417 protein-coding genes, 14 tRNA genes and 4 pseudogenes (2 of these 435 running past the window's edge) are annotated in these 461373 nt (G+C 63.1%); 247 read left to right on the top strand and 188 right to left on the bottom strand.

Going from position 1 to position 461373, the window contains the following annotated elements; genetic code table 11:
* Positions 1-191, bottom strand: the beginning of a protein-coding gene (locus tag QYQ98_RS02440) for a M23 family metallopeptidase (RefSeq protein WP_302007186.1). Its footprint begins 289 nt before the window's first position; the window shows 191 of its 480 coding nt (coding positions 1-191); the start codon lies at positions 189-191; its stop codon lies beyond the left edge, outside the window.
* Between the two features lie 482 nt (positions 192-673).
* Here QYQ98_RS02440 and rpsB point away from each other — a divergent pair, with 482 nt between their 5' ends.
* The 4 genes from rpsB (at position 674) to QYQ98_RS02420 (ending at position 4688) form a co-directional block, all read left to right on the top strand.
* The gene (rpsB, locus tag QYQ98_RS02435) at positions 674-1594 is read left to right on the top strand and encodes a 30S ribosomal protein S2 (RefSeq protein WP_302007185.1); all 921 of its coding nucleotides are present in this window, start codon (positions 674-676) and stop codon (positions 1592-1594) included.
* A gap of 204 nt (positions 1595-1798) precedes the next feature.
* Entirely contained in the window at positions 1799-2617 is an 819-nt protein-coding gene (gene tsf / locus QYQ98_RS02430) for a translation elongation factor Ts (protein WP_302007184.1), read from the top strand.
* Between the two features lie 194 nt (positions 2618-2811).
* On the top strand, positions 2812-3495 hold the full coding sequence (gene pyrH, locus QYQ98_RS02425) for a UMP kinase (RefSeq protein WP_302007803.1): 684 nt from the start codon (positions 2812-2814) through the stop codon (positions 3493-3495).
* Positions 3496-3752: 257 nt separating this feature from the next.
* Entirely contained in the window at positions 3753-4688 is a 936-nt protein-coding gene (locus QYQ98_RS02420) for a DMT family transporter (protein ID WP_302007183.1), read from the top strand.
* A gap of 46 nt (positions 4689-4734) precedes the next feature.
* On the opposite strand, the gene QYQ98_RS02415 is transcribed toward QYQ98_RS02420, so the two are convergent.
* The gene (locus QYQ98_RS02415) at positions 4735-5847 is read right to left on the bottom strand and encodes an amidase (RefSeq protein ID WP_302007182.1); all 1113 of its coding nucleotides are present in this window, start codon (positions 5845-5847) and stop codon (positions 4735-4737) included.
* 95 nt (positions 5848-5942) lie between these two features.
* Here QYQ98_RS02415 and frr point away from each other — a divergent pair, with 95 nt between their 5' ends.
* From frr to rlmN, 3 genes are read left to right on the top strand one after another with little or no spacing between them, the layout of a single operon-like run.
* Positions 5943-6500 carry a ribosome recycling factor gene (gene frr, locus QYQ98_RS02410; RefSeq protein ID WP_302007181.1) on the top strand — a complete coding sequence of 186 codons (558 nt, stop codon included), beginning with the start codon at positions 5943-5945 and terminating at the stop codon, positions 6498-6500.
* Between the two features lie 54 nt (positions 6501-6554).
* Positions 6555-7400, top strand: coding sequence for a phosphatidate cytidylyltransferase (locus tag QYQ98_RS02405; RefSeq protein WP_302007802.1), 846 nt, complete (start codon positions 6555-6557; stop codon positions 7398-7400).
* Positions 7401-7450: 50 nt separating this feature from the next.
* On the top strand, positions 7451-8560 hold the full coding sequence (gene rlmN, locus QYQ98_RS02400; RefSeq protein ID WP_302007180.1) for a 23S rRNA (adenine(2503)-C(2))-methyltransferase RlmN: 1110 nt from the start codon (positions 7451-7453) through the stop codon (positions 8558-8560).
* A gap of 76 nt (positions 8561-8636) precedes the next feature.
* On the opposite strand, the gene QYQ98_RS02395 is transcribed toward rlmN, so the two are convergent.
* The gene (locus QYQ98_RS02395) at positions 8637-9197 is read right to left on the bottom strand and encodes a DUF2631 domain-containing protein (RefSeq protein WP_302007179.1); all 561 of its coding nucleotides are present in this window, start codon (positions 9195-9197) and stop codon (positions 8637-8639) included.
* Positions 9198-9553: 356 nt separating this feature from the next.
* On the opposite strand from QYQ98_RS02395, the gene dxr reads away from it, so the two are divergent.
* The 5 genes from dxr (at position 9554) to map (ending at position 16264) form a co-directional block, all read left to right on the top strand.
* The gene (dxr, locus tag QYQ98_RS02390; RefSeq protein ID WP_302007178.1) at positions 9554-10705 is read left to right on the top strand and encodes a 1-deoxy-D-xylulose-5-phosphate reductoisomerase; all 1152 of its coding nucleotides are present in this window, start codon (positions 9554-9556) and stop codon (positions 10703-10705) included.
* Positions 10706-10726: 21 nt separating this feature from the next.
* Positions 10727-11977 (top strand): RIP metalloprotease, encoded by a 1251-nt coding sequence (locus tag QYQ98_RS02385; RefSeq protein ID WP_302007177.1) that lies wholly within the window; start codon positions 10727-10729, stop codon positions 11975-11977.
* 145 nt (positions 11978-12122) lie between these two features.
* Positions 12123-13286: a flavodoxin-dependent (E)-4-hydroxy-3-methylbut-2-enyl-diphosphate synthase gene (gene ispG, locus QYQ98_RS02380; RefSeq protein ID WP_302007176.1), complete on the top strand. Its 1164-nt coding sequence runs from the start codon at positions 12123-12125 to the stop codon at positions 13284-13286.
* 62 nt (positions 13287-13348) lie between these two features.
* A complete protein-coding gene (locus QYQ98_RS02375) occupies positions 13349-15181 on the top strand; it encodes a penicillin-binding transpeptidase domain-containing protein (protein WP_302007175.1) in 1833 nt (610 codons plus the stop codon).
* 210 nt (positions 15182-15391) lie between these two features.
* Complete coding sequence (gene map, locus QYQ98_RS02370; protein ID WP_302007174.1) at positions 15392-16264, top strand: type I methionyl aminopeptidase; 873 nt, start codon at positions 15392-15394, stop codon at positions 16262-16264.
* Here the strand turns inward: map and QYQ98_RS02365 are convergent.
* From QYQ98_RS02365 to QYQ98_RS02355, 3 genes are all read right to left on the bottom strand, one after another.
* Entirely contained in the window at positions 16239-17390 is a 1152-nt protein-coding gene (locus QYQ98_RS02365; RefSeq protein WP_302007173.1) for an HNH endonuclease, read from the bottom strand. The two genes, map and QYQ98_RS02365, sit on opposite strands and share 26 nt — an antisense overlap.
* A gap of 143 nt (positions 17391-17533) precedes the next feature.
* Positions 17534-18946: a mycothione reductase gene (gene mtr / locus QYQ98_RS02360; RefSeq protein WP_302007172.1), complete on the bottom strand. Its 1413-nt coding sequence runs from the start codon at positions 18944-18946 to the stop codon at positions 17534-17536.
* A gap of 5 nt (positions 18947-18951) precedes the next feature.
* Positions 18952-20010, bottom strand: a complete 1059-nt coding sequence (locus QYQ98_RS02355) for an alpha/beta hydrolase (protein ID WP_302007171.1) — start codon at positions 20008-20010, stop codon at positions 18952-18954.
* A gap of 186 nt (positions 20011-20196) precedes the next feature.
* Between QYQ98_RS02355 and mqo the strand changes: the two genes are divergently transcribed.
* On the top strand, positions 20197-21708 hold the full coding sequence (gene mqo / locus QYQ98_RS02350; RefSeq protein WP_302007170.1) for a malate dehydrogenase (quinone): 1512 nt from the start codon (positions 20197-20199) through the stop codon (positions 21706-21708).
* A gap of 49 nt (positions 21709-21757) precedes the next feature.
* Here the strand turns inward: mqo and QYQ98_RS02345 are convergent, their stop codons facing one another.
* Positions 21758-22987 (bottom strand): protein adenylyltransferase SelO family protein, encoded by a 1230-nt coding sequence (locus QYQ98_RS02345; protein ID WP_302007169.1) that lies wholly within the window; start codon positions 22985-22987, stop codon positions 21758-21760.
* On the opposite strand from QYQ98_RS02345, the gene cobA reads away from it, so the two are divergent.
* Positions 22986-23723: a uroporphyrinogen-III C-methyltransferase gene (cobA, locus tag QYQ98_RS02340; protein WP_302007168.1), complete on the top strand. Its 738-nt coding sequence runs from the start codon at positions 22986-22988 to the stop codon at positions 23721-23723. The genes QYQ98_RS02345 and cobA overlap by 2 nt on opposite strands.
* The gene (locus QYQ98_RS02335; protein WP_302007167.1) at positions 23707-24657 is read left to right on the top strand and encodes a class I SAM-dependent methyltransferase; all 951 of its coding nucleotides are present in this window, start codon (positions 23707-23709) and stop codon (positions 24655-24657) included. Before cobA ends, QYQ98_RS02335 begins: the two co-directional genes overlap by 17 nt.
* Before the next feature lie 7 nt (positions 24658-24664).
* Here the strand turns inward: QYQ98_RS02335 and QYQ98_RS02330 are convergent, their stop codons facing one another.
* From QYQ98_RS02330 to yaaA, 5 genes are all read right to left on the bottom strand, one after another.
* Positions 24665-25390: an NAD-dependent deacylase gene (locus QYQ98_RS02330; protein WP_302007166.1), complete on the bottom strand. Its 726-nt coding sequence runs from the start codon at positions 25388-25390 to the stop codon at positions 24665-24667.
* A gap of 21 nt (positions 25391-25411) precedes the next feature.
* Positions 25412-26446: a thermonuclease family protein gene (locus tag QYQ98_RS02325; RefSeq protein WP_302007165.1), complete on the bottom strand. Its 1035-nt coding sequence runs from the start codon at positions 26444-26446 to the stop codon at positions 25412-25414.
* 35 nt (positions 26447-26481) lie between these two features.
* Positions 26482-26778: a hypothetical protein gene (locus tag QYQ98_RS02320; protein WP_302007164.1), complete on the bottom strand. Its 297-nt coding sequence runs from the start codon at positions 26776-26778 to the stop codon at positions 26482-26484.
* The gene (locus QYQ98_RS02315) at positions 26751-27203 is read right to left on the bottom strand and encodes a hypothetical protein (protein ID WP_302007163.1); all 453 of its coding nucleotides are present in this window, start codon (positions 27201-27203) and stop codon (positions 26751-26753) included. The genes QYQ98_RS02320 and QYQ98_RS02315 overlap by 28 nt, the downstream gene beginning before the upstream one ends.
* A gap of 222 nt (positions 27204-27425) precedes the next feature.
* A complete protein-coding gene (yaaA, locus tag QYQ98_RS02310; protein WP_302007162.1) occupies positions 27426-28208 on the bottom strand; it encodes a peroxide stress protein YaaA in 783 nt (260 codons plus the stop codon).
* 31 nt (positions 28209-28239) lie between these two features.
* Here yaaA and QYQ98_RS02305 point away from each other — a divergent pair, with 31 nt between their 5' ends.
* On the top strand, positions 28240-30018 hold the full coding sequence (locus QYQ98_RS02305; RefSeq protein WP_302007161.1) for a proline--tRNA ligase: 1779 nt from the start codon (positions 28240-28242) through the stop codon (positions 30016-30018).
* A gap of 27 nt (positions 30019-30045) precedes the next feature.
* Here QYQ98_RS02305 and QYQ98_RS02300 read toward each other — a convergent pair whose 3' ends face one another.
* Positions 30046-30891 carry a DUF4439 domain-containing protein gene (locus QYQ98_RS02300; RefSeq protein ID WP_302007160.1) on the bottom strand — a complete coding sequence of 282 codons (846 nt, stop codon included), beginning with the start codon at positions 30889-30891 and terminating at the stop codon, positions 30046-30048.
* Positions 30892-30941: 50 nt separating this feature from the next.
* On the opposite strand from QYQ98_RS02300, the gene rimP reads away from it, so the two are divergent.
* The 9 genes from rimP (at position 30942) to QYQ98_RS02255 (ending at position 40463) form a co-directional block, all read left to right on the top strand.
* Positions 30942-31496 (top strand): ribosome maturation factor RimP, encoded by a 555-nt coding sequence (gene rimP, locus QYQ98_RS02295; RefSeq protein ID WP_302007159.1) that lies wholly within the window; start codon positions 30942-30944, stop codon positions 31494-31496.
* Between the two features lie 43 nt (positions 31497-31539).
* On the top strand, positions 31540-32595 hold the full coding sequence (gene nusA / locus QYQ98_RS02290) for a transcription termination factor NusA (protein ID WP_302007158.1): 1056 nt from the start codon (positions 31540-31542) through the stop codon (positions 32593-32595).
* Between the two features lie 179 nt (positions 32596-32774).
* The gene (locus tag QYQ98_RS02285; protein WP_302007157.1) at positions 32775-33086 is read left to right on the top strand and encodes a YlxR family protein; all 312 of its coding nucleotides are present in this window, start codon (positions 32775-32777) and stop codon (positions 33084-33086) included.
* 125 nt (positions 33087-33211) lie between these two features.
* The gene (infB, locus tag QYQ98_RS02280; protein ID WP_302007156.1) at positions 33212-36052 is read left to right on the top strand and encodes a translation initiation factor IF-2; all 2841 of its coding nucleotides are present in this window, start codon (positions 33212-33214) and stop codon (positions 36050-36052) included.
* Between the two features lie 128 nt (positions 36053-36180).
* Positions 36181-36615 carry a 30S ribosome-binding factor RbfA gene (gene rbfA, locus QYQ98_RS02275; RefSeq protein ID WP_302007155.1) on the top strand — a complete coding sequence of 145 codons (435 nt, stop codon included), beginning with the start codon at positions 36181-36183 and terminating at the stop codon, positions 36613-36615.
* Positions 36616-37611, top strand: a complete 996-nt coding sequence (locus QYQ98_RS02270) for a bifunctional oligoribonuclease/PAP phosphatase NrnA (RefSeq protein ID WP_302007154.1) — start codon at positions 36616-36618, stop codon at positions 37609-37611. It abuts the gene before it with no gap.
* Between the two features lie 59 nt (positions 37612-37670).
* Positions 37671-38954, top strand: coding sequence for an MATE family efflux transporter (locus tag QYQ98_RS02265; protein ID WP_302007801.1), 1284 nt, complete (start codon positions 37671-37673; stop codon positions 38952-38954).
* A 46-nt stretch (positions 38955-39000) separates the two neighbouring features.
* The gene (locus QYQ98_RS02260) at positions 39001-39801 is read left to right on the top strand and encodes a metallophosphoesterase (protein WP_302007153.1); all 801 of its coding nucleotides are present in this window, start codon (positions 39001-39003) and stop codon (positions 39799-39801) included.
* The gene (locus QYQ98_RS02255; RefSeq protein ID WP_302007152.1) at positions 39798-40463 is read left to right on the top strand and encodes a 4'-phosphopantetheinyl transferase; all 666 of its coding nucleotides are present in this window, start codon (positions 39798-39800) and stop codon (positions 40461-40463) included. The genes QYQ98_RS02260 and QYQ98_RS02255 overlap by 4 nt, the downstream gene beginning before the upstream one ends.
* 114 nt (positions 40464-40577) lie before the next feature.
* On the opposite strand, the gene truB is transcribed toward QYQ98_RS02255, so the two are convergent.
* Positions 40578-41486, bottom strand: coding sequence for a tRNA pseudouridine(55) synthase TruB (truB, locus tag QYQ98_RS02250; protein ID WP_302007151.1), 909 nt, complete (start codon positions 41484-41486; stop codon positions 40578-40580).
* Between the two features lie 31 nt (positions 41487-41517).
* On the opposite strand from truB, the gene QYQ98_RS02245 reads away from it, so the two are divergent.
* The 8 genes from QYQ98_RS02245 to QYQ98_RS02210 all read left to right on the top strand — a co-directional run bounded on the left by QYQ98_RS02245 (position 41518) and on the right by QYQ98_RS02210 (position 50264).
* The gene (locus QYQ98_RS02245) at positions 41518-42555 is read left to right on the top strand and encodes a bifunctional riboflavin kinase/FAD synthetase (RefSeq protein ID WP_302007150.1); all 1038 of its coding nucleotides are present in this window, start codon (positions 41518-41520) and stop codon (positions 42553-42555) included.
* A 103-nt stretch (positions 42556-42658) separates the two neighbouring features.
* The gene (locus QYQ98_RS02240) at positions 42659-43615 is read left to right on the top strand and encodes a nucleoside hydrolase (RefSeq protein WP_302007149.1); all 957 of its coding nucleotides are present in this window, start codon (positions 42659-42661) and stop codon (positions 43613-43615) included.
* Positions 43616-43934: 319 nt separating this feature from the next.
* Positions 43935-44204, top strand: coding sequence for a 30S ribosomal protein S15 (gene rpsO / locus QYQ98_RS02235; protein WP_302007148.1), 270 nt, complete (start codon positions 43935-43937; stop codon positions 44202-44204).
* Positions 44205-44407: 203 nt separating this feature from the next.
* Positions 44408-45760 carry an inorganic phosphate transporter gene (locus QYQ98_RS02230; protein ID WP_302007147.1) on the top strand — a complete coding sequence of 451 codons (1353 nt, stop codon included), beginning with the start codon at positions 44408-44410 and terminating at the stop codon, positions 45758-45760.
* A gap of 36 nt (positions 45761-45796) precedes the next feature.
* Positions 45797-46063, top strand: a complete 267-nt coding sequence (locus QYQ98_RS02225) for a hypothetical protein (RefSeq protein WP_302007146.1) — start codon at positions 45797-45799, stop codon at positions 46061-46063.
* Positions 46064-46261: 198 nt separating this feature from the next.
* Complete coding sequence (locus QYQ98_RS02220) at positions 46262-46516, top strand: hypothetical protein (RefSeq protein ID WP_302007145.1); 255 nt, start codon at positions 46262-46264, stop codon at positions 46514-46516.
* Between the two features lie 174 nt (positions 46517-46690).
* Complete coding sequence (locus QYQ98_RS02215; RefSeq protein WP_302007144.1) at positions 46691-48982, top strand: polyribonucleotide nucleotidyltransferase; 2292 nt, start codon at positions 46691-46693, stop codon at positions 48980-48982.
* Positions 48983-49067: 85 nt separating this feature from the next.
* The gene (locus tag QYQ98_RS02210; RefSeq protein WP_302007143.1) at positions 49068-50264 is read left to right on the top strand and encodes a copper oxidase; all 1197 of its coding nucleotides are present in this window, start codon (positions 49068-49070) and stop codon (positions 50262-50264) included.
* Here QYQ98_RS02210 and QYQ98_RS02205 read toward each other — a convergent pair.
* Positions 50261-50668, bottom strand: coding sequence for a cupredoxin domain-containing protein (locus QYQ98_RS02205; RefSeq protein WP_302007142.1), 408 nt, complete (start codon positions 50666-50668; stop codon positions 50261-50263). The genes QYQ98_RS02210 and QYQ98_RS02205 overlap by 4 nt on opposite strands.
* 90 nt (positions 50669-50758) lie before the next feature.
* On the opposite strand from QYQ98_RS02205, the gene QYQ98_RS02200 reads away from it, so the two are divergent.
* A complete protein-coding gene (locus tag QYQ98_RS02200; RefSeq protein WP_302007141.1) occupies positions 50759-51088 on the top strand; it encodes an XRE family transcriptional regulator in 330 nt (109 codons plus the stop codon).
* Positions 51089-51098: 10 nt separating this feature from the next.
* Here the strand turns inward: QYQ98_RS02200 and QYQ98_RS02195 are convergent, their stop codons facing one another.
* Positions 51099-51746: a hypothetical protein gene (locus QYQ98_RS02195; protein ID WP_302007140.1), complete on the bottom strand. Its 648-nt coding sequence runs from the start codon at positions 51744-51746 to the stop codon at positions 51099-51101.
* A 179-nt stretch (positions 51747-51925) separates the two neighbouring features.
* On the opposite strand from QYQ98_RS02195, the gene dapB reads away from it, so the two are divergent.
* The 8 genes from dapB (at position 51926) to QYQ98_RS02155 (ending at position 62865) form a co-directional block, all read left to right on the top strand.
* The gene (gene dapB / locus QYQ98_RS02190; RefSeq protein WP_302007139.1) at positions 51926-52687 is read left to right on the top strand and encodes a 4-hydroxy-tetrahydrodipicolinate reductase; all 762 of its coding nucleotides are present in this window, start codon (positions 51926-51928) and stop codon (positions 52685-52687) included.
* The gene (thyX, locus tag QYQ98_RS02185) at positions 52688-53440 is read left to right on the top strand and encodes an FAD-dependent thymidylate synthase (RefSeq protein ID WP_302007138.1); all 753 of its coding nucleotides are present in this window, start codon (positions 52688-52690) and stop codon (positions 53438-53440) included.
* Between the two features lie 43 nt (positions 53441-53483).
* Positions 53484-54392: a 4-hydroxy-tetrahydrodipicolinate synthase gene (gene dapA, locus QYQ98_RS02180; RefSeq protein WP_302007137.1), complete on the top strand. Its 909-nt coding sequence runs from the start codon at positions 53484-53486 to the stop codon at positions 54390-54392.
* Between the two features lie 2 nt (positions 54393-54394).
* Positions 54395-56536, top strand: coding sequence for a ribonuclease J (locus tag QYQ98_RS02175; RefSeq protein WP_302007136.1), 2142 nt, complete (start codon positions 54395-54397; stop codon positions 56534-56536).
* A 77-nt stretch (positions 56537-56613) separates the two neighbouring features.
* Positions 56614-57240: a TIGR03085 family metal-binding protein gene (locus tag QYQ98_RS02170; protein ID WP_302007135.1), complete on the top strand. Its 627-nt coding sequence runs from the start codon at positions 56614-56616 to the stop codon at positions 57238-57240.
* 72 nt (positions 57241-57312) lie between these two features.
* Positions 57313-60669: a DNA translocase FtsK 4TM domain-containing protein gene (locus QYQ98_RS02165; RefSeq protein ID WP_302007134.1), complete on the top strand. Its 3357-nt coding sequence runs from the start codon at positions 57313-57315 to the stop codon at positions 60667-60669.
* Between the two features lie 25 nt (positions 60670-60694).
* Complete coding sequence (locus QYQ98_RS02160) at positions 60695-61273, top strand: DJ-1/PfpI family protein (RefSeq protein WP_302007133.1); 579 nt, start codon at positions 60695-60697, stop codon at positions 61271-61273.
* A 416-nt stretch (positions 61274-61689) separates the two neighbouring features.
* On the top strand, positions 61690-62865 hold the full coding sequence (locus QYQ98_RS02155) for a TerC family protein (protein ID WP_302007132.1): 1176 nt from the start codon (positions 61690-61692) through the stop codon (positions 62863-62865).
* Here the strand turns inward: QYQ98_RS02155 and QYQ98_RS02150 are convergent.
* Positions 62862-63146, bottom strand: coding sequence for a YciI family protein (locus tag QYQ98_RS02150; RefSeq protein WP_302007131.1), 285 nt, complete (start codon positions 63144-63146; stop codon positions 62862-62864). The two genes, QYQ98_RS02155 and QYQ98_RS02150, sit on opposite strands and share 4 nt — an antisense overlap.
* Positions 63147-63191: 45 nt before the next feature.
* Between QYQ98_RS02150 and pgsA (QYQ98_RS02145) the strand changes: the two genes are divergently transcribed.
* The 4 genes from pgsA (QYQ98_RS02145) (at position 63192) to QYQ98_RS02130 (ending at position 65730) form a co-directional block, all read left to right on the top strand.
* Positions 63192-63749, top strand: a complete 558-nt coding sequence (gene pgsA, locus QYQ98_RS02145) for a CDP-diacylglycerol--glycerol-3-phosphate 3-phosphatidyltransferase (RefSeq protein WP_302007130.1) — start codon at positions 63192-63194, stop codon at positions 63747-63749.
* Positions 63746-64363: a CinA family protein gene (locus QYQ98_RS02140; RefSeq protein ID WP_302007129.1), complete on the top strand. Its 618-nt coding sequence runs from the start codon at positions 63746-63748 to the stop codon at positions 64361-64363. The genes pgsA (QYQ98_RS02145) and QYQ98_RS02140 overlap by 4 nt, the downstream gene beginning before the upstream one ends.
* 8 nt (positions 64364-64371) lie before the next feature.
* On the top strand, positions 64372-64767 hold the full coding sequence (locus QYQ98_RS02135) for a helix-turn-helix domain-containing protein (RefSeq protein WP_302007128.1): 396 nt from the start codon (positions 64372-64374) through the stop codon (positions 64765-64767).
* Between the two features lie 105 nt (positions 64768-64872).
* Positions 64873-65730: a PspA/IM30 family protein gene (locus QYQ98_RS02130; RefSeq protein ID WP_302007127.1), complete on the top strand. Its 858-nt coding sequence runs from the start codon at positions 64873-64875 to the stop codon at positions 65728-65730.
* 33 nt (positions 65731-65763) lie between these two features.
* Here QYQ98_RS02130 and QYQ98_RS02125 read toward each other — a convergent pair whose 3' ends face one another.
* Genes QYQ98_RS02125 through QYQ98_RS02115 form a run of 3 tightly spaced genes read right to left on the bottom strand, consistent with a single transcriptional unit; the run spans position 65764 to position 67688 of the window.
* Complete coding sequence (locus tag QYQ98_RS02125; protein WP_302007126.1) at positions 65764-66360, bottom strand: energy-coupling factor transporter transmembrane protein EcfT; 597 nt, start codon at positions 66358-66360, stop codon at positions 65764-65766.
* Between the two features lie 23 nt (positions 66361-66383).
* Positions 66384-67094 carry an energy-coupling factor ABC transporter ATP-binding protein gene (locus QYQ98_RS02120; RefSeq protein WP_302007125.1) on the bottom strand — a complete coding sequence of 237 codons (711 nt, stop codon included), beginning with the start codon at positions 67092-67094 and terminating at the stop codon, positions 66384-66386.
* A 9-nt stretch (positions 67095-67103) separates the two neighbouring features.
* Positions 67104-67688: a biotin transporter BioY gene (locus tag QYQ98_RS02115; RefSeq protein ID WP_302007124.1), complete on the bottom strand. Its 585-nt coding sequence runs from the start codon at positions 67686-67688 to the stop codon at positions 67104-67106.
* A gap of 91 nt (positions 67689-67779) precedes the next feature.
* Between QYQ98_RS02115 and QYQ98_RS02110 the strand changes: the two genes are divergently transcribed.
* The 3 genes from QYQ98_RS02110 (at position 67780) to QYQ98_RS02100 (ending at position 69989) form a co-directional block, all read left to right on the top strand.
* The gene (locus QYQ98_RS02110; RefSeq protein WP_302007123.1) at positions 67780-67995 is read left to right on the top strand and encodes a DUF3046 domain-containing protein; all 216 of its coding nucleotides are present in this window, start codon (positions 67780-67782) and stop codon (positions 67993-67995) included.
* Between the two features lie 221 nt (positions 67996-68216).
* Positions 68217-69350, top strand: a complete 1134-nt coding sequence (gene recA / locus QYQ98_RS02105) for a recombinase RecA (protein ID WP_302007122.1) — start codon at positions 68217-68219, stop codon at positions 69348-69350.
* Positions 69351-69356: 6 nt separating this feature from the next.
* Positions 69357-69989, top strand: coding sequence for a regulatory protein RecX (locus tag QYQ98_RS02100; protein ID WP_302007121.1), 633 nt, complete (start codon positions 69357-69359; stop codon positions 69987-69989).
* Between the two features lie 120 nt (positions 69990-70109).
* Here QYQ98_RS02100 and QYQ98_RS02095 read toward each other — a convergent pair whose 3' ends face one another.
* Positions 70110-71006: a transporter substrate-binding domain-containing protein gene (locus QYQ98_RS02095; protein ID WP_302007120.1), complete on the bottom strand. Its 897-nt coding sequence runs from the start codon at positions 71004-71006 to the stop codon at positions 70110-70112.
* Positions 71007-71167: 161 nt separating this feature from the next.
* Between QYQ98_RS02095 and miaB the strand changes: the two genes are divergently transcribed.
* Together miaB and QYQ98_RS02085 are read left to right on the top strand one after the other, a co-directional pair.
* Complete coding sequence (gene miaB / locus QYQ98_RS02090) at positions 71168-72718, top strand: tRNA (N6-isopentenyl adenosine(37)-C2)-methylthiotransferase MiaB (RefSeq protein ID WP_302007800.1); 1551 nt, start codon at positions 71168-71170, stop codon at positions 72716-72718.
* Between the two features lie 9 nt (positions 72719-72727).
* Positions 72728-73360 (top strand): hypothetical protein, encoded by a 633-nt coding sequence (locus QYQ98_RS02085; protein ID WP_302007119.1) that lies wholly within the window; start codon positions 72728-72730, stop codon positions 73358-73360.
* A 180-nt stretch (positions 73361-73540) separates the two neighbouring features.
* On the opposite strand, the gene QYQ98_RS02080 is transcribed toward QYQ98_RS02085, so the two are convergent.
* The 3 genes from QYQ98_RS02080 to QYQ98_RS02070 form a co-directional block, all read right to left on the bottom strand.
* Positions 73541-75103, bottom strand: coding sequence for an FMN-binding glutamate synthase family protein (locus tag QYQ98_RS02080; protein WP_302007799.1), 1563 nt, complete (start codon positions 75101-75103; stop codon positions 73541-73543).
* Between the two features lie 116 nt (positions 75104-75219).
* Positions 75220-76467 (bottom strand): GNAT family N-acetyltransferase, encoded by a 1248-nt coding sequence (locus tag QYQ98_RS02075; protein ID WP_302007118.1) that lies wholly within the window; start codon positions 76465-76467, stop codon positions 75220-75222.
* Between the two features lies 1 nt (position 76468).
* Positions 76469-77857: a DUF349 domain-containing protein gene (locus tag QYQ98_RS02070; RefSeq protein WP_302007117.1), complete on the bottom strand. Its 1389-nt coding sequence runs from the start codon at positions 77855-77857 to the stop codon at positions 76469-76471.
* A gap of 137 nt (positions 77858-77994) precedes the next feature.
* Between QYQ98_RS02070 and QYQ98_RS02065 the strand changes: the two genes are divergently transcribed.
* The 3 genes from QYQ98_RS02065 to dapF are packed head-to-tail and all read left to right on the top strand — an operon-like array spanning position 77995 to position 80538.
* On the top strand, positions 77995-78591 hold the full coding sequence (locus QYQ98_RS02065) for a hypothetical protein (protein ID WP_302007116.1): 597 nt from the start codon (positions 77995-77997) through the stop codon (positions 78589-78591).
* Entirely contained in the window at positions 78584-79504 is a 921-nt protein-coding gene (miaA, locus tag QYQ98_RS02060; RefSeq protein WP_302007115.1) for a tRNA (adenosine(37)-N6)-dimethylallyltransferase MiaA, read from the top strand. Before QYQ98_RS02065 ends, miaA begins: the two co-directional genes overlap by 8 nt.
* On the top strand, positions 79501-80538 hold the full coding sequence (gene dapF, locus QYQ98_RS02055; RefSeq protein WP_302007114.1) for a diaminopimelate epimerase: 1038 nt from the start codon (positions 79501-79503) through the stop codon (positions 80536-80538). The genes miaA and dapF overlap by 4 nt, the downstream gene beginning before the upstream one ends.
* Positions 80539-80580: 42 nt before the next feature.
* On the opposite strand, the gene QYQ98_RS02050 is transcribed toward dapF, so the two are convergent.
* Complete coding sequence (locus QYQ98_RS02050; protein WP_302007113.1) at positions 80581-81096, bottom strand: hypothetical protein; 516 nt, start codon at positions 81094-81096, stop codon at positions 80581-80583.
* A 42-nt stretch (positions 81097-81138) separates the two neighbouring features.
* Complete coding sequence (locus QYQ98_RS02045; protein WP_302007798.1) at positions 81139-81903, bottom strand: hypothetical protein; 765 nt, start codon at positions 81901-81903, stop codon at positions 81139-81141.
* 128 nt (positions 81904-82031) lie between these two features.
* Between QYQ98_RS02045 and hflX the strand changes: the two genes are divergently transcribed.
* From hflX to QYQ98_RS02030, 3 genes are all read left to right on the top strand, one after another.
* Positions 82032-83624, top strand: a complete 1593-nt coding sequence (gene hflX / locus QYQ98_RS02040; RefSeq protein WP_302007112.1) for a GTPase HflX — start codon at positions 82032-82034, stop codon at positions 83622-83624.
* Positions 83625-83760: 136 nt separating this feature from the next.
* Complete coding sequence (locus QYQ98_RS02035) at positions 83761-85077, top strand: uracil-xanthine permease family protein (protein ID WP_302007111.1); 1317 nt, start codon at positions 83761-83763, stop codon at positions 85075-85077.
* Positions 85078-85361: 284 nt separating this feature from the next.
* Positions 85362-86468 (top strand): HNH endonuclease signature motif containing protein, encoded by a 1107-nt coding sequence (locus QYQ98_RS02030; protein WP_302007110.1) that lies wholly within the window; start codon positions 85362-85364, stop codon positions 86466-86468.
* Positions 86469-86544: 76 nt separating this feature from the next.
* Here QYQ98_RS02030 and QYQ98_RS02025 read toward each other — a convergent pair whose 3' ends face one another.
* The 5 genes from QYQ98_RS02025 to lexA all read right to left on the bottom strand — a co-directional run bounded on the left by QYQ98_RS02025 (position 86545) and on the right by lexA (position 92208).
* On the bottom strand, positions 86545-86814 hold the full coding sequence (locus QYQ98_RS02025; RefSeq protein ID WP_302007109.1) for an HPr family phosphocarrier protein: 270 nt from the start codon (positions 86812-86814) through the stop codon (positions 86545-86547).
* A gap of 69 nt (positions 86815-86883) precedes the next feature.
* A complete protein-coding gene (locus QYQ98_RS02020) occupies positions 86884-89037 on the bottom strand; it encodes a fructose-specific PTS transporter subunit EIIC (RefSeq protein WP_302007797.1) in 2154 nt (717 codons plus the stop codon).
* Between the two features lie 9 nt (positions 89038-89046).
* Positions 89047-90090, bottom strand: coding sequence for a 1-phosphofructokinase family hexose kinase (locus QYQ98_RS02015; protein ID WP_302007796.1), 1044 nt, complete (start codon positions 90088-90090; stop codon positions 89047-89049).
* Between the two features lie 530 nt (positions 90091-90620).
* The gene (locus QYQ98_RS02010) at positions 90621-91400 is read right to left on the bottom strand and encodes a DeoR/GlpR family DNA-binding transcription regulator (RefSeq protein ID WP_302007108.1); all 780 of its coding nucleotides are present in this window, start codon (positions 91398-91400) and stop codon (positions 90621-90623) included.
* 133 nt (positions 91401-91533) lie between these two features.
* A complete protein-coding gene (gene lexA, locus QYQ98_RS02005) occupies positions 91534-92208 on the bottom strand; it encodes a transcriptional repressor LexA (protein ID WP_302007107.1) in 675 nt (224 codons plus the stop codon).
* Positions 92209-92731: 523 nt separating this feature from the next.
* Here lexA and QYQ98_RS02000 point away from each other — a divergent pair.
* Both QYQ98_RS02000 and nrdR read left to right on the top strand, forming a co-directional pair.
* Positions 92732-92854 (top strand): hypothetical protein, encoded by a 123-nt coding sequence (locus tag QYQ98_RS02000; protein WP_302007106.1) that lies wholly within the window; start codon positions 92732-92734, stop codon positions 92852-92854.
* A gap of 106 nt (positions 92855-92960) precedes the next feature.
* Complete coding sequence (gene nrdR / locus QYQ98_RS01995; protein WP_302007105.1) at positions 92961-93425, top strand: transcriptional regulator NrdR; 465 nt, start codon at positions 92961-92963, stop codon at positions 93423-93425.
* A 251-nt stretch (positions 93426-93676) separates the two neighbouring features.
* Here nrdR and hrpA read toward each other — a convergent pair whose 3' ends face one another.
* From hrpA to QYQ98_RS01975, 4 genes are all read right to left on the bottom strand, one after another.
* On the bottom strand, positions 93677-97630 hold the full coding sequence (gene hrpA, locus QYQ98_RS01990) for an ATP-dependent RNA helicase HrpA (protein WP_302007104.1): 3954 nt from the start codon (positions 97628-97630) through the stop codon (positions 93677-93679).
* Between the two features lie 52 nt (positions 97631-97682).
* Positions 97683-98624: a hydrogen peroxide-inducible genes activator gene (locus tag QYQ98_RS01985; RefSeq protein ID WP_302007103.1), complete on the bottom strand. Its 942-nt coding sequence runs from the start codon at positions 98622-98624 to the stop codon at positions 97683-97685.
* Between the two features lie 110 nt (positions 98625-98734).
* A complete protein-coding gene (locus QYQ98_RS01980; protein ID WP_302007102.1) occupies positions 98735-101311 on the bottom strand; it encodes an RNA helicase in 2577 nt (858 codons plus the stop codon).
* Positions 101312-101330: 19 nt separating this feature from the next.
* Positions 101331-102359 (bottom strand): PAC2 family protein, encoded by a 1029-nt coding sequence (locus tag QYQ98_RS01975; protein ID WP_302007101.1) that lies wholly within the window; start codon positions 102357-102359, stop codon positions 101331-101333.
* Positions 102360-102601: 242 nt separating this feature from the next.
* Here QYQ98_RS01975 and QYQ98_RS01970 point away from each other — a divergent pair, with 242 nt between their 5' ends.
* Entirely contained in the window at positions 102602-103870 is a 1269-nt protein-coding gene (locus QYQ98_RS01970) for a DUF4192 domain-containing protein (RefSeq protein WP_302007100.1), read from the top strand.
* Here QYQ98_RS01970 and galE read toward each other — a convergent pair whose 3' ends face one another.
* The 6 genes from galE to QYQ98_RS01940 form a co-directional block, all read right to left on the bottom strand.
* Complete coding sequence (gene galE / locus QYQ98_RS01965; protein ID WP_302007099.1) at positions 103871-104830, bottom strand: UDP-glucose 4-epimerase GalE; 960 nt, start codon at positions 104828-104830, stop codon at positions 103871-103873.
* A 67-nt stretch (positions 104831-104897) separates the two neighbouring features.
* On the bottom strand, positions 104898-105590 hold the full coding sequence (locus tag QYQ98_RS01960; protein ID WP_302007098.1) for a metal-dependent transcriptional regulator: 693 nt from the start codon (positions 105588-105590) through the stop codon (positions 104898-104900).
* A 129-nt stretch (positions 105591-105719) separates the two neighbouring features.
* Complete coding sequence (locus tag QYQ98_RS01955) at positions 105720-106715, bottom strand: sigma-70 family RNA polymerase sigma factor (RefSeq protein WP_302007097.1); 996 nt, start codon at positions 106713-106715, stop codon at positions 105720-105722.
* Between the two features lie 170 nt (positions 106716-106885).
* Positions 106886-107320, bottom strand: coding sequence for a D-aminoacyl-tRNA deacylase (gene dtd / locus QYQ98_RS01950; protein WP_302007096.1), 435 nt, complete (start codon positions 107318-107320; stop codon positions 106886-106888).
* 22 nt (positions 107321-107342) lie between these two features.
* Positions 107343-108866: a class I SAM-dependent methyltransferase gene (locus QYQ98_RS01945; RefSeq protein WP_302007095.1), complete on the bottom strand. Its 1524-nt coding sequence runs from the start codon at positions 108864-108866 to the stop codon at positions 107343-107345.
* A gap of 24 nt (positions 108867-108890) precedes the next feature.
* Positions 108891-109349 carry a DUF3099 domain-containing protein gene (locus QYQ98_RS01940; protein ID WP_302007094.1) on the bottom strand — a complete coding sequence of 153 codons (459 nt, stop codon included), beginning with the start codon at positions 109347-109349 and terminating at the stop codon, positions 108891-108893.
* A 103-nt stretch (positions 109350-109452) separates the two neighbouring features.
* Here QYQ98_RS01940 and QYQ98_RS01935 point away from each other — a divergent pair, with 103 nt between their 5' ends.
* The 3 genes from QYQ98_RS01935 to QYQ98_RS01925 are packed head-to-tail and all read left to right on the top strand — an operon-like array spanning position 109453 to position 112047.
* Positions 109453-109704, top strand: a complete 252-nt coding sequence (locus tag QYQ98_RS01935; RefSeq protein ID WP_302007093.1) for a DUF3039 domain-containing protein — start codon at positions 109453-109455, stop codon at positions 109702-109704.
* Entirely contained in the window at positions 109701-111455 is a 1755-nt protein-coding gene (locus QYQ98_RS01930; protein WP_302007092.1) for a DEAD/DEAH box helicase, read from the top strand. Before QYQ98_RS01935 ends, QYQ98_RS01930 begins: the two co-directional genes overlap by 4 nt.
* Positions 111456-111468: 13 nt before the next feature.
* Complete coding sequence (locus tag QYQ98_RS01925; protein ID WP_302007091.1) at positions 111469-112047, top strand: DUF4190 domain-containing protein; 579 nt, start codon at positions 111469-111471, stop codon at positions 112045-112047.
* Positions 112048-112292: 245 nt separating this feature from the next.
* Here the strand turns inward: QYQ98_RS01925 and QYQ98_RS01920 are convergent, their stop codons facing one another.
* Positions 112293-113885, bottom strand: coding sequence for an RNA polymerase sigma factor (locus tag QYQ98_RS01920; protein ID WP_302007090.1), 1593 nt, complete (start codon positions 113883-113885; stop codon positions 112293-112295).
* Positions 113886-114158: 273 nt separating this feature from the next.
* Complete coding sequence (gene ppgK / locus QYQ98_RS01915; protein WP_302007089.1) at positions 114159-114980, bottom strand: polyphosphate--glucose phosphotransferase; 822 nt, start codon at positions 114978-114980, stop codon at positions 114159-114161.
* Positions 114981-115203: 223 nt separating this feature from the next.
* Between ppgK and QYQ98_RS01910 the strand changes: the two genes are divergently transcribed.
* Positions 115204-115497 (top strand): DUF4193 domain-containing protein, encoded by a 294-nt coding sequence (locus QYQ98_RS01910; RefSeq protein WP_302007088.1) that lies wholly within the window; start codon positions 115204-115206, stop codon positions 115495-115497.
* 11 nt (positions 115498-115508) lie between these two features.
* Here QYQ98_RS01910 and QYQ98_RS01905 read toward each other — a convergent pair whose 3' ends face one another.
* Positions 115509-116015 (bottom strand): DUF3093 domain-containing protein, encoded by a 507-nt coding sequence (locus QYQ98_RS01905; RefSeq protein ID WP_302007795.1) that lies wholly within the window; start codon positions 116013-116015, stop codon positions 115509-115511.
* A gap of 204 nt (positions 116016-116219) precedes the next feature.
* On the opposite strand from QYQ98_RS01905, the gene dut reads away from it, so the two are divergent.
* The 4 genes from dut to dxs all read left to right on the top strand — a co-directional run bounded on the left by dut (position 116220) and on the right by dxs (position 121136).
* On the top strand, positions 116220-116699 hold the full coding sequence (gene dut / locus QYQ98_RS01900; RefSeq protein ID WP_302007087.1) for a dUTP diphosphatase: 480 nt from the start codon (positions 116220-116222) through the stop codon (positions 116697-116699).
* Positions 116700-116800: 101 nt separating this feature from the next.
* Positions 116801-117691 carry a DUF3710 domain-containing protein gene (locus QYQ98_RS01895; protein WP_302007086.1) on the top strand — a complete coding sequence of 297 codons (891 nt, stop codon included), beginning with the start codon at positions 116801-116803 and terminating at the stop codon, positions 117689-117691.
* A 27-nt stretch (positions 117692-117718) separates the two neighbouring features.
* On the top strand, positions 117719-119068 hold the full coding sequence (locus QYQ98_RS01890; protein ID WP_302007085.1) for a class I SAM-dependent RNA methyltransferase: 1350 nt from the start codon (positions 117719-117721) through the stop codon (positions 119066-119068).
* Positions 119069-119198: 130 nt separating this feature from the next.
* Complete coding sequence (dxs, locus tag QYQ98_RS01885) at positions 119199-121136, top strand: 1-deoxy-D-xylulose-5-phosphate synthase (RefSeq protein WP_302007084.1); 1938 nt, start codon at positions 119199-119201, stop codon at positions 121134-121136.
* A gap of 5 nt (positions 121137-121141) precedes the next feature.
* Here dxs and QYQ98_RS01880 read toward each other — a convergent pair whose 3' ends face one another.
* Both QYQ98_RS01880 and QYQ98_RS01875 read right to left on the bottom strand, forming a co-directional pair.
* Positions 121142-122350 (bottom strand): HRDC domain-containing protein, encoded by a 1209-nt coding sequence (locus tag QYQ98_RS01880; protein ID WP_302007083.1) that lies wholly within the window; start codon positions 122348-122350, stop codon positions 121142-121144.
* A gap of 3 nt (positions 122351-122353) precedes the next feature.
* Entirely contained in the window at positions 122354-122920 is a 567-nt protein-coding gene (locus QYQ98_RS01875; RefSeq protein ID WP_302007794.1) for a DUF3000 domain-containing protein, read from the bottom strand.
* Positions 122921-123133: 213 nt separating this feature from the next.
* Between QYQ98_RS01875 and hemQ the strand changes: the two genes are divergently transcribed.
* A complete protein-coding gene (gene hemQ, locus QYQ98_RS01870; protein ID WP_302007082.1) occupies positions 123134-123835 on the top strand; it encodes a hydrogen peroxide-dependent heme synthase in 702 nt (233 codons plus the stop codon).
* 70 nt (positions 123836-123905) lie between these two features.
* On the opposite strand, the gene msrB is transcribed toward hemQ, so the two are convergent.
* The 9 genes from msrB to QYQ98_RS01825 form a co-directional block, all read right to left on the bottom strand.
* Positions 123906-124328 carry a peptide-methionine (R)-S-oxide reductase MsrB gene (gene msrB / locus QYQ98_RS01865; protein WP_302007081.1) on the bottom strand — a complete coding sequence of 141 codons (423 nt, stop codon included), beginning with the start codon at positions 124326-124328 and terminating at the stop codon, positions 123906-123908.
* A complete protein-coding gene (locus QYQ98_RS01860; protein WP_302007080.1) occupies positions 124303-125598 on the bottom strand; it encodes a glycosyltransferase family 87 protein in 1296 nt (431 codons plus the stop codon). Before QYQ98_RS01860 ends, msrB begins: the two co-directional genes overlap by 26 nt.
* A 25-nt stretch (positions 125599-125623) precedes the next feature.
* Positions 125624-126292: a dihydrofolate reductase family protein gene (locus QYQ98_RS01855; RefSeq protein ID WP_302007079.1), complete on the bottom strand. Its 669-nt coding sequence runs from the start codon at positions 126290-126292 to the stop codon at positions 125624-125626.
* 53 nt (positions 126293-126345) lie between these two features.
* A tRNA-Gly gene (locus QYQ98_RS01850) sits at positions 126346-126421 on the bottom strand.
* Positions 126422-126439: 18 nt separating this feature from the next.
* Positions 126440-126511: transfer RNA gene (locus tag QYQ98_RS01845), tRNA-Val, on the bottom strand.
* An 18-nt stretch (positions 126512-126529) separates the two neighbouring features.
* Positions 126530-126603, bottom strand: a tRNA-Cys gene (locus QYQ98_RS01840).
* A 55-nt stretch (positions 126604-126658) separates the two neighbouring features.
* A tRNA-Gly gene (locus QYQ98_RS01835) sits at positions 126659-126734 on the bottom strand.
* Positions 126735-126781: 47 nt separating this feature from the next.
* A tRNA-Val gene (locus QYQ98_RS01830) sits at positions 126782-126853 on the bottom strand.
* Between the two features lie 28 nt (positions 126854-126881).
* A tRNA-Gly gene (locus QYQ98_RS01825) sits at positions 126882-126957 on the bottom strand.
* Positions 126958-127245: 288 nt separating this feature from the next.
* Here QYQ98_RS01825 and QYQ98_RS01820 point away from each other — a divergent pair.
* Positions 127246-127317 (top strand) — tRNA-Val (locus QYQ98_RS01820).
* A 38-nt stretch (positions 127318-127355) separates the two neighbouring features.
* Here the strand turns inward: QYQ98_RS01820 and QYQ98_RS01815 are convergent.
* Positions 127356-128846 (bottom strand): MFS transporter, encoded by a 1491-nt coding sequence (locus QYQ98_RS01815; RefSeq protein ID WP_302007078.1) that lies wholly within the window; start codon positions 128844-128846, stop codon positions 127356-127358.
* A gap of 365 nt (positions 128847-129211) precedes the next feature.
* Between QYQ98_RS01815 and QYQ98_RS01810 the strand changes: the two genes are divergently transcribed.
* From QYQ98_RS01810 to QYQ98_RS01725, 18 genes are all read left to right on the top strand, one after another.
* The gene (locus tag QYQ98_RS01810) at positions 129212-129871 is read left to right on the top strand and encodes a copper resistance CopC family protein (RefSeq protein ID WP_302007077.1); all 660 of its coding nucleotides are present in this window, start codon (positions 129212-129214) and stop codon (positions 129869-129871) included.
* Between the two features lie 156 nt (positions 129872-130027).
* Positions 130028-132094, top strand: a complete 2067-nt coding sequence (gene thrS, locus QYQ98_RS01805; protein WP_302007076.1) for a threonine--tRNA ligase — start codon at positions 130028-130030, stop codon at positions 132092-132094.
* A 4-nt stretch (positions 132095-132098) separates the two neighbouring features.
* The gene (locus tag QYQ98_RS01800; protein WP_302007793.1) at positions 132099-132716 is read left to right on the top strand and encodes an HIT domain-containing protein; all 618 of its coding nucleotides are present in this window, start codon (positions 132099-132101) and stop codon (positions 132714-132716) included.
* Positions 132716-133372, top strand: a complete 657-nt coding sequence (pgsA, locus tag QYQ98_RS01795) for a phosphatidylinositol phosphate synthase (protein ID WP_302007075.1) — start codon at positions 132716-132718, stop codon at positions 133370-133372. Before QYQ98_RS01800 ends, pgsA (QYQ98_RS01795) begins: the two co-directional genes overlap by 1 nt.
* Complete coding sequence (locus QYQ98_RS01790) at positions 133372-134292, top strand: phosphatidylinositol mannoside acyltransferase (protein WP_302007074.1); 921 nt, start codon at positions 133372-133374, stop codon at positions 134290-134292. Before pgsA (QYQ98_RS01795) ends, QYQ98_RS01790 begins: the two co-directional genes overlap by 1 nt.
* A 6-nt stretch (positions 134293-134298) precedes the next feature.
* The gene (locus tag QYQ98_RS01785) at positions 134299-135462 is read left to right on the top strand and encodes a glycosyltransferase family 4 protein (protein WP_302007073.1); all 1164 of its coding nucleotides are present in this window, start codon (positions 134299-134301) and stop codon (positions 135460-135462) included.
* Positions 135459-135833, top strand: coding sequence for a hypothetical protein (locus QYQ98_RS01780; RefSeq protein ID WP_302007072.1), 375 nt, complete (start codon positions 135459-135461; stop codon positions 135831-135833). The genes QYQ98_RS01785 and QYQ98_RS01780 overlap by 4 nt, the downstream gene beginning before the upstream one ends.
* Positions 135834-135901: 68 nt before the next feature.
* Positions 135902-136750 (top strand): acyl-CoA thioesterase II, encoded by an 849-nt coding sequence (locus tag QYQ98_RS01775; protein WP_302007071.1) that lies wholly within the window; start codon positions 135902-135904, stop codon positions 136748-136750.
* A 77-nt stretch (positions 136751-136827) separates the two neighbouring features.
* Entirely contained in the window at positions 136828-137583 is a 756-nt protein-coding gene (locus QYQ98_RS01770) for a YebC/PmpR family DNA-binding transcriptional regulator (protein WP_302007070.1), read from the top strand.
* Between the two features lie 133 nt (positions 137584-137716).
* A complete protein-coding gene (gene ruvC, locus QYQ98_RS01765; protein WP_302007792.1) occupies positions 137717-138238 on the top strand; it encodes a crossover junction endodeoxyribonuclease RuvC in 522 nt (173 codons plus the stop codon).
* Positions 138235-138867, top strand: coding sequence for a Holliday junction branch migration protein RuvA (gene ruvA, locus QYQ98_RS01760; protein WP_302007069.1), 633 nt, complete (start codon positions 138235-138237; stop codon positions 138865-138867). Before ruvC ends, ruvA begins: the two co-directional genes overlap by 4 nt.
* Before the next feature lie 44 nt (positions 138868-138911).
* Positions 138912-139988, top strand: coding sequence for a Holliday junction branch migration DNA helicase RuvB (gene ruvB, locus QYQ98_RS01755; RefSeq protein WP_302007068.1), 1077 nt, complete (start codon positions 138912-138914; stop codon positions 139986-139988).
* Positions 139989-140040: 52 nt separating this feature from the next.
* The gene (gene yajC / locus QYQ98_RS01750; RefSeq protein ID WP_302007067.1) at positions 140041-140409 is read left to right on the top strand and encodes a preprotein translocase subunit YajC; all 369 of its coding nucleotides are present in this window, start codon (positions 140041-140043) and stop codon (positions 140407-140409) included.
* Between the two features lie 209 nt (positions 140410-140618).
* Positions 140619-142694: a protein translocase subunit SecD gene (gene secD, locus QYQ98_RS01745; RefSeq protein ID WP_302007066.1), complete on the top strand. Its 2076-nt coding sequence runs from the start codon at positions 140619-140621 to the stop codon at positions 142692-142694.
* A gap of 2 nt (positions 142695-142696) precedes the next feature.
* Positions 142697-143944, top strand: coding sequence for a protein translocase subunit SecF (gene secF / locus QYQ98_RS01740; protein WP_302007065.1), 1248 nt, complete (start codon positions 142697-142699; stop codon positions 143942-143944).
* Between the two features lie 47 nt (positions 143945-143991).
* Positions 143992-145752 carry an ABC transporter substrate-binding protein gene (locus tag QYQ98_RS01735; protein WP_302007064.1) on the top strand — a complete coding sequence of 587 codons (1761 nt, stop codon included), beginning with the start codon at positions 143992-143994 and terminating at the stop codon, positions 145750-145752.
* 3 nt (positions 145753-145755) lie between these two features.
* Positions 145756-146334 (top strand): adenine phosphoribosyltransferase, encoded by a 579-nt coding sequence (locus tag QYQ98_RS01730; RefSeq protein WP_302007063.1) that lies wholly within the window; start codon positions 145756-145758, stop codon positions 146332-146334.
* Positions 146335-146362: 28 nt separating this feature from the next.
* Positions 146363-148639, top strand: coding sequence for a bifunctional (p)ppGpp synthetase/guanosine-3',5'-bis(diphosphate) 3'-pyrophosphohydrolase (locus tag QYQ98_RS01725; RefSeq protein WP_302007062.1), 2277 nt, complete (start codon positions 146363-146365; stop codon positions 148637-148639).
* A gap of 206 nt (positions 148640-148845) precedes the next feature.
* Here the strand turns inward: QYQ98_RS01725 and QYQ98_RS01720 are convergent, their stop codons facing one another.
* Positions 148846-149730 carry a peptidylprolyl isomerase gene (locus QYQ98_RS01720; RefSeq protein ID WP_302007061.1) on the bottom strand — a complete coding sequence of 295 codons (885 nt, stop codon included), beginning with the start codon at positions 149728-149730 and terminating at the stop codon, positions 148846-148848.
* Between the two features lie 109 nt (positions 149731-149839).
* Between QYQ98_RS01720 and tpx the strand changes: the two genes are divergently transcribed.
* Genes tpx through hisS form a run of 3 tightly spaced genes read left to right on the top strand, consistent with a single transcriptional unit; the run spans position 149840 to position 152376 of the window.
* Entirely contained in the window at positions 149840-150340 is a 501-nt protein-coding gene (gene tpx / locus QYQ98_RS01715) for a thiol peroxidase (protein ID WP_302007060.1), read from the top strand.
* A 54-nt stretch (positions 150341-150394) separates the two neighbouring features.
* On the top strand, positions 150395-151066 hold the full coding sequence (locus QYQ98_RS01710; protein ID WP_302007059.1) for an MBL fold metallo-hydrolase: 672 nt from the start codon (positions 150395-150397) through the stop codon (positions 151064-151066).
* Positions 151067-151077: 11 nt separating this feature from the next.
* Positions 151078-152376: a histidine--tRNA ligase gene (gene hisS / locus QYQ98_RS01705; protein ID WP_302007058.1), complete on the top strand. Its 1299-nt coding sequence runs from the start codon at positions 151078-151080 to the stop codon at positions 152374-152376.
* Between the two features lie 289 nt (positions 152377-152665).
* On the opposite strand, the gene QYQ98_RS01700 is transcribed toward hisS, so the two are convergent.
* Entirely contained in the window at positions 152666-154093 is a 1428-nt protein-coding gene (locus QYQ98_RS01700; RefSeq protein ID WP_302007057.1) for an L-serine ammonia-lyase, read from the bottom strand.
* Between the two features lie 145 nt (positions 154094-154238).
* Between QYQ98_RS01700 and QYQ98_RS01695 the strand changes: the two genes are divergently transcribed.
* Entirely contained in the window at positions 154239-155357 is a 1119-nt protein-coding gene (locus tag QYQ98_RS01695) for an ABC transporter ATP-binding protein (protein ID WP_302007056.1), read from the top strand.
* A gap of 354 nt (positions 155358-155711) precedes the next feature.
* On the opposite strand, the gene QYQ98_RS01690 is transcribed toward QYQ98_RS01695, so the two are convergent.
* Complete coding sequence (locus QYQ98_RS01690; RefSeq protein ID WP_302007055.1) at positions 155712-156467, bottom strand: CBS domain-containing protein; 756 nt, start codon at positions 156465-156467, stop codon at positions 155712-155714.
* A 58-nt stretch (positions 156468-156525) separates the two neighbouring features.
* Positions 156526-157422: a neutral zinc metallopeptidase gene (locus QYQ98_RS01685; protein ID WP_302007054.1), complete on the bottom strand. Its 897-nt coding sequence runs from the start codon at positions 157420-157422 to the stop codon at positions 156526-156528.
* A 160-nt stretch (positions 157423-157582) separates the two neighbouring features.
* Here QYQ98_RS01685 and aspS point away from each other — a divergent pair, with 160 nt between their 5' ends.
* From aspS to QYQ98_RS01590, 19 genes are all read left to right on the top strand, one after another.
* Positions 157583-159406, top strand: a complete 1824-nt coding sequence (gene aspS, locus QYQ98_RS01680; RefSeq protein ID WP_302007791.1) for an aspartate--tRNA ligase — start codon at positions 157583-157585, stop codon at positions 159404-159406.
* A 55-nt stretch (positions 159407-159461) separates the two neighbouring features.
* The gene (locus QYQ98_RS01675) at positions 159462-160598 is read left to right on the top strand and encodes a phosphotransferase family protein (protein ID WP_302007053.1); all 1137 of its coding nucleotides are present in this window, start codon (positions 159462-159464) and stop codon (positions 160596-160598) included.
* Positions 160595-161971, top strand: a complete 1377-nt coding sequence (locus QYQ98_RS01670) for a replication-associated recombination protein A (RefSeq protein WP_302007052.1) — start codon at positions 160595-160597, stop codon at positions 161969-161971. The genes QYQ98_RS01675 and QYQ98_RS01670 overlap by 4 nt, the downstream gene beginning before the upstream one ends.
* 113 nt (positions 161972-162084) lie before the next feature.
* Complete coding sequence (gene alaS, locus QYQ98_RS01665) at positions 162085-164757, top strand: alanine--tRNA ligase (RefSeq protein ID WP_302007051.1); 2673 nt, start codon at positions 162085-162087, stop codon at positions 164755-164757.
* 124 nt (positions 164758-164881) lie between these two features.
* On the top strand, positions 164882-165421 hold the full coding sequence (gene ruvX, locus QYQ98_RS01660; protein WP_302007050.1) for a Holliday junction resolvase RuvX: 540 nt from the start codon (positions 164882-164884) through the stop codon (positions 165419-165421).
* A 3-nt stretch (positions 165422-165424) separates the two neighbouring features.
* Positions 165425-166579, top strand: coding sequence for an endolytic transglycosylase MltG (gene mltG / locus QYQ98_RS01655; protein WP_302007049.1), 1155 nt, complete (start codon positions 165425-165427; stop codon positions 166577-166579).
* 16 nt (positions 166580-166595) lie between these two features.
* Entirely contained in the window at positions 166596-167456 is an 861-nt protein-coding gene (locus tag QYQ98_RS01650) for a shikimate dehydrogenase (protein WP_302007048.1), read from the top strand.
* An 89-nt stretch (positions 167457-167545) separates the two neighbouring features.
* On the top strand, positions 167546-168001 hold the full coding sequence (locus QYQ98_RS01645) for a prepilin peptidase (protein ID WP_302007047.1): 456 nt from the start codon (positions 167546-167548) through the stop codon (positions 167999-168001).
* 12 nt (positions 168002-168013) lie between these two features.
* The gene (gene aroC / locus QYQ98_RS01640) at positions 168014-169234 is read left to right on the top strand and encodes a chorismate synthase (RefSeq protein WP_302007046.1); all 1221 of its coding nucleotides are present in this window, start codon (positions 168014-168016) and stop codon (positions 169232-169234) included.
* Positions 169227-169904, top strand: coding sequence for a shikimate kinase (locus tag QYQ98_RS01635; RefSeq protein ID WP_302007045.1), 678 nt, complete (start codon positions 169227-169229; stop codon positions 169902-169904). Before aroC ends, QYQ98_RS01635 begins: the two co-directional genes overlap by 8 nt.
* A 43-nt stretch (positions 169905-169947) precedes the next feature.
* Positions 169948-171009 carry a 3-dehydroquinate synthase gene (gene aroB / locus QYQ98_RS01630; protein ID WP_302007044.1) on the top strand — a complete coding sequence of 354 codons (1062 nt, stop codon included), beginning with the start codon at positions 169948-169950 and terminating at the stop codon, positions 171007-171009.
* 68 nt (positions 171010-171077) lie between these two features.
* On the top strand, positions 171078-171512 hold the full coding sequence (gene aroQ / locus QYQ98_RS01625; RefSeq protein WP_302007043.1) for a type II 3-dehydroquinate dehydratase: 435 nt from the start codon (positions 171078-171080) through the stop codon (positions 171510-171512).
* On the top strand, positions 171513-172604 hold the full coding sequence (locus QYQ98_RS01620; protein ID WP_302007042.1) for a Xaa-Pro peptidase family protein: 1092 nt from the start codon (positions 171513-171515) through the stop codon (positions 172602-172604).
* A 119-nt stretch (positions 172605-172723) separates the two neighbouring features.
* Positions 172724-173287: an elongation factor P gene (gene efp / locus QYQ98_RS01615; RefSeq protein WP_302007041.1), complete on the top strand. Its 564-nt coding sequence runs from the start codon at positions 172724-172726 to the stop codon at positions 173285-173287.
* 122 nt (positions 173288-173409) lie between these two features.
* A complete protein-coding gene (nusB, locus tag QYQ98_RS01610) occupies positions 173410-174060 on the top strand; it encodes a transcription antitermination factor NusB (protein WP_302007040.1) in 651 nt (216 codons plus the stop codon).
* 12 nt (positions 174061-174072) lie between these two features.
* A complete protein-coding gene (locus tag QYQ98_RS01605; RefSeq protein WP_302007039.1) occupies positions 174073-174921 on the top strand; it encodes a PPK2 family polyphosphate kinase in 849 nt (282 codons plus the stop codon).
* Between the two features lie 158 nt (positions 174922-175079).
* Positions 175080-176024 carry a substrate-binding domain-containing protein gene (locus tag QYQ98_RS01600; protein WP_302007790.1) on the top strand — a complete coding sequence of 315 codons (945 nt, stop codon included), beginning with the start codon at positions 175080-175082 and terminating at the stop codon, positions 176022-176024.
* Complete coding sequence (locus QYQ98_RS01595) at positions 176021-177049, top strand: ABC transporter permease (RefSeq protein ID WP_302007038.1); 1029 nt, start codon at positions 176021-176023, stop codon at positions 177047-177049. Before QYQ98_RS01600 ends, QYQ98_RS01595 begins: the two co-directional genes overlap by 4 nt.
* A gap of 5 nt (positions 177050-177054) precedes the next feature.
* Positions 177055-177819, top strand: coding sequence for an ATP-binding cassette domain-containing protein (locus QYQ98_RS01590; RefSeq protein ID WP_302007037.1), 765 nt, complete (start codon positions 177055-177057; stop codon positions 177817-177819).
* 18 nt (positions 177820-177837) lie between these two features.
* Here QYQ98_RS01590 and QYQ98_RS01585 read toward each other — a convergent pair whose 3' ends face one another.
* From QYQ98_RS01585 to QYQ98_RS01575, 3 genes are read right to left on the bottom strand one after another with little or no spacing between them, the layout of a single operon-like run.
* Complete coding sequence (locus tag QYQ98_RS01585) at positions 177838-178329, bottom strand: hypothetical protein (protein WP_302007036.1); 492 nt, start codon at positions 178327-178329, stop codon at positions 177838-177840.
* Positions 178329-178817 carry a YbjN domain-containing protein gene (locus QYQ98_RS01580; protein ID WP_302007035.1) on the bottom strand — a complete coding sequence of 163 codons (489 nt, stop codon included), beginning with the start codon at positions 178815-178817 and terminating at the stop codon, positions 178329-178331. The genes QYQ98_RS01585 and QYQ98_RS01580 overlap by 1 nt, the downstream gene beginning before the upstream one ends.
* 30 nt (positions 178818-178847) lie before the next feature.
* Positions 178848-180206, bottom strand: coding sequence for a TIGR01777 family oxidoreductase (locus tag QYQ98_RS01575; protein WP_302007034.1), 1359 nt, complete (start codon positions 180204-180206; stop codon positions 178848-178850).
* Positions 180207-180334: 128 nt separating this feature from the next.
* Here QYQ98_RS01575 and pyrR point away from each other — a divergent pair, with 128 nt between their 5' ends.
* The 13 genes from pyrR to metK all read left to right on the top strand — a co-directional run bounded on the left by pyrR (position 180335) and on the right by metK (position 195590).
* Positions 180335-180889 (top strand): bifunctional pyr operon transcriptional regulator/uracil phosphoribosyltransferase PyrR, encoded by a 555-nt coding sequence (gene pyrR, locus QYQ98_RS01570; RefSeq protein WP_302007033.1) that lies wholly within the window; start codon positions 180335-180337, stop codon positions 180887-180889.
* Positions 180886-181842, top strand: a complete 957-nt coding sequence (locus QYQ98_RS01565) for an aspartate carbamoyltransferase catalytic subunit (protein ID WP_302007032.1) — start codon at positions 180886-180888, stop codon at positions 181840-181842. The genes pyrR and QYQ98_RS01565 overlap by 4 nt, the downstream gene beginning before the upstream one ends.
* A gap of 4 nt (positions 181843-181846) precedes the next feature.
* A complete protein-coding gene (locus QYQ98_RS01560) occupies positions 181847-183139 on the top strand; it encodes a dihydroorotase (protein WP_302007031.1) in 1293 nt (430 codons plus the stop codon).
* Between the two features lie 77 nt (positions 183140-183216).
* Positions 183217-184410: a glutamine-hydrolyzing carbamoyl-phosphate synthase small subunit gene (carA, locus tag QYQ98_RS01555; protein WP_302007030.1), complete on the top strand. Its 1194-nt coding sequence runs from the start codon at positions 183217-183219 to the stop codon at positions 184408-184410.
* 15 nt (positions 184411-184425) lie between these two features.
* Positions 184426-187767, top strand: a complete 3342-nt coding sequence (gene carB / locus QYQ98_RS01550; RefSeq protein ID WP_302007029.1) for a carbamoyl-phosphate synthase large subunit — start codon at positions 184426-184428, stop codon at positions 187765-187767.
* Entirely contained in the window at positions 187768-188625 is an 858-nt protein-coding gene (gene pyrF / locus QYQ98_RS01545; protein WP_302007028.1) for an orotidine-5'-phosphate decarboxylase, read from the top strand.
* Positions 188626-188843: 218 nt separating this feature from the next.
* A complete protein-coding gene (gene mihF, locus QYQ98_RS01540; RefSeq protein ID WP_087117996.1) occupies positions 188844-189164 on the top strand; it encodes an integration host factor, actinobacterial type in 321 nt (106 codons plus the stop codon).
* A gap of 3 nt (positions 189165-189167) precedes the next feature.
* Complete coding sequence (gene gmk / locus QYQ98_RS01535) at positions 189168-189758, top strand: guanylate kinase (RefSeq protein ID WP_302007027.1); 591 nt, start codon at positions 189168-189170, stop codon at positions 189756-189758.
* Positions 189759-189764: 6 nt separating this feature from the next.
* Positions 189765-190076: a DNA-directed RNA polymerase subunit omega gene (rpoZ, locus tag QYQ98_RS01530; RefSeq protein WP_204211912.1), complete on the top strand. Its 312-nt coding sequence runs from the start codon at positions 189765-189767 to the stop codon at positions 190074-190076.
* A gap of 435 nt (positions 190077-190511) precedes the next feature.
* Positions 190512-191174: a DUF3558 domain-containing protein gene (locus QYQ98_RS01525; protein WP_302007026.1), complete on the top strand. Its 663-nt coding sequence runs from the start codon at positions 190512-190514 to the stop codon at positions 191172-191174.
* A gap of 125 nt (positions 191175-191299) precedes the next feature.
* The gene (locus QYQ98_RS01520; RefSeq protein WP_302007025.1) at positions 191300-192988 is read left to right on the top strand and encodes a hypothetical protein; all 1689 of its coding nucleotides are present in this window, start codon (positions 191300-191302) and stop codon (positions 192986-192988) included.
* A 24-nt stretch (positions 192989-193012) separates the two neighbouring features.
* The gene (gene coaBC, locus QYQ98_RS01515; RefSeq protein WP_302007024.1) at positions 193013-194263 is read left to right on the top strand and encodes a bifunctional phosphopantothenoylcysteine decarboxylase/phosphopantothenate--cysteine ligase CoaBC; all 1251 of its coding nucleotides are present in this window, start codon (positions 193013-193015) and stop codon (positions 194261-194263) included.
* A 112-nt stretch (positions 194264-194375) separates the two neighbouring features.
* On the top strand, positions 194376-195590 hold the full coding sequence (gene metK, locus QYQ98_RS01510; RefSeq protein WP_302007023.1) for a methionine adenosyltransferase: 1215 nt from the start codon (positions 194376-194378) through the stop codon (positions 195588-195590).
* On the opposite strand, the gene QYQ98_RS01505 is transcribed toward metK, so the two are convergent.
* The 3 genes from QYQ98_RS01505 to QYQ98_RS01495 form a co-directional block, all read right to left on the bottom strand.
* Positions 195587-196549, bottom strand: a complete 963-nt coding sequence (locus tag QYQ98_RS01505) for a hypothetical protein (protein ID WP_302007022.1) — start codon at positions 196547-196549, stop codon at positions 195587-195589. The genes metK and QYQ98_RS01505 overlap by 4 nt on opposite strands.
* A gap of 3 nt (positions 196550-196552) precedes the next feature.
* Entirely contained in the window at positions 196553-196939 is a 387-nt protein-coding gene (locus tag QYQ98_RS01500) for a hypothetical protein (protein WP_302007021.1), read from the bottom strand.
* Between the two features lie 61 nt (positions 196940-197000).
* Positions 197001-197939 (bottom strand): polysaccharide deacetylase family protein, encoded by a 939-nt coding sequence (locus tag QYQ98_RS01495; RefSeq protein WP_302007020.1) that lies wholly within the window; start codon positions 197937-197939, stop codon positions 197001-197003.
* Between the two features lie 160 nt (positions 197940-198099).
* Here QYQ98_RS01495 and QYQ98_RS01490 point away from each other — a divergent pair, with 160 nt between their 5' ends.
* From QYQ98_RS01490 to secG, 18 genes are all read left to right on the top strand, one after another.
* Positions 198100-200127, top strand: coding sequence for a primosomal protein N' (locus QYQ98_RS01490; RefSeq protein ID WP_302007019.1), 2028 nt, complete (start codon positions 198100-198102; stop codon positions 200125-200127).
* Positions 200128-200179: 52 nt separating this feature from the next.
* Positions 200180-200686 carry a peptide deformylase gene (gene def, locus QYQ98_RS01485; RefSeq protein ID WP_302007018.1) on the top strand — a complete coding sequence of 169 codons (507 nt, stop codon included), beginning with the start codon at positions 200180-200182 and terminating at the stop codon, positions 200684-200686.
* Between the two features lie 106 nt (positions 200687-200792).
* A complete protein-coding gene (gene fmt / locus QYQ98_RS01480; protein ID WP_302007017.1) occupies positions 200793-201746 on the top strand; it encodes a methionyl-tRNA formyltransferase in 954 nt (317 codons plus the stop codon).
* Positions 201747-201871: 125 nt separating this feature from the next.
* Entirely contained in the window at positions 201872-203194 is a 1323-nt protein-coding gene (locus QYQ98_RS01475; protein ID WP_302007789.1) for an RsmB/NOP family class I SAM-dependent RNA methyltransferase, read from the top strand.
* 10 nt (positions 203195-203204) lie between these two features.
* On the top strand, positions 203205-203867 hold the full coding sequence (gene rpe, locus QYQ98_RS01470) for a ribulose-phosphate 3-epimerase (RefSeq protein ID WP_302007014.1): 663 nt from the start codon (positions 203205-203207) through the stop codon (positions 203865-203867).
* Position 203868: 1 nt separating this feature from the next.
* Positions 203869-204912, top strand: coding sequence for a bifunctional diaminohydroxyphosphoribosylaminopyrimidine deaminase/5-amino-6-(5-phosphoribosylamino)uracil reductase RibD (gene ribD, locus QYQ98_RS01465; RefSeq protein WP_302007013.1), 1044 nt, complete (start codon positions 203869-203871; stop codon positions 204910-204912).
* Entirely contained in the window at positions 204912-205505 is a 594-nt protein-coding gene (locus tag QYQ98_RS01460; RefSeq protein WP_302007012.1) for a riboflavin synthase, read from the top strand. Before ribD ends, QYQ98_RS01460 begins: the two co-directional genes overlap by 1 nt.
* Positions 205506-205510: 5 nt before the next feature.
* Complete coding sequence (locus tag QYQ98_RS01455) at positions 205511-206758, top strand: bifunctional 3,4-dihydroxy-2-butanone-4-phosphate synthase/GTP cyclohydrolase II (RefSeq protein WP_302007011.1); 1248 nt, start codon at positions 205511-205513, stop codon at positions 206756-206758.
* 59 nt (positions 206759-206817) lie between these two features.
* A complete protein-coding gene (gene ribH / locus QYQ98_RS01450; RefSeq protein WP_302007010.1) occupies positions 206818-207336 on the top strand; it encodes a 6,7-dimethyl-8-ribityllumazine synthase in 519 nt (172 codons plus the stop codon).
* Between the two features lie 148 nt (positions 207337-207484).
* Positions 207485-208006 (top strand): PH domain-containing protein, encoded by a 522-nt coding sequence (locus QYQ98_RS01445; protein WP_302007788.1) that lies wholly within the window; start codon positions 207485-207487, stop codon positions 208004-208006.
* A gap of 13 nt (positions 208007-208019) precedes the next feature.
* Positions 208020-210104 carry an excinuclease ABC subunit UvrC gene (gene uvrC, locus QYQ98_RS01440; RefSeq protein WP_302007009.1) on the top strand — a complete coding sequence of 695 codons (2085 nt, stop codon included), beginning with the start codon at positions 208020-208022 and terminating at the stop codon, positions 210102-210104.
* 35 nt (positions 210105-210139) lie between these two features.
* A complete protein-coding gene (gene rapZ, locus QYQ98_RS01435) occupies positions 210140-211015 on the top strand; it encodes an RNase adapter RapZ (protein WP_302007008.1) in 876 nt (291 codons plus the stop codon).
* A gap of 14 nt (positions 211016-211029) precedes the next feature.
* Positions 211030-212028, top strand: a complete 999-nt coding sequence (gene yvcK / locus QYQ98_RS01430; RefSeq protein ID WP_302007007.1) for a uridine diphosphate-N-acetylglucosamine-binding protein YvcK — start codon at positions 211030-211032, stop codon at positions 212026-212028.
* Between the two features lie 78 nt (positions 212029-212106).
* On the top strand, positions 212107-213078 hold the full coding sequence (gene whiA, locus QYQ98_RS01425) for a DNA-binding protein WhiA (RefSeq protein ID WP_302007006.1): 972 nt from the start codon (positions 212107-212109) through the stop codon (positions 213076-213078).
* 233 nt (positions 213079-213311) lie between these two features.
* The gene (gene gap / locus QYQ98_RS01420; RefSeq protein ID WP_302007005.1) at positions 213312-214322 is read left to right on the top strand and encodes a type I glyceraldehyde-3-phosphate dehydrogenase; all 1011 of its coding nucleotides are present in this window, start codon (positions 213312-213314) and stop codon (positions 214320-214322) included.
* 99 nt (positions 214323-214421) lie between these two features.
* A complete protein-coding gene (pgk, locus tag QYQ98_RS01415; protein WP_302007004.1) occupies positions 214422-215642 on the top strand; it encodes a phosphoglycerate kinase in 1221 nt (406 codons plus the stop codon).
* Positions 215643-215807: 165 nt separating this feature from the next.
* Positions 215808-216593, top strand: coding sequence for a triose-phosphate isomerase (gene tpiA, locus QYQ98_RS01410; RefSeq protein WP_302007003.1), 786 nt, complete (start codon positions 215808-215810; stop codon positions 216591-216593).
* Positions 216594-216811: 218 nt separating this feature from the next.
* Positions 216812-217048: a preprotein translocase subunit SecG gene (gene secG / locus QYQ98_RS01405; protein ID WP_302007002.1), complete on the top strand. Its 237-nt coding sequence runs from the start codon at positions 216812-216814 to the stop codon at positions 217046-217048.
* 83 nt (positions 217049-217131) lie between these two features.
* Here secG and pgl read toward each other — a convergent pair whose 3' ends face one another.
* The 6 genes from pgl to QYQ98_RS01375 form a co-directional block, all read right to left on the bottom strand.
* Entirely contained in the window at positions 217132-217857 is a 726-nt protein-coding gene (pgl, locus tag QYQ98_RS01400) for a 6-phosphogluconolactonase (RefSeq protein WP_302007001.1), read from the bottom strand.
* 37 nt (positions 217858-217894) lie between these two features.
* Positions 217895-218830, bottom strand: a complete 936-nt coding sequence (locus QYQ98_RS01395) for a glucose-6-phosphate dehydrogenase assembly protein OpcA (RefSeq protein ID WP_302007000.1) — start codon at positions 218828-218830, stop codon at positions 217895-217897.
* Positions 218831-218964: 134 nt separating this feature from the next.
* Positions 218965-220503, bottom strand: coding sequence for a glucose-6-phosphate dehydrogenase (gene zwf, locus QYQ98_RS01390; RefSeq protein ID WP_302006998.1), 1539 nt, complete (start codon positions 220501-220503; stop codon positions 218965-218967).
* Positions 220504-220641: 138 nt separating this feature from the next.
* Positions 220642-221727, bottom strand: a complete 1086-nt coding sequence (tal, locus tag QYQ98_RS01385; RefSeq protein WP_302006997.1) for a transaldolase — start codon at positions 221725-221727, stop codon at positions 220642-220644.
* Between the two features lie 47 nt (positions 221728-221774).
* Entirely contained in the window at positions 221775-223907 is a 2133-nt protein-coding gene (gene tkt / locus QYQ98_RS01380; RefSeq protein WP_302007787.1) for a transketolase, read from the bottom strand.
* A gap of 275 nt (positions 223908-224182) precedes the next feature.
* Positions 224183-224545 carry a hypothetical protein gene (locus tag QYQ98_RS01375; RefSeq protein ID WP_302006996.1) on the bottom strand — a complete coding sequence of 121 codons (363 nt, stop codon included), beginning with the start codon at positions 224543-224545 and terminating at the stop codon, positions 224183-224185.
* A gap of 159 nt (positions 224546-224704) precedes the next feature.
* Here QYQ98_RS01375 and QYQ98_RS01370 point away from each other — a divergent pair, with 159 nt between their 5' ends.
* Entirely contained in the window at positions 224705-225640 is a 936-nt protein-coding gene (locus QYQ98_RS01370) for a heme o synthase (protein ID WP_302006994.1), read from the top strand.
* A gap of 63 nt (positions 225641-225703) precedes the next feature.
* Here the strand turns inward: QYQ98_RS01370 and QYQ98_RS01365 are convergent, their stop codons facing one another.
* The 5 genes from QYQ98_RS01365 to mptB form a co-directional block, all read right to left on the bottom strand.
* Positions 225704-226678: a quinone oxidoreductase gene (locus tag QYQ98_RS01365; protein WP_302006993.1), complete on the bottom strand. Its 975-nt coding sequence runs from the start codon at positions 226676-226678 to the stop codon at positions 225704-225706.
* Positions 226679-226790: 112 nt separating this feature from the next.
* A complete protein-coding gene (locus QYQ98_RS01360; RefSeq protein WP_302006992.1) occupies positions 226791-227780 on the bottom strand; it encodes a heme A synthase in 990 nt (329 codons plus the stop codon).
* Positions 227781-227856: 76 nt separating this feature from the next.
* A complete protein-coding gene (locus tag QYQ98_RS01355) occupies positions 227857-228561 on the bottom strand; it encodes an ABC transporter permease (RefSeq protein WP_302007786.1) in 705 nt (234 codons plus the stop codon).
* 174 nt (positions 228562-228735) lie between these two features.
* A complete protein-coding gene (locus QYQ98_RS01350; RefSeq protein ID WP_302006991.1) occupies positions 228736-229707 on the bottom strand; it encodes an ABC transporter ATP-binding protein in 972 nt (323 codons plus the stop codon).
* 5 nt (positions 229708-229712) lie between these two features.
* On the bottom strand, positions 229713-231392 hold the full coding sequence (gene mptB / locus QYQ98_RS01345) for a polyprenol phosphomannose-dependent alpha 1,6 mannosyltransferase MptB (RefSeq protein WP_367881635.1): 1680 nt from the start codon (positions 231390-231392) through the stop codon (positions 229713-229715).
* A gap of 184 nt (positions 231393-231576) precedes the next feature.
* Between mptB and QYQ98_RS01340 the strand changes: the two genes are divergently transcribed.
* The 8 genes from QYQ98_RS01340 (at position 231577) to QYQ98_RS01305 (ending at position 239767) form a co-directional block, all read left to right on the top strand.
* Positions 231577-232299 (top strand): metalloregulator ArsR/SmtB family transcription factor, encoded by a 723-nt coding sequence (locus tag QYQ98_RS01340; RefSeq protein WP_302006990.1) that lies wholly within the window; start codon positions 231577-231579, stop codon positions 232297-232299.
* The gene (gene sufB / locus QYQ98_RS01335; RefSeq protein ID WP_302006989.1) at positions 232292-233737 is read left to right on the top strand and encodes a Fe-S cluster assembly protein SufB; all 1446 of its coding nucleotides are present in this window, start codon (positions 232292-232294) and stop codon (positions 233735-233737) included. Before QYQ98_RS01340 ends, sufB begins: the two co-directional genes overlap by 8 nt.
* 2 nt (positions 233738-233739) lie before the next feature.
* A complete protein-coding gene (sufD, locus tag QYQ98_RS01330; RefSeq protein ID WP_302006988.1) occupies positions 233740-234921 on the top strand; it encodes a Fe-S cluster assembly protein SufD in 1182 nt (393 codons plus the stop codon).
* A 49-nt stretch (positions 234922-234970) separates the two neighbouring features.
* Positions 234971-235726 (top strand): Fe-S cluster assembly ATPase SufC, encoded by a 756-nt coding sequence (gene sufC / locus QYQ98_RS01325; protein WP_302006986.1) that lies wholly within the window; start codon positions 234971-234973, stop codon positions 235724-235726.
* Between the two features lie 87 nt (positions 235727-235813).
* Positions 235814-237076: a cysteine desulfurase gene (locus QYQ98_RS01320; protein ID WP_302006985.1), complete on the top strand. Its 1263-nt coding sequence runs from the start codon at positions 235814-235816 to the stop codon at positions 237074-237076.
* A gap of 68 nt (positions 237077-237144) precedes the next feature.
* Positions 237145-237603, top strand: coding sequence for a Fe-S cluster assembly sulfur transfer protein SufU (gene sufU / locus QYQ98_RS01315; RefSeq protein ID WP_302006984.1), 459 nt, complete (start codon positions 237145-237147; stop codon positions 237601-237603).
* 15 nt (positions 237604-237618) lie between these two features.
* On the top strand, positions 237619-238101 hold the full coding sequence (locus QYQ98_RS01310; protein ID WP_302006983.1) for a metal-sulfur cluster assembly factor: 483 nt from the start codon (positions 237619-237621) through the stop codon (positions 238099-238101).
* A 37-nt stretch (positions 238102-238138) separates the two neighbouring features.
* Positions 238139-239767, top strand: coding sequence for an ABC-F family ATP-binding cassette domain-containing protein (locus QYQ98_RS01305; protein ID WP_302006982.1), 1629 nt, complete (start codon positions 238139-238141; stop codon positions 239765-239767).
* A 103-nt stretch (positions 239768-239870) separates the two neighbouring features.
* Here the strand turns inward: QYQ98_RS01305 and QYQ98_RS01300 are convergent, their stop codons facing one another.
* Positions 239871-240605 carry a glutamine amidotransferase gene (locus QYQ98_RS01300; RefSeq protein ID WP_302006981.1) on the bottom strand — a complete coding sequence of 245 codons (735 nt, stop codon included), beginning with the start codon at positions 240603-240605 and terminating at the stop codon, positions 239871-239873.
* Positions 240606-240730: 125 nt separating this feature from the next.
* Between QYQ98_RS01300 and QYQ98_RS01295 the strand changes: the two genes are divergently transcribed.
* Positions 240731-240994, top strand: coding sequence for a hypothetical protein (locus QYQ98_RS01295; protein ID WP_302006980.1), 264 nt, complete (start codon positions 240731-240733; stop codon positions 240992-240994).
* Positions 240995-241009: 15 nt separating this feature from the next.
* Here the strand turns inward: QYQ98_RS01295 and QYQ98_RS01290 are convergent, their stop codons facing one another.
* Both QYQ98_RS01290 and QYQ98_RS01285 read right to left on the bottom strand, forming a co-directional pair.
* Positions 241010-242380 carry a PFL family protein gene (locus QYQ98_RS01290; protein WP_302006979.1) on the bottom strand — a complete coding sequence of 457 codons (1371 nt, stop codon included), beginning with the start codon at positions 242378-242380 and terminating at the stop codon, positions 241010-241012.
* A 5-nt stretch (positions 242381-242385) separates the two neighbouring features.
* A complete protein-coding gene (locus tag QYQ98_RS01285; protein ID WP_302006978.1) occupies positions 242386-242655 on the bottom strand; it encodes an ACT domain-containing protein in 270 nt (89 codons plus the stop codon).
* A 55-nt stretch (positions 242656-242710) separates the two neighbouring features.
* On the opposite strand from QYQ98_RS01285, the gene QYQ98_RS01280 reads away from it, so the two are divergent.
* Positions 242711-243388, top strand: a complete 678-nt coding sequence (locus QYQ98_RS01280) for an SDR family oxidoreductase (protein WP_302006977.1) — start codon at positions 242711-242713, stop codon at positions 243386-243388.
* Here the strand turns inward: QYQ98_RS01280 and QYQ98_RS01275 are convergent.
* The gene (locus tag QYQ98_RS01275; RefSeq protein WP_302006976.1) at positions 243385-244110 is read right to left on the bottom strand and encodes a glutamine amidotransferase; all 726 of its coding nucleotides are present in this window, start codon (positions 244108-244110) and stop codon (positions 243385-243387) included. The genes QYQ98_RS01280 and QYQ98_RS01275 overlap by 4 nt on opposite strands.
* 143 nt (positions 244111-244253) lie before the next feature.
* On the bottom strand, positions 244254-247034 hold the full coding sequence (gene acnA, locus QYQ98_RS01270) for an aconitate hydratase AcnA (protein WP_302006975.1): 2781 nt from the start codon (positions 247032-247034) through the stop codon (positions 244254-244256).
* Between the two features lie 202 nt (positions 247035-247236).
* Between acnA and QYQ98_RS01265 the strand changes: the two genes are divergently transcribed.
* From QYQ98_RS01265 to QYQ98_RS01255, 3 genes are all read left to right on the top strand, one after another.
* Positions 247237-247728, top strand: a complete 492-nt coding sequence (locus QYQ98_RS01265) for a DUF6676 family protein (RefSeq protein ID WP_302006974.1) — start codon at positions 247237-247239, stop codon at positions 247726-247728.
* A gap of 500 nt (positions 247729-248228) precedes the next feature.
* Positions 248229-250127, top strand: a complete 1899-nt coding sequence (locus tag QYQ98_RS01260) for a DIP1281 family NlpC/P60 protein (protein ID WP_302006973.1) — start codon at positions 248229-248231, stop codon at positions 250125-250127.
* A gap of 35 nt (positions 250128-250162) precedes the next feature.
* Positions 250163-251212, top strand: coding sequence for a ferrochelatase (locus QYQ98_RS01255; protein ID WP_302006972.1), 1050 nt, complete (start codon positions 250163-250165; stop codon positions 251210-251212).
* Positions 251213-251294: 82 nt separating this feature from the next.
* Here the strand turns inward: QYQ98_RS01255 and QYQ98_RS01250 are convergent, their stop codons facing one another.
* On the bottom strand, positions 251295-252065 hold the full coding sequence (locus QYQ98_RS01250; protein WP_302006971.1) for a hypothetical protein: 771 nt from the start codon (positions 252063-252065) through the stop codon (positions 251295-251297).
* A 35-nt stretch (positions 252066-252100) separates the two neighbouring features.
* Here QYQ98_RS01250 and QYQ98_RS01245 point away from each other — a divergent pair, with 35 nt between their 5' ends.
* Genes QYQ98_RS01245 through QYQ98_RS01235 form a run of 3 tightly spaced genes read left to right on the top strand, consistent with a single transcriptional unit; the run spans position 252101 to position 254669 of the window.
* Entirely contained in the window at positions 252101-252952 is an 852-nt protein-coding gene (locus QYQ98_RS01245; protein WP_302006970.1) for a DUF3097 domain-containing protein, read from the top strand.
* 38 nt (positions 252953-252990) lie between these two features.
* A complete protein-coding gene (locus tag QYQ98_RS01240; protein WP_302006969.1) occupies positions 252991-253416 on the top strand; it encodes an NfeD family protein in 426 nt (141 codons plus the stop codon).
* Positions 253417-253418: 2 nt separating this feature from the next.
* On the top strand, positions 253419-254669 hold the full coding sequence (locus QYQ98_RS01235; protein WP_302006968.1) for an SPFH domain-containing protein: 1251 nt from the start codon (positions 253419-253421) through the stop codon (positions 254667-254669).
* On the opposite strand, the gene QYQ98_RS01230 is transcribed toward QYQ98_RS01235, so the two are convergent.
* From QYQ98_RS01230 to QYQ98_RS01220, 3 genes are all read right to left on the bottom strand, one after another.
* Positions 254644-255201: a MarR family transcriptional regulator gene (locus tag QYQ98_RS01230; RefSeq protein WP_302006967.1), complete on the bottom strand. Its 558-nt coding sequence runs from the start codon at positions 255199-255201 to the stop codon at positions 254644-254646. The two genes, QYQ98_RS01235 and QYQ98_RS01230, sit on opposite strands and share 26 nt — an antisense overlap.
* Before the next feature lie 10 nt (positions 255202-255211).
* Entirely contained in the window at positions 255212-255877 is a 666-nt protein-coding gene (locus QYQ98_RS01225) for a TVP38/TMEM64 family protein (protein WP_302006966.1), read from the bottom strand.
* A gap of 50 nt (positions 255878-255927) precedes the next feature.
* Positions 255928-256013: transfer RNA gene (locus QYQ98_RS01220), tRNA-Leu, on the bottom strand.
* 106 nt (positions 256014-256119) lie between these two features.
* Between QYQ98_RS01220 and QYQ98_RS01215 the strand changes: the two genes are divergently transcribed.
* Positions 256120-256650: a YbhB/YbcL family Raf kinase inhibitor-like protein gene (locus QYQ98_RS01215; protein WP_302006965.1), complete on the top strand. Its 531-nt coding sequence runs from the start codon at positions 256120-256122 to the stop codon at positions 256648-256650.
* Here the strand turns inward: QYQ98_RS01215 and QYQ98_RS01210 are convergent.
* Together QYQ98_RS01210 and QYQ98_RS01205 are read right to left on the bottom strand one after the other, a co-directional pair.
* On the bottom strand, positions 256647-257723 hold the full coding sequence (locus QYQ98_RS01210) for a quinone-dependent dihydroorotate dehydrogenase (RefSeq protein WP_302006964.1): 1077 nt from the start codon (positions 257721-257723) through the stop codon (positions 256647-256649). The two genes, QYQ98_RS01215 and QYQ98_RS01210, sit on opposite strands and share 4 nt — an antisense overlap.
* A 43-nt stretch (positions 257724-257766) precedes the next feature.
* On the bottom strand, positions 257767-258777 hold the full coding sequence (locus QYQ98_RS01205; protein WP_302006962.1) for a YncE family protein: 1011 nt from the start codon (positions 258775-258777) through the stop codon (positions 257767-257769).
* Between the two features lie 104 nt (positions 258778-258881).
* Here QYQ98_RS01205 and QYQ98_RS01200 point away from each other — a divergent pair, with 104 nt between their 5' ends.
* From QYQ98_RS01200 to QYQ98_RS01160, 9 genes are all read left to right on the top strand, one after another.
* Positions 258882-259706 (top strand): undecaprenyl-diphosphate phosphatase, encoded by an 825-nt coding sequence (locus tag QYQ98_RS01200; RefSeq protein ID WP_302007784.1) that lies wholly within the window; start codon positions 258882-258884, stop codon positions 259704-259706.
* 101 nt (positions 259707-259807) lie between these two features.
* Positions 259808-261040, top strand: a complete 1233-nt coding sequence (gene mshC / locus QYQ98_RS01195) for a cysteine--1-D-myo-inosityl 2-amino-2-deoxy-alpha-D-glucopyranoside ligase (protein WP_302006961.1) — start codon at positions 259808-259810, stop codon at positions 261038-261040.
* Positions 261041-261061: 21 nt separating this feature from the next.
* Entirely contained in the window at positions 261062-261442 is a 381-nt protein-coding gene (locus QYQ98_RS01190) for a hypothetical protein (protein ID WP_302006960.1), read from the top strand.
* A gap of 79 nt (positions 261443-261521) precedes the next feature.
* Positions 261522-262217, top strand: coding sequence for an HAD family phosphatase (locus tag QYQ98_RS01185; protein WP_302007783.1), 696 nt, complete (start codon positions 261522-261524; stop codon positions 262215-262217).
* Positions 262218-262331: 114 nt separating this feature from the next.
* A complete protein-coding gene (locus QYQ98_RS01180) occupies positions 262332-262595 on the top strand; it encodes a phosphoribosyl-ATP diphosphatase (protein WP_302006959.1) in 264 nt (87 codons plus the stop codon).
* Positions 262596-262614: 19 nt separating this feature from the next.
* Positions 262615-263460 (top strand): ATP phosphoribosyltransferase, encoded by an 846-nt coding sequence (gene hisG, locus QYQ98_RS01175; protein WP_302006958.1) that lies wholly within the window; start codon positions 262615-262617, stop codon positions 263458-263460.
* 21 nt (positions 263461-263481) lie between these two features.
* Complete coding sequence (aspA, locus tag QYQ98_RS01170; RefSeq protein WP_302006957.1) at positions 263482-264900, top strand: aspartate ammonia-lyase; 1419 nt, start codon at positions 263482-263484, stop codon at positions 264898-264900.
* Positions 264901-265103: 203 nt separating this feature from the next.
* Positions 265104-266414, top strand: coding sequence for an anaerobic C4-dicarboxylate transporter (locus tag QYQ98_RS01165; RefSeq protein ID WP_302006956.1), 1311 nt, complete (start codon positions 265104-265106; stop codon positions 266412-266414).
* A 35-nt stretch (positions 266415-266449) separates the two neighbouring features.
* Positions 266450-268114 (top strand): formate--tetrahydrofolate ligase, encoded by a 1665-nt coding sequence (locus tag QYQ98_RS01160; protein WP_302006955.1) that lies wholly within the window; start codon positions 266450-266452, stop codon positions 268112-268114.
* Positions 268115-268211: 97 nt separating this feature from the next.
* On the opposite strand, the gene QYQ98_RS01155 is transcribed toward QYQ98_RS01160, so the two are convergent.
* Positions 268212-269123, bottom strand: a complete 912-nt coding sequence (locus QYQ98_RS01155; protein ID WP_302006953.1) for a RecB family exonuclease — start codon at positions 269121-269123, stop codon at positions 268212-268214.
* A 27-nt stretch (positions 269124-269150) separates the two neighbouring features.
* Between QYQ98_RS01155 and QYQ98_RS01150 the strand changes: the two genes are divergently transcribed.
* From QYQ98_RS01150 to arc, 3 genes are read left to right on the top strand one after another with little or no spacing between them, the layout of a single operon-like run.
* Positions 269151-270413 carry a M18 family aminopeptidase gene (locus tag QYQ98_RS01150; protein ID WP_302006951.1) on the top strand — a complete coding sequence of 421 codons (1263 nt, stop codon included), beginning with the start codon at positions 269151-269153 and terminating at the stop codon, positions 270411-270413.
* A gap of 36 nt (positions 270414-270449) precedes the next feature.
* Entirely contained in the window at positions 270450-271283 is an 834-nt protein-coding gene (locus QYQ98_RS01145) for a tRNA (adenine-N1)-methyltransferase (RefSeq protein WP_302006950.1), read from the top strand.
* 11 nt (positions 271284-271294) lie between these two features.
* Positions 271295-272908: a proteasome ATPase gene (gene arc, locus QYQ98_RS01140; protein WP_302006948.1), complete on the top strand. Its 1614-nt coding sequence runs from the start codon at positions 271295-271297 to the stop codon at positions 272906-272908.
* A gap of 50 nt (positions 272909-272958) precedes the next feature.
* Here the strand turns inward: arc and QYQ98_RS01135 are convergent, their stop codons facing one another.
* The gene (locus QYQ98_RS01135; RefSeq protein ID WP_302006947.1) at positions 272959-274482 is read right to left on the bottom strand and encodes a PLP-dependent aminotransferase family protein; all 1524 of its coding nucleotides are present in this window, start codon (positions 274480-274482) and stop codon (positions 272959-272961) included.
* Positions 274483-274554: 72 nt separating this feature from the next.
* Between QYQ98_RS01135 and pdxS the strand changes: the two genes are divergently transcribed.
* From pdxS to QYQ98_RS01080, 11 genes are all read left to right on the top strand, one after another.
* On the top strand, positions 274555-275448 hold the full coding sequence (pdxS, locus tag QYQ98_RS01130) for a pyridoxal 5'-phosphate synthase lyase subunit PdxS (RefSeq protein ID WP_302006946.1): 894 nt from the start codon (positions 274555-274557) through the stop codon (positions 275446-275448).
* Between the two features lie 106 nt (positions 275449-275554).
* Positions 275555-276865, top strand: a complete 1311-nt coding sequence (locus QYQ98_RS01125; RefSeq protein WP_302006944.1) for a TrkH family potassium uptake protein — start codon at positions 275555-275557, stop codon at positions 276863-276865.
* Positions 276858-277559: a TrkA family potassium uptake protein gene (locus QYQ98_RS01120; RefSeq protein WP_367881634.1), complete on the top strand. Its 702-nt coding sequence runs from the start codon at positions 276858-276860 to the stop codon at positions 277557-277559. Before QYQ98_RS01125 ends, QYQ98_RS01120 begins: the two co-directional genes overlap by 8 nt.
* Positions 277560-277590: 31 nt before the next feature.
* On the top strand, positions 277591-279102 hold the full coding sequence (gene dop, locus QYQ98_RS01115; protein WP_302006943.1) for a depupylase/deamidase Dop: 1512 nt from the start codon (positions 277591-277593) through the stop codon (positions 279100-279102).
* Between the two features lie 10 nt (positions 279103-279112).
* Entirely contained in the window at positions 279113-279298 is a 186-nt protein-coding gene (locus QYQ98_RS01110; RefSeq protein WP_302006942.1) for a ubiquitin-like protein Pup, read from the top strand.
* A gap of 65 nt (positions 279299-279363) precedes the next feature.
* Positions 279364-280758, top strand: a complete 1395-nt coding sequence (pafA, locus tag QYQ98_RS01105; RefSeq protein ID WP_302007781.1) for a Pup--protein ligase — start codon at positions 279364-279366, stop codon at positions 280756-280758.
* Positions 280751-281698: a YafY family protein gene (locus tag QYQ98_RS01100; protein WP_302006941.1), complete on the top strand. Its 948-nt coding sequence runs from the start codon at positions 280751-280753 to the stop codon at positions 281696-281698. Before pafA ends, QYQ98_RS01100 begins: the two co-directional genes overlap by 8 nt.
* A complete protein-coding gene (locus QYQ98_RS01095) occupies positions 281691-282638 on the top strand; it encodes a YafY family protein (protein WP_302006940.1) in 948 nt (315 codons plus the stop codon). The genes QYQ98_RS01100 and QYQ98_RS01095 overlap by 8 nt, the downstream gene beginning before the upstream one ends.
* A gap of 50 nt (positions 282639-282688) precedes the next feature.
* Complete coding sequence (gene tatA / locus QYQ98_RS01090; RefSeq protein ID WP_302006939.1) at positions 282689-283018, top strand: Sec-independent protein translocase subunit TatA; 330 nt, start codon at positions 282689-282691, stop codon at positions 283016-283018.
* A 95-nt stretch (positions 283019-283113) separates the two neighbouring features.
* Positions 283114-284100: a twin-arginine translocase subunit TatC gene (gene tatC, locus QYQ98_RS01085; RefSeq protein ID WP_302006938.1), complete on the top strand. Its 987-nt coding sequence runs from the start codon at positions 283114-283116 to the stop codon at positions 284098-284100.
* Positions 284101-284112: 12 nt separating this feature from the next.
* Positions 284113-286869, top strand: coding sequence for an RNA helicase (locus QYQ98_RS01080; protein WP_302006937.1), 2757 nt, complete (start codon positions 284113-284115; stop codon positions 286867-286869).
* Here the strand turns inward: QYQ98_RS01080 and QYQ98_RS01075 are convergent.
* The gene (locus QYQ98_RS01075) at positions 286866-287444 is read right to left on the bottom strand and encodes a serine protease (RefSeq protein ID WP_302006935.1); all 579 of its coding nucleotides are present in this window, start codon (positions 287442-287444) and stop codon (positions 286866-286868) included. The two genes, QYQ98_RS01080 and QYQ98_RS01075, sit on opposite strands and share 4 nt — an antisense overlap.
* 70 nt (positions 287445-287514) lie before the next feature.
* Here QYQ98_RS01075 and QYQ98_RS01070 point away from each other — a divergent pair, with 70 nt between their 5' ends.
* Genes QYQ98_RS01070 through QYQ98_RS01050 form a run of 5 tightly spaced genes read left to right on the top strand, consistent with a single transcriptional unit; the run spans position 287515 to position 292497 of the window.
* Positions 287515-288636 (top strand): Xaa-Pro peptidase family protein, encoded by a 1122-nt coding sequence (locus tag QYQ98_RS01070; RefSeq protein WP_302006934.1) that lies wholly within the window; start codon positions 287515-287517, stop codon positions 288634-288636.
* Positions 288637-288645: 9 nt separating this feature from the next.
* A complete protein-coding gene (locus QYQ98_RS01065) occupies positions 288646-289389 on the top strand; it encodes an SDR family oxidoreductase (protein ID WP_302006933.1) in 744 nt (247 codons plus the stop codon).
* A 27-nt stretch (positions 289390-289416) separates the two neighbouring features.
* Complete coding sequence (locus tag QYQ98_RS01060) at positions 289417-289926, top strand: FxsA family protein (protein ID WP_302006932.1); 510 nt, start codon at positions 289417-289419, stop codon at positions 289924-289926.
* Positions 289923-291545, top strand: a complete 1623-nt coding sequence (gene lnt / locus QYQ98_RS01055; RefSeq protein ID WP_302006931.1) for an apolipoprotein N-acyltransferase — start codon at positions 289923-289925, stop codon at positions 291543-291545. The genes QYQ98_RS01060 and lnt overlap by 4 nt, the downstream gene beginning before the upstream one ends.
* A gap of 34 nt (positions 291546-291579) precedes the next feature.
* Positions 291580-292497 carry a polyprenol monophosphomannose synthase gene (locus tag QYQ98_RS01050; protein WP_302006930.1) on the top strand — a complete coding sequence of 306 codons (918 nt, stop codon included), beginning with the start codon at positions 291580-291582 and terminating at the stop codon, positions 292495-292497.
* 134 nt (positions 292498-292631) lie between these two features.
* Here the strand turns inward: QYQ98_RS01050 and QYQ98_RS01045 are convergent, their stop codons facing one another.
* Positions 292632-293015, bottom strand: a complete 384-nt coding sequence (locus QYQ98_RS01045) for an RNA polymerase-binding protein RbpA (protein ID WP_302006929.1) — start codon at positions 293013-293015, stop codon at positions 292632-292634.
* A 206-nt stretch (positions 293016-293221) separates the two neighbouring features.
* On the opposite strand from QYQ98_RS01045, the gene QYQ98_RS01040 reads away from it, so the two are divergent.
* Positions 293222-293542: a hypothetical protein gene (locus tag QYQ98_RS01040; RefSeq protein ID WP_302006928.1), complete on the top strand. Its 321-nt coding sequence runs from the start codon at positions 293222-293224 to the stop codon at positions 293540-293542.
* A gap of 50 nt (positions 293543-293592) precedes the next feature.
* Positions 293593-294288: a YceI family protein gene (locus tag QYQ98_RS01035; RefSeq protein WP_302006927.1), complete on the top strand. Its 696-nt coding sequence runs from the start codon at positions 293593-293595 to the stop codon at positions 294286-294288.
* A 133-nt stretch (positions 294289-294421) separates the two neighbouring features.
* Here QYQ98_RS01035 and QYQ98_RS01030 read toward each other — a convergent pair whose 3' ends face one another.
* Positions 294422-295738 carry a class I SAM-dependent methyltransferase gene (locus QYQ98_RS01030; RefSeq protein ID WP_302006926.1) on the bottom strand — a complete coding sequence of 439 codons (1317 nt, stop codon included), beginning with the start codon at positions 295736-295738 and terminating at the stop codon, positions 294422-294424.
* 119 nt (positions 295739-295857) lie between these two features.
* Between QYQ98_RS01030 and QYQ98_RS01025 the strand changes: the two genes are divergently transcribed.
* Positions 295858-297258 carry an NAD(P)/FAD-dependent oxidoreductase gene (locus tag QYQ98_RS01025; protein ID WP_302006925.1) on the top strand — a complete coding sequence of 467 codons (1401 nt, stop codon included), beginning with the start codon at positions 295858-295860 and terminating at the stop codon, positions 297256-297258.
* Between the two features lie 253 nt (positions 297259-297511).
* Positions 297512-298591, top strand: a complete 1080-nt coding sequence (locus tag QYQ98_RS01020) for a magnesium and cobalt transport protein CorA (RefSeq protein WP_302006924.1) — start codon at positions 297512-297514, stop codon at positions 298589-298591.
* Positions 298592-298628: 37 nt separating this feature from the next.
* Here QYQ98_RS01020 and QYQ98_RS01015 read toward each other — a convergent pair whose 3' ends face one another.
* Entirely contained in the window at positions 298629-299063 is a 435-nt protein-coding gene (locus QYQ98_RS01015) for a PaaI family thioesterase (RefSeq protein WP_302006923.1), read from the bottom strand.
* 115 nt (positions 299064-299178) lie between these two features.
* On the opposite strand from QYQ98_RS01015, the gene gndA reads away from it, so the two are divergent.
* Genes gndA through QYQ98_RS00985 form a run of 6 tightly spaced genes read left to right on the top strand, consistent with a single transcriptional unit; the run spans position 299179 to position 306866 of the window.
* The gene (gndA, locus tag QYQ98_RS01010; protein WP_302006922.1) at positions 299179-300672 is read left to right on the top strand and encodes an NADP-dependent phosphogluconate dehydrogenase; all 1494 of its coding nucleotides are present in this window, start codon (positions 299179-299181) and stop codon (positions 300670-300672) included.
* Positions 300673-300718: 46 nt separating this feature from the next.
* A complete protein-coding gene (locus QYQ98_RS01005) occupies positions 300719-302035 on the top strand; it encodes a DEAD/DEAH box helicase (RefSeq protein WP_302006921.1) in 1317 nt (438 codons plus the stop codon).
* A gap of 18 nt (positions 302036-302053) precedes the next feature.
* The gene (locus QYQ98_RS01000; RefSeq protein ID WP_302006920.1) at positions 302054-303436 is read left to right on the top strand and encodes a hemolysin family protein; all 1383 of its coding nucleotides are present in this window, start codon (positions 302054-302056) and stop codon (positions 303434-303436) included.
* Entirely contained in the window at positions 303433-304485 is a 1053-nt protein-coding gene (locus QYQ98_RS00995; RefSeq protein WP_302006919.1) for a hemolysin family protein, read from the top strand. The genes QYQ98_RS01000 and QYQ98_RS00995 overlap by 4 nt, the downstream gene beginning before the upstream one ends.
* 8 nt (positions 304486-304493) lie before the next feature.
* Positions 304494-305372 carry a 3-methyladenine DNA glycosylase gene (locus QYQ98_RS00990; protein WP_302006918.1) on the top strand — a complete coding sequence of 293 codons (879 nt, stop codon included), beginning with the start codon at positions 304494-304496 and terminating at the stop codon, positions 305370-305372.
* Positions 305373-305411: 39 nt separating this feature from the next.
* Positions 305412-306866, top strand: a complete 1455-nt coding sequence (locus QYQ98_RS00985) for a vWA domain-containing protein (protein WP_302006917.1) — start codon at positions 305412-305414, stop codon at positions 306864-306866.
* Between the two features lie 100 nt (positions 306867-306966).
* Here the strand turns inward: QYQ98_RS00985 and QYQ98_RS00980 are convergent, their stop codons facing one another.
* The 5 genes from QYQ98_RS00980 to secA2 all read right to left on the bottom strand — a co-directional run bounded on the left by QYQ98_RS00980 (position 306967) and on the right by secA2 (position 311996).
* Positions 306967-307539: a MerR family transcriptional regulator gene (locus tag QYQ98_RS00980; protein ID WP_302007780.1), complete on the bottom strand. Its 573-nt coding sequence runs from the start codon at positions 307537-307539 to the stop codon at positions 306967-306969.
* A 129-nt stretch (positions 307540-307668) separates the two neighbouring features.
* Positions 307669-308277: a bifunctional nuclease family protein gene (locus QYQ98_RS00975; RefSeq protein ID WP_302006916.1), complete on the bottom strand. Its 609-nt coding sequence runs from the start codon at positions 308275-308277 to the stop codon at positions 307669-307671.
* Between the two features lie 5 nt (positions 308278-308282).
* On the bottom strand, positions 308283-308960 hold the full coding sequence (locus QYQ98_RS00970; RefSeq protein WP_302007779.1) for a MerR family transcriptional regulator: 678 nt from the start codon (positions 308958-308960) through the stop codon (positions 308283-308285).
* Positions 308961-309158: 198 nt separating this feature from the next.
* Entirely contained in the window at positions 309159-309590 is a 432-nt protein-coding gene (gene odhI / locus QYQ98_RS00965) for an oxoglutarate dehydrogenase inhibitor Odhl (RefSeq protein ID WP_302006915.1), read from the bottom strand.
* A 108-nt stretch (positions 309591-309698) separates the two neighbouring features.
* Positions 309699-311996 carry an accessory Sec system translocase SecA2 gene (secA2, locus tag QYQ98_RS00960; RefSeq protein WP_302006914.1) on the bottom strand — a complete coding sequence of 766 codons (2298 nt, stop codon included), beginning with the start codon at positions 311994-311996 and terminating at the stop codon, positions 309699-309701.
* 104 nt (positions 311997-312100) lie between these two features.
* Here secA2 and QYQ98_RS00955 point away from each other — a divergent pair.
* Positions 312101-312174 (top strand) — tRNA-Pro (locus QYQ98_RS00955).
* A 155-nt stretch (positions 312175-312329) separates the two neighbouring features.
* On the opposite strand, the pseudogene QYQ98_RS00950 reads toward QYQ98_RS00955, so the two are convergent.
* Positions 312330-313070: pseudogene (locus QYQ98_RS00950) on the bottom strand (zinc-binding dehydrogenase); the annotation flags it as partial.
* A gap of 132 nt (positions 313071-313202) precedes the next feature.
* Between QYQ98_RS00950 and QYQ98_RS00945 the strand changes: the two are divergent.
* Positions 313203-314549 (top strand): DUF418 domain-containing protein, encoded by a 1347-nt coding sequence (locus QYQ98_RS00945; RefSeq protein ID WP_302006913.1) that lies wholly within the window; start codon positions 313203-313205, stop codon positions 314547-314549.
* On the opposite strand, the gene QYQ98_RS00940 is transcribed toward QYQ98_RS00945, so the two are convergent.
* Positions 314546-315502, bottom strand: a complete 957-nt coding sequence (locus QYQ98_RS00940; RefSeq protein ID WP_302006912.1) for a PHB depolymerase family esterase — start codon at positions 315500-315502, stop codon at positions 314546-314548. The two genes, QYQ98_RS00945 and QYQ98_RS00940, sit on opposite strands and share 4 nt — an antisense overlap.
* Before the next feature lie 177 nt (positions 315503-315679).
* On the opposite strand from QYQ98_RS00940, the gene QYQ98_RS00935 reads away from it, so the two are divergent.
* A complete protein-coding gene (locus tag QYQ98_RS00935; protein ID WP_302006911.1) occupies positions 315680-316480 on the top strand; it encodes a class I SAM-dependent methyltransferase in 801 nt (266 codons plus the stop codon).
* 36 nt (positions 316481-316516) lie between these two features.
* On the opposite strand, the gene QYQ98_RS00930 is transcribed toward QYQ98_RS00935, so the two are convergent.
* The 31 genes from QYQ98_RS00930 to pheS form a co-directional block, all read right to left on the bottom strand.
* Entirely contained in the window at positions 316517-317251 is a 735-nt protein-coding gene (locus tag QYQ98_RS00930) for a PHB depolymerase family esterase (RefSeq protein ID WP_302006910.1), read from the bottom strand.
* 35 nt (positions 317252-317286) lie between these two features.
* Positions 317287-318933 carry a ribosome biogenesis GTPase Der gene (gene der, locus QYQ98_RS00925; RefSeq protein WP_302006909.1) on the bottom strand — a complete coding sequence of 549 codons (1647 nt, stop codon included), beginning with the start codon at positions 318931-318933 and terminating at the stop codon, positions 317287-317289.
* On the bottom strand, positions 318930-319679 hold the full coding sequence (cmk, locus tag QYQ98_RS00920; protein WP_302006908.1) for a (d)CMP kinase: 750 nt from the start codon (positions 319677-319679) through the stop codon (positions 318930-318932). The genes der and cmk overlap by 4 nt, the downstream gene beginning before the upstream one ends.
* Positions 319679-320701: a pseudouridine synthase gene (locus QYQ98_RS00915; protein WP_302006907.1), complete on the bottom strand. Its 1023-nt coding sequence runs from the start codon at positions 320699-320701 to the stop codon at positions 319679-319681. The genes cmk and QYQ98_RS00915 overlap by 1 nt, the downstream gene beginning before the upstream one ends.
* Positions 320702-320712: 11 nt before the next feature.
* On the bottom strand, positions 320713-321276 hold the full coding sequence (gene scpB / locus QYQ98_RS00910; protein WP_302006906.1) for an SMC-Scp complex subunit ScpB: 564 nt from the start codon (positions 321274-321276) through the stop codon (positions 320713-320715).
* Between the two features lie 30 nt (positions 321277-321306).
* Positions 321307-322155, bottom strand: a complete 849-nt coding sequence (locus tag QYQ98_RS00905) for a ScpA family protein (protein WP_302006905.1) — start codon at positions 322153-322155, stop codon at positions 321307-321309.
* Between the two features lie 27 nt (positions 322156-322182).
* Positions 322183-323052 carry a ParA family protein gene (locus QYQ98_RS00900; RefSeq protein WP_302006904.1) on the bottom strand — a complete coding sequence of 290 codons (870 nt, stop codon included), beginning with the start codon at positions 323050-323052 and terminating at the stop codon, positions 322183-322185.
* 101 nt (positions 323053-323153) lie between these two features.
* Positions 323154-324059 carry a site-specific tyrosine recombinase XerD gene (xerD, locus tag QYQ98_RS00895; RefSeq protein ID WP_302006903.1) on the bottom strand — a complete coding sequence of 302 codons (906 nt, stop codon included), beginning with the start codon at positions 324057-324059 and terminating at the stop codon, positions 323154-323156.
* Between the two features lie 5 nt (positions 324060-324064).
* Positions 324065-324757 carry an NUDIX hydrolase gene (locus QYQ98_RS00890; protein ID WP_302006902.1) on the bottom strand — a complete coding sequence of 231 codons (693 nt, stop codon included), beginning with the start codon at positions 324755-324757 and terminating at the stop codon, positions 324065-324067.
* 22 nt (positions 324758-324779) lie between these two features.
* Positions 324780-325781: a copper transporter gene (locus QYQ98_RS00885; RefSeq protein WP_302006901.1), complete on the bottom strand. Its 1002-nt coding sequence runs from the start codon at positions 325779-325781 to the stop codon at positions 324780-324782.
* Between the two features lie 18 nt (positions 325782-325799).
* Positions 325800-327044 (bottom strand): putative cytokinetic ring protein SteA, encoded by a 1245-nt coding sequence (gene steA / locus QYQ98_RS00880; RefSeq protein WP_302006900.1) that lies wholly within the window; start codon positions 327042-327044, stop codon positions 325800-325802.
* A gap of 94 nt (positions 327045-327138) precedes the next feature.
* Entirely contained in the window at positions 327139-328878 is a 1740-nt protein-coding gene (gene recN, locus QYQ98_RS00875) for a DNA repair protein RecN (protein ID WP_302006899.1), read from the bottom strand.
* A 71-nt stretch (positions 328879-328949) separates the two neighbouring features.
* Positions 328950-329954, bottom strand: a complete 1005-nt coding sequence (locus QYQ98_RS00870; RefSeq protein WP_302006898.1) for an NAD kinase — start codon at positions 329952-329954, stop codon at positions 328950-328952.
* Positions 329954-330781, bottom strand: coding sequence for a TlyA family RNA methyltransferase (locus QYQ98_RS00865; protein WP_302006897.1), 828 nt, complete (start codon positions 330779-330781; stop codon positions 329954-329956). The genes QYQ98_RS00870 and QYQ98_RS00865 overlap by 1 nt, the downstream gene beginning before the upstream one ends.
* 3 nt (positions 330782-330784) lie before the next feature.
* Positions 330785-330997, bottom strand: coding sequence for a hypothetical protein (locus QYQ98_RS00860; RefSeq protein ID WP_302006896.1), 213 nt, complete (start codon positions 330995-330997; stop codon positions 330785-330787).
* Positions 330994-332010: an HAD-IIA family hydrolase gene (locus QYQ98_RS00855; protein ID WP_302006895.1), complete on the bottom strand. Its 1017-nt coding sequence runs from the start codon at positions 332008-332010 to the stop codon at positions 330994-330996. Before QYQ98_RS00855 ends, QYQ98_RS00860 begins: the two co-directional genes overlap by 4 nt.
* A 29-nt stretch (positions 332011-332039) precedes the next feature.
* A complete protein-coding gene (locus tag QYQ98_RS00850; protein ID WP_302006894.1) occupies positions 332040-332966 on the bottom strand; it encodes a hypothetical protein in 927 nt (308 codons plus the stop codon).
* A 34-nt stretch (positions 332967-333000) separates the two neighbouring features.
* Entirely contained in the window at positions 333001-334275 is a 1275-nt protein-coding gene (tyrS, locus tag QYQ98_RS00845) for a tyrosine--tRNA ligase (protein ID WP_302006893.1), read from the bottom strand.
* A 77-nt stretch (positions 334276-334352) separates the two neighbouring features.
* A complete protein-coding gene (locus QYQ98_RS00840) occupies positions 334353-334544 on the bottom strand; it encodes a Trm112 family protein (protein WP_302006892.1) in 192 nt (63 codons plus the stop codon).
* A gap of 20 nt (positions 334545-334564) precedes the next feature.
* A complete protein-coding gene (locus QYQ98_RS00835) occupies positions 334565-335212 on the bottom strand; it encodes a hypothetical protein (RefSeq protein ID WP_302006891.1) in 648 nt (215 codons plus the stop codon).
* Positions 335199-336788, bottom strand: coding sequence for a VWA domain-containing protein (locus QYQ98_RS00830; RefSeq protein WP_302006890.1), 1590 nt, complete (start codon positions 336786-336788; stop codon positions 335199-335201). The genes QYQ98_RS00835 and QYQ98_RS00830 overlap by 14 nt, the downstream gene beginning before the upstream one ends.
* Positions 336785-337966 carry a hypothetical protein gene (locus QYQ98_RS00825; protein ID WP_302006889.1) on the bottom strand — a complete coding sequence of 394 codons (1182 nt, stop codon included), beginning with the start codon at positions 337964-337966 and terminating at the stop codon, positions 336785-336787. Before QYQ98_RS00825 ends, QYQ98_RS00830 begins: the two co-directional genes overlap by 4 nt.
* Positions 337967-338072: 106 nt before the next feature.
* Complete coding sequence (gene argH / locus QYQ98_RS00820; protein WP_302006888.1) at positions 338073-339509, bottom strand: argininosuccinate lyase; 1437 nt, start codon at positions 339507-339509, stop codon at positions 338073-338075.
* A 52-nt stretch (positions 339510-339561) separates the two neighbouring features.
* Positions 339562-340764, bottom strand: coding sequence for an argininosuccinate synthase (locus QYQ98_RS00815; protein WP_302006887.1), 1203 nt, complete (start codon positions 340762-340764; stop codon positions 339562-339564).
* A 61-nt stretch (positions 340765-340825) separates the two neighbouring features.
* The gene (locus tag QYQ98_RS00810; protein ID WP_302006886.1) at positions 340826-341332 is read right to left on the bottom strand and encodes an arginine repressor; all 507 of its coding nucleotides are present in this window, start codon (positions 341330-341332) and stop codon (positions 340826-340828) included.
* On the bottom strand, positions 341329-342558 hold the full coding sequence (locus tag QYQ98_RS00805; protein ID WP_302006885.1) for an acetylornithine transaminase: 1230 nt from the start codon (positions 342556-342558) through the stop codon (positions 341329-341331). Before QYQ98_RS00805 ends, QYQ98_RS00810 begins: the two co-directional genes overlap by 4 nt.
* On the bottom strand, positions 342555-343487 hold the full coding sequence (gene argB / locus QYQ98_RS00800) for an acetylglutamate kinase (protein ID WP_302006884.1): 933 nt from the start codon (positions 343485-343487) through the stop codon (positions 342555-342557). The genes QYQ98_RS00805 and argB overlap by 4 nt, the downstream gene beginning before the upstream one ends.
* A 28-nt stretch (positions 343488-343515) precedes the next feature.
* Positions 343516-344676 (bottom strand): bifunctional glutamate N-acetyltransferase/amino-acid acetyltransferase ArgJ, encoded by a 1161-nt coding sequence (gene argJ / locus QYQ98_RS00795; RefSeq protein WP_302006883.1) that lies wholly within the window; start codon positions 344674-344676, stop codon positions 343516-343518.
* A gap of 90 nt (positions 344677-344766) precedes the next feature.
* On the bottom strand, positions 344767-345810 hold the full coding sequence (argC, locus tag QYQ98_RS00790; RefSeq protein ID WP_302006882.1) for an N-acetyl-gamma-glutamyl-phosphate reductase: 1044 nt from the start codon (positions 345808-345810) through the stop codon (positions 344767-344769).
* A gap of 338 nt (positions 345811-346148) precedes the next feature.
* Positions 346149-348683 (bottom strand): phenylalanine--tRNA ligase subunit beta, encoded by a 2535-nt coding sequence (gene pheT, locus QYQ98_RS00785; RefSeq protein WP_302006881.1) that lies wholly within the window; start codon positions 348681-348683, stop codon positions 346149-346151.
* Positions 348684-348710: 27 nt separating this feature from the next.
* A complete protein-coding gene (gene pheS, locus QYQ98_RS00780) occupies positions 348711-349751 on the bottom strand; it encodes a phenylalanine--tRNA ligase subunit alpha (RefSeq protein WP_302006880.1) in 1041 nt (346 codons plus the stop codon).
* Positions 349752-350004: 253 nt separating this feature from the next.
* On the opposite strand from pheS, the gene QYQ98_RS00775 reads away from it, so the two are divergent.
* A complete protein-coding gene (locus QYQ98_RS00775) occupies positions 350005-351042 on the top strand; it encodes an intradiol ring-cleavage dioxygenase (protein ID WP_302006878.1) in 1038 nt (345 codons plus the stop codon).
* On the opposite strand, the gene QYQ98_RS00770 is transcribed toward QYQ98_RS00775, so the two are convergent.
* Positions 351039-351863 (bottom strand): RNA methyltransferase, encoded by an 825-nt coding sequence (locus tag QYQ98_RS00770; RefSeq protein WP_302006877.1) that lies wholly within the window; start codon positions 351861-351863, stop codon positions 351039-351041. The two genes, QYQ98_RS00775 and QYQ98_RS00770, sit on opposite strands and share 4 nt — an antisense overlap.
* A 207-nt stretch (positions 351864-352070) precedes the next feature.
* Between QYQ98_RS00770 and QYQ98_RS00765 the strand changes: the two genes are divergently transcribed.
* The 4 genes from QYQ98_RS00765 (at position 352071) to QYQ98_RS00750 (ending at position 355953) form a co-directional block, all read left to right on the top strand.
* On the top strand, positions 352071-353066 hold the full coding sequence (locus QYQ98_RS00765; RefSeq protein ID WP_302006876.1) for a sensor histidine kinase: 996 nt from the start codon (positions 352071-352073) through the stop codon (positions 353064-353066).
* Positions 353067-353277: 211 nt separating this feature from the next.
* The gene (locus tag QYQ98_RS00760; protein ID WP_302006875.1) at positions 353278-353529 is read left to right on the top strand and encodes a hypothetical protein; all 252 of its coding nucleotides are present in this window, start codon (positions 353278-353280) and stop codon (positions 353527-353529) included.
* A gap of 55 nt (positions 353530-353584) precedes the next feature.
* Positions 353585-354253 carry a response regulator transcription factor gene (locus tag QYQ98_RS00755; protein WP_302006874.1) on the top strand — a complete coding sequence of 223 codons (669 nt, stop codon included), beginning with the start codon at positions 353585-353587 and terminating at the stop codon, positions 354251-354253.
* Positions 354254-354531: 278 nt separating this feature from the next.
* Positions 354532-355953 carry a hypothetical protein gene (locus tag QYQ98_RS00750; RefSeq protein ID WP_302006873.1) on the top strand — a complete coding sequence of 474 codons (1422 nt, stop codon included), beginning with the start codon at positions 354532-354534 and terminating at the stop codon, positions 355951-355953.
* A gap of 206 nt (positions 355954-356159) precedes the next feature.
* Here QYQ98_RS00750 and rplT read toward each other — a convergent pair whose 3' ends face one another.
* The 3 genes from rplT to infC are packed head-to-tail and all read right to left on the bottom strand — an operon-like array spanning position 356160 to position 357426.
* On the bottom strand, positions 356160-356543 hold the full coding sequence (rplT, locus tag QYQ98_RS00745) for a 50S ribosomal protein L20 (RefSeq protein ID WP_302006872.1): 384 nt from the start codon (positions 356541-356543) through the stop codon (positions 356160-356162).
* A 59-nt stretch (positions 356544-356602) separates the two neighbouring features.
* On the bottom strand, positions 356603-356797 hold the full coding sequence (gene rpmI / locus QYQ98_RS00740; protein ID WP_302006871.1) for a 50S ribosomal protein L35: 195 nt from the start codon (positions 356795-356797) through the stop codon (positions 356603-356605).
* A 56-nt stretch (positions 356798-356853) separates the two neighbouring features.
* Positions 356854-357426, bottom strand: a complete 573-nt coding sequence (gene infC / locus QYQ98_RS00735; RefSeq protein WP_302006870.1) for a translation initiation factor IF-3 — start codon at positions 357424-357426, stop codon at positions 356854-356856.
* 596 nt (positions 357427-358022) lie between these two features.
* Here infC and QYQ98_RS00730 point away from each other — a divergent pair.
* Positions 358023-358193: a hypothetical protein gene (locus QYQ98_RS00730; RefSeq protein WP_302006869.1), complete on the top strand. Its 171-nt coding sequence runs from the start codon at positions 358023-358025 to the stop codon at positions 358191-358193.
* On the opposite strand, the gene uvrA is transcribed toward QYQ98_RS00730, so the two are convergent.
* Positions 358190-361045, bottom strand: a complete 2856-nt coding sequence (gene uvrA / locus QYQ98_RS00725) for an excinuclease ABC subunit UvrA (RefSeq protein WP_302006868.1) — start codon at positions 361043-361045, stop codon at positions 358190-358192. The two genes, QYQ98_RS00730 and uvrA, sit on opposite strands and share 4 nt — an antisense overlap.
* A 69-nt stretch (positions 361046-361114) precedes the next feature.
* On the opposite strand from uvrA, the gene QYQ98_RS00720 reads away from it, so the two are divergent.
* The 3 genes from QYQ98_RS00720 (at position 361115) to QYQ98_RS00710 (ending at position 365414) form a co-directional block, all read left to right on the top strand.
* A complete protein-coding gene (locus QYQ98_RS00720; RefSeq protein WP_302006867.1) occupies positions 361115-361714 on the top strand; it encodes an MBL fold metallo-hydrolase in 600 nt (199 codons plus the stop codon).
* Between the two features lie 98 nt (positions 361715-361812).
* On the top strand, positions 361813-362928 hold the full coding sequence (locus tag QYQ98_RS00715; protein WP_302006866.1) for a DoxX family protein: 1116 nt from the start codon (positions 361813-361815) through the stop codon (positions 362926-362928).
* Positions 362929-363248: 320 nt separating this feature from the next.
* A complete protein-coding gene (locus QYQ98_RS00710; protein WP_302007778.1) occupies positions 363249-365414 on the top strand; it encodes an AAA family ATPase in 2166 nt (721 codons plus the stop codon).
* 18 nt (positions 365415-365432) lie between these two features.
* On the opposite strand, the gene QYQ98_RS00705 is transcribed toward QYQ98_RS00710, so the two are convergent.
* A complete protein-coding gene (locus tag QYQ98_RS00705) occupies positions 365433-365876 on the bottom strand; it encodes a universal stress protein (protein ID WP_302006865.1) in 444 nt (147 codons plus the stop codon).
* Positions 365877-365932: 56 nt separating this feature from the next.
* A complete protein-coding gene (gene uvrB, locus QYQ98_RS00700; protein ID WP_302006864.1) occupies positions 365933-368032 on the bottom strand; it encodes an excinuclease ABC subunit UvrB in 2100 nt (699 codons plus the stop codon).
* Positions 368033-368236: 204 nt separating this feature from the next.
* Between uvrB and QYQ98_RS00695 the strand changes: the two genes are divergently transcribed.
* From QYQ98_RS00695 to QYQ98_RS00655, 9 genes are all read left to right on the top strand, one after another.
* Positions 368237-369208, top strand: coding sequence for a TetR/AcrR family transcriptional regulator (locus tag QYQ98_RS00695; RefSeq protein ID WP_302006863.1), 972 nt, complete (start codon positions 368237-368239; stop codon positions 369206-369208).
* Positions 369209-369210: 2 nt separating this feature from the next.
* A complete protein-coding gene (locus QYQ98_RS00690) occupies positions 369211-370767 on the top strand; it encodes an ABC transporter substrate-binding protein (RefSeq protein ID WP_302006862.1) in 1557 nt (518 codons plus the stop codon).
* Positions 370768-370770: 3 nt separating this feature from the next.
* Positions 370771-371718, top strand: a complete 948-nt coding sequence (locus tag QYQ98_RS00685) for an ABC transporter permease (RefSeq protein ID WP_302006861.1) — start codon at positions 370771-370773, stop codon at positions 371716-371718.
* Positions 371718-372839: an ABC transporter permease gene (locus QYQ98_RS00680; RefSeq protein WP_302006860.1), complete on the top strand. Its 1122-nt coding sequence runs from the start codon at positions 371718-371720 to the stop codon at positions 372837-372839. The genes QYQ98_RS00685 and QYQ98_RS00680 overlap by 1 nt, the downstream gene beginning before the upstream one ends.
* Entirely contained in the window at positions 372836-374590 is a 1755-nt protein-coding gene (locus tag QYQ98_RS00675) for an ABC transporter ATP-binding protein (protein WP_302006859.1), read from the top strand. Before QYQ98_RS00680 ends, QYQ98_RS00675 begins: the two co-directional genes overlap by 4 nt.
* 76 nt (positions 374591-374666) lie before the next feature.
* Positions 374667-376460: a choline/carnitine O-acyltransferase gene (locus QYQ98_RS00670; protein WP_302006858.1), complete on the top strand. Its 1794-nt coding sequence runs from the start codon at positions 374667-374669 to the stop codon at positions 376458-376460.
* A 3-nt stretch (positions 376461-376463) separates the two neighbouring features.
* Complete coding sequence (coaE, locus tag QYQ98_RS00665) at positions 376464-377057, top strand: dephospho-CoA kinase (protein WP_302006857.1); 594 nt, start codon at positions 376464-376466, stop codon at positions 377055-377057.
* A 76-nt stretch (positions 377058-377133) separates the two neighbouring features.
* Positions 377134-377487 (top strand): DUF4259 domain-containing protein, encoded by a 354-nt coding sequence (locus tag QYQ98_RS00660; protein WP_302006856.1) that lies wholly within the window; start codon positions 377134-377136, stop codon positions 377485-377487.
* Between the two features lie 178 nt (positions 377488-377665).
* On the top strand, positions 377666-378799 hold the full coding sequence (locus QYQ98_RS00655) for a trimeric intracellular cation channel family protein (protein ID WP_302006855.1): 1134 nt from the start codon (positions 377666-377668) through the stop codon (positions 378797-378799).
* Positions 378800-378882: 83 nt separating this feature from the next.
* On the opposite strand, the gene QYQ98_RS00650 is transcribed toward QYQ98_RS00655, so the two are convergent.
* Entirely contained in the window at positions 378883-379164 is a 282-nt protein-coding gene (locus tag QYQ98_RS00650) for an HNH endonuclease signature motif containing protein (RefSeq protein WP_302007777.1), read from the bottom strand.
* A gap of 390 nt (positions 379165-379554) precedes the next feature.
* A complete protein-coding gene (gene rpsA / locus QYQ98_RS00645) occupies positions 379555-381027 on the bottom strand; it encodes a 30S ribosomal protein S1 (RefSeq protein WP_302006854.1) in 1473 nt (490 codons plus the stop codon).
* A gap of 446 nt (positions 381028-381473) precedes the next feature.
* Here rpsA and QYQ98_RS00640 point away from each other — a divergent pair, with 446 nt between their 5' ends.
* Positions 381474-382853 (top strand): hypothetical protein, encoded by a 1380-nt coding sequence (locus tag QYQ98_RS00640; protein ID WP_302006853.1) that lies wholly within the window; start codon positions 381474-381476, stop codon positions 382851-382853.
* A gap of 97 nt (positions 382854-382950) precedes the next feature.
* On the opposite strand, the gene polA is transcribed toward QYQ98_RS00640, so the two are convergent.
* Positions 382951-385632, bottom strand: a complete 2682-nt coding sequence (gene polA / locus QYQ98_RS00635; protein ID WP_302006852.1) for a DNA polymerase I — start codon at positions 385630-385632, stop codon at positions 382951-382953.
* Between the two features lie 285 nt (positions 385633-385917).
* On the opposite strand from polA, the gene QYQ98_RS00630 reads away from it, so the two are divergent.
* Both QYQ98_RS00630 and QYQ98_RS10070 read left to right on the top strand, forming a co-directional pair.
* On the top strand, positions 385918-386127 hold the full coding sequence (locus tag QYQ98_RS00630) for a hypothetical protein (RefSeq protein WP_302006850.1): 210 nt from the start codon (positions 385918-385920) through the stop codon (positions 386125-386127).
* A gap of 322 nt (positions 386128-386449) precedes the next feature.
* Positions 386450-386599, top strand: coding sequence for an integrase core domain-containing protein (locus QYQ98_RS10070; protein WP_367881633.1), 150 nt, complete (start codon positions 386450-386452; stop codon positions 386597-386599).
* A 163-nt stretch (positions 386600-386762) separates the two neighbouring features.
* Here the strand turns inward: QYQ98_RS10070 and QYQ98_RS00625 are convergent, their stop codons facing one another.
* Positions 386763-388664: a hypothetical protein gene (locus tag QYQ98_RS00625; protein ID WP_302006849.1), complete on the bottom strand. Its 1902-nt coding sequence runs from the start codon at positions 388662-388664 to the stop codon at positions 386763-386765.
* Between the two features lie 364 nt (positions 388665-389028).
* On the opposite strand from QYQ98_RS00625, the gene QYQ98_RS00620 reads away from it, so the two are divergent.
* Positions 389029-389373, top strand: a complete 345-nt coding sequence (locus QYQ98_RS00620) for a hypothetical protein (protein WP_302006848.1) — start codon at positions 389029-389031, stop codon at positions 389371-389373.
* Between the two features lie 48 nt (positions 389374-389421).
* Positions 389422-390273, top strand: a complete 852-nt coding sequence (locus QYQ98_RS00615; protein WP_302006847.1) for a hypothetical protein — start codon at positions 389422-389424, stop codon at positions 390271-390273.
* Positions 390274-390516: 243 nt separating this feature from the next.
* Here QYQ98_RS00615 and QYQ98_RS00610 read toward each other — a convergent pair.
* The 4 genes from QYQ98_RS00610 to QYQ98_RS00595 form a co-directional block, all read right to left on the bottom strand.
* Positions 390517-390590, bottom strand: a tRNA-Leu gene (locus QYQ98_RS00610).
* A 165-nt stretch (positions 390591-390755) separates the two neighbouring features.
* Positions 390756-391388, bottom strand: coding sequence for a YdhK family protein (locus QYQ98_RS00605; RefSeq protein WP_302007776.1), 633 nt, complete (start codon positions 391386-391388; stop codon positions 390756-390758).
* Between the two features lie 212 nt (positions 391389-391600).
* Positions 391601-393160 carry a sodium:alanine symporter family protein gene (locus tag QYQ98_RS00600; protein ID WP_302006846.1) on the bottom strand — a complete coding sequence of 520 codons (1560 nt, stop codon included), beginning with the start codon at positions 393158-393160 and terminating at the stop codon, positions 391601-391603.
* Between the two features lie 223 nt (positions 393161-393383).
* Positions 393384-394250: a cutinase family protein gene (locus tag QYQ98_RS00595; RefSeq protein ID WP_302006845.1), complete on the bottom strand. Its 867-nt coding sequence runs from the start codon at positions 394248-394250 to the stop codon at positions 393384-393386.
* Positions 394251-394705: 455 nt separating this feature from the next.
* Between QYQ98_RS00595 and QYQ98_RS00590 the strand changes: the two genes are divergently transcribed.
* The 4 genes from QYQ98_RS00590 (at position 394706) to QYQ98_RS00575 (ending at position 397623) form a co-directional block, all read left to right on the top strand.
* Positions 394706-394894, top strand: coding sequence for a hypothetical protein (locus QYQ98_RS00590; protein ID WP_302006844.1), 189 nt, complete (start codon positions 394706-394708; stop codon positions 394892-394894).
* Positions 394895-394970: 76 nt separating this feature from the next.
* The gene (locus QYQ98_RS00585; RefSeq protein WP_302006843.1) at positions 394971-395870 is read left to right on the top strand and encodes an ABC transporter substrate-binding protein; all 900 of its coding nucleotides are present in this window, start codon (positions 394971-394973) and stop codon (positions 395868-395870) included.
* A gap of 2 nt (positions 395871-395872) precedes the next feature.
* Positions 395873-396832, top strand: a complete 960-nt coding sequence (locus tag QYQ98_RS00580; protein ID WP_302006842.1) for an amino acid ABC transporter permease — start codon at positions 395873-395875, stop codon at positions 396830-396832.
* 35 nt (positions 396833-396867) lie between these two features.
* Positions 396868-397623 (top strand): amino acid ABC transporter ATP-binding protein, encoded by a 756-nt coding sequence (locus QYQ98_RS00575; RefSeq protein ID WP_302007775.1) that lies wholly within the window; start codon positions 396868-396870, stop codon positions 397621-397623.
* On the opposite strand, the gene coaD is transcribed toward QYQ98_RS00575, so the two are convergent.
* Genes coaD through QYQ98_RS00545 form a run of 6 tightly spaced genes read right to left on the bottom strand, consistent with a single transcriptional unit; the run spans position 397624 to position 404098 of the window.
* Positions 397624-398106 carry a pantetheine-phosphate adenylyltransferase gene (gene coaD / locus QYQ98_RS00570; RefSeq protein WP_302006841.1) on the bottom strand — a complete coding sequence of 161 codons (483 nt, stop codon included), beginning with the start codon at positions 398104-398106 and terminating at the stop codon, positions 397624-397626. It lies immediately after the preceding gene.
* Between the two features lie 16 nt (positions 398107-398122).
* Positions 398123-398731, bottom strand: a complete 609-nt coding sequence (rsmD, locus tag QYQ98_RS00565; protein ID WP_302006840.1) for a 16S rRNA (guanine(966)-N(2))-methyltransferase RsmD — start codon at positions 398729-398731, stop codon at positions 398123-398125.
* A 28-nt stretch (positions 398732-398759) separates the two neighbouring features.
* On the bottom strand, positions 398760-400889 hold the full coding sequence (locus tag QYQ98_RS00560) for an ATP-dependent DNA helicase RecG (RefSeq protein WP_302006839.1): 2130 nt from the start codon (positions 400887-400889) through the stop codon (positions 398760-398762).
* Between the two features lie 4 nt (positions 400890-400893).
* Positions 400894-402465, bottom strand: coding sequence for a DAK2 domain-containing protein (locus QYQ98_RS00555; RefSeq protein ID WP_302006838.1), 1572 nt, complete (start codon positions 402463-402465; stop codon positions 400894-400896).
* Positions 402466-402476: 11 nt separating this feature from the next.
* Positions 402477-403121, bottom strand: coding sequence for a uracil-DNA glycosylase (locus QYQ98_RS00550; protein ID WP_302006837.1), 645 nt, complete (start codon positions 403119-403121; stop codon positions 402477-402479).
* Positions 403118-404098: a thiamine-phosphate kinase gene (locus QYQ98_RS00545; protein ID WP_302006836.1), complete on the bottom strand. Its 981-nt coding sequence runs from the start codon at positions 404096-404098 to the stop codon at positions 403118-403120. The genes QYQ98_RS00550 and QYQ98_RS00545 overlap by 4 nt, the downstream gene beginning before the upstream one ends.
* Before the next feature lie 57 nt (positions 404099-404155).
* On the opposite strand from QYQ98_RS00545, the gene QYQ98_RS00540 reads away from it, so the two are divergent.
* On the top strand, positions 404156-405142 hold the full coding sequence (locus QYQ98_RS00540) for a DUF3515 domain-containing protein (RefSeq protein ID WP_302006835.1): 987 nt from the start codon (positions 404156-404158) through the stop codon (positions 405140-405142).
* On the opposite strand, the gene QYQ98_RS00535 is transcribed toward QYQ98_RS00540, so the two are convergent.
* Both QYQ98_RS00535 and QYQ98_RS00530 read right to left on the bottom strand, forming a co-directional pair.
* On the bottom strand, positions 405114-406178 hold the full coding sequence (locus QYQ98_RS00535; RefSeq protein ID WP_302006834.1) for a D-alanine--D-alanine ligase family protein: 1065 nt from the start codon (positions 406176-406178) through the stop codon (positions 405114-405116). The two genes, QYQ98_RS00540 and QYQ98_RS00535, sit on opposite strands and share 29 nt — an antisense overlap.
* A 20-nt stretch (positions 406179-406198) precedes the next feature.
* On the bottom strand, positions 406199-407197 hold the full coding sequence (locus QYQ98_RS00530; RefSeq protein ID WP_302006833.1) for an NAD(P)H-dependent glycerol-3-phosphate dehydrogenase: 999 nt from the start codon (positions 407195-407197) through the stop codon (positions 406199-406201).
* Positions 407198-407324: 127 nt separating this feature from the next.
* On the opposite strand from QYQ98_RS00530, the gene QYQ98_RS00525 reads away from it, so the two are divergent.
* Positions 407325-408332, top strand: coding sequence for a bifunctional NUDIX hydrolase/histidine phosphatase family protein (locus tag QYQ98_RS00525; protein WP_302006832.1), 1008 nt, complete (start codon positions 407325-407327; stop codon positions 408330-408332).
* Here QYQ98_RS00525 and leuD read toward each other — a convergent pair.
* Both leuD and leuC read right to left on the bottom strand, forming a co-directional pair.
* On the bottom strand, positions 408329-408919 hold the full coding sequence (leuD, locus tag QYQ98_RS00520) for a 3-isopropylmalate dehydratase small subunit (RefSeq protein ID WP_302006831.1): 591 nt from the start codon (positions 408917-408919) through the stop codon (positions 408329-408331). The two genes, QYQ98_RS00525 and leuD, sit on opposite strands and share 4 nt — an antisense overlap.
* Before the next feature lie 23 nt (positions 408920-408942).
* Positions 408943-410367 (bottom strand): 3-isopropylmalate dehydratase large subunit, encoded by a 1425-nt coding sequence (leuC, locus tag QYQ98_RS00515; protein WP_302006830.1) that lies wholly within the window; start codon positions 410365-410367, stop codon positions 408943-408945.
* A 157-nt stretch (positions 410368-410524) separates the two neighbouring features.
* Between leuC and QYQ98_RS00510 the strand changes: the two genes are divergently transcribed.
* The gene (locus QYQ98_RS00510) at positions 410525-411226 is read left to right on the top strand and encodes an IclR family transcriptional regulator (RefSeq protein ID WP_302006828.1); all 702 of its coding nucleotides are present in this window, start codon (positions 410525-410527) and stop codon (positions 411224-411226) included.
* Here the strand turns inward: QYQ98_RS00510 and QYQ98_RS00505 are convergent.
* Both QYQ98_RS00505 and QYQ98_RS00500 read right to left on the bottom strand, forming a co-directional pair.
* A complete protein-coding gene (locus QYQ98_RS00505; protein WP_302006827.1) occupies positions 411223-413991 on the bottom strand; it encodes an FAD/NAD(P)-binding protein in 2769 nt (922 codons plus the stop codon). The genes QYQ98_RS00510 and QYQ98_RS00505 overlap by 4 nt on opposite strands.
* Complete coding sequence (locus QYQ98_RS00500) at positions 413988-414965, bottom strand: pyridoxal-phosphate dependent enzyme (RefSeq protein WP_302006826.1); 978 nt, start codon at positions 414963-414965, stop codon at positions 413988-413990. The genes QYQ98_RS00505 and QYQ98_RS00500 overlap by 4 nt, the downstream gene beginning before the upstream one ends.
* A gap of 42 nt (positions 414966-415007) precedes the next feature.
* Here QYQ98_RS00500 and QYQ98_RS00495 point away from each other — a divergent pair, with 42 nt between their 5' ends.
* The gene (locus QYQ98_RS00495; RefSeq protein WP_302006825.1) at positions 415008-415463 is read left to right on the top strand and encodes a carboxymuconolactone decarboxylase family protein; all 456 of its coding nucleotides are present in this window, start codon (positions 415008-415010) and stop codon (positions 415461-415463) included.
* 96 nt (positions 415464-415559) lie between these two features.
* Here QYQ98_RS00495 and QYQ98_RS00490 read toward each other — a convergent pair.
* Both QYQ98_RS00490 and QYQ98_RS00485 read right to left on the bottom strand, forming a co-directional pair.
* A tRNA-Glu gene (locus QYQ98_RS00490) sits at positions 415560-415632 on the bottom strand.
* Between the two features lie 95 nt (positions 415633-415727).
* Complete coding sequence (locus QYQ98_RS00485; RefSeq protein ID WP_302006824.1) at positions 415728-415910, bottom strand: hypothetical protein; 183 nt, start codon at positions 415908-415910, stop codon at positions 415728-415730.
* Positions 415911-416231: 321 nt separating this feature from the next.
* Here QYQ98_RS00485 and QYQ98_RS00480 point away from each other — a divergent pair, with 321 nt between their 5' ends.
* The 3 genes and pseudogenes from QYQ98_RS00480 (at position 416232) to QYQ98_RS00470 (ending at position 421734) form a co-directional block, all read left to right on the top strand.
* On the top strand, positions 416232-418823 hold the full coding sequence (locus tag QYQ98_RS00480) for a YhgE/Pip domain-containing protein (RefSeq protein WP_302006823.1): 2592 nt from the start codon (positions 416232-416234) through the stop codon (positions 418821-418823).
* Positions 418820-421009: a YhgE/Pip domain-containing protein gene (locus QYQ98_RS00475; protein ID WP_302006822.1), complete on the top strand. Its 2190-nt coding sequence runs from the start codon at positions 418820-418822 to the stop codon at positions 421007-421009. The genes QYQ98_RS00480 and QYQ98_RS00475 overlap by 4 nt, the downstream gene beginning before the upstream one ends.
* A gap of 53 nt (positions 421010-421062) precedes the next feature.
* A pseudogene (locus QYQ98_RS00470) lies at positions 421063-421734 on the top strand (type 1 glutamine amidotransferase domain-containing protein).
* 59 nt (positions 421735-421793) lie between these two features.
* On the opposite strand, the pseudogene QYQ98_RS00465 reads toward QYQ98_RS00470, so the two are convergent.
* Positions 421794-422519: pseudogene (locus QYQ98_RS00465) on the bottom strand (oleate hydratase); the annotation flags it as partial.
* Here QYQ98_RS00465 and QYQ98_RS00460 point away from each other — a divergent pair.
* A complete protein-coding gene (locus QYQ98_RS00460) occupies positions 422494-422829 on the top strand; it encodes an ATP-binding cassette domain-containing protein (RefSeq protein ID WP_367881632.1) in 336 nt (111 codons plus the stop codon). The pseudogene QYQ98_RS00465 and the gene QYQ98_RS00460 overlap by 26 nt on opposite strands.
* Before the next feature lie 27 nt (positions 422830-422856).
* Here QYQ98_RS00460 and QYQ98_RS00455 read toward each other — a convergent pair.
* The 7 genes from QYQ98_RS00455 to QYQ98_RS00425 form a co-directional block, all read right to left on the bottom strand.
* Positions 422857-422929 (bottom strand) — tRNA-Glu (locus QYQ98_RS00455).
* A gap of 76 nt (positions 422930-423005) precedes the next feature.
* Positions 423006-423227, bottom strand: coding sequence for a hypothetical protein (locus QYQ98_RS00450; protein WP_302006820.1), 222 nt, complete (start codon positions 423225-423227; stop codon positions 423006-423008).
* A 47-nt stretch (positions 423228-423274) separates the two neighbouring features.
* On the bottom strand, positions 423275-423835 hold the full coding sequence (locus QYQ98_RS00445) for a scramblase (RefSeq protein ID WP_302006819.1): 561 nt from the start codon (positions 423833-423835) through the stop codon (positions 423275-423277).
* Positions 423836-423906: 71 nt separating this feature from the next.
* Positions 423907-423979, bottom strand: a tRNA-Glu gene (locus tag QYQ98_RS00440).
* A 56-nt stretch (positions 423980-424035) separates the two neighbouring features.
* Positions 424036-424107, bottom strand: a tRNA-Gln gene (locus QYQ98_RS00435).
* 146 nt (positions 424108-424253) lie between these two features.
* Positions 424254-425744 carry a glutamate--tRNA ligase gene (gltX, locus tag QYQ98_RS00430; RefSeq protein ID WP_302006818.1) on the bottom strand — a complete coding sequence of 497 codons (1491 nt, stop codon included), beginning with the start codon at positions 425742-425744 and terminating at the stop codon, positions 424254-424256.
* 25 nt (positions 425745-425769) lie between these two features.
* The gene (locus QYQ98_RS00425; protein WP_302006817.1) at positions 425770-426873 is read right to left on the bottom strand and encodes a PHB depolymerase family esterase; all 1104 of its coding nucleotides are present in this window, start codon (positions 426871-426873) and stop codon (positions 425770-425772) included.
* A 216-nt stretch (positions 426874-427089) separates the two neighbouring features.
* Between QYQ98_RS00425 and QYQ98_RS00420 the strand changes: the two genes are divergently transcribed.
* Positions 427090-428205 carry an isochorismate synthase MenF gene (locus QYQ98_RS00420; RefSeq protein WP_302006816.1) on the top strand — a complete coding sequence of 372 codons (1116 nt, stop codon included), beginning with the start codon at positions 427090-427092 and terminating at the stop codon, positions 428203-428205.
* A gap of 83 nt (positions 428206-428288) precedes the next feature.
* Here the strand turns inward: QYQ98_RS00420 and QYQ98_RS00415 are convergent, their stop codons facing one another.
* The 7 genes from QYQ98_RS00415 to QYQ98_RS00385 form a co-directional block, all read right to left on the bottom strand.
* Positions 428289-429080, bottom strand: a complete 792-nt coding sequence (locus tag QYQ98_RS00415) for a fumarylacetoacetate hydrolase family protein (protein WP_302006815.1) — start codon at positions 429078-429080, stop codon at positions 428289-428291.
* Positions 429081-429140: 60 nt separating this feature from the next.
* Positions 429141-430670, bottom strand: a complete 1530-nt coding sequence (locus QYQ98_RS00410) for a cell wall-binding repeat-containing protein (protein ID WP_302006814.1) — start codon at positions 430668-430670, stop codon at positions 429141-429143.
* 31 nt (positions 430671-430701) lie between these two features.
* Positions 430702-431742 (bottom strand): 3-isopropylmalate dehydrogenase, encoded by a 1041-nt coding sequence (locus QYQ98_RS00405; protein ID WP_302006813.1) that lies wholly within the window; start codon positions 431740-431742, stop codon positions 430702-430704.
* A gap of 99 nt (positions 431743-431841) precedes the next feature.
* Complete coding sequence (gene serA, locus QYQ98_RS00400) at positions 431842-433458, bottom strand: phosphoglycerate dehydrogenase (RefSeq protein WP_302006812.1); 1617 nt, start codon at positions 433456-433458, stop codon at positions 431842-431844.
* A gap of 42 nt (positions 433459-433500) precedes the next feature.
* A complete protein-coding gene (locus QYQ98_RS00395) occupies positions 433501-434295 on the bottom strand; it encodes a hypothetical protein (protein WP_302006811.1) in 795 nt (264 codons plus the stop codon).
* Positions 434296-434417: 122 nt separating this feature from the next.
* On the bottom strand, positions 434418-436232 hold the full coding sequence (locus QYQ98_RS00390; protein ID WP_302006810.1) for a DUF262 domain-containing protein: 1815 nt from the start codon (positions 436230-436232) through the stop codon (positions 434418-434420).
* 15 nt (positions 436233-436247) lie between these two features.
* On the bottom strand, positions 436248-437192 hold the full coding sequence (locus tag QYQ98_RS00385; protein WP_302006809.1) for a cation diffusion facilitator family transporter: 945 nt from the start codon (positions 437190-437192) through the stop codon (positions 436248-436250).
* A gap of 222 nt (positions 437193-437414) precedes the next feature.
* Between QYQ98_RS00385 and QYQ98_RS00380 the strand changes: the two genes are divergently transcribed.
* Positions 437415-438014, top strand: coding sequence for a hypothetical protein (locus QYQ98_RS00380; RefSeq protein ID WP_302006808.1), 600 nt, complete (start codon positions 437415-437417; stop codon positions 438012-438014).
* Positions 438015-438288: 274 nt separating this feature from the next.
* Here QYQ98_RS00380 and ilvC read toward each other — a convergent pair whose 3' ends face one another.
* From ilvC to QYQ98_RS00365, 3 genes are all read right to left on the bottom strand, one after another.
* On the bottom strand, positions 438289-439305 hold the full coding sequence (ilvC, locus tag QYQ98_RS00375; protein ID WP_302006807.1) for a ketol-acid reductoisomerase: 1017 nt from the start codon (positions 439303-439305) through the stop codon (positions 438289-438291).
* A 216-nt stretch (positions 439306-439521) separates the two neighbouring features.
* Positions 439522-440052 carry an acetolactate synthase small subunit gene (gene ilvN, locus QYQ98_RS00370; RefSeq protein WP_302006806.1) on the bottom strand — a complete coding sequence of 177 codons (531 nt, stop codon included), beginning with the start codon at positions 440050-440052 and terminating at the stop codon, positions 439522-439524.
* Positions 440052-441899, bottom strand: coding sequence for an acetolactate synthase large subunit (locus QYQ98_RS00365; RefSeq protein ID WP_302006805.1), 1848 nt, complete (start codon positions 441897-441899; stop codon positions 440052-440054). Before QYQ98_RS00365 ends, ilvN begins: the two co-directional genes overlap by 1 nt.
* 245 nt (positions 441900-442144) lie before the next feature.
* On the opposite strand from QYQ98_RS00365, the gene QYQ98_RS00360 reads away from it, so the two are divergent.
* The 4 genes and pseudogenes from QYQ98_RS00360 to QYQ98_RS00345 form a co-directional block, all read left to right on the top strand.
* A complete protein-coding gene (locus QYQ98_RS00360; protein WP_302006804.1) occupies positions 442145-443722 on the top strand; it encodes a mechanosensitive ion channel family protein in 1578 nt (525 codons plus the stop codon).
* Between the two features lie 4 nt (positions 443723-443726).
* The gene (locus QYQ98_RS00355; RefSeq protein WP_302006803.1) at positions 443727-444239 is read left to right on the top strand and encodes a PH domain-containing protein; all 513 of its coding nucleotides are present in this window, start codon (positions 443727-443729) and stop codon (positions 444237-444239) included.
* Positions 444240-444263: 24 nt separating this feature from the next.
* Positions 444264-446117, top strand: a complete 1854-nt coding sequence (ilvD, locus tag QYQ98_RS00350) for a dihydroxy-acid dehydratase (RefSeq protein WP_302006802.1) — start codon at positions 444264-444266, stop codon at positions 446115-446117.
* Positions 446118-446161: 44 nt separating this feature from the next.
* Positions 446162-447001: pseudogene (locus QYQ98_RS00345) on the top strand (glycosyltransferase 87 family protein); the annotation flags it as partial.
* 291 nt (positions 447002-447292) lie between these two features.
* Here the strand turns inward: QYQ98_RS00345 and QYQ98_RS00340 are convergent.
* Entirely contained in the window at positions 447293-448231 is a 939-nt protein-coding gene (locus tag QYQ98_RS00340; RefSeq protein WP_302006801.1) for a DoxX family protein, read from the bottom strand.
* A gap of 95 nt (positions 448232-448326) precedes the next feature.
* Positions 448327-449403, bottom strand: a complete 1077-nt coding sequence (gene mgrA, locus QYQ98_RS00335; RefSeq protein ID WP_302006800.1) for an L-glyceraldehyde 3-phosphate reductase — start codon at positions 449401-449403, stop codon at positions 448327-448329.
* Positions 449404-449473: 70 nt separating this feature from the next.
* Between mgrA and QYQ98_RS00330 the strand changes: the two genes are divergently transcribed.
* Entirely contained in the window at positions 449474-450877 is a 1404-nt protein-coding gene (locus QYQ98_RS00330; RefSeq protein WP_302006799.1) for a hypothetical protein, read from the top strand.
* A 164-nt stretch (positions 450878-451041) separates the two neighbouring features.
* Here the strand turns inward: QYQ98_RS00330 and gatB are convergent, their stop codons facing one another.
* On the bottom strand, positions 451042-452544 hold the full coding sequence (gene gatB, locus QYQ98_RS00325) for an Asp-tRNA(Asn)/Glu-tRNA(Gln) amidotransferase subunit GatB (RefSeq protein WP_302006798.1): 1503 nt from the start codon (positions 452542-452544) through the stop codon (positions 451042-451044).
* 85 nt (positions 452545-452629) lie between these two features.
* The gene (locus QYQ98_RS00320; protein ID WP_302006797.1) at positions 452630-453142 is read right to left on the bottom strand and encodes a mismatch-specific DNA-glycosylase; all 513 of its coding nucleotides are present in this window, start codon (positions 453140-453142) and stop codon (positions 452630-452632) included.
* 53 nt (positions 453143-453195) lie between these two features.
* Between QYQ98_RS00320 and nadA the strand changes: the two genes are divergently transcribed.
* From nadA to QYQ98_RS00300, 4 genes are read left to right on the top strand one after another with little or no spacing between them, the layout of a single operon-like run.
* Positions 453196-454149, top strand: coding sequence for a quinolinate synthase NadA (gene nadA, locus QYQ98_RS00315; protein WP_302006796.1), 954 nt, complete (start codon positions 453196-453198; stop codon positions 454147-454149).
* Positions 454150-454155: 6 nt separating this feature from the next.
* On the top strand, positions 454156-455004 hold the full coding sequence (gene nadC, locus QYQ98_RS00310) for a carboxylating nicotinate-nucleotide diphosphorylase (protein WP_302006795.1): 849 nt from the start codon (positions 454156-454158) through the stop codon (positions 455002-455004).
* Positions 455005-455037: 33 nt separating this feature from the next.
* Positions 455038-455583, top strand: a complete 546-nt coding sequence (locus tag QYQ98_RS00305; protein WP_302006794.1) for a hypothetical protein — start codon at positions 455038-455040, stop codon at positions 455581-455583.
* A complete protein-coding gene (locus QYQ98_RS00300; RefSeq protein WP_302006793.1) occupies positions 455580-456434 on the top strand; it encodes a PrsW family glutamic-type intramembrane protease in 855 nt (284 codons plus the stop codon). The genes QYQ98_RS00305 and QYQ98_RS00300 overlap by 4 nt, the downstream gene beginning before the upstream one ends.
* On the opposite strand, the gene QYQ98_RS00295 is transcribed toward QYQ98_RS00300, so the two are convergent.
* The 5 genes from QYQ98_RS00295 to gatA form a co-directional block, all read right to left on the bottom strand.
* Positions 456431-457027 carry a GNAT family N-acetyltransferase gene (locus QYQ98_RS00295; RefSeq protein ID WP_302006792.1) on the bottom strand — a complete coding sequence of 199 codons (597 nt, stop codon included), beginning with the start codon at positions 457025-457027 and terminating at the stop codon, positions 456431-456433. The two genes, QYQ98_RS00300 and QYQ98_RS00295, sit on opposite strands and share 4 nt — an antisense overlap.
* Positions 457024-457953, bottom strand: coding sequence for an NAD-dependent epimerase/dehydratase family protein (locus tag QYQ98_RS00290; protein WP_302006790.1), 930 nt, complete (start codon positions 457951-457953; stop codon positions 457024-457026). Before QYQ98_RS00290 ends, QYQ98_RS00295 begins: the two co-directional genes overlap by 4 nt.
* 9 nt (positions 457954-457962) lie before the next feature.
* Positions 457963-458994 carry a 6-phosphofructokinase gene (locus QYQ98_RS00285; protein WP_302006789.1) on the bottom strand — a complete coding sequence of 344 codons (1032 nt, stop codon included), beginning with the start codon at positions 458992-458994 and terminating at the stop codon, positions 457963-457965.
* A gap of 103 nt (positions 458995-459097) precedes the next feature.
* Positions 459098-460417: an MFS transporter gene (locus tag QYQ98_RS00280; RefSeq protein ID WP_302006788.1), complete on the bottom strand. Its 1320-nt coding sequence runs from the start codon at positions 460415-460417 to the stop codon at positions 459098-459100.
* On the bottom strand, positions 460401-461373 hold the 3' portion of the coding sequence (gatA, locus tag QYQ98_RS00275) for an Asp-tRNA(Asn)/Glu-tRNA(Gln) amidotransferase subunit GatA (protein ID WP_302006787.1). The gene runs 509 nt beyond the window's last position; the window shows 973 of its 1482 coding nt (coding positions 510-1482); the start codon falls outside the window, past its right edge; it ends in the stop codon at positions 460401-460403. Before gatA ends, QYQ98_RS00280 begins: the two co-directional genes overlap by 17 nt.

Below are 461373 nucleotides of genomic sequence, written 5' to 3'. Positions count from 1 at the left end.
TCCTCCGCCGCGAGAATCTCCTGGCCCGTCCGCGTCGCTAAATCCACACCTCGGTGGCCGGATAGCCAGTTCTTCTCGGGGATCTCCGCTCGCCGAGTCACGTTCGATGCCGATGGAGAACCCGTCGTCGGGTCGACGTACGCGAACGCAGGGGCGGGGCCGGCGACGCCCCACAGCAAAACGAAGCACAAGCTCCACAGCCGCCGCCGTCGTCGTCCGGTGCAGCGGGGCGAGCGCGTTCTTGAGGGCGCAGGCGGCAGTCGAGCCGGGAACCTAGGCAAGTGCTCGATCCGGGAAAGAGCGGCTGAGAAGGAAGAGCGGACTAAGAATCGCGAAGTGTTCATGGGGTCATTGTGAGAGGAAAGGGGACCACGGTGCGTCGATAAGCGAAGTGCCTTGTGGATAACTGTGAGTTATCCACAAACCGGGGCGCAGCGAATTGGCGCGCACGCAGCGACGATGTAGACTTTGTGCCTAGCAGTGTGTCCAACTGGGCGCGCTGACTACGCGCGGCGAAAATGCCTGGTCACAAGCGTGACAAGGTGCTGCGATTCGCAACGGTCCTCCCACCCGGATGGTGTGAGGCGTGGATGTGGCTCGCCGCTAGGGTGCGGGCAAAACCCGCACAAACTGCAAGAAACCGAACAACTTTCACTCCCAAGGAGACATTCCCATGGCAGTCGTAACCATGCGTGAACTCCTCGACGCCGGTGTGCACTTCGGCCACCAGACGCGTCGTTGGAACCCGAAGATGCGCCGCTTCATTTTCACCGACCGTAACGGCATCTACATCATCGACCTGCAGCAGACGCTGACCTACATCGATGAGGCATACGAATTTGTCAAGGAGACCGTCGCTCACGGCGGCACCATTCTGTTCGTCGGCACCAAGAAGCAGGCCCAGGAGCCGGTCCAGGAAGAGGCCGAGCGCGTGGGCATGCCGTACGTCAACCACCGATGGCTCGGTGGCATGCTGACCAACTTCCAGACCGTGTCCAAGCGCCTCGCCCGCATGAAGGAGTTGCAGGCCATGGACGCCGCCGAGGACGGATATGCTGGCCGCGGCAAGAAGGAAATCCTCATGCTGACCCGCGAGCGCACCAAGCTCGAGCGCGTCCTGGGCGGCATCTCCGAGATGTCCAAGACCCCTTCCGCACTGTGGATCGTGGACACCAACAAGGAGCACATCGCTGTCGCTGAGGCGCAGAAGCTCCGCATTCCGGTTGTGGCGATCCTGGACACCAACTGCGACCCGGACCTCGTGGACTACCCGGTTCCGGGCAACGACGACGCGATCCGCTCCGTCAAGCTGCTGACCCACATCGTGGGCGAGGCAGTTGTCGCCGGTAAGCAGCAGCGCGAAGAGCGCCAGCTGGCTAAGGCCCGCGAGGCCGCGGGCGACGCACCGGTCGCTGAAGGCGCTGAGGCAGCCTCCGAGACTCCGGCAGCCGAGGCGCCGGCCGAGAAGGCAGCCCAGCCGGAGACCCCGGCAGCAGAAGCAGCCGAGCAGGCCGACGCAGCCCCGGCTGACAAGGCTGCAGCAGAGGCAGTCGAGAACGTCGACTCCGCCAACAACGACGTCGACCCGGTCTAAGCACCCCGGGCCCGCAACGGCGTTGACCTATCAGCACTGACCCCCGCGTCTTTCACGGCGTCCTAACTTCATCTAGGACGCTGCGGACGCGGGGGTTTTGCGTACGATCCGGCAGCCGGGCATGCCGCGTTGCGGTAAGTCCACTACGCTGTCAGATGACATTTACACAAATTTTAGTTCCACAACGAGGAGGGTCGCCCAACTATGGCGAACTACACCGCCGCAGACGTGAAGAAGCTGCGCGAGACCACTGGTTCCGGCATGCTCGACTGCAAGAAGGCTCTGGAAGAGTCGGCCGGCGATTTCGAGAAGGCCGTCGAGATCCTGCGCATCAAGGGTGCGAAGGACGTGGGCAAGCGCGCTGAGCGCAACGCCCTCGAGGGCCTGGTCGCAGTGTCGGGCAACACGATCGTTGAGATCAACTCCGAGACGGACTTCGTGGCTAAGAACGACGAATTCAAGCAGCTCGGCGACGATATCGCTGCGGGCGCTGCCGCTGTCAAGGCAAACACCCCGGAGGAGCTTGCAAACGCCGACGTCAACGGCCAGTCTGCCGCCGATGCTCTGCAGGCACTGTCCGCCAAGATCGGCGAGAAGCTCGAGCTGCGTCGCGCCGCCACCATCGAGGGTGACAACGTCGAGGTCTACCTGCACCAGAAGGCAGCGGACCTTCCGCCGGCAGTCGGCGTGCTCGTCGCATACACCGGCGACAACGCGGAGGCTGCGCACCAGGTCGCTCTGCAGATTGCTGCGATGAAGGCCCGTTACCTGTCCAAGGACCACGTCCCGGCTGATGTCGTGGAGAAGGAGCGTGCGGTCCAGGAGGAGATCACCCGCGGCGAGGGCAAGCCAGAGGCAGCCATCGAGAAGATCGTCGAGGGGCGTCTGGGCGGCTTCTTCAAGGATGTTGCCCTGCTCGAGCAGCCGTCTCTCGCAGATTCCAAGAAGACCGTCCGCCAGTACGCGGAGGAGAACGGCATCGAGGTTACTGACTTCATCCGTTACGAGGTTGGCCAGCAGTAGACGCTAGCTTCAAGGATCCCGGTTCGCCGCTTATCGACGGTGCACCGGGATCCTTTTCTTTTGCCTGCCCCACATGGCGCTAGAATCGGTGGTTGAATTTTCGCCCCCACGTTAAGGAGTTTTCGGTGACCGACCACGGGACTGTCAACAGCAAGGACTCGGAGTCCACAACCCGCCGCGGGTATAAACGCGTCATGTTGAAGCTGGGTGGCGAGATGTTCGGCGGTGGCAATGTCGGCATAGATCCGGATGTTGTGGAGAATGTGGCGAAGCAGATCGCGGAGGTGGCGAGCAAGGGTACCGAAGTGGCCGTCGTCATCGGTGGCGGTAACTTCTTCCGCGGAGCCCAGTTGTCTCAGCGCGGAATGGACCGCGCCCGTTCGGACTACATGGGGATGCTCGGCACGGTGATGAACTGCTTGGCCCTGCAGGATTTCTTGCAGCAGGTGGGAGTTGACTGCCGCGTGCAGACCGCGATCAACATGGCCCAGATTGCCGAGCCGTACCTGCCGCTGCGTGCGGCACGCCACCTGGAGAAGGGTCGCGTGGTCATCTTCGGCGCAGGTATGGGCATGCCGTATTTCTCCACCGACACCACCGCCGCGCAGCGTGCTTTGGAAATTGGGTGTGAGGTTCTGCTCATGGCGAAGGCTGTCGACGGAGTCTATTCCGATGATCCCCGTACCAACCCCGACGCAGAGTTGTACAGAGAGATCAGCCCGCGCGAGGCCCTTGAGAAGGGACTCAAGGTCGCCGACGCCACGGCCTTCAGTCTGTGCATGGACAACAAGATGCCCATCTTGGTCTTCAACTTGTTGAAGGAAGGAAATATCGCGCGCGCGGTTTCAGGCGAGCAGATCGGCACGCTGGTCCAATAAAAGAGTTCGCTGAACCGCAAGAGCGCTTTCCGGGGGGCATCCCCGCTGGCCGTTGCTCCACTGGCCGCAGGCTTGCTCCCCGTAGTTTTTCTGTCCGTAGCCGCCGACAGGTTTTCTTGTAATTTTTGCTCAGCGGCTTCGTGCGGGGACCGAGGCGCAGGAGTTTCGGGCGCGGCGAGGAAACCGCGAGGAAACTGCGGGGACAACGTCATGGAGTGGAAGACCGAACTTCGGGTGGGTTTAAAGGAGGCTGCTACGTGCTCACTATCACTGCCATGATCGCTGGTGCCGTTATTCCGGCCCAGACTGCTGTGAACAGCCGTCTACGAGCTAGTATTGGAGCGCCCATTCCAACGGCGTTCATCTCATTTTTCATTGCTTTCGTCTGCGCGGTAGTGCTCGCGGGCATCCTCGCCGCCGTTTCTGGGCCGTCGATCAACCTCGGTCAGACTGTCGGGGAACCCTGGTGGGTCTGGATCGGTGGTGTCATGGGGGTCATCTTCATCACCGGCAACGTGCTTCTATTTCCCAAGATCGGCAGCGTAGAGACAGTCGTTCTGCCGATTCTGGGGCAGGTTGTGATGGCGCTGGTGATCGATCACTTCGGTTTATTCGGGGCCGTGGAGACCCCTGTCGGAATGCTGCGCGCACTCGGTGCGCTGGTTGTAGTCGCGGGGATCGTGCTCGTGCACGTCGTGGGCCGGCAACCAGCGGAAGCTACACAAACTGGTCTCACGCACGACCCCGCGGTATGGGGGTGGAGAGCCCTCGGGGTGTTCATGGGAATGTGTTCCGCCAGCCAGACCGCCGCGAATGGTTACCTCGGCAAGGTGCTCGGCAGTTCGATCCAGGCGGGAGCGGTCAATCTCGGAGTGGGAGTGGTTTTACTGTTCCTGCTCAGCATGATCTTTAAAGACTCCCGCGCCGCGTTGCTATCTGGGGTCCAGCCTGGTCCGTGGTGGATGTGGCTCGGAGGTGTATTCGGCGCCATCTTCGTCATCGGGGCAGCGACGCTGTCTCCCATCATCGGTACTGGGGCCACTGTCATTGGGATTCTCGCCGGCACGATTCTCGCCGGTCAACTTATCGAGCGCTTCGGTCTCTTCGGTGCCCCGCGCAGTGTGCTCCAACCGACCCGAGTGATCGGCTTGCTTCTCGTGTTCCTCGGCGCAGTGATGGTCCGCGTGCTCTAGAGTGATCGCGGGCGCCTGCGGGTTCTCGAGGGCCCTCAAGGTTCCATTACGTTGGCTTGCCGCGCTGTGAGCGCCAGGCCTCCGCGACCGGCTCGATCACCTTCGCCAGCGCGAGGATTGTCGCATCGTCGGCGGTGACACTCCCGATCTGCAGCGGACCCACCGCCACTGCTGGCGCCCCGGTGAGATTGAACAGTGAACCCCATGGTGTCCACTCGGTTTGCGCCTCGAAGCTGTCGGCGGGAGACAGTGACGGAAAGAATCCCAGCGGCGGGGGATCGGAGGCGATCATCGGAGTGAGTACAGCATCGACGCCCCACTCGGCGCGCACAATCTCAGGTAGCGCCGCGATGTGGCGGCGCGCCTCGGTGAGGTCGGAAGCCGACACCCGGCGACCTTGGTCCCGCAGCCAGGCGATGTACGCGCTGTCCAGCGGATCCACGCCGATGAATGAGTGGGTGATCCGAGTAGTGAAATGACGGTACGTCTCCGGTGCGCGGGAATACGGTTCGAGTTCGCGGACGGAGCAAACTGAAGACAGCGCCGCGGCAGCCCGCTCCACGACTGCAATGCGGTCAGATGCCACCGCGGCGTGCGGAGTGAACAACGGCTGGGTCAGGACACCGACCGTCACGTTGTCGAGGGTCCGGGTGCCGAGACCCCACAGCTCCACCTGATCCGCGACCGTCGATGTGATGAAGCCGTCCACAGATCCCGACACGGGAAGGCCCGCCGGTTTGAACCCCACCACCTCGCAGGCGGCGGCGGGAACACGCAGTGAGCCGCCGGCATCGCTGCCGTGGGCTGCGCGGTGCAGCCCTTCCGCAACGACGACAGCGGCGCCTGTCGACGACCCACCCGGAGTGCATCCGGGATAGAACGGCGACTCCAAATTCGGAACATCCGGGCGCTCGGCATACACCGTTGCGCCCAACTCGGAGGAAACAGTTTTCCGGTCGATCAGAGCACCCCGGCGCGCCAGACCCGCGACAAACGCGCTGGTCGCCCTAGCTGCGCGCGTTCTCAACGGGCTACCCCACGATGTCGGCCACCCGGCCACATCGGCAGTGTCCTTGACGGGCACGGCCCACCCGTCCAATTCGCCTCCCTGAGCCCGGGGCAGCGACGACGAAGCGAGATACGAATAAGCCGGATGCATGGTGACTCAAGTGTAGGAGGTGGGGGAGATGGGGGCGTTCGTCGATAAGCACTGCGCTGCTAGATTGGATGGAGACAACGCGAAAGGATGACAACATGATCGACGACGTACTTCTCGACGCCGAGGAGCGCATGACCAGCTCCGTCGAGCACACCCGCTCTGAACTGGTCACAATCCGCACCGGACGCGCCAACCCGGCGATGTTCAACGGTGTCATGGCCGATTTCTACGGTGCCCCGACCCCCATCAACCAGATGGCAACCATCTCCGTGCCGGAACCGCGCATGCTCCTGATCAAGCCTTTCGATCCGTCCACCATGGGCGAAATTGAGAACGCGATCCGCAACTCCGACCTCGGTGTCAACCCCACCGACGACGGCCACGTCATCCGCGTCACCATCCCGCAGCTCACCGAGGAGCGCCGCCGCGACCTGGTCAAGCAGGCAAAGTCCAAGGGCGAAGAAGGCAAGATCGCCATCCGCAACGTCCGCCGCTCCGGCATGGACGCCCTGAAGAAGATCCAGAAAGACGGCGACGCCGGCGAAGACGAAGTCACCGCAGCCGAGAAGGAGCTGGACAAGACCACCTCCAAGTATGTCGACGAGATCGACGAGCTGGTCTCCCGCAAGGAAGCCGAACTGCTCGAGGTGTAAACCGTGACCGACTCCCACGAAGCCCTCGACGCGGTGCATTCTCGGCGTGTGCACATGCCGCGGCCGAAGAATTCCGCCGGGCGGAATCTGCCCGCCGCGATCGCGGTGGGGGTCGGACTCGCCGCCTTGGTGCTAGTGGCCACCTACGTCGGTCCGGCGATGTGGTACCCAGTCGTGTGCGTTGCTGCTGCGCTCGGAATGTGGGAGACCCTCACCCGTCTGCGCGAGAACGGCTACGGGGTGTACCGCTTCGTGGTCATCGTGCTCGGACTCTGCATGATCGTGTCCACGTGGCAGTTCGGATATCCCGGGCTGCTAGCAACGTTCACAATCAGCGCGCTGACCATCATGTTCGCGCGCCTGTTCTTCAACGGCAGGCATTCTCCTCCGCGCAACTATCTGCGCGACACGGCCGTGAGCATCTTCATTCTCGTGTGGATCGGATTGTTCGGGTCCTTCGCGGCGATGATTTCGCGGCTCGAAACAACCAACGTGACCGGCAGCCACTTCATCGTCACCTTCATCTTGTGCGTCGTCGCGTCCGACGTTGGCGGCTACGTCAGCGGTGTGTTGTTCGGTTCCCACCCGATGGCACCCGCTGTCAGCCCGAAGAAGTCGTGGGAGGGCTTCGCCGGCTCCGTCGGTTTCGGGGCTGTTGCCGGGATCCTCAGCGGCATTCACCTCCTGGGCAGCCCGTGGTGGGCGGGTTTGGTCTTCGGCTTGGGAATCGTGGTGTGCGCAACCCTTGGCGATCTTGTGGAGAGCCAGTTCAAGCGGGAGCTCGGCCTCAAGGACATGTCGGGGTTACTTCCCGGCCACGGCGGATTGATGGACCGCATCGACGGCATCCTCCCAGCGGCCGCGGCGACGTGGCTGCTGATGAACGTGGTGGTGCTGTAACCAGCGCTGATTAGAAAACCATGCCGTACCGTGCCAGAATGGGGCACGTCATGAGTGATTTTCCGAAGATCCAACTGCTCGCGCCGAAGCGCGGGATGCCGCCGAAGCACTTCGCCGACCTCACCGCGCAGGAGCGTATCGACGCCCTCGCCGAGCTTGGCCTGCCCAAATTCCGTGCCGACCAGATTGCACGCCATTATTACGGCCGTTTCGAAGCGGACCCGTCGACGATGACGGACCTACCGGCGGCGCAGCGTGAACTGGTCAAAGACGCGTTGTTCCCGCGCCTACTCACCCCAGTCCGTACTGTCGAGACTGACGAGGGCGATACCACGAAGACACTGTGGCGCTTGCACGACGGGATCCTGCTCGAATCTGTCCTGATGCGCTACCCGGGCCGCGCCACATTGTGCATTTCGTCTCAGGCTGGCTGCGGAATGGCGTGCCCGTTCTGCGCGACCGGTCAGGGCGGGCTGGACCGTAATTTGTCCACGGCGGAGATTGTGGACCAGGTGCGCGAGGCCGCCGCGATGATGGAGGCCGAAGGTGGGCGCCTGACCAACGTGGTCTTCATGGGAATGGGGGAGCCGCTGGCGAATTATAACCGTGTCGTGTCCTCGGTGCGCCAGATTGTTTCTCCGGCACCGGAGGGTTTCGGCATCTCGCAACGCAACGTGACGGTGTCGACGGTGGGGTTGGCTCCCGCGATCCGCAAGCTCGCCGACGAGGGTTTGAACGTCACCCTCGCAGTGTCATTGCACACGCCGGACGACGAGCTGCGCGACACCCTCGTTCCGATGAACAACCGGTTCAGCGTCGAGGACGTGCTGAATGCCGCGCGGTACTACGCCGATCAGACGGGCCGCCGTGTGTCCATTGAGTACGCGCTCATCCGTGACATCAACGACCACGATTTCCGTGCGGACATGTTGGGTCGCAAGCTTCACGACGCCTTGGGTCCGCTCGTCCACGTCAACCTCATTCCGCTGAACCCGACGCCGGGCTCGAAGTGGGACGCATCACCGCGGGAGCGCCAGGACGAGTTCGTCCGCCGGGTCATTGCGCAGGGTGTCACGTGCACTGTGCGCGACACGAAAGGCCAGGAGATCGCGGCGGCGTGCGGGCAGCTCGCGGGCGACGAGAAGCAAGCGGGCGCGTAAGCCGCAACAACAAAAACGCTCCGGGTGACCAGTTGGTCCCCGGAGCGTTTCGCTTATCGACGCCTCGCCTCGCCCTTTAGCGCTGTTCCGTCTCCTGGACGCGCAGGGTCTCGTGGCGGTTCGGGATTTCCGGTGCAGCGATGTCCTCGCCGTGGACGCGGCCGCGTGTGTGCTCATCCTGAAGTGCGTGAGCACCGTGAATTTCGCGGGCGCCCTGCGACTCGTGGGCATCGCGGTTGGTGTGCACCGAAGCTGGGTCGACGTTCAGGGCGCGCAGCTGGCTGTCGGTCAGCTCGGCGTAGCGACCGGTCAGGGTGTGCTGCTCATGGGTCCAGTACGGCTCGACGTGACCTTCCGGCTTGTTGTGGGCGGTAACGGTGCGGACCTGGGACAGTTCCGGACGCAGCGCGAAGAGGATCAGGCCGAGGGCGATCAGCACAGCGATCACGATCAGCCAAATGGTCTCGACGTGGCCACGGTGGTTACCGAAGTTGTAACCGATGAGGAACAGCACCGAAATCCAGCCTGCGGTCTGAATTGTCTTCGGGCTCAGCTCGCTCCAACCCAGCTTTGCCGACGGGACATCGGCTTCGGAAACACCGTTGTACACCTGGGGTGCATCGTCCTTAACGCTCACAGCACACTCCTTGCGGGAAATAAGTTCTTGCCCATTATATTGGCACACCTGATTCACCGCCCGCGATTCATCCCCCCGAAAGTCAGCGCATTATCCCGGGCTGGACACCCCCGGCTCAACGTTTGTTTGACCCCGCAGCTGTCGCGTGAGACGCAGCTGTCGCGTGAGACGCAGCCGCGAAGATGCGGAGGCCGCCGAGACATGGCCGAGGCATGTCTGAAGAATACGAGACTAATTCGTGGTGGAACTCATCTGTGGCGGGACATATCTGCATTGGGCGGGCACTCGGGACGCGCCGAGGCGTACCCCGTGACAGAACGAGGTGAACCTCAGCTGGTGTGTGTGAGAATGGGGCGGTGCGAAAAGTTCTCATTCTGGGTTCCACAGGGTCGATCGGCACGCAAGCGCTGGAGGTGATCGCTGAGGCACCGGACCAGTTCAGGGTTGTCGGCATCGCTGCCGGGGGGTCGGACCCCCAGGCCGTCATCGAGCAAGCTCGGAGGTGGGGGCTGGAGGGGGAAAAGGTGGGCGTCGCAAAGCAGGATGCTGCTGATGTGGTGTCCGCCGCTTTGGGCGGGTCTGTGCGCGCTGGTGCGGACGCGGCGGAAAGGCTTGTGCGCGAAACGGACGCGGATGTCGTTCTGAATGCTCTCGTCGGTTCGCTGGGGCTGGCGGCGACGCTGGCGACGCTGGATCGCGGGATAGTGCTGGCTCTCGCGAATAAAGAGTCGCTGGTGGCCGGCGGCGACCTGGTCACAGCGCGCGGCGGGCAGATTGTGCCTGTCGACTCCGAGCACTCCGCGATGGCGCAGTGCCTTCGTGCGGGGCGCGCCGAGGATGTCGACCGCTATGTGCTCACCGCGTCTGGCGGGCCGTTCCGCGGCTGGACGCGCGAGCAAATGTGGAATGTCACGCCCGCGCAGGCCGCGGCGCACCCTACGTGGTCGATGGGGCAGATGAACACGCTGAATTCGGCGACGATGGTGAACAAGGGACTGGAGTTGATTGAGGCGACGCTACTGTTCGGGATTTCCCCGGACATCATCGACGTGGCGGTGCACCCTCAGTCGATTGTGCACTCGATGGTCACGTTCGTCGACGGTGCCACGATCGCGCAGGCGTCGCCGCCGTCGATGAAGATGCCGATCGCGCATGCTCTCGCGTGGCCGGGGCGCGTCCCCCACGCCCAGCCGGCACTGGATTTCGGGCAGGCCATGAACTGGCGCTTCGAGCCTCTCGACGAGGGCGCGTTTCCCGCGGTGAAACTTGCGCGAGAGGTCTCGGCGGCGCGCGGCACGTACCCGGCGGTGTACAACGCGGCGAATGAGGAAGCCGCGGCGGCCTTCCTGGCGGGGCGCATCAAATTCCCGCAGATAGTGGACATCGTGGGCGGCGTGCTCGATTCGGCGTCGGATTTCGCGGTGGTACCGTCGTCGTTCGACGAAATTGTCGAGGTGGAAACGCAGGCACGTCAGCGCGCGCATTCGCTTATCGACGCCACCTCCTAACCCCAGGAAGACCACACCCCCATGGGAGCTTTTGTTACAGGCATCGTGCTGTTCGCCCTGTGCATTGCAGCGTCGATTGCACTGCACGAGGCAGGCCACATGCTCACTGCGAAAGCGTTCGGGATGCGTGTACGCCGCTTCTTCATCGGTTTCGGCCCGGCCCTGGTGTCGACGGAGAAGGGTGGGACCGAATACGGCATCGCGGCGCTTCCCTTCGGCGGTTTCTGCGACATCGTCGGGATGACCGCGATGGATTCGCTGACGGCGGAAGAAGAACCGCACGCGATGTACCGCAAACCGTGGTGGCAGCGTGTGGCAGTGATGAGTGGTGGCATTGTCATGAACCTGCTGCTCGGTTTTCTGGTGATCTACCTGCTGGCGGTGTCGGCAGGTATTCCGAACCCGTACGCCGACCGGACGCCAACGGTCGGTGAGTTGTCGTGCACCTCTGACCAAATCGACGAAGCCACTCTTGCCGAGTGCTCCGGCGACGGCCCCGCAGCCGCTGCCGGGGTGCACTCCGGCGACAGGATTCTGACTGTCGACGGGACCGATCTGCAGTCCTTTGTGGAGCTGCGCGATTATGTCCTCGAGCGGCCGGGGGAGACCATTGTGCTTGGCGTGGAGCGCCCTGGCGCGCCTGGTGGCGCGGCTGGCGATGCTGGCGATGCTGCGACGGTGCTAGACATCCCGGTGCACGTCGACGAGGTCACTCGTCTCAGCACAGATGGCCAACCGTACGCGGCGGGCGCAGTCGGAATGGGCAGTGCACCAGTCGCTGACGCGATGCGGCGCTTCGGTCCTGTCGAAGCCATCCCTGCCGCAGGGCGTTTGTCCGGGGAGATGATCTCAGCCAGCGTCGAAGGGCTCATCGCGTTCCCGGGCAAGATCCCCGGTGTGGTGACGTCGATCTTCGGCGGCGAGCGCGACGTCGAGGGGCCGATCAGCGTGGTCGGTGCCTCGCGCGCTGGCGGAGAGCTTGTTGAGCGCAGCCAATGGAGCATCTTCTTTTCACTGCTGGCCTCGCTGAACTTCTTTCTTGCGCTGTTCAATCTCGTGCCGCTTCCTCCTCTCGACGGCGGCCACATCGCCGTCGTCCTCTACGAGGCAATCCGCGACCGTGTCCGCCGGCTCCGTGGCTTGCCCCCCGGCGGCCCGGTGAATTACGAGAAGCTCATGCCGTTGACCTACACGATGGCGGCGCTTCTGCTCGGAGTCGGCGTCCTTGTGATCATCGCGGACGTGACCAACCCCGTGAAGCTGTTCAGTTAAGACAGAAGCGCCGCTAGCGGTGTGCGGCGGGAGTGGGGGAAGCGTTGCGGTGTGCGGCGGAAGTGGGGGAAGCGTTGCGGTGGCCGTCGATAAGCGTGGGCTCGTGTCACGCGGAGGCCGTGTGCGCGGTGTTAACCTTATGGCTATGAATCAACCTATCGGTTTGGGTATTCCGGAAGGGCCGCCGCCGACGCTCGCTCCGCGTCGCAGAACCCGCCAGCTTTTCGTCGGGGATGTCGGGGTTGGCTCTGACCACCCGATCTCTGTGCAGTCGATGACGACGACGAAGACGCACGATGTCAACGCCACTCTGCAGCAGATCGCGCAGCTGACGGCCTCGGGCTGCGACATTGTGCGTGTCGCGTGCCCGAAAACGGTGGACGCGGAGGCGCTGCCGGCGATCGCGAAGAAGTCCCCGATTCCGGTCATCGCCGACATTCACTTCCAGCCGAAGTACATCTTCGCGGCTATTGACGCCGGCTGTGCCGCCGTCCGCGTCAACCCCGGCAACATCAAGGAATTCGACGGGCGCGTTAAAGAGGTGGCCAAGGCTGCCGGTGACGCAGGCATCCCGATCCGCATTGGTGTCAATGGCGGCTCGCTGGACAAACGCCTGCTGGAGAAATACGGCAAGGCGACGCCGGAAGCGCTTGTCGAATCCGCGATCTGGGAGGCAGGTCTGTTCGAGGAGCACGGTTTTGGCGATATCGCCATCTCTGTGAAGCACTCTGACCCCGTCCTGATGGTCGAGGCGTACCGACAGCTCGCTGCCAAGACGGACTACCCGTTGCACCTTGGCGTGACTGAGGCGGGCCCGAAGTTCATGGGCACGATCAAATCGTCCGTGGCGTTCGGCGCTTTGCTGTCCGAAGGAATCGGCGACACCATCCGCGTGTCCTTGTCCGCCGACCCCGTGGAGGAAATCAAGGTGGGCGACCAGATTCTGCAGTCGCTCAACCTGCGGCCGCGCAAGCTGGAGATCGTGTCGTGCCCGTCGTGCGGCCGTGCGCAGGTCGACGTGTACAAGCTCGCCGAAGAGGTCACCGCTGGGCTGGAAGGCATGGAGTACCCGCTGCGCGTCGCGGTGATGGGCTGCGTCGTCAACGGTCCGGGCGAGGCGCGCGACGCCGACCTCGGCGTAGCGTCGGGCAACGGCAAGGGGCAGATCTTTGTCAAGGGCGAGGTCGTGGAGACCGTGCCCGAGTCTAAGATTGTCGAGACCCTCATAGCCCACGCTGAGCGCATCGCCGAGGAGGAAGGCCTCGAGGAGATCGAGGGTGCGCGGGCGGAGGTCAAGGTTACAAAGTAGAACTCGCGCCTTCTTCGTGTGGCAGCGTCGGGTCACATCCCGGCGCTGCTACTTTTACGCCCATGAAAACTCGGCTTTCGGCGCTGCTCGCGGTCCTGACCATTGCGTTAGGTGCCGTCGCCTGCACACCGAAGCCGAACCCTGCGGAACCGGTCGCCAACTCCTTCCTCGAGGCGTTGGAAAGCTTCGATTACGAACGGATGGCGCAGCTTGTCGACGCCCCCGAGAAAGCCTCCACCTCCCTCACCTCCTCCGTCGGTGGATTGCAAGCGGAGGGCGTGACCGCGACGCTGAATAACGTCGACCAGCAGGAGAACCTCGCCACGGCGCATTACACCCTCGACTGGGTGCTGCCGCGTGACCGGCACGTGCGTTACGACGCTTCGATGACTCTCACTCAGCAGAACGACGACTGGACAGTGCGGTGGCAGCCGTCGATCCTGCATCCCCGGTTGGGTGCAAACCAGCATCTAGAGCTCCGGCCTGTGCCGGCGGAACAGGCGAGCGTCGTCTCGTCAGATGGCGTCGCGCTGCTCAGCCCGGGCGTGGCATACCGGCTGCTCGTGGACACCAGCGTCGTAGGCGATAAAGCCAAAACCGCCGCCGCGATTTCGAACGCGCTTTCCGCTGCTCACGAGCAGGACCCGGCGGTGCCGACACGGGATGCGGGGGATGTCGAAAAGCAGCTGAGCGAAGCGAAGGGCGTCTACTCGGTCGCGATGGTTCCGTTGACTTCGCGCGAAGCTGTCGAGGGCGCGGTCGGCGGGCTGAAAGGCGTGCGCCTCAACGAAGAGGCCGCCATGGTGGCCGACGACCCCAGTTTCGCCCCCGACATCATGGCGCGCATCGGCGAGGAAGTCCGGGGCGACCTCGAAGGCGACGCAGGCTGGAAAGTCGCGATTGTCAACGAGAACGGCAACGAGCTCGAAGACATCGAGCTTCACGACGCAACACCGTCCCCGTCCATCACCGTCAGCTTGTCCCACAAGGTGCAGACAGCCGCTGAAAAAGCTCTTGAACCCATCAGCGGGCAGAAAGCCATGATCGTGGCTATCCGGCCGTCGTCGGGGGAGATTCTCGCTGTCGCCCAAACCAAGGCGGCGGACGAAGACGGCAACACCGCGATGATGGGGCAGTACCCGCCGGGCTCGACGTTCAAGATCCTCACCTCGTATGCCGGTCTGGACAAGCAGCAGCTCACCCCCGACTCGATTGTTCCCTGCCCCGGAACGATGGATATCTATGGACGCACGGTTACCAACTACGCCGGTTTCGGGCTGGGCAGCGTGCCGCTGCAGACCGCGTTCGCGCGTTCGTGCAATACCACGTTCGCTGACATTTCCACGAAATTGGCGCCGGGTGAGCTCAAGTCCGTGGGCAAGCAGTTCGGCTTGGGGCTCGACTACGACATCGCGGGCCTCGACTCGCTCACCGGCACCATTCCGGACGGCGAAGAGCCCCTCGACCGTACCGAAGCCGGCTACGGACAAGGCCTCGACCTCGCATCTCCTTTCGGCATGGCCCTTGTATCCGCCACCGCCGCCCACGGATCTACTCCGCTTCCGTATCTCATCACTGGGCGCGACACCGCGCCCAGCGAGAAGGTCGCGTCGCCTGATCCGCGTGCGATCGGAGAGCTGCAGGCCATGATGAAGGCCGTCACCAGCCCGGGCGGAACTGCCTCAGGGATGAGCGCCGGCGGCGACATCCGCGGCAAGACCGGTGAGGCCGAAATCAACGGTGGGTCACACTCGTGGTTCACCGGTTACCGTGACGACGACATCGCCTTCGCTACCCTGATCGTCCTCGGCGGCGGGTCTGAGGCAGCGGTTGCTGTGACCGACGCAATGCTGCGCAATATCGACGAAACAGCTACGCCGCAGCCGCAGAGATAGACGCAGCCGCAGCCGGAGTCGAAGTCGTAGCCGTACAACCGGCGACAGCACAGGTGTGGGTGCAGCGGGAAATGGCGGCGTGAGGCAGGGCGTGTGTTTTCTCGGGATCGGATGGTGTCTGCCGGCAGACGGTGCTGGCGAGCAGACGGCGCCCGGAGTCTGAGTCGGTGGTCCACAGACGGGAACTGGCCGGGGACTAGCATGGAACGCATGAATACTCGTGGAAAACTGACCCCCGGTAAACCCACCCCGGTTCGTACGGTTCCCAAGAACATTGAGCGCCCGGAGTACGCCTGGAAAGACGATGTACAGGAAAATATTGGCGAGCCGCTGATTCAGACGCCGGAAACCATCGAGAAGATGAGGGAAGCGTCCCGGATCGCCGCCAACGCGCTGGAGCTCGCCGGAGCTGCTGTCGCGCCCGGTGTGACCACCGACGAGATCGACCGCATCGCTCACGAGTACATGATCGACCACGGGGCGTACCCGTCGACTCTCGGTTACCGTGGCTACACCAAGTCGTGCTGCGTGTCGCTCAACGAGATTGTCTGCCACGGAATCCCTGATACGACCGTGATCCAAGACGGAGACATCTGCAACATCGATGTCACCGCATACAAGGGCGGAGTTCACGGCGATACCAACGCCACGTTCCTTGCCGGCGACGTGGCCGAGGAGAATCGCCTTCTGGTGGAACGCACCAAGGAAGCCACCATGCGCGGTATCCGCGCCGCTAAACCCGGCCGCCAAATCAACGTCATCGGCCGCGTGATCGAGTCGTACGCTAAGCGCTTCGGCTACAACGTCGTCACCGACTTCACCGGGCACGGAGTCGGCCCGACATTCCACAACGGCCTCGTTGTTCTGCACTACGACTCCGACGCCTACACAGACATCCTCGAGCCCGGCATGACGCTCACCATCGAGCCCATGATCAACATCGGGTCCCTCGACTACGACATCTGGGACGACGGCTGGACCGTTCAGAACCGAGACGGTGAATACACCGCACAGTTCGAGCACACCATCGTCATCACCGAAGACGGCAACGAGATTCTCACGATCCCGGACTCCCAGCGCTAACCCCGAATAATAAGTTCATCGCGCCGAACGGGTGGACACCATTGACCACCGGGTATCCCCGCGGGGATACCCACGTTGGTCTGCCCTTGATATTCACGATGCTGCCGCGGCGCCTGCGCCCGGGATCGTCGTCATTGGTGCGGTTGTGATACCGACACAGCGGCACCAAATTAGCCATGTTGGTCATTCCGCCGCGCGACCACGCGTCAATGTGGTGGATCTCGCAGTTGTCGGTGGCATGGCGGCAGTCGGGGACGGGGCAGGTCGATAAGCTTGCTCGCGCGAGGTCCCGCTGCTTTTGATTGGCCAAGCGCTGTGCGCGGTACAGGTTCACGGCGCCCTCCTTCGGGTGGAAGGTCGCCACCTCAAGTTCGGCACCATGGTACCTGGCCAGGTAATCGGCCCCTGTCATAGTCGTGCCGTCGGTGAGCCCGAGGACCGTCTCGTCGCCGCTGCCCCGAATGATCTTCACGTACTCCGGCAGCGGAATCAGCACAAGCGGACGCGGCGCCGACGGTACCGCGCGAGGTACTGACGGGGAATCAAGCGAGGACTCGGCCGGGGAGCTATCCCCGCCGACATCCCGCGGACGCAGACCTAGCATGCCCATCAGCGCCTCGAGCATCTGAGGTCCTACGGGCGCATCGGACGTGACGTGTTTGCGTAGCGCAAATTCAAGGGCGGCCATGTCCTCTTCGGGCCCTATAGCGTGCAACGGGCGCATGCCCTCGCGCGATTTTCCGAAACCAACGGTCTTTGTCGGCGTTGGCTTCTCCTTCTCGGGAACGATTTCGGAGGCTTTCCGCTTCAAGGCGGCGTGGCGCCCGCGGATGCTCAGTAACCGCAAACGCAGCCGCCATTTCTCGCCCTCGTCGGAGATGTGCTTGATGCGCGACTCAATCAGGTAGAGCTGGTCCGAGGCGAACTGGCCCTCGCGAGCGGCGGACACCGCAAAGGCCTGCTGTCGAGACCATTTCGTCCTTTTAAAATACACCTCGTGGATCGTGCCCCATTTCCTCACCGTCGAAGAGTCAAAGCCCGCGTCGAGTGCCTCCTGGGCATCGAAATGCTCCAAGAACTCGAGCGGGTCCTTCAACGACCCGAGCATTGCGGTGAAACTGTTCATGCCTCAAACGCTAAACAGCTTCTGGGAGCACGGAAAGTGCTCGTCTACTGAAGTAGACATCGCCGCAAATTCGTGCTGAGCAGTCGAAGTTCAGCTGTCGGGTTGACCGCTCAGATAGAGCTGTCGGGTTGAGCAGTGAGAATCTAGGCCTCCGGGAAGTCAAGATCGAGGCCGAGGATGGCATTCTCGGTGACCTCGGCGAGAGCGGGGTGCGTCCAGTACTGACGTCGAGCGACATCGCGGAGGTCGAGATCAAAGGCTAACACGGTGATCATCTGCTGAATAAGAGTCGAAGCCTGCGGGCCCATGTAGTGCGCACCGAGCAACTTGGCGGTCTGCTTGTCGGCGACGAGCTTCACGACGCTGCCCTGATCCTCCAGCGCCCAACCGTAGGCGACATCGCCGTAGTTCTGGATTTTAGTGGTGACATCGAAGCCGGCATCGCGAGCTTGCTTCTCGGTCAAGCCGACGGTAGCGAGCTGCGGGTACGTGAACACGGCGGAGGGAACGTGTTCATGGGGCATGGGTACCAGGGCTGTTTCGCTGGAGGCGTCACCGGAGGCCACCTGGAGGACGTTGTGGCGGACAGCACGCAGCTCCGCATTGGCGACGTGTTTGAGCATGAAGGGGGAGGACACGTCGCCGAGAGCCCAGATTCCGTCGGCGGTGGTGCGGCCGTAGTCGTCGACGACGATGCGGCCATTGTCGTGCTTGTCTACCCCGGCGGCGGACAAGTTCATGCGGTCGCCGTTGGGGACACGTCCGGTGGCGACGAGGAGGGCGGAGGAGGTGACGGTGGAACCGTCGTCAAGCGTGAGGCTAACGCTGTGGTCGTCGTGGGATGCGCTGGAAACCGTGCGCCCGATGTGCGTTTCGTAGCGGGGTGCGACGAGTGCGTTGAAGCGGCCGTGGATGTCGGCGTCGAGATGGCGCATGAGCGGGGAGCGGTTGACGATGCGTACGTGGGTGCCCAGTGACTGGAATACGTGGGCGAACTCCATTGCGATGAAACCGCCGCCGAGAATCGTGATGGATTCGGGCTGCTCAGGCAGGCGCATGACGTCTTCGTTGGTGAGGTACGGCACGCCGGAGTCGGCGATGACCGGCGGGATGAAGGGGCGGGACCCGGCGGCGATGATTATGGTGTCGCCGGTGATTTCCACCTCCGTGCCGTTCAGAGTCGTGGAAAGGGTTTTGGGGCCGGTGAACTGGGCGTGGCCGTCGAAAAGCGTGATGTTGGGGCACTCGTCGCCGCGCCGGTACTCCTCGCCGCCGCGTGCGATGATGTCGACGCGGTGCTCGAAGACCCGGTCAACGATGGCGGGCCAGTCGGCGCCGTCGAAGGTGGTGTGGATGCCGAGGCGCTCGGAATTTGCGGCGGTGTGCGCTGTATCTGCCGCGACCACGTACATCTTGGTAGGGATGCAGCCAGAATTGAGGCATGTGCCGCCGAAGCGGGGGCCTTCTTCGATGATGGCGATGCTGGCGTTGTCGAAATCCGGGGTGGGGAAAGAATTGCCGGAGCCGGAACCGATGATGATGTAGTCGAAGTGCATTGTTCCTAGCTTTCTGCGTCGGTCGCTTTGGCGGGATCGAGCGAGTTCAGCCACTCGTCGGCGGCGTTGAAGGCGAGGTAGCGGGCGTGCGGCTGGGAGAGGAACACGTCGTGCAGCGCGCCGGGGATCGGGCGGGTGACATGCCCCGCGGTGGTGAGCTGCGGCGCCCAGTGCTGGATTTGTTCCACGTCGAGGACGGTGTCTGCTGTGTCCGCGGCGGGCGAGTAGGGCTTTCCCAGGTATGAGTGCGTGGAGCACAGAGTGAGAGTGGGCACGGCGGCGTCGGTGTCGTCGCTGTGGAGCGTCTCTTGGCCCTGGAGGACGGCGTTGAGCCAGCCGATGTACTTATCATGGCCGCCGAGCCGCTTTTTCTCGGTGTCGAAGTCCCAGTGTCCGTGGAGGCCTTTATAAATGGACTCGCCGTATGTCGACTCGCCCGAAATGGGCAACTTCAGGTTCGGCGCAAGTTTCGCACCAAGCTTGACGACGGGCCGTAATACCTTCACCTGCCATTCCGGCACCTGCATGTCTACCCACGGGCTGTTGAGAACTATCCCGGCGACGTGGCTGTGGGTCTCGGGGTCGTTCCGGCGGACGTGGTCCAACCAGAGCGGGACGATGAGACCACCAGTGGAGTGTGCCAGGGGGATGACCGCGCCGTGTTTCTCTGCGATGAGGTTGGTCACCTTGGTCAGTTCGTCGAAATAGGTGGCCATGTCGTTGGTGTGGTGCCAGCGCTGGCCTTCGCGGTGGGCGCGGCCGCACTTGTGTAGGTCGACTGCGTAAAACGGGTAGTCCTTGGCGGTGAAGTGCTCGGCAACGTGCGTCTGGAAGAAATAGTCCGACATACCGTGCACCCACAAAAGCGCCGGTTTTCCGGTCGCGGCATCGTCGCCCGCCTTGACGAGGACCGCGATGTTCTCGCCTTCTCCCTCCGGGTCCGGTCCGAGGGGAATCGTGGCCTTCTGGTAACCCTCGCCGAGTTCGTCGGCAGTCCAGCTCAGCTCGTCAATGGGAAGGGGAGTACGGGCGTTTTCGGTGTCCTTGGAAACGTCGGAATTCATGGACCTCATCTTAGGTCCGCCAGCGTGGGGGTGGGGGCTGCCCACCAGTGTTGGGTCCAGCTCGACCTTACTGTGTGGTTATTGGGGGTGCTAAAGGGTGTTTATTGTGAACTGGAAATGGAGTGGAACGATTAGAGTAAGCTTCATCAGCATCACCCGATAACCGGATCGAAGAGGTCATTGAAAGTGTCAACACCGTATTCGCAGCAAGCAAAGGGCACAGGGAACGGAGACGAGGTTGACGTCCTCCTGATCGGCGCTGGCATCATGAGCGCCACGCTGGGCGCCATGATCCGTCAGCTGGAGCCGGAATGGACGCAGCTGGTGTACGAGCGTCTGGACGGGCCGGCTCTCGAATCCTCCTACCCCTGGAACAACGCCGGTACCGGCCACTCCGCACTGTGCGAGCTGAACTACACGCCGGAGAAGAACGGACGCATCGACGTCTCCAAGGCGCAGACCATCAACGAGAAATTCCAGGTGTCCCGCCAGTTCTGGTCCCAGCAGATTGAGGAAGGCGTGCTGACGGACCCGACCGCGTTCATCAACCCGGTCCCGCACGTCTCCTTCGCCCAGGGCGATGACCAGATCGATTACCTCCGGCGCCGTTATGAGGCTCTGAGCGGCAACTACATGTTCCCGGACATGAGGTTTACCGATGACCGCGACGAATTCGCGGAGAAGCTGCCTCTCATGGCCGCCGGCCGCGACTTCGATCGGGAGCACGTCGCTATTTCGTGGACCGATGCCGGCACAGACGTCAACTACGGCGCGTTGTCCAATCAGTTCTTCAACCACGCCAAGAAGGCCGGCACCGAGATCCGTTACGGGCACGAGGTGAAGAGCCTGAAGAAGAAGGGCAAGTTCTGGCACGTCAAGGTGAAGAACCTGTACACCGGTGACACCCAGGTCACCCGTGCGCGCTTCGTTTTTGTCGGCGCTGGCGGTTACGCCCTTGACCTGCTTCGCTCCGCGAACGTGCCGGAGGTCCGCGGTTACGCCGGCTTCCCCATCTCGGGTGCGTGGCTGCGCTCCACCAATCCGGAACTGGTGGAAAAGCACCAGGCGAAGGTCTACGGCAAGGCGAAGGTCGGCGCTCCGCCGATGTCTGTTCCGCACCTGGACCTGCGCGTCGTGGACGGCAAGCAGTCCCTGCTGTTCGGCCCGTTCGGCGGCTGGACCCCGAAGTTCCTGAAGGAAGGCTCCTACTTGGACTTGTTCAAGTCCATCCGCCCCGACAACATCCCGTCTTACCTGGGTGTCGCAGCCACCAACTTCGAACTGGTCAAATACCTCGTCGAGGAGGTGTTCAAGTCCTTCGACAGCCGTGTCGACGACCTGCGCGACTACATGCCGTCCGCGGAGAACAACGACTGGGAAGCTGTCATTGCGGGCCAGCGCGTCCAGATCATCAAGCCGGCTGCTCCGCCTCACTTCGGCTCCCTGGAGTTCGGCACCGCGTTGGTCAACGATCAGGACGGTTCGATCGCCGGTATCCTCGGTGCTTCCCCGGGCGCGTCCATCGCACCGGCCGCAATGCTCGAACTGCTGGAGCGCTGCTTCGGTGAGCGCATGATCGAGTGGGGCCCGAAGCTTTACGACATGATCCCGACGTACGGCAAGTCCCTCAAGCGCCACCGTGACCTGTACGACCAGCAGTGGGAGTACACGCAGCGCGTCCTGAAGCTGGATAACTAGCTCAGCGCGCGGCGGGCGACGCGCCGTTACCGGAGTGCCGTGAGCGGCGCTAGGTTCCGCAGAACGTGGTGAAGGGGGCTTCCCCCTCGGGCTCGGCCATCCAGGCCGGGCCCGCTTTTGCGTTGTAGGGGTCGGTGACAGCAGCGAGGAGCTCGCGGTAAGCCATCAGGTTGCCGTCCTGCTCGGCGGCGGCGATTGCGGACTCGAGCATCTGGTTGCGGGGTATAAAAACCGGTCCGCCGTGGTGTTCGCGGTTGTAGGTGGTGATGTCGCTGGCCTCTCCCAGCGCCTCGGGATCGGGAATGTGCCTGGCCCGCGCGCGGTGCCAGGTGGGCTCGATGTCGCCGAGGACTTCCCGCATCGCGTCGGCGTTGCTCACCGGCAGCAGGGCCTCGGCGAGACGCGTGAGGTTCCATGCCATGATGTCGGGCTGATTGCCGAACGCGTAGCGCCGCCCGGTGTCGATGGAGGAGTAGCAGGCGTCGCCCACGAAACGCTCCGTGAACGCGCATGGTCCGTAGTCGATGGTCTCGCCGGACAGGGCGGTGTTGTCAGTGTTCATCACCCCGTGGACAAAGCCGAGGCGCATCCACTGGGCCACGAGGTCCAGCTGGCGTTCCATGACTGCGGCGAGCAAATCCTCGGGTGTGTCAAAGCCGGCAGCGGCCACCACGTCGCCTACCAGGTCCGCGGACTGCGTCGCCGCGTACTGCACCGACCCGACACGAAGGTGGCTGCGCGCAACCCGCACGACCACACCGCCGGGCACCGGCCCGTGCTGGCGCAGCACCGTTTCGCCCGTGGTCAGCACGGCCAAAGACCGCGTCGTGGGCACGCCTGCAACGTGCATGAACTCGCTGACCAGGTACTCGCGCAGCATCGGCCCGAGCGCACCGCGGCCGTCCGACCCCGGTTTTGAAAACGGCGTGGGCCCAGATCCTTTCAGCTGAATCTCCACTCGGCCGACGGGGGAGGGAAGGTCGCCGAGGAGTAGGGCGCGGCCGTCGCCAAGCAACGGCACGAACTGGCCGAACTGGTGCCCTGCGTACGCCGTCGCGTGACCGCCGTATGCGCCGGTGAGCCAGCGCAGACCGTCGTCGGACCGCAACCACCCGCAGTCGAGGCCGAGCGCGGCTGCGAGTTCCTCGTTGAGCACGAGAAGCTGCGGGTCGGGGAAGTCTGCGCCGCGCGACTCGACCGCCATGGACGGCAACGTGTCGGCGAGAGTGTGGGCGAGGTTCGGTTCCGGCATGGGCACCACCCTAGACTTGTAGGCCATGAACGGAAGTGTGACGTTGGTCGGCGGCGGCCCAGGCGCGTGGGATTTGATCACGGTGCGCGGTCTGCGCGCGCTGGAGGCCGCGGACGTGATCCTGACCGATCATCTGGGGCCGACGGACCAGCTGGACCAGTTCTTGGATACTACTGGCAAGGAGATCGTCGATGTGGCGAAGCTGCCGTACGCGAAGCAGGTGGCGCAGAAGCGGATCAACGAGCTCCTCGTCGCCCACGCCCGCGACGGCAAGCGCGTTGTGCGGCTCAAGGGCGGGGATCCGTACGTGTTCGGCCGCGGCTTCGAGGAGCGTCAGGCGTGCGCAGCCGCTGGCGTGCCGTGCGAGGTCGTCCCCGGCGTGACCAGCGCTGTGTCAGTTCCCGCAGCGGCGGGAATCCCGGTGACGCAGCGCGGGGTAACGCACTCTTTCACGGTCGTGTCGGGGCATCTTGCGCCGGGCGATCCGCGTTCGCTCGTCGACTGGGAGGCTCTCGCTCGCGTCGGCGGAACGATCGTGGTGATCATGGGCGTGCGCCAAGCGACCGCGATCACGGAGGCGCTTCTCGGCGCTGGGCTCGCCCCAGGCACTCCGGCCGCGGTCATTCAGGACGGGGAGACTGCTCGCCAGCGGCAGTTCCGCACGACGCTTGGCGAGCTCGCCGACACAATGGACCGCGAGCACGTCACCAACCCCGCCGTCTACGTGATCGGGGAGGTGGCCGGACTTGCGCACGCTGGATAGCCTCATCATCGACACGGCGCTTATCCGCGCCTCTGCCACCACCCTCATCTGTCACGACCCCACCCTGGACCTCACCCGCACCGCCCTGGCCGCCGGCGGGCCGGTGGTGTTCCTGGATTCGGACTACACCCGCAGCCAGGAAGCTGCTTCTCTCGGCGCCCAGGTCGCCGGCGATGTGCGCTTGGATGAGTTCCTGACAGGCTCTGAAGGGTGCGCAGTCGCGGTCGGGGAGATGCCGAAGTCGCTGGCGCGGCTCGACTACGTGGCGCGCTCGATCGCCGGTGCCGGGCACTCGGACGTGCGAGTGGTGCTCGGCGCGAACAACAAGCACCTGTCGCGCGGCATGAACGCGGTGTTGGGGGAGTCTTTCTCGGAGGTGTCCGCCTCCCTCGGCCGCGGCAAATTCCGTTGCCTTGTTGCGTCGTCCCCGCGCGATGTGGCTTACCAACCGGTGCGCTGCGACGGCCTCGCCGCTATCGGCGGTGTGTTCTCCGGCGCGAAACCGGATCGGGGCGGGGAGCTGTTACGCTCATGTCTGCCCGCTGAGCCGGGACGTCTGCTCGATCTCGGCTGCGGCAACGGATCCGTCACCCGCGGACTCGACGCGGTGGCCACTGACTCAGACACGGACGCGGTGCTCTCATTACGCGCCGTCGGACGGGAAGCGACGTGGGACGATGCCGGCTCCCGTTTGCCGGATGCCTCGTTCGACATCATTGCGCTCAACCCGCCGTTCCATGACGGGACCACCGTCGACGCCACGCTCGTGCAGCATCTTCTCGACGCCTCCGTGCGCCTCCTGGCCCCCGGTGGCGCACTGTACCTGGTGCACAACTCGCATCTGCGCTACCGCGGGGAAGTGGAGCGCCGCTTCGATTCAGTGGAACAGGTGGCGCGCGACAAGACGTTCACAGTCTTGCGGGCGACTGGTTAACCCGGTGCTATCCCAGGATCTTCGGCAGGGCATTGGCCGCGGTGTCCTCGACAACGACGTCGGCTAAGTGCGATAGGTCGGTGCGCATCGGAGTGACCTCGACGATGGGGATCTCGCGGGCGTGCGCCATCAGCGGCAGCCCGGCGGCGGGGTAGACCACTCCGGAGGTGCCCACGATCAACAATGCATCGGCAGTGCTCATGCGGCGCTCGGCTTCGGCCCACTCCCGCTCGGGAAGAGCCTCCCCGAACCACACAACCCCCGGCCGCACCGGACCGCCGCACACCGCGCAGGCGGGAGGGGTTATCTCAGCGACCGGCTCCTGGGGGAAGGAGATGGGGTTGGGGAAGGGGGCGTCGCAAAGCGAACAACGGAATTCAAACAGCGAACCGTGCAGGTGAACGACCTCCGTGCTGCCCGCCCTCTCGTGCAAATTGTCGATATTCTGCGTGGTCACCGTGGTCTTCGGTGAGCGTGCGATAGCGACGTGACCCGCGTTCGGTTCCGCCTGCTGCGCGAGATGCGCGCGCCACAGGTACCACGCGAACATCGTCGACGGATCGTCGTGCCACGCGTCTGTCGACGCCATATCCTGCGGGTCAACGTTCTCCCACAGCCCGGTCTGCGCGTCGCGGTAGGTGGCGATGCCGCTGTCGGCGCTCATGCCGGCACCGGTGAAAACCTCGATGTGCGAGGCGTCGGCGAGGATCTCCTGGGCGCGCGTGAAGCTCATGGCTCCTAGGCTATTGCGCGGCTAGCCGATCTGCACCTTCGTTGCGCAGTCGATCTTGGCGTAGCGCCGGCCGTTCTTGTCCACGTTGTTCAGCGAGTAATTCCCGCCGTATGCGCGGCAGCCGGTGTACGTGTCCGCGCTGCCGGACGCCCCACCTGATGTGGTGCGCGGCGCAGGGTCGGCTGCTTGCGCGGGAGGCAGCGCCTGCTCGGCTGCACGCTGGCGCTCCATCTCGAGCCGCTGCTTTTCCAGCTCTGCCGCCCGCTTTTCTTCCTCTTCGCGGCGTTCCTGCTCCACTCGTTCCTTTTCGCGATTTTCGGTCGCGTTGATGATCCGCTCCGCCTCGTCGGCTCGTGCACGCGTGTCATCCAGATAATCCCGCAGCTGCGCGGTGTAGAAGGTGTCCTCCGCGCTGACCGCACGTTTGAGGAGGTCCTCGCTCGTGCGCCGAATGCGGTCCACGATGCGGCGGGCAGACGCGGTCTGCGCAGGGGCCGCAAGATCCATCCCGTCCAGTTCGCTCGCGTCGCGCTGGAGGCCCTCGAGGCGGGACTGGTCCATCCAATTGGACGTGAGGCATTCCGGGCCGACGCCGAACACCCCGGTACCGTTTGTGCGCGGGCCCGCTTCCGCGGCGAGAATCCGGTCGTAGAATTTCCGGTTCGGTTCGAAAAGCACAGCGTGCGCGAAACCTTCGCTGACGATCTGCTCGTTGATGAAGTCGCCGCCCCTGAACACTCCGGCGAGCTCACGGCCGTACTGGTCCTGACGGTCCACGTCGTACTCGAGGGTCACCTTCGTGCCCTCCGGCAGCAGCTCCTCGAGCCGGTTCTTGGCCTCCTGGGCGAGACATTCTTCGGGGGAACCGAAGTGGCCGAGCTCAGGGGTGTTGATGTTGAGCAACCTCACCCGCTTCGTCCCCGACCACGTGGACACGTCGATGGTGTCCCCGTCGACGACGCGCTCCACGGTAGGGTCGCTGCCCACCACGACCGCGGCTGCAGCACCCGACGCCGCGACCGCTGCCGCCACAACTCCCAAAACCCATTTCTTCATCACTGTCTCCTCGTGGATACCGGGTCCGCGTGAGTCTAGAGGGTGATGAACGGCGTGACGCACACCAGGGCGAGGAGCGCAAGAACAGTGAAGACGTACTGCTTCACTGGGCGGTGCGCCCAGTTCAGGTCTACCTTGCTCTGGTTGAACGGAGACACCCAGGTGACCATCGGGTCGTCCGGCTCGTTGTAGAAGCCCATCCCGGATCCCGCACCAAAGTACTTTCGCCGGGCACGTTCTTCGTCGTCGGTGGGCATTTCCTCCATCTGCTTCGGCCAACCGGCGATGAGGATGAAGGTGTAGATCACCGCACCCAAGAGGCCGACCCCCATGAGCAATCCCGCCGCTGTGCGGTACGACGCCAGCCCGGGAACGTGAAAGTGAACTGAATCAAGCACAGCGGCACTGTTGTGGCCAGGGCGATCCACGCTATTGACCGCTGCGTGATCTCCAACAGGGCCGCTGCCTTGTCGGCGGCGGTCTGGGAGAAGGGGATGGAGGGGTCGGGGACCGGGATGCGTCGATAAGCCATGCTCGGGCGCGGCGACGCGAAATAAAGCAGCACGAGGAGAAGCACGGAGTACCACGCGCCGAACGTCGCGCTAGCCACGGACGTGGGCGCCACGCGGTCGACCTCGCCGTCCGGACCGATGTGGACGGGGATCTCCGGCGGCACAGCATCGAACCACAGCACGATGACAGTGAAACTGAGCAACGCGAACGCGAGCGATACGCCGTACGAGCCTCGGGAAGTCACATGCCCACTGTAGTGGACAGCCGCGGGTGGAAAACGGCGGACAGAGCGGAAATGGCCCGCGGGGGAGACATGGACAACGACAAAAGCGCGCGCTCAAGGCGGCGCTGAGGTCCACACACCCAGCGGCGTGGGGCAACATTGAACAAGGATGCCAGTTGCGCAAAGGAGAACGCGTGAGGCTGCCACCGGTGTGTGCACGCTTATCGACGCTCCGCGGCACCTCTACACCACGAGCGTGAGCTGGTTAGCGTCCTTCCCCTTCGCATCCGCACCCGGCAGCTCCACCGTCATGCCGGCGGCGTCGGCAATGGCGGCGACACCCTCGATGTCGGTCACGCTGTCCGCATCTGCCGCGCTGGCCAGCACCCGCGCGAGCTCGCCCTTGTAATGCTTGTTGAAGTGGCTGACCACCTTCCGGGAGCCGTCCTCCTGCACCGATTCCACCCGGACTGTGACCGCGCCGGGGACGGGGCCGAGCTGCTGGTACGCGCCGGAGCGCATGTCCACAATCAGGCCCGCGCCGGCAGAAGGGCCAGCACCGGCACCGGAAGCCGCCTCGAGCAGGGCGTCGGTGATCTCGGAACCCCACCGGGCTTTCATCGTGGGCCGGTCACCGCCGCGGGCGGGGAGCTTGGAGCCGCCGGAGAGCCGGTAGCGGGGGATCGTATCGCCGGCGCTGACCACACCGAACAATGCCGAGCCGATGGCAATGCGGTCGAGGGCGGGGGAGGGGAGGGAATCGGCATCGAGGGCGTCGTAAAGCACGCCCGTGTAGCGGTAGATGGCGGGCATGACGGGTGCCGTGCGCAACTCGAGGTTCTCGGCCGCTTCTTCGCGCTTGGTGGCGGGGAGCTTGAGCGCGGCCATCATCTCGTCGACATCGAGGGCGGCGAGGTCGTCCATGATCTCTCCGCGGATCGGGTCAAGCGGGGGAAACGACACGTCGATGCCGTCCATTTCCCCGCCGGGAGCTTTGGTTTCGGAGGGTGGGAGCACGATCAGCATGCCATCAAAGCTACCGGGTAAACTCACCCGCATGATCACACGGTTGTCCACGCTGTTCCTGCGCACGTTGCGCGAAGATCCCGCTGATGCTGAGGTGCCTAGCCACAAGCTGTTAGTGCGCGCCGGTTACATTCGCCGCGCCGCGCCGGGAGTGTACTCGTGGCTGCCGCTGGGTTTGCGCGCGCTGCGCAATATCGAACAGATCGTGCGCGAGGAGATGAACGCGATCGGCGCCCAGGAGCTGTTGTTCCCGGCGCTGCTTCCGCGCGAGCCGTACGAGGCGACGAACCGCTGGACGGAGTACGGCGACGACCTGTTCCGTCTCAAAGACCGCAAGGGCGCCGACATGCTGCTGGGCCCGACGCACGAGGAGATGTTCACTGCGGCAGTGAAGGACCTCTACTCGTCGTACAAGGACTTCCCTGTCACTCTGTACCAGATCCAGACGAAGTACCGCGACGAGGCGCGTCCGCGTGCGGGCGTGCTGCGCGGCCGCGAGTTCGTGATGAAGGACAGCTACTCGTTCGATATGTCGGATGAGGGGCTCGATCAGTCGTACGCCAAGCACCGCGGCGCCTACCAGGCGATTTTCAACCGTGTGGGCTTGAAGTACGAGATCTGCAAGGCGACGTCCGGCGCGATGGGCGGCTCCGCGTCGGAGGAATTCCTCGCGTACAGCGACAATGGTGAGGACACATTCGTTGTCTCCACCGCGCGCGATTACGCCGCAAATGTCGAGGCTGTGGTGACCGTTCCACCCGCAGAGCGCCCGATCGAGGGCCAGCCGGAGGCGCAGGTGCACGACACACCGGCATCGGAGACCATCGAAGCACTCGTCGAGTGGGCTCACGGCCAGGGCGTGCTTATCGACGGCCGCCCCGCCGAAGCCGCCGACACCCTCAAGTGCATGATGGTGAAGATCACTGATCCCCGCCAACTCGACGAGGACGGAGAACCGGTCGGCCCGCAGCTGGCTGGTGTGCTCATCCCGGGTGACCGCGCACTGGACGAGAAGCGCCTGGAAGCGTCGCTGGAGCCGGCGACGTTCGAGCTGGCTAGCGAGGAGGACTTCGCCAACAACGACTTCCTGGTGAAGGGGTATGTGGGGCCCCGTGCGCTCGCGGCGAACGGCGTAAAGCTTTACGCGGACCCGCGCGTGGTCAACGGTTCGTCCTGGATCACCGGTGCTGATGAGGTGCAAAAGCACGTCGTTGGTCTCGTGGCCGGCCGCGATTTCGAGGTGGACGAGTTCATCGAGGCCGCCGAGATCAAGGAGGGCGATCCTTCACCGTCCGGGAACGGTACCGTGCAGTTGGCCCGCGGCATCGAGCTGGGGCACATCTTCCAGCTCGGGCGCAAGTACACCGAGGCGTTCGACGTGCAGATTCTGGACGAGAACGGCAAGCGCGCGGTTCCGACGATGGGTTCCTACGGTATCGGCATCACCCGCATGCTCGCCGTGATCGCGGAGCAGACCCACGATGACAAGGGCCTCGTCTGGCCGAAGGAGATCGCGCCGTACCAGGTGCACCTCGCCGTGGCCAACAAGGATGCTGCAGCGATGGAGGCCGGCGAGCGGCTGGTCGGAGAGTTCGAGGCCGCAGGCATCGACGTGCTTGTCGACGACCGGTCGAAGGTTTCCCCCGGCGTGAAATTCAAGGATGCCGAGCTGCTGGGCATGCCGTTCATCGTGATCCTGGGCCGCGCATTCGCGGACGGAATCATCGAGCTGCGGATCCGCGGCGGCGAGACTCTCGAGGTGCCGGCCGACCAGATCGTGGAGAAGGTCGCAGAGCTCGTCCGCGGCTAGGGGTTGGGCTGCCCTAGCCGTCGCTGGCTAGGCGGTTTCCGCGGCGCGCTGCGCATGCCCAGCCAGGATGATGGCGGCGGTGCGCCAGTCAACGCTGGTGGCATCGGCGGCGGCGGTGCGCCAGCGTTCAACGAGGTCGCTTTCCAGCTTGTCGACGAACGCGGCTGCCTCCGCAGGATTCGTCGGCGCCCCGCCGGGAATCTCGTAGCCGGCTTCGCGGGCGGGCATTGCATCTGTGGGGAAGGCGTCGTGGAGGGAGGACAGGCGGGCGTCGTGAAGCGTGCGGAGCTTGTCGATTCGCGCCTGTAGCTGCTCGTCGCCGTAGGCGGTGGCGATGTCGAGGCCGTAGTCCACGGCGTATTCGGCATTGGCCAGCAGCTTGGCAGCCTCGAGTGCGTCGGTGTCGTCGATCGGCCCGTCGGTGTTGAGAAGGGCGAGCGGTTCGTCGGAGGCGGCGACGGCGTCGATGGCTTGGGCGACGACGAGGTCGACGGAATCCTCGGGAACCTTGCCGGCGGCCTTCGCAGTCTGGACTACCAATGCGGCGGTGTCGCCGCTGGGCGGTAGGTCGGTGTCCTCGTAGTCCACGTTGCACGTCGATGGAGGCGCGCCACTCGCATCGGTGCCGCACAGCCGACGGGCCTCGTTTTTGAGCTGATCGGCGTGGAATGCGCGCAGCTCGCCCCACCTCTCGTCGCCGGATGCCGTGTCGGCGGACGCCTGCTTCGCTAGCGCCATGATCTCGCTGTTCGCGTGCGGCCCGAAGACATCGAGCGGGGAGCACGCAGCCAACGGCGCGGCAAGTGCTGCGGTGAGGCAGACAGCGAGGATGCGGCGGGTGGTCTTCCGAGACGACTTCCGAGACGACTTCACAGTGGGAGACTGTACCGCCCGCGGTATGGCAGACCCGTACAGTGGTGGGCATGGCATTTCCGGAAAGCGCAGAACTCGAGAAGCTGATTCGACCCGTCACCGATTCTCACAGGCTGGACATCGAGGCCGTGAAGACGGTCAAGGCCGGCAAGAAATCGCAAGTGATCGTCGCAGTCGCTGGTGACGACGCGCCGACGCTCGACCAGTTGGAAGAGGTCTCCAACGAGCTTTCGGAGCTTTTCGACGCCGCCGAGGAACGCGGCGACGTCAATTTCGGTGCCGGTTACACCCTGGAGGTGACCACTCCCGGTGTGGACCTGCCCCTGACGCAGCTGCGCCACTGGCGCCGCAACCGCGGGCACCTGGTGACCGTGAGCGAGAAAACTTACCGAATCGGCGCTTTGAACGAGGCGGAAGACACCGTCGCGCTCATCGCTCCTGCGGAGAAGAAAAGCGGTGAGCCCGCGGTCGAGCTGGCTCCTATTTCGTCCGTGTCGCCAGCGGTGGTAGAAATTGAGTTCAACACCCCGCCGGAAAAGGAAATGGAACTGGCGGACAAGGACTACCAGGACGTTGAAGCCCTTGCGGGTGGCGCATCCGAATAGGTCAGTAAAGGTTCAGAACCGAGCACGTAAGTAAGGACGACAAGTGAATATCGATATCGCTGCGCTTGAAGGAATTGAGAAGGAAGCCGGCATCCCGGTCGATGACCTGTTGACCACGATTGCCACCGCGTTGCTGAGCGCGTACCGCGAGACACGCGAAGAAAGCGGTCCGGTGGGGCGCGGCGGCTCTGAGGCAGAGAAACAGGGGGCGCGCGAAACCCACGACTCTAAGGCGCGGGTGGACATCGACACTGAGACCGGTCAGGTTGCGGTGCTGGTGAGCGAGTACGACGACGAGGGTAATGTGGTGTCCGAGTACGACGACACCCCTGTCAACTTCTCTCGCGTGGGTGCGCTCGCCGTGCGCGAGGCGATCATCAAGCGGATGCGCTCCGCAGAGGCGACCCGCGCCTACGACGAGTACTCCGGTTTGGAGGGCAAGGTCGTCTCCGGCATCGTGCAGCGCGACGCGAGCGCGAACGCCCGCGGCATCGTTGTCGTCCAGCTCGGCACCGAGGCGAACCCCCAGGACGGCATTCTGCTCCCGGCCGAGCAGATTCCGGGGGAGAAGCTCGAGCACGGAGACCGCGTAAAGGCCTACGTCGTCGGCGTGACCTCAGGTGACCGGAACACCACCGTCAACCTCTCCCGCACGCACCCGGAGCTGGTCCGCGGGCTCTTCGCGCTTGAGGTCCCCGAGGTGGAAGACGGTTCCGTGGAGATCGTCGGCATCGCCCGGGAGGCCGGCCACCGTTCCAAGGTGGCAGTCAAAGGCACTGTGAAGGGAATCAACGCTAAGGGTGCCTGCATCGGTCCGCGAGGAGCCCGTGTCACCAACATCATGGAAGGGCTCAACGGGGAAAAAATCGACATTGTCGACTACTCCGACGACCCGGCCGTGTACGTAGGCAATTCTCTGGCACCGTCGAAGGTGGTCAAAGTAGAAATCCTCAGCCTCGAGGAGCAGACCGCGCGAGTGACCGTGCCTGACTACCAGCTCTCGCTGGCCATCGGCCGAGAGGGGCAGAACGCCCGTCTGGCGGCGCGCCTAACCGGTTGGAAAATCGACATTCACTCCGACGCAGATCGTCCGGAGTAGAACTGCGGAACGGTCTTGCGCCGGCAGCAGGAAGTGCGGGGTTGCCCGGCATCACCTGGCGGGTGCTTCGCGCTATCAAAGTGAACAACAAGTTACAGTTCCGCGTCCCGATAGCGTATGGTTGAACCTTGGCTTCAATCCTGCCGAGGCAGCGGGGTGGGAGGCGTCGATAAGCGAAAATGAGTAACCCGACACGGACCCGGACGTGCATTGCCACGCGTGAGGCGCGGCCGGACACTCAGCTTCTGCGCGTCGTCGTCGACCCAGAAGATCCCACGCGTGTCATCGCGGATCCGGGACGGAGACTTCCCGGACGCGGCGCGTGGATCACCCCCAGCCTCGAAGCGTTTGAGCTGGCGGAGTCCCGCCGCGCCTTCGGGCGGGCCCTCCGGGTGTCCGCGCAAGTGGATGCCAGCAATGTACGCGAGTACATCGCCGGAGAGAATCAACCCTCACCGGTGAACCGAAAGCAAGTAAGTGAAAAGGACTAAAGAACTGATGAGTCTTCAACCATGAAGCAGACCATGAAGCATCAGCGATGAACGTCATGACCATCGTCTAGAGGTCAGCCGCGTAGCTGCGGACTGTTGCCTCTAGCCCTACAACGAGGAGACAAGTGCCCGGAAAGCTACGCGTTCACGAACTGGCTAAACAGCTCGGCGTAACAAGTAAGGAATTGCTCGCCACCCTGAAAGAGGAAGGCGAGTTCGTCAAAACCGCATCTTCCACCATCGAACCGCCGGTGGTGAAGAAGATCAAGGCGCTCTACGAGGAGCGCGGCGCCGGAGACGGCGCGAAGAGCAATAAACCTGCTCCGTCTAAGAATTCTGCGGCTGCTAAGCCGGGCGCACCGGCGAAGAAACCGGCTGCGTCGAAGCCCGCCGCAAAACCTGCAGCGGCTAAGGCAGAGGTGCCGAAGAACGAGGCTGCTAAGCCTTCCGCAAAGCCTGCTCCGAAGCCGGGTGCCGCAGCAGCTTCCGGTGCTGCCCCGAAACCCGGAGCCGCAGCCAAGCCCGGGCCGAAGGCCGCTCCGAAACCGGGCGCGCAGTCCCCTGCAGGCCAGGCACCCAAACCTGCGGCACCGGGACCGAAGCCCGCTGCCAAGCCGGCGCCCAAACCAGGCGCAGAAGGTGGCGCTGCGATGCCTCGCCCCATGCCCAAACCGGGGGGCCGGCCGCGCGTAGCCAACAATCCGTTCTCCTCCAACCAGGGCGGCCCGCGCCCGCAACCGCGTCCTGGCGGGCGTGGTGGCGCCGGTGCGGCCGGCCAGCAGAAGCGCCGCGGTGACCAGGCTCCCCGTCCGGGTGGCCAGGGGCAGCGCTCCGGAGGTCCGCGTCCCGGCGGCTCGGCTGCACCGAGCCCCGCGGATATGGCGAACCACCCGAACCCGGCTCAAATGCCGTCCCGCGCGTCCACCCGCAAGGGTGGCGGCGGGCGCGGTCACGGAGGGCCTGGTGGTCCCGGTGGCCGCGGTCGCGGTGGTGGCGGCCCGATGGGCGGCGGCGGTTTCCGCGGTCGCGGTGGACGCCGCGGCGGCACTGCCGGTGCATTCGGTCGTCCGGGTGGCGCACCTGGCAAGGGACGAAAGTCCAAGCGCCAGAAGCGCAACGAGTACGAGGAGATGCACGCACCGAACGTGGTCGGTGGCGTCCGCTTGCCCGATGGCGGCGGCAAGACCGTCCGTTTGCGTCAGGGTGCGACCTTGTCTGATCTGGCGGAGAAGATCGGTACCGAGGCGTCGAACCTCGTCCAGGCGCTGTTCAACTTGGGCGAGATGGTGACTGCAACCCAGTCTGTTTCCGAGGAGACGCTGCAGCTGCTCGGCGCCGAGATCAACTACGAGGTGCAGATCGTCTCGCCTGAGGACGAGGACCGCGAGTTGCTCGAATCCTTCGACCTGCAGTTCGGCGAAGACGAGGGCGGCGACGAAGAGCTGGAGCAGCGTCCGCCAGTGGTGTCCGTCATGGGCCACGTCGACCACGGTAAGACCCGCCTGCTGGACTCGATCCGCAACGCGAACGTCGGCCGCGGCGAGGCCGGCGGCATCACCCAGGGCATCGGTGCTTACCAGACCGAGGTCACCCTCGAAGACGAGCCGCGCAAGATCACGTTCTTGGATACCCCGGGCCACGAGGCGTTCACCGCCATGCGTGCCCGCGGTGCCAAGTCAACTGACCTTGCAATTCTCGTCGTGGCAGCGGATGACGGCGTCATGCCGCAGACAGTCGAGGCGATCAACCACGCGAAGGCAGCTGAGCTGCCGATCGTGGTGGCTGTGAACAAGGTGGATAAGCCGGAGGCCCAGCCGGACAAGATCCGCGGCCAGCTCACCGAGTACGACCTCATTCCGGAGGAGTACGGCGGCGACACCATGTTCATCGACATCTCGGCGAAGAACGGCACCGGTATCGACGATCTGCTCGAGGCTGTCCTGCTTACGGCGGATGCCGCTCTCGAGCTGACGGCGAACCCGGACATGGACGCTCAGGGTCTGGCTATCGAGTCCCACCTGGACCGCGGCCGCGGCCCGGTCTCCACCGTCATCGTTCAGCGCGGTACGCTGCGCGTCGGCGATTCCATCGTCGTGGGCGGCAACTTCGGCCGCGTGCGCCGCATGATCGACGAGTGGGGCAACGACGTCGAAGAGGCCGGCCCGTCCTGCCCGGTTCAGGTTCAGGGGCTCAACGGTGTCCCTGGCCCGGGCGACAACTTGCTCGTGGTCGAGGACGACCGCGTGGCACGTCAGATCGCGGCGCAGCGCGACGCGCGTCAGCGTGCGGCGATGCAAGCCCGGAAGAAGAAGCGCGTGTCCCTGGAGAACCTGGATCAGGCGCTCAAGGAGACCAGCACGCTCAACCTCATCCTCAAGGGCGACAACGCCGGTTCGGTGGAAGCCCTCGAGGAGGCCCTGCTCAAGATCGAGGTGGACGACGAGGTGCAGGTCAACATCATCGACCGCGGGGTCGGTGCTGTGACCCAGACCAACGTGTCGCTGGCCGCCGCGTCGGACGCTGTGATCATCGCCTTCAACGTCCGCTCCGAGGGCAAGGCCACGGAGGAAGCCAACGAGGAGGGCGTGGAGATCCGCTACTACTCGGTGATCTACCAGGTCATCGACGACATGGAAGCTGCGCTCAAGGGCATGCTCAAGCCCATCTACGAGGAGCGCGACCTCGGTTCCGCGGAGATCCGCCAGATCTTCAAGGCATCCGCTGTCGGTCTCATCGCGGGTTGCATGGTCACCTCCGGCAAGGTGCGCCGCGGGGCGAAGGTCCGTCTTGTGCGCGACGGCAACGTGATCACTCCGGATGCGACGATCGATTCGCTCCGCCGCGAGAAGGACGACGTCACCGAGGTGGACAAGGGTTACGAATGCGGCATGGTCCTGTCGTACCCGGACATTCAGGTCGACGACGAGATCCAGGTCTACGAGATGGTCGAGGTTCCGCGCACCTAACGCGTGAACGCTTATCGACGGCTCGCGCCGCACCCCACGCCCCGCAGGCACACGCCCGCGGGGCGTGGGTGTTGGTGGGGGGCGCTACACTAGGGAAGCTGATTTGAAGAGCAGGAAGGGGAATCACAGTGGCTGACAACACCCGCGCCCAGCGCTTGGCCAAGCGGATTCAAACCATCGTGGCAACAGCGATCGAACGCCAGGTCAAAGATCGCCGCTTGGAGCTGGTCACTGTCACGGATGTCCGCGTCACAGGAGACCTGCATGACGCGACTGTGTACTACACCGTCCGTGGTGCTGGTATCGATGATGAGCCCGACCTCGACCAGGCTGCGGAGGCCCTTCACCGCGCACGCGGTCAACTGCGCAAGATCGTGGGGGATGAGCTGGGGGTCCGGTTCACTCCGACGCTGAGCTTCGAGCTGGATACTGTGCCGGAGACGTCGGCGCGCATGGAGGAACTGCTTGCCCGTGCCCGCGCGCGCGACGAGGAGCTCGCGGAGTTGAAGAAGAATGCGACCCCGGCGGGTGACGCGGATCCTTACAAGACGAGGGATGAGTAAATGACATCTCCGGCCACTCTCTTTGCACCGGGCGAGGGCGATTTCGAAGCGGTAGCGGAACGGCTGAGGTCGGTCGATTCCGTTCACATTGTCACCCACATCCGCCCTGATGCGGATGCGGTGGGATCAGCCTCTGGGTTGGCGTTCGCGTTACGGGAACTGGGCATTGAGGCGGATGTCTACATTGGGCAGAGCGCCCCATGGCCGGAGAACCTGTCATCCATTCCGGGAGTTGAGGACGTCATTCTGGGCCGGGAGCTTCCCGCGGGCGGATTGGTGGTGACAACGGATTGCGCCTCTCTTGACCGCACGGGTAGTTTCCGGCACGTTTTGGCGGCGGATCCGACGCGAGTTGTGGTGATTGACCACCATGCTTCGAACCCCGGCTTCGGCGGAATGAATCTGGTGCTGCCGTCTGAATCGACCACGGTGATCATCCGCGAGCTCATGCGCTATTTGGGTGTTGAGCTGACTACTGAGATCGCGTATTGCTTGTACGCCGGTTTGGTTACTGATACGGGTAGCTTCCGGTGGGGGACCCCGCGGATGCACCGCCTAGCGGCTGAATTACTTGAGAACGGGGTTGAGCCGCGTTCAGCAGGCATGGATTTGATGGATGCCGTCTCCGCCGATGACCTGAAATTGATGGGCGAAGTCATGGCGGGCATGCAGACACTCGCCGCTGGCAATCTGACTATGTCTGTGCTGCGGATTGACGATTCTCATCTCGACGGCATGAACCAAACCGCCGTGGAGTCCATCATCGAGTATTCGCGGGCACTGACCGGAAGTGACATCGGTGTGGTGTTCAAGGAAATTCATCCCGGTTACTGGTCTGTTTCATTGCGCTCGACCGTGCTCAACATGGCTGAAGTAGCGGCCGTTCACGGCGGGGGCGGGCACATCCCCGCAGCCGGGTATTCGGTTGCTGGACCAGTAGAAGACGCGATTGCCGCTTTGCAGCGGTCGATTGCGGAAATGGCCCCGGCGCAGTGACCGGCGGAACGTCTACTAAGCCCGAGCGAGGAGACGCCGCAGCTGAGTCCGCGGTGACAATGCGCCGCGTTCTTGCGCTCGCGCTGCCGGCGCTCGGAGTTTTAGCGGCGAATCCGCTTTACCTGCTGCTTGATACGGCTGTTATCGGCCGCCTCGGTGCCGGCCAGCTGGCTGCGCTCGCGGCCGGTGCCACGGTGCAGTCCACCTTGACGACGCAGCTGACCTTCCTTTCCTACGGCACCACCGCTCGTTCGGCGCGTTTCTACGGCGCGGGCAAGAAGCAGCGGGCGATTGCGGAGGGAGTGCAGGCGACATGGGTCGCGGTCGGTGTGGGGCTGTTGCTCTCCACGTTGGTCTGGGTCTTCGCGCGCCCGATCGCACTCTTCCTCACCAATGACGCGGCCACAGCTGACATGGCTGTGCAGTGGATGCGGGTGGCGGCCTTCGCCATTCCGCTCACGCTGATCATCATGGCCGGTAACGGGTGGTTGCGCGGAATCCAGAACACCAAGTTGCCGTTCTACCTCACTTTGTGCGGACTTGTTCCCGGGGCGGTGGCGTTGCCGTTCTTGGTGGACCGGTTCGGGCTCGTGGGATCAGCGGTGGCCAACGTCATCGGTATGGGTCTCACCGCGGCGGGCTTTCTCTTCGCCCTCATTCGGAGCCACTCCGGTTCGTGGGCTCCGGACGGCCGGGTGATCGCACGGCAGCTGGTGCTTGGCCGCGACCTGATCTTGCGGTCGCTGTCGTTCCAAATCGCATTTGTGTCCGCCGCGGCGGTGGCGGGAAGAGTGAGCGTGGCGGCGTTGGCGGCGCACCAGGTGATGCTGCAGCTGTGGAATTTCCTGACTCTCGTGCTCGACTCGCTGGCTATTGCCGCGCAGACGCTCACCGGAGCGGCATTGGGCACCGGGCGTGTCGACGACGCTCGCGCTGTCGGCGAGAAAGTCACCCGCCTGTCCCTGTGGTTCGCACTGTCGCTGTCGGCCGTCTTCGCTATCGGCGGGCCGTTCATTCGGCGCCTGTTCACCACCGACGGGGCGGTTCTCCGCGAAATGGCTCTTCCGTGGTGGGTGTTGATCGGAATGATTGCTGCCGGTGGCGTGGTCTTCGCCCTAGATGGTGTGCTGCTGGGCGCCGGGGACGCCGCTTTCTTGCGCACGCTGACGCTCAGTTCGGTGCTCGTCGGTTTCCTCCCCGGTATCGCCATCGCGTATTTTGCGGGCACCGGTTTGACCGGCATTTGGTGCGGTCTCGCCGCCATGATCGTGATGCGTCTCGTCGGCGTTGTGTGGCGCTTCCAATCCATGCGCTGGGCGAGCCTCGAACAGCCGGAAGACTAGGCTGACGGGGCATAGCGGGGCGTCAAAGAAGAGAAGGGCGGCGACGATGACGAGGACACTGTGGGCGGTTTCGGACCTCCACGCGGCGGTGAAAGCGAATCGTCCTCGCGTCGACGACATCGTTCCGTCGGACGCATCCGACTGGCTGATTGTCGCCGGCGATGTCGCGGAACGCACCGAGCTTGTCGTGCGGATTATGGCGACCTTAGTGCAGCGCTTCGACACCGTCATTTGGGTTCCGGGCAATCACGAGCTCTTCGCCCGCGGCACTGACCGGTACAGAGGGCGGGAGAAATACACGGACCTGGTGAACAAGCTGCGCGGTCTCGGCGTGATTACGCCGGAAGACCCATACCCGGTCTTTGCCGGTGTCACCGTGGTTCCTCTCTTCACCCTGTACGACTACTCGTTCAGGCCGCCGACGAAGACGGTGGAGGAGGCATTGGAATCCGCGCGGGAGAAGGAAGTCGTGTTCACCGATGAGGTGGCCATCGCCCCGTTCACAGATATCCGCGCGTGGTGCTGGGACCGTCTCGCGTACTCGACGCGACGGCTGTCGCGGATCGACGGGCCGACTATCCTGATCAACCACTGGCCCTTGGCGCAGGAACCGACGGACAGAATGTGGCTGCGAGAGGCCACCTTGTGGTGCGGCACCCGGCACACACGAGGGTGGGCGACGCGCTATAACGCGCAGGCGGTCATTTACGGCCACCTGCACATGCCCGGGGTGCAGACGATCGACGGCGTCGATCACGTCGAAGTCTCTCTGGGTTATCCGGACGAGTGGAAGCGCCGAACAGAGCCGCCTGCGTGGCCGTATCCGGTGATGGAGGTGGAGCAGTGATCGTCGAAAAGCTGTTTCCGGCTCCCGCGCGCGTGGTGTTTTTGCGGACCGACGCGAACTCTGACCTGACAAACTACAACGAACTTCACCCTGCCGAGCGTGTGGTGGTCAGCCGTGCTGTGGACAACCGCAAAGGCGAGTTCGGCGATGCTCGCTGGTGCGCTCATCAAGCGCTGCTCGAGCTAGGGATGAAAGCCTCCAACGCGATCCTAAAGGGCGAGAAAGGGATGCCGCTGTGGCCGGAGGGCTACACCGGATCTCTGACGCACACGGACGGTCTGCGCGTGGCGGTCGCTGCGCCCACAGATACGTTGCGCTCGGTGGGAATAGATGCCGAGCCAGCCCAGCCGCTGCCGGATGGGGTCCTCGACCAGATCGCCCGTTCGCCGGAGCGCCACTGGGTCGATCTGCAAAAGGCCGCGGGGAATGATTGGGCGGATCGATTGCTCTTCTGCGCGAAAGAGGCAACCTACAAGGCGTGGTTCCCCATGACGATGCGGTGGCTCGGTTTTGAGGATGCCGAGATTGACATCCGCCCCGACGGCACATTCATCTCGTACCTGCTTGCGCGGCCGACGCCGGTGCCGTTCATCGAGGGCAGGTGGCTCGTTCGCGCCGGGTATGTCTGCGCGGCGACCTTCGTTCCGGCTTCGCAGCGTTGAGCAAGGCGCGGTAGGGCAGAGCGAGGGCACCCGAGAGTTGGACCACCTGGCGCCGGGACGCTGTGACAATGGTGCGCTGGAGCACTGGGTACCCTACGCACAGCGTCGCCTGGATCAGAGGGTGGAGGGGCGGGCGACAAAGACCGTCGATAAGCGGGTGCCTTTTTCTTTGACGAGAGCGACGGCCCTGCCATCCGGTCCGACGGCGGCGTGAACGCCTTTAAGTCCGCGGGGCTCGAGCCATTTGCCCATGGCGAGCGCGGCGTATTCGTCGGCGGTGACAGCGAGGACGGGCCACGCGGTGGTCAACGCTTCGTCGAGGGTGAGTGACAGAGTCACGCGTTCCTCGAGTTCATCGAGCGTGCGCGCGTGGGCGAGCGTGAACGGGCCGGACGTTTCCCGGCGCAAAGCGGTGAGGTGCCCGCCGACGCCGAGCGCGTCCCCCATGTCACGCGCGAGCGAGCGGATGTACGTGCCGGACGAGCAGTGCACGCGCGCGTCCACGTCCACGCAGGGGCCCTCGCGGCGGATGTCCAAGACATTGAAGCTGAAAACTGTGACGGGGCGCGGCGGAATCTCGACATGTTTGCCTTCGCGGACCAGCTCGTGCGCCCGCTTGCCGCCGATCTTGATCGCGGAAACTTTGGCGGGAACCTGCATTATCTCGCCGGTCAACGCGCGGACCTGCGCCATGATGTCGGCGTCGGTGATGTGGGAGGCATCCGCTTGGCTGAGCACGTCGCCTTCCGCGTCGTCGGTGCTCGTCGCCGCGCCCAGCCGGAACGTCGCTGTATAGACCTTGTCGTCCGCAACGAGGTGGGCGAGTAGCTTCGTCCCGCGCTCGATGCCTGCCACGAGCACGCCCGTCGCCATCGGGTCGAGCGTTCCCGCGTGCCCGACCTTCCGTGTGCCGAAGATGCGCCGCAGCCGCGCAACGACATCATGGCTGGTCATTCCAGCGGGCTTATCGACGACTACCACGCCCGCGGCGGAAAGCTGGTCTGCATTTTGGCCCACGTTCATAGACACCACACTATGCACTACGCTTTCCGGCGTGGATATTTTGTCTGGGCTCGGCCAGGTTCCCACCGACATGCGCGACCCCGTGGTCACCATCGGCGTCTTCGACGGTGTTCACCGCGGCCACCAGAAACTCATCCGGCGTGCTGTGAATGTTGCCCGTGAGACGGGAGTGGAGTGCGTCGTGATGACGTTCGACCCGCACCCGGTGAAGATCTTCGCGCCGGAGCACACCCCGGAAACGTTGGTCCCGCTGGCGGAACGCGCACGGTTGATCGGGGAACTGGGCGTTGATCACTTGTTGGTGATCGACTTCACTAAGGAGCTTGCGGGGGAGAGCCCGGAGGAGTATTTCCGCTCCGTCATCGTGGACACGCTGCACGCCTCACGCGTGGTGGTGGGGGAGAATTTCACCTTCGGTGCGGGTGCATCAGGTACCGCGCAGACGATGCTCGCTTTGGGGGAGAAGTACGGCGTCGACGTCGACGTTGTATCGCTGCTGTTCGACGGCACCGAGCGCATCTGTTCCACCGCCATTCGCGATGCCTTGCGCGGCGGTGATGTCACGCAGGCCTCCGAGTTCCTGGGCCGCGAATTTTCCGTGACCGCCGTGGTTGAGCGCGGTGCGGGCCGCGGCGGCAGAGAACTGGGGTACCCCACCGCCAACCAGTACGCAGCCGACACCGATGCCGTGCCGGGTGACGGGGTCTACGCCGGATGGTTCACGGTTCTGCCCGAGCACGATGAGTATGAGGGGGCGGACGGAGCCGACGGCACCAGAAACGGGGACGGCGTCTCGGGTTCCAGCGCATCCCTCGGTCCTATCGTGGGCGATATGGAGCCGGGGATTCGTTACCCCGCGGCGATCTCTGTCGGCACGAATCCCACGTTCGGCGACCACCGCCGCAGCATCGAGTCCTTCGTCCTCGACCGCGACGCCGACCTCTACGGGCGCACGGCGCGGGTCGAATTCATCGCCAAGGTGCGCGACATGGTCAAATTCGACTCCGTGGACGAGTTGCTCGAGAACATGGCCCGCGATGTCGCCCGGGTCCGGCAGATCCTTTCCTAGACTTCTGGCGCCGCAGGCGTCTAGAGGGGGGTGAACGGTGCCGAGCGGGTCCAAACGTTGCCAAACGGAGCCGAAAGGTGCTGAAGGGCTAGGGTGGTGTGCCATGACCCGCAAAATGATTCTTGATCTGGATACCGGCATCGACGATGCCCTCGCTCTCGCATACGCGCTCGGTTCGGAGGAAGTCGACCTGATCGGCGTGACCGGCACGTACGGCAACGTCTACGTGGAGACCGGTGTGCGCAACACCCTGGCCATCCTCGAGTTGTTCGGCCGCACGGATATTCCGGTGTACGCCGGCCCGGGCCACGCGAGCGCCAAGGACTCCTTCGAGGTCTTGGAGATTTCTGAGTTCATCCACGGCAAAAACGGTGTCGGCGAGGCGGAGCTGCCCGAGCCGCAGCGCGCGGTGGAGCCGAAGTCCGCCGTGGACTTCCTCGTCGAGTCGGTGGAACAATACGGCGACGAACTGGTCATCGTCCCCACCGGCCCGTCCACCACGATCGCCGCTGCCGCGAAAGTGAGCGATACCTTCGCAGAGAATGCCCACATCGTCATGATGGGCGGCGCACTGACTGTGCCGGGCAACGTGTCCCCGTGGGCGGAAGCAAATGTCAACCAGGACCCCGAGGCCACCGACGCCATCTTCCGCCGCCTCAAAGACATCACCATGATCGGTCTGGATGTCACTCTCCAGACGCTACTGACTGTCGAGGAGACCGCGGAGTGGGAGGCGTTGGGCACCCCGGGCGGCGACTTCCTGGCAGCTGCGACGAACTACTACATCGACGCCTACAAGACCACGGCGCCGCACCTGGGCGGCTGCGGCCTGCACGATCCGCTGGCCGTCGGCGTGGCCATCGATCCGAGCTTGGTGGGCACCCTGGACATCAACCTCAAGGTCGACACCGAAGGCGAGACCCGCGGCCGCACCATCGCCGACGAGACACGGCTTAACGACGACGAGACGACCGCCAAGGTCGCCGTCAGCGTAGAAAAGCAGCGCTTCCTCGAAGAATTCATGCGTCGCCTCACCGGGCTCGCCGCCGACACCGACTAATCGTGCGAATAGCGTTGACCGCGTTCCTAACAGTGACCGTCTGACATTGACCGTCGGACATTGACCGTCGGACAGCGAGCGACTTACGGCGATAGCGACCGCCCAGCGGTGACGGCCTCCGCAAACGTGGGCGCTCACCGCGATTAGTGCGATTAGTAGTCGACGGACTAGGTGCGCTAACATGACTATCTCGGTAACGGCCCCCTGCGCTGCACCAGCAGGCAGGGGAACAACTGTGGTTCGCAGCAGTCGCCGACACCGCTCCCTATGAACGGGGAGATCCGCAGAATGCGAACTGAAATAACCAAGGAGAAGAAAAATGGCTTTGACCAATGAGAAGAAGGCAGAGATCCTCAAGGAGTACGGTCTGCACGAGACCGACACCGGCTCCCCGGAGGCTCAGGTCGCACTGCTCACCGAGCGCATCAACAACCTCACCGAGCACCTCAAGGACCACAAGCACGACCACCACTCCCGCCGTGGTCTGCTGCTGCTCGTCGGCCGCCGCCGCGGTCTGCTGAAGTACCTGCGCGAGAACAATGTTGAGCGCTACCGCGATCTTATTTCGCGTTTGGGTCTGCGCCGCTAGGCCAGCGTCGAAAAGCGTAAAACGACGGTCACCGGATAGCCGGTGACCGTTTTTTCATGCCATTTTGTTTAAACTTCGGTGAATGATCTGCGTCACGTAGTGTTCATGTGTGCAGTTCAGTCCCATAATTAGGGCTGAGAAAACGCTGTGGAGGCTGAGAGCTTTCCTAGCGCGATCGGCCGCTAAAGGGAATACTTCAGCGTATGTCAACCGAGCTGATCCTGCTGCTGATCATCATTGTTACTGCGCTAGCTTTCGACTTCACCAACGGGTTCCACGACACTGCGAACGCCATGGCGACCTCGATTGCAACTGGTGCCCTGAAGCCGAAGACCGCCGTGATCCTCGCCGGTGGCCTGAACTTCGTTGGCGCGTTCCTCTCCATTGAGGTGGCTAAGACGGTCGCCAACGGCATCGTCAAACTCGAAGAGTTCGATCTCAACGACCCCGTTCAGGCCGATACGTTGCTACTCATCGTTTTCTGCGGCCTGATCGGCGGTATTCTCTGGAACCTGTTCACCTGGTTGTTCGGCCTTCCGTCGTCCTCCTCTCACTCTCTGTTCGGCGGTCTGATCGGTTCCGCGATCGGCGCAATGGGCTTTGGTGGCGTGCTGTGGAACGGCGTGCTGGACAAGATCATTGTTCCGGCGCTTGCAGCTCCGGTCGTCGCCGGCTTGGTGGCGGCGTGCGGTACGGCGGGTATCTACTACTTCACCTCCCAGCTGCGCGAGAAAGAGCGTGACGACTATTTCCGTTGGGGTCAGATCGGCTCCGCTTCCTTGGTTGCTCTCGCACACGGCACCTCCGATGCCCAGAAGACGATGGGTGTTATCTTCCTCGCTCTCGTTGCCACCGGCCACCTCGAAGAGTCCGCCGACATGCCGATCTGGGTCACCTTCGCGTGTGCGACTGCGATCGCCTTGGGAACGTACTCCGGCGGCTGGCGCGTGATCCGCACCCTGGGCAAGGGTCTTGTCGAGATCTCCTCCCCGCAGGGCATGGCAGCTGAGACTGCCTCTGCGGTGATCATCCTGTCCTCCTCCCACCTGGGTATGGCGCTGTCTACCACCCACGTCGCTACCGGTTCGATCCTCGGCACCGGCATCGGCAAGAAGGGCGCCGACGTCCGCTGGAGCGTGGCCGGCCGCATGGCTCTCGCCTGGTTGACCACGCTGCCGATTGCCGCATTTGTGGCAGGTGTCCTGTTCTGGGTCTCCGACAAGATCTCCAATGCTACGGGACCGATCGGTGGCGCACTGTTCGCCTTCGCGATCCTGGCTGCTCTGGTCCTCTACATGCTGCACCGTGCCCGCCAGAACCCGGTTCACTCTGGCAACGTCAACGACGACTGGGACAGCAACGGCGGTTCCGACGAGGCGGAGGAGGGCTCCCGTGATGCCGACGAGTCCGGCCGCGAGAAGGTCGGTGCCGGTGCGCGTGCATCCCAGCACGGCCGCCGCGACTCCGGTGAACCCGCTGACTTCGTGGACACCACTCGGGGCTACGCGAACTTCAAGGACCTTCCGGGCGATGCCGCCCAGGACATGCGCAAGTAATCAACGGCTACCAGAAATTTTCAAGGAGTATTCGACATGGACTTGCTTCAATCTCTCTTCCAGGTCACGCTCGGCGGCCTGATTCTCGGTGCCGGGTTGCCCATTCTGTTCGCGCTGGGTGTGCGTTACGCGGTTCCCCACAAGGATTCCTCCGATGACAGTGCACCGAACAAGGTGTTGGCGTGGGTGTTCTTCGGCATCATCATCATCGCTTTGATCATCGGCATCTTGTGGATCGGTCAGGGACGTATCCAAAGCACTTTCGGAGTCGATCTCTTCGGCACCGGTGGCGAAGGCGTCTAAGAGCACGAGATACACGGCACACCCGACGTACGCGACATACGCGTCACTGGCTTGGGTGCGCCGTTTGTAGTCGTTGTAGTCGCGGTCGCGCTGCGTGTACGTTCCGCTCAACACTAGTGAGTTATGAACACAAGGTGAACATGAGGTAAATTTCCTTTTCGTTAATCGCAAGCGAACGATTCGAACGAAAGGAGCACCATGAAAATCACCAATATGTTCCGGCACCCCGTTGACGCCACCGCGCTCGGGGTGTTGGCGCCGGTGAAGGACCGAGTACTAACAGGTGGCGTCGGCGCTCCGGATGTTGTCGCGTATCTGATCGACATGGGGCAGACGCCAGCATCGGCGGGCGTAGCCATGAACGCGTTCACTGAAGTGATGCGCCACCGCCCGTCTTCCGGGGAACTCGACGAGGTGATGCACGAGCTGTCATCTGTCGGTCTGGCTGCCTAGCCATTAGCAGCCGCCCCGTGCCGCTTACGGCCCGAGTGTCCAATTCAACCACAACCAGGTTGAACTGGGCATTTTTCTATGTCTGCTGGTAGCATGCCTGGGTGTTGTATCTGGAAACCATCAACGGCGGCACCGATGATCGCCACATGAACGAGACCCACGGAAAGGGATCTGTTGAGCAAGTACGAAAAGCACACCCCGGACAATTCCGTCGAATTCAACATCGACGAGGATTTCGGAATCATTGACGCGGTGGCCATCCTGGATAATGGAGACTTCGGCGAGCGCACCGTCCGGTTCGAGACCGGCCAGCTGGCGCGCCAGGCCGACGGCTCAGTGACGACGTACCTCGACGACGAGACGATGCTGCTGGCAACCACCACGGCCTCGAACCATCCGCGCGAAGGCTTTGACTTCTTCCCGCTCACCGTCGACGTTGAAGAGCGTATGTACGCTGCCGGCAAGATCCCGGGCTCGTTCTTCCGCCGCGAAGGCCGTCCGTCAACGGAAGCCATCTTGGCATGCCGTCTGATCGATCGCCCGCTGCGCCCGACCTTCGTCAAGGGTCTGCGCAACGAGGTTCAGGTCGTCATCACCGTGATGAGCTGGGATCCGGAGGAGTACTACGACGTCGTGGCCATCAACGGGGCCTCGGCAGCCACGCAGCTGTCGGGTCTTCCGGTCTCCGGCGCTGTCGGTGGTGTGCGTATGGCTCTCATCGCCGACGACGACCACCCGAACGGTCAGTGGGTCGCGTTCCCGAACCACGAGCAGCACGAGCAGGCCGTCTTCGAGATGGTTGTCGCCGGCCGCATCGTGGAGAAGAAGAAGGGCCGCAAGAAGGTCGAGGACGTCGCGATCATGATGGTCGAGGCGGGTGCAGGGGGGAACGTCGTCAAGCTCGTTGAAGAAGGTGCACCTGCGCCGACCGAGTTCACGGTCGCGGAAGGCCTCGAAGCCGCGAAGCCGTTTATCAAGACCCTGTGCGAAGCTCAGAAGGGCCTCGCAAAGCGCACCGCGAAGGAGACCCAGGAGTTCCCGCTCTTCCCGCCGTACAGCGACGAGATTTTCGACGCAGTGGAGAAGAAGGCCTCCAAGAAGCTCTCTAAGCTGCTCACCATCAAGGGCAAGGGCGAGCGCGACGACGCCACTAACGCCTACATGGAGGAAATCGAAGCGGAGCTGCTTGATTCTCTGCCCGTCGAGGAGGATGAGGACGCGTCCAAGCAGATCCGCGCCGCGTATAACGCCGTGATGAAGCAGATCGTGCGCAACAAAATCCTCACCGAGGGCTTTCGCATCGACGGCCGCGGCGTCACCGACATCCGCGACCTCGAGGTCGAAGTCGAGCTGGTTCCCCGTGCCCACGGCTCCTCGCTGTTCGAGCGCGGAGAAACTCAGATCCTGGGTGTGACCACTCTGGACATGCTGAAGATGGAGCAGCAGCTGGATTCGCTCCACCCGGAGACCTCCAAGCACTACATTCACCACTACAATTTCCCGCCATATTCCACGGGTGAAACGGGCCGCGTCGGTTCCCCGAAGCGCCGCGAGATCGGCCACGGTGCTCTCGCCGAACGTGCTCTTGTGCCGGTCATTCCGCCGAAGGAGGAGTTCCCGTACACGATCCGCCAGGTTTCCGAGGCGTTGGGGTCGAACGGCTCGACCTCCATGGGCTCTGTGTGCGCCTCGACCCTGTCGCTGTACAACGCCGGTGTTCCGCTGGCTGCGCCGGTCGCAGGCATTGCCATGGGCCTCGTCTCCGGCGAAGTCGACGGAGAGACCAAGTACGTCGCTCTGACCGACATCCTGGGTGCCGAGGACGCATTCGGCGACATGGACTTCAAGGTGGCAGGCACCTCCGAGTTCATCACCGCTCTGCAGCTGGACACCAAGCTCGACGGCATCCCGTCCGATGTCCTGGCCAATGCCTTGAAGCAGGCGAAGGATGCCCGAGAGACCATTCTGGACACGATGGCCGAGGTCATTGAGGGGCCGGACGAGATGAGTCCGCTTGCCCCGAAGATCACCACCGTCCAGGTCCCCGTGTCCAAGATCGGTGAGCTCATCGGCCCGAAGGGCAAGACCATCAACCAGATCACCGAGGACACCGGTGCAGATGTCTCCATCGAGGAAGACGGCACGGTCTATGTCGCCGCCGCTACCGGGGAAGCTGCGGACGCGGCAATCGAGAAAATCAATTCCATTGCTAACCCGCAGCAGCCGAAGGTCGGGGAGCGCTACTTGGGCACTGTTGTGAAGACAGTTGCTTTCGGCGCGTTTGTGTCGCTGACTCCGGGGCGCGATGGGCTGGTTCACATCTCCAAGCTGGGCGGAAACAAACGCATCGAGAATGTCGAGGACGTGGTCAACGTCGGCGACAAGATCGAGGTGGAGATCGCCGACATCGACAACCGCGGCAAGATCTCGCTCGTCCCAGTCAACGAGGATGAAGACAACGAGTAAACAAAGCTTCTCGACGACAGCACCCATCTCACCGCCATCGTCCCGGTGGGACCCGCGGGTGTGGCACCGCAAGGTGTCGCGTCCTGTGTCGGTGTGGATGGGTGTGTTCGTTCTCGTCGGCCTTGTGCACACCCTGGTGCCTGAGCCGCGCGTTCTGCTGATCCACATTTTCACGCTGGGCGTTCTGACGAATTCCATCGTGGTGTGGTCGCAGAACCTCACCGAACGTTTCCTCCAGCAGAAGCTGCCGGACTCAGCGCGGCCGGCCCAATTGCTACGGTCCCGTGTCCTCAACGCCGGAGTCGTGGCTGTTTTGCTCGGCCACCTGTTCAGCGGCGCTGGTTGGCACTGGATCATTCTCTGCTTCGGCGCAGCACTCGTCGTGGGGGCAGTGGGGTGGCATGCGGTAGGCGTCGCTAAGCAAATTGCTTCGACGGATCCTGCGAAGCGTTTCCGCCCTGGCGTGTGGGGGTACGTGGCTTCTGGCGCGTGCCTTGTTCTCGGCGGGTGTTTTGGCGCCGCTCTAGCGCTGGATTTGCGCGGCGGCTGGCAGCAGCGTGTTTTGCTGGCTCACCTGCTTGCGAATATCGGCGGTTTCGTCGGCTTCGCGGCGATGGCCTCGCTTGTCGTGCTGCTGCCCGCGATGTGGCGGATGAAAGCTATGCTCACGTACCCGCGCGCCGTATTCGGCGTGATGGGCGCGGGTCTTTTCGCTGCCATCGCCGGGGCGCTATCCAACAGCGGTCTCCTTTTAGGAATCGGGGTGCTCGTGTACGCGGCAGCGTGGGCGTGGGCGCTGCAAACGTGGTTCGCGGGAGCGCTGTCCACCTCCTGGCGCGAACGCGTCACGTACCCGAGCTTGTCCGCGCTGCTCGCCATCGCATGGCTCGTGGCATCGCTCGTCGCTTTCGGCACGTCCGCATTGCTTATTGACGGCTACCTCGACGCCCTTTCTCTTCCTACCCTTCCACTTCTCGCCGGGTTCGCCGCGCAGCTTCTCATTGGAACGATGAGCTACCTCATGCCCACGACGATCGGTGGTGGCCCTGCTGCGACGCGGGCGGGCCTGGCGGAGCTGAACCGCGCGGGCGTTGTGCGCGTGATCGTGTTCAACGCCGCTCTGCTCGGCTGGCTCTTCGCGCCGTCGTCGATCGCGCGCATCGTGTGCAGCATCGTTGCGTGCGCGTGCCTCGTCGCGTTCATTCCGCTGATGGTGCGCGGCGTGCGCGTCCAGCGTACGGTGATCATGGCGAATGCCGCCGCGCAGAAACAGGGAAGCTAGTCCGTCAACATGACGTCGTAGACCATGCCCCGGGATTTGTGCGAGGCCATGGTGCACCAGCCCTGAGTGTTGGTGGAATACGTGCCGAAATCGCGCACGACTGTTGTACCCGGCGCAATGATGCCTGAGTAGTGCGTACCGATCTTCAGGTCGTGGTTGCGGTCGTCATTGTTCGTGATTTTGAGCACGACCGGGGTCGAGGCGTTTACCTCTACACGCGCGGGAGAAAAGCGCATTCCTTCGATGGTCACTTCTTGGATCACCGGGCCGGATAGATCCCGCGCATCGCCGGCGCGTGCATGCGACACGAGAGCTCCTGCCACCGAGGCGATCACCAACAAAGCCACGACGGCCCACGCTGCTATATTGCTGCGTCGAGCCGAGGCAGTGCGTGGAGAAGTCATGATGCAAACCGATCGTTGGGCTATAGGCTGAACCTACGTGCTGAAAAGTACGTGACCCATTTTAGAAGTCCAGCTGAAAAGGTGTGACCAGTGCAGATCATCGAAGGTTTACAGGCATCTAAAACGGCAGATAACCAGCAGCGTGACCGGCCCCAATTGAAAGTGTTGGGCCGGCACGAAGGGGCTACTGTCGTGCGTCTGTCTTTTGAGGCAGGCGATGTCATGCCGGACCACAAAGCAGCCTGGCCAATCTTGGTTATTGGCCAAACTGGTCGGGTGGAGTTTTCAGCCGAGGGGGAAACTAAAATCGTGGAGCCGGGATGTGCGGTTCACCTCGGCGCGGGAATCGTTCATGAGCTGGTGGCACGAGAAAATGCGACGGTCACCTTGGTCATCCTTTCGGAATCGCATCAGGCGTAGCGCGCCAGTCTTAGTTTTGGAAGTCGACGACAAGACGCGTCGGCTCGTGCAGGATCTCGACCTTGTACGGGCGCTCGCTTTTCAGACCCACGACGTACTGGGAGGTCGCCTCGAAGGCGCCGCCGTTGTACACATCGACGATATTGCCACCGGTTAGGCCCAGGTTGGTGTTCGGCTTGTACTTCGCGTCCGGTGACATATCCGGGGCAGTTCCGCGGACAATCATCTCCAGCTTCGCGGCGCCGGGCACGTCGATGGGAAAGCCAGAGCCATCCTGGCGGGGGTCGTTGTTGTAACCGATGTGGTAGCGCGGTTCCCCGGTGCCCTCGAATTCGATGACGAGCCGGTCGAAACCGTCGTGGGAACCGACGCGGACATCGGTGGTGCGCAGCTCGCCGTAGCCGTCGCCGAATTTCTCGGTCGGCTCTGTGCTGAACCCGTCGGCAGCGGCAGCGGGATCCATCGCGGCCTGACGGGTCTGGCTGTCGGCCTCCGAGGCGTCGGAAGTGGTGGATTCCGTCTGCTTCTTAGCTTCGGTTGTCGACTCGGGCGTCTGCTCGGTCAGGGCAGGCTCAGCGACGTTGCCGCCTGCGCACCCAGCCAGCGTGAGTCCCGACGCGACGATAACTGCCGTTAACTGGAGTGACTTGAGTTTCATATGTTTCATCCTAGCTGGGGGAATGGCGCGAGGCGACTACTGACAGGCCGCTCGTCCGCGGAAGTGGGCCTCGCAGCGAGGTTTCGGCGGCGCGGTCACATGGCGGCGCTATGGTGGTTAGACAGATAACGAACGACTAACGAAACGTGCCGGTGCTCATACCGGCGGGAAGGTGGATCATGGCTATCAAGGTGGGAGTGCTCGGCGCCAAGGGCCGCGTCGGCTCAGCTGTGGTTGCAGGAGTGCGCGCAGCCGAGGATCTGGAACTGGTCGCCGAGGTCGCTGCCGGTGATTCGCTTGAATTGCTCGTGGAGAACGGGGCAGAGGCCGTCGTTGACTTCACCACTCCGGGTGTCGTGATGGCGAACCTGCAGTTCTGCATCGAGCACGGCATTCACGCTGTGGTGGGCACGACCGGTTTCGATGAGGAGCGCTACAACCAGGTCCGCGCATGGCTGGACGCCAAGAATGGGGGAGAGGACAACAGCGTCGGCGTCTTGATCGCCCCGAACTTCGCCATCTCCGCCGTGCTGGCCATGGCTTTTGCTCGCCAGGCGGCGCCATTCTTCGAATCCGCCGAGGTGGTTGAATACCACCACCCGAATAAGCTCGATGCGCCTTCCGGCACGGCGGTGAAGACGGCGCAGGGGATTGCGGAGGCTCGTCGAGAAGCGAATATGTCCGCAATGCCTGACGCCACGGAACAGGCTCTCGACGGCTCCCGCGGCGCTGACGTGGACGGGGTCAAAGTGCATGCTGTGCGCATGCAGGGCATGGTCGCCCACGAGGAAATCATCTTCGGCACGACGGACCAGTCGCTGACCATCCGCCAGGACTCCTACGGCCGCGAGTCCTTCGTGCCGGGAGTGCTGACTGGTGTCCGCCAGGTCGCCGACCACCCGGGGCTGACCGTCGGGCTGGACAACTACCTGGGTTTGTAAATGACGCAGAGTAGGACGTTGGATGTGCAGCTCGTCGCGGTGACTTCCTTCGCGGCGCCCGCTGATGTGGCGTGGGAGCAGGACCCGGCAGCCTCCGACGCGGAGGCGCTCGTCGAATTCGCGGGGCGCGCCTGCTACGAGACCTTCGACAAACCGAACCCGCACACGTCGAGCAATGAGGCGTACCTGCGCCACATTCTGGAGGTCGGGCACAACGCGCTGCTCGAGCACGCAACGGCGACCTTGTATATACGCGGCCTCTCTCGCGCGGCTGGCAACGAGCTCCTGCGGCACCGCCACCTGTCGTTCTCCCAGCTGTCTCAGCGCTTTGTTCCGGCGGGTGAGTCGGATGTGGTCGTTCCCGACGCGATCGCGGACGACGAGGATTTGACGCGCATGTTCCTCTCTGCCGTCGACGAGGCCAGGTTCGTTTACGAAGAGCTCCTGCAGGCGCTGGAAAGCAACCTCGATGCCGAGCCGAACGCGCTCCTGCGCAAGAAGAAGGCCCGCCAAGCGGCGCGTGCAATCCTGCCCAATGCGACCGAAACGCGCTTCGTGGTCACCGGCAATTACCGGGCATGGCGAGAATTCATCGCGGCGCGAGCAAGCGAGCATGCCGATTCGGAGATCCGCGAACTAGCCGTTGCCTGCCTGGAAATCTTGAAGAAACAAGCGCCCGCGCTTTTCGACGACTTCCTCATCAGCACGCTTGCCGACGGCTCCGTCATGGCCACCAGCCCCTACGCCGGATAGGGCTACACAGCTTAACGCGGAAGAGAATGTACCCTGTAAAACCATGGGCATTTCAACGAAGTCACAAACCGGTGCAGACGAATTCGGCACTGTCGGTATCGCAATGGTCACCCCGTTCGACCGCAACGGGGAGCTCGACCTGGAAGCCGGGCGAAAGTTGGCTGCCCACCTGGTCGACAACGGTGTCGACTCTCTCATCCTCGGCGGCACGACAGGCGAGTCGCCGACCACTTCCCCCGAGGAGAAGATCGCCCTGATCAAGGCGGTGCGTGAACAGCTCGGAGACCGGGTCAAGATCATGGCGGGGGCCGGCACGAACGACACCCGCTCCACGGTCGCCTTGGCCGAGGCATCGCGCGATGCCGGCGCCGACTCGCTGCTGGTGGTCACGCCGTACTACTCCAAGCCGTCCCAAGCTGGTCTACTGCAGCACTTCAGCGCAGTGGCGGAGGCAACGGATTTACCGATCTGTCTCTACGACATTCCGGGCCGCTCCGGCATCCCGATCGCCGGTGCAACGATCCGCGCCCTGGCGGAACTGCCCACCGTGAAGGCAGTGAAGGATGCCAAGGGGGACATGCTGGAAGCCACGGCGATTATCAACGAGACCGGTCTGGCCTGGTACTCTGGCGACGACGTCCTCAACCTGCCGTGGTTCTCCGTCGGCGCGACCGGGGTTATCTCTGTGATCGCCCACGCTGTTCCAGGTTTGATGAGAGAAATGGTGACAAGCTTCGAGGAAGGCGACCTCGCCCGTGCGCGGGAAATCAACGCCACCACCATGAACGTGCTTGCTCGACAGCAGGCAGCGCTTGGTGGAGTGACATTTGCAAAAGCAGCCCTGCGTCTGCAGGGCATTGAGGTCGGAGATCCCCGCCTGCCTGTCGTCCCGGCGGATGACAAGCAGATGGAGGCTCTCCGCCGAGACATGGAAAAGGCTGGAGTCCTATAAGCATGAACGAACCCCGCAATCGCTCCCGTAAAGTGACCCGCAAGGCGGGCCCGCCCGAGGCCGGAGACCAGCAACCGGTCTTCCAGGCCGCGGACACGCAACCCGGCGAGAGCGGGGGAAGCGGTTCTGCCGACGGGAATAGCGGAAGCAACAATAGCCGCGATAACCGGGACCGCCGCGTTAACCGGGATGAGCACGGTGACAACACCAACCGCGGTGGTGGTAAAAATAACCGCGGCGGCAATGGTAACGGCCACAACGGAAACGGCAACGGCGGAAACCGCGGTGGCAATGGAAACAATGGCAACGGGGGAAACCGTGGCCGGGGCCGTGGTCGCGGCCGCGGAGGCCGAGGAGGCGACAACCGCCGCAACCCGGTGAAGGGTATGCAGGGCGCCGACCTGACCAAGCGCCTGCCGGCACCGCAGAAGCCTCCTCAGAACGGTCTGCGCATTTACGCACTGGGCGGTATCTCCGAAATCGGTCGCAACATGACGGTCTTCGAATACAACGGTCGCCTGCTTATCGTGGACTGTGGCGTGCTCTTCCCGTCGTCCGACGAGCCGGGCGTGGATCTGATCCTGCCAGACTTCGGGCCGATCGAGAACAAGCTCGACAAGGTCGAAGCTCTCGTGGTCACCCACGGCCACGAGGACCACATCGGTGCGATCCCGTGGCTGCTCAAGCTGCGCCCGGACATTCCGATCTACTCGGCCAAGTTCACCAATGCGCTCATCGCCGCCAAGACGAAAGAGCACCGCCAGCGTCCGAAGCTGCACGAGGTCAACGCCAAGTCAGAGATCACGGTCGGGCCGTACAACCTGCGCTTCTTCCACGTCGGGCACTCCATTCCGGACTGTCTCGGTGTGGTGATCAAGACCGGTGCTGGCACCGTCTGCATGACCGGTGACGTCAAGGTCGACATGACCCCGTACGACAACAAGCCGACGGACCTCCCGGCGCTCGCCCGCTATGGCGACGAGGGCATTGATCTCTTCCTGTGCGATTCCACGAACGCTACCATCCCGGGTATTTCCGCATCTGAGGCCGGCATCGAGGAGACCCTCATCCGTCTGGTGCAGGCAGCCAAGCAACGCGTGGTGCTGGCGTCCTTCGCATCGAACGTGTCCCGCGTTCAGATGGCGGTCAACGCCGCTGTGGCATCCGGCCGCAAGGTCGCCTTCAACGGCCGCTCCATGATCCGCAACATGGAGATCGCCGAGAAGATGAACTTGCTGAAGGCCCCGAAGGGCACGATCATCCCGATCGAAGAAGCCGCCAAGATGGCACCGCACCGCGTCATGCTCATCACCACTGGTACGCAGGGTGAGCCGATGGCGGCCCTGTCCCGCATGTCCCGCCGTGAGCACCGCCAGATCACGGTGCGCGACGGCGACACGATCATTCTGTCGTCCTCGCTCATTCCGGGCAACGAGGAAGCAGTCTTCGCCGTGATCAACAACCTCGCTCAGATCGGAGCGAACGTGATTACCAGCGACGATGCTCACGTTCACGCCTCCGGCCACGGTTATGCCGGCGAGCTGCTGTTCCTCTACAACATGGCCCGCCCGCGCAACGCGATGCCTGTCCACGGTGAGTGGCGTCACCTGCGCGCTAACAAGGAACTCGCTATCGCGACGGGTGTCAAACCGGAGAACACTGTTCTGGCTCAGAATGGTGTTGTCGTCGACATGGTTGACGGCAAGGTAAAGGTCGCCGGCCAATACCAGGTGGGCAACCTGTATGTCGACGGCACCACGATGGGCGACGTTGACCCGGATGTGCTCGCAGACCGCACCAACTTGGCTGCCGGCGGCGTTATTTCCATCACCTGCGTTATCGATGACCGCACCAGCCGCCTCATCGACCGTCCGGCCGTTTCCACCACGGGTCTTGTCGATGATGACCGTGGTGTCCTGCCTGACCTTGTCGAGCTGGTGGAGAACACCATGTTTGATCTGGCGGCTGAGGGCGAGAACGACCCGTACCGTATGGTGCAGCAGATCCGCCGCCGCGTCTCCCGCACGATCGAGCAGAAGTATAAGCGCGAGCCTGTCATTCTTCCTACGGTGGTTCCGATGAACGCCGACGACACCGCGCCTCTGAGCAACGAGGATGTTGAGGCTTCGCGCGAATCCCTTTAAGGATTGAAGTTAGTCCCGCGTCGAGAGCGTTTAGAGCTCACCGGCTCACAGGCCCCAGCCACGCTAGGCTGGGGCCCATGTCGTTTCAGCAAAGAGAACGCGAGAATCTGGCCGAACTGCTTCTCGACGCCGGGCCGGACGCGCCGACCCTGTGCGATCGTTGGACCACGGCTGACCTTGCCGCGCACCTGTATCTCCGTGAGCGCAAGCCGCATTTGGCGGGAGGGTACTTCCTGCCCCCGTTAGCGTCAGTGACGGAACAGGCTCAGCAGAAGATAAAGCGCCGTCCGTACTGCGACGTCGTCCAAGAATGGGCTGCGGGCCCGCCTGTCTTTCTGAAGCTTCTGGACAAGAAGCTGAATCTGGCCGAGCATTTCATCCACCACGAGGATGTCCGACGCGGCGGGGGAGAGGTCGCTCCGCGAGCGTTCTCGCGTGCCGTGGAGAGCGAACTGATGAATGCTGTGAAAATGATGGGTTTTCTTGCCCTGGGGAGCTCGGATGCACCGGTTGTTCTCACCCCGCCAAACCATCCCCCGGTCGCGCTCGGGGGGAAGCGCGGTGTCGCGGATCAAGGAGACCGGGTCGTGCGGGTCAGTGGTGAGCCTGGAGAGCTGTTGCTCTGGGTCTCGGGACGCGATGCCGTTGAGGTGGACATCGCGGGCGATGACAACGACATCACCAACGTCAAGCGTCAACTCTAGACTCGGTGAAAATCAGGTGTGCTGGTGTGGCGCATGTGACTTAAGGTGCGCCTGGACATTACAGTTGTGGCCATGTCTGTCATGAGTACCCAGCGCCGCCAGAAAGGCCGTTCAAAAACCGGGCCGAAAAGTCGCGATACCCGCTCGACGAACGGGTACTCGCGGACGTCCGGATCTGGAACGACCGTCGCAGCCGACTCCGCTGATGAGCGCGTCGGCTCTGCTGTTGGCGCAGTCGGCCGTGGCGTGGGCAACGCCGCGCGCGAAGTGACAGGAGCGTTCTCTGCTGTGGGCCGCAAGACCGGTTCACACAAGCGCCGCGACGACAATCTGGTTGACGGTGCGCCCGAGGCTTCGGGCCAGCGTCGGCGCCGGAAAGCAGTGTCTCAGGAAGAAGACCAGGAGACTTACGTGACTGATGACACTGAACGTCCCGATGACACCTATGACGATTTAGGCGAGGACAACGGTTCCGGAAACGGCCGGCGGGCTGACGCCATTGGTCTTGTGCTAATCGGCCTTGCAGCTGTTCTCGGTGCGTCTGTGTGGCTGGATATTGCTGGCCCAGTGGGCGCCGCTATTGCGAGCGGAGTGCACTGGATCATCGGCGCTGGCGCACTTGTCCTTCCGGTGGTGCTCGTCGGCATTGCTATTGCTGTCATGCTCGGCCTGGGAGGTAGTTCTTCGGAACGCGCGCACAGTGGCGCGGGGCTGACGATCATTGCTGTGTGCATGCTCGGATTGATCCATATCTTCGCTGGATCTCCAAGCAGCTGGGCTGATCGTAAGGTCGCTGGTGGGGCGATCGGCGCGGTCGTCGGTGGTCCGCTGAGCACCGGTTTCACTCCTTATGTGGCTGTCCCGTTGCTCGGCTTGGTGATTGTTTATGCGGCTTTGCTGGCCACGGGTATCACCGTTCGCGAGTCCTTTGATTATATCCGCAATGTGATCCGTGGAATCGCGTCTAATGCGCAGACCCCGGATCCAGTCGCGGACGAAGGCGAACTCGACGAGGGTGACCCGGAGGACATGTACGGCCATGTCGAAAGCGACTTGGACGACATAGCGGAGGGGCGTGAACGCCGTCCGCGGGAGCGCATCCAGGGCCAGAACCGTGGACAGGTCCGCCCGGCGGCGCGTGCGCGAACGCCGATGGACAATTACCCGGTCGACGAGCAAGCCGATGACCCGACGCTTTTCGACGCCCCCGCGATGCCCGCGCCCCGTCGTTCCCGTCGTCGACCCGCGGCTGCCAACGAGACTCGAGCGATGTCCCGCCCAGCTGCGGCAGAGTTTGCATCCGCTGGCGAGGATCAAGCTGCGGGCGACCCGCCCATGGCCGAACTGCGCGTGGGAGACCAATTCGCTGACGCCAAGTTCGCGGACGCACCAAGCGCGGAACCGCAATTCACCGAGGAAATGCCGGCGAGTTCCGCCGAGCGCCCGGGCCTTAAGAATCCAACGGAATTCGCCGTTCCGAAGTCTGCCGCCCAGAGGCCGTCTGACACCGCGCCGATCCCTGTTACGCGTGCTCCGCAAAAACCCGCAACGCCCGAAGAATCCGGCGACAACGCTGGCAGCGCTGGTGCCGGTGCGGGCGCTTCCGCCGTTGCCGGTGCTGGTGCTGGCGCTGGTGAGCCCGGCGATGCCGTGACACAGGCGATGCAGGCGCGCGACGAGATGCGAAGGCAGATCGCCGCGCGCTCCGGGATCGACGCGTCCGCTATTCCAGCATCCACTCCGAATTCGGAGAAAGAGAAAGCGCAGAGGGCCGCAGGCGATACCGCAGCACCTGCCGCTCGGGTTCCGGAGACGGAGACGGACTACACGCTGCCGTCGACAAGCTTGCTCATTCCGGGCAACGCCCCGAAGACGCGCACCGAGGCGAATGACCGGATGATCGAGGCAATCACCGACGTCTTCGAGGAGTTCAAGGTTGACGCCGCAGTGACCGGCTTTTCGCGCGGGCCGACAGTGACACGCTATGAGGTCGAGCTCGGCCCGGGCGTGAAGGTTTCCAAGATTACGAACCTGCAGTCGAACCTTGCCTACGCGGTGGCCACCGACAACGTGCGTTTGCTCACCCCGATTCCGGGCAAGTCCGCCGTAGGTATTGAGGTGCCCAACGCCGACCGCGAGATGGTGCGCCTGCGCGACGTGCTCGATGCACCAGCGGTACGCAGTGAGCGGGACCCAATGCTCATCGGCCTGGGCAAGAACATCGAAGGCGATTTCGTGTCGGCGTCCGTACAGAAGATGCCGCACCTGCTCGTGGCGGGTTCGACCGGTTCCGGTAAGTCTGCATTCGTGAACTCCATGCTTGTGTCTCTACTCACCCGTGCGACGCCGGAGGAGGTCCGCCTCATTCTCGTCGACCCGAAGATGGTCGAGCTGACTCCGTATGAGGGGATTCCGCACCTGATCACGCCGATCATCACTCAGCCGAAGAAAGCGGCGGCCGCCCTGCAATGGCTGGTCGAGGAGATGGAGCAGCGCTACATGGACATGAAGTCCGCGCGCGTGCGCCACATCAAGGACTTCAACAAGAAAGTCCGCTCCGGGGAGCACACGGCACCGCTCGGTTCCGAGCGCGAGATGCGCCCTTACCCGCTCATCGTTTGTGTGGTCGACGAGCTCGCCGACCTGATGATGACGGCGCCGAAGGAGATCGAGGACTCCATCGTGCGTATTACCCAGAAGGCCCGCGCGGCAGGCATCCACCTTGTCCTGGCCACCCAACGTCCATCCGTGGATGTGGTCACCGGCCTGATCAAGACGAATGTGCCGTCGCGTCTCGCATTTGCCACGTCATCGCTGACCGACTCCCGCGTGATCCTGGACCAAGGCGGCGCCGAGAAGCTCATCGGCATGGGCGACGCTCTGTTCATTCCGCAGGGTGCCGGAAAGCCGCAGCGTCTGCAGGGCGCCTTCGTTTCGGACGAAGAAATCCAGGCGGTCGTTGAGGCCGTCAAGGAACAAGGCGAGCCGCACTACACCGAGGGTGTCACCGAAGAGAAAGCTCCGGACAAGAAGGAGATCGACGAGGAAATTGGCAAGGACATGGACGACCTCCTTGAGGCTGTCGAACTCGTCGTCACCTCCCAGCTCGGCTCCACCTCGATGCTGCAGCGCAAACTGCGCATCGGCTTCGCTAAAGCTGGCCGCCTCATGGATCTCATGGAGTCCCGCGGTGTCGTCGGCCCGTCCGAGGGGTCCAAGGCGCGTGAGGTGCTGGTCAAGCCCGAGGAGCTTGAGACCATCCAGTGGATGATCAAGGGCGCGGACCCGGCCGAAGCACCCAAGGAAGTGCTCGAAGAGCAAGAGCTTGACGACGCCTCCCCCCCCCACCCCAGCCCCGATTCCCCCGGGGAGGCTGCAGACACCCAGACAGTGAAAGCCACCTACAACCCGACCGGCGGGGCTTTCTAGGGTGCCGCGGGAAAAGTCGCTGCGGGTGTCTGTCCTCCTCTTCGAGGACGTCGAGTTGCTCGATGTTGCCGGCCCCGTCGAAGTCTTCTCTAAAGACGCCGCGATCGAGGTGGAGCTTCTTTCACCTGACGGTGCGCCGGTGACGTCCTCCCAAGGAGTGACCCTCGGAGTCGACGGGGTTTACGAGGCCAAGACGGGGGAGGTGCTTTTCGTCCCTGGTGGGATGGGCACTCGACAGCTCGTCCACGACCAACCGTTTCTAGGGCACTTGAGGGAGCTGTCCGCCTCGTCAACGACTCTCATGTCTGTGTGCACGGGGTCGGCGCTTTTGGCTGCCACTGGTCTTTTGGACGGCTACGCCGCCACGAGCAATAAGAGGGCCTTCGAGTGGGCGGCGGGCTTAGGTAACAAGGTTGAATGGCGTCGTGCGTCACGGTGGGTTCATGATCGTGACCGCTGGACATCCTCAGGAGTGTCTGCCGGTATCGATATGGCCGCCGCTTTCATTGCAGACCTCAGGGGAGTCGAAGCTGTTAAAGAAATAGCCGATGCGATTGAGCTCCGACTCAATCTCGATCCCGACGATGACCCCTTTGCCGTGTGAGTTTCAAATTTGCCGATGGCGCGCGCCCTAGGGGCCCGGGCTGTGACCTCTGATCGGTCCGATGCGTCCGCCCAGCGGGCTTGGCCGATTAGCCTGTCCTGCAAACCCAACTAGCTGGGTTTGTGAAAAAAGCGAGCCGAGGCGGCTGATTCGGGTCGCGGTGAACGGGGTCGGGGCGGGGGCATGCCCGTGTGAGGCGGGTCGAGGTGCGAACACGAGACCACGATCAAGTAGTGTTGCTGTTTGTTGGAGGGGAGTACCCCATATTCAGCTTTGATCGTCAACACGGTTACCCGCACCACGCCGAATCACGTATCTGGGTGGGGTGGGTCCCGGTCGGGCTGGCCTGAACGTCGATAAGCGGCGCAGGCGGGGGAGACCTCTGGTTAATTGTCATCTCAACCGGAGGTCTCATCATGCATGTTCCTGTGACTATTTGGCTGCTCACGTCGGTGGTCATCCTGGGCTTCTTCGTCTTCGACTTCGTTTCCCACGTGCGCACCCCGCACGAACCGACCATGAAGGAGTCGGGCGGCTGGGCACTGTTCTACATGACCATGGCCTGCGTCTTCGGCGGCATCGTGTGGTGGCTGTGGGACGGTGAGCACGCGGTCCAATTCTTCACCGGTTACATCACCGAGCTGTCGTTGTCGGTGGACAACCTCTTCGTGTTCGCGCTGATCATGGGCACATTCAAAATTCCGCGTGCGTACCAGCAGAAGGTGCTGCTCATCGGTATCGTGATGGCCCTGATTTTCCGGCTCATCTTCATCCTGCTCGGCGCGGTGATCATTTCAGCGTGGGCGTGGGTGTTCTATATTTTCGCCGCATTCCTCATCTACACCGCGATCAAGCTGGTCTACGACGAGGCGACGGACCAGGACGACCCGGACCCGAACGACATGTTCGTGGTCAAGACCCTGCGCAAAGCCATCCCTGTGACCGAGTCGTACCACGGCGACCGGTTGTTCTCCGCCACCGAGGCTGGCAAGAAGGCGGTCACCCCTCTGTTCGTGGCGCTGCTGTCCATCGGCTTCATCGACGTGATGTTCGCTTTCGACTCCATTCCGGCGATCTTCGGCATCACCACTGAACCGTTCCTGGTGTTCACCGCCAACGCTTTCGCGCTGCTTGGCTTGCGCCAGCTCTACTTCCTGCTCAATGGCCTGCTGGACAAGCTCGTCTACCTGCCGTACGGCTTGGCCATCATCCTCGGCTTCATCGGCGTGAAGCTTCTGCTGCACGCGCTGCACGAGAACAACCTGCCGTTCATCAACGGCGGCGAGGGCTTTGACGTGCCGGAAATCGGTACCGTCACCTCGCTGCTGGTCATCGTGGGCACGCTCATCATCACAGCGATTGCGTCGATGCTCAAGGAGCGTCAGATGGTGAAGAACGGCGAGAAGGATCCGGAAGGCCCGAAGTACCATATCGACTACGATGACCACGGCAACCGGCGCAAGGTAGACAATCACGGCAACCACCTCGAGTGGGTGGATGATCCGGCCACATCCGGCAAGGGCGACCACACCGCCACCGGCTCACGGGAGACGGATCACCTCGACGTCGCCCGCGGCGGCGGGAAGGATTAGTCCCAGACGTTGATGACCGGGGTCCACTCGCGGAAGTCCCGGTCGGCTAGGGCGCCGGCGGCGAGGTAGGGGTCGTCGGCAAGCAATGCTTCCGCGTCGGCCTGGGTGGCGCCGTCAGCAAGGCGCACGATAATTACGGATTGCTTGTCGCCAGCGAATGGCCCGGCAGCGATAACGTTTCCCGCTTCTTTGAGGCCGGTGATGAAGTCGCGGTGTGCGGGGCGCGTCTGCGCGATGAGATCTTTCTCGCCATATGTGTACGTGACAATGAAATAGGTCATGGGCGCGAAGTCTAGCGTGCGAAGCGGGTATGTAGGGTTGAGGGTGTGAACGCTCCGACCCAGCAAAAGCCGTCGAACTGGAATCTGCCCAACTTTTTGACTTCGCTGCGTATTTTGTTCATTCCAGTCTTCGCGTGGCTGGTGCTCTCGGAGCGGTGGTGGTGGGCGTTCGGCGTGTTCGTCGCGCTGATGATCACGGACAAGCTGGACGGCGATATCGCTCGTTCTCGTGGGCTGGTGACGGATTTCGGCAAAATCGCCGACCCCATCGCGGATAAGGCGTTGATGATCACCGCCCTGGTTACGCTTAATATTGCAGGCCCGCTGCCGATCTGGATCACTGTCGTGATCATCGTCCGCGAGCTGGGTATCACTTTCTGGCGTATGGGTATGCTGCGGGGCGGCAAGGTCGTGCCGGCGTCCAAGGGCGGCAAGCTCAAAACCGTTTTGCAGTCTGTCGGCGTCGGCATGTACTTGTGCCCGTTGCCGGCATGGATGGATGTACCGACGTTGGTGGCCATGCTCATTGCTGTGGTCGTCACCGTGGTCACGGGTGTGCAGTACCTCGTCGACGGTGCCAAGGCGAACAGGACTTCGGCATGACACAGGGCACGCTTAGCGACGCCTCCGCAGCCGCCGATCTCGTCCGCACCCTCACGGCGCGCGGAGAGACCCTCGCGTTTTGCGAGTCCCTGACTGCTGGTTTGGCCAGCGCGAGTGTGGCGGAGGTGCCCGGTGCTTCAAATGTCTTGCGCGGTGGATTAGTCACATACGCGACGGACCTCAAGGTATCGCTGGCTGGCGTGCCGGAGAAGATTCTCGACAGGTACGGCCCCGTCTCCGCCGTGACTGCGCGGCACATGGCACGCGGCGCGCAGTCGGTGTGCAGCACCACGTGGGGTGTTGCGCTGACAGGTGTGGCAGGCCCTGACCCGCAGGACGGGCACCCCGTGGGCGAGGTGCACATCGCGGTCGCAGGCCCATCGCGCACCGTTTCACACCCAGCCGCCGAGATCCTAGCGGACGTGGCTGGAATCCCGGACTTCTCGCAGTTCGTTCAATTCGCGCTCGTGCCGGGTGCACATGAGCCAGTGCGGGTTCTTGTGGGGGAGCGTCAGGAGATCCGCGAGTACGCGGTGGCCGCGGCCATCGTTGCCGTGCTGCTTGAGAGCACGTCTGAAATCGAGCGGGAACAAAACGGAGGGGACAACCGTTGAACGACGTGATGGCAACTACAACGACGCTCAATTACCAGCCCGCCCACGATGCCCGCCCTGCGGATTCTGCTCCTGGCCACACCCCGGAAAACGCATCGGTCCGCGACAAGACTAAGGTGCGTGAACCACTCCTGCGGGAGGCTTTAGGGATGTCGTTGCGTGCGTTCCGCGCGGACAAAGGTGTGACGCTGCGTGAACTCGCAGCCGAAGCGAGCGTTTCCCCCGGCTACATCTCCGAGCTTGAGCGCGGCCGTAAAGAGGTCTCCTCCGAGCTCCTCGCTGCCGTGTGCGTCGCGCTAGACACCACCGTGTCGGAACTGCTGCTTGAAGCCGCTGCCAATCTGTCGCTCCAGGCGATGGAGGAGGAGCTGGCCCAGACCCCGCCGGCAGCTGCAGAGGTCTAGCTGGGCACCACACACGGTCTGCCGTGCTCCGCTACCATTGAACCGTTAGCGACGAATCACGTGACGTGGTGAAACTCCACGCTGTAGAAAGGCGATTTCCCGACCATGGCTAATCCGTTCACCAAATTCTGGAATTACCTGATGGCCCTCTTCGATAACAAGATCGAGGAGAACGCAGATCCGAAGATTCAGATCGAGCAGGCGATCGGTGAGGCGCAGCGCCAGCACCAGGAGCTCTCCCAGCAGGCTGCGGCCGTGATTGGCAACCAGCGTCAGCTGGAAATGCAGCTCAACCGTCGCCTGGCTGACGTGGAGAAATTGCAGGCGAACACCAAGCAGGCTCTGCAGCTCGCCGACAAGTCCCGCGCGGAGGGCGATAACGCCAAGGCGACCGAGTACGAGAATGCTGCCGAGGCGTTCGCCGCTCAGCTCGTCACCGCAGAGCAGGGCGTCGAGGACACCAAGGCGCTTCACGACCAAGCTTTGCAGCAGGCCGAGCAGGCTAAGCAGGCTGTCGAGCGCAACTCTATGAAGCTCCAGCAGCAGGTGGCTGAACGCTCGAAGCTCCTGTCCCAGCTGGAGCAGGCAAAGATGCAGGAGAAGGTCGCTGAGTCCCTGCAGTCCATGAACTCCATCACCGACGGTGCTTCCCCGAACTTGGAGCAGGTGCGCGAGAAGATCGAGCGCCGTTACTCCAACGCTCTCGGCCAGACTGAGCTTGCGCAGAACTCCGTCCAGGGCCGCATGGCTGAGGTCGAGCAGGCTGGCATCCAGATGGCTGGCCACAACCGCCTCGAGCAGCTCCGCGCCGAAATGGGTGGCCAGCTTGAGTCCGGCCAGAAGCCGGCAATTGAGAAGGGGAACTCTGCTTCGTCGAACGCTTCCGCCTCTACCGGCAACTACTCCGACGTGGACAAGGATGCCGTCGCTGCGCGCATGCGGGAGCTGCGCGGCGAACGCTAAACACCGTGACTTAGAAGCACGCTAGAAATCGACTCAATCCACTGCACCGCGTGCCATGAGTGCCTCGCCCGTAAGCTGGGCGTGGCGGACACTGCGGATGACAAGTGGCGTACCGAAGGCCAGGAGCGAGAGATTCGCACCCCTGGCCTTTCGCGCGTCCAATGACTCGTTCGCGGTGCCGAGAAGGACGGGGATCTGTCGGATTGTCAGCGCGATGGCCAAACTGACGGTGTCCACGGGTACTCCGATGCGCTCGAGTGGTGCCATACTCGATTCGAGGGCCTTCATGAGCGCCTCGATCGTGGTGGTCAGAGTGAACAGGCTGGCAGCCATAAGTGCGGCGATGAGCCCGAAGACGGTGGTGAGCATCTCCTCCAGGCCGCTTTGCCACCACAGAAACACGCCAATGAACGCCATGAAGGGAAGAATCGGTGCGACTTGGCGCAGAGCAGTCCGAAGCGGTATCCGTGCAACCGCATATAGGACCCCTACGCCAACCACCGCCACGAGCGAATGCCAGGGCTGGGACGGCAGCATGGTGATCAGGATGATGAACAGGAAAAGCACCGCGAATTTCTTGGCTGGCGAGGCCCGGTGGATCACCGTGGTTCCAGGGACGTAGACCCCCATGGGAAGTTCTCGGATACGCACAGTTACACACCCGATTCACCGGAGGCGTCGAGACGCTCCATCAGGTCGGTGTAGAACGCGATGGCATCGCTCGGTGGTCCGTCGAACGCCACGTCGCCGTCGTTCATGCATAAGACGCGGTCGAAATCCGTGAGCATGTCGATGTCGTGGGTGACCACGATGACTTGCTGCTCCAGCGACGTCAATTCTTGGATGATGCGGCGGCGATTACGCATGTCCAACAGCGTGGTGGGCTCGTCGGCGATAACGGTTTCGGGCTCGATCACCATGACGGCGGCCAGCGCGAGCATCTGCTTTTCGCCGCCGGATAGAGTGTGGGGCGAGTTCTCGGCGCGGTCGACAAGACGGAAGCGTTGGAGCATGTCGTCGACGCGCTCATTCACCTCGTCCTTGGGCAGTTTGAAGCGGCGCAGGGAGAACGCGATGTCGTCGCGCACCCGTGGCATGACGATCTGCGCCTCAGCGTCGGAGAAGATGAAGCCGACCTTCCGGCGAACGTCCCTGCCTTTCTTCGACACATCGAGACCGTTGTAGTGCACGGCACCGGAGGTAGGCTCGATGAGTCCGTTGACCAACCGCACCAGCGTTGACTTACCGGAGCCGTTGGATCCGATGATGCCGATACGCTGTTCGGTCAGCTCGAAAGTCTGCGGCTGAAGCACGACAGCGGAGTCGTAGGCGACGCTGGCGCGGTCGAAGGAGATAGTCGGCACAGTGCGAGGTTACTGGGTGCGGCGCAGCTGGGGGAAAGCAGAGTGAACGGCGAACGCGATCGCGACCATCACTGCGAGCTTGCCCATATCCGGCAAAATGAATGGCAGCTGCGCGGCAATGGCGGGACCTACATGCATGTCGGCGCGCCACATGAGGCCGAGTGTGCCGAAAAAGTACTGCAGGAACACAGCGACGATGCTGCCGAGAATGAGCATCCCGATCAGGGCTGCTTTGTTGTTCCGTGGTGCGCGGTACGTGATGTATCCGGCCGCGCCTGCTCCCAGGAGATAACCGAGCAGGTAGCCGATCGTTGGTCCCGAGAAAGCTTGAATCAGGGTGCGGCCACCAGCGAGCACAGGGAAAGCGACGCTGATGAGCAGAAAGAGGCCTGTTGCCAAGAAACCGCGGCGGCCCCCGAGGACCAGACCCGCCAAGATCGTCGCCGCGTTCTGCAGCACGATGGGTACGCCGGCTGATCCGACAGGGATGGCGACGAATCCGAGTACGGAAATCAGTGCGGCGAAGACCGCAATGTAGGCGATATCGGTGGCGACGCTCGTGCCGCGTGCGCCCGGAGTGTGCGTAGTTGTCATGGGGGAAACAGTAGCGCCCGGTTGAACGGTGTTCAATTGGGGTGGGGCGAGACGTCGATAAGCCAGCAAAGGCGCGCGTAAGGTGGGGCGCATGCGTTTGACGGAATTCCACCAACTCGTCGCGGACGAATTCGGCGACGCGAAAGGAAAGTGGGTCGTGTCCTCCCACGTTTTCCCCGGGGAGGGAAAAACAGCGGGCGAGCTTATCGACGCCGGTGTGGACCCCCGCATCGTGTGGGACCGCCTGTGCGACGCCTTCGACATTCCCGAAGGGCGCCGACTGGGTGTCGATCGGCCGAGTGAATGAAGTATTCGAACATTCGTGCGTGTATGTTTGAGGGTGGTGTCGCAAACCCCACTAGTGTGATTTCCAGTGAACGGGGAACCGGTCGCGGATGGGAACGGTCTAACTAGGCACTGCGTTAGGCGACCGATAGACAATCGATCGATAACACCGTCTGGTGGGACACCAGCGTCGCCCATCACGCCGACAATCGGTACAACACGCGAAACGAAAGGAACCACGCCATGGCAACGAAGAAGAAAGCTGCCTCCGCTGCGAATGACCGCCAAAACGCGCTTGACGCGGCAATGGCGATGATCGAGAAGGACTACGGAAAGGGCGCCATTATGCGCCTGGGCGACGAGAAGCGCCCGCCTATCCAGTCCATTTCCTCTGGCAACACCGCGATCGACGTGGCGCTCGGTATCGGCGGCTGGCCGCGGGGCCGCATCGTAGAAATCTACGGTCCGGAGTCCTCCGGTAAGACCACCGTGGCCCTGCACGCGATCGCACAGGCGCAGAAGGCGGGTGGAATCGCCGCATTTATCGACGCCGAGCACGCGCTCGACCCCGATTACGCCAAGAAACTCGGTGTGGATACCGATAACCTGCTGGTCTCCCAGCCGGACACCGGTGAGCAGGCACTCGAGATCGCTGACATGCTTGTGCGGTCCGGGGCGATCGACATGATCGTCATCGACTCTGTCGCCGCCCTGACTCCGAAGGCCGAGATTGAAGGTGAGATGGGCGACTCCCACGTCGGCCTCCAAGCGCGTCTCATGTCGCAGGCCCTGCGAAAGATGACCGGTGCCCTGTACAACTCCGGCACCACTGCGATCTTCATCAACCAGCTGCGTGAGAAGATCGGCGTCATGTTCGGCTCCCCGGAAACCACCACCGGTGGTAAAGCCTTGAAGTTCTACTCGTCTGTGCGCTGCGACGTCCGCCGCATTCAGACACTGAAGGACGGTCAAGACTCCATCGGCAACCGTACCCGGTTGAAGGTGGTCAAGAACAAGGTTTCGCCGCCGTTCAAGATCGCCGAATTCGACATCATGTACGGCGAGGGCATTTCGCGCGAATCCTCGATCATCGACATGGGCGTGGACAACGGAATTATCAAGAAATCCGGCTCCTGGTTCACCTACGAAGGCGACCAGCTCGGCCAGGGCAAAGAAAAGGTCCGCCTTTTCCTCAAAGACAACCCGGAGCTGGCGAGCGAGCTCGAGCAGAAGATCTTTGAGAAGCTCGGCGTCGGCGAATTCGCTGGCAAGGACGATGAGCTAAGCGACGAAGCTATCGACATGGTGCCCAACATCGACTTCGACGACGAGGCTGAGGGCGCGACATCTGGGGGCGCGTCTGGGGCAGAAGGCTAACCCTGAATGCCAGAACGGCGTGAACCGGACCCAGAGAAAATCCACCGGCTGCAAGAAGCCCTCGACGCGTATGCTGCCGGCGGTGGCACGGGACTGATAGACCACGAACACGAGAAAGCCGCCGCGAAGGTGCGGGAGCGGGCGCTGCGGCTGCTGGACCAGCGCGCGCGGTCACGGCACGAGCTGCGTGATCGGCTCCTCGACCCACGCAGGGTCAAGGAAGGGGAGGACGCTCCCGACCCCGATTTGGTGGACGACGTCCTGGACGCCCTCGAGCGCGCCGGCCTCATCGACGACAAGGCCTTCGCTCAGCAATGGGTCCGGCAACGCTTCGAACGCCGCGGGAAATCCTCGGCGGTGCTGCGACGCGAACTTCAGGAGAAAGGCGTCTCCGCTGCGAACCGTGAAAACGCACTATCGCTAATCGACGAGCGCGACGAGCAGCAACTTGCTCGTACGCTAGCCCGGAAGAAAGCGCGCAGCGTGAAAACCGTTCCGGCGGATCGCACCGCGCGTGATAAAGAACTGCGCCGTATCGTCGGAGTGCTCGCTCGACGGGGATTCCCCCAGTCCATGGCTCTGGAGATTGGCAAAGACGCTCTCGATGAAAGGTGCAGGGAACTCGAATCTGGGCTGTGACTTACACCCGGACTCGTACCTGGACCTGAAGTGCGGATTCGTACCCGGGCGTGCACGTGGTTCGACGGTGGCCAGCTCGGGTCCTGCCACCATGCACATCTAAGATTCAGCGTCCGTGGTTTAGTTCTCTGCGTTGAGGAAGGACGTGTTACCCGGGGTGTCCCGCAACGAGTCGGGGTCGGCCTGGAGATGATGAGTGACAAAGCGGTCGAATGAACCGTCGTCGTACATCCGTTGCAAAGCCTTATTGACGGCATCGATCGTTCTCTGGTCGCGGTCGTGCAGGCCGAGGCCGTAGTGCTCGTCGGTGATCGGCCGGCCGTCCACTTCTAGGGGAAGCACCTCGAACAGGCCCGGTTCAAGAGCCTTGAAGCCCTCGAGAATAGCGGCGTCAGTTGACACAGCCTCGACATATCCGCGGTGCAGCGCGTTCAGGCAGGCGTCGTAGGAGTCGTATTCCTCCAGCGCCACGTCGGAAAGCTTCGGCTTGATCGTGCTCGCCGCAGTTGTGCCGGTGACGAAGCAGACGCTGCGGCCGCTCAACGAGTCCAAGCCGGTGATCCCGTTCTCCCCGTTGCGCACAAGCAGGGCTTGGTGGGTGAGCAGATAAGGGCCGGCGAATGTGGTGCGGGCCGCACGCTGCGAGTTGATCGAGTACGTGGAAGCGATCACGTCCACGTAAGCGTGATCCAACATTGACGCACGTTGGCCATCCGGTACGCGTCGCCATTCAATCTGGGGGTGGTTCCAGCCGTTGTCATCCGCGATCGCGTTGACCACGTACTGCGCCACATCGGTGTCGAGCCCTTCGACACTGCCGTCCTCGTTGCGGATGCTCAATCCAGGCTTAGTGAACGCCGACCCGACGGTCACGTTTCCCGCTTCGATGCTTTCCAGCAAGCTCGGGCCGTCATCGTCGGAGATGAAGCTGCACCCCGCAATCGTGAAACCGGCCACAACCGCCGCTGTCGCGCCGAAGAATATCCGTGGCAGGCGGGATCGCCGTGAGATGGACATGAATGCCTCCGTTTGCGGGCTGGCGGTCCAGCACCCTAGAACTGTTTTCCAGACTACAGCGCCTGGAGCAGGTTGAAGCGGTTATGTCTTCGCCACGGTCGGCAATACACTGATGGACCGTGACAATAGCGACAGATGCGACGACGGATGCGGCGACAGGGATCAATTCGGCCCCCCAGGGATCGACGCGTAACACGGAGGCGGGGACCGATGCGGCACCACGTACTTACGAGGTGCGCACGTTCGGCTGCCAGATGAATGTCCACGATTCCGAGCGCCTGTCCGGTCTGCTCGAGGACGCCGGATACGAGGCGGCACCCGCGGACGCGGAGCCGGACCTCGTGGTGTTCAACACGTGCGCTGTCCGGGAGAATGCGGATCAGCGTCTCTACGGAACGCTCGGCCAGCTCCGCGAGGTGAAGCGGAACCACCCCGGCATGCAGATCGCCGTCGGCGGCTGCCTGGCGCAGAAGGACCGCGACACGGTCGTCGAGAAGGCACCGTGGGTCGACGCTGTTTTCGGCACTCACAACATGGCTGCTCTGCCCGCGTTGCTTGACCGCGCGCGGATCAGTGAGGAAGCGCAGGTCGAGGTCGTCGAATCTCTGGAGCATTTCCCCTCTGTGCTGCCCGCGAAGCGAGAGTCCTCTTACGCAGGTTGGGTGTCGGTGTCCGTAGGGTGCAATAACACGTGCACGTTCTGCATTGTTCCGTCGTTACGCGGAAAAGAGCAGGACCGCCGCCCGGGCGACATTCTGGCTGAGGTGAAGGCGCTCGTGGATCAGGGCGTGTCTGAGGTGACGTTGCTGGGCCAAAACGTCAACGCGTACGGCGTGAACTTCGTGGACCCGGACATGAAGCGCGACCGGTCGGCGTTCTCGAAGCTGCTGCGCGCCTGCGGCGACATCGAGGGGCTCGAGCGCGTGCGTTTCACATCCCCGCACCCGGCGGAGTTCACGTCCGACGTGATCGACGCGATGGCGGAGACCCCGAACGTCTGCCCGCAGCTGCACATGCCGCTGCAGTCCGGCTCAGACAAGGTGCTCAAGGACATGCGCCGCTCCTACCGCTCGAAGAAATTCCTCGGCATTTTGGACGAGGTGCGCGAGAAGCTTCCGCATGCGGCAATCACAACCGACATCATCGTCGGGTTCCCAGGTGAGACGGAGGAGGACTTCCAGGCGACGCTTGATGTCGTCGAGAAGGCGCGGTTCACCTCCGCGTTCACGTTCCAGTATTCGCCGCGCCCGGGCACTCCGGCGGCGGAAATGGCCGACCAGATCCCGAAGCAGGTGGTTCAGGAACGCTTTGAACGTCTTCTTGAACTGCAGGAACGCATCAGCGCCGATGAGAATGCGAAACTCGTGGGCACGGAGCAGGAGCTCCTCGTCCAAGAGACGAACGACAAGAAGGAAACCGGCCGCATGTCGGGTCGCGCGCGCGACGGCCGCCTAGTCCACTTCACGGTCGAGGGGAATATCGACCGTGCTGTTCGCCCGGGCGACATTGTGAACGTCACGGTCACGGATTCCCGTCCGCATTACCTGATCGCCGATTCCGGCATTCACACGCACCGCCGCACGCTCGCCGGCGACAACGCGGAAGCCGGCCAGGTTCCCACGACCGCACCCGTCGGCGTTGGTCTCGGCATTCCAACGATCGGCGCGCCCCAGCCACAACCCGCCGCCAACGCGTGCGGCACGTGCGGATAAGGAGCACGCATGCTTGACGACGCCACCGGCTACGACCTCGCCGCCCTCGAAAAAGACCGCGCCGGAAAACTCGACCTTGGTGCCCGCCGCTGGGTCCTCGCAGCTGTGGTCGCGGTCTATGTTGCCGCGCTGCTACTTCCGTTTGCCGGCGATGTCGCGGGGTGGCGGATGCTGACGTTCACGGAACCGGGAACCGTCGGAGTCTCGATCGGCGAGCGCGTTTTCGCGATCCTGTCCTTCGTGTGTCTCCCGGTGTTCACGTTGCTGATGGCTGTCACGCAGCGCACGGCCTTCGCGCTCTTCGCGTGGATGGCCGGGTGTGTCTCCCTCGTGGCGGCTTTGCTCGGTCTGTGGTTGCGTCAGACGGGGGACACCGGCGACGCGACCGGTGCGGGTATGTACCTGGCTGTGTCCTGCGTCGTTGTCGCGGTGCCGCTGCTCACCGCCGCCTGGACCCGCCGCGATCCGGAGCAGCAGAAGATGGAGGCTTTGCGCCGCGAGCGCACCGACTTCAACCCCGTCGCCGAAGCGCAGGAAGCCGCGGGACACCAGGCGGTCCGCCGTGCGGAAGATGCGGCCCCGCTTATCGACGATCGCCGCGCCCGCGCCTCCGAACGCCACCGCCGTGCGGGGGATCGGTAGGTTTCAAGACTGATCGCAGTGGTCACCCCGTGAGGTGAGTTGAATGCATGGTCTCGGTGTGTTTCAGGGTCGCAAGCGAGTTATCGCGTTCAGGCTTGCGTATCGAGTTAGCCGTTCAATCAGTCAACTTCGCGCGTTATGGACATCACCACTAGGCCTGAATAACTGGGTGACGATGGTCTAGCGGACTTTTGTGATCACCGGCAGTCGGAACTCGTCGGGGCTCGCCTGCTCCCATGCCCCAGCCCACGCTTCCGGCGCTTGGGCGAGCAGTTCGCCCGGCTGAAGCCACTCGTACAGGGCTTCATAGGAGCGGGTGACGCCGGGTGCGATGACTTGGCGCAGCATGTTCGGGGTGAGTTCGTCGGGTGAGCTTGCGCCGCACGAGGCCATCATGGAGATGGCCTGACGCACAGTGGCGTCGTGGTAATTCTTCACGCGCACCGCCTTGGAATCGATATCGAGGGCACGTTGGCGCCACTTGCTTTGGGTGGCCACGCCGGAGGGGCATTGGCCGGTCTGGCACTTCTGCGCCTGGATGCAGCCGACGGCCATCATCATGGAGCGGGCCGAGTTGGTGTAGTCGGCGCCCTGGATGAGGCGTTTGACAATGTCATTGGCAGCGGCGACTTTGCCGGAGGCACCGATCTTGATCTGTTCGCGCAGCCCGGTGCCGACGAGAGCGTTGTGCATCATCATGAGGCCCTCGGTGAGCGGCAGCCCGACGTGGTCCTCGTATTCGAGCGGGGCGGCGGCCGTACCACCCTCGGAACCGTCGATGACGATGAAGTCGGGGGCAGTCCCGACTTCCTGGATCGCCTTGCAGATGGATAGGACGTCAATCATGGAACCGACGCACATTTTGAATCCGGCAGGCTTGCCGCCGGACAGTTCACGCATCTCGGCGATGAACTCGATGAGTTCCGCCGGGGTGGAGAACACCGAGTGGCGGGAGGGGGAGACACACGTCTTGCCTTCTGGCACGCCACGCACGCGCGCGATTTCGGGGCTGACCTTGGCACCGGGCAGGACGCCACCGATGCCGGGCTTGGCGCCCTGGGAGAGCTTCAGCTCAGTCATCTTGACTTGGTCGATGGCGGAGAGTTCCTTGAATTTCTCGCGGTCGAATTTCCCGTCCTCGGTTCGGGCAGAGAAGTAGCCGGTGCCGATTTCCCACACCAGGTCGCCGTTGTTTTCCATGTGGTAGCTGCTCAGGCCGCCTTCACCTGTGTCGTGGGCGAAGCCACCCAGTTCCGCACCCTTGTTCAATGCGCGGACGGCATTGGCGGACAGGGCGCCGAAAGACATGGCGGAGATGTTCATCAACGACATGTCGTAGGGCTGGGTGCAGTCGTTGCCGCCGATGCGGGCGCGCGGCGGCTCGGACGGTTCCACGGCCGGCATCATCGAGTGGACAAGGTACTCGAAGCCAGCCTCTGTGACGTTGCGTTCGGTGCCGTACGACATTTCGCCCTCGGTACCATCAGCGCGCTGGTTGATGATCTGGCGCGTTTGGTAGTTGAACGGCCGTCCGTCCCAGTCGCTTTCGACGAAATATTGGTGGATTTCGGGGCGGATTTTGTGTGCCAGGTAGCGCGCGTGTCCGAGGACGGGGTAGTTGCGGAAGATCGCGTTGTTCTTTTGGTACAGGTCCCGGGCGGCGAGAGATGCGGTGGCCGCGGCGGCGGTTCCGGCGGCGACAATCCCAGGTTTCTTGACGACGAATTTTCCTACCGACGACATCGGGTTCTTCACGTTGAGCTCACCATTTTCGCATTTTGCACAGGGTCAAAGGAATCGTAGGGGCTACGTGTCGCCTACGCTACCGTCAACAACGGGGCGGGGCATTCGTTCGCTCCTTAACCATTCTTCTGCCAGGCCGACGTCGCAGAAATCGTTTCAGCACCGTACTTGTTCACTATCGCGTCAGCAGCATCGCTTCTCGACGGATACGAGCTGTATCCCGTCCCCACTCCCGGCCATTGGCTCTTCGCGGCTTCCAACGCGGATTCGACCAGAGCGGTGCCTACCCCGGCATTGCGGTACTCCGGCAGGACGTAGACGAGCCCGAGCTTCATGAGCGAGTCGTCGTCGGAATCGTAATGGACGGCTTCGGCTAAACCAATGGCTTTTCGGAATCGCTCGGAGCTGGCGCTGGGCTCGTCCCCGCAGCGGGCGCTGGACTCGTTCCCGGAGCTGGCGCGGTCCGTGAACGCGATCATCGTGATCTGGTTGCCACCGCGGTCCATCAAACGAGCACCGGCATCCCGCAGGCGCTGCTCAGTCCATTCCACGGTGTCCAGAACCAAATCTCCGCGCGGGTAGTCCTGGGATGCGGCGGTGAGCAGGGCGCGGAACTGCGGTAGATCCGCGCGGTCAAAAATCATGTTGTGGACCGCGACAATCGTTTTGACGGGAAGATCTGCGAAAGCTCCCTGTCCAGCCTCGGTGCTCACTGCCGATTCGGCGCCCGGTGCAACGCCGGCAGGCTCCCCACCCGCAGCTAACTCCCCACTCAGAGCGGCTCGGACACGCGATCCCGCTGCGGGGTACTCACCGATCGTGAACGTCGCTTGCTTTTCTGCGTAGGCCTCGGAATATCCGGCTGTGGTGAGAATTTCCGCGGCAGGGGACGGAGAGCCAGGAGGGTGGGTCTCCCAGATGTGGCGGGTGGGGCGGTTAAGGGAGTGGGAGAGGGCGTCGATAAGCGATAAAGCCGCACCCCACGGTTCACGCGGAACGGGCTCTCCGGAGCCGGGGACTGGCGCGACCACAGCGTCGAGCGTGACGGTGGCTTCGATGATGGAGGTGTCCTCGAGAAGCGGCAGCGAGATGAACACCCAAGCGTCGATATCGGTGAGGTCGTCAACGCTGATCAGGGGATAACCGCGCGAGCTGAGCGGGCGCGGTGTTTGCCGGCTTGTGAGCGCGAACAGCAGCGCCTCGGACTCGGCGGATCCCTCGAGGCGTTTGGCTAGATGAGACGCAGTGACCCCGGAATGCGCATCGCCGGTGATGTCCTGGATCGCCAACGTCGCCGAGAACGCGTACGCGCCGACGACCTCATCGGAGTCGGCGCTGGCCGGGGAGTATAGGAGGGGCTGCAACCTAGTCGTCGAGCGCCTTCGCGGCGACGTCTGCGAACTCCTGCCACTGCTCCGCCTGTGCGCGGAGCTCCGCTGCCTTCGCCGCGTCACCCTTTGCCTCGGCCGCATCAGCCTTGGCGCGGAAGTCGTCCGCCTTGACCTGGAACTGGTTTGCCTTGTCTTGCTGGACCGGGTTCGACTTGCGCCACTGCTTCTCCTCGGCGTCGGAGACACGTTGCTCAATCTCGCCGATCTTGTCTTCGTACTCGCGGACCTTGCCGCGCGGGACGTAACCGATCTCCTCCCACTTCTCCTGTAGCTCGCGCAATTTCGACTTCGCGGCGCCGAGACCCTTCTCCGGGTCGATCAGCGGGTCGTACTCTGCAATGAGCTCGTCCTTGGCCTTGGCATTGGCCTCGAACTCGCGGTCGCGCTCATCGTTGACCGCGTTTCGCGCGGCGAAGAAGTGGTCCTGGGCCGCACGGAACCGCTCCCACAGCTTGTCGTCCACGTCGCGCGGGGCGCGGCCGGCGGCCTTCCACTCGCTCATCAGGTCGCGGAATGCGCGGGCGGTGTCGTTCCAGTCGGTAGAATCCTTGATCTTCTCGGCGCGCTCGATGATGTCTTCTTTCGCTGCCTTGGCGGCGGCGCGCCCGCGGTCGAGTTCTGCGAAGTGCGCGCCCCGGCGGCGGTTGAAGGAGTCGCGCGCCTTGGAATAACGCTTCCACAGCGCGTCGTCCGTCTTCCGGTCGATGCCACGAATGGTCTTCCACTCGTCGAGGATCGCGCGGATGCGGTCGCCGGCGGCTTTCCACTCGGTGGAATTCGCGGCCAAGTCTTCTGCCTCAGTTGCGAGAGCTTCTTTACGCGCGATCGCCTCAGCTCGGCGGGCTTCCTTCGCCTCCTTGGCTTTTTCGCCTGCGACGTCGGCCTGGCCGAGAAGCTCCTTCAGTCGAGTCTCCAGCGCGTCCAAGTCTCCGACGACAGCCTGCTCATCCAGCGAATCGATGAGCTGCTGCGCTTGGGTGCGCACGGAATTCGCGTCCTCCGGGCGCGCCGCGAGGCGGTTTTCCAAAAGTCCGACCTCGGTGGACAAATCCCCGAAACGCTGGGCGAAGTGCTCCAGCCCTTCCTCCGGGGTGCCGGCCTGCCACGAACCGACGGCACGCTCAGTACCGGTGCGGGTGACATACACCGTCCCGTCCGCGGCGACGCGACCGAACTTCTTGGCATCGGCGGTGTCGGCTCGTGTCACAGGCGCGGCCGGGGTCGCGGGCGACGGCGACGGAGTAGGTGCAGCGGGACGGGCCCCTGGACGCGGGCCGGGTTTCGGGGCGCGGGAAGGCATCGAGCCCGGCGACGGGGCCGGAGTGGTGTTGGGCGTCTGTCCGTCGGTGGGTGGTTGCGTCATGGTGAACGTCCTTTCTTGTGTGTGCCGCGCGTCACGGCTGCCGTGATGCTTTGAAACCTTACCGGCCCGCGCGCTCGGTTGTCAGCCGTTGGAACCGTTTGCTGATGCCCCGGAGCGGGCTGGATAGGGTGGTGGGCGTGAACCAGTTCAACGTGTGCGTCGTGCCGGGGTCTCCGGCGTTGGTCGCGGAGCTCGCCCCGGGAGATTTCGTCGGCCGCGCCATGGTGCGCACGATCCGTGAACTTGCTGAGCAGGATGCCCGCGCCGTACATATCGTCGGTTCTCGCGACGGGCGGTGGCGCACGGAGCGCACGGGTTCGCTGGCGGCGTGGGGTGCGCCGAACGTCGCTGTGGGCGGGGGGAACTACCTGGCGGAACTCGTTGCGCGTTACTGCTTGGGTACGGGCGCAGAGCGGGTCACGGATTCGCGCGCCACACTCGCACCGTTCGACCCGGAGGCGCTCACCGTGGTCGTCGTCGACGGGTCCGCGGGGTTGACGCGGCGTGCGCCGTTGGCGCTTGTCGACGGCGCGCAGGAGACCCACGAGCACATGGTGCGTTTTTTGGCCGGGGATGACGCGTTGCCGGACGAGCTCGCGGTGCGCGGCGTCGTTGAGCCGGCTTTGTGGCACGAGCTCGCCGCGTTGCGCCCGGTGCGTTGCGAGCTGCTCGCACACGATGCGTCGTTGGGCGTCGGTCGTTTCGTGGCGGCGTGGCAGGTGGATCATGCCTGATCTCCCTGTCGCACCTATCGCGGTCGTCGGCCCGACGGCCTCCGGAAAGTCGGATCTGGGCATCGCTCTCGCGCACACGCTCGGCGGGGAGGTTGTCAACGTCGACTCGATGCAGCTGTACCGCGGCATGGACATCGGCACCGCGAAACTTCCGCCTGACGACCGCGGCGGCATCCCGCACCACCTGCTCGACATCTGGGATGTCACCCGCACGGCGTCAGTCGCCGAGTACCAGGCACTCGCGGTCGAGGCAGTCGAGGCCATCGCCGCGCGCGGCACCGTCCCCATCCTTGTCGGCGGGTCCATGATGTATGTGCAATCGCTTATCGACGATTGGCAGTTCCCGCCCACCGACCCCTCCGTCCGGGAAAAATACGAACAGCGGCTAAATCGCATCGGTGTCGCGGCTCTGCACGCTGAATTGGCCGAGCTGGATCCTGCAGCTGCTGCCGTCATCGAGGACAATGACCCCCGGCGCACCGTCCGCGCGCTCGAGGTGATCGAGCTGACCGGCCAGCCATTCCAGGCCTCGCAGCCGCCGAAGCATGCCCCGCCGCGCTGGGGGACCCGGATCGTAGGACTAAGGACCACTGCCGAGTGGTTGAATCCGCGCATAGAGCTGCGCACCCGCCAGATGTTCGAGAATGGGTTGGTCGACGAGGTTAAGGGATTGATCGGCGTGGGGCTCGTCGCGGACTCGACCGCCGGTCGCGCCATCGGATACGCGCAGGTACTCGACTACCTCGACGGAGACTGCACGCTGGACGACGCCATTGAATCCACCATTACCGGCACCCGCCGTTACGTGCGCCGCCAGCGTTCCTGGTTCAACCGCGACAAGCGGATCACATGGATTGACGCGGACCAGACCGCCGAAGAGCTGCTGCGCGCCGCGCTAGACTCGCTCGCGTGAGCACCAACAACAACGAGACCGAACCGCACCTTTCCTCCCTGCCGTTCATCAAGGCACACGGCACGGAGAACGACTTCGTCGTACTTATCGATGTCGACGATCAGCTCGAAACGCTCGGCGTCCTCACCGACGACCTTGTGGCAGCTCTGTGCGACCGCCGCGCCGGGATCGGCGGCGACGGATTCCTGCGCCTGGTCCGCGCGGCTGACCCTGGTGCCCCTGATGCCCCTGATGCCACGGAATTCGTCACGGTCTCGGACACCTCCGGTGAGGCTGCCGCGGAGAACGTGAGGGTGACCGGCAGCGGCAACGCCGGCCGTGCAACCAGCGACCACGGCACTCGCGCCGGCAATGGCAGCGGCGCCCGGTGGTTTATGGACTACCGCAACGCCGATGGCTCTGTCGCCGAAATGTGCGGCAATGGTATTCGCGTGTTCGCCCACGTCCTCGCCGCACAAGGATTAGAGACGGAGCGGGAATTCGACGTGGCCACCCGCGCCGGGGTGAAACACATCGTCATCCACGAGTTGGAAGGCGACGGTCCGCACGGTCCTTCCCGCGCACAGGTGGAGGTTGGCATGGGGCCGGTCAAGGTCACCGGTGTGTCCACGGCGCGCATGGGCGAGGTGGATTTTGCCGGCCTTGGCGTGGACGTGGGCAATCCGCACCTCGCCGCGGTGATTCCCGGGCTGACGGCTGGACAGCTGGTGGACATGGAGTTCGTGCAGCCAGCCTTCGACCACGAGTTCTTCCCGGCGGGAGTCAACGTGGAAATTCTCACCGAAATGACCGACGGCACCGTTCACATGCGTGTGTGGGAGCGCGGGGTCGGTGAGACGCGCTCGTGCGGAACCGGCACGGTCGCCGCCGCTCGCGCTGCGCTTGCCGACGCCGGCATCGAAAACGGATCCGTCACCGTCCACGTCCCTGGCGGCGCTTTGGACATCGCCATCACCGACGGGGAAGCGACGATGACTGGACCGTCCGTGATCGTGGGGAGGGGAGAGGTGGAGCTGGGGTCGTTGCGTCGATAAGCGCGACGGTGAGCTCGTCGAAACGACGGTGAGCGTGCTGTTTTAAGCGGGTCCCAACTTGCGCGCGGCGCGGCGAGCGTCAGCCCAGGACTCAGAAAGCTCGAGCGCCCGCTGGTCTGCAATGTTGATGAGGCGCTCGAGCGCGTGGCGGTCGAGGTCGTTGTTGCGCAGGTGCGCGTCGACGCGCGACAAGAAACGGCGGGACGAGCCGAGCCGAAGATGGAAGTCCTCGATCGCGGGAACATCACTGTGCGGCTCTGCGAGCACGGGGTAGGTGAGCGTGCGGTCAGCGACAGCGTCCGTGCTGGTTCCGGTAGTCAGCTCGTCGTATTCGTCGACAACCTGAGCAATGTCGTCGCGCGCGACCCTAAGGGAAGAACGAAGCGCCTCAACCTCCGGGTCGACCGTGTCGTTGCGGTACCCGACAAAGGCCACCGCGGCGAGGGCGACACCGATCAGCAGACCGGGCACGCCGAGGCGCGAGCCGAGCAAAATCGCGACAACGAGGGCGAGCGTCAGCCAAATCGCTGCCTCTTTGTTGCGGTTATTCCCGGCCATGATCGTGGTGCCTGTTTAGGGTTTCTAGTGCCTTTAGTGCCTCTAGTGTCCGCCGCAGCCGCACCCACCGCCGCCGCAGCCGCACCCACCGCCGCCGGCAGCCATGGCGACCTGGCCGGCGAGTACCGCGGTGCCTGCAATCACAGAATTGCGCTCCGGAAGCTGAACCGTCTCCTGGCCGGCCGTTCCACCCGCAGGAAGAACCACGTCGAAGGGGAATGCGCCGTCGACGGATACGTGAATGAAGCGCTCACCGGTCAACGTGTTCGTGCGGTATTCCGACTCCAGCACGCGAGCGGAGAACTTCGCCGCTGCATCCGGGGCAGCTGCAGCACCGGAAGCGATCTGCTCCGCACCGTCGGACACGATCGTGCCCAGGGTTTCGCCGGTGGCGGTCAAGAACTCGTCGACGCTGCCGTAGTGCTGCACGGACACAGCCAGAGCGGTGAATCCCATTTCTTGCCACTGGAGGGTGGATTCGTCGACAAGCAATGGCCCCTGTGCGATGTTGGCCGTGGCGGACGCGATGGGCGCCCCCGTCGGATCGACGATGTCGCATAAACCCACCACGTCATTGACCATGGTGACGTGCGCGTAGGTCCGCGTCGTCGAGTCGAAGCCTGCGAATGTGGCGAACGGTTCGACCGCGAGGATGTTCAGCTGCGCGCCCGACGAGTCCGCGAACTGGATGAGTTGGCCGCCGCGGACCTCGCCCGTGACCGCGAGCTGGTTCGACGCGATGGCCGCCTCCACAGCGTCCTGCCACCGCGAATAGCCCATGCCGATGCTGGAGAGATCTGTCGTGATCGTGTCGCTCATAAGCTCCAATCCTAATGCCGGGGTGCCGCCGGGGAACAATCCGACGATCGTCCGGGTTGGGGTAGATGAGCGCCAATCTTTGGCCAAATGTGCAGGCATGTGACAATAAGGACTCAATGACGAAATCTTTTTCCCCATTTTCCGCCCCCTCCGGCGACCAGACGACCCACGACGAACTCCTCGCCGAGGCGTTCCGCGACCACGCTGAATCCCGCGGCGACGCCTCCGACAGCGCTCACGGTGCACGGCGGGACCACTCCGTTGATTCTTTCGACGCATACTTGGACGATGTTGCAGGCGACGCTCCCACGACGGGCGCCCTGGACCTTTCCGAGCGCAACGCGTTCCGACGCGTCATCCGCGACACCGAGATCCGCGCCGAGGAGCAGGCGGACGGTTACGAAGTCGAGTACCGCAAGCTCCGCCTTGAGCAAGTCATCCTGATCGGCGTGTGGACCGAGGGCACCACGGCCGAGGTCGAGGCGAACATGAACGAGCTCGCCGCCCTGGCGAAGACAGCCGGAGCGAACGTCGTGGAGATGCTGTACCAGAAGCGCGACAAGCCGGACCCGGGCACCTACATCGGCTCGGGCAAGGTGGGGGAGCTCAAGGACATCGTCATGGCTACAGGCGCCGACACCGTGGTGTGCGACGGTGAGCTGTCGCCCGGCCAGATGGTGGCGTTGGAGGAAGCACTCAGGGTCAAGGTGATTGACCGGACCATGCTCATTTTGGATATCTTTGCCCAGCACGCGAAGTCCAAGGAAGGCAAGGCGCAGGTCAGTCTGGCGCAAATGGAGTACCTGTACACCCGTACCCGCGGCTGGGGCGGCAACCTGTCGCGCCAGGCGGGCGGCCGCGCGGGCTCCAACGGTGGTGTGGGTCTCCGTGGCCCCGGTGAGACGCGTATCGAGGCGGACCGCCGCCGCCTGCGCTCCGAAATGGCGAAGCTGCGCCGCGAGCTGGCGGGCATGAAGACCGCCCGCGACATCAAGCGCGCCCAGCGCCAGCGCTCCCCCATCCCGAAGATCGCCATCGCGGGCTACACCAACGCGGGCAAGTCCTCGCTGATCAACGCCATGACCGATGCGGGTGTGCTGGTCGAGGATGCGTTGTTTGCGACTCTGGATCCGTCGACACGCAAAGCGGAGCTCGCGGACGGCCGCACGGTCGTGCTCACCGATACCGTCGGGTTTGTGCGCCACTTGCCCACGCAGCTCGTCGAAGCGTTCAAGTCCACGCTCGAGGAGGTCGCTGGCGCGGACCTCATGCTGCACGTCGTGGACGGTTCCGACCCGTTCCCGCTGAAGCAGATCAAGGCTGTGAACGAGGTGCTCGCGGAGATCACGCGCGACACGGGGGAGGAAATTCCGCCGGAGATCGTCGTGGTGAACAAGATCGACCAGGCGGATCCGGTGGTGCTCGCCGAGCTGCGCCACGCGTTCGCCGATTCCGGTCGCGATGTCGTGTTCGTGTCTGCCCGCACGGGCGAAGGCATCGCGGAGCTCGAGGGGCGCATTGAAATGTTCCTCAACACGCTCGACACCCACGTCACGCTGCTTGTGCCGTACACGCGCGGCGACATCATCTCGCGCCTCCACGAAGAAGGCACCGTGCGAAGCGAGGAGTACAAGGAAGAGGGCACGCTTATCGACGTCCGCCTCCCCCGCATCCTTGCCCGCCAGTACTCCGATTTCGTGGTGTCCTAGCCTTCTCGGGCCACTGTTGTGGCCCCGTTGGTGGTGGTGCGCTGGCGTGGTAGCTCTGTCTTGCTCTGTCTTGGCGGTGTCGTACCGGCATCCACGCGACTCGCGACGGAGCTGGACCTGATAGATTCTTGGGCCTGTGAGCTTTCTTCCTTCTTGGGCCGTCCACGGCAACGGCAAAACCATTCTGCCCGGTTCTGTTGTTGCCCCTGAGGAGCGGTTGAGCTGGCCGAGGACAATCGGAATCGGCATGCAGCATGTCATCGCGATGTTTGGCGCCACGCTGCTTGTGCCCACGTTGACCGGCTTCCCGGTAAATACGACTCTGTTGTTCTCCGGTTTGGGCACCATTATCTTCCTGCTGTTCACCCGTAACCGGTTGCCCAGCTACCTCGGGTCGTCGTTTGCTTTCATCGCGCCGTTGGCCGCATCGCAGCAGCACGGAATCGGAGCGCAGCTGGGGGGCATTCTCGTCACGGGGTTGGCTCTTATCGGCGTCGGTCTGCTGGTTTCGTGGGCGGGCAAGCGCGTCATTGACGCGGTCATGCCGCCGGCGGTCACCGGAGCGATCGTCGCGCTTATCGGACTGAACCTCGCGCCGACTGCGGTGGCGAACACCCAGACGCAACCCGCGGTCGGACTAGTGACGCTCGCGGTCATCCTCATCGCCACGGCCTGCTTCCGGGGAATGGCTTCGCGCCTATCCATTCTCATCGGCGTCGTCGCCGGGTGGGTCTTCGCGGCGCTGACCGGCAACCTGGCCGAGGATGCCGGAGCAACCATCGCCGCTGCCTCATGGATCGGGCTGCCCACGTTCCATACTCCCGAGTTCCACCTCTCCGCGATCTTGGTCACGCTGCCGGTCCTCGTTGTCCTCATCGCCGAGAACGTCGGCCACGTCAAGGCCGTCGCGGAGATGACCCAGCGTGACCTCGACGATCTTGCTGGCCCGGCACTCATCGGCGACGGCGTGGCCACGACACTTGCCGGTGCCTTCGGCGGCTCCGGCACCACCACGTACGCCGAGAACATCGGCGTCATGGCCGCCACCCGTGTGTATTCCACGGCCGCGTACTGGGTCGCCGCGGTCTTCGCCATCATGCTGGCGTTCATTCCCAAGTTCGGTGCGCTTATCTTCACCATTCCCGCCGGCGTACTTGGTGGCGCGTGTCTCGTCCTTTACGGGTTGATCGGCATGCTCGGTGTACGAATCTGGCAGGACAACCACGTTGACTTCAATAATCCCGTCAACCTGACCATGGCGGCGGTGGCTCTGATCGTCGGCATCGGGAACCTGACTTTCGAATTCGGCAGCGTCACTCTCGAGGGAATTGCGCTCGGCTCGATCGGCATCATCATTCTGTACCCGATCATGCAGTGGGCGTACGCGAACTTTGGCGAGGGCCGTCTCCTACCTGCATCGCGCAGGGGCACCGCAGAACCAAGTTACAAGTAAACGCAACGGCGGTAGCGGCGCGACCCCACGGTGCCGACGCAGGGACGAGGCAGCGGCACCGACGCAAGGGCACGGCAGCGGCACGACGATGGCGTGGGGAAACGACACAGTGGAACAGTGGCGCGGTGGCAGCGGCGCAACGAGGCACGCACTTTTTCAGAGACTCGCGCATCCGTCAAGTGCTAGCACCGACGGAGACTAAAATCTGTGGATAACTGAACTTTATCCACAGGCACTTAAGCGATGCCTTTCCCCATTGCCGCAATCCCTTTACTCTGCGGGGCATGAGCACATTCGCCTCATTTCTTGTCGCCCAATCTGGCGCTGCTTTGGACACCCTCGCCGGATTCGACCGCGAGGCTGCCCTTGAGGCTGGGATCCGTCCCGGCAACGTCAACGACTGGGCGCTGGTCCACGACACCTACTTCGGGAGCACGAAACGGACAGCCCAGCAACGCCATGCTGTAGACCTTGCGCGGGCGGGGAGTGTGAGCATCGACCAGCTGGTGCTCATCGAGAAGAAAGTGCGGGCCGTAAAGGATCCGCGCGAGCAGTGGAGCATGCGGTTCTCGCTGCTGGGGGTGGGTGGGGGATATGAGGCGGTGCGTCAAAAAGCGAAAGCGTTGATCGAAGCGGATCCGCGACCCCCGCGTAAACAAGTGCGCTTCTCCAAGTCGCGGCAGGGCATGCGCACCATGTCCGTCACGGGTGAGGAACGCGACATCGCAGACCTCGAACACGCACTATTGCGGGGTGTCGACCCGGCGCGACCGGTGGCGCCGCAAATGCTCGACAACTTCGTGCGGCTCATGCGTCGCGACGGGGCAGGGGTTCCGGCCGCCGTTCCCCGGCCCATGGTCCTCGTGCCGCTGCCCGCTTGGACGCGGATCCTGCGCGGCGAGGGCGACGACATCATTCTCGGACTTACCGACGCCACCACCATGACCGGCGCCGAATTTCTGCAGCAATGCGCCGGTGCCGATCTGGAAATCGCCGCGGTGCATCCTCAGGAAGGGCCCGTGAATCTCTACCGCGGCGAGAGACTCGCGAACAAGAAACAGCGCGACCTCGCACGGGTCGCCGCGCCGGTGTGCCCAGTTCCCGGATGCCGCCACGGCGCAGATTGCTGCGAAATCCACCACATCACCGCATGGCGGCACGGGGGAGAGACCAACTGGAACAACCTGGCGCCGCTGTGCCGGTACCACAACAGGGTCAACGACGACGATCCGCGCCGCGTCAAACGCGGACGCATCGAAAGAATTAACGGGACACCGGTCTGGAACTCACCCCGCGGTTACGCGGTGCCCAACAAGTACCACCGGTTCGGGGCGGTGCACAGTCTGTTCGGGATTGATCGAACGGACGCTCCGGAAAACGCGCCACCGTAAACGCCCCACGGGAATGAAAAACGCCCCAGCCCGTAGAGGCTGGAGCGCGGGGTCGGCGATGAGCGTCCGCAAAGACTTACTCGTCGTCGAGGTTGGACTCGATGAGCGCCGCGATTTTCTCCACTGCCTCCTCATCGTCGGAGGTGACGGTGACTTCGTCGCCGTGCTCGGCACCCATGGCCATGATCATGAGGGAGGACGCGGCATCGGTTTCGTCGTCCTCGTCGCCGCCAACGAGGGTGAGAATGATGTCCTCGTCGTATTCGCTGGCTGCCTCCGCGATCACAGTTGCGGGGCGGGCGTGCAGGCCGACGGTGGAGCCGACCTTGGCTGTCTTGGAAGCCATGTGAAATGTCCTTTCTGATTGGCTTTTCGATGGGCGCTGTACATGCTCCATCGTAGAGATCTTTTTGTGTTAGGCGGTCGTGCCCGTTGCGGCCGGGGTGGTGGTCGTTGCGGCAGGTGCCGTGGTGGCCGAGGCACCAGCGGCAGCCAGCTGCGCGTCCGCGGCAGCGCCTGAACTCTTCTGAGCTGCTTCCTCGATCGTCTTGTTGGGCCAGATCTGCTTTGCGGCGATCACAGCGATCGCGGCGACGGCTACGCCGACTGCGAGAGCAACGAACATGCCCCACCACGGCTCGTAGGCGAAAATGACGAAGATGCCGCCGTGCGGCGCCTTCGCGCCGACGCCCAGAGCCATCGACGTTGCGCCAGCTGCAGCACCGCCGAGCATCATCGACGGGATGACGCGGAACGGGTCGGCTGCGGCGAACGGGATCGCGCCCTCGGAGACGAAGGACAGGCCCAGTAGCCACGCAGATTTACCGTTCTCCTGTTCAGCAGGGGTGAACAGCGTGGCGCGGAGGAACGTGGCAATGGACAGAGCGATCGGCGGGACCATGCCCGAAATCATGACGGCAGCCATGATCTCGTAGGCTGCGTCCGTTCCGGCGGACAGACCAGCGGTACCGAAGAGGTACGCCGCCTTATTCACCGGGCCACCGAGGTCGAAGCACATCATCAGGCCAATGATCACACCCAGCAGAATGGCCGAAGAACCGCTCATCGACTCAAGCCAGCTTTGCAGCCCCGTCATAATGGCACCCAGCGGGCGGCCGAGAAGCAGGAACATAAGCAGGCCCACGAGCAGCGACGTCAAGAGCGGGATAATGACCACCGGCATCAGGGAACCGAGCCAGCGCGGCACCTTCCACGATCCGATCCAGTACGCAATGAATCCGGCGAGCAGACCCGTCACCAAGCCGCCGATGAAGCCGGCGCCGACCATCACGGAGATGGCACCGCCGACGAAGCCCGGAGCGATGCCGGGGCGGCCGGCAATGCCGTAGCCGATATAGCCGGAGAGCGCGGCCACCACGAACTGCATCGCCAACTGCCCTATGGCGAAGAGAACCGCGCCCATGTACAGGGCCCAGCCGGAGCGGTCGAAGCTGACCATTTCGCCGTCGATAAGCACGTCGTTGCCCGGCAAGTTTGCGGGAGAGAACTCGAGCGGGATCGTCTGCCACCCGCTATCAACGTCGTACCCGCCGACGAGGAAGCCGAGCGCCAGAAGCAGGCCGCCGGCAGCAACGAACGGGACCATGTACGAAACACCCGTCATGATGGCTTGCTGGATGCGCTTGGGCCAGCCCACGTCGCCTTTGGCCTCACCGGAGGATTCCGCGGCCGCCCCGCCCGGAACGCGGCGGGCGTTGGGGTTGTCCGCCGCGGCGATCGCCTCGTCGATCATCGCGTTCGGTTCGTTGATTCCGCGTTTGACGGGACTATCGACGACCGGTTTACCGGCTAAGCGCTCGCGGTCCCGGACTGCGACGTCGTGGGCGAAGATCACCGCGTCGGCCGACGCGATGAACTCCGGGTCGACGCGGTCGCCGCCGGAGGAGCCTTGGGGCTCGATGCACAACTCGACGTCGTCACGCGTGCTTGCCGCTTGCTCGAGTGCGTCGGCCGCCATGTACGTGTGGGCAATGCCGGTCGCGCACGAGGTGACGGCGACGATGCGTTTCTTCGCGGTCAGGGCGGTCTCCGTCGGCGCGCTGGCAGCGACCGTGGAGCCCGCTCCGGCGTTGTCTGCGCTGGCCGCCTTCTTATTCTTCGGCTCGGTGTTCATCACCTCGTCGACAGCGGCAACGACCTCTTCCGGCTTGGCCGCGTTGCGCAGCTTGTCCAGGAAATCGCCGCGGACGAGTGCGCGGGCGAGCTTCGAAAGGATCTTCAGGTGCTCCTTGCCCCCGCCCTCGGGTGCGGCGATGAGGAACACGAGCTGCGCGTCGCCGTCGGGACCGGCGAAATCGACCGGCCGCGACAGGCGGGCGAATGCCAAGGTCGGCTCACTGACCGCGGAGGTGCGGCAGTGGGGGATGGCCACTTGGCCGTTGACGCCGGTGCCGGCTTTTTCTTCGCGGGCGGAGGCGGCGTCGGCAAGCGTGCTGGGGTCGGATGTGCGCCCCGCGTCGGCGACGAGCGCCGCGAGGTTGCCGATGACCTCGGCCGGTGTGCTACCGAAGAACGAGGTCCGGTGTGATGGTGGATGATGACACGGTATTTCCTTCAGTTAGAGTTCCCGCACGGTGGTGCGGGCGAGATCAATGTCGTCGGGTGATGGGATTCCCGTCCCGGGTTTTGCTGCCGCGGCGGTGCCGTAGGCGACGGCATTGCGGAGGGCGTTGGGGAAGTCCTGGCCGTCGAGTCGCGCGAGCATATACCCGGCGAGGGAGCTGTCGCCTGCGCCGACGGTCGAGCTGACTTTGGCAGGTGGGGTGGAGGCGTGCCATGCCCTGTCGGCGGTGACGAGGCAGGCGCCTGCGCCGACGGTCGAGCTGACTTTGGCAGGTGGGGTGGAGGCGTGCCATGCCCCGTCGGCGGTGACGAGGCAGGCGCCTGCGCCGCCGAGGGTGACGAGGACTTCGCCGATGCCCTTGTCGACCAATTCCCGCCCGGCGGCGACCACGGTGTCGAGGTTGCCGCGGTCAGCTTGCCGCTCGAGTTCGACACCGTCGAGGCCAGCGAGTTGACCGAGTTCGAAAGCATTCGGCTTAACGACGTCCGGTGCGCCCCCTTCCAACTGCCTGCCCAGCTGTTTGAGCGGTTCGTCGGAGGTGTCGACAGCGATGAGCAGATCGTTGCCGACTTCACGGAGTGCGCGCACCAAGGTCGCGTACCAATCCGCCGGAGCACCGGGAGGGAGAGACCCGGCGAGCACGGCGGCTCGAGCGCCCGTTGCACGTGCAGTCTCGACGAGTTCGGCTTCAAGTCCCCTTACCGACGTTTCGTTCAGCCGCGCACCCGACTCATTGAACTTCGTCGTGCGGCCGTCGGTTTCGGTGACGGTAGTGTTTGTGCGGACGGGGTCGGGGACGGGGACGGAATGAAGCGGGATTCCATCTGCGGCAACCAATGTGATGAACGGATCGCTATCGCCTACGGGTGCGATTGCGATAGTGGAGTGACCCGCTTTCAAAACGGCGTTGGATACGTTGATGCCTTTGCCGCCTGCTTCGCGGCGACTCTCAGAAACTCGAAGGACACCTCCAGCCTCGAGCGCGTCGATGCTCATCGTTGCGTCGATACTGGGATTAGCGGTGAACGTGATGATCACGGGACAAAACCCTTTCAGCTCCCCTCCGTCGAGGAGCGATTCGGAACGGGGTAGGGTCTCCTTCATGTGCGGGGAATGACTCCTTAATGTCCGATTATGCCCGTTTTTGTGGGATTGCTCAAGAATGGGGTGAATAAGTGGGGGTCGTGGGGGATGGAAGCGACCAAGGAGGTGCGTGGGCGCGGATTTACAGAAGCGGTGCTGAGATAGCCGGGAACAAATGCGGGTCGGAATGCGGGTCGGAAGGATGCGGGGCGCACGGTATCGAGAACGACGGGGGAGGCGAGCCGCGAGGCTACGAGAAAAACGGGGGGTGAGCCGCAAGGCTATGAGAGCACGGGGCGCGAGCCGCATGGCTACCAGAGAAACGGGGGGCGAGCCGCATGGCTACATGAACGGAGAAAAGGCGGGCCGTGCGGCCGAGGATCGGCTTCCGAACAGGAAGGAAAAACGAACCCCTACTTCGATTTCACAGACGCGAATCGCGAAATGCGATTCGGGGAAGTCGGGTGAGAAAAGGGGCGGAGGTGCTATTCAGCCTGGACGACATCCACACCAAGTTCGGTGAGCTCCTCAACGAATGAAGGAGGTGCATCAGTGTCTGTGACGACTACGTCGACGCTGTCCAAAGCAGCGAAACTGACCAGATAATCGCTGCCGAGCTTGGAGGAATCGCAAAGCACCACGATCTTGCCCGCATTTGTCACCATTGCCGATTTCACCGCGGCCTCCTGCGCGTCAGCGGTAGACAAACCATGATCGACGGTGAGGGCGTTGGTGCCGATGAACGCGACGTCGGCACGCAAAAGCGCAAGCGTGCGCAATGCTGTGTCGCCGACGACTGCTTGAGTGATCGCGCGCACCGTGCCTCCGAGGAGCTGGACGTTGAGGTCTCCAGCGCTTGACAGATCTACGGCGATAGGCAGGGAGTTGGTCACGAACGATAACGTCGACGACCCCGGGGTGTCCTTGATCAGGCCAGCAAGAACATTGATCGTTGTGCCTGAATCGAGGAAGACTGATCCACCTTTGTCGGGGAGGAACCGGAGGGCAGCTTTTGCGATCGCCATCTTCGCTGAGGTAGCTGAGCGCAAGCGGGTGTCGAGGGGAAGCTCGGTGGTCAAATATGACCGGTTCGACACAGCGCCGCCATGTACTCGCTGCACGATGCCTTCGCGGTCCAGGACTGCGAGATCGCGGCGGATAGTCTCAGCCGTGACGCCGAATTTCTCAGAAAGCTCCGTGACGTTGACGCGCCCTTCAACAGCGGTGAGGGATGCGATCTGGCGGCGCCGTTCTTCGGCGTACATTGGCACTTCCTTCCGGGGCCTCGAAAAGACACGTGCGAGGCGGTCACGCTCCGGAGACCATTATTCCCCCGCGGACGGGCGAAACGCGTCTGAAAGAATTTGAGTGTGTCCGTTTCACCCCCGGACGGGGAGACTAGAGCTTACGGAAGACGGAAATAACCAAGCCCATGATTTCCGCGTCATCGCCCTTAATGGGGGCGAAAGCCTCATTGTGCGGCAGTAGCCATACGCCAGTGGAGTCTTTGTGGAACTCCTTGACGGTCGCCTCTCCGTCGATAAGCGCTGCAACGAACTGCCCTTCCTCCGCGACGGGCTGAGTGCGTACCGCAACCCAATCTCCGTCGAGGATGCCCGCGTCCCGCATTGATTCCCCGACAACTTGGAGCAGGTACAGCTCGCCGTCGCCGACAAGTTCTTCGGGCAGCGGGAAGTAATCGGAGACGTTCTCCTCCGCCAAAATCGGATTCCCCGCGGCAATCTGACCGACAACGGGAATGTAGCGCGGTGCCGCGGCTTCCTCCGGTGTTGGCTCGGCTTTCTTCCTCTTGCGGCCTGCCGGTTCCGGCAAGTGGCGAAGATCTACCGCGCGCGGCTTGTTCGGGTCCCGACGGAGGAACCCTTTCTTCTCGAGCTCCTTCAGCTGGTACGCAACCGATGACGTGGACTGCAGGCCTGCGGCATCCCCAATCTCACGAATGCTTGGTGGATAACCGCGCAGGACCACAGCATCCTGAATCACTTCGAGGATGCGCCTTTGGCGCACAGTTAACGATTTCAAATCCGGTTTGTTGTCTTCTCGTTTCGGCATCGGCCGCGTCCTCTTTCTTCTCGATGAAGATCGTCCGTCGGGCTGGGGTGAAACCCCTCGCACAATTCGACGACGCTGTCCTGCGTTCGGTTCCCTCGTCTCTTGTCTACCACGAGTAAGCAAACTTGTTCGAAATTTAGCGTCGATCGTTGGACAAACAATCTGGCCCTTGTTATAAATCGAACATAGGATCTATCGAACGTGCGCTCGAACGGTTGGTGGGGTGTGGTTCGAAGGGTTCATAAGATCGCAGTCAAACAAAGGAAAGGAAAGACAAATGACCATCTCAATTGCGCGTCCCAACACTGTTGAAGCTAACTCCTCCACCCGCACTCTTCGCGTCGCGCCCGCGGATGTGTGGGATCTTGAACGTGGCGGCGAACATGGAGCGCATGTATCGCGTGTTCGAACCTTGGACACGGAGAATCGAAAATATGGACCAGTCGTTCCGAGCCGTGTAGGAAATCTCCGGGAGGAAGACGAACGAGTCGAAAGCCGCCACGAGAAAGCCGGAGCCACAATCATGGGGGCGTTGTTCGGTATTGCGCTCATCGTCGGATCTGCATTTGGCGGTGCGTTTGCCGGCGGGGATGCCGGATTCGTCCCGGATGAGACGAGTCAGCACATGGCAGCCGTCATCCGGTAGAAGCCGATCCCGGGGGCGGGGCTTGGACCCGGGGTCCGTGCTGAGAACGGTTGGGGGTGGGCTGACCGTATATAGCGGTCAGTCAAACGGGGTAGGATCTTTCTTCGTGCACTGCCCTTTTTGTCAGAATGACAGCTCCCGTGTGTCCGACTCTCGTCTCGTCGACGGAGGGGCGGCCATCCGGCGCCGCCGCGAATGCACGGAATGCGGGGGACGCTTCACCACGATGGAAAAGGCCGTACTGACGGTTGTGAAGCGTAACGGTGTCAGCGAACCGTTCGATCGCGACAAGCTGATAGTGGGTGTGCGCCGAGCATGCCAAGGTCGCGATGTTTCCGACGATGCACTGAAGCGTCTCGCTCAAGAAGTCGAAGAGATCGTCCGCAGCCACGGAAGCTCGCAAATCCCGTCCAATGAAATCGGACTGGCGATTCTGGAGCCTCTCCGGGCACTCGACGAAGTCGCGTATCTGCGCTTCGCGTCAGTGTATAAATCGTTTGAAAGCGCCGATGACTTCGAATCCGAGATCCGTCTCATGCGCCGGAAGGACCGCGGAATGGAGAGTCTCTAGCCCCGTTCACGCACACTGGAAAGGTATCCAGGAAGTGCGTTAGATTTGGCGGTTTGACACGCGTGCGCTGGGGCTCGGGTTGCGGCCGCTGGGGCTGATGTGTAGCCCGCGATGGATCGTTCTCGAGTTTCTCCCGACCTGTTCGCTCTCGTTATGTCGATTGAACTCTATACCGATTGAGCTTTAGAGCGATCGAGTTCCTTCGCGCGGGCATTCGGCGCACGATATTGGGCTTTCCCATGCACGGCGTTCTACAGCTTGTCGATCATCTTCTCAATCCGGCGGGGGCTGACTGGCTTTGAAGTACCGAGGCGCTGCGCGAAAAGGCTCACCCTTAATTCCTGAATTCGCCAATTGATGTCCTTCACGGCACGGGATTTCGCTCGTTGCGCAGGCAAACGCTGAAGTTTCGCATCACGGTAAGCCTTGACATCGTCAACGACTGCTTGGCGGTCGGCATCGCGGTCGGGATCTAGCTTCATGTCGTCGAGGCGTAAACGGATCGCGGACACGTACCGCGGAAGATGTTGGAGGTTCTCCATGCCGTGAATGGTGACTGCGTTGTTGGGCAGGAGGAATTTCATTTGCTGCCGGATATCGTCGATGGCGGGGCCGTCCCAGTTGTCGAGTTCTGCGGCAATGTTGACGTATTCGACGATGCCGCCTGCGATCCCGACGACGGCGCGACGGACAGCACCGGGTACCTGGGGCTTGATGGTGTTCAGCAGTGAGTCGAATTCTTCGGGGCTGCGGACGGGGCCGCCGTTGGCCAACATCAAGTCGCGAATCGCTGACACACGCGCATCTTCCACAAGGCCAGCGGCACCACCGTGGGGGTACTTATCGACGGCCACGCGCTGGCGGAGTGGAAGCCCCTTCGTCATTTGGGTGACGTTGACCGGGATCTTGCGCATGAGCATGGCAAGTGTCGCGGTCATCATGGACGCGTCGGCGGCGGCTTTGGTAGGAAAGACTTTGACTCGGACGCCGTCAGCGGTGGCTTCAAGAGCCGGGAAGGCATCGATGTGGTTGCCTTCGATCTCGGTGGTGACGGTCTCGGGAACCGAGCCGAGACTATCGATGGTCCAGTCGGCGACTGAATCGGATTCGGCCATCTTTGTTGCCTTGGCCACCGAGGAGGTGATGTGACCTGCCTGGCGGTTCTTCATGGAGGCGAGATCCTTGTCGTGGTCGATGATCTTCCCGCGGCGGTCGACGGCTGCAAAGGTCATGGTCAGGTGGGGCGGGAGGGCCTCCGGCCGGAAGTCCATGCCGTTGATGCCGTGGCCCCCGAAGGAGCGGAGCACCTCAGCAAGCTGTTCAACGATGGGAGCTTCGAAGGGGACAAGCTTGCCCATTGCACGTTCTGCGAATTCTGGCGCTGGCACCACGGTTTTGCGCAACGCTTTGGGCAGGGAGCGGATCAGCTCGGTGACAAGTTCTTCGCGGAGGCCCGGCACGAGCCAGTCGAAGTCGATGTCTTCCAACCCTGCGAGCAGAGGCACAGGAACGAGCACCGTCACACCGTCGTACGGATCTCCTGGCTCGAATTTGTATTGCAGGTTGTAGTTGATGGAGCCTTGGCGCCATTTGTCGGGGAAGGCGGCTTCGGAGGAGTCGGCGGAGGCGTCGTTAAGCAATGCCTCCGGGTCGAAGTCGAGGAACGAAGCGTCGTATTGGCGCTTCTTTTTCCACCATGCGTCGAAGTGCCGGCCGGTGCCGATGTCGGAGGGGATCCGTTCGTCGTAGAACTCGAAGAGGGTGTCTTCGTCGACGACGATGCCGCGGCGGCGGACCTTTTCCTCCACGGCTGCCGCTTCCTTGAGAAGCGCGGCGTTGTGTTTGAGGAAGGCGTGGTGGGCATTCCATTCGCCCTCGATGAGGGCGTGGCGGATGAACAGGTCGCGGGCAGCCTCCATGTCGACGCGGTGGTAGGGCACGAGGCGGTCGGCGACGACGGTGACACCGTAGAGCATGGATTTCTGGTGCACCATCGGTGCGGCGCGCTTCTGGGACCACACTGGCTCCGAGTAGGAGTGCTTGAGCAGGTCACGCGCGACCTTTTCCACCCAGGACGGGTCGATAGCGGCGACATCGCGGGCCCAGAGGCGGGACGTTTCGACGAGCTCGGAGGCCATCACGAACTCGGGGGGCTTCTTGGCCAGGGCGGACCCGGGGAAAATCATGAAGCGGGTGCCGCGGGCCCCTTTGAATTCTTTCGAGTTGCCGTCGCGCGCCCCGATATTGGACAGCAGGCCGGTGAGCAGGGACTGGTGAATGGCGTTCGAGTCGCGGTCGGAAGATGCGGAAGGGACGGAAGCAGCCGACTGGCCCGGATCAACCGGACCGGAGGAAATATTCTTCCACCCCAACTGCTTCTCGGCGTCGCGGAGTTGGCGCACGAGGTCGAACCATTCGCGGATGCGCATGTAGTGGAGGAATTCCTTCTTCATGCGCTTGCGGAAGGCGTTGCCGGACAGCTCGTCGCGGGAATCTTTGATGTAGTCCCAAAGGTTGAGCGACGCGAGGAAGTCGGAGGTTTTGTCCTTGAATCGGGCGTGGGCTTGATCCGCCTGCGCTTGGTATTCGAGGGGTCGCTCGCGGACGTCTTGGATGGTCATGGCGGCGACGATGACGGTGACGTCGTGAAGCACGCCGAGGCGGTTTGCCTCGACGAGCATGCGCGCCATGCGGGGGTCGACGGGGATGCGGGCGATGTCGCGCCCCGTGCCGGTGAGGACGGGCGCATCGTGGTCTTCTTTGTCGGTGATGGCGCCGAGTTCGTGGAGGAGCAGCAGTCCGTCCCGCACTGCTTTGGCGTCGGGCGGCTGGACGAAGGGAAAGTCGGCGATGTCTCCGAGCCGGAGGTTGATCATCTGGAGGATGACGCTGGCGAGGTTGGTGCGCAGGATCTCCGGGTCGGTGAATTCGGGTCGGGCGTTGAAATTCTCTTCGGAATAGAGGCGGATGGCGATACCGTCGGCGGTACGTCCGGAACGGCCGGAGCGCTGGTTGGCGCTGGCTTGGGAGATTTCCTCGATGGGGAGGCGCTGCACTTTGGTGCGGGTGGAGTAACGGGAGATGCGCGCCAGCCCGGTGTCCACGACGTAGTGGATGCCGGGAACAGTCAGGGAGGTCTCGGCGATGTTGGTGGCCAGCACGATGCGGCGGCCAGAGTGTGGGGAGAATACGCGGTGCTGCTCGGCGTTGGACAGGCGGCCGAACAGGGGCGTCACTTCGACGCCGCGCCAGTGCTGTTTCTCGATGACTTCCATGGCGTCGCGGATGTCGCGTTCGGAGGCGAAGAAACAGAGAATGTCGCCGTCGCCTTCGGCCATGAGTTCTTTCAGGGCGTCGACAAGCCCGTCGAGCATGTCGATGTCGACGACTTTGGTCTCCCCGTTTTTCCCGGCGATTTCCGTTTCGAGGGGACGGTAGCGGATTTCCACCGGGTAGGTGCGCCCGGAGACTTCGATGATGGGGGCGGGTTCGCCGGAAGCGTCGGCAAAGTGCGCGGCGAAGCGTTCGGGATCGATGGTCGCGGATGTGATGATGACTTTGAGGTCGGGCCGCGCCGGCAGGAGTCGCTTCAAGTATCCGAGCAGGAAGTCGATGTTGAGGGACCGCTCGTGGGCCTCGTCGATGATGATCGTGTCGTAGGCGTTGAGGTAGCGGTCGCGCTGCATTTCGGCGAGCAGGATGCCGTCTGTCATGAGTTTGACGGCGGTGGTGTCGCTGACGCGGTCGTCGAAGCGGATGGCGTAGCCGACGGTTTCGCCGATGTCTTGCCCGAGTTCGTCGGCGATGCGTTCGGCGACGGTGCGCGCGGCGATGCGCCGCGGTTGTGTGTGCCCGATGAGCCCGCGGCGTCCACGCCCGAGTTCGAGCAGCATTTTGGGGATCTGGGTGGTTTTGCCGGAGCCGGTTTCACCTGCGATGACGACGACTTGGTTGTCGCGGATGAGTGCTTTGATGTCGTCGCGCCGCGCGGAGACGGGGAGATTTTCGGGGTACGTGATCGCGGGCACGTGCTTATCGACGTCCGCGACCTTTCCCGCCTCCGCATCCATGTCCGCGCTGATCTGGCTGAGTGCGTGCTGGGAGCGCGCTTTTTTCAGGCGACGTTGGAATCGCCGGACGCTGGCGATGGGTAGCTCGTCGAGTCGGCGGTACAGCTGGTCGCGGGTGATGTCAGGTTTCGTCATAGTCAACGCGCGAGTGTACCCGCACGCAGCGCGGGGCTAGCGCGTAACTGCCTTAGGCACGCTTATCGACGGTCGCCTGGAAGGCATCCGCTATGAGTTTTCCGAGGGCGACGAAGTCGTCGGAGCGTGTGGAGGAGGAGCGGTGCACGAGACCGACATTTCGGGATGCTGTGACGTTAGGGGCGAAGCGCGCGACGGAGACGTTGGGGCGGGCGCACTCGACGGGCACGGCACTAACGGGGAGCAGGGTGGCACCGTAGCCAGCGGAGACGAGCTGGATGATGGTGGTGAGAGAGGATGCCCGGGTGACGGAATCGGCCATTCCTGCCATGTCGAGGTTGGCTGTGCGGCACAGGTCCATGATCTGGTCGCGCAGGCAGTGGCCGTCGTCCATGAGCAGCATGTTCAACTGGTCAAGCTCAGAAAGCGTGACATCGTCGCGGCCAGCTAGTGGGTGGTTGTCTGCGACAGCGATGGCGAAGTCCTCGGTGTAGAGGGGGATTTCGGTCAAGCCTGTCGCGCCGGTGGGGAAAGCGATGAGGGCGGCGTCTAGCTGGCCGCTGCGCAGTTGCTCCATGAGCGCCGGGGTGGTCTCCTCCACGAACTTCGGCTCGAGGCCGGGGTAGCGGTCCTGGGCGATGCTAAGGAGCTCAGGAAGGAGGTACGGCGCGATTGTGGGAATGATGCCCAGGGTGAGCTGTCCGGTGAGCACGCCCTGTGCCCCGCGGGAGTGCTGGACGAAGGATTCGGCGGCTTCGAGCGTCGCTTGCGCGTAGGGCAGGAGTCTCTCGCCGACCGGGGTGACAATGACTTTGCGGGTGGAGCGCTCAATGAGCTGGATTCCCAAACCTGTTTCGAGGGCGACGAGCGCCTGGGATAGCGAGGGCTGGGAGATCTGCAGCTGGTTCGCCGCGGTTCCAAAATGACGGTGCTCCGCGATGGTGACGAATGTGCGGATTTGAGCCAGCGTCGGGCGGTACTCCTTGTTGTTCATGTTCTCAAAGTACAAGGATTGATAGGTTGTAGGACGAAATTAGGAATTATTTTTTGCACGCGCGCGACTCAATCATGGGTGTTCGTGGCTCAATCCAGGGTTGTCGCGGGTCAGTGGCACATTTCTAGCGAGCTCAGCCGAACCTCGCCGGCGGCGTCGGACGCATCAAGGTCGACGGTGCCGTGCAGCTGGAACGCGTTGTCGCCATCTGGGTCTTTAATGATCTGGGTGACGGTCCACGAACGTGAGCCAGGATCGGCATCGGTGAGGGCGAAATATTCGGGGCCGCGGGCGTCGGCATCGAGGTCGACGTCGTCGTACTCGTCGAAGTAGTCGTCCATGAGAGCTGGCCAGTCCGGTTGGTCGGCCAAGTCCATGTAGTCGAGCATGTCCGCCAGTTCCTTCTCTTTCTCGTAGGCGAAGAGTTCCACGAGACGGAAGAAATAGTTGCGCACCATGATGGTGAAGGCGCGACGGTTGGCGGTGAGCGCTGTCGGATCCTCCACACCGAAGGCCAGTTCGCGTTCTAGGTCGTCGCGGCTGATGGGGGTGGTGTCGTCGGTCATGTGGGCCCATTCGTCGATAAGCGATGAATCGACCTGGCGGATGAGCTCGCCGAGCCAGACGATGATGTCGTCGAGACGCTGCGTCATGTAGGCGTCGGGGATGGAGTGCGACAGGGTGCGCCATGCGTCGGTGAGGTAGCGCAGGACGACGCCTTCGCTGCGTGCGAGACCGTAGGTGGCGATGACGTCGGAGAATGTCATGGCGTGCTCGAGCATGTCGCGCACGACGGATTTGGGGGACAGGTCGAATTCTTTCGCCCACGGGTTGCCCTGGACGAACGTCTCGTAGGCGTCTTCGAGCTCCTCGCGCAGCGGCTGGGGGTACGTGACGTCTTCGACGAGCGCCATACGTTCTGTGTAGTCGACCCCGTCAGCCTTGAGCGCCGCGATCTCCTCGCCACGCGCGGCGGCCTGTTGGGCCTGGAGCAACTGGCGCGGATCGTCCAGAATCGCCTCGAAGGTCGAGATGACGTCGAGGTCGTAGGTCTCGCTCGCGGGGTCGAGCAACGTCAGGAACGCCAGCGCGAAAGGCGCGAGCGGCTGGTTGAGCGCGAAGTCGCGGTCGAGCTCCGCGGTCAACGTGTACGGGCGGAACGCCGGCGAGTCCGGGGTGCGCTCGACCACCTCGGCGGCAATGAGGCCGCGGAACAAGTCGACGGCCGTGAGAATGTCGCGGTTCTGCTTAGCCCGGGTGTCGTGGTTGTCGCGCAGCAGGTGTTTCATGTGCTCGTACCCGTCGCCCGGGCGGGCGACCACGTTGAGCAGCATCGAATTGGACACTGCGAATTGGCTGGTCAACTCTTCCGGCTCGGCTTCAGTGAGCCGGTTGAAGGTGTTCTCGGACCAGGAGATCTCGCCGTCGCGCGGAGATTTCTTGCGGATCTTCTTCAGCTTCTTCGGGTCGTCGCCGGCCTTGCGGCGCAGCTTCACGTTCTCGATCTCGTGCTCGGGTGCCTCGACAACGACAGTGCCTTCCGTGTCGTACCCGGCGCGGCCCGCGCGTCCGGCGATCTGGTGGAACTCGCGGGATTTCACGATGCGCTGCTTCGTCCCGTCGAATTTAGCCAGCCCCGTCATCAAGACTGTGCGGATGGGCACGTTGATGCCCACCCCGAGGGTGTCCGTGCCGCAGATGACCTTGAGGTGCCCCGCCTGCGCAAGGCGCTCGACGAGGCGGCGGTATTTCGGCAGCATGCCGGCGTGGTGGATGCCGATGCCGCGGCGCAGCAGCTTAGACAGGGTCTTGCCGAAGGTGGTGGTGAAGCGGAAATCGCCGATCGCTTCCGCGATTGCCGCTTTCTCCTCCGGGCTGACGATCTTCATGGATGTGAGCGCTTGCGCCCGCTCCGTCGCCTCCCGCTGAGAGAAGTGGACGACGTAAATGGGCGCTTTGCCGTCAGCCAGCAATTCCTTAATGGTCTCGTGCACGGGGGTGAACACGTAGCGGAAGTCGAGCGGGACCGGGCGTTCGGAACCGCCGACGAACGTGGTTTTGCGCCCCGTACGGCGGGAGAGGTCGTCTTCGAGCCACGCTGTATCACCAAGCGTTGCGGACATGAGCAGGAACTGCGCCTTGGGCAGTTCGAGCAGCGGCACCTGCCACGCCCAGCCCCGGTCCGGCTCGGAGTAGTAGTGGAACTCGTCCATAACCACTTGGCGGATGTCGGACTTCGCGCCTTCGCGCAGTGCGATATTGGCCACGATCTCGGCGGTGGCGGCGATGATGGGGGCGTCGCCGTTGACAGTGGCGTCGCCGGTCATCATGCCGACATTCTCGGGTCCGAAGATCTCGCACAGGGAGAAGAATTTCTCGCTCACCAGTGCCTTGATCGGCGCGGTGTAGAAGGACCGCTGGCCGCGCGACATGGCGATGAAGTGCGCGGCGTTGGCCACCATGGACTTACCGGAGCCGGTGGGGGTGGCCAGGATGACGTTGTCCCCGGCCAACAACGCCAGCGACGCTTCCTCCTGTGCCGGGTAGAGCCTAATCCCGCGCGAGGTGGTCCAGGAGGTGAAGGCATCCCAGACGGCGTCGTCGATAAGCGAGCTCGGTACGTCCCCAAGGTCGGTGAGATGGTCGGCGAGCGTCGGTGCTGAGGTGTTGGAAGTCACCTCCCCCACGGTACTTGAGGCGCAGGGCTTACTCGTCGTCGTCCGGGAGGTCCGGCATGTCGATCTGGTTGTCGTCGTCCCACATGCCCGAGTCGCGCTCGTTGCCGGGGCCGAGGGTCTTGCCGCGGTCGCGGTCGTCGATGGCGGCGAGGAAGTTCTCGAAGGCTTCGCCGATTTCCTCCCCGCTAGGAACCTGGGCCTCGCCCGGCATCATCTTCTGCGGGTTCTTCTCGCGGTACGAGGCCATCTCGGAGTCGTAGTGCTGCTCGAGTTGCTCGACCACCTGGGCGATCTCCTCGGAACTGCTGGTTTGCTCTGCGAGCTGCTGCGCCACGCGCTCCATATCGCGCTCGATAGACCGCAACGGGAAATGCAAGTTCGAGGTATCCGAGACCGACTGCAGAAGCTGGTACACGGCCTGCGGGTAGGGCGAGGACGCGACGTAGTGCGGCACGTGGGCGGTGTAACCGGCGACGCGGCGGCCGCGGGAGTGCAGCTCGCGTTCGATCATGACGGCGGCGGCCCCCGGGACGGAGACCATGCCGTCAAACGTGAACATCGAGCCCACGAGTTCCCGGTCGTTGCCGTGCGCAGACACGACCAGCGGGCGGGTGTGCGGGGCACCCATTGGGGCGGCGTACAGGCAGATGGTCTTGTCCACGTTGAAGCGGTCGGCGAGGTCGGCGACGGATTTGGAGAATGCTTCCCAGCGCAGGTCCGGCTCAGGTCCGGAGAGCAGCAGGAAAGATTCACCCTTGGAATCGCGCAACACGCGGATGTCCAGGTCGATTTCGTCGACATCGCTGATTTCGTGCTCGTTCAACGTCACCATGGGACGGCGCGAACGGTAGTCGATGAGCTCGTCGTTGTTGAATGTGGCCAGCGTGCGCGAATCGAGCGCAGCCTTCAGGTGCCCGGCGGCGCCTTCAACCGCGTGGCCCGCGTCGGCGTAGCCCTGCATTGCAACGATGAGGGTGGGGCCAGAAGACGCGCCGTCATTCACGGCGGGAGCCGGGTACTCCAGCTCGTACATGTGCCGCTGGTCGTCTGACGTCATTGTTGACATCCTCCTTGTCCTCTGAACCGTCTAACACCACGTTCAACCGCACGGGTGCACAGTTTCATTCCAACCATACGGACCCGGCGCGTTGTGCGTTAAAGCACCGCCGCATTGCCCGAAAAAGCACAGCTTCGCTTATCGACGCCTCCCCGCGCCTGTGGAATTCCCCTGTTCCGTGTTTACGTCGGCGTTGAGGTTCACCGGGGAACCGTGGGCGGGGTGGAGGAAGTCCAATAGGCATGGACAATTCATTCTCAGAACCTCAGAAATCGCCATTCGACGCGTGGACTGACAACGTCGGCTCCGTCGATGACCCCTCGACCATTATCGCTACCATTCCGGGAACACTCGGCTACTACCCGCAGGAATCCATCATCGTGATCGGGCTGGTGCCGGACCCGGAGTGCGGGGGAGAACTCGTGTTGGGCCCGATGCTGCGCGCCGACATCGTGCACGCCGGGCAGCTCGCCGACTTCCTTTCGACGGCGCCGGTCGAGCAGTGCGTTGCATTCTTGGGGGTGATGGTCACTCGGATGCCGCACTCTGAAAGCGCCGAGGCGGCGGTGCAGGAGCTTGAGGATCTGACTCGTCCATGCGGCGAGCCTGTGGTGGATGTTCTGTGGCACGTATCCGAAATCGCGCAGGGAACCCCGTACGAAATGGTCTTCGGCCCGGACCCGGAGAACATGGAACGCCAGTGGCCGGAGCTGAAGTGGGGGCGGGGCACTGTCGCATCAGTGGTTACCTCCCCGGCTATGCGGGCGTGGCGGGAGAACGGCATCTTGCCGGCACTGAATCGTTCGGACACGTTCGACTTCTTCCAGCCTGACAGTTACCCGGGTGGCGCGACGGTCGGCGGCGAACGCGTGGACATCACGGCGCTCACTCGCGATGCCCAGCTCTATGCCGATTCGCTGCGGCGCCAGATCGACCGCGGTTCTAATGAACCTGGGCGAGTGGTGCGCGATGCCATGCAGGCGTTGGTTGATGCCCCGGCGCAGCCACTGATCGGTTTAGATCAGCGCCACAGCCTGGAGCAGACCTTTGCCGATCGCGGCGCGCTTCGCGCACTGGTCACGGTTTTGTCCCGGTCGATGTTGCGCGACTGCGTCATCGGGACAGCGGTGCGTCACCCGCAGGAATCCGCCGCGGCTCTCCTTGCCGTGGCCCGGGCATTCGACGGTGTTGTGCGCGCCAACGCGCTGAGTCTGTGGGGCATTGTCGCGATTAGCCGGGGCCTGTCGTCGTGGGCATCGGCGGCTCTCGCCGTCGCGCAGGAGGAACTCCCGCAGCATTCGATGTCGGCGATCTGCCTGGAGATCCTCGCCGGCGGCGAGCAGCAGCACCTTGTCACCACGATTTTGCAGGGGTGCGAGCTGGCGTGCGCGCACATCGTTGGGACTGGTGACGGGAACTATCGCGGGCCCCATGACCGGAACCATGGAGCATCCAACGGGGATTTTGAGGACCCCGGCGAGGAATACGGAGATCAGGCGGCGAGCGCCTAATTAGCGGGACTGGGTGTACTCCCACGCATCGCGCACGATCTGGTCTAGGTCGGTGCGGGTGGGGGTCCACCCCAGCTCGTCCTTGGCGCGCTGAGACGAGGCGATGAGCGTTGCTGGGTCGCCGGCACGCCGGGGCGCCACCTCGGCGGGAATCTCGTGGCCAGTGACTCGGCGGCACGCTTCGACAACTTCCTTGACCGAGTAGCCGTCGCCGGAACCCAGGTTGAAGATCCGGTGCTTGCCCGGGGCGTTCGACTCTAGGGCGAGCAGGTGCGCGTCCGCCAAGTCGCGGATGTGAATGTAGTCGCGGACGCACGTTCCGTCTGCGGTGGGCCAGTCGTCGCCGAACATGAGGATCTTGTCGCGCTTGCCCTGGGCGACTTGGAGCACGAGAGGGATGAGGTGGGTCTCTGTGGCATGGTTCTCGCCTAAGCCGCCGTAGGCGCCTGCGACATTGAAATAACGCAGGCTCGTCGCCCCGAGGCCGAAAGCGGTGGCGTAGGAGGTGATCGCGTAATCGATGGCCAGCTTGGTTGCACCGTAGGCGTTGGTGGGCGCCGTGGGCATGTCCTCGGTGATGGGCACGCGCTCCGGTTCTCCGTAGGTTGCGGCGGTGGAGGAAAAGACCAGGGACGACACATTGTGGTCCTTCATGGAGTTCAGCAGCTTCAACGTGGTGCCCACATTGTCGCGCCAGTACTCGTCCGGCTTTTCCACCGATTCACCCACGAGGGAACGAGCTGCGAAATGCAGGACACCGTCAACGGGGCCGTCGGCGAGAACGTTATCGATGACATCGTTGATGTGGCCTTCGACGAGCGTGGCACCCTCAGGCACGGCGTCACGGTTGCCGGTGGAGAAGTCATCCACGATGGTGACCGAATGGCCTGCTTCCAGCAGGACTTTGGAACAGACGCTACCGACGTAACCGGCACCACCGGTGACAACGAGACGGGGCATGCGAGAGTCTCCTTTCAGATTTCAGATCGAAAACAGTGGTAGCTCTGGCGAGTCCTGCGCTCAACTCTTACGTTTCGAGCGGCGAGACACGCAGCGCATGCGCTAGCTCAGGCGCGAGATAGACACGGGAACCGGAGTCGGTGACTACGGAGATCGAACCGTTGTCCGTGCGCTCCAAAGTGACTTCAGCCCCACGTTCGATGCCGAAGCGGCAGATGGAGGAGTAGTGCTCCGAATCAAGCTGCAGGATCTCGTTGATCTGGACGACCTCGACGCGGGTCGGCTCCGTCAGAGTCAGGTCGCTGGCTCGAGTGCCCAAGTCCTTTTCCGTGGGTTCGGTGTATCCCAACTCGTCGAGAGCGGGAATGGGGTTGCCGAAGGGGGAGCGGGTGGGATCGTCGAGGACCTTGAGCATACGTCGCTCGACTTCTTCGCTCATGACATGCTCCCACCGGCACGCCTCGGCGTGGACCTGGCTCACCTCGAGGTTGAGCACGTCGGTGAGTAAACGCTCAGCCAGGCGGTGTTTACGCATGACGGACGTGGCCAACTCACGTCCACGCTCGGTCAGTGAGAGGGAGCGGTCCGATTCCACGACGATGAGGCCGTCGCGTTCCATGCGGGCGACGGTCTGCGAGACGGTGGGGCCGGATTGGTCGAGGCGCTCAGCGATGCGAGCGCGCAGCGGGATGATTCCTTCTTCTTCAAGCTCGTAGACCGTGCGCAGGTACATTTCGGTGGTATCTACGAGATCTCTCACGACGGGGTTTCCCTCTATCCTTCACATGTGGCCGCGGGCTCAGCACGGTCACCAATCCAATAATGGCTAGAGCACATAGTAACCCAGAACACACCGCTCGTTGGCCGCGGTGCGTCTGGGCGTGCGGGATTACAGTGCGTAGTCGCGCAGACGGTCAGCTCGGTCGCCGACACGCAGCTTGCTCATCACTTCGCGCTCGATTTGGCGGACCCGTTCGCGGGAGAGGCCGAATTTGCGGCCGATCTGGTCGAGGGTGCGCGGCACGCCGTCATCCAGTCCGTAGCGCAGACGGATCACGTCCTGCTCGCGCTGCTCCAACCCAGCAATGATGTCGTTGATGTCGTCGTGGCGCAGAGCGGAGACGACAGCGTCCTCGGCATCGGCGGCTTCGGCATCCTCGATGAAGTCACCCAACGGGGCTTCTTCGTCGGCGCCAACCGGCATGTCCAGGCTCACTGGGTCGCGGGACTGGCGCAGCAGCATCTCGATCTTGGACTCGTCGATGCCGGATTCATCTGCCAGTTCCTCATTCGTCGGTTCGCGGCCGAGAGACTGGTACATCTCGCGGCGGATGCGGGAGAGCTTGTTCACCTGCTCCACAAGGTGGACTGGGAGGCGGATCGTGCGCGACTGGTCGGCCATTCCACGCGTGATGGCCTGGCGGATCCACCAGGTGGCGTACGTGGAGAACTTGAAGCCCTTGGTGTAGTCGAATTTCTCCATTGCGCGGATGAGACCCAGGTTTCCTTCTTGGATCAGGTCGAGCAGGGGCATGCCTCGGCCGGTGTAGCGCTTGGCCAGGGAGACGACAAGGCGAAGGTTCGCTTCCAGCAGGTGCGAGCGTGCTTTACGGCCGTCTTTAGCCAGGATCTTCAGATCGCGGTGCTTTGCTCGGGTGAGTTCGGTGTCCGGGTCGTCGAGCAGGTACTGCGCGTACAGTCCAACCTCGATCCGCTGGGCAAGTTCGACTTCCTCCTCAGCGTTCAACAGGGCGGTCTTGCCGATGCCGTTGAGATAGACACGCACAAGGTCGGCCGACGGGTTGTCGTTCGTCTGGTTTCGCCGGCTGCCGCGGTCGACTTTCTCTTCATTGTCATCGACATGATCCACATTGGGCTGAGTCATGGATGAAAGCTCCTTTAAGTCTCGCGAATCTATCGTTCTAACGCCGGACAAGAGCAGTTTGTTCCCGCCGCGGGGCCCTTTCGCGACTGCAATCATTCTTGCAGCTCATTTGGGGTCATCCGGGGGTGCGGGTGCGCGGTTGCCGTGAATGGGACTTTAGCAGTTCCGGTCTAGCTTTCAACCAGTACGGTGAACGGTCCGGAGTTCACGGAAGAGACCTCCATCATCGCGCCGAAATGGCCTTCCTCGACATGGATTCCGCGCTGCCGGAGCCCGTCGGCAATTTTCGCGATGACGGGTTCGGCGGCATCCCCTGGCGCGGCATCGGACCACGAGGGGCGGCGGCCCTTCTTTGTCCGCCCCATGAGGGTGAATTGGCTGATGAGCAAGACGGGGGCGCCGGCCTCCTCTACGGAGACTTCACCGTCGAGAATGCGCAACTCGGCGATTTTGCGCACCATGGTTTCCCAGGCATCCTCGGCATCCTCTGCTCCGACTCCGACGAGAGCGAGGATTCCTCCGGTCTCGGGACAGTTGATGGCACCGATGGTCTCGCCGTCGACGGTGACGGATGCTTCGGTGACGCGGGTGAGAACTGCCTTCATGGTGTGTCCTTTCGTGGCGCGGTTAATTCTTCAGGGTGACAATTTCCGCGGGCAGCACGATGCCGTGGCGGATCAGGTCGACGATGACGCCTGCGGCTTCGTCGTGAAGCATGCTTTCGGCGTTGTCGTCGAGTCCGTGGGAGGCGGCCCACAGGGAGACGATGTCGCGCAGCGGCAGGCCGTCGGGGTTCAGCCCGGCGAGAATTGCGGCAACGGCGTCGTCGACATCGTGGGTGAACCGAGGGCCGTCGGTGCGTGTGACGCGTGCGACCTCCGGCGCGAAGCCCATGCCCGTCTCCGTGTCCGCGAGGCTAACGTTTTCGAGCGCGACGCCGGGCCGCAGGGCATAGCGCGCATCGAGCACGTCGCTTATCGACGTTTCCCGCAACCACTCCATCCGCACGAAGTACTCCTCGACCTCGGGGCCGAGCGGGTCTGTGAACGGCTGGGACAGGGTCTCCGTGGTGACCTCTGTCGGCGCGTCGCCGATATCGCGGATGAAGATCCAGCCGAAGCCCACGGCCCGGACGTCCTGCTCGCGGAAATGCGCGAGCCAGCGGCGGGTGCGGGCAATGCCGTCGGCGGACCGCGGGTCGATGGACTCGTCTTTGAGCCACGTGGACACGTACAACGCCGGGTCGACGACATCGCGCTGCAAGACCCACGCTGAGACCCCTGTGGAGGGGAACCAGCTGGCCACGCGCTGCTCCCACGATTGGTCGCTTGTGTGCACCCAGGAACCGAGGATGAAAGCGGAGCCGTTGGGGGCTAGGTGGTGCGGTACCCCGGACACAACGAGTTCTGACGCACCGTCGAGGTCCAGGCCCGAGTCGCGGTACACGTGCCCAACCTCCGGCAGCCCGACGACGAACGGCGGGTTGGCCACAATCCGGTCGAAACGCTCGTCGTCGACTGGCTCAAACCAGGAGCCGTGGCGCAGCTCTACGTTGTCGGCACCTGCTCCGGCCATGGTTGCCCGTGCGAGATCAAGGGCGCGCTCGTGGACATCGGTTCCGATAACGCGCTCAGCTGCCCCGGATTGAGCCAGCGCTTGCACTCCGGAACCGGTGCCAAGGTCGAGCACTGTCTCCACCGGGCTCAGCGGCGTAGCCGAGAGCAGCGACAAACTGGCCGCCCCCACACCGAGCACATGGTCGGGTCCCGGCACGTGATCGGTCATCGACGCATCGAGGTCCGAGAAGATGAAGCGGTCGCGGCCGGCAATGATGTGCGGCCGGACATCCAGCGCGATCTGCACCTCGCCGGAGGGGGTGGGGGAGATCACGGCGGCGTCGATAAGCGAAACAACGAGCCGTGCCGGAAGGTACTCGGCGAGCTCCTCCGCGGTCATCTTCTCGCGCACGAGGAAGAACCGGATGAGGCCGGAGAGACGCGAATCGTCGCAGGCCTCGATGACAGCGCCCGGCTCCCCGCGGAAGAGTGCCTCAACCGCGTCGGGGCCGAGATGCGCGGCGATGGAATCCGCCGTGAAGCCGGCGTCGTCGAATTCACGGACGAGATCGCGCGCGATGTCGGTTGGCTGCACGGTGTGTTCTCCTTGATCCTCGTGTCACTCTTCGTGGTCGATTGTGGAGGGGGTATTCGCGGCCGGAGAGCCGGTGTCGCCTCCGGACCCGGCGAGCAACTCCTGCTGCTGTGTCGCTGCCAGCTGGGCGTGCCGCGCGGCGGCGGGTTTGTACACGTTGCGCGTGCGCTTGTCCCGCACCTCGTTCGAATCGTTGGCCACCACAACCGAGATCCACGGCAGCGGGATCGAGATGGCGAAGAAAATGATGGCCAAAACCCAGTTGTGCCACCACATGACCGCCGCGATGGACAGGAACACGAATGGCAAGCGCATGCCCTGCATGATCAGGTACGCCCGCTCGCGCGAACGGAGATTCTCCATCGGCGAACGCTTTGCGGACGTGATCAACGCGGCTTCGCGCCGTCTAAAGCGCTTTCCCGGCGAGCTCACGGCATCCGCGTCCACCACGTGTGGGTCGCTGAAACCGCCTGCTGTGCTCATGGGACCCCAGGGTAGACGCGCCCGGTGTGCTCGTGCGACTGGACCCGGCCGTGCTGGGCTGCCCACCGCGCGTTTTTAAACTCGTTCCGGGCAATGAGGCATGATGGTGTGCGTGACGCAGACAACGACGAAGACGATTGAACGCCCCGATGTCCGCGAAGACACCTCGCAGGACAATGACACCCCGAAGTTCTTCCACTACGTGAAGAAGGACCAAATTGTGAATTCCGCGGTCAGCGGTGCCATGGTTGTCGCGTTGTGCGGTGAGACGTTCCCCGTGCGGAAGCAAGCCAAGCCCGGTTCGCCGGTGTGCCCCGACTGCGAGCGGATCTACAAGGGGCTGCGCCGCAAGTGACTTCAGCCGTCCATGGTTCGGGGCCGTCTCTGCGTCAATGGCAGCAGGAGGCCCTCGACCTTTTTCTTGCCCGGAAACCGAAGGATTTCCTCGCGGTGGCGACACCCGGCGCTGGTAAGACAACGTTCGCGTTGACGTTGGCGAGTACGCTGCACGCGGAAAAGACCGTGGAACGCATCATCGTCGTGGTGCCCACAGAGCACTTGAAAGTGCAATGGTCGCAGGCTGCGGCGAAGTTCGGGTTGTCTTTGGACCCGGAGTTCACCAACTCCTCGGCGGTCAACCCTGCCTACGACGGGATTGTGGTCACTTACGCGCAGGTGGGCATGCACCCGTTCAAGCACCACGCGGTGGCGTCGTCACGCCGCACGCTGGTGATCCTGGATGAGATCCACCACGCCGGCGATGCGAAGAGCTGGGGCGACGGTGTGCGCGAGGCCTACAACGACGTCGAGCACCGCCTAGCGTTGACGGGTACGCCGTTCCGCTCCGACGATTCCGCGATTCCCTTTGTCACCTACGAAGAAGACGGCGAAGGGCACTTGGTTTCCCAAGCCGACTACACCTACGGTTACGCGGAGGCACTCGCGGACGGTGTCGTGCGCCCCGTGGTCTTCCTCGCCTACAGCGGCGAGGCGCAATGGAAGGATTCAGCGGGGGAGGAGTACTCCGCCCGGCTCGGCGAGCCGCTCGACGCCGCGCAAACGGCGCGCGCCTGGAAGACAGCACTCGATCCGAAAGGCGACTGGATCGCCGCTGTCCTGCAAGCGGCCCAGACCCGGCTGACCAAGATCCGCGGCCACATGCCCGATGCCGGCGGACTCGTCATCGCCACCGACACGACCACGGCCCGCGCGTACGCGAAGATCTTGCGGACCATTAGCAACACGCCTGTCACGGTCGTGCTTTCCGACGAACCCGGTTCCTCAAAGCGCATCGCCGAATTCTCGGCGTCCCAGGACGAATGGCTCGTGGCGGTGCGCATGGTCTCTGAGGGCGTGGACGTGCCCCGGCTTGCGGTAGGCGTGTATGCGACATCCGCCTCAACACCGCTGTTCTTCGCCCAGGCCATCGGTCGCTTTGTGCGTTCGCGCATGCCAGGCGAATCGGCGTCTATCTTCCTCCCGTCTGTTCCGGTCCTGTTGCGGTTGGCCGAAGAGATGGAGGTGTCCCGCGACCACGTGCTGGGCAAACCGCACCGTGAATCGGGTTGGTCCGATGAACTGCTGGAGCAAGCAAACAAGAAGCGCAGCGAGCCCGACGAGGCCCCGACGTACGAATCCATTGGCGCCTCCGCGGAGCTGGATTCACTCATCTTCGACGGCTCTACGTACGGAACGCCCACCCTCGCAGGAACCGACGAGGAGCAGGACTTCCTGGGGCTACCTGGGCTTCTCGACGCCGAGCAGGTGAAGACGCTGCTGCGGAAACGGCAATCCGAACAGCTCGATGTCCGTGAGGCCGAGGTGAAGGCGCGCCGGGCGCAGGATGCAGCGGGGGACAAGGAGCCTTCACCGTTCAAAGGGCCGTCCGCCGCGCCGGAAAGCTCACGCGGCAGCGGTGTCGCGTCGGAGGACATCCCTGCGCTGCGTCAGGAGCTGAACGCCCGCGTGGCCATCGCAGCGTCGCGCACCGGCCGCCCGCACGGCGCGATTCACACCGAGGTGCGTAAAGCGTGCGGCGGCCCACCCACGGCGCTGTGCACGGCAGACCAGCTCAGGGAAAGAATCAAGTACCTGACGCAGTGGTAGGCTCGGCCGCATTATGGTGCACCCGAACCCATTCGGCGAAGGGTACCCGCGCAGCCCCCGGGATCCCTTGAATGAGCCGTACGGAGGCTACTCCCACGAGCGCGCGGGCCAATTCGACGGTTACGGCCGGCCGTTCGATCAGGGGCCGGTGGACGCTTATGGGCGTTATAACCCGCACGGGCCGAACTCCTACCTGCCCGCCGGTGGCCCTTCCGCCCAGGGCCCTGGACCGCTTCGAGGGAACGGTTTCGGTACCGCGTCGCTGGTCCTCGGCATTCTCACGGTTCTGTCCTCGTGGTGGTTCATTGTTGCGGGCTCCATCACCGCAATCTGCGGGATCATTTTCGGTGTGATGGGCATCAGCCAGAACCGGCGGGGTTTGCGGCGCGGCGGTTTGGTGCAAAGCATCCTCGGAATCGTGCTGAACAGCTGTGCAATGATCATCGCGTTGTTCTTCGCCGCTGTGTTCGTTTCGATGCTCAATGACCCCAGCTCGAGCGCGTACGACGATTCCGGCGACACGTCCGCCCCCGGCGGCGTGAACGAGAGCATTTTCCGGCGCCCCAACAGCCGCTACACCGAAGACACCTGACGAACCTCCGCGCGCACGGGGATCCGCCGTTTCCCAGGGCGAAAATGCGCGTTTCTTCCCCATATCCAGAGAAGTACTTAAGCCGAAATTGGCCTTGGGGCGATGACCTGGGCGCACGACTATAGGGGGTCCACATTGAACGGTTCCGAGGATGCGAACGCTAGCGGAAACGACGAGAACACGAAACGGTGCTGACCGGTCGTTGCGTCGGACCGGTCAGCCCCGCAGGCGTAATCAGATGGCTTTTAGTCGAGGTAATCGCGCAACACCTGAGAGCGGGACGGGTGGCGCAGCTTCGACATCGTCTTCGACTCGATCTGGCGGATGCGTTCGCGGGTCACGCCGTAGACTTGGCCGATCTCGTCGAGGGTGCGCGGCATGCCGTCGGTAAGCCCGAAGCGCAACCGCACAACGCCAGCCTCACGCTCGGACAAGGTGTGCAGCACATCTTGCAGCTGGTCTTGGAGGAGGGTGAACGACACGGCATCGACGGCGACGACTGCCTCGGAATCCTCGATGAAGTCGCCGAGCTGGCTATCACCCTCGTCACCGATCGTCTGGTCGAGCGAGATCGGCTCACGAGCGTACTGCTGGATCTCGAGGACCTTCTCCTCGGTGATATCCATTTCCTTCGCCAGCTCCTGCGGCGTCGGCTCGCGGCCCAGATCCTGCAGCAGCTCGCGCTGGATGCGGCCGAGCTTGTTGATGACCTCGACCATGTGGACCGGAATACGGATCGTGCGGGCCTGATCGGCCATGGCGCGGGTGATGGCCTGACGGATCCACCACGTCGCATAGGTGGAGAACTTGTAGCCCTTCGAGTAATCGAATTTCTCCACCGCGCGGATCAAACCGAGGTTGCCCTCCTGGATCAGGTCCAAGAACGCCATGCCGCGACCGGTGTAGCGCTTGGCTAGAGAGACCACGAGGCGGAGGTTGGCTTCCAGCAGGTGGTTCTTCGCCTTGCGGCCGTCGCGCGCCACGGCACGCAGGTCGCGCTTCATGGCCGGACTGAGCTTGGCGTCCTTATCGCCCTCGCTTGCGGCGCGCTGCATTTCGTCGAGGCGGTACTGTGCGTACAAGCCGGCCTCGATGCGCTTGGCCAAGGAAACCTCTTGCTCGGCATCGAGCAGCGCCACCTTGCCGATCTGCTTGAGGTATGCCCGGACGGAGTCAGCCGAAGCAGTCAGCTGCGCGTCTTTGCGCGCCTGGCGCAGTGCTGCGGATTCTTCGATGTCCCACACGGACGGCGCGGACGACTCTTCGTCCTCATCGTCGTCGGAGCTTGCGGGTGCCTTTTCGGAGTCGCCTTCCTCGCCGAGTTCGGGGACGACATCCTCGGCATCATCGTCTTCGTCATCGTCCTCGATGGCGGCATCGGCGACCTCCTCGTCGTCGAGGTCTTCGTCGAACTCATCGTCGTTCAAGTCCTCGTCGAGATCGCCGTCCACATCGTCGTCGAGGTCATCGTTCTCGATGTCCGGATCGAGCATGTCGTCGTCAAGCTCGTTGTCGTTTTCGGTCGACTCTTCAAGCTCGTCGGTCTCCGGAGCTTCAGGCGAGGCGGCCGCGGACGCGCGCACAGTCTTCTTGGCGGCCGACTTCCGCACAGTTTTCTTGGCGGTCTTCGTCGTCTTCTTGGCCGTCTTTTTCGTCGTTTTCTTGGCGGTCTTCTTGACAGTTTTCTTCGCTGTTGACTTCTTCGCGGTCTTTTTCGCTGACTTCTTGGCCGCCTTCTTCACAGCGGTCTTGCGGGCAGGCGAAGTAGCGCCAGCATCTCCTGATGCGTCAGTGCTGGTCTCAGGGGTCTTGTTGTCAGATGAGCTGCTCGCTGCCACGTACGACCTTTCATGAGCTCGTCGCTTCTCTCCGTCGGTGTCCCACCACAATACGGGACTGCAGTGTCAACACGGTGAGAGGCGGAGTCTATTCCTACGTCCATGAGTTACGGCGCGGTACCGAGACCGAGCACGACCACGTCCTGCCAGTGACGGTACCTCTGAGTATTGAACAACCCTACAGCATACGCACGCGATCTCGGTGTGCGCCACCTCGATCACAATTTTACTTTCAGGCGGTTCGCACCATGCCGTGGCGGCGCACCGCGTGGGTTAGGGCGTGACGTGCTTCCACACAGCCATCGCAGCGCCGACGATTCCGGCGCGGTTACGCAGAGTCGCCGGGACGACGGGCGTATCAACAGTGAACAGCGGCACCCATTTGTCGGCTTTGCGGGAGATCCCGCCACCGACGACGAATGCGGCGGGGTTGAAAAGTCGCTCGTATTCGGCGAGCACGGTGTCCACGCGTTTCGCCCACTTCTTGTAGCTCAACTCCTCGCGGTCCCGAACGGCCGATGATGCCTGGTGCTCCGCTTCCTTCTCTCCGACGATCATGTGCCCGAGTTCTGTGTTGGGGAAGAGTTCGCCATCCATGAGGAAAGCGGAACCGATGCCGGTGCCGAAGGTCAGGAAGATGACCGCTCCGGACTTTGCAGTGTCGTCGCCGAATGCGACTTCGGCGAGGCCGGCTGCGTCGGCGTCGTTCAGCACGGCAAGTTGACGCCCCGGAAGATGCTTAGCGAAAAGGTCGTGGACATGTGTACCGATCCACGAGTCGTCGATGTTGGCGGCTGTGCGTGCGACTTGCTCGACAACGACCGACGGCAAACAGATTCCCACGGGGCCGTCCCATTCGAGCCGGCGCACAATCGCTGCGGTCGTCTCGGCGACAGCGTCCGGAGTTGCTGGCTGCGGGGTTTCAATCTTGATGCGGTCGCCGATGAACTCGCCAGTGCGCATATCGACGATCGCGCCTTTCACACCCGAGCCGCCGATATCAATGCCGCAGCAGAGGTTGTCTGCGTTCACAACCCCGGTTTCAGATGTAGTTCGGGACTGGTTTTCGCTGGTGCCGGTGACCCCATCATCCATGGTGAAACAGTCTAGCGATCCGCTGCTGCGGGTGTGGGCCGACGTTGAAACCGGCACTGCCGCGACACGCCGAAAGGCCAATGCGCGGGGGAAACATGACAGATGCAAGGCGTTGATTTAGGATCGCCTCGAAAGTAGAACAGTAACTACCGCCCCTGGGTGGTCCAGCACCCGCAAAAGTGTGGTTACTACTGCGGAAACGTATGGCAAAGGAGACCCACCAGTGGCCACCGATTACGACGCGCCCCGCCGCCGGCTTGACGACGACGTTGAGACTGATTCCCTCGAGGGGCTCAAAGCTGAAGAGGTTGCCGGCAGCAGCATGGACGACGACGGTGAAGTCGTCGACGCATTCGACCCACCCCAGGTGGATCTGACGGGCGAAGAACTCAACGTCTCCGTGGTGCCGAAGCAGGAGAACGAATTCACCTGCGCCTCGTGCTTCCTTGTGCAGAAGAACAACCGGCTCGGCCACACCGAACCGGACGGTTCCAAGATCTGCCTCGACTGCGAATAGGTGACAGGCAGTTACTTCTGCAGCGGCTCTGATGCGCGGTCGGCTTGATCCGGCACGAATGCGTGGAGGAGCGCTTCGGGATTCCTTGAGGACACCAGCCAGTAGGGGGTGGGGTCCTCGGGATCGTCGAGAACGAACAAAGCTAGCTCGTCCACCCATGAGTGGTGCACGAGGTACGCCGCCGGATCCAGTTGGCGTCCGAGCGCGTTCCGCTTTGCGGTTTTAGGCACTGCCAGCGATCGCGAGACGACACTAGACGGCAAGTTGGCCTCCCCGATTACGAGCCACCGCGTCCCGTCGGCATCGCGCTCAACCTTCACCACCGTCGACGACAGATGCCAGAGGAACCACACGATCATGGCTCCGGCGAGGACAAACGTGATCACAAACCACCACACCCCGCGGTTGTTTCCCATTTGGCCGCCTAGTAGCGCGGCGAATGCGATTCCCACGATCCACCACCACGCGGGAACCCACTGGCGTTCCGCGTACAGCTCCTCCGGAGCCGCTGGACGCATGGGTGCCGATGAGGATGATGCCGCTGTCGGCTCTGAGCCAGATTCGGCGGCGGGCGTAGTAACGTTGTCGCGGGAGTTGTCAGTCACGTCCTCCATGTTAAGCAGGGGGTTGGGTGAGGGATGAAAAACACTCCGTGCCCGCGCTTCGTGGGAGGGCCCGGCCGTAGGCGACGGTGCACCATAGACCTGACGTAGTGTGGGGCCGTGACTAATCAAGCGACTGAAACCGGAGCCGGAACAGCCGGGATCGGGCCGATCCCGCTGAAACGGGTCGACCCCCATCTGCCTCTGCCCAAGCGTGCCCACCGGGGGGATGCCGGCGTCGATCTGCATTCCGCGGAAGACCTTGTTATCGCGCCAGGGGAGCGTGCCCTTGTCAAAACGGGTGTAGCCCTCGCGCTGCCGTTAGGAACCGTGGGGTTGATTCATCCACGTTCGGGCCTGGCCGCCAAGCACGGACTGACAATCGTCAACGCCCCGGGGACCGTGGACGCAGATTACCGCGGCGAGCTCATGGTGTGTCTCCTTAACACCGACAAAGACACTCCATTCGAGGTGACCCGCGGCATGCGCATTGCCCAGTTGGTCGTCCAACGCGTGGAGCTACCCGAGTTCGTGGAAGTCGACGAGCTGGACGAGACGGTTCGTGGTTCCGGCGGGTACGGTTCAACCGGCGTGAATTAAGCGGATACGAGGCCGGTGAAAAAGGCGGATTCGTCGGCCGCGAAAAATAGTAAAGCAGAAGATATTTAGCAGCTTCGTTCCAGCGAAGGAGATTGAACCTCATGGCACTTTGGCCGTTTGGCAAGAAGAACAAGAAGAAGGATGCCCCTGCAGCGGGTGAATCCGCGGGTGACTCAGTTGAGAAGCTGTCGGACGACACCGCGACTCGCTCCGACGAGGAGAAGACCGATCGTGAGAGTGAACCGGCCGCTGATCCGGTTGTTGAGCCGGCGGTTGCAGATACTCCGGCAGACGCGGCAGCAGCCTCTACCGCAGATGCGCCGGCAACGGACGCGGTGACGGAAGCCGAGAATGCCTACACCGGCCCGGTGACGAAGGAGCATGACGCCATAGGCGGCGAGTCCGGCCCCTTCGACGGGGACAAGGTGAGCATTCAGGAATTCGACTTCTCCGACTTCGCCGAGGGCATCTTGAACTTGGGCTCGATCCAGCTGCCGCTGCCGAAGGGGTCGCAGGTGCAGGTAGAGATGGGCGAGCAGGGGCCGCGAATGCTGCACGTCGTCACCGAATTCGGGCGCATCACCCCAGTGGCGTTCGCTGCGCCGAACTCGGGCGGCATGTGGGAAGAATCCAGCGACGAGATCGCCGAGGGCATGCGCGGAGACGGCATGCCCGCCACCTATGAAGAAGGGCCGTGGGGCCGAGAGGTCGTAGGCCGGGGCGATAACGGTGTGATCCGCATTATCGGAGTTGAAGGTCCGCGGTGGCTCTACCGCGTCACCCTGGCGGCACCACACGGCAAGGAAGACCAGCTGGCTGATCTGGCGCGCGAGATCATCGCACGCTCTTTCATTTACCGCGGCACGGCCCCTGTCCTGGCGGGTAACTCCCTTCCGGTTGAACTGCCTGCGCAGCTCGCGGCACAACTCCAGCAGGCGATGGCGCAGCAGCAACAGCAGCAGAGCCAGAACCCGGAGAATGAGAACCGATAGAGAAACGAGTAGTTGAAACAACGAGAAATGGACGAAGGAATCTCCAACACCGACACCCGGACGCGCCGAGTTGTTGATAACGGCACGGCGGGTCACGCAGCCGCTCTGGAACCGGGCGACGAGCTAACGCTTACTCCCACCACAATGGCGCACGGAAGCGAAGCAATCGCGCACGCTCCTGATGGCCGAGTGGTCTTTGTCTCCGGTGCTATCCCCGGCGACACCGCGCGGGTCACGCTTACCAAGGTGAAGAAGAACTGGGCGCGGGGCGAGGCCGCGTCCATCGAGCAGGCATCACCGGACCGCGTGGATCCGGTGTGCCCCGCAGCCGCGGCGGGCGCTGGGTGCTGCGATTACTCGCACATCACGCCGGCGGCGCAAGAACGCCTCAAGCGGGAAATCCTCGTCGGCCAGCTTGACAAGTTCGCCCGCCCAAGCGGGGTGCTCGACGGTTTCGACATCGCTATCGACCTGGAGCAGAACACCTTGTCACCGCTGACTGGCTGGCGCACACGAACTCGTCTCGGTGTCGGGGAGGACGGTCGCGCGGGGATGCGTCAGTCTCGCAGCCACGACGTGATCGCCGGGGTGCGGTGCGCCCAGGTGAACCAGGAAGCTCTTGACGGCATTGTCGGACCGGATGCCCGGTTGTTCACGCCGGGGGCAGAGCTCGTTGTCGTTGTGGATTCGCGCGGCAAGCGCCACGTCGTGGAGACGCAGCGTGCACAGCGCGGGAAGCGCATCGAGCACATCGAGACCCGGATTGAGGGCGATGCGGCGGTCACTGAGGCCGTCCCGGCGCTTGCCGGAAGTGAGGTGGAGGAGGCGGTGTTCCGTTTCCCGCCGACGGCGTTTTGGCAGGCGCACACCACCGCACCTGCCACGTACTGCCGCTACATCGCGGAGTGGGCGCAGGACACGTACGCGCGCCCTGTCGGGTGGGATTTGTACGGTGGAGTCGGTCTTTTCGTTCCGCACATCAGTGATGTCCTCGGCTCCGGCGCACATGTGGTCAGCGTGGATTATTCCGCGGCCGCGACGCGTGACCCGCAGCCGGCGTTGGACAATCTCGATGTGGAGGTACGCAACCAGAAGGTGGAGGCGAGCATCGATGGGTTGCCGGACCCGGGTCTCGTCGTTCTAGATCCTCCGCGCACGGGAGCGGGGACGGAGGTTGTCCAGGCGGTTGCCGCGCGCGCTCCGCAGCGTGCCATCCATATCGGGTGCGATCCAGCGACGTTCGCGCGCGACCTCGCAGCATGGGGTGAGGCAGGGTACGTCGTCGAACGAATGGCGCTTATCGACGCCTTCCCGAACACCCACCACTTCGAGGTTCTCACGAGCCTCGTTCCTGCGGTTTCCGCGACCGATGAATAATGGTTTTGGCTCCCTGGGGTGTAAACTCGTTCAGAACGCATGAGTCCGCCGCCGGTAGCCAGTACAGGGATGCTCGCAGGTATGTTTCCGGTGGCGGGGAGAATTCGCCGCGAAGGAGCCAAGACGACCATTGAGTAGGCTTGACCACCTCAACCTTCCCGCTGACCTGAAAAGCATGTCGGCGGATGAGCTCGACCGTCTCGCACGCGACATTCGCGAATTCCTGGTCCAGAAGGTGTCCGCGACCGGGGGGCACCTGGGCCCGAACTTGGGGGTCGTCGAATTGACCATTGCGCTGCACGCGGTGTTCGATTCTCCCGAGGAACCGATCATCTTTGACACGTCGCACCAGTCGTACGTGCACAAGATTCTGACCGGTCGCGCCGGCCAATTCGACACCCTCCGCCAGCGAGACGGTCTGTCGGGTTACACCAGCCGAAGTGAATCCGAGCACGACTGGACGGAATCGTCCCACGCCTCCGCCGCATTGTCGTACGCCGACGGCCTGTCTAAAGCCAAAGTTCTTCACGGCAACGGCGACAAGAACGTGGTGGCCGTCGTCGGCGATGGCGCTCTGACCGGCGGCATGTGCTGGGAAGCCTTGAACAACATTGCGGAAGGTGACCGCAACGTCGTCATTGTGGTCAACGACAACGGCCGCTCTTATTCGCCGACAATTGGCGGTTTCGCTCGCAACCTCGACGATCTGAAATCCCAGATCGCGCAGATCCGGATTCAGCCGGGCTATGACGAAGTCATGGAGCAGGGGAAGAAGACCCTGAAATCCATGGGCTGGGTCGGCGAACGCGCTTTTGGTGCGCTGCAAGCCGTCAAGGAGGGCATCAAACACCAAGTGGTGCCCACGCAAATGTTCCAAGACTTGGGGCTGAAGTATGTCGGCCCGATTGAGGGCCACGACATCGGCGCGTTGATGACAGCGTTCGCCTATGCGAAGCAGCACGACGGTCCGCTCATCATTCACGTGGCTACGGAAAAGGGGCATGGCTTCGCGCCGGCGGTGAACAACGAGGCGGACCAGATGCACTCCACCGGTGTGATTGACCCGGTGACCGGCGAAGCGCTTGGCAAGGCCGGTCCTGGATGGACCTCCGTTTTTTCCGAGGAGTTGCTGCGCGCAGCGCACGACCGCGAAGACATCGTCGCACTGACCGCAGCGATGGCTGGCCCCACCGGGCTGACACCGTTCGTCGAAAAATTCCCGTCGCGGTTCTTCGATGTCGGCATTGCAGAGCAGCATGCGGTGACGTCCGCCTCGGGAATGGCCTTGGGCGGACTGCACCCCGTGGTGGCGATCTACTCCACCTTTCTCAACCGCGCCTTTGATCAGCTCCTCATGGACGTGGCCCTGATCAAGCAGCCGGTCACACTCGTGCTCGATCGCGCCGGAGTTACCGGCAGCGATGGCGCGAGCCACAACGGTGTGTGGGATATGGCGATCACGTCTATTGCCCCGGGCATCCGGATCGCGGCGCCTCGGGATGCCGACCGTCTGCGTGAAGAGTTCCGCGAGGCAATCGCGGTCGAGGACGGCCCCACTGTGGTTCGTTTCCCCAAGGGCGATGTCGGTCCGTCCATCGAGGCGGTACGCCGCACTCCCGGAGGTTGCGACATTCTGGTGGAGCCGAAGGCTGAGCTGGAAAACTCTGGGGATGATGGCGCCGCTGAGACTGGGGCACCGCACGTGCTCATCGTGGCGGTGGGCGAGTTCGCGGAGAACGCGGTTCACATCGCCGAGCAGTTGAATGGAGAGGGCCACCGTGTCACCGTCGTGGATCCGCGCTGGATCGTTCCTGTGAATCCGGAGCTAGTCGAGCTCGCGGACAGCGCTGACATGGTCGTGGTCTACGAGGACGGCGTAGTGCGCGGCGGTATCGGATCGGCGATCGCGGAAGTCTTGAGCGCTGCTGAGGTGGACACTCCGCTGCGCCACTTGGCCTTCCCGGATGTGTTCCCGAAGCACGCCTCTCGCTCGCAGCTCATCGCCAGCGTGGGGCTGGATGCGGAATCAGCCCGCCAGTCGGTCGAGGCGTGGATCGCGAATCTCTAGTGCGCTCAAGCGTCTAACAGACCGAAAAGGGGCGCTACTTCCGCGATCTGCCATTCGCGTGCCCCAAGCGCACGCAGCATCGCAGCTACACGGTGGGTGTTCCACGGGCCAGGCTCGTTGGTGACCGTCCACACCGCCTGCCGGAGGATGGCGGGGGTGATCAGGACTTCAGGCTGCATGTCTAGCTGCCCGGCCGTGTACGCCACAGCCGATCGCATGGCCTGCATGGACTCCCATGAGTCGGGATGGTGTCTCTGCCAGGCGGATTTTCCGGGTGGCTCGGTGTCGCCGCTGCGCTGGAGTTTTGCGGGCCATCCAGCAGGGTCAGACTCGTAGACTGCCTCTAGGACGGAAAACCACGATTGCACTGCGCCGCGGCGACGCCGCGGAAACCCGGGGAGTGCGCCGAGCTCCCGCGGAGTGCGGGGAAGCTCCTTTGCTATTGCGAGGAGCACTTTATTAGGCAGCAGTTGGGAGGGGGATATGTCGTTCTCGCGGGCTGTGCGGTCACGGGCTTCCCAGACAGCTCGGGCCACAGCGAGGGATTCGCGGGATCGCAGGTGCGAAATCCCCTTGAGGTCACGCCACGTCTTACGGGTCGGCTCCCATTCGGAGTACTCGGCGATTATGAACGCGAATTCCTCGTCGGCAATGTCCAACTTCCCGGTGGAAGCGAGCAATTCCGCTTGCGCTTCAGCCAGCTCGTTGAGGTAGAGGACGTCCTCGGCGGCGTACTCGAGCCACTCCTGCGGCAACGGGACTTCGGACCAGTCCTCGCGGCCGTGCCCTTTCTCTAGCTGCACACCGCAGAATTCCTCAACCATTGCCCCGAGATTTGGTTTGTCGTATCCGGCGATGCGGCCGGCAAGAGCCGTGTCGAAAAGCGTGCCGGGAAAAAGACCGAGCTCAGCCAGACTGGGCAGGTCCTCTGGTGAGGCGTGCACGATCCAGTCGCCGCCGTTGATGACCGGTGCGAGGGCCTGCCGGAGCTCATCCCTGTGACCCTCGGGGGCGAGGAGGAACGTTCCGGCGTCGCGGCGGAAGATCTGAACTAGGAAAGCGCGGTCGTCGTAGCGGTAGGCCGAGGCGCGCTCGGTGTCGATGGCGAAGGGGCCGCGGCCACGCGCAAGGGCACCTGCGGCTCGCTGGTATTCCTCCGGCGTCGTCGCCAGCGCGTACTCGGCACCTGGGGAATGCCGGTGGGGATGGGGCATGGTTTAGCGGCGGCTGTCGATGCCGGCTACTCCCTCGGGAGGTAGGCCGGCGACGTGAGCGAGGACTTTGGAGAAGGCCTCGACGTGGTGGGACAGATCGGTTCCGGTCGCAGTCCAGGACGCGCGCATCTCAATCTGATAGGCGCGCGGCGGGCCGCCGATCTCGCCGAAGCGGACCGACGATGTTGAGGTAACTGTGCCGCCGAGGTTGGTGTAGTCGGCCCCGGCTTCCGCCAGGGATTCGCCGAGCCACTGCCACGCCACATCCGGCAGCAGGGGGTCGGAAGCAACGGCGTCGTCCATGTCGGCCTGAATGTAGGCGACCAGGCGCATCGAGCCTTCCCACGCCTCTTCGGTGGACGGGGAGTACAAGAGGATCAGGCGCCCGAAGGCGTCGCCTTGGGAGTCGGTGGGGACGGGGGCGTCGTCGTCAAGCTCTTGCACTTCGAGCCCCACGGCGTGGCTGTAGGGTGCGGGCCGCTGCGGCGGGCGAATGGTGCCCAAGCTGATCTCCGGCCGCAGTTGCGCCCGGTGCATCGATTCCACAGCGTCGTTGAACTCGGAGGGGATGGTCGCGTTCTCCCCGTCCTTCTCGGTTGTCGTCGCGGGAGAGGGAGCGGCGGAGAGCTGCGGGTGGTCCGAATGTGTCACGCGTTCCAAGCTATCCAGAGCTCGCCGCCATTCCGTGGAGGCGCGCCGTTGCCCGCCGCGGGCCGCACGGTAGGATCGGCTTGTAGAACTTTTGGTGGACCTCCCGTGTGCGGGAAGAAAGGATGCTCCGCGATGACTCAGCCGGACATTGAAAAGCTCAACAACACTCAGCGTTACGCCCAGTGGGCGACGTTCCGCGCGATCCCAGGGGCGCTGGGCCACGAGCGCGAGGAGATCATTGCCGAGGTGAAGGATTTCTTTGCCCGCCTCGAGGACGAGGGCAAGGTCGTTGTGCGCGGCATCTACGACATCTCGGGCATCCGTGCGGAAGCGGACGTGATGATCTGGTGGCACGCGGAAGAGTTCGCCGACATTCAGAAGGCCTACAACGATTTCCGCCGCACGACGGTTCTCGGCCAGTGCCTCGAGGTCTTCTGGATCGGCGTGGGCCTGCACCGCCCGGCCGAGTTCAACCGTGGCCACCTGCCGGCATTCATCATGGGTGAGGAGCCGCAGGACTGGATCACGGTCTACCCGTTCACGCGCTCCTACGACTGGTACATCATGGACGCGGATAAGCGCCGCCGGCTGCTCATTGAGCACGGTCAAGCTGCCGCCGAGTACAAGGATGTCCGCGCCAACACGATGTCGGCGTTCTCCCTCGGCGATTACGAGTGGATGCTGGCTTTCGAGGCGCCGTCGCTCGAGCGGATCTCCGACCTGATGCACAAGATGCGCTACACCGAGGCGCGCCTGCACGTGCGCGAAGAGCTGCCGTTCTTCTCCGGCCGCCGCGTCGCTGACGTCGCAGAGCTCATCAAGGTTTTGCCTTAAGCAGCACGCGCTTATCGACGAATGCCTGCCCACGCTCACCGCGTGTGCAGGCATTTGCTGTGTTCGCCCGTTATTGCTCGACGGGTTTTTCCTCCAGCGTCATGGAGATGGAGTTGATGCAGTAGCGCAGGTCGGTCGGGGTGTCGTACCCCTCGCCGGCGAATACGTGGCCGAGGTGGGAGCCGCAGTTGGCGCACAGCACCTCGGTGCGCACCATCCCCAGGGAGTGGTCTTCCCGCTCGATGATCTTGTCGCCGGCGAGCGGGGAGAAGAAGGAGGGCCAGCCGCAGTGGGACTGGAATTTCTCGGTGGAGCGGAACAGTTCCTCGCCGCAGGCGCGGCAGCGGTAGACACCCTCGGTGGTGGTGTCGGTGTACTCACCCACTCCGGGTGGCTCGGTGCCGGCCTCGCGGAGTACGTGGTACTCCTCGGGGCTCAGGCGCTCGCGCCATTGCTGTTCGGTCCAGTCACTGTAGTTCGTGTTTTCCGTCATGGCGTTGCGTCCTTTCAGTTCGGTTCGGGGAGTGGGAGTGCGCTGTTTCAGCGGCAGGTGCTGCCGTCGGTGCACTCAGGGCTGCAGCCATAGCCCATGCGGCAGCGGCGACGATGAAGATCGCCCAGCCGGCGGTGGGCAGGAACGTGTCCAGCCAGCGGCCAGTGAGGTAGTGGCTGTCCGCTACCCAGCTCAGCGGTGACAGGCAGAGAATTATTCCCACCCACGCGGCTGGAGAGCGGAAGACGCTGAGTCTGCTGCTCAATGTGAACACGGCGGGGAAGAGCATCATCGAGTAGTACGCCTGCCCCAGTGAGGAGAGCAGGCACACACCGGCCAGTAAGACGGCGGCTGTGGTGGCGGCCCACACCCACGGTGCGGTGTAGCGGAACCTGGCGAGCGCGACCACAGCGGCGAGCACCGCCACCGCGAACACCACGAGCAGGACGGCGTGAAGCCATCCTGGCATACCGAAGTAAACGGCCGCACCCGCCAGCGAGGAGTTGGCGTAGTCCCGGGTCTGCTTGAGGTACGGCGCGACAATGTCGATATAGTCGCGTGCTCCAGGTGTCAGCGGCCACGCCACCACGTTGAACAGGACCGGCACCGCGATTCCGCCGGCGAGTGCACGCCAATCTAGGCGCAGCAGCGGTAGCAGGAGCAGCGGGGCGAACATCGGCTTGACCAGGATGCATAGACCGAGGACCACGCCCGCTGCCCACGAGGAACTGCGTCCTTTAGTCAGCAGCCCGGCGAGGAATGCCACGAGACCGAGGAAGAGGATCCCGTTGATGTTGGAGAAGCCGAGGGTGTTCGTCACAGCTTCTGTCGCGAAAGCCAGCGCGACTGCGCCAGGAAAGACAGGGGAGGAAATTTCCCGCCCCGCCAACCGCGTGAGCCAGGCGAGCCCCCCGATGATGCAGGCGGCGTTGACGAGAATGAACAGGGCCCGGATAGCGCCCATGTTGTCCACCAACCCCAGCGGAGACAGCAGCAGCGTGGCCCCGGGGTTGTACAGGTAGTGCGGGTCGACGTGGTGGTAGACCTCGTTGTAGACCGGCTCCCGCAGGACGAACCGCCGTGCGGCGGACCACACGGTGGTGAAGTCGTCAGTCACGGTTCCCGGCAGTGCCACCACGAAAATGCGGTGGAAGACCAACAAGAGGGCCAAGGGCCATAGGAACGCGTTCGCGATAGCCCGCCAGCGCTGGGGCCCCTCCGGTGTGGGGAAGGACCAGGCGGAGCGGTAAGCATTCATGCGGGTAGTCACAGCCCCCAAAACTACTAAACGGGCATCAGCTTCCCGTGCCCACCCGCCGGTAACGGGCGAAGATGTGCGAACCGGAAGAGTACACGTTCTCCAGCGTGAGCTCCACGTCGATGTCGCCCTCAAAACCGGCGGGCTCGCCGTTCACGTGGGGGGAGCAGGTGAGGTGGAGGACGTCGATAAGCGATGTTTCAAACATCGCGGCATACAGCGACGGGCCTCCCTCGCACACGATGCGGCCGAGTCCCCGAGTGCGGAGCGCATCCACGATCTCTCGAGCACTTCCGGCGCCCGTGCCGACGAGTTCAGCGCCGGCTCGGCTAAGGGTCTCGCGTTGCTCGGTGAGGTCGGCGCGGACAAGCGACTCGTTAGGCGTGAGGATCAGCGGGGGAGGGCCGGAGAAGAGCTTCGACGAGGTGTCGAAGTTCAGGGAGCGGGACACGACCGCGATGGGGATGTCCGCCGGCCCGTAGTCCTCTGCTTTGACCGTCCCGGAGCCGACCAGCACGACGTCGGCCCACTCGCGCAGCGCAAGCATGACGTCCTTATCCGCGTCGTTGCCGAGGCTGCCAGACGTGCCGTTAGCGGTGAAAGACCCGAACGCCGTGGTAATGGCCACGGCGCGGACTTCCTCTGTAGTGGTGCTCGGTCCGATGATTTCGGTGTGGGTCTTCGATGACGGTGGTGAAGCTGCCATGGCACAAAGAATAGCCCCGCAGACTGGACAAGAATTCCGGCCGGCGGGGCTTTTGGAGCGGATGACGAGACTCGAACTCGCGACCCTCACCTTGGCAAGGTGATGCGCTACCAACTGCGCTACATCCGCAAAGGACTTGCGTCCTTGTGCGCGATACTGGGATCGAACCAGTGACCCCTACCGTGTCGAGGTAGTGCTCTACCGCTGAGCTAATCGCGCAATATATTCCTATGAATATGGAGGTGGAAACGGGAATCGAACCCGTGTACAAGGTTTTGCAGACCTTTGCCTCACCACTCGGCCATTCCACCGCGGGCGATTTCCGCCTCTTTCACTGTGCCAACCAGCGCGGGGCTAACTGGCACATGGAGCGGATGACGAGACTCGAACTCGCGACCCTCACCTTGGCAAGGTGATGCGCTACCAACTGCGCTACATCCGCAGTGCGGGCAAATTGTCCGCACAGAAGAATCCGTATGAGACTCTCCGTGCGCGATACTGGGATCGAACCAGTGACCCCTACCGTGTCGAGGTAGTGCTCTACCGCTGAGCTAATCGCGCTTAAGGGTTAAGCCCCCGCGAGGGGACTTGGAGCGGATGACGAGACTCGAACTCGCGACCCTCACCTTGGCAAGGTGATGCGCTACCAACTGCGCTACATCCGCATGCATTCGTTCGCTGTGAACTTGTGCGACTAGAAACTCTAATGTGTCGCCCCGCATTCGACCAAATCCCGTCGTTGTGACTCGTTTTTGGCCAGTTCGCGGGTGCCTGCGGCATCCGCTTATCGACGGTTTCCGCACCGGTAGTCCGCCGCGCCCACCCCAGCAACAACCGCCGCTGGAAGGTAGTAGAACCACCGGGTGAAAGCCGGCCGATTTCCGGTGCCAGGGGCGCGATTATGGTCTTGAGCCGTCTCGGTGTTAATGTATCCCTCGCGCCAAAAAGGCAACGGTCCCATGGCTCAGTGGAAGAGCGTTCCGTTCACACCGGAAAGGTCGCTGGTTCGATCCCAGCTGGGACCACACGAACAAAACCCCGCTTAGGCGGGGTTTTGTTGTTTTCAAGATGAAGCGTTGGGGCTCGGGCTTTTCGGGTTCCCGCGGAAGCACCAGGCGGTGACTGCGCAGAGGATTGCGGCTGAAAGGGCGTGGAAGGCGATCAACAGCTCGTGGGCGTTCGCGTAGGCGGGGGCGGCGGCGTCGTGAGTGGAAGGATCGTAGATGGCGTCCATGCCGGTGGCCGCGAGGTCAGGCGGAAGAAAGGTGAGCAGGAGAGACGTGAACATGGAGCCGGACACGGCGACCGTGATCAGTGTGCCGAACTCGTAGGAGACTTCTTCGATGCCAGCAGCCATGCCGGAACGCTTCGGTGGGGCGGCACCGATGATGGCGGTTGAGGACACCGACATGGCGAAGTTCGCTCCGGCTCCAAGGATGATCACACCGCCGAGAAACACCGGGAAACTGTCGATCGCAGAACCCCACCACGCAAACAGTGCTCCGGCGACACAGGCGGCGAACCCGCCGGAAATAATGGTGCGGAACCCGATGCGGTGAAGCACCGCGCCCCCGGCAACGGAGAACGGCAGCGCGGCGAACCCCACGACACCGACGGCGAGGCCGGCGTGGAAAGGAGAGAAGCCGTCGACAAGCTGAAGGCGTTGAGTGGTGGTCATCTCCACACCGATCTCGACGAACATGGCGCCTGCGGCTGCGACCACGCCACCGGTGAAAACGGGATTAAGAAAGATGTCCAGGGTGAGAAGCGGATCATCGAGCTTCTTCTGGCGCCAATGGAAAAGGATCGCACCCGTCGCCATCACAACTGCTGATACGGCGAGCACCACCGGGTGGGTGTCCAGCCGCGCCGCCTCCTCAATAGTCATGGTCAACCCCGAGAGGGCGAACAGCGCGAAAACCGAGGAAACGAGATCCCAATGCTTGTCCGGGTTGGGCTTGTTGCGGGGCCCGATCAGGAGCGTGAGCGCCACGGCGATCACGACAACGGGGACGTTGATGAGGAAGACCGAACCCCACCAGAAGAACTGAAGTAGCGCGCCGCCGACGACGGGGCCGAGCGCGGCACCGAGCACCGCCGCGGAAACCCAGATGCTCATTGCCAAGTTCCGCTCCCGCTCGCCCGGAAAGATCTGATTGACCAGAGCGAGCGTTGCAGGGAGCATTGTCGCTGCACCGGCACCCAGGAAAGCACGGGCGGCAACGAGGGACCACACAGTTGGAGAGAACGCGGCAGCTAGAGAGGCCAGACCGAAAATGACTAGCCCCACCATGAACATGCGGCGGTGACCGATCCGGTCGCCCAGCGAGCCCGACCCCAGCAGCAAACCCGTGATCACCAACGGGTACGCGTTGATGATCCACAAGGACTGCGAAGCGGTCGCGTCGAGGTGCTCGTTCAGAGCCGGTAGCGCGGTGTAGAGGATCGAGTTGTCCAAGGCCACCATGAGCAGACCCAGCGAGACGACTGCAAAGAACGGCCACCGGTTCGGGTTGGCCGGTTTTCGTCGATGGGGACGGTCATGGGGAAGCACGCCGGTCAACCTACCCCTCGACCTGTACTTTGTCACGGAGCTGGCAACTGCCCCGGACGGCGGCAGGACTCATTGCCGAATGAATTGCATGTGGACCCGCGCAAGGGTCAAATCCAGCTACTTGGGTCCAGCTAATTGCATACAAAGGTGTGTTTAGCTGGATCCATGTAGCTGGATCTTAGGGCCATGAGCCGAGCAGCAGCGCCGTTGACGACATGCCCCGGCCGTTGAAACCCTATGCGGTTGCGGAGCGGACGCGTTCCTCGGCGTGGTACTCAGCGACGATGGTCAGAAAGTTGGCGGGAACTTTCACGGCTAGCTTGGGTACTAGTAGAAGAAACCAGAGTCGAAAAAGGAGCACGCACATGGCACGCACCAAGAACACCGGGACCCGCGCACTGCTCGCAGCCACAGCCGCAGCGGCACTCACCCTCGGTGCCGCGCCGCTGGCATCCGCGCACGATTCAGTCATCTCCGCACGCCCCGGCATTGAAGAGGTGGTCGCCGAATTCCCGGCGGAACTCGTGCTGGAATTCTCGGCGCAGCCCAAGGAAGACTTCAACACTGTGGCGTTGTCGCGCGTCGCCGACGAGGAGGTCCTGTTCAGCGGGGAGCCCAAGGTCCACGATCGGGAGATCAGCATCGCGGTGCCCGCCGACATCGATGCCCAGCCGGGGCAGTACCGGATCGGATACCAGATCACTTCGTCCGACGGACACGCGACGAAAGGAACAACGAGCTTCACCTTTTCGCCGGAGCAGACGACGGGAGATACCGCCGCGCCGGGCACCGAGTCTGCGCAAGGCGAGCAGGGGGAAAAAGGGAGCGACACGACGTCGACAAGCGATGAAGCTGAGAACGAAACGGGCGCTGGCTACGCCTGGTTGTGGCTGCTGCTAGGCGCGTTGTTATTCGGCGGCGTGGTCATTGCGGCGCTGAGCCGGCGCCAGCGCAACGACGACGCGAACCAGCGCGTGCGCGACATGGATGGGCTGGATGACGCGGATCGCACCGACCGCGACTAAATAGTGCCCAGAATAACGGGCATGCCCCGCAGGGGTAAGATCGCCCCCAGTGCCCACGCGCTGTCTTTGAGGCGCGCGTGGGTCTGACATGAACACACCGCGGGCGCGGCCAGGTATGCCGTCTCGCACGAGCGCAAAAGGAGCGCTGAAGAGCATATGTCCAGCGGGATTGCCCCAACTGCACTGAACCACGAGCCCTTCGAGGTTCCCGCCGGCACAGCCGTCGGCGCGGCGATGCGTGAGCTCGAACTGCCCAATAAGGGCGACGACGCCATTGTCTGCGTGCAGGATGCCGAAGGAAACCTCAAGGACCTTTCCCACGTGCCGAAGGAGACCGAAACGTTCATGCCGGTCGCGGCCAATACCGAGCTTGGCCGCAGCGTCATCCGCCACTCCTGCGCCCACGTTCTCGCGCAGGCGGTGCAGGAGGAATTCCCCGACACCAAGCTGGGCATCGGCCCCGCGATCAACGACGGCTTCTACTACGACTTCGACGTCGAAGAGCCGTTCACCCCTGAGGATCTTAAGACGCTGGAAAAGCGGATGAAGAAGATCATCAAACAGGGCCAGAAATTCGTCCGCGGCGTTTACGCATCCGCAGAGGAAGCGGCCGAGGACCTGAAGAACGAGCCGTACAAGCTCGAGCTCATCCAGGACAAAAGTTCCGTCGACCCGAATTCCGACGAGGCTACCGAGGTCGGCACCGGCGATTTGACCCACTACGACAACGTCAATCCGCGCACCGACGAAGTGGTGTGGCACGACCTCTGCCGCGGCCCGCACGTGCCCACCACCAAGTACATCCCGGCCTTTGCTCTCACCCGCTCCTCCGCGGCGTACTGGCGCGGCGACCAGGCCAACGCCGGTCTGCAACGCATCTACGGCACCGCCTGGGAGTCCAAGGAGAAGCTGGAGGAATACCAGCACATGATCGAGGAGGCTGAGAAGCGCGACCACCGCCGCCTCGGCTCCGAAATGGACCTGTTCTCCTTCCCGGATACGGTCGGCTCGGGTCTGCCCGTTTTCCACCCGGACGGCGGCATTGTGCGCATGGAGATGGAGAACCACTCCCGCAAGCGCCACATCCAGGCCGGGTACTCCTTTGTGAACACCCCGCACGTGACCAAGGGCGACCTGTTCCAGCAGTCGGGCCACCTCGACTGGTACGCCGACGGCATGTTCCCGCCGATGCAGCTCGACGGGGAGACGAACGACGCGGGTGAAGTGACCAAGCAGGCGCAGGACTACTACGTCAAGCCGATGAACTGCCCGATGCACAACCTCATCTTCGATTCCCGCGGGCGCTCCTACCGCGAGCTTCCGCTGCGCCTCTTCGAGTTCGGCACTGTGTACCGGTATGAGAAATCCGGCGTTGTCCACGGCTTGACCCGAGCCCGCGGCTTCACCCAGGACGACGCGCACATTTACTGCACTGAGGACCAGCTGGAGCAGGAGCTCACCGATGTCCTCGAGTTCATCATCTCCCTGCTCAAGGATTACGGCCTCGACGACTTCTACCTCGAGCTGTCCACCAAGGACCCGGAGAAGTATATCGGCGACGATGAGATCTGGGAGCGCTCCACGAGCATCCTCCAGGCAGTCGCAGAGAAGTCCGGTCTCGAGCTCGTGCCGGATCCGGCTGGTGCGGCCTTCTACGGTCCGAAGATCTCCGTGCAAGCGCGCGATGCCATCGGCCGCACCTGGCAGATGTCCACCGTGCAGCTGGACTTCAACTTGCCGGAACGCTTCAACCTCGAGTACACGGCCTCCGACGGCACGAAGAAGCGTCCGGTGATGATTCACCGCGCTTTGTTCGGTTCCATCGAGCGCTTCTTCGGCGTGCTGCTCGAGCACTACGCCGGAGCTTTCCCGGCATGGCTGGCGCCGCACCAGGTCGTCGGTATTCCGGTCGCGGACGACTTCGCGACGCACCTAGACGGGATCGTGGATGCGCTGCGCGCTCGCGGCATCCGCGCGGAGGTCGACCACTCGGACGACCGCATGCAGAAGAAGATCCGCACCCACACGCAGTCCAAGGTGCCGTTCATGCTGCTGGCCGGTGCCCGCGACGCCGAAGCGAACGCCGTAAGCTTCCGCTTCCTCGACGGCAGTCAGGTCAACGGTGTGCCGGTTGACGAGGCAATCGAGCTCATCACCGCGTGGGTGAGCGACCAGCTTAACGAGCAACCGAACGAGGTGTCTTTTGAGGCCCGCCGCGGATAGCAATCTGGACAGCACCGACACCTCACCCAGTGCGGGGGAGGCGGCGGCACCCGACGAGTACGTCGACACCGGTGTCGGCGTTCCTGATCGCCTGGTCCGGCTGTGGGCGCCGTTCCGGTCTGCTTACATTTCCTCGATTCCGGGTGAGAAGGACCAGAACGCGGATCCGTTTCTGGCAGCGCCGGAGCAATCTGACGAAGATGCGCTGATCGTCGCGCGCGGAAAGACGGTCTACGCGCTGCTCAACCTTTACCCTTACAACGCGGGGCACCTAATGGTGGTGCCGTACCGCAAGGTGGCGGAGTTGGAGGACCTCACCACTGAGGAAACGCACGAGCTCATGGAATTCGCCAAACTCGCCGTGCGCACCCTCAAGAGGGTGTCCCACCCTGAAGCGATCAATGTGGGGCTCAATTTGGGTAAAGCGTCCGGTGGATCTGTCGGTGATCACCTGCACCTGCATGTGGTTCCGCGCTGGGCGGGTGACTCGAACTTCATGACGGTCATCGGCGGAACCAAGGTGCTGCCACAGCTGCTGCGGGAGACTCGAGAGCTGCTCGCCGAGGGCTGGCAGGAGACAGTCCGCGAAGATGAACCCGGTGAGGGGGAGGACGGAGTCTGATGCTCAGTCTTCACGGGAGAAAACCGGCGGCGACGGTGGCAGAGCCCGTCGCAAAGCTCTTTTTGCGCCTTGGTCTCACCCCGAATGCCGTGACGGTCTTGGGCACGCTTGCCACCATCGCTGCTGCCGTTGCGCTCATTCCTACCGGCCACCTGGTGTGGGCGGCTGTGCTCACCGCGTTCTTCGCCGCATTCGACATGATCGACGGCACGATGGCGCGGCTCAAAGGCGGCGGAACAGCGTTCGGTGCGACACTCGACGCATCGTGCGACAGGCTTTCCGACGGCGCCTTGTTCGGCGCTATCGTGTACTGGCTCGTCTATGTCGAGCATGCTGACCGGGCAGCTGTCGCTGTGACGCTGGTGGTGCTGGCGCTGTCCCAAACGATAAGCTACATCAAGGCGCGCGCCGAAGCGGGCGGTTTGAAGGTCAACGGCGGGCTGATCGAACGGCCCGAGCGGCTCATTCTCGCTGTTGGCGGGCTGTTCCTTGAAGGTCTCGGCGTTCACCTCGCTCTGGAGACCGCCATGTGGATCCTCGCCCTAGGCTCCGTCTTCACCGTCGTGCAGCGTCTGCTCAAAGCATCGCGCGATCCGAAGGCGGGCCAGCGCATCGCCCCGCCTGCCGGGGTCCCGGACCCGGGGGCCGCGCGGTAATGGCGTCGGACGAGGGTTCCGACGAGGGCATTGTCGCCCAGCGTCTCGCCGCGGCCGGGTACATCGCTGGTTGGAAAGTCGTGCGTCACCTACCGCCCCGGACGGCGGCTGCGTTGTTCAACGCGGGTGCGGATCTCGCTTCGGATCAGGGGCGCGGGGCAGAAATGCTGCGCCGGAACCTCACGCGCGTCGTCGGGGCGGAGAACGTCACGCGAGCGCTCGTCCGCGATTCGATGCGCTCGTACGCGCGGTACTGGAACGAAGCATTCCGCCTTCCCGCGATCGCGGGCGATCCGGAACTGCTCGCGCGGCTTGATGCCGGTGTCCACGGACGCGAACGCCTCGACGAGACTCTCTCGCGCGGCCGGGGGCTGATTCTCACCCTCCCGCATTCGGGCAACTGGGACATGGCCGGAATGTGGCTCGTCTCCCGCTACAGCGGTTTCGCCACCGTCGCGGAACGGTTGCGCCCGGAGGCGCTTTTCGACGCGTTCGTGGCCTACCGCGAGAGTCTCGGCTTCGAAGTTCTCGCCGCGACGGGCTCTGATGTTCCCCCGTACGAACGCTTGCGGGAAGTGCTCGCCGATGGCGGCATTGTGTGCCTGATGGGGGAGCGCGATATGACGCCGCGGGGCGTCCCGGTGTCGTTTTTCGGTGAGGAAACGACGCTGCCGGCGGGGCCAGCGAAATTGGCCATCGATACCGGTGCAGGCCTGCACGTGGCTCATTCCTGGTTCACCGGCACCGCCGCGGATCCTGATTGGGGGCACTCGGTGTCGCCGGCCCTTCAGGTGACGGATGTGGCCGAGACCACTCAGCGCATCGCCGACGGTTTCGCTGCGAATATCGCCGCCCATCCGGCGGACTGGCATGCCCTGCAGCCAATGTGGCCCGCCGACCGCGCGGGGCGAAAGCGGTGATGGCTCGTGCGTATTGGCATGGTGTGCCCGTATTCCTTCGATCATCCAGGCGGGGTTCAAGCTCATATTCTTGACCTTGCGCGGATAATGGTGGACCGGGGCCACGATGTCAGGATTGTGGGGCCAGGTACCCGCTCCGGTTCGGGCCAGGGCCGTGGCGAGCTGCCGGACTATGTGACCGTGGGCGGCAGGGCCGTTCCCGTGACATACAACGGTTCAGTGGCCAGGATCTCCTTCGGGCCACGGACCTTCGCTACCGTGCGTCGCTTTCTGCGCGAAAGTGAATTCGACGTCGTGCACATCCATGAACCGAATGCCCCCAGCTATTCACTTGTGGCGTTGATTTTGGCCGAGGAGCCGGTCGTGGCTACGTATCATGCATCTGCGTCAGCGTCGCGCGCCTTGCGGATGGCCCGACCTGTGCTCCGGCCTGCACTGGAGAAGATCCAGGCGGGCATTGCCGTTAGCGAGATGTCGCGCCGCTGGCAAGTTGAGCAACTTGGCGGCGACCCGCTTCTGATTCCCAACGGGGTGGACACGAAACGCTTCGCGTCCGCGCGGGCAGCTATGAATAGGGGTGCGCGGGACGTTATGAATAGGGGTGCGCGGGGCGAGAGCACCGATGATGACAGGGTGCACATCGTCTTCCTGGGGCGGTACGACGAACCCCGCAAAGGCCTTCCGGTCCTGCTGGAGGCTCTGTCCATGATGGACGAGACTCCTCGCGTGACAGTCATCGGCGGAGGTTCCCCGGTCCGCGTCGGGGAGTACGAGGACGTGGAGTTTGTCGGACGCGTCAGCGAGAACGAGAAAGCCCGGCTGCTTGCACAGGCCGACATCTATGTCGCCCCGAATACCGGCGGGGAATCATTCGGCATTGTCCTCGTCGAGGCAATGGCAGCTGGATGTGCTGTGGTGGCCAGTGACCTCGAAGCTTTCGCCGACGTGTGCGGTGCGGAGACGGCCGCACCCGCCGGGGCGCTATTCCCGGTGGGCGACGCGAACGCCCTCGCCGTGACACTGCAGAAACTCATCCGCAACAGGGCACTGCGCGAAGCTCTCGCCGCGGCGGGGTCTGAGAGAGCTCGGCTCTATGACTGGGACGTCGTCGCCGACCGGGTGGAGGCGGTGTACGAGGCGGTCGCTGGCGGACAGGGGAGCGTGCAATGAGTCCCACCCTGGCGCTTATCGGTGTTCTCGCCGCCGCAGTTGTCGCCGTCGTAGCGGTGTGGGCCGTTCTTACCGCCCGTCGGCTGGACCGGCTGCACATTCGTCTGGATCGAGCAGGTGCGTCCTACGAAGCGGCAGTGGAGCACAGGGACGCTATAGCGGACATTGTCGCGCGCACCCGGGACGACCACGCGGCCCGTCAAGCGCTGGCAGAGGCAGAGGAAAAAGTGGACCTGTCTCTTCGTTTGTACAATGACGCTGTCGTGGCCACCCGAGTGGTGCGGCTGAAGCCGGGCGTGCGCGCACTGAGGCTGGCTGGCACGGCACCAATGCCGGAGTTCTACGGCAGCGCGCGGGAATTGAGCAGATAATCTGGCCCAGCGAAATCCGTTCTGGATTCCGGGGAGCCGTAATAGTGGAAACGTTTAAGCTTTGTCCCATGCAATTCGATATTCCCAGCATCGACGACATTCTGAACTTGGAGCAGCTGGACGACAATGTCTTCCGCGGCGCAAGCGTTTACTCCGGTTTGCAGCGCACCTACGGCGGTCAGGTGGCGGCACAAGCGCTGTCCGCCGCCACGAAAACGGTTGGTGAGGAAAAACTCGTGCACTCCCTGCACAGTTATTTCATCCGCCCGGGGCAATCAGACCGGGATATCGTCTTCGTGGTCAACCGCGTGCGCGACGGCCATAGCTTCTCCACCCGCATCGTCGACGCTGTCCAGGGCGGGAAGACGATCTTCTCGCTCGAGGCGAGCTTCCACATCACCGACGATGAAGGGATCGAGCACTCAGACAAGATGCGCGCCGTGCCGGATCCTGAGAACGTCGTACCGCTCGAAGAGACGGACGGGCCGTTGAAGTTCTTCTCTATGTGGTCGAAGGACTGGGATGTCCGGGTGGTTCCGGACGATGAATTCGAACACAACCCGTACACGCCGAGCCAGCAGGTTGTGTGGTTCAAATCCAAGCGCCAGCTCCCGGACGACCAGACTTTCCACATCTGCACGTTGGCGTACATGTCCGACCTAACTCTGCTGCACTCCGCGCTTGTTCCGCACCGCGGCCACAAGGTTCAAATGGCGTCCCTCGACCACGCGATGTGGTTCATGCGCCCCTTCCGCGCCGACGAGTGGATGCTGTACGACCAAGTGTCCCCCTCTGCCCACGGCGCGCGCGCTCTCACACAAGGCCGTATCTTCGACCGCCAGGGCAATCTTGTGGCCATGACCGTCCAAGAAGGTCTTACGCGCACGCTGAAAGAAGGCGGCGTCGCCTTTTCCTAAACGCCAGCCCAGGCGGCTATAGGGGCACGCGTATACTCGACAGCCGACACTTCAGCCGGAGAAAGGGGAGATGGCACATGGCAGGCCACTCAAAATGGGCTACTACCAAGCACAAGAAAGCCGCTAACGACGCGAAACGCTCTAAGCTGTGGGCGAAAATGATCAAGGACATCGAGGTCGCGGCGCGCACTGGTGGCGGTGACCCGGCGGGTAACCCCACGCTCGACGACATGATGAAGAAGGCCATGAAGGCCTCTGTCCCGAAAGACAACATTGAGCGTGCGCGCAAGCGCGGCTCCGGCGAGGAAGCTGGCGGCTCCAACTGGGAGGATGTCACATACGAGGGATACGGCCCGAATGGTGTGGCCATGCTCATCCAGTGCCTGACCGATAACCGCAATCGCGCGGCCACCGATGTCCGCACCGCGATGACCAAGAACGGTGGCAACCTGGGCGAATCCGGTTCCGTGGCCTACATGTTCAGCCGCAAGGGCGTGAACACTGTGGCCAAGGGTGACCTGACCGAGGACGACCTGCTCCTGGCGGTGCTCGAGGCGGGTGCTGAGGAAGTCAATGATCTCGGCGATCAGTTTGAGGTCGTTTCTGAGGCGACCGATCTGTACCCCGTGCGCGACGCGTTGCGTGAGGCGGGCATCGAGGTCGAGGACACCGAGCAGGACTTCCGCGCTTCGGTCGAGGTCGATCTGGACCTGGAGAGCGCAAAGAAGCTGGAGAAGCTTATCGACGCGTTGGAGGATGCCGACGACGTCCAGAACGTCTACACCAACATGACTGTGTCGGACGAGGTCGCGGAGGCTCTGGCCGACGAGTAGATCCCGGCGATGGCTACGGCCGAGCGGACCCGGTGCCGGCCGGGTCCGTTTTCGCTTTTCAACGTCGCTGCCGGTCGGTGACGGGGCCGTGTGGTAGAACAAATGTGTGACTACGACAGAAGGGCTGCGCGTGATGGGGATCGACCCGGGGCTTACCCGGTGCGGTCTTTCTGTGCTGCAGACCGGCAAGGGCCGGCAGGTGATTCCTGTGGCGGTCGGTGTGGTGCGCACTCCGTCGGACGCGGAGTTGCCGGAACGTCTTCTGCGGTTGTCAAATGCCGTGAACGATTGGCTCGATGACTACGCGCCGGATGTCATCGCAATGGAGCGAATCTTCGAGCGCAGCAACGTGTCCACCGTGATGCACACCGCGCACGCTGTGGGCGTCATGGTGCTCGCCGCCGCGCAGCGGGACATTCCGGTCTATATGTACACCCCGTCCGAAGTGAAGAAAGCGATCTCAGGCAACGGTCGGGCGGACAAGAAACAGATGACTGCCATGATCACGCGCATTCTCGGTTTGGGGGCGCCGCCGAAACCAGCGGACGCCGCTGATGCGCTGGCTATTGCTGTCTGTCACTGCTGGCGTGCCCCGTTGCTCGCGCGCACTCAAGCTGCTGCTGCGTTGACTGGAAGAAGGAGTCAGGGACTGTGATTGATTCACTCAACGGCGAGGTTGTTTCCATCGGGCTGGATCACGGGGTGATCGAATGTGGCGGAGTCGGATACCGTTTCTTGGCCACACCGCCGACACTCGGCCGGTTGACACGGGGTGAGAAAGCGCGTGTGTTGACCACCCTGGTGGTCAAGGAAGATGCCATGACCCTCTACGGTTTCACGGACGATGATGCCCGCGAAATGTTCCACCGCCTCACAACGGTGACCGGGCTCGGCCCCAAACTGGCGTTGGCCGCGCTGTCGGTGTTTGAACCGGCGGAGCTTGCTGGACACATCACCGCGGGGGACTCGAAGACGATCCAGTCGATCCCGGGGGTGGGCAAGAAGATGGCCGACCGTCTGGTGTTGGAGCTGAAAGATAAGCTGGCCGGGGTGTATGCAGCGCAGCCGGGCGCGGCCGCGCTGACGGCGGCTCCTCAGAACCAGGACACGTCCTTGGCTACCGAGCAGGTGGTGGAAGCGCTCGTCGGGCTCGGCTTCCCGGAGAAGAGCTCCCGAGCAGCCGTTGACGCTGTGATTGCGGAGTCCCCGGCCCCGGATGCCGTGGCGACCGTGGACTCGTCGGCGTTGCTCCGCGATGCGCTCAACCGATTAGGTAAGAAGTAGGCGCGTGGGATACGTGGATAAGCCGGTCAAGGAGGTCGCAGCGGATGTCTGATGTGGAGAAGACAGAATTCGAACTTCCGGCGGACCTGGCCCGGCAAGTGAACTCTCCGGTGGATGCGAATGAGCACACCGGGGAACAAGACTTTGAGAAATCCCTGCGCCCCAAGTCCATCGACGAGTTCATCGGTCAACCGAAGGTGCGCGAGCAGCTTGGCCTGGTACTCACCGGAGCTAAGAAGCGCAACGTCACCCCCGATCACATTCTGCTTTCCGGGCCGCCGGGGCTGGGAAAGACCACGATGGCGATGATCGTGGCGCAGGAACTCGGGACGTCGCTACGCATGACCTCCGGTCCTGCACTCGAGCGTGCTGGCGATCTGGCAGCGATGCTGTCGAACCTGATGGAAGGCGACGTGCTCTTCATCGACGAGATCCACCGTATTGCGCGTCCGGCCGAGGAAATGCTCTACATGGCCATGGAGGATTTCCGCATCGACGTCATTGTAGGCAAGGGGCCAGGCGCAACCTCGATTCCCCTGGAAATCCCGCCCTTCACTCTCGTGGGCGCGACCACTCGAGCGGGCATGCTCACGGGCCCGTTGCGCGACCGCTTCGGTTTCACAGCGCAGATGGAGTTCTACGGTGTCGAGGATCTGACGCACGTGATCACGCGCGCAGCCTCGATTCTCGGGGTCGAGATCGAGCATGATGCGGCCGTGGAGATCGGTTCACGTTCGCGTGGCACCCCGCGCATTGCCAACCGTCTTCTGCGCCGTGTCCGTGATTGGGCGGAGGTCAACGGTGACGGGACGGTCACGGTCGAGGCGGCGCAGCAAGCGCTGGATGTCTTCGACGTGGATGAGCTCGGGCTGGACCGGCTCGACCGGGCGGTGCTGGACTCTTTGATCCGCAGCCATGGCGGCGGACCTGTCGGTGTGTCCACGTTAGCCATCGCGGTGGGGGAGGAACCATCCACCGTGGAGGAAGTGTGCGAACCGTACCTCGTGCGCGCCGGCCTCATGGCCCGCACAGGTCGCGGCCGCGTGGCCACCGCTGCCGCATGGCACCATCTCGGAATGACACCTCCGCCGGAGGCGCCGGGACAGTTGCACCTCTATTAAGTTCACGAGAGCGAAGCAATGGTTTCGCGGCGGTGTGTCACAATGGTTCACCATGGAATACCTACTGATTCTCCTAGTCTTCGTCCTGTTCGCGTTGCCCGGCATTCTCCTGTCGCGCACGAACCGGAAGCGGGTGGAGAAGGCCCGCGCGGTGCAGGCGGCGGCCCAGCCCGGCGATCGGATCATCACGGTGTCCGGGTTCCATGGCCGGATTGTCGCCGCGGGCGAGACCACTGTGGATGTTGAACTCGCCGCGGGCGTGGTGGCTACGATGGAGCGTGAAGGCGTGTACAAGGTGCTTGACGCCCAACCTGCAGAACCCGCCGAACCCGCAGATCCTGCCGAAGCCCCGGCAGAAGGGCAGCAAAACAACGTCACCGGTAGTCTCACGGGCCGTGACCCGGAGGATGAGGTGCGCTAGAACGTCCGTGAGTGTGTGAGATAGCTCGGTGTGCAAAGAAAAAGGGCACGCCGAGCTTAATCATTTCCGCGTCCATGACGTACGATCACTGACTGGACCTTTCCCGGACTGGAGCTGGTGCGGCTGCGCAGCCGTGCGCTAGGCGGGAAGAGACGACAAGGACCACCTTGCACGGGTAACCCCGCAGGCGTGCGGCCACGCCTGCGGACATGCAACCGCCTGGGTGGATAGAGCAGGTTAATGAGGAGAGCTCGTACGTGACTTCGAAAACAGCAGGTAGGCGACCAGCCCGCGAGGGAGGATCGAAGCGGGCTTGGCCCAAGCGCGCACTCGCGCTGTTCGCACTCATTTTGGTGACCACTTACGCTCTCGTGTTCCTTACGGGGGACCGTGAGGCGACGCCGAAACTGGGTATCGACCTTCGTGGTGGTACCCGCGTCACGCTCGTGCCGCAGGGTGAAGAGCCGACAAAGGAACAGCTGGACCAGGCACGCACCATTCTTGAGAACCGCGTGAACGGCATGGGTGTCTCGGACGCGAACGTGGTCGTTGACGGCAACACGCTCGTGATCACTGTTTCGGGCGAGGATTCCGCAGACGTCCGAAACATCGGTCAGACATCCCAGTTGATGTTCCGTCCGGTGGCTCAACCCAACCAGCAGGCGGACGTGGTGTCTTTCCCGCAGGTGATGCAGGACATGGCTAACCGCTGGGTCGAGTACCGTGTTATCTCCAAGGATGATGCTCAGGCGACGATGCAGCAGTTCGCTGACACGTTCAACCAGCAGGTGGACGCGTTGAACAAGGCGCAAGAGGAACAGGGTGGCGAAGGCCAGACGACGACCAACGTGGAGCCAATTGAGGTCCCGCAGATCACGTCGGAACCGAAGCCGGAGCCGGATAACAGCCTCGAGGCGGCAGATTTCCGCCAAGAAGCGACAGCGATGCTGCGGGAGGACCGCCAGTCTGAGGATCCGACGAAGCTGCAGGCTGCGTCATGGTTGATGAAGTGCACGCCTGCTGAGCCTGAGAGGCCCGCTCCGGTCGACCCCTTGGCCGGTACTGACGATCCGGCCCGTCCTCTCGTTGCCTGCGATTCGAACTCGGGTCAGCCTCTGCTCCTCGACCCGGTTCCGCTGCTTCAGGGCGTCGAGGATCCCAACGGTCCGCGTCTGACGGGTAGTGAGATTGACACGAACCGTCCGATAACCGGCGGATTCAACTCTCAGACCGGCCAGATGGAGATCAACTTCGCGTTCAAGCAGGACGGAGAGCACAACGGCTCGTCCACGTGGGCGGAGCTTACTGCCGCGATGCTGCAGCAGCAGATCGCCATCACTCTGGACTCTCAGGTGATTTCCGCGCCGCAGATCCAGTCTCCGACACCGGTGGGCTCGACCACCTCGATCACCGGCCAGTTCACTCAGGAGGAAGCGGAGAATCTGGCTAATAACCTCCGTTACGGTGCGCTCCCGCTGTCCTTCGCCGGCGAGAACGGCGAGCCCGGCGGCACGGCTCTGACGGTTCCGCCGTCATTGGGCATTGCGTCGTTGAAGGCAGGCATCATTGCGGGCTTGGTCGGTCTGGCTCTCGTTTCCATCTTCGTCTTTGTGTACTACCGCCTGTACGGTCTGATTTCGCTGTTCACGTTGTTCGCCGCAGGTGCACTCGTGTATGGCGCTCTCGTTCTTCTGGGCCGGTGGATCGGCTACACGCTCGACCTTTCGGGGGTGGCCGGTCTGATTATCGGTATTGGTACAACTGCGGACTCGTTTGTGGTTCTCTATGAGCGCATCAAGGACGAAGTGCGCCGCGGAAGGACTTTCCGTTCAGCGACGATGAATGGTTGGGATCGCGCCAAGGGCACCATTGTCACAGGCAATATGGTCACGCTGATCGGTGCAGTTGTGATTTATTTCCTGGCTGTCGGCGAGGTCAAGGGCTTCGCGTTCACCATGGGCCTGACCACAGTCTTTGACCTCTTGGTCACGTTCCTGGTCACCGCACCGCTGATGATTCTGGCCTCCCGCAGCGCGTTTTGGGCCAAGCCCTCGGTCAACGGTATGGGCAAGGCGTTCGAGGCTGGCCGCTCCAAGCCGGTTGCGGCACGCACAAAGAAACGCGCCGCAGCTTCGTCTGTGGTCGCCTCGGAGCATTCCGCACCGGCGGAGCCAGCGGCCGCGAACGGAACCACCACGGTTGTCGCCGACAGGATCGGCGCAGAGCCGTTTGACACGGACAATGACGCCGTCACGCCCACGGCACCCAGGGAAGAGGAGAAATAACAATGAGCACCTCACTGAACTCCGCCACCCCGTCGCCGGCAAGCGACGGCGCACACCAGATCGACACCGAAACTGAGACGGCAACGCATGCAAGGGGCATCGAACGTCTCTATGAAGGCAAGGGCGCCATCGACTTCGTTGGCCGCAGCAAGCTGTGGTACACGATTGCTGTTGTCCTCGTCCTTCTTTCCGCTGCGGCTATGTTGCTGCGCGGTTTCAACCTGGGCATCGATTTCGAGGGCGGCACGAAGATGTCCATGCCCGCGGGCGACCTCGTCGCCGAGCAGGTCGAGGAGACCTTCGTCGACGCCACGGGTGTGACTCCGGAGCTGACGCAAATCGTGGGTGCGGGGGACTCCCGCACCTTGGAGATCAACTCCGAGCACTTGTCGCAGGAGCAGATCGACAGTGCTCGTGAGGCGATCTACAACGAGTACAAGCCGCTCGACGCATCGGGTGATCCGTCTCCGGACGCTATCGGTGATTCCACGGTTTCCGAGTCGTGGGGCTCGACGATCACCAACCGGATGCTGCTGTCCATGCTGATCTTCCTGGTCACCGCCGCGGTTTATGTCGCAATCCGTTTGCAACGCAACATGGCCATTGCGGCGATGGTCGCGCTGCTTTTCGACGGTGTGGTCATCCTCGGCATTTACGCCCTGTTCGGTCTCGAGGTCACCCCGGCGATGATCATCGGTCTGCTGACCGTCTTGACCTTCTCCCTTTATGACACCGTGATCGTCTTCGACAAGGTCAAAGAGAACACCGAAGGCATTCTGGATTCACGCCGGTCCACATATGCGGAAGAGGCGAACCTCGCGGTTAATGAAACACTGATGCGCTCTATCTCCACCTCGGTGATTTCGGCGTTGCCGATCATCGCACTCATGGTCGTGGCTGTGTGGTTGCTCGGTGTGGGCACATTGCAGGACCTCGCACTGATTCAGCTCATCGGCGTCGTCGAGGGTGTCATCTCCTCTCTGTTGCTCGCGACATCCCTCCTGGTCACTCTGACGAACGCGCAAAGCAAGTATAAGGAGCACAACAAGGAGGTCGCCGAGTACCGCTCGGCAAAGAGCGGGGGCTCGCTTATCGACGGCACCGCTCATCCCGCCACCGATCTGCCTGATGGAGATAGTGCTGCCCCTGCTACTGCCAAGCGCACTGTTTCCTCCCCGTGGAGCGGGCACGACACATCGGCAGAGCAGTCCCGCCATTCGGCCGCGACGTGGCGTCCGAATCAGAACTAAGGCGCGGCGGCTAGGACCACAGATAGGAAAAGGAAGAGGACATTATCGTGAGACGCAAGCATCTGGTGCGGCTGGCCGCGGCGTTGACGGCCGTGGGAGCGTTCGTGGCGGGGTGCTCGGGTTCTGGAGATTCGCCGAAGGACTCGACCACTCTGGACTATTTTGGCTACCAGCTATCGGTCCCGTTGGTGACCACCAATGCCGCCACGCAGATCGGCGACTCGTTGAAGATGCAGCGTCTGTCCGGGCGCATATTTCCGGGTGCGTTCATTCCGGGGCCTTCGGGTCAGCGGATCCCAAACACCGACCTTGTTTCCACTCAGCTGCTGCCTGCTCCTCAGCGGCAGGTGATTTACACCTTGTCAGATAAGGCGGTGTTCTCTGACGGTGTGCCTGTGACATGCGATGATTACGCCTTGGCCTTTGCCGCTGGCTCTCACCCGGAGATTTTCGCGTCCCATATGCCGCAGATGCAAGACGTGGAACGCGTTGATTGCACGCCCGGTTCGAAGCAGTTCACTGTTGTCTACCAGCAAGGCAAGGGCGGACGCTGGCGCGAGCTCTTTAGTGCGGGCACGGTTCTTCCTGCTCACGTGATTGCGAAACGCGTGGGGATGGAGACGGCTGACTTCACCCGGGCGTTGGAGGCCGGCGACCCTGAACTCATGGGCCGTGCTGCGCAGGTGTGGCGTTTCGGGTTCGCACTGGAGAAATTCGATCCTGAGCTCCAAGTGTCGTACGGACCGTACAAGATCGAGTCGGTTGGGGAAGAAGGCGAAGTCGTTCTCGTGGCCAACGAGACGTACTACGGAGATGCCCCAGAGGTCCCCAAGATCGTGGTGTGGCCGTCCACAAAGGATTCAGCAGAGTTGCAGCAAGCCGGCGCGCTGATGGTGGGGGACCTAAACAACCACAGTCCGGAGTGGTACAACGCACCACCGGAGGCCGACGAGGGCGCGAACGCCGACGACGTTCGGACCGGCCGGGACGGTAAAGATGCAGAAGCGTCCGAGGCAAGCGCTGCGGGGGAGACACCGTCGACTGAATCTGTTGATCCGGAGTCGCCGGAGAGCCACCAGGAGCTCCAGACCGTCATCGGTGAGATGACGGACACACTGATCTTTGCCTCAGCGGGCCCATGGGCGTACCAGGAAAATCGTTCGGCTTTGGCCAAGTGCGTGGATTTGCGGGGTGTCGCGGCGGCGTCGTCACGCGAAGCCGGCATTGAATTGCCACCGTCGCCCGTCCACGTGCTCACACACAATGACCCGATGTCCCGGCATCTCGACGACATTGCAAATCCGCATCTCGCCGTCGATGTTGAGGGTGCGCGCGTCGCCGAAGGTCTTGAGTTGCAGATTGGTTACCCGGTGCCCAGCAAGCGCTTGGCCGCGATGGTGGAGTCGATCAAGAGGTCGTGTGAGCCAGCTGGCATCACCGTCACCGACGTGACCGGCAACGGTAAGACGCGCGGCGACCTCATGACCGAGGAACCCGGGTGGAACGACCAGGGCGAGATTGACCGTGGTGGAAAGATCGATGCTTTCCTTGGCGCGGTGGACCCCATGATGGAGTACGAGACTGCGACATCTCGGTCAGAGGAGCTGCAGAGCCTCCGCGCCGAGGAGAAGCGCCTGTGGGAGGAGGTGCCGTCGATTCCTCTGTCCCCGCAGCCTCGCACGTTCATCGTGGACAACAGCATCAAAAACGTTGTGGTCTACACTGGCCCTGTCGGGATCGGCTGGAACATGGACCGCTGGCACGTTCCCGGTTTGGGAACCACGCCGGAACGGAAGGACGACGAATAACCCATGACTGCTCCTGAGAACTCCACTCAACCCACTTACCGGACTGCGCGTGAGGCACTCGCCGCGCGCATGCGTTATGTGCAGGACTTTCCGGAAGAGGGAGTGCTCTTTGAGGATTTGACTCCCGTGCTGGCTGACGGAGAAGCACTGAAGGTCGTCATCTCTGAGATGGCTGAGGCATCCCGGGATCTCGGTGCTGACATGATCGGTGGCCTGGATGCCCGCGGTTTCCTCCTCGGCTCTGCCGTCGCCTACGACATGGGCCTGGGTATCCTCGCTATCCGCAAAAAGGGCAAGCTCCCGCCGCCGGTGATCAGCCAAGAGTACTCCTTGGAATACGGCGAGGCAGCGCTGGAGATCCCGGCCGAAGGAATGAACCTCCAGGGCAAGCGCGTCGTGCTCGTAGACGATGTGTTGGCCACCGGCGGCACGTTGATGGCGGCCCGCGAGCTGATTGAGCAGGCTGGTGGCATCGTCGCGGGGTGCGTGGTTGTGCTCGAGGTCTCGGGCTTGGGCGGGCGCGAGCGTCTCGACGGCATTCCGCTGGTGGTCCTCAACCAGAGCGAGGGCAACGCGGCGTAGACGTGTTCGCGTGGCTTAAGGTAGGCGCATGACGTCCCAAGACAGACCGCAACGGCGTTCGGGCGCGTCGATGCGCAGCGTGTCGGCGAGGCTCGCCCGCTCGCTCACAGGAGGGCGGCCCAAAACGAACCCAGTGATCGAGCCTTTGTACTCGATTCACCGGAAGTACCACCCGAAGGCGAATCCTGAGGAAATCTCCCGCGCTTACGACACCGCGGAACGGCTCCACGAGGGCGTTCAGCGCAAGTCGGGTGACCCGTATATCACTCACCCGTTGGCCGTGGCGACGATATGCGCCGAAATCGGCATGGACACAACCACGATCATGGCGGCGCTGCTGCACGACACGGTCGAGGACACCGAGTATTCGCTCGATGACTTGACAAATGACTTCGGCCCGGAAGTGGCGCGGCTTGTGGACGGTGTGACCAAGCTGGACAAGGTCGCACTCGGGGCCGCGGCCGAGGCGGAGACAATCCGAAAGATGATCGTGGCCATGTCCCAGGATCCGCGGGTTTTGGTGATCAAGGTGGCCGACCGGCTGCACAACATGCGCACCATGCGCTTCCTGCCTCCGGAGAAGCAGCAGAAGAAGGCGCGTGAGACGCTCGAAGTCATTGCACCGCTGGCTCACCGGCTCGGTATGGCGACGGTGAAGTGGGAGCTGGAGGATCTCTCCTTTGCCATCTTGTACCCGAAAAAGTACGAGGAGATCGTTCGACTTGTCGCGGAGCGCGCCCCGTCGCGGGACCGTGCCCTGAAAGAGATCACAAACGAGATCCAGGCCGAACTAAAGTCAAACGGGATCAAAGCGGAGGTCATGGGGCGCCCGAAGCACTATTGGTCGATCTACCAGAAAATGGTGGTGCGGGGCCGGGACTTCAACGAGATTTTCGACCTGGTGGGCATTCGTATTCTCGTTGACAACGTCAGTGACTGCTACGCCGCGATCGGCGTGGTGCACTCGCTGTATTCGGCGATGCCGGGCCGGTTCAAGGATTACATTTCCAACCCGCGCTTCGGTGTGTACCAGTCGTTGCACACGACGGTGATGAATGATTCCGGCCGCCCCCTGGAGATCCAGGTGCGCACCCACGAGATGCATTACAACGCCGAGTTCGGTGTCGCCGCGCATTGGCGTTACAAGGAGACAAAGGGTTCGCACAAGGGCGATCAGGCGGAGCTGGACCAGATGACGTGGATGCGTCAGCTGCTGGACTGGCAGAAGGAGGCTGCGGACCCGAACGAGTTCCTCGATTCCTTGAGGTTCGACCTGACGTCGGCGCAGATCTTCTGCTTCACGCCGAAAGGTGATGTGATCAACTTGCCAGCAGGCTCGACTCCAGTGGACTTCGCCTACGCCGTCCACACGGAGGTGGGGCACCGTTGCATCGGGGCGAAGGTGAACGGGAAGCTGGTCGCGCTCGAGTCAACGCTGAAGTCCGGCGACCGCGTCGAGGTGTTCACCTCGAAGGACACGAACGCGGGTCCGTCGCGCGACTGGCAGGACTTTGTCGTGTCTCCGCGCGCCCGCACCAAAATCCGCCAGTGGTTTGCCAAGGAGAGGCGCGAGGAACACCTGGAGGCGGGCCGCGACGCACTGGCCACAGAGGTCCAGCGGGGCGGCTTGCCTCTGCACAGGCTGTTTACCGCGGATTCCATGAACAAAGTGGCGGTGCAGCTGCATTACGACAGTGTCGACGCGCTGTACACCGCAATTGGCTCCGGCCAGGTGTCCGCGAAGCACGTCGTGGGCATGTTGGTGGAAATGTTTGGCGACGAGGACGACGCGGTCGACGCTCTCGCTGCGCGCACACCCATGTCGGAGCTCACCAAAACGCCTTCGCGTAGCGACGGCCCCGGCATCCTCGTCGAGGGTTCCCCCGATGTGATGGCCAAACTATCAAGGTGCTGCCAACCGGTGCCCGGCGACGAGATCTTCGGGTTTGTCACCCGTGGAGGGGGAGTGTCTGTCCACCGCGTGGATTGCACAAACGCCGAGAAGCTCCAGCAAGAGTCTGCACGTTTGATTCAGGTGGAGTGGGACAGCGGCTCCCGTCAGGGAGCGTCTCTGGCTACGATGCAGCTTGAAGCTCTGGATAAGCAGGGGCTGCTCGCGGAGCTGACCCGCGTTCTCAACGACCAGAAGCTTCCAGTGATCGCCTTCAACCATCACTGCGACGACGACCACATCGCCACCGTCCGGTTCACTTTCCAAGTATCCGATACCAAGCAGCTGGGTACGTTGATGAATCAAGTCCGCAATATCGAAGGCGTCTTCGACGTTTACCGCGTGACAGCTTGATGCCGAAGCTGAATCGGTGGAATCCACTGATGGATGGGATGGGGAGAACCTAAGGGAGCAGGCTGCGTCGTCAAGCGGCGGGCGGGTCAAATGCAGGTAGAAATGGGCTCAAAATTCAACAGAAAACCCGCCCCTGTGTGGCGAAATCACACTGAGGCGGGTCGTGGAGATCCACTCTCTAGCGAAGGCTGAGGTGGCTCCGTGTACTAGGCGATGTTCACGCTGTTGATCTTTACCTCTTCCTTCGGCGCGCCGTCGCCCGGGCCCATGCTCATGGCTTCGCCGTCTTCGGCAATGCCGGCTTCCGCGATCTTGTCCAGGGTGGCCAAGCCCTCCTCGTTGATCGTTCCGAAGTACGTGTACGCCGGCGGCAGCGGAGAGTCACCGTAGTTCAAGAAGAATTGGGAGCCGTTCGTGTTCGGGCCGGAGTTGGCCATCGCGATGGTGCCGCGCTCGTAGAGGACGGTCGGCTGTTGATTCTCAGCGTCATCGTCGGCGGGGTACTCGTCCGGGAAGGAGAAGCCCGGTCCGCCGCTGCCGCTTCCGCTCGGGTCGCCGCACTGCAGAACGTGGATGCCTTCCGTCGTCAGGCGGTGGCAGATGGTGTCGTTGTAATAACCCTCCTTCGCCAGGAATTCGATGGCGTTGACCGTGCACGGAGAAACGGAACGATCGAGCGTCATCCCGACAGGGCCGGCGGTGGTGTCCAAGGTCAGATCGACAGTGCCTTCCGTGGACACATTCTCCATTTGAGGCAGGCCTTTATAGAACTCACCTTGTCCGTCTTCGGTGTAGGTGCACGTAACGGTAGGGTCGAGGGCCGTGGACCGCTCCTTCTGCAGCGCAACAGGCTGCATGTCCTCGTTCTGCTCATCCGGTGCGGTCGATTCCGTTGACTCGTCCTCAGCGACGACATCCTCGTCCGAACCCCACGTCGCGGCAAGGTAGATGCCTCCGCCGACGAGAGCGATGATGAGCAGCGCCATGGCCGCGATCATCCACGGCTTATTCTGCTCTTTCCGGTCGCGGGCCTTGAGCTCGCGGTCAAGTTCTTTCAGGGCGTCCTTGCCGCGCTGCGCGTTATTGCTCACGGACTTCGGCCTCCATCAATAAGTAAAGGTGGTCAGATGGGTAAATACAGTATCAGCACGCGAGCTTCGGACCGTGCGGGCGCTCGTACCTTTATTTAAGCTTGGCGGCATGGCTGACATTTCCTACCGCAACGAACCCACGACCACCTCCGGGGAGCTACCTGAGGTGGGGAGCGCACTGCCGCCTTTCGAACTCGTCGGCGGCGACATGCAGACATTGACTGACGCTGACTTCATCGGCAAACGCATTGTCTTGAATATCTTCCCGTCGGTGGACACCGGCGTGTGCGCCCAGTCGGTCCGCCGTTTCAACGAGATGGCCGCAGGCTTCGACAACACGGTCGTGCTGTGCGTGTCCAAGGATTTGCCGTTTGCCCAACAGCGTTTCTGCGGGGCCGAGGGGATTGAGAACGTCGTGAGCGCTTCCGCGTTCAGGTCGAGCTTCGGTGAAGACTACGGAGTGGTCATGGAAGGTTCGCCGATCAAGGGGTTGCTGGCGCGCTCCGTGGTAGTCACGGACCCCGAGCACAATATCGTTCACACGCAGCTTGTCAGCGAGATCGCCGAGGAACCGGATTACGAGGCCGCCAAGGCAGCTCTTTCCCAATAGCTGATCTCTTCGCCGCTAGCAGGGGCCGCGCAGCCACTGTCTACACTGGCAGCCATGCAGATCGTAGGATTCACCGCTGGACCATTCGGAACTAACACTTACGTTGTTGTCTCCCCCGATGGCGAGGCGGCGCAGGAGGGCTCGAAGCCCGAGGCCTTCGTCATCGACCCGGGCAAGGACTCCCACGACCAGGTGCGCACGATCGTCGAGGAGGCTGGCGCGGAGCTGGTCGCAGTCGTGTTGACGCACGGCCACATCGACCACACCCGCGACTGCGCCGAATTCGGCGTGCCCGTGCACATCCACCCCGACGACGAGATTATGCTCGACCCGAAGTGGGGTGCACCCGGCGACTTCGGCAGAATCTTCGAGGTCGACTCAATGAAACAGCCGGATGATCTCCGCCACCTAGAGGCGGGGGAGACCATGACCTTTGCCGGGATGGACTTCCGCATCGTCCATGCACCGGGGCATTCCCCCGGATCGTCGTTGCTCGTCGCTTTGGATGAGAACGTCGTCTTCGCCGGCGACGTCCTCTTCGCGGGTTCAATTGGGCGGACCGACCTGCCATTGGGCGATCCGTCCGCGATGGACCGCACCTTGGCCGGCCCCGTGTGGGACTTGGACGACGCGCTTACCGTTCTCCCCGGTCACGGGCCCGCGACGACCGTGGCGCACGAACGCGAGACAAACCCGTATCTCAGCGCAGCTGGGCGTTCGCGCTAAGATCGACCGACGTGAGCGATACCCAGCCGAAAGCCGAGAAGTTTCAACCCCTGTCCGCCCCGAAAGGAGTGCCGGACTACGTCCCACCGACGTCCGCCACGTTCCACGCGGTCCGCTCGGAGTTCGTGAAACAGACCCATTTGGCTGGGTACCAGCATATCGAGCTACCCATTTTCGAGGACACTACGCTGTTCGCCCGCGGGGTGGGCGAGTCCACTGATGTGGTGTCTAAGGAAATGTACACTTTCGCTGACCGCGGGGACCGTTCCGTCACGTTGCGCCCGGAAGGAACTGCCGGTGTCATGCGCGCTGTCATCGAGCACAACCTCGATCGCGGACAGCTGCCCGTCAAACTCAATTACTATGGCCCGTTCTTCCGCTACGAGCGCCCCCAGGCAGGACGGTACCGACAGCTGCAGCAAGTAGGTGTCGAGGCGATCGGCGTGGACGACCCGCTCCTGGATGTCGAGGTCATCGCACTGGCCGACCGCTGCTACCGCAAGATTGGTCTCACCGGTTTCCGTCTCGAGTTGACGAGCTTGGGGGACAAGAATTGCCGGCCGGAGTACCGCCAGAAACTCCAGGAATTCCTGTTCGACTTGCCGCTGGATGAAGAGACTCGTCACCGAGCACAGATCAACCCGCTGCGTGTGCTGGACGACAAGCGTCCCGAGGTCCAAGAAATGACCGCGGACGCCCCGATCATGCTCGACCATCTCGATGCCGAGTGCCGCGAACACTTCGAAACTGTCACTGGCTCCCTCGACGACTTAGGCATCGAATACGTGATCAACCCGCGCATGGTCCGTGGCTTGGACTACTACACCAAGACCTGCTTTGAATTCGTCCACGACGGTCTTGGCGCGCAGTCCGGCATCGGCGGCGGCGGACGCTACGACGGCCTCATGGCCCAGATCGGCGGCCAGGACCTCTCCGGCATCGGTTTCGGGCTCGGTGTCGACCGCTCTGTTCTCGCGCTCGAAGCTGAAGGGGTCGCGCTCAAGGGAGTCGAGCGGCGCGTCGACATCTACGGCGTGGGGATCGGTGCCGAGGCTACGAAGCGCATGGCCGCGCTTATCGACGAACTCCGTGCCAACGGCGTGTCCGCCGACATGGCCTACGGGGGCCGCGGCCTCAAGGGAGCTATGAAGGGAGCCGACCGTTCTGGTGCCCGCACCGCGCTCGTCCTCGGTGACCGTGAATTGGAAGCGGGCGAGGTGACCGTGAAGAACCTGGCTGATCAGTCCCAACAGACCGTCGCTCTCGATCACCGGGCGATCATCGACGCGATCACCGGGGCGATCAATTAAGCACTCGCGGCCACGGCTGATCCGTCTGCGGATCGGCTGGTGGGATAGTGGCCGTGGAGCCGTGGCGGACGACCTGCCGCCACGGTTCTTAGATGCCTATTTCTAGATACCTATTCCTGGATGCCTATTCACAAGGTCGGTTCAAACCGGTAATGGCCGTCATACCTGTCAATAGGTATCCAGGAATAGGTATTTGGCTATTGGAGGCCGAGAGTTCGTCTGCGGAGGCGCGGGCGGTGAGGGTCAGCGGTGCTGAGGAAGGGCTGCGGGCGCACGGGCGGCGAAATTATCAGCACTCGGTGATATTCACGGGGAATCCCAGCTGAACAGCGAGACCTCCGATGGAGGTCTCTTTGTATTTGGTCATCATGTCGCGTCCTGTGGTGGCCATCGTTTCCACGGCGTCGTCGAGGGAGACGATGTTGGTACCGTCGCCCCATTTGGCTAGGCGGGCGGCGTTGATGGCCTTGACAGCGCCTATGGCGTTGCGCTCGATGCACGGCACTTGGACGAGTCCGCCAACCGGATCGCAGGTGAGGCCGAGATTGTGCTCGAGAGCGATCTCGGCGGCGTTCTCCACTTGAGCGGGGGTGCCGCCGAGAACGGCGCACATTCCGGCGGCGGCCATTGCGGACGCGGAGCCGACCTCGCCCTGGCAGCCGACTTCTGCGCCGGAGATGGACGCGTTCGTCTTGATGATCGCGCCGATTGCCCCGGCGGTGAGCAGGAACTCTCGTGCGCGCTCAGGAGTGAAATCCGCCGTGAAGTCACGGCAATAGTGCATCACCGCGGGGATGATTCCGGCAGCGCCGTTGGTGGGCGCAGTGACCACTCGTCCGTGCGCGGCATTCTCCTCGTTGACTGCCAGGGCGTAGAGGTTCACCCACTCCATAGCGTCGAGTCCCTCGGAATTGTGGCGTTGCTGCTCGCTGGTGAGCATCGCGTGCATGCGTGGTGCGCGCCGGCGCACATTCAGACCGCCCGGTAGCGAACCGTCTGTGGTGATGCCGTTCTTCACACACTCCTGCATGACCGCCCACACTTCGTCGAGGTGGGTTGTGTACTCGGTCTCGCCCCGTAGAATCCGTTCGTTGTGGGCCATGACCTCTGCGATAGACAGCTCCGTGTGTTCGCACACCTCCAGAAGGTCGGCAGACGAATCGTAGACGTAAATGTCCCCGCCCTTGCTGTTGGTCTCCTCGTCTGCCACTGCTGTCGCCGCGGCGATGCCGGTACTTGCGCCTTCCTCGCTCGCTTCGTTCATTTCAGCGCGGTCCATGATGAACCCGCCGCCGACTGAGTAGTATTCGTTGCGGCTGGCCAGGCGGGTACCTTCGGCATCCCACGCATCGAAGATGAGACAGTTGGGGTGCTCTGCAACAGGCTTCGGGTTGAACGTGATCGTGTAGTTCACGGTGCCGTCGGGGCCGGAGATAGTGCCCTTCGCCGGGATGGGCGTGCCCGGAACCGGTTCGACGGTCTGGTCTGTGGTCAGCGGAGTGTAGCCGACTAGCCCGAGCAGAACAGCACGGTCCGTACCGTGGCCGACGCCGGTGGCGGCAAGGGATCCGCGTAGCTCCACATGCACTTCCGCCGGCAGATGCCCGAGCTTTTCCACGAATGCGGCGCTCGCCCGCATGGGACCCACCGTGTGGGAAGACGAGGGGCCAATACCGATACTGAACAGATCGATGACGCTGACGCGGTGCGATGACATGACAACGAGGGTAAACGCGGAGGTGAAGAGGCACAAACGCCTCACCGCGCAGGTTCTTTGAGCAAGAAGGCTGATGTTAAGCTCAAAAATAGGTCTGAAAGAGAACATTCTGCTGTGTTCGCGCAGGTCAATAGAGGAGAGATACATGGCAACAGTGACCTACGACAAGGCGACGAGGATTTATCTGAAGGCGGATAAACCGAGCGTCGATAAGCTTGATCTGGAGATTGCGGACGGTGAGTTCCTCGTCCTCGTCGGGCCTTCCGGCTCCGGCAAGTCGACCGCGCTGCGCATGCTCGCGGGCCTCGAGGAGACCAACGAGGGACGCATTCTGATCGGCGACCGGGACGTGACCCATGAGTCCCCGAAAGACCGCGACATCGCGATGGTCTTCCAGAACTATGCGCTGTACCCGCACATGACCGTGCGGGAGAACATGGGTTTCGCCCTGAAGATCGCCGGCATGGAGAAAGGCGAGATCGACCGCCGTGTCGAGGAGGCGGCGAAGACCCTCGACCTGACTGAATACCTCGAGCGTAAGCCGAAAGCACTATCGGGCGGGCAGCGCCAGCGCGTGGCTATGGGCCGCGCGATCGTGCGCGAACCTCAGGTCTTCCTGATGGACGAGCCGCTGTCCAACCTGGATGCGAAGCTGCGTGTGCAGACCCGCACACAGATCGCCAGCCTTCAGCGCCGCATGGGTGTGACCACGATCTACGTCACACACGACCAGACTGAGGCCTTGACCATGGGAGACCGCATTGCTGTACTCAACTTCGGCGTGCTGCAGCAGGTGGGCACTCCGCGCGAGTTGTACGAACAACCGGATAACGTGTTCGTCGCCGGCTTCATCGGCTCTCCGGCAATGAACCTCTCCACGTTCAATGTCGAGGGGGATGTGGCGACACTCGGCGGCGCTTCGATCCCGCTTTCGCCCGAGCACGTCGGAGCGCTGACCTCCGAGGACAAAAACCAGGTCATTGTCGGGTTCCGTCCAGAGGCTCTTACCGTTGTCTCCGAGGACACGAAGCACACTGTGCCCGTCGAGGTCGATTTCACCGAGGAACTCGGTTCCGATTCATACCTGTACGGTCACCTCGTCGGCGGCGGCTGGCGCGAGGAGGACACCGATGATTCCACAGCCGGCCAGATAGTGGTGCGCGTGGCACCGATGTCCGGCATCAAGGGAGGCGACATTATTCACGTCGCTGTGAACGAGGGTGGCCTCCACGTGTTCTCCAAAGCGACCGGAAAGAGGATCTAGTCCTTGCCGCGCAGGTGTCGCGGGAGGTGAAATAGGCCGCTAGGGCAGGAGCTCAGCGAGTAGCTCGGGCTGCCTCGTGTGCGAGGGCCCTGCTCTGGCAGCGCTCATCCGTCTCGCCTGGGGACAGGCTGGTCGGGGGTCATCGCGGTCGCGGACGCGCAAGCCCGGGTGAATTTGTTTACATCTCGCTGCCTTGGCTGGCTTCCAACAAACTTTGTGACCAGGGTCTATAAGGCTCAAGCAATACAAACAGTGTAGACAAATTCACCTCGGGGGAATGGCCAGTAATGCCTGGGGTGGCGGAGCATTGGGTGAGAGCGCAGCTCGTCCACCGCGTGTCCGACCTGAGGCGCGCTAAGAGGCCTCGTACAGCGCCGCCAGATTCGACGGAGTGATCACGCACAGCGGTCGCTGGTTGTCGTACCCGTGCTCGGTGATGATGACAAGGCGGGGCAGCGTCTGCGTCTCGCTGGGGGAGGTGAGAGCTGCGATCGCTTCCACAGCCGTGGCGGTGCGCGGGAGGAACACGGCGTTGTCCTTGCGTTCGTTGAATGCGAGGACATCACCGATCGCAGTGGTGGTGATTGAGTCGCCGGATTTCAGCTCGTCAGCGAGCCAACGAGCGATGGTATTCGTGGTCAGCACACCCACGCACTGCTTGCCCTGGTAGATGGGGAACTGGGAGATCCCGGTGCCGCGTATGGCCTTGAGAGCCTCGTGGACATCTTCGTCGGGGGCGAAGGTGACCACGTCCTGGTGCCCGATAACCTCGGAAGCTAAGGCGGGGTGAAGGAGCTGGTCCCGAATCGCCTCGATCTCAGCGACTGTTTCCGGCAGCGGTTCCGCGATCGGGCGGAAGTCCTGGTATTCGCCGTGGCTGATGGCGTTACGCAGCCCCGCGAACTCCTTCAGGTCGTTGGCCTGGGCAGTAGTGACAATGTGGCGTTTCTCGGCCTTGGACACCATCCAGTTGAAGCTGTCGGTCTTTTTCGCGTCCAGCGCGGTACGCAGGAAACTCTCGATCTCGTTGAAGGCGGCGAGAAACGGTACGGCTCGATTGCGGGGCGTACCGCTAATCGACGCCTCCGCTGCTCCCTCATCCTTCACCATCCCGGTGATCAGCTCCTGTATTAGGTCGTTGGTGTTAGTGCTTTCGTGCCCGGACTGTTTATCCCTGGTACACGCCGCGGTTGAGCGTGTCGCACTTGGCCATGGAACCGCTGTTGTAACCGGCGAGGAACAGCTTCTGGCGCTGCTCGGAGGAGCCGTGCGTCCACGCATCCGGATTGACCTCGCCGCCGGAACGCTTCTGGATGTTGTCGTCGCCGATGGCGCGAGCGGCCTCAATCGCGTCAGAAAGCTGCTCTTCAGTAATCGGCTCGAGGAGCGCATCTTCGCCCTTGTCGGCGCGGGATGCCCACACACCGGCGTAGCAGTCAGCCTGCAGCTCGATGGCGACGGCTGCGGACTCCTCACCCGGGTTGTTGTAGTCGCTCAAACCCAGGGTTCCCTCGAGGTTTTGGATGTGGTGGCCCCACTCATGCGCCACCGCGTACATCTGCGCCAGCGGGCCGGAGCTGCCGCCTAGCTGCTCGAGTTGTTTGAAAAAGCTCACATCGAGGTAAATCCGCTGATCGCGTGGGCAGTAGAACGGACCGGTGTTAGAGGAGGCGTTGCCGCACGCCGACTGGACGTTGTTCTCGAACAAGCGCATCGACGGCTCCTGGTACTCGATGCCGGCCTGTTCTGGCAGCACCGTCGGCCACACGGCGTTCAACGAGTCCGCCATTGCAGCGGCGCGGCAGTCTGCGTATTCGTTGACTGCGCCCTCGGTGCTGCAGTGCTCCAGGGTGTATTCCCCGCCGCCTTGGTTCTGGGCTTGCTGGCCCGAATCGGTAGGGCCCCCACCGAAACCGCCGCCGAGCAGCAAGTAGAGGCCGATCAAGATCAAGGTACCCAGGCCGCCGCCGCCAATCATGATGGGCATTCCGCCACCGCCGCCGCGGGATCCCCGGCTAGTACTGACTCCACGCCCGGAGGGCGTCACACCGCTCTTGAAGGTCATGGGGCAAATCATGCCATATAAGCCGGACCATGAGGGGGCCGCGGCTCATAGAGATGGGGCGAAGGAGTGAGACTTCTGCGAAGACGTGTGAAGCCCATTGGGTAGACTCGCGTGAGTTGAGCAATAGATACACGACACGTGGAAGGACGTGGAGGACACCGTGCTGCGCACTCATCTTGCAGGGGATCTCCGGAAAGAAATGGACGGCCAGACCGTCACGCTGACTGGCTGGGTCGGCCGACGCCGTGACCACGGCGGTGTGATTTTCATCGACTTGCGTGACCGCTCCGGTTATGCCCAGGTGGTCTTCCGCGAGTCCGACGTGGCCGAGGCCGCTCACGACCTGCGCAGCGAGTATTGCGTGAAGGTCACGGGTGTGGTGGAGCCGCGTCCGGAAGGGTCCGCCAATCCGAACCTTGCATCCGGCGAGATCGAGGTCAACGCAACGGAGCTCGAGGTGCTGTCCACTTCCGCGCCGCTGCCGTTCCAGGTGGAGGACTTCTCCTCCAGCGAGGTCGGCGAGGAGACCCGACTCCGCTACCGCTACCTCGACCTGCGCCGCGAGCGCCAGGCAGAAGCTCTGCGCCTGCGTTCTAAGGCGAACAAGGCAGCCCGTGATGTGCTAAACAAGCACGAGTTCGTCGAGATCGAGACTCCGACACTGACGCGCTCCACCCCGGAGGGCGCACGTGACTTCCTTGTTCCGGCCCGCCTGCGCCCAGGCACCTGGTACGCGCTGCCGCAGTCCCCGCAGCTGTTCAAGCAGCTGCTCATGGTCTCGGGCATGGAGCGCTACTACCAGATCGCACGCTGTTACCGCGACGAGGACTTCCGTGCCGACCGCCAGCCCGAGTTCACGCAGCTGGACATCGAGGCGAGCTTCGTCGACCAGGACGATGTCATCGCCCTGGCAGAGGAAATCCTGGTGGAGCTGTGGAAGCTGATCGGCTACGAGATCACCACTCCGATCCCGCGCATGACTTACAAGGAAGCAATGGAGAAGTACGGCTCGGACAAGCCGGACCTGCGCTTCGACATTCAGCTAGTGGACTGCACCGAGTACTTCAAGGACACTCCGTTCCGCGTGTTCCAGAACGAATACGTCGGTGCTGTGGTCATGGAGGGCGGCGCTTCCCAGCCGCGCCGCCAACTCGACGCATGGCAAGATTGGGCGAAGCAGCGCGGCGCCAAGGGCCTTGCCTACATCCTCGTTCAGGAAGACGGCGAACTCACCGGTCCTGTGGCGAAGAACATCACTGACGAGGAGAAGGCCGGCATCGCTGAGCACGTCGGAGCGAAGCCGGGCGACTGCATCTTCTTCGCCGCCGGCGACACCAAGTCCTCCCGCGCGTTGCTCGGTGCCGCTCGCGGCGAGATCGCCAACAAGCTCGGTTTGATCAAGGACGGCGACTGGGCGTTCACCTGGGTTGTGGATGCGCCGATGTTCGAGCCGGCCGCTGACGCAACCGCTTCCGGCGATGTCGCCCTTGGCCACTCCCAGTGGACTGCGGTCCACCACGCGTTCACGTCGCCGAAGCCCGAGTACCTGGAGACCTTCGACAAGGAGCCTGGCGAGGCACTGGCGTACGCCTACGACATCGTCTGCAACGGCAACGAGATCGGCGGCGGTTCCATCCGCATCCACAACCAGGACGTGCAAAGACGCGTCTTCGATGTCATGGGCATCACCAACGAGGAAGCTCAGGAGAAGTTCGGCTTCCTCCTCGACGCCTTCTCCTTCGGTGCCCCTCCGCACGGCGGCATCGCTTTCGGTTGGGACCGCATCGTGTCCCTGCTCGGAGGCTTCGACTCCATCCGCGACGTCATCGCATTCCCGAAGTCGGGCGGCGGCGTCGACCCGCTGACCGATGCACCTGGCACGATTCCTGCAGCGCAGCGAAAGGAGACCGGCGTGGACTTCAAGCCGGAGAAGAAGGACGCCGCGGCGCAGGAGACTGACAGCGCCGCCGAGCCGGAGAACTAAGAAGGACAAGGCCGGTGCCACGGCGGCGTGTGCCCGCCGCGCCGGCTGTTCAAGCATGCTGGACACTGAAGAGATCATCGCCACCGCTCAAGCGATTCTGAATCACCGCTACGGCGGGAAACAGCAGCTTACTGAGCCGGAGGAGCTGAGCGGAGCTGGCGGCACGACAGTCTTGCGGTTGCGGGTGGCCAATAACCCGGTCTTCCCGCACCGGTCTGTGGTGGTGAAATACTCCCCGCACACTGACGATGTGGTGGACGACGCGGCTTTCTTGAGAGAAGTGGTTGCGTACCAGTTCACAACGTCGTTAGGCGAAGATGTGCGCCCTGGCCCTGTCCTACTCGGTTACGACATCGAACGTCGGACGTTGATTCTGTCGGACGTGGGCAACGGCGAAACGTTTGCGGATTTGCTCGAGCAATCTGACGATGACGAGCGTGTGCGCCTGCTGCGGAATCTGGGGACATCGTTGGGCAAGATGCACGCTGGCACTGCGGGAGCGGAGACCAGCTTCAATATCTTGCTCGCGCGGATGGTGCGCTCCGTCGACGGGGCGCGCGACATTCAAATTCAGCGCGAGTCGATGCTGGAAAACCGCATCCAGGAGGGTGTGGACATCATCCGCGAGACGGGCATTGATGTGCCTGCTGATGTTGCGGCGGTCGCCGACACCGTCCAAGTGCGCATGCTGCACGGCGGCTCGCGCGCATTCACGCCCTTCGACTTGTCGCCGGACAACATCATTTACGCCGAGCGCGCGCAGTTCCTGGATTACGAGTGGGCGGGTTTCCGCGACGTCATCTTCGATATCGCCGGGGTGATCGCCGGTTTCCCTCAATACATTTCTGCCCGCCCTATCAGCGGGAAGGAAACCGCTGTGTTTCTTGAAGCCTGGGTGGCGGAAGTCGGCGGTGTGTGGCCGTCGGTGCTCAACCAGGACACCCTGCAGGCGCGCATCACGGCGGCGCTCGTCGGCTGGGCATTCTTCAGTGCGTCAATCCTTGACTTTGTGCAGTTCAGCGGTGGCTCCGGCGCGGAAGGAGAGGGCACTGAGGAGGCCGAGGCACGGTTGATCCGCCGCGATGTGTCCGGCACCTTCGACGCGCTAGCACGGTATGCCGAAACAGGGACCGAACCCGCCTACGCGGTCGTGGCCGATTTCGCCCGCCGCGTTGTGGAGTGGTTGACATGACCCAGGGCGGGCTGTTCACGGATCCGGCAGGAGGGAACACGAGTGGGTCGCAGGCTGGGGCAGGAGCAGGTGCATCGCGGGGAACCGCATTCTTCGATGCAGGCTCCGCGGCGCCGCTGGCAGCACGGATGCGCCCGCGCAGCCTGGATGAATTGGTGGGGCAGGAGCATCTGCTCGGCCCGGGGCGGCCACTGCGGCGATTGGTGGAAGGCTCGGGCGAGGCATCCGTTATTCTCTACGGCCCGCCGGGAACGGGCAAGACGACGATTGCGTCGCTCATCGCCGGCGCGATGGGGCAGAACTTCGTTGGATTGTCCGCGTTGTCGTCAGGTGTGAAGCAGATCCGTGAGGTGCTTGAGGGGGCCAAGCAGGATCTCCTGCGTGGACGGCGCACCGTCTTGTTCATCGACGAGGTCCACCGCTTTTCCAAGACGCAGCAAGACGCGTTGCTCGCCGCCGTGGAGAACCGCACGGTACTACTTGTCGCCGCTACCACGGAGAATCCGTCGTTCAGCATTGTGGCCCCGCTGCTGTCGCGGTCGTTGTTACTGAAGCTCGAGTCGTTGGGTGAGGATAATATCCGGACTGTTCTCGACCGCGCTGTCTCGGACGAACGCGGCTTGGGCGGGCGAATCACGCTCGACGACGATGCTGGCGACCAGCTCGTTCTGTTAGCCGGGGGAGATGCACGCCGCGCTTTGACCTACCTCGAGGCCGCAGCTGAAGGCGCCGAGGACGGAAAAATCACGCTCGAAGTGGTGCAAAACAGCGTCGACCGCGCGGTGGTGCGCTACGACCGCGACGGCGACCAGCATTACGACGTGATCTCGGCCTTCATTAAATCTATCCGAGGCTCGGATGTGGATGCCGCGCTGCATTACCTCGCCCGCATGATCGAGGCGGGGGAGGACCCGCGGTTCATCGCGCGCCGGCTGGTCATTCACGCCTCCGAAGACATCGGCATGGCGGACCCGACCGCATTGCAGACCGCGACCGCCGCAGCGAACGCAGTCCAATTCATTGGAATGCCGGAAGGCCGACTCGCTCTCGCGCAAGCGACTATTCATTTGGCCACAGCACCCAAGTCGCCGTCCGTGATCAAAGCCATCGACGCCGCACTTGCCGACGTCCGCGCAGGCCGCTCCGGCGCCGTCCCGCCACACCTGCGCGACGGACACTATGAAGGAGCGAAGAAGATCGGCCACGCCGTCGGCTACATCTACCCGCACGACGATCCCCGTGGGGTAGTCGAGCAGCGCTACATTCCTGAGGGTCTCGACGATGCTCGCTACTACCAACCCACCGACCACGGTGCGGAGAAACGCATCCAGAGTTATTCGGACCGGTTGAGAGAGACAATCCGGGGTACCTAGCCGCGCATGGGGCGATTGGCCTTTGAACTGGTGATCGTGTGCGCGTGCGACGCGGGTAGAGTGTAACGACGAGAAACGCACTGTCAACGCATCACACAATTAAGGATTCCTCTGTGCAGACCCATGAGATCCGCGACCGGTTCACCGCGCACTTTGTCGACGCCGGCCACATCCCCGTGCCCAGCGCTTCGCTGATCCTCGACGATCCGACGCTGCTGTTCGTCAATGCAGGCATGGTGCCCTTCAAGCCCTACTTCTTGGGGCAGCAAAACCCGCCGTTCGAGACGGGCAAGGCCACCTCGATTCAGAAGTGTGTGCGCACCCTTGACATCGAGGAAGTAGGCATTACTACCCGCCACAACACGTTCTTCCAGATGGCCGGCAACTTCTCCTTCGGCCAGTACTTCAAAGAAGGCGCTATCACGCTGGCGTGGGATCTGCTGACTAAAGAGCAGGACAAAGGCGGTTTCGAGCTCGATCCGGACCGACTGTGGGTGACCGTCTTCAACGACGACGATGAAGCCGCCGCAATTTGGCGCGACAAGGTGGGCGTGCCCGTCGACCGCATCCAGCGGATGGGCATGGAGGACAATTTCTGGTCCATGGGCATTCCGGGCCCGTGTGGGCCGTGCTCCGAGATCTATTACGACCGCGGCCCGGAGTACGGTGCAGACGGCGGACCCATCGCCGACGACAACCGCTACATGGAAATCTGGAACCTCGTGTTCATGGAGTCCATCCGCGGCGAGGGCGACAAGAAGGGCAACTTCGACATTGTCGGTGAGCTGCCGAAGAAGAACATCGATACTGGCCTGGGCATCGAGCGCCTCGCTTGCCTTCTCCAGGGCGTGGACAACGTCTACGAGACGGACCTTTTGGCGCCCGTGATCAAGGCGGCGGAAGACCTCACGGGAACGGAGTACGGCGCGGGCAACCAGGCTGACGACGTCCGCTTCCGCGTCATCGCCGACCACTCCCGCACCGCGATGATGATCATTCTCGACGGTGTCACTCCGTCGAACGAGGGCCGCGGCTATATCCTTCGTCGCCTGATGCGGCGCATCGTCCGCTCAGCTCGCCTGCTTGGTGCGGCTGGCAACACGCTGGAGACGTTCATGAACACCATCATGGACACGATGACCCCCTCCTTCCCGGAGATCGCCGACAACCGCGAGCGTATTCTGCGTGTGGCGCTCGCTGAGGAGAAGGCCTTTTTGAAGACCCTCGAGTCCGGCACCACGCGTTTCGACGAAACCGCGACGGCCCTGAAGTCCTCCGGCCAGAAGACCGTCCCGGGCGACAAGGCCTTCGAGCTGCACGACACCTACGGTTTCCCGATCGACCTGACGCTTGAAATGGCCGCCGAGGCTGGTTTGGACGTGGACATGGACGCCTTCCACGCCGCAATGGACGAGCAGAAGCAGCGCGCCAAGGCCGATAACAAGGCGAAGAAGCACGGAAATATCGACGAATCCCTGTACCGCGAGTGGATCGATGGCCACCCGACTGAGTTCGTCGGCTTCACCGAACTCGAGCACGAGGGCACAGTCCTGGGTTTGGTGCGCGGCGGAGAGAAGGTCGGGGAGGCATCCCAGGGCGACGAGGTCGAGGTCATCCTCGACGTCACCCCGATGTACGCCGAAGGCGGCGGGCAGCTCGCTGACCGCGGCCGCATCGTTGTCGGCGGCACCATCCTGGACGTCCACGACGTGCAGAAGGTGGGCAACAAGAAGCTCTGGGTGCACAAGGCGACCGTCGCCAACGGCGGCCTCGATGTCGGCCAGACCGTCCGTGCGGAGGTCGACCCGGCGTGGCGCCACGGTGCCCGCCAGGCGCACACGGCGACCCACCTCATCCACGCAGCGCTCCGCCAGGTGCTCGGTCCCACGGCCGTCCAGGCAGGTTCCATGAACAAGCCGGGCTACCTGCGCTTCGACTTCAACTACACCGAGCAGCTGACTCCGGAGCAGCTCGAAGAGATCGCCACCATCACCAACCAGGCCGTGGACGCGGACTTCGCTGTCAACACCTTTGAAACCTCCCTGGACAAAGCGAAGGCCATGGGGGCTATGGCGCTATTCGGCGAAAACTACGGCGACGAAGTGCGCGTCGTGGAGATCGGCGGGCCGTTCTCCATCGAGCTGTGCGGCGGCACCCACGTCGACCACTCGTCCCAGATCGGTCCGGTCGCTGTGCTCGGTGAGTCCTCCGTTGGCTCCGGTGCGCGACGTATCGAGGCTTACTCCGGGCTGGATTCCTTCCAGTACTTCTCCAAGGAAGCGGCCATTGCCAATGCCCTTGCCGGCGAGATGAAGACTCCCTCCGAGGATCTGCCCGAGCGCATCGCTCAGCTTGCCGAGCGTCTCCGCGCGGCGGAGAAGGAAATCGAGAACCTGCGCAAGAAGGAATTGGCCAACCAGACGGGCGAGCTTGTGAACAAGGCCGAGGATGCGGGCGCGTTCCGCTACCTGAGCGTCAAGCTTCCGGAAGGCACCACCGGCGGTGACATGCGCACGATCGCGACGGATCTGCGCGGCCGCTTTGGCGATGCTCCAGCAGTGATCGTGTTGGCTGCCGATGCCAACGGCAAGGTCCCCTTCGCAGTGGCTGCAACAAAGTCTGCGGTGAGCGAAGGCATCAAGGCCGGTGAGCTCGTCGGGTTCTTCGGCCAGTACGTCGGCGGAAAGGGCGGCGGAAAGCCGGACTTGGCTCAGGGCTCCGGTTCGGATGCAGCTGGGATAGAGGCGGGATTCAGTGCCCTCCGCGATCGTATTTCGGAGATATAGGATAGGGTGCAAGAAGGTCACGAATTGATCACGTGACACGCCCTGCTGTGCTTCGCGGGGGTGCTTTGGGGCACTACCGTGGAATCGACGGCATTTGCAGCACGAGAAAAGGTTCCCGCGCACGATGAAAGTTCAACCGGACACACCCGGGGTCGATGACCCGGGAAACGGCCGCCGCATCGGTCTCGATGTCGGCACCGTCCGGATTGGTGTCGCCTCCTCTGACCGCGATGCGCGACTGGCTACTCCAGTGGAGACAGTTCCGCGCGTCACCGGTTTCAAGGACCGGGACGGCGACGACATCGAGCGTTTGCTGGATATCATCGCCGAATACGAAGCCGTCGAAGTCGTTGTGGGTCTCCCGCGCGATTTGAAGGGCAATGGTTCGTCCAGTGTGAAGCACGCCAAGGAAATCGGATTCCGGATCTCGCGTCGCAGTGATGTTCCGGTCCGGTACGCCGATGAGCGTCTCACCACTGTGGAAGCTACGCACGCGCTGCGCGCCTCCGGCGTGAGTGAGCGCGCTGGGCGTTCCGTGATTGACCAGGCCGCGGCAGTGGCCATCCTCCAGTCCTGGCTGGACGGACGTAACAACTACCGCGACATGGGCGCGCCGGAACTGGTTACCGGCGCGGGCACGTCGCCCGAACCCAAGGAGACCTAAAACGTGAGCTCGGCAACCTCGTCTCAAGGGCGTACCCGCGGAGTGGCGGTGCTGGTGGCGTCGATTCTGCTGATCATCGGCGCTGTCGTCTATATTGCTTTCGCACGCTCCAATTCTTCCGGTGGCGATTTCAACGGAGCCGGAAACGGTGTCGAGCAGGTCGTTGAAATTCCCGAGGGCTCCACCTTGACCGCTATGGGTCCGACCTTGGCCGATAAGGGAATTGTCCGCTCAGATAAGGCGTTCCAGAACGCCGTCATGTCGCACCCGGATGCCGACAATGTCCAGCCGGGCTTCTACCGCCTCCAAGAGAAGATGAGTGCTGACAACGCGGTCTCCGCACTGCTCGACCCCGCAAACAAGGTCGACATGCTCAAGATTCCGGGTGGGTCGACCCTCATGGACGTCAAGGTGGTCGGCGGCGACACCCGCTTCGGTATCTACAGCAACATTTCTAAGGTGTCCTGCGGCTCCGAGGGCCAGAAAGATAACTGCGTGAGCGTCAAAGATCTGCACAATGTCGCCGCCAACGCGGATCCGGCCGCGCTCGGCGTCCCGGACTGGGCTGTTCAGCCGGTCAATGCGCACCGGGGAGACCCGAAGCGCATCGAGGGCCTGATCGCCCCGGGCGAGTACCTCGTCGACCCTAACGCCGATGCTCAAACCATCCTTACCGATTTGATCACACGGTCGGCGGAGCAGTACAACAGTACGGACATCGTGGGCCGTGCCCAGGCTGTCGGGCTCAGCCCGTACGACTTGCTCACCGCGGCATCGCTGGTGGAGCGCGAAGCCCCCGAAGGTGAATTCGACAAAGTCGCCCGTGTGATTCTTAACCGCCTGAAGGAGCCGATGCGTCTCGAGTTCGACTCCACGGTCAACTACGGCCTTGAATCCGTCGAGCTCGCCACCGGTGACACGGACCGCAAGAAGGTCACCCCGTGGAATACGTACGCCAAGGACGGCCTGCCGGCGACCCCGATCGCATCGCCATCGGAAGAGGCGATCCAGGCGATGGAGCACCCGGCAGACGGTCAGTGGCTGTTCTTCGTCACTGTCGACGACAAGGGCACCACGATCTTCAGCAACACCTTCGAAGAGCACCAGGCGAACGTCCAGCAGGCGTACGATTCGGGCATCCTCGATTCCCGGCGCTAGGGCGGACTTGACCTAGATGAGCACTGCGATCACCGGCGGCGGGAAAGCCGCTGTACTGGGTAGCCCCGTAGACCATTCCCTGTCGCCTGTTCTCCATAACGCCGGCTATAAAGCCGCGGGCCTTGATGGGTGGTCGTATGAGCGCATCGAATGCGATGCGGAGCAGCTTCCAGACATCGTCAGCGGTGCCGGGGAGGATTACCGCGGATTCTCCGTCACCATGCCGGGTAAATTCGCCGCGCTTCAGTTCGCCGACACGGTGACGGAGCGTGCGCAGGCTATCGGGTCCGCGAATACTCTCGTCCGCGAAGGTTCGAAGTGGCGCGCCGATAACACCGATTGCGAGGGAATCGCGGGTGCGTTGGATGAACTCGTCGGCAAGCAATCGCGCGTTGGGCACGCTCTCGTGATCGGTGGCGGCGGTACCGCACGTCCGGTGCTGTGGTCCCTGGCGGAGCGTGGTGCGGAGAAGGTAACCGTGCTCAACCGCTCCGATCGCTCTGCCGAGCTGCTACCGCTGCTCCAAGGAATCGAAGCGGACTTCGTCGATTTCGAACGGGACTTGGAGCCCTTGGCCATGTCGGTGGACCTGATCGTTTCCACCGTCCCGTCGGCGGCGCTCGCCGGACGCGTGAAGGAGCTGGGCCACGCTCCGCTTCTCGATGTCATCTACAACCCCTGGCCGACCCCGTTGGCCACCCGGGCCGCCTCCAACGGGCACCTGACTGTCGGCGGTCTGGTGATGCTCGCATGCCAGTCCTACTCCCAGTTCGAACAGTTCACGGGTGTGAAGGCTCCCCGCGAGCAAATGCGGGACGCACTTTTCCGTCATGTCGGCTGGGACACTCCGCCGGGAGTTGTGCGCCGCGAGCGCTGATTAGGAGCACCGCATTACTGCTAGGCTGCTTACTTCAGTGTGCACCCGACCGGGCCGGTGTCGGCTACTCCTGTCTTAGAGTTCTGGGCATGGGGGAATTTTCAGCGGAGACCGCAACCGCAGTTGCTGCAGCGGTGCTGTCGGCGTTTCTATGCACGGCCGCCGCGGTATGGACGGTGGAGCTTGTTTTAGTGGATGTTCGTGAGCGGCGCCTGCCGGATGCGCTGACGTTGCCGGCAGCACTCACCGCTGTTGTTGTGTGCTGGTTCGAACCGCGCGGCTGGGTCGGGCTTGTCTGGCCCGCGGCCTATCTGATTGCCGGCCGCGGCTTCGGTGGCGGCGACGTGAAGCTCGCTGTGTCTCTTGGAGTGGTCCTGGCCATCATGGGTGGGGTGGAGGCTGTCCTAGCCGGTATGCTGCTGGCCAGTGCCTTCACTGCCGGTTTCCTGCTGCTGAGGCGGGCGAAAACCGCACCTCACGGGCCTTCAATGCTTGCGTCGGCATGGATCGTGGGGTTCGCTAGCACTTTCCTGCTAATAGTATGAGACAATGCCTGCATGCTTCGTTGGACTACCGCAGGTGAATCCCACGGTCAGGCGCTCGTCGCACTGGTCGAGAACATGCCGGCCGGGGTTACCGTCTCCGCTGAAGAGATCGGTCACCAGCTCGCGCGCCGCCGCCTCGGCTACGGCCGTGGCGCCCGCATGAAATTCGAACAGGATGAGCTGACTCTGCTCACGGGTGTGGTGCACGGCAAGAGCATCGGCAGCCCGATCGCCATCATGATCGGCAACACGGAGTGGCCGAAGTGGACAACGATCATGTCGGCCGAGGAGCTCGACTATGACGACCCAGACGTAGTCAAAGCGATGAATTCCGGCCGTGGTGCCGCCTTGACCCGCCCGCGCCCGGGCCACGCAGATTTCTCCGGGATGGTGAAGTACGGCTTCGATGCGGCGCGTCCGGTGCTGGAGCGGTCGTCGGCACGCGAAACGGCGTCGCGCGTGGCGGCGGCGACGGTCGCTCGGTCGTTCCTCCGCGAGGTTCTCGGCGTCGAGGTGTACTCGCACGTGATCTCGATTGGCCCGTCCGACCCGTATGACGGTCCTGCGCCGCAATTCAGCGATATCGATGCCATCGACGCATCGCCGGTCCGCGCGTTCGGCAAAGACGCCGAAGCCAGCATGATCGCGGAGATTGAAGCGGCGAAGAAGGCTGGCGACACTTTGGGCGGCATTGTCGAGGTCATTGTGGAGGGGCTGCCTATCGGTCTTGGGTCCCATGTGTCCGGCGAGACGCGCCTTGACGGGCAGCTTGCCGCCGCATTGATGAGCATCCAGGCGATCAAGGGCGTGGAGGTCGGTGACGGTTTTGAGGAAGCGCGCCGCCGGGGCTCCGAAGCTCACGACGAGATGTTGCGCGGGGATGAAGGTGTGTACCGCGAGACCAACCGTGCGGGCGGGCTCGAAGGCGGCATGACCAACGGTGAACAGCTCCGCGTCCGCGCCGCGATGAAGCCGATTTCCACGGTGCCGCGCGCGCTCAAGACTGTGGATATGGCCACCGGTGACGCTGCTACTGCGATCCACCAACGCTCCGATGTGTGCGCGGTTCCTGCCGCGGCAGTGGTTGCGGAAGCAATGGTCGCGTTGGTGCTGGCGCGCGCGACACTGGAGAAATTCGGCGGCGACAGCGTGGAAGAAACGAAACGGAACGTGGAGGCGTATAAGCAGTACGTGTCCGACCGACTCGCGTTTGGAGGTAAAGAGGATGACTAACCCCGTTGCGCACCCGCCGCGCCCCTCGCGTTTCCCCGCCACTGCGGGAACCCCCACCCCGAGCACCCAACAGCACGGTCAAGTGCTGCAGGGTGGCCACGAACCGGAGGGCTCGCACGGCGACACCGCCGCGTTCGGTGCTCCGGGAGAACCGGTAGTGCACGGCTCCCCGCGCGTCGTGCTGGTGGGCCCTCCCGGTGCAGGAAAGTCCACCATTGGCCGCCGGCTCGCGCGCGCGATGAATTTGCCGCTCGTCGACTCGGATGACCTCATTGCCAAAGGAGAAGGCAAACCCACTGGCGAGGTCTACAGCGAGCTTGGCGAGGAACGCTTCCGTGACGTTGAAGCCGAGTACGTGGCGCGCTCCCTAGCATCCGGCGGTGTCGTCAGCCTGGGCGGCGGGGCAGTGCTGACGGAGTCGACCCGGAAACTTTTGCAAGCCCACAACGTGGTGTGGATCGACGTGTCCGTTGAGGAAGGCGTGCGCCGCACGTCGGGCAACGATTCCCGGCCGGTCCTCAAAGCCGAGGACCCGGAAGCGCATTACCGCGTGCTGCTGGAGTCGCGCGAACCGTACTACCGCGAAGTGGCCATGCACCGCGTGCGCACCGACTCTCGTCCGCCGCAGCGTCTGGTCGCCGAGATTCTCTCGCTCATTGAGTCGCGTTAGACGCGTCCAACACCTCACCACACTCACAACAAGGAGAGCCGCCATGGTCGATATTCAGGTCGCAGGTCCGTCACCGTACACCGTCCGCATTGGCCGCGGCCTCGATGATCAGGTGGCCCAGCGGATCCAGGAATCAGGTGCGTGCAAGGCGCTCATCGTCCACCAGGGTCCGCTCGGTGGCGCCGCCGACAGTCTGCGTCGACGCCTCGACGATCTCGGGGTGCTAAGTGTGCTCGCCCCGATCCCGGATGCTGAGGACGGCAAATCCCTCGCCGTCGCCGGTCACTTGTGGAACACGCTCGGGGAACAGAATTTCTCGCGGCAGGATGCCGTTGTCGGTCTCGGTGGCGGAGCGACCACGGATCTGGCCGGTTTCATTGCCGCAACGTGGATGCGCGGCATCAAAGTCGTTCAGGTTCCCACGACCCTGTTGGCTATGGTCGACGCGGCGGTCGGCGGGAAGACCGGCATCAACACGAATGCAGGCAAGAACCTTGTGGGCTCTTTCCACGAGCCGGATTCCGTCTTCATCGACCTCGACCGGCTGGACACGCTTCCGGAGGCAGAGTTCATCTCTGGTTCCGCCGAGATCATCAAGACCGGCTTCATCGCCGACCCGGTGATCTTGGATATCTACCGCGAAGGCGGAAGCGTCCCGACAGCGAAGATCGCGGAGCTCATCGAGCGTTCCGTCGCCGTGAAAGCCTCCGTCGTGGCGCAGGACCTCAAAGAGTCATCTCTGCGCGAGATCCTCAACTACGGTCATACTCTTGGCCATGCAATCGAGAAACGCGAAGACTACCGCTGGCGTCACGGGAACGCCGTCGCCGTCGGAATGATGTTTGTCGCCATTCTCGCGCGCAACCGCGGCCTCATCGAGCCGAGCGTGGTGAACATGCACCGGGAGATTCTCGAAGGAGTAGGCCTGCCCACGAGCTACGAAGCCGGCGCATTCGACGAGCTCTACGAGGGCATGACCCACGACAAGAAGAATAAGAACGGGCAGATCCGGTTCGTCGTGCTCGACGGCATCGGCAGCACGACTCGAATCGAGGATGCGTCCATCGAGGAGCTCCGTACCGCGTACACTGAGCTGTCACAGTGAGTTTCGCGCCGGTGGCCTACGCGCCCCGGCGCTAGACCATTTCAGATCTGCGGTGAGGAGGCCCCGACGTGAAAATCCTGGTGCTCAACGGCCCGAACCTGAACAGGTTGGGCAAGCGGCAGCCCGATGTGTACGGTGCGACGACGCTGGCCGACATCGAGCAGCGCTTGCGCGAGCGCGCCGAGCAAGCAGGAGCGGAGATCGCGTTCCTGCAGTCGAACCACGAGGGCGAGCTTATCGACGCCGCACATGAGGCAGCTGACAACTCGTGGCCTGTCATCATCAACCCGGGGGGTTTCACCCACACATCTGTGGCGCTGCGTGACGCGCTCGTCGAGCTGCAAGACGGGCCGGGCTTCATTGAAGTTCACATTTCGAATGTTCACGCTCGTGAGCCGTTCCGACACCACTCGTACCTGTCGCCGATCGCCATCGGGGTCATTGCTGGGATGGGCGTGGACGGTTACGAGTTGGCATTGGATTACTTCTTGAGGAGGGCATAAATGGGCTTCGCCGATTCCCGCTTTCTCACCCGCCGCCGGAAACTGTCGGCAACACTCGCGGCAAAGCGGATCGATTCGTTCTTGCTCACCGATCCGATCAACGTCCGGTACTTCTCCGGATTCAGCGGTTCCAACGGTGCGTTGTTGATGAACAAGGACCTGTCCGCGGCGATCGCCACTGATGGCCGGTACACCACGCAAATCGCGCAGGAAGTGCCAGACATTGAGGCGATCATTCAGCGCGACGCCGGCATGGCTGTCCTCGCCACCGTGCCCGAGGGGTGGCGCGTCGGTTTTGACCCGACGACATTGAGCGTCGACGAGTGCGGGCGCCTCGAGCAGGCAGCGGGAGATTCCGTCAGTCTCGTGCCTGTGAAGGGCGTGGTTGAGCAGATCCGCCTGATCAAAGACTCCTTCGAACTTCGTCGGCTCGAGGAAGCCGCGGACATTGCCGTCGTCGCGCTCGAGCGGCTTATCGACGCTGGGGAGCTCCGCGCCGGCCGCACCGAGAAGCAGGTGGCCGCCGAATTGGAGTACCGGATGCGCCTGTTGGGTTCAGAGCGCGTCAGCTTCGACACCATTGTCGCATCCGGGCCGAATTCGGCGTTGCCGCACTATTCGGCGGGAGACCGAGAACTGACTGACGGCGACTTGGTCACCATTGATTTCGGGGCGCACTACCGCGGGTTTAACTCCGACATGACCCGCACGTTCTGCATTGGCGAGCCGTCGGATTTCAACCGGGAGATCTACGGCATCGTCCTCGAAGCACAGAAAGCCGGCATCGCCGCGGCGACGCCGGGGCGAGCTCTTGTCGACGTGGATAAGGCGTGCCGCGACATCATCACTGAGGCGGGGTACGGCGAATACTTCGTGCACTCCACAGGTCACGGAATCGGGCTGGAGGTGCACGAGGGCCCGGCGGCGTCGACACGCGGCGAAGGCGTTCTCGAACCAAACATGACGCTGACCATTGAGCCCGGCATATATGTGCCCGGCAAAGGTGGCGTCCGCATCGAGGACACCCTGATCATCACCACCGGTGCCCCGAAGGTGATCACCCCGGCACCGAAAGAACTGACCGTTCTCTAACAGGGCGCACACCGTAGGCTCCCGCGGGCCGAACGCGACACCCCGCTTCATTCGCCGAGCTGTGGTGTAACATGGCAATGTTCAAAACACCCACCGAGCCGATTTAAGGGGAGAAGATCGTGGCAACGACCGCTGATTTCAAGAACGGCCTTGTGCTCAAGGTTGACGGCAAGCTGCAGCAGATTATTGAGTTCCAGCACGTCAAGCCGGGCAAGGGCCCCGCGTTCGTCCGCACGAAGCTCAAGGACGTCGTCTCCGGCAAGACCGTGGACAAGACCTGGAACGCAGGCGTGAAGGTGGAGACCGCGACGGTGGATCGCCGCGACATGACCTACCTCTACAACGACGGCACCAACTACGTCGTCATGGACGACAAGACCTTCGAGCAGTACGAGCTCGGCGAGGAAAAGTTCGGTGATGCCGCACGCTTCCTGCTGGAGAACATGCGCTTGCAGGTTTCCTTTCACGAGGGCGAAGCGCTCTTTGCCGAGCTGCCCGTTTCCGTGGATTTGAAGGTCGAGCACACCGATCCGGGCCTGCAGGGCGACCGCTCCACCGGCGGCACCAAGCCGGCGAAGCTGGAGACCGGCGCCGAGATTCAGGTGCCCCTGTTCATCGAGACTGGCAACGTGCTCAAGGTGGATACCCGCACCGGCGAGTACCTCTCCCGCGTGAACAACTAAAACGCGAAAAACTAAGGCGATGCCTTCCCCGGGTGCTTCGCCCGAAGCTCCCGCTACAGGTGGACTCGGCATCGAGTCCACCTCATTCTTATTTTCCCTGTATCTGACTTCTTTTTGCGAACATGCCTGATTACAAACGTCATGGAGCGCGCTACCGCGCGCGCCGCCGCGCAGTAGATATTCTTTTCGAAGCCGAGACCCGCGACCTCGATCCGGTCGCCATTGTGGAGGACCGCGTCGCACTGGCACAGGACCCCGCTAATGCTGTGGCCCCCATTGCGGATTACACGCGCGAGATCATTGCTGGCGCGGCGGAGAACCTCGACGAGATCGACGACTCCATTGAGCGCTTCTTGTCGGAAAATTGGGAATTGAACCGGATTCCCGCCGTGGACCGTGCCATTCTGCGTGTGGCTACGTGGGAGATTCTCTACAACGACGATGTGGCCCCGCCGATCTCCATCGCCAACGCCATGGAGATGTCCACGGAGTACGCGGGAGACAACGCGTCCCCGTATATTCACGCCGTGCTCGACGACATCATCCAGGCGAACTCCGATAACGCACCCGACCTGGTGACAGGCGACGCGGATGCGGACTCCGCCGCTGACACCACCGATACGTCCGATATCCCGGCCACGGCCCCTGACGGGGCAGTTCCACCGGCGGACGACGCAGTCGCGCCGGAGGTCACGGAAAACACGGAACTGAGCGGCGGCACCGCTCTCATTGGGCTGACCACGGAACCGGACGTCGAAACCGAGAAAGAGTAGTTTCTCACCACTATGGCCAAAGTATCCATCAAGGAAGCCGAGAAGCTCCGCGTCGAGGACGACTTCGTGCTCGCGGACGTCGACCCCGATACCACTCCGGGTGTGGACGAGGACGATGTCGACGACGCTTTCGAGAAATACGACGAGGAGATCGCCGAGCTGCAAGACTGTCTGTACGCGAATGGGCGTGCAGGTAATGAGAACGCGGGGTCGATCCTCCTCGTTCTGCAGGGAATGGACACCTCCGGCAAGGGCGGCATCATTCGCCACGTCGTCGGCGATCTGCTCGATCCGCAGGGCGTGCACATCAAGGCCTTCGGCAAACCGACGGAGGAAGAGAAGCAGCACGACTTCCTCTGGCGGATTGCACCCCACTTGCCCGAACCCGGAATGGTGAGCGTTTTCGACCGCTCCCACTACGAGGATGTGCTTGTCCAGCGCGTCCGCGACATGGCTCCCCCAGAAGAGATCGAGCGGCGTTACGGTGCCATCGTGGACTTCGAGGCTCAAGCCGCTGCCAACGGCACCAAGATCATCAAAGTGATGCCGCACATCTCCAAGGCGTTCCAAGGGGAGAACCTGCGCAAGCGCATTGAGCGCGAAGACAAGCATTGGAAATACAACCCAGGCGACATCGATGACCGGATGCTTTGGGATGAGTTCCAAGAGGCCTATGAGATCGCGATGAAGCGCACATCCACCGACGTTGCGCCGTGGTACTGCGTTCCCTCCGACGACAAGGATTACTGCCGCACGGTGGTGAAGACCTTGCTACTCAAGGCGCTGCGCGAACTTGATCTGCAGTGGCCGGAGCCTGATTTTGACCCGGAGCTGGAGCTGAAGCGCCTCGAGGAGTCCTAAGCCGTTACGGCACGGTAGGAACAACCCCTGTTCAGAGTCTTTCTGAATCGGTAAAGCCGCCGACGGATGCGGGTCTTTGAGGACGGCGGGGGCACACTGTATGGGTGTTTAAAATCGGTGAGTTCTCAAAGGCGGCGGCTATCACTGCTGTTGTGGCCATGACTGCGGTCGGCTGCTCGGCTACGGGAGGGGCACCGCGCAACACCGGCACCGAGGCAACCGCAGGTGGTGTGGACACACCGCGCTATGTGGTTGCCATGGTCACGCACGGCGCTCCCGGCGACACCTTTTGGGACCTCGTGCGTAAGGGAGCCGAAGACGCCGCCAAGAAAGACAACATCGAACTGCGTTATTCATCCGACCCGCAGGCGCCGAACCAAGCGAATCTGGTTCGCAACGCGGTGGACTCCAAAGTGGACGGCATCGCGGTGACCATGCCCAATGCGAAGGCCATAGGCCCCGCTGCTCAGAACGCGGTGGACGCGGGCATTCCCACCGTCGGACTGAATGCGGGCATGGATTCTTACCGCGACTACGGCATGAGCGGTTTCTTTGGCCAGGACGAGACTGTCGCCGGCGAGAATGCTGGAAAACGTCTCAAGGACGACGGTAAACAGAAAGTCCTGTGCGTGATTCATGAGCAGGGCAATTCCTCCCAAGAGGCGCGGTGCGACGGCGTGAAGAAGGGGTTGGCGGGCGGAACCGTGGAGTTGGTGTACGTCAACGGCCAAGACCTGACCTCAGTGCAGTCGACTCTCGCCTCGAAGCTGAGCCAGGACCCGAGCTTCGACACGGTCTTCGCCCTGCAAGCCCCGGTGGCCATGCGCGCCGCGGAGTCTGTCGGGCAGTCTGGTTCTTCGGCTCAGGTGGTCACCTTTGACACCAATGCTGAGCTCGTGGACGCGATTGCGGACGGCCGCATCGCCTGGGCCGTCGACCAGCAGCCGTACCTCCAGGGCTATCTCGCCGTCGATTCACTTTGGGTGGCCAAACGCAACGGCGGAACGCTCGGAGGCGGGCAAGCGGTGTTCACCGGCCCCAGTTTCGTCGATAAGTCCAATGTTGAGCAGATTTCCGAGGCCGCGAAGGCGGGGTTGCGATGAGCACGGCTGTATCCGACGACAGGCTTCGACGCCGCTCGGGATTCGGGCGGCTCATCCGCCGCCCCGAGCTAGCAAGCTTGCTCGGCTTTCTGGTCATTCTCGCGTTGTTTTACGCAGTCGCTCCCGCCTTCCGCTCGTTTGAGGCGATGACGACGATCCTCTACGCCAGTTCCACACTCGGCATCGTGGCCCTCGCAGTCGGTCTGCTCATGATCGGTGGGGAATTCGACCTGTCGTCGGGCGTGGCCGTGACCACCGCGGCGTTGGCGGCGACGATGCTCAACTACAACCTCCACCTCAACTCGTGGGTGGGGGCGGGTCTGGCGCTGGTCATCGCGCTGAGCATCGGCGCTCTCAACGGCATCCTCGTTTCGCGCACCGGCATTGACAGCTTCCTCATCACCCTCGCGGCATTCCTCATGCTGCAGGGCCTCAATCTCGCGGTGACCAAACTGGTCACCGGTCAGGTGGCCACCCCGTCGATCGCGGACATGGAAGGGTTCCCGTCGGCGCGGGCCTTTTTTGCCGGTAGCTTCCACATCGGGAACGTGCGCGTCAGCGTCATGGTCGTCTGGTGGCTGGTCTTTGTGGCCCTTGCCTCATTCATCCTTTTCCGCACGAAATTCGGCAACTGGATCACGGCGGTCGGCGGCGACGAGGACGCCGCACGGGCGGTGGGCGTTCCAGTGCGCCGCGTCAAGGTCGCGCTGTTCATGGGGGTCAGTTTCGCCGCGTGGTTCGTGGGCATGCACACGCTGTTCGCGTTCGACTCCATTCAGGCGGGCCAAGGTGTTGGCAACGAGTTCCTCTACATCATCGCGGCGGTCATCGGCGGGTGCGCCATGAACGGCGGACGGGGCACCGCCGTGGGCACCATGATCGGAGCGCTGATCTTCGGCATGACCAACCAGGGCATCGTCTACGCGGGATGGAATCCGGACTGGTTCAAGTTCTTCCTCGGCGCGATGCTGCTCTTCGCCGTGTTCACCAACACGTCGTTCGCGAACATCACGAAGGGGAGGTAGGCCACGTGTCCATCATTGAATTGCGGGACATCACTAAGTCCTACGGCAGCTTCGACGCGTTGCGCGGAATCGACCTAGCTATCAACGAGGGGGAGGTCACGTGCGTCCTCGGCGATAACGGCGCGGGCAAGTCGACGCTGATCAAGATCCTCGCGGGCCTGCACGAGCAAACGTCCGGGGAGCTGCTTATCGACGGCACATCCGCCACCTTCTCTTCCCCCCGCCAGGCCATCGACGCCGGAATCGCGACGGTGTACCAGACACTCGCCATTGTGGACGAGCTGAGCGTGTGGCGAAATTTCTTCCTCGGCCAGGAGCTGACTGGTGCCTTTGGAACGCTCAAGCAAGGCGAGATGAAGCGGATCTGCTCGGAGCAGCTCGCGGACATGGGCATTGACATCCCCGACGTGGATGTGGAAGCCGGCAATCTGTCCGGCGGTCAGCGCCAGGTTGTCGCCATCGCCCGTGCCGTGTACTTCGGGGCCCGAGTGGTCGTGCTCGACGAGCCGACTGCGGCGCTCGGCGTGAAACAGTCCGGCATGGTGTTGAAGTTCATCGCGTCGGCCCGCGACCGCGGGGTCGCTGTCGTCTTTGTCACCCATAATCCGCACCACGCGTACATGGTGGGCGACCGGTTCACCATTCTGAAGCTGGGGCGCCAAGAGCTGAGTGCCGCCCGCGATGAGGTGAGCCTCGACGAGCTGACCCGCGAGATGTCGGGCGGTGCGGAGCTCGAGGCTCTCAACCACGAACTGCGCGGGTACCTCTGATACAGCTTTGTACGGCGACTAGCTTTCGCGGTCGTCCTCGGTGGCTTCCGCCTTGGCCTGAGTGATCTGTTCGGACAGGACGGCCATAGCGTCGTGGGCGCTGACGACGGAATTCACCGATGTCGATACGGCGGAACGTAGCTGTTCGTCGGTCATGCCGGCTGCGACGGATTCCTCCGCCTCGATGCGGATGACGATGTTCTCAGTCCGGTTACCCACGATGGCGCGGGCACCGTTCAAAGTGGAGTTGACCTCGTTGGCTGCCAGGTAATAGGTCGCATCCGGGGAATCTGCTGCGGTGTCCGTGACGGAGTCCGTGCGGACAATGAAAACGGAATCGAGCAGCACCACCATGAGCTCGAGCTCCTCATGGGAACCGTGGGCGGCGCGGCCGGATCCGTCCGCGGCCAGCCCGATGCCGGATTGGGACGCAGCATCGACGATCCGGTCAATGGTGACAATGCTCGGGGCATCGCCGGGGGCCGTGTGAGCTGTTTCTGGGGTCGTCATTAGTTCTCCTCCCACGTCACGGCTGTCGGGAACGTCTCGGCCAAGAAGTCGAACGCCTGCATTGTGGAGTGGATGCAGGTGACAACGAATGCGCCAAGCTGATTCGTCGATAAGCCTTTGCTCGCGTCGAGTGTGCGGATGCCTGTGATGGCGAGGGTGTCTTCCTCGCTCTGGAAAAAGCGCAGAGTCGGCGTGAAGTGCGTCTGGTTGAATTCGTTTGTGGCGTACAGCAGGGAGGCGACATCCGCCGGCGCGAATTCGCCGCGCCACACGGACTCGAAAACGAGCGTGCCTTCGTCGAAGGTGAAGACCATCGCGGCGTTGACGAATCCGGTGCGCACAACGGGTTCTTCCAGGCGGTATTCGAGTTCCTCGCCCTCTAGGACAGCGGCGATGTCAGCGAGCGCGACATCGCGGACAGTATCCGGATTCGGCTCCTTGCCCGGGGATGCCCCTTCGGGGGAGAAATGATCGTTCGGTGTGGTCATGGCACTCCAGGCTACCTATCTCAGCTCGTCTCAGCTGAGGTCGTTGAGGTAGGTCTCTTTGCCCAGCTCGTGCTTCAGCGCCGCAGTGAGGGTGGGGTAGCGAAAGTGATGCCCGAGGTCATTCAGGCGCGCTGGTTCCACGCGCTGGTCGGCCAGAGCGAGTTCGTGGGCCCCCTCGTCGCCGAGGAGGAGCTTCGGGCCGAATTCCGGGATGCCAATGAGCTCAGGCCGGTGAAGAAGCGGGGTCAAGGTGGACGAGAGTTCGGCGTTTGTCACCGGGTTCGGTGCGGTGGCGTTGACGGGGCCGGACAAGGAGTCGTCGATAAGCGCGCGGAAATAAATGTCCGTGAGGTCGTCGAGTGCCACCCACGACATCCAGAAGTCCCCGTCGCCGAAGCGGGCGCTCATCGCCGTCTGAGCCGACAGCTTTAGCAGCGGCAGGAGACCACCCGCTCCGGAGAAGGCGAGACCGGTGCGGATATTCACGGTGCGGACCCCGCCTTCTTTAGCCGGGGAGGTGGCGCGCTCCCATTCGTCAACGACGTCTGCGAGGAAGCCGTCGCCGCGGCTGTCTGCCTCGGTGTGGATGCGGCCGCCGGCATCGGTGCCGTAGAAGCCCACAGCCGATGCCCCCACAAAGGTTTTCACGCCTGCTTGAGCCGCGCATTGCGCCAAGCGTCGCGTGGGGCCGATCCGGGAGGAATAGATCGCCGCTTTGTGCTCGTCGGTGAACCGCCCCATGATCGACTCGCCGGCGAGGTGCACGACGGCGTCCACGCCGCGGAGAAGCTCCGGGTCGGGCTCGTCCATGTTCCAGTGGCGCTGGCCGTCCGACGCATCGCCGCGGACAAGCTGGATCACCTCATGGCCGGCCGTGGTGAGTTGGGCGGTAAGCGCCGTGCCCACCAATCCGCGGGAACCAGTCATGGCAACGGTGAGCTTCTTTGGCGCTTCGTCGCCGCCGAGCTGGCGCATCCGGCCTAGGAATGCCAAATCCTCGTCGAGCTGGTGCTGGCGGTATGCGAAAGCCGGGGCGAGAACCTTTCCCGGGGCAGTCGTGTGAACAGTGTCGGTGATGCGAGTTCTGTCGCCGTCCGGTTCGAAGCGGTGTTCGTGGCGCCACTTGGTCAGCTGCTTGATCGGCGTGTTAGCCGCCTCGTCGACGAACCGCTCGCCCTCGACGTACCCGTCAGGCTGGTGGCGGGCAACCCATTTCTGGCCCGCTGGGAGCGAAAAGACAGTGGTGCCGTTTCGGAGAGAATCAGCGCCCGAAACAACGGTCATCGGGAGGAACGGGGGAGTCAACCGCTGCACCGCACCGGGGCGGGTGTGCCAGCGCCAGACGTCGTCAAGCGGGGTGGGAATGGCGTAGGTGGTGTGGAGAGACAAAAGACGACCTGCTTTGCTCAAGTAAGTGTGTGCGGAAGTGCTAGTGTTGCTTGCGTATGCCGAGCATAGGCAGGCTCTGAAAGAAGCATCCTTTAAATTCCGCACAGAGAGGCGGGGAAGGAGGTTCGATGAGTGCCACTGAGTTGCTTGACGCCAGTGACGTCTCGCGCACGATTGCACGCATCGCGCACCAAATCATCGAGAAAACTGCACTTGATTCCGATGGTGCTCCACCACTGATCATGTTGGGTATTCCGTCCGGCGGGGTACCCCTAGCCCAGCGCATCGCGGCGGCGATCGAGGAATTCTCGGGCGTGAGCATTCCCGTGGGTAGCCTCGACGTGACGCTCTACCGCGATGATCTCCGCGGCCGCCCGCACCGCGCGCTGTCCCCGACCGATATTCCAGCCAATATCAATGGCGCAACTATCGTGCTGGTCGATGACGTGCTGTTTTCCGGTCGTACGATCCGTGCGGCTCTAGACTCTCTGAGCGATATCGGCCGACCGGAAGCGATCCAGCTCGCAGTCCTGGTGGACCGCGGCCACCGCTCGCTGCCGATCCGCGCGGACTACGTGGGCAAAAACATTCCGACGGCTCTGACCGAAGACGTGCGCGTCACGCTGACTCCGCTCGATGATGCTGATGCCGTTCTTCTGGTCAAAGAGGGGGAGGAAGCATGAAGCACCTGATCAGCATCGCGGATCTTGGCCGCGACGACATCATCGGGTTGATGGATGAGGCGGACCGGTTCCGCGAAGCGCTCGAAGGGCGCGAGATGAAGAAGCTGCCCACGCTGCGCGGCCGCACCGTGTTCACGCTCTTCTACGAGAACTCCACCCGCACCCGCTCGTCCTTTGAAACGGCCGGCAAATGGATGAGCGCCGACGTGATCAACGTCTCCGCGTCCAGCTCGAGCGTGAAGAAAGGGGAGTCCCTCAAAGACACCGCGTCCACGCTGCGGGCCGTTGGCGCGGACGCGGTCATCATGCGCCACCCGTCCTCCGGTGCGCCGAACTTGCTCCGCGAGTGGGTGCCGGGTGCCAGCATCATCAACGCGGGCGACGGTTCGCACCAGCACCCGACGCAGGCGCTTCTCGACGCTGTGACAATGCGCCAGCACATCGGCGACGTGGCCGCGAAGAAGATCCTCATCGTCGGCGACATTCTCCATTCCCGCGTCGCCCGGTCCAATGTGGACTTGCTGTCCACTCTTGGTGCGGATGTGGTGCTCGTCGCCCCGCCGACGCTCCTTCCCACCGGAGTGGAGCACTGGCCCTGCCGTGTGGCCTACGATCTCGATGCGGAGATCGCCGGAGGAATCGATGGTGTCACTCCGAGCGTGGCGATGATGCTACGCGTGCAGGCGGAACGCATGAACGGCGGTTTTTTCCCGTCACACCGTGAATACGCCACCCTGTACGGGCTGTCCCGAGACCGCGCCGACGCTCTGGGGGATAAGGCCCTCATCATGCACCCGGGCCCGATGCTGCGCGGGATGGAAATCAACTTCGATGTCGCGGACCGCGGTAACACCGTGGTGCTCGACCAGGTCTCCAACGGCGTGTACACCCGCATGGCGGTCCTGTTCACCTTGCTGGCGAGCGGCGAGGACGCGCTGGAAGGAAAGGAGTAGGGCAGTGACGACACTTGCTTTGAATAATGTCCGCCCTTACGGCGAAGACGAGACCAACATTCTGATCAATGTCGCCGACGGCGTCATCGACTCGATGGGCGACACCCCGTTCGACGACGCAGACGAGGTCGTGGACTGCGGCGGGAACGTGCTCCTGCCGGGGCTGGTGGACATGCACGTGCACCTGCGCGAACCGGGGCGCGAGGACACCGAGACCATCGCGACCGGTTCCGATGCTGCCGCCAAGGGCGGTTTCACCGCGGTGTTCACCATGGCGAACACCCAGCCCGTGATCGACCAGCCGTTCCTCGCCGACGCGGTGTGGGAGAAGGGCCAGGCCTACGGGAAGTGCGATGTCTACCCCGTCGGTTCTATCACGAAGGGGCTCAAGGGAGAGTCCTTGACCGAGATCGGCTTGATGTCCCGCGGCCACGTGAAGATGTTCTCCGACGACGGACGCTGCGTGAACGACCCGCAGCTGATGCGCCGCGCGATCGAATACGCGAAGGCCTACGACGTGGTGCTGGCCCAGCACGCGGAGGACCACCGCATGACCGACGGTGCATGCGCCCACGAGGGGGAGAACGCGGCCCGTTTGGGCCTGCGTGGCTGGCCGCGTGTCGCCGAGGAATCCATCGTGGCCCGCGACCTGATCATGACCCGCGACTACGGAGGGCGCTACCATCTCTGCCACGCTTCCACCGAGGGCTCGGTGTCCCTCCTGCGCTGGGCGAAAGATCAGGGTGTGGACGTCACTGCTGAGGTCACGCCGCACCACCTGCTGCTCACCGACGAACAGCTGGAGACCTACGACGGTGTCTACCGCGTCAATCCGCCTTTGCGGGAGAACCGCGACACCGTCGCGCTGCGCGACGCGCTGCTGGACGGCACGATTGACGTCGTTGCCACCGATCACGCCCCGCACGGCTCCGAAGACAAGTGCGTGGAATTTGAAAACGCCAAGCCCGGCATGATCGGCCTCGAGACTTCGCTGGCCATCGTCGCAGAGGTCTTCGTCGAATCGGGCCTTGCTGACTGGCGCTTCGTGGCCAAGGTCATGAGCGAGCGGCCAGCCGAGATCCTCCGTCTGGCGGACCACGGCCGGCCGATCCAGGTGGGGGAGCCCGCCAACCTCACACTCGTCGACCCTGACGCAGCTTGGACGGCCCGGGGCGACGAGATGGCGTCCAAGTCGAAGAACACTCCCTACGAAGGCACAGATTTCTCCTGCCGCGTCGTGGGCACCTGGCTGCGGGGTGAGCAGACTTTCGACGCACACGACAACGGCAACCACTGACCAGCACACGGCCCCTCACTGGCCATCAGCGCGGGGCATACCAAGCGTGAATCAAGCGAAAGACAAAGGAAACACACATGAGCACTGACCGCATTCCCGCCGTGCTGGTTCTGGCCGACGGCACGACATTCCCCGGCACCGCATTCGGCGCGGTAACGGGCGAACCGGCCTTTGGCGAAGCCGTCTTCACCACCGCCATGACCGGCTACCAGGAGACGATGACGGATCCGTCCTACCATCGCCAGATCGTGGTGACCACGGCACCGCAGATCGGCAACACCGGCTGGAACGACGAGGACAACGAGTCCCACGACAACAACATCTGGGTTGCAGGCCTGGTCATCCGCGACCTGTCCAAGCGGGTCTCCAACTGGCGCGCCGAGCGCAGCCTCGAAGAAGAAATGAGCAAGCAAGGCATCCTGGGCATTTCCGGGGTGGACACGCGCACGCTGGTGCGGCACCTGCGCAACTACGGTTCGATCTCCGCCGGCATTTTCACCGGGGACGACGCCAAGAGTGACATCGACCAGCTCGTCTCCCGCGTCAAGGATCAGCCCGCGATGTCGGGTGCGGACCTGTCCGCAGAGGTGTCCACGGACGAGCCGTACGTGATCCCGGCGGAGGGGGACAAGCGCTACACCGTCGTCGCTTTCGACATGGGCATAAAGACGGCCACCCCCAGCCACTTCTCGCAGCGCGGTATCGAGACAATTGTCGTTCCCGCCGGCACCCCGTTCGCTGAGATTCAGCAGCACAATCCGGACGGCGTGTTCATCTCCAACGGGCCGGGCGACCCAGCCACCGCCGACGATATGGTTGCCGTCACCCGGGAGGTCATTGAGAACGGTGTGCCGCTGTTCGGCATCTGCTTCGGCAACCAGATTCTCGGCCGTGCCCTAGGACTGGAAACGTACAAGTTGAAGTTCGGTCACCGCGGCGTGAACGTCCCGGTGAAGAACCACCTGACCAGAAAAATCGACATCACCTCGCAGAACCACGGCTTCGCGTTGAAGGCACCGCAGAACGAGTCGGGCGAGGACATCGGACCCGGTGAGACCTTCGCCACCGATTTCGGCCCCGCAGTGGTCACCCACACCTGCCTCAACGACGGTGTCGTTGAGGGTGTGGCCCTGGAGTCCGGCAAGGCCTACTCGGTGCAGTACCACCCGGAATCCGCCGCCGGACCGCACGACGCTAACCCACTCTTCGACCAGTTTGTGGCCTTGATGGATGACCACAAGTCCGCAGAGAATTCCACCGATTCGAAGTAACCAGGAAGGGAAACAATGAAACGCGACGACATCAACCACGTCCTGGTCATCGGCTCCGGCCCGATCGTGATCGGCCAGGCATGCGAGTTCGACTACTCCGGCACCCAGGCGTGCCGCGTGCTCAAAGAAGAGGGCCTGCGCGTCACGCTGATTAACTCGAATCCGGCGACGATCATGACCGATCCGGAGTTCGCCGACCACACATACGTCGAACCAATCCAGCCGGAATACATCGACAAGATCTTGGAGCGCGAGGCCGAGCAGGGAACTCCGGTCGACGCAATTCTGGCCACCCTCGGCGGCCAGACCGCGCTTAACGCCGCGATCCAGCTGGACCGCCAGGGCATCCTGTCCAAGCACGGTGTCGAGCTCATCGGGGCCAATATCGATGCCATCGAGCGCGGCGAGGACCGCCAGAAGTTCAAGGACATCGTGGCCAAGATCGGCGGTGAGTCCGCACGCTCCCGCGTTTGCTACAACATGGACGAGGTCAAAGACACGGTCGCCGAGCTCGGCCTACCCGTCGTTGTGCGCCCGTCCTTCACCATGGGCGGTCTGGGCTCTGGCCTAGCGTTCACCATGGAGGATCTCGAGCGCATCGCGGGCGACGGTTTGGAGGCGAGCCCGGAAGCGAACGTTCTTATCGAGGAATCGATTCTCGGTTGGAAGGAGTTCGAGCTCGAGCTTATGCGCGACGGCGACGACAATGTCGTGGTCATCGCCTCGATCGAGAACGTCGACGCGCTTGGCGTCCACACGGGTGACTCCGTCACGGTCGCGCCGGCGCTGACGCTGACGGACCGCGAGTTCCAGACGATGCGCGACCAGGGCATCGCGATCATCCGAGAGGTTGGCGTGGACACCGGCGGCTGCAATATCCAGTTCGCGGTGAACCCCGTCGACGGCCGCATCATCACTATCGAGATGAATCCGCGCGTGTCCCGCTCGTCGGCCCTCGCGTCCAAGGCCACCGGCTTCCCCATCGCCAAGATCGCGTCGAAGCTGGCCATCGGCTACACCCTCGATGAGATCACCAACGACATCACGGGAGTCACCCCGGCTGCCTTCGAGCCGACGCTCGATTACGTGATTGTGAAGATGCCGCGCTTCGCGTTCGAGAAATTCCCGGGTGCCGACGAGACCCTGGGCACCTCCATGAAGGCAGTGGGCGAGGCCATGGGCATTGGCCGCAACTACATCCAGGGCCTGAACAAGGTCATGCGGTCGATGGAGGATAAGCCGAATGGTTTCTGGACCAAGCCCGACCACTATTTCGCGGACGGCCGCGAAAACAATGTCGCAGCCGTGCTCGACGATCTGACCCGTCCGACGGACAAGCGCATGTACGACGTCGAGCTGGCTTTGCGCCTCGGCGCCACCATCGAGCAGGTCTACGAAGCAAGCGGCATCGACCCCTGGTTCCTTGCCGAGCTCAAGGCACTCATCGACTTTCGCCAGCAGCTTATCGACGCCCCCGTGCTCGACGCCGAACTGCTCCGCGAGGCCAAGGTGTACGGGTTGTCCGACTCCCAGATCGCTGCGCTGCGCCCGGAGCTCGCCGGTGAAGACGGAGTGCGCTCCCTGCGCTGGTCGCTTCGCATTCACCCCGTGTACAAGACCGTGGACACCTGCGCGGGCGAGTTCGAGGCGCAGACGCCGTACCACTACTCCGCGTACGAGTACGACCCGAACGCCGAATCTGAGGTGGAGGAGTCGGGCCGCGAGAAGGTCATCATTCTCGGTTCCGGCCCGAACCGCATTGGCCAGGGCATCGAGTTCGACTACTCGTGCGTGCACGCGGCTCTCGAACTCTCACGCGTCGGTTACGAGACCGTCATGGTCAACTGCAACCCGGAGACGGTGTCCACCGACTACGATACCGCTGACCGCCTCTACTTTGAGCCTCTGACGTTCGAGGACGTCATGGAGATCTACCGCGCGGAATCCGCGAGCGGCACCGTCGCAGGCGTGATTGTCCAGCTCGGTGGACAGACCCCGCTCGGTCTCGCGCAGAAGCTTGCCGACGCAGGCGTGCCCGTCGTGGGCACTACCCCCGAAGCCATCGACATGGCCGAGGACCGCGGCGAATTCGGCAAGGTGCTCGATGCCGCCGAGCTGCCGGCGCCGGCCTATGGCACCGCGACGTCTTTTGAAGGCGCCCGCGAAGTCGCCGACCGCATCGGTTACCCGGTTCTCGTGCGCCCTTCCTACGTTCTGGGTGGACGCGGCATGGAAATCGTCTATGACGAGGACAACCTGCGCGACTACATCGAGCGCGCCACGGAGCTCTCGCCGGATCACCCGGTGCTCGTGGACCGCTTCTTGGACAATGCCATCGAGATCGACGTCGACGTTCTTTGCGACGGAAACGACGTGTACCTCGGCGGCGTGATGGAGCACATCGAGGAAGCTGGTATCCACTCCGGCGACTCCGCCTGCGCTCTGCCGCCGATGACGCTAGGTCCGGACGACATTGACAAGGTCCGCCGCTCCGCGGAGGCGCTCGCGCACGGGATCGGTGTGAAGGGTTTGATGAACGTGCAGTTCGCTCTGAAGGACGACATCCTCTACGTCATCGAGGCTAACCCGCGCGCCTCCCGCACGGTTCCGTTCGTGTCTAAGGCCACTGGCGTGCACCTGGCCAAGGCTGCGGCGCGCATCATGCTCGGTTTGACCATCCAGGAACTGCGCGAGGAAGGGCTCATTCCGTCGAATTACGACGGCGGGTCCCTGCCGTTGGAGCACCCGATCGCTGTTAAGGAAGCGGTGCTCCCGTTCACCCGTTTCCGTCGCCCGGACGGAGCTCTGCTGGACACCATTCTCGGCCCTGAGATGAAGTCCACAGGCGAGGTTATGGGCCTGGCGCCGTCGTTCGGCGTCGCGTTCGCGAAGGCGGAGGCCGCCGCGTTCGGCGAGCTGCCCACTGAGGGCACCGTGTTCGTCTCCTTGGCCAACCGCGACAAGCGCACGCTGATCTTCCCGATCCAGCGCCTTTCCACCATGGGCTTCAAGGTGCTGGCGACCAAAGGCACCGCCCAGATGCTGCGCCGCAACGGCATCGAGTGTGAGGTGGTGCTCAAGGCGTCGGCGGTCCGCGAGGGCGCGGAAGGCAAATCGATCGTGGACCGCATCTTGGAAGGCGAGGTCGATTTGGTGCTGAACACCCCGGCGGGGTCCGCGGGTGCGCGCCACGACGGCTATGACATCCGCGCAGCGGCGGTGGTGTCGAGCGTTCCGATCATGACCACCGTGCAGGGTGTCACCGCAGCGGTCCAGGGGATCGAATCGCTGCGCGCGAATGAGATCACCGTGACCAGCTTGCAGGAGATCGAGCACAACGCGCAGGCGGCGAAGTAGATGGCGGAGCACACGCACCCGCGGAACTTCGGCAACCGCCTCGTTGAGGCAGGGGAGAAGTACGGCCGGCTCTGCGTCGGCATCGACCCACACGAATCGCTGCTCAGCGCATGGGGGTTGAACGCCGACATCGACGGGCTGCGGGAATTCTCGCTGCGCTGCGTCGAAGCTTTCGCAGGCCACGTGGCGCTGATCAAGCCTCAGGTGGCGTTCTACGAACGCTTCGGATCGGCCGGATTCGCCGTGCTGGAGGAAACGATCGCCGCATTGCGGGAGAGCGATTCGCTCGTGGTTGCCGACGCTAAGCGCGGTGACATCGGTTCGACAATGGAGGGCTATGCCTTGGCCTGGCTCGACTCGAACTCTCCGCTGTGTTGCGACGCCGTGACATTGACTCCGTATCTCGGTGTCGGTTCACTTGCCCCAGCCATTGAGCTGGCCGGCCGGGAGAACCGCGGAGTCTTCGTTATGTCCGCCAACTCCAACCCGGAAGCTGAAGATTTCCAGTCGCAGGTCCTCGACCGTAGCGGTGTCACCGTGGCGCAGCAGATGGTGGACGAATGTGCGGAGTACAACGTCGATAAGCGTGCGGATAGCGGGACGGAACCTGCCCTCGTAGGGCACGTGGGTGTCGTAGTCGGTGCGACGCTGGCTCATCCTCCGGCGCTCGACGATCTCAATGCTCCGGTGCTCATGCCGGGAGTCGGTGCGCAGGGAGCGACGATGGCTGATGTTGCGCGCATCGCCGGGGCGAACGCGCACCTCGTTTTCCCTAATGTGTCGCGTTCCGTGCTGTCCACGGGCCCCGCTGTCTCTGGCCTGCGTGAAGCTGCGAAATTGCTGGTGCTTCACGGCTAATCTCACCCTAAATATCGCGAACCCGAAAACTGCTGGTAGGTTATAGGCGTCGATGCGATGACGTGGCAAAATACGTCGACGATCATCGTGTCTGGAACCGCTCGGTGGTACAGTTGTCCCACGTCGACGAGTTGCAAGTGTGTAATTCTTTTGCGACAGTGTCGAATCGGTTCATAAGCTGGATCAGAATTTAACCCCTAACACATTGGAGGAACCCAGTGGCCCTTCCCGAATTGACCCCGGAACAGCGTCAGGAAGCTCTCGCTAAGGCTGCGGAAGCACGCAAGCAGCGTGCTGAGCTCAAGGCGTCCCTGAAACGCGGCGACACGAACCTCAAGGAAGTGCTGGAGAAGGCAGAGTCCGACGAGATCATCGGCAAGACCAAGGTCTCCGCTCTGCTCGAGGCGATGCCGAAGGTGGGCAAAGTCAAGGCCCGCGAGATCATGGAGGAGCTCGAGATCGCTCAGACCCGTCGTCTCCGCGGTCTCGGCGACCGTCAGCGTCGTGCTCTGCTCGAGCGCTTCGGTTTCGGGGAATAATCGGTGTCAAACACGAAAGGGAAGGGCCGGCTGGTTGTTTTGGCTGGCCCTTCCGCCGTTGGAAAGTCCACGGTGGTGCAGCGACTCCGCAAGGAAGTCGAGGACCTGTACTTCTCCGTCTCCATGACCACACGCGATCCGCGTCCGGGTGAAGTGGACGGCAAAGACTATTTCTTTGTCAGCCGCGATGACTTCCAGAACCGGATTGATGCGGGCGAGATGCTCGAGTGGGCTGACATTCACGGTGGTCTTCAACGCTCCGGCACTCCCGCTGCCCCGGTGAGGGAGGCCCTCGATGCGGGCCGCCCGGTGCTGGTCGAGGTCGACCTTGCAGGTGCCCGAAACATCAAGGAGATCATGCCGGAGGCGGTCACGGTCTTCCTTGCCCCGCCGTCGTGGGAGGTTCTCGTGCAGCGGCTGACCGGCCGCGCGACGGAGACCGAGGATGTGATTGCACGTCGATTGCAAACGGCGCGCGCTGAGCTCGCCGCTCAGGACGAGTTCGATGATGTCATTGTCAACAACGATCTGGATGAGGCTGTGCAGGGGATCAGTGATATTCTCTTGTGCGTCCAGCGTCCAAACAACGAGTAGGTGTGAGTGAGCAACGTGACCAACGATCTGGCTAATTCGGCAGAGACCGCCGATGTCAATGAGCAGGTGTACGACGCACCCGAAGGCATCACGGCCCCGCCTATTGATGAGCTGCTGACCAAGGTGTCCTCCAAGTATGCCCTGGTGATCTTCGCGGCCAAGCGTGCCCGCCAGATCAATAGCTACTACCAGGAGCAGGACGAGGGCGTGTTCGAGTTCATCGGCCCCCTGGTCACTCCGCAGCCGGGTGAGAAGCCGCTGTCCATTGCCCTCCGTGAGATCGAGCACGGTCTGCTGGAGCACGAGGAAGGCCAGTAGCCTTCTCGCGGCGGCTCAACCCCGTCTTTGTTTTCCGGGCACTTCAGTTGGGTGCCCGGTTTTTTATGCGCAGTCGGTGTTTCTTTCTTGGAATCTCTCGCCATACGGAGACTGTGGTGTCCTTTCGATCGGGCTTTCCAGGGAAGTCGCCGACGCGTGTTCCACAATTTTCAGCGTTCTGATCCGACCTCCAGCCGGAAGCGTTCCTTCGCCTATTTTTTGCCCGGAAATGTGGCGTCGACCACATGTTCTGGATCGCCAGTATTGAACCGCCCGACAGGTGCTTGCTTTGCCAGCGATGTCTACTGAAGTGGACAGCTTTCCGTTTCCCTTTCCCTTGACGCATGCCATCCTTGGTGCTGTCGGCCAGCACCACTACGAATACAGGCGCATCCGCCGCTAAGGGGGACGGGGGAGATGAGAATGCGACGCGGCATGACCACAGGTTGGGGGACCAAGGTTGACCGCGTGTTCTCCGCCGCATCGGGGGCTGTGTTGGTAGTGGCGCTGGCCGGCTGCTCGTTGGGAGGCTCAACTCTCGGTGGTATCGAAGCCGCTCCATCCAGCCCGTCGTCTGCTGTCACCCAATCCGCGGATGACCAACCCAGTCCTGCCCCCGACGAACCACCTGCCTTCCACTTCCGCAGCGGCGATCTCATCCTCGGGGACTTCACCTACGACGACGTCGCCGGGAACATATTCAACCCCTGCGAGGAGATCACCGCCGAGGAGTTCGCCGCGATCGGGTTTGAGATGGATGGGAGGACACGGAGTGACGAGACCAAGGGGTTACGAGGGTGCGCTCTTAAGCCTGTGGTTTCCGATTTTCGCAGTTATGTCATAACCGGTGGATCTGGAAACTTTCAGAGCACCAAAGCAGACAGGAAGTTAGTTAGGCAAAATGCATCTTCGATTTTGCCTAACGCCTACACGTACGTGCATCTCGATCGTGATGATGATGTTTGCGGTGCTGCCGTGGATACTTCGAGAGGCCAGTTCGGGATTGGCGTTGGCCAGATCGAAGGAGCACAACCACGCGAAGCATTTTGTGAGCGGGCAATAGAAGTCTTAGAGGCGTTTTACCAGCTCGAACCATAGGGGGGATTATGAAAATAGTAAGTGGTGAGATCCAGAGCGGGATCGACAAGTTAAATCAAGCAGTTGGCGCAATCACTGAGGCTTCGTTATTCGGATTGCTGGCTGGTGGAAGATCCTTCTCGCAAGTGTCCGGTCTAGACGAATCAGGACTGATGCACGGCAGTATCAGGTCGGACAGTGAGCCGGAGGCGACCAAGGGGTTGGCGCAGCATTTTAATAATGCAGTCGACTTGCTGACAGCGCAGTTGCTGGGGTTCCAGATGGCGGACGCTAGCTTTGCGGACGTGCTGGGCAACGTCGGGGGAAAGGTGATGAACGGCGGTTACCGGGCTGTGATCGATGACGTAAGCACAGCGGACCCGATCGTTAACGCATTCGACGCGACGAACCCGGTTGCGGGTCGGCCCAACAGCTTGGAATCGTTGAACGTGCAGCTGATGGCCACAGACACAGCGTCGATGTCTGGGATGTCTTTGGACTGGGCAGACACCGCAGCGACGATTGGTGAAGCACTGTCCTACATTCCCGCGGCTATCGGGGATCTCCAAGGCTCAGCGGAAACAGAATCGATCGCGCGGGCCATCCAACACCTCGGACAGGTGGAAGCGGCTGGATCCGAGTACATGGCAAATGCCGGTGCGCTGTCAGCGCACACCGCCAATCTCGTCACTGTGGCGGAAGCGAATTCGCTCCAAGCAGCGGCAGCGCTAGCGGTGGTGCGGAGTACACCTAACCCGGGTGTTGCGAAGGCTTTGGAGGAATCCTTCCTGGCTGCGTTCTCACCGAAACTCACCACTGAACTCGTACCGGTCACGCCGCTCTTCACACAACTGCTGCCAGAACTCGGCGCACCGAATGGGGCCGGCACGGATCAATCAGGGGCGCTCGCTCCCGCCGCACCGGCATTCGACAACTCACCGCTGCCAAAGGTCGTGCAACAGGCACTGTCCAACGCCGGGTACAGGGACTTGGCCTACGCGTCGACTCCAACACAGGTCGTGGAGCAATTCGGGCGACCGAACCCAGACATGCTGGAGTCGATCGCTGCAGGTGCAACACCGACTCAAGCGGCAAGCGCAGCAGCGCCGAGTCTGCCACCGTCATTGAACGCTGCACCGGCGGGGGCACTGCCCGGAGGGGGAACCGTGGCTGTGCCGGGAGCTGGATCGGGCACGGGATTAATGGGCAATGCGCCAGGGCATATTGCGGTCCCGGCCGCCGGTCCAGCCACACGGTCAGGTGGGGCTAAGGGTGGACCCGGAGCAATGAGCAAACTCAACGGCCTGGGTGCGCCCCAACCGGGGTCTGCAGGGTCGGTGACTCGTGCGGCGGGGCCCGGGGGAGCGGGGGCCTGTGGTGCGGGTCCAAGTGGAAACTCCTTGGCCAGTCCCCGCGGCGCCTCCGGCGCTGTCGGAGGGGGCCGGGCAGGCGGTCTCGGGGGATTCGCTGGAACCGGAGGTGCTCTCGGTTCCTCGGGAGCGTTCGGCGCGGGCGGCGGTGTCGCCGGCCCCGTCGGCGGAATGGGAGCAGGTTCAGGCACTGGCATGGGGCCAGGCGGTGCCGGCCCAGGTGGGAACACTGTCATCAGTGGTGCTCAAGCCGGAAATTCCCAATCGGGCGCACGCGGAGGAGTCGCGGGAGGTCCGGGAATGTACGGCGCGGGACAGCAAGGTACTGGAAAAAATAAGCGCGGCAAGGTGCAAGCCGTGACGTCTGCAGTGGAACGGGAAGGCAACCTCAAAGCCCTGCTGGGCGAGGCACCCGAAGTCGTGCCCGGCGTGATCGGGGCGTGGGTGCGTCAGCCCCGGACCTAGAACCGGTGGGTAAGCTCGGGGGCCATGAGCCCAGAGCCCGAAAAGAACACGCACACCCCCCGGAACGTCGTCGTCGGAGTGGCGGGCGGCATTGCCGCTTACAAAGCCTGTCACCTTGTTCGAGAGTTCACCGAGGCAGGTGACAACGTCCGCGTTGTTCCAACGCCCGCCGCTTTGAACTTTGTCGGTGCGGCCACCTTCGAGGCCCTTTCCGGGCGTCCGGTGGACACCGGGGTGTTTTCCCGGGTGGATGAGGTGCAGCATGTCCGGGTCGGCAAAGAAGCGGATCTCATTGTCATCGCCCCGGCCACTGCGGACACCATCGCGCGGATCGCGGCGGGGCGCGCAGATGATTTATTGACGGCTACGGTCCTCGTCGCCACGTGCCCGGTCGTGCTCGCCCCGGCAATGCACACGGAGATGTGGGAAAACCCCGCGACCCAGGACAATGTGGCGACTCTCCGCGGCCGCGGGATCACGGTTCTTGAACCGGCACGCGGGCGTCTCACCGGCACCGACTCCGGGGCAGGGCGCATGCTCGAAGCAGCTCAGATCGCTGAGATGGCTCTTACAGTGCTCGAAGCCGGTTCGTTCTCCCGCTCACTGGAGGGCAAGAAGGTCGTCATCAGCGCGGGCGGAACCCAAGAGAATATCGACCCGGTGCGGTTCATCGGCAACCGATCCTCAGGCCGCCAGGGCTACGCGTTGGCAGATATCGCAGCACACCGCGGTGCAGAGGTCACCATCGTCGCCGGGGACACTGACGCGTTGGACACCCCGCCGGGAGCCGACATCGTCACAGTCCGCTCCACCCGCGAGATGAAAGAGGCCGTTGATGCGGCATCGACTGACGCGGACATTGTCATCATGGCAGCTGCTGTCTCCGATTACCGCCCGGAGAATGAGGCCAGCTCGAAACTGAAGAAGGGCCAGTCCGACGGTGCACTGGCCACCCTGCATCTGGTGGAAAACCCGGACATCTTGAAGGGGCTCGTCGACAAGCGAAAAGCGGGGGAGACCGATGCCGTTATTGTCGGGTTCGCGGCTGAGACCGACAACCCGCTCGAGTACGGCCAGGCGAAGCTGGAGCGTAAGGGAGCGGACATGCTTATGGTCAACTCGGTGGCGGGAGGTGCCGTGTTCGGTGAAGCGCGCAACAGTGGTTGGCTCATCGGACGCGACGGGGCCATAGAAGAGATTACCGATGGTCCGAAGCATGTGGTGGCAGCGCGGATCTGGGACGCCATCGAGAAGTTGACTCAAAGCAGACCGTGAGGTTGGAATCCTTAGACAGCTTGGTCTATTCTGGTGGGCGCGAAACGAACCTCGCGTGACAATGATTGTCAGAGAACCAGACAGCCGTCTCACACAAAGGACCAGGTACACGATGACTGACCCGTACTACCGCCTGTTCACCAGCGAATCCGTCACTGAAGGGCACCCCGATAAGATTTGCGATGCCATTTCGGACACGATCCTCGACGACATGCTCGCTCAGGACCCGTTTTCCCGCGTCGCCGTGGAGACGTTGGTGACAACCGGCCAGGTTCACGTCGTTGGCGAGGTGACCACCAAGGCATACTCCAACATTGCCAAACTGGTGCGGGACAAGCTCGTCGAGATCGGGTTCATCTCCTCCGAGGTCGGCTTTGACGGCCGCACGTGCGGCGTGAACATCGCTATCGGCGACCAGTCCGCGGAAATCTCCGACGGTGTCACGGATTCCCTCGAAGTCCGCTCCAACGCGTCAACGGGTGCAGAGGATCAAGCCGGCGCGGGCGACCAGGGCCTCATGTTCGGCTACGCCACCGATGAGACCGAGGAACTCATGCCCATTCCGATTTCCACCGCTCACCGTCTTTCGCGCCGTCTGACACAGGTGCGCAAACAGGGCATCGTCGAGGGGCTGCGTCCGGACGGGAAGACCCAGGTCACCTTCGCGTATGACGGCGAGACACCCGTCTACTTGGACACCGTGGTCATTTCGACTCAGCACGACCCCGACTTCAACGGCGATGCTCTCGAGTCCGCGCTGCGCGAGCACGTTCTGGAATGGGTGATTGAGGATGCGGGCTTGACGCAGTACTACACCCCTGAGACCACGCTGTTGGTCAACCCGTCCGGCTCCTTCGTCCTCGGCGGACCGATGGGCGATGCCGGCTTGACGGGCCGCAAGGTCATTGTGGACACCTACGGCGGAATGGCTCGCCACGGCGGCGGCGCTTTCTCCGGCAAGGATCCGTCAAAGGTGGACCGTTCCGCCGCATACGCGATGCGCTGGGTGGCCAAGAATATCGTCGCGGCGGGTCTGGCCAAGCGTGTCGAGGTCCAGGTCGCCTACGCCATCGGCCGCGCGGCGCCGGTGGGTTTGTACGTGGAGACGTTTGGCACTGCCGCAGAGGGGCAGACGGACGAGACCATCCAGCAGGCGGTGGAGAAGGTCTTCGATCTGCGCCCGACCGCGATCATCCGCGAGCTGGATTTGCTGCGACCGATTTACGCCGATACTGCCGCGTACGGGCACTTCGGACGCACCGATGTGGATTTCCCGTGGGAGGCCACGAACAAGGTCGACGACTTGAAGGCCGCCGCAGGTCTCTAGCGCTCTGACCGCCCCGGTTTCATGTGAGCCGGGGCGTCGCTGTTTGTCGAGCGTTCCGTGCCGGGCAAGGCGCCAGCACCGTTCGACGGCACTGTGCGGCTGGCGGCGGTGCTATTGCTGCGCCACTGCTCTTTCTCTGCCTCGGATTTCCGGTAATTACGCAAGGCGATCAGGCCCACCGCGATTCCGATGACAATGGGCACCCAAATCTTGGAGTACTCCATTGCGACCTGCACCCATTCCGGCAGCTCGGGAAGAGAGGGTAGGTCGATATTCGGCGTCGGCAGCGTCACCTGAGGCAGTTCCGGAACAGGCAGGTCCACGTGAGGGAGAGTCAACTCCGGGACATCCCAATCAGGGAGAAATTGCGCCAGCCAGTTGAAGAATTTGCCCACCAGCGGCCCGAGCACAATCACGGCAATGGCCCAGCCCGCCTTGCCTAGTCCTTCCGCCATCGGAATCACCGCGCGTTTCACGGGGCTGGACTGCATCATGTCTCGGCGTCGCTCGCCCTTGGAGCCGGCGGGTGGATCGAACTCGACAATGGAGTCGCCTTCACGGAATTCGATTTGCAGGATGTCCTTGAAGTAGTTCACCTGTAGGCGCAGGTGGGGTTTTGAGCGGTCGACGCCCAAACCGACGAAAGTCTCCAGCGCATCCGGCTTGGGGTGCCCGAACAGGGGAATCCGCGTGGAGCCCTGTTCCAGGCTGGAGTACTGGTGCTGCACCGCGCCGTCGACAAGCACCTGCAACCGCAACGGCGGGTTCTGGCGGAATTCGGACAACCGCTGCCACGGCTTCGCGCTGGCGGGTGCGCGGGTACCGGCACCGGGCTGGTCCGCGAATTTCTTTGGCAGCTCACCGGGCCAATCGGGATCGAGCGCGCGGAAGTCTTTGTCGAAGCCGGACCGCACTTCGATGGGGCCGTATTCGGGGTGGTTAAGAACCCACGTCTCCATCGTTTAACCTTCCTTCGAGCTGGCACCCGCCAGCTGACCAGCGAGGAAGGTGAACGCCGCGGCGACAAGCACGGCCCCTAAGAAATAGATGACGGTTCCGTCGTTGAAATACAACAGCTTCGCAGCCAGGAACGCCACGCCCGCCAGGACAGGAAGGGACCAGGTCGGGCGGTACGTCCAGCCGTCGATGAAGCCGAACACCGCGGCCGCGCCGAAAATCAGCGCGATGGACGCCGCTACAGCGTGATCTTCGCCAGCAGCGGGGATGAGAATCAGCGGTCCGAGTAAGTAAACCGCGAACATGACGTACGGCGTGGCACGCTGTGCGCCCGTCCGCGCGCCTTTCTGCTCTTCGTGCTTATCGACGTCTACCGCAACCGATTCACCCATGCCTCGAACTTATGGGAGTGAAACTGTTATTTCAACGTGGCGGCGCTCAAGCGCGAGCCGGTTACTCGGCGTTGGTGTAGGTGCGCCCCGGCACCGGCTGGACTAGTTCATCGAGCGTCACTGGACGTAAACCCTTTTCGCGGAGACCGTCGATAATGCACGGTGTCGCGTCCACCGTGCTCGGGTGGATGTCGTGCATGAGAATGATCGAACCGGCGGTGGCGTTGTCCACCGCGTTACGGCACGTGATGTCGGCATTGCGGTTCTGCCAGTCCGCGGTGTCCACGTCCCAGAGAGCGAGGCTGAGGCCGTGCTGGCCGGCGATGGATGCTACGCGCTCGTCGGTTGCACCGTAGGGTGGGCGGAGCCAGTGCGGCTTCGTCCCCAGCGCAGACTCAATAGCCTTGTCAGTTTCGCCGAGCTCAGCTGAAATCCTCTCGTCCGAGATGGCGTTTAGCTGCGGGTGGTTGTAGGAGTGGTTTGCTACGAGGTGGCCCTCGTCGCGCTCTCGGCGGAGGATCTCCGGGAATGCGTCGGAGTTCCCGCCGATGGCGAAGAACGTGGCCTTGATGTTTTTGCTCTTCAGAATGTCCAGCAGCCGCGTGGTGGTGTCCGGCGACGGTCCGTCATCGTACGTGATGGCCACCGTGTTTGTGCAGGCCGGCGGCGCTTCGGGTGCTTTCTTCTTGCGACCGTCGGTGTCGAAGCACATCGAAGCTGTCTGCGGCAGCGGTTGTGTGCGGGGCAGCGGCATGTGCTGAAACGGGCGAAGCTCGTCGGGGATTGCCTTGCGCACGTCGGTGGGAAGCGCGTTGTACGCCTGGCGCATCCCGCTTTGAATCCCGGAATCCAGGTGCTGGGCAGCCGTGGAACTCAACGCCGTCGGGGCCGGAGTCAACGACGGGCCCGGGGCAGAGGACAACGGGGCAGCGGTAGCCGGGTTGGCAATGAGAGCGGAAGTCAGAACTGCCAAGGACGAGGCGATCAGAGAACGTTTCACAGCGATGCGCGTACTTTCAAACGACGAATGGTTGAAAACGAGTTGATTATGCGTCCTAAACCCCCTTTCTGCAAGCATGCGCACATGAAATTAGCGCGGTTGGCCCAGGAGATTCGCAGGGGACGGGGGTGTGGTCAAGGCGGCCGTTACACTCTGGTGCATGTCGGAAAACTCCAGCAGCGCGCCCGCCGCGGTCGACCCGGTCGCCCGTGTGCTTCCGCTGCTGGGGTTGCCGCATTTGGACCGGGTTTTCGACTACCTGGTTACGGAAGCGCAGTCGGCCGACGCCCAAGCGGGTGTTCGCGTACGCATCCGGTTCGCCGGCAGGTTGGTGGATGCGCTGGTGCTCGCCCGGGCAGCTGACTCGGAACACGAGGGCAAGTTGCGTTTCATTGAGCGTGTGGTGTCTCCCGAGGTGGTCTATCCGGCCCAAATGCGCGAGCTGGTCGACGCCTTAGCTGACCGCTACGCCGGCACGCGGTCCGACATCATCCGGTCCGCTATTCCCGCGCGGCACGTGAAGGCGGAGGCGACCGATACTTCTACGCCCTGGGAGGAACTCGGGACCGCCGAGGAGCCTGATCTGTCTGGGTGGAGCGCTTACACGCACGGGGAGTCCTTCGTCGACGCTGTCGTCAGCGGAACTGTGGCCCGCGCTGCCTGGCAGATCGCGCCTGGGGACGACTGGGCCGATGCGTTGGCGGCGCTCGCCGCCAAGGTCGCTTCAGGCGGGGGCGGCGTCCTCATCGTAGTACCGGACCAGAGGGACGTGGACCGGGTGAATGCCGCCCTGCGGAAGGTCGTGGGGCCGCGTCAGATCACAACGCTCACCGCCTCGCTCGGACCGCAGGCGCGCTACAGCCGGTTCCTGTCGGTGCTCCACGGCCAGGGGCGGTTGGTTGTGGGGACTCGGTCGGCGGCGTTCGCGCCGGTGAACGACCTCCAGTTGGCTGTGGTGATGTTCGACGGCGACGATTCGTTGGTGGATCCCCGGGCGCCGTACACGCATGCGCGGGAGGTGCTGACAACCCGGTCGGCGGTGGAGAAGTGCTCCCTCGTCATTGGCGGCCACTCCCGCACGGCTGAAACTCAGCTGCTGGTGGAATCCGGCTGGGCGCACGATCTTCTCGCTCCACGGACGGCATTGCGCACTCGCTCCCCGCACATTCACGCCGCTGGCGACAGCGATTTCGAGTTGGAGCGCGACCCGCGTTCCGGCGCGGCACGGTTGCCGTCCGCCGCATTCGAGGCTGCCCGGCGCGCGTTGGCCGCAGACAAGCCGGTCCTCTTCCAAGTGCCTCGTGCCGGCTACGTCCAGTCCCTGGCGTGCGTGATCTGCCGCACTCCGGCTCGGTGCCGCGCGTGCAATGGGCCGCTGGGGTTGCCGTCGGGCAATGAGGCGGCGGCTCCGACGTGCCGGTGGTGCGGGCGGATGGACAGTGCATTTGTGTGCTTGAACTGCGGTTCCCACCGTCTGCGCGCTGTGGTGGTGGGCACCCAGCGGACTGCGGAAGAGCTGGGTCGGGCTTTCGCGCCGCAGAAGGTGATCTCCTCATGGGGCGAGCGCATTCTTGATTCAGTGCCGGATGCCCCCGCGATCGTTGTGGCGACACCGGGGGCAGAGCCCCGCGTCGCCGACGGCGGAAAATACGGCGCAGCCGTGCTCCTCGACACATGGGCGTTGCTCGGCCGCCCGGACTTGCGTGCCGAGGAAGAAACGATGGCGAAATGGATGGCTGCCGCCACACTCGTCGCCCCGCACGGAAAGGGCGGGGAGGTTGTTGTGGTTGCCGATGCGGCGCTGCCCGTGGTCCAGCATCTGATCCGGTGGGATGCCGCGGGGCACGCCGCCGCCGAGCTCGCGCAGCGTCGCGAGGTGCGTTTCCCTCCTGCCGTCCACATGGCCGCGGTGGACAGTCCCCGTGATTCGCTCACCGATTTCCTCGAGCACATCGATCTGCCCGCGGATGTGGACATCCTGGGCCCGGTCGATCTCCCGCCGGGAGCGGACTTGCCGGGTGAATGGGACGAGCGCGCGGCGGGCACCGCGCAGCGCGTTCTCATCCGCACCCCGCTGTCCACGCGCACGGCGCTGGGCAAATCCTTGCGTGCCGCGGCGGTGAACCGGGCCACCCGCAAGCAGGACCTGCCGTTGCGCATCCAGGTCAATCCGATGCACATCGGCTAGCCCGATGCACCCCGGCGCCCACCGTGCCGGGTGGCACGTAGACTTGGCTGCCATGACCATCCGTCCCATCAGGATCTTCGGCGATCCGATCTTGAACACGCAGGCCGCGCCCATCGAGCTTTTCGACGACGCACTCATCCGCCTCGTCCGCGACATGCTCGAGACAATGGACGATGCCGGCGGAGTGGGTTTGGCCGCCAACCAGATCGGACTGGCCCAGCGGGTGTTCGTGTACGACTGCGATGGCATGCGCGGGGCCCTGATCAACCCTGAGTGGGAGCCCATCGACGACGTTGTTCAAGTCGGCCCGGAGGGGTGCCTGTCCATTCCTGACCTCCAAGCGGACGTGGAACGCCACGAGACAGTGGTGGCCCGTGGCCGCGACGAGTACGGCAGGCCGGTGACCTTGCGTGCGAACGGCCTGCTTGCACGCTGCATCCAGCACGAGACCGACCACTTGGACGGGGTGCTGTTCTTGCGCCGCCTGGATCCGGCGGTGCGCCAGGAAGCGATGCAGATAATCCGCGGCATGGACTGGTTCAGCGGAGCTGAAGAGTAAAAACGCGCAACAGCCGGTTGCAGCAGTCCTTGGGTGAGCCACGAGCAGCCCGAGGATGAGGACAAAGAAGACATCCACAGCAGGGAAACAGGAGAGGACGAGATAGATGCGTGTGGTTTTCGCGGGAACCCCGGAGCCGGCGGTGGTGGCGCTGGAAAAGTTGATCGCTTCTGATCATGAGGTGGTGGCGGTGCTCACCCGGCCCGACGCCAAGAAGGGGCGCGGCCGCACGCTCCACCCCTCGCCGGTCAAGGCGCTGGCCCAAGAGCACGGGATTGAGGTGCTTACGCCGGACAAGCTCAAGGGATACGATGAGATCAAAGAGACGCTGAAGAGGTTCGCGCCGGATGCGATCCCAGTTGTCGCTTACGGCAATCTCATCCCCGAGGATTTCTTGGATATCCCCGTGCACGGCTGGATCAACCTCCATTTCTCCTTGCTGCCGCGCTGGCGTGGAGCGGCCCCGGTGCAGGCCGGCATTCTCCACGGCGATGAATACAGCGGTGCCACCACGTTCCGCATTGATCCCGGGCTGGACACCGGCGATATTCTGCTCCAGGAGCCGGAGCTCATCCGGCCGGACGACACAGCGGACGACCTGCTCACCCGCCTGGCGTATTCGGGCGGCGATCTGCTCGTGCGCACAATGGACGACCTTGCCAGCGGTCACGCCACCTTCACTCCGCAGGAAGGGGAAGCCACGTACGCGCCGAAGATCAGCAAGGACGACGCCCGCATCGACTGGACCACACACGCCGCCGAGATCGACCGTGCGATCCGCGCCTACACCCCCGGTCCGGGCGCATGGACGACGTTTGACGGGGATCGAATCAAGGTCGGCCCCGTCGCCACTGTGAGCGGAGCTTCTGGGGAGCCGATCCTCGTACCAGGGCAGATCGAGGTGGCGAAGAACGCCGTGCGCGTGGGCACAGGCACCACGGCAGTCGAGCTCAGGATGATTCAGCCAGCGGGAAAGAAGATGATGCCCGCCGCCGATTGGGCGCGCGGGCTCCAGGACACTGAGGGCACTGAGGCCACTGAGGGAGTGAGGTTCGAGTGAGCGGAGGTTTCCGGTCGCGCACCAGGCGCGCGAAAGAGCAGGTGGAGAATGAAGCGGTTCATGGGCAGGCGCAGGGCCCAGTGAAGCGTGGGGGTGCGACGCGATGGGCGCAAAGAGCCGGTCATATCGGTGATTCAGCCCGCCAAGCTGCCTTTGACGCCGTGCTGCGCGTTGAAACGGAAGATGCGTTCGGCAACCTTGTTCTGCCCCAGATTCTGCGCGAACGGAAGATTAAGGGCCGCGATACCGCCTTCGCCACTGAAATCGCCTACGGGACGCTGCGCAGCCTGGGCGTGCTCGACGCCGTTATTGCCGACTGCTCCTCCCGCAGACTCGAAGACCTCGACCCCGCAGTGCTGACCGCGCTGCGTCTGGGCACCTACCAACTGCTGTTCACGCGAGTGGACGCCCACGCGGCGGTTGACACATCCGTTCGCCTCGCGGAAGCTGCCGGCGCTGGAAAAGCGAAGGGCTTTGTCAACGGTATTCTCCGGACAATTTCCCGCTCGAGTCTGGACAGCTGGATGGAGAAGCTCACTCCGGCAGACAAGATCGCGGCAGTCGCGTTTCGCACCGCACACCCGGAGTGGATCGCCCGTTCCTTCGCCAATGTGCTGGGGGAGGACGAACTCGAAGCGGCTCTCGAGGCTGATTCGCAGCGCCCGATCGTGCACCTTGTCGCCCGCCCCGGCGAAATGTCGGCGGAGGAGCTCGCACTTGTCACCGGCGGGGAGGAAGGGAAATACAGCCCATACGCCGTGTACCTAACCGAGGGCGGCGACCCGGGCTCGCTCGAGCCGGTGCGCGACCGGATGGCGGCCGTGCAGGACGAAGGGTCCCAGCTCATCGCCCGGGCTGTAGCGGAGATTTCGGTGGATGACGATGGTGGTCGCTGGCTCGACCTGTGCGCCGGCCCGGGTGGCAAGGCTGCGTTGATGGGCTCGCTTGCCGCGATCGACGGCGCGCACGTCGACGCTGTTGAGGTCAGTTTCACCCGTGCGGATCTCATCCGGAAGTCCACCGAAGGCATGCCGGTGACGGTGCACGTCGCCGACGGACGCGACCCGGGTCTCGAGCAGGGCTTCGACCGCGTTCTGGTGGACGCGCCGTGCTCCGGTCTCGGTGCCTTGCGCCGCCGGCCGGAAGCCCGCTGGCGCAAGAGTGAAGCGGGCATCGCTGAGCTCAACGAGCTGCAGTCCGCGCTCCTCGCCTCCGCGGTGAACCTGACCAAGCCCGGCGGGGTCGTCGTGTACTCCACGTGCTCGCCGGATGAGAGGGAGACGAGGGGGATCGTGGATAAGCAGCTTGCGCACGGCAATGTCGACGAGATCGACGTGCGTGACGTTCTACCGGACATGGGCGAGCTCGGGTCTCACCTCAGCGCGCAGATGTGGCCTCACCGCCACGGCACGGACGCGATGTTCGTCGCCGCGCTGCGCAAGCGTTAGTCTTGGGCCCATGATCTACATCGCCCCGTCGATCCTCGCCGCCGACTATGCAAATCTGGGTGAGGACGTGCGCAAAGTGCCGTCCGCGGACCTGATCCACGTCGACATCATGGACGGTCACTTCGTGCCCAACCTTTCCTTCGGGCCCGATGTGACCAAGGCCGTTGACGGGGTCACCGAGCAGTTCCTGGACATCCACATGATGATCGAGGAGCCGGAACGCTGGTTTGAGACCTACATCAAGGCCGGTGGCGACCGTCTGGTCTTCCATATTGAGGCGACCGACGACCACATCACCGCCGCTAAGCAGCTCCACGACTTGGGTGTCGAAGCCGGTTTCGCCATCAAGCCCGGCACGCCGATCGAGCCGTACCTCGACGACCTCGAGCACTTCGAGCAGGTCATGGTCATGAGCGTCGAACCGGGATTCGGCGGCCAGAAGTTTATGCCAGAGGTGCTCGCCAAGGTCGCCGCACTGCGCGAACATATCGAGGATGCTGGCTTATCGACGGTCATCGGCATCGACGGCGGCATCTCCCAATCCACTATCGCCCTGGCAGCCGAGGCTGGCGTCGATGCCTTCGTTGCGGGTTCAGCCGTGTTCGAGGCAGAGGATCCGTCCGAGGCCGTAGAGACTCTCCGCGATCTCGCCCGCGTCGCGGCGCAGCGCTAGCATGCCCGCCGAGTTCAGCCACGAGATACCGCCCGCTGTTGAGTCGGCGGTGATCGCAGCGGCCAACGCAGGGCAACGCGTCCGCGGCACGACGAGCCCGAACCCACCGGTAGGCTGCGCGCTTTTCGACGCCACCGGCATCATCTCCACCGGCGCCACCGAGCCCGCTGGCGGGAAGCACGCCGAACGGGTTGCGCTCGATGCCGCACGCTCGACTGCACCGGATCGGATCCGCGGAGCGATGCTGGCAGTGACATTGGAGCCGTGCAACCACACCGGGCGCACCGGACCCTGCACCCAAGCGATCGTCGAGGCTGGAGTCGGGCACGTCTATTACGTCCATTCCGACCCTAACCCGATTGCGAGTGGAGGCGCCGACTACCTGCGCGCCCACGGTATCGAGGTCACCCACGTCGAGTACCCCGTCGACGGGTTGCTCCCGTGGCTGGACTCCGTCGCACATGGGCGTGTGTCCGTCACCGCGAAATTCGCCGCCACACTCGACGGCTTCACCGCCGCACCGGACGGGACGAGCCAGTGGATCACCGGTCCTGAGGCCCGCCAATACGCCCACTTCGACCGTGCGATGCGCGACGCGATCGTCATCGGCACCGGCACCGCCATCGCGGACAACCCATCGCTGACCGCCCGTGATCGCGACGGATCTCTGTTGGGGAACCAGCCGCGGAGGGTGGTCGTCGGCAAGCGGAAAGTGCCCGAGGGGAACTTGACGCGCCTCGGATTCGAGCAATACGCGACCCCGCAGGAAGCTTTTGATGCGTTGTATGAAACGGGTGCCCGCGACGTTTTGGTGGAGGGTGGGCCGACGCTCATGCGCAGCCTGTTCGGCCTCGATGTCGTCGATTACATTACCGCCTATGTGGCACCGATGTTGCTCGGCGGTGGACGGAGCCTGATTGACGGACCGCTGGCAGAAACCCTGGCGGCGGCACCGCGCTACGACATATTCGACGCATTCACACTCGGCGACGATGCGGTGATAGAGCTACGTCGCCCGCAGACCCAGAGGAGAGAGGGAAACTGATGTTCACAGGACTGGTGGAAGAGATCGGCACCGTGGAGAACCTCGAGAGGCTTGATGACGCAGTGCGTCTGACTGTCCGCGGCCCCAAAATCACCTCAGACGCCGCTCCCGGTGATTCCATCGCCGTCGACGGGGTGTGCTTGACCGTGGTTGGTTCCGTCGACGGCGCCTTCACCGCCGACGCCATGCAGGAGACTCTCGACCGATCGCGCCTGGGCAGCTACGAGCCCGGCACGCGGGTCAACCTCGAGCGTGCGTTGGCGGCTGAAGCGCGCCTTGGGGGCCACATCGTGCAGGGGCACGTCGATGGAACCGGAGAACTGCTTGCCCGGGAATCTTCCGCACATTGGGACGTGCTGCGCTTCTCGCTACCACAGGCACTTGCACGCTATGTGGTGGAGAAAGGCTCGATCGCCATTAACGGCACTTCTTTGACGGTGTCCGCTGTAGGTGAGGACTTCGTGGAAGCGTCGCTCATTCCGACAACGCTGGCGGAAACCACGTTCGGCGAGCTGGGAGTCGGGGAGCCCGTCAACTTCGAGGTGGACGTGGTGGCCAAGTACGTCGAGAAAATGGTGGGGGGCTACCATTAGTCCCCATGACGGACACCCTGCGACTCGATTCAGTTGAAGAAGCTGTTGCCGCGGTAGGCCGCGGAGAAGCGGTCGTGGTGGTGGACAATGAGGACCGCGAGAACGAAGGCGACCTGATCTTCGCCGCCGAGCATGCCACGCCGGAGCTGGTCGCGTTCATGGTGCGGTACACCTCCGGATACATCTGCGTGGCCATGGAGGACGAGGCAGCAACGCGCCTTGAGCTACCGCCCATGACGGCCGTGAACGAGGATGCCCGCAGCACGGCCTATGCCGTCACGGTCGACGCAGCCACGGGAACCACCGGGATCTCCGCCCGCTCCCGCGCCGAAACCATCCAGCGTCTCGCGGATCCGACGCGCACCGCCGCAGACTTCACCCGCCCGGGGCACGTTGTGCCGTTGCGAGCCCGTCGCGGCGGGGTCCTCATCCGCGATGGCCACACAGAAGCCTCGGTGGACCTCGCCCGTTTGGCCGGGTGTCAACCCGTCGGGGCGCTGTGCGAGATCGTCTCCGAAGATGACCCGACCGACATGGCGCGAGGCGACGAACTCCGTCGTTTCGCCGATCAGCACGGGCTGAAGATGATTTCAATTGCCCAGCTCATTGCATACCGCCGCCACACCGAGCGCACTGTCGAACGCGTCGTCGAGACGTCGCTGCCGACCTCGTTCGGCGCGTTCACGGCGTACGGCTACAGATCGCTTATCGACGGCACCGAGCACATCGCCCTCACCACCGGCGACATCTCCGGCGGGGCAGATGTTCTTGTGCGTGTCCACTCGGAATGCTTGACGGGCGATGTCTTCGGTTCGCTCCGATGCGACTGCGGGCCCCAGCTGCGCGAGTCCATGCGGCTCATCCAGGAGGCCGGGAGCGGTGTGGTCATTTACATCCGCGGGCACGAAGGGCGCGGCATCGGCCTCGCGGCCAAACTAGAGGCCTACCGCCTGCAAGAGGAAGGCTTAGACACCGTCGACGCCAACGTGGAACAGGGGCTGCCCGTGGATGCGCGCGAGTATTCAGTGGCCGGGCAGATTCTCGCGGATCTTGGTGTCGCCTCGGTTGATGTGCTGACCAACAACCCCGAGAAGGTCGAGGCGTTGAATGGATACGGCCCGGTTGTCTCCGGCAGGACCCGCATTGAAATCACGCCCTCGCACGACAACATCACCTACTTGCGGACTAAACGCGACCGTATGGGGCATGACCTCCCAGCGGTAGAACAGTGGGATAGAACCCACGGCATCTAAGATGGGGCCGGACGACTCTTTGACGAAGAAGTCGGAATCTTGATTCTTAAGGAGCAACCATGATTTTCGGAGCACCCGACTCCTCCCCGGAGCACATCGACGCGAAGGGAATGCGTGTCGCCGTCGTTGGCACGGAGTGGAACGCTGAGGTCGTGGACATGCTGATCGCCCGCGCTGTTGAAACAGCTGAGGCAGCGGGAGCGAAAGTCCAAGTCTTCACGGTTTCCGGCGCGATGGAACTCCCCCTCATCGCGCAAGCTGCCGCCAAGCGTTTCGACGCGGTCGTGGCCCTCGGCTGCGTCATCCGCGGTGAGACCCCCCACTTCGACTACGTTTGCCGCGCCGTCACCGACGGGCTCACCCGCGTGGCTCTCGACATGTCTGTGCCGGTGGGTAACGGTGTTCTGACCGTGGACACTTACGAGCAGGCTGTGGCCCGCACCGGTGGCCCCGATGCCCGCGAGGACAAGGGAGCAGAGGCCCTCACCGCCGCGATCGGTGCCGCGAACGTCATGAGCGAGATTGAGCGCTTCCCGCTGATGAAGCTGACCCGGGGCGACGCTCACGACGCGTGGTAGCCGCCAGCATTCGAGGGCGAGCATCAGCAGCAGGTAGAGACCGACAGGAAACAACAGGAAACAACAGGGACCGAAAGGGACCGAGAAAGACCGAAAGAGGCGGAGAAGGCAAGTGAGCAACGTCAACAGCAGCGCAGATGACGCACCCGTGGAGCGGACAGCGCAGGCCAGCGACCGTGACATCGCTCTCTTCAACGCACTCGACCCGCACGCCGCGACATCGACGAAACCGTGGGAGGTGGAGATCGTCTCGCACTTCCTGCGCCGCGTCGCCGCTGTAGCGGTCCTGATCATCATGGCGGCCCACATTTTCGCCGGTGCTGTTCTGGATTTGGAATTCACGGGCGCGGCGATCACAGCCGCCGATAAGCTCGCTTTCCCTGCAATCGGCTTGATCTTGTCTGTCTTGGTGTGGTGGGGACTTTCCCGCCCGCGGGTGCGCGCCAACGAGGACGGCGTGGAGGTGCGCAACATCATTGGCACACGCTTTTACCCGTGGATAGTCGTGTACGGCCTGACCTTTCCGCGAGGCTCCCGCATGGCGCGGCTCGAACTCCCCGAATTTGAGTACGTCCCGCTGTGGGCGATTCAATCCGGCGACAAGGAGCGCGCCATCGAGTCCGTCAAGGCATTCCGCCGCCTCGAAGCACGCTACATGCCGGAAGACTAGGGCGGGTCGCACCGTGGTCAACCCGGCAACCTACCGGCCGGCTCCCGGGACGATTCCTACCGAGCCGGGTGTGTACAAGTTCCGCGACGCGGCGGGACGCGTCGTGTACGTGGGCAAAGCGAAGAATCTCCGCGCTCGCTTGAACAACTACTTCCAGCCGCCGGAGCAGCTGCACCCGCGCACGCGCCAAATGGTCTTCACCGCCTCCAAGGTGGAGTGGACCGTAGTGGCCAGCGAGGTCGAAGCGCTCCAGCTCGAGTACACGTGGATCAAGCGGTACGACCCGTGGTTCAACGTCATGTACCGGGACGACAAGACGTACCCGATGCTCGCCGTCAGCGTGGGGGAGAAGTACCCGCGAGCGTTTTTCTACCGCGGTCCGCGCCGCAAGGGCGTGCGCTATTTCGGGCCGTTCTCCCACGCGTGGGCCGTGCGCGAGACCCTCGATCTACTGACCCGCGTGTTCCCCGTGCGTACCTGCTCCAATGGGGTGTTCAACCGCCACGAGCAGCTGGGACGGCCGTGCCTGCTCGGGTACATCGACAAATGCTCGGCGCCGTGCGTCGGACGTGTCGACGAAGCGGACTACGACGAGATCGTCTCTGGGTTCATGGGTTTCATGTCCGGCCGCACCGATGCCGTGGTCAAAGGTCTGACCAACCAGATGATGGACGCCAGCGAGAACCTGGAGTTCGAGAAAGCTGCGCGGCTGCGCGACGACCTCGGCGCCGTGAACAAGGTCATGGAGCGGCAGACGGTCGTGCTGGGCATCGACACGGACGCCGACATCATCGCCTTCGACACGGACGAGCTGGAAGCGGCGGTGCAGATCTTCGCCGTGCGCGAGGGCCGAATCCGCTCGCAGCGCGGCTGGGTTGTCGAGAAAACAGGAGACGAGCCAGGCTCTATGGAGCGTCTCGACGACGGCCAAGCTGACCCCGCCCTGCCCGCCCTCATGCAGAACTTCCTGGTGCAGCATTATTCTGACGCCGTCGAACGGATGGAGCAGGAGAAAGCGGAGGACGAGCGGCTCGCCGCCAAGAAGGTCCACCGCCGTGGCGTCGACCAGGAATCTCACGAGAAGATCCGCCCTCCCATGCCCGTGCCCCGGGAAATCCTCGTGCATGTCATGCCCGAGGAACCTGAGGAGACCCGCGCGTTGCTGGAGAAGCTCCGCGGCGGTCCCGTCGAATTCCGGGTGCCCCAGCGCGGCGACAAGAAAGCCCTCATGGAGACCGTGCAGCGCAACGCCAAAGAGTCGCTGCGCCAGCACAAACTGAAGCGCGTTGGCGACCTGACCGCCCGCTCCCAGGCGCTGCAAGACATACAAGAAGCTCTGGGAATGGACGATGCTCCGCTGCGCATCGAGTGCACCGACATCTCCCACATCCAGGGCACAGATGTTGTGGCGTCCCTCGTCGTCTTCGAGGACGGTCTGCCAAAAAAGTCCGATTACCGCCGCTACAGAATCAAGGAAGCGGCCGGCGACGGCCGCAGCGACGACGTCGGATCCATCGCCGAAGTCACACGCCGCCGCTTCAAACGCCACAACCAGGACAAACTAGCCAACCCGGAAGACCCCGACCTCGACGAGACCAGCTTTTCCGATGAAGACATTTCCGACACCGCGGAAGTGGAATCGACCGACAACAAGCGGTTCGCCTACCCACCGCAGCTCTTCATCGTCGACGGCGGCAAGCCCCAGGTGACAGCCGCGCAGAAAGTCTTCGACGAACTTGGCATCATGGACGTCACCCTCATCGGCCTGGCTAAGCGCCTCGAAGAGATCTGGGTGCCGTACGACGATGAACCTCTCATTCTGCCCCGCAATTCCGAGGGAATGTACCTCCTCCAACAGATCCGCGATGAAGCGCACCGCTTCGCCATCACGTACCACCGGCAGCAACGGTCGAAGCGGATGCGGGCATCTGCCCTTGACGGGATTCCCGGGCTCGGCCCCGCCCGCCGCAGCGATCTGGTCAAGCATTTCGGCAGCGTGAAAAAGCTCAAGGAAGCCAGCGTCGAAGACATCACAGAAGTCAACGGCATCGGCCCCAAGCTCGCGCAAACGGTGTACGACCATCTGCGGAAAAGCTGACGTCGATAAGCGTCCTTTTGGTTACGATGGGGCGCATGGCAACCCACACCGAGCTGCGCCCCGTCATCATCACGGGACTGTCCGGAGGCGGCTTGTCCTCGGCCGCGAAAGTCTTCGAGGACAAAGGCTATTTCGTCTCCCAGAACCTCCCGCCGCAACTCATCCTCGAACTGATGGACCTTGCCGCGCAAGAAGGGTCACCCGTGGACAAGCTGGCGGTAGTCACCGATGTCCGCGCCCGTATTTTCAAGGGCTCGCTCATGGAGACGATCGACCTTGCCCGCGACCGCGGCTTCAACCCGTTTGTTCTCTTCCTCGAGGCCCGCGACGATGTGTTGATCAAGCGGTTCGACAGCGTGCGTCGCACTCACCCCCTTCAAGGCGACAACCCGCTGAGCGTCGGCATCGAACGCGAGCGCGCCGAGCTCGCCCGCGTGCGCGACACGGCAGACGTCATCATCGACTCCTCGAACCTGTCCATCCACGACCTGCGTCGCGCCATCGAGGCATCCATCGGCGACCTCGACTCAGCGAAACAGCACGTCACCATCCAGTCTTTCGGTTTCAAGCACGGATCGCCGCGCGATGCGGATCTCGTCTTCGACGTGCGCTTCCTGCCCAACCCGTACTGGATCGAAGAGTTACGCAACTTCCGGGGGGTGGACAAACCCGTGAGCGACTACGTGCTTTCGCGGCCCGGCGCAGACGAGTTCATCGACGGCGTGGTCAACCTCCTCGGCTCCATGATGGACGGCTACAAGCATGAAGGAAAAGACTTCGTCACCGTCGGCATCGGCTGCACTGGCGGCCACCACCGGTCCGTCGCAATTTCGGAAGAGGTCGGCCGCAGGCTCGGCCAACGCGGCACCGTCGACGTGTCTGTCATGCACCGCGACCTGCAGCGCCACTAGAACGGAGCTTTGAAATGTCCCAGTTGCGCATCACCAGTCTAGGTGGCGGACACGGCCTTCACCAGACACTGCTGGCAGCAAAGATCGTGTCAGGCGCCCAGGAGAACGACGGTTGCTCCGCCGAGCGCTGCCGCGTCAACGCCGTTGTCACAGTTGCAGACGACGGTGGTTCGTCCGGCCGGCTCCGCCGAGAACTCAGGGTCGTGCCGCCGGGCGACTTACGCATGGCAATGGCCGCCCTAGCACCAGACACAGCAGAGGGACGCGAATGCCGTGACGCTCTCCAGCACCGCTTCGGCGGCAACGGCGCCATGGCTGGACACGCCGTGGGCAACCTCATCATCGCTGGACTCACCGAGCTGACCGGCGACATCCAACACGCGCTCGATTCCGTGGGGAACCTGCTGAATGCGACGGGTCGTGTTCTGCCGGTCGCACTCGAGCCTCTCGACATCGAAGCGGAGGTCGCCGGGCTTGACGACGACCCGCGTGTCCTCCGTTCCGTCCGCGGCCAAGTCGCGGTAGCCACCACACCAGGTTCTGTTCGACGTGTCCGGCTGCTTCCGAGTCAACCAGCCGCGAACCCCGCGGCGGTAGATGCGATCATGAACGCGGACGTGGTCACCATTGGCCCCGGATCCTGGTTCTCTTCGGTGCTGCCTCACTTACTCGTGCCGGAGATTGTCACCGCGCTCAACGACACTGCGGCGCCTGTCGTAGTCATCCTGAATCTCTCGCCGGAAGCTGGGGAGACACCCGGCTTCACCACCGAACGGCACATCCATGTCTTCAACCAGCACGCCCCAGGTTTGAAGGTCGACATGTTCCTCGTCGACGAGAACACCGAATTCTCAGAAGGGGAGCGCACGTACCTCACCCGCACCGCGGAACAGGTCGGTGGGCGCATGGTGTTCGCCGATATCCGCGAAACAGACGCCTCCGGCACCGCCACCAACAGACACGATCCGGCGAAACTGTCAGCTGCCATCACCGCGTTCCTCAGCGGAAACTAGACTGACGCACAACGAGTCGCGCGAAGAGTCGAATCGATCGAGCGCGCCGAGCGTGGCACAGAAAGGGAGAAACCACACGTGGCGTTGACAGCGAATGTCAAAGACGAATTGTTGGCAGTAGACCCCTCAGGGGCTGATGCCCGCATCGCCGAGGCGACCGCGATGCTCCGTATGGCGGGTGAATTCACCCAGGGTCTCCACGGCCTTGAAGTCCGCGCGGACTTCGCTGAGCTGCAGGTTGCGGAACACCTGGCCGTGACAATTCGGGAGGTTTGCGAGATTCCTGTTTCTGTCGATGCGGTCACCTCGAGCAGCAGCGCCCGTGAAACCCGCTACGAAGTTACCGTGACTGACGGAGCACGGGACGTGATCCGTCGTTTGAAGCTCGTCACCGCTTCGGGTCACCCGGTGGTGGGTCTTCCGCGGACAATCATTTCGGGGACGACAGCCGAGGTCGAAGGTGCGTGGCGGGGAGCGTTTCTCGCCCGCGGCGCACTCACCGAACCCGGGCGCACCGCCAACCTCGAAGTCGTGTGTCCATGCCAGGAGGCCGCGCTCGCACTCGTGGGTCTGGCGCGCCGCCTCTCCGTTCCCGCCAAAACCAAAGAAACCCGCGGTAGTGAGCTCGTATTTATCCGTGACGGCGAAGCCATCGGCATCCTTTTGTCACGCATGGGCGCACCCCGCACTCGTCTTGAGTGGGACGAGAAACGCAAGTCACGCAACGAGCGTGTCAGCGCCAACCACCACGCCAATTTCGACGACGCCAACCAACGCCGCTCCGCCCAAGCAGCAGCGGCAGCAGCCGCGCGAGTCGACCGCGCCATGCAGATCCTCGGCGACGACGTGCCGGAACACCTCGCCGACGCCGGATTCCTGCGCGTCAAACACCGCCACGCGTCCCTCGAAGAACTGGGCCGACTCGCCGACCCGCAGATGACCAAAGACGCCGTTGCCGGCCGGATCCGCCGCCTTCTCTCGCTGGCGGACAAGCGCGCGGAAGAACTGGGAATCCCCGACACCCACGCAGCCGTCGACAGCGACGAATAAACGAACCCGCCGCCGCTCCGGCCACTCTCGTCGTTTCCGCCACTCCCGCCGTGCGCGCGGTTCCGGCGCTGGATAGGCACGGTAGGCGGGTGCATGGCGGCGTCGATAAGCCGCGAAAGCTCCACTGCAGGGGCCAGCGCATTTCTCTACACTGGGACAGGAAGGCCGCGAGTTGACTCCAACTCGGCACACGGTCTAACTGAAGGAACCCATACTCTCTAAGGAGCACTTACATGACCACTCGCATTGGCATCAACGGCTTTGGCCGCATCGGCCGCTCCGCGTTCCGCATTATCCTCAACGAGTACGCAGGCGACCTTGAAGTTGTGAAGATCAACGATCTGACCGACAACGAGACCCTGGCGCACCTGATGAAGTACGACACCGCGTACGGCCAGCTTGGTCACGAGGTGTCCTACGACGACGAATCCATCACCGTTGACGGCAAGCGCATCGAGGTCACCGCCGAGAAGGACCCGGCAAACCTGGCATGGGGCGACGCGGGCGTCGACATCGTCCTCGAGTGCACCGGCATCTTCACCGACGGCGAGAAGGCGAAGGCTCACCTCGACGCCGGTGCCAAGAAGGTCATCATCTCCGCACCCGGCAAGAACGTCGACGGAACCTTCGTGTGGGGCGTCAACCACACCGACTACACCAACGACGCCAACGTCATCTCCGCGGCATCCTGCACCACCAACTCGCTTGCACCGGTGGCAAAGGTGCTCAACGACGCGTTCGGCATCGAGCGCGGCCTGATGACCACCATCCACGCCTACACCGGCGACCAGCGCATCCAGGACGCACCGCACAAGGACCTGCGCCGCGCTCGCGCCGCAGCCCAGAACATCGTTCCGACCACGACCGGTGCCGCTAAGGCAGTCGCCCTGGTCCTGCCGGAGCTGGAGGGCAAGCTCGACGGCTTCGCCATGCGTGTGCCGACTATCACCGGTTCCGCCACCGACCTGACCGTCACCCTGGGTAAGGATGTCACCGTTGACGAGGTCAACGAGGCCGTCAAGAACGCCGTCCAGGACGCCGAGTTCGGCCGCGCCCTCGAGTACACCGAGGACCCGATCGTCTCCTCCGACATCATCGGCAACTCCCACGGCGCCATCTTCGACGCTGGCATGACCCGCGTTATCGACGGCAACCTGGTGAAGATCATCTCCTGGTACGACAACGAGTTCTCGTACACGTCCCAGTACATCCGCACCACCAAGCACGTCGCGGACAACCTGTAGACCACTATTCCGCCACGAGCGCGCCGCCCGGGGAGAGTGCTGCACGCACCCTGTCCGGGCGTCGTTCGTTTCACCCGAACATAAAGGAGTTCATTCATCATGGCTGTACGTTCCATTGACGAACTGCTCGCAGAAGGCGTCGACGGCCGCCACGTCCTCGTCCGCTCCGACTTCAACGTCCCGCTCGACGACGACGGCAACATCACCGACGCAGGCCGCATCGACGCATCGCTGCCCACCATCAAGGCGCTTATCGACGGCGGCGCCAAGGTCATCCTCACCGCCCACCTCGGCCGTCCCAAAGGTGAGGTCAACCCCAAGTACTCCCTGAAGCCTGTTGCAGAGGCCCTGTCCGACAAGCTCGGCCAGTACGTCGCTCTCGCTTCCGACGTCACAGGCGAAGACGCCCACGAGCGCGCCAACGGCCTGTCTGAGGGCGACGTCCTGCTGGTGGAGAACGTGCGTTTCGACGCCCGTGAGACCTCCAAGGACGAGTCCGAGCGCAGCGCATTCGCCGATGAGCTCGCAGCTCTCGCCGCTGACAACGGCGCATTCGTCTCTGACGGCTTCGGCGTTGTCCACCGTGCGCAGGCATCCGTGTATGACGTGGCGAAGCGCCTCCCGGCCTACGCCGGTTACCTCGTCCAGGATGAGGTGGAGAAGCTCGCTGCCGTGAAGGACAACCCGACCTCCCCGTACATCGTGGTGCTCGGCGGCTCCAAGGTGTCCGACAAGCTCGGCGTCATCGAAGCCCTCGCCGAGAAGGCCGACAAGGTCATCATCGGCGGCGGCATGTGCTACACCTTCCTCACCGCACAGGGTCACAACACTCAGGACTCCCTGCTGCAAGAAGAAATGGTGGACACCTGCAAGGAGCTGCTGGAGAAGTACGGTGACAAGATCGTCCTGCCCGTCGATCTCGTCGCCGCGTCCGAATTCGACAACGACGCAGACCGCAAGGTCGTGGGCCTCGACGGAACCCCGGAAGGCTGGATGTCCCTCGACATCGGTCCGGAGACCGCCAAGAAGTACGCCGAGATCATCGCCGACTCCAAGACCGTCTTCTGGAACGGCCCGATGGGTGTCTTTGAGAAGTCCAACTTCGCCGACGGCACCCGCGCTGTCGCCCAGGCCATGATCGACGCCACCGCGAACAACGGCTCCTTCACCGTCGTCGGTGGCGGCGACTCAGCGGCATCCGTGCGCACCCTCGGCCTCGACGAAGAAGGATTCTCCCACATCTCCACCGGCGGCGGCGCTTCCCTCGAGCTCGTCGAAGGCAAGGAACTACCGGGCGTCGCTGTCCTCGAGCAGAACTAACACCGCTGTGGGGGCCTTCGCCCTATAGCCACGTCAATCACGCTCCACCCGTATTGAGCTCGGCGCGTTTCAAACTCCGCACGAGATACCTTGTACACGAGATGACCTGCGCACGAGCAGAGCTTCACACGATTCGGGTTCACAACACAAGAAAGGAAGCACACCATGGCACGCACACCGCTTATCGCCGGTAACTGGAAGATGAACCACGACCACCTCGAGACCATCTCCCAGGCGCAGCGCCTCGCATTCGCGCTGCCTGCCGACTACTACGAGGACGTCGATGTCGCCCTCACCGTTCCGTTCACGGACCTCCGCTCTTTGCAGACCCTCGTGCAGGGCGACAAGTTGAAGATCACCTACGGCGCCCAGGACGTCTCTGCGCACGAGTCCGGTGCCTACACCGGCGAGATCTCCGCAGGAATGCTGGCAAAGCTCGATTGCACGTGGGTTGTCGTCGGCCACTCGGAGCGCCGCGAGTACCACGCTGAGTCCAACGAGCTCGTCGCCGCGAAAGCGAAGGCTGCGCTCGACAATGGAATCAGCCCGATCGTCTGCGTCGGCGAATCCCTGGAGGTGCGCGAGGCGGGGGACCACGTGGATTACGTCGTTAAGCAAACGCGCGAATCTCTCGACGGACTATCCACGGAAGAGCTGTCCCGCACCGTGATCGCCTACGAACCCGTCTGGGCAATCGGCACCGGCAAGAGCGCGTCCGCTGAAGACGCCCAAGAGATCTGCGCCGCAATCCGCAGCCTCATTGGCGAGCTTGCCGACGACAACGTCGCCCAGTCCATCCGCATCCTCTACGGCGGATCCGTGAAGGCAGACACCGTCGCCGACATCATCGGACAGCCGGACGTCGACGGCGGCCTCGTCGGCGGCGCATCCCTCGAAGGCAACGACTTCGCCAAACTTGTTGCCGCAGCCGGTGATGCCGTCCGCGCCTAACACGCGCCACAGCTGACACGCCAACCCGCTGACACCCGCTTCCCGCCAGCTCGCACGTCGATGCTGGGGAGGAGCGGGTGTTCATGTAGTATGTGAGCAGTTGAGCGCCAGATTGCACCACCCGAGTACCCACGTACCGGCGCACTATTCAGCATCAACGTACTGGCGCGCAGAAATCAACGCGCACTTATTGTCACCCACACTGGAGGCACAAACTCATGACCCTCACCCTGCAGATCATCCTGGTAATCGCATCCCTGCTGATGACCATCTTCGTTCTGCTCCACAAGGGTAAGGGTGGCGGTCTTTCCTCCCTCTTCGGCGGTGGCGTGCAGGCTAACCTGTCCGGCTCCACTATTGTGGAGAAGAACCTCGACCGGTACACCGTCGCAGTCGCCATCATCTGGATCGTCTGCATCATCGGTTTGAATCTGATTCAGGCGTACGGTATCTAGCATTCCGTCCCTAATTCTCTAAAGGCCGCATCCGGAAACAGGGATCCCCAACCGGATCACCGGTTTCGTGCTATTTCGTTCGTCTATTTCGTGGCGAAGGCGTCATCTGTCACGAAGAGAGTGGTTTCGGCGAGGGCAGGTACCCGTGTAGCGGGCCATTCGTCGGAGGGCTCGCCGTCGACGAGGTGGCTGATTGCCTCGGCCTTCTCGGAACCGGAGACGAGGAGCCAGACTTGCTTTGCGCGAGAAATGGCGGGCAGGGTGAGAGTGATGCGCTCAGCTGGGGGCTTCGGTGAATCAGCCACGCCCACGACGAGCTTTTCCTGTTCGTCGAGTTGCGCGGAGAAGGGAAACAGCGAGTTGATGTGGCCGTCTGGGCCCATGCCGAGCAGGTGCAGATCGAAGCCGCGGGGAGCGTGTTGGAGGATAGCGTTGGAGTAATTTGCGGCTGTGTCGTCGAGTGGACGGTTGCCTGGGCGATACCCGTGGATATTCGATTCTGGGATGCTCACGTGGTTGAGCAGAGCGTATCGGGCCTGTCCCTCGTTGGAGTCTGGAGCGTAGACGGGGACGTTCCGTTCATCGCCGAAGAAGACGTGGATGCGGGTCCAGTCAAGGTTTTTGGCGCGGACGAGGCGTGAGAGCAGTTTGATGCCGGCGCCGCCCCCAGTGAAGACTACGCGTGCGATTCCGTCCCCGTGTACGCCGCCGGTGTCGGAGGCGATGATCTCGCTGACGGTGTCGACGAAGCGGGTGGAAGCTTCGTCGATAAGCACATCGAGATTGGGGACGTTTTCGACGGTAATCATTGCTATCGCTCCTTCAAAAACTGCTTATCTTACGACTCTAGACAAATTTCACGTCTGGCAGTGACCGCAGCGCCTGAGAGTAGGCCCAGTCGGGGTCAAGATGACGGAGTTCTTCCGAGAGGCAGTCGGCATCACTGCGCGTGCTCATGGCGACGAATGAATCAGGCAGTCCCGGGACGCGCACGCGAATTGTCTTGTCGTCTTTGACACTGACGGAAACGGGCCCAGAGTCGCGTTCCAAAGTCAGGCGGCGGACAGGGAACAGACGGCTGGATTCTTCGCGGGTCGCGTCGCTGCAGGTTCTGGTGACGGGGGCATCCAGGCACGACGACAGCCACGCTGCGGCGATGTCGACGCTGGGGTCGTCGGCGGGGCCGTCGATTTCTACGGCGGTGACGGGTTCGTGCGGGTAGCGGTCTAGTGCGGACGCGACGACGCCGCGCCAGTGGGTGATGCGGGACCACAACATGTCGGAATCGCCGGGGCAGTAGCCGTTTGCGAGTCGCAGCAGGGCGTTTCCGTCGACGTTTTCGCGGGCGTTAGTGATCCGGCGGTGCGCGAGCTGGCCCAGGGGATGTTCGGCGGGGCGCGCGGGTGCCGTTGACGGCCACCAGGCAACAATCGGGGTGTCGGGAAGCAGGAGAGGCGTGACGACGGACGCCAGATTGTTTGCCAGGTCCCCGTGCAAATCCATGACGATGATTTCGGAGGCGCCGGCATCGTCGGCGAGAATTGCTTGGGCGTCGAGGACGTCGCCGCTTTCGGGGTTGCCGGTGATGAGCATGAGCACGCGCGAGGGGTGTTCGTGGGAGGCGGTGCGGACGTGGTCGAGGATGGACTCCACGTCGTCGTGGATGTCGGCGACGACGATGAGGGTGAGCACGCGGCCTGTGGCCAGCGAGTAGTTCTCTTGAGTGTCCAGCAGCAGTTTGGTGATTTCGCGGGTGGACGTGTCGGACATGGTGATGATCATGCGGGACTCTTCTCGTGGATGGGGTGCGTTCGGTGGCGTCGGCTGGGGGCGATGGGGGTGTGGTGCAGGTAAGTGGTGCAGGTGCGTGGTGCTGGTTCGTCGTGCAGGGAGCTGGGCGGGGCGAGAAATGAGTCCTACGGGCGGCGCCAGGTCCTGCCGTGGGCGGCCATCATTTCGTCGGCGGAGGACGGGCCCCAGGTTCCAGCGGCGTATTCGTCCGGGCGGCCGTTAGCGGCCCAATAGTCCAGGATGGGGTCGAGGATTTCCCAGCTGCGTTCGACTTCGGCGGCGGTGGGGAAGAGGCCGGTTTCGTCGAGAAGCGCGTCGAGGATGAGGCGCTCGTAGGCTTCGGGCGACTCTTCGGTGAAGGCTTCGGTGTAGGAGAAGTCCATGTTGACGTCGCGGACTTCCATGGTGGAGCCGGGGACTTTAGAACCGAATCGGAGCAAGATGCCCTCGTCGGGTTGCACGCGGATGACTAGGGTGTTGGCGCCGAGCTGGCTGGTGAGGCCCGGGCCGAATGCTTCGTGTGGCGCCTTTTTGAACACGAGGGCGATCTCGGTGACGCGTCGGCCGAGGCGTTTTCCGGTGCGCAGGTAGAACGGTACGCCGGCCCAGCGGCGGGAGTTCACGCCGAGGGTGCATGCGGCGTAGGTCTCGGTGGTGGATTCGGGGTCGAAGCCGTCTTCTTCGCGCAGGCCTACGACTTGCTCGGAGCCCTGCCAGCCGGCAGTGTACTGGCCCCGGGCGGTGGTCTCTTCGAACGGGCCGATGGGTTTGGTGGCGCGCAGGATCTTTAGCTTTTCGTAGCGGAGCTGCCGCGGGGAGAAGGAGACGGGCTCGTCCATGGCCACGAGGGCCAAGAGTTGCAGCAGGTGGTTCTGGATGACGTCGCGTGCGGCGCCAATGCCGTCGTAGTAGCCGGCGCGACCGCCCAACCCGATGTCTTCGGCCATGGTGATTTGGACGTGGTCGACAAATTGGGCGTTCCACAGCGGCTCAAACATCTGGTTGGCGAAGCGCATGGCCAGGATGTTCTGGACGGTTTCTTTGCCTAGGTAGTGGTCGATGCGGAAAACGGCGCGCTCGGGAAAGACGGCGTTGATGGTCTCGTTGAGCTCGCGTGCGGTTTCGAGGTTGTGGCCGAAGGGCTTCTCGATGATCACGCGGCGCCACTGCCCGTCGGCGGCCTGCGCCATACCGGTGCGGTCGAGCTGGTCGATGACGTTGGAGAAGTACTCCGGCGGGACCGAGAGGTAGAAGGCCCAGTTGCCGGCGGTGCCGCGGGTGGTGTCCATGTGGTCGAGGAGTTCGGCCATGTTGTCGAAGGCGCTGTCGTCGTCGAATGCGCCATGGACAAAGTGCATGCCTTCGGCGAGCCGGGCCCAGACGTGCTCGTCGAAGTCGGTGCGCGCCCCGATTTCGACTTGCTCACGGACGTAGGACTCGAACTCTTCCTTCGACCACGAACGGCGTCCGAAGCCAACGAGGGTGAAACCGGCGGGCAGCAGACCGCGGTAGGCGAGGTCGTAGATGGCGGGCAGAAGTTTCCGCTTGGCAAGGTCGCCGGTAACACCGAAGATGACCATGCCGGAGGGGCCTGCGATCCGTGGTAGGCGCCGGTCGGCGTAGGAGCGGAGGGGGTTCTTCCATTCGGGTGTCTGATTCGACACAGGTGCCAGATTCGACACAGGCGTTGGCCTTTCGTCCGGTGGGGCGGGGCGTTGGAGCGGCGCCGCGAAAAAGAGTCGCGGCCGTGAACCAATTAAGAAGATTAAACCCTAAAAGGACGGCCGCGACGAAGGAATTGGCTATTTCAGATTCTCGGGCATGGATTCGAGCAGTTCTTGCCACGCGTCGACGAATTTCTCGACGCCTTCGCGTTCGAGGACGGAGACGACGTCGTCAAGCTCGATGCCCGCTGCGGCGAGTTGCTCAAAGACCTCGCGAGCCTCGTCGGCGGTGCCGGTCAGAGTGTCGCCGTGGACGTTGTCGGCGTTGAGCACGGCATCGATGGTCGGCTCGGGCATGGTGTTGACGGTGTCGGGCCCGGCGAGCTCGGTGACGTACATGTCGGCGGGGTAGTCCGGGTTCTTGACACCGGTGGACGCCCACAGCGGACGCTGCTTGTTGGCACCCTCCGGCAGTCCGTCATCGGAGCCGAATGAGTCGAGGAAGAGCTGGTAGGCGAGGCGCGCGTTGGCAATGCCCGCTTTGCCCTTCAACGCACGGGCTTCGTCGGTGCCGATTACGTCGAGGCGGTTGTCCACCTCGGTGTCCATGCGGGAGACGAAGAACGACGCGACGGAATGAATCTGCGACACATCGTGCCCGTTCGCGGCGGCGTGCTCGATGCCGGCTTTATACGCGTCGATGACCTGCTGGTACCGCTCGACGGAGAAAATCAGGGTGACGTTGACGGAAATGCCCTCGGAGAGCGTCTGGGTGATGGCGGGCAGCGACGCGTCGGTCGCCGGAATCTTGATCATCACGTTCGGGCGGTCGACGAGCTCCCACAGCTCTTTGGCGTGGGCGACGGTGCGTTCCTCGTCGTCGGCGTGGCGGGGATCGACCTCGATGGAGACGCGTCCGTCGCGGCCGCCGGTGGCCTCAAAGACGTCGAGGAAGAGGTCGCAGGCGTCCTGGACGTCCTTGACGCTCATGGCGTAGACGGCTTCGTCGACGCCGACTTTCCCAGCTTTGAGTTCGGCAATCTGCTCGTTGTAGGCCGTCCCGGAGGACATGGCTTTGGCGAAGATCGCCGGGTTCGTGGTCACACCCGAAAGAGATTTCGCGGCTTTGATTTCGGCGAGGTTGCCGGACACGATGCGGTCGCGCGAGAGGTCGTCGAGCCAGGTGGAAGTTCCGGCTTCGGCGAGGCGGTCAATGGCGGTCATGGTGTTCTCCTTTGTGTTTTCGCTTATCGACGTTTCCCTGAAGCCCTTTACACCCCGTCACCGCGCACGGGGCCGCGCTCCGGATCGGCTGCGGAGTCGGCGGTGCGGGTGCGCACGGAGTCGAGGGACTCGCGTGCGGCGGCGACGACGGCGTCGGTGGTGAAGCCGAAGCGCTCGAAGAGCTCTGCACCCGGTGCGGAGGCACCGAAGTGCTCGAGGGAGACGTTGCGGCCCTGGTCGCCGGTGAAACGGAACCACGGCATGGCCACTCCAGCTTCGACAGAGACGCGGGCGAGGACATCGCGCGGGATGATCTCGTCGATGTATTCGCGGTCCTGCTCGAGGAACCAGTCCATGGACGGCATGGACACGACGCGGGTGGCGATGCCGTCGGCCTCCAGCACCTTCGCCGCTTCGACGGCGAGCTGGACCTCGGATCCGGAACCCATCAGGATCACGTCGGGGGTGCCGGTGGAAGCCTCGACGAGGATGTATGCGCCGCGGGCGACACCGTCGAAGGCCTTCTCCTTGGTGCCCTCCAGCACGGGAAGATTCTGGCGGGAGAGAGCGAGCGCCTTCGGCTGCGGGACGGCTTCGATCGCCGCCTTCCAGGCCGCGGAGGTCTCGTTGGCGTCGGCCGGGCGAATGACCGCGAGGTCCGGGATGGCGCGCAGCGCAGTCAGGGTCTCCACCGGCTGGTGGGTCGGGCCGTCCTCGCCGAGGCCGATGGAGTCGTGGGTGAAGACATAATAGCCGTCAATACCCGACAGCGCAGCCACGCGGATAGCGGGGTAGAGATACTCCGAGAAGATGAGGAAGGTGCCGCCGTAGACACGGGTGTTGCCGTGCAGAGCGATGCCGTTCATGATCGAGCCCATTGCGTGCTCGCGGATGCCGAAGTGCAGGTTGCGGCCGTACGGGTTCGTCGTGAACATGTCGGTGGAGATCGCTTCCGGGCCGAATGACGGCTCGCCCTTGATCAGGGTGTTATTGGAGCCGGCCAGGTCGGCGGAGCCGCCCCACAGCTCAGGTAGCGTCTTGGCGAGCGCCTGGATGGACGCCTCCGATGCCTTGCGGGTGGCGATGCCCTTGGCATCCGGCTCCCACGTCGGCATGTCGTCGGCCCAGCCTTCCGGCAGCTCGCGTGCGGCCAGGCGGTCGAAGAGGGATTTAAGGTCGGGGTTTGCGGCAGCCCAGGCGTCGAAAAGCTCTTGCCATTCGTTGTGTGCGTGCGCGCCGCGCTCGACGAGTCCGCGGGTGTGCGCGATGACGTTGTCTTCGACCGGGAACGAAGCGGAAGCGTCGAAGCCCAGCACCTCCTTGACCGCCGCGACCTCGTCGGCGCCCAGAGCGGCGCCGTGGACAGCGCCGGTGTTCATCATGTTCGGGGCGGGGAAACCGATCACCGTCTTGACACGGATCATCGTCGGCTTCGACGTCTCAGCCTTGGCTTTCTCGACGGCTGCGAGGATGGCGGTGACATCCTCGCCGGACTCGACGGTGAGCGTCTGCCAGCCGTACGCCTCGTAGCGCGCCAGGACGTCCTCGTTGAACGCGATCTGGGTGTCGTCCTCGATAGAGATGCGGTTGTCATCCCAGAATGCGATGAGGTTGCCCAGCTGCTGGGTGCCTGCGAGAGAGCTGGCTTCGCTGGTCACGCCCTCTTGGAGGTCGCCGTCGCCGGCGATGACGTAAATGAAGTGGTCGAAGGGGGATTGGCCCGGAGCGGCCTCCGGATCGAACAGGCCGCGCTCGCGGCGGGCTGCCATAGCCATGCCGACTGCCGATGCCAGGCCCTGGCCCAGCGGGCCCGTTGTGATCTCCACACCTGCGGTGTGGTTGTACTCCGGGTGGCCCGGGGTCTTGGAGCCCCAGGTGCGCAGAGCTTTCAGGTCCTCGATCTCGAGGCCGAAGCCGCCGAGGTACAGCTGAATGTACTGCGTCAGCGACGAGTGGCCGTTGGACAGCACAAAACGGTCGCGTCCCGCCCAGTGCGGGTCAGCTGGGTCGTGGCGCATGACACGCTGGTAAAGGGTGTACGCCAGCGGGGCGAGCGACATCGCGGTGCCCGGGTGGCCGGAGCCGCAGTTCTCCACGGCGTCGGCAGCCAGGACACGCACGGTGTCCACGGCGCGGGTGTCCTCTGCGGTCCAGTCCTCCGGATAGCGGGCCACGGTCATGGCCTGCAGCTCGACGGGGAGCGACGCGGCGGCATCGGAAACGCCGGACGTCGGCTGGGAAGAGTTATCGGGAGAGGTAGTCACAGTGTCCTCGCTTACCAGTGTGTCGGAGCTAACTAACTTCTTACACACTAGTGGTAAAGCGGGGGCGAGGGACGCGGCAGGCCGGGGTTTGCGCGTTGACGGGTCTGCGCAGGACCGCAGGTGGGCAGAGCTACCGCGGCAGAAACGTGGCAGCAGCCGCGGCGGAAACGTGGCAGCAGCCCGCCGGGGACTCAGTCGAGGTAGTCGAAGACCTCGACGGGCGTGCACGTGTTCATCACCGAGGTGATGTGAGCGCGGGACTGCTGGACATCGACCCAGCCGAGCTCGGTGGCGTCGGCAAGCGGAATCAGCTTGTAATCCGGGGTGTAGGTCATGCCCACGGTGTAGGTGGGCATGAAGCGGATGCGGTCCAGGCTGAGCGAGCCGTCGGTGTGGCGGGTGATGGTGTATTCACCGACGCAGCCAAATTCGGTCTGCTCGTCGAATTGTCGATGAGGTTGACGGCGTACTGCTCGCGGCGCACGAGAGGAGTGCGGCGGCCACGGCGCCGATGCGTGGGGAGCGACTGAGAGACATAAATAATCATTAAACAATGTGCTGCGCGCGTTCGCGCGTTGATTTCTTGCGGGTGCAGGCGGGGACTAGGATGCGAAGGACGTAAAGAGACGGGGCGTCGATAAGCGTGGGAACTTACGCGCGCGCGGCTGCGACTAGTCCCCAACGTGAAAAACCGCGCTGATTGAGGAGTTGTGTTGGAGACCGTCAAAGCGTATTTCGCGCTGACGAAGCCGCGAGTCATCGAGCTTTTGCTGGTCGCCGCTATCCCCGCGATGCTGCAAGCTGACCGCGGCGAAGTGCACGTGTGGTTGATTCTGGCGACGCTGTTCGGTGGCTGGATGGGCGCCGCCGCCGCGAACACATTCAATATGGTCGCCGACTACGACATCGACCAGAAGATGGGCCGGACACGCGCGCGGCCTCTCGTGCGCCATACCGTGACCAAGGAACGCGCCCGCATCTTCGCCTGGGTGCTGCTGGTTCTGTCGGTACTGTGGCTCGGACTGGTGTGCGGCTCGTGGCTCGCGGCCTTTTTCATCGTGCTGACGAACTGGTTCTACATCTTCGTCTACACCAAGTGGCTTAAGCGCCGGACGTGGCAGAACGTGATTTGGGGCGGCGCCGCTGGCTGCATGCCTGTGCTCGTCGGCTGGGCCGTGATCCGCGGCCATGTCACCGACGGCAGCCCCGATCGGTGGTGGCAGGCGATCGTCCTGTTCATGATCATCTTCTTCTGGACACCGCCGCACACATGGGCTCTGGCCATGAAATACCGGGACGACTACGACCGCGCCGAGGTACCGATGCTTCCTGTGGTGGCGACACCAGTGGCCACCACCCGTCAGATCGTCTTCTACTCGTGGCTGACCGTCATCACATCGTTGCTGCTTGTGCCGGCTGCGTCGTGGGTGTACTTCGCGGTGGCCCTGCTCTCCGGTGGTGCCTTCTTGATCATGGCGACGCGCCTGCACGCCGGGGTGAAAGCCGGCGGCGACGTCAAACCGCTCAAGCTGTTCATTCTGTCGAACAACTATCTCGCGGCGCTGTTCCTCGGTTTGTCGGTCGATGCCATCTTCGGGTTGGAGACCCTGGGCGAGCTCGTCGGCGGGGGCTTAGGCTCGCTCGGTTAGCTGCCGTGAGATGGGACGCTTTAGCCTCCTGGCTATTGATTACGCCCCGTAAACCGCGAGCGGTTAACCGGTGATATCGAGGACGATCGAGCCGGTCGTCTTGCGGCCCTGCAGGTCCCGGTGCGCCTGCGCGGCGTCAGCGAGCGCATATGGTTCTTGGACTTGAAGGTTGAGCGTTCCGTCGTCGACCGCGCGGACAACAGCCTGGGCACGCATGCGGAACTCGTCGTCCGTTGCGGTGTAGGCGCCGATGGACGGGCGCGTGAGGAAGATCGAGCCGTGAGTGTTCAGCAGCTGCGGGTCGACGGGGTCGACGGGGCCTGAGGCGGCACCGAAGAGACACACGAGACCGCGGGGACGCACGGCTTCAAGCGACTCGCCGAAGGTGTCTTTGCCCACGCCGTCGTAGACGACATCCACGCCGCGGCCGCCGTTGTGGCGCCGGACCATCTCCGCGAGGTCGTCGCTGTAGCGGAAAACTTCCGTTGCGCCAGCCTCGTAGGCCAGCTCCGCTTTCTCGTCGGTGGAAACAACGGAGTAGACGGTTGCCCCCTGCGCCGCCGCGAGCTGAGTGAGCAGCAGCCCCACGCCACCGGCTCCGGCGGTGATGAGCAGGGTGTCGCCTGCCTGGGTGTCGTGCACTCCGTAGAGGAGGTAGTGGGCAGTGATTCCCTGGAGGAGCATTGTTGCGGCCACGTGCGGCGGAATCGACTCCGGCACCGCGACGAGGCGGTTGCGGTCCACGCACACGTATTCAGCGTAGGAGCCTGGCGTGGATTCCCAGGCTACAACTGTGCCGGGGGCGATCTCACCGGCCGGGTCCTCCACGACCTCGCCGCAGCCTTCGAGGCCGGGAATGAACGGTAGCTCCGAGTGGTAGATGCCCTCGCGGTAGTAGGTGTCGATGTAGTTGACGCCGGCATAAGCGACTTTGACGAGCACTTGACCGTTGGGGGTGTTGGAGGGGGTGGGCGTGGGGACGTCGGCAAGCGCGAGCACGTCCGGCCCGCCGTTTTCGGTGATCTGGATAGCCTTCATACGTATCCAGGCTACGCGTGGGACTCGAGGGGCGTGGCGCACTTGACCGGCTTCGCCGGGTTTCCGGGGCGCGTTACGGCAGTCGCCGCACAGTACGCACCACGCCGCCGCTTTAGGACGTCGAGGTGTTGTACTGCCCCGGTTCCAGCAGCGGCAGCCGGCGGTTGCCGTGGCTGAAGAGGAACGCGGTGAATGCGACGACGATGCCGGACATGAGGATGTGCAGAGGCACAGTCCAGCGCGGGACTCCGAGGTAGAACTGGCCGACACCGATCGCCCATTGGATCACGATCATGGCCACGAGGACGAGGGAGGTGTTGTAGGCGTCCTTCGGGGCGTTGTCGCGGCGCAGGATGTACACGGAGAAGAGGGTGAACGCCAAGTAGAGGTACATGCATGCGGCATGGACGTAGGCGAGAGTGCGGGTGGGCAGTTGGAGGCGCCCTTCCATGCCGGCGGCGGCATCACCCGCGTGGGGGCCGGACCCGGTGACCATCGTGCCGGTCACGAGAACAAGGCACAGTGCGACTGCGGCAGCCACGACGAGCCACCGGGCGGTCGGCGAGAAGCGGCGCGTGGGCGCGATGTCGTCGGCCTCAGCGATACGCATGTAGAGAACAGCCGCCACGAAAACCAGAATCATCGACGGCAGGAAGTGGACTGCCACAGACCACCAGCGTAGGTCGAGCAGCACTGAAATGCCGCCCAGAACGGCTTGCACCACGACCCCGAGACCGGAGACCACCGAGAGCGCGATGATTTCTTGGCGACGGTTCGCCCGCAGCACCCCGATGAACAGCACGATGGTCGCCGCCGCCACGACGAATGTCAGTGTGCGGTTGCCGAACTCGATGAGCTGGTGAACCCACGGGTTAGCGCCCGGGACTGGGAAGAGTGAGCCTTCGTGGCACAGTGGCCACGTGTCGCAACCGAGCCCCGACCCGGTTACGCGCACCAGGGAGCCGGTGAACGTGATGCCGGCCTGCGCGATGAGCACGATGAGGGCGAAAATGCGCTGGGTCTTCAGCGTCGGCACGCTTTTCAGGCGCTCACCGAAACTGCGGTTGGGCGCGGCGGGTGGAATGGATGTCGGGGTTGTCACGGTCGGAGTGCGCCTTTCTCGTGATTGTGGTCGTGTGTGTCTGGGAGGGATTGCGAACAGTCTTGAGGGGTTCTGCCTATCCGTCGAATCGGAACCACCGGATAGTTCCCAGGACGGCGAAAACGGCCCACCCGATCAGGGCCAGCCACGCCCAGGGGTGGACGGTGGCAGAGAGGGCTCCGTCCATGGCGTCGGCAAGCGCCACAGAGGGGACGAGATCCCACAGACCTGTGGTACCGAGGTTGCCCGAGTACACCACCCAGCCGAGGACGGCAAGCATGACCAGCCAAATGAAGTTTGCGCCGGCCAAGACGATTTCGGAAGACTGCGTCCCGCCGAGCAGCAGGCCTAAGGCGGTGAAAGCTGTGACGCCGGCGAGTAGCGTCAGGAATCCGAGTGCAGCGCCGCCCGCGGAGATACGCCAGCCCAGGGCCAGGGCGATTCCACCGAGAAGGACGATCTGGACCAGAACTGTAGCGAGGACACCGAGGACTTTGCCTGCGATGATCGTCCATGCGGGGACACCAGAGGCACCGGTTCGCTTCAGTGCGCCGTACCGGCGGTCGAATGCTAGGGAGATCGCTTGTCCGGTGAAGCCGGCTGACGCTGCCGCAATGGAGAAGACCATGGTGACGATCTGGTCGAGGCTCGTCTGGTCGCCGAGCACCGGAACCACGGTGGCGCCGACCAAGATTGCCGCAGGGATCAGCAAGTTGACAAGGATCTGCTCACCGTGGCGCAGCAAGAGGATCGCTTCGATGCGGCCTTGCGATGCGATCATCCGTCCCGCGCTCGCCCGTCGAGGCGCGGGAGCGAATGTTCCGGGCGGAAATTTCGCGGCGGAGTTTGCGCTGGCCTCCGCGTTGGTGCGGGCAGAGGCGGACGTGGCCGCCCCATCAGCGTTGACAGCAGTGGAAGCGTTGTTCGGAGCAGTATTCATAGGTTTCACGGCAAATCACGCCCTCAGTTCGCGGCCGGTCAGATCAAGGAAAACGTCTTCTAGTGTGCGGTGGTGCAATCCCAATTCCTTGATCATGACGTTTTGGCGCGCGGCTTCGGCGGCGACCGTGGCGATAATCTGCGGGTCGCCGGCGGAGTGGAGGAGGTATGTGAGGGGGGTGTCGTCGATAAGCGTTGCCTCCGCGGAAAGGGCGGTGAGGTCGAGCGGACGGTCGGTGCGGATATGTAGAGCGGGGTGGTCGCCGGTGTCGGTGAGCTCCTGTGGCGAACCCGAGGCGACGACGGATCCGCGGTCGATGATGACTACGTTGTCCGCCAGGCGTTCGGCTTCGTCCATGAGGTGGGTGGTCAAGATGACGGTGACGCCATCACGCTTCAAAGCTTCGACCAGACCCCACACGGCATGCCGCGATTGAGCGTCCATCCCCGCGGTCGGCTCGTCGAGGAAGATCATTTCCGGCCGGCCGATCAACGCCAACGCGAGTGACAGCCGCTGTTGCTGGCCGCCGGATAAGCGGCGGTATGTCGTCGTTGCCACCTTGTTCAGGCCGAGGGTGTCCATGAGCCACGCCGGGTCGATCGGGTCCGCGTTGTAGGAGGCGGTCAGTTCGAGCATTTCCTTGACCCGGATCCCGGAATAGGAGCCGCCGCCTTGGAGCATGATTCCGATGCGTTCGCGCACCTTCTCGCCCTCTCGCTGCGGGTCCATGCCCAGGAGAGAGATCGAGCCGCTGGTCGGGGCAGTGAAGCCCTCGCACATCTCGATGGTCGTGGTCTTGCCAGCCCCGTTCGGACCGAGGAGGGCAAGGACTTCGCCGCGGCGCGCCGTGAAACTGAGGTGGTCGACGGCGTTCACAGAGCCGAACGACTTGACCACGTCGCGGACCTCCAGCGCCGTTTTCGCCGGGGCGGGGGCAGTTACGCTCGGCGTCGCGGCGGGTTCACCGGGGGATTGTGCAGGTTTCATCGCGCTCAGTGTAGAACTTTTTGTCCATGAATCCGGAACCATGCCCATGAGCAGGCAGCAATTGCGACAACGGCGAGAAGCGCATTGACGTAGATCGTCGCAACCGCGGCGGGCGGCAGCGCCAAACCGCGGGGGAGTACTACGAAGCTGAAGAGCGCGCAGTAGGCGGCTGTACCTGCGCGGAAGAATGCGCGGTCGGCCCACGCAGCCAGCGGCATGATGCCCCACAGCGGATACCACGGGTGCACAACGGGGAAGAGGAGGACAAGGACGAGGGTGGACACGCCGAGCCCCCCGACGGGGTGAATCGTGCCCTTGTACGTGGCCCACAGCATGCGGAGGATGAACCCCGCCGCGATGAGCAACCCGCACGTGCGGGTGACCACGAGCGCGGCCTCCGAATGGTCGCCGAGCCCCAGGAGCTGACCGATGAAAGCGGAGATCACCCCGACATCTGTGGTGAGGGACAGCCAGCTGCGGATTGTCGCGGCGCCGCCTTGCCCGCTGACCCAGCCGAGCCCGATGCCGGTGAGCGCAGAGGCTGCAGCGATGGAAACGACCATCACTGTTGTCTGAACCGCGATCGCTCCGGCAATTCCCAACAGGCCGCCCCAGCGCCGCGCCAGCGCCATTCCCACGAAACCGAGCGCCAGAAAGCCGGTCACCTTGACCATGCCCGCGCAGCTGATGAGGATCCCGGATGCGACCAGCAATCCCCACCCCGTAGCTCCGCCGAGCCGGTCGATGCCGCGCAGACCCAGTTCGAGGCCCACGAGCAGGAAGCCCATCATGACGGCCTCATTGTGGATGCCACCGACGAGGTGCAAGACGACGAGGGGGTTGAGGGCACCCAGCCACACAGCGGCCGATCGGTTGACCCCGCACCGCCGCGTGAGCGCCACGATCGCCCATGCCGCCGCAGCCAACCCGATCAAGGCGATGAGGCGGTGGCAGATCACGCCCCAGAAAATAGATGTACCGGTGAGACGCGAGATCACTGACGAGATGCCAAGGGCTACCGGCCCGTACGGCGAGGGCGACTCCGCCCAGATGAACGGCACACTGCGCGCCAGCGGATCCTCGTGTCCGAGCAGCTCAACGGGACCCGCCGAATACGGGTCCAACCCGCGCGCGACAATCGCCCCTTGCGCAAGGTACGAGTAAATGTCCTGCGTGAACAGCGGCGCCGTGAAAATGAGGGGAAGGATCCACGCACCGAGTGTCTGCAACAGCGTGGGCGCCGCAACGCGCGACGGTCCGCCGTCCGCGCCCACGAACGCGCCCATGAGCAGCCACGCGAAAACCAGGAAAGCAACGCCGACGAGTGCGAGGCTTGACGACGCCAACATCATCCTCCCCATCCACGCCCCCAGCGGAAGAGAAGCGAAGGAGGTGGCTGATGCGTCGACCACTGGTAGTGCTCCGCCTCCGAGACCCCCGAGCGCAATGAGGAAAGTGCCGGTCAGTCCGATGACGCGCAGTGCCTCGAAACGGTTGCGCTCCCGCATGGACGGTGCGGTTTCAGACGACGAGGCCTCTCCGAGCGGACCGGTGTGCAGCTCCGCGGATCGGGACCCGGGCCGGCCGAAGCGGGGGAGTTCGCGCGTGACGGATACCACCGGCGAACGGCCACGGTGGGCATTGCGGCCCTTATCGTGGTCATCTGCGCGGGACTCGAATTTCACAGACGTAGTGTACAAAAACAGTGCTGTGTCAAGGTTCGGACACGGAACCACCACCCAGATACGGACCTTGAACAAACGCCGAAATTAGCGCACACTATTGTTGTCTAAAGGTAGAAAGACCCGTGTATGCGCGGGCCGGAACATCGCGCGGAAAACCGCGGAATATGAGGAGCGGAGATTAGGCATGGCAGGTGCACAACGGTCGACCGACGGTCAGAGCCGCAACCGCATCATGTCCTGCATGCTCCGGTCCGGTCCAGCGACGGCGGCCGACCTCGCGCAGCTAGTGGGGCTTTCACCTGCCGGTGTACGCCGGCATATAGACAAACTGCTCGACTCTGAGCTGGTGGAGGCGTGCAACGCCCCAGCCCAGTCGCCCGCGGATAAGCCCGCGCGGGGACGACCAGCCCAGCACTACCGTCTCACGGAAAGCGGCCGCGATAGCTTCGGTAACGGATACGACGAGCTCGCACTCGCCGCATTCGCCGAAGTTGAGGAGCTCGGCGGGCGCGAAGCCGTGAAAAAGCTAGCGCGCAAGCGTGCGGAACGGTTGCTGGGGGCAGCGGGGGACGTCGATAAGCGGAAAACGCGCGATGCGCGGGACGTGGAGGAGGCCGCAAGCGATGTCGCGGAAGCTTTCGCAACCCACGGCTACGCCGCTGAAACGAACCACGTAGGCTCGAGTCTGCAACTGTGCCAGCATCACTGCCCGGTTCACGCGGTCGCGGCCGAGTATCCGGAGATTTGCGAGGCTGAGCACGAGTTAATTGCGGAACTGGTGGGCTCGACTGTCGCCCCGTTAGCGCTGATCGCGAATGGCGACGGGGTGTGCACGACGCACATCAGTCTCGCAAGGAGCACCAAGCTGGAGGAAAAACAATGCGAAAGGAGCGGAGACGATGACTAGTACGACTCCCGCACCCGGCCTGGAAAAGCCGATGAACGACGACGAGATCATCGAGTCGATGGGGCCGTACAACTACGGTTGGCACGACTCCGATGAGGCGGGTTCCGCCGCTCGCCGCGGCCTCGATGAAGATGTCGTGCGCGAAATTTCGGCGGCGAAGAATGAGCCGGAGTGGATGCTCGAGCAGCGCCTGAAGGCGCTGGACATCTACAACAAGAAGCCTCTGCCGAATTGGGGCCCGGATCTGACCGGCATCGACTTCGACCAGATCAAGTACTTCGTCCGCTCCACCGAGAAGCAGGCGACGAGCTGGGAAGACCTGCCGGAAGACATCAAGAACACCTACGACAAGCTGGGTATCCCGGAGGCCGAGAAGCAGCGCCTCGTCGCTGGTGTGGCCGCCCAGTACGAGTCCGAGGTGGTCTACCACAAGATCCGCGAGGACCTTGAGGAGCAGGGTGTCATCTTCGTGGACACCGACACGGGTCTGCGCGAGTACCCGGAGCTGTTCAAGGAGTACTTCGGCTCCGTGGTCCCGGCCGGCGACAACAAGTTCTCCGCCCTGAACGCGGCAGTCTGGTCCGGCGGCTCCTTCATTTACGTGCCCAAGGGCGTGCACGTGGAGATCCCGCTGCAGGCCTACTTCCGCATCAACACCGAGAACATGGGCCAGTTCGAGCGCACCCTGATCGTCGTCGACGAGGACGCCTACGTCCACTACGTCGAGGGCTGCACCGCGCCGATCTACCAGTCCGACTCGTTGCACGCTGCGGTGGTGGAGATCATCGTGAAGAAGAACGCGCGCTGCCGTTACACCACCATCCAGAACTGGTCGAACAACGTGTACAACCTGGTCACCCAGCGTGCCCGCGCCGAGGAAGGCGCGACCATGGAGTGGGTCGACGGCAACATCGGCTCCAAGGTGAACATGAAGTACCCGGCTGTCTGGATGACGGGCCCGAACGCCCGCGGCGAGGTCTTGTCCGCCCAGTTCTGCGGCGAGGGCCAGACCCAGGACACCGGCGCCAAGGTCGTCCACATGGCACCGAACACCTCCTCCAACATCGTGTCCAAATCGGTCTCCCGCAACGGCGGCCGCGCCGCCTACCGCGGCCTGGTGCAGATCAACGCCAACGCGAAGAACTCCACCTCCAACATCGAGTGCGACGCGCTGCTCGTGGACAACATCTCGCGCACGGACACCTACCCGTACAACGACATCCGCAACGACCACGTGACCCTGGGCCACGAGGCGAAGGTGTCCAAGGTGAGCGAGGAGCAGCTGTTCTACCTCATGTCCCGCGGTATCTCCGAGGAAGACGCGATGGCGATGATCGTCCGCGGCTTCATCGAGCCGATCGCTAAGGAGCTCCCAATGGAGTACGCGCTCGAGCTCAACCGCCTCATTGAACTGCAGATGGAAGGATCGGTGGGCTAAATATGACCGACACCGCTGTGAAGAAGGAGCGCGTGGGCAACGCGACCTTCCACGACAACAAGGGCGACCTGTTCGCCTCCTACGATGTCAACGACTTCGAGGTCCCGCAGGGTCGCGACGAAGTCTGGCGCTTCGTGTCCCTGCGCCGTCTGCGCGGACTGCACAACGGCAAGTTCGCCGAGCAGACCGACGCGAAGGTGGACGTGCAGGCTCCTTCCGGGGTCACGGTCGAGGAGGTTTCGCGTGACGACGAACGCCTCAAGGCCGTCACCGCGCCCACCGACCGCATTGCCGCTCAGGCGTGGACCTCCATGCCGCACGCGACCGTCGTGTCCGTTCCGGCGAACGCCGAGCTGACTGAGCCCGTCGTCATCACCACCACCGGCGCAGGCGACGATGCGACGTCCTTCGCCGGCATTCAGGTCGAGGTGGGCGAGTCCGCCACCGCCACCGTGATCGTCCAGTACACCGGCTCCGGCACCCACGCCGACAACGTCAACTTCGTCATCGGTGACAACGCCCACGTCAACGTCATCGTCGATGAAGAGTGGAACAACGACGCCGTTCACGTCGGTGCGCAGAGCATCGTGGTCGGCCGCGACGCCGTTCTCCGCCACACCGTGGCCACCTTCGGCGGCGAAGTCGTGCGCAACACCCCGCGCGTTAAGTACGCCGGCTCCGGAGGCGATGTCGAGCTGACCGGTGTGTACTACGCCGACGACGGCCAGTACATCGAAAACCGTCTGCTCGTGGACCACAATCACCCGTACTGCCGCTCAAACGTGCTGTACAAGGGCGCGCTCCAGGGCGACAAGGACTCCAAGCTCCCCGATGCCCGCACCTGCTGGGTCGGCGACGTGCTCATCCGCTCCAACGCGTCCGGTACCGAGACGTACGAGGCCAACCGCAATATCGTCCTCACCGACGGCGCACGCGCTGACGCGATCCCGAACCTGGAGATTGAGACCGGCGACATCCCGGGCGCAGGCCACGCCGCCACCGTCGGCCGCTTCGACGAAGAGCAGCTGTTCTACCTCAAGTCCCGTGGCATCCCCGACGGGGAGGCACGCCGCCTCATTGTCCGCGGCTTCTTCAACGAGGTGCTCAACCGTATCCCGGTCGAATCCGTACGCGAAGAGCTGATTAACCGCGTGTCCGGCGAGCTCGAGCAGGTCAACCTGTAGGGCCCTGGCCAAGGCAACAACCTTTAAAGACGAAAGAGAAACGAGTTCTATGTCTACTCTGGAAATCAAGAACCTCCACGCCTCGGTCCTCCCGCTCGAGGAAGGCCAGGAACCCACCCCGATCCTCAAGGGCGTCAACCTGACCATCAACTCCGGTGAGACCCACGCCATCATGGGCCCGAACGGCTCGGGCAAGTCCACGCTGGCATACACCCTCTCCGGCCACCCGTCCTACGAAGTCACAGACGGCGAGGTGCTTCTCGACGGCGAGAACATCCTCGAGATGGAAGTCGACGAGCGCGCCCGCGCCGGCCTCTTCCTGGCCATGCAGTACCCGGTCGAGGTTCCTGGTGTGTCCTCCTCCAACTTCATGCGCTCCGCCGTCACCGCCGTCCGCGGCGAGGCACCGAAGCTGCGCGAGTGGGTCCAGGAGCTCAACCAGGTGCGCGACGAGCTGAAGATCGACCCGTCGTTCAGCGAGCGCTCCGTCAACGAGGGCTTCTCCGGCGGCGAGAAGAAGCGCCACGAGGTCATGCAGCTGTCGCTGATGAAGCCGAAGTTCGCCGTCATGGACGAGACCGACTCCGGCCTCGATGTCGACGCGCTGCGTATCGTGTCCGAGGGTATTAACCGCTACCAGGACGAGACCAACGGCGGCATCCTCATGATCACCCACTACCAGCGCATCCTGAACTACGTGAAGCCGGATCACGTGCACATCTTCGCCGACGGCGTGATCAAGCACTCCGGCGGTTTCGAGCTCGCAGAGAAGCTCGAGGCCGAGGGTTACGAAGCATTCGTTTAAACCCCAGCAGACGGCCGGCCTCACCATGCGCCGGCCGTTTTTGTATCCCCACCCGCACATTGACCTGAACGAGACGAAACTGAGCTCATGACGCAGTATGTGAACACCGACGGAACCTTGAACATCGACGCGATCCGGAGGGAATTCCCTATTCTCCAGCGCACCGTACGGGAGGACATCCCCTTGGTGTACCTCGATTCCGGTGCGACATCTCAGCGTCCTGAGCGTGTGTGGCGCACGGAAGAGGAGTTCGTCTTGAACACCTTCGCTCCCGTTCACCGTGGGGCTTACCAGCTCGCCGAGGAAGCGACCGACGCCTACGAGTCCGCGCGCGAGAAGATCGCCCGATTCGTCGGGGCGGAGGGGCACGAGATCGCTTTCACCAAGAACGCGACCGAGGCCTTGAACCTTGTCGCATACACGCTTGGCGACGACCGCGCGGGCGACCTCCAAGTCACCTCCGACGACACGATCGTGATCACGGAATTGGAGCACCACGCGAACTTGGTGCCGTGGCAGGAGCTCGCGCGCCGCACCGGTGCCACCTTGAAGTGGTACAGCCTGACCGAGGATGGCCGCATCGATCTCGACTCGCTAGAGCTCGACGAGTCCGTCAAGGTTGTCGCCTTCACCCACCAGTCGAACGTCACGGGAGCGATCCCGGATGTCGCCGAGATTGTCCGCCGCGCCAAGGCTGTCGATGCTCTGACCGTGCTCGATGCGTGCCAATCGGTGCCGCACCAGCCGATTGATTTTCACGCGCTGGACGTGGACTTCGGCGCATTCTCCGGCCACAAGATGTGCGGTCCGTCCGGTGTCGGCGTCGTCTACGGCAAGGGCTCGCTTCTCGACGTGTTGCCGCCCTTCCTCACCGGCGGCTCCATGATCGAGGTCGTGAAGATGGAAGGTTCCACCTTTGCCCCCGCCCCGCAGCGCTTCGAGGCCGGCACACAAATGACCAGCCAGGTCGTCGGACTGGGTGCCGCCGTTGACTTCCTAGGCGAGATCGGCATGGACAAGATCGCCGCTCACGAACACGCTTTGACCGAATACGCGCTCAAGCAGATGACGCAAATCGAGGGCCTGCACATCGTCGGCCCGCAGAACGCGAAATCCCGCGGCGGCGCGATCTCTTTCCTCGTTGACGGCATCCACCCGCACGATCTCGGCCAAGTGCTGGACTCTAAGGGCGTGTGCATCCGCGTCGGCCACCACTGCGCATGGCCCGCCCACCGCGGCCTCGACGCGCAGTCCACCGCCCGCGCCAGCTTCTACCTGTACAACACCACGGACGAAATCGACGCCCTCGTCAACGGAATCGGCGCCGCGAAGGAATTCTTTGGCGCCTAGCACCGTTACAGCGGGGTGGAACCGAAACTGATCAACGCCAATAAACGCCAAGGTAGAGAAAGAAGAGCATGAACCTAGAGTCGATGTACCAAGAGGTCATCCTCGACCACTACAAGAACCCGCAGAACGCAGGACTGCGTGACCCTTACGAGGCTGAAGTGCACCACGTCAACCCTTCTTGCGGCGACGAGCTGACCCTCAGGGTCCACCTGTCCGAGGACGGGAACACCGTCGAGGACATTTCGTACGACGCGGAGGGGTGCTCGATCTCGCAGGCGTCGACAAGCGTGCTCACCGAAGAAGTGATCGGCCTGCCGGTGTCTGAGGCGATGAAAAAGCTCGATGCTTTCGAGGAGATGATCACCTCTAAAGGCGAGAAGGAAGGCGACGCCGGCCTGATCGGCGACGGCATCGCGTTCGCGGGTGTGGCCAAGTTTCCCGCTCGTGTGAAGTGCGCTCTGCTGGGATGGAAGGCGTTCCAAGCAGCGACGAGCGACGCGATCACGAACCTCGAGAATTCCCGTTAACCCAAAGGAGCCAGCATGGATACCGATAACACGTACAACAACGCCGTCGACGAGAACGGCGAGCTCGCCCCGACTGACCCCGCCACCGCGGAGGCTGCGCAAGCTGCGGATGACTCATCCTCTAACTCGAGCTTTGCCGGTCCGGGGGAGCGACCGGAGCAGTCCGAGCAGCAAATCCAGCTCGCCGCCGATGTGGCCGAGTACCTCCACGACGTGATTGATCCGGAGTTGGGCATCAACGTTGTCGACCTGGGCCTCGTCTACGACATCTGGATCGAGGAGGAGGGGGAGAAGAACCGCGCCGTGATCAACATGACGCTGACGTCGCCTGCGTGCCCTCTCACTGACGTCATCGAGGAGCAGGCGGAGCAGGCAGCTGTCGGTTCTGGCGCCGTCGACGCGATCACCCTGAACTGGGTCTGGATGCCGCCGTGGGGTCCGCACATGATCACCGAGGACGGCCGGGAGCAGCTGCGCGCCCTCGGCTTCGCGGTCTAACACGTCCGGTTTGACCGCGGCGGTACACTGACCGGTTGTGATTGTCACCAACGACCTCGAAGTGCGTGTCGGCGCCCGCACCCTGCTGCACGCGCCTGGCCAGCACCTGCGCGTGCAGGCAGGCGACCGAATCGGCCTTGTCGGGCGCAACGGCGCTGGCAAGACCACAACGATGCGCATCCTCTCGGGCGAGACGGAGCCGTACGGCGGGTCGGTGACACGGTCGGGGGAAATCGGGTACCTGCCGCAGGACTCCCGCGAGGGAAATATCGAGCAGACCGCGCGTGACCGAGTGCTGTCCGCGCGCGGCCTCGACCAGATCCGCTCCTCGATGGAACGCCAGCAAGAGATCATGGAGGTCGAGGAGGGCTCGAAACGCGACGCGGCAATCTCGAAGTATTCCCGCCTCGAAGAACGGTTCCAGGCCCTCGGGGGTTATGAGGCCGACGCGGAGGCTGCACAGATATGCGACAACCTCGGTTTGCCCGAGCGCATCCTCGACCAGCAGCTCAAGACGCTCTCCGGCGGTCAGCGGCGGCGTGTCGAACTCGCCCAAATCCTCTTCGCCGCGAACGACGGCGCGGGAAAATCCACGACAACACTGCTTCTCGACGAGCCCACCAACCACCTCGATGCCGACTCCATCACGTGGTTGCGCGACTTCCTGTCCAAGCACGAGGGCGGCCTCATCATGATCTCCCACGACGTCGAGCTGCTTGATGCCGTGTGTAACAAGGTCTGGTTCCTCGACGCCGTTCGCGGCGAAGCCGACGTTTACAACATGGGTTTTTCCAAGTACAAGGATGCCCGTGCCGAGGACGAAGCCCGCCGCCGGCGTGAGCGCGCCAACGCGGAGAAAAAGGCATCCGCACTGCAGAAGCAGGCAGCCAAACTCGGTGCGAAAGCAACGAAGGCAGCTGCCGCGAAGCAGATGCTGGCGCGCGCCGACCGCATGATGAATGAACTGGACGAGGTCAGGGTCGCGGACAAGGTAGCGGCGATCAGTTTCCCGGAACCCGCGCCGTGCGGCAAGACCCCTCTCTTCGGCAAAGGCCTGACCAAGATGTACGGTTCGCTGGAAGTCTTCGCGGGCGTGGATCTAGCGATCGACAAGGGCTCCCGCGTCGTCGTCTTGGGCACGAACGGCGCGGGTAAGACAACGCTGCTCAAACTTCTCGCGGGAGTCGAGCGCACTGACGGCGAAGGCGGCTTGGTCACCGGCCACGGCCTCAAACTCGGCTATTTCGCCCAGGAGCACGACACCATCGACGGCGATAAGACCGTCTGGGAGAACACGATCGAGGCATGCCCCGATGCCGGGCAACAGGATCTCCGCGGTCTCCTCGGCGCTTTCATGTTCTCCGGCGACAAGCTGGAGCAGCCAGCCGGCACACTATCGGGAGGCGAGAAGACGCGCCTCGCATTGGCCACGCTCGTTTCCTCCCGCGCCAACGTGCTGCTTCTCGACGAGCCCACGAACAACCTCGACCCCCAGTCACGCGAGCAGGTTCTCGACGCGTTGAAGACCTACACCGGTGCCGTTGTGCTTGTCACCCACGACCCTGGTGCGGTGCGCGCCCTCGAACCGGAACGCGTAATCATCATGCCGGAAGGCGACGAAGACATGTGGAGCGACGACTACATGGAGATTGTCGAGTTGGCGTAGCCGTACGCGCTGGCGCAAACACAGGAGCACTCCTTGCTTTGCACTGCGATGATGCACCCGGGACCTTTCCGGGCTTGTTTAATACGGCTCCCGTGAAAGCTGCTCAGCGCCTGTAGCGGGCAGCGAAATTGGCCAAAATCTGGTTATTGACCGTGTAGTCGTAGTCGTATGCCCTGGAGATTTGCGATTCGAACGTCTCGGTCGAGGTGTAGCCGAGGTGCGCGTACAGCCGCAAACGGAATTCGAGTGCTTCGGCGGTGAGCTCCGGGTGGAACTGGGTGGCGTACACGTTTTTGCCTACCCGAAACATCTGGGTGGGGCAGGCCTCGCCGGTGACAAGGACGGTGACGCGTGAGTCGTCGGGAAGCGTGGCCAGCGCCTCCTTGTGTCCCACGAGCGTGTCGAATGTGTCCGCGGTGTCGCCGAGAACGTCGTCCTCAGCATTGGTGCGCGCCACCGTAACGGGCCCTGCTTCCTCAGCGAACTCGTCGGAAAGCGTTGCCCCGATGACCGTCCCGATCGCGCCAATGCCGTAGCACGCCCCCAGAACAGGGAAGTCTCGGTCGATGCATGCGGCGATGAGCGTTCCGATCTCGCGTTCCACGCGCAGCTGCAGCTCAGACTTGCGCAGCTCGAGGTTGTTGAAGGGGCTGCCACCCAATAGAACACCGGAATAGTGGTCGAGGTCTACGGGGCCGAGCTGGTCAATCTCGAGCCGGCGCTGCTCAATGTCGCCCGTGGTCAGGCGCATCGCGGTGGCGAAGCTCTCCAGCTCTTCGGCCGCGGCTTCGTCTTCGGGGCGTGTGCTCAGCAACAAGAAAGGACGGTGGGTGGTCACCACATTGAATTTAGCGGGTCAAGCAATGCGGACCGAAAACAACAAGCCACTTATTTTCGTGAATCGGCCGGTGCGGAAATGGATTCTTCTGTCGCCTGGTCGAGCGGACGCATAGGATAGAGCACATGAACCCGATTGACTCTGTACTTGAAGCGTGGAAGTCTCTGACCAAGAAGGAGAAGACCGCAGCCGGCATCATCGGCGCGATCGACACCGCCGCCAAGGGCATCGCCCTGTGGGATCTCGCCCGCACGAACTCCAACCAGCTGCGCGGCCCGAAGTGGTTCTGGACCACGTTCATCGGTGCGGCGAACACTGTCGGCTGGGCCAGCTATTTTACCGTGGGCAAGAAGCGCGGCGGCGACTCCAAGGACAAGAAGAAGAAATAAGCCGCTTCCGCTTCGCTAGTTGCGGAAACCGTGTACGGGCGCGGGAATGAACCCGCCGCGCTCGATAAAGGGAGCGCTGCTGACCTCGTTGACTGGGATCACCGGTGCGTAGCCTAAGAGACCACCGAAGTTCACCTCGTCGCCGGGCTTCGTACCTGGAACCGGGATGAGGCGAGCTGCGGTGGTCTTGTGGTTCATCACACCGATCGCGGCCTCGTCCGCGATCATTCCGGCGATACTCGACGCGGGTGTGTCACCCGGGATAGCGATCATGTCGAAGCCGACGGAGCAGATCGAGGTCATCGCCTCCAGCTTGTCCAGGGAGATGGAGCCGGACCGGACGGCATCGATCATGCCCTGGTCCTCGGAGACCGGGATGAAAGAGCCCGAAAGGCCTCCGACGCGGGAGCAGGCCATCATGCCGCCTTTCTTGACGGCGTCGTTAAGCAGCGCGAGTGCGGCTGTCGTCCCGTGGGTGCCCACGTGGCCAAGGCCCATGTGCTCTAGAATGTGCGCGACGGAATCGCCGACCTCCGCCGTGGGGGCGAGCGAGAGGTCGACGATGCCGAACGGCACCCCGAGGCGTTCCGCGGCGAGGGTGCCCACCAGCTGACCCGCGCGGGTGATTTTGAACGCGGCTTTCTTGATCTCCTCGGCGACCTCGTTCAGCGTCGCTCCATCGAGCGGCGTGATGGCGTAGTCAACAACGCCTGGTCCTGAGACACCGACGGAGACCACGGTGTCCGGCTCCTCAATACCGTGGAAGGCGCCGGCCATGAATGGGTTGTCGCCGACGGCGTTAGCGAAGACGACGAGCTTCGCGCAGGCAATGGAGGACTGGTCGGCCGTGCGCTCGGCGGCATCTTTGACCACTTCGCCCATCGTCCTCACGGCGTCCATGTTGATGCCCGCCCGCGAGGAAGCGACGTTCACCGAGCCGCACACGAAGTTGGTTTCGGACAGTGCCTCCGGGATGGATTGAATGAGGCGCTTGTCGGCTTCCGTCGCACCCTTTTCTACGAGTGCGGAATACCCGCCGATGAAGTTCACGCCCAGCTCTACCGCCGCACGGTCGAGGGCGCGCGCGATGTCGGCGGGGTTGCCTTCCACGCCTGCTGCAACGAGCGAAATGGGGGAGACAGACACCCGCTTGTTCACGATGGGGATGCCTAACTCGCGTTCAATGGCTTCGCATACTTCCACGAGACGTGCTGCCCGCTGTGTCACCCGGTCGTAGACGGCCTGCGCGGTGGCTTCCATCGTGGCGCGGGTGCAGCCGATGAGGGAGATCCCCATGGTCACGGTGCGGATGTCTAGGCGGTAATCCTCGATCATCGAGATGACATCGACGATATTGGAGGCCTTGAAATTGAGGTCGTTCGCCATCGGCGTTACACCTCGTTCATGGCGGTGAACAGGGCCTCGTTCTGGACGCGGATTTCCACGCCGAGGTCTTTGCCAAGTGAAGACATGGTGTCTTGCAGGCCGGCGAGGTCGAATCCCTCCGCAGGCAGCTGCGCGCGCATGATCATGGTGAAGAAGTCGTCCATGATTGTCTGGGACACGTCGACGATGTTGAGGTCGTGCTCGGCGGCGGCCTGTGCGACGCCGGCGATGATGCCCACGCGGTCGGGCCCCGTGGTGGTGATGATGGCGTACATGCGCCCAATAGTACGACTCGGGCACGCGGCCGACGCGATCGCTAGCCTGGGAACCATGAGCACTGAAGAAACACCCCAAGAGACATCCAAGTTCGTCCTCGTTCTCGGAGCAGGCGGCAATGTGTCCAAGCACACGGTTCCACTGCTCATCGAGTCGGGGCACAAGGTTGCCGCGCTCGTGCGCAATCCTGATCACGCGCAATCGCTTATCGACGCCGGTGCAACCGTCATCATCCAGGACCTCACCACCCTCGACGAGGAAGGCTGGGCCCGCCTGATCACCCCGTTCGACACTGTCGTGTGGTCCGCCGGTGCGGGCGGTGGCAGCCCGGAGCGCACCTACGCAGTCGACCGGGACGCCGCGCTGAAGGCCGTTGATGCGCTGGAAGAGCTCGGCGAGTTCGCCCCGCACTTCATCATGGTGTCTTATGCCGGCGCCGCTGAGGCGACGGCGGAGGATGACGGTGGATCGTGGTACGCGTACGTGGAGTCGAAGAAGGCTGTGGACCAGCGCTTGCTCACTTCGGACTTGCCATACACGATCCTTGGACCGACGCGCTTGACCGACGAGCCGTCGAAGGGCCTGACCGTTCTCACCGAACTGCGCAACGCGGATTCAACCACCTCGCGCGAGCTTGTCGCTCAAGTCATCGTCGAGGCTGTGGACCGCGGCGGGCTGCAGCCGAACCCGTTCGAATTCGAGGACGGCACGACCCCTGTGTCGCAGGCCTAGTTCACACCGCAGTACGCGGTAAATCGCCGCAGCAACTCGTTGGCGTATGTGGTGTCCACGCCGGGGAGCGACGCGACAATCGTGTCGTATTCCGCGGCGGGGAAGTACCCGTAATCGAAGAAGAAGTCCATCCGGGCCTTCATCGCCGTGTGGTCCATCTCCGCGTGGAACTGCGTCGCCCAGACGTGGTCGCCGTAGCGGACAATCTGCACGGAGCACGTCGGACCGCTGGCCAGCAGCTCGAGCTGCGCCGGGTGCGGCTCCGCATTCTCCGTGTGCCCGGTCAGAGCCGTGAAATGCTCTGGTAGACCCGCCGTGAGCGGGTCATTTTCAGCTGCGGGGAGCAGCTTGACCACGGTCGGCCCCGCCGCCTCCGGATGCGTGTGCGCGACAGCGCCGCCGAGATGGTGGGTGAGCCAGCTCAGCCCGAAGCAGACGAAGAAGACCGGGCGAGGACCGGAAACCACCTCGGAGAGTACCTCGTCGACATGGCGCTGCCACGGCGACCATTCAGCGTTGGTGATGTTGAGGGAGCTGCCGCCGACAATGATGCCGTCGAAGCCGTCGAGACTGCCCAGTGGTGTCTCCGCGTCCGGGATCATTCGTCGTTCGACCTGCTCAGGACGCAGCCTCGTTGCGTTTAGGACATCGTTGTACTCGGCGCGAGAGACTTCAGGACCGATTGCGCCGTCGCGCAGAGACAGAAAGAGCAGACGAGACATGACGGTGATTCTATACCGCTTGGTCTATTGTGCGTGAATCCGGGGCTCGGGGCGGTGCGGCGTCGATAAGCATGCAAAGCAAAAAGCCGGACCCCTTGAGGGATCCGGCCTTTTCAGAGCTCAGTTAGGCGCGAGTGCTCTTGCTAGCTCTTGACCATCTGACGCAGCACGTACTGGAGGATGCCGCCGTGGCGGTAGTACTCAGCCTCACCTGGTGTGTCGACGCGGACCTTGGCGTCGAACTCGACGGTCTCGCCGCCGTCCTTGGTGGCGGTGACGTGGACGGTCTCCGGGATGGTGTCGCCGTCGTTGAAGGCGGTGATACCGGAGATGTCGAAGGTCTCGGTGCCGTCAAGGCCGAGGGACTCGTGGGACTCGCCCTCCGGGAACTGCAGCGGGAGCACGCCCATGCCGATCAGGTTCGAGCGGTGGATGCGCTCGAAGGACTCGGTGATCACGGCGCGAACGCCGAGGAGGTTGGTGCCCTTCGCAGCCCAGTCGCGGGAAGAACCGGTGCCGTACTCCTTACCAGCCAGGACGACCAGCGGGATATTCTGCTCGGCGTAGTTCTGGGCGGCGTCGTAGATAAACGCCTGCGGGTTGCCGTCCTGGGTGAAGTCCAGGGTGTAGCCGCCAGCGTCCTCGACGAGCTGGTTGCGGAGGCGGATGTTCGCGAAGGTGCCGCGGACCATGACCTCATGGTTACCGCGACGGGAACCGAAGGAGTTGTAGTCGTGGCGAGCGACACCGTTGTCGTCGAGGTAGTTCGCCGCCGGGGTGCCCGGCTTGATGGAGGAAGCGGGGGAGATGTGGTCGGTGGTGACCGAGTCGCCCAGCTTCGCCAGAACGCGAGCACCGGTGATGTCCTCGACTGCCTCCGGCTGCTCCGGCATGCCGTCGAAGTACGGAGCCTTGCGGATGTAGGTGGAGTCCTCGTTCCATGCGAAGGTCTTGCCCTCCGGAACGTCGAGGTTCTGCCACTGCTGGTCGCCCTTGAAAACGTCAGCGTAGTCCTTCTCGTACATTTCGCGGGAGATCGTGTCGGCGATGACACCCTCGATCTCGTCCGGAGACGGCCAGACGTCCTTCAAGAACACGTCGTTGCCGTCTTGGTCCTGGCCGAGCGGCTGGGACTCGAAGTCGAAGTCCATGGTGCCGGCGATCGCGTAAGCGATGACCAGCAGCGGGGACGCGAGGTAGTTCATCTTCACGTCCGGGGAGATGCGGCCCTCGAAGTTACGGTTACCGGACAGCACAGCAGTAGCCGTCAGGTCGTATTCGTTGATCGCATCGGAGATCTCGTTCGGCAGCGGGCCGGAGTTACCGATGCAGGACGCGCAGCCGAAGCCGGAGAGGTAGAAGCCGACAGCCTCGAGGTCCTTCCACAGGTCCGCGCGGTTGTAGTAGCCGTCGACGACCTGGGAGCCCGGAGCCATGATGGTCTTGACCCACGGCTTCGCCTTCAGGCCCTTCTCTGCAGCCTTGCGTGCCAGCAGTGCAGCACCGACCATGACGGACGGGTTCGAGGTGTTGGTGCAGGAGGTGATTGCCGCGATGGCGACCATGCCGTGGTCGAGGGTGTACTCGCCGCCCTGCGGGGACTCGACGATGACCGGCTTGGATGCACGGCCCTGCGCGCCCTCAGCAGCGGACTCGCCGTTTGCCGGCCAGGACTCGTTGTAGGAAACGGTCTCGACCTTCTCTGCGCGGACCGGCTCAGACTGGCCGTCGCCAGCGGTGTTGTAGTCCGGCAGCTGCTTGCGGAAGGTGTCCTTCGACTCTGCCAGGAGGATGCGGTCCTGCGGGCGCTTCGGGCCAGCGATGGACGGCTTCACGGTGGACAGGTCGAGCTCGAGGTACTCGGAGTACTCAGCCTCTGCAGCACCCTGCTCGAGCCACATGCCCTGAGCCTTGGCGTATGCCTCGACGCGGTCGATGGTCTCCTGGTCGCGGCCGGTGAGGTGCAGGTAGTTGATGGTCTCCTCGTCGATCGGGAAGATCGCGCAGGTGGAACCGAACTCCGGAGACATGTTACCGATGGTGGCGCGGTTGGCCAGCGGGATCTCCTTGACACCGTCACCGTAGAACTCGACGAACTTCTGCACCACACCGTGCTGGCGGAGCATCTCGGTGACGGTGAGGACGACGTCGGTTGCGGTCACGCCGACCGGGATTTCGCCAGTGAGCTTGAAGCCGACGACGCGCGGGATGAGCATGGACACCGGCTGGCCGAGCATTGCAGCCTCGGCCTCGATGCCGCCGACGCCCCAGCCCAGGATGCCCAGGCCGTTCTCCATGGTGGTGTGAGAGTCGGTACCGATGCAGGTGTCCGGGTAGGCGACGCCCTCGTTGTCAAAGACAACGCGGGACAGGTACTCGATGTTGACCTGGTGGACGATACCGGTTCCCGGCGGAACGACGCGGAAGTTGGAGAAGTTCTCCGCACCCCAGCGCAGGAACTGGTAGCGCTCCTCGTTGCGCTCGTACTCGATCTCGACGTTCTTGTCCAGAGCGTTCTCGGAGCCGAACGCCTCGATGATGACAGAGTGGTCAATGACCATCTCTGCCGGGTTCAGCGGGTTGACCTGATCCGGGTTGCCGCCGAGGGAAGAAACGGCCTCACGCATGGTGGCAAGGTCGACGACACAGGGCACACCGGTAAAGTCCTGCATGAGGACGCGGGCCGGAGTGAATTGGATCTCCACGGACGGCTCTGCCGACGGGTCCCAGTTGGCGATGGCCTTGATGTGCTCCTCGGTGACGTTTTTGCCGTCCTCGGTGCGGAGGAGGTTCTCGCCCAGCACCTTGAGCGAGTAGGGCAGTTTCTCCATGCCTTCGACGGCGTCGAGGGCGTAGTAGTCATAAGACTTGTCGCCGACCTCCAGGGTCTTCTTGGCGCCGAAGGAGTTCTTGCTTTCAGACACGTGAGCTCCGTTTCTCGTTGTTAAGAACTGAAAATCTGGGTGTGTGACCCATAAGGGTCCCTAAGGAACAATGTTAAGCCACACACGTTGTTTCGGTGGTATTTGGTGGTGCACATTTACCCCTTTCAGACTTTCAGCTACCCCGAGCGGCAACGGCGCGCCCACGTCGTATTGAGGGGACCGAACATTAGCCTTGTCATCTATGAGTCAAAGCGCCCCCGATGTACATGGTCTTGCGGAGCAGCTTGCCGACGGCGGCGTTGCATTCGGTACCGATAATCCCGCTAACGTCCCTCTGCGTGGGGACTTGGAGGCAGCCGTCGCTGACGTGGCGCCGACCGCCACCGGCCGTACCGGGGTCATTATTCTCGAGCAGACTGGCCAGCCGGCGGGGCAGCTCCGCGACCTCGCTCAAGACACACAGGCATTGACCGATCTCGACACAGTCATTGTCCGCACGCCTGCGTCCACTGCTGCAGTCAGCGACACTCTGACGCGAGCGCAGGTGGAAAGAGGGCAGTACGCACTCATCTCTGAACCGGATTACGCGGCAGGTATCCGAGCCTTCGGTGCCGAGGCGGACGGGTTCTCAGTCCCTTGGGGTCTTGTTGCGGGGGCGCTCATTGTTCTTATCGGTGTTGCCGTGGTCGCGTCGGCGGCAACGTTCCGCGCAGGCGTCAAGGATTCAGACTAGATGAAACGTAGCCGGCCTTTCTTGTGTATCGCGCTATCGGCGCGCCTTCCCGTCTTGCTGTTGCCCTAGTGCTATGAGGTAGCCAGAAATTGTGTCCGATGTCACACTGATTCGCATTCGATACATAACCGCAGCATGCGCATTTCTCACAGTCATGTGATTCAGCTTGACGCGTGTGAAAATTGGTAAAGGGTGTGCGACAGACACACTGTGTGGCCTATGGTTTCCATGTCGGCTCGTGGGCTGACAGCCAACACAAGTATCGCAGACGCAACATTCGCAGCATTCGGGCATGTGGGGAAGCACGCCAAGAATGATCACGTTGCGCCGGGCGGCTAGTAGCGGCACACCAGCCCGCGGGTCCACAACCGTGATCGTTCAATCGTCCGCACTCCAGGCTTGACATCCTGGCGTATTCACGGCTTGTCACTGGCTGGCACAACAGGCTGGGCAGCTACAGGCAAGCCGTTGATGACGTGTGCGGTGAGAGGAAAACCTCCGTGGATTTCACCGTCCATCCCGCGGGTACGCGGCCCCAACTGCCCCAGAAGCGCTCAAAGGCATTGAGCAAACCGAACAAGTTCAGTCTCCGTACGATTCTTCCGGCGGCTGCGTGCGTGGCTACGTTGTCCATGGCGAGCGCGTCGGTGGAAGCGGTCGCCCAAGAGTCGCCGCTTACAGCGATCATTTCCGAGATCTCTCAGCACGAGGCGGACATCAACCGGATCAACCTCGAGATCGGCAATCTTCGCGAGGCAGTCAACCAGGCCCTCGTGGACTTGCACGACGCTCAGTCTCTCGCGGAACAGGCTCGGCGTGGCGCCCATGAAGCACGGCAGCGTCTCGACGAGACGCAGGCGGAGGTGGAAAAGGCGCAGGACGAACTCGACCAGCTTTCCCGTTCCGCCTATCGCGCCACCGGTGCTAACGGTTCACCGGTCCACGCAGGTGCGGATGCCCGAAAGGATTCCCTTGACCGCCAGACGTATCTGCGCAAGGAGTCCGAGGAGAAGCAGCGTGCTATCGAGGATCTGCAGCGTGTCCGTACGGCGGCAGCAAACAACGAATCCACCTTGCGTCAAGCCAGCAGGCTTGCCGACGATCGCGCAACCGCCGCCGAAGAAGCTGAAACCCGCGCGCGGGCGACGCTGGAGTCGTCCGTGACATCCCTGGAAACTCAATTGGCTCAGCGGGATGCGGTCTCGGCTGAACTGTCGCAGGCGCAGAACGAACTTGTCGAACACCGCCCAGAAGCTGCCTCGGCATTGGGCAACGAGACTCAGTCCCAGCCGTCGCCCGCTGGCGAACAGGCGGAAGCATCTGTCTCGACGGATTCGACGAATTCAAAGGACGCGGACGCTGCCCGAAACGGCGCTCTCGATGCAGGCCAGGACGCGCAGACGAACTCTTCTAGTGAGAGTGCTTCACCAGCCTCGACGGAGGCGTCGGAAGCACATGGTGGCGAACCTAGCGCTTCGTCACCTGATTCGACGCCTGAATCGTCCACGGAGGCAAGCGAAAGCGCTGCAGCCAAGATCGGAGAAACAACTACCTCTAAAGGAGCAGAGGAGCACGGCGCGGCAGTCGATTCTGACGTCACCCCGGACTCGGGCGATACCAAAGACCGAGATAATGGGGAAGACGGGACACCTGGAGCTCCAACACCGCCATCGCTCGAAGACTTCTCCAACCCGGACACCGTCCAGGCCGCCCTTGACGCATTCGCGGAAGCTGTCGGTCAGACCCAGGCTGAGCACACCAGCTTCGACAGCCCGTACACGGAGTCGGCTGCTACCGAGGAGAACGATGATTCTACGTCGGGTAGTGAGTCGGAGGGGATCGCAGCGCCGTCGTCAAGCGATAGCGCCGATGACGCTGTCACAGAGACAGACGAAGAGCAAGGAACGAACGTCGCCGGCGTTCTTCCCGAGGTCGAGGACGCGAAGCAAGTTACCGACTCGCTGAGGGGCAGCGACACTGCATCCGACGGCAACCGCGAGCAGCAGATCGAGGCGGTCATCGCCCGCGCTGAATCGCAGATCGGCACCCCCTACGTGTGGGGCGGCGGCGACGCGAACGGTGCGACAATGGGACTCGACGGCAAGGGCTACAACGGGAAAGCCGGCTACGACTGCTCCGGTCTGGTTCTCTACGCCTACTCCGGTGCCGGCGTTTCGCTGCCGCACTACACGGGTTACCAGTACCAGCGCGGCACCCAAATCCCTGTCGATGAGGCCGAGCGCGGCGATCTTTTGTTCTGGGGCGACGGTGGAAGCCAGCACGTGGCCATCTATCTCGGCGACGGAATGATGCTGGAAGCACCCCAGACCGGAATGAACGTCCAAAAGACTGCGGTGCGCCGCAACGGACTTGCGCCCATGGCAGTCCGCCTGATCTAGGTACCTCCACCATTTGGTTGAACTAGACTGGCTGCATGTCTGAAACCCAATTTGATGCACTCCTCGTCCTTTCCTTCGGCGGCCCCGAGGGAGAGGACGAGGTCATTCCATTTCTGGAGAATGTGACCCGCGGCCGCGGGATCCCGCGCGAGCGCTTGGCGGAGGTGGGTGAGCACTACTTCAATTTCGGCGGCGTGAGCCCGATCAACGGTCAGAACCGCGAGATCATCTCTAACCTCGAGGCGGAGATCTCCAACCGCGGCGAAACTCTGCCGGTGTACTTCGGCAACCGCAACTGGCACCCGTACGCAGCTGACGCCGCGGACCAGATCGCAGCGGACGGCCACACACGCGTCGCGGTCTTCGCCACCTCCGCGTGGGGTGGCTATTCCGCTTGCCGTCAATACGACGAGGACATCGTGAAGCTGCGCGAGGCGCACCCGGATATCGAGTTCACCAAGCTGTGGCAGTTCTACGGCCACCCGATCTTTGTGAAGTTGATGGCCGACCACGTTCGCGCCGCGTGGGAGGCGGCAGACCAGAAGAGCACCCGCGTCCTGTTCACCGCGCACTCGGTCCCGAACGCGGCCGACGACGCCTCAGGCGGCCCTGCCAACGCGAACCTTTACTCCCGCCAGGTCGCCGAGGCGTCCCGCCTGATCGCCCTCGAGGCCGGCGTTCCCGACTACGAAGTCGTGTGGCAGTCCCGCTCCGGCAATCCGCGCACCCCGTGGCTCGAGCCGGACGTTGTCGACCGCACCGAGGAGATCGACGACGCGGGCGAGGGTGTCGAGCACATCATCTGCGTGCCCGTCGGCTTCATCACCGACCACATGGAGGTCGTCTGGGACCTCGACACTGAATTGAAGGAAGCGTGTGAGGAGCGGGGCATCACGCTCACCCGCACGCCGACGGTCGCTCTGGAACCGGAATTCGCGAAACTCGTCCTCGACCTCGTGGATAACACCGCCGCGGGCACCGAGCCGGAAAGCTTGTCGACGGTCACCGTCCAGGGCTGCACCCTCAACGGCGCACCGTGCAAGGAAGGGTGCTGCGCTCCCCAGCGTCCGAAGCCTGTTTCCTAGCGCCCGATTCCTATCCAGTCGTTGCGCCTGCGCACTGGGTTCACACCGCGCGTCGTAACGGCAGCGGAACCTCCCGGTGCTCTTAGCGCTGGTAGTCGAGCACCGCGTCGGCCACCCCGGCCATCCGCGCGGTGCGGATGTGGCGCCACAAGCTGAACAGCTGCGGGTCGAAGCTGTGGTCGCCGAGGCGGTCGACGACAGTCTCGATCACCGCAGCGACGGCATCGGCCCTGGCGAAGAGCTTCGCGGCGCGCGGGGGCGTTCCCAAGGGCAGGCCTGGCGTGTCGTAGAAGTCCGCGAGGGTCCCCACGGTCAGGCGCGGATCCGGCAGGTCCGATCGAGTGCCCCCAGCAGCCTCGATGAGAACGGCGGCCTCGTTGGTCGCGCGCGACAGCAACGCGTCGGCTTCACCGGGGGATAGCCAGGCGGGCTCGGGGAGCGGATTGTGCGACTCGAACCAGCGCCACCTGACACCGCCGGTGGGATTGCCCTTCTCGCCAGAGCTGTCGGGGACCAGAATGTGCGACACCCCGCCGGAGCCGCGGAGCACGATCGCGCTGCCCGCGCTCACTTCAGCCGCGACCTGTGCCGCTTGAGAGCCCGCGGGTAGCTCCGGTGCCTGGCCAGGGCCAGAAAGGATGAGGCGCACAGCGGGGCCGGGGGTGAGAAGGTCGGTGGCGGCGCGGACGTCGTAAAGCAAATGCGCGAGCGGCTGTTCCAGGTACTGGTTGCGGCCGAACAACTCCGTCAACGCACCGACGAGAGCGTCGGACGATTCATGGCCGTACAGCCACGCCGCCAACCAGACGGACGCGTTCTGCAGGGGCGAATAGACTTCGGCGCGCGTACTCACGGAGCGGAAGTATAACGGATACACTCTGGCGCACTATGAGCGGATTCAACAGCCACGCAGACCCCTACGGCGGCGATATCTTCGCCGGTCACGCACGCAAAAAGCCGAGGGCATACCCGCAAGTAGAGGCGACGGGCGATATCGTCGCGGAAGTCTTCGGCGACCACTTCGTGGGCCTTGTGGTCGGCGTGGAGCGCACCTACGACGGAGAGTTCGTGCGGCTCGAGGACCGCTACGGCACCCAGCGCCTGTTCAAGATGCTGCCCGGCGCGTTCATGGTGGAGGGGCAGCGCGTGACGTTGACACGTCCCGCGGTCAGGCAGGAAGCGCGCCGTTCCAATTCCGGGTCGCGCCGCGTGGAGAATGTCCAGGCGAAGGTGGCCATGCCGTCAAGGATCTGGGTCGAGGGTGTGCACGACGCCGCCATCGTAGAGAAGGTGTGGGGGCACGATCTGCGCGTCGAGGGCGTCGTTGTGGAGTACCTCGAAGGGTTAGACAACCTGCCGGAGCGACTCGCCGAATTCGAGCCGGGGCCGGGGCGACGGATTGGGGTGCTCGCGGACCACCTCATCGAGGGCTCGAAGGAATCCCGCCTTGTCGCCGATGTCGGACCGCATGTGCTGGTCACTGGCCACCCCTACGTGGATATCTGGGCTGCAGTGAAGCCCGAGCGCCTTGGCCTGCGCGCGTGGCCGGACGTGCCGAAGGGGGAGGACTGGAAAACCGGGATCTGCCGACGGGTAGGGTGGTCGGACCCGCGTGAAGGGTGGAACCGCGTGTACAGCGCCATCGAAACATTCCGGGACCTCGATCACACGCTGATTGGAGCAGTAGAGAGGCTCGTCGACTTCGTGACCACGCCGGAACTGCCCAAAGAAAGCTTTTGAGAGGCTTATCAGCGCCGCGCATGCGTTAACCTGAGCATGTGGGAACAGTAATTTGGCTTATTGGCACTCTTGTTCTCGCCGGCCTCGAATTAGCAGCCGGCGAGTTCACTTTCCTCATGCTCGCCGGAGGCGCGCTGGTCACGGCGGGCGCAAGCCTGTTCGGTATACCTCTGTGGGCAGAAATCGTGATTTTCGGGTTAGCGTCCGGTGCCCTGATTCTGTTTCTCCGTCCCTGGCTGCACCGCCGGTACATTACGCCGGCTGCCCTGGACACATCTCCGAAGGCGCTTGTCGGATCCAAAGCAGAGGTGCTAGAGGACATTGGCCGCTCCGGTGGCCAGGTCCGTCTCGACGGGTCGATCTGGTCGGCCCGCGCCATCGACCCCAGCATGACCATTCCCGCCGGTGAGCATGTCACCGTCGCCGACATCGACGGCCCGACCGCCGTCGTCTGGAAGGAGTGACCGTGGAAACCCTGGTCCTTTTATTCGTCTTACTTGTCTTCATTGTCGTCGTTGTTTTCCGCTCCATCGCCCTGATTCCGCAGGGTGAAGCGGCAGTCATCGAGCGCCTCGGCCGCTACACGCGCACGGTTTCCGGCGGCATCACCTTGCTCATCCCGTTCGTGGACCGCGTGCGCGAACGCGTGGACACCCGCGAGCGCGTCGTGTCCTTCCCGCCGCAGGCCGTAATCACGCAGGACAACCTCACCGTGGCCATTGACACCGTGGTGACGTTCCAGATCAACGACCCGGCACGCGCGATCTACGGCGTGGACAACTACATCGTCGGTGTCGAGCAGATTTCTACCGCCACCCTGCGCGACGTCGTCGGCGGCATGACCCTTGAGGAAACGCTGACGTCCCGCGAGACCATCAACCGCCGTCTGCGCGGCGAGCTCGACGCCGCCACTGCGAAGTGGGGCCTGCGGATTAGCCGAGTTGAGCTCAAGGCGATCGATCCGCCGCCGTCTATTCAGCAGTCCATGGAGATGCAGATGAAGGCGGACCGCGAAAAGCGCGCCATGATTCTCACCGCGGAGGGCCGCCGCGAATCCGACATCAAGACCGCCGAAGGTGAGAAGCAAGCCCGCATTCTTTCCGCCGAGGGCGAGAAGCACGCGTCTATCCTTGGGGCGGAGGCGGAGCGCCAAGCAACCATTTTGCGCGCAGAAGGTGAGCGCGCCGCAAAATTTCTCGAGGCGCAGGGTGAAGCGAGGGCAATCCAGAAGGTCAACGCAGCGATCAAGTCCTCGGGTGTCACGCCGGAGCTCCTGGCCTTCCAGTACATGGAGAAGCTGCCCAAGATCGCGGAGGGCAACGGTTCGACGATGTGGATGATCCCGTCGCAGTTCGGGGACTCCTTGGAGGAATTCGCCAAGGCCTTTGCCAAGAAAGACGACGACGGCGTCTTCCGTTACGAACCCGGCCAGATCGATCCGGAGGCGAAAGAAATCGCTAGCCAGGAAGACACGGACCAGTGGTTTGAAACGGCCTCCGACCCCGAGATCGCCAAAGCAGTCGCAGAAGCACGCGCGGTGGCGAACAAGCCGGTGTCGACTTCGCTTGACGACGCCGCGTCGGCAGCCGGGACAGGAACAACGAAGAGCGAGCAGGCCGCGATCACGAGCCGCGTAGCACCTCAAGAAGGGGAGCCGGCGCAGTGGCAGGCTCCCGTCCAACAGCCTGTGCCTACTGAGCAGCCCCCGCAGCCCTAGACATCAGGTTCACGGCCAGCTGCCATCCAACCTGCTCGGCCTGCCAGCCGGCAGCTTGCAGGCGCTGGCTCATCGCCTGCTTCGAGATCCCGAGCTCAGCCGCCGCCTCATTCTGGTTGAGTCCGGAGCGCACCAGCGACGTGGCTTCGCGCCCCTCGACGGTGCGCTTCGCCAGCACATGACCGAGCAGAGCGAATGTCGATGCGATATCGGCGGCATCGGTGCCCGGTTCGGTCTTCTCCACAACGGTTCGGACACTTCCTGCTTTCGACCCGACGGCATCCGTGGCTGCATAGATCGCGGGGCCTGATTCGGTAATGCCGATACCCACAGCCCAGTTACCGTCGGACAGCAGCGCCATGACGAGCATGCAGGCAGCCTCAGCATCTTGGACGTGGGCCCGGATGTCCTCGACCCCCACGACCTCGAAACGTCCCACGCCCTCGAGTGTGGACAATGCTTCGGCGGAGCGTTTCACGATCTCGGCGCGGCGGTTGTCGCGGCCTCGGTAGCGGGCATGGACAGCAATCATGGGGGACAGTCTAGACCTTTGACCCTCGGTCTACGGTGGAGGCTTGACGAGTGGGCGTGGCGACATCGAGCATCACACCGCTCAGCCCCACCACGGCGAGTACGAGCATGATCGCGATGAAGACCGGGTCTGGGTCCCCCGTGAGTGTTTCCCCGAACAAGGTCACGAGAATCGTCCCGGGTGCCGAGCCCACGAATGTCGCCGCAGCGAACGGCACCACCGGCACCCGAGTTAGTGCCGCCGCATAGTTGAGCACTGAGAAGGGCACGCCTGCGATCATGCGCAGGCTCGTGATCGCCAACCAGCCGCGTTCTTCCAGCCGCGCGTTGATGCGCTGCACCGCAGGATGCGTCAGACGGGGTTCCACCCAGTCGCGCAGCAGGAAGCGGACGAGCAACAGCGAGATCACTGCCGACACAGTGGTCGCGGTCAGCGCCAGCAGAATACCTTCGACAGCTCCAAAGAGAACGCCCGCAGACACCGTCAGCAAGGTGCGGGGAATCGGGAACTGCGTCACCACCACGTACAACAACCAGAAGACCACCGGGAACCACGCCCCGGTTTGGTCGGACCAGGCGCGGAGTTGGGGGAGGGAGGGGACGTCGATAAGCATCCAAGCCGCGATGAATGCCGCGAGTGCAACGACGAGCGCAACCAGCTTCCACCGTGCGCGCAATATGCTCTCCCTTGAACAAGAAAACCGGCCCTGCGAAGGACCGGTGATTGTGCCCGAGGGGGGACTTGAACCCCCACGTCCGTTAATAGGACACTAGCACCTCAAGCTAGCGCGTCTGCCATTCCGCCACCCGGGCTTTGGGTGTTTCAGCCTTTCGGCTGGGCACTCGTAGAACTATAGGACGTGGCGCGTGCGTACAGCAAATCGCCACGTCAAACGCAAATCGACGGTAGAAAGGAAGCATGACTGTTTCCTACGATTCCGACCGTTTCCCCGGCCCCGACCCGTACGCTCCGCTCGTCAGCGTTCCTTCGTTCCCCCTAAGCTCCACCGACATCATCGACGGCGAGAAGCTACCTGACACACAGACCGGCGACGACGGTGTCTCCCCGCAGCTGTCGTGGTCCGACCTTCCGGAAGGCACCAAGTCCATCGCTGTCACGTGCTTCGATCCGGATGCTCCAACGGCGTCGGGTTTCTGGCACTGGGCCGCGTTCAACATTCCGGCCGACGTGAACGAACTCCCCACGGACGCCGGCTCAACGGAGGGGCTCGGCGTGGGTGCTGTCGTGCTCACCGGCGACTCCGGTGCGCAGGGCTACTACGGCTCCAACCCGCCGGAAGGCCACGGCCCGCACCGCTACCTCTTCGCGGTCCACGCCGTCGACACCGAGCTTCCGGCCGATGAGGTGGCCAACCCGACGCAGCTCGGCTTCAACCTGAACTTCCACTCGCTCGGCCGCGCCATCATCTGGGGCTGGGACGAGAATTAGTCCTTCCAGTCCAGTCCGCTGCCCACGGCGTCACCGATCGAGTTCAAGCCGTGGGCTTCGACCTGCTTGGCTAGGCCGCGGTGAATTCTGCGGATCCAGCCCAGACCGCCATAGATGAACGGGGTGTAGCCCTGCAGTAGGCTGGCACCGGCGGCGATGCGCTCCCACGCCTGCTCGGGTGTCGAAATTCCGCCGACACTGACCAGCACCAGCTCGTCACCGACGCGGGCGCGGAGACGCTTCAGGACCTCGAGGGAGCGGTCGTTCAGCGGCGCACCCGAGATGCCGCCTGCACCCATTGCAGCAACCTCGTCGGTGTCGGTGAGTAGGCCATCACGGCTGATCGTGGTGTTCGTGGCAACGATTCCGGCCAGGCTGAGCTCGAGAGCGAGATCGGCGACAGCGTCGACATCCTCGTCACTCAAATCCGGCGCGATCTTCACCAGGACAGGGGTGTCGGTCGCGTCCTTGACAGCAGCGAGGATCGGGCGGAGCTCCTCGATCGCCTGCAGGTCGCGCAAACCCGGAGTGTTGGGGGAGGAGACGTTGACCACCACGTAGTCGCCCAGCGCACCAAGCAGGCTCGCGCCGGTGCGGTAGTCGCGGACGGCGTCCTCGGCAGTCTTGTTCTTGCCGATATTGATGCCCACCACATCGCCCGACTTCTTCCGTTCCAGATTCGTCGCGACCTTGAGAGCCCCGTCGTTGTTGAAGCCCATGCGGTTCAAAATCGCTTTGTCTTCCGGCAGGCGGAACAGTCGGGGAGCGGGATTGCCCGGCTGTGGGCGGGGAGTGACAGTGCCGAGCTCCGCGTAGCCGAAGCCCACAGCACCCCACGCATCGACCGCAGTGGCGTTCTTGTCGAAGCCCGCGGCCAGTCCCAGCGGCGCCGGGAACTTCACCCCGAACAGCTCCTGCTCAAGGCGTGTGTCGTGGACCCGCACCACCTTCTCCATCACACGGTTTGCCGGGGTCACGGTATTCAGGGCGCTCAGTGCACCGCTGATAATCCCGTGGATCCGCTCCGGCGGGATAAGAAACATGACCTTGAGTAGTTTGTCGTACGCGCCCATGAGAAAACCCTTCAGTCTCTGTTGCCAGTTTCCGTGTTCGGTGTCAGTTGTTGGAGTCCGGCGGGATGATCTGCAGGCCGTCGCCGGAGGAGGAGGCGATGAGGATGGTGCCGTCGTCAAGCGAGATCATGTGCTGCGCGTCCGCGACTGTGCCCACCTTCCGCTGCTCGCGCGGCACGCCCTTCGAAATATCGAAGCCCGTGGCCGTGTTCGCCTCCGTCGACGTGATCCAGGCGAGCTTGTTCGCCGGATCCCACGCCACGGCCCACGGGTGGGGGTCCGTCGGGACGGTCTGGTGCAGGCGGACGACCTCGTCCGTGGTGTAAACCAGCAGCTGGCTACCCGTCGCGTCGGAGGCGAGGACGAGTCCGTCGTCGCCGAATTTTGCCTGGCCGACTCCGAGGCCCACACGCAGCGTGCCACCCTGGCGGGCCTTGTCCAGCTGAATATCCTGGATCGTCGTGTCGAAGCGGTTCAGACGCACGACCCTGTCCTGGCCCGCGAGCACGAAATCCGACGGCCGCGCCACTGTGATGCGCCCGGTCTGGTTTCCGTCGGTGTCGAAAACCCAGACCTTGGCCTCTTCGGCGGACCCGGCGATCACGCGGCCGTCGGGAAGCGGCGCGGCGACGGTGACCGGCTCGTCAGGGGTGAACGCCCGCTCGTCTGCGCCTGTGAAGACGCGTACCTCTCCGTCGCACACCGTGACGAACGCTCCCGCATTGGCCGTAACGTCCCCGCACGAATCCGCGAGCTCGCGCGTCGTACCTGCGCCGTCCTTAACCTCGTCGAGCGTGCCCGTGCGCAGCACCCCGTCGGCGCGTACTCCGATCATCCCGTCGGTGAATTCGAGGTCCTCCACTGCCGGGTAGTCGACCTTCTCGCCTTCGATGTCGCCCGCGGGCGGGGACTGCGCCGGCTCAGCATTGCCCATGTCCGGCGCCTCCTGCGGCACCCCGGGTGGCTGCGAACACGCAGCCAACAACAGGGCGGAACCAGCCAGCACAGCCGCCGGCCCCGCGGACTTCTTCGTCAACACACGGCGCAATTTCACGCGTCCAAGCTTATCAACCGCACTCTTTTCGGCCGCGTCGCGCTTCTCTACCCGCCGTCTCCGGCGGTAGGGTGTCGTCCGTGATCGCAGCAACCCCAGATTCGATGTCCTGGATCCAGGTCGTCGTCCTCTCCATTGTCCAAGGACTCACCGAATTCCTCCCGGTGTCTTCCTCCGGCCACTTACGGATCGTCTCCCAGCTGTTCTGGGGACACGACGCCGGCGCCAGCTTCACCGCCGTGATCCAGCTGGGCACCGAACTTGCGGTACTCGTGTTCTTCGCCAAGGAGATCTGGCAGATCCTGTCCGGCTGGTTCGCGGGCTTGTTCAACCCGTCGAAACGCGGCTTCGACTACCGCATGGGCTGGATGGTCATCGTCGGCACGATTCCTGTCGGCCTCGCCGGCGTACTGCTCAAGGACCTCATCCGCGAGAACTTCCGCAACCTTTGGATCACTGCCGCCGTGCTGATCCTGTTCTCCTTCGTGTTCATTTTCGCCGAACGCGTTGGCAGCAAAACCCGCAGCTACGAAGAACTGACCCTGAAAGACGCCATCATCATGGGCCTGTGGCAGTGTCTCGCCCTCATTCCCGGCGTCTCGCGTTCCGGCGGCACAATCTCCGGCGGCTTGCTGCGCGGCCTCGACCGTGAGGTGGCCACGCGATTCAGCTTTTTCCTCGCCATCCCGGCCGTGCTCGCTTCAGGGCTTTTCTCGCTTCCCGACGCCTTCGCCCCCCAAGCCGGCCAATCCGCCACCGGCGGACAGCTGCTTGTCGGCTCCGTCATCGCCTTCGTCCTCGGCTACGTCTCCATCGCGTGGCTGCTGAAATTCGTGTCCAACCATTCCTTCGCCTGGTTCGCCGCGTACCGCATTCCGCTCGGCCTCATTGTGATGGTGCTCCTCGGCACTGGCGTTATGAACGCTTAAAGCCTTTTTCGCTTTTCGACGTTTCCGCCTCCCTGGACCACGGAGACGATGTGGCTAACGCTCGGGGCGGGTAGAGCAGAGGGCGTTGTACTGTGGGCTGCATGCATTCTTGGCCTACTCCCGCCGTCCCCCCGGTCTCTGGCACTCCGGTGCCGCTCGCTCTATATGACACGGCGGATGGGGGTGTGAGGGTCGTCGACACGCGTGGAAACGCGGACGGCGAAGTCGGCATGTACGTCTGCGGCATCACCCCCTACGACTCGACGCACCTGGGGCACGCGGCGACGTACCTGACGTTCGACCTGGTGTACCGGCAGCTGCTCACAAACGGGCACAAGGTCCACTACGTGCAGAACATCACGGATGTGGACGACCCGTTGTTCGAGCGCGCGGAACGCGACGGCGTCGATTGGCGTGAGCTGGGCACGAGCCAGATCGACCTGTTCCGCAGCGACATGGAGATCCTTTCTGTCATCCCGCCGCGCGATTACATCGGCGCGATGGAGGCAGTCGACGAAGTCGTTGAGATGGTGCAGACGCTGTTGGACAAGGGCATCGCATATTCGCTTGACGACGCCTCCGCCACCTCCCCCGACATCTACGCCCCCATCACCGCGACCGAGCAGTTCGGGTACGAATCTAACCTCGACCGGGCGACGATGGAAGAGTTCTTCGCCGAACGCGGCGGCGATCCGGAGCGCCCGGGGAAGCGCGACCCGCTCGATGCGCTGCTCTGGCGCGGACACCGTGACGGTGAACCGGCGTGGGACGCACCGTTCGGTTCCGGGCGCCCGGGGTGGCACATCGAGTGCTCGGCGATTGCGACGAACCGGCTCGGAACCACGTTCGCCATCCAAGGCGGCGGGAGCGATCTCGCCTTCCCGCACCACGAATTCTCCGCAGCGCACGCAGAGGCGACCTACGGGGTCGACCGCATGGCAGGCCACTACGTGCACACCGGCATGATCGCTCTCGACGGGGTGAAGATGTCGAAGTCCCTGGGCAACCTCGTCTTCGTGCACAAGCTCACTGAGCAGGGCCACGATCCGTCGGCGATCCGTCTCGCCGTCTTCTCAGGCCACTACCGCGACGACCGCGATTTCTCCTTCGACGCACTGGACGATGCTGAAAAGCGTCTTGCCCGGTGGCGGGAGCTCCTCGCGCAGGACGTAAGTGAGGAGGAGGCGGTGGGGGTCGTCGATAAGCTGCGTGCTGCTCTTGCCGACGATCTGGACACAGCCCGCGCCCTGAACATCGTCGACGAAGCGCGCGGCGACCACGACGGGATTCTCGCTAGCGCAATTGACGGCCTACTTGGCGTGCAGCTCCGCTGAACTTGCGGAATGATGGCGGACATGACCATTCGCGATCAGTTCCAGCCCGATGTCGACGAATTCATCGATGACCTGACCACCTTCGCCACCGGCTCGTACCTTCAGGACAACGACAAGGAGCTGTGGGAGGAACCTTTCGACCCAGCTGTCCTACCCGACCTGAAGAAGCTGATCGAGGGATATCTCGACGCACTGGAGCTCATCGGCGATGACCCGGAGGGCGACACGCTCGTGTCCGTGGTGGAGCCGTTCTTCAAAACCCTCAACGATTTCAACGCCAAGCACGCCGATGCGGTGCTGGAGCCAGAGGAGAAAGCTGACTTGCAGGACCTGTCGTACCGCGCTGCTGCTGCCACCGGCGCAGACGACGAGGCGCTGAACTCTCTTCCCGAACTTGACTAGTAACGTGACCGGCGGGTCCGCTGGAGACGGGATTCGGGACTCAGCCAACGACGCCACTGAGGATCAGACTGAAGGCTCGATCTGGGGCGAGGCAGGACCGGGGCCGCGGGCGGTTTTCTGGGACATGGACGGCACGATGGTGGACACGGAGCCCCTGTGGGGCGTGGCCACCTATGAGTTGTCTGAGCGTCTTGGACGTCGGCTCAGCGCCGAAAAGCGCGAGGAGACGGTGGGAGGGAGCTTCTCCAACACTTTGCGCGTATGCGCGGAATGGGCTGGATTGTCAGTGGCGCAACTCGATTACAACCACCACCGCTCGTGGATGTTCGGGCGCATGGCGGAGTTGTTCTCTGGAAATTTGGAGACGAACCCGGGTGTGCGCGAAGTGCTGGCGTCACTCAAGCAAGCTGGCGTGCCGATGCTTGTGACTACCAACACCGAACGTATTCTTGCCGACCGCTGCATTGACGTTGTCGGACGGTCGTTCTTCACGGGGTCTGTCACCGGCGACGAGGTCGAGCACCCGAAACCTGCGCCCGACATGTACCTCGCGGCAGCTGAGATGGTGAGGCAGAACCCGGCAGAGTGCCTCGTCTTCGAGGATTCGTGGACCGGCATGAGCGCAGCCGCGGCAGCAGGATGTGCCGTGCTCGGCCTCGCGGACACAGTTCCCGACGGCGTGTTGTCTTTCGACCCAGCCCAATTAGTCGGTGCGGATGCCGCAGATGTCGCCGCGTGGTTCGCGCAAGCGCGTCAAACGCGAGATCGAACTTGAAAAGCACGCCCAGCCGACATGCGAGCGGAGTACGGGTGCGGGCCCAGCCAACGTGACCCCAAGTTTGTAGCAGGCGCAGCAAACACAGGCGACGCATAGGTTAGAGTGATCTGCGTGAAGAATTTCGACGATCTTTTTGCGGAACTGTCCACCAAAGCCGCGCAGCGGCCGCAGGGCTCAGGCACGGTGGAGGCGCTGGACAAAGGCGCGCATTTCATTGGCAAGAAGATCATCGAGGAAGCCGGTGAGGTGTGGATCGCCGCGGAGTACCAGTCCGACGAGGAGCTCGCCGAAGAAATGAGCCAACTCATGTACTGGACGCAGGTCATGATGGTGCACCGCGGCCTGACCCCCGACGACATTTACAAGTACCTCTAGAGGAGTCCTAAGCCCCACCATGATCAAGATCGCTCTGCCCAATAAGGGCTCTCTGTCGGAAGCGGCCACTGGGATTCTCAAGGAGGCCGGCTACAAAGGTCGCGGTGTGAGCAAAGCGCTCAACATTGTCGACGAGGCTAATAACGTCGAGTTCTTCTTCCTGCGGCCCAAGGACATCGCAATTTACGTCGCCGCGGGTCACTTGGACTTGGGTATCACGGGCCGCGACTTAGCACTCGACTCCCGCGCGGACGTCGAGGAGGTGCTCGACCTCGGCTTCGGTGGATCGACTTTCCGTTTCGCGGCGCCCGCAGGGGAGAACTGGACAATCGAGGACCTCGAAGGCAAGCGCTTAGCGACGAGCTACCCCCACCTCGCCGCCGATTTTCTCGCCGCACGCGGGATCAGCACCGAGGTGATCCGCCTCGACGGTGCAGTGGAAATCTCGATCAAGCTCGGTGTCGCAGATGCCATTGCCGATGTCGTCTCCACTGGGGCGACTCTCCGCCAACAAGGTCTGGAGCCGTTCGGGGAGGCGATTGTGGAGAGTGAGGCGGTCGTCGTTAAGCGGAAAGACCGTGAGCTGACCACTGACGACGAGGTGCTGCTCTCACGCATCCGCGGAATCCTGACAGCCCACAACTTCGTCATGCTCGACTACAACGTCTCGCGCGACAACCTCGACGAAACCGTGTCCATCACCCCCGGTTTGACGGGTCCGACGGTGTCCCCGCTGCAGCGTGACAACTGGGTGGCGGTGCGCGCGATGGTGCCGCGCAAGGAGGCCAACCAGCTTATGGACCGCCTCGCCGCCGCCGGTGCCGAAGCGATCCTGGCCACGGAGCTGCAGATCGCCCGAATCTAATTCTTCTCTACACTGAGCCCTATGGGTTACAGAACAGAAGAAGACCTGCTCGGAACCGTCGACGTTCCCGACGACAAGTACTACGGCGTGCACACCATGCGCGCCATCGACAACTTCCAGATTTCTTCCGCGAAAATCCAGGACTACCCGGACTTCGTCCGAGGAATGGTCATGGTGAAAAAGGCCGCGGCCATGGCGAACCGACGCCTGCACACGCTGCCGAAGGAAAAGGCCGACGCGATCATTGTAGCCTGCGACCAGATTCTTTTCGACGGCCGCTGCATGGACCAGTTCCCCACAGACGCCTACCAGGGCGGTGCCGGAACATCCGTGAACATGAATACCAACGAGGTTGTCGCCAACCTCGCGCTGGAGCACCTCGGTCTTGAGAAGGGCCGCTACGACGTCATCAACCCGAACGATGACGTGAACATGTCGCAGTCCACCAACGACGCATACCCGACTGGGTTCCGTCTCGGCCTGTACCACTCGATGCTGGGTCTCATCGCCGAGCTCGACGAGCTGCAGCGCGCGTTCCGGTCCAAGGGCGATGAGTTCGCCGACATCCTGAAGATGGGCCGCACCCAGCTGCAGGACGCTGTCCCGATGACGCTCGGCCAGGAGTTCACCGCCTTCGGTGCGAACCTGGCAGAAGAGCAGGACAAGCTGCAGCAAGCAGCCGAGCAGCTGCTAGAGGTCAACCTGGGCGCCACCGCCATCGGCACCGGCGTGAACACCCCGGGCGGGTACCGCGACCAGGTGATCGCGGCGCTGCGCGAAGTCACGGGCCTGCCGATTTCCACCTCTCCGGACCTGATCGAGGCCACCTCCGACACCGGCAGCTACGTCATGGCCCACTCGGCGCTCAAGCGCGTGGCCATGAAGCTATCCAAAACCTGTAACGACCTGCGTCTGCTGTCCTCCGGTCCGCGTGCCGGCCTCAACGAGATCAACCTGCCAGAGCGCCAGGCAGGCTCGTCGATCATGCCAGCCAAGGTCAACCCGGTCATCCCCGAAGTGGTCAACCAGGTCTGCTTCAAGGTATTCGGTAACGACGTCACCGTGTCCATGGCCGCTGAAGCGGGCCAGCTCCAGCTCAACGTCATGGAGCCGGTCATCGCACGCAGCTTGTTCGGCTCGATTGAGCTGCTCCGCAACGCCGCAAAGACGCTGCGCGAGAAGTGCGTCGTGGGCATCACCGCCAACAAGGAGGTCTGCCAGGCGTACGTGGAGAACTCCATCGGCATCATCACCTACCTCAACCCGTTCATCGGCCACCACAACGGCGACATGATCGGCAAGGAGGCCGCAGCCACAGGTCGCGGAGTGCGCGAGCTGGTCTTGGAAAAAGAGCTTCTCGACGAAGCCACCCTCGACCAGATCCTTTCCAAAGAGAACCTGATGCACCCAGAGTTCCGCGGCAAACTCTATCTCGATTAAAGCGCTTGACTAGAGCGCTTGATTTCAGCGCTCGTTCAAACGATCAGCCAGGCCATGAGATAGCCCGAGACTGTTAATCAGGACACAACAACACATCAATCCGCCCCGCCGTCTTGGTGGGGCGGATCATTGCGTTTCATACTGGGAAACAGGTGAGGCCGCCGGCTCAAGGCGGCCGGGACAATGCGTGAAAGGTTCCCGCAATGCTGCTTCTTGTACAGCTCATCATTCTCTTCGGCGCGATTGTTCTCGGTGCGCGCTACGGCTCGATCGCCATCGGCTTCGCTGGCGGTCTCGGAGTGCTCCTGCTCGGCATGACTGGCATGACGGTGACGGCCGACGATATTCCGTTTGACGTCATCGGCATCATCATGTGCGTCATCGCCGCGATCTCCGCGATGCAGCTCGCCGGCGGCATGGACTACCTCGTCTACCTGGCGGAGAAGTTCCTCCGCCGCGACCCGAAACGGATCACTCTCTACGCGCCGATCGTGACCTGGTTGATGACGGTTCTCGCCGGCACCGGCCACACGGCATTTTCCACGTTGCCGGTCATCGTCGAAGTGGCCAAGGAAGGGAAGGTCCGGCCCTCCCGCCCGCTGTCGGTGGCAGTCATCGCATCGCAGATGGCTATCGTGGCTTCTCCGATCTCCGCGGCTGTGGTGTTCATGGCGAGCATCCTGGAGCCGCAAGGTGTCGGCTACCTCCAGCTGCTTGGCGTCATGATTCCGGCGACGTTCCTTGCCATCTTCCCGACAGCCTGGATCGCCAACCGCATGGGAAAGGACCTCACCGACGATCTGATCTACCAGCAGAGGGTGGCGGACGGTTTGGTGAAGGCACCGGCATCGGAAAGCGGATATGCGCCGACGCGGGCGGCGAAGACGTCGGTAGTTATTTTCCTGATTGCGATTCTCGTGGTCATGCTGTACGCGACGCTGATCTCCGACCAGGTCGGGCTGATTGCGGATCCGACGATTCCACGCAACGAGGCGATCATGGCCATCATGCTCGCCGCAGCTGCCATTATCGTGATTGTGACCAAGATCTCCGCCGCCGAGATCCTGGGCACCCAGGTGTTCCGTTCCGGAATGTCGGCGACGGTGTGCGTGCTCGGTGTCGCGTGGCTGGGCACGACGTTCATCAACCACTACATCGAAGACATCCAGAACATCTCGGGCAACGTCCTGCAGTCGCAGCCGTGGCTCCTCGCCGTCGTGCTGTTCTTCGCGGCTTCGCTGCTTTACTCGCAGGCCGCGACGGCGAAAGCGCTCATGCCCGCAGCTCTCGCCATCGGTGTGAGCCCGCTGACAGCTGTCGCAGCGTTCCCGGCAGTGTCTGCGCTGTTCGTGCTGCCGACGTACCCGACGCTGCTCGCCGCGGTGGAGATGGATGACACCGGTTCCACGCGCATCGGCAAGTACGTTTTCGACCACCCGTTCATCGTCCCCGGGGCGATCTGCATCGCCCTTTCAGTTCTCCTCGGCTATGCCTTTGGCGCGGTCCTGATCTAGGGGGTCGTACGTGCGCCTCGCCTAGGCTGGAGTGCATGACGCACCCGAAGACTGACGTAGAAATCGCGCAGGCGCACACCCTCGAACCCATCGCGGACATCGCGGCCAAGGCCGGGGTCCCGGATGACGCCCTCGTTCCGTACGGCCGCTCAATGGCCAAAGTGGATGTGACAGCCCTTGACGCTGAGCCGAATGGCAAGCTCGTGCTCGTGACCGGTGTCTCGCCGACACCGGCAGGCGAGGGCAAGTCCACCATGCTCATCGGGCTCACCGACGCGCTTGCGCAGCTTGGCCACAACGCCGCCGTCGCTCTGCGCGAACCGTCGCTGGGTCCGGTCATGGGCATTAAGGGCGGCGCCGCCGGCGGCGGTTACGCCCAGGTCGTCCCTATGGAGAACATCAACCTCCACTTCACCGGCGACTTCCACGCGATCACCAGCGCGAACAACACGCTCGCCGCCATGATCGACAACCACATCCAGCACGGCAACGAGTTGCGTATCGACGCCCGCCGCGTCACCTGGCAGCGCTGCCTCGACGTGAACGACCGTTCCCTGCGCAACGTGGTCACGGGCCTGGGCGGACCGGGCAGCGGCAACCCTGCCGAAACCGGCTTCACCATCACAGCCGCCAGCGAGATCATGGCGATTCTGGGTCTGGCCACCGACCTCGGCGACCTGAAGGAGCGCCTCGCACGGATCACCATCGGGCTCACTTACGACAAGGAGCCGGTGACCGCCGGCGACCTCCACGCTGAGGGCGCGTTGGCGGCACTGCTCAAGGACGCCATCAACCCGAACCTCGTGCAGACACTCGGCGGCACCCCCGCGTTCATCCACGGCGGCCCCTTCGCGAATATCGCGCACGGGTGCAACACGCTCGTCGCAACGCAAACCGCGCGTCGGTGCGCGGACATTGTGCTTACTGAGGCTGGCTTCGGCTCGGACCTGGGTGCCGAGAAATTCTTCGACATCAAGGCACGCTACGGCGACCTCGACGTGGCGGGCGCCGTGATCGTGGCGACGATCCGCTCGCTGAAATACAACGGCGGCGTGCCCAAGCGGGAGCTTACCGACGAAAACCTCGATGCCCTCCGCTCCGGCGTAGCCAACCTCGAGCGTCACATGGAGAACGTGCGCAAATTCGGTGTCGAGCCTGTCGTCGCGCTCAACCTCTTCACCTCCGACACCGACGCCGAGCGCGAATTCATGCGCGCCTGGGCCGACGACTTCGGTGTCGCACTGGAGGAAGCTGAGGTGTGGGCCAAGGGCGGCGATGGTGCGACCGCTTTGGCTGAAAAGCTGCTGACCACACTGTCGAGCGGAACCTCGGCGCCGCTGTACGACCCAGCTGCCGGCACAGAGGCATCCATCGAGACCATCGCCCGGGAGATTTACCGCGCCGACAACGTCCAGTACTCCGCCGCCGCCCGCCGTGACCTCCAGCTGCTCAAGGACAACGGCTGGGACACGCTCCCGGTGTGCATCTCGAAGACGCAGTACTCGTTCTCCGACGACCCAGCCGCGCTTGGCGCGCCCGATGGGCACACCCTGCACGTTCAGCGTCTGCTTCCGCGCACCGGCGCCGGTTTCGTTGTCGTGCTCACCGGCGACGTGATGACCATGCCGGGGCTGCCGAAGGTGCCCGCCGCCAACAACATCGACGTCGACGCCGACGGCGTCATCAGCGGCCTGTTCTAACTTCTAAGCCGAGTTCTTCCTTACGGCTTTTCCCAAGCCGCTTTTCCACACGCGGCTTTATCCAAGCCCGTTCTCTCTGAGCCGCAGGTTCTAGGAGCTAGTCGGTGGGGTGCTCGCCGGCGGGCGCGTCGCCGACTCGGAGCGCTTCGGTGCCCCGAGTTTGACTATCTGCGCTGGCCGGCTCGGCTGCAGCGGCGTCGGCGGCAGCGTCAGCGGTGGAGCCGGGCCAACCGGGGTAGGGCGGCGGAGTGCCTCCGAACGCAGGGCAGAGGCTCTGGAACGAGCACCAGTTGCACAGCTTGGAGGTCGAGGGGCGGAAGCTGCCGGAGCGACCGTCGGCCTCGATCTTGGCCCACAGGTCGCCCAGATCGCGCTCGAAGTATTCGAGTTCCTCGCCGGAGGGGGTGAGGAACATCGAGTCCATCACCTTGAGGTACATGAGACGGAGCTGGTGGGGGATTGTCCCGAAGAGGCGCCAGTACACAAGTGCGTAGAAGCGCATCTGGAACTGGGCTTCGGCGGAGTAACGGGGCAGCGGCTTCTTACCGGTCTTGTAATCGACGACGCGGATTTCACCGGTCGGAGCGATGTCGACGCGGTCGATGAATCCCCGCACGGGCACCCCGTTGGGGAGGACGGCATCGACGTACATCTCCTGCTCGTGGGAGTCGAAGCCGTGGGGGTTTTCCATTAGGAAGTAGCCGCGGAGGAGATCGCGGGCGTCGACAAACAATTGGTACTCGTCTTCGATGGGTTCGGTGGCGGCCGGGTCTTCGCTGATAAGCGATTCCCATGCTGGCTTGATCTGTTTCACGGCGGCGGGGAAGGTGCGCTGCTCGCGCGGCCACCCGTGCATCGCTTCGAGCACGGCGTGGACGAGGGTTCCTTTGACCTGCGCCTCCGTCTTGGGTTCGGGGATGCGGTCGATCGCGCGCAGGCGGTACTTCAGCGGGCACTGCTGGTAGTCGTTGGCGCGGGACGGTGACAGGGCGAGCGGTCGTGGAGTCATATCGCGCTACATCATAGAGTAGGGCTCATGCAGATCAGCGATTTCGCAGATTTCCTGGCGGCGAGCCCGAGCGCGTTCCACGCCGCGGCGAATGTGCGCGACGAGCTCGTGGCCGCAGGGTTCACCGAAGACACGGGAGCGGAGCCCGGCGGGCATGTTCTCGTGCAGGGCGGCGCGGTTGTGGCGTGGTGGATCCCGGAGAACCCCCGCCCGGCGATGCGCATCATCGGCTCGCACACGGACTCGCCGGGGCTCATGCTCAAGCCCGACCCCGACGTCGTGCGCGAAGGATTCCGCCAGCTCGCGGTCGAGGTGTACGGCGGGCCGATCCTGAGCTCGTGGTTCGACCGCGAGTTACGGTTCGCAGGACGTGTCGCGCTTATCGACGGCACCACCCACACCGTTTCCACCCCTCCCATCGCCCGCGTCCCGAACCTGGCCATCCACCTGTACCGCAGCGACGCCCCAGAACTCGACCGGCAGGTGCACATGCAGCCGGTGATGGGAGTGGACCAGCCTGTGCTGGACATTGTGGCGGAGCAGCTCCGCGCCGCCGGGGTGCGCGGACCGGACGGCGGTGCCGTGAAACCCGAGGACATTGTGTCCCACGAGCTCATCTCGGCAGATGCTCAAGCGCCGGAGGTGCTCGGCGACACGCTCGCGGCAGGACGGATGGACAACCTGTCGAGCGTCCACGCCTCGTTGAAAGCGATGATCGCCGCGACGGGCGCGACGGAGGGAGGCGCAGCCGCCCACGCCGCCGAGCCCCGAGACGTTCTGGTGCTCGCGGCGTTCAACCATGAGGAGGTGGGGTCGGCGTCGACAAGCGGTGCTGGCGGTCCGCTGCTGGAGCGCGTGTTGGAGAAGATCTCGGCGTCGCTCGGCGACCCGCTCGAGGTGTACGCGAATTCGCTGTTTGTCTCAGCTGACGCCGCTCACGCGGTGCACCCAAATTACCCGGGTAAGCACGACCCGACGCACCGCCCGCTGATGAATCGCGGGCCGGTGCTGAAGATCAACGCGAACCAGCGCTACGCCTCTGACGCGGTCACGGAGGCTGCCTGGGTCCGCGCGTGCCGCGCCGCGGAGGTGCCGGTACAGACTTTCGTCGGCCACAACGCCGTGCCGTGCGGGTCGACGATCGGACCGATCTCTGCGACGCGTCTGGGAATTCCTACCGTCGATGTCGGGGTGCCGCTGTTGTCGATGCACTCGGCGCGTGAGCTTGCAGGGATCCAGGACCAACTATGGTTCACCGACGCTCTTACGGCATACTTTTCTGGCGCGTAGACGCGTCGCTTCCACTCGAGCTCACGAAGGAGACCGATGTATTCCGGACCGTTCCAACCCGGCGATAAAGTCCAGCTGACGGACGCGAAGCGCCGTCACTTCACCATCGAGCTCACACCGGGCGGCCAGTTCCACTCGCACAAGGGCATCGTGTACCACGACGACATCATCGGTGCCGATGAGGGCACTGTGGCCAAGTCCACGCTGGGGTCCGATTTTCTCTGCTTCCGGCACCTGCTCGTCGACCATGTTCTGTCGATGCCCCGCGGCGCCGCCGTGATCTACCCGAAAGACGCGGGCCAGATCCTCGTGGAGGGCGACATCTTCATGGGGGCCCGCGTTCTCGAGGCAGGCGCCGGATCGGGCGCACTGACGATGTCACTACTGCGTGCCGTCGGCCCGGAGGGGCACGTGTTCTCCTACGAGATCCGCGACGACCACCTCGCATACGCCCGCGATAACGTCGCGGACTACTTCGGCGGGGAACCGGAGTGGTGGACACCGAAACTCGGCGATTTCGGCGAAATCACCGTCGACGAGCTCGGCGGCCCGGTCGATCGCGTGATCTTGGACATGGTGGAGCCGTGGAACTTCATCGACACTGTCAAAGACATCCTGATTCCGGGCGGCGTGTTCATGACGTATGTGGCCACCGTCCCGCAGCTCATGAACATCGTGGAGACGATCCGCGAAGCGAAGTGCTTCACCGAACCCCGCTCGTGGGAGACACTGCTGCGCGAGTGGAAGGTCGAGGGGTTGGCGACCCGCCCCGAGCACCGAATGAACGCCCACACCGCATTCCTTGTCTGGACGCGCCGGCTTGCCGACGGCGTCACGCCTCCCCGTCCCCAACGCCGCGCCCGCCGTTAGGCTTTACAACCATGACCCGTCCACACGATCCCGAAACCCCGGCAGACCCCAGTTCGTGCGCTACCCCGGTCACCAGCCCGAGCGCCACTCCGGGCTCCAGCGCTTCTCGCCGCGCTGAGCACGTCGAGTGCGCCGGGGGCGCTGAGCACGCTGAGCTGAAGGCCCAGAACCGCGCCCTGTCCGCGCGGAACAAACGGCTCGCGGAGCTGCTGAAGTCCTCACGCGACAAGCTGCAGGACTTGAACGCTCAGGTGGAGGCGCTCGGCGATCCGGCGTCGACGTACGGGATCTACCTCGGGCCCGCGCGACGCGGGCAGGAGGCGGAAGTCTTCACCTCGGGGCGCCGGATGCGGCTGCATGTATCGCCGGCGGTGGAGCCGGGCACGCTCGCACCGGGGGGCGTGGTGCGGCTCGGAGAAGGTACCGTTGTCGTAGAGGCCTGCGGTTACGCGAAGACCGGCCAGTTGGCCACTCTGTCGGAACGCATCGGCCACGACCGGGCGATTGTGGCAGACATGCAGGGCGCAGAGCAGGTGGTGCACTTGACCAAGGTTCTGCAGGAGAAGGCCCGCGCTGGCGACACAGTCCTCATCGATTCCAAAGCAGGCTACGCCTTCGAGCGCATCCCGAAAACAGAGGTCAACCAACTGTCGCTGGAGGAAGTCCCCGACGTCACGTACGACGACATCGGGGGTCTGCGTTCACAGATCGAGACGATCCGCGATTCTGTCGAGCTGCCGTTCACGCACCGGGAGCTGTACCGGACCTACGACCTTAAGCCGCCGAAAGGCGTGCTCCTGTACGGTCCACCGGGGTGCGGCAAGACGCTGATTGCCAAGGCTGTGGCGAATTCACTGTCGACGCGGATCGGCGTCGGCGCGAAGGCGCACTTCCTCAACGTCAAAGGCCCGGAACTGCTGAACAAGTACGTGGGGGAGACGGAGCGGCGCATCCGCCTCATCTTCGAGCGCGCACGCGCGCTCGCCGGTGAGGAACGTCCGGTAATCATTTTCTTCGACGAAATGGAATCGATTTTCCGGACCCGCGGATCGGGGGTTTCCTCGGACATGGAGACCACGGTCGTGCCGCAGTTGCTCACCGAGATCGACGGAGTCGAGGACATCGCCAATGTCATCGTGATCGGTGCCACCAACCGTGAAGAGCTCATCGACCCGGCGATTCTCCGGCCCGGGCGCCTGGACATCAAGATCCGCATCGACCGCCCTGACCGTAGCGAGGCACGCGAGATCTTCGCGCGTTACCTCACCGACAGCGTCCCCCGCGAGGGGAGCACGGGGGAGCTTATCGACGCAGCCCTCGATAAGCTTTTCGCCCCCCGCCCCTTCGTGAAACTCACGCTGGTGGACGGCTCAGAGGAGACCTTGCACTATGCGGACTTCGTGTCGGGGGCGATGATCGCGAATATCGTCGACCGGGCGAAAAAGCTGGCCATCAAGGACGAGATCGACGGTCGCGGACACGGGGTGAGTGCCGAGCACCTGCGCGTGGCTGTGAGGATGGAACAGGACGAGAGCGAGGACATGCCCAACGTGTCCAACCCCGATGAATGGGCGCGGATCACGGGGCGCAGCGGCAAGCGCGTCGTCGCCGCCGAGGTGCTGTAGCTGCCGCTTTTGTGGCTGCATCGAAGCGGCCGCGGAGCTTGGGCGAATTTCTACGGATGAGCCGGGTGGGACATGGCCTCCAATTCGCGGCAGACCCGCTCGAAGTCGGGCTCCGAGAGGTGCGCGAAACTGAGAATAAGGCCGTCGTCGCGCCCAGACCACAGAGCATCGAGGCGGCCGGCTTCGATTCCGCGTTGCCGAAGGTCTCGGGCAAAGTCATCGCGCGCGGGGGAGTCTGGAAACGTGACCGCGAGGTCAACACCGTTGGACTCCGCCATCTCCGTCACTGAGGCACCATGTGCCGCGAGCTGCGGGATGATGCGCGCAGCAATGACGTCTCGACGCCGGGCGAGCTGGTTGTGCACCGATTTGGTGTTCCGGCGGACATGCCCGTTGCGGAGCAGGTGCGCGATGGCGAGCTGGGTGACCGCCGAAACGGGCATGCCCAGCATGGCGCGGGTGCGGCGGAGATCGTGCGCCAGCGGAGACGTCGTGGCCACGTACCCGGCGGCAACCGATCTGTTCAGCAGAGTCGAGAAAGTGCCGAGGGTGACAACGTGCGCCGTCGTCTCGAGTGCGGCGAGAGGAGGCAGCGGTGCCGTGCGGTAGCGGAGCTCGGCGTTGAAGTCGTCCTCGATGACCACGGTTCCGGTCGTCGCGGCCCAATCCAGCAGTTCGCGGCGGCGCGCAGCCGGCATCGATGCGCCCAGCGGGTACTGGAACGAGGGAGTGACGATCACAGCGTCGAGGTTGTCAGGTAATGCGTCCGGTTGGGCATCCGACAAGGCTTCCGGCAATACGTGCGGTAGCACCTGCGGCAAATCCTGCACGGCGATCCCAGCATCGTCGACGCTGCACGGCACGACCGTGTGACCCGCCAACGGGATGATCTTGCGCAGACCCGGGTGACCGGGATCTTCGACCCCGATGCGCAACGGCTTTCCATCGCCGATCGCCATGAGCACCAGCATCAGCCCCTCGCGTGTGCCGCCGCTGACCACGATATTCTCCCTGTCCACGCGCATTCCGCGCCCTGTACGCAGGTGCTCAGCGAGCGCGTTCCGGATCTCAACTTGCCCCGTGGATTCGGTAACGGTAGCCGGGTCCGCGGCAGCCTCACGCCAGGCCTGTCTCCAGGCAGCAGGCCGGATCGCCCCCGCGTGACCGGATGATGGTTTCAACGAGATCGGAGACGCTGCCCGCCCCGTCGGTCGTGGAGCTCGGTGGCCGGACTCTGTCTCTGTCAGATCACCGACGGCATTCCCGGCCGAATCCACGGACGAAAAGTCGCCGCAGCGCGCCGAGGGCGAAGCGTGCCGGGATCCCACCGCTGGAAGCGAAGGATTGACTCGGGTCGGCGCACCCTGGGTGGCGGTCAGGTACCCTTCACTGACCAGCTGGTCGTAGGCGGCAACGATCGTGCCTCGGGAGACGCCGGCCTGTCCGGCGAGAACCCGGGTCGACGGGACTTCGTCGCCCGGGCGCAGCACACCGGAAGAGATCGCCGACCGAAGTGAAGATGCGACTTGAGCGGTGAGGGGGATGGGGAGGGCGCGGGAGACGTTGATAAGCATGGCAACTGGTCTAAAGAATTAGCGAACTACTGGCTCTTGGAATCTACCAGTATGCGCGCGAAGCTTGAGCGCATGACTTTCTTCTCGACGCAGTTGAACAAGGCTGAATTGACGGACACCTTCAAAGGCGGAGTGATCATGGACGTGGTCACCCCGGAGCAGGCGACGATCGCGGCAGAAGCCGGCGCCGTCGCGGTGATGGCGCTGGAACGCGTTCCCGCCGACATTCGCGCGCAGGGAGGCGTTGCACGCATGTCGGACCCGGACCTGATCGAGGGGATTCTCTCGGCGGTGGATATTCCGGTGATGGCCAAGGCACGCATCGGGCACACCGTCGAGGCGCAGGTGCTGCAGCATCTCGGCGTGCACTACGTCGATGAATCCGAGGTGCTCAGCCCCGCGGACTACGTGAACCACATTGACAAACGCGACTTCGAGGTGCCGTTCGTGTGCGGCGCGACAAATCTCGGCGAGGCGTTGCGGCGTATTAACGAGGGCGCCGCGATGATCCGTTCCAAGGGCGAAGCCGGCACCGGCGACGTGTCGGAAGCGACGAAGCACCTCCGCACGATCACCGCCGAGATCGCGGGGCTGCAAGCGCTGTGGAATGGCAACCGGGACGAGCTCTACGTGGCAGCGAAGGAATTGCAGGCACCGTACGACCTCGTGGTGTCCGTGGCCGAGCACGGCCGCCTGCCAGTTCCGCTGTTCGTGGCGGGCGGGGTGGCCACACCTGCGGATGCCGCTCTGATGATGCAGCTCGGGGCCGATGGCGTGTTCGTCGGTTCCGGGATCTTCAAATCGGGCAACCCGGAAGCTCGCGCCGCCGCCGTGGTGAAGGCGACAAGGAACTACGACGATATCGCTGCGGTGGCAGAGGCATCCCGCGGCCTCGGCGAGGCGATGGTGGGCATCAACGTCGCAGACCTGCCGGCACCGCACCGTCTCGCCGAGCGCGGCTGGTGACGTCTTCCAACTTCCACGGAAAAGTCTTCCCTGCGGTGCTTGCGCGGGAGTAGGCTTTCCACCTGTGAAACCCACGCCCTCACGAGGGCTCTCTAGTCCGGCGCGCTTGACTGCCGTCGGCTTTCTCCTGCTCATCCTGGTAGGAACCGGGTTGCTTATGCTGCCGGTCTCCGCCGTGGGGCATGACTGGACACCGTTCCTTCCGGCCTTGTTCACGGCGACGTCGGCGGTGTCCTTGACGGGCCTCATCGTCGAGGACACAGGCACGTACTGGACCCCGGTCGGCCAAGTCGTCATTATCCTGCTGATTCAATGCGGGGGCCTGGGAATCATGTCCCTGGCGTCTCTGTCCGGGATGGTCATTACCGGCAAGATCAGTCTCCGGGCACGCCGGACAGGTGCTGCGGAAGGCCGGCCGATGACCGGCGGGGGAATCCGGCGCACGCTACTGTTCACGCTGCTCTTCACCTTGATTGCCGAGGCGGTCGTCGCTGCGGTGCTCACCGCGAGATTCGTGGTGGGCTACGGCCATTCGATCGGCCGGGCCGCGTGGGAGGGGGCCTTCCACGCCGTCTCAGCTTTCAATAACGCCGGTTTCAGCACCGAAAGCCAGAATCTGGTGCCGTTTGCCGCGGACGCATGGATCCTGCTCCCGATCGCCGCGGCGTTAATTGGCGGCGGTCTCGGCTTTCCGGTGTGGGTGGAAGTGGCGTCCCGGGTGCGGAACCGTACACCAGGAGCGCGCCGCATGTCGTTGACAGCGCGACTGACGTTCACGTCAACTATTGTTTTGCTCATCGCTGGCTCAGTTCTTTTCGCGGTCGCCGAGTGGCGCGGCCTGCTCGGGGATATGCCGGTTTGGGAGAAGGTGCTCAACGCGTTCTTCTCTGGGGCGTCCCCGCGCACTGCCGGATTCAACACCGTCGATTACGCCGACGCCCATCCGATCACACTGATGGTCACCGGCGCGCTGATGTTCATCGGCGGTGGCTCCGCAGGCACCGCCGGCGGAATCAAAGTGACTACCGCCGCGGTGCTCATTGCCGCGATGGCCTCGGAGTTCAGGGGACGCGCGGAGACAGCAGTGGGGAAGCGGACGGTGCCGGAGGCAGTGGTCAGGCAGGCCCTAGCGCTAGCGTTCGCGGGAGCGCTCGTTGCCTTATGCGGCATAGCCGCACTGCGCCTGCTCGATCCAGAGTTCTCTGGCGACCAGGTGGCTTTCGAGGTCTTGTCGGCATTCGGTACTGCCGGGTTGTCCACGGGAATCACCGCAGCACTGTCTGCTCCGTCCCAACTCATCCTCTGCTTGATCATGTACCTCGGCAGGATCGGACCGGTCACCCTGGTGGCGGCATTGGCCACCACTGCTGTCCACCGGCGGTTCAGCTACCCGGAAGAAAGGCCCTTCATTGGTTAATCCATTTCGCTCACACAAGAACGCTCAAAACGGCAAGAGCTCGCACCGCCTCGATACCGCGCCGGTCATGGTGATCGGACTCGGACGCTTCGGCACGTCGCTCGCCTCGGAGCTGACGGCAAACGGCGTGGAGGTGCTTGGCGTCGATTCCGATGCAAAGGCCGTCCGGGAACAGGCTCCGTATCTGACCGAGGCGGTCATCGCCGATGCGACGGACCCGGAAGCACTCGCACAACTGGGGCTGGAGGACGTCGAACATGTGGTCCTCGCCGTGGGCACCCACCTGGAGGCGTCGATTCTCACCGCCTCTAACCTGATCGAGGCGGGGGTGCCGGATGTGTGGGCTAAAGCGAATTCGGAGGCTCACGGACGCATCCTTTCGCAGCTCGGTGTCCACCACGTGGTTCACCCTGAGCGCGACACTGGACGGCGCGTCGCGCACCTGCTCGGAGGGCAGTTCCGGGAATTCGCCGAGATCGCACCTGGGTATTCGGTCACGAGCATGAGCGCGCCGAAGGGCCTCTGCGATCGACAGCTGAGCGACACGATCTGGCGGGACAAGGGCGTACAGGTCATCGCTGTGCGGGGGTCGAACGGCGATTTCGTCCCTGTGGAGGAAGGAATGGTCTTGGTGCCGTCCGACATCGTCATTGCCGGGGGGAGTCCGGAGGCATTGGAGGAGCTGACCCGCTAGCGGGAAGAGAGGAGCGCTAGGCTCGACACCCATGACGCGTTTCATGGGCACGGAGACCGAATACGGCATCACGACACCGGCGGACATGGCGTTGAGTCCGATCGTGAGTTCGACGCATGCGGTAGTGGCATATGCGGCGATGAACACGGCGGCCCGCGCGCGCTGGGATTACCAGGATGAGCACCCGCTGAAGGACAGCCGCGGTTTCGATTTGAAGCGCTATCACACGGTGCCGGTGGTGGCGCCGAATGCGATCGGTGTGGCAAACGTGGTCACGTCGAACGGGGCGCGGTTCTATGTTGATCACGCGCACCCGGAGTATTCGTCGCCGGAGGTGGCGGACGCCTACAGCGCAATGGTGTACGACGCGGCGGGGGACCTCATCCTGCGGCAGGCGGCGGACCGCGTCGCGCAGCTTTACAGCGAAAGCGTGAGCGTGCTCCAGGGGCACGAGCCGTGCCCGCCGCTAAAGATCTACAAGAACAATGTGGACGGCAAGGGCGCCTCCTACGGCGCGCACGAAAACTACCAGTACTCGCGTGCCACGCGGTTCGAGGACATCGCGGCGGGGCTCATCCCGTTCTTCGTCACACGCCAGATCTTTGCGGGCGCCGGCCGCGTCGGCATCGGCGAGGAGGGGGAGACCGACGGTTTCCAGATCTCGCAGCGCGCGGACTATTTCTTCCAGGAGATCTCGCTGGAGACGACGCTGAATCGCGGCATCATCAATACCCGCGACGAGCCGCACGCGGACGCAGCACTGTTTGGTCGCCTGCACGTCATTGTCGGCGACGCGAACATGTCGCAGTACGCGAACTTCCTCAAGCTCGGCACGACGAAACTCGTCCTCGACGCGATCGAAGCCGGTGTCGACTTCAGCGATCTGCGCCTCAAGGACCCGGTGAGCGAGCTCAAAGCCACCTCGCGCGACCTCACTCTCACGCATGAGCTTTCGCTTATCGACGGCACCGTGCACACCCCCATCTCCCTCCAGCGCGAGTATCTGCGCCGGGTGAGCGGGGGTAACGGCGGGCAGGGGGGCGTCGATAAGCGTGTGCTCGCACTGTGGACCGAGGTGCTCGACGACCTTGAACGCGACCCGCTGTTAACGGCGGACCGATTGGATTGGACGGCGAAGTACGCGCTGGTGAAAGGGTACGTCGACCGCGGTCTGGCCTGGAGCGACGCCAAATTGAAGGCGGTGGACCTGCAGTACGCAGACATTGATCCGGCGAAGTCCCTCTACCACACTCTGGTGCGGGCCGACCGGATGCGCACGTTGGCGACGCAGGAAGAGATTGAGCATGCGGCGGCCCACCCGCCGGAGAATTCAAGGGCGTACTTCCGTGGCCGTGTGGCTGCGGAATTCGGTGAGGACGTCATTGCCTCGAGCTGGCAGTCGATCCAATTCGACACGGCCGAGGGACCGCGCACGGTGCCGCTCAATGCCGTCGACGGGTTCACAAAGGCGGATGTCAGCGAGCTGCTCGATACTGCGGACGGGGTTGACGACCTCGTCGCCGCACTGGTGGACGGAAAGTAGAGTAGAGGGCATGGCTCACAAACAGATCAACATCTCCGGCGGCGGCGACGATTCTGATTCCGGTGCTGCGCAAGATGCCGGCCAAGTGAATGTGAACACGTCGGGCACCGACGACCTGCTCGACGAGATTGACGCGCTGTTGGACACCAACGCGGAAGAATTTGTCCGCTCCTACGTGCAAAAGGGCGGGCAGTAGTGACCGGCGATCCAGCCGCCGCATCCCCGCCAACTGCGGCACCCACGGTGTATCCACGCCGCATCATGGGTGTGGAGACCGAATTCGGCCTCACTGCGACCCGCGATGGCGCGGCAGTCCTGCGCCCCGACGAGATCGCTCGCTACCTGTTCCGCCCGGTAGTGGCGCAATACAAGAGCACGAATATCTTCACGGCGAACGCGGCCAGGCTCTACCTGGATGTCGGGGCGCACCCGGAATACGCGACTGCTGAATGCGACTCGCTGACACAGCTGCTCAACCACGACAAAGCCGGCGAGCTGCTCTTCAACGATCTGGCAGCCCAGGCGCAGGGCGCGCTCGCGGCAGAGGGTATTGGCGGAGATGTCTACTTGTTCAAGAACAACGTCGACTCTGCCGGCAACTCCTACGGCACCCACGAGAACTACCTGATCAGCCGCGAGCTTTCGCTGAAGCACTTCGGTAAACGCCTCTTGCCGTTCTTGATCACCCGCCAGCTGCTGTGCGGTGCCGGGATGATCAGCAAACACGGGCGCTTCGTCCTGTCGCAGCGCGCGGACCAGGTCTGGGAGGGTGTTTCCTCGGCGACGACGCGGACACGGCCCATTATCAACACCCGCGACGAGCCCCACGGCGACTCCAGCCGCTTCCGCCGCATGCACGTCATCGTCGGGGACTCGAACATGGCCGAGCCGACATTCGCGCTGAAGATCGGTTCGACGCAACTGGTCATCGAGATGCTCGAGGCCGAGTGGGACATACCCGCATTCGATGTCGCCGACCCGATCGCGCGCATCAAGGAGATCGCCCTCGACCCAACCGGCCGCACGCCGCTTGAGCTCAAGAACGGCTCCACCGTCACAGCGCTCGAAGTGCAGCAGGCTGTGCACGCGGCCGCGTGCTCCTGGCTGGCGCAACGCCCGGATGAAGGCACTCCCAATGCCGAGCTTTCCCGTGTGGTGGAGTTGTGGGGGCGGGTGCTGGGATGCGTCGAGAAGCAGGATTTCGCCCCGGTTGCCGGGGAGATTGACTGGGTGATCAAACACGATCTTCTGGAGCGCTACCGCACGCGTCTCGGCGGCGACTGGTCGCATCCGAAACTCGCGCAGATTGACCTCGCCTACCATGACATTGATCGCGAACGCGGACTGTTTTACCTGCTTCAGCGCAAAGGACTGGTCGAGCGGTGGACGACCGACGAGGCGATTGCTCAGGCCGCGAAGACAGCTCCGCAGACGACCCGCGCGGCGTTGCGCGCGGACTTCCTCGAGCGTGCCCGTGAGCTCGGTGCCCGCTACACCGTCGACTGGGTGCACCTGAAGGTCGATCGACCGGAGCCGCAGACCGTGGACCTGCAGGACCCCTTTGCCACGTCCGACGCGCGCATTGCCGATCTGATTAGCTATATGGAAGCAAACCGCGAGCATTTGAACGACGCGCAAGGAGGGATCCGTGGCTGAGCAGACAAGCGTGGTGGAGAGGTTGACCAACCTCACCTTCGCCTTGCTCGGTTCTGCGGGGCCCCGCGATTACGAGTGGGTGCGCGGCCACGTCGAGGGGTACAGGGACCGCACCGACGTGGCACTTAACCGGATGCTTAACCGCGACGTGCGTTCGCTGCGACGCGCTGGTGTACCCGCCCGGATGGAGTACGGCCTGATCTGGGTGGATAAGGACATCTACGAGCTCCCTCCGATTTCCTTCACCGACGAAGAAGCCTTTGTGCTGGGTCTTGCCGGGGATCTTGGAACCACCGGCAGTTTGGGGGCGTTCGCCCGCTCCGGCTGGACCAAGATCGCCGCCGGCGGCGCCACCCGCACATTCGACGCGCCGCCCATCGCGGCGCTGGACAACGACATCTCGCGGCTCGACGCGGACACCGTCACAGCTGTGACCGCCTGCGTGCGGTCGAATACCCGCATGAGGTTCACGTACCGCCCGTCGCCCACCGCCGAGCCGCAAACACGCACGATGGACCCGTGGGGCATTGTCGCGCTGAACAACCGCGCCTACGTGGTGGGCTATGACGTGGACCGCGGAGCCGAACGCAGTTTCCGCGCGGTGCGCGTGACCGATATCCGGAAGGTGCAGTCTTGCGATTTCCACCACCCAAACCGCCCGCTGCAGGAGGTCGTCGAGGACTCGCTACGCGGGCCTGTTGTGGATGCTGTTGTCGCGATAGACCCTGGAACGGCGCACGAACTCGCTGCCGCGGGCACACCGCTTGACGGAGAACGCGTTGCGCTAAAGGGCGTCGAGCGCGACTGGCTCGTTCGCACCGCGGCGAGTTTCGCACCGCACGCAGTGGTGGAGGAGCCCGAGGACGTCCGAGCTGACGTGATCGCGCTCCTGCGCGCCGCCGCCGATGCGTCGGTAGAAGGAGACGGTAGCGATGGCTGAGAGGAAAGACAGCCCGGAGAAGCTCGCCGCACTTGTTCGCGCGTTGAATCTCATCCCGTACCTGCACCAGCACCCGCAGGCGACTCCAATGGAAATCGCGCGCGACCTCGGGCACACTCCCGCTGAGGTGATGGAGAATCTGCGCCGGCTACAGATGTCCGGCGTGGGCAGCGGCCCTGGCGAACTCATCGACCTAGCTGCGGAATGGACCGGCGTCACCGTCATCGACGACCAGGGATTGAACACCCCGCTCCGGCTGACGCCCACGGAAGCGAACGCTCTGCTGCTCACCCTGGAGTCGCTGGAAACGATGCCAGGTCTGATTGATCAGCACGCGGTGAACTCCGCGGCACAGAAACTCCGCGACGTGGTCCGCTCCGCTGGCGTGCCCGATGCGGAACACTCGCAGACCACGGGGCCCGAAGCAATCGTTTCGCAGGCTTTGGCGCAGCGTCGGATGCTGGAAGTGACCTATCATTCGGCCACGTCAGACACCGTCCGTCCCCGCACGGTCTCACCACTGGGTCTGTTCCATAGGGACGGAAACACTTACCTGTCCGCATTCGAGGACGGCGCAGCGAAGACATTCCGGCTCGACCGCATCCAGGATGCGCAGCTTCTCGACGCCCCATCGACCCCCGCCCCCCACATGGACTACGATGCCGACGATCCCTTCGGCTTTCGGCAAGCCCAAGTGGCGGAATTGCTCATCAGAACCGAGGCAACGTGGTTGGCGGACTACTGGCAGATCGAGTTCGTGGACACTGCGAACCACGATCCCAGTTCTGGCTGGGTAGCGGCGACGATGCCGTACGGCAATGACGACTGGCTAATTCGGTTCTGCCTCAGCCAGGCCGACCGGGTGAGAGTAGTGTCACCCCCAGCGATTACCCGCGAGCTCGCCGCGCGCGGCGCGACGGCACTCGAGCGGTATGCTTAAAATGACGTGATCCACGCTCAATGTGACTAGTTTTTTTGAAAGGACATCCAATGCCGAGCCTTGGCCCAATGGAAATCCTCCTCATCGTCTTCGTCGTCCTTCTGCTCTTCGGCTCCGCAAAACTGCCGGAGCTGGCACGTTCCGTGGGCCGCTCCGCCCGCATCTTCAAGTCCGAGGTCAACGAGATGCAAAACGACGGCAAGCAGCAGGGGGCCACCGCCGCCAACGTCGAGCAGGATGCGCCGCAGACCCAAACCCAGCCGCAACGCGAGATCACTTCGGGCCCCACCACCCAGGGCCAGCAGAGCGTTGACCAGGGGTTCTGGAACCAGTCGCAGAACCAGCAGCCGAATCAGCCGGGCACCAACCCTAACGCCTAACCGCACCCGTGGGACAACCGGTATCAACGAAGCGCCCGAAGCGGGCGTCCAAGGTGCGCGCACCGCGCAAAAAGAGCAGAGATCCCGAGGGGAACATGTCCCTCACGGAGCATCTCCAAGAGCTGCGGCGGCGCGTGATCATTTCTTTGCTGGCGATTCTCGCCGGGACCATCTTCGGGTTCATCTGGTACCAGTGGGCGCCCGGTCCCGTCATGCCGCTCGGCGAGATCATCCGCAGGCCGTACTGCTCGTTGCCCGAAGAGCTACGCGCTGACCTGACGGCAGACGGAACATGCCGTTTGATTGCCACGACACCGTTCGAGATGTTCATGCTGCGTCTTAAAGTCGGTTTCCTCGCCGGTCTCGTTGTCTCCTCGCCGGTGTGGCTGCAGCAGCTCTGGGCGTTCATCACACCCGGCCTGCACAAGAATGAGCGTCGGTGGACGCTCAGTTTCGTCACACTTGCTGTCACGCTTTTCGTGGCGGGTGCCTTGATCGCCTACTTCATCGTCGATCAGGGCCTTTACGTCCTCATGTCGATCGGGCAGGAGTACCAGATCGCGGCGTTGTCCGGTCAGCAGTACTACAACTTCGTCTTGGCGCTGATCGTGATCTTCGGTGTGAGCTTCGAGGTTCCGCTGGTGATCATCATGCTGAATCTTGCCGGACTGTTGCAGTACGAGCAGGTCAAGGACAAGCGCCGGATCATCGTCGTGATTCTGTTCATCTTCGCGGCGTTCATCACCCCGGGCCAAGACCCGTTCTCCATGCTGGTGCTGTCACTGTCCCTCTCACTTCTCGTGGAGTTGGCGTTCCAGTTCTGCCGCGTCCACGACAAGAGAAGAGCGAAGGACCTCAGCGAATGGGCTTCGCTTGACGACGATGAAGCGTCCGGCCCCATCGCTGCCCCCACGCCAGTCGGTTCCGCAGGCGGTATCGGTGGGGCTGCCCCGATCGCCGGTCCCGACAACCTGGCAGCGCCCGCGCCTGTGACCGCATCAGGTGGAGGGGAGTACGGGGCAGAACCGATGTCGATACGGGGGCGCGCGAGCACCCCGAACTTCTTCGACGACGTGCTCTAACCCTAGGTTAGGGTGGGGAGCATGCACCTCGATGAGTTCCGCGCGAACAAGCCTTTCCCCCTCGACGAGTTTCAGATCGAGGCCTGCGAAGCCGTCGAGGCCGACCGCGGCGTGCTGGTGTGCGCGCCGACCGGGTCCGGCAAGACTGTTGTGGGGGAGTTCGCCGTGTCGCTGGCGCTCTCTCGCGGCACGAAGTGCTTTTACACCACTCCGATCAAGGCGCTGAGCAACCAGAAGTACCACGACCTCGTCGCCGAGCACGGCGAAGATGCGGTGGGGCTGCTCACCGGCGACACCAGCATCAACGGCAATGCTGAGGTCGTTGTAATGACCACCGAGGTTTTGCGCAACATGATCTACGCCGAATCGCCGGCGCTGGACCGCTTGTCTCATGTTGTCATGGACGAGATCCACTACCTCGCGGACCGCGACCGCGGCGCGGTGTGGGAGGAAATCATCCTCAACCTCGACGAATCCGCCCGGATCATCGGACTCTCCGCGACGGTGTCGAACTCGGAGGAATTCGGCGAATGGCTCGATGAGGTGCGCGGCGACACCGACGTGATCGTCTCCGAGAAACGCCCGGTTCCGCTCAACCAGTTCATGATGGTGCAGCGCAAGATCATGCCGCTGTTCGAGCCGGGCACCGACCAGGTCAACCGCGAACTTGAACGCACCATCGAGCGGCTCGAGTCGGGTGCGGATGAAGGTCGCCGGGACTTCGAAGAAGGCCGCGGTTTCCGTGCCCGGTCCGGAGGCAGGCGCAGTGGCGAGCGACGCTCCCAGGACCGGGTACGTCCGGTGGGCCGGCCCGAGGTCGTCGAGGCGCTTCGGGGGCGCGACATGCTCCCCGCGATCGTCTTCATTTTCTCCCGCGCGGGCTGCGACGGGGCTCTGTTCCAGTGCCTGCGTTCCCGGAAGGAATTGACCACGCATGAAGAGGCGGAACGCATCAAGCAGATCGCCGATGAGGGAGTGGAGGGCATTCCCGACGAGGACTTGAATGTCCTCAACTACCGCCAGCTTAAGACTGCATGGTCGCGGGGTTTCGCGGCCCACCACGCCGGCATGCTGCCGGCGTTCAAGCACATCGTCGAGCAACTCTTCGTCGAAGGGCTCGTCCGCGTTGTTTTCGCCACCGAGACACTCGCCTTGGGCATCAACATGCCGGCGCGCACAGTCGTGTTGGAGAAAATGGTGAAGTTCAACGGCGACGCCCACGTCGACCTCACGCCGGGCCAGTACACGCAGCTCACGGGTCGTGCGGGCCGCCGCGGCATCGACACCATCGGCAACGCGGTGGTGCAGTGGGCGCCGGCAATGGATCCACGTCAGGTGGCGGGACTCGCCTCAACTCGCACCTACCCGCTGATCTCGCTGTTCACCCCCGGGTACAACATGGCGATCAACATGCTGCAGATGAACGGTTTCGAGGACTCGATCCGGCTCATCGAGAAGTCCTTCGCCCAGTTCCAGACCGACCGCAGCGTCGTCGGGGAGGTGCGCAAGATTGAGAGGCAGCGGGGGAGCGTCGATAAGCTGCGCGCCGAGCTTGACGCGGCTGTGCAAGAACTCGGCTTCGACGACGCCGGCGGGGATGTCGCCGCCCAGCTCGTGGATTACACGCGTTTGCGCCGCGACCTGGCCGAGGAAGAGAAGAAGGCCAAGAAATCCTCCATCGAGGAGCGCCACAAGGAGATCCAGAAAGTGCTGGGCCGGCTGCAGGTCGGCGACGTGATCGCGTTGCCGTCGAAGCGCCGCCCGGAGCTCGCCGCGGTGGTGGCGCCCGCGGGAAGGAAAGACGATCCGCGGCCGTGGATCACCACGGAACGCGGCTGGTCGGGGCGCATTGACGCGGCGTCGTTCGGGAACGCGCCCGTGGTCGTCGGGAGCATCAAGGTGCCCCGCGACATTGCCCACAAGCCTCGCCGACACACGCGAAAGGTGGTCCAAGAGCTCAGCCGCGGGCGTTTCCACGCGCCGAAAAACCTCAAGGAAAAAGCGCGGACGCGGACATCAAAACGCACGCTTGAGCTTCGCGACGCCATCCGCGCCCACCCCGTCCACTCGTGGCCCGCAGCAGAACGTGAACGGCTTGCTCGTCTCGGCGAGTATCTCGCGCGGGAAGAACGCGCTCTGCAGAAGGCCCAGGTCAGCGTGGACACCCAAACGGACACCCTCGGCAAGATGTTTGAGCGCATCATCGGGCTGCTGACTGAGATGGACTACGTCGAGCTTGTCGACGGCGAACCCACCGTCACCGAGGAAGGCGAACGCCTCGCTCGCATCCACAACGTGTCCGACCTCTTGGTCGCGCAGTGCCTGAAGCGCGGTATCTGGGACGAGCTCGATCCGGCGGAACTCGCCGGTGTCGCGTCCATGTGTGTTTTTGAGAACCGCAAAGCAACCGGCGGATACCCCGAGGCCGCGACCGACCGCATGGCCGACGCGATGAACGCGACACAGCGTATCTACGGTGAGTTGGCCAGCGACGAACAGCGTCACCGGCTGCCGCCGACTGCTGTTCCGGACCCCGGCTTCGCGTTGTCAGTCCACCAGTGGGCCGCCGGCGCACCGCTGGGCTATGCGCTGGCCGCCGCAGCGGAGTCCGGCGCGGAGCTCACACCCGGCGACTTCGTGCGCTGGTGCCGCCAGGTCATCGATCTATTGGAGCAGATCGTGCAGACCGGGTACTCCGACGAGATCAAGCACAACGCCCGCCGTGCAGTGGAGGCGATCCGCCGCGGGGTCGTGGCGATCGGCAACTAGCTCCACACCTCGGCCGTACGGACCTCCAGCTTCTCCCGAAGTGGTTCCGTCAGGAGATTGACTACGGCGACGTGCGAGTTGCAGCCGAGCGGGTCGACGATCAACGACTGAATGCCCGCGATCCTGCCGCCAACCAGAACCGGCCCACCCGAGTCGCCTTTGAGAGCTGGTGTGCGGTTGAACACAAACCCCGCCGGACGCACGAGAGAACCCGTGCGCGACAATGCCAGGGGAACGAGGGTGATCCAGCGGCCGTCGCGGACTTGGAGCCGCGCGGCTCGGCCGCCGAAGCCGAACGTCGCCGTTGACTGGCCGGGTGACGGTGCGCCGCCCAACTGCGGAAACGGTACGTCACCGAGATGATGGAAGGGCCGGATCCGCACCACCGCAATATCGGTGCCGGGCACGATGTCAACGGTCTTGATCGTCTGGATCTTTCCCCGGCTGCGGACCACCACGCCATCCGGGTACTCCTGGAAGAAATGGGCGCAGGTCAGCACTATGTCGGGCGCAAGCAACGTGCCGCTGCAGTACGCGCCGCGGCAGGACAGACGTACCAGCGCGTCGGGGAACATGGGTCCGATCCTAGAGGCTTGTTGGATCGACGCCGATAACGGTGGAACCTGGTGGATCTAGCATGGGGACATGACCGAACACCTTTCTTCCGCGAACCTGCCCCAGACATTTCCTTCCGATGTCTACGCGCGCCGCCGCAACCGCGTACAACACGCGGTGCGGGAGCGCGGACTCGGTGCGGCAGTGATCGCCACCGGGCCCGAATTGGCCTATCTGACGGGTTCGTGGACGAGCTCTCACGAACGCTTGACGGCACTCGTCATTCCTCCAGTGGGCGATGCGAGGTTGGTGGCTCCGGCGACCGACGCTGCCTCGCTGGCCGGCCTCGGCGACATGCCCGGCATTACGATGGTCACCTGGCACGATGGGGAGGATCCGTATCTGCTGGTCGACGGCGCTACCGGGCCCGGCCCTGTAGCGGTGGGCAGCTCGCTCACCGCCGACCACGTTCTCCGTCTGCGCGATGTCTGCGGCGAGATCGAATTGGCCTCTGAAGTTCTCGCTTCGGCGTTCATGGTGAAGCGCCCCGAGGAGATCGAGCAACTCGCTTTCGCTTCCTCCGCCATCGATCGCGTCCATGCCGCTGTCCCGGATCTGCTACAGCCTGGGAGGACGGAGCGGGATGTGGCCGAGGAGTTGGACGCGTTGATCCTCCGCGAGCATTCCCGCACTGACTTCGTCATCGTCGGTTCCGGCCCGAACGGCGCTGACCCCCACCACGATTTCTCGGACCGCATCCTAGAGGTGGGAGATCCCGTCGTCGTCGATATCGGTGGCACCGTCGGAGCCGGATACCACTCAGACTGCACGCGCACTTACATCGTCGGCGGACCGGAGAATGCGTCAAAGGACGTCGCTGGCACGTACGAGACGCTGCGGCGCGCGCAAGCCGATGCCGTCGCGGCGGCGCGTCCCGGTATGACTGCTGGGGACCTCGACGCAGTTGCCCGCGGACGCATCAACGAGGCCGGGTTCGGCGCGTACTTCACGCACAGGCTAGGCCACGGTATTGGGCTTGGACTGCACGAAGAGCCGTTCATCATCGCGCGCAGCGAAACGGTGCTGCAACCGGGCATGGTGTTCTCGATTGAACCGGGCATCTACATACCTGGGTCATGGGGAATGCGGATCGAAGACATCGTCGTGCTCGAGGAGACGGGCGCCCGCCGGTTGAATACCGCGCGCATATAATCGCCCGGTGTGAGCTCCATTAATTACGACAACGGCACCTTGCTCCTGCTCGGTGGCACCAGCGACATCGGCGGGGAAGTAGCAGTGCGCCTGTGCGCGGGCCGCGATGTGGTGCTGGCGGGTAGGAAACCGGGGGAGCTGGGAGACGTCGAAAAGCGCATGCGCGACGCGGGTGCCGCGAGCGTGCGCTCCATCGAATTCGATGCCGTCGACCTCGCCTCCCACCGCGCTGTCATTGACGACGCAGCTCAGTCGGGGCCGATCACCACCGCGATCGTGGCCTTCGGCATACTCGGCGACCAAGCCCAAGCCGAGCACGACGAGCGGCATGCCGTGGACATTGCGATGGTGGACTACACCGCGCAGGTGAGCATGTTGACTGTGCTCGCCGACGTCATGGACTCCGGGCACATTTTCGCGTTCTCTTCCATCGCCGGCTGGCGCGCCAGGCGGGCGAACTACGTCTACGGTTCGACTAAAGCCGGTCTGGACGCATTCTGCCAGGGGCTCGCGGACCGTTTACACGGAACGGACGTGTCGCTGATCACCGCGCGCCCCGGATTCGTCATCGGTTCCATGACCGAGGGAATGACTCCAGCTCCTCTGTCCGTCACCCCGGACTCCGTCGCCGACGCAGTTGTCGCGGCGATGGGGAAGGGCAGCCGGACGGTATGGATTCCTCGCGCGCTCCAGCTCCTCGCCTGGGTGATGCGCTGTGTTCCTCGACCGGTCTGGCGGCGCATGCCCCGGTAACCAGCAGGCGGCAGGTAGTCTGTGCCCATGCCGATTCTCGTTTACTTCCTCATCGAAGCTCTCGCGTTCTGGGGCGTGAGCCGGCTCGTTGGTGTCGGCTGGGCTCTCGTTGGCATCTTCGCGCTCATGCTCATCGGCGCGCTCGCCGCATCCCCGGCGCTGCGTTCGGAGCTGGAGCGTGCCTCATCCGGCAACGGGACAGTCGGTCAATTCGCCGGGGGAACAGCGCTCGTGGCCGCCGGCTGGGCGCTTGCGATCATTCCCGGCTACGTCACGTCGCTGACGGGACTCATTCTTCTCCTGCGGCCGACGCGCGAGCTCGTGCGTAAATCCATGGCGAATTCCCTGCGAAAGCGCGTTGAGGACTTCGGCGTGCAGGTCTACGACGCATCGCCGATGAAGCGCCGCAGCACCTCCTACGGCACGTTCGGCGACGGCAGCACTGTGATTGATGCAGAACCGGACCCCAGTGACGTAGACATCGAGAACTGGTCCCGCGATGCCCGCCCGGAGGACTTCGGGGAGTCCCACAAATGACGACAGCGCTTCAGTCGCGCCCGAAGGGGCGCACCCCGCGACTCATCACGATCGCCCGCATCCTTCTCGCCGCACTCGGTGGCGTGTCGGTCTATTTCTCGTACGAGCCGCACGGCATCGCTGCCGCTGGTGTCGCCGGCATCATGCTGTTTTACTTGGCGCTCGCGCCGTGGCCCGCTGTGGGCGCTGATAGCGTAGGGCTCCCCACGGCGAAACGTGGCGCCCTATTTGGCTTCGCGCACGGATTCTGTGCGTACGTGCTACTCCTGCCGTGGGTGGGTGAATTCGTCGGTGCATTGCCGTGGATCGCACTCTCAGTGACGCTCGCTTTGTGGTCGATTCTGACCGGCATCTTCGGCATCCTTGTCGCCCGGTGGCGGTGGGGATTCATTGCTTTCGCCTTTGTCTATTCCGCGGTCGAGTTTCTGCTGTCTTCTTTCCCCTTTGGCGGTTTCTCCTGGGTGCGCCTCGCGTGGGGCCAAATCAACGGCCCGCTGGCCAATCTCGCGCCATGGGGCGGACCCGCTCTGATCACGTTCGCGACCGTACTGCTCGGCTCATCGCTGGCCGCGCTGGTGCTCGTGCTGATCGACCAGAAGCTGAAGAACCTGACGGTTGCCGTGCCTGCTGCCGCGACTTCCGCGGTTGTGCTGAGCGTGGCTGTGCTCACTGGGCTGTCCATCAACTCTTCCGGCCCAACAACAGGTGAGGTGACCGTCGCGGCGGTGCAGGGCAACGTGCCGCGCATGGGATTGGACTTCAACGCTCAACGCCGCGCCGTGCTAGTGAACCACGTCAACGTGACCAGGGAGCTCGGTGCGAGCGGGGAGCAACCGGATCTGGTGTTCTGGCCGGAGAACTCTTCTGACGTGAATCCATTCCGCGACAGGGAAGCGCGTGACCTGATTACCGCGGCAGTTCATGCTGTCGACGCGCCCGTCTTGGTCGGCACACTGACCAAAGACGAGGTGGGGGACCGCAACACAGCTGTCGTCTTCGATCCGGTAACTGGCGCGGGCGATATTCACCACAAACGGTTCCTCCAGCCGTTCGGCGAATGGATGCCCATGCGGGATTTCTTCCGGATTTTCTCCTCCTACGTGGACATGGCCGGCGATTTCAAGCCCGGCGACGGTGACGGCACCGTGCACATGGCAGACCATGTCGTGGGTGTAGCCACCTGCTACGAGGTCGCCTTCGATGCCGCATACCGGGACGCTGTCAAGGCCGGAGCCGAGATTCTGACGACACCGACGAATAACGCCACTTTCGGTTTCACCGACATGACGTACCAGCAGCTGGCCATGAGCCGGATCCGGGCGCTGGAAACGGACAGGGCAGTGGTTGTGGCGGCTACCTCTGGAGTGTCCGCGATTGTGCACCCGGACGGAACGGTGTCCCAGCACACAGAGATTTTCCAACCCGGGTACCTGGTGGAGAAACTACCGCTGCGGGACTCCGTGACATTCGCAGTGCGATACGGCCGGATCGTCCAATGGCTTCTCGCGCTCGGCGGAGCTGGCGTCATGCTGGCCGCAGGCGTGGGTGCGCGACGGGGGTATGCTTCAAACGGGAACGCAAAGCCGCTTAGCACCGGGCGGCAGAACAACGACAATTAGCTACGTCCGACAGGGTGAGCGAAAAGGAGAGACTGTGGCTGACACTGAGACAGAGAAGGCGACCGCTTCAACTTTGGTCATCATCCCGACATACAACGAGGTGGAGAACCTTCCCCTGATCGTCGCTCGTGTGCGGGAGTCGAACCCAGACGTGGACATTCTGGTGGTCGACGATAATTCACCGGACGGCACCGGGGATAAGGCTGATGAACTGGCCGCAGAAGACAGCCACATCAACGTTGTCCACCGCGAAGAGAAGACCGGCCTGCTCGGCGCGTACACCGCGGGCTTCAACTGGGGTCTGGAGCGCGATTACGCCGTGCTCTGCCAAATGGATGCTGACGGCTCGCACGCACCGGAGCAGCTCCCGCGCCTGCTCTCAGCTATCGACGAAGGGGCGGACCTCGTCATCGGCTCCCGCTACGTCGACGGCGGCGAGGCCGTGAACTGGCCGAAGAACCGCTACCTGCTGTCGAAGCTGGGCAACCTGTACATCTCGGTTGCTCTCGGCGACGATGTGGCCGACATGACCGCTGGGTACCGCGCATTCCGCCGCGAGGTCCTCGAATCCATCGATCTGGAGGACCTGTCGCGCAAGGGCTACATCTTCCAGGTCGACTTGGCTGATCGCGCCGTGCAGGAGGGCTTCGACGTGCGCGAGGTTCCCATCACCTTCGTCGACCGCGAGCTCGGTGAATCCAAGTTGGATGCCAGCTTCGCCGGCGAATCCTTGGCCGAGGTGACCAAGTGGGGTTGGAAGCGCCGCTCCACTCAGGTGTCCGAAATAGCCGGCGAGCTCGCGCGTCTTGGCCGCTACCAGTTGGACGAGCTTGGCGTGAACAAGATCCCGGGCAAGGTCACCCACGCAGTCGGCGTAGCTGGTGACTTGGCTGAGGAAGGCGCAAAGCTGGCCAAGTACGAAGTCCAGCGTTTCCTGAACAACCGCCATTAGCAGCTACAGCGGGCTCGGCGCCTGCGCGCTAGGAGAGTAGAGCATCAAAAAGCCGGCAGGGAAACTCCTGCCGGCTTTTCGCTTGACTGCGCGGCGCCGTAATCAAGACGGGCGAACCGCTGAAAAACGGGAAACTAGCTCCCGTTCTCCTGCGCTTCTTTCTGCTCTTTGGCAATGCGTGCGGCGGTGCGGCGACGCTTGCGGAGCTGCTCGAGGCGCTCCTCCAGAAGCTCGTCCAACTCCTCGAGGCTACGGCGCTCGCGTAGCATGTCCCAGTGGGTACGCGGGGGCTTGACCGGTTTGGATTCCACGCCTTCACCCTCAATCAGGGTTCCCACCTGGCCGTTCTTGCACGGCCACTCTTCGGGGATTTCAGCGTCGTCGGCGAACGGGATCTCGTAGACCTCACCGTTCGGGGTGCGGTACTTCGCCATCCTGCGCGGGGCTAGGTCGTGGTCACGATCCGTCTCGTAGCTCACTGCCCCCATGCGGCTTCCACGTAGCACCCGATCAGCCATGCTGCACCTATCCCTTCATCGAAAACATTTCAGTCGCGAGCCTAAAGTATAACGGCCACCTTCAATAACGCGCCGACTGCGTGGATTGTTCCGTACGGTGTCGTCGTACACGTGTCGTACACGGTGAGGTACACAGTGTCACGCGCAGGGCCACCCACAGTGTCACGCACAAAGCCCGAAGCTGCACTCTAAGATGAACCGCGATCATGAACCAAAACGCGACAAAAGCACCGACCTGCCAGTTTTGCGACAAGGAAATTCAGCTCACACCGGGCCGAGGGCGCCCGCGCAAGTACTGCAGTGATTCATGCAAGCAGCGCGCTTACGAGCAGCGCCGCCTGACGCCCGAAAGGGGTTCTGAGACCCGGCAGTTGCGGAGAGACACACTCCGAGACAAATTGTTCGAGCTGCGGTGTGCAGCGGAAGACATCGCCACAGCTACGAATGAGGGTGCTCAACGGGATGAGATTCAGTCCCTTTGCGATGAGCTGGTTACCATGGCTAAGAAGCTCGAGAGACTGCAGTGAAGTTAGCAGCCTCAATGCGGTAGCTGATATCTGGGCAGAGAGGAATACTCATGCGGACGCGGAACCAGAAACTCATTGTCATCGGCGGCGTGGCTGTCATTGTCCTGCTCGCGTTGCTGGCGTTGGTCCCGCTGTTCATGTCCTTGGTCACGCACCCGGGGGTCAAGACTGATGGTATCGATGCCGAAGGGGCGAAGCCGGCAACGACGGACGTGGACGGTACGTGGGTCGTGTCCGGTAAGCCCGACAAGAACAGAACGTCTGTCGGGTTCACGTTCAACGAGTTGCTGCCGGGCGATGAGCGCACGACATCTGGGTCGACGCAAGACGTTGAGGGCAAGATGACTATTGAGAGCGGGGCGTTGACCGCTGGCGAGGTGACCGTCGACATGAGCAATATCGTCACGGATAAGGATGTGCGTGACGAAAATGTGCGGAGGAAGATCCTCCACACAGAAAAGTACCCGGAAGCGAAGTTCGTCCTGACTGAGCCGGCTGATGTCTCTCAGCTCCCAGAGGACGGCACCGTAGGCGCGGTGACACTGACGGGAGATCTGACCATCCACGGTGAGACAAACCAGATCACGCAGGAGTTCAACGCATTGCGGACTGGCGACACCGTCGTCGTGCACGCCGACGTTCCCATCAAGCGGAGCGATTACAAAGTGGAGACACCGGAATTCGTTGCCGCGAAGATCGCGGAAGACGGCGAGCTGAATATCCGGCTGCGGCTGGAGAAAGAATAGAGACCCTGCCACCGGGAAACGAGGCCAGTGAGCATCAGCGCGGGTAGCGACACCCGCGCTTCCTTTTGTCTACAATTGTCCGATAATGTACATTATGTCAACTAAGGTTAAGGGGGCGGCCCCCACGTTCGCCCTATCGCACGCCTCGGCGGTGCCTGTGAGTGAGCGTCAATTGAGCGAGATCGAGCATCCCCTCACGCGCCAGCGCCTCGCGCAGCGCGAGTTGCCACATCCAGAGACGGCGGTACACGGCATCGAACCCGTCCGCCGCAGCTTCGCGCAGCTGGCTTTGGAACACGGTTCGCTGGTGATTGAGCGATAGCTCGAGATGCGCGGGTGCGTGAGTTTCCGCAATGATCCGGAGCCCACTTCGTGTGTCCACGGTCTTGCGGATCTGCTCCACGGTCTGGAAATTGAGTCCTGGCCAAATATAGGCGCGCAGCGATTCAAGAGCTGATTCCGCTGGCGGGGTCATTTTCCCCGTCGACACCACCGTCTGACAAGCAGCGCGCCCAGAACGGGCCAAGAGGCCGTCGATAAGTGCGAAATAACGCGCCTGCACGTCGGCGGGCATGGTCTCGAGGTGCTCGGCGGACACCACCGCGTCGTAACGCGCTTTGCGCCTATTCACGCCGCCCGGGAGCATATCGACGACGCTGATGTGAACCGCATCCTCTGCCCCGCCTAATGTGAGACATTCGCGAAGGGAACGAACAATCCCAGGGTCGGTCACCACGGAATCGACAGTTGCACGTCGGGCGGCGGCACCGATGGCAACGGCTCCACCCGATGACGGAAGCTCGACGAGGTGCGAGCCGGGGCGTACTGCGGCGGCATCGAGAAGCATGTTGACGCTGCGGGCCTGGGCGTCGCCGAGATCGAGCTTCTCCGTTTCAAGTGGCGCGCCGAAATTCGTTTCTGAAACGAAATATGTCTTCGGTTCCTTGCCTTTCCCCGCTCTCGGCGAATGCGAAGGCACGCTGATGCGCTCCATAGTGGGCACTCCCGTGGCGAAATGCCCGGCGAAAGCGCTCATTCCGTCTCCGGCGAACTTACCCACGAGCTCCGGAGACACCACGCCCCCGCTGTACCGTGCGGATCCATTCAAGCGGGTTCTCGGGTTGTAACCGACTGCGATGAGACGCTGAATAACGCGGACGAGATCCGCCGGGGTCTGTGTGCGCCACTCTCCCGCCATGTACCCCTCGGCAAGACCGATCCAGCCGTTGACAGCAATGCGATCGAACAACTCCGCCTGATCGACGACGAGATCCGGATCGGAATCAGGATCCACTTCAAGCTCAGCCCGCGCGCAGGCTCCAGCGAACTGGGCCTCCGCACACCGCGCGCGCAACCCCAGCATTCGTCCGGTGGGCAACGCCGCAACACTTGGCCACTGATCGGCATCAACCGTCGCTAAGTGCATGGGGATCGCGGGAGTGTCAGACACGCCGTCTAGGATAGACCGACGGAAACCCGCCTCTTGGGAGCCACGACGCGCGGAGTATGCAAACGCGCGTATGATCTCTTGGCGGATAAGCATGCAATTGCTACAAGGAGTTAACTTTAATGTCCGATAAGCCTTACCGCCCCGCAGGAAACCGCCACCACGTTGTCATTATCGGTTCCGGCTTCGGCGGGCTTTTCGCCGCTCGCGAGCTAGACGGAGCCGACGTGGATGTCACGTTGATTAGCCGCACCAACTTCCACCTCTTCCCGCCGCTGCTCTACCAGGTTGCTACCGGCCTCCTGTCCACCGGTGAGATTGCTACGTCGACCCGCCAGATCCTGGGTAAGCAGAAGAACACCGACATCGTCCGCGGAGACGTCACCGACATCAACCTGGACGACAACACGGTCACCTTCGACGAAGGCCAGTTCACCCGCACCTATGAGTACGACTCTCTTATCGTCGCCGCAGGTGCCGGACAGTCTTACTTCGGTAACGACCACTTCGCCGAGTTCGCACCGGGTCTGAAGACGTTGGACAACGCCCTCGAGATCCGCGCCCGCCTCGTCACCGCATTCGAACGCGCCGAGGTCGCCGAAGATCCTGAAGAGCGGGAGCGTCTGCTCACCTTCGTCATCGTCGGCGCGGGCCCGACCGGTGTGGAGCTCGCCGGCCAGATCGCCGAGATGGCGCACCGCAGCTTCCGCGACGAGTACTCCAACTTCCGCCCGTCCAGCGCCAAGATCATTCTTCTGGACGGCGCTCCGCAGGTACTGCCGCCGTTTGGCAAGCGCCTCGGACGCAAAGCACAGCGCGAGCTGGAGCGCATCGGCGTCACCGTGCGCCTGAACGCGATGGTGACCAATATCGACGAGACCTCGGTGACCTACAAGGATATGAAGACCGAGGAAGAGACCACCATCAACTCCTACACCAAGATCTGGTCCGCCGGCGTTGCCGCTTCCCCGCTGGGCAAGATGGTTGCCGATCAGGCGGGTCTTGAAGTTGACCGCGCCGGCAAGGTCCCGGTGAACAAGGACCTGTCCGTCGGCGATCACCGCAACGTCTTTGTCGTGGGCGACATGATGAACCTGGACAAACTGCCGGGACTGGCTCAGGTTGCCATCCAGTCCGGCGAGTACGCCGCAAAGGCGATCAAGGCCGGTGTCGAGAACGAGCAGGAACCGGACCAACGGGAGCCGTTCGAGTACTTCGACAAGGGCTCCATGGCCATTGTTTCCCGCTTCCACGCCGTGGTAAAGATGGGCAAGGTGGAAATCGCCGGCTTCCTCGGCTGGATCATGTGGCTGCTCGTCCACGTGTCCTTCCTGGTGTCCAAGCGCAACCGGGTGGTGTCCATGTTCACCTGGACGCTCAACGCACTTACCCCAAAGCGCTACAACCTTCCGACTACGATCCAGCAGATGCACGCCCGCACCGGGCTGCTCAACCTGGCTAAGGAGTCCGGCGACAATGCCGACAACTATGTCGAGCTGCGCGACACCAACGGCGAAAACTAGGTCATCTCTCCTTTACGGAATGAGCTGACACATCCGGCTGCAGCCCCACGCGGGGCCGCAGCCGGATCTTCTCGTTCGCCCACCGGCCTAGCCATGGCTAACCGTCGTGGCCCGAATTTTTCAGTACCGCGATCCGGACGCTCTGGGCGTATGATCTGTGTAGTTCAAAACCGGTTAGCCGCATTTTCCCGTGTTCACCAAGGGAATGCGCAGCTCGCTGGTTGTTTGCCGAGTCTGTGAAAAGGGGGTCGCTATGCCGCCGAAAATTCCTCTACCCCGCAACAAGACCAAAACGCAGACCAAGCAAAAACAAGATTCCCGGCCGGTGCCGGTCCCCGTTGAACGCTCGGTGGATTTCTGCCGTGTATTCGTCGAGGGAAACGCACTTCCGGGCTCGATGCACTACACCACCGCAATGGAGCGCGTGCGGGAAGCACAGAACGGCTATGTGTGGCTTTCTCTGCGCGAGCCCTCCGCCGAACAGATGGAGCGAGTGGCCGAGGAATTCGGGATTCACGACCTCATCGTCGAGGACGCTGTGGCCGCGCACCAGCGCCCAAAGGTGGAGCGCTTCGGCGAGCAGCTCTTCTTCGTCATCCGCACCGTTGTCTACCGCGATGACGAGGAAGTGGCCGACCTCCGCGAAATCATTTCGACGGGCGAGGTCCAGATGCTTCTCGGCGAAAACTTCGTCATCACCATCCGCCACAACGCGGAATTGCCGAACCTTACGCAGGAGCTCATTGAGGACCAGGAGATCGCCTCGCTCGGTCCCGCCGCGGTGGCATGGAAAGTCGCCGACCACATCGTGGAGAACTACATGAAGGTCACCACCTTCCTCTCCAGCGATGTCGACGAGCTGGAGAACGAGGTGTTCACACCGCGGCATCTCATCAACATCGACAAGATCTACATGTACAAACGTGAGGTCTTGGAGATGCGGCACGCAACTGACCCCCTCGGGCCCGCCCTTCGTTCCGGACTCACATTGCACAAGGATCTGCTCAGTAAACCGATCCGCTCGTACCTGCGCGACGTCCAGGACAATGCCATGATCGTCAGTGACCACGTCTCGGGGTTCGACGAACGGCTTTCATCGCTTCTCGACGCCTCAGTGGCCAAGGTCTCCATGCAGCAGAACAGCGACATGCGAACGATCTCCGCTGTCGTCGGCATGGCGGCATTGCCGACGATGATCGCCGGTGTGTACGGCATGAACTTCGAGTACATGCCGGAACTCGGCTGGCACTACGCCTACCCCGTCGTGCTCCTTGTCATGTTCGGCTCGATCCTGGGCATGTACTGGTGGTTCCGAAAGAACCACTGGCTCTAGATCCTTTCGGGGCGCTCATACAGCCCCGAGCGTTTTTCTAGGAATCCAGGACCATCGTGCGCAGGGTGCACACAGCGACCAGTTTGCCCTCGGAACGCATTTCCGTGCGCCACAGCTGAGTGCGCCGGCCCACGTGCACCGGGGTGACCTCAGCTTCGATCTCGCCGACGCTGACGCTACGGATCAAGTCCGTGCTGTTGTTCATTCCCACGACGGGTGCACCAGCTGCGATGAACCCGGCGAAAGATCCCATAGTCTCACCGATCGAGCAGAAGACTCCCCCGTTGACCATGCCAGCCGGCTGGTGGTGCTTCGGGCTCGCCTGAACGGTCGCCACAATCTTCTCGGGGCCGAAAGCGGTGAATTTCAGGCCGATAAAGGAATCGAACTCGGTAGCCGCCGAGTTCAGCATTGCGAGTTCTTCGTCTGTGAGCTGGCGGTTTTGCAGGTGCTTCAGGTCGTTGATGTCCATGAAAACTGACTTTATCAACAAAACTAGCTTGAACTGGTGGACTTTAAAGGTTATGAACCGAAATTGGTCACTGGCTTCGCTTCGCCGATAAAACTGGGTGCGTATGCTCAATGGCATGACTTCGAATGATGCACCTTCTTCCAATCCCGCCGCTAACGGCGCCGACCTGGCTCAAATCGGTGTGGTCGGCATGGCCGTGATGGGCTCCAACCTTGCCCGCAATTTCGCCTCCCGCGGCCACACCGTGGCCATCTTCAACCGCTCGCCGGAGAAGACTCGCGCGGTGATGGAGCGGTTCGGCGACGAGGGGTCTTTCATCCCCTCCGAGACCATTGAGGATTTCGTGGCGTCGCTGGAGCGTCCCCGCAAGGCGGTCATCATGGTGCAGGCGGGCAAAGCCACCGATGCAGTTATCGACCAGTTGGTCGAGGCCATGGATGAGGGCGACATCATCATCGACGGCGGCAATTCGCTGTTCACCGACACGATCCGCCGCGAGAAGGACGTAGCCGCAAAGGGTCGCCACTTCGTCGGTGCCGGTATCTCCGGCGGTGAAGAGGGCGCGTTGCGCGGTCCCTCGATCATGCCGGGTGGCCCGAAAGAGTCGTGGGAGACTCTCGGCCCCTTGCTCGAGGACATTTCCGCCAAGGCCGACGGTGTCCCGTGCGTGACGCACATCGGCCCGGACGGCGCGGGCCACTTTGTCAAGATGGTGCACAACGGCATTGAATACGCCGACATGCAGGTCATCGGCGAGGCGTACCACCTGCTCCGGTACGCTGCGGGCATCGAGCCGGCGGAACTGGCGGAGATCTTTTCCGAGTGGAACCAGGGCGACCTGGATTCTTACCTGATCGAGATCACGGCAGAAGTCCTGCGCCAAGTGGACGCGAAGTCGGGCAAGCCGTTCATCGACATCATTGTCGACGCCGCAGGCCAGAAAGGCACCGGGCGCTGGACTGTCAAGGAAGCGCTCGACCTCGGCGTGCCCACCACCGGCATCGGTGAAGCGGTCTTCGCGCGCGCCCTGTCGTCGGCTCTCGCGCAGCGCGAAGCAGTCAAGGAGAAAGGCTTGCCTTCCGGCGAGACTGCCACTCTGGAGTCCCTCGGCGTGGACAAGGATCAGTTCATCGAGGACGTCCGCCGCGCGCTCTACGCTTCCAAGCTCGTCGCCTACGCGCAGGGCTTCGACGAGATCAACGCCGGCTCCCGGGAATACGGATGGGGGCTCAAGCCGCAGGACCTTGCCACGATTTGGCGCGGCGGCTGCATCATCCGCGCGAAATTCCTCAACCGCATCACCGAGGCGTACAACAACGATCCGGACCTCCCGTCCCTACTTCTCGATCCGTACTTCCGAGGCGAGCTTGAGAATGGCCTGATCGACTCCTGGCGGCGCGTGGTGGTCACCGCAACGCAGCTGGGTCTGCCGATCCCAGTGTTCGCGTCCAGCCTGTCGTACTACGACTCGCTGCGCTCCGACCGCCTCCCCGCCGCGCTGATCCAGGGCCAGCGCGATTTCTTCGGTGCGCACACCTACAAGCGCGTCGATATGGAGGGCACCTACCACACCACGTGGTCGGGCGAACGCGAGGAAATCACCTACTAGCGTTGCGCTCACTCGGGCACCGCGGGAGGTCGGTAGACTTCCCCCGGTGCCTTCTTTTGTAGATCTCGGGCTTCCCCGCCCCATTGTCGATGTTCTGAGCAAGCAGAACATCGACGAACCGTTTCCCATTCAGCAGACCGCGATCCCTGCTGTTCTCGACGGCCGCGATGTCCTCGGCCGCGGACCGACCGGCTCCGGCAAGACCTTTGCTTTCGGTCTGCCGATGCTCGCGCTGCTCGCGGGCAAACCTTCTCGCCCGGGGAGACCGCGCGGCCTTATTCTCGCCCCCACGCGCGAACTCGCCGCACAGATCCGCCAGCGCCTCGATGAGCCGGCAGCCGCCGTGAATTTGCGCGTTATCGAGGCGGTGGGTGGAGTGAACATCAATCACCACATCCGCGCTCTCGCCGCCCCCGTCGATGTTCTCGTGGCCACCCCCGGCCGTGCGCAGGACCTGATCAACCAACGCAAGCTGAGCTTCGACGACGTGATCATCACCGCGATCGACGAAGCCGATCAGATGGCGGACATGGGCTTCCTCCCGCAGGTCCGCAAGCTTCTCGACGCCACACCCGGCACCGGACAACGGTTGCTGTTCTCGGCGACGCTTGACGGCGACGTCGATAAGCTCGTGCGCCGGTATCTCGACGATCCGGTAACGCACTCGACAGCGCCGGCCGCTGCTGCTGTCGATTCGATGGAGCACTACCAGCTCCTTGTCGGCGACCGTGAGTCGCGCAACGAGATTGTCCCGCTCATCGCCGCGCGCGAGGGCAAGACGATCATGTTCATGCGCACGAAACACGGCGTGGACCGGCAGGTGAAGAAGCTGCGGCGCGTCGGAGTCAATGCTCAAGGCATTCATGGCGACAAGAGTCAGGGCGCGCGCACGCGCGCAATCGACGGTTTCGCCGACGGTTCGCTCCCTGTGCTGGTGGCCACGGATATCGCTGCACGCGGCATTGACATCAGCGACGTTTCGCTCGTCGTCCACATCGATCCCCCTGCCGAGCACAAGGCGTACTTGCACCGCGCCGGACGAACAGCGCGTGCGGGAACCGATGGCACAGTAGTCACACTCGTGATGGACGAGCAGCGCAAGGACGTGGATCAACTCCTGCGGAAAGCCGGCGTTGAGGCAGAGAAAGTGCAGGTTAGTGCTGGGTCCGCGGAGCTTGCTAGAATCACGGGGGCGCGGAAGCCGTCCGGCGATCCGCTCCCCCCGCCGGGCCAGACCGCGGCACCTGCTGAGAAACGCAACCAGCGTTCGGGCGGCTCGCGGCGCGGGCCGAAACAGAGCACCCCCCACACCACCAACGGTGGGCGCCGCCGCAGAAGGAGTTCCAGGCGCAAAGAGTTCTAACCTCGTTCTAACCACCTTATGGACATACTGATATCCATTCTCGCCCTCATCGGCTTTGTGCTGCTCACCGCATCCACAGGCCTGTTTGTGGCCATCGAGTTCGCGATGACAGGCTTGGAGCGCTCCACTATCGAGGCCCATGTGCAGGAGAAGGGCGACAAAACTGCTCGCGCCGTGCAGCGCGACCACGGAAATCTTTCGTTTGTGCTCTCCGGTGCGCAACTGGGCATCACACTCACGACCTTGGCCACCGGTTTCCTCGCGGAACCGGTGTTGGCGCGTTTCTTCGGCCCGCTGCTGGAGCTGGTTGGCATGCCTGAGTCCGCGTCCCGTCCGGTCGCACTCGTGCTAGCCCTCATCATCGCCACCACCTTGTCGATGGTCTTCGGTGAGCTGGTGCCAAAGAACCTGGCGATATCCAAACCATTGGAGGTCGCCCGATTCGTGGTGCCGCCCGTCAACGCGTTCAACACGGTATTCGCCTGGTTCATCAAAGGTCTGAACACGTCCGCTAACTGGTTTGTGCGCAAACTGGGAATCGAGCCCGCCGACGAACTGGCCTCTGCCCGCTCCGGCCCCGAACTCGGAGCGATGGTGCGCAGCTCCGCTGAGGCGGGCGGATTAGACGCTCAAACCGCCAGAATGCTCGACCGGTCCCTGCAGTTCGGCGAAACGACCGCGGAAGAGGTCATGTCGCCCCGCTCCACCGTCAACTCCCTCGACGTGGAAGACACGGTCAGCGACCTAATTGCTTTGGCGATAGAGACGGGACACTCCCGGTTCCCCGTCCGGCGAGGCGATTTGGACGACACTGTCGGTCTCGTGCACATCAAGGACGCATTCTCCATTCCGCGAAACAAGCGCTCTACGACCCTGCTGGGTTCGCTGGCCAAACCCGTCTCTTTTGTCCCCGGCACGTTGGACGGGGACGCCGTGCTCAACCAAGTGCGTTCCGCAGGCTCACAAATGGTGCTGGTTGCCGACGAGTATGGCGGCACTCAAGGCCTGGTCACCATCGAGGACGTCGTCGAGGAGATCTTGGGCGAAGTGTACGACGAGTACGACGACCGAGAATCGGAGCGGGATTTCCACCGTTTTGGGTCATCGTGGGAGGTCTCAGGATTAGTCCGTCTGGACGAATTGTCCGAACGGACGAGTTATCTCGCTCCAGACGGCCCGTACGAGACTCTCGGTGGCTTGGTTATGTCGGCCCTTGGCCGCGTTCCCCGAGTCGGTGATTCGGTAGTCCTTCCCGCTTCCGAGCACGAGACCCAGGACGATTTCGAATCCGGTAACGCCGGCCGGTGGCTAGCCCGGGTGTCAGTGATGGACGGGCGCCGCCTGGACAAGGCAATTCTCACCCCGATTTCTGACGACGACGCTGCGAGGTGGTCCGCATGAATATCTGGGTAGCGACGCTGCTCATCGTCGTCCTGCTTCTGGCCAACGCATTCTTCGTTGCATCGGAGTTCGCTTTGGTGTCCTCCCGCAAGGACCGCCTCGAATCCATGCTTGCGCAGGGAAAAACAGGTGCCCGTCGTGCTCTGAACGCTTCCGAGCACCTCTCGATCTACCTGGCTGGCGCCCAGTTCGGCATCACCATTGCTTCGCTGATTCTGGGTAAGGTCGCCGAGCCGGCAATCGCGCATTTCCTCGAAGCTCCGTTCACAGGCCTCGGCGTGCCCGAGAACGTGCTGCATCCGCTCTCGTTCGTCATCGCATTGCTGATCATCACGGTGCTGCACATCATTTTCGGCGAGATGATCCCGAAGAATATTTCTATCGCGGGTCCGGAAACGCTCGCTGTGTGGCTCACTCCGGCGATGGACGTGTGGGTGAAGCTGACGCGTCCGTTCATTCACGCACTGAACGAACTCGCTCGTGTCACGCTCAAACTGGTCGGCGTTGAGCAGCGCGATGAGCTCGACTCTACGGTGGACCAGGAGCAACTGGCTTCGATGATCCAGGAGTCCAGGCAGGAGGGCCTCCTCGATGCCGAGGAAACTGCACGCCTGGCCAACGCCCTTTCCTCCGAACACCGCAGTTTCAAGGAAGTCATGATCCCCATCGAGGAGGTTGTGACCATCCCTCACAGCCGCGGCGGGATCGCCCTGTCTGAGTTAGAGAAAGCCGTGCAAGAAACGGGCTATTCACGCTTCCCCGTGGAGGGGTCCGCCGGTGCCTTAGTCGGCTACATTCACGTCAAGGACGTCCTGGACTTGCTTGAGTCTGACGTCCCTGACCCAGTCATTCCGCAGAACCGCATCCGTCGGCTAAGCATTGTGGACGGCGCCGGCAGCCTCGACGACGCATTGACCTCCATGCACCGTCGCTCCGCACACATGGCCCAAGTCCGCGATAACGGCGAACTCGTCGGCGTCCTCGCGCTCGAGGACCTCATCGAGGAATACGTGGGCACGGTGTCCGACTGGACCCACGAAGACGAGTAGATCGCGCTATGCCCGACACCGCCGCCAACATGGTTCTTCCGCACGAGCGCTGGACCGAGCTCGCCAAGGAGCACGAGCAACGCGCCCGCGTCTGGATCGACCCTCATATGGCGCGGCGGTCCCGGGGCGAAAAGCACCCGATCTGGGATTTTCTCTTCGACTACTACGCAGTTCGACCGTCCCATGTGCTGCGCTGGCACCCGGGTGCGGGCGTGGCGCTTGCCGGCGCAGCCGAAGCACCCCACGCTCGCTGGCGCGACTACCGCGTCGACTGCAACGGCAATGTCTCCGTGGACGTGGACTCGTTCCTGTCCCACCGCAGGAAGGACATGGAAAACATCCTGGCGTTGCTGCGGGCCACGGAGAAGAACCGGACGCAATTCGATTGCTTCGGTCTGCATGAATGGGCGATGGTGTATCGCCAGGATACCACGCGCCACCCGTTGCCTCTCCGTCTCGGTGCGGAAGGCACGAACGATGTGGTTGAAGCCCACGACATCAAGTGCACGCATTTCGACGCGTACAGGTTTTTCACCCCGCCCGCCAAGCCGCTCAACCTCACAGTCCTAGACAACTCTTCCAGGCCTGCCCACGAGCAATGCGGCTGCCTGCACGTCGGAATGGATCTGTTCAAGTGGGCGGCCAAGATGGGGCCATTAGTGCCCGGCGAACTGCTTCTAGACTGCTTCGAACTCGCTTTGGATATCCGTCTGCTGGACATGGAGGCATCGCCGTACGATTGCCAGGTGCTCGGCTACGGTGTAGTCCCCATCGAGACACCTGAAGGGAAGGCCGAATACGTCTCTCGGCAGCGTGAATTCACCGCGCGGGCAGAACCCCTGCGACACCGCCTCGTCGCGATCCTCCAGGGCGTTCTGGACAGCTAAGCTGACTTGGAAGATGTCTGCTCGAAAGGGGCTTGGGCCATGGGACGGCACTCCACCGAAAAAAATAATTACTCCCTGTCCAAAGGACTGATCGCGCTGATTTCGGCCGTCGTCCTGCTCGTGGTGGCAGGTGCTGCGTGGCTGTTGCTGCGCGACGACGGTTCTGGCGACGGCAGTGACGCAGCTTCCGGCGATCAAGCGCAGTGCGTTGCCGGTGACCTGCCGCTCCCCGTGGCAGCAGCCAGCACGTCGATAGGCGAGAGATTCGTCAGCGATTATGCTGCCTCGACGCCCGTCGTCCGCGACTACTGCGTGAAACCGGAGCTTGTCGGGGACCTTTCAACTGCCGCCGTGTACATCGCGCCGCAATCCCCGATCACGGACAAGGAGCTCGCGGCAACAGGAAGAAGCGCCTCGACTAATGAACCTCCTGCTGTCTACGCCACCCCCGTCGGTGTAGCGGTGGCCGCTGGTGGTTCTACGCCGGATTCCCCGGCGCTGCCGAGTATCCTCTTCCCCACTGGCGAACAGCCGGAGGCATCTGCAATCGCAGCAAGTCACTTCGCCGACACGCAGGAAGAAGCAGTCGATGCGCTTAACAGCCAGCGCGTGCGCACCACTGATGAAGCAGCGTCGAACCAGGATAAAGCGGTGGCCACCGCCGAAGACGCCGCACCCGAGGGACGCACATTCACGCCTATCGACGGCGCAGAGCTGGTCTACTCCGCCATTCCACTGACAACCACTGACACTGTGAGCGAGGAACAGACTCGAGCCGCCCAGGCATTCGCCGAAGAGGCGGGACAGGCATTCCTGAATACCCACGGCGAGGTGAAAGGCCGAACGGAGGTAGGTGACCAGGTCTGGGCCGCTGCCGCACCCGCGGGTGGTGCCCGCATCAAGGATCCGGCACCCGCCGACGCGCCCGCACCCAATTCGGATGCTGTGGCCGCAGGCGAACCTGTGGACACGTTATTCCTGCTCGACACCTCCGCAGCAATGTCCGCATACAACGATGCAGCCGCGGCAGCCATTGACGAAGCAGTCGGCGAACTCACCGGTTCCGGCCGCTCCGTAGCGCTGTGGAATTATTCCTCTCCCCTTTCCCCCGGTGCGAACAAGGGGTACCGCGCGAATGTCGCATTCACGACAGACGCAGACGCTCTCATTGGCACGGCCGCCCGTTTTCTCAACGACGGCCAACCACTCACCCGGGAAGCCGTTTCCGCCGCGGTGGACTACGCCGAGTCTGAAGCGAACGCAGATACGCCTGTCCGGATCGTCCTCATCACATCCGGCACGGACGATCCCGACAACGATTACCCCGAGCATGCCCTCGCAGCGGCTCAGGAACGCGGCGTAACGTTGAGCATTGTCAATGCAGGTGACGGCGGCTCCGACCCAGCTCTTGCTCGTGCCGCCGAGTTCACCGCTGATGCCGAGTCCGCAGAAGCCCTCGGCCCCGCGATCCGCGCCGCAGCCGGGTTAATGTAGCGGGAGAAGGATAAGCCGGCTTAACCGGAGCAATTAGCTCCGCGATGAACTAGCTCCGCCGCAGCGAAAAGCGAAACCGTTTCAGGCAGCGGATCGGATTCTACGAGCTACGGCGGCGACGACGGTCAGCCAGCTCGTCGAGCGCGACGACGTTGCCGTCATCGCTGTCATCAATACCACCGATGCGCTCCGACGGGAACGCGGAGATAGTACCGGTGAGTTCCTTGACAATCTGCGGGACGGCGATGCCGAACACTCCCTGGCCCCCTCCGAGGAGGTCAATGATCTCGTCGTTGCTGCGGCACTCGTAGACAGTGGTGCCGTCAGAGACAAGGGTGATTTCAGAAATCTCATTGATTCCGCGGTCACGCAGCTTGTCCACGGCGAGGCGAATGTTCTGCAGCGAAATACCCGTGTCCAGCAGTCCCTTCACAATCTTCAGGACGAGTATGTCTTTGAAGGAGTACAGGCGCTGCGAGCCGGATCCCGTTGCGTTGCGGATGGAAGGCCGGACCAGATCGGTGCGTGCCCAGTAGTCGAGCTGCCGGTACGTGATACCGGCGACCTGGCATGCGATCGGGACGCGGTAGCCGACCTCGTCGGAGGGGCCCAGGTCAAAAAGGGTCTCCTGAACCGGCGCTTCGATGCCGTCGGCGGCGTTCACGCTATCGATCGTAGTCACGTAATTACTCCCATGAAGTTTAGGAAAGAGCCTAAAGATTATTTAAAAGCAAGCATATGCTGCGGTCAAGGGTCGAGCCCTCGACACGCCGAAGTTTTAACCTCAACTTTAACTTTAGGTTCAGTCTTCCCCACTGTCATCTTGCGTATCAGGAGCATCACCGATTCCGAGATCCTTCTCGTCCACGCCCAGCTCACGCATGAGGTTCTCGAAATCCAAGTCGGCCTGTATATCGCCGCTGGCAGAGTTGCCGCGGTCAGCGTCGGGCGATCCAGAATCCACCGCGACATCATCGTCGAACTCGATATCGAAATATGCGGCGGCGTCATCTGCGCTCAGCCACAGGGACGCGTGGCTCAGCACATCTTCTTCGACCTCGATCGGCCGATCCAGCATGAGGGCCAGCGCGAGAGCATCGGTTGGGCGGCAATCGATCTCGGCACCGTCTTCCATAGTCACCTGGGCCAGGTACACACCGTTGTAATAACCGGTCAGCTCGACCGCCGCGACCCCAGACGTCGACTGCTCAATGATGTCGACGAGCAGGTTGTGCGTGTCGGGGCGGGTTGGCTCCCACTCCCCAATCCTTCCCAAGAGCTGAGCTCCACCTACTGGCGAAAGCCAGATCGGCAGAAAACGCCGGCGTTCTTCCCACAGGAGAACTGCGCACAGGAAATTCTCCGGCCCAACCGGAAAAACCCCGCACAGCGAAACTGGAACAGTGCTCATGACAGTTAAGACAATCCGCGGCGGAGTTCGTTCTTGACCAGTGCGGCGTGGAGCGACACCACAAGAGCTGTCATTTGCTGACTAATCTCGCTGGCCTCTTGCTTGGCAGCCGCGCGCCCCGATTTGGCTACGGGCTCCGTGACCTGGCTGATCACATCCGCCTGGCGGCTGGCGGACTGGCTGATGCGTTTCAAATGACGGGAGTCCAAGCCGAACTCGGTCAGCGAAACAGCTGTAGAGACCACGCGAACATCATCGACGGTGAACAGGCCGGAAGCGTCTGGAACGATCAATCCGGCATCGATGCATTGCGCAACGATCTCGGGCGCGCAATCGGCATGCTCGGCAACATCTTCGTCGGTGAGACGGGTCGCTGCCGGTGCGGCGAATTGCTCTGGTGCGATGAGTGGCTGGGCCGCGCTTTGGCCGGTCATCACCGCCGTGACCTTGCCCGAGTCCATCGCCTCGAGCTGCTCCCGAATCACCTTCAACGGCAGGTAGTTGTCGCGCTGGGTGGTCAGGATGTAGCGCAGTCTCTCCACATCCGCTTCGGTGAAACGGCGGTAACCGGACTGGGTGCGCTCGGGGCTGATGAGCCCCTCCGATTCGAGGAACCGGATCTTAGACACGGTGACATCCGGAAACTCCTCGCTAAGGCACTTGATCACCACGCCGATAGACATGGTTTTGGTGCCAGAGCGGCGTGCCTGATTGCTCGGCTTTGTCTTCCGGATTGCGCTCACAGTGTCTAATTCTGTCTAACTCAGTCGTACTCTGCTCAGATTTATCTGAAACACTTTCACTCCTGCGTCGGGTGCACGGCAGCTTTCGCGGAACCTGCTGACCCGAAGCGGAGTGAATACCGTCTTTAGCGGGGCATTCTAATCCTCGTCCGCAATGAACACGAGGCGGAATTTGCCGATTTGAATCTCGTCGCCGGTGGACAGCGTCTGGGAATTACGCGGTTCACGGTTCACGTAGGTGCCGTTCAGAGATCCGACATCGACGACCTCGAACTCGCCGTCGTTGCGGCGGAATTCTGCGTGCCGGCGCGACACAGTGACATCGTCGAGGAATATGTCCGCCTCCGGGTGGCGGCCCGCTGTCGTTGTGTCCTGATCAAGCAGGAAGCGTGCACCAGCGTTCGGGCCACGCTTGACCACCAGCAGTGCTTCGCCGGCAGGCAGGCCCTCCACGCCACCGACGTGCTCAGAGGCGGTGGTAGCTCCCGTTTCCATCTCCTTCAGAAGATCCGCACGGAAGACAGAGGTGGTCTCTACCTGTGCCTCCGGTGTACCGGTGTTCTCGCTCATCTCTTCTCCTGACATTTTGACGGATACAGATCTAAATTTAAGTCCACGATCATCATACTGACAACTGGTCCCGCTGCGCGCTTGTGACACCGGGGTCCCTCGCCCGCATCAACGGAAAATGCTGGCTATGCCGGAAATAACGGAGTTTCCTCCGCCGGACAGTGGGTTGTCGGAGACCATGTAGGTCCATGTCGCATTCGGCCGTTTCCATCCGGCATCTGCGAGGTGCGCACCGTCGCCGTCGATAGTCACGGCTCCGAAGGAGTCCGTAGCGCGCTCCACTGCACGGTTGGCCAGTTCCTTGAATTCCCGCACGGCGATTCGATGGAACTCGGTAATGGGGGTTTCGCGGGCGATAGCACGGAGGTGGATCGATTCGCGCACATCGTCCATGAGTGCGAGGTGTTCGGACCATTCGTCGTCGAGGTGGAACAGCATGATGTCGCGCGCCGCTTGTTCGAGCACGCCGCGGTCGATCCTCTGCCCCTCCAGTTCACCAGCACGCGCCGGGTCGCGTTCGGCGAGTTCGCGCCACGCTTGATCGGTGTCCAGCAGCGACGCGCGCCGCTTATCGACGATCTCCCTGTGGTCCGCCAGCAACTGGTTGTATTTCCACGTCTGCGCGTGAATTTCCAGCAGTTGCCCCTCCGTGACGCGTTGGCAGTGCTCGATGAAGTCCTGCACCCGCTTGGACTCGATCCGGCCGTCTGTGTCGGGCTGGGTGCTCACACGTTCATCGGCCCCTCCGGCTGTGACGATGTCGTCTTCCAGAGACACGAAGAACACGCTCAGCCCAGGGTCGCCCTGGCGCCCGGCACGGCCGCGAAGCTGGTTGTCCAGTCGCGCGGTGCGGTGGCGGGCAGTTCCGATAACGGCGAGGCCGCCGAGCTCTACCACGGCATCGCGGTCAGCTTCGTCCGCGCCTCCCAGCCGGATGTCGGTGCCGCGCCCGGCCATCTGGGTGGACACAGTCACACGGCCGAGATCGCCGGCTTCCGCGACAATGCGGGCTTCTTCGGCATCGTTCTTCGCGTTAAGCACGTTGACTGAGATGCCGCGCTCGCGCAGGGAATCTGCCAGCGTTTCGGATTCGGCCACGTCGTGTGTGCCCACTAGCACCGGCTGTCCGGTGGAATGAATGTGGGCGATTTCATCAACGATGGCGGCGAATTTCTCGTCCATGGTGGCGTAGATGCGGTCGGCTTCGTCGAAGCGGCGTAATTCCTTGGCCCGGTCGATCACAGAGACGTGGAGGTCGTAGAACTGGCGCAGCTGGTCGGTCGCTTCGACCGCAGTACCGGTCATCCCGCAGACCATCGGGTAGCGGCGCATGAGGGCCTGCAGCGTGATCTGGTCGAGGATGCGCCCGCCCTCGGAAACGTCGAGGCCTTCTTTGGACTCCACGGCAGCTTGAAGCCCATCCGGCCAGCGCTGCAGCTCTGCGACGCGGCCGCGCGACGCGTCGACAAGGTCGATCTTGCCGTCCTGGACGATGTAGTGCACGTCCCGGATGAGCAGCGCCTTGGCGTGTAGGGCGAGGTTCACCCGCACAAGCACGGTGCCGATGTTCTCGTCGGAGTACAACGAATCGATGCCGAGGGCGCGCTCCACCTTGGACGCCCCCTCATCGGTGAGGAAGACGTTCCTGCGGTCGGAGTCGATGGTGTAGTCCTTGCCCTCCACCAGATGCGACACCGCCTCAGTGATCTTGCCGGTGGCCTGCTCCCCCGGCTTGGCGCCGGCGAGGACGAGGGGCACCAAGGCTTCGTCGACAAGCACGCTGTCGGCCTCGTCTACAAGCGCGACGTCGGCGCGGACCTGGACCGTCTGGTCGCGGTGCGTGATCTGGTTGTCGCGCAGGTGGTCGAAGCCGATCTCGGCGACCGGGGCGTAGACTATGTCGCTGCGGTAGGCGTTGATGCGTTCCTCACGGTTAGAGGCTTCGGTCACCGACGCGACCGTAAGACCGAAGAACTCGACCAGCGGGCGCATCCAGTCCGCATCGCGCGCAGCAAGGTAGTTGTTCACCGTGATCAGATGCACCCGCTTCCCGGTGAGCGCGAAACCCGTCGCCGCCATCGCACCAACAAGGGTCTTGCCTTCACCCGTGGCCATCTGGATCACATCGCCCTCGAGCAGGCGGAGCACCGCTTGGTTCTGTACCTCGAACGGCGTCATGCCAAGCGCTCGGGACGATGCCACAGACAGAACCGCCAAGAAATCCGCTTTGGCCGTGATCTTCCCGCCGGCGACCGTCCCCCGGATCGCCTCGACCAGTTCCGCGTCGCTGCGCTGCGCATAGCTGTCGATCAAGCCGTGCGCCTGCGAGACAATGCCCTTGGATTTCTTGTCGTTGCGCTCGGTGGACGAGCCCATCGCTTTCCAGAACCAGTCAAACTTGCCCATGGGGCAACTTTACGTGACCAGCCGATTACCGCAATTACCCGACCATGCGGTAATCTGTCCAAGTTCCACGCGAGCAAGCGAGCGCGTGCACCGCGAGCGAACAACGGGCTGTGGCGCAGTTTGGCAGCGCACTACACTGGGGGTGTAGGGGTCGCAGGTTCAAATCCTGTCAGCCCGACACATTTTTATGGGTTTCGGCTTTCCGACCAGCACTTATTTAGATGAACATATGTCGGTCGGAGAGCCACTTTTTTCATCGGCGTGGGCGACTGATTAGCGGAAAGACCCCGCGAGAAACGAGCTCGCAGGGTCCCTCGCAGTCGTTGGCTCCGCTTACGGCTGGAGCACGACCTTGATGCAGCCGTCCTCCTTCTTCTGGAACTTCTCGTACATGGCGGGAGCGTCGTCGAGCGATGCCGTGTGGGTTTTCAGGTCGAGTACGCCGAGGGGGTCGGACCGGTCGTCAACCAGCGGGAGGATGTCATCTGTCCAGTTGCGCACGTTGCACTGGCCCATCCGCATCTGCACCTGCTTGTCAAAAAGCGTCATCATCGGCATCGGGTCCTTCATCCCGCCGTAGACGCCGCTCAACGAGATGGTTCCCCCGCGTCACACGGCGTCAATAGCGGTGTAGAGCGCGCTGAGGCGGTCCACACCCGCGTTGTCCATGGCAGCGCGGCCGAGCGGTGAGGGCAGCAGGCCAGTAGCCGCCTGCGCGGTGCCGGCAATGGGAGACCCGTGTGCTTCCATGCCGACGGCATCGACGACGGAGTCGGGCCCGCGGCCGTCGGTAAGCTCTCGCAACTCCTCGACGACCCCCTCGCCGCCCTCAAGAACCTCGATGCCGTGCCGGGATGCCATGGCGCGGCGCTCCGCAACGGGGTCGACGCCGATCACGCGGTAGCCGAAGTGCGCGCCCCGATACGGGAAGCCATCTGGCCAATAGGGCCGAGCCCGAGCACTGCGAGCGTGCCGCCTTCCGGGACGCTGGCGTACTTGACACCCTGCCAAGCGGTTGGCAAAACGTCGGATAAAAAGAAAGCGCTCGTCCTCGCCGACATTGGGGACCTTCAAGTTTCCAGCAATGCTGCTTCGCGACGGGTCGCGCGTTCCCTCAGGCCGCTTTCTCGAGCTCATGCACGCGTATATTTCAGGGTGTACACCACGTCACACGCACGTTGTGCTCGCGCTAGAAGGAGCTGGGGAATGAAAACTCGGACACAGCAAGGCGCGGGAGTGAGCAAAGTGCGCTACATCGCGCCGGATGTCGCACGGGGTATGGCCCTGTTGGGCATCGCGCTGGCGAATGTGCCCACCAATTGGCTTGCCTCACACGATGCCGCTCACTCAGAATTCTTCGGTGGGACAGGAGCGGATCCGAGTGCTCTGGACATAGTCCTGATTATTTTCCAGGCGATGTTCGTCCACGTGCGTGGTTTGGCGATGTTCTCCATGCTGCTCGGCATGGGGATCGGAATGATCGTGGGAAGTCTGTGGCGGCGCGGTTACACCAACAGGGCCGCGAAGAAGGTGGTACTGAAGCGGTACTTCTTCCTCTTCTGCTTCGGTCTCGTGCACCTAGTGTTCTTCTTTCCGGGCGACATTCTCACCGCGTACGGCATCTGCGGAATGGTGACTGCTCTGCTCATCGGAGGCAGCGACAGAGTCCTGCGGATTGTCTCAGGCGTTTTGCTCGGACTCTGGTGTGCCTACTGCGCACTCGGGGCGCTCATGATCTTCATTCAGGGGCCGGGCGCCCCGATACTGTCCATGGACATGTTCTACGGCGATATGCAGCCGACATACGTCGACCAGCTCCACCACGCTGTGGGGGTGCTGGGTGCGCACGCCTTCCCCACCCTGTCCATCCTGCCCCTTGTCCTCCTCGGGTTCGTGTGGGGGCGTGAGCGGGTGATGCAGGATGTGGACGGGTATGCCGGCCGCCTGTGGGCGTGGGTGATCGTCACGGTGCTCGTAATCCTCTTCGTAGGCTTTCCGTTCGGGCTGTCATCGGTGGGTGTGCTGCCCTACGAGTGGGAACCGGGCTTCGCCCTCCTCAATCAAGCGCTAGGGCGACTGACGGGGCCGGGGATTCTCGCCGCGGTGATGCTTGCGATGCGTCCGGTGCAGCGCCGGATCAACGAGGGTGCGGCTGTTCCCGGCTGGCTCGCTTCCTTCAACGCCCTAGGCAAGCGGTCCATGACGGGATACCTCGGCCAGACCCTCATCCTGTTCCCGCTCACATCTGTGTTCCTGCTCGGCATTGGGCACGACTTCCCCATTGCCGGGCAGATGGCTTTGGCCACAGGAGTGTGGCTGGTGACTCTCTTGGCCGCATGGTTGATGGAGCGGCGGGGAATCCCCGGCCCGTTCGAGAAACTGCACCGGACGATGTCCTATGGGCGCGATGGGCTACCGCAGCACTACGAGCTCACGTCGCACGAGCTCCAGCAAGGACCTGATGGAATCAAGTACGGCTACAAACAAAAGATTGACGGCCATTGGCAATTCGCATTGCCAGAAGCGGAGGCTGTCAGAACCGGCTCCCCTTAACCCAGGTTCGCGCGGTAGGAAACACCGAAGAAGTCGAGGATCTCACGGGTGGCAAAATCGTCGGCGGTATTCTCCCCCGGGCCTTTGTCACTGTCGCTGCCGGGCCAGATGTGCCCGCTGCCGTCGAGGCGGTAGTGGCGTAGCTGAGCATCGCAGCCTTCCCACATGAACTCTTCGCCGGGACGGTCAATCGTCTCCTCGTCGGGAGTCTCTTCGCAGTAGTTTCTCTGCGCCGCCTGCTCCATCACCTCGGCTACGGGCTCGTAATCAGCACCGTGGCGGACACCGCCGTCGTATTTGATCACGCTGTCGTTTGTTCCGTGAAAGTCGATCTGCTTCGTTGGGATCGAAGAGCACCCGTCAAAAACGGTGTCGTAGTAAGCGGCTGAGACTGTTCCGATACCAGTGAGTTGGTGCGCGCGGTTGCAGGCGGTGTACGCAGCGAACCCGCCGCCGTTCGAATGCCCGGCAGCAAAGACGCGCGACGGGTCGATCGGGTATTTGTCGAGCATTTCCTGGCGCACCGCATCGAAAAATTCGAGGTCCTCATCGCCGGAGGTGGCAGCGTAAGGCGCGGGTGCCCACGCACTATTCACCCCTTGCATGTACACGACAACGGCGTTAGCTTTGTCGAATTCCGTCATTGAACGCATAGATTTGTCGGTCATCTTGTACCCGTGGAAGACGAAAATCAGAGGGAGGCCTTCACGCTCGTCCACATTCGGAGGGGTGGTGACCATATACTCGCGTTCCCGGCCGGCGACCTTCATCGTTTGGGTGAAGGTGCTCGGCTCGCCGGAGAAATCAGCTTCAACCTCAGCGAGCTCCTCACGCGACTCGTTGGCAGCGTCCGTCACCTGGAGGTCGTCCTTGCGGTCCCCGCACGCCCCCAGCGCGGAGGCTGTGAGCACAAGTGCCGCACTCGCGGCGGTGATGCGTGTGTGTCGTTTCACGGGGGTGCGAGTCATCCTTCGTTGGAGCATTAGTCATACGGTGCGGGAAACGTCCCGCACGTGAACCTACGCCATCGTATTAGTCGCGCGAGGTTTTTGCGTGGCGAGCCGGAAGCGTTCACAGTGAACGTTCATGGTGAATTCACTGGGCTCGGATAAGCGGGTACATTTCACTCCATGAATACGCACCCGGAGCCGCGGCATTTCAAGCCGAGCGCGAAAGAGAATCCGGGTTTTGTCACCGATGCAGCTCGCGTACGCACAGCAACCGCGTTCAGGTCCGGCTCGGATGATTACGACGATGTCCGCCCAACCTATCCGCCAGATGTCGCTGAGCTCGTCGCCGAGGCGCGTTCGCTTATCGACGTGGGCGCAGGCACAGGAAAACTCACCTCCACGCTGCTCCGACCGGGGCGGTTCGTGGGGGCGCTGGATCCATCGATGAGCATGCTCGGCATGCTGCGTTCCCGGCTTCCGGACGTACCGGTGTGGCGCGCCACGGCGGAAGCCACTGCCCTAGCGGGGGGCAGCATGGACGCATACGTGAGTGCGCAGACGTGGCATTGGGTCGACACGGCGGCTGCGTCTGCGGAAGCCGACAGAGTCGTCGCCCAAGGCGGCGCTCTGATGCTGTGCTGGAACACACTCGATGTCTCCCACCCGTGGGTGTTGCGCTTGTCGCGCATCAGCCACTCCGGGGACGTGCACCGTGAAGGCTTCTACCCCACCGTCACCGCTCCGTGGAAGCTGCAGCGAGAGTTGCGCACTCGCTGGTTCGAGGCAGTGACGCCGGAGCACCTTTTCGCGCTCGCGCGCACCCGGTCCTACTGGCTGCGTGCGAATGAAGCCACACGGCAGAAAGTCGCTGCCAACTTGAATTGGTATCTCTACGACCGTCTCGGTTTCGATCCCGGCCAGCCGATTCCGCTGCCTTACCGCACGGACGCCTTCCTGTACAGGCGCGCAGGAGAAGACTAAGATCTCGGCCCTTTCCGGGTGAACGCGCGAGCCGCTTTAGGTCAGCGTTTCCATACCGAAGAAACCAAGAATCTCCTCGGTCACGTCGATGCCTCGGCTGCGGGCCCACACCCCCGCCGGCCACTCATGGTTCATTCCCTCGACAGGAATGTGAACTGTGCGGGCGCGGTCCCCGTTGCGCTTCCGAAAGGCCTCAGTGACGTCCCCGGCGGGAAGAATCAGCCCGAGCGAACCGCGGTTTTGTCCCTCATATGGCACCACATCGTCCCAGGTGCCGTGGATGTTCAGGTAATCGATCGGTGCTCCGGAAGCGATCCGGTTCAGATCAGTGCGAATTGCACCAGCAACCGTCGCCACACCGGCGTATCTCTCGGGGTCGTTGACGGCTAGCACGGTGGCAAAGCCGCCGCCGTTGGAGAAGCCCGCCAAATAGATCCGCCTCTCATCGACGGGATACGCCGCAAAGATATCCGCGAGGATCGCATCGATCAACGCAGTGTCTTCCTCCACCGTCGTGACCGCATAGGGGGCGGGGCTCCAGGCCAAGCCCTGGCCCGTCGGGGCGGCGACAATGGCGTTCGCCGTGCCCAGATTGGTTCCGATCAGGAAGTCGAGGCCGTTGTCGCCTTTGCCGTGGACAACCAGGATCACCGGCAAAGGCTTGCCATGGTTGCCGGCGCCAATCGTGATAGGGACGGAGCACTGGTAGGAGCGCTCAATGCCGTCCACGGTGACGGTGCGGGCAATCCTTCGGCTCCGACAATTTGGCATCTGGCGGTCTCCTGCTCGTTTCGCAATCGAAGGGGCTACCGGCGCCGCGGGTTGCGCTCGCGCACGCGCACCGCGAACCGGACCGGTGTGCCGTGGTAACCGAACTGCTCGCGGAACTTACGCTCCAAGTAGCGGCGGTAGCCGCCGTCGAGGAAGCCGGTAGTGAAAAGCACGATTGTCGGCGGACGGGTGCTCACCATCGTGGCGAAGAGGACCTTCGGCAGGCGGTTGTTCTTCATCGGCGGCGGGTTCGCCGCGATCGCCTCGCGCATCCAGTTATTCAGCTGGCCGGTGGAGATGCGCTTATCCCAATTCTCCAGCGCGGTGACCATTTCCTTCTCTAGGCGGTGCAGGCCACGGCCCGTCTCGGCGGAAATGTTGATCTTGGACACCCACGGCAGCTGATTCAACTGCAGGTCGAATTCCCGGTCGAAGTAGTAGCGGCGGTCCTCGTCCATGAGGTCCCATTTATTGAAGGCGATGACCATGGCCTTGCCCGCTTCGAGCACCATCGAGATGACGCGCTGGTCTTGCTCGGTGATTTCCTGGGAGGCGTCGATAAGCACGACGCACACCTCGGCGGCATCGATCGTTCCGCGGGTGCGCAGGGACGCGTAGTATTCGTGCCCGGTAGCATTCTTGACCTTTTTGCGCAGGCCTGCTGTGTCGATGAAACGCCACAGCCTCTCGTCGAGCTGAATGAGCTCGTCCACTGGGTCTACAGTCGTGCCGGCGACATTGTCCACGACGGCGCGGTCGGACTTGGAGAGCTTATTCAGCAGACTCGACTTGCCCACATTCGGTTTGCCCACGAGTGCTACGCGGCGCGGGCCCTCCGTGATCGAGGCCGCCGCCTTCGGCTCCTCCGGAAACGCTTTGACGATCTCGTCGAGGACGTCCGCACCGCCGCGGCCGTGCAGCGCCGAGACTGGCCACGGGTCGCCCAGGCCGAGTGAGTAGAACTCGGCGACATCGCCCCACTGCGACTCGGATTCGAATTTATTGGCCACCAGGAGCACCGGCACATCGGAGCGCTGCAGGTTGCGCGCCATGAATGCGTCGGAATCCGTTACGCCCACGTGGGCGTCAACGACCATGACGATGACGTCTGCATCCTCCATCGCCGCTTCCGACTGGTGCGCGATCGAGGCGTGAATGCCCTTCGCGTCCGGGTCCCAACCGCCGGTGTCCTGCACCCAGAAACGCTGCCCGTTCCAGTCCGCGAGGTAGCTCACACGATCGCGGGTCACACCCGGATGGTCCTCGACGACGGCTTCACGTCGGCCGAGGAAACGGTTGACCAGCGTGGATTTGCCCACATTCGGGCGCCCCACGATGGCCACGGTCGGCAGGGCTTCCTCGATGTGGCCGTCCGGGGTGATTCCGAAGGCCTCCCCGATCTCCTCCCACTCTTCGTCGGTGTATTCATACTCGTCTTCGTAGTCACCGAACTCGCCCTCACCGTCGTCCGCGCCGAAATCAGCGGGACCGAACTCGGAATCGTCGAAGTCTTCTCCGAACTCTTCTTTGATGTCGTCCTCATAGGCCTGCTCGTAGGCCTCGTATTCGGAGACGACTTCGCCTTCGTAGTCGTCCGGGTTGAACTGCGTGTACTGGAACTGGGTTTCTTCCAGGTCCTCTTCATCGTTGTGCCTAGCAAAGGAATCGTTCTGTCCGGTCATCGTGCGCTCCTTTCAATGAGCGAGATCAACGCGTCGAGAACAGCGTCTTTATCCATCTCGGAGGTGTCGATGAGTTCCGCGTCATCCGCCGGCCGCAGCGGGCTAGTCGCACGGGAGGAATCCAGTTCGTCCCGACGGATCACATCGGCGAGAACTGTGTCATAATCCGCGTCGCGCCCGGCGGCGATGTCCTGGTTGTACCGGCGTGTGGCCCGCACCTCGGGTGAAGCCGTGAGGAAGGCCTTCGCCGGTGCATCGACAAGCACGACGGTGCCAATGTCGCGCCCCTCGACGATCGCGCGGTGCGCGTCGCGCGCCAGCTTGCGCTGCAATTCAACGAGGTTGATGCGCACTTCCGGGATCGCGGAGACGGCCGAGACATTCTGCGTGACTTCGCGGCCGCGGATCTCTCCCGCCACGTTCTCGCCGGCAAGCATGACTTCGCTGGAATCCGGGTCGTCGGAGATCTCAAGCGGCAGGTCGCTCGTGGCGGCGATGACCGCGTCGGTGTCCTGCGGGTCGATCCCCGCACGAAGAACCGCGAGTGTGGCCACCCTGTACATGGCGCCAGTGTCCACGTACTTGGCGTTCAGCTGCTTCGCCAGCGCACGGCAGGTAGTGGACTTCCCTGTGCCTGATGGCCCATCGACGGCGAGAATGAGGCCGCCGTCCGGCATGTTCGAAAGATTCTCGGGCGCATCCTGTGAGCCAGGGGTGTCCGGGGTGTTCGTGTCGTCGGTTCTCATTACATCTCCACCGCCTTGTACAGTGCCGTCAGCTCGGACTCGTTCAACGCTCGCATGGCTCCCGGTTTCAGTTCCCCGAGTTGGACAGTGTGAATCTTCGTGCGCACAAGACGCTGCACCGGGTATCCCGCAGTTTTGAGCATGCGGCGCACAACGTGCTTACGGCCCTCGTGAATCTCGAGGCGGACCAGCGACTGGCCCTGGTAGGTGTCCACGATCTGCGCGTAATCCGCCTTGGCCATACCGTCGTCAAGCTCCACGCCCTTCTTCAACTCGCGGACGAGTGCGGGCTTCGCTTCGCCGAGGACCGTGGCCAGGTAGGTCTTAGACACCTCGTATTTCGGGTGCATGAGACGGTTGGCCAGCTCCCCGTCGTTGGTGAGCAGCAGCAATCCTTCAGTGTCCGCGTCGAGGCGGCCCACGTGGAATAGGCGCTGGCCCGATACAACACGGTCCGCAACGAGATCGCCGACGCAGGGGCGGCCGAGATCGTCCTCCATGGTCGTGTGCATCCCGCGAGGTTTGTTCAGCGCGAAATACTGGTGCTCCTCGTTGACGTTCACGCGCACACCGTCGACGCGAATGATGTCCACATTCGGGTCGACGCGCACTCCCTGCTGCCGGATGATCTTCCCGTTGACCTCGATTCGGCCCTCGTCGATCATCACCTCGGAGTGGCGGCGGGAAGCCACCCCCGCCTGCGCGAGCACTTTCTGCAGGCGGATTCCTTCGTTCTTGGCGTTCTTGGTCCGCTTCGGTGCGCGGCGCTGCCGCTCGCCGCTGTCGGTTTCGACTGCCTTGCCCAAGGGCGCAACGGGATCATCGCGCTCATCCCACCAGTTATCGGCGAGCGGGTGCGGCTCTTCATGGCCGTCCGGGGTACGGCCAGCGTTCTTCTCGGCGTTCTCACGCCGCTTATTCAGGCTGACGTTCTGATGTTTCGCGGGTTTCGCGTTGGAGAGGAAGAACTTCTCGTCCTTGCTCCTGTCCGGTGTGCCTTCTCGGCGAGCGGGTGGGGTCATAGTCCCCCAAACTACCAGGCATCTTCGATGGAATCGACTTCCGGAAGCAGCGGTGCAAGGTCCGGCAGGCGATCGAGGGAATCGATGCCGAGCTGCTCCAAAAACAGCTCTGTGGTGACGTAGCGGTGCGCGCCGGTAGCCTCATCCGGGTCCACCTCGGCGATGAGGCCGCGGAGCGTCAGTGTGCGCATCACGCCGTCGACATTGACGCCGCGCACCGCCGCCACCTGCGCGCGCGTCACCGGCTGGCGGTATGCGACCACCGCGAGGGTCTCCATCGCCGCGCGACTCAGTTTCGTGTGCGCGCCGTCGACGAGAAACGCTTCGACAGCCTCCGCGTTGTCCGGGCGGGTGTATAAACGCCAGCCTTCAGCTGTCTCCCGTAGGTCCATCCCGGAGCCGCGCTCGTCCAGCTCGGCCTTCCACTCACTTAGGCATGCCTCCACATCTGCTGCTTCGGCGTGCAGCGCGCCTGCGATGTCGGCGACCGATGCGGGCGTGTCAATCACCAGCAGGATCGATTCGATCTGGGAGCGCAGCTGGCTCACCATTGGCATCGGCGCATGCTCATCCATGGGGCGTTCCTCCTGTCACGCATCTGGTTTCTATTCCCAGTTGGCAGCCGCCACAACTGCGGGATCGACGTCTTTGCCCGTCCACGCAATGTCCAGGGGACCGAGGGCTTCGTCCTGGCGGGCGTCGATGGCGTGGGCCTTATACAGTTCCAGTACCGCCAAGAACCTGCCGACGATCTCCATCGAGCGGGTGCAATCCCGGGTCAAAGCCGCGAACGTCAGCCAATGGCCCGGCCCGGCGAGCTCGAGTGTGCCCAAGAGCTTGCCCGCCTGCTCCGGGACGGAGACTTGTTGGATGTGCAGGTGGTCGACTCGCACTTCCTCGGGCGGCTTCGGACGGAACACGGAGGCGGCCAGCTCGGCGAAAGAGCCTGGGGTGTGCCCGAGCACGACCGGAGGGAGCACTTCGGCGAAAGACTCCTCCATTCCCACCGCGCGCGGATACCGGCGGCGCGCACCCGCCTGCCAGCGCTCGAAATGGTCCGCCACCTGCTGGTAGGCGCGGTATTGCAGCAGACGCGCGAAGAGCAGGTCCCGCGAGGACAGCAGCTCCAAGTCTTCGTCGTCTTCGTCCCCGCTGCGCGGAAGGAGCCGCTGAGCCTTGAGGTTCAACAACGTTGCCGCGGTCAGAAGAAACTCAGTGATCTCATCGAGGTCGGCCATCTCCCCCAGCTGCTTCACGTACGCGATGAATTCGTCGGTGATCTCAGCAAGCGCGACCTCAGTCACATCGAGCTTGCGGGAACTGATCAAATTCAACAACAAGTCGTAGGGCCCCTCGAAATTGTTCAGCACAAGCGTGAAACCCGTGATCTCCGGCTGGTAGCCCTCGCCTGCGTAAACGGGGTCGCGGGGATCGATCGGTTTCACTGCGTTCATGAGAATCTCGCCCGCCCAGGGCGGGGTTTAGGAGGTGCGTTCAATGACCTCGAGCGCGAGGTTGCGGTACTGCTCCGCGCCGGGCGAATTCGGTGCCCACGTGATGATCGGCTCGCCGGCCACGGAGGTCTCTGGAAAGCGCACGGTGCGGGTGATCACGGTGTCGAAGACGCGGTCGCCGAAAACCTCCACGACGCGGTCCATCACTTCGCGCGCGTGCGTGGTGCGGCGGTCGAACATGGTCACCAGAATGCCCACGATGTCCAAGTCGAAGTTGATGCGGTCGCGTACCTTCTCCACCGTGTCGGTGAGCAACGCGAGCCCGCGCAGCGAGAAGTACTCGCACTCCATCGGGATGATCACACCGTGGGAGCAGGCCAGCGCATTGACGGTGAGCAGGCCCAGCGACGGCTGGCAGTCAATGATGATGAAGTCGTACTCGCCGCGCACCGGGCGCAAAGCCCGGCCGAGAGTTTGTTCGCGCCCGACTTCGTTGACCAGCTGAATCTCGGCGGCCGACAGGTCGATATTCGCCGGGACGAGGTCAAGACCGCTGACGTTGGTGTGCTTGATCGCCGCATGGATGGACGAGGTGTTGTCCAGCATCAGGTCGTACACCGTCACCTGATCCTCATCCTGCGACACGTTGAGTCCAGCTGACAGCGCGCCCTGCGGGTCCAGGTCCACGAGCAAGACTTTGCGCCCCTGCTCCGCCAAGCAGGCGCCGAGGTTGATCGACGAGGTGGTTTTGCCCACGCCGCCTTTCTGATTGACCATCGAGATGATCGTTGCGGGACCGTGCTTATCGACGGGCGCCGGTTGCGGCAGGGTGCGCACCGGCCGGCCGGTCAGACCGACCTCCGTCTCCGAAGCGCTGAAAAGTCCGTCCTCCGTCACCGCCACTCCTTATACGTCGCGCAAGCGTTGTGCAGTTGCCGGCAATGCGTGAGTTGCCGGGCCGTTGACGGCCATCTTACACGGGTGTGATTCCTCCGCACTCACGAACGGGGATGCGCTGTGCTCCACACCTCACGCAAGTTTTCTGGTGTGACGTGGGTATATATCTGAGTCGTGGTGACAGAAGCGTGTCCTAGCAGTTCTTGGACAGTGCGCACGTCGGCTCCTCCCTCAAGTAGGTGTGTGGCAAACGAATGGCGCATCGTGTGCGGGGAGATGTCTTTGTCTAACCCTGCACGCGAGGCCGCGTCCTTGATGATCGTCCACGCGCTTTGACGCGAAAGCGCTCCGCCGCGTTTGTTCAGGAACACGGCGTGAGACTTTCCCGCCGATAACGCCGGGCGCCCGCGCACCAAGTAGGCCTCGAGCGCCCGCTGCGCTGCTCCACCGACGGGAACCACGCGCTGCTTGTCGCCCTTGCCCGTGACTTTGATGAAGTCGCGGGTCTCCGCAATGTCGTCGACGACGAGCGCCAGAACCTCGGAGATGCGCGCACCGGTGGCGTAGAGCACCTCCAGCAGCGCCTTGTCGCGCAGCTGGACGGGGGTGTCGTCCGGGCAGGCGTCGAGAAGCGCGCCCACCTCCTCGATGCTGAGTGTGTCCGGAAGTTTTTCCCCGAGCTTCGGCGGTGACACACGCGCCGCGACATCGGCGGCTACCGCTCCCTCACTCACCGCGAATTTGTGCAGGCCGCGCGCCACAACGAGGGCACGGCTTGCCGACGACGCCGCAAGCCCCTTCCGGTCCCTTTCCCCGCGCCGCAGATCCGCCACGTAGTCCTCGAGATCCGTCGACGTTACGTCGTTGAGGTCCGTTTTGCCTGCGGCCTCGAGCCAGTCCAGGTAGCGGTTCACGTCGCGGCGGTAATTGCTCAGCGTGTTAGCCGACACGCCACGTTCGACTGCGAGGTGGTCGAGCCACAGTTGGCCCACCGTGCGAGCGTCCACCGGAGCTACTTCTGGATCTTCTTCATGTCAGGCATGATGCCCTGCTCGCGGCGCCGATCAGACAAATGGGTCGGACGCAACTCAAACGGCGTGTCCGTGCTGCGGGCTTCTGCACGACCGGCCAGCACCTCGGAGGCAGATAGGATGCCTGCAATGGCAATGGAGTTGCTGATCCGCCCCTCCATCACGCTCGCGCGGGCTTCACCCAGCGGCACCCACGCGAAATCCATGTCCGCTTCCTCGTCTTCCGCTTCCGGGCGCTCCGTCTCGCACAGCCCGGTCGCGAGGAAGACGCGTACAGCTTCCTCGGCGAACCCGGGCGACGTGACCAAATCGACGAGCACGGACCATTGCTGGGCTTCCAGACCAGCTTCTTCAACCAATTCCCGCTTAGCGGTACTCAGTTCGTCTTCCCCGTCGAAATCGAGGAGACCTGCCGGCAGCTCCCACAGGCGGCGTCCGACGGTGTGCCGGTATTGCTCCACCATGGCGATCCGCCCAGACTCGTCGACGGCGACAACCGCGACGGCACCGAAGTGCTCCACAACCTCACGCTTGGCGGCGGTCCCGCCCGGCATGGTGACCGTATCGCGGCGTAGGGCCAGAATCGGGCCGTCAACGAGCAACTCCGAATCCACAACATCGAATTCGTGGCGCTTTTCCGAACCACCGCTTAGAACAGAATCGTTCTCAACCATGGTGCCAACGATAGCGCGGAGCTTAACCCTCGCGGCGGTCCGCCAGCTTGGGCGCCGGCATGTCGGCGTTCGCGTTCGCAGCGGAACCGTATGCTCCGGAGCCGCCGTTGATCTGCTCCGCGAGCGCGAGCACTGTGGAGATTCGTCCCGTCTCCGAATCAAGGGAATCGACGGTGGAGACACCGGACTTCTCATCCGACCGGATCTGCGCCAACGAGCCCTTGTCTGCAGCCGCACCCCTGCGTCCGGCGAGCACCACTGCATCCCCGGTGGAATCGAGCGCCCGTGCGAAATCGGCGAGAACAGTTGCGGAATACGCGTTGGTTTCTCCGCTGCTGTTTTCGGCGTCCTTTTCGTCGATTGCTCCACCGGTGACAATGGCGATTCCCTGTGCAGGGGTGATCGTGCCGTCGGCGTAGTCGATGAAGCCAGCATCACGGAGCGCCTGCAGCACCACTGCGCGGTCCTCGACAGTAGCTAGGGGCTGATCACCCTTCGGGTCGAACATGAGCGCTGCGCCGAGGGACTCCCCGGCGTGGACACCAGGCGCCTGGTTGTCCACGGACAGCTGCGCACCCGCTGGAAGAGTTGTGGCGATGATCGAGCGCAGCTCGTCCCCTGCTTCTGACGAAAGGAACTTATCGGTCAGCGTGATCTGTCCCGCTGCGGCCCCACCTGCCTGCTTTGCAAGCCAGCTGGTAACCTCAACGTCCTTCGGGTCAGCATCCGGGGTTGTGATGACAATGAACGGACGTTGCTCAAGAGCACCCTGAACGATCGCGGTGGACGAGTTGGCCAACAACGCATTGGCCGAGTCCACCTGGCGCAGATCTTCCTCCTTCGACTGTGCGCCCTTGTCGCCTCCGCCTTCCGACGAACTGCCCGTGATCTGATTGAAGCTGTTGTCCGCAATCGGTGCCATGGATGGTGCCACGATGAGCGCACCTAAGGCGATGCCGCCAGCGAGGCCCCATGCGAGGCCACTGAAAACCCACCCAGGTGCTCCGGTCTTCTTCTTAGACATGGTGTAGCGTTCCCTCCTTTACCGCGTGAACCAGCTCTGAACCGTCAAGGCGAAGTTGTTCCACGTGTCCACCAGGTTGTCCACAAAGGATCCGTTGCCCACCAGCCCGACGATGAGAATCACGGTCGCCACCGCAACCAGGAGACCGAGGATCGCCCAGGCCCACGCGATACCGGCACCAGACGAGGATTTCTCGTAGAGGTTCTCGATCACCCGGGAATCCACAATCCGGTCACCTGATTTCAGGCGAGTGAGCATGGCCGCGGGCGTCGCTTCCGCGCTACCGGCAAAGATCCGGTCCAGGTCAACACTGTCGCCGACCGTCACGATCATCTCCGCGTCGTGGAAAACCGCGAGGAGAATAGCCAGATCAGTAGCAGAGTCCGTCGCAGCCGGGAACGTCACCGCCCCCACACCGAGGTCCTGGATCCGCTCCAAGCCGGCAGCATGGCCGTCTGGGTCGGCGGGAAGGATGACGCGTGCATCACCGCGCAGATTGTCCGTCGAAATATCGGCCGGGTCCCCCACGATGTAGTCGCAGGAGTATCCCAGGTCGAGCAGCGTATCCGCGGCGCTGCCCACACCGATGATGATCGGCTGGAACTCCCGGATAAAGTTGCGCATCTGCTCCACCCGTTCTCGAGTATCCGAGTTCGGGCTGACCACCAGCACTTTGCGGCCGTCGAAAGCATCGCCGAGCTCAGGGACACCGACACCGTCGACAAGCAACGGCGATTCAGTGTGAATGAACTCGATGGTGTTGCCGAAGTACGCTTCCATGTGGTCGACGAGGTGCTGCTGCGATTCATCGAACGCTGAGTCGGCGGCAGAGCGGTCTAAAGCATCGGCGTGAGCAATCGCTTTCTTACCGGCAATGACCTCGCCGTCTGGAGTCACCGACCCCTTCTTGCCGTCGCGGAACGCCCCGCGGAGACCAGACCCGGCATTCTCCAGCAGCGGGATGCCTTCGTCGAGCAGCAACTGCGGACCGTAATTAGGCACATTGCCGGTAGAGAACTGCGCGATATTCACCACAGCGCCAGGACGGTTCCCCGCGAGAATCTGCGCTTCCCTACGAGTCATATCCGGCGAATCCACAATCGCGATATCGCCCGCGTTGAATTTCCGCAATCCTTTCCCCTGGGGAGTGCAGTCGCGCAGGGAACCGGTGATGGTGTCAGCGAGAGTCGGCTTTGGCGCTTTCTCCGCCGTCGTTGGAACGGACTTCTTCTCGGCGGAGGAGGTACGGGAAGTTGAGCTCATGGGTGCAGATTGTGCCCGTTGGCACAGCATATTCGGTGAAGGCGCGCGGAGAAACAGCTCAAAAACGGCAGGAAACGTGGAGAATGTAAGCGTCTCACTCAGTCGTTTCGGCGCGGTAAGACGCGACGTCCTTGCGCGCCTTCTCCAACAGCTCTGCGGCGTGCGCCCGGCCCGACTCGGATTCATCCATCCCGGCGAGCATGCGGGCGAGCTCATCCACTCGCGCGGTATCCGTTAGGGCGCGGACACCAGAAGTGACCGCCTCGTCTCCCACGTTCTTGGACACGTGCAGGTGATTGTCGGCGTAGGCGGCCACCTGCGGCAAGTGCGTTACCACGATCACCTGGTTGTTCAATGCCAGCCGGGCCAGCCTGCGTCCGATCTCCACCGCGGCGCGGCCACCCACGCCGGCATCCACTTCGTCGAAGACTAAGGTGGCACCGCCGCGGCGCGCGGACAAAATGACTTCAAGCGCGAGCATCACGCGGGAGAGCTCGCCGCCCGAAGCGCTGGACGCGAGCGGCTGAGGTTCCAGAGCGTCGTTGGGGGCCAGCCGCAACTCCACTGCGTCCGCACCGTCGCGGTCAAAATCCTGCGCCTCGACGTTCACGGTCAGCCGCGCCTTGGGCATGGCTAAGCCACGCAACTCCCCCGTGACGGCCTCCGTCAGCTTCTCCGCCGCCGCGGTGCGTGCCTTGGTCAGCTTCTTCGCCCGCGACACCATCGCCTTGTTGTGGTCAGCGACCTGTTTTCTCAGTGTCTCCAAGGCCTCCGCCGACGTGTCGATGGATTCTAACCGCGCCTGAGCTTTGTCCCGCCACGACAACACGCCCGCGATGTCCGGCGCGTACTTTCTGGTCAAACCCTTGAGCTCTTGCTGTCGTTGCAGGAGCCGTTCGAGTTCCTCCGGATCGCTCGGCAGTTCGGACAGATACATCCCCAGTTCGCCGGAGATATCGGACATCACCGAAGCGATATCGCCGAGCTGACTCCCGAGTGTGCGGAGCTGCTCGTCGCTCGATCCGCTCAGTGCCGATGCCGCCCTTCCGACAAGGTCGGATGCGGATTCCTCCTCCGCACCGAACTCACCGACGGCTTGCGCGCCGTCAATCGCCACAATCGCTTCCTGCGCCGCTTCGCGCAGAGCGTCCACGTCCTGCAGGCGGTTGACTGCAGCGACCAGTTCAGTATCTTCTCCCACCTCCGGAGCGACCTCATTGATCTCCCCCACCGCGAAGGAAAGGCGGTCCACTTCTTGGGCGAGTTCGCGGCGCTTGCTCACCCGCTCCTGGAGATCCTTGCTGGCTTTGCGCCACGCGGTGTAAGCCTCCCGATAGCTCGATTTGAGCGGGCCGATAGCCGGGTCGAAAGAATCAAGGGCAGCCAGCTGCTCAGCTGGCGATAAGAGCCGGAGCTGGTCGTTTTGACCGTGGATGGTGAGCAGCTCCCCGGCGAACCGGCTCAAAGTCGCCGCGGGCACTGTCCGGCCGCCAAGATGCGCACGGGATCGTCCGGTCGATTTCACTGTGCGGGCAGCCAAGTACTCCCCGTTTTCGTCGGCGGCGGCCCCGGTGTCGTCGAGAAGCTGCGCGAGGCGCTGCCGCGCGTCGTCGTCAAGTGAATCTGCGTTGAAAGCTCCCTCGACCCCGGCCTGCTCGGAGCCGCTGCGCACCTTCGATGCCTCGGCGCGGCCGCCTGTGAGAAGCCGCAGGCCCGTTACCACCATTGTCTTTCCCGCTCCTGTTTCTCCCGTGAGCACGTTGAGGCCTGGAGCGAATTCGACGTGCGAATGCGGGATGACACCGAGATTGTCAATGGAGATTTCTACGAGCATGCGAACCTTAGAACAACAGTGATGAGCCGTCAGTGGGCGGGGACACCCCCAGCCATTTCCAGTGCCCGAGCTTAACGCCGAGCGACGGAATCCGAGTACGAGTTGTCCTCTTCGAGCCCTGGACCACGCCAGCCGTTGACCGGAAGATGCAGCTTGCGCACGAGACGGTCGGTGAACGGGCTGTCATCGAGGCGCACGAGACGCACGGGGCGGTGACCGCGCACGACCTCCAGGCGTGAGCCCGGCGGCATGTCCACCTGCCGAAGACCGTCCAGAACCACCTTGCCATGGGTGGTAGTGATGAGCGATTCAACCGCCACAGTCGATGTCGGCGCGACCACGAGCGGAGTGGTGAATAGAGCGTGCGCGTTGTTTGGAACCACCAAAATCGCATCGAGCTCCGGCCACAGAATCGGGCCCCCGGCGGAGAAGGCATATGCGGTGGAACCCGTAGGAGTGGAGATGAGCACACCGTCGCACCCGAACGAACTCACCGGGCGGAAATCCACTTCCAGGATCGCGTCGAGGACACCGCTTCTGTCGATGTTCTCCATGCTCGCCTCGTTGAGCGCCCAGCTCTCACCGACAAGCTCATTATTCGAGTCGTGAACGGTGATGTCGATGGTCATGCGGTTGACTACCTGGTAGTTCCGGTCAATCACCCGGCGGATCGCCGTCTCTAGGCTGTCTTCCTCCCATTCGGCCAAGAAACCGATGTGCCCGAGGTTAATGCCTAGCACAGGAACATCCTGATCACGGGCCAAGCCTGCCGCACCCAGGAACGTACCGTCGCCGCCGAGAACCAGAACCAGCTCACACCCCTTCGCCGCCTCGGGGCCGGGGTCAACGGTGTCCAACCCGGCCAAGGCGGGATAGTTATCCGTGAACGAAACGTCACGGTCGCCGAGCAGGCGCACCGTCAACCCCGCTTCGAGGAGAAGCTCAGTGGCACGGGCGGCCGAGGCGATGTTGCCTTCACGGCGGGTGTGCGGGACGAGTAGAACAACGCGGCCGCTGTTATCCGCGGCACCGGTCTCTCCGGCACTGAAAGCGTCCTGGGCGGCATTTTCGGCCATCAGTTCTCTGGTCCTTCCTCTACCGCCCGGTGAATCATCCGGGCTAATTCAGCATCGCTCGGGGCGTTCGCACCTCCGTCACGGACAAGCCATAGGAAGTATTCTACGTTCCCACTCGGTCCGGGAAGCGGGGACGCGGTAGCGGCTTTGCAACTCAGCCCGAGTTCGAGCGCTTTCCGCGCCACATCGAGCGTGACTTCTTCCCGCAATTGGGCGGAACGCACCACACCGCCGCTGCCGAGCCGGTCCTTGCCAACTTCGAATTGCGGTTTGACCATGGGCAACAAATCCGCACCCTCCGACATGCACGCCGCGATCGCGGGGAGGACTAGCTCGAGGGAGATGAAGGAGAGGTCGCCAACCATGAGATCCGTGGTCCCGTCCATGAGCTCAGGCGTGAGGTGGCGGATATTCGTGCGGTCGAGCACTCTCACCCGTTCGTCGTTTTGCAGACGCCACACGAGCTGGCCGTACCCGACGTCCACGGCGACGACTTCTCGAGCCCCGCGGCGCAGCAGTACGTCGGTGAATCCGCCTGTCGAAGCGCCGGCGTCGAGCGCTCGCTTGCCTTCGACGGACAGACCTTCAGGTTCGAATGCTTCCAGCGCCCCGAGCAGCTTGTGCGCTCCGCGCGATGCCCAATCGTCCTCATTCGCGTTCGCGACTTTGATGGACACGTCGGGTTCGACGATGGTCGCCGGTTTCTTGGCCACGAAACCGCCGACTTCCACGCGGCCGGCCTTGATCCAGTCGACAGCCTGCTCACGCGAGCGCGCGATCTTCCGGCGCACGAGCTCTGCGTCGAGTCTTCTTTTTGAAGGGGGCATGAGCTACTCCCCGTCCTGGAGAGCGGAAGAGAGCACACCGTACGCCGCCTCGAACTGGGCGAGTTCCAAAGCGAGCTCGTCGTGCTCTGTGGCGTCACCCTCGGCGGGTTCGACCTCGGCGTGCAGCGCCTGCTCGTACCTCCCGCGCACGTCGTCGACGCTAATCGACGGGGTGCGGGGGTCGTGCGGTTTCGGGGCCGGTTTCATCGGGGTCACCACCACGCCTGCGTGGCGGCACGTGCGGCATCGGAGGCGGGCTTGACGACGTTCGCGCCTTCTCCCCCATCCGCCCACGCCACCGCGAGGACAGTGCGCAGTGCTTGCAGCGGTGTCGAGGGATCACCGCCCCCGTCGAGAGTGATTGTGCCGCCCTCGCGCATAGCCGTGAATCCGCCTTGTTCGCCGGGCCGCAGAGTGTCCGGTGCGATCTCATTGCTCAACAGCACGCTCATGTCCTCCGCGATGAAGGTCGGGCGTTGTTCCGCTGGTGCGTCAATGAGTGCTCGCGGTCCCGAGACGCCTGTCAGCACGTGGAGCGTGTCCATGCCCGCAGCCACACCACCGGCGATATCGGTGTCCAGCCGGTCGCCGACAACGAGCGGCCGCTCCACACCGAGTTGGGAAGCAGCTAAATCGAACATAGCCGGCCCCGGCTTACCTGCCGCTTCCGGGATCACTCCCGTGGCGTGGGTCACCGCGGCCACCATCGAACCGTTGCCGACCATGAACCCGCGGTCCATCGGCAGCGTCGAATCAAGGTTGCTGGCAATGTAGGTGGCGCCGCGTTGGATGGCCAGCGCAGCCTCGGACAGCTGCTTCCACCCGTTGTCCGGACTGTGGCCGTGCAGGACGACCGACGGGTCGTCGTCGGCGGAGAAGACCGGTTCGAAACCGGCATCGCGCACCAAGTCGACGAACGACGGAGCGCCGACGACCAGAATCGCCGCACCTGGTCGCGCGTGCTGCCCAGCGAGCGCGACCGCGGCTTGCGCCGATGTCAGCACATTAGCGGGCCCGACATCGAGACCGATACCACGGAGCTTCTGAGTGACATCATCCGGCGATTTCGATGCGTTGTTGGTGATGAAGGCTGCCGCGAGACCGGCGCTGCGCGCCGCCGTAATCGCGTCGACGGCATGCGGGATTGCACTGTCGCCGGCCCACACGGTTCCGTCGAGATCGAGCAGCAATGCGTCGTAAAGCTCCGTAAGCTCCGTAAGCTCCGTCATGCCCACTGGGCTACTCCCCTCTTGAACCGCTACTTGAGTTCTTTAAGCCGCTCTGCGGCATCCGTCAACTGGTCCGAATCGACCTTCGCCACATGCTCGAACCACGCGCGGGCCTCATCGGTTCGGCCGACCTGCTCCAAGGCGTCCCCATAGGCGTACGCCAGGCGGATGTGCTCGAATCCGTCGCCTTTCATGGTCGGGTTGAGCTGCTGCAATGTGGCCAATGCAGACTCGTGCTGCCCCATATCGTGGCGGGCTCCAGCCATGACAATGGCGAGCTCAATCGCGGAGTCCTCGTCGAGATCCCGCGCCTCCGGGCTGCGGCCAATCTCGAGAGCCTTCTCCGGGCGGCCGAGACCGCGCTCCGCATCCGCCATGACTGCGAGCAGACCCGGGCCGCCGCTGATACGGCGCGCAGCGCGCAACTCCGAAAGAGCTTCCTTCCATTCACCGGCGTGATAGGCGGCAATGCCGGCGGCTTCGCGCACGACTCCGACACGGCCGGCGCGGTTCTTCGCCGCACGGGCGTGGGTGAGGGCCAACCTCGGGTCATCAGCCATCCACGTGGCCGCCATGATCATGTGCTTGGCTACTCGGTCCGCGTTGTCTTTCGACAGCACGCGGAGGTCCTGCAGCACCGACGGGTCAAGGTCGGAGACATCGATATCGTCCGGAATCGCGGGCTCGTTCTCCTTTTGCGCCATGCGGTCCTCGCGGTAGCCCTGGCGGTAAGGATTCGAGCGGTCATGGCGTACCTTGCCGCGCCCACCCCCACCGTGGCCGCGGTCCGAGCCTCCGTCATTGCGGCGGCTATTTCCGCCGCGGCGCTGGTCGCGGTTCTCACCGCGGTGGTCATCGTTGTAACGGCGCCCGCCGTCGCGGCTGTTTCCGCCGCGGCGTTCCCGGTCGCCTCCACCGCTATTCCCGCGGTCATTGTTGCGGTTGTCGTAGCTCATGCTCCACGTCCTCCCTGTTGCCTACCGCGGACGGCTAATCGGTCACCTTCACGCCGGCGAAGTTCTTCTTGCCGCGGCGCAGAACGATCCACTTTCCGTGCAGCAGATCCTCCTGGCTGGGTTCCCATTCCTCCGACTCGATGCGCACGTTGTTGGCGTAGGCTCCGCCTTCCTTGATCGCGCGGCGGGCAGCCCCCTTCGAGTCGACCAAACTGGTGCCGACCATCAGGTCGACGATTGTACGTGGCGCACCCGGCTCCACCGTGAAGACCTCGGTCTCCGACACGGCCGCGGCGAGCGTGGGCTCATCCAGTTCCGCCAACTCGGCGCGTCCGAAGAGCGCCTGCGACGCAAGTTCCACTGCCTTGGTGGCATCCGGACCGTGCACGAGATCCGTCATCTCGCGGGCGAGACGCTTCTGCGCCTCGCGCTTGAACGGGCGCTCCTCAACCTCCGTGGCCAACTCATCCAGCTCTTCCTTTGTCAGGAACGTGAACCAGCGCAGATAGCGGATCACATCCGCGTCGGCGGTGTTGACGAAGTACTGGTACCAGCGGTACGGGCTGGTCATCTCCGGGTCGAGCCACAGCGAGCCTCCGCCGGTGGATTTGCCGAATTTCTTGCCTTCAGAGTCGGTGACAAGCGGAACCGTCAGAGCGTGGACGGCCTCGCCGTCCATCCGTCGGTTCAGGTCGACACCAGCGACGAGGTTGCCCCACTGGTCGGAGCCGCCGACCTGCAGCGTGCAGTCGAGGCGCCGGCGCAGCTGCACGAAATCGTTCGCCTGTAGCAGCATGTATGAGAACTCGGTGTAAGAAATCCCGTCGTTGTCCAAGCGACGCTTGACCGTCTCGCGCGAGAGCATTGTCGCCAGCGAGAAGTGCTTGCCTACATCGCGTAGGAAGTCGACGACGGTCATGTCGTTGGTCCACTCCGCGTTATTCGCCAAAACTGCGGCGTTCTCGCCTTCGAAGGACACGAAGCGTTTCAGCTGCCCGGAGATCCGCTCGGCCCAGTCGCTCACCGTATCCGCGGTGTTCATCGTGCGCTCGCCAACATCGCGGGGGTCGCCGATCATGCCGGTCGCGCCGCCGGCGAGCACGATCGGGCGGTGCCCGGCTTCTTGGAACCGGCGCAGCATTAGCAGCGGAACAAGGTGCCCGGCGTGCAGCGACGGCCCCGTCGGGTCGAAGCCGGCGTACAACGTGATCGGCGCTTTCGTCGCTTCCTTGAGCGCGTCCAAGTCGGTGGACTGATTGATCAGTCCGCGCCACTGCAGTTCATCGATGATCGTTGCGCTGTCAGCCATAAAGCAGTTCTTTCAAGCCTCGTTCACGTTGGTGGTGTTGAAAATGTGCTAATTCGGTGCACTAGCCAGCCTTCAGGCTAGGCGTCGGGGTACGGCTCAGCTTCGTCGACAAGCAGCACCGGGATGCCTTCGTCGATGCGGTACGCGACACCCAACCTGCGATTGACCAGCAGCTGCTCGTCATGCTTGTACTCCAATGGACCCTTGTCTTGCGGGCAGGCGAGAATGTCCAGTAGCTGCGGGTCAAGCGTCGGTGTGTCAGCCGTCATGGTCGTTCATCGTACCCTGTTCAGGTGTTGTCCAACCCAGGCAGGTCGCCGAAGGCCTCTCTCAACGTGCGCGCTTGCGAATCCATCGCCCGCAGGTTCTGGTCGAGGATGCCGCGTTTCACCTTCTCCGCCGCCGAAGTCAGCGTGCTCAGAGAGCCTGTCATCACATCGGCGGCTTCCGGCGACCTGTACTGCGGTGCATCCAGGTACGTGGACACGACCTCAGGCAGGTAGATATTCACGATGTCCCAGATCGTCTGCTGGTGCTGCGGGGCAGCCTCCAAGTCGTCCCAGTTGTCCAGGACAAAACGAAGGTTATTCTCCATCTCCCGGGCTTGATCGCTCACCGGCCTCGGCGGGCGTGCATCGTTCAATGTGGCCAGTGACGCGGTGAGCTTCTGGCCTAGATCTACCGGCGCTGGAAGCATAGGCTGCTTTCGCGCCTCAACAGCCGTGCTCTGCGGCGCTGGAGTCAACGCAACTCCGGCACCCCACGCGGCCACGGCGGCAACGGGCCACAGGAAACCGAGGCCCACAGCCAAGTGAAGGGCGATCACCAACACCGCCAGGACCATGCCCACGAGGTTTTTGCGGGACGTGAAGAAATTCCCGCCGCCCGCGGCCCCGCCACCGGAAGAGTTCGAGCTGGAAGGATTACTGGTAGCCACGGATCTCCTTGAATGCCTCGCTCAGGTCCCCGTTCAAAGCATCGAACACTGCTCCGCCGGTCAGATCGGCGACCTGCTCCATTTCCTGCACATTAGTTTCACCGTAGAGAATCACGAAGACCGGAATCCTCCCTTTCGATCGGGTGGTTTCTTCATAGTCCTTCATGAACTGGTTCAGGGAACGCCCAGCGGTTTTAGCACCGTCAGTGAGCAGGACGATCGAACTGATGCCGGAACTCGGATCACTCTTCTCCGTCGCTTCGAGCAGCGTGTCGTAAATATTGGTCTTTCCACCCGCCGCGAGAGCGTCAATGTAGAGCTGGAACTGAGCCTGCACTCTGGGGTCGGATTTATCGAAGTTGCCGGTGTACGGCTCATGCGGGATCGACGAGAACGACTGGATTGTCACCTGCTCGCCGTCGCGCAGAGAGACGTTTCCTGTGTCGGTCGCGGCTGAACCGTCCACAAACGACGTCATGATCTGCTTCACTGAATTGAGCCGCTCGCCCTGCATCGACCCGGATGTGTCCAGAAGGAAGGTCGTCGTTCCGCGCTTCCGGAACTCGTTGTTGTAGCGGTCCACAAGGGCGTTGACAGTGTCGTAGCCAGCGGGGAACGGCAGTTCAATGACTGTCTGATCCGCGAGCTCAGCCGGCATGGTTCCCACATCGGTCACAGGACGACGGTAGGAGTCAGCGATCTCCTGCTGGTGCTTGAGCAGCCAATCGGCCAGAGCCCGCACCTGCTCGGGAGCGTCCTTGTGGGCTGAGTTCGCCAGCGTCGACAGCGGGTAGTCCGCGGAAATCACACCGTCGGCGGGAACGATGACTGTGATCGCGGCGCCGTCTTTCCGCATCTGCTGCAACGTCGACTCGTAGTTGACAATCGCATCGGCCTTCTCCGGGTCCTGCTGGAACGCGTCCGCGAGCCACCCGGAAGATCCCGAGACCATCGACTGGGCCTGGAACAGTTCGTGCAGGCGCGGGCCGACCTTTTCAATGTCCTCGTCTGTCAACGCCGAGCCGGTGTCCGCCATGGCCGTAGCCACCGAGACCAATGCTGAGAAACCGGAATTGGACACCGACGGGTCCGTCATACCGAAGCTGAACTTGCCCTCGCGCGCGGCATCGGCGAAGTCGCCCCACGTCGGCTGCTTTGTATCCCAACCGAGTTCTTTCGCCTTGGCTTCCTGCACACCGAAGGCGACCGGGCTGGTGGCGATCTTCGTCTCGTCGGCGAGCTCGGCGCGCGCACCGATCAGATCCACGTAGCGGTTCGTGGCCAGCCATGTCGCGTCGACATTGCCGTCGAATCGGCCGTGCTTGAGGAACTGAGAATTCTGCAGCGTGCCGCCCGGGAATTCGAGGTTGATGGGGAAGCCGAGCTCCCGCGAGGCTTCCTGCACAAGGGGCTCAAGGTCCTTCAGTTCCGTCGCCGCGACAATGCGCAGCCCGTCGCCGGAGCCGAAGGACGATCCCCCATTTCCGTCGCTGTCTCTGCTGCCGGAATCAGAACCGCACGCGGTGAGCGCAACTCCGGTCAGCAGTGTGACCAGGACCGCTAGTAGTTTCTTCATTTCTCCTGCTCCTCTTGGTTGCGCGGCGGAACAGTGCCGTACCGCATCCCCACTCCGTCAATGAGTGCTTCCAACCGGTCGTAGTTCGGCGGGTCTACGGATGAGACGTAGTCCGACGGCGGCGGGAAGCCCTTGTCCTGCAGCGCCTGCGTCAGGTAGTCGTTGCTCGACGGCCGGAAGCCGTGCTCCGCGGCAAGCTTCTGCAGCGTCTCGTCGGTGGCCAGCAGCCGCCCGAGCTCCTTGCCTTCAGCGCTAATACCCACCACACCGTGGTTGGCCAGGACAGTGGGATCGAGTTGCACCAGCACCATGTCGTCCTTGATGCGTGAATTCGGCTTCATCTTCTCGCCCAAGAACTGGGCCTCGTACACCATCACCATCGGTGCAGACCCCATTCCCTGACTCAGGTAATCGTTGAACGGCCCGGCCGAGGAGGACTGGGTGTAGCCCTGCCCGGTGAAAAACGGCGAGATTTGCTGCGTCAGCCACCCCACGTCGTTGGCTTTATCCGGCTCCCGCTCCCCAAACTGCCACGCCAGAATAGACAGGAACATCGCCGCGGAGTTCGAGGTCCGGATATCCGTTGTGGCGATCTGCACATTGCGTGGTGACGGGAACGCGTCGCCGAGATCGCGCCACCGTTTTCCAGACTGCGCCATGTCGATGAACGCGTTGACGTCCATGACGTAGCTCTCCCCTTCTTTGCGCACCACACCGGCATCTTCAAGCAACTCGGCGATCGGCTGGAAGGTCGCCACCGCCATCGGGGAGAAGAACGGGTAATCGACGGAGTACCCGGAGCCCTGGTCGGTCACTTTCTGGGTGGCGGGACTCGAGGACGGGAACACGAAGTCCTGCTGATCCAGGTCCACTTCGGTGGCGATGCGCCGGGACCCGGCGGTGGTCACGGAGACGGAGTATCCCAGTTCCTGCAGACGGCCCACCACCGCGGGGTCTTCGAAATAGTCGCGCTTCTCAGAGCCGATGACACCGTGTAGTTCTTTGGTCCCGCCGCCGCGGATGCCGCTCGATCCGCTGCCGCCACCGCCGAGGCCGGGGATGACGCCTCGGCCGGCGAGCACCGCTGCAATAGCCAGCACCGCGAGGAGAACTCCGACGATGATCGAGCACCCGCGGGCACCTTTACCGGAGCCGCCAGAGGCCTGTTGTGTGGTCATGGCCACAGCTTATGGTGCCCACAGGCTTTGTGCAGGGAAACTGGCTGGGCAGTCATGCTCAGCAGCCAGCGGCTTCCAGCCCTAGCGACTGGGGTCCGGCACCGGACTACGCGCCGCGCACCGGGGTCCGCGCCCATTCGCGGGCCGCGGCATTTGCTTCGTCGACTCGCGCGCGCTGCTCGGCAACGCGCACTCCAGCCGTTCCACCGCGCGTGGCACGGGAGGCCACGGCACCATCGATCGTGAGCACCTCGCGCACATCCGGGGTGAGGCGCTTATCGACGCCCAGCAGCTCCTCATCCGTCAAGTCCACCAAATCCACCCCGCGGGCCTCCGCGATGCGGACGCACGCACCGGAGGCCTCGTGGGCTTCGCGGAATGGAACGCCTTGGCGGACCATCCACTCGGCCAGATCGGTTGCCAACGTGAAACCCTGTGGAGCCAGCTCGCGCATCCGGTCCTCGTGGAACGTCAGGGTGGACACCAGGCCAGTCATCGCCGGCAGGAGAATCCGGAGCTGGTTGACCGAATCGACGATCGGCTCCTTGTCCTCCTGCAGATCGCGGTTGTACGCCAACGGCATCGCCTTGAACGTGGCCATCAGGCCGGTCAGGTTGCCGATCAAACGGCCAGTCTTTCCGCGGGCGAGCTCCGGCACATCCGGGTTCTTCTTCTGCGGCATGATCGACGAGCCGGTGGACCACGCATCATCGAGTGTGACGTAGCCGAACTCCGGGGTGGACCACGCGATGATCTCTTCGGACAGCCGCGAAATATCCACTGCGATCTGGGCGAGCACGAATGCGCCCTCCGACACGAAATCGCGCGAGGAGGTTCCGTCGAGGGAATTTTCCGCTGCCTCGCTAAAACCGAGCTCTTCTGCGATCGCTTCCGGGTCGAGCTGCAGGGACGACCCAGCAAGCGCACCAGAACCGTAGGGCGAGATTGCCACACGCTTGTCCAGGTCGCGGATGCGCTCAATGTCACGCAGCAGCGGCTGGGCGTGAGCCAACAGGGAGTGCGCTAGCAGGATGGGCTGCGCGGCCTGGAAGTGCGTCTTGCCCGGCATGATCGCGTCCGGGTGCGCCGCTGCCTGGGTGCTCAGGGCTTCGATAAGGTCCGTTACGTCCGCGGCCACATCGCGCAGCGCGTCCCGGAGCCACATGCGGAACATGGCGGCGACTTGGTCGTTGCGGGAGCGACCCGCACGCAGTCGCCCACCGAGCTCCGGTCCGACACGCTCGATCAGTCCCCGCTCCATCGCGCCGTGGACATCCTCGTCCGTTGGCGCAGGGGTGAACGTGCCGTCGGCGACGTCGCGGCCGAGCTGGTCCAGCCCAGCCAGCATCGCCTCAAGGTCCGAGTCGGTGAGCAGACCGGCGCGGTTGAGCACCCGCGCGTGAGCCTTCGACGCCAGAACGTCGTACGGTGCGAGGATCCAATCGAAGTGAGTGGACACGCTCAGCGCGAACATCGCCTCAGACGGTCCGCCGGAGAACCGTCCGCCCCACAGAGCGCCCTCGTTAGTGCCGTGCTGTTCCATTCCAACCGTCCTTTCGTCGATAAGCAGCGTGTTGCACGTACGCGTCGCCCGCTTACTTGCCGGCCTCGCGGTCGCGCTTGTTCGCGATCTGGGAGGACAGGCCGTGAAGCTTGACAAAGCCCTTGGCGTGCGACTGGTCGAAGGTGTCGCCGGTGTCGTAGGTAGCCAGGTTGAAGTCGTAGAGCGAGTGGTTGGAACGGCGGCCGTTGACGGCGATGGAACCAGCGTGCAGCACCATGCGGATGTCGCCGGTGACGTGCTCCTGCGTGGACTCGATGAAGGCGTCCAGAGAGCGCTTCAGCGGGCCGAACCAGAGGCCGTCGTAGACCTCCTCGGACCAGCGGGCGTCGATAAGCCGCTTGTAGCGGGCGAGCTCGCGCTCAACCGTGACATCCTCGAGCGCCTCGTGGGCGGTGATGAGCGCCACGGCGCCCGGTGCCTCATAGACTTCGCGGGACTTGATGCCCACCAGGCGGTCCTCGACCATGTCCAGGCGGCCGACACCCTGCGCGCCGGCGCGGCGGTTCATCTCCTCGATGGCCTCAAGGACCGTGACCTTGCGGCCGTCAATCGCCACCGGCTTGCCGCCTTCGAAGGAGATGATCACCTCGTCCGGCGCGTTACCCAACGCCGGGTCCTCGGTGTAGGCGTAAAGGTCCTTCGTCGGCGGGTTCCACAGGTCCTCCAGGAAACCGGTCTCGACGGCTCGGCCCCACACGTTCTGGTCGATGGAGAACGGCGAAGAAGCGGACTGCTCGATCGGCAGGTCCTTGCCCTCGGCGTACTCGATCGCCTTATCGCGGGTCCACGCGTAGTCGCGCGCCGGCGCGATGATCTCCAGGTCCGGGTCCTGGTTGACAAAACCGACCTCGAATCGCACCTGGTCGTTGCCCTTGCCGGTGCAGCCGTGCGCGACATGGGTGCCGCCGTGCTCCTGGGCTGCCTCGACGAGGTGCTTGACAATCAGCGGGCGGGAGATCGCGGAGACCAGCGGGTACTGCTTCATGTACATACCGTTCGCCTTGATCGTGGGCAGGCAGTACTCCTCGGCGAACTCGTCGCGCGCATCGACGACAACGGATTCCACAGCGCCGCAGTCGAGCGCACGCTGGCGCACGGACTCCAGGTCCTCGCCGCCCTGGCCCAAGTCGAGGGACACAGCGACAACCTCGCCGCCGGTCATTTCAGCCAGGTACGGGATGGCCACGGAAGTGTCCAGGCCGCCGGAGTAGGCGAGTACAACGCGGTTAGTCATGTCAGTCAATGCTCCTTCAATCAGCAATCAATGTTTGTACTGGAGTTATTCAACTATTCGGTCAGTCGTCGTCGCTGGGCTCGTTTTGCACTTCACCCATGAATTCTGCGGCGAGGTCCGCGCCCGTGAGCGGCTCACGCGCGAGAACAAAGACGGTGTCGTCGCCCGCGATCGTGCCCACGACTTTTTCCAGTGCCACCCGGTCAATGTAGCTTGCCAGGTACTGGGCCGCTCCCGCAGGGGTGCGCAGTACGGCGATATTGCCGGTGTGGTCGACGGACACGACGAGCTCAGCGAGCATGCGGCGCAGTTTGTCGCGGGGCCCCTTCGGGGAGGCTTGGAAGGACTGGGCTTCCTCTCCCACCGCGTAGTAGGACCGCCCGCCGCCGGTGGGACGCACCTTGCGCGCCCCAAGTTCGTCCAGGTCGCGCGACAGCGTGGCCTGTGTGATGTCGATGCCTTCATCGAGCAGGAGCTCGGAGAGCTGGACCTGGGACGAAACCCGCGTGTGATCCAAAATGGACAGAATCTTCGCCTGGCGGACGGTGCGGGAATTGGGTGTGGTCATCGCAACTCCCCGAGGCACTCGTCGAGGGTGGCTCCGATCGCCGCGACTGCCCGCTCCAGCTCTGCGTCCGTGATCACCAGCGGCGGCGTGAGCCGGATGACGTTGTCCGTCGGCGCGTTCAGGATCACGCCGTGCATCAAACCGGTGCTCACCGCGGCCTTCGCCACAGGTTCTTCCAGCACGACGCCGAGCATCAGTCCGCGGCCGCGCACATGGTCGACGCCGACAAGCTTATCGACGTCCCGTACCAGCCCCTCGCCTATCTCTTTCACCGCGGCGCAAAACTCGTCGTCGACGATGCCCAGCACTGCGTTGGCGGCGGCGCAGGCGATGGGGTTTCCGCCGAAGGTGGTGCCGTGTGCACCGGGGGTGAACAGCGCCGCGACCTCTCCTCTGGCAATCACTGCGCCGATCGGCAGACCGCCCGCCAAGCCTTTGGCCATGGTGACGATGTCGGGGCGGACTGCCGACGCCGTGTGCGCGAAAAACGCTCCCGTGCGCCCGACGCCAGTCTGCACTTCGTCGACCACCATGAGAATCCCGTACTCGTCGCACAGCTCACGGACCGCTTGCAGGAACCCTTCCGGCGCCGGGATCACTCCGGTTTCGCCCTGGATCGGTTCAAGGAAGATCGCGGCGGTGTCCTCGGGGGCTTGTTCCACCAGCTCGCGGAGGTGGTCGATATCGCCGTAGCGGTAGTACTCCACACCCGGAACGAGCGGCGCGAACGGTTCACGTTTAGCCGGCTGTCCTGTCAAGGACAACGCACCCATGGTGCGGCCGTGAAAACCGTTGATGGCGGCCAAGACTTTCTTGCGGCCTGTCAGCCGTGCGAGCTTGAACGCGGCCTCATTCGCCTCCCCGCCGGAATTGCAGAAGAAGACCTTGGCTGTGTCGTCGCCAAAGCGTTCCCGCAACGTGTTCGCAGTTTCAAGCGCTGCGGTGGAGCCGAAGAAGTTGGAGATGTGGCCGAGGGTCGAAGTCTGGGTGGCCACTGCGTCGATAAGCGCTGGATGCGCATGCCCCAGCGAGTTCACGGCAATACCTGCGAGCATGTCCACGTATTCGTTGCCGTCGACGTCGGTGACCGTCGCCCCGCGCCCCTGGACGAGGTGACGCTGCGGCCTGCCGTAGGTGTTCATGAATACCTGCGACCACTGGTCAAGCGCTTCCTCGTTGCTGGCCGGAGTGGGTGCCGGCTCAACGGACGTGTTGGTGCCCGTCACTGCACATCATCCTTCCTGAACACGGTTCCTTCGGGATAGTCGGTCTTGACGTAGTCGTCGGGCAAAACCATCGTGCCCACGCCACCCATGGTGAGCAGCTCGAGAAGAACGGCGTGCGGAATGCGGCCATCGATGACGTGCGAAGCGCTGACTCCCCCGCGGACCGCCGTCATGCAGGCTTCCATCTTGGGGATCATGCCGGAATCGAGGTCCGGGACCATTCGCTCGAGTTCGCTCAACGTGATCTTGGACAGCAGCGAGTCCTTATTCGGCCAGTCGGTGTAGAGCCCCTCGACGTTGGTGAGCACGACGAGACGTTCCGCGCCGAGGGCCGCCGCCAGCGCACCTGCCGCGGAATCGGCGTTAACGTTGTACACGTTGCCGTCTGCACCCGGCGCAATGCTGGACACCACCGGGATACGGCCTGCCTCAATGATGTCCATCACCGCTGACGGATTCACATCGACGATCTCGCCGACGAGGCCGATATCCGTTTTCTCCCCGTCGACGTCCACGTAGCGCTTCTGCGCGGTAAACAACCCCGCGTCTTCGCCCGATGTCCCTACTGCGTACGGTCCGTGAGAGTTGATCCGCCCCAGCAAGTCGCGTCCGACCTGCCCGAACAGAACCATGCGGACCACCTCGAGGATCTCCGGCGTGGTCACGCGGAAACCGCCGACAAACTCTCCCCCGTCGAGGCCGAGCTGCCCCAGCATCGCGGTGATCTGCGGCCCTCCGCCGTGCACGACGACCGGCTTCGCGCCGACCGTGCGGAGAAAAACCATGTCCGCCGCGAACGCGGATTTGAGGTCGTCGTCGATCATGGCGTTGCCACCGTATTTCACCACGACGATCTTGTCGCGGTAGTGCTGCAGCCACGGCAGCGCCTCAGCGAGCACATGTGCCCGGTCCTGGTTGCTCAGTTTCATGTCTTGCTCTCCAGCTTCCCGCAGTGATCTAGGTCGAGTATTCCGAGTTGATTTCCACGTACGAGTACGACAGGTCCGTGGTGCGTACGCTCGCGCGGCCCGGGCCGCCAGTGCCCAAATCCACCAGCACCTCCACGTCGGCGCCGCTGAGATCGACATCGCGTGCACCCGGAGCGCCCGTGCTGTCGACGCACACCGGCGTGCCGTTGAAGGACACCGTGATTTTCTCCGGATCCATCTCCGCATCCGCCATACCGACGGCCGCAAGGACCCGGCCCCAGTTGGGGTCCGAACCGAACATCGCGCATTTGACCAGGTTGTCCCGCCCGATTGTGCGTGCGGCGTTCAGTGCCTGCTCATCGGTCGCGGTTCCTTCCACCGTGATGACAACGCGCTTAGTCACGCCCTCCGCATCCGCCTGCAATTGGCGGGAGAGATCCTCGCACAGCTCCTGGATTGCCGCCACGAAGTCCTCCACGGCCGGCTCCACGCCCGAAGCCCCGGACGCCATTGCAACCACAGTGTCGTTCGTGGAGGTCGCACCGTCAATGTCGAGGGTATTGAACGTCTGGCCCGAGGCCGCCCGGAGCGCGGAGTCCAACACGGATGAGCTGATCACGGCGTCGGTGGTGATGCACACCAGCATCGTGGCCAACGAGGGCGCCATCATGCCCACGCCTTTCGCCATCCCGCCGACGCACCAGCCATCACGCTTGGCGACGGCTTCCTTGGCCACCAAATCCGTCGTCAGAATAGCCTCGGCCGCAGCGCTTCCGTGATCACCCAGGTTCGCGCCGAGTGCGCTGATCCCCTCCCGGATCACGTCCATGGGGAGGAGATCTCCGATAAGCCCCGTGGAGCAAACCGCCACTTCAAGCGCGTCCACACCGAGTTGCTGAGCCGTCAACGCCTGCATCTCCACGGCGTCGACGTCGCCCTGACGGCCGTTGCAGGCGTTGGCGTTGCCCGAGTTGTACACCACAGCGGCTAGCGAACCGGCCCTCAGCGCCTCACGCGTCACTTTCACGGGCGCTGCCACGACCTTGTTGCGCGTCGTCACCGCCGCGGCATCGAAACGCGGTCCGTTGTTGACCACCAGCGCCATATCAGGCTTGCCCGACTTCTTGATTCCTGCGGTGACACCAGCCGCCGTGAAACCCGCGGGGGCTGTCACACCTGTTGTTGACATTCTTCGTTCCTTACTTCGTTGACGCTTTTATCGCTGCCGGACTCTTCAGGGTGCTTCAGGGCTTTTACGGTGAACCGCCGCCACCGCCATTTACGGGGCGACCGCCGCTTGAGGCAATCCGTCCGTTTCCCCGAACCCGAGCGCGAGGTTCATGCACTGCACCGCTGCTCCGCCCGTGCCCTTGGTCAGGTTGTCGATCGCCGAGGTAGCCAGCAGCACACCCGCCGCCTCATTGACCTCCACCTGCATCAGACACATGTTGCTGCCCACGACGTGCTGAGTCTGCGGTTGGTGCCCCTGCGGAAGCAGCCGCACGAATGGCTCGCCGTCGTAGAACTCCGCGTATGCGGCACGCACCTGTTCTTCGGTCACGCCGTCTTTCAACGGTGCAGTCACCGTGGAGAGGATCCCCCTAGGAAGTGGTGCCAACACAGGGGTGAAGCTCACCATCACCTTCTCATCGGTCACCTCCGCGAGGTTCTGCACCATCTCAGGGGTGTGGCGGTGCTTCCCAGCGGTGTTGTACGCCTTGACCGAACCCATAGTCTCCGCACCGAGCAGATCGACGTTCGCTTTCTTCCCCGCGCCGGACACACCGGTGACGGACACGACGTTCAGGGACGGTTCCACCAGACCCTTCGCTACCGCCGGCAAGGCAGCCAGCGTGGCACCGGTGGGGAAACACCCGGGGATAGCGATGCGCTTTGCCGACGCGATCTCCTCGCGGTGCCCGGGCATCTCCGGGATGCCGTACGGCCAGTGGCCAGCGTGCTCGGACCCGTAATATGCAGTCCAATCGTCCGCACTGCGGAGCCGGAAATCAGCGGCGCAGTCGAGCACGAGCGTGCTGTCCGGCAGCGCGGCACCAATCTCTGCCGAAAAGCCGTGCGGGAGACCCAGGAACACAACATCGTGCTTCGACAGCACGTCCACTGACGTTTCTTCAATGACCCGGTCTGCTAGCTGCGGGACGTGTGGCAGCACGTCAGCGGCGGATTGGCCCGCATTCGAATTTCCGGTCAGCGCGCCGATACGCAACGTCCCATCGAGAAAATGCGGGTGGCCGACGAGCAGGCGGAGGATCTCTCCGCCCGCATATCCGGTGGCTCCCGCGACTGCGATTGAGTAGGTCATAGCGACAGGCTACACAGCCGTGTGCGGCTTTGCAATTTATTCCATTTTAATCATTTTATGCGCCATCCGGGGCGATGCCACACCGCGCGTCGTCGTCACCGATCGATCCCCCTCCGAATCAGCACCGACCCTGTGCCGACCCTGCACCAACCCCACGCCGCCCCCGGCCCGCTTCCCGAGGATGGCTCAAATGCAGCTATCACCTTGCAGCTAAACGCCGATTTTAGCGGTTTAGCTGCAACGTTGCAGCTGCATTCAGCGGTGGAACGATCACCTGTACCGTCCCCGAGAGACAAAGCGCGCCGGAGTGGATGCTGGGAGCGTCAGCACTCAGGGGGCTAGGCACGCATCTGGGCGCCGTGCTCCGCCTTAGCGGCCTCGGCAGCGGCGAGCCGTCCCTCGGATGCCTCGTCTTCGGTCAGGGTCCGGTCGGGAGCACGGAACACCAAGCCGAAGGCGAGGGATTTCTTGCCTTCGCCGAGGGCATCAGAGCGGTACACGTCGAAGAGAGTGACATCCTCGATGAGCTCGCCGGCATTCTGTTCCAGAGTGCGGCGCACGGACTCGGCCGGGATCCCCTCGTCGACGACCAGCGCGACGTCCTGGTGCAGCGCCGGGAAGGAAGACAGCACCGGAGCCGGGAGGTTCTCACCCAGCGGCAGCGCGGTCAGATCGATCTCCATGGCGCACGTGCGCTCCGGCAGGCCCAGAGGCTCAAGAACCTGCGGGTGCAGCTCGCCGGCGTAACCGACAACGTGGGACTGCCCCTCGACCACGACCGACAGCTCGGCGCAGCGGCCCGGGTGCCACGGCAGTTCCTCGGCGGAGGCGAGCTCGAGCTCCACACCTGCCGTACGAGCGACCACCTGGGCAGACTGGATCGCATCCGCCCACGAGTACGCGCGCCCATCACCCCACGGTCCCGCAAGCTCCGTGTTGCCGATCGCTACGGTCGCGGCGTGCAGGTGCTGCTCGGGCAGAGATGCGATGAGCTCGGCGACGACATCGTCCGCGGGACGCTCAGCAGCGCTCGGCATCGGCGAGGAATCGGCGGTCTTGAACGCCACCTGCGCTACGGAGAACAAAGCGAGGTCGTTGCGGCCGCGGGCGACATTGCGGCCGACAGCCTCGAGCATCGCCGGGAGCAATGACGTGGCAAGCACCGCGTAGTCCGCATCGAGCGGGTTCTGCACCTTCACAACACGGCGGCGGGCATCGTCGGCGTCCAGGCCCCAGGTGTCCAACACGGTATTGGACATGAACGGGGTCGGGATCACCTCGGCGTAGCCGGAGTACGCCAGAGCGTGCGTGACAGCACGGCGGCGGCGCTGCAACGGCGAAAGGCCGCGTCCACCGCGCGGGGTGGGCAGCTCGAGCGGGATGTCGTCGAGCCCCTCGAGACGCACGATCTCCTCAATGAGCTCCACGGGCTCATTGAGGTCAGTACGCCACGTCGGCGGGGTGACGGAGAGAACGGTCTCGCCGTCCTCTTCCGTTGACTCCACGGAGCACCCGACCTCCTCGAGGCGCTTGACCACGGTTTCCACGGAGTAGTCCACGCCGATCAGCTCAGCCGGGCGGGATGCACGCAGACGGATCGCATCACGCTCCGGCGCGTCGCCGACGAGAGTGCGCTTGGCCACGACGGTGCCGCCAGCGATGGACACGAGCAACGCACACGCCACGTCCAGTGCGACCTCGACGATGGCGGGGTCGACGCCGCGCTCGAAACGTCGAGAAGCCTCGGAGCTCAACTTGTGGTGGCGTGCGGAACGCGCGACGGTGAGCGGATCCCACGTAGCGGCCTCGAAGAAGACGTCGGTGGTGTCGTCGGCGATCTCCGAAGTCGTGCCGCCCATGATCGCGGCGAGCGACTGGATCCCATTGTCGTCGGAAATGACCACGTCGCCCGGGGTGAGCGTGCGGGTGACGTGGTCGAGCGTCTCGAACTCCTCGCCGTCGGTGGCGTTGTGCACCCGCAGGCCACCTGCGATCTTGTCGGCGTCGAAGGCGTGCATCGGCTGCCCGAGCAGGAGCATGACGTAGTTAGTCACGTCCGTTGCGGCGTTGATGGAACGCACGCCGGCGAGCATCAGGGCGCGCTTCATCCAGAACGGAGCCTGCGCGGTCGGGTCGATGCCCTCGACCTTGCGCAGACCGAAGCGCAGGGCCTTCGTCGATTCCTCGACGGTCACGGGCAGCACGTCGCCCGTCGGTTCCGGAACGGTCGACAGATCGACGCCGCTTATGCGCGGCTCCGCCGCCACATCGTGGTACTCCAGCCCGAAAGCAGATGCGACTTCCCTACCGAGGCCACGAGCAGACAGGGCGTATCCGCGGTCGGGAGTGATGTTGACCTCGAAGACAGTGTCGTCGAAGCCGCCGAGCACCTCGCGCGCATCCTGGCCCGGCTCACCGGCGCCTTCAGGCAGAATGATGATGCCGTCGCTCTTGGACGTGAAGCCCAGCTCCGCCTCGGAGGCCATCATGCCGTTAGAGATGTGGTCGTACGTCTTGCGCGCGGCGATCTCGAAACCGCCAGGCAGAACAGCACCCGGCAAGGACACCACGACTAGGTCGCCCACCTTGAAGTTGCGGGCACCGCAGATGATGCCCTGAAGCTCGCCGGTGCCGTTGGCGTCGCCGACGTTGACCTGGCAGTAGCGGATCGGCTTCTTGAATCCGGTGAGTTCCTCGATCTCTTCGACCCGGCCCACAACCAGCGGACCCGTGGTCTCAGGCAACGGCTCGTAGCCCTCGGTCTCGAAACCGACGCGCACGAAACCGGCGTCGAGCTCCTCCGGGCTCACGGACCAGCCGGGATTACCGGCGTTGTTCAGCAGGGACGTCAGCCATTTCTGGGAAATCAGCATTATTTACTCTCCTCCAACTCTTCCCTGTTACGCCTGAACACCGAACGGCAACGTGAAGCGCACATCGCCCTCAACCATGTCGCGCATATCCGTCAGACCGTTGCGGAACTGCAGGGTGCGCTCGATACCCATTCCGAAGGCGAATCCGGAGTACTCCTCAGGGTCGATGTCCACTGCGCGGAGTACATTCGGGTTGACCATGCCGCAGCCGCCCCACTCGATCCAGCCGGCGCCGCCCTTCTTGTTCGGGAACCACACGTCCACCTCGGCGGAAGGCTCGGTGAACGGGAAGTAGTTGGTGCGGATACGCGTCTTCGTCTCCGGGCCGAAGAGCACCTTGGCCAAGTGGTCAAGAGTGCCGCGCAGGTGCGCCATGGTCAGGCCCTTGTCCACAGCGAGGCCCTCGACCTGGTGGAAGACCGGTGTGTGGGTGGCATCCAGCTCGTCAGTGCGGAACACACGGCCCGGGCAGGCAATGTAAATCGGAAGATCGCGCTCCAGCATGGTGCGCACCTGCACCGGCGAAGTGTGCGTGCGCATCACCTGACGAGATCCTTCCTCACCCACGTAGAACGTGTCCTGCAGAGTGCGCGCCGGGTGGTCCGGGATGAAGTTCAGCGCGTCGAAATTGAAGTACTCTGCCTCGACTTCCGGGCCCTCGGCGACTTCCCACCCCATGCCGACGAAGATGTCGGCGATCTGCTCGCTCAAGGTCGTAATCGGGTGCATCGCACCGGCCTGTGCACGCGACGTCGGCAGCGTGACGTCGACCTTCTCCTCGCGCAGCTGCTGCTCACGGTGCTCCGCCTCACGCTCAGTGTGCAGCTCCCCATAGCGCTTCTCAGCCCGCCCGCGGGCCATGTTCACAAACCGGCCCGCATCCTTGCGCTGATCCTTCGGAATCGATCCGAGCGACTTGCGCGCCTGCATAATCGGCGACTGCTCGCCCAAGTGCCCACGCTTCGCTTCCTCCAGCGACGCCAGGTCCGGCGCCGCCTCAAAGGCCGCGATCGCCGCGTCAGCCGCCGCGTTCAGGTTCTCCTCGGTCAGTTCAATTTCGGTGCTCACTACACCCGCACCTTTCTTTCCCGGCAGCGATATAGAACGGTGACAAGCATACCTGCGCAGTCGCGCGTACCTCGCAGCTATCCCGCACAGCCAACTAACAGCTAAAACGATGCCTTACTTTGTTCATTTCATGCGCGCCCTAACACGCGAAGCGGGACGAAACTCCAGAAACGTTCTTTACAATCCTCTTGCCGGCATCCCGCGAGGGACAAGACATTCCCGGCGCCGCCCAGAATAAAGAAGCACATTGGAATTGGGCATCCGTGAAAACGACACAGTGAATGGCGCGCACAAAACGCCGAAAACTTTCGAGGGCCGAGTGCTGCCTAATCAAGCAGAGGATCCCGAAGACAAGGGGCTGATTTTCGACATCGCCACGATCCAGAACCGCCTGTCGCGGCGCAAGCTGCTGAGCATCTTCGGACTGGGTGCCGGAACGGCTGCGCTTGCGGCTTGCACCCCGGGCGCAAAGAATTCCGCGTCCTCAGGCACACCGTCCGTGACAAGCTCGGCGTCGGCGACCGCCCGCAACACTACTGAACAACTCGCCGAAATGAACAGCGAAACGGCCGGGCCATACCCGGGCGACGGCTCCAACGGACCAGATGTTCTGGAAAATGTCGGCGTTGAGCGCAGCGATATTCGCGGATCTATCGCCGGCGGTGCAACGGCGAGTGGGGTGCCGCTGAAATTGAGGATGAACATCGTCGACATGGTCAACAACAACTCCCCGATGGTTGGTGCCGCTGTCTATATTTGGCACTGCGACGCTGTTGGCCGCTACTCCATGTATTCATCCGGCCTGGAAGACGAAACGTACCTGCGCGGCGTCCAGGTCACCGGCGATGACGGACACGTGGAGTTCACGACCATCGTCCCGGGGTGCTACGAAGGTCGCTGGCCCCACATCCATTTCGAGGTATTCCCCTCAGTGGACGATATCGCCGACAGTTCAAACGCGATCCTCACTTCACAGATCGCTATTCCGGCAGAGGTCTGCGACGCGGTGTACCAGACCGACAACTACGCCGACTCCGTGACACCGTACTCGCGGATCACGCTGGAGACTGACAATATCTTCAGCGACGGTTGGGAACAGCAAACCCCAGCGGTATCCGGGGACGTCCAGGCTGGTTACAACGCGGTTATCGATGTCCCCATCGACACCACAACACCAAATTCCGGGGGCGGAGCAGCACCCGGAATGGGCGGCGGCCCTGGTGGCCCTGCCGGCCCGGCGGGACCAGGCGGCAACCCGCCGAGCGGTGCCCCCGTTCCGCCGAGCGCCTAAGCCTTTGACCGTGCCTCTGCCAGCGCCTTCGCCGACTCCCACAAGCAGATCGACGCCGCGGTGGACAGATTCAACGACTCGGCGGAGCCCTGGATCGGGATGGACACGGTGTGGTTGGCGGCCTTCAGCACGTCTTCGGGCAGTCCGTGGGCTTCGTTGCCGAACAGCCACGCGGTAGGTTGGTCCAGTGCGTCACCGGGGGCGGAAAGGTCGAGGTCGCCGTGCATGGTGGTGGCGAACGTCGATAAGCCTGCTGCCCGGAGTTGGCCGAGGACTCCCTTAATGTCGCGTTCGCGGGCGACGGGCACGTGGAAGAGCGAGCCGGCAGAGGACCGCACGACCTTCGGGGACTCCGGGTCCACCGTGTCTCCCGCGAAGACGACAGCATCGGCGCCGAGCGCGTCCACCAGCCGGATGATGGTGCCCGCGTTCCCCGGGTCGTTTGTCTCCACGCACACCGCGACCAGCTTCGGCCGGCCCTTGAGCACCGCACCAAGCGTCCACGTCACCGGCTTGCACACCGCGAAAATGCCGGTCGTGTGCACCGTGTCGGTGAGTGTTTGCGCGGCCTTGTCCGTGATCGCGTGCGTGAATACGTCCATGTAGTTCGCCGCGGTCACGATGTCCGCGAACCGGTCCGCCGCAGCCTCCGTGACAAACAGGTCCGTCGCCGCGCCCGTCGCCACAGCCCCCTCAACGGAGTTCTCCCCTTCCGCGAGGAAAGCTTTTGCTTTACGACGCCCCGCCGCACGGTTCAGCTTCCCCACGTTGACCACCCGCGGAGTGCGTTCGGTGAAGGGCTGCGAAAAATCCAGGCTCATGGTGAACCAGCGTATAAGCAGCCACCCCGGTACCGCTATTACTCTGTCCATGTGACGACATTGCGGCAGTGGACCCGAGGCCTCCCCGATTCAACGGTCTCCCGACAGTGGTATTTCGCGGGGACCGCCCTTGTCCTTTCCGCCGTCGCGGTTGTGGCGCTACTCGCATTCGGCGGCGGCAGTCATGGAAGCGAAGTGGCATTCGCAGTGCATGCCCTCGTCGTAGTCGTCGCGGGCTGCGCCCTCGTGAGCCCTCTCCCGTCCGCCATCGCCACCGGCATTTTCCTGCAGATCGTTGCGGTGCACCCGGAACTGCGCAGCCCCGTTGTCGTGTTCGCGGTTCTCACCGTGGTAGTCATCCTTGCGCTTGTCAGATCCCCGCTGTTCAGCGGGGTCTGCACAGTCGTGCTGTGGTATCTCGCGTTAACTGCGATCCCTATTGGCGATTTGCTTCCTGATGATTTGGAGAGCGCCGCCATTCTCGCCGCGCTTTTCCTCGCGAGTTGGACCGGTGCCCTCGTGCTCCGCGAATCCCTTATTTCCAGGCGCACAGATTCCGAGCGCTTCAAGCAGAAGATCGAGGAGGAGCGGGAACGGACCATCAAAGCACTACACGGCTCGGTGGCCGCTTCCCTGACATCGGTGGTGCTGAGAAGCGAGTCGATAGCGATGAAAGCGACGGGGGCGTCGCGTCAGGATTCACTGCTCATTGCTGAAGATGCCCGCCGCGCCATGCACGAAGTTCGCGAGCTCATTCGTTTCATGAAGACCGATGATGAATTTGACTTTGCGAGTTCCGCAATGCGGGAACCGTTCACGCTCTACGAGAACCTCTCCATTATCATCGGAAAACTCCGCAGCCACGGGTTCACCGTCATTGAATCCGGTATCACCGAAGAGTCCCTCGGCGGGTTCCAACTCAGACACGGCTACACCGTGTTCAGGGAATTAAAGACGAACATTCTCAAGTACGCAGACCGGAGCAAGCCCGTCATCGTCGCGGCTGTGAACGAGGACGATGCCGTGACGATCGCCATCCAAAACGACATCGATAGCGGGAAAGCTGACCTGAATATGACAACGGACATCGGCTTGAAAGAGGCCTCCGATCTCGTCGAGCTCGACGGTGGTTCCCTGGTTTACAATTCCAAAGGCAGGACATGGCGTTGCGAGTTATCTTTTCCCTTCCACCAACATGATTGAGAGAAGGAACGAAAGTATCTTTTCCCAAGTCACGGCGGGAGACTTTTGTACCGACTTCGCCGGGAACCTTTCAAGATTCTTGTCCCGCGCAGCCTAAGCACCGATAATCGAGGGTGCACTCTGCCGAGGCCGCTGGCGGTGCCGGTTTCTCGGTTTCACCGCACAGGTGACCTCGGCATAAGACGTCATTTCCCCCAAAGGATCATCCACCGTGAAAAAGCATTCCGCACTCACTGCAGCCCTGCTCGCTGCTGGTGCCGTCGCCGTGGCCCCGGTCGCGGAGGCCGCACCGTCCAGCTTGTCCACCCCGTCCAGCGCGGACGATGCTTCCGTCGACGCACCTGTCGATCGCGACCTTGAAGGTGTCCGGTTCGATGTCGACGCCCCCGCTATTTCCACCTACGCGAGCGCGGTGGGCGACATGTTCAAGTGCGGCGGTTCCTTCGGCAAACTCTGGTGCTAGGAAATACTCTCCTCCACCCGCACGTCCACCTTCAACACCCTCCTTTTAGGAATCCATGAGCAGCGGTACCTCTCGGCCCATCCGGGTCTTCTTGGTCGACGATGACCCTCTGGTGCGCGACGTGCTCAACCGTTACCTCACCGCCGCCGGCGACATAGATGTCGTCGGCACCGCAGCAAGTGGCGCGGAAGCCCTCGAATGCATTGACACGGCATCCGTCGACCTCGTCCTGTCGGACGTGTACATGCCGGAGATGGATGGGGTGGCCCTCTTGGGGTACCTCAATGAACGTCCGCAAACCCCGGCGTTCCTGGCGATCACGTCGTTGGAAAACGACAAGAAGATGCTTGACATCCTGGCCCAAGGTGGCCGGGGATATATTTTGAAAAGCCAACCGCCGGAAGAAATCATCTTGTCGGTGCGCCAGGCTGTCACCGGCGGCACGGTCGTCTCCCCTGCCGCGATGACGAATCTGGTCCCCTATCTCTCCCCGGCTGATGAGCCAGCGGCACCCGCTACACCAGCGCGCACCTACCCCGACGGCATCACCGACGGTGAGAGCGATGTTTTGGAGCTCCTCTGCGAAGGGTTGAGCAATGCTGACATCGCACGCCGGTTGAACTACTCCGAGTCGACGGTGAAGAAGCACGTCTCACACCTGCTGACGCTCTACGGTGTCTCCTCGCGCCTCGACCTTGTCGTCACCGTGCTCAACGGTAAGTAGACGGCCGTCCGAGGCTCGTCCCACTCCCCATCTGCCACCAGCATTCCACTTTCGTTCTTTTCAGCAGGTGGCTCTGATGCTGCGGAATACGAAAGTCTCTGCCCTGCAAACTTAGGTTCAAAGAGGCTTGTTTTTCCTTGTAGGCACGCTGTGCGGGTCATAGGTTGATCCTCATCAGCGTCCGCTCGATCAACGACAACGATCACAGCCCGGGCAACTCTCCCCGGCGCACGCTGCCGAAGGATTCTTCCCGCCCCTTACAGAAAGGAACACCTGTCATGTCCCGATACAGCCGACGCGCTGCTGCAGCGGCGCTCGCAACACTGCTCACCGCCACCGCCGCAACTACCGGCACCGCCATTGCCGGCGCGCAGTCGCTCGAGGAGTCTGCACCGGAAACCCCGGCGACCAACAGCAACCTGCCGATCATCCACACCTACCGCGGCAGCGATCACCTGAAGGCGAATATCCTCAACCCGCGCCCGGTGTGCAACTCCACCGAGGACTACCGCACCGTCGTGTACAAGGTGACGGACAATTTCCTCCCGGTGGGCACCATCTCCACCACGAACCTGTCGGACAAGGAGATCCCACTTCAGCAAGATCTGTCCCGCACCCAGTCCATTTCGGCCAAGATCAACGGCTCTAAGACGGAAACCCTTACCCTTGGCGGCTCCGGTTCCAAGGACGGCATGCAGGGCAACATTGGCTACTCCATTGCCAAGTCCCTCGGATGGGAGGTCTCCGGGACCCTCAGCTGGACCGTCGGCCAGAAGATCGGCCCTTACCAGGTCCCTGCCGGCAACACCGGCGAAGCAACCTACGGTTTCCGCACCATCACCATGACCGGCACGCAGCAGCGCTGCAAGCCGAACGGCACCTGGGCGACCCCGACCGCATGGGTGGCCAACATGCCCGTTAAGAACGAGGTCCGCGTCAAGAACTACTCCTCCCCGGCAGATTCCTGGGCACCGAACAAGGGCGCACAGGTAACCAAGCCTGTCGAGAACCCGAACCCGGCGTACAACGAGGACGTCGAAAAGATGAATAGGGGCGAAACGCTTAACGACGTTGAAAAGGTCGCCGACTCCGACGCCGCAACCGTGACCAACAAGGAAATCGACCTGAGCGCCCCGAAGCCTGACAAGGCGGACGCAACGGTCGAGGCCGTTGATAAGACCGAAACCAAGAAGATAGACGACCAGGAACAAGCTGCTGGCAAGGAAAAACTGGACCTCGAGCCGTACTTCACCGTCTCCGGCGCGAAGGCCAAGGGATTCGCAGGTTCCGTCGCGCTGCGGGTGAAGAACACCGGCACCGACCGTTACTGGGGCGAGTTCCCGGCTGTGACTTTCCGCGTCGAGGTCCACACGGAGGACGGCCCCGAGGGCGTCGACCGCCTGATCACCACCACCAAGGCCAACGGTGCCCACATCCGTGACCTCGGATTCGACCACGACAAGGGCGTGCGCACCTTCGAGGTCACACTGTCCAACCCGGTCAACGCCGGCGACGATATCCTACTCGGCGCTTTCTCCTTCGGCGACGGCAAGACCAAGGAAGGACGTCTGACCAACTACATGACCGTCACCCAGACCGGCCGTCTCGCCGGCGACACCTCCACCGCGAACGACCAGAACGTTGATTCCCGCACGGCGACCGTCAACGACTTCGGCAAGCCGCACAACGGCCTGTTCTAAACGCTGCGTCCACCCGAGTAGCTGACCCGCCCTTCAACAGGGCGGGTTTTGTGTTGCGGTACAAGCGGAGCGCACGTAGATCCGAGATCAAATGAGGCGAAGTGTCTGACCAGCGCGGGGGCGGCTCAACCCCCTCCAGACACAGCAAAACGCCCCGCTGTCCCGGGGAAACCGGGAGCAACGGGGCGTCGATAAGCGAAAAGCTCTTAGGCGGCCTTCGGAGCGTTGACGTTCTCCGGCAGAGCGTTCTTTGCAACCTCGCAGATAGCGGAGAAGGCGGCGAAGTCGTTCACAGCCAAGTCCGCGAGGATCTTGCGGTCCACCTCGACCTCGGCGAGCTTCAGGCCGTGGATGAGGCGGTTGTAGGTGATGTCGTTCATGCGTGCAGCGGCGTTGATGCGCTGGATCCACAGCTTGCGGAACTCGGACTTGCGGGCGCGACGGTCGCGGTACGCGTAGGTCTGAGAGTGCAGCCACTGCTCCTTGGCCTTGCGGTACAGGCGGGAACGCTGGCCACGGTAGCCCTTCGCGGACTTGAGGATGGCGCGACGCTTCTTCTTGGCGTTAACTGAGCGCTTGACACGTGCCACAGTGATACTTCCTTACGTGTGAGAGTTGTAGTCGGTTATTTCTGGAGGCAGGTGCTCGATTAAGCCTTGCCGAGGAGACGCTTCGTGCGCTTGACGTCGCTCTTGGCCACGTCGGTGGTGCCGGAAAGCTTGCGGCGGCGCTTGGCCGACAGCTTCTCGTTCAGGTGACGTTTACCAGCCTGCTCGCGGCGCAGCTTGCCGGAGCCGGTGGCCTTGATGCGCTTGGCGGTGCCCTTGTGGGTCTTCTGCTTCATAGTGGCAAATCCTTTAGCGTTCTATCGTTTCGCGTGGCGCTGGGCCCTGCGGAACTCTACTTCTTACCTTTGCGAACAGGCCCAAGAACCATGGTCATGTTGCGGCCGTCCTGCTTCGGACGGGACTCGACCTGGCCAACCTCCTGGATGTCCTCGGCGAGGCGTTCCAACAGGCGGTACCCCAGCTCCGGACGCGACTGCTCGCGGCCGCGGAACATGATGGTCACCTTGACCTTGTTGCCCTTCTCCAAGAAACGCTCGACGTTGCTCTTCTTAGTCTGGTAGTCGTGCTCATCAATCTTCGGCCGGAACTTCTGCTCCTTGACCACCGTCTGTTGCTGGTTCTTACGGGACTCGCGGGCCTTCTGGGCCTGCTCGTACTTGTACTTGCCGTAATCCATGATCTTGCACACGGGCGGCTTGGCATTCGGAGCTACCTCGACCAGATCGAGGTCGGCTTCGTACGCGAGCTTGCGTGCGTCGTCGGTACGGACAATTCCAACCTGCTCGCCGGACGGGCCGACGAGACGAACTTCCGGAACGCGGATGCGTTCGTTGATCCGAGCTTCAGCGCTGATGAGAACTCCTAGAGGTGAGAAAGACGTGTGCTGTTCGCTACCGAATTGCACGTGCAGTGCTCCCCCACGACAAAACCCACGCGTATCATGCCTTTTTCGATATGAATAGCGTGGGAGTTCATCCTCATAACGGTAACAAACGCACACGTGTGCGCAGGCATACCGTTGTTTTGACCCTTAGCCTTCCGCGCGACGGCGGCATCAGGTGGGAGAAACTCCACTTGCACCCGCGCGCTTTGGGCGCGCCAGGCGGTAGTGCGCTACAGGTTAGCACTGACGGCCCCTCACGCAAAATCCCCCGCATTCATTTCGCGTCAAAATGGAACCGTAGCCTCCTAAGCCGCGGTCTAACAAGTGAATACGTTGCCGCGGGGAGACCCCATGAGCAGACACGACCAGCTCATTATGCGATCGAGACAGACACCCGCCGCATTGCGCACCTCAACCGCGCACGCGCAACAGCTTATCGACGAACTCTCCCACACCCTCGACCAACTCCCCGCCCCGCTCCATCTGACGCGGCCCCGGATCCTCTCCCCACCTCTCGCCCGGTGGCCCCCGAGTATGACCAGGTGCCGTTGTCTACCCCGGCACCGCAACCTTCGCCGCAGCCGACATCGCAGCTGCCTGCCGCCCCCAGACCTGGCTTGACACCAGAGCAGAAGGTCATCCGCGCGGCAGCGGTACTCGGATCGCTGATCACGTTCATCGGGGCGTGCTTCGGGGTCGCGTTGGCTATCCAGACTGGGTTGCTCGCTCCAGCTGGCCGCGCTGTGGGAGCATCGCTCTTCGCACTCGTGCTCCTGGGCGCCGGCTAGCGGGGCAGAATCTCGGCCAGGAACTGGCCGGTGAATGACCCCTCGACTGCGGCAACATCTTCAGGTGTGCCCTGCGCGACGACGGTGCCACCGCCGGAACCGCCCTCGGGGCCCATGTCGATGATCCAGTCGGCGCACTTGATCACATCGAGGTTGTGCTCGATGACAAGGACCGAGTTGCCCTTGTCCACCAGGCCGTTGAGAACGAGCATGAGCTTGCGGATGTCCTCAAAATGGAGGCCGGTGGTCGGTTCGTCGAGAATGTAGATCGTGCGGCCGTTGGAGCGCTTCTGCAGCTCCGCGGCGAGTTTCACGCGCTGCGCCTCGCCGCCGGAGAGAGTGGTGGCGGACTGGCCGAGACGGACGTAGCCGAGACCGACATCGCACAGGGTTTGCAGGTAGCGGTGGATGGATGTGATCGGCTCGAAGAACTCGGTCGCCTCGCTGATCGGCATGTCAAGGACCTCGGCGATGTTCTTGTCCTTGTAACGCACCTCGAGGGTTTCGCGGTTGTAGCGCGCGCCGCCGCACACCTCGCACGGGACGTAGACATCCGGCAGGAAGTTCATCTCGATCTTGATGGTGCCGTCGCCGCGGCAGGCCTCGCAGCGGCCGCCCTTGACGTTGAATGAGAAGCGCCCGGCCTTGTATCCGCGGACCTTCGCCTCCTGTGTCTCGGCGAACAGGGTGCGAATCTTATCGAAGACCCCGGTGTAGGTTGCCGGATTCGACCGCGGCGTGCGGCCAATCGGCGACTGGTCCACCTGCACGAGCTTGTCCAGGTGCTCGAGCCCCTCGACCTTTTTCACGCGGCCGGGCACCTGGCGGGCGCCGTTGAGGCTGTTCTGCAGCGTCTTCGCCAGAATCTGGTTGACCAGCGTCGACTTTCCGGAGCCGGACACGCCGGTCACAGCGGTGAGCACGCCAAGCGGAACGTTGACGGTGACGTTGTCCAGGTTGTTCTCGCGGGCGCCGACGATCTTCAGCATGCGCTGCTTGTCCACGGCGCGGCGCTGCTCCGGCACCTCGATCTTTTTCCGGCCGGACAGATAGTCGCCGGTCAGTGACCCTGTGGCCTCTTCGATCCCGGCGGGCTCTCCCTGGTAGACGATCTCCCCGCCGTATTCGCCGGCGAGAGGACCGACATCCACGAGCCAGTCGGAGGCGCGGATGGTGTCCTCGTCGTGCTCAACCACGACGAGGGTGTTGCCGATGTCGCGGAGCTTCTGCAGCGTCGAAATGAGTCGTTGGTTATCGCGCTGGTGCAGGCCGATCGACGGCTCGTCGAGCACGTAGAGCACACCGGCCAGACCGGAACCGATCTGGGTGGCCAGACGGATGCGCTGCGCTTCACCGCCGGACAGTGTTCCCGCAGAGCGGGCGAGGGTGAGGTAGTTCAACCCAACGTCGAGCAGGAAGTGCAGACGCGCCTGAATCTCACGCAGCACGGCACCGGCGATCATCTCTTCGCGGTACCCCAACACAAGGTGGTCCAGGTACTCCGACGCGTCCTCGATGGATAGCTCCGCTAGACCCGCGATGGATTTCTCGCCGTGGGTCGTCGAGTCCAGCCGCACTGCCAGGATCTCCGGCTTCAAGCGGGTCCCCTTGCATGTCGGGCACGCCACCTCGCGGGTGTAAGCGAGATAGCGCTCCTTCGCGTGCTCCGACTCGGACTGCTCGATCTTCCGGTTCAAATACCCTTTCACGCCCTCGAAGGAGGAGGTGAAAGAACGCTGCCGGCCGTAGCGGTTCTTGTAACGGACGGAAACCTTGGTGGACGAGCCATCGATAAGCGCCTTGCGGTGCTTGGCGCTCAAGGACGACAGCGGGGCGTTCGCGTCGAACCCCTCAGCTTTGGCTAGCGCGACGATGAGTTTCTCGAAGTACCCCTTGTTCGGCGACGAGTTCCACGGCTGGAACGCGTCGACGGCGGGCGCGTCGGGGTCGGGAATGACCAGGTCCTCGTCGATCTCCGAGCGGGTGCCCAGGCCGTCGCACGCCGGGCAGGCGCCGAACGGAGAGTTGAAGGAGAACGCGCGCGGCTCGTACTCCTCGACGCTGAGCTTGTGTCCGTTCGGGCACGCGGTCTTCTCTGAGAAGACCTCCACGCGCGCAGGGTCGTCCTGCTCGCGCTCGACCCAGTCGAAGGCGACCAGTCCGTCGGCGAGCTTCAGCGCCGTCTCCACAGAATCGGTGAGGCGCTGCTTTTGGCTCTCTTTCACCGTGAGGCGGTCCACGACGACGTCGATGTTGTGCTTGACCTGCTTTTCCAGCTTCGGCGGGTCAGACAGCTGGTATGTCTCTCCGTCGACAGTGACGCGCGCGTAGCCCTGTGCCGACAGGTCCGCGAAGAGGTCCACGAACTCGCCCTTACGCTTGCGCACGATGGGCGCAAGAACTTGGAACTTGGTCCGTTCGGGCTGCGCCATCACGCGGTCGACGATCTGCTGCGGGGTCTGGCGCTGGATCACCGCGTCGCACACCGGGCAGTGCGGGGTGCCGGCACGGGAGTACAGCAGACGCAGGTAGTCGTAGATCTCCGTGATCGTGCCCACGGTCGAGCGCGGGTTGCGGTTCGTCGACTTTTGGTCAATGGACACGGCTGGACTTAAGCCGTCGATGTACTCGACGTCAGGCTTGTCCATTTGACCGAGGAACATGCGCGCGTAGGAACTCAAGGATTCTACATAACGTCGCTGGCCCTCCGCGAAGATCGTGTCGAACGCCAGCGACGACTTACCGGAACCCGACAGACCCGTGAACACCACCATCTTGTCGCGCGGTAGCTCCACGTCGACGCCTTTGAGGTTGTGCTCGCGCGCCCCGCGCACCGTCAATTTCTCAGCCACGTTCATTCCTTCCCACGGCGATTCCTTCGAACAAACCTACCAACACATACCCAACTACTCTTGGGCGCTATGAATTCCCTCAAGCTCGACCACATTTCCGTGTCCAGCATGGACAACAACTGCTACCTGATCAGCTCCGGCGAGCAGGGCCTGCTTATCGACGCCGCCGCCGAGCCCGACGCCCTCCTTTCCCTGGCCGAATCCGCAGGGGTGCGCATCACCGACGTCCTGACCACGCACCGCCACTGGGACCACGTCGGCGCCCTGGAAGAGGTGCTGGAGCGCACCGGGGCCACCCACTGGGCATCCCACCTCGACGCCCCTGCCCTCCCGGTTGCGCCTGACGTCGAACTCAACGAGGGCGACACCTTGTCATTCGCCGGCCATGAGTTCCCCGTCCACATCCTGCGCGGCCATACCCCGGGCGGCGCCGCCATCGCCGCGGAGATCGACGGGGAGATCAATCTCTTCGTTGGCGACTCCCTGTTCCCCGGAGGAGTGGGCAAAACACACAGTGAGGGCGACTTCGTGCGCCTGTTCAACGATGTCAAGCAACGGCTTTTCGAGGTCTACTCCGACTCCGCCATCGTCCGACCCGGCCACGGCGACCCCACCACGCTCGGCACTGAACGCCCGAATTTGGACACGTGGTGGGAGCGCCGGTGGTGAAAATCCGTCTTTTCACTTACACGCACGGGCCACAACCGACGCACAATGTCTACAGTGGAAAGGGAACATCCGCTAATTGAGGTAAGGAATAAGAGAGTATGATCCGCAAACTTGCTCGTCCGATGCTCGCCTCTGTGTACATCGCAGATGGCGTTAACACGGTCAAGAACGCGTCCGAGCACGCGAACGATGCCGAGCGTGTCGTGAAGACCATTAAGTCCGTGCTGCCGAGCCAGTACGCCCAGTTCATTCCGTCCGACCCGGAGACTGTGGCCAAGATCAACGGCGGTGTGAAGATCGGTGCTGGCAGCACCTTCGCTCTGGGCAAGGCACCGCGTCTGTCCGCTAGTCTGCTCGCTGCCTCCACCGTGGGCACCCTGCTGGGCCGCAACGCCTTCTGGGACGCCAAGGACTCCAACGACAAGGCTCGCCGCCGCAACGGCGCGATGACCAACGTCGCTCTTCTCGGCGGTGTGCTGCTCGCCAGCGCCGACACCGAGGGCAAACCGGGCCTGGCATGGCGTGCGCAGGATGCCGCGAAGCGGGCCAACAAGAACATCCAGCAGGCTCTGCCGACCCAGTCCGAGACCGACAAGGCCAAGAAGAAGGCCGGCGAGTGGTTCCAGAACACCGCGGAGACTGTCTCCGAGCGCGCTCACGAGGTCGCCGACCAGGTGACCGATTACGTCGACGACAATAAGGACGACTGGAAGAAGACCGCTTCCAAGTTCGCCGACAAGGCAGCCGACCGCGCTTCCTCCTTCGCCGACGACGCCACCGACTGGGCCGAGGACACCTACAAGGACCTCAAGCCGGGCAAGATCGAACAGTACAAGACCAAGCGCAAGGTGAAGGGCCTCGTTGGCGATCTGCAGGACAACCTGCAGGACGGCATCGAGGGCATTCGCCCGTCCGAGTGGGAAAAATTCAAGGCTAAGCGCAAGGTCAATGGCGTGGTCAGCGACCTGCAGTCCAACCTGGACGACCTTGGCCCATCCGAGTGGGAGAAATTCAAGACCAAGCGAAAGGCGGACAAGGCGTCCTCCAAGGCCCAGGACAAGGCTCAGGACGCTATTGATTCCCTGCAGGACGCTTTTGAGAAGCTCGACGCTTCCCCGTCCTGGTGGCAGAAGCGCAAGTGGAAGAAAAAGGCTAAGAAGGCCGAGAAGAAAGCCAACAAGCTGGTGAAGAAGGCACAGAAGAAGCTGAAGTAAGCATTAAATTGGCTTTTTAGCTCCGACCTTCTCGTTCGGCCCCGCGGCAGGGAATATCCTCTGCCCCGGGGCCGTTCGTTTATGAGACCCGGTGTTCGGGCCCGTTGTTCGGAATTTCAGCAACGAAAACAGCAGCATCAGCGAGGTTAAACGCAGTTTCACCGGTGAAGGGAGCATCAAGGGTGGCAGTAGCGCCAGATAAGCTGGCAGACGAAGATCGCAGCGAAGAACAGCGCCGCAACGAGCAGGATCGGGACGAACAGCGCAGGGAAAACCAGCGTCGCGACGAGCAGCGCCACGTAGACACGCTCTTCGCCCACCTGGACCGGGAGGTCGAGGCTGCGAGCGAGCGCCTTGAGGAAGTTCAGCGCGCCGTCGACCCCGACAATCCGGACGCAGATGCATTGGTGCGTCGTGAGACCGAGTACCACGCCCTGAACGCCAAGCTGGACGACTTGAACATCGCCGAGACCGGCCTGGTGTTCGGCCGCATCGACATTGCCGATGCCGACCCGGAGAACCCGGTACCGGGACGCGGCGTCCTCGACCGCCGTTACATCGGTCGTATGGGGATGGACGACCGCGCGGATAATTACCGCACTCTCCTGCTCGACTGGCGCGCGCCGATGGCTCGCCCGTACTACTTGGCCACCACCGCACACCCGGAGGGTGTCGAGATTCGTCGCAACATTCGCATGAAGGGCCGCACCGTCTCAGCAGTCGACGATGAGGTGCTCTCGGGCCGCAACGGGCACGATTCCCACCTGGACGGCGCGCAGTCGGACGGCTCACAACTGTCGCGCATGAGCGACGTCGGCAGCGAGGCGGCGCTGCTCCGCGCCATGAATTCCCCGCGCACGGGACACATGCAGTCCATCGTGGAGACGATTCAGCGCGAGCAGGACGAGATCATCCGTGACCCTACCCGCGGCGTCCTCGTGGTCGGCGGCGGCCCGGGCACCGGCAAGACCGCCGTGGCTTTGCACCGCGTGGCGTACCTGCTGTACACCTGGCGCGACCAGCTTGCGCGGACCGGTGTCCTTGTTGTCGGGCCGAACCACACGTTCCTCGACTACATCTCTCGCGTCCTTCCGGAGCTCGGCGAGACGGGCGTGGTGTTGAGCACTGTTGGCGACCTCGTCCCCGGTGTCACGCCGCACGCCACGGAGTCGCTGCTCACGCGCGAGGTGAAGGGGTCCGAAGACATGGCGCTTATTCTCAAACGCGCCGTGCGAAACGTGCAGACGGTCCCCGAGGGCGACATCGCGCTGCGTATCGACGGCATCGACCTAGCGGTCACTCCCGCCATGGTCGCCGCAGCCCGGACCCGTGCGCGCCGCTCCCGCAAACCGCACAACGAGGCACGCCCGATCTTCGCCGACCAACTCACCCGGCTCATCGCCGAGGCTCTCGCCGAGCGAATCGGTGCCGACCCTCTCGGCGGAAAGAACCTTCTCTCGGAGGCAGACGTGGATCAGCTGCACGACGATCTGGCGGAAGAAGGGCAGGTTGAACGGATCGTCGATACGCATTTTCCGCAGCTCGACGCTCCTGCGGTGCTCGCTGACTTCCTGAGCGACGCCGACGCGATCGCCGCCGCCGCGCACGACTACGACGACATCACGCGCGACGCGCTCTTCCGCACCGACGGCTGGGCATTCACCGCGGCGGACACAGCGCTTATCGACGAGCTCTACACCCTCACCGGCGTCCCCACCCCCGCCGGCGAATCCGAGAAGGCTGACAAGCAGTGGCGGGAACTCGTCGCGGACGCCGAAGATGCCCTGGACATCCTCGCCTCATCCGCGAACACGGACACCGACGACGAATTCGAGGCCGAGGTGCTCTCCGCCCACGACATCATCGACGCCGAGACGTTGGCCAGCCGCCAGCGGGAGACCGACATCCGCTCCACCGCGGAACGCGCACGCGGAGACTTGAGCTGGGCCTACGGTCACGTGATCGTTGACGAGGCGCAGGAGCTCACTCCGATGGAGTGGCGCATGGTGTTCCGGCGCTGCCCGTCGCGGTGGATGACGCTCGTTGGCGATCCCGCGCAAACGTCCTCCCCGGCCGGTGTGGAGACGTGGGCCGATAGCTTGAGCCCGTTCGTCGGGGAGCGCTACCGCTTCCACGAGCTGACGGTCAACTACCGCACGCCCGCGGAAATCATGGAGTTCGCCGACGAGGTTCTCGCCGAGATTGACCCGGACGCGGAACCGGCGGTGACGGTGCGCTCCACCGGCGAGCCCGTGCGCCGCCTACCAGCACAAACGGACCCGGACCTCGTGCGCACGGAACTCGAAGCCAGTGGCGGACTCGCGGTAGTGGTCACGAAAGACAACGTCGGGGATGTCAAAGGTCTCGAGTTCGACCACGTCGTTGTTGTGGACCCCGATGCGATCGTCAACAGCTCGCCGCAGGGCTGGCAGGACCTTTACGTCGCCATCACCCGCGCCACGCAGACCCTGACGCTGATCGGATAGCTGCCCGGGCGGCAGTGCCTAGGCCACGGTGTGAACGATCATCACGTCGCAGTCGGACTGACGCGCGACATCAGCCGGCACCGAGCCGAGCAGGCGACCCGTCAGCGAGTTGATGCCGCGGTTGCCCACCACCAGCAGCTCGGCATTGTAATCCGTCACAATGCTCATCAGCGCCTCGACCGGCGTGCCTGGGCGCACAGCGGTCTCGACGTTCTCCACACCGGTCTCCTGCGCCCTCTCGACGGCAGAGGAGAGATTCGCACGGGCAGTCTCGTCACCCAGGATCGTGTTCGAGTCTTGGCGCAGCGTCGACGACACCTCATCCTCGGACTCGTAGTAGGCGCAGCCGATCACCAAAGTGGCACCGAACGCGTTGGTGAGTTCAGCCGCGCGCTCAACGGCCAGCAGGGAGGACGAGGATCCGTCCGTACCGACAACGACGGTGTTGTAGTTCTTTCCCATGATGCACCTTCCGTACTCGCTACTGGTGGCCAAACCCTCATTGATTCTTCAGGCCACTATATACCCGCTTCTTTCACACCGCGGAGCTCCTTGCGCAAGTCCGCGATCTCGTCCCTCAGACGCCCAGCCAGCTCGAATTTCAGATCTCGGGCGGCGGCGGTCATCTGGGTGGTCAGTTCGTCGATAAGCTTCTGGATCTCGTCGGACGCCATGGTCGACGTGTTCCTACCTTCGAGCATGGCTGTCGCGCCCTCGGCTGTTTCTGGCGCGTCCTCGTCGCTACGCTCGTAGACCTCGTCGAGGATGTCGGCAATCTTCTTTCGCAGCGGCTGCGGGTCAATGCCGTGCTCTTCGTTGTACGCGATCTGCTTCGCGCGGCGGCGCTCCGTCTCGTCGATGGCTTCCTGCATCGATTCGGTGATGTTGTCTCCGTACATGATCACCTCGCCGGAGACGTTGCGGGCGGCGCGGCCGATGGTCTGGATCAGTGACTTCGTCGACCGAAGGAAGCCTTCCTTGTCAGCATCGAGAATGGCCACGAGCGAGACCTCCGGCAAGTCGAGACCCTCGCGCAGCAGGTTGATTCCCACGAGAACGTCGAATTCACCCAAGCGGAGCTGGCGCAGCAGCTCGACGCGCTGAAGCGTATCGATGTCCGAGTGCAGGTAACGCACCCTGATCCCGTTATCCAGGAAGTAATCCGTGAGATCCTCCGCCATGCGCTTGGTCAATGTGGTCACTAGGACACGCTCGTCCTTCTCGGTGCGCTCGCGGATCTCGTGGATCAGGTCGTCGATCTGGCCCTTCGTCGGGCGGACCGACACCTTCGGGTCGACCAGGCCGGTCGGGCGAATGACCTGCTCGACGAATTCTCCCCCGGCAGCCTCGAGTTCGTAATCGCCCGGGGTCGCCGACATGTAGACGGTCTGGCCGACGCGATCCTCGAATTCGTCGAACGTCAGCGGACGGTTGTCCACGGCGGAGGGCAGGCGGAATCCGAATTCGACGAGGTTGCGCTTGCGCGACATGTCGCCCTCGTACATGCCGCCAATCTGTGGGACCGTCACGTGAGACTCATCGATGATCGTGAGGAAGTCCTCCGGGAAATAGTCGATGAGCGTCGCCGGCGCCGACCCGGCTGGACGACCGTCGATGTGCCGCGAATAGTTCTCGATGCCCGAACAGAAACCGACCTGCAGAATCATCTCAAGATCGTATTCAGTGCGCATACGCAGACGCTGGGCTTCAAGCAGCTTGCCACGGTTTTCCAGCTCTTCGAGCCGGTCCGCGAGCTCCAACTTGATCGCCTCGATGGCCTTCTCCATGCGCTCTTCCGTGGCCACATAGTGCGTCGCTGGGAAAATGCGCAGCTCGTCGCGCTGCTGGAGAACATCTCCGGTGAGCGGGTGAATGTAGTACAGCGAGTCCACCTCGTCGCCGAAGAATTCCACGCGCACCGCCACCTCCTCGTACGCCGGGATGATGTCGACAGTGTCGCCTTTCACACGGAACGTTCCGCGCTTGAAGTCGATGTCGTTGCGCTCGTATTGGACGTCGACAAGCAAGCGCAAAAAGCGGTCGCGCTCAACCTCCTCGCCGACGCGCAACAACAGCGAACGGTCGAGGTAGGACTGCGGCGTGCCCAATCCGTAAATGCACGACACCGAGGAAACAACCACGACATCTCGACGGCTGAGCAGCGCAGACGTCGCTGAGTGACGGAGTCGTTCCACGTCGTCGTTGATCGACGAGTCCTTCTCGATGTACGTGTCCGTCTGCGCGATGTACGCCTCCGGTTGGTAGTAGTCGTAGTACGACACGAAGTACTCGACGGCGTTGTTGGGAAGCAGCTCCCGCAGCTCGGTGGCTAGCTGCGCCGCCAGCGTTTTGTTCGGCGCCATGACCAGCGTGGGACGCTGCTGCTGCTCGATCAGCCACGCCGCAGTCGCCGACTTACCGGTACCCGTCGCACCCATGAGCACCACGTCCGGCTCCCCCGCCCGCAGCCGGCGGTCCAGCTCCGCAATCGCCTTCGGTTGGTCCCCCGACGGCTCGAACTCGGACTCGACGGTAAAGAGTTTCTCGGTGCGCTCCACCTCGCCCACCGGACGGAACTCGGAATGCGACAAAACAGGGTGCTCAGCAGCAAAAGCCATGCACGCCAGTGTATCCCGTGCGCCCGTCACCGTGGTCAGCGAACTGCGCCAACTCCCAATAGTCTGTCTGCCTGAACAGAACCCGCGGCTGAACAAGGCCTGGCGGACACCGAGCGCGAGGACGTTTAAACCCCCGGGGAGAAAACATCATCCTTCTACCCCGGTTCGTCCTTCGTGGGATACGCGCCCCAACTCAGCTCACCCATGAACTCTGACATCGTCCGCGGTAGCCCGGCCTTTTTGAACATTGCGATTTACCGACTGACTATCAGTCAAATCGTTGCGATGGGCTCCCAGCTTGATCTAAGGTTGTGTTTTATGACTCAGACACGGGACCAAAGCGCCGCACGAGCGGCGATCTCAGCATCCGGTTTGAGGCATCGCGATGTGGCGAGCCACCTTGGTATCGATTCCAGCAAGCTCTCCAAATCACTCTCCGGAGTACGGCGGTTCACCTCACAAGAACTGCGTGACCTTGCTGATCTCACCGGGGTCACGCTCGAATCCCTTTGCGCTGAACAGAAAAAGTCGACGTCAGCTGAGACGGCCCCTTCGCCTCAGCGCGGTTCGAAAGATCTCGTCGACCGAAAATGTCGGATCGTGAATGAGGCGTGGACTCTTTTCACGGAACGCGGATACCACTTTGTCACCATCGCGGACATTGCTAAAGCTGCCGGTATTTCCACCTCAGCTGTGCATTACTACTTCCAGTCCAAAAACGACATTTTTCTGGCCACCCTTGATTTGTGCGCGCAGGAAGCCGCTCAACGCCATGCCGTCGGCCCCAAGATCACCGACCCTTCGGAGCGTTTGATTCGGTTCCTCCGCGTGCAGCTCGATGGTTCAGAAGAATCCATGCGCGAATGGACGACATGGGCCCAGTTTTGGTCTTCATCACCGACGTTCCCAGACGCGAGACAGGCAGCTTCGGTCGCCTACGGCCGCTGGCAAGCCCAACTGCGAGTGATTGTGCTGGAAGGAATGGCCGCGGGCCAGTTCATCGCCACCGACCCGGACCACATGGTCAACGCCGTAACAGCGATGATCAACGGATTGGGGGTGCAGCTACTTACTGGAGCTGTGTCTCCGGCCGATGCTGCTGAGGCCGTGACGCTCTATGTAAGCACGTGGTTCACATCGACTTCGCTGGCTAAGACCACCAAGGAGAAGGATTGAACATGGTTGAACTATCACGCAGGCAACTGTTGGGTGCCGCGGCAGTCGCTGGTTCTGCGACTGCTCTCGCGGCGTGTTCTCCGACGTTGCCCGCCGAGAAGATCGACACGTCCGGGCCGCCCCACAAGGGCGGCACACTGCGGGTGGGCTTGGTGGGCGGATCGACCGCTGACACCGTCGACGCGCATATTCCCGCCAGCGCCAGCGATGCCGCGCGCGTGATCAACTTGTACGAGCCGCTTGTCCGTCGCGGGTACGAGTATGAGCTGGAGAACCGCCTCGCGGAAAGCCTCGAGCCGAATAGCGACGCGACGGAGTGGACCGTGCGGTTGCGCGAAGGCCTGAAGTTCTCAGACGGCCGGCCGCTTCGCCCCGAGGACGTGATTGCCACCTACGAGCGCGTCGCGGATCCGGCCGACCCGAAGAACGGAGCGGGTTCCATCGCTCACATCGAATCGATGCAGGTAGTGGATGACCGGACCCTGACCATCTCCCTCTCCCGACCCGACGCGACCCTCACTGACGCTCTGGCCGAGTACCAGATGGGCATCGTCCCAGAGGACTACGACCCGGAGAATCCGATCGGCGCTGGCCCGTTCAAGCTGGTCAATTTTTCTGCCGGCCGAGAGACGATCTTGGAGCGCAACGAGCACTACTACCTCGGCCCGGCGAACTTGGACAGTGTTGAGATCGTGGACTTCTACCAAGAGGATGCAATGCTCAACGCGTTGCTGTCTTCCCAGGTCGACGGCATCGGTGCGCTCAACCACGCCCTGGTGCGAGTTATCGAGTCAGATCCGCGTCTCCATGTGGTCAGTTCCGAAACCGGCATGTGGCTCCCCTTCACCATGCGCGTCGACCACGAACCATTCGACGATGAGCGCGTCCGCCAGGCCATGCGCCTCGCCGTAGCTCGGCCCGGCATGGTCGACCAGGTCTATTCAGGCGAGGGCCAGCTCGGCAACGACATGTTCGCGCTCTACGACCCAGCGTACCCGCACGAATTCCCCCAGCGTGAGCAGAACATCGAGGAAGCGAAGCAATTACTTGCCGACGCAGGCTACCCCGACGGCATCGACATCACCCTCCCTACATCCGAGATCGCGTCCGGCGCTGTTCGCGCCGCCCAGGTGTACGCCGAGCAAGTTCGCGATGCCGGTATTCGGGTGAAAATCGAGCAGGTTGACTCCACCACCTTCTGGGCGGACGGTAACTACCTGTCCTACCCCTTCGCGCAGACCTTCTATTACACGCGCAATTTCCTCGAGCAAGTCAACCGCTGCGCCACCGAGGAAGCACCATTCAACGAGACACACTGGGCAGACCCGGACTTCACCGCACGCGTCGAAAAGGCCCGCAGCATTGTCGACGACCGCGAGCGCGGCGAAGCAGTCAAGGAGCTGCAGCGCGAGTTCTACGACCGCGGCGGCTACATCATCTGGGGCTTCCCCAACCAGGTCGACGCATACCACAACTATGTGGTGGGCGCGAAGCCGCACCCGAGCGGTGTGGCTCTATCCCAGGGGCTGTTCTACGACATGTGGATTGCGGAGGCATAGACAATGGGCAAACTCATCGCTCGCCGACTCGGCTTGAGCATCTTCATTCTCCTGGCAGTATCGGTCATCATCTTCTGCGCCACACTGCTTCTCCCGGGCGACCCCGCCCGCGCGATTCTGGGCCAGCAGGCCACCCCGGAACGCATCGCGGCGCTCGAAGCCGAGATGAACTTGGACAAGAACCCGTTCGAGCGCTATTTCCTGTGGCTCGGCGGTGTGCTGACCGGCGACCTCGGCACCTCGACAACCACCGGTGGGCCAGTCTCCGATCTGCTCGGTGAGCCACTGGTCAATTCACTGGTCCTCATGGCGCTCGCGGCTCTGATCGCGATTCCGTTGGGCATCCTCGTGGGCATCTACGCCGCCTGGTGGCGCGGATTCCGCCGCGACCAGGCAATCACCTGGGTGACGTTGATTCTGGCGGCGATGCCGGAATTCGTTATCGGTATCCTGCTGGTCACGGTCTTTGCCACGTCAGTCTTCCAAGTTCTGCCTGCCGTGACCATGTCTCAGCCTGGCGCGTCCGTGTGGTCGTACCCCTCGCAGTTGGTGCTGCCCACGCTGACGCTCGCGCTCGTCGTCAGCCCTTACATCGCCCGCATGACCCGCGCGACGATGATTGAAACCCTCGATTCCGGCTATGTCGAAATGGCCCGCCTCAAAGGTGTGCCCGAGCGCCGCGTGATTTTCCGTCACGCGCTCCCCCACGCGATCGGCCCCATCGCACAGGTCGTCGCTATCCAGCTCGCGTGGCTCGCCGGCGGCATCGTCGTCGTCGAGTACCTGTTCCGTTACCCGGGCCTGGGCGTCGCCATGATCGACGCCGTCAACTACCGCGATGTCCAAGTCGTTCAGGCAGTGACACTCCTGATTGCCGCTGTCTACGTCGTGGTTAACCTGCTCGCCGACATCGTGGGCATCATGGCCAACCCCAAGCTAAGGAGCAACTAATGACCCAGCCACACAACCTTGGCGCCGAGTCTGCCGGGTCGCTCAAAGCAGATCAGAACGCAGCCACAGAGCCAGGCGCGGCCGACACCACCGCCGCCGACGCTCCACCGGCTGCAGCTGGCACGGCAGAGGCTGGCACAGGCGAACCCCGAACTGGCGACGAGCTCAAAGCCTCATTGTCCAAGCCGGACCCATTGCTCAAACGCATTTGGGCTCAGCCGGAGGGCAAAGTGGGCATGATTCTCACCGGCCTGGTCCTCCTTGTTGCTGTTGTGGGTTATTTCTTCACAGAGCAGCTCACCGGGTACTCAACGACCGAGTTCCTCGGTCTCCCCTTCACCAACGAGGGGATCTTCGGCACCGACAACCTCGGTCGGTCCGTGGCGGCCCGCTTCGTCGGCGGCGGCCTCATCCTCCTCATCACGGCGTTCCTTGCCACGGTGCTGGGAATGGTCGTGGGAACGATCCTCGGTATGATTGCCGGTTATACGGGCGGCACAACGGATGCGGTGATCATGCGCATCAACGATGTCATCTTGGCGTTCCCGCAGCTGATCTTCGCCATGCTCGCGATCGTGATCTTCGGCCCCTCGGCGACCGTCCTCGTCCTTGTCATCGGTCTCACCCACGCACCGCGCATCGCTCGCGTGGCGCGGTCGGCGACACAGTCCGTCACCAACGAGGACTACATCCGGGCAGCACAGATGTACTCGGTACCCCACTGGAAGATTCTTACGCAGGAGATTATGCCCAACATCACTGGGCCGCTGGCTGTGGAGGCGGGCTTGCGTTTGACGTACTCAATCGGCTCCATTGCCTCCCTTTCCTTCCTGGGCTTGGGCATCCAGCCGCCGGCGGCGGACTGGGGCCTCATGATCAATGAGAACCGCATCGCTCTGTCCATCCAGCCGTGGGGCGTGGTGTTGCCGGTGATCGCGATTGCGCTTTTGACCATCGGCACAAACATGCTTGCCGACGCCGCCGCCCGCGCCACCGCTTCCACCGCCACCCCCATCAAGCGCACCGGCCCGACAATCCAGAGCGACCGTCAGGCGAAGTTGGACCCCATCATCAACGAAGACACCCGCAGCCGGAGTGCTGCCTCGAAGGAGCAGGCATGACTACCTCAATGAACGCGGACGGCACCCGACCGGAGAAGGCTTCGCAGACAACGCCGCAAACATCGCTGTGGGCGTCAACCGGCGCAGACGGCGAGTACGTGCCTCCCACTCGAAACAGCGACACCCTCGTCCTAAGCATCCGCGACCTCCGCTTGGCCACGTACAGCGGAACGGAGATCCTCCATGGTGTAGACATCGACCTGTACCGCGGCGAGATCGTCGGTCTCGTTGGTGAATCGGGTTCCGGAAAGACAACCGCAGGTCTCGCTGCGCTCGGACACGTCCGCACGGGTCTGACCATCACAGACGGCACCGTCACTCTCCACTCCCGCGACGGCGAAACCACCGACGTGCTCGAACTCAACGAAGACGAAGTACGTGCGATGCGCGGAGCCCGCGTCGCCTATATTCCGCAGGACCCCGCACTGAGCCTCAACCCAGCGATGCGGGTCGGCGACCAAATCCGGGAAGTCTTGGACATTCACGGCTACGGCGCTAGTTCCGCCGAGCGCGCCGACCGCGTCCGCGAGGTGATGCGGGATGTCGACCTGCCGGACACCGACGAGTATCTCGCGCGCTGGCCGCACCAGCTTTCTGGCGGGCAGCAGCAGCGCGTCGGCATCGCCATGGCGTTCGCCATGTACCCGGATGTGCTCATTCTCGACGAGCCGACGACAGGTCTCGACGTCACCACCCAGAACCACGTTCTCAAGACCATCCGGTCCATGACGCTGAAACAGAATGTCGCCTCCCTGTACATCACCCACGACCTCGCAGTCGTCGGCGAGCTCGTCGACCGCGTCGTGGTCATGCTCCGCGGCGACATCGTCGAGGAGGGGCCGTACAACGCTGTCCTCTACAACCCGAAGCACGACTACACCCGCAAACTCATCGGTGCTATTCCGGACCTTGAGGGCCGCAAAGACATCGCGGGCAACGACAGGTGGGCTGACTCGTGGATGGAGATGAGCGGGAAGGACGGGGCGTCGATAAGTGCGAACGCGCCCTTGCTGCGCGTCCGCGACCTCGAAATGGCGTACGGCGACAACAAGGTACTGCACGGCATCAACCTCGCCATCGAAGAGGGCGAATCGACCCTGCTGCTCGGCGAATCCGGTTCCGGCAAGACGACGCTCGCACGCTCCGTCGCGGGACTCAACCCCGGATACACCGGCGACGTTCTCCTGCGCGGCTCTGAACTGAAGCACTCCAGCCGCGACCGCACGCTCGAGCACCGCAAAGATGTCCAGTACATCTTCCAGTCGCCGTTCTCGTCTCTGAACCCGCGGCGCACCATCGGCGAGTCGATGAGCGTTCCGCTCGTGATGGCCGGGGAGCTGTCCAAGCGCGAGCAGCGCACGATCGTCGAGGACACCCTCGAGTCCGTGCAGCTCGACCGCAGCTTCTATGACCGTCGCCCAGGCGACCTTTCCGGCGGCGAACGGCAACGCGCGGCGATCGGTCGAGCGCTCGTCAACGCCCCGTCGGTGCTCGTCTGCGACGAGATCACTTCCGCCCTCGACGTGTCCGTCCAAGCATCGATCCTGCAGCTTCTCGCGGAGCTTCGCCACGAGCGCGGCCTGTCACTGCTGTTTGTCACGCACAACATCGCGCTCGCACGGCACATCGCCACCCGCGTCGCCGTGCTGAACAAGGGAGTGATCGTCGACGAGGGCCCGGTCGACGACGTGCTCGACTACCCCCAGCACGAGTACACCCGAAGCCTCCTGGCGAATATTCCTTCGCTCTAGTCTCGCACTGCCCGTGGCGTCGCTCTGGGTATGGTGGGAGTGTAGAACTGCAGGCGAAACATAGGAGGCCAACGCCGTGGCATACCCCTCTCCCCACCCCGCAACGACCGACCTGAAGCCACTGCCGGTCCCGCCGCTGAACGACACGCTTGATTCCTACTCGTACGCGCTCTCCGCTGTTCTGAGCGGCGAGGAACTCGAGCACGCACGCGAGGTTGTCGAGAACTTCCGGACCGGCGCGGGCCCGCAGCTCGACGATAAGTTGCGCGAGCGCGCGTTCGAGCGGGAAGCAGCCGGCACCAACTGGCTTAGCGACGAATGGTATTCCTCCTACCTCACCACCCGCTCCCCCCTGTCGCTGTCCACGAACGTCGGATTTCAGATCGCGCTGCCGGCAGCGGATGACTCTGCTGGCCCCGGCGGCATTGACCGCGCTGTGGAGTTCATCCGCCGCGCGGCCACCGTGCACCTCGCTGCCGCCGCCGGTGAGACCCCTGAGGATGTCGACGGCCGCGGCAACCGCATCACCATGAACCAGTGGTTCGTCTACGCCGGTGGACTGCGCCACCCCCAGGCCGAGAAGGACACCATCATCCCGACCGAACTCGATGGCGCGTCCCGCGAGATCGGCGTCTTCGTGGACGGCAGTCTCTTCGCTCTGCCCATCAGCGACGGCAGCGGTAAGATTGCGTCTGCGTCCGCGCTTCGCGCCGGCCTGGAGCAGGTGCAGAAACTTGCCCGCAGCGGCGAGCCAGCCGCATTCGACTTCAACACACCATCGCTGCTCGGCTCAGAAACGCTGGCAGACCTGCTCCCCACCATCGTGGAGCAGGGCGACAACAGCGCGACCTACGACCGCCTGCGCGACATGCTCTTCACCGTCGAGCTGCAGGACGTCGAGAACGAAGCCCCCGGAAAGATCGATGCCGAGCGGATCCGCGAAGCCACCTTCACCCCCCGCGGCGCATGGACGTACAAGCCGCTGAGCTACCAGATCAGCCTCAACAGCGACTGGATCGCCGTCCACGTCGAGCACTCCTGCCAGGACGGCGCGACGCTGGTCACCGCGGTCACGCGCATGCAGAATGCCGAGCTCGGCGACGGCGCCGACATCCAGGCCGCACCCGAGGTGCTCACCTGGGAACTCGACGGGGCGGCGAGGCAGGCAATTGAAACGCACCTCGACAGCTTCAACGCGGCTGCCGCGAAGCTCGACACCGACATCATCACCGTCCCGCACAGCCTGCCCGCGGACCTGCCGTTCAAGATCAGCCGCGACGCATCCGCACAGCTCACCATGCACATCGCGCAGCAGCTCACCTACGGCCGCGTCCGCGCCGTCTACGAGGCCGTGGACATGCGCGAGTTCCGGGCGGGACGCACCGAGTGCCTCCGCGCAGCCACGCCAGAAGCAGTCGCGTTCGCGCAGAAGCTTATCGACGCCACTGCCACCCAAGACGACCTCCAAGACGCCCTCAACGCCCACCGCGGCTGGGTGAAGCGGTGCAAGTCCGGCAACGGTTTCGACCGCCATATCCAGATGATGGCCACCATCTATGACGCGGACGCCGCGAATGCCGACGCTGGCAGCACTGGCACCGCCGACTCCTTCTTCACCGACACCGCGGCGACCGCGGCACGCCGGGACTTCCTGTCCACCACCTCCATCGGCGGCGCTAATCAGATCGTTCGCTACTGCTTCGCTCCCACGCTCCCCGAAGGCTTCGGCATCTCCTACACCCCGCTTCCGGAAGACGCCGAATTCTGCGTCTCCTGGAACACGGACACAGCAGAAAAACCCGAGGAATTTCGTGCGAATATCGCGCGGGCATCTGAAATGTTCTGGGACTTCTGCGCAAAGCTGGTTTAACGCATGAAGAAAATCGGGCTCACGGGAGGAATCGGAAGCGGAAAGTCGACCGTCGCTAAGCTGCTGGACCACGAAGGTTTCCCCGTTGTCGACGCCGACAAGATCGCCCGGGAAATCATGGAACCGGGTTCCCCTGTCTTGGATGAGGTTGCCGCAGCCTTCGGCGACGACCTCATCAACGAAGACGGTTCGCTGGACCGGGGGGAGTTGGCGAGGCGGGCGTTCGTCGATAAGCCGTCGACTGAGAAGCTGAACTCGATCACCCACCCCGCGATCCGCGCCGAATCCGAACGGCGATTCGCGGCAGCCGAGGCTGCCGGCGAATCCGCGGTGATATACGACATGCCGCTGCTCGTGGAACTCGGCATGCACCGAGCGATGGACCTCACTGTTGTCGTCGATGTCGACGCCGAAGAGCGTGTCCGCCGGCTCACCATGTCGCGCGGACTTGACGAAGCCGACGCACGCGCGCGCATCGCTCAGCAAATCGACGATGCCGCGCGCACAGCCGCCGCCGACATCATCATCGACAACAACGGCGACGAGGAACACCTAAAACCGCAGGTGGAAAAGCTAGTTCAACAGATACGCGCCTGAGTTTTCGCTCATTTGTCAAACAACGTTCAAAGGCACGCTACGCCCCATTCATCTCCGCTGCCTAATGTAGCTGGCTATGGGAACGTGGGACATCGGGCCGTTTGACAACGACCCCGCCGTCGATGCCGTCGCAGCGCTTGTCGACGGCACCTTCAGCATGGACCAGTTCCGCTTCGACTGCGGCCGCGGGCCGTTAGGCACCGACGAAGCCGAATCCGTCATCGCCCTCGCCGCAGTCATCAACGGCCACGTCCCGTCCGAATCCCAGTCCGCGGCCCTGCGGTACCCATTCTCCATCGACGACCGCCGCTGGATCCGCCACCGCGCCACACAGGCCATACGGCCCGGCAGCTCAGAGCTGTACGACCTATGGGAAGACGCCGGCGAATTGGACAGCTGGCTTGCCGAGACCAAGAAGTACGTCGCCTAGCGCCGCTGTCCGGCTCGTGGCGAGTGTCGTCTTCTTCATCCCAAGATCTAGTCGGGGCGCTCATCCGGCGCTCTCATCTAGCAATGTTCTTCCGGTGATGTTCGCTCGCGAATGTAACTCCGCCGGTTCATTTGCCCCGACATGACCACTAATCGGTTCAGCTTTACAATTGCCATTTATGTCCGTGGACCAAGTCGACCCGCTCATCAGCTCCATCTACCAATGGATGGACGTCTCGGGGGTGTTGCTGATGGGCATCATCGGCGGTACCCTCGCACGCCAACGCGGCTACGACATCGTTGGGTTTCTGTTCATCGCCATGCTCTCTGCGCTTGGAGGGGGCATGCTTCGCGACGTCCTCATCAACCAAGGCACCGTCGCCGCTATGCGCCAGCCGGAGTACCTAATCTTGGCGTTCACCGGCGCTCTGATCGCGCGATTCACCTACTTTAAAGGCCGCGCATGGGAGTTCCTCCAATCCCACGGCGACGCGCTTGTTTCTGCCCTCTGGGCCGCCACCGGTGCGTCCAAGGCCATCCAATACGGTCTGCCCGTCCTGCCGACCATCATGATGGGCGTGTTCACCGCGACCGGAGGCAGCATGATTCGCGACGTAGTCACCGGCCGTGAACCCAGCGTGTTCGGTGGTAACCAGCCAACGGTGATTCCAGCGGTGGCCTGTGCAGTCATCGTTCTGGTGGGCAACGCCACGGACTTCCTCGCTCTGACCATGGTGCTGGGGCCCGTCGTTAGTTACGTGCTGTTCCTCTTCGGCTATTACGGCAACTGGCGTGTCAGCCAAGACCCGGATTTCGCGCCTGTGAATGCCACGGTCAATGCGACAGCCACTCAAGTCGCATCCCTCGCCCGCAAAGCCGAGACCCGCTCCCGCGCAGTCGCCCGCGAACTAGAGCCTCGGACCGTACGTGCTTGGCGGCATAAGCAGATGGAGAAGGCACTGCAACGCCGCATCGAAAACGAGATCCGTAGAGGAAAGCAGCCCGCGACAGCTCGCAGCGACGCAGACGAGTTCCTCACAGAATTCACAAATCAATTCCCTGCCATCGACTCCGAGATTCTCGCCGAAGCAGATGTGGAGAAACAGTCCAACGAGGAAAACCTCTTCGAAGGCATCGGTGTCGACCTAGCTGGCGATTCCTACGATGCCGAGGTGGCCGAACCTGACTCGGCTGAGACGGAAGCCATGGAAGCCGTGAACGCCGACATGCTCGACCTCATCCTCTCGGACCCCGCACTGACCGATGAACTCATCGAGCGCCTCGTTGAACGATACAAACAAAAAGGCACGTAGATTCAGCACGGGGTTTTAACTCGACGCGAACAGCAGCAGGCTTTTGCAGCTGCGACTATGCAGCCCGTGGCCCAGTCCCGCAGCTACTTGCTGAACAATTGTTCCATTGCTCCAAAGGGATGCCGGTTGTTCTTCACGGGCACCCCAGTGGGTGATATCCAGGTCGGGGTCCCTGCCCTGATTTCAATTCGGCCTCTATGCCGGTGCCTGGGCTCGTCGTCGTTGGTGCGGTTGTGGTACCTGCACAGGATCGACAGGTTATTCATGTTTGTCTGACCGCCCCGCGACCACGCCTCAATGTGGTGGACTTCGCAATTATCCGCTGCATGCCGGCAATCCGGCACCGGACACGTCGTGAGCGTCATGCGGGCGAGATCCCGCTGCTTGGCGTTCGCGAACCGCTTCTCCCGGTACAAGTTAACTGCACCGGCCTCTGGGTGGAAGACACCCACCCCGAGCTCGGCGCCGTGGACAGTGGCGAGGTAGGACAAACGCGCGGAAAAGGCCGTCATCGCCAACCTGTGGATAACTCCCAAACTGCCGAGACTTATCCACAGGGCTACGGTCCACTGTCGATCAAAACAGGCCATTGCCCTGCGAAAAAGCACCGGTTCCATCAACACCGAAAAAATTCGGGGCCCCACGCTCGGACGGGACAAGAGCCAAAAACCGGGATAGGGCGAGGGGTGCCGGGAGACGTCGATAAGCATGCAAAAAGACCCGCACCGAAGTGCGGGTCCTTCTACAGGTGCGGCTTAGTTGCCTGCGAGCTTCTCGCGCAGTGCGGCGAGCTGCTCGTCGGAAGCGAGGGAGCCACCCTGCTCAGCTTCACCAGCGGACGGAGCTGCCGGAGCTGCAGCCTCGCCGGAAGTGGAGCTGTAGTTGGTCTCGCCCTCACCGGCCGTCTCTGCCTCTGCGGCGGCAGCGCGGTGACGCTCGATCTGAGCGGTGTGCGCCTCGTGCAGACGGGCGGCCTCGGCGTAACGGGCCTCCCACTCCTGGCGAGCCTCGTCGTAGCCTTCCATCCACTCGTTGGTCTCCGGGTCGAAGCCCTCCGGGAAGATGTAGTTGCCCTGCTCGTCGTAGGAGTCTGCCATGCCGTAACGGGACGGATCGAATTCGTCGGAGTAGTCCTCGTCTGCCTGCTTGAGGGACAGGGAGATGCGGCGACGCTCGAGGTCGATGTCGATGACCTTGACCATGACCTCTTCGCCGACGCCGACGACCTGGTCCGGAACCTCAACGTGGCGCTGAGCCAGCTCGGAGATGTGGACGAGACCCTCGATGCCTTCCTCGACGCGGACGAACGCACCGAACGGGACGAGCTTGGTGACCTTGCCCGGGACAATCTGGCCCACAGCGTGGGTGCGGGCGAAGACGCGCCACGGATCTTCCTGGGTCGCCTTCAGAGACAGGGACACGCGTTCGCGGTCGAGATCCACGTCGAGAACCTCGACGGTGACCTCGTCGCCGACGGTGACGACCTCGGACGGGTGGTCGATGTGCTTCCAGGACAGCTCAGACACGTGGACCAGGCCGTCAACGCCGCCAAGGTCGACGAAGGCGCCGAAGTTGACGATGGAAGAAACGACACCCTTGCGGACCTGGCCCTTCTCCAACTGGTGGAGGAAGTCGGAGCGGACTGCGGACTGGGTCTCTTCGAGGTACGCGCGACGGGACAGGACGACGTTGTTGCGGTGCTTGTCCAGCTCGATGATCTTGGCTTCGAGCTCCTGGCCGATGTACGGGTCCAGGTCGCGGACGCGGCGCATTTCGACGAGGGATGCGGGCAGGAAGCCACGCAGACCGATGTCGAGGATGAGGCCGCCCTTGACGACCTCGATGACCGTACCGGTGACCGGCTGGTCGTTCTTCTGCAGTTCTTCGATGGTGCCCCAGGCACGCTCGTACTGTGCGCGCTTCTTGGACAGAAGCAGGCGACCTTCCTTGTCCTCCTTGGTCAGAACAAGCGCGTCAATCTCATCGCCGATTTCGACGACCTCGTCGGGGTCGACGTCGTGCTTGATGGACAGCTCGCGGGTCGGGATGACACCTTCGGTTTTGTATCCGATGTCGAGGAGGACCTCGTCGTGGTCGACCTTGACGACGGTGCCGCTGACGATGTCCCCATCGTTGAAGTACTTGATGGTGGCATCAACTGCGGCGAGAAAATCCTCAGTGCTGCCAATGTCGTTGATGGCAACCTGCGGGGTTGTAGTAGTGGGCATAAGTTATGTTGCTCCGAAATGGATAGGAGATAGCAAATGGACATGAGCGCATCTCTCGAAAAAGCAGCTTATCGACGAGCTTTTCGACGCCTGCTGCCCCACCTTTGAGCATCAGCCCGAAGGCAGGTTGAAGCACGGCAAGCCGTGTCAGAGCTGGGATTTCGATCTCGCTTCCGACGCGGGCGGCCCTCCTATTACGGCCGAGGCCACGCGAAATGCTTAGATACGCGATTGCGAGAGTAGTTCATTTCCCCAGCTTGGGCAAACTTTGCTTTGGGCGCGTCGCCGGTGAGTCGCGAGTGCGCCGTTGCTGTGCCTCGAAAGTGCCGCCGGCGCGTCGCGAGTGTGAACTGCGTCGCGCTTTCAGCATTTCCCCATCAATAGCATTACTCTTTAACAGTCAACTTGAATTTGATAGCGCTCGCGAGCGCATAGGTGGTGTTTTTATGTTGAAACGCGCTATCGGCATCGGTTTCGCGTTCATTGGTGTCGTTGTGGGCGCCGGTTTTGCTTCAGGCATGGAGGCGTTCCAGTATTTCGTCTCCTACGGCGAAATGGGCATGTGGGGCATTGTGCTTGCCGGCGTGGTCATGGCTTTCGCTGCGGTGGCCTTCCTCGCGTTTGGCTCGTACTTCCAAGCCACTGAGCACACGCGTGTGTTCGGTGAGGTCTCCGACGGCCTGTCTTCGAAGATCATGGACTGGTCGGCGATCGCATGCATGTTCAGCGTCGGATTCGTCATGTTCGCCGGCGCCGGATCGAACCTCGAGCAGGCGTACGGCTGGCCGATTTGGGTCGGTGGTTTGGCGATGTTGATCATCATGCTGCTGGTGGGTCGGCTCGACGTGGACAAGATTTCTGTGGTGTTGGGGTTGGTCACTCCCCTGCTGATCATTTTTGTGCTCATTGCGTCCATCTGGACGTTCACACACGCGAGCGTCGATTTCTCTGCTCAGAGCGAGTGGACGCAGGCGAATGTCGAGGGGGCCACGGGTGCACCGGCGTGGTGGCTCGGCGCTTTGAACCACACGGGCTTGAACGCGCTGTGCACGGTGTCCATGGCGATCGTGATCGGCGGCGACAATTTCGACAATAAGGCTGTGCGGATCGGCGGCCTGATCGCGGGCTTCCTCTACGCGGCTATGCTTGCTCTGCTCGTGGTGACCCTGTTCATAGAAGCGCAGGCTGTTAACGGCGACGATCTGCCGCTGCTCACTGTTCTGTTCAACATCCACCCGGCGTTGGGCCAGGTGATGACGTGGGTCATCTTCCTCATGGTGTTCAACACCTGCCTGGGCATGATCTACGCGCTGGCGAAGCGCCTGACCCGCAATAACCCGGACCGGTTTTACCCGGTGTACGTGGGCGCCTGCATTGTCGGTTTCATTCTGTCCTTCATCGGATTCAAGGCGCTCGTCGCCAACCTCTACCCGATCCTGGGCTACCTCGGTCTGTTCGTGATCGCGGTGCTGGTCTACCAGTACTTCCGCTACCGCGAACGCCTGGACCGTGAAAGCGAGCTGCGCACCGCGGCTGTGGACCTCATGTCTGACGAGGAGAATCTCGACCCGGACAGCGAGTTCGCTGACATGTCACTCGAGGAGCTCGCGCACGAGTCGAGCCTTGACGACGACGAGTTCCGCGAAGCCCTCGAATCCGAGCTTGAGGATGCGGACACCGACAGCGACTCAGACGATGACTCGCTAAACGGCACAGCCGCTGCCGAAGACACGGATGGCCGGCCCGGCGGCGCTGCCTCTGGTTCGAGCGCGGTCTTCGGTTCTAATTCGGACTCATCCTCGGGATCTGGATCGACCAAGGTCTAGACAAACCTAGACGCAAAAGACTCCTGCGACAATCTCGCGGCAGCGACACGTCTGGCGCAGCCCCACTCAGGGGGCTGCGCCAGATTTCTTTTTCGGATCAGTGGGCGGCTTCGTCCCAGTTCGAGCCGGTGCCCGCGGAGACTTCAAGGGGGACTCGCAGGGTGATCGCGCGGTCCATTTCTTCCTCGACGATGGCGTGGACGTGGTCGAGCTCGCCGGGGGCGACTTCTACGACGAGTTCGTCGTGGACCTGTAGGAGAACACGTGATTTGAGGGGCTCGCCGTTGTGGCGGGCGCTAGCGAGCGCAGCATCGACGCGGATCATCGCTACCTTGATGATGTCGGCGGCGGTGCCCTGGATCGGCGCGTTGAGGGCTGCGCGCTCTGCGTTCTCCCGGGCGACGCGGTTGTCGGAGGTGAGCTCCGGCAGGTAGCGGCGGCGGCCGAAGACGGTGGAGGTGTAGCCGTCCCGGCGGGCCTGCTCGACAACGTCATCCAGGTAGCGCTTCACGCCGCCGAATCGTTCGAAATAGGACTCCATGATCTTTTTGGCTTCACCGGCGGGGATCCCCAGCTGGTTAGACAGGCCGAAGGCGCTGAGACCATAGACGAGGCCGTAGCTCATGGCTTTGACGCGGCGGCGGAGTTCGGGGGTCACCTGATCGATGGGGACGTCGAAAACGCGGGAACCGACGAAGTTGTGCAGGTCTTCCCCTTCCTTGTAGGCCTCGATCAGCCCGGGGTCCTCGGAGAGGTGAGCCATGACGCGCATCTCAATCTGGGAGTAGTCGGCCGTGAGCAGGCATTCATAGCCCTCACCGACGGTGAACGCGGAACGTATCCGGCGGCCGGCTTCGGTGCGCACGGGAATGTTCTGCAAATTCGGCTCGGTGGAGCTCAGGCGTCCGGTCGAGGCGACGGTCTGGTTGAAGGTCGTGTGGATCCGGCCATCGTCGTGGATGGTCTTGATCAGGCCTTCAATGGTGGATTTGAGCTTTTGCCATTCGCGGTACGCGAGGAGCTGATCGAGGAACGGGTGCGGTTTTTTCGCGGCCAGCGCCTCGATTTCTTTCGCGGCGGTGGAATAGCCCGTCTTGGTCTTCTTTGTCTTGGGCAGCTCGAGTTTGTCGAAGAGCACGACGGAGAGCTGTTTGGGGGAAGAGAGGTTGAGGTCGGGTTCGTCGACAAGCGTGCGTGCTGTGTTCTCGGCGTCGGTGACCTTCTGCGCGATCTCGGCGAGCTGGTCTTCGAGAACTGCCATGTCGACGGCGACGCCGGCGTCCTCCATCTCGGCGAGGATGGTCAAAAGCGGCAGCTCGAGGTCGGCGTAGAGCTCGAACGAATCGATTGCGCGGAGTTCCTCGCCCAGCGCCGCAGCGAGTTCGAGGATGGCGAGCGCGGAATCGACCTCGGCGGTGTCCTGGTCGAGCAAGCTCAGTTGGTCGCTTCCTGCGGTGAGCTGGCGCTGCAGGTGGCGCTGGTAGACGTCGTCAAGGTGGTAGGTACGCTGGCCGGGACGCAGGAGGTACGCGGCGATTGCGGTGTCGTGCGCGATGCCGCGCAAGGTGATCCCGCGACCGCGCAGCATATGCCACGCAGCTTTAGCGCTGTGGAGATACTTCGGCGCATCCGATTCGAGCCACGCCTTCAGTGCGGTGTCCTCCTCGGGCGTGATCTCGCTCAAACGCTTGGTCACGCCGTGCCGCTGCTTATCGACGATCCCCACCGCCCACGCGTCCCCATTCGCCGGCGTGGCGTCGCCCGTGACGAAAAGGGCGAGGCCTTGACCCTCGCGGGCGGCGAGCCACGTGTCGAGAGATTCATCGTCGATGGTAAGTTCCGGCAGCTCTTCTGTCTCGGTTGCCGGTGCCTCACCGTCGGTGGGAATGGCGGCGAGGACCCGTTCGCGGAGGTTGACGCCGAATTCGAGATCGTCGAAGGCTTTCGCGACGGCGGTGACGTCGGCCGGTTTGAGCTCGAGTTCGTCGGGGCCGACAGGCAATTCGAGGTCGCGCACCATCTGGGTGAGCTCCCGGTTGAGTCGGACTTGCTCGATCCGTTCGCGGAAAGCGTTACCGGCCTTGCTCTTGATGTCGTCGGCGTGCTCGATGAGCGAGTTCAAGTCCCCGTACTGGACGATCCACTTCGTGGCGGTCTTCTCCCCCACCCCCGGGATATTGGGCAAGTTGTCCGACGGGTCGCCGCGCAGAGCCGCGAAGTCCGGGTACTGGGCCGGAGTCAGGCCATATTTGTTCTCCACTTCCTCGGGCGTGAAACGCGTGAGAGTGGACACGCCGCGAGTCGGGTACAAGACGGTGATATTGTCGTTGACCAGCTGCAAGTAGTCACGGTCGCCGGTGACAATGATCACCTCGAATTCGTCCTGGGCCTGTGTTGTGAGTGTAGCCAGGATGTCGTCGGCTTCGTAGTTCTCTTTGGTCAGCGTCACAATGCTCAGGTCGCCGAGCATGTCCTGGATGATCGGCACCTGCCCTTTGAACTCTTCCGGCGCGGCGGCGCGCTGCGCCTTGTATTCCGGGAAGCGCTCTGTGCGGAAGGTCTGCCGGCCGATGTCGAAGGCGACCGCCACGTGAGTCGGCTGCTCCTCGGCGAGAATATTGGAAAACATCGACAGAAATCCGTACACCGCATTCGTGTGCTGCCCACCCGAGGTGGAGAAGTTCTCCGCCGGAAGGGCGTAGAAGGCGCGGAAGGCCATGGAGTGGCCGTCGATAAGCAGCAGGCGTTTTGGTTGCGATGAAGATTCTGGGGAAGTCACAGCGTTCCACTGTACCGATCGGCCGGCCGGGGACGGAGCGGGAGACACTACCACCGTGGCCGGTTGCAGCCCGTACCGGAAGCGCTTCAACCACAAAGCCCCATCGGCCTTTCTCGCGAGTGGAAGACCGATGGGGGGGCTTCGCAAAACTCTACTACTAGCGACAATAGAGGCTTGTTCCCAGTCTAGTTCCATGCGTTCCTTGATCTAGTTCCAACGCGTGCCCGCTACCAGGAGATTCACTAATCCGCCGATCCCTGTTGCGCGGATCTATTGCTCCTGCTTGTGGAAGAGCAATTCGTCTTCCAGCGCGTCGCCGAACTCGGTGAAAATCTCGGTGTAGGCCGTGACCATGCCGAGGGAGGTAATCTACTCTTCGAAAAGGTCATCGAGAGCGTTTTCGTCGCCTTCTTTCCAACCGGAGGCAAGAGTTTCAAGCTGTTCCTCGCTCGAGAGTTTGCGCTTTTCACCCGACTATCGCCTAGCCAGGCGTAAACGGCGAGAAACCCGTCGTTGAAGCTTGGGAGATACGGCAGAGGTTCTCGCCGGGCAAAGGGAAGCAATCCGGCGTACTGCGTTGAACGCTCTCTCGCGCTTTGAAGTACGGCTTCCACGCCTGGCAAGACGGCGACGTTTTCAAAGATGCCCTTGTACGCCTGGTCGAGGGTCTATTGTAGTTCCTCCGAAATGGGTGGCAGCTCGATCTTCGGTGCGAAGGCCGAGAGGTCAATCTTAGGCACCATGTCCTTGAATGCGCTGGTGTAGTCGAACCTCGGAACGTTGGCTCAGCTTATGGATTTGAGGAACTCAGCGTCTATTGGGGCGTAGGCCTTCCGCGCTGTTTCGGCGATTTCAGCTATGGCACAACAGGTTTGTCGAGTCATTGCATAACCGGATGCGCGACGAGCTACGTGAGGATAATCGTTTTGAGGATCTCACCCACGCCAGGGTCATGGTTGACTGGTGATCGCGCCGGTTCAATACTGAACATCCGCACTCGGCGTTGGGCTATCTCAGCCCGGGCAGGTATGCGGAGAATTGGAAGAAAGAACAGCAGGCAGTCGCTTAAGCCTACTGACCCTAATTCTCAGACCACCCCAGCATGGCTATCAAACCTCGGGTGATAGCGATCATGAATTTGGTGCATAGCCGGTGGTGAGGTGTTCAAGCTGAATATATGCAGGCAGGAAACCAGTAACGGGATGGTACCCAGCCGCCGTGACCCACGCTGAAGCGTCGGTTATTTGGTTAGCATCGATAACCTCGCAGGTGACATGTGGACCGATAGAGTTATTTGCAAAAACCGCATTCATTGCGAGAGACAATTCCTGATTGACGGCCACTCTGTCTGTGTTTTCAGACTCGAACGCGACCGCCACCCTAATTAGATGCCTCCCACTGGCATAGGTTTTTCTAGCATGGGCGACCCCGATCCATGACAGGCCTTTAGTGCAACAGTGGCGCAGAGCTCGGCGAACGGCGGCGAGCGCGAGTGCCTGATTTGTGGCAGCTATTGATCGTGCCCCTAACGCACGGGGCCATAAGACGGGGAGTTCCAACGACGTGGCCTGTGGGGGTGCAGCGTTGGGAGAGGAGGTGCTGACGCCGGCCTCTTTCGTCGGATCGAACCACAGCAACTCAATCGGGAAGTCCGTAAAGGAATCGATGCCCAGGTCACCGAGAACATCACACACGTCATGTGCCACAGTGCCGAGAGGCGCCTGCGCATCGACCTCAATTGTCAACAGTGGTTGATGAATGGAACCTGCCACAGCCGAGATGCTATTGGCACGCACGCTAAGCACAGAACACACTGAACTTACGGTGCTGCCGGACGCGAGACCCCAAGTGCTGAGAGATTCCCAGATCAGCGCCGGTGCTACAGCTGCGGCGAGACAATCAGGATCAGCCATCGCCTTTTCCTGTTGTAACTTAGAAACAAGTTCCGAGGATGCGAGATAGCCGCCGCGGTGAATTGCACGATCGACGATGCTTGTTCCTGGGATGAAGCTGCGAACCCGGATGATGCCGCTCTCTGGGAGCCGACGAATACTTAGCGAAGTCCGTTGGGGAGGTTCTCTCAGTGCGTCATCGGCTGTGCGGGCGGCGCTGTCACCCAACACCTGCGTTAAGGATTGGACAGGGAGAAGATCAGTGCTGAGCGGGATCCGGTACAGAATGATTGGCGTTTCTTCAGCATCCGGTTCATGGACGGTGCTAGGGAACGCCTGGTGGAAAATGATGTCGTGGAATACCGACGCGCAATGAACGCCACTTCCACATGCGCTAGCGAAGGCCTGTGCCCGGTCAACGATGTGCCTCAACACAGATTCTGTGAAGAGAGGATCATCTTCCTGAACGTGCAGGGTGATCACCGGAGTGGTGGTTGCAGAGTCATCATTAACTTTAGACGCCACGCTATAGGCGAGGCGTCCACAACCGAGACATTCCTGGCTGTTTGGAGCATCCGAACGAAGATCCTTTACATACTTCCGAGTAAGTTCCCGTACGACCGTGCCCGTGAAGTATTCACGAACAGCAAGAGCTAGCAGCCCTAATGACTCGGCCATATTCCAGGCAGGAATATGTTCTGAAAGAGCCGATCCTATTGCGGAGTTGCTGAGGCGCTGAGCTGCAGCTAATGCTGCCTTGGGACTGTAGTCGGGGCGGCGATTAGCGGCTGACGACTGCCTGAAGGAGTAGTTTTTGCTCTCGCATGCGCTATCGCTGACATCCAGGATGGCGAAGTCATGGTCGATGAGCTCATAATGCGTTAGACAGAGCTGCTGGTGGTACACATAATCCAACACAGATTCATCACTAGGAGCTCCGGCTAGCAACCACTGGATATGTGTGTACTCACGCTCAATGTCCTCGAATGTTGTGGCGCGTCCCCCGGCGCTCTGGATCAAGATTCTTCCGGAAGAATCCCCCGGAAGAACAGTCAATGCCTGGCAGTTTCGTGGAATGGCTAAACCACTGGTCCACGCTGCAATTCCAATCCAGCGCACATAGTCAATGGACATGGCCATTTCGCCAGTTTAACCTTTTGGTTTGCAGTTGAGTGTTTTAATGTTCTCTCGCCTTCCAGGCCAGTCTCGTTCGCCAATAACATCTACATCGACTAGATTCCGCCAGCTCACGGGATGAGCAGGTTTATGGCAATATGCACGTGCTGTAATCCTCTGTCCGCGCCCGCCACCGGACCGGATTTCTCGAGTGTTTGAAGTGATGGCTACTCAAGAGCCCACGCCGGTTCTTCGATTTTCCCAGAATGCGGCCAGATCAACGCGGACTTTAGCGCGGGAGTTGCCAGGTGACCGCTGCCTTTCGTGAAGCACGCCGCGCTCGCGGAACAGAGTTCACGAACCGACTCATCTGGGCCAGCATCGAACTTTGTCCCCGGAAGTCTTCGCCCAGTGGGACGGCACGGTCGCCGTTGACGGTACCTCGCTTCAGGTGTCTAAGCGCGGCACGCCGGCACGCAAGCGGATGCGCCAGGGGTCAGTGCCAGAAGACGCTTTAATGGCGTCGACCCCTGTGGCTGGTTGGCACCACAAGGAGACCACCGACCATGACGGGGAGAATCTGGAGGTTAAGGGTGGCACCTACATTTGGGGTTTCGAGGCGACCATCGCCGCGATGACCGGGCCAGGGTTTGCGAAACGGGGTGGGCACCCTGGTCTCATTCTGGGTATGGGCTTTCACCGCCCGGGTGTGAACCCAGCAGAACGACTTTAGGAGGCGCTCCAGAACATCACCGAAAGGCCGGAGCTACTGCGCGGTTACATGTTGTTCGACCGCCTCTACCCAGCTCAGAAGCCGGAGAGAATGCACATTCCGCTGCGCGAGGAGGGGTATGACCTCGTCTTCGACTACAAGGACAAGCAGCGTGGCCTACAAACCGTTTTGCCGTCAGGCGCGGTGGTCATTGACGGCGGACTCTACTCACCGGGAATCAACGCATTTCCTGGGCTGATTGACCCGCACTCGGAGTACGAAGCTGGCGACATTGACCACGAGACGTACATGGGCCGATTGGAGGGGCGGAAGAAGTTCGCGCTCGCCACAAAAGGCACGACGAACGAGAACGGCGACCGTCGATTCCGGTGCCCTGTCAAGGCTCCGGGTTCGGCACTAGCTTGTGCTCTCGTAGCACGAGGGGACGAGAAGCCTACTGCGAAACAACGGCTCGAACTGACTGTCAAGGACGTATCTGGCTTCTCTGCTGCACCACCCGCAATTTGCCGACAGGCTTCGGTGACCATCAAGAACAGCGTCGAGGACGGTGCCCGGTGGCTCCAGCAAGGGCCGGCGTACGGCACCCCGGAGTGGCAGGAGGTGTACGGTCAGCGCAACATGATTGAGTCCCGCAACGACAAGCTCAAGAACGCCCGCGGCGTCGGTATTGGCGACTCGACCATGCGCCTCATGCGGGGGTGGGCCGGCCAACTCATTGCGACCGCGATTTCCTGCGTCGCCGTTAACGTGCTGTTGCTGACTTCTGATTCGGCCTGGTTTGACGAGAGCGGTGATGACAATGATCCGTCGCCGCGTGGCTATCGCGACGACCTAGACCGTAAACGCAGCGAGCGAGCGCTAGCCGGCACGTTCCCGAACGCTCCGCCAGTTGCCGCGTAAACGCAGGCCGCAAGCCACCAGAAAAAGAGTTCTGGAGGGCCGCGGCCTAGAAGTCCTGTTCGAATAGCGAAAACCGCCCGGAAATCGGTCTTAATCTGCCGATTTCCGGGCGTTTGGTGTTCGTCGAAGCGCTTTTTACCAGCAGGTTCCGTCCCAGCTTGCTGAAAACAGAAGTAAAGGGGGTTCCGGTGAAAGTTTTCCGAACTCTTTCGAAAAGTTCTCCGAAACCCCCGTTTTTAAAAGTGCCCCAGGTGAGACTCGAACTCACACTGGACGGGTTTTGAATCCGTTGCCTCTGCCAATTGGGCTACTGGGGCGATTCCATGAGAATACCTTAACCATCACCGACGGCGAAAACTGCAGGCCCGCCCACTATTGCGCACGGGCGGGCCCCAGCTCCAGGGGCCGAACAAACGGGCTTTTCACCCCCGGCGCGACGCGAGCCACAACTCGTCGGGAGATGTCAGTCGGCGGGTGCCGTTCTAAGCGGGCTGGATCTCGCTCTCCACGACCCACTTGTGGTTCTTCATTTTCATGCCCTCGGCGTCGACATCGACCATGTAGACGGTCTCGTCAGTGGATGAGTCGATCGTGGAGGTCGCACCCTTCATTCCGCTCATATGATCGGCGGTGACGACTTTCTCGGCACCGTCCGGTAGGCGGTCGCTACCTGCATCCTCGAGCTCTTCCTGGACCACCCACTTGTGGTTCTTCACTGGGTCACCGCCGTCCGTCGGAGTGTAGGAAATCGCGTAGGTGTAGGTGTCGTCGAACGCCCCGACGATCGTCGCCTTAGCTCCCTCCATGCCCGGCATGTGGTCGGCGGTGAGAATCACCTCGGTGCCCACAGGGTATGTGGGGTTGGCTGCCTCGACCATGCCGGCCGGTGCGGGGCCGCCATCAGCCGGGTGGTCGTGGCCCCCGTGTTCGCCGTGTTCGCCGTGAGCATCATCATCCGACTGACCTTGTGTGGCCATGGACTCGCTCATCCCGGTTTCCGTGGCCGTAGCTGTCTCTGTCTCGGCTTCCTGGTCGTTCGTCTCTGAAGAGCACGCCGCTGCGGTGAGGCCGAGGGCTGCAGTAGCTGCGATGAGAGCGGTTGTGCGGGAGAACATGAGTGTGAACACCTCTCGTTTTCTTGTTCGAGTTCATTTCTCGGGCTATATTTCGGTCGCAAACACGAAAGTGCCTGTCAATGCGACGGGCCCGCCAGAATACACGAAAAACCCGTGGCCCCGTGCTCTAAGCAGCGCCCGCTTGACGACGAAAAACGACTGCGCCGGCCCCTTTCAAGTTGGGGCCGGCGCCGTTCTTATTCCTCGTTGCTCTATGCGCCGTGGGAGGTGGCACGGTAGCCGTCGATAAGCGCCACGCTGTCCCACGTTCCTTGCTCGACCATCGTCTTTTTGCGCTCCACCCAGAAGTCTGCATTGCGGATGCCTAAGGCCTCCGGGTCGAACTGCGGGTCACGTCCAGCCTTCTTCTGGCGGCGGTAGTCCCACAGGCATTTGAGCGCCGGGACTTGGAGAACGAGGATCGCCAGGATATTGAGCCAGGCCGTCGTGCCCACGCCGATATCGCCGAGCGCCCACGCGGTACCGGGTGTTGTGGTGGCACCGACCCAGACTGAGACCAGAATGAGGATGCGGAGGAACCAGATTGCCACAGTTCGGATCTGTTCGCTCTTGATCCACCGGTTCAGGTACGTGAAGTTGACCTCCGCCATGTAGTAGTAGGCGATAATCGTCGTGAATGCGAAGAACAGGACAGCGAGCGCGACAAAGCTCGCCCCGAGGCCAGGGGTGTAGAGATCCAGAGCCGACTGCACGAATCCGGGGCCGACAGCCACTGAATCAGCAACAGCGCCTGTGTAGCGGACCGGTCCGTCTTCACTGCCGGTTTCGTACACGCGGAACATGTCCGTGGAAATGATGATGAACGCGGTTGCCGAGCAAACAAGCAAAGTGTCGACGTACACGGCGAAAGCCTGCACAAAACCTTGCTTCGCCGGGTGGGAGACCTCCGCCGCAGCAGCAGACTGTGGCCCGGTGCCCTGCCCGGCCTCATTGGAGTAAATGCCGCGCTTGACGCCCCACATGATGGCCGATCCGAGCAGACCGGAGAAAGCGGCTTCTTTGTCGAAGGCCGCCCGGAAGATCATTCCGAATACCTCGGGAATCTGCGACGCGTTGGCGAAGAGAATAAGGATCGCCACAAAGATGTAGATGCACGCCATGAACGGCACGACCATCGAGGCGAACCACGCAATGCGCTTCACGCCGCCGATGACGATGATTCCCAGCAGCACGACCATCACCACGGCGGTGACCCAGGTCGGGATCGACCACGCGTTTTCTACTGCCGTTGCGACTCCGTTAGCCTGCACACCCGGCAGGAAGTACGAGGTGGCCAGAATCATTGAGACAGCGAAGACGATTGCGTAGACAAGAGCGAATGGTCGCGCCCTTGTGTGGCTGTACGCTTTCTCGATGTAGTACGCGGGCCCGCCGCGGTACTCGCCGGTGTCCTGGTCCTTTTCCTTGTAAATCTGCGCGAGACAGCACTCGATGTAGGACGTGGCAGACCCCAAGAAAGCGACGATCCACATCCAGAACACCGCACCTGGCCCGCCGAACGCAATCGCAGTCGCCACACCAGCAATATTTCCCACGCCCACACGCCCAGCCAAGGAGATCATCAGCGACTGGAACGAGGAAATACCCGCTGCTGAGTCCTCTCCCGACTTCAACTGTCGGATCATGTCCGGAACACACCGCACTTGGAGGAACAGGGTCACTAGCGTGAAATACACGCCGGCACCGAGGCACAGGTACACCAGCCAGTTCGACCAAATCGCATCATTTAGGCTGTTTATGATCTCTTCCACGGCTGCCTCCCAGGCCCTTTGAAAAATTTTCTACGAATCTAGTCCATTAGCGTCACCCATAATTGGGTTTCGCGCATTTTTCTTTACAGAGACTCGCGCGTTCGGGCACCCAAAGCACGCATAAAGCACACGACCGGCCCAGGGACGATCCTGGGCCGGTCAATTCGTGCTAAAGGAGAAAGCGCTAGTCAGTGCGTCCGAATCCCGCGTGTGAGTCCGTGTGCTAGTTCGCCTGGCGGATGGGCGCTTGGCGGGAAAGGATCCACGCAGGCCCCTCGGCAAGGTTCGCCCCGCCGTAGTTCACGTGGTTGACCATGCTGAAAATCAACGGCAGCGTCGTCGGGGAACGCTTTGCGATAATGGTGAGCAATTCGGTCACCGGAACCTGCCCGCGGAACATGGCTACGCGGAGGAACGGATCAACGTGGACACGCCACTCGTCGGGGAAAGCGCAGATCGGATCGTCGCTACGACAAATATCAAGCACCCGAGGTCCGAGCTCACCGTAGCCCCCGTCAAGACGCTCGAGTGCACCCTGGTTCGCTGCCGTTGCGCCACCGGAGAATGACCCACCGTTGTCCGCAAGATGCGGATTGGAGATGAACACCGCGGAGTTCACCCGGTTCGCAGGAACTGGCCCCCGGCCGTGCCCGATTGCATTCACCAATTGGGCACCGATATCAGCACCCTCCGAGTACCCGGTGATGCTGAAGGTAGCGTTCGGGCACATATCTGCCAGACGACGCATCGTGTCGGAAGCGACCCGGTATCCGTCGCGGGAAGAATCGTTGTAGCTCATGAACGTGAACGGAATGGACATATACGAGATCCACACCGGCTGAATCCGACCATGTGAAGCCCGGTAAACACCGGTTGAAACCTCAGTCTCCTTTCCGCCAATGGGGGCCGTCTCCGGAAGGAATGGGACCGTGTTTCCGCCGCCAGGAATGTCGATCAAGAACTCGTCCGAACATTTAGTCACCTTCGGGGACTGAGCCAGAGAGCTCAGATCCTGAGCGTCCGTGGGAGTAGCGCTGACTGAAGCGATACCAACGGCTGCTGCCGCCGCTGCGACGATCTTCTTCCACATCGATATAACTCCTTGGCTGAGGGGCGCTGAGTTTTCTAACCGCAACCGTAATTTTTCCTGACTGAACCCGGACTATCGTAAGCCATTTACACCGTCGTGCCTACTTGAACGCGCCGAAGCCCCACGCTCGCCGAAAATGAGACGGGCCATTGGATGACATCACGCCCTAATATCGTGTGGGCCTTCTAATTAGAGTTTCACGCTGAATCAGCGTTTTCACACAGTACGAGCCCCCGTGGAAATTTCGCGGTGATACGTTCAGCGGTAGGCTCACCTCCATACGCAAAAAGATCGCTTCCTCCGCCCTCGCCACCGCTCTCGCTTTCACCGCTGTACCGGCTGTACCGGCTGTCTCTCCAGCCGCTACCGTCCAGGCCGCAGAGTCTGCTACCGGCACGAATACACCTGTCGAACGGGGCATCGAGAAAGCGTTTGACCCGAGCATCGCCTCCTCCATGGAGGAGGATTCCTTCAAAGGCTTCATGGACATGCTGTTCAAGCCCTACAAGTTGATGTTCTCCGGCGACGCCGAGCTCAGCTCCCAGGGGTTCACCCAAGCGATCCTCAATTGGGCGATCATTACGGCGAGCGTGACCATTATTGGTCAGGCAGTTCAAATTGTCATGGCGAACATTCCCCGTTAATGCTCCTCATGATCGGCCGCGCAGTGCAGCGCGGCCGTATCTTTTTCTCACGGTACGGCATAGTATGCTTTCCGCTATGTTCACCCGTGCCAAAAGGGCGGTCGCGTGCTCCGTCCTTCTTCCCGTGACAATGCTTGCAGGTTGCGTCACAAATAGAGAAGGCGGAAACCCCGATGGGTGGGAAGAGATTTCCCCAGCCGCCGTCCCCGAAATCGCTGCCATGGTTCCGGAAGATATTCAGGCAACCGGCAAACTCTCCATCGGCGCCAACCCGCCATTCGCCCCGTTCGAGTTCAAAGACTCTGAAGGCAACATCATCGGGATGGAAATGGACTTGGGCCGTGCCGTCGCCAGTGTCATGGGCTTGAAATACGACGCACAGGAACAGGACTTCGCGATGATCCTTCCCGCAGTGCAAGCCGGCACCTTGGATGCTGGGATCTCCGGCTTCACCGACACTGAGGAGCGCCGCGAGAACTTCGACTTTGTCAACTACCTCTACGCCGGTATCCAGTGGGCATCCCGACCTGAGTCGGGCGTGGACCCATCACACCCGTGCGGGTTGACAGTCGCGGTGCAGCGCACCACGGTTTCTGAAACCGACGATGTGCGGCCGAAGGCCGAGAAGTGCGAAGAAGAGGGCAATCCCATGACGATCTTGTCGTATGACACCTCGGACAACGCAGCACTGGCGGCTCTCGTGGGCCGCGCGGATGCCTTAAGCGCCGACTCCCCTGTCACTGCGTGGGCTGTGAACCGTGCTGACGGCGACCTCGAGCTGGTGGGAGACATGTTCGACGCAGCCCCCTACGGCTTCGCTGTGCCGAAGGGATCGCCGCTCGGCCCAGCAATGGCTGCGGCGATGCAGCACCTGATTGACACGGGTGACTACGAGCGCATTCTCTCCCAGTGGGGAGTGGAGACAGGCTTGCTGGAGCAGGCGCAGATCAATGAACAGCCTGTAGGAGGGCAGTGAGAATGAGCACTACAGCAGCATCAGCAGGGGCGCAGGAATACTCGTCTAAGCCGGAGGGCAGACCGGAGCGGATCGAGGCGAAGCCGCTGCGGCACCCAGGCCGCTGGATCGCGGCCACCATCCTTCTTGCGCTGTTCGCACTATTCATCGTCGATGCGGCGCGCCGTGAAGCCTACGGCTGGGACACGTACCGGGCGTATCTCTTTGACACCCGGATCCTCACCGCGGCCGGGCACACACTAGCAATCACGGTTCTATCCATGATCATCGGCGTGATCCTCGGCGTGATTCTCGCGGTGATGCGGATGTCGCCGAACCCGGTGTTCAAATCCATCGCTTGGTTGTACCTGTGGGTGTTCCGCGGCACCCCGATCTACGTCCAACTCGTCTTCTGGGGTCTGCTCGGCGCGATCTACCAATCCGTCAACCTTGGCTTCACTGAGGTGTCGCTCGAGGCACTGACCTCGTCCGCTTTCGCTCTCGCCGTCATCGGCCTCGGTTTGAACGAGGCAGGCTACATGGCGGAGATCGTGCGCTCGGGTGTGAACTCAGTGCCAGAGGGACAAATCGAAGCTTCTAAGGCACTCGGCATGAGCTGGGGCATGACCATGCGCCGCACGGTTCTCCCCCAGGCGATGCGCATCATCATTCCCCCGACCGGCAACGAGTTCATCTCCCTGTTGAAGACATCCTCGCTCGTTGTGGCAGTCCCCTACTCGCTGGAGCTCTACGGCCGTTCACAGGACATCGCGGCTGCATTGTTCGAGCCGGTACCGATGCTGCTCGTCGCAGCGACGTGGTACTTGGTCATCACCTCGATTCTCATGGTCGGGCAGTTCTACCTCGAGCGCTACTTCGACCGCGGTGTGACCCGCGAGTTGACCGCACGCCAGTTGGCCGCGCTCACGGATGCCGAAGGCAAAGCCCCTAACAACGTCACCGTCGTGGAAAGGAACCGTTAACCGTGACTAGCTCTGTTTCCCCTTCATCCACGCCGATGGTCCAAGCCGTGGACGTGTGGAAGTCTTTCGGTTCCCTCGATGTCCTCAAAGGCATCGACCTCGAGGTCCAGCCCGGTGAAGTCACCTGCTTGATCGGTCCGTCCGGCTCGGGTAAGTCGACGGTCCTCCGGTGCGTCAACCACCTGGAGAAGGTCACCGCGGGTCGCCTCTACGTCGACGGGGACCTCATCGGTTACCGCGAGAAAGACGGTGTGCTGCATGAGATCTCGGAGAAGGACGCTTCCCTTCAGCGCCGCGACATCGGCATGGTCTTCCAGTCCTTCAACCTCTTCGGCCACCGCACTGTGCTGGAGAACATCATCGAGGCCCCGGTCCACGTCAAAGGCGAGAAGCCGGAGGAGGCAAAGAAGAAAGCTATGGAGCTGCTGGACCAGGTCGGTCTCGCCCATAAGGCGGATGCGTTTCCGGTCCAACTTTCCGGCGGGCAGCAACAGCGAGTCGCCATCGCGCGTTCTGTGGCAATGGATCCGAAGCTCATGCTTTTCGACGAACCCACCTCCGCCCTCGACCCCGAACTCGTCGGCGAGGTCCTTCGGGTGATGAAGGATCTGGCGGCGAGCGGCATGACCATGATCGTGGTCACCCACGAGATGGCGTTCGCCCACGAAGTCGCCGACACCGTCGCGTTCATGTCTGACGGAACCATCGTGGAGAAGGGAACGCCCGAGCAGGTGCTGGACAACCCGCAGCACACGCGGACGAAGGAATTTCTCTCCTCGATCTTCAAGTAGTTAGGCGTCGCGGTACTTCGCGTTCATCGCCTCGACCACGCAGTCGGGCACGAGGCCGGTGACGTCTCCGCCGTACTTGGCCACCTCTTTGCACAGAGAAGAGGAGATGTAGCCGTACTTCTCGTCCGTCATGAGGAAGAAGGTGTCCACACCGGAGAGTCGGCGGTTCATCTGCGCCATCGGTAGCTCGTAGTCGTAATCGAGGGACGAACGCAAGCCCTTCACCAGCGCACCGACGTTGTGGGCGGTGGTGTAATCCACCAGCAGTCCGCCCCATGTGTCCACAGTGATATTCGGAAAGTCACTGGTGACCTCACGGATGAAGTCCATGCGTTCCTCGATGGAGAACAACCCGGTCTGCTTGTTCGGGTTCCCGGTCACAAGGACGACCACTTCGTCGAAGCTGCGGGACGCACGCGTGAAGATGTCCAGGTGCCCGTTGGTCACTGGGTCGAAGGAACCAGGGCAGACCGCTTTAGTCATTGTTGCACTCTCTCGTCTATTCACTGTTCCGGTGTGGATCTGGTGTGCTTCCCGCAATGTCATCGCGCGAGAACGTCGCCATATCCATACGAGCTATACCGTACAGCCGCTTCTTCAGCTTCTGCCCTGTTGGGGTGAAACCTTCGGGCCACTTAGTCTCCGGGCTGTCGCGGTGGCGCTCAACGACGACAGCGGCTTCATCTGCGAACAAGGGGATCAGGGCCTCCAGCATCTCCACGACATCCTCGTCAGGCAGGTCGTACGGAGGGTCGGCCAACACCATGGTGAAATGCTTCCTCGGTGCGCGCGGCACATAGGCAGACACCTTGGACTGCTCCACGGTCACATGCGGGTGGCCAACCACGCGCATGTTGTGGCGAATGATCTCCACCGCCTGCGGGTTGGATTCCACGAGCACGACTTCCTCGGCACCACGGGAGGCGGCTTCTAAGCCGAGGGCGCCGGAACCGGCGAAGAGATCGAGCACAGTCTGTCCCGCGAAGCCGAAGCGGACCTGCAGAGACGAGAACAACCCCTCCCGCGCTCTGTCTGAGGTGGGACGGGTGCCCTCCGGGGGGACCTTGATGGTGCGTCCGCGGGCCTCGCCCGAAATGATTCGGCTCATGGGCAACACTTTAACGGTCGCGGGGACCCTAGCTCTTTTCCAGGTACTCGAATTCCTCAAGGATCTCGGTGTCGGTGACGGAGCGCGCGAGCTCAGGGTCAGCAGCCACCACTGCCTCAGCGTCGTCGTACGCGCGCTGGATGATCTCGTAATCCTCGACCAGGTTGAGCAGTGTGAGCTGCCGCTCGTTACCGGACTGGTGTGTGCCCAGTACGTCACCCTCCTGGCGGTTCTGCAGGTCAAGTTCTGCCAGCTGGAATCCGTCGGAAATCGCCGCGATCTGAGAGACCCGCTGGAACTGGCGGGTGCCGGGCTCGGCAAAAGTGTGGAAGAGGCACAGTGACTCGTGCCCGCCGCGCCCCACACGACCACGGAGCTGATGCAGCTGGGAAACGCCGAAGTGCTCCGATTCCCGCACCATCATCACGGTGGCGTTGGGCACGTCCACGCCAACCTCGATCACTGTCGTGGACACAAGGACATCGATTGTGCCTGCCGCGAATGCGGACATGACCTCGTCTTTGTCCTCGCCCTTCATGCGCCCGTGCAGGACGCCGACGTTCAATCCCCGGAAATGGGTTTTTCCGAGGAGGTGGGCGATCTCGAGGACGCCACCGGGGCCGTCGATACGCGGGCACACGATGTATGCCTGGTGCCCGTCGGCGACTTCCTCCTTGATTTTTTCCCATGCGCGCTCGATCCATGCGTCTTTGAACTCGGGGACGATTGAGGATTGGATCGGTTTCCTGCCGCCGGGCAGTTCCCTGAGCGTGGACACCGCTAAGTCGCCGAAAACAGTGATAGCGATGGTTCGCGGGATCGGTGTCGCGGTCATGACCAGCAAGTGTGGTGTATTCTCCCCCGCCTTGTCGCGGAGGCGGTCGCGCTGCTCCACTCCGAAGCGGTGCTGCTCATCGACGACGACGAAACCGAGGTTGAAGAACTCGACGTTGTCTTGAATGATCGCGTGCGTTCCCACGACGATGTCCGCTTCGCCGGTCATGATGGCAAGGAGCGCTTCCTGCCGCTGCACGGACGACATCGATCCGGTCAAAGCGACCACCCGCGCGTGCACTCCGGTGCGCATCAGAGTCTTCCGCAATGATTTCTCGTGCTGGAGAGTGAGCACTTCCGTCGGGGCGAGCAGCGCGCATTGCATGCCGTTGTCCACCGCTTGAAGCATGGCGGCGAGCGCCACGATCGTCTTGCCCGAACCGACTTCGCCCTGCAACAGCCGGCTCATCGGAATGGAGCTGTCCAGGTCCCGGGAAATCTCCCCGAAGACCTCCTCCTGGCCCGCCGTGAACGCGAACGGCAGATTGCCCAACATCTGTTCCTGCGATCCGCCCTTCACCCGCGGCAGGGCAGGTGCCGTGCGGTGGCGCGAATCCGCCCGACGCAGCGCCATGATCAAAGCGACGCGAAGCGCTTCGTTGTACTTCAGCCGCGCCCGGGCGGGGTCCGGTCCCGCTGGCCCCGGGTCGTGGATCTGCCGGATCGCGGCATCAAGCGAGATGAACCCCTCCGGAGTGAATCCGAGCGGTTCCTCCACCGGAGGCAGAGTGTCCAGCACCGCGTTGACCGCACCCATTATGGTCCACGTGGACAGGTTCTTCGTGGCTTTGTACACCGGCAGCCATTCCCTGCCGGCGAGAATCTCGTCTGGGTTGCCAAAGACGGAGAGCTGCTTCATCGACCCCGTCGCGCCACCCTTCGGCGACGGACGCTCTTCTCCGCCGTTCTTGAACTTCGGGGGGTCGAGGATAAGAAAGTCGGGGTGCTGCAATTGCGGCTGGCCGTTAAAGTAGCTGAGCTTGCCGGTGAACATCGCGCGCACACCGCCGTGGAGCACGCGCGGGGCGTAACGCAAACTGAAAAACGTCGCGTGAATGGTGTCGTGCCCATCGGAGATCTCAACCTTGAACATGGGGCGCTTCGCGGTGATCGTCCGCGTTGAGATCACAGTTCCGATGAAGGTGATGCGGTCATCCGGCAGAGCTCCCTCCAGCGCCGGCCCGCTTCCGTAGCGCAGGTATTTGCGCGGATAATGCTCCAGCAGGCCCTCCGCCGTCTCAATTCCGAAGGCTTTCGCGATCGCGCGGGCAGGCCGGGTGGGTATGAGCAGATTCAGCGGCGTTGAGTAGTCGATGCCCAGCACGTGTCTATTCCACCCCGATGTGCCCCACGACGCCGAGACCGTCCGCGGGATAGACCGACACTTCAGCACCGAGCGCAGTTTCGAGCTCAGCGGCATCGACATCAGCGACGGCGTCCGCGTCGAGCAGCAGTGTGACCAGCTCCCCGCCCTCAGCGAGCATCGTGCGACACGCCTTATCGACGGCCAACTGAACCGCTTCATCCTCCGCCAGCAGCCCGCCGTCCGGTGCCAACACCATGATCTGTTTTCCTGCCCCGGCCACAATGTCTGCGGCGCGCATATCGGCGGCTGCTTCATCCATTTGGGCGGCTGCCGCTTCCAGCGGCAACCGTGGGTCGTACACCGCCAAGGCCGCGATACCTCCGACGAGCCGCTGTGTGGACAGCACTGCGACAGCTGTGCGAGACCCCTGAACAGCATCCGAAATCTGCTTCACACCATGTGAGCCCACGTGCCCGTTCGGGAGAATGATCAATTCGCTTGAGCCGGCTTTGGTGAGCTCGTTCCGAATGCGGGTGGTGAGATCCTCGCCCGATTGCACGGGAACGGCACCAGCTTGGCGGAAGAGTTCCGCCACTGATCCGGCGGGAGTCACTGCGATGATGAGGCGGTCGGCAGAATTCGCGTCATGCTCACGCTCCGGTTCCGGAAGAATCTCTAGCCTCAGTTCAGATACTGCGCCCAGTGAATATGCCTGCTCAATGACCGCGCCCGCATCGAGGGAATGAATGTGAATCATCGCCTGAGCGTCGTGCACCCGGGCGATGACGAGGCTCGTGCCCATCGAAGCAAGTGATGCTTCAAGCTCGTCCACCGGCCCGACGAACATGAACATGATCTCTAACCAGTCCGTGCGACCGTGGGAGGGAGTCTGCTCTGGTGAGAGTGGCGCCGAGTCCTCTGTGCGGGATTCTGATTGCGCTCTGGGGCCGCCGGCATCCTCCCTGTCCGTGCCCGCGACCTCGTCGCGCAGTGCAGTGAGCAGCAGCACGAGGCCGCGCCCCCCAGCATCCACAACACCAGCAGCACGCAGCTCAGCCAATTGTGAAGGTGTCTTCGCCAGAGCATCCTCGGCCGCTGCTACGGCTGCGCCCGCTACGTGGGACAGTTCTGCCGCATCTGTCCCGGAAAGGGCACCGCGGGCTGCTTCGGCGGCCTCGCGCAGTACGGTGAGGATCGTGCCTTCCACCGGATCGCTGATGGCGCGGTCCACGTACCCCACTGCATTGTTCAGCGCATCTGCGACGCTCGCTGCGCCGAGCTCACCTTCGGCTGCAGCCTGCGCGACCCCACGCAGCACCTGCGACAGCACCACCCCGGAATTGCCGCGCGCACCTTTGACGCTGCCGACAGCGAGCGCCGAAGCAAACTCCGCCACTCCAGCGCTTTCTTCCAACGCTTCGGCTTGTTTCACCGCCGCTGTCATGGTGTGAGCCATGTTCGAGCCCGTGTCCGAATCCGGCACCGGGAAAACGTTGAGGCTGTTGATTTCCTCCCGGTGCGTCTCTAGCTCCTGCGCGGCACGACGAGCCCACGACAGCAGTCGCACACCGTCGATCACCGCAGGATTAGTCATGGGGCCTTACTCTACAGTGCCCAGTCGACACCGTCCGCGCCCTGAGCCCGCAGCGCCTCGTTGGCACGGGAGAACGGACGTGAGCCGAAGAACCCGTTGCGCGCCGACAGCGGAGATGGATGCGGCGACTCGATGCATGGGGTGTCCCCCAAAAATCGCTTCGCGGTTTGCGCGTCGCGCCCCCACAAGATCGCGACGAGCGGCACACCGCGCTGTGCCAGTGCCCGAATCGCGGCCTCAGTTACCATTTCCCACCCCACCCCGCGGTGGGAACCGGGCTTCCCCGGTGCGACGGTGAGCACCCGGTTCAGGAGCAGGATGCCTTGGCCCGCCCAGGAAGACAGATCCCCGTCGGGGCGCGCTGGGATGCCCAGATCGTCGTCAAGCTCCTTGTAAATATTCACCAGGGAGCGGGGCGGGGCGATGCCCGGCTGTGTGGAGAAGCTCAAGCCCATTGGATGCCCCGGCGTAGGGTACGGGTCTTGGCCCACGATGAGCACTCGGACATCGTCGAACGGATCCTGGAAAGCGCGGAGAATGTCCTTGCCGGCGGGCAGGAACGCCGGTTGGCTGCGCAGGAAATCACCCAGTTCGTGGATCTTATCCTCTACAGGTGCGAGCGGTTCCTCCCACGAGGGGTGCACAGGCAAACTCATGCGAAACTCTCCCATCCTCCGCCGTATGTCGGTGCATGTCCGTCGATGGAAACCCTCGGCTGCTCGTCGGGGCCCAATTTGGTCACGGTGCCGATCGTGCGGAACCCCACCGGCGCATCCCCGCTCAACGTGCCCAACAGAGTGTGGTCTTCCCCGCCCTCGCAGACCCACTGCCACGGGTCATGGTCGAGGAATTCCCCCGCCTGCCGAAGGCATTCATCGGGGGCGATTGTGCCCGAGTCAATTTCGATGCACACCCCTGAACGTGCTGCAAGGAGGTTGAGATCGTGCAATAAACCGTCTGAGTTATCCGTCATACTGCTCGCACCAGCGGAGCGCGCGACGACTCCGGAGCCGGGGTTGATCTCCGGTGCTTGGTACGCCTCAACAAGTGGAGCCAATTCTTCCGGGATCTCTCTCCCGGATTCCAGCAGGGCCAAGCCGGCAGCCGAGTAACCGATGCGGCCGTGGGCCACCAGGTTCTGCCCGGCGCGGGCACCGTCCAGTGTCAGCGGGGGGCGATTGCCTCCGAGCGATCCGACAGCGGTCACCGACATAACCAGGCTGTCCCCGGATGTGACGTCGCCGCCGACAAGCTCCGCGGCGTACTTCCCCACTTCCTGGCCAATGCCGCTGGCGAGCTCCTCCACAACGGACACGGGAAGATCCTTCGGCGCAGACAGCGACAGTAGGGCAGCGACCGGGCGTGCCCCCATCGCTTCGACATCGGCGAAATTCTGCACGATGGCCTTCCGCCCGATAAAGCGCGGCGTGGTCACATCAGACCTGAAGTGGCGTCCTTCCACCAGCATGTCGGTCGTGACCACAACGCGGGAATTCGGAGAGGACCGGTGCAGGACCGCAGCATCGTCCCCGTTGACGGCGGAGGGGGTGGCGTCGATGATGCATTGGATTACCGCTCTTTCGCCGACGTCACCGAGTGTGGGCCCGCCTGAAGGAAAACCAGTCTGGATCACGGTCGATGGGGGCCTTTCCGTAGAGTGCTACTCAGTGTCCGAATACAATGTTCCGCTATGACCACCAGCAGGACGCTCACGGAACCGCCCGCCGACCGAAGCGACCAGGGGGCCGTCATGCGGCGCTCACTGATCCTGCTCAGTCTCGGACTGGCTCTGCTGCTTGTCGCCGGTGTGCTGATAGGGTCGAAGCTGTATCTCAAGCAGCTTAACAATCAGCCGGTGGCCTTGACGGAGTTACCGTCGCCCGAGGCCGACTCCCCGGAATGCGAGGCTCTCGTAGATTCGCTGCCCAAGACGCTTGCGGGGCATTCCCGGGCCGAGCTTGCGGCCCCGGCGCCGGCCGGTGCCGCTGTCTGGCAGTCTTCCTCCGCCGAACGCGTGACGTTGCGCTGCGGCGTTGACGCACCGCTGCAGTTCACGGAACTCACACCGACGGAGACCATTGCCAGGGCGCAGTGGATGAAAGTCCGCGATCCCGCGCCGGGTGCGAATCTGACCACCTGGTTCACTGTGGATCGCTCCCCCGTCGTGGCGGTCACCGCCGAAGACGCTGCTCTGAATGGCCGCCCGTCGCCTGTCGAGGATCTCGATGTCGGTGCACTCCACGCCACTGAGCCGAATCCGGGTAAAGCACCGCTGGCGGATCTTGAGTCCGCGGCAGACGATGCTTCGGGCGCGGCGTGCCGCGATCTCATCGCGGCCCTGCCGCAAGAACTAACGGACGCTTATTCGCGTATCGACGTCTCCAGCGTGGACGGCCTCGGCGCCGCTTCCGCTGCGTGGAGTGCGGACGGCTTCGATCCCGTGGTCCTGAAATGCGGCGTCGCCCCGCCACCGAGCTACGCGCCCGGCGCACAGCTCACGCAGGTCAACGGCATCCCTTGGTTTGAGGAACCGGACGGCGACAGGACTGTCCCTGCCACGGTTCTCTACGCCCCGGGACGCGCAGCGGAGATCGCGGTCTTCTTGCCGGCCGGCATCGGCGATGGTGCGCTGACTGCGGTGTCGAACGCTATCCAGCAGAACGTTCCAGCGCAGTAGCGATCAGAGTTTCCAGCAATTCCCCGTATGACATACCTGCGGCCTGGAAGACCTGCGGGAACATCGAAATCGAGGTGAAGCCCGGCATGGTGTTCACCTCGTTGAGCATCGGCCCGTCTGCGGTGACGAAGAAATCAACGCGCGCCAGGCCCGTGCAGCTCAGTGCACGGAAAGTCTTCAGCGATAGATCCGTGAGCTGCTGATTGACCGTATCGTCGTAGCCCGCGGGAATTGTGGCCGTGACCACGTTGTCGAGGTACTTCGTCTCAAACCCGTAAAAACCTTCCTCCGAATCCGCGGTGCCGCTGAGTTTCGCCGGCGGAGAAGCGACAAGTTCACCGTCGGGGCGTTCTATGACTCCGATCTCGACCTCGTCGCCGACGAGCTCGGCTTCGATGATCACCTTCGTGTCGTAGAGGCGAGCGAAACGGACGGCGTCTTCGAGTTTGTCCCATGCCTCGACCTTGTTGATGCCGATCGACGATCCGCCGCGGGCGGGTTTAACAAAGACGGGAAGACCGAGGTACTCACGCACCTCGTCGGTCACCGCCGAGAAATCCGCATCCTCGTGGAGGATGAATTCCCGCGTGACCGGAACTCCTGCCGCGCGGGCGACTGTCTTAGTGAATTCCTTGTCCATGGAGCACGCGGAGGACAGAACTCCTGTGCCCACGTAGGGAATCCCGGCGAGGTCGAGCAACCCTTGAATCGTGCCGTCCTCACCGTTTGTGCCGTGCAGAACAGGGAAAACTACATCCACCGCCGCCAGAACTTCACCGGTATTCGGGTCGAAGAACTCGCCTCGGCGGGCCGGATTCACGGACAGCGCGACTTCGCGCCCGTCGCCTACGCTCGGCAATTGGGAATCCCCGACAGGATCGGTCGTCCCCTCGACCCACGTGCCGTTTTGAGTGATGCCGACTGGAAAGATCCGGTACTTGTCTTGGGGCAGCTCCGCCATAATGGCCCCGGCAGAGATGCAAGAAATGGAATGCTCGGAGGACATCCCACCGTAGAGTACGGCGATTGTGATCATGGAGACCACACTACAAGCCGCTACTCCGATTTCTTGGAGCGCCCCATGAGCGCTGCGATCATGTCGTCCACGCGCAAATCGCGGTGGCACACGGAGAACACGGCCTCAGTCAAAGGCATATCCACGCCGTTGGCGAGCGCCAACTCGTGAATGCTTTGCGAGCTGATCACGCCTTCAGCCACCTGCCCGTTCGTGGCGTTCCGGGCCTGATCCAGCGTCATGCCGCGACCGAGACGCTCACCAAAGGTCCGGTTGCGGGACAGCTTCGAACCGCAGGTGGCCACAAGATCCCCGAGCCCCGCCAGCCCCGCGAACGTGCGCTGGTCCGCTCCGAGCGCAATGCCCAGGCGGGTGATTTCTGCGAGCCCCCGGGTGATGAGCGTGGCCTGGGTGTTCTCCCCCATGTCCTTTCCCGCGGCCATGCCGCACGCCAGCGCGATGACATTCTTGCATGCTCCGCCGATTTCACAGCCCACCACGTCAGTGTTCGTGTACGGGCGCATGTACGAGGTAGCGCATGCCGCCTGGATGAGCTTGGCCCGGTTCAGATCCGAACAGGCGATGACTGTCGCAGCCAGCTGCTCGTGCGCGACCTCGCGTGCGAGGTTCGGTCCGGTCAACACAGCGATGCGTTCCCGCTGAACACCCGTGACCTCAGCAATGACCTCGCTCATCCGTTTATAGGTGCCCGACTCGATGCCCTTGGAAATAGACACCACAGTCGAGTCGCTCGGAATGTGGGGCGCCCAGTCCGCCAGGTTCCCGCGCATGGTCTGGCTCGGCACAGCGGGAATGACAATCTGAGCTGAGTCGATCGCCTCGGTCGCGTCATCCGTCGCCTCAATCGCCTCCGGCAGAACTATGCCGTCGAGGTAATCGGCGTTGACGCGTGTCCGCTGGATCGAAGCAGCCAGCTCCGTGCGGCGCGCCCACAAGCTCACGGAATTTCCCGCATCAGCAAACACCTTCGCCAATGCCGTGCCCCACGACCCTGCGCCAAGGACAGCCACCTTGACCATGCGCGCCACCCTTTCGTCATTGCTCTCCGCTCGCTCGGAGCGGATTTCTGCCCGTCACAGTGTAGAGCACCTCCCCAGGGAATTCGGGGTTATGCGCGCCCGCGCCAGATGCGGGACAATGTTCAACATGGGCAAAAAGTCACACATGCACGAAGAGGACAAAGACCTCAAAGGAGAGATGTTCCTCACCGGCCGCCACCAGGAAATTCCCACTAAACCAGCTGAGGAATTCAAGCGCACCACGCTTGCCGCAGGTGCCGTTCTTTGGCGCGGTGATGTGACGGATCCCGGAACAATCGAGGTCGCGTGCATTCACCGTCCCCGGTACGACGACTGGTCGCTCGCTAAGGGCAAAGTCGACCCAGGTGAGTCACTGGTCGCCACCGCAGTACGCGAGATCAAGGAAGAGACCGGCTACGATGTCCGCCTCGGCAAACTGCTGGGCAAGACCGTGTACCCGGTGAAGGACTCCACGAAGGTGGTTTACTACTGGACCGGCGAAGTGGTCGGCGGAGAATTCGAAGCGAACGAGGAAGTCGACGAAATCCGCTGGCTCCCCTTCGACGAAGCCACGGCCATCATGTCCTACGACCTCGACCGTCAAGTTCTGCAAAAAGCGCAGAAGCGGTTCGGCATTCCCACCACCGCGCGTGTCCTGTACGTCCGCCACGCCCGCGCGCACGACCGCGAAAAGTGGTCCGGAGACGACAATCTGCGGCCGCTGGACAAAAAAGGCCGCCGCCAGTCCGAAATGCTTGTTCCGATGCTCGCGCCGTTCCACCCCGACAGGATTTACTCTGCGGTGCCGGATCGTTGCCAGACGACGGTCGCCCCGCTTGCCGACGAATTGAATCTCCCCGTCGACGTCGATCAGCGTTTCGGCGACGAGGCGTGGCTCTCCGACATGGTCGGCGCCCAGAAAGCGTTCATGGACGTCGTCGAGCAAGGCGGCGTCAGCGTCATCTGCGCGCAGGGCGACGTCATCCCGAATATACTCGCGTGGCTGTCGGCGACCGGCCGCCTGCCCATCGACGGGGACATCAAGGCGAAGAAGGGCTCCGTGTGGGTGCTCTCCTTCAACGACGGCAGGCTCACCGGCGCCGACTACCTGCCGTCGGCGCTGCCGGTGCGCTAAGAAATAGCGGGCTTGTACGCCGGACGCTGCTCTTCGAAGCGCTCGATGGCCTCCTCGTCGCGCAGCGTCAGGCCGATGTCGTCCAGGCCCTCCATGAGCCGCCAGCGGACGTAGTCGTCGATCTCGAATGTGTAAGTGTTCTCGCCGACCGTGACAGTGCGGTCCTCCAGCGACACTGTGACTTCGAGCCCGGGTTCCTGCTCGAGCTGCTTCCAGATCAGCTGAATGTCAGCATCCGTCATTTGGCCGGCCAGGAGGCCAGCCTTGGACGTATTTCCGCGGAAGATATCGGCGAAACGCGGGCTGAACACTGCTTTGAAGCCGTAGTCCATCAGCGCCCACACGGCGTGCTCGCGGGAAGAACCGGTGCCGAAGTCCGGGCCGGCGAAAAGGACCGAGCCGTTCTTGTACGCGTCCTGGTTCAAGACGAAATCCGGCTCATTGTTGCGCCAGTTGGAAAACAGACCGTCCTCGAAGCCCGTGCGCGATACGCGCTTGAGGTAGACCGCCGGAATAATCTGGTCGGTGTCCACATTGGAGCGGGTGAGCGGCACGCCGACGCCGGTGTGTGTGGTGAATTTCTCCATGATCTAAGGCACTTCCTTTCGTACTAGAGATCGGCCGGGCTAGAGAGGTGGCCGGTGATCGCAGTTGCCGCGGCGACGAGCGGCGAGACAAGGTGGGTGCGCCCGCCCGGTCCCTGGCGGCCCTCGAAATTGCGGTTGGACGTCGACGCGGAACGCTCCCCCGGCTTCAACTGATCCGGGTTCATGCCCAGGCACATGGAGCAGCCGGCCGTACGCCAATCAGCGCCGAAGTCCCGGAAAATCTGGTCCAAGCCCTCTTCTTCCGCTTGCTGCTTCACCATTGCCGAAGACGGCACGACCATCATGCGGGTCTCGGGGTGGATCTTCTTGCCCTTGACCACTTCGGCGGCGGCGCGCAGGTCTTCAATACGGGCGTTGGTGCAGGAACCGAGGAAGACGGTGTCGATCTTGATCTCGCGCAACGGGGTCCCCGCTTCGAGGTCCATGTACTTCAAGGCTTTCTCGGCCGCGGCCTTGAGTGTGTCGTCGCCGAAAGACTCTGGGTCCGGAACGGATTCCGCCAGCGGCAGGCCTTGGCCGGGGTTAGTTCCCCAGGTGACAAACGGGGTGAGCGCGGAACCGTCAATCTCAACGACAGTGTCGAATTCCGCGCCCTCGTCGGTCGGCAGCGTTTTCCAGTACGCGACGGCATCGTCCCAGTCTTTGCCCTTCGGGGCGAATTCGCGGCCCTTGACGTATCCGAAGGTCTTCTCGTCGGGAGCGACCATGCCCGCTCGGGCACCTCCCTCGATGGACATGTTGCAGATGGTCATCCGCGCTTCCATGGAAAGCTTCTCGATGGCTTCGCCGCGGTACTCGATGATGTGGCCGGCGCCTCCGTTGGTGCCGATCTTGGCGATGATGGCCAGGATCAGGTCCTTTGCGGTCACGCCCGGTTGCAATTCGCCGGAGACTTCCACGGCCATGGTCTTGAACGGCTTCAACGGCAGCGTCTGGGTGGCCATGACGTGCTCCACCTCGGAGGTGCCGATTCCCATGCCGATGGAGCCGAACGCTCCGTGGGTGGAGGTGTGGGAGTCGCCGCAGACAATGGTCATGCCCGGCTGCGTGATTCCGAGCTGGGGTCCCACGGTGTGGACAATGCCCTGCTTGACATCGCCCATCGAGTGCAGGCGCACGCCGAATTCCTCGCAGTTCTTCCGCAGGGTGGACACCTGGGTGCGAGAAGTCAGCTCCTCAATCTCCAGCAGGTTGCCGGATTTGATGCCCACGGTCGGAACATTGTGGTCTTCTGTAGCCAGGTGCTGCTGGGGCCGGCGGATCGTCCGTCCTGCCATGCGCAGACCGTCGAATGCTTGCGGGGACGTGACCTCGTGGAGGAGCTGAAAGTCGATGTAAATCAGGTCGGGGTCGCCGTTTTCGCCCTCGGTGATCACGTGGTCGCGCCACACTTTCTCTGCCAGCGTCAAGGGTCGATCTTGCGCCATAGTCTCTCCTCCTCCGTGCTCCAGCGATTCCATATCGCGGGATTGACGTTTCCATTCAATGGGACAGTTTAGTACAGCCGACACCATTTCCGCACACCGTCCACCGCGCTGGGACGGGCACCCATCGACCATATAGTGAGATGATAAGATCCACTCCGTGGGAAATTCTGTGGAAGGCCCGGCGGAGAACAGCTCGGGAATCAAGGTCCTCGACCGCTCGATCGCGCTTATCGACGCCGTCGCGTCCGGCGAAAAGACCCTCTCCGAGCTCAGCGCCGACACTGGGCTTCCCCGGGCGACAACGCACCGGCTCGCCACCGCTCTAGAAGTGCACCACGTGCTCGTCCGCACCGACACCGGTGCCTGGGCGATCGGCCCTGCCCTGGCGCGTTACGCGTCGCTGGCCCCCTCGAAGATCATCGACGCCGCGAAACCGATCATGGCAGACCTCGTGGACACCACGAATGAATCTGTCCAGCTGTACGAGCTCACCGGATCCTTCCGCACGTGCGTCGCCGCCGCCGAACCCCCGAGCGGACTCACGCACACCGTGCCCGTCGGCTCGCAGCTGCCGCTCGACCGCGGTTCCGCGGCGAAGATCTTCGCCGCGCACAAGCTTGTCGACGCCCCCTTCTCCGACGAAGAAATGGCCACCGTGCGCTCCACCGGCATCGCCGAATCCGTCGCAGAACGCGAAGTGGGACTCGCCAGCGTTTCCACACCTATTCAAGGAGCAAACGGCGCAGTACTGGCAGTGTTATCCATTTCCGGCCCCGTCGAGCGGCTCAAGCCCTCTCCCGCTGAGAAGTGGGGCTCCCAACTGCTCGCCGCCGCCGACAAGCTCACCAAAGCGATCTAACGGTCGATCGCGTCGAGAGTTCCCTTCGGCCAGACGACGTTCTTGGCCAACGGAATCTGGTGCGACGCACTTTCGAGAATGTGCATGAAATAGCCGGCCGTACTCGGGATGGCCACGATATCGCCGGGCACGACCCCTTCCGGAAAGCGGATCTTCCGGCGCAGGATCACCTCGTCTTCAATGCAGTACGCTCCGACGAGAAATGCCTCGAGTGGTTCCCCTGCCACCGCGGACCTTCCCTCCCGCTTCACCAGCACAGGGTCGATCAGGAAGTCGTCCGAGGTGGTCCTGCACTGCGTCCGGTTCATCTCCACTCCGACAAGGGGCAGGCCGTCGGAGCGGGTCTTGGTGAAGGCGACACGGGTGAGGATGACCCCGCAGCCGTCGAGAAGCGAACGCCCCGGTTCGAGATGGAGCCGCAGTCCGCGCTCCCGCATCCCCTCGGCGATGCCGCCGGACAAGACTTCTGCCAACCATTCGCCGCGAGTCGGGGTCTGCCAATACGGATACGTGTTGGTCAACGGATCAGCTTTCCACGTGAAGGGGGTGGCGTACCCGGCGCGCTGCTGGCCGATGGCTTCCTGGTACGCGTCCCACTGTTCTTCGTGGGCGAGATAGCTCATGGGCACGCCGCCGCCGATGTCGATGAACTCCGGTGCATGTCCTGCCGTGCGTAACCGGTCGATCAACTCCATGCATTCGCGCAACGCCGCCTGCCGGTCTTTCGCCGCGTAGCCGTGCAAGTGCGCGTGGACGCCGACGATGCGCGCATGCGGCGACCGCGCCGACAAGTGGTCGGACCACGCCTCCAGCCGCTCACCGAAACGGGTCGGAGGCATAGCATCCGGATCGGGTGCCAACCGCGGTGCGACGCGCGCTGGAACACCCGCCGCTTCAGCGAGTGCGCACAGCCGGTCGTACTCGGCCCTGTTGTCTGCGGAGACAACCACGTTGTTGTCGATGGCCAGGCGCAGCAGCGCATCCGGCTTGATGGCGGCGGAGAGAATAATCCGTTCCCCCGGCATTCCGCGTTCGAGCACCTGCCGCAACTCGTTCTCGCTCGCAACGTCCACGCCGTTGCCTGAGTCGCGCACGGTGTCGGCGAACAGAAGCGCCTTATTCGCCTTCCTCGCGTAGAAGACTTTCGTTTCCACGCCCGCTGCCTCGCCGGCGTCCACGAGCTCCGCGATATTGTCACGCATCGGGCCAGCGTTGAGCACGTTGACGGGACTTCCGAATCGGTCCAACAGGTCGATGCAGGCATGTTCATCTGAGAGCAAACGGTCGGACCAGTCGAACCTCACGGGCTCCAACGGGGGCATGCCGTGCACGCGGAGAGGGTCCGCCAGCGCGGCTGCGCTGACCCGGTCGGCCCAGCGTTCCACGACATCGTGCGCACTGCGGCGCAACGTGTCGTGGCCGAGAGTGTAGCCTTCATTCATCCGTCCCGCCGCGGCGATGTGGCTCTGCCCCACCAGTGTGCCGTCACGCCCCACATAGAGCGCATCCGTGCCCGGGTAGCGCTCACCGACACCGCGGGAAACAAGGTCGGCCACCAAGGATCCTTCCACCACTCCCGGCGGAGCCAGTACCGCGTCGATGACTACCGTCGCGCCGACGGACTCTGCCACCGCGCGGATATCCTCGCCGCCGCGGGACATGGCGTCGGTGCGGATCCGCCCGCTGTCGACGAGCGCAAGCACCTCAGCGGCCGACTCCGCTGGGGGACCGAATGCGACGCGTTCCATCGTCCGTGTGAAGGCGTCGAAGTCCCGGCCTCCGAGAGTGTCCCGGCCACCGTACGACGCGCGTTCTATGAGGGCATCGTAGGTGTCCCGGAACGCGAGCGCCGCGGCCAATGCGGGTGTCCACGGCCGTTCGCCTTGGGCTGCGGCGAGCGAGACCCGGAACTCCTCCACCGGATCCCCCGCGAAATCTTTCCCGTCCAGGACAGCCCGAATCTCGTCGATGGAGCCGTTACCGCCGGCGATGCGCAGTACATCCTGGGCGCAGCCAGCCAGGATTTCTTTCACCTCTGCCAAGCTGCCGCATGTCGCAACGGCCCGGGAGGCGGCCTGAATCACCGGCTTGGCCAGCGTGGCCCGGTCATCGTCGAGGTATGCCTTCACTTCCATGAAACGCCCAGACCGCGTCACCGGGTAGAAGGTTTGTGCCCTCGCGTACCGCACCACGTCGATGAACGTCAGAGCCGCGCCGCGCACGAGTGCCACATCCTCTGGTTCCACCGCATCGAGGTTGGCCGGCGGGTACGCAGGCGCGACCACGCGCAGATCCCCTAGATCCGCGTTGGCGAGGGAACCGGGCCAATCGTGTTCGTGCCCGGTGGCCAGAAGCACTTCGTGGAAGAGATCGCCGTCCACGTCCACGCCGCCGTCCACCGGGTGCACCGAACGGACGTGGGTGAAGCGGTGCTCGACACTGCATTGCGGCGGAAGATGGTGTTCCAGGGCGCTCCAAGAATTCCGCAGGAGATGCCCGACGGTTCTGCGCGGCGGGAACTGGCCCTCGTGCTCACCGGCGGCGTCGAGCTTGCCCAACTGCGTCTGCACGATGCGCTTCGGGGCATTGAGGATCCACTCTTCCGGGAGGTCTTGCGCAAACGCTCCGGGCGCGGACGCGCGCTCTAACGTGGTGTCGCTGAACACCGTCAGCTCGATGGCGGCGCCGCGTTGCCGCGCGCGTTCCATGAGCGATTCCGCGGCCCACAGTCCCCGCGGGCCCGCACCGATGATGCCTACCTTCATTCGACTATCCCGCTTCCCAGGTTCTCTTCCACCCATTCGTCGTTGTACACCGTATCCAGATACGCACGGCCGTCATCGTGGAAGATGCCGACGATGTCGCCGCGTGCGCCCTCCTCAAGCAACTCGTCCAGCGCGTGCGCAACCGCACCGCCGGACGCCCCGGGCAGGAACCCTGTCGTTCGCCCCATACGGCGGGCAGCCCGCACAGCGTCGCCCGCTTCCACCCGGATCACCCGCCCGGGGTCGACTTCGGTGGAGAGATCGGGCACCACGCCGGCACCATAGCCGGGGAGAAGGCGGGGGCCGCGGGTGCCGTCGAAAAGCACGGAACCTGCCGCATCGACCGCCACAACGTGTGTGTCGTACCCGTGCTCGCGGATATGGAGCAAGCAACCCCCGATCGTGCCGGTCGTGCTCACCGCCACCACCAGAACATCGGGAGCGCGCCCAAGCTTATCGACGATCTCCGCCATCGTTCCCCCGTCATGCGCCGCGAAAGCAGCCCGGTTGGAGTACTGGTCCAAATTCACCGCGCCGAGCTCGTCCTTCAACTCGGCGACACGCTTGCGCCGGGCAACGAGCCAATCACCTGTCTCAGGGTCTGGCTCTGTCACGGGGTGCAGAATTCCCCCGAGAGCAGTGATCAACGCCAAGGTGGCGGAGTTGGTCCGCTGGTCAACAACACAGTGGAATTCCCAGCCCCCCACAGCCGCCTCGCGTGCTAGTGCGACACCCAGGTTGCCGGAGCTGGATTCAACGACCTTCATGCCTGGGCGTAGCTCCCCGCGCCGCTCGGCTTCGCCCACCAACGCACGCGCAGTGCGGTCCTTGGCGCTCCCGCCGGGATTGAAGGACTCGAGTTTCCCCCACACCCGGGTGTCAGACGCCACGCCCCCCTGCCCCGCAATGTCGTCGAGGCGAATAAGAGGAGTTTTACCGATGGCCCCGAGTATTCCGCACCCTAATTCAGTCATAACAGGAAGCTTATGCCAACTTCGATGGTTTAGGCTTGTCCCATGACTGATTCCGGCACCAACCCCCACACCACCACGTCCCCGTCTGACGCTGACAGCCGCTACGACGCAGGAATCCGCGTCCGGCGCGAGGTCATGGGCGATGATTTTGTCGACGCCGCTCTCGGGCGCGCCGCCGGCACCGACGGCGAAGAACTCCAGGAGCACGTCACAGCCACCGTCTGGGGCTCAGTGTGGACACGCCCGGGGTTGAACCGCCGCGACCGCAGCCTGCTCAACATCGGCATGCTTGTCGCCTTGCGCGCCACCGAGGAACTGCGCGGGCACGTCCGCGGCGCCCTGACAAACGGCCTCACCCGCGAAGAGATCACCGAAGCCATCATCCACTCCTCCGGCTACTGCGGGGCACCCGCCGCCCTTTCCGCCATGAAGGTCGCGCAGCAGGTGCTCGAAGAAGAGCTCGGCCCGCGAGAGAGTTCAACCGAATCGGGCGCTTAAACCGCGGGCCCGCTTGACGGGCACGATCGAAACAGTACCGCAAAGCAAAGATCCTGCATCCCTGTTGGAGATGTCGGATCTTTGTTATTCATCTTGTACCCCGTACGGGATTTGAACCCGTGTTACCGCCGTGAAAGGGCGACATCCTAGGCCGCTAGACGAACGGGGCGCGCTCGCTGTTGAATGCGACTCGCTAACAGGAAATGACGCGCAGCCTAGAACCAAATCGGCAGCTCACTGGTCGCGTAGATCCGGAGAGGCGGACTACTGCGAATTCCGCATTTTCTCGCGCCACATGTCCAAAGCGATAGCGATGCCGATCACGGCGGGATGCACGTTCTCGTCTAAACCAGGCTCGAAGACAAGCCGGTACGTCGTCTTTCCCATCAGAGCTCGGCCGACACCGGAGTTTTCAGCGTCAACACTGACGATGGGACGCCCCTCCACGGTGATCTGGTAGTTGAGCTCAAAGATCTGTCCTTGGATCTTGACAGGCGGAAACCTGCGATGTCCACGTCGTATTTGGCGCCGATCCAAGAGAAGCGTTTGGTGATGTGGGCCAACTCCGCCTTGCCACCAGTCTGCTCATCTACCCGGTGCACGGTGTGCCGCCGAGTTCGGGAAGGGAAACGAGGGGCGTGCCGCCGACAGCGGCGAGCAGGCCGGGGGATGATTCGGGAAGCATGAACGCCAGCTTATGCGTTCCGGGCCAGCGGGGCCGCCGCGGAGCGTTTCCCACGACGCTCCATTTGAGGGTACGCTCGCCCCGTGAGAAAAAGCGGGCAGATTCTTGGACGGGACCTTCGTCGCCTGTTGCGCGTTCCCCGGGCCTTCATCATCATCGTCGGCGTGCTCATCACCCCCGCGCTCTACGCGTGGTTCAACATCAACGCCTTCTGGGACCCCTACGCCCACACCCAGAACATCCGCATCGCGGTGGTCAACAACGACCGCGGTGCCTCCGCCGAGCGCGTCGGCGAGGTTGACATCGGCGAGCAGATCACCGAGCAGCTCAAGGGCAACGACAAGATCGGGTGGGTGTTCCTCCCCGAGGACGAGGCCCGCGACGGGCTCATGCGCGGCGACTACTACGCCATGTTCCTCATCCCGCCCGAATTCAGCGAGGACCTGCTGAGCCTGGTCAGCGGCACCTACACGCAGCCGGTGCTGGAGTACTACGTCAACGAGAAGAGCAACGGCGTCACCCCCTCGATCACCGACGCGGGCGCCTCCGCTGTCGACACAGCCGTGTCCGAGGCCTTTAAGAAGAAGGTCGGCGAGGCTGCGGCGACCGAGCTGCGTAGCACGGGCTACACCCTCCGCGACGGCGCCGAGGAGGCCCGCGGCAAGACCTCCGGGAGCTTCGCCCAGGTCGCCGCCGACCTCGACGCCGCCCAGGGGCGGGTGGCCACGATGAACCAGAGCATCAACGGGGCGCGCCCGGTCGTCGCCGAGCTGAACGCCCTCGTCGGCTCCGTCGACGAGACCCTCGGGTCCGTGGACTCTTCCCTCGGGGAGGTCGAAGGGATCATCGCCGAGCTACAGAAGTCCTCCGCCGGGTTCAGCGCGGACACCTCCACCGCGCTCGTCGAGTCCACCAACGCGCTCAGCCTCGGTGCCGCCTCCGCCAACGCCTCCATCGCGGGGGCGACGGACCAGCTCGCCACCGCCCAGGGGCGGGTGCGCTCCGCCGTCGGCGAGATCGACGGCGTGGTCAAGCAGGGCGAGTCCGCCGCCGCGCAGCTGCGCGCCCTGTCGGCCGGGGCGGCCCTGTCGCCCGAGGTCCGCGCTCAGCTCGACGCCGCGGCTGGCGTGCTGGAGGAGCGCACCGCCGCCTCCCGCACCGTCCTCGACGGCCTGAACAACGTGGACCGCCGCACGGGCACTGCGTTGGCGTCGATAGGCGAGCTCGGCGACTCCCTCGAGGCCGCGACCACCGACTCCAACACCGCGGCGCGCGCCGCAAGCACGCAGCTCGGCGAGTCCGTGCCCGCGATCAACGCCTCGCTCGCCCAGGCCTCCGGCAGCGTTGCCTCCGTGCGCGGCGCGCTGAGCAGCCAGCGTGCCCTGCGTGAGGAGACAACCTCCCTGCTCGCCGGGGTGGACAACCAGCTTGCGGCCAGCCTCAGCATCCTCGACGAGGTCTCAGGCAATCTCGGCACGCTTGCCGACGGCGTTCGCTCCGCCCAGGCCGACATCAACGCTCTCCTGGCCACCTCCGACTCGGAGACCCTCAACACGGTGACGAACCTCAACTCGGCGAAGATCGGCGAGTACATTTCCTCACCCGTGACTGTCGAGCAGCAGGCCTTTTTCCCCACCGAGAACTACGGCAGCTCCATGGCCTCCTTCTTCACCAACCTGGCCCTGTGGATCGGCGCGTTCGTGCTGACGATCATCTTCCGCGTCGAGGTCGACACCGAGGGCTTCCGCCGCCTCACCGTCGGCCAGGCCTACCTCGGCCGCTTCCTCCTCTTCGCCACGCTCTCGGTGCTCCAGGCCGTCGTGGTGACGCTCGGCAACGTGGCCTTCGGGGTGCAGATGCAGTCCGTCACGGCCTTCCTCGCCACCGCAATCGCCATCGGGGTCGCTTACACGGGGATCATCTACTCCATCGTCTCTGCGCTCGGCCACATTGGCCGCGGCATCGCCGTCTTCCTCGTCGTCATCCAGATCCCGGGCGCGTCGGGCCTCTACCCCATCGAACTCATGCCCGGCTTCTTCCGCCGCATCTACCCCTTCCTCCCCTTCCGCTACGGCATCGACGCGATGCGCGAGACCATCGCCGGGTTCTACGGCCATCACTACCTCCGCTTCTTGGCTACGCTTCTCGCCATGTCCGCCGCGGCCTTCGCCCTGGGGTGGCTGTTCCGACTCACCTCCTCGCACGCCAACCTCCTGTTCAACCGCCAGCTCGCTCGCACGAACCTGATCACCAACGAGAAGGTGGAGGTCATGGGCTCGCCCTACCGCGCGTCCGACCTCATGGCCGCCCTGTCGGACCGGGATGAGTTCCGCGGGGGCGTCGAGAAGCGGGCGCGGATGCTGCGGGAGAACTACCGCACGCTCATCTTCGGCGGGATCGGCGCGGGCGTTGCCGGCATCGCCATCATCACCCTGCTCACCATGCTCCTGCCCACCGACAAGACGATCATGCTGGCCATCGTCGTCGCCTGGTCGCTGCTGGTCGTCCTCTACCTCGGCGCGGTGGAGTACTTCACGCAGAGCCTCGTCGACGCCGAACAGGTCTCGCGCCTCGGCGAGGCCGAGTTGCGCGACGCCGTGATCCACCGCCACGACTCCGCCGGCACCAGCGTCACCATCGGGCCCGCGGATGCCGAAAGCGAGGACACCAAGTGAGAACCGTCTTCTCCATCGCCTACAACGACCTGCGCCGGCTCTACACCAACGTCATGGCGGGCATCGTCATGGTCGGCCTCATCACCATCCCCTGCCTCTTCGCCTGGTTCAACGTGCTGGCCACGTGGAACCCCTTCGCCAACACGGAGCGCCTCGAGGTGGCGGTGGCCAGCACCGACCGCGGCCACACGAGCGACCTCACTCCGCTGGCCGTCAACGTCGGCGACATGGTGCTCTCCCAGCTCTACCGCGACGACTCGATGGACTGGGTCATCACCGATGCCGACGACGCCATCGAGGGCGCGAAATCCGGCGAGTACTACGCCGCCATCGTCCTGCCGCCCACGTTGAGCGACGACATGTTCACTTTCTACGCCGGAAACGCCGAACCCAGCCGCATCGACCTCTACGTCAACGAGAAGAAGAACCCCATCTCCCCGCTGCTCATCTCCAGCGGCACGCAGGGCGTCAGCGCCCAGATCAGCGCGTCGTTCACTAGAGCCCTCGCCGAGGTGTCCTTCGGGTTGATCGAGACGGCCTCGGACTTCCTCAACGAGGCGGAGACCAAGCAGGCACTCGACTCCATCGAGACGCGCACCGCCAGCGCCCGCGACCAGCTGCTCTCCAGCGCCAGCACCGTGGACGCGCTCGCCTCGCTCACCGAGTCGAGCGTGCCGCTCGTCGACAGCGCCGAGCGGATCTCCGGGGCGCTGGGCGACTCCCTCGGGCAGGTCCGCCCCGTCGACCTCGGGGCCACCGGGGCGGGCCTCGGCGGAGACGGCGCGGCGCTTGCGGCGGCGCTGGTGGCGACGTCGGAAAGCTTTGCCGCCGTAAGCGACCGCGTCGACCAGCTGATGGCGGACTCTTCCGCCACCTCCCAGGCCACCGCCGCGAGCCTGACGGACATCGCCGCGCGCATCGATGTACAGGTGAAGCAGTACACGGCCCTGCGCGACACCATCAACGGTGAAGTCGCCCCGGCGCTTCCCCCCGACGCCCAGCCGGGGGTGCGCGCGGTGGTCGGCGACCTCAACGACGCCATCGCCCGCCAGACGGCCGTTCGCGACCGACTCAACGACGCCGCCGCGCGCCTCACCGCCGGGCAGGGCAGCCGGGACGGGAAGAACGCGGACCGGCAGGAGATCAAGGACTCGATCGCCCGGGCCCGCGAGGCGATGGACTCGGCCAAAAATTCCTACGAAACCGGGATCCGCCCGCGCCTCGAGGCGCTGTCGGGCTCGCTGGACAACGTCCGGGCGAACGTCGACAAGGCCCGCTCGGACATCGACGGCGTCTCCTCTGCCCTGGCCAACCGACCCGGCTCGCTGCGCGACACCCTCGCAGCCTCCGGTGCGGACCTGCGCGACACGGCGGAATCTCTGCGCGCCAACGCGGCGAGGATGCAGGAGGCGCAGCAGTCGATCGCGCAGGCGCGCTCGAGCGGGGACCTGACGAAGCTGGCCGACCTCGTCTCCAGCCACCCGGAGGAGCTCGCCGACGCCCTCGTCGACCCAGTCAAGGTGGAGCGCAAGGAGATCTTCCCCCGCGTCAGTTTCGGCGCCGGCATGGCCCCGCTCTACACGGTGCTCGCCCTGTGGGTGGGCGCCCTGTTGACGTCAGTGGCCGTGCGCACGGACGACCGCTCCATCGAACAGAACGTGGTCGATCCCGGCCGCCTCACCGCTGGCCAGAAGTACTTCGGCCGCTACCTGACGTTCGTGACCACCGGCCTGGCCCAATCCACGCTCCTCATGGCGGGGCTCATTGTCTACGTGGGCATCGAGCCCGCGCACCCCTTCCTCCTCTTCGTGGCGGGGTGGGTCTCGAGCCTGGTCTTCCACCTGATCTGCTACACGCTGGTGATCTCCCTGAGCAACGCCGGCAAGGCCGTGGGCGTGCTCATCCTGGTGCTCCAGGTCTCGGCGGCGGGCGGCGCCTACCCGCTGCAGCTGCTGCCGGGCTGGGCGCAGGCGATCAGCCCCTGGCTGCCCGCGACCTACTCGATCCGCGCTATGCGCGCCGCGGTCTTCGGCACCTACGGCTGGGACTTCTGGCGAGCCCTCGGCATCCTCGTCCTCTTCGCGCTGCCCTTCCTCTTCCTCGGCCTTTGGCTGCGCCACCGGCTGCACCACGCGATCGACCGCATGGACGAGGCGGTTGCGCAGACCAAGGTGATGATGACCTAGCCGCGCCTACAGGTCGATGGTGCCGCGCACGCGGGCGGTGACCGCCCACACAGATGCCGCGGCCGTCGTCGGTGAACGACGGCACACAGCACCCCACCGGCTTCTGGGCCGAGGAGCTGGTGAACCCCTACACCGTCTTCACCGACGCGGGCTGGGACGTGGACGTGGCCACCCCGGGCGGGCGCGCCCCGACCGTGGACAAGGTCAGCCTCGGCGACGGGGCGACGCGGACATCCTCGCCCGCGTCCGAGCGAAGCTCGACGAGCTGCAGCCTGTCCTGTCTCAGCCCCTCGCCCTCGAGGAGGTGGACGACTCCGCCTACGACCTCGTCTTCTACCCCGGCGGACACGGCCCGATGGAGGACCTGGCCGTGGACGAGGCCTCGGGGCGCATCCTCCGCCCGGCGCGTGCAGGACAACACCCCTGTCGCCCTTCTCTGCCATGCCCCGGCCGCCGTCCTCGCCGCCGAGAACGAGACCGGCGGCTTTCCCTTTGCCGGGCGGAAGATGACCGGCTTCTCCAACGACGAGGAGCGCGCGAGCGGCCTCGCGGAAAAGGCGAAGTGGCTACTCGAGGACAGGCTGGTGGAGCTGGGCGTGGATTACGAGAAGGCGCAGGAGCCCTACGCACCCCACGTCACCGTCGACGGCGCACTCTACTCCGGGCAGAACCCGTCCTCTTCGCAACAGCTCGCAGAGCGTCTCGTGGCTGACCTTTCCCGCTGACGGGCGACCGAGAACCCCCGAGGTCGAGACGGCTTCGGGGTTTTCATGTCGGTGTTGAGCTACTTCGCGGCCTGGATCAGGCCGTACTCGTGCAGCAGCTCGCTGATCTCGCTGTCCTCGAGATTGTCGAAGAAGTGTTTGCGCATGAAGTGACCGGCCCGGTGGTCCGGCGAGGTGGCGAGGGGCTTGCCGTCGCGGAGCTGAACGGTGGCGTCGAGAAGCGTACGCACGTCGAAGGTGGAGTTGAACACCTCAGGCACGCCGCGCTCGATGTCCATAAGCGTGTAGACGGCCTCCATCGGGGTCCGCACGGAGTACTCGGTGGTGAAGATGCAGTCGCACTGCGCCGACTCGGCGAACTGGCCGATGAAGGCGAAGTTCTTCGCGCCCTCCGGCACCACGTCCGGGCGGTCGCCCGCGGCGCGCGGCATGAAGAATGCCGTGACGTAGGGCATCATCACCGGGACGGCCTTGGCGCCGGTGGCGGCGTGCTCGTCGATCTCCTCGACGAGCACGCCCAGGTGGTAGAGCCACTCGCGCCTGATCTCCTCGCCGGTCTTGCCGGTGTAGTCGCCGCGTGTGTCGGAGTACAGGGCGTAGACCCAGACAGCCATCTGGTCCTTCGGCTGGTTCTTGAAGTGCGGCTGGTTGACTGTCCAGGACAGCAGCCAGCTGGAGTCGCGGGCGGTCACGATGCCGCCGGTGACCACCTTGCCGGAGAAGGGGTCGCGCTTGGCAATCTTCTCGATGTAGCGGGGGATGCGCTCGTCCAGCGTCCTCACGGTGCTCGTCCAGGACCCATCCGGCTGCGGCAAAACGACGATGCTCAAAACCCTCGCGGGGCTGCGCGCCCCCGCCTCCGTCCAGGCCCTAGCGCCCTTCGGCACCCGCCTTTTCGCTGAGGACGCGGGGGTCTTCACCACCACAGCGCGCAACAACCTGCGCGTCGCCGCGCCCTCGCTTGACGACGCCACCGCAACCGCCGTCCTCGCCGCCGTCGAAATCGACTTTCCGCTGGCCAACGGCGCGGACTCGCTGTCTTCGGGCCAGCGGCGACGCCTGCTGCTCGCCCGCGCGCGAAAAAGCGGCCGGTGAATGTTTTTCACCGGCCGCTTCGCCTTGTACCCCGTACGGGATTTGAACCCGTGTTACCGCCGTGAGAGGGCGACGTCCTAGGCCGCTAGACGAACGGGGCGCGTTCGCTTTTGAATGCGACTCGCTAACAGTAAATGACCCTGTGCCAAGAACCAAATCGACTGGTTGCCGCCACCTTATGCGGGATAGATGAGCGGCGCGTTCACGCTCAGGCGGAGGGCGTCCCCCACCGCGGGCTTCGGGTCCGCCGCCATGCGAGCGCGGAACTCGACACCGTTGGATTCAAGGTTCACCGAGTAGCTGGTCACCTCGAACAGCACTGGCGTGATTGTCGCTTGCATACCCGCAGAAAACGCCGGACCCACCTGGACTGCATCGGGCAGCACCGCCACCGTCACTCGTGCCCCCTGGCAGCTCACTGGTCGCGTAGATCCGGAGAGGCGGACTACTGCGATTTCCGCATTTTCTCGCGCCGCATGTCCAAGGCGATCGCGATGCCGATCACGGCGGCATGCACGTTCTCGTCTAAACCAGGCTCGAAGACAAGCCGGTACGTCGTCTTTCCCATCAGAGCTCGCCCCATACCCGAATACTCCGCGTCGACGCGGGCGATGGGACGCCCCTCCCCCGTGATCTGGTAATTCAGCTGGAAGATCTGACCTTCAATCTTCACGGGCGGAAAACCGGTGATGTCCACATCGAATTTGGCTCCGATCCACGAAAACCGCTTTGTGATGTGGGCAAGTTCCATCTGGGTGCCGGTCTGGTCATCAACGCGGCGAACGGTATAGGTGTCGCGGATGAAGTTCACCGGATCTTCGATAACCAGGGCCAGATTGCCCGCTGCATCCGACACTTCCACGCCGCGGGAGGCTTTCACCAGGTCACTGAGTTTCAGCGTCTGCCGCGCAGTGCCGAGCACCTCTCCGTTCGCCCCAGCGATGGTGAATTCATCGCGGCCGATGGTTTTGGATTGTGAGACGGTGAGCATGTCTTCTCTCAGCATGACACCCACGATAGCGAAGAACCTCCGGTCCGCTTCGAAAGTGAAGCAGACCGGAGGCTCTCCGCTTGTTGTACCCCGTACGGGATTTGAACCCGTGTTACCGCCGTGAGAGGGCGACGTCCTAGGCCGCTAGACGAACGGGGCTTAAGGACTTTCATGTCCAGCAGCTCTACCCAATCACGGATTGTCTCGAACTGCAGCTGGCCTACCAGGACTCGAACCTAGAATGACGGTACCAGAAACCGTAGTGTTGCCAATTACACCATAGGCCATCGTTTCTCAGTGCGACCCGGCGCTTGCCGGTTGCTCTGAACAACGACGATTACTATAACCACACCAGCGATATAGCACCAAATCTCGAGGTCACCGGGCTTAAAGCTGGCCAATAATCACGCTGGTGTGATTAGAGCTGTCACCGCTAATCGGCAGCGGGCTGAAACGGTGTCTGCGCGCGTGCCGACCGGAGACGTGCCAGAGTCGACTCGCGGCCCAGCAACTCCATGGATTCGAATAGCGGAGGCGAGACAGCCTCACCGGATACAGCCACCCGGACGGCGCCGTACGCCTTGCGGGGCTTGAGGCCCAGATCGTCGATAAGCGCGCCGCTGAGCGCGTTCTCGATGTTCTCCGTGTTCCAATCCCCCACTGCCTCGAGGGCGGCGATGCCCGCGTCCAACGGCTGGATCGCGTCCTCCTTGAGGTTCTTCTTAGCCGCCTTCTCGTCGAGCACTAGTTCATCATCCGGCGTGACAAGGAATTTGAGCAGGCCGTACGCGTCGCCCAGCATCTTGATGCGGGTTTGAACGAGCTCTGCAGCGACCCCGAACTTCTCCTCCGGGTAGCTCGCCGGGAAATCCGTGTACTCGGTCAAGTAATCGCGCAGACGGTGCTTGAAGTCTTCCGGCTCGAGGAGACGAATGTGATCGGCGTTGATGGCCTCGAGTTTCTTCTGGTCGAAGCGCGCCGGGTTAGCCAGCACATCGTTGATGTCGAAGGCTTGGACGAACTCGTCGACCGTGAAGATGTCCTGGTCCGCCGACAACGACCACCCGAGGAGAGCGAGGTAATTGATCATGCCCTCGGGAATGATGCCGTTGTCGCGGTGGTTGAACAGGTTCGACTCAGGATCGCGCTTGGACAGCTTCTTATTGCCCTGCCCCATCACGAACGGAAGGTGGCCGAACTCCGGTGTGAAATCGGTGACGCCGATGCGTTGAAGCGCTTCATAAAGCGCTAGCTGACGCGGCGTGGAGGAGAGCAGGTCCTCCCCGCGGAGCACGTGCGTCATGCCCATCAACGCGTCGTCGACCGGGTTGACCAGGGTGTACAGGGGCGCGCCGTTCGAGCGGGCGACCACATAGTCCGGCTGCGTTGCGGACTTGAACTCCATGTCGCCGCGCACGAGGTCGTGCCACTTCCAGTCCTTGTCCGGCATGCGCAAACGCCAGACGGGCTCGCGCCCCTCAGCCTTGAAAGCGGCGACCTGCTCCTCGGTGAGCTCGCGGTCGAAATTATCGTAACCCAGCTGCGGGTCACGCCCCGCCGCAATATGGCGCTCCTTGACCTCTTCGGCTGTCGAGTACGCCGGGTAGACTTCCCCTGCCTCGATCAGCTTGTCCAGGATGTCCGCGTAGATCTCCATCCGCTGGGACTGGCGGTACGGCTCGTGCGGGCCACCGACCACCACGCCCTCGTCCCACTCCATGCCGAGCCATGTCAGCGAATCGATGATCGCTTGGTAGGACTCCTCGGAATCGCGCGCAGCATCAGTGTCTTCGATCCGGAAGACCAGTGTGCCGCCGGTGTGCCTGGCTTGCGCCCAATTGAAAAGCGCCGTCCGGACCATCCCCACGTGGGGCGTTCCGGTCGGCGACGGGCAAAAACGTACTCGTACAGGTGCGTCAGTCATGCACCTAACTGTAGCGCGCGGGCGGCTACTTGCTCACGCGGGATAGCACTGCCCACATATCGTTCGCAGTGGACGGGTCGTACCACCAGAAGTGGTTGGAGCCGTGCACCTTGATGGCCTGCACCGGCTTCTTGCAGCCGGTGGCGGAAACGCGGGTGGCGTTGTGGCCCAGCGGCGACGACGTGATACGGCCGACGTTGCAGCCGTTACGGCGTTCGTACGAGCTGAACAGATCCGGCACACCGAGGTAGCGCGTGCCGCGTCGGACTCCGCCGTTATATGAGGTCAGGGTGTCATTCGTGCCGTGGTAAGCGAGGAACGCCACCGGAATGTTCTGGCAGTTCGCGTTCACCGGCCAGTAATACGCGCCGGAGACACCAGCGACACCTGCGAAAAGATCCGCCATGTGGCATGCGGAGACCGCGGCCATGCCGCCACCGGTGGACATGCCAGTCGCGTAAATACGGCGGCGATCGATGTTGTAATACCGCTGCACATCGTCGATCATCGCGCGGACAAAGCGAATGTCCTGGCCCGGGCCGGTGGAGGCAGTCGGAGAACCTTCCCACGACGCCCCAATTGCGCGCGGGTAAACAATGATCGCGTCGCGCCCCACGTTCGATTCGCGCAGACGGGAGTAGTTGCGGAAGTTCTCAGTCGAGTCCTGGAAGGCCGAGTACCCCACCATGACGGGGGTCGGGCGCGAGGGGTTGTAGCCGTGCGGGACCCAGATCAGATAAGAGCGGTTGCCCACTCGAATCTCACCGTTGTGGCCTGGCGCCACAGGCTGGCCAGCGGTCGCGCGCCACGGGCCCGGTGCCGGCTTCGGAGCGGGTGCAGGGGCCTGAGCAGGGGCAGGAAGCGGGTTGTACGGAACGGAAGATCCGACACCCGGGGGAATCGCACCATTGACCTGGCGCGCCATGTCATTCCACGCGCGGTTCGCATTATTCGCGGCATCGGCCGCAGCTTTGGCCGCAACATCGGCAGCGTTGCTGGAGCTGGCAGTGAGCTGCTCAGGCGTAGGAAGTCCCTGGGCTTGTGCCGGGGCAGCAGCGAGCCCCGCCACCATCAGGAACCCTGCGGTAATACCCGCAAAGCGGCGGCGCCACGTTTCATCGAATTTCATCGGAGGCCTTTCGGAAAACAGACACAACTGGGCCGCTGGACAAAGCTGCACTTTAGCCACAGCAATCACTTGCGAAACATTAGTTAATACCGGTTCGATCTTCAACAGAACCATGAAGTATTCTGCCCGCTAGCTGAAATTCCCACAACAACGGGGTCTCCCGCTCAACCGGCCCATGCCCGAACCGACCCGCACCGCCCACTAGAATCGGTGACTATGTCATCCCACCGCCCCCCGACCGCGCCGGACTTCCTCATCTCCCGCGCGGAGGGCTCTGTGCGCACGCAAGGAGCTAAGACCAGCTTCATCGACGTGTGGGACGCCGTCGCTGCGTTGAATAGCGGCAAAGCCGAGATGGTGGTGGGTGCGCTCCCCTTCGACCGCGACGCCCCTGCTGCCCTCACTGTGCCCGAGTCCATCATCCGAGAACCCGGCCCGCTTGAGCCCCACTCCTATTACCGGATCGGTGAAGGGGCCCAGCTGCACGCAAGCGTCTCCGGCTACGACCCGGAGCCGCACGAGCATCTGCGGCGCATCGAAGCAGCTATCGCCACCATCGAGGATTCACTTCTGGACAAGGTGGTCCTTGCCCGTGCGGTGGATATTGCGTTCGACCCTCCAGTGGATCCACGGTTGGTTGCCGCCCGACTCATCGACATGTCGCGCACCCGCGACGGCTTCATCGCGGACCTCACTCCTGCCGGCAAACAAGGCCACATGCTTGTCGGATCCTCGCCGGAGTTGTTGATCAAGCGTGAAGGCTTGTTCATTTCGTCTTATCCGTTGGCCGGTTCCGCGGCACGTATCTTCGGCGACCCCGACGCGGATGCCGCAGCGGGACAAGCACTCCGCACCTCAACGAAGGACTTGGACGAACACGCATTTGTGGTCGAGCACATCCGCGACGTGCTCGCACCCCTGTGCACCGAACTCACCGTCCCTGAACAACCGGTGCTGACAAAAACGAACGAGATGTGGCACCTAGCCACTCCGATTTCAGGGGTCTTAAGCGACCCGGCTCCGAATGCGCTGGAAATCGCCATGCGCCTTTACCCCACCCCAGCCGTCTGCGGCACACCGCAGCATGCCGCTTACGCCCTGATCACCACGGCCGAATCCGACCGGTCTTTCTACGCCGGAACCGTCGGCTGGTGCGACAGCGACGGTAACGGAGAATACATGGTGTCCATCCGCTGCGCCGAAGTAGACGGAGACGGTACCGCGGCCCGCGCGTGGGCCGGCGGCGGACTCGTTGCCGCCTCCGATGCTGAGCAGGAGTTGGCTGAGACGACAGCGAAATTGCGCACTATCCAACGCGCGCTGGGCCTGTAGGGTCCTTCCGCCTAAAGAGAAAACCCGCCACATTGGCGCCTTCAGGGGCTGTCCATGTGGCGGGGAGAAGGAAACAGTCTGCGCTAAGCGCGCTCGACTGGGTTCTTCAGCGAGCCGAGGCCTTCGATCTCAACCTCGATCGAGTCGCCCGGCACCATCTCGGCGGTCCCGGCGGGCGAACCGGTGCAAATGACATCACCCGGCAACAAGGTGTACGCCGACGTGATGAACTCGATGATCTTTCCCAGCTTCCAGATCATCTGGTTGGAGTTGGAATCCTGCTTGGTCTCCGTCGTTCCATCGTGGGTGAGGTGCGCCTTGATGGGAAGGTCGTCGAAGTCGAATCGGTCCAGATCCGTCTCAATCCAGGGACCCAGCGGGCAGAATGTGTCGATGCCCTTGGCGCGCGCCCACTGACCGTCAGTAAACTGCAGGTCACGCGAGGAAACATCGTTGACGATGGTCACGCCCCGCACCACGGTTTTCCAATCTTCAGCCTTGACGTTCTTGCACGGAACGCCGATAACCAGTGCCAGCTCACCTTCGAATTCCACGCGGGTGGCAAATTCCGGGATCTTGATGGGAGCCTCAGGCCCGATCACGGCTGTCGGCGGCTTGAGAAAGAGGGTCGGCGGCAAGTGCTCCGCCGACTGCTTGAACACCTCGGCCACGTGGTCGGCGTAGTTACGGCCGATAGCGACAACCTTGCTGGGGAGCATCGGGGCGAGCAGGCGTACGTCATCGACGGCCCACTCTTTGCCCGTGTAGTCGGGATCCGTGAATGGAGTTCCCGCAATCTGCTTCGCGGTGGTCGCTTCATCGTCGATGACCGCGAATGTCATTCCCTCAGGTGTAGCAATTCGTCCAAAACGCATGCCCACGAGCATACGCCACGGCACCTGCGCGTCGCTTAGGGTTAGCCTCTCAATTCGACCCTATTGATAGCTAACAAACCACGGTCGCGGCTGCACCATGTTGTAGGTCTGCTCAGGAGTGAACATCGGAAGGTCTTCATCGATGAAATTCTTCCATGCCATGAAGAACTGCGGCTGCAGGTCCTGGCGCATGACATTCCACGTCTCAAATTTCTGCTCGGTCGTTCCGTGCCCGTCCGCGTGCAAAATGAAGGAGAGCTCGGGTGCAGAGGTGTCAATATTCTGACGGTCCGGCAACATGGCCAGCTGAAATTGATGAACAATCAAAGCTTTCTGCGGGAGATTGTTCTCCCTGGTGAGCTGCGCGAGCCATTCCGTTGCTTCATTGACCTCCGCTGCAGACGAGGAACCCACCTGCGCGGCCGGTTGCTGCCCAGGCTGAAGCTTCCACTCGGCATCGAGAGCCAGGCCGACGTTCGGGCGCTTAAGCAGTTCCTCGTAGCGGAGCGCCTGTTCCTTGAACGTGGTCAGACCCGGTTGCAGATCGATGACGGCATATCCGCCAGCCTCGGTGATCGCATCGATGTACGGCACGAGTTCTGCCGGATCCGATTCGTTTGTGAAGTTGCCGTCGTCCCCCGGCTCAGATGAGGCCACGGTGGCGATAATTTCAAAAGCAGGGACCACGGTTTCATCGGTGAGCTCCTGGTACTGGCGCACCCACTCTTTCACCACGCCGACCGCTTCCGCCGGGGGCTGCTCCCCCATTTGCCCCAGTGCAGGGCCGGAAGGATGGCCGTAGGTGGCGATCATACGGCGCCCCGGGAACACGAGACCACCGCCGCCGGGAAGTTCACCGTTCTTGGCCAGGTCGATCGTGGAGCGGAACCGTTCGGTGCTGCCGAATTGCCGGCCCAATGCGAGCGCCTTCTGGCCCGCGACCTGATCCATCGACTCCTTGGTCACGCGCGGATCGGCATAGGCAAGCACCGTGACCGGTAGTTTCGTCGCCGCGGCTGTAGCTGCTGCCGCGAATGACGTCACTTCAGTGGCGAAGATCGGCACGTCTTCGCCACCATGCCCACTCGCTTCACCGCCCCGCGCACGATCCACGATCGCGGTGATTTCATGATCCTTACCTGCAGTGATGGGATCGGTGTCCGTGATCAGCTGCAGATCGTCTGGGTCAGTCTCTGCGCCGGCTTCCTCTCCCACATTGATCACACGAGTAGCGCCGAGGCGCCGGATTTCCTCGTCCACGGCTGCGGCGGCCGCGGGTGCGGTGTAGCGCACCAACATTGGCACCCCTAGATCCACGGCGATAGCGGCTGCCTTGAGGCGGTCTTCCCGATCCGGCCCTGACACGACGACTGCGTCGGATTCAGGAAAGAATTTCTGGGAGACTTCCGCACCTGTGCCGTCCGGATCCGCAATGACCGCGGAGCCGTCCTCGACCAGCGACGCGGCAAGGCTATTTCCCCCGGCGGTAGAGCTCTCCGCCGAACCAGAATCCCCGGTTCCGGCGCCGCCGAAAACCGAGCATCCGGCAAGCAGCATCGACGTGGACACCGCGATTGCAGCTGTGGACATGAACCGGGAACTAGAACGCATGCGGGAAACCCTACTTCAGGGATTCCGCAATCCGTGTTCCGACGCTTTCAGTGAAGGTCGCGGCACCGTTGTCGCCGGAGGCATCAGAACCACGCCGGGCGGAGACATCCGCTGCGACGGCATCTTCGACGCGGGTGGCACCCGCTTCGTCGTCAAGCCAGCGGAGCATCATAGCGACCGACAGGATCATCGCCGTCGGATCAGCAAGACCCTTGCCCGCGATGTCCGGCGCCGAACCGTGGACCGGCTCAAACATAGACGGGTTCGTACGCGACGCGTCAATATTCCCCGAGCATGCCAGCCCCACTCCGCCGGCGACGGCACCGGCCAGGTCCGTAAGGATGTCGCCGAACAGGTTGTCGGTGACGATCACGTCATACCGGCCCGGATCGGTGACCATGTAGATGGTCGCGGCATCGATGTGGTTGTAGTCGATCTCCACCTCGGGGTACTCCGCGGCGATGTCGTCGACTGTGTTCTGCCACAACGCGCCCGCGTTCGTGAGCACATTGGTCTTGTGCACGAGGGTGAGCTTCTTGCCGCGCGCCATCGCAGTTTCGAAACCGTGGCGGACCAGACGCTCGACGCCGTAACGGGTGTTCTGGGAAACCTCGCAAGCGACCTCGGCTGGGGTGCCCTGACGCAAGGTGCCGCCGTTACCGGCATAGAGCCCTTCAGTTCCCTCGCGGACAACGACGAAATCAATCTCACCCGGATTGGCCAGCGGGCTCACCGCAGTCGGGTACAGCTTCGACGGACGCAGGTTGACGTAGTGGTCCAGTTTGAAGCGCAACGGGAGCAGCAACCCGCGCTCGAGGATGCCGGCTGGGACGCGCTCCGGGTCACCAATAGCACCCAGCAGGATCGCTTCGTGCTCGCGGAGGCTCGCCAGATCCTCGTCCGTGAGCAGTTCGCCGTTGCGCAGGTAACGCCGGGCGCCGAGGTCGTACTCGGTCAGTTCCACGTCGTCGCGCACTGTGCGCAGGACCTTCAGGCCCTCTTCCATCACCTCGGGGCCGATGCCGTCCCCTGCAATCACCGCAATTTTCATGCGGTTCAGCTTAACAACACCGACTGCCCGGATTCGCCTCTTGGTGCGTCCAACCCGCCTTTTCTACCGTTGCGGCGGATTAGTGCGGGTTAGTGCGAGTTAGTCAAGGTCGAGTTGAATGCAATCCGCCTCGATGGACTTGGCCACTGCGTCCTCGAGTTCCTGCGGAACCTCAGACTCGACGCGGAGAATGAGGAACGCGCCGTCTCCCTTCGCGGACTGGGTGAGCGCGGCAGCCTCGATGTTGATGCCCGCGTTGCCGAGCTGAGCACCGACGTGGCCGAGTGCACCCGGCTTGTCCGTGTAGGAGAGGAACAGGTTGCGGCCCTGAGCGCGCATGTCCACGCCGCGGCCGTTGATGCGCACGATTTTCTCCACACGCTCGAGACCGGTCAGCGCACCCTCGACAGTCGCGGTCTCGCCGTTCACGGAAACGACTTGGACCTCGATCGCCGAACGGTGGTCGCGCGACTCGTTTGCCACACCGGATTCGACTTCGAGTCCGCGGGACTCGGCGATCGCCGGCGCGTTGACGAAGGTGACGGGCTCCTCCACAATGCCGGAGAAGAGGCCGCGCACAGCGGACAGCGCCAGCGTGGAGGGGTCTACGGTGGACAGCTCGCCGCGGGCGGTGACGCGGAGGGACACCGGAGCCTCATCAAGCAGCTTGCCCGCGAGCAGGCCGAGCTTGCGTGCGAGATCCAGCCACACAGCGACCTCCTCACCCACCGCGCCACCAACGACGTTGACAGCGTCCGGCACGAACTCGCCCGCTAGAGCCTTCAGGACAGAAGCAGCCACGTCGGTGCCCGCGCGGTCCTGCGCCTCGCTTGTCGACGCCCCCAGGTGCGGCGTCACCACAACCTCATCGAGGGCGAACAGCGGAGAATCCGTGCACGGCTCGGACGAGTACACGTCGAAACCGGCGCCGCGGATGGGGCCGTTCACGATTGCGTCGACAAGCGCCTGCTCGTCGACAAGCCCTCCGCGTGCTGCGTTGATGATGATCTGGCCTTCTTTAGCCTTGGCCAACAGCTCCGCGTTGAACATGCCCTGCGTCTCTTTGGTCTTGGGCAGGTGAATGGTGACAAAGTCTGCGCGAGAGACGAGTTCTTCCAGCTCCACAAGCTCGACGCCAAGCTGCGCGGCGCGCGACGGGTTCGCATACGGGTCGTAGGCGATGATCTCGGTCTCGAATGCCGCCAGACGCTGCGCGAAAAGCTGGCCGATGTGGCCGAAACCGACGATGCCGACAGTCTTGCCGAAGATCTCCACACCCTTGAACGAAGACCGCTTCCACTCGCCGTCACGCAGGGTCTTGTCGGCGGCCGGGATCTGGCGCGCAGTGGAAAGGAGCAGCGCGATCGCGTGCTCGCACGCGGAGTGAATATTCGAGGTCGGAGCGTTGACAACCATCACGCCGCGCTGAGTGGCGGTGTCCACGTCGACATTGTCCAAACCGACGCCCGCACGACCAACAATGCGCAGATTCGGAGCCGCCTGGAGAACTTCGCTGTCCACCGTCGTCGCCGAGCGAACCAGCAATGCCTGGGCCTCAGGGACCGCAGCAAGCAGCTCCTCGCGGTTCGGTCCATCCACCCACCGCACCTCGACAGAATCACCCAGAGCCTCGACGGTGGACTGGGCGAGCTTGTCAGCAATGAGAACGACGGGCTTGGCTTCGGGGTTGGTCACGGATGCGGTCACAGTGCTCATCTCCTACGGCATAGTGGTTGACGGATATTGATTCATTAAACCTTAATTCGGAGACTGCGGGAGCGAGGAAATATCATTTAAGTCACCCGGCGCCACCGCAGCCTCGGCTTCCCGGATGCGCTCACCCAATTCCGCAGCCGGGCCGAACCGGCCGAGCGCCACCAACGGCTTCTCCGACAAGCCAGCGGTCAGGACAAGCGTACGTTCGCTCGCACGCGGATCAGGATCGTCCGTCACATACACGCTGGCGCCGAAAGCCCGCGCCGTGGCGATCGATGCGATGGACGTGGACGGAAGAGCGATCACCTGGGGAGCCATCTCAGCGTCCTGACGCGAACGGACCGGCACGACCGCGGCAGCTGCACCATCGCTGACGTGCTGCGGCGGGCCATAATCGGCCCGAAGCCATTCCGGTTCCTTCTCGTCCAAGGCCGCCACAGCCGCCGCGGCATCTTCTGGGCGCTCAACGTTCTTCTCGCCGAATCTGAGAGCTGTCGCCTTCTCCAAGGCCTCACGGCCGCCCGGATCTTTGATCACCTTGAGCTGCTCCGTGTACCCGAGCACCGGCACATCGCCCACCGCGAAGATCGTGTGTGTGGACAAACGCTCAATTTCCCGGATTACACACGCGTGCCTGTCGCCGTGGTAAATGATCATCGGCGCATGCACCAACACTGCGAGCGACGCCGCGCGCAGCTGGGAAGCAGGGCTCTCATCGGCAAGAATGAGCACCTCCGACGACGAGAAGAACAGTTCGCTCGTGGCAAAACCGTCCGAGTCGTCTACAACCACCGGATTCTCCTCGAAACGATCCGACACGTGGCGTGACTGGTTCACCGTCCGGGCTTCCTGCAGAACGGGATCCACCTGGGGTTTCACTTCCACCCGGTCAGGTGCGCAGCTAGCAAGCGCCAGCGCTGATGCTGCTAGTGCCGCGGCTAGGCCTCTGCAAGCTCTGGTCATACAGCGCCTTCAGGGTTTTCCGTGCCCTCGGTTTTTTCTGTGCTTTCAGTGTCTTCTAGGCCCCCAGTCACGTCTCGCACGACACGCTTATCCATGGCGTACTCGATGATTCCTACGAGCCGATCCCTGCGGTCGATGAAGAAGGCCTGCCAGTTCGACGTGAATAGGTATTCCGGCTCGAGCTCATGTGTGGCCAACACCGCATCGAACTCGTCGTCTTCCATGATCGCCTTGGATTGCAGCCGCGAAAGGTACCGTTTCGGATCCGCATCCTCCATCACCGCTTCAGTGCGCCGGCCCAAGGGGGTGCGGTTGAGCACCGACTGTGCAAGCTCCGGATCAACACCGTGCACACGGCAGAAACCGGCGGGGAATACTTGGTGGAAGCCGGGCCGCAGTTCCGCCTCGGTCTCTGCCGTGAAGTTCTTTCCGGTACGCCAATCGCGGGCACCGCGCGCCATGAGCAAGGAGAACAGTCCCCGGTACACACCGGATTCTGCCCGGGCAGTCAGCAGACGCGATTCGTTGAGGAATGCATCCTCCACCGTCTTGGGAACCTCATCCGTGCCGCCCTTCGCCCACGGTGTGACTTGGTCAACATCGGAGCCTGCGCGGATGGACGGCGCATGCGCACCGTAGAGCTCGCCAAAGACCCCGTTCCAGTACCACTGGTTGATGCGGTCCCACGTGGTCTGCTTGTCTAGGCAGCCCTCCTCCCAGGACAAGCGGGCCAGAATGACCGCGAGCGGGACGAGCTGGTGCGGGTACGGCACCTGATCAACGGAGAAAATGCACCGGTCCGAGAGGAAGTCCGCGGCACGGGTGAACCCGCCCAACAGGTCGCGGGATGCCCAGAGGTAGTCGTGCAGGCTGAGATTGAGGATGTCCCCGCGGTGCCCCCGTGCTGATCCGTTAGTGCTGGTGACCAGTAACGACACGCCACGCAGGAAGCGAACACGGTCGATCTCATCGAGCGCCGGGTACTTGCGGAGCACTGCTTCGCATTCGTCCCAGTGCGCGGCGAGGGAGAATTCCGGATCCTCGAGCGCGAACACAGCAGTGAGCAGCTCGAACACGTCCATGGACACGCCCGAAGAATTGGCCTGTGCGAAGATCTGCCCCACGCCAATTTGAGAGGTCCCGCGGTCCAATCGGGTCATGGGCATGTCGTAGGCGGCGAGGGGGCGGAGAACCCGGCGGTGGAATTCCTTCACGTCTTCGCGGATGGCCGGGTCGTCGGTATTGGCGGCCATGTCGAAGAGAAGGTCATTGCCCTCCTCCCACAGCAGAGCTGAAACCGGAATGACGTAATTGTCCACCATTGTCTGACGGTCGGTGATTCCGCCGGCAATCTCCGGGCCGAAGTGCGAGCGCACCACGCCATCGTCATCAACCGCGAAGATCGACTCCGACGGCATCGGGTCGGTCGCGACCGCCGCGCGCACGTCCACGAAGAAACGCCGGAAAATGTTCCTTTCGCGGAAATCGAGCACCTCGATACGACCGTCGCCTTGCAGTGTCAGGTACAGCGTTGACAAACGTTGCTGCCCGTCGAGAAGGAGGAGTCCGGGCTGCTCGTCTGTCTGTGGAGTTCCAGGTAGAGGGCGGGGGCGGAACCGCATGGGCTCGTTGCGCGTGTCCAGCGCAAGTAACGTGCCCACCGGGTAGCCGCGCAGGACGGCGGACAACAGTGTGCGGGTCCGGTCGACATCCCAGAGGTAGGTTTTTTGGAAATCCGGCGTCTGCAGCTCGCCGCGTTCAGCGCGTGCGAACAGATCGGTCAACGAGTAGCTCGGCGTTGTAAACCCCATGGCCCCGAGTGTAGATCAGTCGCCCTCACTGCGAGGGACGCAGAAAACCTCGTGCTCGTGGTGGGTGGGTCCCTCAACCTGAATGGTGGCATGCTCGATTCCGAGAGTCCGCAGCCGCGCCTGGGCGCGGTCGAGCAGCACTCCATGGTCGCCGCGGGTAATCAGGTGCACGGTGCATAAAACGTCCGTGCCGCCGGCGGTCCAGAGATGTAGGTCGTGAATCGCCTCCACCCCGTCAAGCGAGGCAAGCGCATCCCCCACCTCCGCCGGGTCAACTCCTGCGGGGACCCGTTCTAGCAGCACGCTTACCGACGTCTTCAGCAACCCCCACGCCCGTGGCAGCACCAGCCCCGCAATGATGAGGGAGGCTACGACATCTGCTCCGGTGAAGCCCGTGAAGATAATGACGAAACCGGCGATAATCACCGCTACTGATCCAAAAAGGTCGACGAGCACGTGAAGGAACGCGCCCTCGATATTGACCGACTGCTTTCGCTGGGTCTGAAGCACAGCAGCCGATGCTCCGTTAGCAATCAAACCGATCACGGCGACGATGATCATCGTGCGGGTGTCGATCGCCTCGGGGCTGCCGATTCGTCGGACCGCCTCCACGACGATCCACACAGAAATGACCGAAACCGTTACCGCGTTGAGCGCCGCAGCCAGGACTTCCGCGCGACGGTTCCCGAATGTCGCGTATTGCGACGCCGGCTTTCGCCCCAGCACCAAGGCCACGAGAGCAATGATGAGACCAGTCGCGTCCGACAGCATGTGCATCGCATCGGCCATGAGTGCCATTGAGCCGGATACCCAGCCGCCCACCAGCTCGGCAATGAACACCACCGCTGTAATGCCGAGGGCTGCTCCCAGCGCCCAGAGGGGCGCGTCTCCGGCGTCGTGGTCATGGCTGTGTCTGCCGTGGCCGTGTTCCGTCATGGTCACCACTTCGTGTTCCGTCATGGTCACCACTTTATGACAAATTGGCACCTATTGAAACCTTATTGAAAATGCAGATTGTCCCCGATCATTCCCTCACCTGCACAGACACGCGCTTCTGTCGGTGAAGGCGCAGCATCATCAGATGAGGCCTGCGTCACGGCGCCAATAATCCTGTTACTGTGGGACGCTGACTGTTTAAGCGGTCTGTTACATAGAAACCTTAATTAGAAAGGTGGTCTCATTATGACCAGCAAGACCCCGAACCCGAACGACCCGAACAACCTGCCGAAGGAAGCCGCCGACCGTCTCGCGCACGGCGAGCGCGTCACCGACAACCTTGACGAGACCCGCGTTCACGACAAGCTGAACGAGACCCGCGTCAACGAAGAGCGCATCAAGCCGGCCGACACCACCGCTAACCGCGAGGTGCGCACCGAGACCCGCCCGGCAACCACCGGCGGCTCCACCGCCGCCGAGGAGAGCGAGGGCGGCAACGGCTGGTGGAAGTGGCTGCTCGGCCTGCTGGCCCTGATCCTTCTCGGCCTGCTGATCTGGTCCCTGGTCAGCGGTGGCGACGACGAGTCCACCGACCCGTCCACCTCCGTCACCGGCACCACCACCGTCGACGTGACCACCACCGAGGCAGCTACCGACACCGCAGACGATGCCGCTGGCAACGCAACCGGCGCTGCCGGCGATGCCGCAGGTAACGCCACCGACGCTGCCGGCGACGCTGCTGGTAACGCCACCGACGCTGCTGGCGATGCAGCTGGTAACGCCACCGACGCTGCAGGCGATGCAGCTGGCAACGCTGGTGAGGCCGCCCAGAACGCCACCAACTAATTCGAAGCTGATTCCAGCGCCGAATTAGCGTGACGCTTCCTCTAACCGGCTGACGCCGGCCGCAGGCAAAAGCGTTCACCCCGACCCCGCATTCCGATCCAGGAGTGCGGGGTTTTTCATGTCCTTCCCCCACCCCGCTCCTGTATGCGACGACGGTTTGCTCGTTTGCAGCAGCGGAGCTGGCCTTGAGCGACATAGAAAACCGCCCAGAACGCCCGTGGCATCCTGGGCGGTTTACCGCTAATGGCGGTTTGCTGCGGTGCTAAACGCCTGCTTAGTGAGCGGTGTCGGTCAACGGGTTCTGGACCCAGCTCATCATGTCGCGCAGCTGAGCACCCGTTTTCTCGATCGGGTGCTGGGCGATCTGGTCGCGCAGGCCCTCGAGCTCTTTGTTGCCGCCATCGACATTGGCGATCAGGCGCTTGGTGAATTCACCGGACTGAATGTCCTTGAGCACCTCGCGCATGCGGTCTTTGGCACCGGCGTCGACGACGCGCGGTCCGGACAGGTAGCCGCCGAACTCAGCCGTGTCGGAGACGGAGTAGTTCATGTTGGCGATGCCGCCTTCATAGATCAGGTCGACGATCAGCTTCATCTCGTGCAGGCACTCGAAGTACGCCATCTCCGGCTCGTAGCCCGCCTCGGTGAGGACGTCGAAGCCGTTCATGATCAGCTCTTCCAGGCCGCCGCAGAGAACTGCCTGCTCACCGAACAGGTCGGTGACGGTCTCAGCCTCGAAGGTGGTCGGAATGACGCCGGCGCGTGCACCGCCGATAGCTGCGGCGTAGGACAGGGCGAGAGCCTGACCTTTGCCGGTCGGGTCCTGCTCGACTGCGATCAGGCACGGAACACCCTTGCCGTCGGCGAAGGTGCGGCGGACCAGGTGGCCCGGGCCCTTCGGGGCGACCATGGCGACGGTGATGTTGTCTGCCGGGTCGATGAGCTTGAAGTGGATATTCAGGCCGTGGCCGAAGAACAGGGCGTCACCCTCGTTCAGGTTGGGCTCGATGTCGTTGGTGAAGATCTCGGCCTGGGAGGTGTCCGGTGCGAGCAGCATGATCACGTCGGCCCACTTTGCAGCCTCAGCGTTGGACTTGACCTCGAAGCCGGCTTCGCGTGCCTTCTCCGCGGACTTGGAGCCGTCGCGCAGGCCGATGACGACCTCGACACCGGACTCGCGCAGGTTCTGCGCGTGTGCGTGGCCCTGGGAGCCGTATCCGATAACGGCGACCTTGCGGCCCTGGATGATGGACAGATCAGCGTCGTCGTCGTAGAAAACTTCAATTGCCATGAGCGAAGCACTCACCTTTCTGTGTATTCGCGCGTTTGAGCGCCTTGAACATGCCGGAAACATGCCGAAAACATGTCGTGGTTATGTCGTGGACATGCCGCCGGGATGTACTGAACTTTCTCGTTTTTCATAAAGTGCGTCCCGCATGCTGGGCGACAGGTTTCACTATACGGGACACTTGCCGCCCAATGTGAGACACGGGCGCCTATTTGCCGTTTATTTAGAAGGCGCCATGGTCTTCGGCCCGCGGTTGAGCGCGACCTGACCCGACCGAATCAGCTCGCGGATGCCGAACGGTTCGAGGACATCGAGGAACGCCAGCAACTTGCTCGGCGTACCGGTGGCCTCAATGACCACGGAATCCGGGGCGACATCCACGACGCGGGCGCGGAAGATATTCGCCGCGTCGACCACCTGCGGACGGTTGCTGTTGTTGGCGTTGACCTTGACCAGCATCAGGGAGCGGGCAATGGTGTTCTCGTCCTCGAGGCGGACGACCTTGATCACCTGAATCAATTTGTTCAGCTGCTTGGTCAACTGCTCCACAGCGTGCTCGGAAGCGTCGACCACCACGGTCAGGCGGTTGATGCCGGGGGTCTCGGTCTTGGCCGAGGTCAAGGAGACAAGGTTGAACCCGCGGCGTGTGAACATCGCGGTCACACGAGTGATGATGCCGTCGACGTCCTCCACCAGAACGGAAAGAACGCTGCGGGTCACGTCGTCGAAATTCTCGTTGTTGTTGGTCATTACTTCTCCTCCGCTGCAGCCGCAGACTCGGTCTTGGATTCGGCTACGGTCTCGTGGATGTCGGCTGGGGTCTCGCCGGCTGACATGTCTTCGTCGAAAAGCGGGCGCAGATCGCGCGCGTACTGGATTTCCGAGTTGGAGCTGCCCGCGGAGATCATCGGCCACACCTGGGCGTCCTCACCAACGACGAAGTCGATGAGCACCGGACGGTCGTTGATCTCGCGTGCGCGTTTGATGGCTGGCAGGACCTCTTCTTCCGTAGTCACCCGGATGGCCTCAGCACCGAGTGCGCTGGCCAAACCGAGGAAATCGGGGATGTAGGTTTCGTCCTGGTGCAGCTTTGTGTGGGAGTAGTGGCCGTCGTAGAACAGGGTCTGCCATTGACGGACCATGCCCAAATTCCCGTTGTTGATCAAGGCGATCTTGATCGGGAACCCCTCCACCGCGGCGGTGGTGATTTCCTGGTTGGTCATCTGGAAGCAGCCGTCGCCGTCGATGGCCCACACTTCCTTGTCCGGGCATGCTGCCTTTGCGCCGAGGGCTGCCGGGATGGAATAGCCCATCGTGCCCAGGCCGCCGGAGTTCAGCCACGTGCGCGGGTGCTCGAAGTCGAGGAACTGCGCGGACCACATCTGGTGCTGGCCGACACCCGCCACGTAAACCGCTTCGGGCCCGACTTCTTTGGACAGAGTCTCAATGACGAATTGCGGCGACAGCGTGCCGTCGGCGTGCTTTTCGTAGCCGCGCGGGAAACGCTCCTTCATGTCGGCGAGGTAATCTTTCCATTCGCCGATCTCCGGAGCAGAGATCTTCTTGCCCTTCTTGAACGGCTCGGTCAGCTCGCGCAGAACTTCCTTGGCGTCGCCGACGATCGGCACATCGACGGCGCGGATCTTGCCGATCTCGGCCGGATCGACATCGGCGTGAATCACCTTTGCGTCCGGTGCGAAGTGATCGGGGTCGCCGGTCACGCGGTCGTCGAAACGCGCGCCGATGGTGATAAGAAGGTCAGCTTTCTGCAGAGCGGCCACGGCGGGGACGGTGCCGTGCATACCCGGCATGCCCATGTTCAGTGGGTGGTGCGACGGGAACGCGCCCAGCGCCATGAGCGTGGTCACCACCGGAACACCGGTGGCCTCCGCGAATTTCAGGAGCTCCTTCGACGCATTTGCCTTGATGATGCCGCCACCTGCATAAATCACCGGGCGCTCGGCGCTGGCGATCATCTTCGCTGCCGAGGTGATCTGGCGGCCGTGCGGGTTCGTCGTCGGCTTGTAGCCCGGGAGATCCACGACCGGCGGCCACGCGAAATCGATCTCGGCGTTCTGGATGTCTTTGGGGAAGTCCACCAGAACAGGGCCGGGACGACCAGTGCTGGCGAGGTGGAAAGCCTCAGCCAGGGCCTGCGGAATCTCCTCCGGGTCAGTCACCATGATGCTGTGTTTCGTGATCGGCATGGTGATGCCGCGGATATCCGCCTCCTGGAACGCGTCGGTGCCCAGCAGCGGCGTGCCAACCTGGCCGGTGATTGCCACGATAGGCACCGAGTCGAGGTATGCATCTGCCAGTGCGGTGACCAGGTTGGTCGCACCGGGGCCCGAGGTGGCCAGGCACACGCCGACTTTCCCGGACGCCTGAGCGTAGCCTTCGGCTGCGTGACCGCCGCCCTGTTCGTGGCGCACCAGAACGTGACGCAGTTTCTTGGCGGCAAACAGGGCGTCGTAAAGCGGAAGGACCGCTCCCCCTGGAATGCCGAAGACGACGTCGGTGCCCAGCTCCTCGAGGCTGCGGACGATGGCTTCCGCGCCTGTCATCCGCTCCGCCTGTTTCTTTTGTGACGCTGCCACTATTCTCCGAACTCCTTTTGGTGAGTTTTAAGCACTCTGGGTGATCCTGCTTGTTCTACGACAAGCGCCCCCGCTCTACAACCTGAGACGGGGGCGCTTGTCGTGCGACGGCTAGTTAGACGAGTACGTCGCGCGTGGGCCAAGCGCCGCGCGAATCACTGCTACTAGGTCGATCAAGATCATGCCTAGATCATACACATCTCCAAGGTTCCGGAAGCGTTTTAGGGTCTACTCTTGGACGTGCTATGCCTTTCACACTGATTCTCGAGCACATGTGGCGCTGGCTCGCCGACACCGGCATCAACATTGCGCTTCTCATCGTTCTGGCGATGCTGGTCCCGCGTGCCGGCCGCTTAGCCAATAGATACGTCGAGCGCCAGGTCGCAGACTCCAAGGACCTCGACGAGGGCAAATCGTCGCTGGCGATCGCCGGTGTGGCGATCTACATCGTCCAATTGCTGGCGTATTTTCTCATTCTCGTCTTCTTCCTGCAGCAGGTCGGGTTCTCGCTCGCCGGCGCCGCGATTCCCGCCACCGTGGTATCCGCCGCTGTCGGTTTCGGCGCGCAGAACATCATCGCGGATTTCGTCGCAGGCTTTTTCATTCTTACGGAGAAGCAGTACGGCGTCGGCGACCTAGTCACGTTCAAAATAGGCGGCGACGAAATCACCGGCGACGTCATCCAGATCACCATGCGCGCCACACAAGTGCGCACGCTGGAGCAGTACACGGTGACGATTCCTAACTCGACTGCGCAGGTCTGCATTAACAACTCCAACGTGTGGTCGCGCGCGCTCGTTATTGTTCCGGTTCCGCTGGCGCGGTCGCGCGATGTGGACGAGGTCATCGCCCGCGCGGAGCGCGCTGCACGCAAGGCGTTGGCCAACCCCGAGATCGCACCGCTGGTCCGCGGCGAGCTCATGTCGCAGCCCGGCATCGAGATCAACCCGCCGAATACCGTGGGCATGCCGTGGACACTGGACATCCGCTTCATGGTCCGCTGCACCCCCGGCGACCAGTTCCCCATCGAGCGCGCATTGCGCGTGCACATCCTCGAGGAATTCTTCGACGAATACGGTTCCGAGACAGCCTCGCCGTTGCTTGACGACGCCGCAACGCAATCCTTCCCCGCCGTATCCACCGGCCGGTACCAGACCGGTTGGAGCGATTTGGGCGACCTCGACGGCGACTCCGCGTCTACCAAACGCTCCGCGGGAAGCAGCGCCGACGGTACAGCCGCCTTTGCTGGGGCCGACCCCTCCGTTGCCACCGCGGAGTTCTCCTCACCTGGCGCTGGTTCCCATTCCGTCACAGAAGTTGGGTCCAACCCCGACACCCAACTCAATGACCTAGAGGAAGTCCCTGCTGAAGATGATCCGGCCGCTGCTCCGGAGCGCAAGTACGGGATCGGCACGTTCGGAGGACGCATCCGGGCATCGACAGGCTTGCTCATCACGCTCTTGCTCGGTTTGCTCATTCTCCGTGGATTGACCATGAGTGCCGGTGAATCAAGCGAAGCCCGCTCCGGCATCTTGGCGCCACCCCGGTCCAGCACATCGTCGACCGCGACCCCGACGAGCCCGGCTAAGAAGAACGGCTCAGAACAAACGGCACCCCAAACGACCGGAGAGGCACCGGCTAATTCCACCCAGCCCGCAACCTCGATACCCCCGGAACCAGCCCCCGCTCCCGCGCGGAAGAACACGAACCAGCCATCCGAGCAGCCTTCCAGCTCCGTCAAGACGAGCGGGGCACCGACTCGGGGGACTCCCGCACCTGCCCCCACCCCGAGGCAGAGTCCGAGTGCAAGCCCTATAGCATGACACCATGACGTTCACCCCCGACCGCACCCATCTTCTCGCCGCAGTGCTTATGACGGGCATCGCGCTCATTGGAATCTCTTGGGCCCCGCTGAAGCTCGGTTGGCTGCTGATTTTCCCGGTTATCTTCATCGCCTGGGTGCTCACCGCCAAGACCGTGGTGAACAATGACGGCATCCAGGTGTCCTACCTGTTCAAGAAGAACGTGCAGCTCCCGTGGGATCAACTGCGCGGCATCGGTTTTGAGGGCTCCAGCGCGAAAGTGGCCACCGTAAACGGCAAGGAGTACACGCTTCCCGGAGTAACGTTCAACTCACTGCCGGATCTGGCGGATGCCTCCTCGGGGCGCATCACCGATGTGATCACCCAGGCCTCCGAAGCCGCGGACGGGATGATGGAGGTCACCGACCAGCACGGAGAATCCATTCTGGTCACGCCCGAAGAGTACGAGGAACGCACCGCCGCCGGCGAGAAACTTTCCCGTGTCCGTCAGGGCGGCCACAAAGACAACGAACAATAAGAGCATCACGAGGAGTACGAACACATGCCTAACGCGATCCCGCTCCGTTCCCGCGTCACCACCGTCGGACGCCAAGCTGCCGGCGCCCGTGCGTTGTGGAAAGCCACCGGCACGAAAGACAACGAATTCGGCCGCCCGATCGTGGCCATCGTGAACTCCTACACCCAGTTCGTTCCGGGCCACGTGCACCTGAAGAACGTCGGCGACATTGTCGCTGAAGCCGTGCGTGAAGCCGGCGGCATCCCGAAGGAATTCAACACCATCGCTGTCGACGACGGTATCGCCATGGGTCACGGCGGCATGCTGTACTCGCTGCCTAGCCGCGAGATCATCTCCGATTCTGTCGAGTACATGGTCAATGCCCACACCGTGGACGCGATGGTCTGTATCTCCAACTGCGACAAGATCACCCCGGGCATGCTCAACGCGGCGATGCGCCTGAACATCCCGGCCGTCTTCGTCTCCGGAGGCCCAATGGAGGCTGGCAAGGCCGTGGTCATCGACGGGATCGCCCAGACGGGAACGAAGACAAATCTCGTCGACGCCATGTCCAGCTCTGCCAACGATGCGATTTCCGACGCCGACTTGGACCGCATCGTCGAATCCGCCTGCCCCACCTGCGGCTCGTGCTCAGGCATGTTCACCGCCAACTCGATGAACTGCCTGACCGAGGCACTGGGCTTGTCGCTGCCCGGCAACGGCACGACCCTGGCCACCCACACCGCCCGCCGCCGCCTTTTCGAACGCGCCGGCGAGGCCGTCATGGACATCGCCCGCCGCTACTACGGCGAAGGCGACGAAACGGTGCTCCCGCGCAGCATCGCCACCCGCGAGGCGTTCCGCAACGCCATGGCGTTGGACATGGCGATGGGCGGTTCATCAAACACGATCCTGCACACCCTTGCCGCAGCGCAGGAGGGCGAAGTCAACTTCGACCTGAAAGACATCGACGAGCTCTCCCACGAGATCGCCTGCATTTCCAAGGTCGCGCCCAACGGTGATGCCCACATCGAGGATGTGCACCGCGCCGGTGGTATCCCCCGCATCCTGGGCGAGCTGAACCGCGCCGGCTTGCTCAACACCGATGTCCACTCCGTCGCCTATTCGAACCTCCAGGACTGGCTCGACGACTGGGACATCCGCGGCGGTAAGGCGACCGACGAAGCCATCGAGCTCTTCCACGCGGCTCCCGGCGGTGTCCGCTCTTCCGAAGCCTTCTCCCAGTCCAACCGCTGGGATGAGTTGGACACGGATCCGGTGAGTGGCGTCATCCACGATTTCGAGCACCCCTTCACCTCCGACGGTGGCTTGGTCGTCCTGCGCGGCAACCTCGCCGAAGATGGCGCTATCTTGAAGACTGCGGGTGTCGAGGGAGAGCTCTGGGAGTTCTCGGGCCCGGCCCGCGTCGTCGATTCGCAGGAACAGGCAGTCTCGATGATTCTCGCCCGCGAAGTTCAACCGGGCGATGTCGTTGTCATCCGCTACGAGGGCCCCGCCGGCGGACCCGGCATGCAGGAAATGCTGCACCCGACATCGTTCCTCAAGGGTGCCGGCCTGGGTAAGGTGTGCGCTCTGATCACCGACGGCCGTTTCTCCGGCGGAACCTCCGGTCTTTCCATCGGCCACATCTCCCCCGAGGCGGCGCAGGGTGGCCTGATTGGCTTGATCGAGAACGGCGACACCATCCGCATTTCCGTCCGCGACCGCAAGCTGCAGCTCGAGGTCGACGACGATGTGCTGGACCGTCGCCGCGCCGAGATGGAGCAGCGCGACAACCCCTTCACCCCGAACCGAACCCGCCACGTGACCAAGGCGCTGCGCGCCTACTCGAAGATGGCAACCTCCGCCGACAAGGGTGCTGTCCGGCGCGTCGACTAAGCTCCTGGTTCGACCCCGTTCCATGTTTGAACCAGGATGAGAACATGCCGCTTCTTTTGCTGCTCGGCGTCGTGCTCGGCGCCCTCAATCTCGGCCAAAGCTTGAGCTTCGCCGCGCACGAAACGCTTCTCGACGTCGGTGTGTTCCGCGATGCCGGCGCCGCCTTCATTAACGGCGATCCGTTGTACCAGGGATTTCCCACCCGAAGCGGATTCGCCTTCATCTACCCGCCATTCGCTGCCCTACTTTTCGTTCCCTTGACCTGGGTGTCCGAACTGGCGATGGACATCCTGTGGAACTGCTCCATTGTGGCCGCGCTGTTCGGCATCATGGCGATGGCGTGCCACCGCTTGAGTCTGCGACCGTGGTGGGCATGGGCTGCCGCGTTGACCGGTTTTGCCACCTGCTTGGACACGATGTCATCGAACCTCTACTACGGCCAGATCAACATCTTCCTCATCCTGCTGGTCACTGCTGACGTGCTCGGGTACACGCCTAAACCCGTGCGCGGCATCGGAATCGGCATCGCAGCCGGAATCAAACTCACCCCGGCGGCTTTCGGGGTCATCTTCCTGGTGCGCAAAGACTGGTGGTCCGTGGCCCGCTCCGCCGGTTTCTTCCTGCTCACCGCTGTCATTGGCTTCATTTTCCGCCCACGTGAATCGGTCTACTTCTGGACGGAGGAGTTCTTCGCTACCGACCGTGGAGGCGACGTCTTCTATCCCCCCAATCAAGGTCTCGGCGGCATGCTGTCACGGGGGCTGGTGGACGCGGGAGTCGTCGAAAAGCTTACTCCCATCATTTTGGTTTTGTTCGCCGCCGCGAGCATCTTTGTCGCTTACCGGCTAGAGCAGCGCGGCCGCAGCGTCGAAGCGCTTCTCATCGTGGTGCTGGGCATTTCTCTCGGCGGCCCATTCGCGGTGTCCCACCACTGGGCCGGCATCGTCCTCGTCCTACCCTTGATCTTCACCGTGCGCGAACAGGGGCTGCGCTTCCTTCTCGCTGTCGCTGCCGGTGCCTGGATCGTGCCCAGCTACGAACTCGTGGCAGAAGAAAAAGCCCAGGAATTCGCGTGGCCGCTGTGGTTCAACAGTAACATCATCGGCCTGATGGGCCTCGCGATATTCGTGGGCTACTTCATCTTCAGCTTCGGCGGGCGCCTGAATGGGCAGGCTCTAGAGGAACCACCACATGAGGATGGCAGCGGCAATACCGAGCGCCGCGCAGATCCAGGAGCTGACCATCGGTCGACGCGTCCAGCTGCGGCTGAAGTCGACTCCGAAGACACCCGGGCCGGTGAACTGAACCGCTAGAGCCATGCCCAGCAAGGAAATGGCCAGCCAGATCGACGGCTCCCATGCGAACACATTGGATGCATTCTCTGCGGCGTCCACAGCGTGGATCGCCCCAAAACCCGTGGCCGCCACCGCGATCATCGCCGCGATCGGAGTGAGCAGGCCGAGCACGAGGAACACGCCGGATGCCAATCCCATCGTCGGCAAGGCGATGGCCAGAGCGCGGGGGTAGTTGTAATCCGCGAGCTGCTCCTCGAGCCCTGCCAGTCCCGCGTTCCCGCCGAGCTGGAAAAGAATCCCCAGCGAGGTGATGATCAAGACGGCGCCGAGAACCAGACGCAGGATGAGCAGACCCACATCGATCGTGCCGCGGCCGATCGGTGGCTGAGGTGCATCCGCGCTCGACGCCCCTGCGGTGCCTGCCGCAGCGGTGTCTGTCCCCACAGCCGCGCCTGCGTCGAGGCCCTCCGTGGCCTCCGTGGTGTGGAGCGTGCCAGCGGTGCTCACGGTGCTAGCTGCAACCGGCGCTTCGGTCTTGGCCGCAGTGCCAGCCGCAGGCTCGTCGACACGCTCGACATCGATGTCAATGGGCTTAGATTTCGGCGCCTTGTTTGCCTCCGGAGCGGTATTCGTGGCACGCAGATCGTCGTCACGCTTCGGGCTCTCCGCCTCCGCAGGCTTCGGTGTCGCCGGGAGAACCTCCGTCGGCGCGGCTTTGCCGGTGCGGGTGTAGACGTTCGTGGTCGGAACCTCGAGGTCGTCGAGCTCGGTGACCTCCTCAAGTTTGTTAGCGGGCTTCTTGCTGCCTTTGTCAGTCATGGTCCCAAACTTAAGGCAGCCCGACCTCGCTATCCGGCTGCCACGCAGGGAGGACCGATCTATACACGGAGGCAGTCGCCGGGCTGAGCGCGAAGCTAGCCCCGGGTGCGCGAGGCGGTCGCTCCGGCCCAGATGTTGATGCCGGCGTCGTGCGCAATGCCGTCGATAAGCGCGAGTTCTTCTTCGCTGAAGCTGAGGTTGTTCACGGCGTCCAGGTTGTCATCCAGCTGCTCCACGCTCGAGGCACCGATGAGCGCGCTCGTGACCGTGCGCTCTTCCTGGTCGCGCAGCACCCATGCGATGGCCATCTGGGCGAGCGTCTGCCCGCGCTGCCTTGCCACATCGTTGAGTTTGCGCACCATCTCGAGATTGGCCTCGCTGAGCATGTCTTCGCTGAGCGACTTTCCTGCAGCCGCACGGGAACCGGCCGGGATTCCGTCGAGGTAACGGTCGGTCAGTAGACCTTGCGCAAGCGGCGAGAAAGCGATGACACCGAGGCCGCTCTCCGCCGCGGACTGCAGCAAAGATGCCCCGTCCTCACCCGGCTCCTCCACCCAGCGGTTCACCATTGAATAGCTCGGCTGATGAATGAGCAGCGGGCACCCCTCCCCCGCCATGATCTCGGCCGCCTCGGCGGTGAGCTCGGGGCCGTACGAAGAAATGCCCACGTAGAGCGCTTTGCCCGACGCCACGATGTCGCGCAGCGCGTACATCGTCTCCTCCAGAGGCGTATCCGGATCCGGGCGGTGATGGTAGAAGATGTCCACATAGTCGAGCCCCAGGCTTTTCAGCGAACGGTCGAGAGAGGACATGAGGTACTTCCGGGAGCCACCGAAACCGTACGGCCCGTCGTGCATGTGCCACCCGGCCTTCGAGGAAATGATCAGCTCGTCGCGGTGCGCGGCGAAATCCTCCGCGAGAATCCGTCCTGCGTTCTTCTCCGCGGACCCAGCCGGAGGGCCGTAATTATTAGCCAAATCGAAATGCGTGACGCCGCGGTCGAACGCCCGGCGCATGATCGCGCGCTGCGTCTCGATCGGCTTATCGTCGCCGAAATTGTGCCAGAAGCCGAGTGACACCCGAGGCAACTTCAAACCGGAGTGACCGACGCGCCGGAACCAGCCCTCACTAGTAGCTTCGTATCGGTGCGGGTCAGCGGTGTAGGCATCCATGACCGCCCATTGTGCCACAGTTCTGTTACCCTCGATCCGCTCACGATTTTCTCGAGAAGAAAGTTCTCCCATGAAGAAAACCCTGAAAGTGGCGATGGCTCTCGTCGGCCTCACAGTCGGCGCCGGCTTCGCCTCAGGCCAAGAAGTCATCCAATACTTCCTCTCCTTCGGCTATTGGGGAATTGTCGGTGCCGCGGTGGCGGGCATTACCATCGCTATTTTCAGCGCATGGGTCTACCAGCTTGGCTCCTACTACCTCGCTGAAGACCACAGCGCTGTGTTCAAGAGTGTCTCCCGGCCCTTCCTTGCCAAGTACATGGACATCACGACGATGATCACGCTGTTCTGCATCGGCTTCGTCATGGTCGCCGGTGCCGGATCCAACATGGAGCAGCAATTCGGTTTCCCCACATGGGTGGGCTCCGCCATCATGGTCGTGCTGCTCGTCCTGTCCGGTTTCCTAGACATCGATAAGCTCACCAACGTGATCTCTCTGATCACTCCGCTGCTGATCGTCTGCATCATCGGAGCCTTCGTGATCACGCTCATGAACATGCCGGACAACCTTGGCGAGCTCAACGAATTAGCCCAGACCAACCCGCATGCTTCCGGCACATTCGGCAACTGGCTTGTCACCGCGCTGAACTACGCCACCTTGGTCATGATCATGGACTGCTCCATGATGCTCGTCTTCGCCGGGTCCCACATGAACCCGGCGCAGACTGGAAAGGGTGGTCTGCTCGGCGGCATCATGTTCGCGGTCCTGCTGATGATTCTCGTGTTCATCCTATTCTTCAACATGGAGCACATCTTGGACTCGGATCTGCCTCTGCTGAAGGTCTTCGACACCATGCACCCCGTGGTGGGCACGGCAGTGTCCATCGTGATCTACCTGATGATCTACAACACCGCCGTGGGCCTGTTCTACGCCCTCGGCCGCCGCCTCAGCCACGACAAGCCGAGTAAATTCCGCCCGTACTACCTCATCGTCGTGGCGGTCGGCTTCGCCCTGTCCTTCATCGGCTTCGCGGACCTGGTCGGCTGGGTCTACCCGGTTCTGGGCTACCTGGGCCTGATTCTGGGCATCGTCATGGGTGTCGCCTGGTTCCGCGACCGCCAGAACATCAAGGACGAGACTGGGCGCCGCGAGCGCCTCGCCGAACTCGCGGAGACACAGCTGCACCCCGAGTCGGACAATCTGTCTCCCGATGAGCGGGCGGAGGTCGACGAACTAACGGCCGACTCCAACATCAGCGACCAGAACTTGTGGCACTCCGTCCAAGAAGAGGTCGCGGCGGACCTCGACGCGGACGATTCCAACGATTTCAGCCTCAAGAATGTCCCCGCGCTCGACCCCGAATCCGATTCTTATGGCGGTGCCCCTGAGGCCGCAGGAGACAACATCGACTGGTCGTCCTACGAAGAGATGTACAAGACCGGCGAGTTCCCAGCCGTCAAGCCCGAGAAGAAGTAGCTTCCCCGCTTAGCGGCGCTTCCGCGAACCTGCCCCCAGCCAGCCCACCCACGCTGGTTCGGGGGCTTTCTTCGGCTCCACTGCGCGAAAGGCGCCCCAATCGGTGGTGCTGGGACTCGATTGTTACCGTTTGCGGTCTAGGCCCAACGGCGGGCCCAGGCGGTTTAGTCCGAGAGCTTCTTTGCGATGATCTCGTTGATCGACTTCGGATCCGCCTTGCCCTGGGTGGCCTTCATGACTGCGCCGACAATGGCACCGGTGACCTTGGTGTTGCCGGCTTTGTACTTCTCCACGATGTCGGGGTTGGTTGCCAGGGCCTCATCAACGGCGGCTTCGATGGCGTCGTCGTCGCGGACGACCTCGAGGCCGCGCTTCGCCACGACCTCGTCGACATTGCCTTCGCCTTCGATGACACCGTCGATTGCCTGGCGGCCGAGCTTGGTGGTCAGCTTGCCTTCCTTGACCAGTTCCACGACGCGTGCGACGTCGGCCGGGGTGACGCCGAGGGCGTCGAGGTCGCGGCCGAGCTCGTTCGCCTTGCCGGCGATGTAGGACACCCACCAGGCGCGAGCTTCATCCGGGGTGGTTCCGGCTTCAACCGTGTCGACGATGAGGTCGAGGGCGCCAGCGTTGACCAGGTCGCGGAACTCCTTCTCGGGTAGCTGCCACTCCTCCTGGATACGAGCGCGGCGGACCCACGGCAGCTCCGGCAGGGTGGCCCGGATCTCCTCAACCCACTCCGGTTTAGCAATCACAGGCGGCAGGTCCGGGTCGTTGAAGTAACGGTATTCGCTGGCCTCTTCCTTAGGGCGGCCCTTGGACGTCGAACCGTCAGTCTCCTGGTAGTGGCGGGTTTCCTGGACCACTTCCCCGCCGTCCGTTAGGACGGCGGCCTGGCGCTGCATTTCGTAGCGCACTGCCTGCTCAACGGACTTGAGGGAGTTGATGTTCTTCGTCTCAGTGCGGGTGCCGAATTTCTCCTGGCCCTTCGGACGGAGGGAGACGTTCGCGTCGCAACGCATGGAGCCCTGGTCCATGCGCGCATCGGACACACCGAGCGCCTTGACCAGCTCGCGCAGCGCACCGACGTACGCGCGTGCGACTTCGGGGGCGCGCTCCCCTGCGCCGATGATCGGCTTGGTCACAATCTCGATTAGAGGGATGCCCGCGCGGTTGCAGTCCACCAGCGAAGCCGTCGCACCGGAAATGCGGCCGGAGGCGGACCCCAGGTGGGTCAGCTTGCCGGTGTCCTCCTCCATGTGGGCGCGCTCGATTTCGACGCGCCACTCGGTGCCGTCGTCAAGCACGACGTCGAGGTAGCCGTCGTAGGCGATCGGCTCGTCGTACTGCGAGATCTGGTAATTCTTCGGCTGGTCCGGGTAGAAGTAATTTTTGCGCGCGAAGCGGGATGATTCCGCGATCTTGCAGTTGAGCGCCAGACCGATCTTGATGGCCCATTCGACACCCTTAGCGTTGACTACCGGCAGCGCGCCCGGCAGACCGAGGGAGACGGGGTCGATGTTGGTGTTCGGCTCCGCGCCGAAGTGGGCGGAGGAGGTGGAGAACATCTTGGTCTCGGTAGCCAGCTCCACGTGCACCTCTAGACCCATCACCGGGTCGTACTTTTCCAGGACGTCGCTGTAATCCATCAGGTCGTACGCAGTCATGCTTGCCAAGTGTAATGCCCGTCCACCGTCACCGAGACATAGCTCCGCTTACTGTTGCGGCTGTTGCCGCGTCTGCGCGGCTGTGTCAGGAGGTCGCTTCCCAGACCTGGCGGTAACTCGCCGCCAGAGACTCGACAGTCTCGTGCGCGTTCAGTCCACTCGGGTTGCCCACCACCCACACGGGCACGCCAGCGATCGTCTCAGCTTGAAGCCCCCGCTGTGCTTTCCTCCTGCCGAAAGCATCGCGGTACGCACCGACGCCAGCAATCATCACAGCAGCAGGGCGATGCTTAACGACGACTCCTTCCAGCCTCTTTGCCCCCTCCACCAATTCGTCCCTGGTCAACTCGGACGCCTTGGGTGTCATCCGGTCGACGAGGTTGGCGAAACCAATCCCCTGTCTGGCGAGCATGTCCTCGTCCTGCGCCGCCAACCCGTCGCTTGCCTGCACCCTGTAGGGCGTAATTCCGGCGGCTTCCAACGCGGGCCAGAAACGGTTGCCGGGGTGGGCGAATGGCGCGTCCACCACCTCGGACAGCGTTCCCGGGTTGATGCCCACGATGAGCAGCCGGCAAGGGTTGGGAATTCGGTCGTGCATTTTTCCAACCATAGCGCGGTGCCTCAGTGCCGCATGAGGGCTAGATTGAACATATGTGGACCGATGAAGTGAATCAGCTCAAACAAGAACGGAACGCCGTCATCCTGGCGCACAATTACCAGATTCCTGAAATCCAGGACATCGCCGATTTCACCGGTGATTCGCTGGCTCTTTCCCGTATCGCGGCTGATACCGACGCAGATGTCATAGTTTTCTGCGGCGTGCATTTCATGGCTGAAAGCGCCAAGATTCTCAGCCCCGGTAAGACGGTTCTCATTCCCGACGAAGACGCCGGTTGTTCCTTGGCCGACTCCATCACTGCTGATCAGTTACGGGAATGGAAAGCCGAGCACCCGGACGCGCTGGTGGTCAGCTACGTCAACACCACCGCAGATGTGAAGGCACTCACCGATATCTGCTGCACTTCGTCCAATGCCGTGGACGTGGTCAACTCCATCGACCCGGACCAGGACATTCTCTTCTGCCCCGACCAATTCCTTGGCGCCCACGTCAAGCGCCAAACTGGCCGCGAGAATATTCACATCTGGGCTGGCGAATGCCACGTCCACGCAGGAATTAACGGCAAGGAACTCGCCGACCAAGCCGCCGCACACCCTGATGCACCTTTGTACATCCACCCCGAGTGCGGATGCGCGAATTCCGCGATCTTCCTCGCCGGTGAAGGCGTCATCGCTCCGGAGCGGGTCCACATGCTCTCCACCGGCGGTATGCTCGACCAAGCGGACCGCGACAAGCAGGGCACCGTCCTCGTTGCCACTGAAGTGGGCATGCTGTACCAACTGCAGAAAAAGTCGCCGATGGCGGATTTCCAGCCGGTCAACCCCCAGGCTTCGTGCAAGTACATGAAGATGATCACGCCGGAGAAGCTCGTCGCCAGCCTCCGCGACATGCGCGACGAAGTCACGGTGCCGGAGGATATCGCTGATAAGGCACGCCAGTCGCTGGAGCGCATGATCGCCATCGGCAACCCGGGCAGCGGCGAGTGACACCGCATGAGCACACCACTGAATAAGGGGACCACGGTACGCCTCATCCGTCTCGGCCTCGACGAAGATTTCGCGCACGGACCCGACGCCACCTCAGAAGCGACTGTCGACGCCGATGCAGTACTCACCGCCCACGTCGTCCCGCGCAAGCCCGGTGTGGTCGCGGGCCTCGACACTGTCGTGTGGACCATGCATGAAGTCTCCCCCGACATCGATGTGACCCTGCACGCTTCCGACGGCGACCACGTCGCGCCGGGCGACCGTCTCGCCACAGTCGCCGGCCCAGCGCGAGCGGTCCTGTCGGCGGAACGCACTGCGTTGAATTTGCTCACCTACGCCAGCGGCATCGCCACCCAGACCTTCCAGTGGGCGGCGGTGCTCGAGGGCACAGGCGCCCGGGTACGCGACTCTCGAAAAACATTACCCGGGTACCGCGACCTGGCTAAATACGCGGTGAGGTGCGGCGGCGGAGTCAACCACCGGATGAGCTTGGGCGACGCCGTCTTGATCAAGGACAACCACGTCGCCAGCGTCGGATCCGTGGCAGAAGCGTATCGGCGCACCACCGCCGCTTTCCCGGACCTCCCCAGCGAGATCGAGGTGGACAACCTCGAGCAGCTCGAAGAAGTACTGGCATTCTCCCCCGATCTGGTCATGCTGGATAATTTCGGGGTGGAGGAGACGCGGGAGGCCGTCGATAAGCGGAATGCCCTGTCCGCTGGAACGAAGCTGGAGTCGTCGGGCGGGCTGACTCTCGACCGTGCCCGCGCCTATGCCGAAACGGGCGTGGACTTCCTTGCGGTCGGCGCGCTCACGCATTCCGTGACCATCCTCGATATCGGTCTCGACGCCTAACATTCATAGGCTCAGCAATGTAGCCTGATCGGCGTGATAAATGATGTGAGATCCTCTCGGGCACCTTTCGTGCTCGGGTTTATTTTATTTGTCCTAATAGCGGCGGCAATCGCATTTCCACGCTTTGTCGACGCAACGACGAGCGCTTCTGAAACGAACACCCCGAGCAACCCCGTCGAGCTGGGAAATGTCAGTCTCCCCGACGGCAACGGTGGGACTCTCGAATGCTCCAACCCGTCGGGTTTCGGAGGAGACACCTCCATCTGGGATTGCGGCGAGACGAGAATTCTCGGCCGTTCCGCGCGCACGCCGGACGACCCGACCATGGCTCTCGCGCGCTATTACCGGGCGGCGGCGCTCGAGCGCACCGTCGACACCGATGGTGTCGAGTCCCCGCGAAGCGGAGTGCACGTGAAGGCCAACGGCGAAAGCGGCGCTGACGCGCTTGTCGCGGTCTCGGTCGCCGACGGCGAGACCACCCGGTACTTCTCCTTCGGCGGAGATAAGGCAGGAGAACTGTCTCTACGGCTTATCGACGGCGCCGCTGTCGCCACTAGCGAAAAGGAGGCCTCCGAATGAACGACAAACTGATGCTGTACCTCCGCATCGCCGCAGCGGTTCTCTTCCTCGCCGCCGGCGTATGGTCCACGATCTATCTTGTGGGTCTGCCGTTCAACGGAACCACAACCGCATTGTGTGCCCTGCTGGCGGCGCTCTGGCTGCTTCTCGCCTGGCTCCTCTTGCGTGGACATCCCGGTCGTCTGATTAATTCCACGCCCGGGTTCATCGTCGCCGGGTTCTTCTTCGGCATGGTTCTGATTGCCCCGGCAGTGGCGACGAACTCGTCCGCCATCGCATTCAAAAACTGGCTGGGCCTAAGTAACCTGCAGTTCGGCATGCTCTCTCCGATCACCGAAGAGCTGCTCAAATTCACCACTGTGTTCGTGCTGTGCACGGTGGTCTTCCGCATCCGCCGCCCGATCGAGGCCGTGGTGGTGGGCATCGCCGTTGGCTTTGGTTTCTCAGCGGGCGAGAATGCCACCTACGTGCTCAAAGGCGCGCTCGAGAACCTCAACTCGGACGTCCTGGGCTCCCTCACCGGCTTCGGCATTCGCACGATCGCTGGGCCGTGGTCCCACTCCATTTACACCGGTCTGGCGGCGTGGGGCTTGGGTCAATTCCTGTGCCGCACCGACAAGACGATCGGCTGGCGCACGGCTCAGCTCATCGGCTGGTACCTCGTCGGGTACGCCACCCACGCCATTTTCAATTCCGCTGCGGAATTGCCGGGCGAGATCGCCCCAATTATCGGCTTCTTCGCCACTTTATTGCTCAGTTGGATGGGCGGACCGTGGCTCTACCTCCGCAGCCGCAAGATCGGCCGGCGGGATCTCGCCGACGCTTGTTCGACCGCCGCGCATTCGGCCTAGGGCTTAAGCCGCGCCTCGAGCGCGGTCTTCACCTCGGGCCACTCGGTGTCCAGGATCGAATAAACGCAGGTATCGCGGACGAGACCGCTCTTGAGGATCTTGTGGCGGCGCAGCACCCCGTCGAGCTTGGCGCCGAGGCTCTCGATGGCCGCGCGCGACTGCCGGTTCATGTAGTGCGTGCGGATCTCCACGCGCAGGCACCCGAGATCCTCGAAAGCGCGCTGGAGCATGAGCAGCTTCGCCGCCTTGTTGAACGGTGTGCCCTGCGCGTCTTTGGTGATCCACGTGGAGCCGATTTCAATGCTCCGGTTCGCCGGGTCCGGGTGCAGGAACGTGGTCACACCGATGGCGTTGCCCTCCGGATCGACGATCGCCCAGGGGGCACGTTCACCACGCCTCTGATCAGCGAGATTCGACTCGATGTACTCGGGAACTCCCGCGGGAGTCGGAATGTGGTCCTGGTACCACAGCTCGGACAGGTCCCCGACGTGGAAAGCGAGCGACTCCGCATGATCGAGGCTCAACGGTTCCAGTGTCACCCACTGGTTGCTCAGCGTCGGGTTGTCGCTGAAGTCCTCGTCGCGGGAACTCATTGCATCCTCCGGAAATAGTCGACGGTGCGCGCCACACCTTCATAGAGCATGACAGTGGGCTCCCATCCTAGTACTTCCCGTGCACGGGAATAAGACAGGGCAGACCGTGGGACGTCGCCAAGCCGCGGCGGGAAATTCTCCGGATTGTCAGGCGCTCCCGCATGTCGCGCAACGAGGCTGTGCAGATCCCGGTCGGTTGTCTCGATCGCGGTGCCGATGTTGAAGCGCTGCCCGTCTCCGCGCTCCCCTGCCGCCAGCACGAACGCGCGGGCAACATCACCCACGTACACGTAGTCGCGGGTGTTCGTGCCACCGCCGAAAATCTTCGTCGTGTTTCCGCGCAGCAGGTTCTCCGCGAAGATCGCCACAACGCCGGCCTCGCCATGCGGGTTCTGGCGCGGCCCGTACACGTTCGCTGGCGCGATGAAGCTCGCCTGAATGCCGTACAGGTGGCGGAAGGTGCCCAGGTATTGCTCACCCGCCAGCTTCGACGCCGCATAGGGCGAGTGAGGATCGACCGGGAAAGATTCGTCGACGGGGAACGTGTCAGGCGAACCGTAAATCGAGCCGCCAGAAGAGGTGTGCACGATCTTCCGGACGCCCGCTTTTCGCGCCGCGTCCGCGAGCTTGATCGTCGCCAGAATATTAGCTTCCGCATCCCCAACTGGGTCCTCGACGGACTTCCGCACATCAATCTGCGCGGCGAGGTGGAAGATCACCTCAGGTGCCAGCTTATCGACGACACCCCCAATCCCGTCGCCCCCAATATCCCCCTCGACGAGCTCCACGGTCGGCTGATGGCTGAGATTCTCCATCCGGCCACTGCTGAGGTCGTCCACGACAGCGACATCGTGCCCGTCCTCAATCAGCAGGTCGACGAGATGAGAACCGATGAACCCGGCACCGCCGGTGACGAGAGTGCGCACGCGCTGATTTTAACCGAACATCGATCGCGCAGTTCTAATCCGGTGTTCCGGAACGCGCTTCAAATTCTCGACAGCGTCGCCGAGCGGGACGAGCGTGATGTCCTCGCCGCGCAGGGCGACCGTGGTGCCGAAATTCCCCTCGTGCGCCGCGCGCGCCGCGTGCACTCCATAGCGGGTTGCCAACACACGGTCGTACGCCGTCGGCGTGCCGCCGCGCTGCGTGTGGCCGAGCACCGTCGTACGCACGTCGTAACCCAAACGGCGATGAATCTCGTCGCCGATGATTTGCCCCATACCGGTGAAAGTCTTGTGGCCGAATTCGTCTTCTTCGCCCAGACCGGCATCCATCGTGCCTTCCTTGGGCACTGCACCCTCGGCGACGACGATGATGCCGTACTTCTCGCCCATCTGGAACCGGCGCTCCATGGCCTTGCAGATGTCGTCGATATCGAAGGGGTCCTCGGGGATGACGGTGTAGTGCGCACCGCCGGCCATACCCGCGTGCAGGGCAATCCAACCGACGTGGCGGCCCATCACTTCGACGATGAGAATGCGGTTATGCGACTCGGCGGTGGTGTGCAGGCGATCGATCGCGTCAGTGGCCACCGACACCGCGGTGTCGAAACCGAACGTGTAGTCTGTGGCGTTGACATCGTTGTCGATCGTCTTCGGCACACCAACGACGGGGATGCCGTTGTCGGAGAGCCATTTCGCGCCCTTGAGGGTGCCTTCCCCGCCGATGGGAATCAACGCGTCAATTCCCGCGTCGTCGAGATTCGCCTTGATCTGGTCCAAACCGGCCTTGAACTTGTCCGGGTGCAAGCGACCCGTGCCCAAAATGGTGCCTCCACGCAGCAGGATCGAGTCGATGAACGCGTCGTCGTACAAGTCCTGGCGCAGATCCTCCATGAGCCCCACCCAGCCGTCCTGGTACCCCACCACCGTGGAACCGTATTCGGAACTCGCGGTGCGGACAATGCCGCGGATGACAGCGTTGAGGCCGGGGCAGTCGCCGCCGGAAGTGAGTGTGGCAAGACGCATAGCCCCCACACTAGCGCGATTGCAAAGTGCTGTCCGGACTATCCCCGGCTACCTGAACCGCAGCGTTTTCCCGGCCCTCCTGCCTTCCGGCTCTCCGGGCCGTTCACCAGTAAGCTCTAGGCCCGGCGCGCAGAGGAACGGCCGCCGCCGCGCCGACGACCATCGCGGCCAGAGGCAATGCGAGCGCCGCCCCCGCGGTAGCTTCGATCGGCCCGGTGGAAAGAACCGTGCCCACCAGCGCCACGCCGAGGACGCTCCCAACTTGCCGGGCGGTGTTGTACAGCCCCGATGCCGCACCGGTCTTACTGTCGGCGATGCCCCGCATCGTCACGGCGGCATTCGGCGCCCACACGAACGCCCCGCCGATTCCGAGCAACGATGTCACCGCGGTGAACCACCACACGCCCGCCGACACATTGATCAGAACAATGCCTAGCGCTAACCCGGCCGCGCACACCGCGAAACCGGCGACACAGAGCGTGCCCGGATCCCGCCGATCCGTGAGGTAACCAGCTACCGGGGTAAGCAGCAACGCGAAAACGGACATCGGCGCAGTGATGAGACCGGATGCGGTGGGCGACGCCCCCGCGACTGTCTGGAGCCAGTACATCAACGGAATGAACATCGAGGCGACGGTGAATCCCATGGCGGTAACACCGACTGCACCGAGAGCGAAGGACCGGTCGCGGACGAGTTCGAGGGGAAGGAAACCGTGGTCCTCGCCGTTTCGGGCCGCCAGGAACAGTGCCGCGAGGAACACTGCCCCCGCAACGATAGACAGCCACTGGCCGAACTGAATGCCGTAGACCAACAAACCAAGTCCGCCGAAAGATAACAGGACGGGAAGCAGATAGACCCGCTGCTGCCCTGCGGCGAGTTTCGGCAGGGCGACAAACCCGGCGATGACAGCGACTCCACCTAGCGCAGCTTGCGCGAAGAAGGCCGCGCGCCACCCTGAGTATTCCGCGATCGCACCGCCTGCTACAGGCCCGATGAGTGAGGCCACCGAGCCGATCACTCCCCAGGCCGCGAACGCACGGCCCTGGGTGTCTTCGCTGAAGACCCGGGGAATCAATCCAAAGGCCTGCGGCAGGAACACCGCGGCACCGAAGCCCTGCAGGCCGCGAGCTACAACGAGCGATCCGAAGGACCATGACGCGCCTGCGAAGACCAGCGCAATGACGTAGACGGCCAGTCCGACGAGAAAGACCCGCCGTTGACCGCACGCGTCCCCCAACCGCCCGGTTGCGGGCATCGGGGCAACGGTGCACAGCAGGTACACACTGGTGAGCCAGACCGCATTGCCGACGTCGAAAGGCAACATCGGCGTGATCACGGGCATGAAGCCCTGGTCGATCAGGACAAGGAAATACCCCGCAGCGAGCGCTGCGAGGGTGTTCCAGGGATTAACGGCGGGCTTCAAAAGCGGCGGCCACGCGGTAGAGGCGCTCGTCGGCAAAGGCCGGCGAGATGAGCTGCAAGCCCACCGGAAGACCGGTGTCGGAAGCGGTGCCCGCCGGAACGGACATGCCCGGCAGACCGGCCAGGTTCAGCGGTAGCGTGAACAGGTCGAAGTTGTACATTGCCAGCGGGTCGTCCACCTTGTCGCCGAGCTTGAACGCCGTGGTCGGCGTCGCCGGGCCAGCAATGATGTCCACCTGCTCGAAGGCCTTGGCGAAGTCCTGCGCCACAAGGGTGCGGATGCGCTGCGCCTGCAGGTAGTACGCGTCGTAGTATCCAACGGACAGTGCGTAGGTGCCCAGGATCACGCGGCGCTTGACCTCGTCGCCGAAGCCTTCGCCGCGGGTGAGCGCCATGACCTCCTCAGCGGAGTTCGTGCCGTCGTCGCCGGCGCGCTGGCCGTAACGCATGCCGTCGAAACGCGCGAGGTTCGAGCTGACCTCCGAGGTCTGAATGATGTAGTACGCACCCATGACGTGAGCGAAATTCGGGCAATCGACATCGACGATTTCCGCACCCTGAGATTCGAGTTGCGCAATCGCTTTATCGACGGCTTCCGCCACCCCATTTTGCATTCCCTCGCCGCGGAACTGCTTCACACGGCCGACCTTGACACCCGTCAGGTCGCCGGAGGCACCTTCGCGGGCCGCGGCGACGACTGCACTGACCGGACGGTCGACGCTAGTGGCGTCGAACTCGTCGTGGCCTGCGATGACCTCGTGGAGCAGAGCGGCGTCGAGCACGTTATTCGCGCACGGGCCGCACTGGTCGAGCGATGAGGCGTTGGCGATCATGCCGTAGCGGGAGACCGCGCCGTAGGTCGGCTTCACGCCGACAGTGCCCGTGAGCGACGCCGGCTGGCGGATCGACCCGCCGGTGTCGGTGCCGATGCCTAGCGGTGCCTGGCCCGCAGCGAGC

It is taken from the genome of Corynebacterium sp. P3-F1 (assembly GCF_030503635.1).
Lineage (GTDB): Bacteria > Actinomycetota > Actinomycetes > Mycobacteriales > Mycobacteriaceae > Corynebacterium.
The sequence above is the reverse complement of the archived record's forward strand: the minus strand, read 5'-3'. Positions and strand labels throughout refer to the sequence as shown.

Coding starts and splice junctions, on each gene's coding strand:
- QYQ98_RS02050 (WP_302007113.1), bottom strand. CDS start 81,096: ATGGCCGGGAATAACCGCAACAAAGAGGCAGCGATTTGGCTGACGCTC.
- QYQ98_RS01135 (WP_302006947.1), bottom strand. CDS start 274,482: ATGCTTATCAACGTCTCCCGCGCCCTCCCCATCCCCCTCACCGCTCAA.
- QYQ98_RS00825 (WP_302006889.1), bottom strand. CDS start 337,966: ATGACCACACAACAGGCCTCTGGCGGCTCCGGTAAAGGTGCCCGCGGG.
- QYQ98_RS01045 (WP_302006929.1), bottom strand. CDS start 293,015: ATGGCTGATCGGGTGCTACGTGGAAGCCGCATGGGGGCAGTGAGCTAC.
- QYQ98_RS01685 (WP_302007054.1), bottom strand. CDS start 157,422: ATGACCTTCAAGAGCGGTGTGACGCCCTCCGGGCGTGGAGTCAGTACT.
- gltX (WP_302006818.1), bottom strand. CDS start 425,744: ATGACTGACGCACCTGTACGAGTACGTTTTTGCCCGTCGCCGACCGGA.
- QYQ98_RS02010 (WP_302007108.1), bottom strand. CDS start 91,400: ATGTACGCCGAAGAACGGCGCCGCCAGATCGCATCCCTCACCGCTGTT.
- QYQ98_RS01070 (WP_302006934.1), top strand. CDS start 287,515: ATGACCGAACACCTTTCTTCCGCGAACCTGCCCCAGACATTTCCTTCC.
- QYQ98_RS01675 (WP_302007053.1), top strand. CDS start 159,462: ATGCTGGACACTGAAGAGATCATCGCCACCGCTCAAGCGATTCTGAAT.
- cmk (WP_302006908.1), bottom strand. CDS start 319,679: ATGAGAACCGACGACACGAACACCCCGGACACCCCTGGCTCACAGGAT.
- QYQ98_RS01350 (WP_302006991.1), bottom strand. CDS start 229,707: ATGAAACCTGCACAATCCCCCGGTGAACCCGCCGCGACGCCGAGCGTA.
- QYQ98_RS02345 (WP_302007169.1), bottom strand. CDS start 22,987: ATGGCCTACAAGTCTAGGGTGGTGCCCATGCCGGAACCGAACCTCGCC.
- QYQ98_RS00870 (WP_302006898.1), bottom strand. CDS start 329,954: ATGGCCGAAAATGCCGCCCAGGACGCTTTCAGTGCCGGAGAGACCGGT.
- nadC (WP_302006795.1), top strand. CDS start 454,156: ATGAGCACACCACTGAATAAGGGGACCACGGTACGCCTCATCCGTCTC.
- cobA (WP_302007168.1), top strand. CDS start 22,986: ATGAACGGAAGTGTGACGTTGGTCGGCGGCGGCCCAGGCGCGTGGGAT.
- pafA (WP_302007781.1), top strand. CDS start 279,364: ATGGGTGTGGAGACCGAATTCGGCCTCACTGCGACCCGCGATGGCGCG.
- ilvC (WP_302006807.1), bottom strand. CDS start 439,305: ATGGCAATTGAAGTTTTCTACGACGACGACGCTGATCTGTCCATCATC.
- QYQ98_RS00295 (WP_302006792.1), bottom strand. CDS start 457,027: ATGAGTTCCCGCGACGAGGACTTCAGCGACAACCCGACGCTGAGCAAC.
- sufD (WP_302006988.1), top strand. CDS start 233,740: ATGACCGACACCGCTGTGAAGAAGGAGCGCGTGGGCAACGCGACCTTC.
- QYQ98_RS01265 (WP_302006974.1), top strand. CDS start 247,237: ATGAGTCAAAGCGCCCCCGATGTACATGGTCTTGCGGAGCAGCTTGCC.
- QYQ98_RS01620 (WP_302007042.1), top strand. CDS start 171,513: ATGGGCTTCGCCGATTCCCGCTTTCTCACCCGCCGCCGGAAACTGTCG.
- QYQ98_RS01255 (WP_302006972.1), top strand. CDS start 250,163: ATGTCTGAAACCCAATTTGATGCACTCCTCGTCCTTTCCTTCGGCGGC.
- msrB (WP_302007081.1), bottom strand. CDS start 124,328: ATGACGGAAAACACGAACTACAGTGACTGGACCGAACAGCAATGGCGC.
- lnt (WP_302006931.1), top strand. CDS start 289,923: ATGACGACAGCGCTTCAGTCGCGCCCGAAGGGGCGCACCCCGCGACTC.
- dop (WP_302006943.1), top strand. CDS start 277,591: ATGACGCGTTTCATGGGCACGGAGACCGAATACGGCATCACGACACCG.
- leuC (WP_302006830.1), bottom strand. CDS start 410,367: ATGGCGCAAGATCGACCCTTGACGCTGGCAGAGAAAGTGTGGCGCGAC.
- QYQ98_RS00815 (WP_302006887.1), bottom strand. CDS start 340,764: ATGACTAACCGCGTTGTACTCGCCTACTCCGGCGGCCTGGACACTTCC.
- pyrF (WP_302007028.1), top strand. CDS start 187,768: ATGGCGGAGCACACGCACCCGCGGAACTTCGGCAACCGCCTCGTTGAG.
- QYQ98_RS01230 (WP_302006967.1), bottom strand. CDS start 255,201: ATGATTGCTGTCCATGCCCGCTACCGAGGCCGCGACAACCGCCGCGCC.
- rpsA (WP_302006854.1), bottom strand. CDS start 381,027: ATGCCCACTACTACAACCCCGCAGGTTGCCATCAACGACATTGGCAGC.
- QYQ98_RS00970 (WP_302007779.1), bottom strand. CDS start 308,960: ATGTCTATCGGCGTGGTGATCAAGTGCCTTAGCGAGGAGTTTCCGGAT.
- QYQ98_RS00640 (WP_302006853.1), top strand. CDS start 381,474: ATGTTGAAACGCGCTATCGGCATCGGTTTCGCGTTCATTGGTGTCGTT.
- arc (WP_302006948.1), top strand. CDS start 271,295: ATGACCCGTCCACACGATCCCGAAACCCCGGCAGACCCCAGTTCGTGC.
- hemQ (WP_302007082.1), top strand. CDS start 123,134: ATGACTCAGCCGGACATTGAAAAGCTCAACAACACTCAGCGTTACGCC.
- QYQ98_RS00555 (WP_302006838.1), bottom strand. CDS start 402,465: ATGACTAATCCTGCGGTGATCGACGGTGTGCGACTGCTGTCGTGGGCT.
- QYQ98_RS02070 (WP_302007117.1), bottom strand. CDS start 77,857: ATGACGCAACCACCCACCGACGGACAGACGCCCAACACCACTCCGGCC.
- metK (WP_302007023.1), top strand. CDS start 194,376: ATGACTGACCCGTACTACCGCCTGTTCACCAGCGAATCCGTCACTGAA.
- QYQ98_RS01320 (WP_302006985.1), top strand. CDS start 235,814: ATGACGCAGTATGTGAACACCGACGGAACCTTGAACATCGACGCGATC.
- QYQ98_RS01395 (WP_302007000.1), bottom strand. CDS start 218,830: ATGATCATCACCATGTCCGACACGTCCACCCGCGAAATCACCAAACTG.
- gap (WP_302007005.1), top strand. CDS start 213,312: ATGACCACTCGCATTGGCATCAACGGCTTTGGCCGCATCGGCCGCTCC.
- hflX (WP_302007112.1), top strand. CDS start 82,032: ATGACGAAATCTTTTTCCCCATTTTCCGCCCCCTCCGGCGACCAGACG.
- sufU (WP_302006984.1), top strand. CDS start 237,145: ATGAACCTAGAGTCGATGTACCAAGAGGTCATCCTCGACCACTACAAG.
- QYQ98_RS00300 (WP_302006793.1), top strand. CDS start 455,580: ATGAACGACAAACTGATGCTGTACCTCCGCATCGCCGCAGCGGTTCTC.
- recN (WP_302006899.1), bottom strand. CDS start 328,878: ATGCTCGTAGAAATCTCCATTGACAATCTCGGTGTCATCCCGCATTCG.
- QYQ98_RS02375 (WP_302007175.1), top strand. CDS start 13,349: ATGAAAACTCGGCTTTCGGCGCTGCTCGCGGTCCTGACCATTGCGTTA.
- QYQ98_RS02225 (WP_302007146.1), top strand. CDS start 45,797: ATGGACTTGCTTCAATCTCTCTTCCAGGTCACGCTCGGCGGCCTGATT.
- QYQ98_RS02085 (WP_302007119.1), top strand. CDS start 72,728: ATGCTTGACGACGCCACCGGCTACGACCTCGCCGCCCTCGAAAAAGAC.
- QYQ98_RS00655 (WP_302006855.1), top strand. CDS start 377,666: ATGTCCGTGGACCAAGTCGACCCGCTCATCAGCTCCATCTACCAATGG.
- QYQ98_RS02170 (WP_302007135.1), top strand. CDS start 56,614: ATGTCGTTTCAGCAAAGAGAACGCGAGAATCTGGCCGAACTGCTTCTC.
- QYQ98_RS02270 (WP_302007154.1), top strand. CDS start 36,616: ATGACATCTCCGGCCACTCTCTTTGCACCGGGCGAGGGCGATTTCGAA.
- secD (WP_302007066.1), top strand. CDS start 140,619: ATGCAACCGCCTGGGTGGATAGAGCAGGTTAATGAGGAGAGCTCGTAC.
- pdxS (WP_302006946.1), top strand. CDS start 274,555: ATGACTTTCTTCTCGACGCAGTTGAACAAGGCTGAATTGACGGACACC.
- hrpA (WP_302007104.1), bottom strand. CDS start 97,630: ATGACGAAACCTGACATCACCCGCGACCAGCTGTACCGCCGACTCGAC.
- QYQ98_RS01935 (WP_302007093.1), top strand. CDS start 109,453: ATGGTGTGCGTGACGCAGACAACGACGAAGACGATTGAACGCCCCGAT.
- QYQ98_RS02115 (WP_302007124.1), bottom strand. CDS start 67,688: ATGACAACTACGCACACTCCGGGCGCACGCGGCACGAGCGTCGCCACC.
- QYQ98_RS00930 (WP_302006910.1), bottom strand. CDS start 317,251: ATGCCAAATTGTCGGAGCCGAAGGATTGCCCGCACCGTCACCGTGGAC.
- QYQ98_RS01635 (WP_302007045.1), top strand. CDS start 169,227: ATGACTAACCCCGTTGCGCACCCGCCGCGCCCCTCGCGTTTCCCCGCC.
- QYQ98_RS01025 (WP_302006925.1), top strand. CDS start 295,858: ATGTCCGATAAGCCTTACCGCCCCGCAGGAAACCGCCACCACGTTGTC.
- QYQ98_RS02285 (WP_302007157.1), top strand. CDS start 32,775: ATGAGTAACCCGACACGGACCCGGACGTGCATTGCCACGCGTGAGGCG.
- QYQ98_RS01695 (WP_302007056.1), top strand. CDS start 154,239: ATGGCAACAGTGACCTACGACAAGGCGACGAGGATTTATCTGAAGGCG.
- QYQ98_RS00605 (WP_302007776.1), bottom strand. CDS start 391,388: ATGTTCTCCCGCACAACCGCTCTCATCGCAGCTACTGCAGCCCTCGGC.
- QYQ98_RS00995 (WP_302006919.1), top strand. CDS start 303,433: ATGAATATCTGGGTAGCGACGCTGCTCATCGTCGTCCTGCTTCTGGCC.
- truB (WP_302007151.1), bottom strand. CDS start 41,486: ATGAACGTGGGCCAAAATGCAGACCAGCTTTCCGCCGCGGGCGTGGTA.
- QYQ98_RS01605 (WP_302007039.1), top strand. CDS start 174,073: ATGGCCAAAGTATCCATCAAGGAAGCCGAGAAGCTCCGCGTCGAGGAC.
- QYQ98_RS01565 (WP_302007032.1), top strand. CDS start 180,886: ATGAAGCACCTGATCAGCATCGCGGATCTTGGCCGCGACGACATCATC.
- nusB (WP_302007040.1), top strand. CDS start 173,410: ATGCCTGATTACAAACGTCATGGAGCGCGCTACCGCGCGCGCCGCCGC.
- QYQ98_RS02025 (WP_302007109.1), bottom strand. CDS start 86,814: ATGGCTTCCAAGACAGCCAAGGTCGGCTCCACCGTCGGCCTGCACGCC.
- ilvN (WP_302006806.1), bottom strand. CDS start 440,052: ATGACCAACAACAACGAGAATTTCGACGACGTGACCCGCAGCGTTCTT.
- QYQ98_RS00625 (WP_302006849.1), bottom strand. CDS start 388,664: ATGGCCATGTCCATTGACTATGTGCGCTGGATTGGAATTGCAGCGTGG.
- QYQ98_RS01020 (WP_302006924.1), top strand. CDS start 297,512: ATGCCGCCGAAAATTCCTCTACCCCGCAACAAGACCAAAACGCAGACC.
- QYQ98_RS01095 (WP_302006940.1), top strand. CDS start 281,691: ATGGCTGAGAGGAAAGACAGCCCGGAGAAGCTCGCCGCACTTGTTCGC.
- QYQ98_RS02320 (WP_302007164.1), bottom strand. CDS start 26,778: ATGGGGGTCGGCCTCTTGGGTGCGGTGATCTACACCTTCATCCTCATC.
- hisG (WP_302006958.1), top strand. CDS start 262,615: ATGATCAAGATCGCTCTGCCCAATAAGGGCTCTCTGTCGGAAGCGGCC.
- QYQ98_RS02265 (WP_302007801.1), top strand. CDS start 37,671: ATGCGCCGCGTTCTTGCGCTCGCGCTGCCGGCGCTCGGAGTTTTAGCG.
- rlmN (WP_302007180.1), top strand. CDS start 7,451: ATGAGTGATTTTCCGAAGATCCAACTGCTCGCGCCGAAGCGCGGGATG.
- QYQ98_RS02135 (WP_302007128.1), top strand. CDS start 64,372: ATGGCAACTACAACGACGCTCAATTACCAGCCCGCCCACGATGCCCGC.
- QYQ98_RS02325 (WP_302007165.1), bottom strand. CDS start 26,446: ATGAAGAAATGGGTTTTGGGAGTTGTGGCGGCAGCGGTCGCGGCGTCG.
- QYQ98_RS00420 (WP_302006816.1), top strand. CDS start 427,090: ATGTCATCCCACCGCCCCCCGACCGCGCCGGACTTCCTCATCTCCCGC.
- secA2 (WP_302006914.1), bottom strand. CDS start 311,996: ATGGGCAAGTTTGACTGGTTCTGGAAAGCGATGGGCTCGTCCACCGAG.
- QYQ98_RS00695 (WP_302006863.1), top strand. CDS start 368,237: ATGAACTCTGACATCGTCCGCGGTAGCCCGGCCTTTTTGAACATTGCG.
- aspA (WP_302006957.1), top strand. CDS start 263,482: ATGGGTTACAGAACAGAAGAAGACCTGCTCGGAACCGTCGACGTTCCC.
- pgsA (WP_302007075.1), top strand. CDS start 132,716: ATGCTCAGTCTTCACGGGAGAAAACCGGCGGCGACGGTGGCAGAGCCC.
- QYQ98_RS01970 (WP_302007100.1), top strand. CDS start 102,602: ATGGACAATTCATTCTCAGAACCTCAGAAATCGCCATTCGACGCGTGG.
- serA (WP_302006812.1), bottom strand. CDS start 433,458: ATGAGCACTGTGACCGCATCCGTGACCAACCCCGAAGCCAAGCCCGTC.
- QYQ98_RS01455 (WP_302007011.1), top strand. CDS start 205,511: ATGACGGACACCCTGCGACTCGATTCAGTTGAAGAAGCTGTTGCCGCG.
- QYQ98_RS01165 (WP_302006956.1), top strand. CDS start 265,104: ATGCTGCTTCTTGTACAGCTCATCATTCTCTTCGGCGCGATTGTTCTC.
- QYQ98_RS01190 (WP_302006960.1), top strand. CDS start 261,062: ATGACCATTCGCGATCAGTTCCAGCCCGATGTCGACGAATTCATCGAT.
- ribH (WP_302007010.1), top strand. CDS start 206,818: ATGATTTTCGGAGCACCCGACTCCTCCCCGGAGCACATCGACGCGAAG.
- QYQ98_RS00445 (WP_302006819.1), bottom strand. CDS start 423,835: ATGCTGAGAGAAGACATGCTCACCGTCTCACAATCCAAAACCATCGGC.
- QYQ98_RS01975 (WP_302007101.1), bottom strand. CDS start 102,359: ATGACGTCAGACGACCAGCGGCACATGTACGAGCTGGAGTACCCGGCT.
- recA (WP_302007122.1), top strand. CDS start 68,217: ATGGCAACGAAGAAGAAAGCTGCCTCCGCTGCGAATGACCGCCAAAAC.
- der (WP_302006909.1), bottom strand. CDS start 318,933: ATGACCGGACAGAACGATTCCTTTGCTAGGCACAACGATGAAGAGGAC.
- tpiA (WP_302007003.1), top strand. CDS start 215,808: ATGGCACGCACACCGCTTATCGCCGGTAACTGGAAGATGAACCACGAC.
- QYQ98_RS00595 (WP_302006845.1), bottom strand. CDS start 394,250: ATGTGGAAGAAGATCGTCGCAGCGGCGGCAGCAGCCGTTGGTATCGCT.
- QYQ98_RS00330 (WP_302006799.1), top strand. CDS start 449,474: ATGAAGAAAACCCTGAAAGTGGCGATGGCTCTCGTCGGCCTCACAGTC.
- QYQ98_RS01310 (WP_302006983.1), top strand. CDS start 237,619: ATGGATACCGATAACACGTACAACAACGCCGTCGACGAGAACGGCGAG.
- QYQ98_RS00590 (WP_302006844.1), top strand. CDS start 394,706: ATGGAGGAGGATTCCTTCAAAGGCTTCATGGACATGCTGTTCAAGCCC.
- coaE (WP_302006857.1), top strand. CDS start 376,464: ATGAAGAAAATCGGGCTCACGGGAGGAATCGGAAGCGGAAAGTCGACC.
- QYQ98_RS02095 (WP_302007120.1), bottom strand. CDS start 71,006: ATGTCCATCTCACGGCGATCCCGCCTGCCACGGATATTCTTCGGCGCG.
- dapB (WP_302007139.1), top strand. CDS start 51,926: ATGGCTATCAAGGTGGGAGTGCTCGGCGCCAAGGGCCGCGTCGGCTCA.
- QYQ98_RS00690 (WP_302006862.1), top strand. CDS start 369,211: ATGGTTGAACTATCACGCAGGCAACTGTTGGGTGCCGCGGCAGTCGCT.
- ruvX (WP_302007050.1), top strand. CDS start 164,882: ATGAAAGTTCAACCGGACACACCCGGGGTCGATGACCCGGGAAACGGC.
- QYQ98_RS01200 (WP_302007784.1), top strand. CDS start 258,882: ATGTCCTGGATCCAGGTCGTCGTCCTCTCCATTGTCCAAGGACTCACC.
- QYQ98_RS02260 (WP_302007153.1), top strand. CDS start 39,001: ATGACGAGGACACTGTGGGCGGTTTCGGACCTCCACGCGGCGGTGAAA.
- QYQ98_RS01690 (WP_302007055.1), bottom strand. CDS start 156,467: ATGGTGAAGGATGAGGGAGCAGCGGAGGCGTCGATTAGCGGTACGCCC.
- QYQ98_RS00540 (WP_302006835.1), top strand. CDS start 404,156: ATGACCACCAGCAGGACGCTCACGGAACCGCCCGCCGACCGAAGCGAC.
- yaaA (WP_302007162.1), bottom strand. CDS start 28,208: ATGCTGATCGTGCTCCCACCCTCCGAAACCAAAGCTCCCGGCGGGGAA.
- scpB (WP_302006906.1), bottom strand. CDS start 321,276: ATGGATGAGCATGCGCCGATGCCAATGGTGAGCCAGCTGCGCTCCCAG.
- QYQ98_RS01880 (WP_302007083.1), bottom strand. CDS start 122,350: ATGCCCCATCCCCACCGGCATTCCCCAGGTGCCGAGTACGCGCTGGCG.
- QYQ98_RS01670 (WP_302007052.1), top strand. CDS start 160,595: ATGACCCAGGGCGGGCTGTTCACGGATCCGGCAGGAGGGAACACGAGT.
- QYQ98_RS01955 (WP_302007097.1), bottom strand. CDS start 106,715: ATGACTCAGCCCAATGTGGATCATGTCGATGACAATGAAGAGAAAGTC.
- QYQ98_RS01985 (WP_302007103.1), bottom strand. CDS start 98,624: ATGAACAACAAGGAGTACCGCCCGACGCTGGCTCAAATCCGCACATTC.
- QYQ98_RS01035 (WP_302006927.1), top strand. CDS start 293,593: ATGCGGACGCGGAACCAGAAACTCATTGTCATCGGCGGCGTGGCTGTC.
- QYQ98_RS01500 (WP_302007021.1), bottom strand. CDS start 196,939: ATGGGTGAATCGGTTGCGGTAGACGTCGATAAGCACGAAGAGCAGAAA.
- QYQ98_RS02220 (WP_302007145.1), top strand. CDS start 46,262: ATGAAAATCACCAATATGTTCCGGCACCCCGTTGACGCCACCGCGCTC.
- QYQ98_RS01275 (WP_302006976.1), bottom strand. CDS start 244,110: ATGTCTCGTCTGCTCTTTCTGTCTCTGCGCGACGGCGCAATCGGTCCT.
- sufC (WP_302006986.1), top strand. CDS start 234,971: ATGTCTACTCTGGAAATCAAGAACCTCCACGCCTCGGTCCTCCCGCTC.
- pheT (WP_302006881.1), bottom strand. CDS start 348,683: ATGCTGATTTCCCAGAAATGGCTGACGTCCCTGCTGAACAACGCCGGT.
- QYQ98_RS01355 (WP_302007786.1), bottom strand. CDS start 228,561: ATGATCGCATCGCAAGGCCGCATCGAAGCGATCCTCTTGCTGCGCCAC.
- leuD (WP_302006831.1), bottom strand. CDS start 408,919: ATGGAGAAATTCACCACACACACCGGCGTCGGCGTGCCGCTCACCCGC.
- ispG (WP_302007176.1), top strand. CDS start 12,123: ATGAATCAACCTATCGGTTTGGGTATTCCGGAAGGGCCGCCGCCGACG.
- QYQ98_RS00945 (WP_302006913.1), top strand. CDS start 313,203: ATGAAAACTCGGACACAGCAAGGCGCGGGAGTGAGCAAAGTGCGCTAC.
- QYQ98_RS01895 (WP_302007086.1), top strand. CDS start 116,801: ATGGCACTTTGGCCGTTTGGCAAGAAGAACAAGAAGAAGGATGCCCCT.
- QYQ98_RS00905 (WP_302006905.1), bottom strand. CDS start 322,155: ATGAACGCAGTGAAACCGATCGATCCCCGCGACCCCGTTTACGCAGGC.
- ilvD (WP_302006802.1), top strand. CDS start 444,264: ATGCCTAACGCGATCCCGCTCCGTTCCCGCGTCACCACCGTCGGACGC.
- QYQ98_RS00535 (WP_302006834.1), bottom strand. CDS start 406,178: ATGATCACAATCGCCGTACTCTACGGTGGGATGTCCTCCGAGCATTCC.
- mtr (WP_302007172.1), bottom strand. CDS start 18,946: ATGCACTTCGACTACATCATCATCGGTTCCGGCTCCGGCAATTCTTTC.
- rpsB (WP_302007185.1), top strand. CDS start 674: ATGGCAGTCGTAACCATGCGTGAACTCCTCGACGCCGGTGTGCACTTC.
- QYQ98_RS02030 (WP_302007110.1), top strand. CDS start 85,362: ATGAGCACATTCGCCTCATTTCTTGTCGCCCAATCTGGCGCTGCTTTG.
- QYQ98_RS02080 (WP_302007799.1), bottom strand. CDS start 75,103: ATGTCGTCGGTAGGAAAATTCGTCGTCAAGAAACCTGGGATTGTCGCC.
- QYQ98_RS00680 (WP_302006860.1), top strand. CDS start 371,718: ATGACCCAGCCACACAACCTTGGCGCCGAGTCTGCCGGGTCGCTCAAA.
- nadA (WP_302006796.1), top strand. CDS start 453,196: ATGTGGACCGATGAAGTGAATCAGCTCAAACAAGAACGGAACGCCGTC.
- galE (WP_302007099.1), bottom strand. CDS start 104,830: ATGCCCCGTCTCGTTGTCACCGGTGGTGCCGGTTACGTCGGTAGCGTC.
- QYQ98_RS02195 (WP_302007140.1), bottom strand. CDS start 51,746: ATGAAACTCAAGTCACTCCAGTTAACGGCAGTTATCGTCGCGTCGGGA.
- ruvB (WP_302007068.1), top strand. CDS start 138,912: ATGTCTGATGTGGAGAAGACAGAATTCGAACTTCCGGCGGACCTGGCC.
- QYQ98_RS00850 (WP_302006894.1), bottom strand. CDS start 332,966: ATGAGCTACGACAACCGCAACAATGACCGCGGGAATAGCGGTGGAGGC.
- tkt (WP_302007787.1), bottom strand. CDS start 223,907: ATGACCGTGGCCCGCTATCCGGAGGACTGGACCGCAGAGGACACCCGC.
- rsmD (WP_302006840.1), bottom strand. CDS start 398,731: ATGAGCCGAATCATTTCGGGCGAGGCCCGCGGACGCACCATCAAGGTC.
- carB (WP_302007029.1), top strand. CDS start 184,426: ATGAAACGCGACGACATCAACCACGTCCTGGTCATCGGCTCCGGCCCG.
- QYQ98_RS01150 (WP_302006951.1), top strand. CDS start 269,151: ATGCAGATCAGCGATTTCGCAGATTTCCTGGCGGCGAGCCCGAGCGCG.
- tpx (WP_302007060.1), top strand. CDS start 149,840: ATGGCTGACATTTCCTACCGCAACGAACCCACGACCACCTCCGGGGAG.
- ribD (WP_302007013.1), top strand. CDS start 203,869: ATGCCCGCCGAGTTCAGCCACGAGATACCGCCCGCTGTTGAGTCGGCG.
- QYQ98_RS02355 (WP_302007171.1), bottom strand. CDS start 20,010: ATGAATTCCGACGTTTCCAAGGACACCGAAAACGCCCGTACTCCCCTT.
- QYQ98_RS00385 (WP_302006809.1), bottom strand. CDS start 437,192: ATGACGGAACACGAAGTGGTGACCATGACGGAACACGGCCACGGCAGA.
- QYQ98_RS00915 (WP_302006907.1), bottom strand. CDS start 320,701: ATGACCCCACCCGCTCGCCGAGAAGGCACACCGGACAGGAGCAAGGAC.
- yajC (WP_302007067.1), top strand. CDS start 140,041: ATGGAATACCTACTGATTCTCCTAGTCTTCGTCCTGTTCGCGTTGCCC.
- QYQ98_RS00755 (WP_302006874.1), top strand. CDS start 353,585: ATGAGCAGCGGTACCTCTCGGCCCATCCGGGTCTTCTTGGTCGACGAT.
- argB (WP_302006884.1), bottom strand. CDS start 343,487: ATGAAACTGAGCAACCAGGACCGGGCACATGTGCTCGCTGAGGCGCTG.
- QYQ98_RS02165 (WP_302007134.1), top strand. CDS start 57,313: ATGTCTGTCATGAGTACCCAGCGCCGCCAGAAAGGCCGTTCAAAAACC.
- tal (WP_302006997.1), bottom strand. CDS start 221,727: ATGACCGCCATTGACCGCCTCGCCGAAGCCGGAACTTCCACCTGGCTC.
- QYQ98_RS01155 (WP_302006953.1), bottom strand. CDS start 269,123: ATGACTCCACGACCGCTCGCCCTGTCACCGTCCCGCGCCAACGACTAC.
- QYQ98_RS01585 (WP_302007036.1), bottom strand. CDS start 178,329: ATGACGACCCCAGAAACAGCTCACACGGCCCCCGGCGATGCCCCGAGC.
- QYQ98_RS00715 (WP_302006866.1), top strand. CDS start 361,813: ATGATCCGCAAACTTGCTCGTCCGATGCTCGCCTCTGTGTACATCGCA.
- QYQ98_RS00720 (WP_302006867.1), top strand. CDS start 361,115: ATGAATTCCCTCAAGCTCGACCACATTTCCGTGTCCAGCATGGACAAC.
- QYQ98_RS02405 (WP_302007802.1), top strand. CDS start 6,555: ATGCCGCGGCCGAAGAATTCCGCCGGGCGGAATCTGCCCGCCGCGATC.
- secF (WP_302007065.1), top strand. CDS start 142,697: ATGAGCACCTCACTGAACTCCGCCACCCCGTCGCCGGCAAGCGACGGC.
- QYQ98_RS02000 (WP_302007106.1), top strand. CDS start 92,732: ATGGGGGCGTTGTTCGGTATTGCGCTCATCGTCGGATCTGCATTTGGC.
- QYQ98_RS01505 (WP_302007022.1), bottom strand. CDS start 196,549: ATGGAGACGTGGGTTCTTAACCACCCCGAATACGGCCCCATCGAAGTG.
- odhI (WP_302006915.1), bottom strand. CDS start 309,590: ATGAGCGAGAACACCGGTACACCGGAGGCACAGGTAGAGACCACCTCT.
- QYQ98_RS01040 (WP_302006928.1), top strand. CDS start 293,222: ATGAACCAAAACGCGACAAAAGCACCGACCTGCCAGTTTTGCGACAAG.
- argH (WP_302006888.1), bottom strand. CDS start 339,509: ATGGAACAGCACGGCACTAACGAGGGCGCTCTGTGGGGCGGACGGTTC.
- QYQ98_RS01145 (WP_302006950.1), top strand. CDS start 270,450: ATGTATTCCGGACCGTTCCAACCCGGCGATAAAGTCCAGCTGACGGAC.
- def (WP_302007018.1), top strand. CDS start 200,180: ATGACCATCCGTCCCATCAGGATCTTCGGCGATCCGATCTTGAACACG.
- tatC (WP_302006938.1), top strand. CDS start 283,114: ATGTCCCTCACGGAGCATCTCCAAGAGCTGCGGCGGCGCGTGATCATT.
- rpe (WP_302007014.1), top strand. CDS start 203,205: ATGATCTACATCGCCCCGTCGATCCTCGCCGCCGACTATGCAAATCTG.
- QYQ98_RS01000 (WP_302006920.1), top strand. CDS start 302,054: ATGGACATACTGATATCCATTCTCGCCCTCATCGGCTTTGTGCTGCTC.
- QYQ98_RS02125 (WP_302007126.1), bottom strand. CDS start 66,360: ATGGGGGTCTACGTCCCTGGAACCACGGTGATCCACCGGGCCTCGCCA.
- QYQ98_RS01600 (WP_302007790.1), top strand. CDS start 175,080: ATGACTGCGGTCGGCTGCTCGGCTACGGGAGGGGCACCGCGCAACACC.
- thrS (WP_302007076.1), top strand. CDS start 130,028: ATGTCCAGCGGGATTGCCCCAACTGCACTGAACCACGAGCCCTTCGAG.
- QYQ98_RS00575 (WP_302007775.1), top strand. CDS start 396,868: ATGGTCCAAGCCGTGGACGTGTGGAAGTCTTTCGGTTCCCTCGATGTC.
- gatB (WP_302006798.1), bottom strand. CDS start 452,544: ATGACTGCGTACGACCTGATGGATTACAGCGACGTCCTGGAAAAGTAC.
- QYQ98_RS00505 (WP_302006827.1), bottom strand. CDS start 413,991: ATGAAGGTAGGCATCATCGGTGCGGGCCCGCGGGGACTGTGGGCCGCG.
- QYQ98_RS02130 (WP_302007127.1), top strand. CDS start 64,873: ATGGCTAATCCGTTCACCAAATTCTGGAATTACCTGATGGCCCTCTTC.
- tatA (WP_302006939.1), top strand. CDS start 282,689: ATGCCGAGCCTTGGCCCAATGGAAATCCTCCTCATCGTCTTCGTCGTC.
- ppgK (WP_302007089.1), bottom strand. CDS start 114,980: ATGGATGATGGGGTCACCGGCACCAGCGAAAACCAGTCCCGAACTACA.
- fmt (WP_302007017.1), top strand. CDS start 200,793: ATGCGTGTGGTTTTCGCGGGAACCCCGGAGCCGGCGGTGGTGGCGCTG.
- rpmI (WP_302006871.1), bottom strand. CDS start 356,797: ATGAAGCAGAAGACCCACAAGGGCACCGCCAAGCGCATCAAGGCCACC.
- QYQ98_RS01925 (WP_302007091.1), top strand. CDS start 111,469: ATGGTGCACCCGAACCCATTCGGCGAAGGGTACCCGCGCAGCCCCCGG.
- lexA (WP_302007107.1), bottom strand. CDS start 92,208: ATGCCGAAACGAGAAGACAACAAACCGGATTTGAAATCGTTAACTGTG.
- aroB (WP_302007044.1), top strand. CDS start 169,948: ATGGTCGATATTCAGGTCGCAGGTCCGTCACCGTACACCGTCCGCATT.
- QYQ98_RS01490 (WP_302007019.1), top strand. CDS start 198,100: ATGTCGGAAAACTCCAGCAGCGCGCCCGCCGCGGTCGACCCGGTCGCC.
- QYQ98_RS02385 (WP_302007177.1), top strand. CDS start 10,727: ATGGGAGCTTTTGTTACAGGCATCGTGCTGTTCGCCCTGTGCATTGCA.
- QYQ98_RS01890 (WP_302007085.1), top strand. CDS start 117,719: ATGGACGAAGGAATCTCCAACACCGACACCCGGACGCGCCGAGTTGTT.
- ruvC (WP_302007792.1), top strand. CDS start 137,717: ATGGGGATCGACCCGGGGCTTACCCGGTGCGGTCTTTCTGTGCTGCAG.
- QYQ98_RS01855 (WP_302007079.1), bottom strand. CDS start 126,292: ATGGCAGCTTCACCACCGTCATCGAAGACCCACACCGAAATCATCGGA.
- QYQ98_RS02330 (WP_302007166.1), bottom strand. CDS start 25,390: ATGAGCTTCACGCGCGCCCAGGAGATCCTCGCCGACGCCTCGCACATC.
- QYQ98_RS00705 (WP_302006865.1), bottom strand. CDS start 365,876: ATGGGAAAGAACTACAACACCGTCGTTGTCGGTACGGACGGATCCTCG.
- QYQ98_RS01060 (WP_302006932.1), top strand. CDS start 289,417: ATGCCGATTCTCGTTTACTTCCTCATCGAAGCTCTCGCGTTCTGGGGC.
- QYQ98_RS00865 (WP_302006897.1), bottom strand. CDS start 330,781: ATGCCCCCTTCAAAAAGAAGACTCGACGCAGAGCTCGTGCGCCGGAAG.
- QYQ98_RS01340 (WP_302006990.1), top strand. CDS start 231,577: ATGGCAGGTGCACAACGGTCGACCGACGGTCAGAGCCGCAACCGCATC.
- QYQ98_RS01905 (WP_302007795.1), bottom strand. CDS start 116,015: ATGCGTCCAGCGGCTCCGGAGGAGCTGTACGCGGAACGCCAGTGGGTT.
- QYQ98_RS01245 (WP_302006970.1), top strand. CDS start 252,101: ATGAGCGGATTCAACAGCCACGCAGACCCCTACGGCGGCGATATCTTC.
- QYQ98_RS00355 (WP_302006803.1), top strand. CDS start 443,727: ATGACGTTCACCCCCGACCGCACCCATCTTCTCGCCGCAGTGCTTATG.
- frr (WP_302007181.1), top strand. CDS start 5,943: ATGATCGACGACGTACTTCTCGACGCCGAGGAGCGCATGACCAGCTCC.
- QYQ98_RS02140 (WP_302007129.1), top strand. CDS start 63,746: ATGACACAGGGCACGCTTAGCGACGCCTCCGCAGCCGCCGATCTCGTC.
- carA (WP_302007030.1), top strand. CDS start 183,217: ATGAGCACTGACCGCATTCCCGCCGTGCTGGTTCTGGCCGACGGCACG.
- pyrR (WP_302007033.1), top strand. CDS start 180,335: ATGAGTGCCACTGAGTTGCTTGACGCCAGTGACGTCTCGCGCACGATT.
- QYQ98_RS02305 (WP_302007161.1), top strand. CDS start 28,240: ATGATCACACGGTTGTCCACGCTGTTCCTGCGCACGTTGCGCGAAGAT.
- QYQ98_RS01110 (WP_302006942.1), top strand. CDS start 279,113: ATGGCTCACAAACAGATCAACATCTCCGGCGGCGGCGACGATTCTGAT.
- QYQ98_RS01775 (WP_302007071.1), top strand. CDS start 135,902: ATGCAATTCGATATTCCCAGCATCGACGACATTCTGAACTTGGAGCAG.
- QYQ98_RS00360 (WP_302006804.1), top strand. CDS start 442,145: ATGCCTTTCACACTGATTCTCGAGCACATGTGGCGCTGGCTCGCCGAC.
- QYQ98_RS00380 (WP_302006808.1), top strand. CDS start 437,415: ATGACCAGCAAGACCCCGAACCCGAACGACCCGAACAACCTGCCGAAG.
- QYQ98_RS00890 (WP_302006902.1), bottom strand. CDS start 324,757: ATGGTTGAGAACGATTCTGTTCTAAGCGGTGGTTCGGAAAAGCGCCAC.
- aroC (WP_302007046.1), top strand. CDS start 168,014: ATGCTTCGTTGGACTACCGCAGGTGAATCCCACGGTCAGGCGCTCGTC.
- QYQ98_RS01075 (WP_302006935.1), bottom strand. CDS start 287,444: ATGTTCCCCGACGCGCTGGTACGTCTGTCCTGCCGCGGCGCGTACTGC.
- QYQ98_RS02240 (WP_302007149.1), top strand. CDS start 42,659: ATGACCCGCAAAATGATTCTTGATCTGGATACCGGCATCGACGATGCC.
- QYQ98_RS00340 (WP_302006801.1), bottom strand. CDS start 448,231: ATGACTGACAAAGGCAGCAAGAAGCCCGCTAACAAACTTGAGGAGGTC.
- QYQ98_RS01015 (WP_302006923.1), bottom strand. CDS start 299,063: ATGGACATCAACGACCTGAAGCACCTGCAAAACCGCCAGCTCACAGAC.
- coaBC (WP_302007024.1), top strand. CDS start 193,013: ATGAGCCCAGAGCCCGAAAAGAACACGCACACCCCCCGGAACGTCGTC.
- secG (WP_302007002.1), top strand. CDS start 216,812: ATGACCCTCACCCTGCAGATCATCCTGGTAATCGCATCCCTGCTGATG.
- tyrS (WP_302006893.1), bottom strand. CDS start 334,275: ATGGCTGACAGCGCAACGATCATCGATGAACTGCAGTGGCGCGGACTG.
- QYQ98_RS00410 (WP_302006814.1), bottom strand. CDS start 430,670: ATGTCCACAGCTGCAATCGCGGTGTCCACGTCGATGCTGCTTGCCGGA.
- pyrH (WP_302007803.1), top strand. CDS start 2,812: ATGTTGAAGCTGGGTGGCGAGATGTTCGGCGGTGGCAATGTCGGCATA.
- QYQ98_RS02100 (WP_302007121.1), top strand. CDS start 69,357: ATGCCAGAACGGCGTGAACCGGACCCAGAGAAAATCCACCGGCTGCAA.
- QYQ98_RS01810 (WP_302007077.1), top strand. CDS start 129,212: ATGGCACGCACCAAGAACACCGGGACCCGCGCACTGCTCGCAGCCACA.
- QYQ98_RS00990 (WP_302006918.1), top strand. CDS start 304,494: ATGCCCGACACCGCCGCCAACATGGTTCTTCCGCACGAGCGCTGGACC.
- QYQ98_RS01460 (WP_302007012.1), top strand. CDS start 204,912: ATGTTCACAGGACTGGTGGAAGAGATCGGCACCGTGGAGAACCTCGAG.
- QYQ98_RS01780 (WP_302007072.1), top strand. CDS start 135,459: ATGAGTCCCACCCTGGCGCTTATCGGTGTTCTCGCCGCCGCAGTTGTC.
- QYQ98_RS00885 (WP_302006901.1), bottom strand. CDS start 325,781: ATGTCTAAGAAGAAGACCGGAGCACCTGGGTGGGTTTTCAGTGGCCTC.
- QYQ98_RS00525 (WP_302006832.1), top strand. CDS start 407,325: ATGGGCAAAAAGTCACACATGCACGAAGAGGACAAAGACCTCAAAGGA.
- QYQ98_RS00500 (WP_302006826.1), bottom strand. CDS start 414,965: ATGACTGAATTAGGGTGCGGAATACTCGGGGCCATCGGTAAAACTCCT.
- QYQ98_RS00650 (WP_302007777.1), bottom strand. CDS start 379,164: ATGACGCTCACGACGTGTCCGGTGCCGGATTGCCGGCATGCAGCGGAT.
- rpsO (WP_302007148.1), top strand. CDS start 43,935: ATGGCTTTGACCAATGAGAAGAAGGCAGAGATCCTCAAGGAGTACGGT.
- QYQ98_RS01790 (WP_302007074.1), top strand. CDS start 133,372: ATGGCGTCGGACGAGGGTTCCGACGAGGGCATTGTCGCCCAGCGTCTC.
- QYQ98_RS01525 (WP_302007026.1), top strand. CDS start 190,512: ATGACCACAGGTTGGGGGACCAAGGTTGACCGCGTGTTCTCCGCCGCA.
- tsf (WP_302007184.1), top strand. CDS start 1,799: ATGGCGAACTACACCGCCGCAGACGTGAAGAAGCTGCGCGAGACCACT.
- QYQ98_RS02365 (WP_302007173.1), bottom strand. CDS start 17,390: ATGAACAGTTTCACCGCAATGCTCGGGTCGTTGAAGGACCCGCTCGAG.
- QYQ98_RS02230 (WP_302007147.1), top strand. CDS start 44,408: ATGTCAACCGAGCTGATCCTGCTGCTGATCATCATTGTTACTGCGCTA.
- QYQ98_RS00830 (WP_302006890.1), bottom strand. CDS start 336,788: ATGAAGAAACTACTAGCGGTCCTGGTCACACTGCTGACCGGAGTTGCG.
- QYQ98_RS01725 (WP_302007062.1), top strand. CDS start 146,363: ATGACGTCCCAAGACAGACCGCAACGGCGTTCGGGCGCGTCGATGCGC.
- steA (WP_302006900.1), bottom strand. CDS start 327,044: ATGAGCTCAACTTCCCGTACCTCCTCCGCCGAGAAGAAGTCCGTTCCA.
- QYQ98_RS00530 (WP_302006833.1), bottom strand. CDS start 407,197: ATGGTCAAGGTGGCTGTCCTTGGCGCAGGGTCGTGGGGCACGGCATTG.
- QYQ98_RS00495 (WP_302006825.1), top strand. CDS start 415,008: ATGACTGATTCCGGCACCAACCCCCACACCACCACGTCCCCGTCTGAC.
- QYQ98_RS02110 (WP_302007123.1), top strand. CDS start 67,780: ATGCGTTTGACGGAATTCCACCAACTCGTCGCGGACGAATTCGGCGAC.
- QYQ98_RS00580 (WP_302006842.1), top strand. CDS start 395,873: ATGAGCACTACAGCAGCATCAGCAGGGGCGCAGGAATACTCGTCTAAG.
- QYQ98_RS00405 (WP_302006813.1), bottom strand. CDS start 431,742: ATGAAAATTGCGGTGATTGCAGGGGACGGCATCGGCCCCGAGGTGATG.
- QYQ98_RS02205 (WP_302007142.1), bottom strand. CDS start 50,668: ATGACTTCTCCACGCACTGCCTCGGCTCGACGCAGCAATATAGCAGCG.
- QYQ98_RS01700 (WP_302007057.1), bottom strand. CDS start 154,093: ATGTCATCGCACCGCGTCAGCGTCATCGATCTGTTCAGTATCGGTATT.
- coaD (WP_302006841.1), bottom strand. CDS start 398,106: ATGACTAAAGCGGTCTGCCCTGGTTCCTTCGACCCAGTGACCAACGGG.
- QYQ98_RS00550 (WP_302006837.1), bottom strand. CDS start 403,121: ATGAGTTTGCCTGTGCACCCCTCGTGGGAGGAACCGCTCGCACCTGTA.
- rimP (WP_302007159.1), top strand. CDS start 30,942: ATGGCATTTCCGGAAAGCGCAGAACTCGAGAAGCTGATTCGACCCGTC.
- QYQ98_RS01290 (WP_302006979.1), bottom strand. CDS start 242,380: ATGGCGAACGACCTCAATTTCAAGGCCTCCAATATCGTCGATGTCATC.
- thyX (WP_302007138.1), top strand. CDS start 52,688: ATGACGCAGAGTAGGACGTTGGATGTGCAGCTCGTCGCGGTGACTTCC.
- miaA (WP_302007115.1), top strand. CDS start 78,584: ATGCCTGATCTCCCTGTCGCACCTATCGCGGTCGTCGGCCCGACGGCC.
- QYQ98_RS01295 (WP_302006980.1), top strand. CDS start 240,731: ATGAACCCGATTGACTCTGTACTTGAAGCGTGGAAGTCTCTGACCAAG.
- QYQ98_RS02175 (WP_302007136.1), top strand. CDS start 54,395: ATGAACGAACCCCGCAATCGCTCCCGTAAAGTGACCCGCAAGGCGGGC.
- QYQ98_RS00285 (WP_302006789.1), bottom strand. CDS start 458,994: ATGCGTCTTGCCACACTCACTTCCGGCGGCGACTGCCCCGGCCTCAAC.
- QYQ98_RS01285 (WP_302006978.1), bottom strand. CDS start 242,655: ATGTACGCCATCATCACCACCACGGGGCCCGACCGCGTGGGCATCATC.
- QYQ98_RS00855 (WP_302006895.1), bottom strand. CDS start 332,010: ATGACGGAGCTTACGGAGCTTACGGAGCTTTACGACGCATTGCTGCTC.
- QYQ98_RS00770 (WP_302006877.1), bottom strand. CDS start 351,863: ATGAGCCTGGATTTTTCGCAGCCCTTCACCGAACGCACTCCGCGGGTG.
- map (WP_302007174.1), top strand. CDS start 15,392: ATGAATACTCGTGGAAAACTGACCCCCGGTAAACCCACCCCGGTTCGT.
- QYQ98_RS00935 (WP_302006911.1), top strand. CDS start 315,680: ATGAATACGCACCCGGAGCCGCGGCATTTCAAGCCGAGCGCGAAAGAG.
- QYQ98_RS01210 (WP_302006964.1), bottom strand. CDS start 257,723: ATGGGCGCGTACGACAAACTACTCAAGGTCATGTTTCTTATCCCGCCG.
- QYQ98_RS01160 (WP_302006955.1), top strand. CDS start 266,450: ATGACGCACCCGAAGACTGACGTAGAAATCGCGCAGGCGCACACCCTC.
- QYQ98_RS00750 (WP_302006873.1), top strand. CDS start 354,532: ATGTCCCGATACAGCCGACGCGCTGCTGCAGCGGCGCTCGCAACACTG.
- QYQ98_RS01215 (WP_302006965.1), top strand. CDS start 256,120: ATGACTGTTTCCTACGATTCCGACCGTTTCCCCGGCCCCGACCCGTAC.
- QYQ98_RS00415 (WP_302006815.1), bottom strand. CDS start 429,080: ATGCGTTTTGGACGAATTGCTACACCTGAGGGAATGACATTCGCGGTC.
- mgrA (WP_302006800.1), bottom strand. CDS start 449,403: ATGGATGCCTACACCGCTGACCCGCACCGATACGAAGCTACTAGTGAG.
- QYQ98_RS00975 (WP_302006916.1), bottom strand. CDS start 308,277: ATGAGCACTGTTCCAGTTTCGCTGTGCGGGGTTTTTCCGGTTGGGCCG.
- pgl (WP_302007001.1), bottom strand. CDS start 217,857: ATGATTACCGTCGAAAACGTCCCCAATCTCGATGTGCTTATCGACGAA.
- QYQ98_RS02150 (WP_302007131.1), bottom strand. CDS start 63,146: ATGACCTATTTCATTGTCACGTACACATATGGCGAGAAAGATCTCATC.
- QYQ98_RS01710 (WP_302007059.1), top strand. CDS start 150,395: ATGCAGATCGTAGGATTCACCGCTGGACCATTCGGAACTAACACTTAC.
- pgk (WP_302007004.1), top strand. CDS start 214,422: ATGGCTGTACGTTCCATTGACGAACTGCTCGCAGAAGGCGTCGACGGC.
- QYQ98_RS01940 (WP_302007094.1), bottom strand. CDS start 109,349: ATGAGCACAGCAGGCGGTTTCAGCGACCCACACGTGGTGGACGCGGAT.
- QYQ98_RS00985 (WP_302006917.1), top strand. CDS start 305,412: ATGGGACGGCACTCCACCGAAAAAAATAATTACTCCCTGTCCAAAGGA.
- dapA (WP_302007137.1), top strand. CDS start 53,484: ATGGGCATTTCAACGAAGTCACAAACCGGTGCAGACGAATTCGGCACT.
- dtd (WP_302007096.1), bottom strand. CDS start 107,320: ATGAAGGCAGTTCTCACCCGCGTCACCGAAGCATCCGTCACCGTCGAC.
- uvrB (WP_302006864.1), bottom strand. CDS start 368,032: ATGGCTTTTGCTGCTGAGCACCCTGTTTTGTCGCATTCCGAGTTCCGT.
- sufB (WP_302006989.1), top strand. CDS start 232,292: ATGACTAGTACGACTCCCGCACCCGGCCTGGAAAAGCCGATGAACGAC.
- QYQ98_RS01770 (WP_302007070.1), top strand. CDS start 136,828: ATGGCAGGCCACTCAAAATGGGCTACTACCAAGCACAAGAAAGCCGCT.
- QYQ98_RS01580 (WP_302007035.1), bottom strand. CDS start 178,817: ATGACCACACCGAACGATCATTTCTCCCCCGAAGGGGCATCCCCGGGC.
- QYQ98_RS00840 (WP_302006892.1), bottom strand. CDS start 334,544: ATGACGGCTGACACACCGACGCTTGACCCGCAGCTACTGGACATTCTC.
- QYQ98_RS00685 (WP_302006861.1), top strand. CDS start 370,771: ATGGGCAAACTCATCGCTCGCCGACTCGGCTTGAGCATCTTCATTCTC.
- QYQ98_RS00460 (WP_367881632.1), top strand. CDS start 422,494: ATGCGCTCGTCCAGCGTCCTCACGGTGCTCGTCCAGGACCCATCCGGC.
- QYQ98_RS00320 (WP_302006797.1), bottom strand. CDS start 453,142: ATGCACGACCGAATTCCCAACCCTTGCCGGCTGCTCATCGTGGGCATC.
- QYQ98_RS02415 (WP_302007182.1), bottom strand. CDS start 5,847: ATGCATCCGGCTTATTCGTATCTCGCTTCGTCGTCGCTGCCCCGGGCT.
- QYQ98_RS00810 (WP_302006886.1), bottom strand. CDS start 341,332: ATGACCACACCCAATTCCCGCACCGTCCGCCAGGCGAAGATTCTGTCC.
- QYQ98_RS01280 (WP_302006977.1), top strand. CDS start 242,711: ATGAGCACTGAAGAAACACCCCAAGAGACATCCAAGTTCGTCCTCGTT.
- mshC (WP_302006961.1), top strand. CDS start 259,808: ATGCATTCTTGGCCTACTCCCGCCGTCCCCCCGGTCTCTGGCACTCCG.
- QYQ98_RS00675 (WP_302006859.1), top strand. CDS start 372,836: ATGACTACCTCAATGAACGCGGACGGCACCCGACCGGAGAAGGCTTCG.
- QYQ98_RS00660 (WP_302006856.1), top strand. CDS start 377,134: ATGGGAACGTGGGACATCGGGCCGTTTGACAACGACCCCGCCGTCGAT.
- QYQ98_RS01595 (WP_302007038.1), top strand. CDS start 176,021: ATGAGCACGGCTGTATCCGACGACAGGCTTCGACGCCGCTCGGGATTC.
- rapZ (WP_302007008.1), top strand. CDS start 210,140: ATGGCAACCCACACCGAGCTGCGCCCCGTCATCATCACGGGACTGTCC.
- QYQ98_RS01365 (WP_302006993.1), bottom strand. CDS start 226,678: ATGAAGGCTATCCAGATCACCGAAAACGGCGGGCCGGACGTGCTCGCG.
- gndA (WP_302006922.1), top strand. CDS start 299,179: ATGACTTCGAATGATGCACCTTCTTCCAATCCCGCCGCTAACGGCGCC.
- argJ (WP_302006883.1), bottom strand. CDS start 344,676: ATGTCAACAACAGGTGTGACAGCCCCCGCGGGTTTCACGGCGGCTGGT.
- argC (WP_302006882.1), bottom strand. CDS start 345,810: ATGACCTACTCAATCGCAGTCGCGGGAGCCACCGGATATGCGGGCGGA.
- QYQ98_RS00585 (WP_302006843.1), top strand. CDS start 394,971: ATGTTCACCCGTGCCAAAAGGGCGGTCGCGTGCTCCGTCCTTCTTCCC.
- QYQ98_RS01730 (WP_302007063.1), top strand. CDS start 145,756: ATGACTGCTCCTGAGAACTCCACTCAACCCACTTACCGGACTGCGCGT.
- QYQ98_RS01650 (WP_302007048.1), top strand. CDS start 166,596: ATGAGCACTGCGATCACCGGCGGCGGGAAAGCCGCTGTACTGGGTAGC.
- QYQ98_RS00425 (WP_302006817.1), bottom strand. CDS start 426,873: ATGAAATTCGATGAAACGTGGCGCCGCCGCTTTGCGGGTATTACCGCA.
- QYQ98_RS02155 (WP_302007132.1), top strand. CDS start 61,690: ATGCATGTTCCTGTGACTATTTGGCTGCTCACGTCGGTGGTCATCCTG.
- yvcK (WP_302007007.1), top strand. CDS start 211,030: ATGTCCCAGTTGCGCATCACCAGTCTAGGTGGCGGACACGGCCTTCAC.
- QYQ98_RS01645 (WP_302007047.1), top strand. CDS start 167,546: ATGGGGGAATTTTCAGCGGAGACCGCAACCGCAGTTGCTGCAGCGGTG.
- QYQ98_RS00390 (WP_302006810.1), bottom strand. CDS start 436,232: ATGGGGTTTACAACGCCGAGCTACTCGTTGACCGATCTGTTCGCACGC.
- QYQ98_RS00615 (WP_302006847.1), top strand. CDS start 389,422: ATGTTGTTCGACCGCCTCTACCCAGCTCAGAAGCCGGAGAGAATGCAC.